We start from the raw sequence: 410,826 nt of genomic DNA, 5'->3' as shown, positions 1-410,826 counted from the left end.
GCAGAACCGCAAAGCAGGGGCCCAAAAGCAGGCCCTGCCGCGCGGAAACGCTACGGGTGTTGTCCCCCCACGCAAAACAAGTCCGCCCCATCGAGCAGTTGGCACCAGCGAGTCCGACTGTCCAGGTGCTGGGTTGGCAGGGCAAACGAGAGCGGGCTGAGTTGGCACCGCAGGGTCCGAGGGGCGCGGGGCTAAGCAGGTGGGCTGGGGCGGACCTGACGGCAGCCGAGTTGGCACCGGCGGGTCCGAGTGTCCAGGCGCTGAGCAGGTGGGCTGAGGCGGACCTGACGGCAGGCCAGTTGGCACCGCCGGGTCCGAGTGGCCAGGGGCTGGCACTGTGGGATGAGGCGGACCTGGCAGAAGCTGGTGGCACCAGCGACTCCGAGGGGCCGGTGGCTGGCCAGCCCGCCGATCAGGCCCCAAGCCCGGCACCGCTCACAGAAAGCCGTTGGTGCCAACCAAGGCGCCCTGGTTTGAACGTCCAGTGTGAAGTCCCGCCGGACTGGCACGGAGTGGGTGTCCGAGAGGTAAGCAGAAAAGCCGCGCAGACGAGTGTCCGCGCGGCCTTTCACCAAACAGTCGGGGTTAGAACAGGGCGCTGGCCAGGTCCCGCCGGGCCTTCACGACGCGGGTGTCGTCTGGGGCGAAGAGGTCGAAGAGGGAGACCAGGTGGGTTCGGGCCTTGTCGCGGTCTGGGCCGGAGCTGCGGCGGACGGCGTTGATCAGGCGGGTGAAGGCTTGTTCGACCTGCTGGCCAGCGACCTCCAGGTCGGCGGCGGACAGCTGGGCGTCGACGTCGTCCGGGGAGATGTCGGCGCGGACGATCACCGAGGGGTCGGTGGCCTGGGCGCGGGAGAGGAACTGGACCTGGGCCAGCGCCGCCTTGGCCTCGGCGTTGTGCGGTTCGGCGGCCAGGATCGACTGGTAGGCGACCTCGGCGGCGGCGAAGTCGCCCAGGTTCAGGGCCGTCTCGGCGGCGACGAAGCGCTCGTCCTCCGGCTCCGGGGCGGTGTCGTCGGCGGGCGGGGCGGCGGCCTCGGCCGCGCGGATGCCGGGGAGGCGGTCGCGCAGGGCGTCGAGGATCGAGTCGATCCACTGGCGGACGCGGTCGGGCGGGGGGACGTCGTTGAAGGCGTCGACGGGTTGGCGGCCCGCGATGGCGATGACCATGGGGACGGCCTGCACGCCGAACAGCTGGGCGACCCGGGGGCTGGCCTCGACGTCCACCTTGGCCAGGTGCCAGGAGCCGTTGTCCTCGGCGGCGAGCTGCTCCAGGGTGGCCAGCAGCTGGGTCGACTGGGCCGACCAGCCCGCGACCAGGGCCACCACGACCGGGACCTGGGTGGAGCGCTCGACGACCTCGGCCTCGAAGTTGGCCTCGGCGACGTCGACGACGAAGCTGGGGCCCGCCGGGGTGCTGGGAGGCCTGCCCGGGGCCGGTTGGGGCGTGCTCGCGGCGTCCGCGCGGGCCTTGAGGGCGGACAGGTCTACGGCCCGGGAGAGGGCGGCCGACAACGCGGCGGTCTGGCGTGGATCTGGCCTGGTCACCTTGACATCCTGGCATGAGCGCCGCGGCGGCGTCCGGCCTACCGGTCAACCCCGGCGAGCTCGGCCAGCCGACCCTCCGACGCCAGCGCCATCGGGTTGACCCGCATCGCGTCGTTCTGCCTGGTGATGCGCAAGGCCAGCGGGGCGAGCAGCTCGACGAAGCGGGCGGTGCCCCGCTCCCCCAGCTCCAGCCACGGCGCGGCGGCCGCGTCGTCGGTGAGGTCCTCGACCAGTTCGCGCAGCCCGGCGCCGGACTCGGTCAGCACCCCCGGCGCGGCCAGCAGGTCGCGCGCGAGCAGCCGCTCCTCGGCCGCGGCCCACTCGTCGCCTGGCACGTTGCGGGCCAGCCGCATGTACTCGGCGGTGAGCCCGCGGTCGGCGGCGAACGCGACGAGCGCCTCGACCGGGTCCAGGCCCGCGGTCACCAGCGCGGCCACGTGACCGTCGCCGCGGGACTCGCGCAGGACGGTGCACACCTGCCACAGCGCGAGGTGCGGCCGCTCGGGCAGCGGCAGGGCGGCGTTCGCGGCCCCCAGCGCGCGGCCGCCGGTCGGGACCCACCCGACGAGCGCTCGCGCCAGGTCCGCCGCCTCAGCCACCTCCGGACCGTCGACGTCGTCGCCCAGCATCCGGCGCAACGCGCCGTCGACTCCGCGCAGCCGGGCCGCCAAGTACTGCTCCGGCGTGGCCACGGCCCACGCGTCGGGCAACTGGCGCTCGACCCGCGACGGGTGGAAGTTGTAGAACAGGCTGGTCACCAGCCACGCGGGGGCGGCGCCGAGCGGGGCGGCGCGCATCCCGAAGTAGCCCATCCACCGGCCCTTGCAGCCCAGCGCGTCGGTCTCGGCGATCGACTCCGGGGTGAAGTAGGTGACGGCGTGATAGGGCTCGAAGCACTGCCACAGCGTGCGCGGGTCCACGGCCACTCCCCCTTGCAGTTAGGTAGTCCGACAGTCAGTAGGCAGTCCGATAGTAGGGCTTCCGACTATTCCCCGGCCAGGTACCGCTCGACCCGGTCGACCTTCGCGGTGAGCTGACCGGTGTGCCCGGGCCGGATGTCGGCCTTGAGCACCAGGCTCACCCGCGGGTAGTCGGCGAGCAGGACGTCGGTGGCGCGCTTGACCACGGCCAGCACCTCGTCCCACTCCCCCTCGACGATCGTGTACATCGCGGTGAGCTGGTGCGGCAGCCCCGACTCGCGGACCACGCGCACCGCGGCGGCGACGGCCGGGCCGACGGTCTCGGACTCCCCGCCGAGCGGGCTGACGCTGAACGCGATGAGCATGGGGCGCTCCCTCGTGGTCGGTCTCGTGGTCGGTCCCGGCACACTATCCGGGCGGTCGCGCGCAACCCACTGGTAGCTTCAACGACCATGAGGCCGCGCTCGTTGCCCTTCGACCCGATCGCCCGCGCGGCGCAGCTGTGGGGGGAGCGGATCGGCGACGCCACCACCATGGCCGCCGTGACCAGCGTCATGCGCGTCCAGCAGATCCTGCAGTCCGCGGTGGACGCCGCGCTCAAGCCGCACGGGCTCACCTTCGCCCGCTACGAGGCACTGGTGCTGCTGACCTTCTCCAAGCGCGGCAGCCTGCCGATGCGGGTGATGGGCGAGCGGCTGCAGCTGCACCCGACGAGCGTCACCAACATCGTCGACCGGCTGGAGGCCGACGGCCTGGTCAAGCGCACCCCGCACCCCACCGACCGGCGCACCACGCTCGCCGAGATCACCGACGCGGGCAGGCAGCGGCAGGAGGAGGCGACGGTCGCGGTGACCGCGGTCGACTTCGGCCTGCGCGGGCTCACCGAGCGGCAAACCACCCAGCTGACCGAACTCCTGGCCAAGGTCCGCCGCGCCACCGGCGACTTCCAGGACTAGGCCCTCCCAGAAACTGGGACACACCAAGCCGGGCCCGGAGACCTCGAAGCCACCCCACGCCACTGCTCGATGGGGCGGACTTCCTTTGCGCGGGGGGACGACACCCGTAGCCTCGTTCGGCGGCTGGCTGGGCCGTCCCTTTGGCCCCCAGCTTTTGAGCCCAGCACGGGTGTCGTAGGGGCCCCGCGCAAAGGAAGTTCGCCCCATCGAGCCCACCGCACCGCCGCACGAAATGACCGCACGAAACCACGAAGCCCCCGACCGCAGTCGAGGGCTTCGCGAGATCAGAGCAACCGGGCCACGCCGACCGGTCACAGATGACTAAGCGGCAGGCTGCAGGCTCAGCGCGAGCCGAATCCCCGCAGGCGCCGCGCGGTTGTCGAGCTTTCCGGTGCGCAGGGCCCACCGCTCGAACACGAGTGTCGCGAGTGGAGGGACGCTGGCGACCAGCGCCCAGAACGCCGTCCACCTGCTCCACCGCAGCTGCTTGGCGGTGACCGCGGTCACCACGAGGTAGGCGACGAAGACGGCGCCGTGGATCGGGCCGAACACCTTCACCCCGAAGTCACCGAGATCGGTGGCGTACTTGAAGAACATGCCGACGAGCAGACCGATCCAGGAGACGGCCTCGGCGAGCGCGACAACGCGGAAACGACCAGCTGGCGTGAACATGCCTCCAGTGTGGAGCGTGAGCCCGCTCACCCCCCGCGAGGGGGACACCGACAGTGGCTTCCCCCACAAGTCCGGTCCGCCTCCCCGGCATTTTTACAGTGCTCGCGTCGCGACGACCCGTTGCGGCACGTGGTCTTCCTCGGTCATCTTTCGTCACGGTCCCCTGAGGTCCCGTTGACTAGTCCTCCCAAGAGAAGACCTTGGATGCGATGAAGGCCACAACGAGGGTGAAGCCGAGGAGGACGCCGCAGGGCAGCAGGAGGGCCTCGGGTCCCTTGCCGCGCACCAGGAAGTCCATCATGCCGTCGTTCACGTGCCGCAGCGGGAAGACCTTCGACACGGTCTGCAGCCAGTCCGGTGCCTTGTCGATCGGGAAGAAGGTGCCGGAGAGGAAGGCCATCGGCAGCACCACGATGTTCGCCGCGCCGGTCGCCGCCTCCTCGGTCTTGCAGAACGCCCCGACCAGCATGCCGATGGCGAAGAACGCCAGGACACCGGACAGGAACACCGGGATAGACAGCCACCAGGTGCCCGAGAGCGTGAGTCCGAACACAGGCAGCAGCGCGACACCGACGAACAGCAGCGCCTGCAGCACCGCGACGCCGATGGTCACCACCACGCGCGAGGCCAGGATGGGCGTGGCGCCGATCGGGGCCAGCCGCAGCCTGCGCAGCACCTGCTTGCGCCGCCAGTTGACCAACGTGATCGCCGCGCCGAACACCGCGGTGACCGCCGTGCCCCAACTCAGGATGCCCGGCGTCAGGTACTGGATGGGTTGCAGCGAGGCGTCCTCGACCTGCTCGGCGCGGAAGTCGTACTTGGGCGGCGCACCGCTCGCAGCGACGTTGAGCTGCTGGGTGACGCCAGCGACCAGCCCCTGCACGGTGCCCGCCTGGGCCTGGTCGCTGGCGGCGAAGCGGAGCACGACCTCGTCGCCGCTGGCCTGGACCACACCGGGCAGGTCGCCGTCGCGGACCTTGGCCAGGCCCGCCTCGAGGTCGTCGAAGCGCTCCAGTTCGACCGCGCCGGTGCGCTCCAGCGCGACGAGCACCTGGCCGTCGCCGACCGCGCCGATCTTGATCTTCTCGTTGCCCGCGTCGCGGAACAGCAGGCCGAAGATGACCAGGAACATCAGCGGGAACAGGAAGGCGAAGAACAGCGTGGTCTTGTCGCGCAGGAAGCCCTTGACCATCGCGACCGACAAGCTCTTGAAGGCGCCCTTCACGCGCGGTACTCCCGTCCGGTGAGGTGGAGGAAGACGTCCTCCAGGGTGGCGGTGCGCACCTGCAACCCGTCGAGGGCGCCGCGCTCGGCGAGCGCGGTCAGCAGCGGCGCCGGGGTGCGGGTGGTGATGGTGAGCGACTGCTCGTCCTCGGCGGCCTCGTCGGCGCCGGGCAGCGCGCCCGCCTCGGCCGCGGTCAGCACGCCGCGCTCGAGGATGATCCGGGTGGGCGCGTCGAGGCCGCGCACCAGCGCGGCAGGCGTGTCCATGGCCAGCACCCGGCCGCGGTCCATGATCGCGACCCGGTCGCAGAGGATCTCCGCCTCGTCGAGGTAGTGCGTCGTGTAGACGATCGTCTTGCCGCGCTCCTGGATGGCCCGCAGCACGTCCCACAGGTTGCGCCGCGCCTGCGGGTCCAGCGCGGCGGTCGGCTCGTCGAGGAAGACGATGTCCGGGTCGTGCACCAGGGCGCAGGCGATGGACAGTCGCTGCCGCTGGCCGCCGGAGAGCTTGTCCTCGCGGGTGTTGGCCTTCTCGGTGAGCCCGACCAGCTCCAGCACCTCGGCCGCGCGGGCGGGCCCGACGCCGTAGAGGGCGGCGAAAGTCTCCAGCTGTTCGCGGGCGGTGAGCTTGTCGAAGAACGCCGAGGCCTGCAGCTGCACGCCGATGCGCGGCAGCAGCGCGACCTTGCGCGGGAACGGGTCGAGGCCGAGCAACCGGATCGAACCCCGGTCCGGTTCGCGCAGGCCCTCGATGATCTCCAGCGCGGTGGTCTTGCCCGCGCCGTTGGGGCCGAGGATGCCGAAGAACTCGCCGTGGCCGACGGTGAACGACACACCGTCCACAGCGCGCAGGTCGCCATAGGACTTGTGGATGTCGTCGACGACGATCGCCTCGGCGTCAGTGCTGGTCATGCCGCGAACCTAGCGCGTGAACGCGGCCAACACGACTACCTGTCGACGATCGAGTCGTTTGCGGCGATCGAGCCGTTCGTTGCGTTCGTTGCGTTTGCGGCGATCGTGGCGATCAGCTCGTCGGCCGCGCGGTAGGGGTCGAGCGCGCCGGAGCGCACGGCGTCGGCGAGCCGGTCCAGGACAACCCCGCTCATATCGCCGAAGCGGGACCGCAGCTCGCGCACCGCGATGGCCTCGACCTCGGCGCGCGCCCTGGCGAGGCGGCGGGCGGCGAACCCGCCGTGCTCGCCCGCCCATGCCCGGTGCTCGCCGATCGCGGTGATCAGGTCGGCGATGCCCTCGCCGCGCGCCGCGATGGTCTTGACCACCGGCTGGCGCCAGCTCGGCCCGCGGATCTCCCTGCGCCCCAACGAGATCGCGTGCTTGAGCTCGCGCACCGTGGTGTCCGCGCCATCGCGGTCGGCCTTGTTGACGGCGAACACGTCGGCGATCTCCAGGATCCCGGCCTTCGCCGCCTGGATGCCGTCGCCCATGCCGGGTGCCAGCAGCACGACGGCGCAGTCGGCGAGCCGGATCACGTCCACTTCGGACTGTCCAACCCCGACGGTCTCGATGAGCACGACGTCGAACCCGGCCGCGTCGAGCACGCGCAACGCCTGCGGGGTGGCCCAGGCGAGCCCGCCGAGGTGCCCGCGGGTGGCCATGGAGCGGATGAAGACGTCCGGGTCGCCCGCGTGCTCGCCCATCCGGACCCGGTCGCCGAGCAGGGCCCCGCCGGAGAACGGCGAGGAGGGGTCGACCGCGAGCACGCCGACCCGCTTGCCCTGGGCGCGGTAGGCGCTCACCAGGGCGGAGGTGGTGGTGGACTTGCCGACCCCCGGCGAGCCGGTGAGGCCGATGACCTGCGCGCGGCCGGTGTGCGGGGCGAGCGCCGCGGCGACCTCGCGCAGCCGGGGGCTGGCGTCCTCGACCAGCGAGATGAGCCGCGCGACCGCGCGCGGGTGGTGTTCCCGCGCGCGGTCGACGAGCTCGGCTACCGAGAGGTCCCGGACCAAGGACTAGGCCTTGGGCACCGTGATGATGAGGGCGTCACCCTGGCCACCGCCGCCGCACAGGCCCGCCGCGCCCACGCCGCCACCGCGGCGCTTGAGCTCGTAGGCCAGGTGCACGACGAGCCGCGCGCCGGAGGCCCCGATCGGGTGACCGAGGGCGATGGCGCCGCCGTTGACGTTCACGATCGCGGGGTCGACGCCGAGCTGCTTGGTCGAGACGACGCCGACGGCGGCGAACGCCTCGTTGATCTCGACCAGGTCCAGCTCGGCCGCGCTGATGCCCTGCTTGGCCAGCGCCGCCTTGATCGCGTTGGACGGCTGCTCGTGCAGGCTGGCGTCCGGCCCGGCGACGACGCCGTGCGCGCCGATCTCGGCGATCCAGCTCAGGCCGAGCTCCTCGGCCTTGGCCCGGCTCATCACCACGACCGCGGCGGCGCCGTCGGAGATCTGCGACGCCGAGCCCGCGGTGATGGTGCCGTCGGGGGCGAACGCGGGGCGCAGCTTGGCGAGGCCGTCGGCGGTGGTGTCGGCGCGCACCCCCTCGTCGGTGTCGAACACGACCGGGTCGCCCTTGCGCTGCGGGATGCTCACCGGCGCGATCTCGTCGGCGAAGCGGCCCGCCTCGATGGCGGCGGCGGCGCGCTGGTGCGAGGCGGCCGAGAAGGCGTCCTGCTCCTCGCGGGAGATGCCGTAGCGGGAGTTGTGCTTCTCCGTCGAGGCGCCCATGGCGACCTGGTCGAAGGCGCAGAACAGGCCGTCGTGCGCCATGTGGTCGAGCAGGGTGACGTCGCCGAACTTGAAGCCGGAGCGGGACTTGGGCAGCAGGTGCGGCGCCTGGGTCATCGACTCCTGGCCGCCCGCGACCACGATGTCGAACTCGCCCGCGCGGATCAGCTGGTCGGCGAGCGCGATCGCGTCGAGGCCGGAGAGGCAGACCTTGTTGATGGTCAGCGCCGGGACGTCCATCGGGATGCCCGCGGCGACGGCGGCCTGCCGCGCCGGGATCTGGCCCGCGCCCGCGGTGAGGACCTGGCCCATGATCGTGTACTGCACCTGGTCGGGTCGCACACCCGCGCGTTCGAGGGCCGCCTTGATCGCGACACCGCCGAGCTGCGCGCCGGTGAAGTCCTTGAGCGAGCCGAGCAGACGACCGATCGGGGTGCGGGCCCCGGCCACGATGACGGATCCGGACACAGCGGTCTCCTAAGCGATGCGAACGGGCGTTAACGTGGACCATACTCGCGGTCGGCCGGTTTGCCACGTGCCGGTGTGAGTAGCCGCACAGCCCGTTGTTACCCACCGGTAGGTCCGGCGTACGCTGCGTGGCATGCGCGATGTCCTCTCCACCCACGTCGTCGCGATCGACCACGTCGGGGTCGCGGTTGCGGACCTGGACGCGGCGATCGCCTTCTACCGCTCGCACTTCGGCCTCGAGTCGGTGCACGAGGAGGTCAACACCGAGCAGGGCGTGCGCGAGGCGATGCTGCGCGCCCCCGGTGACGACGGCTCCGGCACCGCGATCCAACTGCTGGCGCCGCTGGACGAGAAGTCCACGATCGCGAAGTTCATCGGGCGCAACGGCCCGGGGTTGCAGCAACTCGCCTATCGGGTGACGGACGTCGACGCCGCAGCCGCCGCGTTGCGCGCCGCGGGACTGCGCGTGCTCTATGACGAAGCCAAGCGCGGCACCTCCAACAGTCGCGTCAACTTCGTGCACCCCAAGGACGCGGGCGGTGTGCTCGTCGAACTGGTGGAACCCGCCCCTGAGGACGGGTCCCACCACGCCTAACGAACGCCGTTCATCAGCTTGCGCACCAGCGGGGTCAGCGCCGCCATGACGACTCCGAGCCCGATCGCCACGGCGCCGAGGATGCCGAAGTAGGCGGGCTCGGAGTCCTCTGTGTAGTACTCAGCCAACGCACCCGCGACAGAGCTACCAAGCGCCAGCGACAGGTAGAACAACGCGACCATCTGCGCCGTGTATGCCCGCGGGGCCAGCTTTGTCGACAACGACAAGCCAACCGGCGATAGGCAGAGCTCGCCGAGCACGAAGATGACCAGCACCAGGACGAGCAGCAGCGGCGGGATCACCTTGTCGCCCTTGGTGAACCCGAGCACGGCCATCACCAGGAACGCCACGCCCATCGCGCCGACACCGAGCGCGAACTTGACCGGAGTGGACGGTTGCCGGTCCTTCAACCGGACCCACAGCGCCGCGAACACCGGCGCGAGCAAGACCACGAACAACGGCTCCACCGAGTTGAACCACGACGGCGGGATCTCGAACCCGAACAGGTCGAGGTCGACCCGCTCCTCGGCGTAGATCGCCAGCACGGTGAACTGCTGCTGGAACAGCGACCAGAACCCGAAGCTCACCAGGAACATCGGGATGAAGGCCAGCACCCGCTGCCGCTCCACCCGCTCCACCTGGCGGCTGAGCAGCAACACCGCGAACAGCACCACAGCGGCCACCGCGATCACCCAGGTCACGATCGTGGCCAGGTTGTCCGCGTTCACCACCCCGGTCAGCACGAGCACAACGATCACGACCGCGACCGCCGCGAAGATCCCCAACGCCCGCACCTTGGCCGCACCCGCGATGGGGTTGGGGGCGGTCTTACCGGACTCCGGGAGGTTCTTGCGCCCCAACGTGTACTGAACAAGCCCAACCGCCATCCCCACCGCGGCGAGCCCAAAACCCCAGTGGAAGCCAATGCGGGTCTGCAGCAAGCCGGTCAGCAGCGGGCCTACAAGAGCGCCGAGGTTGATCCCCATGTAGAAGATGGAGAACCCAGCGTCCCTCCGGTCGTCCCCTTCGTCATAGAGGGCACCAACAAGAGTGGTAGCGGTCGCCTTAAGCCCACCAGACCCAATCGCCACACAGATAAGCCCAACGGCAACGCCAACTACGCCCGGTAGGACTGCCAGGGCCACGTGGCCGACGAGGATGAGGACACCGCTGTAGAAGAGTGTCCTTTCCGGCCCGAACAACCGGTCCGCCACCCAAGACCCAGCAATGGTGGCCAAGTAGACCGACCCGCCATACGCCCCAACAATCCCAGCAGCGGTGGCTTTGTCGATCGCCAGGCCGCCCTCTTCGACGGAGAAGTACAGGTAGTAGAGCAGGATCGCCTGCATCCCGTAGTAGGAGAAGCGCTCCCACATCTCGGTGCCGAACAGGTTCGCCAGTCCCCGTGGATGCCCGAAGAACCCGCTCCTGACCCCAGCATCGGTACTCACCGTCGGTATGTCCTTTACACCCCGGTGTGGCCACAGCGCCACACATCAGCCGCGAGGGAACTTCCACCACCCCGCCCGTATGACACGTACCGTTCCCCACAGGGAAACTTCCCACCACTGTGAGATGTACCTCGCAAATCCCCACCTATCCGTCCGATAGGTGAACGACCAGCCCGATCCCCGCCCCCTACCCGCCGCCTCGCCGCACCCCCGCGCGCGGGTCCGGGGCGCAGCCCCCACCCTCACCGGGGGGCGACCCCGGTGCCAGTCTACCGGGCCCCACCGACAGTCGATCTTGAAAAAGGCCGCCGGAGATCGACATGTGGATAACTTTTGTCGCTGGACCGGGTGAATACCGAGCCTGAGTGGTGGCGTTGACCAGCGGAAACAGCCACAGGCGGTCGGAGACTGCGGCGAACGAGCCAAGTCGGTCGCGGGTGATCAAGTCGGTGCCCTTTGACATTCGGAACGGCCCCGAGACGGACCTGGCTGGCAACGAGTAAGCGTCCCTTTTGTCGAGCCCAGCGCTGTCGACCCACCGAGAACCTGGTCGACCGCCTAAGAACCCACCCCAGACCGCTCCCCGCACGCGCGGATCGGGGGCGCAGCCCCCACCCTCACCGGGGGGCGGCCCCAGGGCCAGTCTACTAGGCCCTACTGACAGTGGATCTTGAAAGCGGGGTGGCGGAGATCCACATGTGGATAACTTCTGTCGCCCGGGCGGGTGAATCCAGATCGCCCTCCTGGCGCGATGTCCCAGGTCAGGAGCCTCGAAGGCTGAGCCTTGCGGCTGCCGGAGCAACGTCGTCCAGCGGGGGTCGTCGCTGGTGAACTTTCCCGCTTGGAGGCCCTTGGCGATCAGTGCGAGTGCCCGTTCGCCACGGAACCTGGATATCCACAGGCCGGTAAAGACCTCGCCCGCACCGCTCCCCACGCGCGCGGGTCGGGGGCGCAGCCCCCACCCTCACCGGGGGGCGGCCCCAGGGCCAGTCTACTAGGCCCCACCGACAGAGGATCTTGAAAGCAGGGCGGCGAAGATCCACATGTGGATAACTTCTGTCGCCCGGAAGGGTGAAAGTGACGGGCTTCCGGGGCGGGCGGCCGAGGCCTCATCAAGCGATTGGCGGCAGGTCGAAGGCGCGGAAGCGCCAGGTCAGAGGCAACAGACAGCGACGAGCGACCGGTGTCCCAGGCGCGAAACAGAGAACCGACTACCGACGCGCGGCGGGGCGCTTGGGCTGGGGGCCGGGGCGGGTGAGTTTTTGGGTGCGGTCGGCGGGGGAGGCGGCCGGGTCGGGGGACTCGGTGGGGCGGCCTTGGGTGGCGGCGGGGGCGCGCTCGGGCTCGACCTCCGCGGGCTCCCAGTGCTCCTTCGGCGGCCCCACGACGGCCTTCATCGCCTGGGTGGGGGACTCGTCGGCGGGGGAACCGTCGATTGTCTTGGGGGGTGTGGCCCGTTCCTCGGGCAGCGGGTCCAGCACCGGCGCGGCGTCGGCGAGTTGGACGTGGGCGTCGGCGATGAGGTCGCGGGCGGAGTGCAGCTGGTCGGCGATGCGCGACCGCAGTCCGCGCAGGGCGGCCACGCGCTGGGCCGCGTGGTTGATGCGGCGGTTCGCTTCCTCGGTGGCCTCGCGGACGCGGCGGTGGGCCTCGGTGGTGGCCTCCTGCAGGCGCGCGGTCGCCTCGGTCGCGGCGTCGTGGCGGCGGCGGTTGGCTTCCTCGGTGGCCTCGCGGACCCGGCGCTCGGCCTCGGACTTGCTGGTGGCCTCCTGCTCGGCCAGTGACCGCATCGCCTCGGTGCGGCGGGCGGACATGGCGATGTCGAAGTCCTCTTCGACCGTGGTGCGGCGCTGTTCGGACTCGGCCTCGATGCGCGCGGCCTCGGCCCTGGCGCGCTGCACGGTCTGCTCCGCGTCGGTGCGGGCCTTGTCGACGACGCCGCGGTGCTCGGCCTCCATCTCGGCGCGGCGGGCGTCGAGTTCGGCGATGAGCTTGTCGTAGCGCTGCCGCAGGGCGCCCGCGTCGGCCTCGGCCTTCGCGCGGACGTGGGCGGCGTCGGCGTCGGCGCGCGAGCGGGTCTCCTGCGCTTCCTCGGTGGCCAGGCGCAGCATCCGCTGCAGGCGCTCGCTCAGCCCCTCGAGGGTCGTCGGCGGCTGGGAGAGCCGGTCGATCTGGCCGCGCAGGTCGCTGATCTCACCGCGCGAGGACTCCAACTGCTTGGCGAGGTCGGTCGCCTGCGACACGGCGGCGTTGCGATCGCCGTGCAGCAACTGCAACTCCGCGTCGAGCCGCTCCAAGTGCTCTTCCACCTGCGCGCGGCTGTAGCCCCGCTTGGTGATGTCGAAACCGGCACCCAGCGGCACAAGATCGCGTTCCTCACCCAAGCCCATGTGCCCACGCTACCTGCATCGGATAGACCACCATCGAGTAGATCGGTGAGTGGTGCCCCCCGGCGCCCACGTGCCCAACGCGTGCGCGCCGGGGGGTGCTCAAACACCCCGGAAGCGGTTGATGGCGGTCAAATGCCGTTCCCGCTTGGCTTCGTCGCGCACGCCGAGCCCCTCCTCGGGGGCCAGGCACAGCACGCCGACCTTGCCCTGGTGCGAGTTGTGGTGGACGTCCAGCGCGGCCTGACCGGTCTCGGCGAGCGGGTAGACCTTGGACACCGTGGGGTGGATCAGACCCTTGTCGATCAACCGGTTCGCCTCCCAGGACTCGCGGTAGTTGGCGAAGTGCGAGCCGATGATCCGCTTGAGGTTCATCCACAGGTACCTGTTGTCGTACTGGTGCAGGAACCCGGAGGTGGACGCGCAGGTGACGATCGTGCCGCCGCGGCGGGCGACGTAGACCGAGGCGCCGAAGGTCTCCTTGCCGGGGTGCTCGAAGACGATGTCGGGGTCCTCGCCGCCGGTGAGCTCGCGGATGCGGGCGCCGAAGCGCTGCCACTCGCGCGGGTCCTGGGTGTGCTCGTCGCGCCAGAACCGGTAGCCCTCCGCGCTGCGGTCGATGATCAGCTCGGCGCCCATCTTGCGCGCGATGTCGGCTTTCTCCTTGCTGGAGACCACGCACACCGGGATCGCGCCGCCGTTGAGCGCGAACTGGGTCGCGTAGGAGCCGAGGCCGCCGGAGGCACCCCAGATCAGCACCACGTCGCCCTGCTTCATGGCGGCGCCGTTGCGGGAGACCAACTGCCGGTAGGCGGTGGAGTTCACCAGCCCGGGCGAGGCGGCCTCCTCCCAGGTGAGGTGCGCGGGCTTGGGCATGAGCTGGTTGGACTTCACCAGCGCGAGCTCGGCCAGGCCGCCGAAGTTGGTCTCGAACCCCCAGATGCGCTGCTCGGAGTCCATCATCGTGTCGTTGTGGCCGTCGGGGCCCTCCAACTCGACGCTGAGGCAGTGCGCGACCACCTCGTCGCCGGGCTTCCAGCTGTGCACGCCCGGCCCGGTCCGCAGCACGACGCCCGCCAGGTCGGAGCCGACCACGTGGTAGGGCAGGTCGTGCCGCTTGGCCAGCGGGGAGAGCTTGCCGTAGCGCTCGAGGAACTTGAAGGTCGACACCGGCTCGAAGATCGAGGTCCACACGGTGTTGTAGTTGATCGCGCTGGCCATGACCGCGACCAGCGCCTCCCCCGGGCCGAGCTCCGGGGTGGCGACCTCGTCGAGGTGCAGCGAGCGCCGGGGGTCCTTCTCCCGCGACGGCAGCCCCTCGAACATCCCGACCTCGTCGGCGTGCACGGTGATCCCGCGGTAGTGCTCGGGCACCGGCAACGAGCCGACGGCAGCCAGCTCCCCTGCCTGGATCGCGTCGAGGATCTTCTGCACGGCGGACCTCCTGCGGTTCGTCGGACCTGCGGTGCAGCGGCACGTTACTCATGAGTAGCGATTCAGAGGACGCCGATGTGACTGACCCCACTACCGCCTATCCACTGTGGACTGCCGCCCCCGCCGCCCTACTCCGACCGCCTAGCCAGCCCGTGGACACCCGGAAGCTCCGACGCTCTCGGCTCGATGCGGTGAACTTGTCTGCGGGGGACGGCAGCCGTAGCGCCGCCTCGCTGCAGGGCCACGCTTTCAGCCCCTGCTTTGCGGTCCCGCCACGGTTGTCGTAGGGCCCCCGCCCGCACCAAGCACAGCCGAAGCGACCCACCCAAACCCGAGCCAGCACATGCCCTCACCGGCAACCCCAACACAGCCCGGCAACCCCGCCGCCCCCACCCACCACCGCTTCGCACCCGCGCGCGGAACGGGGGCGCAGCCCCCACCCTCTCCGGGGGGCGGCCCCGGTGCCAGTCTACCGGGCCCTGCCGACAGTGGATCTTGGGAGAAGGCGGCGAAGATCTACATGTGGATAACTTCTGTCGCCCAGTCGGGGGAACTTGCGGCGAGGGGCAGGGGGCGGCGGGGGCGCGGGAAGAGACGCGAAGAGGTTGGTATCAAAGGGAAATCTGGGCGGGAGCGGAGTGGCGGACTACTCGCCGATGTCTTCGAACCAGAGGTCCGGGTGCTCGGCGATGAAAGTGGTCATCATCCGCACGCATTCGGGGTCGTCGAGGACCGTCACGCGCACGCCGTGGTCGGCTAGCCAGTCGTGGCCGCCGGTGAAGGTTCGGGATTCGCCGATGAGGACAGCGGGGATGTTGAACTGGCGGATGAGGCCGCTGCAGTACCAGCAGGGCGACAGGGTGGTGACCATCGTGGTGCCGCGGTAGGAGCGGCGGCGGCCCGCGGCGCGGAAGGCGGCGGTTTCGCCGTGGGTGGTGGGGTCGCCGTCCTGGACTCGGCGGTTGTGGCCGCTGCCCCAGAGGTCGCCGTCGGGGCCGAAGAGGGCGGCGCCCACGGGGACGCCGCCGGAGGCGAGGCCGGTGCGGGCTTCGCGGACGGCCACGGCGAGCATCTCGGCGGGGGTCATGCGGTCAAGTGTGACCCAGATCCCGCGACCCCTGGCCCGATCGGTCGTTGTCCTGGTTAAGTCTACTGACAAGTAGCTAACGGGAGGAGACCGGGATGAGCGCCTACCAGACCGTGGTCGTGGGGACCGACGGCTCCGACTCGTCCTTCCGCGCGGTCGAGCGGGCCGCGGCGATCGCGGCTGACGCCGGGGCCACGCTGGTCATCGCCTCGGCGTACCAGCCGAGGGCGGGCCGCGAGGTCGAGCGGGCCCAGGACGCGCTCGGCGCCGACGTCGGCTACCAGGTGGTCGGGTCGACGCCCGCCGAGGAGTCGGTGCGCACCGCGGCCGAGCGGGCCAGGCGGGTCGGGGCGACCAAGGTCGACACCGTGGTGGTGGCGGGCGACCCGGTGCCCGCACTGGCCGAGGTCGTCGCCGAGCGGGGCGCTGACCTGCTGGTGATCGGCAACCGCGGGCTCAACACGTTGGCCGGGCGGATCCTCGGGTCCGTCCCCGCCGAGGCCGCCCGCAAGTCGACGGTCGACGTGCTGATCGTGCACACGACGTAGCCGGGGACCGGGGTGGCGAGCGGGTCGAGGGCGGGCAGACCGACGACGGCAGACGTTCCGATCCCCGTGCTCGACGGACAAAGCATCGAAATCCGACGCCACCAGGCGGACGCGTGATCGCGGACGCCACCCGACCGGCGGCGAGGTGTGAGAGGGGGGAGACGGGGTGGAGCGGGGCATTGAGGAGGTGGTGCTCGGCGGGGCGCGGCAGTTCACGCGGGTGCAGGTTTGTGCGCTTTCTGGCGTCCCGGTTGAGCGGGCGATGGCGTTGTGGCGGGCGTTGGGGTTCGCCACCGTTGCTGATGGGGCGGTGGTGTTCACGGAGGGGGATGCCGAGGCGTTGCGGCTGGCTGATCGGTTGATGTCGGCGGGGATCGTCGATCCGGAGTTGGCTACTGCTACCGCTCGGGTGCTTGGGCAGCACCTCTCACGGCTGGCCGAGTGGGAGGTCGACGTGTTGCGGTCCGTGCTCGAGGCCAATCCTGAACAGGGAGATCCACGGCGGTTGGTCGAGGGGTTGCTGCCGGATCTGGCGCGGATCCAGTCGTTGGTGTGGCGGCGGCACTTGGCGGCGCACGCGGGGCGGGTGCTGGCCAGTAGCGACCTGGAATCGCGTGAGCAGGTCGTCGGGTTCGCCGACATGGTGGGGTTCACGGCGTGGACGCGGCGTAGTGATGAGCATGAGCTGGTGCGGTTGGTGGACCGGTTCGACGCGGTGACGGCTGAGGTGGTGGCGGACAACCACGGGCGGATCGTGAAGATGCTCGGCGATGAGGTGCTGTTCGTCGCCGATGAGCCCGAGCACGGCGCGCGGATCGCGGTCGAGCTGCTCGAGCGCGCCGAGGCCGACCCCGAACTGCCGCCGCTGCGGGCCGGGCTCGGTTACGGACGGGTGTTGAGCCGCTACGGGGACGTGTACGGGTCGGTGGTCAACATCGCCAGCAGGCTCACCTCGGCGGCGCGGCCGGGGGCGGTCCTGGTCGACAAGGGTCTGGCCAACGCCCTGGGTGATGGCGCAGACTTCACCACCCGCGCGCGCAGACCGATCTCCGTACGCGGCTACCCGAGGCTGCGGCACAGCGTGCTCCGCCGGGCCACCACCCCGGGTAGGACCGGCAGGGATGTACCGAACGGGGAGGCCGTGGCGATGAGCGAGGTACCCGCGGACCCAGGTCCGCGTAAGCGTTCCCGGCGGTAGCGGACCGCCCCGGTCCGAGCCCTTGTGGGCGGGGCTCGGACCGGGGAAACCCGCTAGGTAGAAGCCAACCAGGGCACGACAGCGGCGGCGAACGCCTCAGGTGCCTCTACCGGCGGCAAGTGACCAACGCCCGGTAGCACTGTCAGCGAGCCCCCCGTGAGATCAGCCAACTCCTCCCCCAGCGACACCGGCATAAGACCGTCAGCGCCACCGTGCACGACAAGCGTGTCGACCTTGGCCGCACGCAACGTGTCTCGGGAGTCGGGTCGAGCAGCCATCGCACGCTGGGTCCAAGCGACGCTCTTAGGCGACTGCTCCTCTAGCCACCCTCGGACCTGCCCGTGCACGGCAGAGCTACCGAGGACAGGCAGCATCGTGTCCGCGAGCCACGGCACGATCCCTTCCCGCTCAGCACGCTCAGCCATAGCAAGCCGGTTCGAGGCAGCCTCCTCGGTGTCGGCAGGAGCCTTCGTGTCGACCAACAACAGCCCGGCAACCCGCTCTGGCGCATGCCGCAGCAAAGCCATCGCGACGTAACCGCCCATAGAGCAGCCACCGACGACAGCGCGCTCGATGGCCAGCGAGTCCAGCAGCGCGATCGCGTCCGCGGCAACCACATCCAGTGACGAGACGGCCTCGCCCAGTGGCGCGCCGCCGAACCCCCGCTGATCCGGCGTGATCAACCGGACGTGGCCGGACAGCGCGTCGCGCACCCCGTCCCACATGCGCGAGTCGAGCGGGAAGGCGTGGAACAGCAGCAGCGGGCGCATGCCAGCCATTCTGCCGGGCTCAAGGGCTCAAGGGCTCAAGGGCTCAAGGGCTCAAGGGCTCAAGGGCAAGCTCAGGTCAGCTCGCGGGTCTCGATCCGGCGCACCGCGTCCGCGCCGGTCAGCTCGGTCCTGGCGTGCGGGTTGGCGTGGTAGTAGCGCAGCGCGTGCAGCACCACCAGCTGGTCGAGGTCGAGGGTGCGCATCGGCACCGCGGCCACCAGGTCGGGGCCGAAGCGGACCGCGACCTTGCGCATCCGCTCACCGGTGACGGCGTGGTCGCGCGCGGCGATGCCGAGGTAGTTCTGGCTCGGCGCGGTCTTGGCCCGGCCCATCCGCAGCGACAGCGGCCGCACCTCGGTGATCGTCGACCACGGCACCTGGACAACCGGCCGCACCCAGGTCAGCAGCACGTGCTCGGGGGTCAGCACGATCCCGTTGTCGCGCTGCTTTCGGGTCAGCGCGAACACCCCGGCGGCGAGCAGCAGCACCCCCAGCAGGCCGAGCACGACGCCCGCGACCACCGCCAGGGTCGCGCCGAAGGCGATCAGCAGGCCGCCGGGGACGGCGAGCAGCAGCCCGACCAGGACCAGCACCACCCCGGCGGCGAGGGTCGTCGGGCGGGTGGGCAGCAGCAGCCCGGTGGCCCCCTCGGTCAGCACGGAGGTGGCCGCTCCGCCGGGCGCCCCCGCCGGGTTGGGCGATCCGTCGGTGGTGCGCCAGGGCTGGGGGCACGGCAGGGCGTGGGCTCGATCCATGATGACCATGGAATCGCACCGGGTGTCGGTCCCGCCAGCTACCTTCGGCGCCATGCCTGTTATCCGCACCGAACGGCTGAGCCTGCGACCGGTCACCGCGGCGGACCTGGCCACCGTGCTGGCGGTCCAAGGGGACCCGGCGGCGGCCCGGTTCCGGCCGTCCGGACCGGCCGACGCGGCCGAATGCGCGCGCGACCTGCGGGCCTGGACGGCGCACTGGGACGAACACGGCTTCGGCTACTGGGTGGTCGAGCACGGCGGTGAGCCGGTCGGGCTCGGCGGGGTGCAGCACAGCGAGTTCGACGGCGCGCGGTACCTGAACCTGTACTACCGGTTCCGGCCACCGGTGTGGGGCAAGGGGTTCGCGCCGGAGATGGCGCGGGCCGCTGTGGACTTGGCCGCGGCGCGCGCCGCGCACCTGCCGGTGTGGATCGTGACCACAGTGGACAACGAACCGGCGCGGCGGGTGGCCGACAAGCTCGGGTTCCGCGAGTTCCGCCAAGCGGAGTACCACGGCGCGCTGTCGCGGTTCTACACCTCGGCGGTCTGATCTGGCCACTCCCCCGGCAACGGGGTGGGCACGTCCGGGGCGACGAGGTCGACCAGCGAGTCCAGCGCCCGCTCGGCGTGCCCGACGAACAGGTGCTTGCAACCGGGGAAGGTGATGATCTCGGCCTGCGGGACGCCCGCGAAGCGGACCGCGGCGGCGTCCGGCCGCAGGTAGTCGTCGAACTCCGGGACCACGCAGCGGACCGGCTTGCCCGAGCGCGCCCACGCGGCGAGGTGCTCGGGCCGGGTCCGCCGCATCGTCGGGGCGAGCAGGAACGCGCCGCGCACGTCGTCGCGCGATCCGTGCATGAGCACGACATCGGTGCCGAAAGACCACCCCGCGAGCCACACCCCGGGCAGGTCGGCGACGGCGGCCACCGCGGCGGCGAGGTCGTGCGCCTCGGCGACCCCCGCGTCGTGGGTACCGGTGCTGGCGCCGGACTCGCTGACCGTGCCGCGGGTGTTGAACCGCAGCGTCGCGATCCCGGCGAGCGCGGGCAGGCGCGCGGCGGCCTTGCGGATCACGTGCGTGTCCATCGACCCGCCGCCGGTCGGGTTCGGGTGCACGAGGACGACCGTCGCCCGCGGTTCGCCCTCGGGCAGCGCCAACTCCGCCGCGAGGCGTTCGCCGTCCGCGGTGGTCAGCGTGAGCGAGCGGCGGCGGGCGGGCAGGAGCGTGTTGGGGCCGATCCTGGTCACGTCAGAACCTCCGGGGGCGGCGCTTGCGGGAGTTCCAGCAGTGCGGGTGCCAGTGCCTGCGGTCCTCGACGGTGCCGTACTCCTGCGCGGGCCACGCCACCAGGTGCGGCGTGCCGGGCTGGATCTCGTGGTCGCAGCCGGGGCAGCGGTAGGTCTTGGTGGCCTGCGCGCCGGGGATGTGCCGGACCTGCCAGTCGCCGTCGGACCCGGACTCCACCCGCTGGCTGCCCAGCCCGCCGCCGAGGGGGCGCGGCTCGTCATCCCGGCGGATCTTGTTGCGACGCGGCACGGGTCACCAGGTTAGGCGAGGCGGGGTTAAGACCGGTTGTCGTCCCACCCCTTGCAGGCCAAGCCCCGGCCTCAGGCGGGGGGCCGCAGGCTCATCGGGCCGTAGACCTCGTCCGCGTCGTCGAGCAGGACGACCTGGTGCACGCCCGCGTCGAGCAGGGCGGGCCAGGCGTCGCCGAACCAGGACTCGGCGGCGTCCTGGTCGGGGAAGCCCAGTTCGGGCCCGGTGACCGGTCGGCCCGATTCGTCCTCGTAGCGCCAGCGGAAAGTCACGCGATCACGGTAGCCCAGGCTGTGGTCGGTCCGGTCCACTCTGGCAGGCTCTACCGGGCAGGCCCCTCAACCACGGAGGTAGCAGGTGAGCACCGAGTTCCCCCACATCCCGACCCCGGACGCGCAGGCGCACCGGGAGGCTGTGGCGCGCCACTTGACGCTCACCAAGCCCGCCGGGTCGCTCGGGCGCCTGGAGGAGTTGGGCGTGTGGGTCGCGGCCTGCCAGGGGCAGTGCCCGCCCAGGCCGTTCACCCGGCCGCGAGTCGTCGTGTTCGCCGGTGACCACGGCGTCGCGGCGAACGGGGTGTCGGCGTTCCCGGCGGAGGTGACCGGCCAGATGGTCGCGAACTTCCTGACCGGCGGCGCCGCGATCAACGTGATGGCGGCCGCCGCTGGCGCGACCGTGCGGGTGCTCGACCTGGGGGTCGACACCGACGCCGAGTTCCCCGAGCAGGTGACCGCGCACAAGGTCCGCCGGGCGTCCGGGTCGATCGACCGGACCGACGCGCTGACCGACAACGAGGTCTACGCCGCGATCGCCGCCGGGCGGGCCATCGCCGACGAGGAGGTCGACGGCGGCGCGGACCTGCTGGTCGCCGGGGACATGGGGATCGGCAACACCACGCCTGCGTCGATCATCATCGCCGCGCTGGCCGGGGCGGAGCCGGTGGCCGTGGTCGGTCGCGGCACCGGCATCGACGACCAGACCTGGATGCGCAAGGCGGTGGCGGTCCGCGACGGGCTGCGCCGGGCGCGGCGGGTCAGCGCGAACCCGGTGGCGCTGCTGCGCACGGTCGGTGGCGCGGACATCGCCGCCATGGCTGCGTTCCTCGCCCAGGCCGCCGTCCGCAAGACCCCGGTGATCCTCGACGGCCTGGTCAGCGGCGCCGCGGCGCTGGTGGCGGAGGAGTTGGCGCCGGGGGCCTCGGAGTGGTGGGTGGCGGGCCACAAGTCGGTCGAGCCCGCGCACACGCTCGTCTTGGAGCAGCTCAACCTGACGCCGATCCTGAACCTGGACCTGCGCCTCGGCGAGGGCACCGGAGCCGTGGCGGCCCTACCGCTGGTGACCATGGCCGCCAGGGTGCTCGCGGAGATGGCGACCTTTGGGGACGCGGGCGTCACCGAAGGCGAGATTCGCCTACCTGCCACTGTTGACGTCAACGGTCGCAACGGCGGCTGGCGCTAAGAGAGAGAAACGCGCCCCTCGCTAGATATGAGGGGCGCGTCCCAGTCAGGTCTACCGGTCAGGCGAGGGTGGTGAGCCAGCCCCGGGTGTCGGTGGTCTCGCCGCGCTGCAACCGGGTCAGGGTCTCGCGCAGTTGCGTGGTGACCGGGCCGGTCTCACCGCCGCTGATCGCGAAGTCGCCCTCGGCGTGCTTCACGTGGCCGACGGGGGTGATCACGGCGGCGGTGCCGCAGGCGAACACCTCGGTGAGCTCGCCGGACTCGGCCTTCTTCTCCCACTCCTCGGTGGAGATCCGCCGCTCCTCGATGCCGTAGCCCAGCTCGGCGGCCAGCGTCAGCAGCGAGTCGCGGGTGATGCCGGGCAGCAGCGCGCCGGACAGCTCCGGGGTGACGACCCTGGCGTCGGCGCCGGAACCCAGCACGAAGAACAGGTTCATGCCGCCCATCTCCTCGACCCAGCGGCGCTCCACGGCGTCGAGCCACACGACCTGGTCGCAGCCCTTCTCCGCCGCCTGCGCCTGGGCGACCAGGGACGCGGCGTAGTTGCCCGCGAACTTGGCCGCGCCGGTGCCGCCGGGCGAGGCGCGCACGTACTCGGTGGACAGCCACACCGTGACCGGCTTGACCCCGCCCGCGAAGTAGGCGCCCGCCGGGGAGGCGATGGCCACGTACAGGTACTCGCTGGAGGGGCGCACGCCGAGCGCGGCCTCCGTGGAGATCATGAACGGCCGCAGGTAGAGCGACTCCTCGGCCTGCTCGGGCACCCAGCGGGCGTCCGCGGCGACCAGCTCGCGCAGCGACTCGAGGAACAGGTCCTCGGGCAGCTCGGGCATCGCGATGCGGCGGGCGGAGGCGTTGAAGCGAGCGGCGTTGGCCTCGGGGCGGAAGGAGGCGATCGTGCCGTCGGGCTGCCTATAGGCCTTGAGCCCTTCGAAGATCGCCTGACCGTAGTGCAGCACCATCGCGGAGGGGTCCAAGGAGATCGGCCGGTACGGCTCGACCTTGGCGTCGTGCCACCCCAGGTCGCGGGTGTGCTTGATGGTCACCATGTGGTCGGTGAAGAACTGCCCGAAGCCCGGCCTGGCGAGTACCTCCGCAACCCGCTCCGGGGTCGCCGGGTCTGGGTTCGGGGTCCGCGTGAACGGCAGCGTAGGCGTCATACGAGGCACAGTATCCGCTGATGAGCAGGTGGAGAACCGGCTATCCCGACACTCGGACGTCCGACTACCCAGAGGTCACCCGGGCGTGTCTGAACGCACCCGGCGGACACGCAACGTACACAGTCCGGTGCCCACCCCGAGGACCACCACGGCGGCGAGCAACGAGCCGGTCGAGATGTTGACACCGACCACCACGCTCAGCGCCAGACCGCAGCAGCCGGTGGGCACCCAGGACGAGCGCTGCTCCCGGCACAGGGTGCGCGCGGCGGAGTTGAGGAAGGCCGCGGACCCGAGCAGGAGCGTGGCCGCGATGGCCACCGCGGTGGTGGGGTCGACCATCAGCGCCACCGCGGCGGCGGCGACGGCGGTGATCAGGTGCCGGTGAACCGTCGCGGCGGCGGGCAGTTCCCCGGCCTCGGCGAGGTCGGTGAGCCCGGCGCCCGCGCCCGCGAGCAGCGAGCGGACCGCGAGCAACCCGCCGACGGCGAGACCGACGGTCAGCGCCGGGTCGATCGCGGCACCGTCGGCGGCGGCCAGCGCGTCACGCAACGGAGTGGGTGACAGGGCGAGCCGGGGGCCGCCGAGTTGCCGCAGGGCGGTGACGAACACGAGCAGGGAGGCCACGGCGACCACCAGGACGGTGACGAGCCCGGTCCTGGCTCGCGGCCCGACAGCCCGCTCCACGCCGAGGAAGCCGAAGAAGAACACGCCCGCGGCGGCGAGGATCCCGGTCGCGTCGTTCGCACCGGGGGCGTCGGCGACCGCGTCGACGGCTTGGCGGACGGGCTCGATGGCCAACCCGGTTGTCACGAACACCGCGACAGTGACCATCGTCACACCGACGATCACCCACCGCGACGGCCCGCTGAAGCGCACCCGCCCCAGCGCGAGCCCCGCCACGCAGACCAGCACCCCGATCGCGGCCACTTTCGGCTGCGCGGGCCACAGGTAGGCGCCGACGGCACCGGCCACGGCAGCGGCGCCGACCACCCGGCCGCCGATGTCGAGCACGCCAGCGAAGCGGCCGGGCAGGACACCCAGTCGGGTTCTGACATGCGCGGAAACGCCGGTGAGGCAAGACTGGGCGGCAAGATCGGCTAGCGACACCGCGGTCAGCAGGGCCACAAGCCCGGCCAGCGCCAACCCGGCCACCGACCACCACCCGGCGGCAGCGGCGGCGGGCCCGCTGGTCAGCAGGGCGCCCGCACCCAGCGCCACCGCCGCGGCGGCGGGCACCCTAGCCCAGGTGGCGCCGCGGGCCTGTCCCATCGCTGTCACGGGCACAACCGTGCCAGACCGGTACCGGTTTCTCCATCCGACCTCTGGTTGAAAGCCGCGACCAACTCGTTAGCATGCGTCATTACCTGGCCATCAGGGCCCCCAGACCAGGTCCGCGCCGGTCCCACGAGGACTCCGGCGGCCGGGTCACCCGAGCGACATCCGAGGAGTACACCTGTGACCGCCCCCAAGTTGGCCCTGGCCACCACACCGGTATCCGAGGCCCCCGTCGACGCCATCGTGGTCGGCATCGTCCAGAACGGCTCCGGTGCCGCGCTGGCGGCGGGCGCCGACGCGGTGGACGCGGCGTTCGGGGGCACCCTGGCCGAGGTGCTCGGCGCGCTCGGCGCGACCGGCAAGCTGGACGAGGTCGTCAAGGTCCCGACGCTGGGCAAGCTCAAGGCGCGCTTGGTCGTCGCCGCGGGCCTGGGCAAGACCGGCGCCGACGGCGAGATCACCGCCGAGCAGGTGCGCCGGGCTTCCGGCGCAGCCGCCCGCGCGCTCACCTCGAGCAAGCACCTGGTGAACACGCTGTCCACTGTGGACCTGCAGGCGGCCGTCGAGGGCACCGTGCTCGGCGCCTACTCCTTCGCCACCTACAAGTCCGAGTCGGCGGGTAGCGAACTGGCCAAGGTGGACTTCGCCGCGCCGACCGAGGGCACCACCAAGGAGCACCGCGCGACGCTGAAGGCGGCCACCGCGATCGCCGAGGCCGTCACCGCGACCCGCGACCTGGTCAACACCCCGCCCAACGACCTGTACCCGGCCTCGTTCGCCGAGCGCGCGGCCGCGCTGGCCAAGGAGAACGGCCTCGAGGTCGAGGTGCTCGACGAGAAGGCGCTGCGCAAGGGCGCCTTCGGCGGCATCCTGGGCGTCGGCGGCGGCTCGACCCGCCAGCCGCGGCTGGTGCGGATCACCTACAAGGGCCCGAAGGCGCGCAAGAAGGTCGCCCTGATCGGCAAGGGCATCACCTTCGACACCGGCGGCATCTCGATCAAGCCCGCGCCCAACATGGAGGTCATGAGCTCCGACATGGGCGGCGCGGCGGCGGTCATCGCCACCGTCGTGCTGGCGGCGAAGCTCAAGTACCCGCTGCACATCACCGCGACCGTGCCGATGGCCGAGAACATGCCCTCCGGTGACGCCTACCGCCCCGGCGACGTGCTGACCATGTACGGCGGCAAGACCGTCGAGGTGCTCAACACCGACGCCGAGGGCCGCCTGATCCTGGCCGACGCCATCGTGCGCGCGGTCGAGGACGCCCCGGACTACCTGATCGAGACCTCCACGCTGACCGGGGCGCAGCCGATCTCGCTGGGCAACCGCACCGCGGGCGTGATGGGCTCCGACGAGTTCCGCGACCGGGTGGCCGAGATCGCCAGGGCGACCGGCGAGGGCGGCTGGGCGATGCCGCTGCCGGAGGAGCTGCGCGCGGACCTGGACTCGCGGCTGGCCGACCTGGCCAACGTCACCGGGCACCGCTGGGGCGGCATGCTGGCCGCGGCGATCTTCCTCGGCGAGTTCGTGCCCGAGGGCCTGCCGTGGGCGCACATCGACATCGCGGGCCCGTCGTACAACACGGGCGGCCCCTACGGCTACACGCACAAGGGCGGCACGGGCGTGCCGGTGCGCACCCTGGCCGCGGTGCTGGCCGACATCGCCGAGAACGGCTGATCGACCGGCGCGGAGGCGAACCCGCTCGGGTCGGTCACGACCGGCCCCAGCGGGGTGAGGACCACTCGGGGGTGGGGTGCGCGCACCCCACCCTCAGCCTTTGCCTTCGCGCTTCTGCCGCGCCATGTAGTCGCGCATCCGCTTCGGGTAACCGACCCGGGCGACCTCGTAGACGGGGATGCCGCGCTTCTTGCCGAACTCCATCGCCGCGTCGAAGTCGGCGATGCGCCGCCGGGTCCACTCGCCGTCGTGGGCGACGAGGACCACAGTCGTGTCCGTCACGTTCGTCCTCGGCTCGACATAGGCCTCCACTCCGTGCCTGCTACCAGCCCACTCGTCCAGGTGAGTGGTGTCCTGCTTGCTCGCCGAGCGCAGTACACCCGGCTTCTGCTTCCTGCGAAGCGAGTCGAACAGACCCACCTGTGCCACCTCCGGTATCCGGTCCGCTACCCCCATTGTCCCCGACCCCGATCGGGGTACCGGTGGGTAACCCGAACAGGGGGCCCGCACACCCCGGCCACCTCGCAGGCGCGCCTCGCGTAGTGACAAGATGTCTTGTGGTGGCTGGTGGGGTCCGCGACCGCGCCACGCACCGGCAAATCTGTCGCTGTCGCTCGTCGAGGAGATCCCGTGACTGACACCTCCGCTGACCTTGTGATCCTGGGTGGCGGGTCCGGTGGCTATGCCTGCGCGTTCCGCGCCGCAGAGCTCGGACTCTCGGTCATCCTGGTGGAGAAGGACAAGGTCGGAGGCACCTGCCTGCACCGGGGTTGCATCCCGACCAAGGCCCTGCTGCACGCCGCCGAGGTCGCTGACAACGCGCGCGAGGGCGATCAGTTCGGGGTGAAATCCTCCCTCGAGGGCATCGACATCCACGGCGTCAATTCCTACAAGGACGGTGTCGTCGCCGGTCTGTACAAGGGACTCCAGGGCCTCTTTAAAGCGAATAAGGTGACCGTCGTCGAGGGCACCGGGCGCTTCGTGGGCCCGAACTCCGTCGAGGTCGACGGCACCCGCTACACCGGCAAGAACGTGGTGCTCGCCACCGGCTCCTACGCGCGCTCGCTGCCCGGCCTGGAGATCGGCGGCCGGATCATCACCAGCGACCAGGCGCTGAACCTGGACTACGTGCCGCAGAAGGTCGTCGTGCTCGGCGGCGGCGTGATCGGCGTGGAGTTCGCCAGCGTGTGGCGCTCCTTCGGCGCCGAGGTGACCATCGTCGAGGCGCTGCCCCGGCTGGTGCCCGCCGAGGACGAGTGGGCCTCCAAGCAGCTGGAGCGCGCGTTCCGCAAGCGCGGGATTAAGTTCAAGACCGGGGTCCGCTTCACCGGCGCCACCCAGGACGGGTCCGGTGTCTCGGTCAGCCTGGAGTCCGGCGAGAGCCTGGAGGCCGACCTGCTGCTGGTCGCGGTCGGCCGCGGCCCCAACAGCGCGGGCCACGGCTTCGAGGAGGCCGGTCTCAACCTCGAGCGCGGCTTCGTGCTCACCGACGAGCGGCTGCGCACCAACCTGCCCGGCGTCTACGCCGTCGGCGACCTGGTGCCCGGCCTGCAGCTGGCGCACCGCGGCTTCCAGCAGGGCATCTTCATCGCCGAGGACATCGCGGGCCAGAACCCGAAGGTGATCGACGAGGCGGGCATCCCCCGGGTCACCTACTGCAAGCCCGAGGTCGCCTCCGTCGGCCTGACCGAGGCGCAGGCCAAGGAGAAGTACGGCTCGGCCGAGACCCTGGTGTACGCGCTGTCGGGCAACGGCAAGAGCCAGATCCTCAAGACCAGCGGCGGGGTGAAGCTGGTCAAGTCGCCCGAGGGCCCGGTGGTCGGGATCACCCTGGTCGGCGAGCGGGTCGGCGAGCTCATCGGCGAGGCGCAGCTGATCTACAGCTGGGAGGCCACCCCCGAGGACGTCGCCCCGCTGGTGCACGCCCACCCCACCCAGAACGAGTCCCTCGGCGAGGCGTTCCTCGCCCTCGCGGGCAAGCCCCTGCACGTGCACGGCTGAGGCGTGGACGGCTCAGCCCCAACCCACCCGTCAGCCGAGCAGCAAGCACGAGGAGTCTGAACAACCATGGCGTTCTCCGTTGAGATGCCCGCCCTCGGTGAGAGCGTCACCGAGGGCACCGTCACCCGCTGGCTCAAGCAGGAGGGCGACACCGTCGAACTCGACGAGCCGTTGGTCGAGGTGTCCACCGACAAGGTCGACACCGAGATCCCCTCGCCGGTCGCGGGTGTGCTGCAGAAGATCGTGGCCGCCGAGGACGAGACCGTGGCGGTCGGCGGGCAGCTGGCCGTCATCGGCGACGGCTCCGCGGACTCGGGGTCCGACGACTCGGGTTCCGCGGACTCGGGGGCCGCTGAGGAGCAGGCGCCCGAGCCGGAGCCCGAGCAGCAGGAAGCGGCGGCCCCCGGCCCGCAGCCCTCGGCCGACGCGCCGCGCGGCGGTAGCGGCAAGGGCACCGACGTGACCATGCCCGCGCTGGGCGAGAGCGTCACCGAGGGCACCGTCACCCGCTGGCTCAAGCAGGTCGGCGACTCCGTCGAGGTCGACGAGCCGCTGGTGGAGGTGTCCACCGACAAGGTCGACACCGAGATCCCGTCGCCGGTCGCGGGCACCCTGCTGGAGATCAGCGCCGGTGAGGACGCCACCGTCGAGGTCGGCGGCAAGCTCGCCGTGATCGGTGAGGCGGGCAGCGCGCCCGCACCGCAGGAGCAGGCCCCCGAGCCCCCGAAGGCGGAGGCCCCGAAGCAGGAGGCCCCCAAGGCGGAGGCGCCCAAGCAGGAGGCTCCGCAGGCTGAGGCTCCGAAGCAGGAGCAGGCCCCGGCCCCGCGCCAGGAGGCTCCTCGCCAGGAAGCGCCGAAGCAGGACTCGTCGACCAACGGCTCGCCTTACGTGACGCCGCTGGTGCGCAAGCTGGCCGCGGAGCACGGCATCGAGCTGTCCGGGCTGACCGGCACCGGTGTCGGTGGCCGCATCCGCAAGCAGGACGTGCTCGCCGCCGCGGAGGCCAAGAAGGCCCCCGCTCCCGCCCCCCAGCAGAGCGCCCCGGCGCCCGCTGCGGCCGCCAAGGCGCCGACCCCGGCACCCGGCGCGGACGCGTCGCTGCGCGGCACCACGCAGAAGCTGACCCGCCTGCGCCAGACCGTGTCGCGCCGGATGGTCGAGTCGCTGCAGACCGCCGCCCAGCTGACCCAGGTGATCGAGGTCGACGTGACCCGCATCGCCAAGCTGCGGGCCAAGTCCAAGTCGGCGTTCGAGCAGCGCGAGGGCGTCAAGCTGACGTTCCTGCCGTTCTTCGCCAAGGCCGCGGTCGAGGCGCTCAAGCAGCACCCGAAGCTCAACGCCTCGATCAACGACGAGACCAACGAGGTCACCTACCACGGCGCCGAGCACCTGGGCATCGCGGTGGACACCGAGCGCGGCCTGCTCACCCCGGCCATCCGCGACGCGGGTGACCTGAGCATCAGCGGGCTCTCGCACAAGATCGCCGACCTCGCCGGGCGCACCAGGGCGAACAAGGTCACCCCGGACGAGCTGTTCGGGGCGACGTTCAACCTGACCAACCTGGGCAGCCAGGGCGCGCTGTTCGACACCCCGATCATCCAGCTGCCGCAGGTGGCGATCCTGGGGGTCGGCCTGGTCGTGAAGCGGCCGGTCGTGGTGACCGACTCGGTCGGCGACGACACGATCGCGATCCGCTCGATGGTCTACCTGGCGCTGACCTACGACCACCGCCTGGTCGACGGCGCCGACGCGGGCCGGTTCCTCACCGCGGTGAAGAACCGCCTGGAAGAGGGCGCGTTCGAGGGCGACCTCGGGCTCTAGTAGCTGAACACCGCGACGGCCGTCTCCCCGGGGAGGCGGCCGTCGCGCCGTCCCGGCGATGATCACCCGAGCGTGCGGGCGAGCGGGATGGTTGGGACGATCAGGGCATGCGCGTACTCGTCGCCGGGTCCTCCGGCCTCATCGGATCCGCCCTCGTGGCCAGGTTGCGCGCCGAGGGCGACGAGGTGCTGCGGTTGGTGCGGCGCCCGGCGCAGGCCCCCGACGAGCGCACCTGGGACCCGCCAGCCGGGGTCATCGCCGAGGGCGCGCTGTCCGGGGTGGACGCCGTGGTGAACCTGTGCGGCGCCGGGATCGGCGACCGGCGGTGGAGCCACGCCCGCAAGCAGGTGCTGCTCGACTCGCGGGTCGAGCCGACCGAGGTGCTGGCCGCCGCGGTCGCCGAGCACTCGATCCCGGTGCTGGTCAACGGTTCCGCGGTCGGCTACTACGGCGACACCGCCGGTCCCGCCGACGAGGCGACCCCGGTCGGCTCGGGTTTCCTGGCCGAGCTGTGCCTGCGCTGGGAGGCCGCGACGGCGGCTGCGGCCGGGGCGCGGGTGGTGCTGGCGCGCTCGGCGCAGGTGCTGTCGCGGCGCGGCGGGCTGCTGGGTCGGTTGCGGCCGCTGTTCTTCCTCGGCCTCGGCGGTCGGCTCGGCGACGGCACCCAGTACATGCCGTGGATCCACCTGGACGACGAGGTGGCCGCGCTGGCCTTCGTGCTGCACAACGACATCTCCGGCCCGGTGAACCTGGTCGGGCCCGCGCCGGTCACCAACGCCGAGTTCACCCGCGCCTTCGCCAAGACCAAGTCCCGCGCCGCTTTCCTGCCGGTGCCCCGCGCCGCGCTGCGCCTGGCGACCGGGGAGTTCGCCGACGAGATCCTGCGCAGCCAACTGGTCGCGCCGAAGGTGTTGCGGGACAACGGGTTCCGGTTCCAGTACGACACCATCGAGCGGGCGCTGGCGGCCACGGAGGCGCGGTGAGGCGGCTCGCCACCCTCGGCGTGCTGCTGCTGGGTCTGTTCCTGGTGCTGGGCAAGCTGGTCTCCGGTGCGGCGCCCGGGGTGGACGTGGCGGTCGCCGACACCCTCGGCGGCGACTGGCAGGGCACGGCGGGCCGGGTCGCGTACGCGGGCAGCCTGGTGCTCGGCCCGGTACTGCCTGCGGTGGCGGCACTCGGGTTGGTCGTGGCGGCCCTGGTGAACCGGGGCAGACCCCGGCTGATGGGGCTGCTGCTGCGGTGCGTGCTGCTGCTGGCGGTGTGCCGGGCGGTGTCGCTGGTGAAGCCGGTGTTCGACCGGGCACGCCCGCGCGACTACCCGGACTTCAGCTTCCCCAGCGGGCACGTGGTGTCGGTGGCGTCGGTGGCGTTCACCGCGGTCGTGCTGTGCGCGTGGCTGGCGGCCCACCGGCTGCGGCTGGTGGTCGCCGTGTCCGCGGTGGCGGTCGTGGTCGCCGCGCTGTGCCGGGTGCTGCTCGACGTGCACTGGCTGACCGACGTGGTGGGCGCGACGGTGGGCGTGGTGGCCGTCGGGCTGCTGGCCGGGGTCGCGCTGCGGCTGCTGCCCGCGCGTACGCTCGGGGGGTGAGCACCTTCTCCTGCCGCGCCGACACCCACCCGGTGGCGGTGCGCGAAGTCGGCACGATCGACTACCACGAGGCCTGGGCCACGCAGCGCGACCTGGTGGACGCGCGCGCGGAGGGCACCGGCGAGGACACGCTGCTGCTGCTGGAACACCCGTCGGTGTTCACCGCGGGCAAGCGCACCACCCCGGAGGAACGCCCCACCGACGGCACCGCGGTCATCGACGTCGACCGCGGCGGCAAGATCACCTGGCACGGCCCCGGCCAACTGGTCGGCTACCCGATCATCAAGCTGTCCGACCCGGTCGACGTGGTCGACTACGTGCGCCGCCTGGAGGAGGGCCTCATCGCGGTGTGCGCCCGCCTCGGCCTGCCCACCGGCCGCGTCGAGGGCCGCAGCGGCGTCTGGCTGCCCGCAGGCGACGGCCGCCCGGAGCGCAAGATCGGCGCCATCGGCATCCGCGTCCAACGCAGCGTCACCCTGCACGGCTTCCAGATCAACTGCGACGCCGACCTGTCCGCCTTCGACACCATCGTCCCGTGCGGCATCCGCGACGCGGGCGTGACCTCGCTGTCGGAAGAACTGGGCCGGACGGTGACCGTCGCCGAGGTACTGGCCCTGGCGGCGGTCGCGATCCCCGAGGCCCTCGACGGCATCCTGCCGGTCAGCGAGCACTGGGTCCGCCGAACCGAACCCACCAGCCCCGGCGTCACCTTCGCGCTGGCCGCCCAGACCTGACCCCTTTCGCAGGCTGCCCCATTGGCCTGTCGGACCACAGCCCCGCGGTCGCCCGCGCCCTGTGCGATGGCTCCACGCCCCCGCGTGCCGCCTACTTCACTGGCGCGGGCATCGACCCGCCTTCCCCCGGGGTGCCCCACCTCCCCGGAACAGCACCGACCCACCCTCCAGGACACCTCACGTCCTCGGAGTGGCATCAGACCCTCTTTCCGTGGGGCTGGCCTACCTACCCGGAACAGCGTCACCCCACCTCCGGGGACCCCCACCTCCCCTAACGGCGCCGACCCCTCCCTTTCCACGGGACGCTTACCTCCCCGGAGCGGCTCACCCCTCCCCGGGACACCCACCTGCCCGGAACGGCGCCGACCATCCAGAGTTATCCACAACCCCCCGGCCTGTCCACAACTTTCCGGAACCTCTTTCTCCGCAGGTCAGAACCGGTAGACTGGCACCGGGGCCGCCCCCCGGAGAGGGTGGGGGCTGGGCCGCGCGCGAGGCCGTCGCCGTTGGGCGGCGGGGGTGGAGCGTCCAGCGGGAGGGCGGAGCGGTCGGTGGCGGGAAGGGCGGAGCTGCCGTCGGTTCCCATAGGGCCGCCGGGACTGTGGTCAGCGAGAGCTGAGTCGGGCCACTGCGATCAGCGAGCGGTCCGGGTAGCCGACGGCCACTTGGGTTCCCGCCCCCGCTACCCAGATCCCGCCGGTCGCGGCCAACTGCTCCACCAGGGCGCGCGGCGCGGCGGCCATGTCGGCGTGCCACACCGAGCCGTCCACTGCACCGCAGAGCCGCGCCCGTGACGAGCCCGCGCGCCGGGTCGGCGATGGTGAGCATGAGGGTGCCGAGGGCGTAGCCGACCCCGACCAGGATCAGCAGGAACCGCCTGCCCGCGCTCACGGGCTCGTCAGGTCGGCGACAGCGACGTGGGGGTAGCCCGGGAAGCCGACGGCGACGCGGCCGGTGGTGCCGCCGATCCACAGGGTTGAGCTGTCGAAGACGGCGCCGAGGAGGTCGACGGTGGCGGCGGGCATCGTGGCGGTGCGGATGGTGCCGTCCGGGAGCGTCAGGGTCGCGGTGGCGCTGGCGGTGCCGTCGCGGCGGGATCGCCAGGGGGACAGCTGGGCCTCGGCGCGGACCCAGTCGGCGGTGCGGACCAGACCGGGGAGGCGGAAGTCGGAAAGCCGGTGGCGCAGGGTCAGCGCCAAGACGGGGACGGCGATCACCACGACCGACAGCAGCGTCAGGGCGGCGGCGACCGGACCGAGCAGCACCGCCCCGAGCACTGCGGCCAAACCCGCGCCCCAGCCGAACTGCCCCGCCACCGAGAGGAGCGTTCCGCGCAGGGAGAGTGCCCAGCGCTCGGTGACCTCGACCGGGGCGACCGCGGTCGCCTCGACCGGCTTGCCACGCCTGGCGGGGAACAGTTCCCGCGACCCGGGCACGCGCAGCAGGAACGCCGGGCCCTCGACGGGCACCAGCCACACCGTGTCGGTGACCATCGCCAGGTGGGCCGGGTCGATCCGGGCGTCCAACACCACCGGCTCGCCGTCGACGACCACCTCGAGCGCGGCCGTCGCGCGGCGGCCGCGCAGCACGCGGGCGGGAGCCGGTCGCCACGGCAAGACCTGGAGCGCGTCGGTCTTCAGAGCCCACCGGCCGGGGCCCAGCGGCGACAACTGGAGGACGGCGATGGCGCAGTAGAACAGCGGGAACGCGAGAAACCGGAAGTTGAACTCCGCAGTGGCGTTGATCGCACCGGTGATGGCCGTGATGGCGGCCGCCGCGAACATGAACTTGGTGCCGTGCACGAGGTAGGTGCGCCGCAGGTGCTGCACCCACATCAGGATCGTCGTGGTCGGGTCGGCGGCCGCGGGCAGCAGCGACTCGGGCGGGGCGACGGGGCACTGCGCGGTCACGGGCACACTCTCATGATCGCTGAGCGCGATCGCGTCGTTATCCCGCGCTACCCTGTGACTTTGGCCGCAGCGACCAGCGGGTACCCGGGGAAGCCCAGCGCGATCGTCTGTCCTGTCTCGACAGTGCCTGCCACCCAGACCACGCCGGTGTCGGTGATCGCGCCGAGCAGGTCGACGGGGGCGTTGCGCGACACGACGGCCACCGCGCTGCCGTCGGCGCGGCGGAGCGTGATGTGCGCCTCGGCGGTCGCGTCCGCGCGCTGGGCTCGGGAGTGGACGGTGGCCTCGACCTGGACCCAGCCGCCCGCGCGGACCAGGGCGGGCAACCGCCGATCGGCCAACCGGTGCCGGATCGCGACCAGGAGCAGCCCGACGAGCAGCGCGGGAGTCAGTCCGATGAGGAACAGCAGCAGCTCGAACCCGCCGAACATGGTCGCCGTGTACAGGGCGTACAGCAGGAAAACCGGCAGGAAGACCAGGGCCATGGTGATCCGCTTGCTCCGCACCGCCGCGGCTCGGGCGGTGGGCTCGACCTTGTCGGGGGCGGGCACCGGTCGCTGCGCGGGCACGGTCGACAGCACCCGGGCGGGCCACGCCTCGTGCGACCCCTCCACCCGGATCGCGGCGACGCCCTCGGCATCCGGACCGACCAACCAAGCCCGACCGGTGCGCCGCAACACGGCCCGGTGAGCGGCGGTGAGCGAGAACACCCGCAGTGCGGTCGTGGCGCCCTCGACGCGCAGATCGGTGATACCCGTGGTCCCGCGCAGGACCTGGATGTCCACAGAGGTCCACGGCTGTTCCCTGAGCATGCCTACGTTGCGCAGAGAGATTTGGCGCACACGTAGCGCGTAAACGCCTTGGGCCAGGCTGACCGCTCCCAGTACCAAGAGGAGACCGGTGACAGCGGTGCTACCCAGCGCATGGTTGCCGTACCAAGCGACCACCGCAGCGAGCACGACGTTGACGAGGGGGAGGACTTTGCGCCAGTCCAGGGCGCGGCGCAGGGCGTGCAGGGTGGCGGTGGTGGGGTCGGACAGGGCGGAGCGGGTGAGGACAGGTTCTAGCGACACGGGACTACCCCCAGGTAGACGAGGGGGCATTCCCCCGAACGGCGGAGACTGTAGCTGGGGATGGTTGCGAAGGGGAGAGCACTCACTGCGGCACCAGCTGCGGTGAGGCGTTGGCTGCGGTAGGGCGTTGGCTGCGGCGCTAACTGTGGTTGGCGCCTGGTGTGGCGTTGGCTGCGGTGGGGCGTTGGCTGCGGAGCTAACTGTGGTGGGCGGTTGGTGTGGCTTTGCTGTGATGTGGCGCTTGGTGTGGGTTTCCTGTGGTGGGTGCTCGCTGCGGTGGGCACTTGGTGTGGCGTTTGCTGCGGCACGCTTGCTGCGGTTTCCGTTTGCTGTGGTTGGTTGTCCACAAGGGCTTTGACTGCCCACAGGTGCTGTTCGCTGCGCCTGTTCTGTCGGCCTCCGTCGGTAGGCTGTATATCGGGGGCTCTTGTGGCAGATGATCTTGCGGGGCTGGTTGTGGGGTCGGGTTGTCCACAACGGGTTCGGTTGTCCACAGGCTCTGTTCGCCGCTCCTGTTTTGTCGGTGCTGCGCGGTAGGCTGTGTATTTGGGGGCTTTCGATCAGGTTGATCTTGACGCATGCCCGGGCTGGGGATGCGTCGCAAGAGATTCGGGCCTCCGCCTTCGGCTCCGGTGGACGCCTCGTCTTCGGCATTCGGCGGGAAACGCGACAATGCGGAAAGCTCGATGGGGCGAACTTGTTTTGCGCGGGGCCCCTACAACACCCGTGGCAGAACCGCAAAGCAGGGGCCCAAAAGCAGGCCCTGCCGCGCGGAAACGCTACGGGTGTTGCCCCCCACGCAAAACAAGTCCGCCCCATCGAGCATTTGGCACCAGCGACTCCGACTGCGCGGGGCTGGGAAGGTGGGTCGGGGCGGACCTGACGGGGCGCAGGCTGGCACCGTTGGGTCCGAGTGTCCATGGGCTGAGCGGGTGGGTTGGGGCGGACCTGACGGGGCGCAGGTTGGCACCGCCGGGTCCGAGAAGCGCGGGGCAGACCTGATGGAGGGCGTGATGGCACCAGGGGCTTCCGAGTGCCCAGGGGCTGGACTAGGCCCCACCAGACGGAGGCTGGGTTGGTGCGGTGGTTCCGAGTGTTCAGCGGAGCGGGTCGGGAGTGGGGGGTACTCGCATTCCTTCTAGGACTCGGATGATCGTGCGGGAGACCTCGGTGCTGGCTTGTTTGGGGTTGTCCGCGCCCGCGATGATTGCGGCGCCGGTTTGTAGGGCGCCGAAGAGGATGCGGGCGGTTACTTCCAGGGGGAGGTCGTCGATTTCGCCTGCGGCGATGAGGGCTTCGATGGCGGATTTGACCAGGCCGAAGCTGAAGTGCTCCTCGGCCTCGCGCCAGCGTTCCCAGCCCATCACGACCGGGCCCTCGTGGATGGCGATGCGTTGGTACGAGGGCTCTAGGCAGACCTGCACGTAGGCCTGCAGGCCGCTGACCGCGCGGTCCCAGGGGGTGCCGGGGCCGGTGACGATCTCGCCGAGGCGGGCCAGGACGGCCTTTTCCACTGCGCTGAAGGCGGCTTCGAAGACCGCTTGTTTGCCGCTGAAGTGGTGGTACAGCGCGCCTTTGGTCACCCGGGCGCGCTTGGCGATGGCGTCGAGTGACGTAGCGGCGTAGCCCTGTTTGGTGAACAGCGCCACGGCGGAGTCGACCAGGGCCTGCCTGGTCGACTCGCTGTAGTCCTCCCGGCGGGGACGCAGTGTCGGCACGCTCACAACCCTAGATGCCCGCCGCGGGACATACCGGCGGTACGTACCCGTGGTACGTTGGGGTCATACCGACGGTATGCCGCAGACCCGTGGTATGCGCGCAAGGTCCGGGGGAGGTTGTGGATGAGCTGGTCGGACTACCACCGCAGGCGGGCCGCGCTCGACGGGGTGCTCGAGCACCTGAGGCACGACCCCGGCGGCGCGGTTCCGTTCACCGGGGAGGTCGCCGAGTTGTTCGACAGCCCGGGGCAGGTGCTGCTCGCGCTGCACTACCGGTGGACGCTCAAGTTGACCGGGCGGGTGGGGCTCGCGATGGCCGACGCCGAGCGTGATGCCGGGGTCGACCTGGTCGACGCGGTCACCCGGGCGTGGTTGGACACCGCCACCGAGCACGCGCTGCTGCGCGCGGTCCTCGACGCCCACGCCGCCGCGAGTCCTGAGGTGCTGCGGCCCGGCCTGGAGAGCGAGCAGCGGATGCTGGCGCTGGCCGCGGGCCTGGCCGAACCCGCCGACGCGCGGGCGGAGATCACCCGGGTCGGCGCCGCCTTCACCGCCCTGCTGAGCACCACCCCGCCGCGGCGGCCCCTGCGACACCTGGCGCGCCGGTTCGCCGCGAGCGCCTGAGCGGTTCCTCAGTGCCCCGTGCCTACCCTCGGGTAGTACACGCGAAGGAGGGGGACGCCATGAGCTGGTCGGCTGCCGACATCCCCGATCTGGCCGGGAAGACCGCGCTGGTCACCGGGGCGAACTCGGGGCTGGGCCTGCGCACGGCGCAGCTGCTCAGCGAGCACGGCGCGCACGTGCTGATGGCCTGCCGCTCGGTCGAGCGCGGGCGGGTGGCCCTGCGGTCGGTGACCGGCGCGGCCGAACTGCTGGAGCTGGACCTGGCCGACCTGGGATCGGTGCGGGCCGCGGCCGAGCAGGTGCGCGAGCGCACCGGTGACCGGCTGGACGTGCTGGTCAACAACGCCGGGGTGATGGTGCCGCCGCACGCGCTGACCGCCGACGGGTTCGAGTCGCAGATCGGCACCAACCACCTCGGGCACGCCGCGCTGACCTGGCTGGTCATGCCCGCGCTGCGGGCGACCCCGGGGGCCCGGGTGGTGACCGTGTCGAGCGTGGCGCACCGCAACGGCGGGTTCGACATCACGGACCTGAACTTCGAGCGCCGCCGCTACCGGGCCGGTGCCGCTTACGCCCAGTCCAAGCTGGCGAACCTGGTCTTCGCCGTCGAACTGCACCGCAGGGCCCAGGCGGCCGGACTCGACCTGGTCAGCGTCGCCGCGCACCCGGGGCTGGCGAACACCGAGCTCGCGGGCAACACGGCGCGCTCGCGGCTCACCGGCCCGCTTGGGCGCGGTGTGGCAGCCGTCGTGCGGGCTGGCACCCGGCTGGTCACCGCGCCGCTGGACCGGGCCGTGCTCCCGCAGGTCTACGCCGCGACCGCCGCCGACGTCGAGGGCGGCCGGTACTACGGGCCCACCGGGCCGGGCGAGATGTACGGGGCGGTGGGTCCGGCCCGACCGCGATCATTGGCCCTCGACCCTGCGGTTGGCCGGACATTGTGGGTGCGCACGGCTGAGTTGACCGGCGTTTCCCCGGATCCGGCCTAGAGGCGTAACCTGGCCGTGTGACAGTCGCGCCTGAGGGTCGGAAGATGCTGCGCCTGGAAGTGCGCAACAGCCAGACACCGATCGAGAAGAAGCCCTCGTGGATCAAGACCCGGGCCAAGATGGGCCCGGAGTACCGCGAGCTCAAGGGTCTGGTCAAGCGCGAGGGCCTGCACACGGTGTGCGAGGAAGCGGGCTGTCCCAACATCTACGAGTGCTGGGAAGACCGCGAGGCCACCTTCCTGATCGGCGGCGAGCAGTGCACCCGCCGCTGCGACTTCTGCCAGATCGACACCGGCAAGCCAGCCGACCTCGACCGCGACGAACCGCGCCGAGTGGCCGAGTCGGTCCAGGCGATGGGCCTGCGCTACTCCACGATCACCGGCGTGGCCCGCGACGACCTGGCCGACGGCGGCGCCTGGCTCTACGCCGAGACGGTCCGCCAGATCCACGCGCTCAACCCGGGCACCGGTGTGGAACTGCTCATCCCCGACTTCAACGCCGAGCCCGACCAGCTGGCCGAGGTGTTCGGCTCGCGCCCGCAGGTGCTCGCGCACAACCTGGAGACGGTGCCCCGCATCTTCAAGCGGATCCGCCCGGCGTTCCGCTACGACCGCTCACTCTCGGTCATCACCGCCGCCCGCGACTACGGCCTGGTGACCAAGTCGAACCTGATCCTCGGCATGGGCGAGACCCCCGACGAGGTCACCGAAGCACTGTCCGACCTGCACGAAGCGGGCTGCGACATCATCACCATCACCCAGTACCTGCGCCCCAGCGTCCGCCACCACCCGGTCGACCGCTGGGTCAAGCCCGAGGAGTTCCTCGCGCACAAGGAGACCGCCGAATCCCTCGGCTTCGCCGGTGTCATGGCCGGTCCCCTGGTGCGATCCTCCTACCGAGCAGGCCGCCTGTTCACCCAGGCCGTGGAGCACCGGGGCCAGCAGGTCCCGGAGAACCTGCGCCACCTCGCCGAAGCAGGCGAGTCGAGCCAGGAGATCAGCGCCCTCCTCAAGCGCTGACCACCCCCCTCCACACCGACCGTCCAAGCCGGCCACTGCCCCTTCGGACCACACCGGCGCCACCCCAGCTGCCGTCAAGACCAGGCCTGGGCACAAACCGGCCCCTGGACACTCGAACCCAGCGACGCCAGCCCGGCTTCCGCCGGTCCGCCCAACCCACCCGCTCAGCGCCTGGACACTCGGACCCGACGGTGCCATCTCGCCCCCCGTCAGGTCCGCCCCAACCCACCTGGCCAGCCCGTGGACACTCGGAACGGCCGGTGTCAGCCCAGCCCGCTCTCGTCGGCCCTGCCAACCCAGCACCTGGACAGTCGGACTCGCTGGTGCCAAGCCGGCTCGATGGGGCGGACTTGTTTTGCGTGGGGGGACGACACCCGTAGCGTCGTTCGCGGCAGGGCCAGTCTTTTCGGCCCCTGCTTTGCGGTCCTGCCACGGGTGTCGTAGGGGCCCCACGCAAAACAAGTTCGCCCCATCGAGCTCGTCGCATTGCCGCGGATCGGACGCCGAGCTTGCCGCTAGGCAACGAGGCCGTCCGCCCGGGCAGCCGAGCTCGCCGCCAGGCGACGAGGCCGACCCCCAGTCCACCCCAGGTATGACCCGCACCTCGACACCCAGACCGATCTCCGGGCCATCCCGGTTATGTCACGCTCCCCCCGGACGAAAGACTGAGTGCGGACGAGCACCCCCCGGTGGCAACCCAGCGCCGGTGCGGTGCGTCCCATGTCCCGAGCGCGGCCGGTGGGGGCCGCCGCGCGGGAGGATCGGCACCGGAGAGCCTGGTGCCCGCTGGTGGAGGGAACCCGACCCGTGGCCTTGCTGACCGACGTCCTGGAGTGGCTGCAGGCGCTGCCGCAGCCCGCCCTGGTTGCCGCGACCGGCGGCCTCGTGCTCGCCGAGTGCACCATCGGCCTCGGGTTCATCGCCCCCGGTGAGGGTGGCCTGCTGATCGCGGCCACCACGGTCAACAGCGTGCCGCGGTTCCTGATCCTGTGGGCCGTGGTGACGGTGTGCGCCGGGATCGGTGACTCCATCGGCTACTTCATCGGCCGCAAGTACGGGGTGAAGCTGCGCGACACCAAGTTGATCCAGAAGTACGGGGTGGACGGTTGGGACAAGGCCACCGACATCCTGCGCCGCCGCGGCGCGTGGGCGGTGTTCTTCGCCCGGTTCATGCCGGTGGTGCGGACGCTGACCCCGGCGGCCGCGGGCACCTCGAACCTGCCGTACCGCAAGTTCCTGCCCGCCGTGGTCGCGGGCGCGGCGTGCTGGTCGGCGGTCCACATCAGCATCGGCGCGGCCCTCGGTGAGGCGGCGCACCGGCTGGAGTCCTACCTCAGCGGCGGCGCGGCGATCCTGCTCGGCGCGGTCGTGCTCGTCGTGGTGGTCAAGGTCGTGCTCAGCAAGCGGAAGAAGGCCAAGAAGGCGGCCGAGGCGCTGACGCTGGTCGTGCCGACCAAGACCGTCGAGCGCCGCCCGGACGACGACCCGGAGCTCGAGCGGGTCTGATCCCCCACTCCAGGACACGCCCGCGGCGGCCGATCTCGTTCGAAGATCGGCCGCCGCGGGCGTAATCGCCGGTGGTGTTCGAGCGATTACCCGGGTGGGAAGGTTGCCTGCGGGCGGAGGGGGTCGGTGACCATCAACCCGGGGGGTGTGGTCGAGCCGGAGTTCACCGTGGTCGAGCCGCCGCGGTCGATCTTCCGGCGCAAACGCTTTCTCGGCGTGTTCCTGCCGTCCGCGCTGGTCGCGGTGGTCGGCGCGATCGCGCTGTTCGCGGGCGGGGTCATGGCGCTGCCGCTGCGCGAGGTGGTCGTGGTCAGCGGCAGGCTGGCGTCGAAGTCGGAGTTCTTCGCCGACGCCGAGGTGCGCCGGATCCTGATGGCGCACGGCATCCAGGTGTCGCTGGACCGGGCGGGCTCGCGCGACATCGCGGTCAACTCGATCGACGCCTACGACTTCGTGTTCCCCTCGGGGCAGCCCGCGGCCCTGCTGATCAAGCAGCGGCTGGCGCAGTCGGGGCACCGGCCCGCGAAGGTCTACAAGCCGTTCTTCTCCCCCATCGTGCTGGCCACCTACCGCGAGTACGCGGGCGTGCTGACCACGCCCCGGGAGGACCCCGCGGACCGCGGTGGCACCCCGACCGCGGTGGCCGCGCCCCAGCCGGTCGGCGACCCGCACCTGTACTTCGACATGCCGATGGAGCGGTTCATCGGGCTGGTCGAGGACGGCAAGACCTGGAACGACCTGGCCACCCCGCGGCTCAAGCTCAACAACAGCAACCGGGTGCTCGCGCAGACCTCGGACCTGTGCTCGTCGAACTCCTCGGCCACCTACCTGGGCCTGGTCGCGTTCGTGGCCAACAACAACGTGATCCCGCAGACCGAGGCCGACGCGCTCGCCCTGGCCAAGAAGATCAAGCCGCTGCTGACCGCGCAGGGGCTGCCCGGCGACGACATGTCCCGCAGCTACCTCGCCCCGGACGGGCAGGGCCTCGCGCCGATCGCGGTGATCTACGAGCACCAGTTCCTCGCCCACCAGCTGCGCACGCTGGAGCAGACCGGCAAGCTCGACGAGCGCAGGGTGCTGCTCTACCCCGCCGCGCAGCTGCAGACGGTGCCGGAGTTCCTGGCGCTGACGCCCAACGGCGAGCGGCTCGGCGAGCTCATCCAGAACGACCCCGCCCTGCGCAGGCGGGCGCTGGAGCTGGGGTTCCGGGTGTTCGAGGCGGACGACACGCTGACCACCGGCCAGTTCGCCGAGTTCCTCACCGCGCGCGGGCTGCCGGTGCCCAGTTCCGGGGTGGGCGACACCGAGACGTTCCTGCCGTCGCTGCCGCTGCTGGAGAAGATGATCACCGAAGTCGGCGAGTGCCGGTGAGGGCCGCGGCGCTGCTGGTCCTGCTGGCGGTGCTCGCGGGCTGCGTGGCGGGCCGGCAGGAGGAGATCCGGCTGACCGTGCTGGCCGACCGGGAGCTGGCGGACCTGGAGCCGCTGCTGGCGGACCTGCGCCGGGAGACCGGGGTCGAGTTGGCGCTGGAGTACGTCGACGACCCGGAGACCGAACTGGCTTCGGGGAAGTACCGGCACGACCTGGCCTGGCCGGTGACCGACCGGTTCCTGCACCTGCGGGAGAAGGCCGCGGGCCGGGGCAACGCGCTGCCGACCTCGACCACGGTGATGGCCTCGCCGCTGGTGGTCGGGGCGCGCCCGGCGGCGGCGGCGCGGTTGCGCGCGGTGGCGGGCGGGGGCGAGCCGTCGTGGGCCGATGTGGCCGACCGCGCGGCCGCGGGTGAACTGCGGTTCGGGATGACCGATCCGAGCGGGTCGGGCTCCGGGCTGGCGGCGCTGGTCGGGGTGGCGACCGCGGCGGCGGGCACCGGTGCGGCGCTGACCGCCGAGCAGGTCAGCTGCGTCGCGCTGGGCGGGTTCCTGGCCGGGCAGGTGTTGCGGCCGCGCACGAGCGCGGAGCTGCTCACCCAGTTCACCGCCCGCCAGTCCGAAGTGGACGCGGTGGTCGAGCACGAGTCGACCCTGTTGGCGCTCAACGCGAGCGGGCGGCTGCGCGAGCCACTGGAGATCATCTACCCGCGGGACGGGATGATGCTGTCGCGCTTCCCGCTGATCCTGCTCGACCCGGCGCGGCGCGAGGGCTACCAGCGGGCCACCGCGTGGTTGCAGGGTGAGCGGGCGCAGCGCTGGATCATGGACCACACGGCGCGGCGGGCTGCCGACCCCGGCGTGGAGCGGCCGCAGCGGTTGCGGGCGCCGATCGGCAACGCGCTGTACTTCCCGGACCGGCAAGAGGTTCTGGACGCGCTGCTGACCGCGTACCGGAGGTTGACCTCGGGCGGCGCGCACCAGGTGGTGTTCGTGCTGGACTTCTCCGCGTCGATGGCCGGTCCGCGGGTGGACCGGCTGCGCGCGGCGTTCGCGGCGTTGAGCGGGACCGGGACCGGGGGGTTCGCCCGGTTCCACGTCGGGGAGACGATCACCGTGCTGCGCTTCGCCGGGACGGTGTTGCAGCAGCACGAGGTCACGGTCGCTGGACAGTCCGATGTGGACTCCTTAGCCGGGGTGGTCGCCGCACCGGCCGACGGGACGGGGACGGCGATCTGGTCGGCACTGGAGCAGGGCTACCGGTCGGTGCGCGGCGACGCGTCGGTGGTGCTGATGACCGACGGGGAGAACAACGCGGGCATCAGCGCGGCGCAGTTCCTGGGGGCGGGGGCGCGGCCGGTGCCGACGTACGCGATCGCGTTGGGCGAGGCGGATCCGGTGGAGTTGGGCGAGGTCGCCCGGTCGACCGGCGGGCGGGTGGTCGAGGCCACCGAGGCGGCGCTGGAGGCGGCGGTGAGGGAGATCCGTGGCTGTCGATAGGGCTCTGTGGTGGTCGGTGTGGTGGCCGTGGGCGCTGGTGTGGGCGGCCACGGCGGTGGCGATCGTGGTGGCGGTGGGGGCGCTGGCGTGGGCGTGGCGGTCGCGGCGGCGCTTCGCCCCGGTGCGCGAGGTCCCGGGGCTGACGTTCTACCTGCACGAGAAGTCGGTGATGGACCTCTACCTCTCCGGCGGCTACGGCGACGCGATGCGCAGGGAGGTCGAGGAACGCGTTGGCACGAACCGCGACCACAAGATCGCCCTGAAGGTCCGCGACGTCGGTGTGGACGGTGGCCGCACCAGCGGGCGGGAGGTGGTCAGCCGCTACATCACCACAGCGGAGCCGATCGCGGTGATCGGCGTCCTGCTCGACGTGCTGGGCGCCGCCGACGGCGTGGTGCACGTCGACCTGCGCAAGCGCACGATCGTCCGCAACGCCGCGCTGACCCGCGTGAACGGCGACGCGGCAACCCTGCGGCTGCGCGCGATCGACGACTACGTCTCGGTGCGCGGGTCGTTCCGGGTGAGCGAGCAGTCCGGCTCCCGAACGGTGTTGCTGGCCCCTTTCGGCGACCCGGACGACCCCGAGGAGGGCCCGCAGGTCCGCATCGAGTGCCACCAGGACGGCTTGCGCGACGACGAGATCCCGGACGGCCCGTTCCAGGCGCGGTGCCTGGGCAAGGTCCAGTCGTGGAAGGCGGGGACCGGGGAACTGGTGATCCGCCCCATCGCCATCTTCCAGTGACGCCCTAGGGCCGCTTGTCGCCTTCCAAGTACATCCCGCTGGCGATGTCGAACACGTCGTCGAGGCTCAACGACCCGCAAACCCACACCGGCCAGTCGAAGTCGTTGCGCACCAGGTACCCCACCGGCTCGGCGGCGGGCAGCGGCTGGGCGAGCTCGGCCTGCCCGCCGTTCGGGTCACGCGTCCAGTCCATCGCCCTGTCCCCTGTCCAGTCGGCAACCGTCTCGCTTCATCGGCTCTGTCTCGTTGACGCTGTCGTGTCGGCGTACTCGGGTCTCAACCATTGGCGAGCACCTCGCCCTCCCCCTGGGCGCGGGTCGCCAGGTAGGAGTAGAAGGCCGTGCGGCGCAGGTAGATCACGGCGGTGACGAAGGCGTTGGCCCCCGACAACAGCACCGCGACCAGCCACGACCAGTCGTTGACCCAGAGCACCGAGACCGGCAGCCGGTGCCAGCTGATGACGTCGTCCAACCCCTTGTGCCCCAGGAACAACCCGGTGCTCACGATGGAGATCAGGACGGTGCAGCTGAGGCTGATCCGGGCGGCGAGGGTGCCTTCGAGCAGCCGCCGCCCGGCCGCGTCGAAGCCGAGCCAGGCGCCGACCACCGCCGGGAAGACCAGCAGGAACGCGGGCGCGTCGGTGTCCGCGTCGGGGGTCCGCGAGCTGACCACGCCGACGATCCAGACCAGCGCCAGGCAGGCCAGCGCCGACACCACGGCCCGGAACAGCGAACCCGGTGGTGTCTCGAAGAACTTCAACCGCACGCTCGGCCGCTCGAAGCGGCGCTGGCGGGGGCCGGTGACGACCTCGGCGGGCTCGGGGAAGAACCGGGTGTAGACGTGCGCGTGCGGCTGCCCCAGCCGCCTGCGGAACCGCACGTGCGGCGGCACGTACTCGTGCTTGGCCTGGCCGTGCAGGGTGGCGGCGCTGTCGACGAGGTTCTGGTCGCCCAGGTAGAGGTCGTCGGTCCCGGTGACCCGCAGGTGGTAGGACTGGCAGGTGCTGGCCATGACGATGCTGAAGGTGAGGTCGATGGGGCGGGCGCCGAGCAGCAGTGCCAACCGCTGCCTGCGCGAGGACAGGTTCAGCTCGGGGACGAGGGTCTGCTGGAACTTCACCAGCGCCCGGCCGTGGCAGTCGATCGGCAGCGGGACGACGATGGCGTAGTTGAAGGTGAGCATCCGCACGAAGTCGACCGCCAGCCGCAACGCGTTCTGCTGGGCGGGCGAGGCGTTGGCGGGCAAGCGGACCCGACTCTCCCAGTTGTCCACTTTGGCCATGTCCGGGGCGAACCCGTCGGCGGAGCGGCGGGCGACCATGAGGGTGAGCGCCGCGCGTTCCGCCTCGACCGCGGCCTCGGGCAACGCCTGCGGCGTGGTGACACCCGTGGCGCTCATGAGCAGTTGCCGCAACACGGTCGCCGCGAGTTGGAGGTATTGCCGGTAGGGCAGCACGTGCAGCGCCTCGCCATCGGCGCCGTAGACGCTGAAGTCGTCCTGGAACTTCGACTTGCGCGGGATGAGCACCGGGAAGTAGACCGACGTCAAGCGCTTGCGCCCGTTCGCCTCGCGCGGCAGCAGCTTGCGCGGCACCTCGACGTCGATCGATACCCGTTGCCGCACGGTGCGCTGGTCGAGCTCGTAGGTCTCGACCAACCGCTGGCGCAGCTGCCTGCTCTGCACGACGCCCTGGGCGAAGATCAGCGCCTGCGCCGCCGAGCACAGCTTCGTGTCGATCGCGGCCTCCTGCAGCGGAGCGATCGCCGAGGGCGGCACCTGGCGCAGGGTCAAGATGCCGTGCCCGGACTTGAACCGCAGCTGGTGGCGACGGCGGAAGTAGGCGAACAGCGCGCCGAGCGCCAGGCAGAACGAGACGGCCTGGACGCCGGTCCACACCCCCAGCCCGAGGTCACCGAGATCGCCGAGCAGCAGCGGCAGGTCGGGGACGGCGGGGAGGGCGAAGAACACGGCCAGCGCCAGGCTGGGCCAGCGCACCGGGCCCCACACCGAGGTGGTGCTGATCGAGGTCCCCGCGACGCCCACCCGCTCGACCTGCGCCGACTCGCGCCAGTCGAACGACGCGCCGGTGTGCTCGGAGAGCACGCGCTTGGCGCCGTCGACCCGCACGGCGCGCGGCGGCTCGCCGAGGAACTCCAGGCGGTGGGTCAACCGCAGCACCGGGAGTTGGACGTCGAAGCGGTCGGTCATCCGCCGGGACCGCCGCAACCGCACCGGTTTCGGCAGCGCCTCGACGAACGTGAACTCGACCGGTGGGCGGCGGCCGGGTCCCGGCGGGTGGAGACCGGGGCGCAGCACGAACTCCGTGCCGCCGCCGACCAGCCTGGTCTCGACGACGGTGGCGTCCTCCACTCTGGCCAGTCGAGCGCCATCGGCAGCGCGGTAGGTGAAGTGCGCGCTGGCGTCGACCGCGAACCCCCCAACCAGGTGCCTACGCCCTTCCAGCCTGCCGTCGACGTAGACCGTGGTCACCCGGTGCTCCCGGACCAGGAAGCCACCCGGCACGCTCGGACGGCGCAGCCGTTCGGGAGCCGCGGAGTAGTGCCCGCCCATCAACCGCAGGGCGAGTTCTTGGCTCGCCTGCTCCTCAAGATGCGAGCAGTCGGCCTCGTCGAGATCGGGGTGGCCGCCGGTGAAAGCGAGGCGCCGCGCCTGCAGGGTCGTCTCCTTGTCGGAATCCAGCCCCCAAGCCGCGCGCAGGGCGGCCGCGGCCAGCGGCTCGAGCGCGTCGAGGGCGGTCCGCAGCCGCAGGAGGGCGACGTCGGGGGTGTCCTCGGTCCAGCCCGCGGCAGCGCGGATGGCCGCGCCCGGCTCGGTCAACAGCACGTCAGCGGTCACCGGGGCGGTATCGCGCAGGCCGAGCAGCACCTGGTCGAGCGCGGTGCCCGCTGTCCTGCGGTGTGACCTGTCCACGGCGTGCGCACCTCCGAGACATCGGTGCCGAGTCGGCTCGCCTTGAGTCTCGTACGGCGTCCGGTACGCGTTACCCCGTTCGGCCGGGGACGTCCGATTCCCACGCCGAGGACCACCGCGCAATCGCGCGTGAATTCTGTTATGGGGATCTGAGATGACCCCAGACGTGTTGGCGCAGGTGCAGTCTTTTCTAGGAATTGACACCCTGCACCCGGGAGCGAGAATGCTTCGACGTCTTATCCCAGCCGCCGCGCTGGTCGCGGCCGTGGTTGGTCCCGCGCCGCCCATTCTGGCCGCTGAGCTGGGCGAACCGGTCGCGGCACCGGTGGCCGCGCCCTCGCCGGTCACCCGGACCGGGGCGAGCGAGTCGGCGAACACCGCGATCCGGTATGGCAATACTGGTAATTCCTGGCGCACGGAGGTCAAGGCGCCGGGCGCGACTTATGTGAAGGTGCATTTCGCGCCGCTGAAACTCGTGGCCGGTGACTACGTGACCGTCGCGTCCCCCGACGGCCGCGAGGTCTACACCTATTACGCCGACCGGAGCAAGGGGTCGCCGTTCACCGAGCACGGCGGGCCGGGCTTCGCGGCGATGTCGGTCGACGGCGACACCGCGGTGGTCACGCTGCACGCCACCGGTGCCCGCCACGGCGCGCAGCTGACCCGGCAGGGCTACGGCACCCGGGTGACCCGCTACGACCGCGGGTTCGCGACCGCTGAGTTCGCGGCGAACAACCCGCGGCCGTTCAGCGTGTGCGGCAACGACGCACGCAAGGACGTGGTCTGCTACCAGAACAGCCACCCCACCGAGTACGCGCGCTCGCACGCGGTGGCGCGGCAGCTGGTCAACGGCCTCGGCTCGTGCACGGCGTGGCGGGTCGGCAACACCAACCGGATGCTGACCAACGCGCACTGCGTCGCCGACGCCGCCGAACTGCGCTCCAGCGAGTTCCAGTTCGACTTCCAGTGCGCGACCTGCGGTGGCAACAACCCGCGGACCGGCACCAAGGTCAGCGGGCAGGACCTCATCCGCACCAGCTCGCTGCAGAACCTGGACTACACCCTGTTCAGCGTCAGCAACTTCGAGAGCATCCGCCAGTACGGCACGCTGTACCTGGACGTGCGCGAGCCGACCGCCAACGAGCGCATCTACATCGCGGGCCACGGCGACATCCTCCCCAAGCGCATGTCCCTCTTCGAAGAGTCCGACGGCGGCGCCACCTGCAAGATCGACGTGGTCTCCTCGGGGGTCAACACCGGTTACCGCTGCGATTCCTCGGGCGGGAACTCGGGCTCCCCGGTCCTCGCGGGCTCCTCCCACAAGGTGATCGCCCTGCACCACCTGGGCGGCTGCCCGAACTGGGGAACCCGCATCACCCTGGTGTACAACGAGATCCGCAACGACATCGACAACACCAGCGGTATTCCCGGCACCCCGGTCCTCGCGCTGACGCCCTCCTCGGGCACCGTCGCACCGGGCAGCACCGCCACCGCCACCCTGCAAACCCCCACGATCAGCGGCAACCCCACCCTCACCCTGAGCGCCACCGGCGCCCCCGTCGGCACCTCCGCCGTGTTCAGCCCGAGCGCCGTGACCGCGGGCCAACCGAGCACCCTGACCCTCAGCGTGGGCACCACAACCGCCCCCGGCACCTACACCATCACCGCCTCCGCCACCGGCGCGACAACGACCCCGGCCACCTACACCCTGACCGTCTCAGGTGGACAGACCCCGTGCCAGGGCATGAAGGTCACCAAAACCGGCACCCTGACCCCCGGCGCCTCCCAATACCAACCCGACGGCTCCTTCTTCCAAACCACCGCGTCCGGCGCCCACAAGGCCTGCCTGACCGGCCCCACCTCCGCCAACTACGACCTATACCTCCAAAAATGGAACGGCTCCACCTGGCCCACGGTCGCTCAAGCCACTACCGCAGCCGCCAGTGAAACCCTCACCTACAACGGCACCGCGGGCTACTACCGCTACCAAGTCAAATCCGTAACCGGCAGCGGCACCTACACCCTCGGCTACAACTACCCCTAACCCACCCCGGCGGACTTTCGTCATCCTACGAGGACACAGAACCATGGGTGAACGACGAACGGCTCACACGCAGTTCGTCGTTCACCCATGTCACTCTACGCTGTTACATGCTTGACACAGCAACAAGCCGACTCTCGATCGGTGGGCCGACCAACGTTTGCCGCGAAGGCTCCGCGTATTCCGCTAAACCAAATCGCTTATGACCCAGCTCTCCAAGTGCGGCAAGCGAAGACGGTCATTGGCTGCAGAGCAACGCCGCCCATCTCGATGCGGCGGCGAATCCGGCTCGGCGCGCACTAGAACCGCAGCTGGCCACCGCGACCTCCCGGCAAACCAAGATCCCTCAGATATGTTAGCCTCGCGTTGACCGCAGCCGAGAAGTGCCGCCAGTCCAATCTCTCGACCGGCTCCTTCGGCAATGGCTCAGCTTCCGAGGAAGTGATATAGCAAACTGCATCATAGATTTGTTCATCCATGAGCCGATCACAGAAGATCGCAAAGCGATCCTGATAGGAAGTCCCTTCCCAGATACTGTCTACCGGCAACGCACCCTTCTTCAGCGCGATATTCTTCTTGCGCGAACCAGGGCCGTCCTCCATGATGAAGAAGTACCCCAACCAGGGCTTCTCCCCCGGAAAGAGGTCGGCAAGCGCCGCCCGCCTGAGGTCCATGGCGCTTCCTAGCGCCTCCTCCACTCGATTGTTGTAGTTGTTCCCATAAGAAGGCCCGCCAAGCGCCTTGAGTTCAAAGGCTGCAACCAGGGTATCCCGATAAGTCACGACCAGATCCCACTGCTTCTGCGGGCGAAAGTAGCCGGGCAACTCCAGTCGCTGCCGCTTGGACACCCGGATCGCTTCGGGTGGAAATCCTGCGTCGACGAAGAACTTGGCCATTAGCAGCGCGATCGAGTCGAAGTGCTTCCCACCACGTACCGCAGCAGCCGTACCAGCCCCTACAGCGTCCTTGATCGCAGACAGTTCACGCTGCATCTTCTTCGCGTCCCAGTATGCGACGACAGCGCTCTCGAAGTCCTCGCGGGTTACTGTCAAAGTTCACTCCCCCTACTCCGGTATCTCAGCGATCCCATAAGCCCGCATCGCTGCGACTGTCGCAGCTCGTACGTCGCGTTCGACGAATGCGTCTGAGAGAGCCACCTTATCCTCATCGCTGATCGCATCAGCCGCCGGTATGCGGATCTTTCGCAGGTACTGAGCCTGAAATCGCAGTGTACCGCCACGCATCTTGACGGCATACGCGCTCACAAAAGCTTCAGCCACCTCCGACAGAAGCAGGCCACCGAGCACCTTCATATCCCAGACATTCGAGACAACGAAGTAGAGGTTGTGGTGAGGGTACAGCCCACCCTCGTCCAGCACGGGATGAATCGTCATCTTCATGTCGGGCAGAAGAAGTTTCGGCCTGCCGATCAGACTGTGGTCGACCTTGTCGATGGTCTTATACCACTTGGCGGGCTGTTTGGCCGCCACGTATCGGTTGCGGAGCACATCTGCGTGGCTCTCGTAGTACCGAGCCAGGCCCGGATAGTCGGCGAGGTTGACAAGCTCACCCGCACAACTCCACGGGTTCACCAGGCAGCTTCCACCCCATCTGAGCTCGCCACTCCTCGTGTCACGAACCATTGCCAGCGGAAGCAGCCGATCGCGCTCCACACCAGTCTGCCCGTTGCCGTCCACAACGAATACCTTGTCGGCCCCGGTAGCGATTCCAATCCCCACGCGCGTACCGGTCGCCTTGTCTTCCAGCAGCGGGAAACGACCCGCCAGTTCCTCAAGCATGGCCAGCCGAGCAGGCGATGCGGCGGGCCAGGAGTCGCCATCCTTGAACCAGTGCGGCAACCGAGCAGCGTGGTACGAAGCCGTACGGACCCGATTGCCCCGACCCGACACCCAGTGAAGAAGCTTCTTCGCTTCAGGCGCATCGAAGTCGCGAGTGGCATCGGCGGCGATCGCATTCGATTGCTGCCCGTTTCGAATGATCGTGATGGCCGGGTAAGCCGTCACCGCTTCGTCGAAGGCATCAACATCATGCATCGTCAGAACCATTTCCACGCTGTAAGACTCGGCTACCATCCTCCGTAGCTCGCGACCGTACTGATTTCGCATCCAACGATCGGCGCAGATGTAGCCGAGGCGTCCCCCGGGCTTCAGGTTGCGCAAGCCGACCTCGTAGAAGCCGACATAGATGTCCGCCCGACCGCCCATGGTCGGACAAGCTCGCCGATACGCACGAGACCGTACGGCGGGGACGTCCTCCAGGCGAATGTAGGGCGGGTTGCCCACTACGAAGTCAGCACTGTCACCCTCTGGCTGTCGCAGGAGGTAGTCAGACTGGAACACCCAGTTCCGCACGGCGGCATCGACTTCGGCATCGCCCCAGCCGCCAGCCAGCAACTGCTCCCTCGCTCGGTCACGAGTCAGCTTGACGTTGTGATCAAGCAGATCTGACGCACGGATAGCCTGGTGCGCCTCGGACAGCGGGACCCCGTAAGTGCGGCATGACTCGCTCAAGCGCTCGACGATGGCCTCTACGAACGCTCCGCCACCGCAGGCGGGCTCCACGATGACCATGTCCGAGAGGCGCTTCTCGGCGGTGTACCCGACCAAGTCGAGGATGACATCGACAACCCATCGACGAGTGAAGACTTCCCCGTGTTCAACCGCCTGCCGCATCTCCTCCGGCAGATCGAGACTGTCGAGGGCAAAGAGTTCCGAGGTCACCACGGGATGACCTTAGCTTGCCCACCATCGCCACCCGTGCCGCATCGCCGCACGACCAAACCAACCCCGGGCAAGGCTGATCCGCACAGGCACGGCGATACAGGGTGAACCTGTCACTGGGAGTCAACCAATCGATCAACCAAATCGCCATTGTCCAGGTTCGGCCGACAAAGCTGTCGCCAGACCACCCCAGCTTTGATTGGTGGGCGCAGCAGGATTCGAACCTGCGACCGCTCGGGTGTAAACCGAGTGCTCTCCCGCTGAGCTATGCGCCCGGGTCCGTGCCCCCAACCGCAAGGGGGCACGGGGTTGAACTTACAGCGCCGCTACGGCCTTCTTCCAGGCTTCCTGGTCGCGGGCCTCGCCGGGGCCGTTGATCTCGGCGAAGCGGACGGTGCCCTCCGTGTCGATCAGGAAGGTGCCGCGGTTCGCCAGGCCTGCCGCCTCGTTGAAGACGCCGTAGAGCTTGGCGACGTCGCCGTGGGGCCAGAAGTCGGAGAGGAGGGGGAACTGGTAGTTCTGCTGCGTCGCCCAGGCCTTGAGGCTGAACGGGGTGTCTACGGACACGCCGATGACCTGGACGTTGTTGTCGGTGTAGTCGGCGAGCTCGTCGCGGACCTGGCAGAGCTCGCCCTGGCAGGTGCCGCTGAAGGCGAACGGGTAGAACACCAGGAGCACGTTCTTGGCCCCCCGGTAGTCCGCCAGCGCCACCGGCTGCTTGTTGTAGTCGTTGAGCGTGAAGTCCGGGGCCTTCGAACCGACCTCGACCGCCATACCCGGCATCCTCCGTGGCTGGGGCGCGTCGCCGCGCCGAGACTGTGCCCGGTCAGCCTAGGCCACCCGGGTGGGTGAGCACCCGGGTGACCGCCAGCACAGGTTCAGCGCTTGGGCTTGGCTGACTTGGGCGCCACCAACCTGGTACCGGACCAGTCCTGGCCGACGCTCACGCTGGAGGTCTGGGCCAACCCCGCGGTGGGCACCGCCTCGGCGATGTCGCTCGGTTCGACGTGCCCCGGCCTACCGGTCTTGGGCGTCAGCACCCAGATCACGCCGTTGTCGGCGAGGGGTCCGATCGCGTCCATCAGGGTGTCGACCAGGTCCCCGTCCTCCTCGCGCCACCACAGCAGCACGATGTCGACGACCTCGTCGGCTTCCTCGTCCAGCAGGTCGGAGCCGATGCGCTCCTCGACGGCGGCACGCAGGTCGTCGTCGACGTCCTCGTCCCAGCCGAGCTCCTGGACTACGTTGCCGGCCTCGATCCCCAGCTTGTCGGCGACGTCGGCGTTCCCGGCGTCTCCCGCGGCCACCACGGTGTCACTCCTCCAGTTGTGCTCGCGCGGTGCTCCAACCCCCTCGTCCGAGGGTCGTCGACCGCGTTGTGCCTGTTCGGTTAGGCGATAGCGAACACTGACAGTGGCCACCTGCGCAACCGTCCGCTGTTCGACACGCCGCCCGAGGTTGCCACGCGGGCCGGTCGGGTACCCCCCGAACCGGACCGCGCGAGCGACCCCACTGCGTTGTACTGAACAGTAAGGACGACACCGCCGCCCGGCGAGCGGAACATGGCAGAGTGTCACTCAAGCGCGTGGTATCGCGCGCGCGAAAACTTGTCCTCTGATCAGGCTGGAGCTCCGAGTTGGCCACGCAGAAAAACCAGCCCGCCCACGAGCGCGTCCGCGTCATCCGCGACGGTCTCGCCGCGCACCTCCCGGACATCGATCCCGAGGAGACCGCGGAGTGGTTGGAGTCCTTCGACGCGGCGTTGGCCGGTGGCGGGCAGCAGCGCGCGCGCTACCTGATGCTGCGGCTGCTCGAGCGGGCCAGGGAGAGCCACGTCGGGGTCCCGGCCCTGACCAGCACCGACTACGTGAACACCATCCCCACCGAGAAGGAGCCCTGGTTCCCCGGTGACGAGGAGGTGGAGCGGCGGTACCGGGCGTGGATCCGCTGGAACGCCGCGATGACCGTGCACCGCGCGCAGCGCCCCGGCGTCGGCGTCGGCGGGCACATCTCGACCTACGCGTCCTCGGCCGCCCTCTACGAGGTGGGCTTCAACCACTTCTTCCGCGGCAAGAACCACCCCGGCGGCGGCGACCAGATCTACGTGCAGGGCCACGCCTCGCCCGGCATCTACGCCCGCGCGTTCCTCGAGGGCAGGCTCTCCACCTCGCAGCTCGACGGGTTCCGCCAGGAGCTCTCGCACGCCGGGCCCGGCGGTGGCCTGCCGTCGTACCCGCACCCGCGGCTGATGCCGGACTTCTGGGAGTTCCCGACCGTCTCCATGGGCCTGGGCCCGATGAACGCCATCTACCAGGCGCGGTTCAACCGCTACCTGCGCGACCGGGGCATCAAGGACACCTCCGACCAGCGAGTATGGGCGTTCCTCGGCGACGGCGAGATGGACGAGCCGGAGTCGCGCGGCCTGGTGCACGTGGCGGCCAACGAGCAGCTCGACAACCTCACCTTCGTGATCAACTGCAACCTGCAGCGGCTGGACGGGCCGGTCCGCGGCAACGGCAAGATCATCCAGGAGCTGGAGGCGTTCTTCCGCGGCGCGGGCTGGAACGTCATCAAGGTCATCTGGGGCCGGGAGTGGGACGCGCTGCTGCACGCCGACCGCGACGGCGCGCTGATCAACCTGATGAACACCACCCCCGACGGGGACTACCAGACCTACAAGGCCAACGACGGCGCCTTCGTCCGGGAGCACTTCTTCGGCCGCGACCCGCGCACCAAGGAGCTGGTCACCCCGATGTCCGACCAGGACATCTGGAACCTCAAGCGCGGCGGCCACGACTACCGCAAGGTGTACGCGGCCTACCAGGCGGCGACCGAGCACGTCGGCCAGCCCACGGTGATCCTGGCGAAGACGATCAAGGGCTACAACCTCGGTCCGCACTTCGAGGCGCGCAACGCCACGCACCAGATGAAGAAGATGACCCTGGACGACCTCAAGGCGTTCCGCGACACCCTGCGCATCCCGATCTCCGACGAGGACCTCGAGAAGAACCCGTACCTGCCGCCGTACTTCCACCCCGGCCAGGACGCCCCGGAGATCCAGTACCTGCAGGAGCGGCGCCGCCAGCTCGGCGGGTTCCTGCCGGAGCGGCGGACCAAGGCCAAGACGCTGGCGCTGCCCGGCGACAAGGTCTACGACGTGCTCAAGCGCGGGTCCGGCAAGCAGGAGGTCGCCACCACGATGGCGTTCGTCCGGCTGGTGCGCGACCTGGCCAAGGACCCGGAGATCGGGCCGCGGCTGGTGCCGATCATCCCGGACGAGGCGCGCACGTTCGGCATGGACTCGATGTTCCCGACGCAGAAGATCTACAACCCGCAGGGCCAGCTCTACACCTCGGTCGACGCGTCGCTGATGCTGTCGTACAAGGAGAGCGAGCAGGGCCAGATCCTGCACGAGGGCATCAACGAGGCAGGCTCAACCGCGTCGTTCACCGCCGCGGGCACCTCTTACGCCACCCACGGCGAACCGATGGTGCCGATCTACATCTTCTACTCGATGTTCGGCTTCCAGCGCACCGGCGACGGCCTGTGGGCGGCGGCGGACCAGATGGCGCGCGGGTTCGTGCTCGGCGCCACCGCGGGTCGCACGACGCTGACCGGTGAGGGCCTGCAGCACAACGACGGGCACTCGCTGCTGCTGGCGGCGACCAACCCGGCCGTGGTGGCCTACGACCCGGCGTGGTCGTTCGAGATCGCGCACATCGTGAAGGACGGTCTGCGCCGGATGTACGGCGAGCAGGCCGAGGACATCTTCTACTACCTGACGATCTACAACGAGCCGTACCAGCAGCCCGCGGAGCCCGCGAACCTCGACGTCGAGGGCCTGCTGCGCGGTCTGTACCGGTACGCCGAGGCGCCCTCGACCGAGGGGCCGCGGGCGCGGATCCTGGTCTCCGGCGTGGCGATGCCCGCCGCGCTCAAGGCGCAGCGGCTGCTGGCCGAGGAGTGGGGCGTCGGCGCCGAGGTGTGGTCGGCGACCTCGTGGGCGGAGCTGCGCCGCGACGCGGTCGAGGTGGAGCGGCACAACCTGCTGCACCCGCAGGCCGAGCCGCGGGTGCCGTACGTCACCTCGGTGCTCACCGAGGGCGTCGGCCCGGTCGTGGCGGTGTCGGACTGGATGAGCGCGGTCCCGGACCTGATCCGGCCGTGGGTCCCCACCGACATGTTCACCCTGGGCACCGACGGGTTCGGTTTCTCCGACACCCGCCCGGCCGCCCGGCGGCACTTCCTGGTGGACGCCGAGTCGATCACGGTCGGCGCGCTGGCCGCGCTCGCCCGCCGCGGTGAGGTCTCCCGGGACAAGGTCACCGAGGCCGCGAGCCGCTACCGCATCGACGACGTGTCCGCCGCCGGTCCGCAGACTTCGGACCCCGGCTCCGCCTGACGTGCGCTCGGCCGGGTCCCCGCGTGTGCGGGGACCCGGCCGAATGCGTCTAACGGGCCCTATAGGCGCCTCTCGCGGGTGTATTCGGTGAATGCCGCCCCAGATTGCCCGGGATGGCGCTACGGCCCGCTGAGCGCCTTACACGGTCGCGGGCACCTGATGCTTGGCGGAGCGGTACCAGGTGACCCAGCCGTGGATGACCAAACCCGCGAAAACGGTGTAGACGAGGGCGCTGAACCACAAGCCGCCTTGTAGCTGCAACGGCACACCTACGGCGTCGACCACCAGCCATACGAGCCAGAACTCGACCAGGCCCCAAGCCTGCAGGGCGAACGCAAGCACGGTCCCGATGAAGATCGCCGCATCCGGCCACGGCGCCCAAGAGGCATCCAGCGCGTCGAGGACCAACGCGAACCCGGCCGTGCCGACGACAAAAGCCGCCGCGGTCGCCAACAACTCACCCCGCGTGGCCCGCCGCACCGCCACCCCGAACACCGGATCCCGGCGGCGCGCCCACGCCCACCAGCCGTAGACGGCGATCAACCCGACCACGACCTGGCGCACCGCGAGACCACCCAGGTGCGCGGACACGTACACGGTGAACAACAACACCACCGACGCCAACTGCACCGGCCACGTCCACAACGTCCGCCGCTGCGCCAAGAACACCACGGCCAACGCGAAAACCTGGCCGAACAGCTCCGCCAACGCGATCCGCTGACCGAACACCGAGATCGAGGTCTCCAGCAGAACCCCCACCACGCCCCCTCACCCCACGCGACCGGACAGCTACCCGAACACCGGGCCCGGCCCGCTTGTTCCCAGGGTGACCGGCAGGCCGGTACCCGGCGGCGAAATGCCACGAAAGAGGGAACTCCCCCGCCTCGCCTGGCACCCGCCCCCGCCGCGCTCCATAGTGGAACTACCGGTGGGGACCGGGGAGATGGGCCGCCCGGCATCGAGCGCACCGACATGCCGGGCGGCCCGCCCGATTGGCTCTGCGTGTTCGCGGAACGCGCTCAGTTGATCGGGCGTTTGTTGTATCTGGGGGGCGACCCCCCAGACCCCCACGGTGCGGTGGTGGGGAAGGTGCGGAGCGGCGGGAGTGCGCGGAGCGCACGGAGCTGCGGAGCACCTGGACAACCTGGGCGGGGAAGGTGTGGAGCGCGGAGTCCGGGGGAGCTTGCGTAGCGGACGGAAGAGCAGAACACCCGGAGTGGGCGTGGCTCGCTTGGGCCTGGCGGCCCTCGCATCGAGTGGGTGGGAAGGTGCGGAGCGGCGGGAGTGCGCGGAGCGCACGGGGCCGTGGAGCACCTGGACAACCAGGGCGGGAACGTAACTTTCACTGATGAGCCTCTACAGCGTCGGACGGCGCTCGTGTGGGGCTCGCTTGGCCTGCGGCCGTTGCATCGGAAAGTGAAGCCTGGTTGGCCTTTGGCCGTCGCATGGGCAAGTGGGGCCGCTTGGCTTGGGGCATGGCGTCGAGGGTTGGGTGAGGGTTCGGGTGGGGGGTGGGTCACGGTTGGGTTACGGGGGCCAACTGTGGGGGTGGAGGCGGGGGTAGTGGGGGGTGTGGACGGGATGAGCGGGATGGGGCGGGCTCCGGAGGGGGCCGAGGGGTTTGCGGAGTGGGTTGGGCCGCATGTGGGGGTTGTGGCGCGGGTGGTGGGGCGACTGGGGGTCGGGCGGTTGGGGGCGGGGTGGGGGGTTGATCGGGACGACGTGGTGCAGGAGGTGTTGGCGCGGGCTTGGGTGAAGCGGCGGCAGTACGACCCGGCTCGGGGGTCGCCGCGGGTGTGGTTGTTGGCGATCGCGGCGGACCAGGTGCGGAAGGCGGTCCGGCGGCGGGGGCGGACCGCGGGCTGGGCGGCGGGGTGGACGGGTGACGACGCCGAGCAGGTGGTGGCGGTCGTGGGAATCGCGGGGGCGCCGGGGGCGGAAGCGGTGGCGGCGCGGGTCGATCTGGGGCGGGCGCTGGCCGGGCTGACCGAACGGCAGCGGCTGGCGGTGGATTGCTTCTACTACGCCGATCTCAGCATCGCGGAGACGGCGGCCGTCATGGGGTGCGGGGAGGGGACGGTCAAGTCGACGCTCTCCGACGCTCGGGCGAAACTTCGAGAGCGGTTGGAGATGTCCGATGGGTGATCCGGTTGACGAGCTGTTGCGGGCGGACGGCGAGCGGTGGCGGCTGGCGCAGCCGGAACCGCCGGAGCCCGACGTGCGGCGGTGGCGGGGTGGGCACAGGTCCGCGTACCTCGCCGTTGCGGCCGCGGCGGTGGTGGTGATCAGCGTCGGGGCGGTGGTGGCCTGGCCGAAGGCCGCGCCGACCACGCCCGCGCAGCGGGTGGAAAACCCTGCCACGGTGGCGATCCCGACGGTGACGTGGGTCGTGGGCAGGACGTTGGAGTTGCGTTTGATGCAAGACGGGCCGGCCCAGGCGACCGGGACGGTCAGCGAATCAGCGGGGCAACGCCTGCTGTGCCCGCCCGTGCCGACATTCGGGGAGGGGTGCCCGATCGGCCTCCCGTTCACGGGGGTGCAGGTTCCCGTCGGCTCCGAGGTCACCCTGAAGGGCACTTTAAGCGGCGGGGTGCTGCACGACGCCACGTTGGGCACGCCTGCCCCGAACAGCGACGGGCACACGGACATACCGATGGACTGCGCCCCGCCGCCGGGGGGCTGGCAGCCGGGCAACGCCGACAGCAACGCGCTGCACGACTACCTCTACGCCCGCCCCGACCGGTTCCACCCACCCAGGGTCGACTACCCCAACGGCCCGCTGGTGGTGCCGACCGGTGAACCCGGCACCCGGCCGCCGGAGGTCCTGGTGGTCGGGGTCGTCACCGGCGACCCCCGCGCCGAGCTGCGGGAGATGCGGGCCCGCTACACCGGGAACCTCTGTGTGATGTCCACACCGGACTGGAGCACCATCGCGGACTACAACCGGGCCGAGGAGGTGTCGCGCTCGAAGGCGCTGACCGACCTGATGGCGGACCCGGCCAACGGGATCTACCAGATCAGCTCAACGAACGAGATCGTCGTGGACGTCGTGCGGCTGACCGTCGACTTGCACAACAGGCTGATCGCGGCCATCGGGCGGCAGGCCCCGCTGCACGTCCGGTCCTGGCTGACCCCCGTCTACCCGTGATCAGGCGGGGCGCACCCAGGGGTCGAACTCCACCAGCGCCATCGGCAGGGAACTGAACCCGGACACCAACTCCGGGGTCAGCACCACCAGGTCGACGGTGAGCTTGTCGGCGGCGCTGGTGGCGTAGATGCCGAACGCCGGGTCGTTCAGGAACGGCTCGATCGCCTTCTCGGTGGCGTCGCGGACGTGTGCCTGGTCGGCGATGCTGAGCCCGGCACCGGCCGCGACGACGCACAAGTTGCCGGTGTAGCGCGACTCCAGCGCCTTGCGCACGTCGGCGAGCTCCCCGTGCACGACCTCGACCACCATGACCCGGGCCTGGCGCGCCACGTCCTCGGTCGGGACGTTCCCGGACGGGAAGCCGTTGGGCCAGGCGATCCAGGGCTGGCGGAAGTCCTCGGGGTGCTCGTCGACGACGTAGCGGTGCAGGTCCTTGGTGTCGGCGTCGTTGTTGGTCAGCCACCCGCCTCCCGGGGCCGGGCACGGGACGGCGGGGTCGGGCGGCGTGGACGCGGGCGGGGCGGGCTCCTGCCGGATCACCTCGAAGGTGCCCGCCCGCCAAGTCCCGCGCAGCGTCACCGGGTCGGGCAGGTCCTTGCCGTCGACGCCGGTGATCGGGACGTTGAACCGGCAGCGGTCCGTGTCCACCCCGCTCATCGGCGCGGGTGCGCAGAACCGGGAAGGCTTACCGGGCTCCGCGAGTACGAAGCCGGTGGCGACCACCTCATCGCCGTCGTGGACGACGGGCAAGTCCGCCGGTTTCGAGGAAGCCCCGGACCCGACACCCGCGGACGTCTCGCCGAGGGAGATCTCCGGTTGCGCCTCGGCCGCGCACGAGGTCAACGCCACGACCGCGGCGATCAAAGCGAGCGAGGCGATCCAGGTGAACACCCGACCCCTGTCCCCCACCGGGCACCTCCACGTAGCCGGTACCGATCAAGTCTGGCGGCGGTGTCCCCCGTGGGCAAGCCGGTGTGACGTGCGAGAGTTGGGGAATGGGAGTGGTGGGATGAGTTCGGCGTCGGAAGGGCTGTCCGCGGCGACGCTGGCGGCGGTGGAGCGGGCCTCCGGCAAGCTCGCGGCCGCGGCGGTGGCGACGATGGACGAGCAGTTCGCCTGGTTCGGCCGGATGCCCGCCGACCAGCGGGCCTCGGTGCTGCTGGTCGCGCAGAACGGCGTCGCCGGGTTCACCGCGTGGCTGCGCGACCCCCGCGAGGCGCTGCGGCTGACGACCGACACCTTCCGCGGCGCGCCGCGGGACCTGTCGCGGTGGATCAGCCTGCGCCAGACCGTGGAGATGGTCCGGGTGTCGCTGCAGATCTTCGAGGACCTGGTGCCCGACCTGGCCGCCGACGACGCCGAGCGGGCCGTGCTCTCGGAGGCGGTGCTGCGCTACGGCCGCGAGGTCGCCTTCGCCTCGGCCATGTCCTACGCCTCGGCCGCCGAGGCCCGCGGCGCCTGGGACGCGCGGCTGGAGGCCCTGGTCGTCGACGGGATCGTGCGCGGCGACGCCGAGGAGTCACTGCTGTCGCGAGCCGCCGCGCTGGGCTGGGACCCGGCGGCGGAGGCCACCGTGCTGGTCGGCAACCCACCCTCCGACGACCCGCCGACGGTGGTCTACGAGGTCCGCAGCCGAGCGGCGCGGGCCGGGCGACCGGTGCTGCTGAGCGTGCAGGGAGCCCGGCTGGTCATCGTCCTCGCCGGACCCGCCGAGGACGCCGTCGACCAGGAGGTCCTGGCCAAGATGTCCGCCGCCTTCGGCGACGGCGCGGTCGTCGCGGGCCCCACCGTGTCCAGCATCGCCGAAGCGCACCGCAGCTCCTCGGACGCGCTGTCCGGGCTGCGCGCGGTGGTCGCCTGGCCAGACGCACCCCGCCCGGTCCGCTCGGCCGACCTGCTGCCCGAGCGGGCCCTGGCTGGCGACCCGGAAGCCGAGTGGCAACTCATCGACCGCGTGGCGCGCCCGCTGGAAGAGGCGGGCGGCGCGCTCCAGGAGACGGTCGAGGCATACCTGGCCACCGGCGGCGTCCTGGAGACCTGCGCCCGACAACTCTTCGTCCACCCGAACACCGTCCGCTACCGCCTGCGCAAAGCAACCGAACTGACCGGCCGCAACGCAGGCGACCCGCGAGACGCCCTAGTCCTGCGCGTCGCCCTGGCCGTCGGCCGCCTCTCGCGCTCGCGCGGCCTCTGGTAGCCACCGCTCCCCCAGGAACCGGGCCCAGCCCACCTAGCCAATCGCTAAACACCCGGACGCCGAGGTGCCAACCCAGCCCCCGTCAGGTCCGCCCCAACCCACCCGCTCAACCCCGCGCTCCTCGGAGCCGCCGGTGCCAACTGCTCGATGGGGCGGACTTCCTTTGCGCGGGGGGACGACACCCGTAGCGTTTCCTCGCGGCAGGGCCAGTCTTTTCGGCCCCTGCTTTGCGGTCCTGCCACGGGTGTCGTAGGGGCCCCGCGCAAAGGAAGTCCGCCCCATCGAGCCCACCGCACCACCAGGACCGAGCCGCGAGGTTGCCGCCAGGCAACGAGCAGGCCCCCCTCGCTCGCGACGCCGCAGGCGAGCCGAGCACGTCCCCCCAGGTAGGGACCGCCGCACTAACAGAGGGCAACAGCACAGTGTCGGACACGACAACTGACAACGAATCGCCATCGCGAGTGGTAATAGGGTCGTCACTTTTGGAGGTTCTCCACAAAGTCGGTGCCCCGACTTGGTGAGTGACGGCATGCGCCCCGGCGGCCGTCTCGGTGTTGGCTGGTCAGGTGATCGCACTCCTCGCGCCCGGCCAGGGTTCCCAGTCCCCCGGCATGCTGACGCCCTGGCTCGAGCTGCCCGGCGCCGCCGAGCGGCTGGCCGCCTGGTCCGAGATCGCCGGGCTCGACCTGGCGCGGCTGGGCACCACCGCCGAGGCCGACGAGATCAAGGACACCGCGATCACCCAGCCGCTGATCGTGGCCGCCACGCTGCTGGCGCACGCGGAGCTGGCGAGCCGGGTCGAGATCCCGGCCGACGCGGTCATCGCGGGCCACTCCATCGGTGAGTTCGCCGCGGCGGCCATCGCCGGGGTGCTGACCGAGGAGGACGCCATCGCGCTCGCCGCCGTGCGCGGCCGGGAGATGGCCGCCGCCTGCGAGCTCGAGCCGACCGGGATGGCCGCCCTGGTGCGCGGCACCGAGGAGGGCATCCTGGCCCGCCTCGACGAGCTGGGCCTGGTCGCGGCCAACCGCAACGGCGCCGGTCAGATCGTGGCCGCGGGCAGCAAGGACGCCCTCGAGAAGCTGGCCGCCGAGCCGCCGGAGGGGGCCAAGGCGATCACGCTGAAGGTCGCGGGCGCCTTCCACACCCACTACATGGCCCCGGCGCAGGACGCGCTGCGGGCGCACGCGGCGACCCTGGCCACCCCGGCCGGGGCGACCCGCACCCTGCTGTCCAACGCCGACGGCGGCGTGGTCGCCGACGGCACCGAGGTGCTCGACCGGCTGGTGGCGCAGGTGACCAACCCGGTCCGGTGGGACCGGTGCATGGCGACGATGGCCGAGCGCGGCGTGACCGCGATCGTGGAGTTCCCGCCAGCCGGTGCACTGGTCGGGCTGGCCAAGCGCGAGTTGAAGGGGGTGCCGGTCGTGGCGCTCAAGACACCGGACGACCTGGCAGCGGTGCTGGAGCTCATCGCAGGGACCGCCGACGGGGGTGCCGCGTGACCCAGTTGCGCCTCGCCCAGACCGCCAAGGCCACCCGGATCCTGGGCTTCGGCTCGTTCCAGCCGGAGCGCATCGTCACCAACGACGAGCTCTCCCAGCACCTGGACACCAGCGACGAGTGGATCCGCGAGCGGGTCGGCATCGTCGAGCGGCGCTTCGCCGGTGCGGACCAGAAGCTGGTCGACATGGCCGTCGCGGCCGGGTCCAAGGCGCTGGCCGACTCCGGCCTGTCGCCCTCGGACGTGGACACGGTCATCCTGGCCAACTGCACCATGCCCTCGCCCATCCCCAACGGCGCGGCCCAGGTCGCCGACCGGATCGGGGTCAAGGCCGCTGGCGCGTTCGACCTCAACGCGGCCTGCGCGGGCTTCTGCTACGCGCTGGGCACCGCGTCGGACCTGGTGCGCTCCGGGTCGGCGAAGCGGGTGCTGGTGATCGGCGCGGAGAAGCTCACCGACTGGGTCGACCCGACCGACCGGGCCAACGCGATCATCTTCGCCGACGGCGCCGGGGCGGCGGTGGTCGGTCCCGCCGAGGAGGCGGGCATCGGCCCGGTGGTCTGGGGCAGCGCTGGCGACCTGGTCGACATGATCCACACCCGTGACGACCGGTGGATCTTCCAGGAGGGCCAGTCGGTGTTCCGCTGGGCCACCACCAAGATCGCGCCGATCGCGCTGCGCGCCCTGGAGGCCGCTGGCGTGACCCCGGAGCAGGTCGACGTGCTCATCCCGCACCAGGCGAACCTGCGCATCGTGGAGTCGATCGCCAAGAAGCTGCGCGCCAACGGCGCCAGGGAGGACATGGTCGTCGCCGACGACATCGTGTACTCCGGCAACACCTCCTCGGCCTCGATCCCGATGGCCGTGGACCACATGCGCGCGGCTGGGCGGATCAAGCCGGGCGACCTCGCCCTGCTGATCGGCTTCGGCGCGGGCCTGTCCTACGCCGGGCAGGTCGTCATCTGCCCCTGAGCGGGCACCAGATCTCCCCGCCGGGTGCGGTACCCGGTGGGTCGGACAGCAGCAGGAAGGACACCTGGCATGTCGGAGAAGCCCAGCGACGCCGAGATCCTCGAGGGACTCGCCGAGATCGTCGAAGAGGTCGCGGGTGTCGCGCCCGACGACGTGACCGCGGACAAGTCCTTCGTGGACGACCTGGACATCGACTCGCTGTCGATGGTCGAGATCGCCGTGCAGGCCGAGGACCGGTTCGGCGTCAAGATCCCGGACGACGAGCTGGCGAACCTCAAGACGGTCGGCGACGCGGTCAACTACGTCGCGAAGAACGTCTGAGACCAGCACCACCCCCGGCTCCACCCAACCCCCTCCCCGGTCGCCTGCCACAAGCCGGTGATCCACCATCCCGCTCGCGAAGGAAACCCATGAGCAACGTCGATGTCGTCGTCACCGGGCTGGGTGCGACCACGCCACTCGGCGGTGACGTCTCGTCCACCTGGGATGCCCTGCTCGCTGGCCGAAACGGCATCAGGACCAACACGGCGGACTGGGTCGCGCGCTACGACCTGCCCGCCCACCTGGCCGCGACGCTGGCCGTCGAGCCGACCGAGATCCTGCCGAGGGTGCAGGCGCGCAGGCTCGACCGGTGCGAGCAGATCGCGGTCATCGCCGCCAGGGAGGCCTGGGCGGACGCCGGGTTCGCCATCCCCACCGACGAGCACGAACCGGTCGACCCGGATCGGCTCGCGGTCAGCATCGGCACCGGCATCGGCGGCCCGGTGACCCTGCTCGACCAGGACGACATCCTGGAGACGCAGGGTCTGCGCAAGGTCTCGCCGCTGACGGTGCCGATGCTGATGCCCAACGGCCCGGCCGCGCACGTGGGCATCGAGATGCGCGCCCGCGCTGGCGTGCACACCGTCGCCTCGGCCTGCGCCTCGGGCGCGGAGGGCATCGCCAACGCCTGGCAGATGATCCAGAACGGCCGGGCGGACGTGGTCATCGCCGGTGGCGCGGAGGCCTGCATCCACCCGATCACCGTGGCCGGCTTCTGCCAATCGCGCACGCTGAGCACCCGCAACGACGAGCCGGAGCGGGCCTCGCGCCCCTTCGACGTCGACCGCGACGGGTTCGTGCTCGGTGAGGGCGCGGGCGTTGTGGTGCTCGAGCGCGCCGACCACGCCGCCGCCCGCGGCGCCCGGGTCTACGCCAAGGTCTCCGGCTACGGCATGACCTCCGACGCCCACCACATCACCGGCAACCACCCGGAGGGCATCGGCCAGATCGCGGCCATGGCCAACGCGGTGCGCCTGGCCGGGCTCACCCCGACCGACATCGGCCACGTCAACGCGCACGCCACCTCCACGGTGGTCGGCGACGTCGGCGAGGCGGCCGCGATCCGCAAGGCGCTCGGTGAGCACGTGGTGGTCACCGCGCCCAAGGCCTCCTTCGGCCACTTGGTCGGCGGCGCGGGCGCGGTGGAGAGCATCATCACGCTGCTGTCGATCTACTACGGCACCATCCCGGCGACCAGGAACCTCGAGCGGATCGACGCCAAGGTCGGTCTGGACGTGGTCACCGGCGAACCGCGCAAGGTCGAACTGGCCGCGGCGATCAACAACTCGTTCGGCTTCGGCGGCCACAACGTCGCCGTGCTGTTCACCGCAGCCTGAGACCCCATCCGCTGAGGAGCTTGAGATGACCGCCCTGGCCACCCGCCCGCACGGATCGGACGGCAAGCGCGAGCTGGACCCGCGCGAACCGCAGGTCCGCCTCGCCCAACTGCTCGACCCCGACTCGATCGCCCCGCTGCGCCCGGCCGACTCCAGCGGCGTGTACGCCGTGCGCGGCCGGATCGACGGCGTGCGCGTGATCGCCTACTGCACCGACGCCACCAAGATGGGTGGTGCGATGGGTTCGGAGGGCTGCGGGCACATCGTGGAGGCCATCGACACCGCGCTGCGCGAGCGCTGCCCGGTGATCGGGGTGTGGCACTGCGGTGGCGCGCGGCTGGCCGAGGGCGTGGAGTCGCTCGACGCGGTCGGCAACGTGTTCGCTGCGATGATCCGCGCCTCCGGCCGGGTGCCGCAGATCAGCGTCGTGGTCGGCCCGGCCGCCGGTGGCGCGGCCTACGGCCCGGCGCTGACCGACATCGTGATCATGTCCCCGGAGGGCCGGGTGTTCGTGACCGGCCCGGACGTGGTGCGCAGCGTCACCGGTGAGCAGATCGACCAGGAGGGCCTCGGCGGCGCGGAGGCGCACGGGCGCAAGTCCGGTGTGGTGCACGTGCTGGCCACCGACGAGCCGGACGCCTACGTGCGGGCCCGCCGGATCACCAGCCTGTTCGCCAAGCCCGGCCTGTTCGACCTGCACGCGGTGCGCGACGAGCAGCCGCTGCGCGACCTGCTGCCCGAGCAGCCCAACCGCGCCTACGACGTCAAGCCGCTGCTGCGCGGGATCCTCGACAGCGACGAGCACGGCGTGACCGAGTTCGAGGAGCTGCAGGCCCGCTGGGCGCCCAACATCGTGGTCGGCCTCGGTCGCCTCGGCGGCCGCACGGTCGGCGTGATCGCCAACAACCCGATCCGCAAGGGCGGCTGCCTGGACTCGCTCTCGGCGGAGAAGGCGGCCCGGTTCGTGCGGATGTGCGACAGCTTCGGGGTGCCGCTGCTGGTCGTGGTGGACGTGCCCGGCTACCTGCCCGGGGTCGGGCAGGAGTGGGACGGCGTGGTGCGCCGCGGCGCGAAGCTGCTGCACGCCTTCGCCGAGGCCGTGGTGCCGCGGGTGACCCTGGTGACCCGCAAGTCCTACGGCGGCGCCTACATCGCGATGAACTCGCGCTCGCTGGGCGCGACCGCGGTGTTCGCCTGGCCGGGGGCCGAGGTGGCCGTGATGGGCGCCAAGGCGGCCGTGGGCATCCTGCACCGCAAGAAGCTGGCCGCCGCGCCGGAGGAGGAGCGCGAGGCGCTGCACACCCGGTTGACCGCCGAGCACGAGCGCATCGCCGGTGGCGTGGAGCGGGCCATGGCGATCGGCGTGGTCGACGAGGTCATCGACCCCAAGCAGACCCGGCGCAAGCTGGCCGAGGCGCTGGCCGCCGCGCCCGCGGGCCGGGGTGCGCACGGCAACATCCCGCTGTAGTCCGAACAGCTCGAGCAGCCCCCGCCCCGGTTCGCCGGGCGGGGGCTGCCGCGTTCAGCAGCGGTCGTTCGGCAGCGGTCGTTCAGCAGCGGTCGTGCTGGGGGGAGGCACCGGTGGGGCCCGCGTCGATGCGCCACTCGCCCTCGACCTCGGTGAGCGGGAAGATCACGTTCCACCGGATGCACTCGGCTGGCAGCTCCAGCGGCGCGTCGGCCGGGTCCTGCTTGCTCACGAAGGTCAGCAGCACCCGGGCGTTGCTGATCGGACCGGTCTCGATGCGGTAGACGACGATGCTGCCGTCCTGGGTGGTGCGGTAGGCGGCCCGCCAGCTGTCCTCGGGCATGTCCTTGACCCGGGTCTCGGTGACCGTGGTCTTCCACCTGGCGTAGTTCTTGCCGTTGATGGCGTCGAAGTAGGTCTGCAGCAACTGCCGGACGGTCTCGTACAGCGGGTGGCCGGTGGCGTCCTGGGTGGCGCGCACGTCGCGGGGACCGGGCTGGGCGCTGGGCGGCAGCGTGGTGTTCGCGCTGGGCAGGATCGGCGCGGCCGAGGCGGACTTGTCGACCGCGGCGGTGGCGTAGAGCTCCCTGGCGACCATGGCCGCCGCGGCCGCGGCGACCACGGCGACGAGGATCACCGGGAGCAGCCACCGCTGGCGCTCCTGCTCGGGGGCCGGGTGCACGCCGACAGGGTCCCACAACCGCAGCCGGGGCGGCGCTCAGCCCGCCAGGGTGAGGCGCATCGCACGCGCGGCGATCTCGCGCAGCACCGGGTCGTCCGGGGTGGACGGCTGGTCGACCCAGACGACCTGGACGAGCTTGACGCTGTTGCCCTCGCTGCCCGCCGCCTTGAGCGCGCTCTGGAACGGCGGGGTGAGGCCGTCGGGCCAGGCGACGCCCTCGGCGGCCTGGTCGAGCACGGTCCCGGCGCCCGGGCGGTCCAGGACGGTCCGCAACTCGGCGGCGGAGGTGCTGCCGGTGAAGCGCAGGACGCCGACGAGCACCGCGGCGCGGCGGCCGGTGGTGGTGGCCTCGAACCGGCCGCGGATCAGGCGCGCGCAGCCGTTGCGCTCCAGCCACGCCTTCACCTCGCCGTCGGTGTGGGCGGCGCAGTCGGCGCTGGAGGCGGTGCCCCTGCCCGCGAAGGCCACGGCGTCCGCGGCGGCGGCGCCCGGGCCACCGGGTGCCCTGGCGGAGGTGTCGTCCGCGCTGACCGCCACGGCGATCCCGACGACCAGCAGCAGGGCCACGACGACCACCGCGGCGATCGGCCACAACCGGGGCCTGCGCTTGGCCGGTGGCGGCGGCGGGGTCGGGCGGCCGGGGATCAGCGGGAGGATGGTGGTCCGCTCGGCGCCCGCTTCCGGGGAGAGGCCGTCGGGAAATCCCTCGGCGAGCAAATCTTCGTCGGTGAGCGTGGTTGCGGGGTGTAGCACCGCGAGCACGCGGCGCAGTTCATCTATCGGACTCGGTCGGCTGTGCGCGGCCAATTCCCGGGCGACGGCGAGCAGCGTCATCGGTTCCGGGTGCAGAATCCGAACCCCGCGTTCCCTGTCCGCGGCGGGTTGGTCCACCCGGGAGACATAGGGGCCGACGGCGACGACGGTGCCCACCGGCACGGGGCGGGGTTGTTTGTCGCGGACGACGGCGGCGACCGCGGCGGTGGCGCCGAGGGCGTTGGCCGCCGGGTTCACCGGGCCGTCCGGGCGGGCGATCGGCCAGCCGTCGACCCGCCAGCGGTCCTCGAGCGGGGCCTCCAGCCGCATGGCGGGGTCGGGCAGGTCGACGCCGATGACCACCAGGACGCCGCGGGGCAGCAGGACCACCGCCTCGACGGCGGAGCCGAACCCGGGGACCCGCACGCCGAGCAGGGCGACCCCGCCCGCGACGGCGTCGCCGCGGCCCCAGGAGGTCAGCGCGGCCCGCACGTCCCGGCCCACCTCGGACGTCGTCTCTCCGACGCGGACCAAGCGCACGGGCGTCACCTCCGGCAGCGAGTCGGTGGGATTCCCACCATGGCATGACACGCTAGCGGGAGCATCACACGACCGGGTGGCGAGATGGCGCCATGTGCGTAGCAGGCCGCCGGACTCACCGGGCCGGGGTAGCCCGATCGCGGAAAAAGATCACAACTGAGGCAACGCGACCCCGGCGCGCGCGTCTTCTGGAGAAGATCAACCGGGGCTAGCGGGGCGGAAACCGCCCATCCCCGGTTCGTCGCGCGCCCGCATTCCGGGCGGAATAGCTGGGGCCCGCGGTGTTTTCGGGGTTCGTGTGGCCAAAGTGTCCGGTAGCAGGGCACAATGGCGCCGGGAATACCGCGTGTGGTCAGCAGACACCCGTTCCGGCGCAGGACGTAGGGGAAGACGATCCTCGTCGAGCAGCGGAGGTCAGCAGTGAGCACCCGTGGCAACACCCAAGGTGTGGTGTACGTCCACTCGTCGCCGGCTGCGGTATGTCCGCACGTCGAGTGGGCTATCTCGGGCACCCTCGGGGTGCGCGCCGAGCTGCGCTGGACCGCGCAGCCCGCCGCCCCCGGACTTCTGCGCGCGGAATGCGCGTGGACCGGGGACCCGGGCACCGGGTCGAAGTTGGCCGCCGCGCTGCGCGCGTGGCCGATGACCCGGTTCGAGGTCACCGAGGAGCCGAGCAGCGGCGTCGACGGGGAGCGGTACTGCTACGCGCCCACGCTCGGCCTGTGGCGGGCCCGCACCAGCGCCAGCGGCGACATCGTCGTGGACGAGAACCAGCTGCGCGCCATCGCCACCGCGGCCCGCGGCGGTGAGTCCTTCGCGTTCAAGGTCGACGAGCTGCTCGGCGCCTCGTGGGACGAGGCGCTCGAGCCCTACCGGCGCGCCGGTGACGGGGCCCCCGTCACCTGGCTGCACCGGGTCGGCTAGCCCAGCTCAGGTACCTGGCCTTCCGGCGTCCGCTCGTGCAGCACCTGCTCGTCGAGCGCCTGGTTGAGTTCCGGCGCGTAGGCGAACAGGCCCGGCAGGCCGCCGGTGTGCACGAACACGACGGTCTCGGTGGGCGCGATCTCCCCTGATCGGGTGGCGGCGCGCAGGTAGGCGGCCGCCTTGCCGGTGTACACCGGGTCCAGCGCGATGGCCTCGGTGCGGGCGAACAGCGTGATCGCCGCCCACACCTGCGGCGTCGGGATGCCGTAGCCGGGGCCGACCGCGCGGTCGTCGGTGTGCAGGGTGGCCAGCGCGGGTGCGGGGGCGCCGAGCAGGGCGGCGGTCTGGCCCGCGAGGTCGGCGATCATGGCGCGGGCCTGGGGCGCGGTGCGCGACACGCAGGCGGCGTCGAGGCGGATCCCGCGACCCTCCAGGGCCAGCGCGATCCCGGCCGCGGTGCCCGCGCTGCCGACCCCGACGACGACCCGGTCCGGTGTGCCGTCGAGCTGGGCGAGCAGCTCCTGGGTGGCGGCGACGTAGCCGAGCGCCCCGGTGGGGTTGGAGCCGCCGATCGGGATGGTGAGCACCGGGCGCTCGTGCGCGGCGGCCTCCTCGGCGAGGACGCGGCACGTCTCGGCAACCTCGTGTTCATCGGCGCACAAGTGCACGTTCGCCCCGAAGACGCGGTGCAGCGCCATGTTCCCGGACCGCTCATAGGCGTCGCCGTCGCGGGGCACATCGCGGGTGAGAACAAGATCGCACCGCAGCCCCAAGCGCGCGCAGGCGGCCGCGGTGAGCCTGCCGTGGTTGGTCTGCAAGGCACCGAATGTGATCACTTGGCGGACGCCGTCGGCGAGTGCGGCGCCGAGCAGGAACTCCAGTTTTCGCAGCTTGTTGCCACCCACCCCCAGTGGGCTGAGGTCATCGCGCTTCACCAGCAGCCGCCGCACGCCGAGCGCGGCGGCCAGCCTCGGGCACTCCTGCAGCGGGGTCGGCCAAAGGCCGAGCGGGACGCGGGGGAAGGCGGTCAGGTCGTGGGCCATGGGCGAACTGTAACGCCGACGGGGTCGGGCGCGAGAAGGCGCGGATTCACGGTCCGGAAATGCCTGACCGATCCTCATGTTGCCTGGTAGGCAATTACCGCCGAACGGGTGGCAGTTAACGTTCCCCCATTCCACTTACGGCCTTGACCTGGGCGAACCCGTTAGCAACGACAGGGCCGTTGGACCTGATCCGGACCAAGCGGGCAGGTCGCAATCTCGCTAGTGGACCGGATACCCTCGATGAGGTAGTAATAACGATGACGGCCGTCCCGGGGCACTGGGTGGTTCCCGGACCGGGCTACCGATACGCTTCCCCCGATCGGTTGAGCAATACCCTGGGCGTGGCCGGTCCGGCGCGGGATAAAGCAGCCGGAAACGAACTCTCATCATGCGGAGGAAACCGTGGCGCAGAAGACCGTTGTGGAACTCGTCGACGACCTCGACGGCGGCCGGGCAGACGAGACCGTCGCCTTCGCCATCGACGGCGTGGAGTTCCTGATCGACCTGTCGAGAGACAACGCCGCACGACTGCGAGATTCCCTCGCCCAGTACGTCGGGCACGCCCGCCGCACGGACGGCCGGAAAGCCAAGAACGGCGTCGTCCGCCGGTTCGGCGCGACCCGGCTGGACAACCAGGCAATTCGGGAATGGGCGCGCTCCCAGGGCGAGAACATCGCCGAGCGCGGCCGCATCCCGCAGGCGCTGGTGACCAAGTTCCAGGAAGCCCACGGCACCTCCTGACCGCGGCGCCGCCGCCTGCCCACACCGCGGGCAGGCAGGCCGCCCCGGCCGCGACGGACCTGGCGGGCGGGCCAGGACACCGGCGGCCGGGGTCACGACCCGGGCCCGCGCGGACGCCGCGGGCCCGCACCCGAGCCGCGCGCTCGAGAGCACGCAGTTGACGTAACGCAGCGCCCCGAGCAGCCCCCGGTGCGCGGCCCCCGGCGGACACCACCCGGACGGGCCGCCGGAGTGGGCGCCGCGGGCCTCGTGGATGAACCGGGCCCCGGGTCCCCGAGCGGGGAGCACCGCGAAAGAACGGGTATCGCATCCGATCGCAACCGGGCAGGCCCGACGGCGGCATTCACGACAAGTATTCGGGTTCCACGTTTCGAACTTCCCGTGAATCATCCGAAAGTAGGGAAGCGGTCGAATCGGACCCCGGCCGGTCTACACCATTCGCAACGCCGTGACCTGGGACGACACCGGGAAAACCGGCGGGTTGCACCCTGTGAGGGAATTCACGAATTGGCCAATCCGGCGCACTGTTGGCGGATAAGCGCGGGGCACCCTTAACAAAGGGTTCACCCGGCCCGGTTTCGATTCACCCGAAGGTGGCATATGGTCGCCGCGGCGGTGAATGGTGTTGACTTCCGGATCCCAGGGGGGCCACTTCGTGACCCAGGCACAGCTCGTCCCGACCACCCGCGCGGTCCCGGTGGCCGCTCGGCGCGGGCCGGTGGACGTCGAGGTGGTGATACCGGCGTACAACGAGGCGCGGCGGCTGCGCGGGTCGGTGGTGGCGACCGCGCGCTACCTGGCGACGCGCCCGTGGTCCTCGCGGATCGTGGTGGTGGACAACGGGAGCGCGGACGCGACGGCGCGGGTCGCCAGGCGGGCCGACGCCGCGCCGGTCCCGGTCGAGGTGATCGGCTGCGCGATCGCGGGCAAGGGCGCCGCGGTGCGCCGGGGCATGATGACCAGCGCCGCGCGCTACGTCGGGTTCGTCGACGCGGACCTGGCCACCCCGATCGAGGCGCTGGGCGAGGCGTTGGCGGCGCTGGAGGCGGGCGCGACCGCGGTGATCGGGTCGCGCTACGCCGGGGGCGCGGCGATCCGGCGCAAACAACCGGTCGCCAGGCGCCTGGGCGGCGCCGCCTTCCGGGCCCTGGCCAAGCGGATGGTCCCCGGCGTGGCGGACACCCAGTGCGGCTTCAAGTTCTTCGAGCGGACCGCGGTGCAGCGCGCTCTCGCCACCTGCGCCGTCACCGGCTTCGCCTTCGACGTCGAACTCCTGCGCGGCGTCCAGAGCCAGGGCGGCACCGTGGTCGAACTCCCCATCACCTGGACCGACGACGCCCGCTCCACCCTGCGCCCGCTGCGCGACGGCCTGCCCGCGTTCCGGGCCGCGCTGACCCTGCTGGGAGCCAAGGCGTGAGCGCGCGCCAGCCCGCCGCCACCGCGCTCGGCGCCCTGCGCGGGCGGGCGGTGTTGTTGCTCAACTGGCGCGACGTCCGGCACCCGCGGGCGGGTGGCGCCGAGTTGTACGCCCACCAGATCGCGAAGCGCTGGGTGGCGGCTGGGGTCAAGGTCACCTGGTTGACCGCTCGGCCGCCGGGGGCGCCGGGGCGGGAGGTGATCGACGGGGTCCAGGTCCTGCGGCGGGGCGGGGAGTTCTCGCTCTACCCGGCCGCGGCGGCGTCGATGGTGCGGTACGGGGGGCTGTTCGACGCAGTTGTGGACTGCCAGAACGGGATCCCGTTCTTCGCCCCGGCGTTCGTGCGGAGGTCGACGGCGGTCGTGCAGGTGGTGCACCACGTGCACCAGGACCAGTTCGGGGCGCACTTCGGCAAGCCGGTGGCGGCGGTCGGCAGGCTGCTGGAGGGGCCGGTGAGCAGGCGGGTCTACGGCGACCGCGCGATGGTCGCGGTGTCCCCGTCGACCCGGCGCGAGATGCGCGCGGCGCTGCGGGTGCGCGGACCGGTCTTCGTGGTCCCCAACGGCAACGAGCCGCCAGCGCACCGGGCCGGGCCGCGGGATCCGGAGCCGACCATCGCGCTGGTGAGCAGGCTCGTGGCGCACAAGCGGGTCGACCGGTTGCTGCGCGCGCTGCCCGAGGTCGTCGCCGCCGTGCCGGATCTGCGGGTGGAGATCATCGGTGACGGCAAGCAGCGGCGGGCGCTGGAGCTGCTCGCGGGCGAGCTGGGGCTGCGCGGCGCGGTCCGCTTCCGCGGCAGGCTCTCCGACCAGCGGCGTGACGAGTTGATGCAGCGGGCGTGGCTGACGACGTCCACCTCGCAGGGTGAGGGGTGGGGCTGCACGGTGTTGGAGGCAGCCAGGTTCGGCGTGCCGTGTCTGGCGTTGTCGGCCGCCGGGATCGACGACTCGGTGCGGCACGGGCACACCGGCTGGGTCGTGCCGGACGCCGACGCGCTGGCCCCGGCGCTGATCGGTGCGCTCGGCGAGCTGGCCGACGACGGGACCGCGGCCGCGATGTCGGACAACTGCCGGTCGTGGGCGTCGGCGTTCACCTGGGACCGCAGCGCGGAACTGCTGGCCGGGGTGGTGCTCGGCGAGGTCGAGCGGCGCGCCGCCGGGGTCAAGGACCGCCGGTCGGCCCGGTCGGACCTGGCCACCGCGGTGCGGTTCCGCGTCCCGTTGGACGTGCCGCCGCCGCGCGGGAGGCGCACCGACCAGGTTCGGGTTGTCGGCGACCTGGGGAGCGCGCTGCTGCACGGCTGCGACGAGTTGGACGCCGAGGCGGTGCTGTCCAGGTGGAACGTCGAGCCGGTGAGCATCGAGTTGGCGACCGAGGAGCACCTGCTGACCGGCGTCGCCCTGCCCACCGCCGCTCGCGCATGACGGCTGCGGGACTGGCGCGGGCCGGGACGCTGGTGGCCTGCGCGACCGTCGCGGTCAGCGCGATCAGCTACGGCTACGGGATCGCGCTCGCACATTGGTTGCCCAGCAATGACTACGCGGTGTTCGCGGCGGGCCAGACGCTGTTGCTCGTGGTGGGCACCGCGGCGTCGGCGGCTGTGCCGTGGGCGCTCGCGAAGGCAGTGAAGGCCCACCCAGCGGGGACGGCACAGCGCCAGGCGGCGATGGCGTACGCGCTGGGTGTCGGGGTGCTCGGGGCGCTGCCCGCTGCCGTGCTGGTCGCCGCGGTCACCGCGTTGTACGCACCGGCGAGCGCTGTCGTCGCGGTGGTGGCGGCGGTCGTGGGGATCATGGCCTCGGGCTGCGCTGTCGGCTGGCTACAAGGAGAACAGCGGTTCGGGCGGCTGGCGGCGTTGCGAGTAGGCGAGGTGGTGGCCCGGGTCGTGCTCGGTTCGGTGGCGGTGGCCGCGGGATTCGGGGCCGCAGGTGCGTTGGGCGCGTTCCTGGTCGGCTCGGTGGTGCTGTTCGTGGGCGGTTTCACGGTCTCCGGGGCCTGGGCCGACCTGTCCTGGCGACCAGGCGTTCTGCGGGACCGGGCGCGGTGGCGGGACACAGCGGGATTGAGCGCGGTCCAAGGGTTGCTCGGCGTGCTGACGGCGACCGACATCGTGCTCGCCCCGATCCTCACCGGCACCGGCCCCGATGCGGCGGCGTACCAACTGGCCGCGACCTTGGGCCGCGTACCCCTGTTCATAGCGGCGGCGCTGGCGGTGGTCGCCTTCCCACGGCTGACCGATTCCCCCGGCGCCGCAAGGCAAACCCTGTCCACCTATGCGTGGCTCGCGCTCCCGGTGACCGCGGTACTGATCATCACCCCCGCCGGTCTCATCTCGTGGATCGTGCCGACGCACTTGGCCTCGGCGGTCCACCTACTCCCCTACACCGCCCTGACCGGCCTGGGGCTCGGCCTGATCACCCTGGCCACCACGGTGCTCCAGGCGCGCGCGGCCTATCGCAAAGCCGTTGCCCGACTGGCCCTGTCGCTCGCAGTGGTGATCACTGGACTCAGCATCGGTTGGTACAGCTCAAATCTCGCACTCGGTGCCGGCCTGGGCGTCCTGGTCGCAGCGGGCATGGTGACGCCACCCGTTGCCCGCAAGATCCGGGCTACAAAGCCATCGCCGCCCGGGAACCGGCTGCGCATCCTGCACCTGGGTTTCGAGGACCCCGCGCTGCCGGGCTCCGGTGGTGGGGCTGTGCGCACGCACGAGATGAACCGCAGGCTCGCCCGCGACCACGACATCACGGTCCTCACGACGCGCTGGCCGGGCTGCGCGGACCGGGTCCAGGACGGGGTGCGCTACGAGCACGTCGGCATCGGCCGGGGGCGCACGCACCTGGGTCGGATCGCGGGCTACGCCCTCGCGCTGCCGTTCGTGTCCCGCCGCTACGCCGCGGACCTGGTGGTGGAGGACTTCTTCGCGCCCGTGTCCAGCATCGGCGCTCCGCTGTGGACCGGTCGGCCGACGATCGGCGTGGTGCAGTGGCTCAACGCCGGGGAGAAGTCGCGCCAGTACCGGCTGCCGTTCTTCCTGGTCGAGCGCGCGGGTGTGCGGGCGCACCGCAGGATGGTGACGGTGTCCGCGGGGATCGCCGAGCGGCTGAGCGCGATGAACGCGGCTGCGCGGGTCGAGGTGGTCGCCAACGGCGTCGACGCCGCCGCGTTCGACACCGAGGCCCCGCGCGGCGACGACGTGGTGTTCGTCGGCCGGTTGGAGATCGCCCAGAAGGGGCTGGACCTGCTGCTGACCGCGTTCGCCGAGCAAGCCCACCGGTTGCCGGGCGGGTTGGTGCTGGCGGGCACGGGTCCGGACGAGCGGCGGCTGCGGGACATGGCGGGGCGGCTGGGGATCTCGGACCGGGTCCGGTTCGCCGGGTGGGTCAGCGGCGCGGCCAAGTACCGGCTGTTCGCGGGGGCGCGGGTGGTCGCGGTGCCGTCGCGGTTCGAGACGTTCGGCATGGTCGCCCTGGAGGCGGCCGCGTGCGGGAGTCCGGTGGTGGCTTTCGACATCGAGTGCTTGCGTGAGGTCGTGCCGGAATCGGCGGGGGTCTTGGTGCCCGCGTTCGACACCACGGGCTACGGGCGCGCGCTCGCGGAGTTGGCCGCGGACCCGGACCGGGTGCGGCGGCTGGGTTCGGGCGGTCGGGAAATGGCGCGGGCGTACTCGTGGGATCGGCTGGCCCTGGCGCAGGAGCGGGCGTACCTGGCGGCGGTGCGCGACTGGCAGGAGGTGTGAAGCGTGATCACTGACCAACAGCGGCGGTCGCTGCTGGCGGACGGGTACCTGGGGGTGCCGGACCTGTTCACCCCCGGCGAGGTCGCCGAGGTCGCGCAGCGGCTGGACGGCTTGTTCGACCGGTTCGCCGATCTTCCCCGGGCGAGCGTGCTCGACCTGGGCGGCACCGGCGGCGAGTTCGGCGCCGAGGTCCCGGAGATCCTGTACCCGTCGTCCCTGTCACCGGGGTTGCGCCGCACAGCCGTGTTCCAGCGCGGGCGGGCGCTGGCCAGGCGGGTGCTCGGCGCCGGGACGTGGTTCCGGTTCGACCACAGCATCCGCAAACCGCCGGGCTGCGGCTACGAGACGGTGTGGCACCAGGACCGCGTGCACAAGCGGTCCGGCCTGCCCGAGCGCAGGCTCACCATCTGGATCCCCACCGGTTCCGTGGGCCAGGAGGACGGCTGCATGCGGTACGTGCCCCGCAGTCACCTGCGCGGAGTCCTCCCCCACGAACCGGTCCCCGACCGCCGAGGTGCCTTGCGCACGGTGGGCGTGGCGGACACCGATGCCGTCGACGTCCCGCTACCTCTTGGCGGAGCGGCGATGCACCTGTTCGAGACGGTCCACAGTGCTCACTCGAACAGCGGTGAGTCCACCCGGACGGCGTGGATCCTGCAGTTCACCCAGCCCCGAACGGTCCTCCCCACAGCGACCCTGCTGCACCGGGCGATCTACTTCGGACGAACGAGGGCATGGCGCGGAAAGGGCACCGGATGACAGTCGACCTCGATGGGGCGCGGCGGGTGCTCGTCGTGGGGAACTTCGGCAACGGGAACACCGGCGACGAGGCGTTGCTGGCGCGGGCGCTGACCGAGTTGGCGCCCGGCGCGCAGGTCAGCGTCCTGTCGCGCAACCCCAGGCTCGTCGAGTGGACGCACGGGGTCGCAGCGCGACCGATGACCGCGGTATCGTTCGCAGCCGGTTTGCGTTGGTGTGACGCGGTTCTGGTGGTGGGTGGTGGCATGTTCGGGTCCGGGTTGCCGCCGCTCGTGCGGCTGCTCCCCACAGTCGTCGAGGCGACCAACAAGGCTGGGCGGGCGACGTTCTACCTGGCCGTTGGGGTCTACCCGGGAACACCTCCCGCTGTGCTGCGCAAACTCCGCTCAGCCGCCGTGTTCGGCAGGCTCACCGTGCGGGACAACCTGTCCGCGCGGACCCTCGGGGTTCCCGTGCCGGTCGTGGGTGACCTCGCCCTGAAGCTGGCACCCGCATCGACGGAAGCGGCGAACCTGGCCCTCGCGGGCGCTGGGGTCGAGGCCAAGGCGCCGCTGCTCCTGTTGTCGCTCAAGGCCCTTCCCGACACCGGACGGATGGCGGTCCTGCGCGAAACCTGTCTGCTCGCCGCGAGCAGATGGCGGGAGCGGGGCGGCGAGGTGGCCGCGCTCGCGCTGTCCACCCACGCCGACTACGGCCTCGGGCTGGCGCACCGGGACGCCGCGCTCGCCGCGGCGCTGGACCTGCCGGTGATCGGGCCGCAGTTGCCGCCCGCGCTCGCGAAGGCCGTGGTGGGCCGCGCGGCGGGGGTGCTCGGGCTGCGGCTGCACGCGTTGGTGTTCGCGGCGGGGATGGGGGTGCCGTTCGCCGGATTCGACTGGGAGGAGAAGTCCAGGGCTTTCCTCGCCGAGTACGGCGGCACCGTTCTGGGCTCGGCCGCGGACTGGATCGACACGATCACCGAGGTGGCCGCCCCATGACCAAACGGCTCGTTCTCGCAGGCGCGGCGGTCGTGGGATTGGCGCTGACGCTGCGGCTGTGGGGGCTGACAACGGCGAATGAGTTGTTCATCGATGAGGTCACCTACTCGCGGTTGGCCCTATCTGTCAGCCGCGGTGAGTGGCCCAACCTCGCTGGGGAAGCCTTCTATCTCCACCCGCCACTGACGTTCTGGCTCAACGGCGGGATTACCGCTCTGTTCGACCTGTCACCGGACCCGACGACGCTGGTGTTCCAACTGCGGTGGGTGAACGCACTGCTCGGCGCCGCAGTCGTGGCTTTGGGTTACCTGCTTCTACTACGAACCACGAAACCCGTAGTGGCCGTGATCGGTGCCGTAGTCCTCGCTGCCGACCCGTTCGTTCTGCGCAACGACAGCCGGGTGATGCTAGAGACACCCGCGTTCGCTCTGATCCTCGCGGGCTGGCTGTGCCTGCTGGTCGGGCTAGAGCGACGAAAGTGGCTGATCTACCTCGGCGGCTTCTTACTCGGTCTCGCAGTCCTCGCCAAGGATGTCTCCGCCGTACCCGCCCTGCTCCCGGTCCTCTTGGCGACGCTATGGAAGAAGACCCTGCCGCGTAAGACAGCCCTGCAGGTCTTCGGCATGGCCCTGCTGCCCTACGCCGGATACGTCATCGCACTAGCCATCGCGGGGCGCCTACCGGACTGGTGGAACCACAAGATCGGTGGGCTGCGGCGCATGGCCGGCCTGGACCAGATCAGCGGCTTCAACTCCCCCACCGCGCCCAGCCTGCTGGAAACCCTTCTAGGCCAACTAGGCCGCTTCGGCACCTCTTACGTCCTACTTGGCCTAGCTGTGCCCGCAGGTGTGTTGGCTCTCCGATCGGTACGGGCAGATCGCAGGCTGGTCGGCCTAGTGGCTTCCGTGATGGGGATGCTCGGCTTGTTCTCCCTGGCCTTCGGGACGCTAGAGGAGCAGATGGGCTACTTCGTCGTCGTCCCGGGCGTCCTAGCGCTCGGCGTGGTCGCTGTCGAACTCCCGGTGCGCCTACGACCCGCGCTGGTCACAGCCACCGCCGCCCTGCTCGTCGCAGGTCTCGCGTTCGCCGCCCACGCCCGCGCGGTCACCGACAACGGCTACCAGCAAGCCCGCGAGTTCCTCGACACCAAGGTCCCGCCCGGCTCGAGAGTCGGCCTCACAACCCCGACCGCCCAGTTCGCGCTGCACTCCGGGGAGGGCGCCGACCTGCACGTGGGCACCTGGACCTCACTCGGCGCGCTACACCGCTTCCGCGCCGACTACGTCCTCACCCAGAGCCGCCCGCTGAGCCTGGGGTACGGCTACGCCTCTCCCGACCTGCTGCCCTGGTTGGCCCGGCACGCCGACCCGGTCTTCCGGACCACGGGCCCCAGCGGCGGTGACACGATCGTGTGGAAACTGGACCGGGCCGAGTTGGCGGGCGCGGTCCGGGCGGGTCACCTGATCCCGGAGGTCGTGGCGCCCTGAAGCTGGCTGAGGAAGTCCTCGATCCGCCGTTCCCGCCGGTGCCCCGGCCGGTAGTGGGCGCGGTCGAGCGGGACGACCTCGCCGTCCACGGTGATCGCCGGGTAGCGGTACACGGCGCGGCCGAACGGGGCGCGGGCGTCGCGGCGGCTGGTGCCGGTGATGTCGGCGAGGGCCACCGTGCGCAGGCCGCGGACCGTCCGGATGCCGATCTTGCCGTCGCGGATGAAGCAGTACGGGAACAGCGCCTGGTAGGCGGTGGCGGCACCGGTGACGCACGCGGCGACCACCAGCAGGACCTTGTCCACCCCGCTCGCCGGTGTCCACAGCAGCACCGCGAGCACGACGCCGAGCGCGCACGCCGACGCCGTCCACAGCAGACCGACCCGCTCCAGCGGGTGCCGGTACAGGGCCCGCGGTCTCACGGGCGCGCGGTGATCTGCTGCACCGCCCAGCCGTTCCCGTCCGGGTCGCTGAGGAACAGGAACCCGGAGTTGTTCAGGTCGTCCTCGGCGGTCGCTGGCCGGAAGCCGCCCTCGCGGGAGGCGTACTGGACCTCGCCGACCTCGACGCCGCGCGCGGTGAGCTCGGCGTGCGCGGCGCGCACGTCGTTGACCACCAGCTGCAGGCCCTGCAGCGAGCCCGGCGCCATCGCGGACATGCCGATCACGATCGAGCAGCCCGACCCGGGCGGGGTGAGCTGCGCGAACCGAACCGGCCCCGCGGTGGTGTCGTGGTCGACGTGGAAGCCGAGCCCGTCGACGTAGAAGGCCTTCGCCCGGTCGATGTCGCTGACCGGCACCGAGACGACTTCCAGGGTCCACCGCATGAGGTCCTCCAACCAGTCCGGTCGAACGGACAAAGCATGGCAGAAGCCCCTCAGAGCGCCTTCAGTTCCTCCGTGACCTCGGCGACCGAGGACTTCGCGTCGCCGAAGAGCATGGTGGTCTTCGGGTCGAAGTACAGCGCGTTGTCCACGCCCGCGAACCCGGGCGCCATGCCGCGCTTGAGGACGATCACCGAGCGGCTCTCGTCGACGTTGAGGATCGGCATGCCGTAGATCGGCGAGTCGGTGTCAGTGCGCGCCGCCGGGTTGGTCACGTCGTTGGCGCCGATCACCATGGCCACGTCGGTGCGGGCGAACTCGCGGTTGATGTCCTCCATCTCCTTGAGCCGCTCGTAGGGCACGTCCGCCTCGGCGAGCAGGACGTTCATGTGCCCTGGCATGCGACCGGCGACCGGGTGGATCGCGTAGTAGACCGACACCCCGCGCGACTCCAGCAGGTCGGCCATCTCGCGCACCGCGTGCTGGGCCTGCGCCACGGCCATGCCGTAGCCGGGGACGATGATCACCTGGTTGGCGAAGGCCATCTGGATCGCGGCGTCGGAGGCGCTGGTGCGGCGCACGGTCTGGTCGCCGCTGCCCTGGACGCTCCCGCCGCCACCGCCACCCCCGCCGAACCCACCGGCGACGATCGCCGGGATGGACCGGTTCATCGCCTTGGCCATCAGGTTGGTCAGGATCGTGCCGGACGCGCCGACGATCATGCCCGCGACGATCAGCGCGGTGTTGTCCAGCGCCAGGCCCATCGCGGCGGCGCTGAGCCCGGTGAGCGCGTTGAGCAGCGAGATCACCACCGGCATGTCGGCGCCACCGATGGGCAGCACCACCATCACGCCGAGCACCGCAGAGGCCAGCAGCAGACCGATGATCAGCAGCTGCGCGTCACCGCCGCCGATGATCACGCCCGCGCAGACCAGGGCGAGCAGCAGCAGGACCAGGTTCAGCGGCTGCTGGAGCTTGCCGATGCCGACCGGGCGGCCGGTGATCACCTCCTGCAGCTTGCCGTAGGCGATCAGCGAGCCCCAGAACGACACCGAGCCCACGATCGCGGAGAACAGGCTGGCGACGGCCACGTGCGCCGGGGAACCGTCGAACCCGTGGCTCTCGCGGAACTCCACCCACGCGATCAGCGCGACCGCGCCGCCGCCGACCCCGTTGAACAGGGCCACCATCTGCGGCATCGCGGTCATCTTGACCTGCTTGGCCGACGGGACGCCGACCGCGGTGCCGATGGCGATGCCCAGCAGGATCAGCCACCAGTTGCCCATGCCCGGGGTCAGCAGGGTCGCCACGACCGCGAGCCCCATGCCCGCGGCGGCGATCCAGTTGCCGCGCACCGCGGTCCGCGGGCCGGTGAGCCCCATCAGGCCGTAGATGAACAGGGCGAAGGCGACGATGTAGAGCAGCTGGATGAGGACTTCGCGGCTCATCGCGGCTCCTTGTTCTTGGCCTTGAACATGCCCAGCATCCGGTCGGTCACCAGGAAGCCGCCGATGACGTTGATCGTGCCGAAGGCGATGGCGATCACCAGGAGGATCTTGTCCAGCACGCCCTCGGCGCCGAGCCCGGCCACGATGAGGCCGCCGAGCAGGACGATGCCGTGGATGGCGTTGGTACCCGACATCAGCGGCGTGTGCAGCGTGTTGGGCACCTTGGAGATCACGGCGAAACCGACGAAGCCCGCGAGCACCAGGATCGCGAGGTTCTGCACCAGCATCTATGCCTCCTGCCCGGTGACGCAGGCACCCGCGACCACCTCATCGCTGAAGTCGAGCGCGATCGCGCCGTCCGCGGTGATGAACAGCTCCAGCAGCGCGGCCACGTTGCGGGCGTAGAGCTCGCTGGCGTGCTCGGGCATGGTGGCGGGCAGGTTCAACGGCGAGGCGATCGTCACCGCGTGCTCCACCACGACCAGGCCGGGACTGGTCAGCTCGCAGTTGCCGCCGGACTCACCAGCCAGGTCGACCACCACGCTGCCCGCGCGCATGCCCTTCACCGCCTCGGCGGTGACCAGGGTCGGCGCGGTGCGGCCGGGCACCTGCGCGGTGGTGATCACCGCGTCGAACCCGGTGATCGCGCGGGCCAACTGCCGTTGCTGCTCCTCGCGTTCGTCGTCGGTGAGCGCCCGGGCGTAGCCGCCGCTGCCGGTGGCCTCGATGCCCAGGTCCAGCCACTGCGCGCCGACCGAGCGGACCTGGTCGGCCACCTCGGGGCGCACGTCGTAGCCGGTGGTGTGCGCGCCGAGCCTGCGCGCGGTCGCCAGCGCCTGCAGCCCGGCGACACCGACCCCGAGCACCAGGACCTTCGCGGGTGGGACGGTGCCCGCCGCGGTGGTCAACATCGGGAAGAAGCGGGTCAGGTGCTCGGCGGCCAGCAGCGCGGCGCGGTACCCGGCGACGTTCGCCTGCGAGGACAACGCGTCCATCGACTGCGCGCGGGAGATGCGCGGGATCGACTCCATGGCGAACGCGGTCACCCCGGCCGCCCGCAGCGCGTCGGCCTTCCCCGGCTGGGTCAGCGGGGCGAGGAAACCGACGAACACCGCCCCGGCGCGGAGTTTGGCGACCTCGGCGTCGGTTGGCACCGCCACCTTCACCACGACGTCGGCCGACCACGGGTCGCCGAGCGTCGCCCCGGAGTGGACGTAGGCGTCGTCGGGGATGAGCGCCGCGGCGCCCGCTCCCGGTTCGACGACGACGGAGAGGTTCTTGGCCAGCAGCCGCTCGACCACCTTCGGCACGAGCGCGACCCGCCGCTCGCCCCCGGCGGTCTCCGCGGGCACGCCCACGACTGTGTTGGCGGTCACAGTACAGTTGTACCATTTACCGGCCCCAACCGCCGAAGATCACAGTTGCCACTCGCTTGACAGGGCGACTGGCCCGGTCCACCGCGCCACCGGTCGCAGGAATGTGTCAAATAGTACGCGAAAATTCCGGACCGGCGATTCCGCCGGGGAATATGTCCGGGGCGCCCCGACATCATGACCACCGCGCACCACGCACCGCCAAAAAGACGAGAAAAGGACCCTTTGCGGGTGCCCCGAGCGGCACACTTGTGGGATTACTCCATCAGACGGGCTTCGTGTGTGAAGCAGATCACAGCCGGTTGTCGATCTTCGCGCACACCGATAGCTTTCAAGGGGTAATGGGGGCTCACCGTCGCGAATGACCCGCACGACTGCGGGAACTGGGGAACGCGAGAGGCTGAACAACGGTCACGCCAGTCGGTGGTGGCCTGCGCGCGCGCAGCGCGTTCTGGGGTGAACACAACGTCTGCGCGCACCGGTCGCTCGCGTCGATCGCACCGCCACCGAGCGTGGCCGACCTTGTGAGGTTTGACGACCATGCACACCACACGATCAACCGGGTCCGTGAAGCAGGACCGCCCCGCCACGGAACTGGGCGAGTTCCTGCTGGCGACCCGACTGCGCCGGGGCATGACCCAGTCCCGGCTCGCCGTGCGCTCCGGGGTCAGCGAGCGCACCATCCGCGACCTGGAACTGGGCAAGGTCGAGCGGCCGCGCAAGCAGACGCTGCTGCTGCTCGCCAGGGCGCTGCACATGAGCCCGTCGGACCACCTGCGGCTGCAGTCCGGCGGCGCGGTACCCGCCACCGCCTCGCAACTGCCACCGGGCGCGGCGTCGCAACTGGTCGGCCGGGACCGCGTGGTCAGCGGGCTGGTCGAACTGCTCACCACCGGCGAGCAGCGCTGGGTGTCGCTGGTGGGCATCGCGGGCGTCGGCAAGAGCCGGGTCGCCGCGGAGGTGGCCAGGGCGCTGCACGACGCGGTGCCCGACCCGGTGTGGTGGGTCGACCCGGGCGCGAGCCCGGCCCCGCTGCCCGGCACGGTCGCCGACCTGGTGCTCGGCGGTGTCGGACCGCGGCTGGGCGAGCTGGCCGCGCTGGTCGGCGACACCCCCGCGTACCTGGTGGTCGACGACCGGGTGCCCGCCAGGGTCGCCGACGCGAGCCTGGCCGAGCTGCTCAGCCGATGCCCCCGGCTGCGGCTGCTCACCACCGCGCGCGTGCCCTCGGCCCGGCCGGAGGCGCACACCGTCTCGCTGCGGCCGCTGGCCGCGCGCGGTGACGGCCCGGACTCCCCGGCCACCCGGCTGCTGGTCACCCGGCTGCGCGCCCAGGGCCAGGACCGCTCCTTCCTGGTCAACGACCTGCGCGAGCTCTGCGAGGCGCTCGACGGCGTGCCAGCCGCCCTGGTCGCGGCGGCCACCTGGTTCCCGCTCTACCCGCTCCCGCGCCTGGTCGAGGCCGCCCGCCGCGACCCGTTCCAGCTCACCACCCCGGCCGGTCCCGCCACCCGCCGGGTGACCGGTGACCTGCGCGCGGCGGTCACCACGACCATCGACGGCCTGCGCGGCACCGACCTCGCCGTGCTGACCGCGCTCGCCGGGACGGGCCGCTCGACCAGGGACGTGGCCAAGGACCGGGGCATCCCGGAGCAGGCGGTGGCCGCGGTCCTGCACCGGTTGCTGCAGGCGGGCCTGATCCGCCCGACCGGGGTGCCCGGGGAGTTCCGCGCGCTCAACCTGGTCCGGTCCCTGCTCATCCCGCGCCGGGTCCCGCACCCCCGCCGCTGACCCGCTGGTGGTCGTCCGCCACCCCGGCCAGCCCGGGGTGGCGGACGACCCCAATTCGCCACCCGTAGACGAACCGAGCGGGCCAATCGCGGTGGCCGAAACACGATCACATGGCGCCTCGCACGTGCGCGGCGCGCTGGCGCTGCGGTTGGCCTAGGCGCCGTCCTCGACGCCAGCGGACCTGAAGAAGTGGATCGTCGACAACGCCATCACCGGCAAGATGACCAACATCCGCACGGGCACGCCCAACCGGACAGCCATCCCACCCCGCAAGGCACGGTTGTCCACAACCCGCGCGCTCACTCCGCGCTCCCTGTCGGTGCCACCTGGCAGACTGTGCATCAGGGGCTGCTCAGCACGCTTTGATCTTGAAACCGCCCGGGGCTCACGGCGTTTCCGGCCGCCACCGCTCGATCCCCAGCGCGATCAACCGGAGTTGCCGAGCCGCCACGTCGACCACCTCGGGCTCGTCGAACTCCTCCGCCTCGACCAAGGCCATCACGGTGGCGAGCATGGCGCTGACCATCAGGTCGGCCGCCATGCGGAGGTCGTCGGTCTCCCACTCGGCCATCACGGGCAGGCGGCCGAGATCGGTCGCCAGTTCGGCGGCCAACAACCGCAGCTCGGTGGCGATCGCGGCGCGCACGGCGGGGATGCCACCCGGGCGCTCGCGGACCAGGAAGCGGAAGTGCGCGGGGGCGGCGCGGACCTGCTCGGCCAGCACGGCGACGGAGTCGGTGATCATCGCCGCACCGGAGCGGCGGGCTCGGCGTAAGACGGCCCGCAACGTGCGCATGCACTGCTCGACCAGGGCCACACCGAGGTCGTCCATCGAGGCGAAGTGCCGGTAGAACGCGGTCGGCACGACCCCGGCGGCCCGGGTCACCTCGCGCAGGCTGAGACCGGTCATGGCGCGGTCGGCCAGCAGGTCCAGGGCGGCGTCGAGCAGCGCCTGCCGGGTCCGGCGCTTGCGGTCCTGCCTGCTCTCCGGCTCGGTCACGGCCAGCAGCGTACTTGACACGACGGCACCCCGGGCGGTGTCATTTCGGTGTACACGTGTTCACCGAAAGGGTCGACATGCTCGCGACACCGCACGGGATCGACCGCTACCTCGAGCTCATCCACCCGATGCTCGCCATCCGGGAGCAGCGGGGAATCGTCACGGGTGTGCACCGAACGACCCCGGACACGATCACCCTGCGGATCCGGCCGAGCCGGGCGTGGCGGGGTTTCACCGCGGGCCAGCACGTCCGGGTGTCGGTCACCGTCGACGGCGTGCGGCGGACCAGGTGCTACTCCCCCGCCAGTTCCCAGCACGCGCGCGGGTTCGAGTTGACCGTCAAGGCGTCCGGTCTGGTCTCCTCGTGGTTGCGCGAAAACGCGCGTCCCGGGCTGGTCCTCGACCTATCACCCGCCGAAGGCGACTTCACCCTGCCCGCCACGCGGCCGGACAAGCTGCTGCTGATCAGCGGCGGCAGCGGCATCACCCCGGTCATGTCGATGCTGCGCACCCTCACCGACGAGGGCCACACCGGCGAGGTCGTCTTCCTGCACTACGCCACCGACGAGGCGCACGTCCCCTGCCTCGACACACTGCGGGCGACCGGCCACCGCTTGGTGCTGGCCCACACCGCTGCCGGATCAGGACATTTCACCGAGGCGCACCTCCGCGCCGCGGCACCCTGGTTCGCCGAGGCGACGACCTACTTATGCGGGCCGCCCGGGCTCATGGCCGGCGTGACGGCGGTGTTCGACCAGCTCGGGATCGCCGATCGGCTGCGCACGGAGGACTTCCGGCCCAGCACGCCTGCCGACCCGGGCGCGGTCGGGCGGATCACCTTCTCCCGCAGCGGCAGAACCTGCGACAACACCGGTCGTTCCCTGCTGGAGCAGGCCGAGTCGGCCGGGCTGCGGCCCGAACACGGCTGCCGCATGGGCATCTGCCTGTCCTGCACCCGGCGCAAGACGGCGGGGACGGTCCGCGATCTGCGCAGCGGTGAGCTCAACGACGAGGACGACACCGAGGTGCAGCTCTGCGTCTCGGTCCCGGTCGGCACCGTGTCGATCGACCTGTGAGGGAGGAACCCTTGAGCGGCAAGCGATTGACACCGGAGGAGCTGGACCGGCTCGGCGCCGAGCTCGACGCGCTGCGCCAGCGCGTGGTCGACGACCTCGGCCAAGCGGACCGCGACTACCTGCTGACCGTGGTCCGCACCCAGCGCGCGCTGGAGGTCGCGGGCCGGGGCCTGCTGTTCCTCGGCTTCTTCCCGCCCGCGTGGCTGGCCGGGGTGGCAGCGCTGTCGGCGTCGAAGATCCTCGACAACATGGAGATCGGCCACAACGTCATGCACGGCCAGTACGACTGGATGCGCGACCCGGCGCTGAACTCGCGCACCTTCGAGTGGGACACGGTCGCGCCCGCGGCGAACTGGAAGCACTCGCACAACTACGTGCACCACACCTTCACCAACGTGCTGGGCAAGGACCGCGACATCGGTTACGGCATCCTGCGGATCGACCCGGAACAGCGCTGGCACCCGTACTACCTGGGCAACCCGGTCTACGCGTTCCTGCTGATGGTGTTCTTCCAGTGGGGCGTGATGCTGCACGACCTGGAGGTCGAGCGGCTGGTGTCCGGTGAGAAGCGCTGGGCGGAGACCGCGGGTGTTCGGCGGCTGATGTGGCGCAAGGGCCTGCGGCAGGCGGTGAAGGACTACGTGTTGTTCCCGGCGCTGTCGGGGCCGCTGTTCGTCAGCACGCTGGCGGGCAACGCGACGGCGAACCTGGCGCGCAACGTGTGGGCGTTCGCCATCATCTTCTGCGGCCACTTCCCCAGCGGCGTCGCGAGTTTCACCGAGGAGGAGACCGCGGGCGAGAGCCGGGGCCGGTGGTACCACCGGCAACTGCTCGGCTCGGCGAACATCACCGGCAGCGCGCTGTTCCACGTGCTGACCGGGAACCTGTCGCACCAGATCGAGCACCACCTGTTCCCCGACCTGCCCGCGCGCCGCTACCCGATGATCGCGCCGCAGGTCAGGGACATCTGCGCGCGCTACGGGCTGCCGTACAACACCGGCGGACTGGCGCGCCAACTCGGCTCGGTGGTCGGCAAGCTCGTCAGGTACGCGCTGCCGGACCGGTGGTGGGGCGGGACTTCCGGGCCCACCAGGGGTACCGTCGGGAGCGGCCGCGGGCCGCGCGCGGCGTGAGCGGGACGGGGGCGATCGTGGTCAGCGAGTTCGAGAGCGCCAAGGACACCATCCAGGAGGCGACCGAGTCGGCGGCGGCGCACGTCGGCCGGATCGCGCTGATCATCACCGGCGCGGTGCGCGACATCGCCCGCGAGGTCGGCGACTGGGCGACCGACGTGATCGAGATGGGCGAGGCGGCGCGGCGCGCGCGGGCCGACCGCGACGACGAGCCGGTGGTCGTCGACGAGCCGTAACCGATCGGGCCGCCGAGTCACTCTACTGTGGACTCGCCGAGCGCCGGGTGTTCTGCCAGGCTGCTAGCCGCTGGAAATCCCCTGCCGACTAGGAGCAGAAAACCGCATGCGCACAACAGTTCTCCGCGTGGGAGCCGTGCTCGGCTTCGTGGCGGTCGGCCTCGGCCTGGCCACCGCGACCGCGACGGCCGAGACCACCGACGACCGCGCCCCGGCCGACTCGATCATCCCGGACATCCACGTGATCCACATCGACCAGGTCAACGTCGCCAGCCCGCTGCTCGGGCCGGGCGGCGCCATCGTCTGAGCGAGCCGGGAACCGCCGGGCCGGAGTCCTCGACTCCGGCCCGGCGTTTTTTGTGATCACGACACCCACGAAAGGGTGTCGTCCGGTCGTGGGCGCGGCGATCATCGAGTTACCCGCACCGCGATCATTTTCTTCCCTCAAAGGTGTACCAATCACAGGGCAAGGGCCATCTGAGCGGAATATCGCGCCTCGAACGTGGCCACCCGACTGTGGACTCGCCAGCGGGTGATCGCTCTGGAACGCTCATGACTGTCCAATTCGGCCAGTCACTAGGAGCTCTTCCCCATGCGCAAAGCCGCACTCCGTCTCGGTTTCATGGCAACCGCCACGGCACTCGCCCTCGGGTTCGCGGCGCCGACGGCTTCCGCCGAGACGACGGACGTGCCCGCGATCGTCGTCCTCAACGTCCTCAACGACGGTGACATCGACATCACGCTGCTCGACGACGACCTGATCGACGACCTCTCCGACGCGGACTCGGTCGCCGAGCTGCAGGCGCTGGTCGCGCTGGCCCAGGAGTGGGCGACGGACCTGGACATCACGCCCACCCAGGCGCTGTGGCTGCTGTCGGAGGACCTGCTCGACGACGGCCTGCTCGACCTCGACATCGACCTCGACGGGATCGGCGACCTGCTCGACGACCTGCTCGACGGCGACCTGCTCGACCTCGACCTCGACCTGCTCGACGGTGACCTGCTCGACGGCCTCGACCTCGACGACGTCCTCGACAGCGACCTGCTCGACGACCTGCTCGGCCACGGCGACCTGCTCGACCTCGGCGATGGCGACCTGCTGAACATCGACCTGCTCGCCGACCTGAACATCGACCTCGGCGGCCGCCACACCCACAGCACCGGCACCGACTCGGACACCACCGCGACCGCGCCGGTCTCGACCGCGACCGACACCGCGACCGACGTCACCAGCACCGTGACCGACACGCTGAACACGGTGACCGACAACCTCACCAACTCCGACACCAACGAGTCGGAGACCACGAACACCGAGACCCGGTAACCACCCCGAGCCTCACCACAAGGGCCACCAACCACCCCCGGTTGGTGGCCCTTGTGCCGTCCCCACCCACCTCCAGCCCGACACCCTTTGGACATTCGGAACCCGCAGGTGCCACTCCCCCATCCGGGCTGCCGTCAGGTCCGCCCCAACCCACCTGATCAGCCGTGGACACCGGAAGGTCCGGTGTCAGCCCAGCCCGCTCTTGGCTGCCCTGCCAACCCAGCACATGGACACTCGGACCCTGCGGTGCCAACTCGCCCCCCGTCAGGTCCGCCCCAGCCCACCTACCCAGCACCTGGACAGTCGGACTCGCTGGTGCCAGGCCGGCTCGATGGGGTGGACCTGTTTTGTGTGGGGGGACGGCACCCGTAGCGTCGGTAGCGGACAGGGCCAGTCTTTTCGGCCCCTGCTGTGCGGTCCTGCCACGGGTGTCGTAGGGGCCCCGCACAAAACAGGTCCACCCCATCGAGCAGAGCTCGGAAATCGCGGATCGGGCCCGATGTTGCCGCCAGGCAACGAGGCGTCCGATCCGGTGGCCGAGGTCGCCGCCAGGCGACGAGGCCGTCCACCGGAGCCGAAGGCGGAGGCCCGAATCCCTTGCCCCGCATCCCCAACCCCGGCCTACGCCAAGATCAACCTGATCGAAAGCCCCCAAATACACAGCCTACCGAGCAACACCGACGCAACGGCAGCACCAAGCAGCAGCCTGTGGACAACCAGAACCGTTGTGGACAAACAACTACCCCCTGCGCGCACCCCAACAAGATCATCCGCCACAAGAGCCCCCGATATACAGCCTACGAGAGCACACCGACAAAAAGAGCCCAGCGACCACACCCTGTGGACAGCGGCAGACCTTGTGGACAACCACCCGCCGTAAACAACAGCTCAACACCCCGCCGCAGGCGAGCCGACCACACCTCAGATCAACGACGGCACAATCGCATCGATCAGATGGGGTCCCGGCCGCTCCAACGCCGCAGCAAACTGCTCCGCCAGCTCCTCCGCCGTAGTAGCCCGAGTCGCCGAAACCCCCATTCCCCGCGCTATCTGAACGAAGTCCAGGTCAGGCTGCGCAAGATCCAGCAACGCCTTCGCCTTAGGCCCGGCAGCCTCCGCACCCACGCGGGTGAGCTCCATACGAAGGATTGCGTAAGCGCGGTTGTTCAGGATCACCGTGGTGACGTTGAGGTTTTCGCGGGCCATTGTCCACAGGGCGGAGATCGTGTACATCGCGCTGCCGTCGGCTTGTAGGCAGATGACTGGGCGGTCGGGGCAGGCGACCGCGGCGCCGACCGCGACCGGTAGGCCTTGGCCGATCGCGCCGCCGGTGAGGGTTAGCACGTCGTGGCGGGGGGCGCCTGCGGTGGTCATCGGGATCATCAGGCCGGAGGTGTTGGCCTCGTCGGAGATGATGGCGCCTTCGGGCAGCAGTGCGCCGATCACCTCGGTCCAGTTCTGCGGGGTCAGCGGGCCGGACGGCAGTGCGGGCCGGGACTCGGCCTGCAGCAACGGTTCCACGCCCTTGGCGACCAGGTCGGCCAGTCGCTCCAGTGCGTCGACGACGTCGGAGCCGACCTCGGCGAGGGTGTGCGCGGCACAACCGTCGGGGGTCAGTTCGCTCGCCTTGCCGGGGTAGGCGAAGAACGACACGGGTGCCTTGGCGCCGGCGAGGACGAGGTGGCGGACGTCGGTGAGTTGCCACTGCACCTGCTCGGCCAGGTATCCGAGCCGGTCGACGGCGGGCAGTCCGGCGCCGCGCTCGATCCGCGCCGGGAACGTCTCGGCGAACAGCTTCACCCCGGTCGCCGCCGCGATCCGGCTGGCCGCGCGCAGTCCGCGTTCCCGGGTGGCGCCGCCGCCCAGGAGCACCACAGTGGACTCTCCGGAGCGGAGCACTTCGGCGATCTCGGCGAGTACCGAATCCTCCACAGTGGATCGTGGCTGAACCGGAATCGGCTGCGCCGCGACCCCGCCCTCGCCCCAAGAGACATCGGCGGGCAGCACCAGGTTGGCGATCCGTCCCCCGGCCGCGGCCGCGACGGCCTCTGCCGCGTCGGCACCCACGCTCGCGGCGGCGGTGCTGGTGCGGGTCCAGCCGCCGGTCCAGCCGGTGAGCGCGTCGATGTCGGACTCCAGCGGCGCGTCCACGGTCTTGTGGTGCGTCGCGTGGTCGCCGATCACGTTGACCACGGGGGTGTGCGCGCGGCGGGCGTTGTGCAGGTTGGCCAAGCCGTTGACCATGCCGGGCCCCAGGTGCAGCAGCGTCGCCGCCGGGCGGTCGGCCATCCGGGCGTACCCGTCGGCCGCGCCGGTGACCACGCCCTCGAACAGCGCCAGCACGCCGCGCACCTCGGGCACGGTGTCCAGGGCGGCGACGAAGTGCATCTCCGAGGTGCCGGGGTTGGCGAAGCACACCTCGACCCCGGAGTCGGCGAGGGTGCGGATGAGTGCCTGCGCGCCGTTCATGCCTGCGCTCCATCTTGATCTTGTTGGGCGAAGTCTTGTCGACCAGCGTCTTGTTGGGCGGCGTCGAGCAGGACACCGGGGTTGAGGACCCCGGCGGGGTCGAACGCCTGCTTGATCCGGCGCATCAGGGCGATCTTGGCCGGGTCCTCCAGGTCGAGGAAGTACCGCTGCTTGGTCCGGCCGAGGCCGTGCTCACCGGAGATCGCGCCACCGAGTGCCATGGCGGCGGCGAACAACGCCTTGAGCACCGTGGCGCGCTTGTCGGCATCCTTCTGGAACAGTGCTAGGTGGACGTTGCCGTCGCCCGCGTGCCCGCAGCCGACGATGAACGTCTCGTTCGCCTGGGCGATCCCGGTGACCTGGGCCATGAACCCGGGCAGCGCCGCGCGCGGCACCACGGTGTCGATCACGTCGTCGGCGCCCGCGGCCTTCGCGGTGTGGAAGGCCCGCTCGCGCGCCTCGATCAGCTTGCGCGCCGAGCCGCCGGGTAGCACGTAGACGTCGATGGCACCTAGGTCGGACAGCAGTTGCCCGGCGGTTTCCACGTCGGCGTCGAGTCGGTCCTGATCGCGGTTCTCCAGCATCACCACCAGGTATGCCTGCGCACTGTCGCGGACCTCGTCCGGTATGCCCAACTGCAGGTCGGCGGTGTAAGTGATAGCGCCCATGGTCAGGCCGTCTATGTACTCGAGGATCAGCGGCGCCAGCCCGGACGCGACGACCTTCGGTACGGCGGCGGTCACTTGGGCGAGGTCGCGGAACGGCGCTAGGACGGTCGCCGTGTGCTTAATGCGGGGCTGCAGCTTGAGGGTCGCCTCGGTGACCAAGGCGAGCGTGCCTTCGGAGCCGACGATGAGTTGGGTGAGGTCGTACCCGGTGCTGGCTTTGACGTACCTACCGCCCGTGCGCAGGATCTCGCCGGTCGGTAGCACTGCCTGCAGGCCGAGCACGTGGTGGCGGGTGACGCCGTACTTCACCGCGCGCATGCCGCCCGCGTTGGTGGCGACGTTGCCGCCGAGACTTGCGCTCAACTCCCCCGGGTAGACCGGGTAGACCAGCCCGGCTTCGGCAGTGCGGTCGTCGAGTTCGCGCAAGGTGACACCGGGCTGGACGACGGCGACGTGGTTGTCGGTGTCGACCTCCAGGATCGCGTTCATCCGCTCGAACGACACCACGATGCCGTCCGGGCTGGGGATCGCGGCGCCGGACAGGCCGCTGCCGGAACCGCGCGCGGTCACCGGCACGCCTTCGGCGGAGGCCAGCCGCAGCACGGCCGCGACCTCCTCGGCGGTGCGCGGCCGCACGACGTGCGCCGGGCGGACCAGGGTCGTGCTCAACGCCTCGTCGTGCCCGTACTCCTCGGCGGCCCCGGCCCCGGTCAGCACGTCCTCGACGATCCCCGCGAGTCTGGCCCCGATGTCCGCCATGGCACTCCCTCCGCCGCTGAGGGAGCCCACGATAGTGCGAATCGGGCTACAGCCGGGCAGGGGACACGAGGTCGGTGAACTCCGTCGGCTCGCCCAGAACGATCTTGGCGGCGACGACGGCCAGCGCCGGGGCCATCTGGATGCCGTACCCGCCCTGGCCCGCGAAGAAGGTGAAACCGGGGTGACCGGGCAGTTCGCCGACCACGGGTTCGCGGTCGGCGGCGAAGGTGCGCAGCCCGGCCCAGGCGGTGCGCACCGAGCGCAGCCCGAGGGTGGTGGCCTCGTTGACCCGGTCCAGGGCGAGCGCGATGTCGAGGTCGTCCGGCTTGGCGTCGCCGGGTTCGACGGGGGTCTCGTCGGCCGGGGAGACGAGGACACCGGGGCCCTCGGGCCGGAAGTAGAAGGTGTCCTCGACGTCGGCGACCAGCGGCCACCCCGGGTCGACCGGCGCGGTGCCGGTCGCGATCGCGATGGTGCGGCGCAGCGGGCGCAGGCCGAGGGTGGGCACGCCTGCCAGGGCCGCGACGCGGTCGGTCCAGGCCCCGGCGGCGTTGACGACGACGCCCGCGTGGACCTCCTCGGTGCCGAGGGTGACCACCCAGCCGGACCCGTCGCGGCGCAGCGCGGTGACCGGCGCGCCCCGGCGGATCTCGCCGCCCGCGGCCCGCAGCCGCTGGACGTAGTGCTGGTGCACGCCCATGACGTCGATGTCGGTCGTCCCGGAGTCCAGCGCGGCGCGCTCGACCCGGCGCAGGACCGGGCAGATCCGCAGCGCCTCGTCGGCGGTGACCTCGTCGGCCGCGCCGGTGGCGAGGATCCCGGACACGTCGCCGACCCACAGCATGGGGCGCGCGGTGAGCACCCCGTCGGGGAACAGCGGTCGGCTCGCGGCGGTCAGCGCGCGCACGACGGGGCCGCCGTAGCTGGGGGCGTAGAGCGCGGCCGAGCGGCCGGTCGAGTGCCTGGCCAGTTCCGGTTCGGCCTCGACCAGCAGCACCGACCGGTGCTCAGCGAGCTCCGCCGCGACCGAGATCCCCGCGATACCGCCCCCGACCACCACTACGTCCCAAGCCACGGCCGTCTCCCTCGTCATGGGCGCCAGGTTACGGCCGCCAGCCGGGGTCGCGGCCGCTGACCGCGAGCGCCTGGTCCAACAAGGGGGCGTCGGCGGGGACAGCGACCTCCGGGCCGAACACCTGGTACTCGCGGGCCTGCTCGGCGATGCCCGCGGCCCCGTCGCGCGCGTAGGCGGCGAGTTCGGGGTCGACGTCGAAGGGCTGCCCGGTCGCGGCGGCGAGGTCCCAACCGTGCAGGACCAACTCGCCCAGCAGCATGTCGTGGAAGTACTTGGCCGGTTGCGGGCCGCCGAGCATCGAGGTCTCGCCCTCCAGCGCGCCCGGCTGGTCCCACGCCAGGGCGGCCCGCTTCGCGCCGTCGACGAACCGGCCGGGCCACTGGTCGGCGCGGTCGGCCCCCTGGTCCTCGGACCCGTCGTCCGGCGCGGGCAGCCTGCGGGCGACGCGCTCGGCGACGATGCCGCTCCACAGGGTGAGGTGGTTGACCAGGTCCCGCACCGTCCACTCGGGACAGGGGGTCGGCCGGTCGAACTGCTCGGGGGTCACGGTTTCGGCGACGGCGACCACGCTCGCGGTGGCCCGCGCCATCAGGCTCTCGCTCATGCGCGGCACCCTGCCACGGTCCGGGTGCGAGCTCTTGAACAAACGCGACGCGGCAGGGTTACCGTGACGTGGTGGGTACGCGGGGCGTCTTGGACGAAGAGACCGGTCGGACCAAGTTCCGGCTGCGCACCCACGCGCCCTCGGCCGACCTGGCGCCGTTCGTGGAGTACCACTGGATCGTCTCCTGGGACCTGACCGAGCCGTTCACCCAGCAGGTCGTGCCGCACCCCAACGTGCACCTGGTGTTCGCCGACGAGGGCGCGCTGGTGCACGGGGTGATGCGCGGCCGCTTCACCCGGCGGCTGGTGGGCCGCGGGCAGGTGCTGGGGGTGCGGTTCCACCCGGGCGGGTTCCGGCCGTGGCTGGGCGGGCGGGTCGCCGACATCACCGACCGGACGCTGTCGGTGTCGGACTGGTGGGGCGACGCGGGCACCGAGAAGCCGGTGGTGGACGCGGCCGACGACGCGGCGATGGTCGCCGAGGCGGAGTCGGTGCTGCTGCCCCGGCTGCCCGAGCCGGACCCGGTGGTCGAGCGGGTGCGGGAGCTGGTCGGGCTCGTCCTCGGCGACTTGGCGCTGACCAGGGTGGACCAGTTGGCCGCGGTGTCCGGGCTGTCGGTGCGCGCCCTGCAGCGGCTGTTCAACGACTACGTGGGGGTCGGGCCGAAGTGGGTGATCCGGCGGCACCGCATGCACGAGGCCGCGGCGCGCGCGGACGCGGGCGGCCCGGTCGACTGGGCGGCGCTGGCCACCGAGCTCGGCTACAGCGACCAGGCGCACTTCACCCGGGAGTTCACGGCCGCGATCGGGATGTCGCCCGGTCGCTATAGGTTGCGGTCATGAGTGAGTACGAGTTCGACGACACTCCTGATCGGATCGACGTGGACGCGGTCTGGGCCTACCTGTCCACCGACGCGTACTGGGGTCGCAAGCGCACCCGCGCGGACTTCGAGGCCCAACTCGCCGCGGCGTGGCGGGTGGTCGGGGTCTACCACCGCGGCACCGGCGCCCAGGTCGGCTTCGCCCGCGCGCTGTCCGACGGGGTGGGCACGGCCTACCTCGCCGACGTGTTCGTGCTGGAGTCCGCCCGCGGCCAGGGCCTGGGCAAGGCGCTGGTGCGCGCCATGATCGAGGAGGGGCCGGGCGCGGGGTTCCGCTGGATGCTGCACACCCGCGACGCGCACACGCTCTACGAGTCCTTCGGTTTCACAGTGCCGAACTCGATGTACATGGAGCGCCCGGGCGGCTTCTAGTGTGACCCGGGCGACGGAAGGAGCCGGGGCGCTTAAGCGTTGAACCGGCTATGGACGTGGTGGTGATCGGGGCCGGGCAGGCGGGGCTGTCGGCCGCGTACTTCTTGCGGCGGTCGGGCTTGGAGTTCGTGGTGCTCGACGCGAACCCGGGGCCGGGTGGGGCGTGGCGGCACCGGTGGCCGAGCCTGCGGCTGGGGAAGGTGCACGGCATCCACGACCTGCCCGGCATGGCGCTGCCGCACGCCGACGCGAGCCGCCCGGCGTCGGAGGTGGTGGCGGAGTACTTCGGGGCCTACGAGCGCGAGTTCGACCTGCCGGTGGTGCGGCCGGTGGCGGTGCGCGCGGTCCGGGCGGACGGCACCGGCTTCGTCGTCGAGACCGACTCGGGTACCTGGACCACGCGCGCGTTGATCAACGCGACCGGGACCTGGGACAAGCCGTTCTGGCCGCACTACCCGGGCCGGTTCGACGGTCGGCAGCTGCACACGGCCGACTACCGCGGTCCGGAGGAGTTCGCGGGCCAGCGGGTCATCGTCGTCGGCGGGGGTGCTTCCGGCGTGCAGTCGCTGCTGGAGATCGCCGAGGTCGCGGCAGGCACGACCTGGGTCACCCGCCGACCACCGGTGTGGCGCGACGAGCCGTTCACCCCCGAGTACGGCCGCGAGGTGGTCGCCAAGGTCGCCGCCGCCGTCGAAGCGGGCCGTGTCCCCGAGAGCGTCGTCAGCGTCACCGGCCTGATGCTCACCGACGAGATCAAGTCCGCCCGCGCCAGGGGCCTGCTCGACCGCCACCCGATGTTCGACCACCTCACCCCCACCGGCGCCACCTGGCCCGACGGCCACGAGGTCGAAGCCGACACGATCCTCTGGGCCACCGGCTTCCGGCACGCCCTGGACCACCTGACCCCCCTCCACCTCCGCACCCCCGGCGGCGGCATCCAGATGACCGGCACCCAGGTCACCGCCGACCCCAGAATCCACCTGGTCGGCTACGGCCCCTCCGCCAGCACGATCGGCGCCAACCGAGCAGGCCGAGCCGCCGTCACCGCCCTACGCCGCCACCTAGCCCCCGTCGCCGCATAGCCGCTTCTCGCCCGGACTCCGTCCTCGACACTCCTCGCTTTGCGGCGCACACTCTTTCGCTGTGTCCACACGCGACCCGGTCTGCCTTCACATCCCCAACACCGTGCAGACAGAGGCATCCCCACCTCAATGCCTGGCCGAACGCTCTAAGACACCGCCCGCACCCTCGCTCAGCAGCACCCGCTCAACGCCTGTCCCCTGGCACTAAGCACCCCGGGCCGCGGACTGCCGTCACTCAGCAGCGCGCCCTAGACCCGCCAGCCCCCACTCCATCCCAAGACCACGCCACCCAAAAGCCCCACTGAACGTTCAACTCCCAGCGCCGCCCCAGCTCAAGCCCGCACTCCCCCCAGCCCCGCTGAACGCGCAGCGCGTCGCGGGCGGCCTCGGGCACCGTGTACGTCAGCACCGGCAGCACAAACGTCTCGGTGCTCATTCCCAGCACTCCCCCGCTAAGAGCCCACCGTGCCCCCACCCCCGACTCCCCCACCGCCCCGCCCTTCACGCACGCGCGACGGGGGCGCAGCCCCCACCCTGTCCCGGGGGGCGGCCCCGATGCCATTCTACCGCCTCTGACCTGCGCGGGAAGGGGTCGCGGCAACCGGTGGACAAGCAGGGGGGTTGTGGATAACTCGAGGCCCAGGTCGGGGAGACCCGGCAGGCGCGGTTCAGCCGAACGGGTCCAACTCTGGTCGCTTCGGCACCCGGCCGTCGCCCGAAGACTGGCCGGTCAACCGTCGCGCGATCCACGGCCCAGCGTGTGCCCGAGCCCAACGCAGGTCCGCAGCAGCTCGGTCGCGGCGGCGGATCGTGTCGGCGGGAAGAGGCGTGTCCCAGTCGAAGGCGGGCGGGACGCCCAGGGCGCGGAGGGTGGCTTCCGCGACCCGGCGGTGGCCCTCGGTGTTGAGGTGGATCCGGTCCGGCGCCCACAGGCCGGGTGAGTCGAACACGCGGGAGGAGAACAGGTCGACCACCACGGCGTCGTGCTCGACGGCCAGTTCGTCGACCAGGGCGAGCAGGCGGGTGATCCTGGGCAGCAGGCGGGTGGCGCCGCGCATGCGCCTGGTCGGGTCGATCACGCGGAACAGGACCACGGTCCGGGCGGTGCCCGCGAGGGTGCGGATCGCGTAGCGGACCCGGGCGGTCAGCGCGTCCATGTCGCAGGCGGGGCGCATGACGTCGTTCATGCCGCCCGCGAAGGTGACCAGGTCGGGGCGCATCGCGGCGGCGGTGTCGACCTGTTCGTCGACGATCTGGCGGATGAGTTTGCCGCGGATGGCGAGGTTGGCGTAGGCGAAGCCGGGGGTGTCGGCGGCGAGCCGCTCGGCGACGAGGTCGGCCCAGCCGCGGCAGGTGCCGTCGGGGCGGAAGTCGGACATGCCCTCGGTGAAGGAGTCGCCCACGGCGACCATGCTGGTGTAGGCGTTCATGGTGCGGCCATGCTAACCAGCAACTTTCGTTGCGGGCGCGACTACCCGAAAGGTGGCGATCGGGCTCGGCGGCGGACCGCGCTGGGTAGCGTGCTCGGTGTGCGGGAGCCACTGTGGCAGTCGAGGCGTGAGGCGTTCTTCTACCTGCTGCCCATCGCGGTGGTGGTGCTGCTGCAGGTGGGCGGCATGTTCTTCGACGACACCCGGGCCAGCGCGTTCGGCCTGCTCGACGGCGCGATCACCTTCGCCATGGCCGGGCTGCTCGTGGTGCGCAAGTGGTACCCGGAACTGCTGATGGCGGTGACCCTGGCGGTGTGCGCGGGCTACCTGCTGATGCAGCAGTTCGCCCAGGGCACCTGGCGCCCCGGCTTCAAGGACACCGACCCGTGGATGATGCTGTCGGCGCCGGTGTACGTCTACAGCGCGATGGTCTACGCCGGTGTCCTGCTCGGCCCGGTCCTGGTGCTCGCGCTGATCGGTCTGGTCTCGCGGCCGTGGGACACCTCGACCGAACTGGTGCTGGGCACGGTGCTGCTGGTGGTGCTACCCGCGCTGATCGGGTTGTACGTGCGCGCGCACCGCACCCTGGTGCAGGCGCTGACCGACCGGGCCGAGCGCGCGGAACGCGAGCAGCACCTACTGGCCGAGCAAGCGCGCGCCGACGAGCGGGTGCGGCTGGCCGAGGAGATGCACGACGTGGTCACGCACCGGGTCAGTCTGATGGTGCTGCACGCCGGGGCGCTGGCGGTGACCGGTCCCGACGAGCACACCCGGACCGCGGCGGAGGGGCTGCGGGTCGCCGGGTGCGAGGCGCTCAACGAACTGCGCGAGCTGGTCGGGGTGCTGCGCAACGAGAGCAACGACCACCAGCCCCGGGAAGAGCGCGACGAACCGGGCGCGGTGCCGGACCTGTCGACGCTGGTCGCGGAGTCGGAGTCGGTCGGGGTTCCGGTGGACCTGCGGCTCGACGGCAACCCGGCGCTGACCTCGGCGGCGGTGGGGCGCACCGCGTACCGGGTGGTGCAGGAGTCGCTGACCAACATCCGCAAGCACGCGCCGGGCGCGCCGACCAGGGTGCGGGTCCGCTACGGCGGCGACCGGGTCCGGTTGACCATCCGCAACGCCACCGCGACCCGGTCGGTCGACAGTGGACTGTCGGAGTCCGGGTCCGGTGCCGGTCTCGCGGGCCTGCGCCAGCGGGTCGAGCTCGTCGGCGGGACGCTCACCGCGGGGCCGGTGCCGGGCGGGGGTTTCGAGGTCGACGCCGTGCTGCCCGCGTACGTGCCCGCCCCGGAGAGCGGGTAGATGGTCATCCGGGTGGTCCTCGTGGACGACGAGCCGATGGTGTGCGCCCACCTGCGCACGATCCTGGGCACGGCGTCCGACATCGACGTCGTCGACACCGCGCAGGACGGGGCGGCGGCGGTGGAGGCGGTGGTGCGCCACCGGCCGCACGTGGTGCTGATGGACCTGCGGATGCCGGGCGTGGACGGGTTGACCGCGATCGAGCGGATCGCCCGGCTGCCGGGGCCGCCCGCGGTCGTGGCGCTGACGACCTTCGACGCCGACCAGTACGTGATCCGGGCGCTGCGCGCTGGCGCGGCCGGGTTCCTGGTGAAGACGACCCCACCGGAGGACCTGATCAGCCTGGTGCGGGTCGCGGCGGACGGGCACACCGTGCTCTCGCCCGCGGCGACCCGTCGGCTGGTGGCCGCGGGGGTCGGTGAGCAGGCGGCCAGGGAGCGGGCGGTGCGGCTGGTGCGGGAGCTGACCGAGCGGGAGGCCGAGGTGCTGGCCGGGCTGGGCGCGGGGCTGTCGAACGCGCAGATCGCCGACCGGTTGTCGTTGAGCGAGGCGACGGTCAAGAGCTACGTGTCGCGGATGCTGGTGAAGCTGGAGTGCGCCAACCGCACCCAGGCCGGGCTGCTCGCCTACGACGCCGGGCTGGTCACCAGGTAACCGGGTACGACGTTTGGACCTGTCTGCGGCGCGCACCGCTGGTCTAGTTTCCGCGACATGAAGCGACCCCTCATCCTCGGCGCGCTCGTCGTGCTCGCGGCGGGTGTCCTGGCCACACCGGCCACGGCGACCCCAACGACCGGCCACGGTCCCACCCTGACCTGGCGGTTGTCCCCCACTGGATCGGACGCGCGGCTGCGCGGGCTCTCGGCGGTCAGCGCGAAGGTCGCGTGGGCCAGCGGCAGCGGCGGCACCGTGCTGCGCACCACCGACGGCGGCCGCACCTGGTCGCGCACGTCCCCGCCGGGCACCGCGGCCCTGGAACTGCGCGACATCGAGGCGTTCGACGCGCGCACCGCTGTGGCGCTGAGCATCGGCCCCGGCGACCAGTCGCGGATCTTCCGCACGACCGATGGCGGCGCGAACTGGACCGAGACGTTCCGCAACGGCGAGGCCAACGCGTTCTATGACTGCCTTGCGTTCTTCGATCACCGGCGCGGTCTTGCGCTAAGCGACCCGGTCGACGGCAAGTTCCGGCTTCTGTCGACCGACGACGGCGGGCGCACCTGGTCGGTAGTGCCTAGCGACGGCGTCCCGCCCGCGTTGGACGGCGAGTTCGCCTTCGCCGCGAGCGGGCAGTGCGTGACCACGTCGGGCTCTCGGGACGCGTGGATCGCGACCGGCGGCGGTGCGAAGGCACGGGTCTTGCACTCGTCCGACCGGGGTCGAACCTGGACTGTTAGCGACACCGTGCTGGCGAGCAACGCTAGCGCCGGGGTCTTCGCGACTGCCTTCCGCGACCGTTCGCATGGCATCGCCGTTGGCGGCGACTACGCCAAGCCCGATGGTGCTGTCGACGCTCTTGGCACTACCCGCGACGGTGGCCGCACCTGGCGCAAGCCGTCTTCCGCGCCCAAGGGCTACCGCTCAGGCGTGACCTGGCACCCGTTCCTCCCGTCGGTCGCGATCGCTGTTGGGCCTACCGGCAGCGACATCACGCTCAACGAGGGCCGCGACTGGCGCGCCTTCGACAGCGGCAGTTTCGACACCGTGGACTGCGCGTCCGACGGCGCGTGCTGGGCGGCCGGCGAGAAGGGCCGGGTCGCGACCCTGCGCTTAGTGTTCTGACATGCCTTCGACCATCGTGAACATCGCTTTCGACGCTAACGACAACTACGCCCTGGCCCAGTGGTGGTCCCAGGTCGTGGGGCACCCGGTCGACCCCGAGTGCGTCGACGGCGAGGAGGAGGCCTGGATCTCCGTCCCGGGCGGCCCGACGCTGTTCTTCAACCGGGTCCCCGAGACGAAGGCGGTGAAGAACCGGGTCCACCTGTGCCTGCGCCCGGACGAGGCGCGCGAGCAGGAGGTGGACCGGCTGCTGGCGGCCGGGGCCAGTCTGGTCGACGACCGGCGCCAGCCCGACGGCACCGGGTGGGCGGTGCTGGCCGACCCGGAGGGCAACGAGTTCTGCGTGCTGCGCAGCGCGGCCGAACGCGCCTGACCCACCCCGATGCCCCCGATGGTCCAGACCATCGGGGGCATCGGCGCGTCCGGGCCCGGTTAACCGGGTAAACCGGGTTGATCGTTCGGAAAACGGACGCCAATCGGTTCACGATCGCTAACACCTATGTGGTCTGGACCACTATTCACCACCATTGGCCGAACCCGGTCAGCGGTCGTCCACAGCGACCGCTCGGCGGGTGAAGTTGTGGCCAGTACACAAGAGAAGACCACCAAGTATGTGGTCTGGACCACTTTACCCGGCCGCTGGCGCGGGTCAACCTGGGCGAATCCAGCGAATGTGGAACCCGGGGCATTACAAATCGACGGCGAGACCGGATGATGGTCGCCGTGACCGTTTCCTCGCCACAGCGCGGTTTGCTGGAGATCATCGCCTTGACCGTCCCCGACGCGGTCGCCGCCCAACAGGGCGGCGCCGACCGGATCGAGGTCGTCGCCCAGATGGACCGGGACGGGCTGACCCCCGACCCGGCGCTGGTCGCCGAGATGCGGGCGGCGGTCGACCTCCCGCTGCGGGTCATGGTGCGCGGCACCGACGGCTTCACCGCCGACGAGGCCGAGCTCGACCGGCTGCTGGACACGGTCGGCCAGCTGCGCCAGGCGGGCGCGCAGGAGTTCGTGCTCGGCTTCCTCACCCAGGACGGGCAGGTCGACCTGGCGGCCACCCGCGCCGTCGTCGAGGCCATCGGCGGCAGCCCGTGGACCTTCCACCGCGCCGTCGACCACGCCGCCGACGCCCAGCAGGCCTGGGCCGCCCTGCGCGGCCTCCCCGGCCTCGACACGGTGCTGACCGCGGGCTCGGCCAAGGGCCTCGAGCACGGCCTCCCCCGCCTCGCCGCCCGCGACGACTGGCAGGCCGCGGGGGTGCGCCTACTCGCGGGCGGTGGCCTCAAGCACGCCCACGTCCCCGGCCTGCGCTCCATCGGCGTCAACGCCATCCACGCGGGCGGCCTGGTCCGCGACAGCTGGGACAGCCCCGTCGAGGTCACCCGCGTCGAAGCCCTCCGCACCCTCCTCGACGCCTGACCCCCGCCGAACCCACCACCCGCCCAACTCACTCACCCCACCCACCCGGCTCAGCCCACTCACCCCACCCACCCAGCCCAGCCACTGCCCGACCCACTCGCCTGACCTCACCGCCCCCCACCCGCTCGACCCAGCTCACCTGCCCTCACCCGCCCGCTCGGCACCTCTTACCCAACCCAGCCCGCCCCACCCCACGCCCCAGCCTGCCCAGCCCGGCCTGCTCAACTCAGCGGCCCAACCCCGCGCCCCACGCCCCGGCCAGCTCGGCCCGGCCCCAGCGGTCCGCCCAGCCTGTCCACCCCAGCCGCCTGCCCTCAGCGACCCGCCCCCGCCCGGTTGTCCACAACCCCGCCGACCGTCCACACTCCCCCGACCCGCCTTGTTCCCCCAGCTCACCTCCCCATACTGTGGAATCCGGGGGCCCATTGGATGATCTTGGGCCGTGGCGTGGGAGGGGACCTGTGACAACGATCCGCACCGAGCGCACCGGGGTGCACGTGTTCACCGCGACCAACGACCGGGGTGCCTCGGTCGAGGTCGGCCGGGCCGGGCAGGACGGGGTGTTCAGCCCGGTCGAGCTGCTGCTCGCGGCCGCGGCGACCTGCGTCGGGATCACGGCCGAGGAGTTGGTCGCGCGGCGGACGGGGGCGGCGCCCAGGGTCAGCGCCACCGACGTCCGGCCAGCCGGGGCGCACGAGCTCGACGGCGTGCGGATCGGGGTCGACCTGGGTGAGCTGGACGAGGCGACCCGCGCGGAGCTGGTCACCGTGGTCAACCGCGCCGTCGACGCGCTCTGCACGGTGACCCGGACCCTCAAGCGGTCGACGGCTATCGAGATGGATGTGGCATGACCAGGAACTCGCACTGCTCGTTCTGCGGCACCCGCTACCCCGATGGTCTCGCCTGGCCCCGCCGGTGCGCCAGCTGTGAACAAACTTCATACCTCAACCCCGTCCCGGTAGCCGTCCTACTGCTGCCGGTGGACGACGGCCTCTTAGTCGTACGCCGCGACATCGAGCCGAAGGAGTTGGCGCTGCCGGGCGGTTTCGTCGACCACGGTGAGTCGTGGCAAGCAGCTGCAGCCCGAGAGGCGAAGGAAGAAGCCGGGGTCAGCGTCGACGCAGACAGGATCACCTTATTCGACGCGCTAAGCGCACCGGACGGGACCCTGCTCGTCTTCGGCTTAGCGCCAGCCACAACCAAGGCAGCCCTACCGCCGTCTGCACCGACCAACGAGACAACCGGCTGGGAGCTAATCCACTCCCCCGCCACCCTGGCGTTCCCCTTACACACCAAGGTGGTAAAGGCCTACTTCAGCCGAGTTTAGACCACAGTGGACTAAGTCCGCGAGGTCCCTCTTAGGTCGGACCCGCATGTCCTCCCGAAGCCGGACGACCCACAGTGAGCGCCTGGCTACCGTTGCCTATAGGTCGAGGGGGACGACCGCACTGGGGGAGATGGCCCCCGCCGGGCACCGCTCGGCGGGGGTTACCCTCGCCCGGTGGACATCCCGGTTCTCGTGGTCGCCGGCTTCCTCGGCGCGGGCAAGACCACCCTGCTCAACCACCTCCTGCACACGTCCGACCTGCGCGTCGGCGTGATCGTCAACGACTTCGGCAAGGTCAACATCGACGCGCTGACCGTCGCGGCGCAGGTCGACTCCCTGGTGTCGCTGGGCAACGGCTGCCTGTGCTGCGCGGTCGACCCGGAGGACCTGGACGAGATGCTGCAGCGGCTCGCGCGGCCGGACGGGCCGGTCGACGTCATCGTGATCGAGGCGAGCGGCCTCGCCGAACCGCCCGCGATGGTCAAGATGGTCCTGGCCAGCGCGAACCCGCACATCCGCTACGGCGGGCTCGTCGAGGTCGTTGACGCCGCCGAGTTCACCGAGACCCGGCAGACCCACCCGAGGCTGGACCTGCACCTGCGGCAAGCGGACCTGATCCTGCTCAACAAAGCCGACCGCGCGGAACCCGGCGTCCTCGACCTAGTGCGCGAACTGGCCGAAGGAACGCCGGTAGTGCCAACTGAGTACGGCAGGGTCGACCCGGCGCTCTTGTTCGACCCGGTCGACCGGCCTGACCCGGTGGAGCGGCAACTGTCGTTCGAAGACCTCGTCGAGCACGAGCAGCACCTGCACGCAGGTTACGCCAGCGTCGAGTTCGGGCACGAGACCCCGCTGCACCCGCGCCGCTTCGCCCGGTTCCTCACCGAGCGCCCCGCCGGGCTGTACCGGATGAAGGGCTTCGCCTGGTTCGAGGGCGCCGACGAACCGCTTGGCGTGCAGACGGTGGGCTCCTCGGTCTGGGTGACCCCGGCCCCCGATGCCGCGCGGCGCACCGAGTTGGTCATGATCGGCGCCGGGTTGGACGCCCGGGCCATCACCGCCCAGCTCGACGACGCGGTGGTCACCGCGGACGACACCGTCGACCCGCTGGACCTGCTCTCGATCACCCGCTACCAGAGCCGCTGACGCGACCGCGGCGGACACCCGGAGGTGCCCGCCGCGATCAGCCTTGTCGTATTGGAGCTGTCGTACTAAAACCGTCGACTAGCGCCGCTTGGTGATGGCGCGCGCGACACTGCCGGGGCTGACGGTGACGTCATCGGCGAACACGGTGCCGAGCCCGTACCAGCCGTGGACGTACACGGTCACGGCACCGCTGGCGCCCGTGGTGAACGGCAGCGACACCTCCTGCCAGTCGGCCGGGGAGGCCCAGGTGCTGCCGGTGGCACCACCGCGGACACCGATGAAGGCGTAGGTGCCCTTGACCCAGGCGCGCAGGGTGTAGGCGGTGTTGGGCTGCAGGGTCAGCGCCTGCGACGCCTCACCGGTGCTGGAGTTGGTCGCGGCGACCGAGAGCGCGTAGGTGCCGCCGTGGGCGCCGGAGCCGACGACCGAGGTGCCCGAGAGCGCGGTCCACGGCGCCAGCGAGCCGGTCTCGAAGTCACCGTTGACGATCGGGCCGGTCGGCGGGGTGCCGGTGTTGACCGTCACCGTGAAGCTGGTGCTGTGCTTGCCGGACGCGGCCGAGCCACCGATCCAGAACTCGTAGTTGCCGGGGGTGGCACCTGCGAGCGCGGTGACGGTGATCGTGGCGTTGTTGCCCGCGGTCACCGAGGTCGGGTTGAGGGTGACGCTGACACCGCTCTGCGGCTTGGTGGCGCTCAGCGTGATGGTCTGCGCGGTGCCGATCGCCGTGGTGTTCAACGTGGCAGTCGCGGTCTTGCCGCGGTCGACGGTGACCGTGGACGGGTTGACCGCGAGGCTGAAGTCGTTGGCGGGCTGGGTCCCGTTGACGGTGACCGCGACGGTGGCGCTGTGGCTGCCGGAAGCGGCGCTACCGGTAACCGTGAACTGGTAGGTGCCCGGGGTCGCGTTCGCGTTGGCAGTAAAGGTAACCGTGGCCGAGCCACCCGAGGTGACGCTGCCGGGGTTGACCGCGGCGGAGACGCCACCCTGCGCCGAACCGGCGGACAGCGTGACGGTCTGCGCGGCACCGGTGGTGACAGCGGTGCTGACGGTGGAGGTCGCGGTCTTACCCGGGTCCAGGCTGACTGCGGAAGGGTTCACCGACAGCGAGAAGTCGTCAGACGGGTTCTGGGTGCCACCGGTGAACGGCGCGAAGGTCTTGCTGAAGTAGTACAGGTCCTGCGCGATGCCGGAGCAGTCGTCACGAGCGGCGCCACCGGGGCAGTTGCCGTTGTCGCGCTGCAACGCCCAGAACGACAGGGTGTTGATGCCCTTCTGCAGCGCCCAGTTGTAGACGGTCACCGCGTTGGCCGTGGTGAAGGTCTCGGCGGGGCCGAAGTCGTCGACACCGATCATCTCGGTGACGCCGACCATGCCCCACAACTGCGCCTGGGTCTTGGCCGGGTACAGCTGGGCGAGGGTGTTGACCAGGCCCTGGGCCGCGGTCTTGGTGTCCTCGGCCATGTTGTGCGTGCCCGCGTTGTCGTAGTAGTCGAACGTCATGATGTTGACGACGTCGACCTCGGCGTTGTTCTGCACCGCGTTGCGCAGCAGTGCGACGCCGTTCTGCGCCAGCCCGGTCGTGGTGGTGGGCAGGGTGTAGGAGAACTGGATCTGCCTGCCGTTGGCCTTGGCCCAGTCCTTGGTGAGCTTGACGGCCTTGTTGCGCCGGTCGACACCCGCGGTGTTGTCCAGCGCGTCGATCTCGATGTCGAGGTCGATGCGGCTGATGTCGTAGGTGGTGATCAGCCGCTGGTACTCCGCAGCGATCTTGTTGACGTCGGTGCAGCTGTCGGCGAGCTCGGTGCCGGTGGTGTCGGCGGTGTAGCCGCCGAAGGACGGGATGACGTCACCGCCCGCGGCCTGGATCTGCTTGATCTGGGCGCCGAAGGTGGCCTGCCCGATCGGCATGCTGGTGTCGCCGTTCCACAGCGCGGTGCACGAGCCGGGGCTGGCGGTCTGCAGGAAGGCCATGGTCAGGTACTTGGCGCCGGAGGCCGCCGAGAGGGTGGCGGGGTTCTCGCCGGTCCACGCCTCGAAGTAGGGCGCGAAGACCCTGGGCGGCAACGGTTTCGCCGCGACGGCGGTCGGCGACGGCGCCGCCTGCGCCGAGTTGGTCGCCAGGGAGATCCCGACGACGGACGCCGCCGCGGCCGCGGTGGCGAGCAGGGCGGTGAGTGGTCTGGACAGCCGCATGGTTTGCGCTCCAGTGCAGGGTGGGGGACGCGGGAAGGGTGGACAACCCCAGCCGCGCTCGGTGCCCTCCAAAATTGGACTAGACCAAACTAGATGTCAAGAGCGGTGCGCCGGGTGGTCGAACCATTTCGGCACATCCCGCGCCAATACCCACCAAGCGGGCATTTCCCCTGTTCCGCCAATGGGAATTCACAGTCTCAAGTAGACACTTGACAGAACGGGCCGGTAGCCGTCAAATCGCCGCCATTGCCATTCCTGTGTGGACTGGGAGTGACCGGTGGTGCCCGTACCGGCGGGTAGCGCCCCGGTGGTGGTTCCCGCGTTGTCGCACCGGGGCTGATCTGCGAGGATCCGCGTGACCGGTAGTCCGAATGGAGGACAGCGATGAGTTCTCGGCTCAACCCCTACCTGAACTTCCCCGGCACGGCCCGCGCGGCGCTGGAGTTCTACCACGGCGTCTTCGGCGGCACCCTGCGCGTCAACACCTTCGGCGAGTTCGGCGCCCCCGACCCCGACCTGGCCGACAAGATCATGCACGGTCAGCTGGAGACCGACCAGGGCTACACGATCATGGCGGCGGACTTCCCGCCCGGAATGCCGAACACCCCGGGCAACAACATCACCCTCAGCCTCAGCGGCGAGGACGCCGACACCCTGCGCGGCTATTGGGACGAATTGACCGCCGAAGGCACCGTCGACACCCCGCTGGAGAAGCAGATGTGGGGCGACGAGTTCGGCGCCTTCAGCGACCGCTTCGGCATCAACTGGTTGATCAACATCACCCAGCCGCAAACCTGAGCCCGGCGCCGTGCCCCCATTCCCGGGGGCACGGACGACCGCGCCACGACGGGGGGTACCCCGCTCAAACCGGTGGCGGGGATGCGCTACAGTTACCCCTCGTTGGGCCCCGGTCCGACAGCGCGATCCTCCATAGCTCAATTGGCAGAGCATTCGACTGTTAATCGAAGGGTTGCTGGTTCGAGTCCAGCTGGAGGAGCCACCCGCACAACCCCAGGTCAACGACCTGGGGTTGTCTTCGTCTGGCGGCTTCCCGACCAAAGTTGATCAAGAGAATCCCTGGAGTGTCCGGTACACGGACACGGTGGGTAAGATCCAACGCGCTGGGGGCGGTAGCTCAGTTGGTCAGAGCAGGGGACTCATAATCCCTTGGCCGTGGGTTCGAGCCCCACCCGCCCCACCAGTCGGGCCCGGAACCGCGGGGTAACCCCATGGCGGCGCGGCACGGCGGACCCCCGTGGGGCAGGATGGACCGACGACGACATCCTCGGGAGGCGCGGTGGTGAGGTTCCTCGTGGGCGCTGCGGTTGGCTACGTCCTGGGCGCCAAGGCGGGACGGGGTCGGTACGAGCAGATCGTGCGCGCGTACCGGCGGATCGCCGACCACCCGGCCGTGCAGGGGGCGGCGGGAATCGCCCGGGCGAAGATCGAAGATCTCCGCCGCTAGGTCCACCTGGTCCGGTGACCCCCGGACGGGGGATCACCGGAACCCGCACCGCGTCAGCGAACCCGGGCGACGAAGAAGACCCGGCGGAACGGGAACCACGTGGTCCCGTCCGGCCTACGCGGATAGGCCTCGGCCAATCGCGGGGCGAGTTCGGCGCGGAAGGCCTGCCACTCGTCGTCGGTGAGTTCGGCGCGGATGGGGCGCAGCGCGGTGCCGCTGATCCACTCGAGGACGGCGTTCTCCCCGTCGAGGCGCTGCAGGTAGCTGGTCTCCCAGGCGTCGACGTCGCAGCCCGCGGCGCAGAGGAGTTCGGCGTAGCCGTCGGGGTTGAGGGTGGCGTCCTCCTCGCGCAGCCGCACCGGCTCCAAGCGCTGGTGCCACGCCGGTTCAGCCACCAGTTCGCGGATCAGCTCGTGCGACGGCGCGGCGAAGTTGCCGGGGACCTGCACGCCGAGCCAGGCGCCTGGCGGCAGCGCGCCCGCCCACTTGGACAGCAGCGCGGGGTGTTCCGGGACCCACTGCAGCGCGGCGTTGCTGATCACCACGTCGGTCTGCTCGTCCGGCGCCCAGTCGCGCAGGTCCGACTGGCTCGCCTCGACCCCGCGCGACTGGGCGACCGCGACCATCTCGGCCGAGGTGTCGATGGCGGTCAGCCGGGCGTTGGGCCAGCGCTGGGCCATGGTGACGGTCAGGTTGCCCGGCCCGCAGCCCAGGTCGACCACCGCGCGGGGGCTCTCCGCGCGCACCCTGGCCAGCAGGTCGAAGAAGGGGCGGGCCCGGTGGTCGCTGAAACTCAGGTACTTCGCGGGGTCCCACATCGACGCCTCCCAAATAAACCGTACGTACGTACTGTTTACCAGAGTAGCGCGTCGCTCAGCCGTCCGCGAGCCCTTCACCCATCCGCTGGGCGACCTCTTGGGCGATCTCGCGGACGAGGGCGACGTCGGTGCCCGGGTCGGGGCGGACCTGCAGCACGGTCCCGTCGCGGCCGGGGACCTTGCGCTGGACGAACCACGCTCCCCCGTCGGGCAGGTCGCGGCGGTGCCGGGTGCGGATCGAGCTGGTCACCCTGCTGTGCACGGCCTTCGGGAGCTTGCCGGGCTGCTCGACCACGAACCGCAGCGGTGCGCGGTCGGCGAGCAGCACCGCGTCCCCGGCGTGCTCGACCTCGTCGGCCTCGGTGATCACGAAGACACCCGCGGCCCAGGTCGCCTTGGACACCAGGTGCCAGCCGATCCGGCGCGGGCCGTCGTCGGTGGGCACCCACAGGCCCAGCGAGGTCGCCACGAGCACGCCACCGCCGCGTTCGGGCGCCCAGGCGGCCACGGCCTCCTCGCGCTCCAACGTGCCGGTGAAGCCCTTGGGGGCGCCGCCGAAGAGCCTGCCCAGCAGTCCGCTCACGACCTCACTCCATGCTGCCTTGCGCCTGCTTGCCCAAAGCCTTGTGCCACTCCTCCATTGCTACCAGATCCCCCCACAACTCCCGGACCTCCTCGGCGTGCTCCAGCGGTGAGAGCCGCTGCAACCGGGACTTGATGTCGGCGACCTGTCGGCCCACCTGCTCCTTCTGCAGCGCGGCGAGGATGGCCAGGGCGTAGCGCTCGGCGGCGGCGTTCTTCCTGGGCAGCGGCATCGGCTCGACGGCGAGTTCGCTGACCAGCCTGCGCACGGTCGGGGGGAGGTTCTTGCTGACCACCTCCAGTAACTCGGCGCCGGTGAGGCCACTGGCGGTGCCGCCCGCGTCGAGCACCGCGGTGTGCACGGTGGTGTACGCGGGGTGGGTGAACGCCGAGAGCGGCATCGAGTCGTACACCGGCCCGGCCAGCGCGGGCTCCTGCAGGGCCAGCTTGAGCACCTCGCGCTGGGCCTCGAGCTCGGGGTCGGTCGGGTTGGGCCGGGGCGGACCGTCGACCTCGACGGCGAGCGCGCCCTGGTTCGGGTTGGCGGCGCGGGCGCGCCGCGCCGGGGTGACCCCGGCGGTCTCGCGGACCCGGCGGACCACGGTCTGCGGGTCGTCCCAGCCGACCCACCCGGCGAGCTGGCGGGCGTACTCGTCGCGCAGGGAGTGGTCCTTGATCCGGGCGACCAGCGGCACCGTGCGGCGCAGCGCCTCGACCCGGCCCTCGGCGGTGTCCAGGTCGAACTCGGCCAGCTCGGCGTGGATGGCGAAGGTGAACAGCGGCCTGCGCCTGGCGACCAGGTCCTTGACCGCGACGTCGCCCTTGACCTGGCGCAGGTCGCAGGGGTCCATGCCGTCGGGGGCCACGGCGATGAAGGTCTGCGCGGTGAACTCCTGGTCGCCGTCGTCGAAGGCCTTGCGGGCGGCCTTCTGCCCGGCCTCGTCGCCGTCGAAGGTGAAGATCACCTCGCCGCGGAAGGAGGCGTCGTCCATCAGTAGCCTGCGCAGGACCTTGATGTGCTCGACGCCGAACGCGGTGCCGCAGGAGGCGACCGCGGTGGGCACCCCGGCCGCGTGCATGGCCATCACGTCGGTGTAGCCCTCGACGACGACGACCTGGTGGCGCTTGGCGATCTCGCGCTTGGCCATGTCGAGGCCGAAGAGGACCTGGGTCTTCTTGTAGATCGGGGTTTCCCGGGTGTTGAGGTACTTGGCCTGGATCTGGTCGTCGTCGAAGATGCGCCGCGCGCCGAAGCCGACCACCTCGCCACCGATGTCGCGGATCGGCCACAGCAGCCTGCGGTGGAACTGGTCGATCGGGCCCTGCCTGCCCTCCTTGACCAGGCCGCCCTTGATCAGCTCGGCGACCTCGAAGCCGCGGCCGAGCAGGTATTTGGTCAGCTTGTCCCAGCCCGCCGGGGCGAACCCGCAGCCGAAGGTGTTCGCCGCGGCCTCGTCGAACCCGCGCTCGGCGAGGAACTCGCGGGCCTTGAGCGCCTCGGGGGTGCGCAGCAGTTCGGCGTAGAACTCCTGCGCGGCCTTGTGCGCGTCGACCAGGCGCGAGCGGGTGCCCCGGTCGCGCTGGACGCTGGTGCCGCCGCCCTCGTAGGTCAGCTGCAGGCCGACCCGCTCGGCGAGGCGCTCGACGGCCTCGACGAAGGTCAGGTGGTCGATCTTCATCACGAAGGCGATGACGTCGCCGCCCTCGCCGCAGCCGAAGCAGTGGAAGGTGCCGTGCGTGGAGCGCACGTTGAACGAGGGCGTCTTCTCGTCGTGGAACGGGCACAGCCCCTTGAGCGCGCCGCCCCCGGCCCGGCGGAGCTGGACGTACTCGCCAACCACGTCGTCGATCCGGCTGCGCTCGCGAACCTGCGCTATGTCGCTCTCCCGGATGCGTCCCGCCACGGTCGTCGAGTCTATGCGCGCCCCCGCTGTGCGTCGCAGGTCACCCTGACGTGCGGTTCGACGTCACTACGATGACCGGGTGACCGTCAGCGACGACGCCTTGGCCCAGCGGTTCTCCGCGCACCGCGACCACCTCATGGGTGTGGCCTACCGCCTGACGGGCACCCGCGCCGACGCCGAGGACGCGCTGCAGGAGGCCTGGCTCCGACTGTCCACTGTGGAGGAATCGGAGATCCGCGACCTGCGCGCCTGGCTGACCACAGTGGTCGGCAGGCTCTGCCTGGACCGGCTGCGCTCGGCCACCGCCCGCCGCGAGCGCTACGTCGGCCCGTGGCTGCCGGAGCCGGTGGTGACCCCGCTCGGCGCGCCGAGCAGCGAGGACCCGCTCGAGGTCGCGGTGCGCGACGACGGCGTGCGCCTGGCGGCGTTGCTGGTGCTGGACAAGCTCAGCCCGGAACAACGCGTGGCCCTGGTGCTGCACGACGCGTTCGACCTGCCGTTCGCCGACATCGCGGCCACGCTCGGCTGCACCGAGGCCACCGCCCGCCAGCACGCCACCCGCGCCCGCAAGGCCGTCGCCAAGGCCGACCCGCCGGGGCGGGCGACCCTCGACGAGCAGCGCTCGCTCATCGAGCGCTTCGTCACCGCCCTGTCCGAGGGCGACCTCTCGCAGGTCGTCACGCTCCTGCACCCCACGGCCGTCCTGGTCGGCGACGGCGGCGGCAAGGCGCGCACGGCCCGCCAGCTCATCCTCGGCCCGGACAAGATCGGCCGCTTCTTCCTCGGCCTGATCCGCCAGTACGGGACGGCGGCCCTGTCCGGCACCACGGTCCTGGTCAACGGCGACCTCGGCGTGCTCCTCCCGCCGATCGCGGCGGGCGCGACGAACCGGGGCCGCGACCGCCGGGTCACCACCTTCGCCGTGCGCGACGGCCGCATCGCCGCCGTCTACGACATCGTCAACCCGGACAAGCTGACCGCGGTCCCCGACCTGCCCGCCGACTGACGCCCCTTCTCAGCCCTTCTCAGCCCTTCTCAGCCCAGCCCAGCCCAGCCCAGCCCAGCCCAGCCCAGCCCAGCCCAGCCCAGCCCAGCCCAGAAGATCACGGTCAGGGCCAGCCCTCGGTGGCAAGCCGAGCACAGCGGCCGGTCAGGGTTGCGGCACCCGGCAGGCGTCGCCCGAGGTGAAGCCCTGGTCGGTGATGCCGAGAGCGTGGTTCGCCCTGGCGCGCTGGTTCTCCAACGCGATCTGGTAGGTCAGTTCGACAACTCCTTTCTCGCCGAAGGTCGCGCGCAACCGCTCGACCTGCTCGTCGGTCACCGCCATCGGGGTGCTCGTCATCGCGTCCGCGTAAGCGATGGCGAGCCGCTCCTCGGCCGAGAACGCCGGTGACGTCACGTACTCGTCGATGCGCTTGAGCCGCTCGATGTCCAAGCCGCCCAACCGTTGCAGCATGGTGCCGAAGTCGACGCACCACGAGCAGCCCACCTGCTGGGCCACCCGGTACACCGCCACCTCGCGGACGCTGGCGGGCAGGTGGCGCGAAGCCCGCTCGACCGCCAGTTCGTGCCGGGCCGAGGCCAGCATCACCTTCCGGTGGTGCGCCAGGACGGTGAACGGCTCGGGCACCGCGCCGAAGCGCCGCTTGGCGAACCAGTACATGACGCGCAGCACCGGGCCCGCCTCACGGGTGCTGACACCGGGGATCCGGGACATGGCTGCCTCCTCCGCTCGCCGCCCCCGGTCGGGGGGCGTTCACGGGGAGGACGGGACAGCGCCGCGTGGTGTGACAGCGCCATCCGAGATCACAGCGCAGCCCTGGGCCAGTACCAGTAGCACTGGAACTCAGCACCACCAGGGATCACCGTGCCATCAGGGATCACAGCCCCGTCAGCGGTGACAGACCATCCGGAATGGCACTGTCACCCGAGACTGCGCCGCGCCCTAGGACGATGGTGCCGCCGGGATCCGCAGCGCCCGCACAGGGCGCGGTCAGGACGGGTCCGTAACGCGGGCCACGAAGTACACCACCCCCGTCTCGCGGTGTCGCACCAGCAAGAGGAACGGCCGGTCGACGGTGACGTCCACCCGTTCCGCGGGCAGGGCGGCGAGGGCCAAGGCGATCGCGGTGGCCGCCGCGCCCTCCAGCCCCTTCTCGTCGACCCGCAGGACCGACTCGTGTAAGACGGACTGGGCGTAGAGGGGGTCGGGGCTGATCCCGGACAGGTCCGCCTGGTCGGTGAACACGGTGGACACACCGAGGTCGAGCAGCGCCTGGGTGAGGTCGACCTGGGTGGACACGTCCAGCTTCGGCAACCGCACACCGACCTGGATCCAGTCCATCCCGTCGAGCAACCCGGCGAGCGACTGCCCGGTGAGCGCCGACTCGGCGGCGGCGAGATCACCGTCCGGCAACAGGACCACGGCCTGCACACCGCCGAGCGCGGGCAACCCGACGACCTGCCAGCCGTCGCGCGCGGCGTAGAGCAACTGCTTGTCCACGAACATCGTCGGCACGTCGACGACTCCCCCGGCGCCGGTGAAGCGACCGGGTTCCTCGTCGGCGACGAACTCCCCGTCCCACGAGGTCTTCAGGTAGAGCGCATTGACCAAAATGGACACTGTGTCGGCGCGGATGGCATCCGGGGGCAGCAGTTCCGGGATCAGGCCCCTGGTGGTCTCCGCGACATCGGAGTTGATCTGGTCACGGGCCTTGGCGGGTTCGGCTTGGAACGGGGCGTTGCGCACCGAGCCGCCGGTGTCGGCGAGCCGGTCGGCGAAGGCGGGCTCGATCCCGATCACCGCGTCGGCCCACAGCGTGTCGACGGAGGCGATGACCGGCTCCGGCTGCCCCTCCCACACCTGGTCCAGTGCGCTGGCCGAGCGCAGCGCGGCGCCCAGCTCGGCCAGGTCGCCGAGCAGCGCGGTCAGCTCGGCGCGGGTCTGACCGCCCGCGCCCTCGGCCAGCAGCGCCAGCGCGCTCGCCGCCGAGAACGGCGACCAGCACACTTGCTCGGTCTGGTCCGGGGCCAGGGCCCGGTGCAGGGCGAGGGTGAAATCCAGGTGCGACACTGCGTTCTCCCGACTCGGTGTTCGTGGCTTGGTCTGGTGTCGTTTCAGCCGTTCGCACCGAGTGTGCCGGCTCAGCGGCGGTCGGCTCAGAAGTTGTCCACAGGCCTTGACCCCGCTATTGCGGTGTGCCAGCCGCCTGCTTGGGCATCGGTCAGCGAGGCGACCTGGTCGATGACCACCCGCAGCCGCCGGGAGTCGTCCTCGGCGGCGTGCCAGGCGGGCTGGAAGGCGGGTTCCAGGGCCGCCGGGGCCCGATCGGTGAGCACCGAGACCAGCTCGGTGACCACGTCGCGCTGGCGGGCCTGGAGCGCCAACCGGCTCGGGTCGCGCATCACGTAGATCACCGCCATCGCCTTGAGCAGGGCGACCTCGGCGGCGACCAGCGGCGGCACGACAAGATCCGCTTTGTATCGGGTCAGCTGACCTTGGCCGTAGACGGCTCTGGTACCCGTCACCGCAGCGGCGGCGAACCTGCCGACCAGCTCGCTGGTCAATCGCTTCAGTGCTACTTGCGCGCCAAGGGAACCGTCGTACTCGTGCCCAACAAGGTCCGCCACGACCGGTAGCGCCAACAGCCCGACGGCAGCCTCTTCCAGTAAAGACAGTGGCTCTGAAGAAAAGTGCTTAGCGGCCAGTTCAGCAACCACAGCACGGTCGGTTGGATCTGCCAGTGCTACCAAGGAAATCCGGCCGGACCGGACGCCGTCTTCGACATCGTGCACGGAGTAAGCGACGTCATCTGCCCAGTCCATCACCTGAGCCTCTAGGCACTGCCGATCGCCGGGCGCCCCTACCCGTGCCCATAGGAAGACGGGCAAGTCGTCGTCGTAAGCACCGAACTTCACTTGCCCGGGACGACGCGGCCAGGGGTACTTCGTCGCCGCATCTATAGACGCGCGAGCGAGGTTCAACCCGTGCGGGGTGCCGTCGTCGCCGAGGACCTTGGGTTCGAGCCGCGTGAGGATGCGCAGGGTCTGCGCGTTGCCCTCGAACCCGCCGCACGGCTGCGCGACCGCGTCCAATGCCTGTTCACCGTTGTGCCCGAACGGGGGATGCCCGATGTCGTGCGCCAACCCGGCCGTGTCGACGATGTCCGGGTCACAACCGAGCTCGTCGGCGATCCCGCGCCCGATCTGGGCGACTTCCAACGAGTGAGTCAGCCGGGTGCGCGGAATGCCGTGGACCTCGGACCCCTCGTGTGGGCCGACGACCTGGGTCTTGCCCGCGAGCCTGCGCAGGGCGGCCGAGTGCAGCACCCGTGCGCGGTCGCGGCTGAACGGACTCCGAGTCGCGGGCAGGGAACCACCCCACACCGCGCCCTTGGCCGGTTCGGGGAAGAGGCGTTCACTGTCCTGTTCGGTGTAACCCACGGACCAAGACTACGTCCGTCAGCCCACTTCCTGGTCGATGGCGATGCCGTCGGCGGAGGCGTTGGTCGCGCGGTAGTAGAGCAACGCGGCCGTCTCGCGCAGGATGTAGCGGGCCTGGGTCTCGCGGGTCTGCACGATCGGACCGGAGTGCGTCGGGGAGGTCCAGGCGTCCAGGCCCGCGTCCTTGGCCATGGTCCTGGCGCGCAGGGAGTGCCAGGGGTCGCTGACGATCACGGCGGTCTCCCAGCCGCGGTCCTTGACCTCGATGGCGACCGCCTTGAGGGTGCCGAGGGTGTCGTTGCCCTCGCCAACGGTGATCACGCGGTCCTCGGGCACGCCCCGGTCGACCAGCCAGCGGCGACCGGCCTCGGCCTCGGTGAACCGGTCGCCCGCGCGGCGTCCGCCACCGGTGACGATGTACTCGGCCACGCCTTGCTCGTAGAGCGACTTCGCCTGGCGCAGCCGCGCCTCGAGGACCTTCGACGGTTTGCCCGCGTACTGGGCGGCACCGAGGACGACCACGACGTCGGCGCGGTCGCGGTCGTCGACGCGGGCGACCTGCCACACGCGAAAGGCCGTCCCGCCCACGACGAGGAACCCCATGAGCACGAAGCCGACCAGCAGCCTGCGCAGGAACCTGCGGACCGGGTGGGGGTGGGGAGGCACGTGCGGCATCCTTCCAGAACGGGTGTACGGCGCCCCGGCACGGGGCCGCCAGGCGCTGTGTCAGACGTTCACACCGGTCACGGGGTTGCCGCGGCCGAGTTATCCACAACGCGTCGAGTTGTCCCCAACTCGCGACGCCCCCTTTCGCCACCCGCCCACCCCGGGGTTACCTCGACAGCATGCGAACGAACCATGCGAGCCCGGAGATCATCCAACTCACCGAATCCGGCCCCGGTCGACTGCGCCGACTGCGCGCCGCCTTGCGGGTCGCCCACCCGGACGCCGTCGTCACCGGCCGAGAAGCGTTGTGGCTCAACGGCATCGCGGTCCCGCCAGTGGGCACGGTGCACATGGTGGTGCCGCTCAAACGCCCAGCCCGCGCCGACGGGACGGTGACCGTGGAGCGCACACCGCACATGCCAGACCCGCTGTGGCGACGGGGTTTCCCGACCGCTCCCCCGGCCAGGGCCACAGTCGACGCGTGCCGCCGGGCCCCGACGACCGAACAGGTCAAGCAGCTGGTCGGCGCCGCGATACACCGGGGTGGAGTTCCGATGGGCGAGCTGCACGCCGAGCTGGTGCACGCGCCGGCTCGGGGGACGACCCTGTTGCGGCGAACGCTGGCCGAGATCGACCGAGGAGTACGGGCGGTGTCAGCGCGAGCGGCGGCGGAGTTGGTGGACCGAGCGGGGTTACCGCCCCCGATGTGGACAGCGCGCCTGCGGACGGTGACCGACGTCCACCTGGCGGTGGTGGACGCGTGGTGGGACGAGATCGCGCTGGCCTGGGACTGCGACCTGCACCAGCCGTGGGCGCCGCGCGCGGGCACCCCGGCCCTGGCCCGCGCCGCCCGCCTGACGGCGGTGGGCATCGTGCCGCTGCACACAGACCCCCTCCGAGTCCGAGCCGACCAACAGACCGTCATCGACGAACTCCGCGGCGCCTACCGCCTGGCCGCCGCCCGCCCCCGCCCAGAGGTGGTGATGGCCTAGCCCACCAACTCGGCGAAGCGGGCGACGCGCCCAGCTGACCGCGGCAACCTGACCTGCCGTACAGCGGCCACAGATGTTCGATCGAGAGTCCGATCGAGGAGGGAGCACAGAACAGCAGCCAACGCCGTACACAGCACACCGCCCAGCAACCCGACACGCCCCGACCCGCCCGATGCCGCGCTGCACCACCGCAGCGGTGGCGCAACGCAGCGGTGGTGCGGCACGGCGGTGGTACGGCACGGCGGTGGTGCAACGGGGCGCAGCATGAGGCGCCGCTTCGGTGCACTCCGCTCGCCGCGACGAGAGACGGCAGCACAAAGTCGCGCGGGCCGGTGCGCCGGGCGCAACACAGCCTGCAGGACGGCGAAGCGCAGTCGGCTTCGCGCAACGATGCGATGCAGCGATGCAACGCGACACAGGCCAACGCAGGGGGCAGTGCACTCGCCGCGACGTGGGGCAGCAGCGCAGTGTCGCGCAGGCCAGTGCGCGTGGCACGACACGGTCTGTTGGGACAGCGCAACGCAGTCAGCGGCGCACCACGATGCGACGGCCGCACTGCTGGAACTCCTGGCGGCACGACGCGCAGTCGCCCGCTGTCCGTAGGGCGGGGGCGTCGCCCTACGGACAGCGGGCGCACAGGCATCACGCGGGTGCGGAACACAGCATGGAGTGCAACTGCCGCGCAGTGGCGAGGTACTAGGGCGCGGCACCAAGCGATGCCGCTGGGGTGTCGCTTGGTGTTGCTGTCCGCCGAGTTGTGTGGCTGGGAGTCGCGGCGGTGCTCGGTGCTAGTTCCACCGTGCGGCAGGAGGGCCGGGGGTTAGCAGCCGATGAGGTGGGAGGCGAGGTAGGACTCCAGGTTGGAGATGGAGATCCGGTTTTGCGACATGGTGTCGCGCTCGCGGACGGTGACTGCCTGGTCGTTGAGGGAGTCGAAGTCGACGGTGACGCAGAAGGGGGTGCCGATTTCGTCTTGCCTGCGGTAGCGGCGGCCGATGGCGCCCGCGTCGTCGAAGTCGACGTTCCAGTGTTTGCGGAGGGCGGTGGCCACGTCCCGGGCTTTGGGGGAGAGGTCGGCGTTGCGCGACAGCGGGAGGACGGCGACCTTGATCGGGGAGAGTCTGCGGTCCAGGCGGAGGACCACGCGCTTGTCGATGCCGCCCTTGGCGTTGGGGGCCTCGTCCTCGACGTAGGCGTCGAGGAGGAAGGCCATCATCGGCCTGCCGACGCCCGCCGCGGGTTCGATGACGAACGGGCGGTAGCGGGAGTTGGTGGCCTGGTCGAAGTAGGACAGGTCCACACCGGAGTGGTTGGAGTGCGTGGTCAGGTCGAAGTCGGTGCGGTTGGCGATGCCCTCCAGCTCGCCCCACTCCTGGCCGCCGAACTGGAAGCGGTACTCGATGTCGACCGTGCGCTTCGAGTAGTGCGACAGCTTCTCGGCCGGGTGCTCGTAGACGCGCAGGTTGTCCTTGCCGATGCCCAGGTCGGTGTACCAGCGCATCCGCTCGTCGATCCAGTACTGGTGCCACTCGTCGTCGGTGCCGGGCTCGACGAAGAACTCCAGTTCCATCTGCTCGAACTCGCGGGTGCGGAAGATGAAGTTGCCCGGGGTGATCTCGTTGCGGAACGACTTGCCGATCTGGCCGATGCCGAACGGCGGCTTGCGGCGGGACGTCGTTTGCACGTTGAGGAAGTTGACGAAGATGCCCTGGGCGGTTTCCGGGCGCAGGTAGTGCATGCCCTCGTCGGTCTCCACCGGGCCGAGGTGGGTCTTGAGCATCATGTTGAACTCGCGCGGGGCCGTGTACTGGCCGCGGGTGCCGCAGTTGGGGCACGGCACGTCGGAGACGTCGTTCTCGGCGACGGTCTTGCCGGTGCGGGCGGCGTACTCCTCGGCCAACTGGTCGGCGCGGAAGCGCTTGTGGCACGAGGTGCACTCGACGAGCGGGTCGTGGAAGGCGGTGACGTGGCCGGAGGCCGCCCAGACCTGGCGCGGCAGGATCACCGACGAGTCGAGGCCCACGACGTCGTCGCGGCCTTGGACGACGCTGCGCCACCAAGCGCGCTTGATGTTGTCCTTGAGTTCAACGCCGAGGGGCCCGTAGTCCCACGCCGACCGCGTACCGCCGTAGATCTCCCCGCTCGGGTAGACGAAGCCCCGGCGCTTGCAGAGGCTGACAACGGTTTCGATCCGGTCGGCTGGCACGACCCCTCCTGGCTGGAACTCAAAGGGCGAGGCATCCAGGGTAGTCCGCACGCCCGTCCGCGCCGTCCGGGGGACGGGGACGCGAGCTCAGCGCGCGGTGACCGGGTCGTCGACGCAGCGTGGCCGGGGCCTCAGCGGGCGGTGGCGGGGCCCGCGGCCTCACCGAGGCGCACGGTGTCGGCGTCGGCGGCCAGGAGGCTGGTGTGGTGGCGCAGTTCGCCGGGCTGGGCTTCGAGGACGATCTCGTAGGCGGCGGGTTCGGTGGTGTCGGCCTCGGCCAGTAGCGGGATCACGTGGGTGCGCACGTCGAAGGGCGACAACGCCCGGCGATAGGCGGAGACCGAGGCGAACTCGACCGTCAGGATCCAGAGGTCGGCGGTGTCGGTTGAGCGGGCGAGCAGGCCGCGTAGACAGCCGGGCTGGGCCAAGAGGAGTTCGAGGGCCTGCTTGGCCCTTGCGGTGAAGGGCTCTGCGTCGGCGGTCGTGAACTTGGCGATCAGCAGCACGGGCAGGACCTTCCCCGGGGAATCGGCGTGGCGGGAGAAATGGTTGAGCGAACCGGAGGATAGAGACACCGGGAGCGTGTGCCGGTGATCGGTGCGAGGATGCTGGCCCTGAGACCAGCTGATCGGGAGGCGTTGTGGGGCGGCCACGTTCTTTGAAGGCGCCATTGCTTGCCGGAAATGGCCCCTTGGCGAGGGTTCCACCGGCGGTGGTGTTCCTGCTGGTCGTCGGCCTGTTCGTCGGGGGTGTGCTGACCAAGGGGCTACTCGGCGCCGCGCTGCTCGGGCTGATCGCGGCCGGGGTCGTGGTGCTGCTGGCGGCCACCTGGCGGGTCTTGTCGCCCGCCCAGCGGCTCGGGCGGGTACTGGTGCTGGCGTTGGTGGTGGTTATCGCGGTATCGGTGCTGTGAGACGGCCGCTAACAGGGCTAAGAGCGCCTAAGATGAACACGGTAACCATCACCCCGTCGGGCCGCCTGCCTCCGGGAAGAGGAGAGGACCGATGTCGACCGTGACTTCGGAAACCGCGTCGCACGCGCTGCGGGCAACCGCCGAGCAGCACGACCACTCACCCGACCGGCCCGCGGTGGATCCGGCGCACCGCCGCCCCGCGGTCATCCTCGGCGCCGCCGGGGACCTACTACGCGCGCTGGCCGCGCCGGTGCGCATCGCCATCGTGCTGGAGCTGCGGGCCGCCGACCGCTGCGTGCACGAACTCGTCGACGCCCTCGGGGTGGCGCAGCCGCTGATCAGCCAGCACCTGCGGGTGCTCAAGTCGGCCGGTGTCGTCTACGGGGAGCGCCACGGCAGGGAAGTCGTCTACCGCCTTGTGGACGAGCACCTTTCGCATATCGTCGTTGACGCAGTTGCCCATGTGGAGGAAGGCGACCGGTGACGACGGATCGAACATCGGCGACCGTGCCAGGCAGGCGCTCGACCCGCCAACGCACGGCCGTCGCCCAACTACTCGACCAGCTGGACGACTTCCGCTCCGCCCAGGAGCTGCACGAGGAGCTGCGCAAGCGCGGCGAGGGCATCGGGTTGACCACGGTCTACCGGACGCTGCAGTCGCTGGCCGACGCGGGCGAGATCGACGTCCTGCGCACCGACTCCGGTGAGGCCATCTACCGGCGCTGCTCCAGCCACCACCACCATCACCTGGTCTGCCGCGCGTGCGGGCACACGGTCGAGGTCGAGGGTCCCGCCGTCGAGCGGTGGGCAGAGAAGGTGGCCGCGGAGAACGGGTTCTCCCAGGTCAGCCACACCGTGGAGATCTTCGGCACCTGCGCCACCTGCGTCCCCTAACCCTCGTACGGATTCTCGGGCTGCGGGATCTGCGTGGTCGAGGACACCGCCAGCGTCGGGATGTAGTCGTTCTCCTTCGTGGCCGACCCCGGTTCGAGCCTGCCCACGACCTCGAGCCACGTGTCGTTCGCCAGCCCCGCCGTGCCCTGGCCGACGAGCCGCACCTTCACCGGGAACGCGTCGGCCGCGCAGCAGGCGATCGACAACCGGGCCAGGTAGACGTCCTCGGCCTGGGCGACGACGAACCCGGAGAGCTGGACGTCGCGGTCGTTGAGCGAGTTCAGGTTGTCCCAGGCCGCGCGGGCGGCGAAGTCGCTCATCGAGACCGGGACCGGGCTGCCCGCGGGCAGCGGGGAGAACGCGACCATGCCGTCCGCGCCCGAGGCGCGGCTGGCGGCGGCCCGGTTGTCGCCGCGCATGACCGAGTCGGCACCGAGCGCGGGCGGGGCGATGAGGAAGATCGCCAGCACCGGCAGGAGCAGCAGCCAGGCGCTGCGGGCCGGGTGGTGGTGCTCACCGGCGCCGTGCCCGTCAGCACCGTGGTCATCAGCACCGTGCACGTCGGCGCTGTGCACGTCGGCGCTGTGCGCATCCGCACCGGGGGCAGCGGCGCTGTGCACGTCTTCGCTGTGCTCGTCGGCGACGTGGGCGTGCTCGGCGGGCGCGCGGCGGAACACGTCGCGGCCGATGGAGACCACCGCGAGCGCCACCATCACCGCGCCGCCGCCGATGAGCCAGATCTGGTGCGACGGCTTGACGTACTGCAGGTAGGCGCCGGTGAAGCTGATCTTGAGCAGTGCGCCGCCGACCAGCACGAGCAGGATGTTCTGGGTTTCCCGCCGCATCACGCGCCCCCGAGGAAGATCAGGCCGGACAGCACGGCGCACGCGGTGGCCACGACCAGCGTCGCCGGGCCGAACCGGATCGCGAACGCCCGGCCGAAGGTGCCCGCCTGCAGGGCGAACAGCTTGACGTCGATGGCCGGACCGACCACCAGGAAGACCAGCTTCGGCAGCAGCGGCATCCCCGAGATCGAGGCCGCGACGAACGCGTCCGCCTCGCTGCACAGGGCCAGCACCACGGCCAGCAGCGCCATCACGATCACGCCGACGACGATCTGCTCGCCCAGGGTGTCCACCCACGAGCGCGGGATGACCACGTTGAGCACCGCGGCGGTGAGCCCGCCCAGCACCAGGAACCCGCCCGCGTCGACCAGGTCGGCCCGGGAGGTCTCGAAGAACAGCCGCCACCGGGAGCGCCCGTCGGGCTCGGGCAGCCTGCGCAGCGCCCGCTCGATGATCCACTCGGCCTTGCCGAACCTGGCCCACAGCCAGCCCATGACGATCGCCGTGGCCAGCGAGCCGACCAGCCGCGCGGCGACCATGCCGGGGCTGTTCGGGAAGGCGACGTTGGTGGCCACGAGCACCACCGGGTTCACGGCGGGCGCGGCGAGCAAGAAGGCCAAGGCGACCGAGGTGGGCACACCTTGCTGCATCAACCGCCGCGCTACCGGGACAGCGGCGCACTCGCAGGTCGGTAGCGCTACTCCGGCCATCCCCGCGACCGGAACCGCGAGCGACTCGCGCTTGGGCAGCAGCCGGTTGAGCACGGAGGCGGGCACGAAGGCCGCGATGGCCCCGCTGATCAGCACCCCGAGGACCAGGAACGGCAGCGCCTGCACGCAGACCGCGACGAAGATCGTCGCCCCGGTCTGGATGGCGGGCACGTCCAGCCAGTCGACCAGCCGCCCCTGGGCGAGCAGGGCGACGACCAGCACCGCGCACAGGACCTCGAGCGAGGTCACCCGGCGCTTGGGCTCGGGTTTGACCTCGGGCCCGGCCTCCTCGGGCTCCGGCTGCGCCTCGACCTGGGTGCTCATCGCGCTCCTCCCCCGGCGAGCGGTGGGAGGTCCATCAAGCCACAGATCGCCGCGGCCGTGGGGCGCGGGCGCCCGGAATCAGCCAGCCGGGCGACAGCGACGCGCGGTGACCGCGGGTGCGCGCGTCCGGACTCCGGCGGTTGTCTCACCCGCGGAATGATGCCGGCTAAACGATCAGTTGCCAGCACCCGGGGTTGAACTGTGTTCAGCGGCTTTTCCCAGCAGTTCTCCGCGCAACTGGGAAGCGGTGGAGACGACCAGCATGAGCAGGGTGCCCAGCGCGGCCAGCGCGAGCCCGCCCGCCGGGAAGGCGTAACGCAGCGTCACGTCCATCCCGCGTTCGGTGTGCACGACACCGAGGGTGCCGAACAGGCCCTGCCCGGCGCGCTCGGCGGCGGACACCGCCAGGTTCGGGTCCTCTGGCAGGTCCCAGGCGACCACGCAGGTGAGGCTGAGCACGGTGAGACCCTCGGCGAGCTGCATGGCCTGCACCGCGCACGGCACGTCGCCGTGGCGGAAGGTCAGCGCGCCGTCGTCGTCGGCGTGCACGTCGTGGTAGCTCTCCAGTGCCGCGCGGGCCTGGCCGATCAGGTCGGCGGCCTCGGAGCTCATGCGGTTCCCTTCCCATCGGCGAGTTTGGCGGTGACCTCGGCGGAGTCGGCCGCGGCACCGAAGCGGCGGTCGCGCCTGGCGAAGGTCTCCACGGCCTCCCACAGGTGCAGCCGGTCGAAGTCGGGCCACAGGTGGTCCTGGAAGACCAGCTCCGCGTAGGCGGACTGCCAGAGCATGAAGTTGGATGTGCGCTGCTCGCCCGAGGGCCGGATGAACAGGTCCACGTCGGGCATCTCGGGCTGGTACAGGTACTTGGCGAGGGTCCGCTCGTCGACCTTGTCCGGGTTGATCTTGCCTGCGGCGGCGAGCCTGGCGATCTCGCGGGCGGCGTCGCCGATCTCCGCGCGGCCGCCGTAGTTGATGCACATCGCCAGGTTGAGCACCGTGTTGTCCTTGGTGCGCTCCTCGGCGACCTCGAGCTCCTTGATGACGCTCTGCCACAGCCGCGGCCTGCGCCCGGCCCAGCGCACCCGCACCCCCATGTCGTCGAGGGAGTCGGTGCGGTCGCGGATCACCTCGCGGGTGAAGCCCATCAGGAAGCGGACCTCCTCGGGGCTGCGCCGCCAGTTCTCGGTGGAGAAGGCGTAGAGCGAGAGCCACCGCACGCCGATCTCGATGCAGCCGCGGGCGACCTCGACGACCTGGGCCTCGCCGCGCTTGTGCCCCTCCACCCGGGTGAGGCCGCGCTGGTTGGCCCACCTGCCGTTGCCGTCCATCACGATCGCCACGTGCTTGGGCACGAACTCCAGCGGGATCTCCGGCGGCCGGGCACCCGAGGGGTGCGGCTCCGGCGGCACGACCGGCCGCCCGGCCTCGCGCCTGCTGCTCCGCCGCCGTCGCAGCATCGCTGTACACACCTCCACCGGGATCGGACCAAGCCGAACGGAAATGCTACCGGGGCACCCGGGCGGGGCCCCCGCCGACCGGGTGCGTCCACAAAGGATCAACATTCGTCCGCCGCTCACCTCCGCGTGCGCCGCGATACACCTCGTCCCCGACTTCCCAGGTGAGGACCGCACAGAGGAGCACCCGGCACGCGCGTTCGGCTTGTCTCGCCCGTCGAAGCGGCGGTAGGCCGGGACGGTGGCGGCGGGCGGGTCACTGAACGGGAGAAGGGGCTCAAAGAAGATGCGCATTCGCACCATCTGCTCGGTCGTGGTCGCCGCGTTGGCGGCGGTCACACTGGGATCCGTTCCCGCACAAGCTCAAGCACCGGGATCCGCGCTGGGTAGCTTGTCCACGAACCGGAGCACCGGGACAGACACCACAACCCCGATCTACACCACGCAGTACGGATGCCCCGCCGGGACCGATTCTTGGAGCCTGGACATCTTCGGCCCGGGCGGGTTCAGCACCGGCTTGCGCGCCACCGAACCGAACGACTTCGGCCTGTCGACAACGGGCCCGTTCCCGGCCCAGCAGAACCTGTCGTTCCGCGAGATCGCGGCGGCGCACAACACCACCGTCCAGCCGGGCGGCTACCGCACGGCGCTCTCCTGCCGCGACTCGTTCACCGGCGCGGTGCTCGGCGTGTTCGTCCTGAACTTCGCCTTCACCACACCCACCGACTACACCATTCTTCCCGTGGAGACCACGACGACCGCGTTGTCGGTCTCCCCCGCTGGGCACAGCGCCCACGGGACCCCGGTGACGTTGACCGCCTCGGTCTCCCCCGCGAACGCGATCGGCGTGGTCACCTTCCACAGCGGCGCCACGGTGTTGGGAGCCGCACCACTGGTCGGTGGTCGGGCGGAGCTGACCACCTCTTCGTTGCCAGTCGGGCCGCTGAGCATCGTGGCGGCGTTCGTCGGCGACCCCGCGCGCTACGTGAGCTCTGCGTCGCCTCCGGTCCCGCACGAGGTTTCCGGCGCGGGGGGTGCCTCGGCGAACATCACCACGACCGTCCTGCCCGGCGAGTTGTTGATCAGTGTGGACAACCGGGAGGTCGTCCTGCCGTCACCGGTGATGACCGCGGACGGTGCGCGGCTGGTCACGGCCGGGGTGCTCAACCCGGTGACCGTCACCGACACCCGCGCGGGCAACCCGGGCTGGAACGTCGCCGGGCAGGTGAGCGACTTCGTGTTCGGGGTGCACCGGATCAACGGCGCCAACCTCGGCTGGTCGCCCCGGCTGCTCGACAAGTCCGCGGCGCAGACCGTGTCGCCGGGGTCCGCTGTGCCTACCGCGGACGCCATCGCGCCAGGGGCGTCGCCGCTGCCTGGGCAGGGGCTCGCGGCGGCACGGACCTTGGCCGTCGCCGCGGCGTCGGGGGGCAACGGAACAGCTCGGCTCGTGGCCGATCTTTCGCTCGTGGTGCCGACTTTCACGGTGGCGGGGACCTACACCGCCACGCTGACCGTCACGGCGATCTAGGGCTGTGGGGGCGGCGCTCGACCAGGGGCAGGGAGCGCAGTTGGCGTTCCAGGTGCCACTGCAGCAGCGCCGCCACCAGGCCGCTCGCCTCGCGGCGGGCGGAGTCGGTGGACTCCTCCGCGGCGTCCCAGCGGCCGTTGGCCAGCGCGTCCATGAGGTCGAGGACCTCGAAAGGCGGGCTGGCCGAACCCGGCGGTTTGCACCCGGGGCAGACCGACCCCCCGGCGTGGACGTTGAACGCGCGGTGCGGGCCGGGTTCGCCGCAGCGGGCGCACTCGGCGATGGCCGGTGACCAGCCCGCGAAGGCCAGGGCGCGCAACAGGAACGCGTCGAGCACCAGGGAGGCGTCGCGCTGCCCGTCGGCCAGCGCCCGCAGCGCGCCAGCGACGAGCAGGTACAGCCGCAGCACCGGCTCGCCCTCCTCGGCGGACATCCGGTCGGCGGTCTCCAGCACCGCGCACGCGGCGGTGTAGCGCTGGTAGTCGCCGACGATGCCCGCGCCGAAGGCGTCGATGGTCTGCACCTGGGTGATCACGTCCAGCGTGCGGCCGGTGTAGAACTGCACGTCGACGTGGGCGAACGGCTCGACGCGGGCACCGAGGCGGGAGGTCGTGCGGCGCACGCCCTTGGCCACGGCGCGGACCTTGCCGTGCTTCTGGGTGATCAGCGTGATGATCCGGTCCGCCTCGCCGAGCTTCTGCACGCGCAGCACTACCCCGGTGTCGCGGTACAGGCTCACCAGCACATTCTCACACGTACAACCCGGTGCCCGGCACGTTGCGCACCACGAACCACAGGCACAGCACGACCAGGGCCGCGATCCGCGTCCAGCGCCAGTCCAGCCAGCTGCGCGCGCGGACGAGCTTGGCCACGGCCACCCACCCGAACAGCGCCACGAACAGCAGCGCCACCGCGTTGTAGTGCGCGGCGTCGGCGAGGCGGCCGTCGAGCAGGCTGAGCACCATGCGGGTGCCGCCGCAGCCGGGGCAGCACAGGCCGGTCAGCGCCTTGATCGGGCAGACCGGCCAGGCCACCTCAGAACCCGAGGCGGCGCAGCTGCTTGGGGTCGCGCTGCCAGTCCTTGGCGACCTTGACGTGCAGGTCCAGGTACACCCGGGTACCGAGCAGGACCTCGATCTGGCGGCGCGCGGTCGAGCCGACGTGCTTGAGCCGCTCGCCGCGGTGGCCGAGCACGATGCCCTTCTGGCTGGCCCGCTCCACGTACAGCAGCGCGTGCACGTCGATCATGTCGTCGCGGCCCTCGCGCGGGGTCATCTCCTCGATGGTGACCGCGATGGAGTGCGGCAGCTCGTCGCGCACGCCCTCCAGGGCCGCCTCGCGGATCAGCTCGGCGACCAGGGTGGTCTCCGGCTCGTCGGTCAGCTCGCCGCCCGGGTAGAGCTGCGGGCCCTCGGGCATCCGGTCGACCAGCAGGTCGGCCAGGGTGCTCACCTGGAAGCCGTCGACGGCCGAGACCGGGACCAGCTCGGCGAACTCCATGACCTCCTGCAGCGCCAGCAGCTGCTCGCCGACCTGGTCCGGCGAGACCAGGTCGGTCTTGGTGACGATCCCGATCACCGGCGTGCGCTTGGCGACCTTGGTCAGCTCGGCGGCGATGAACCGGTCGCCGGGCCCCACCTTCTGGTCGGCGGGCACGCAGAAGCCGACCACGTCAACCTCCGACCAGGTCTCCCGGACGATGTCGTTGAGCCGCTGGCCGAGCAGCGTCCGCGGCCGGTGCAGGCCGGGGGTGTCGACGATCACCAGCTGCGCGTCGTCGCGGTGCACGATGCCGCGGATGGCGTGCCGGGTGGTCTGCGGCTTGCTGGAGGTGATGGCGACCTTGGTGCCGACCAGCGCGTTGGTCAATGTCGACTTGCCCGCGTTGGGCCTGCCGACGAAACAGGCGAAACCGGAACGATGGCCCTGGGCGGTGCTTGTCACCAAGTCATTGTGCCCTTGCCGTCCCCAAGAGGCTGACGCGGTGCGGCCCGAGGGTGACGTGGCACCCGTGGGCCGACCGCGACGGACCTGGTGACGGGTCGATCCGCGACCTGGGTCCCGGCGCGACTCACCCCCGCACCAAGCCCAAGGACGTGCCGTAGGTGGTCAGCCGCGCGGGCAGGGTCGTCTTGATGGTGGGGCAGGCGGGCCGCCCCTCGTGCCACACCAGCGGGCACCCGCCACCGCAGATGGGGAAGATCGCGCAAGACGGGCAGTAGGCGCCGCTGGAGCCGCCCCGCAGGTCCTCGTACCAGCCGTCGTAGGCGCCGGACGGGCGGATGGCCGGGGTCTGGAGGTCGGTCACCCTGCCCAGCGCGGTGTGCTCGCGCCCCGGTACCAGCGGCTGCTCGGTGCACGAGTGCACCTTGCCCGCCGGGTCGATGACCTCGGCGGAACGGGTGACGGCGACGCACACGACGGGTTTGCGGGCCAACGGGAGCAGTGCCGTGGTGAGGCCGTGGTCGCGGTAGGCGGCGATCCAGCGCCGATCCACCTCGGCGGTGTCGTCGCCGTGGATGGCGAAGTCGCTGACGTCGTTGCCCCACGACCGGACCAGCGCCGTGTAGAACGCGACCCGGGGGTGCGCCAGCCCACCGTCGGCGACGGCCTTGGCGAACGCGGCGTGCTCCTCCTGGTTGGCCCGGCTGACGTTGGTGCGGATCGAGAAGCGCACCCCGGGCATCGACTCGTCGGCGCACGCGCTCGCGAGGGTGTGCACGATGCGGTCGAAGCTGCGCCTGCCGCCGCTGAGCGGACGCTGCCGGTCGTGGGTGTCGGCGACGCCGTCCAGGGTGATCTCGAACGAGCCGACCCGGCACTCCTGGTGCAGCCTGCGGATCTTGTCGACGGTGAGCAGGGACCCGTTGGTGGTCATCGACGCGTCGAACCGGACCCCGGCCTGGTCACAGGTCGCGGTCACCGCGGCGGAGATGTCGAGGATCTGCGCGTACCCCAACATCGGCTCGCCGCCGAACCAGGACACGCGCACCTGCTCGACGCCCGCAGCGGTGGTCGCGTGCCGGATCCGGGAGATCACCGCGGCCCGGTGCCCGGCGCTCTGCGCGCCCTTCACGTGCTTCTGCCCGCAGTAGCCGCACCCCATGTTGCAATAGGACGACGGCATGAGCACGAACGTCCGCTTCCGGGTGTCCCGGGACGCCCTGATGTTCTCCGCGACCACCTCGGCGAACTCGTCCGCGTCGTCGTCGACCAGGATGCCCGCCTCGGCCAACTGCGCGGCGGTAGCCGTGTCGAGGTCTTCCGGGCAGTCGACGACAGCGCGCAGCACCTCGTCGGCGAGCACGTACACCTGCCCGGTGGCCGACTGCAGCACCACTCGGACCGCGGTGCCCCCGGCGTCGAGCAGGACCGAGTCCGAGGGCACCAGGAACTGGCTGATCCGCATGGGACGCTCCCTTCGTACGGTGGCCGGGGACACGGCGGACCGCGTCCCCGGCCGGTTGGCCGATCAGGACCACTGTCAGCCGGAGCACCCGTTGTTGTTGATCGTGCACCCGTTGTTGTCGCCCAGCGGGGCGGACGCGTCGCCGTCCGGGGTCACGTTGAGCAGGACCTGCGAGGCCTGCGGCGAACCGGTGTCCGCCGTCGCGGTCGCGGCCCCACCGACGGCCAGTGCGCCCGCGGCGAGCACGACCGTCACCGCCTTGCGCACCGTCGACGCACCGCGCGGGTGCTGGGGATCGGTCATCTTGGTTCCTCTCTCCGGGCGCCGAGGACAGCGTGCTGACCACCGCTCCGGCACGCGGGCGACGGCGACCGACTAGGCGCTCTCACCAGTCATGAGCACCCAGGAAATATTGCACTCCAAGGATTTTCCGAACAGGGGCCAGCCAGGCACGTTGTCCACCAACGATTGTGGGCTGCGAGTGAGCGCGGAATGCCTGCCACTAGTGCACAAGACTGAGCGCATCGGCCTGACGAGTACGGGATTTCCCACAAGTGCGGACCCACCCCGGACGTCCGGCGGAGCGCGGGTGCCCTGGTCCACCCGCCGCCCGTCACCTGTCGTCGGCCGTCCACACCCCGTGGTGTGTCCCTGGCGTGGGCTACTTGCCGCGGGGTGGGCTGACGCGGTTGAGGGTGAGGGTGGCGGGGAGGTCGGTGGCGGGGCCGCCGTTGGTGAGCCAGGTGTCTATGTCGTCGAGGACGGCGTCGTCCAGGACGAAGCCGAGCCAGATGGGTTTGGTGCCTTTCGCCTGCACCACAACGACGTTCGAGGTCTCGCAGGTGTCCAGGCACTCGGAGACGCGGATCGCCCCGCCGTGGCGGGCGGCGATGTCGCGCAGGCGGGCCAGCTGGCGGCCGTGGTCGACGGTGGGGTGTTTGCGGACGGTTCCGCAGCAGCAATCCCGGCAGACCGTGACGAGGACGCTCACGTGAGGACGTCGACGACGGTGCCCGAGGCGTCGGCGCGCAGGACCGGGGCGTCGGCGGTGAGGTCGCGGACGGCGGCGAGCGAGGCGGCGTCGACCTCGCCCGCGTCGGTCACCACGGCGGCGGCTTCGAGGCCCTCGGCGCCGCTGGACACGGCGGCGGCCACGGCGGCCTGCAGGGCGGTGAGGCGCAGCGAGGGCAGCGCGACCGTCGCGGCGGCGTAGGTGCGGCCGTCGGTGTCGCGCACAGCGGCCCCCTCGGCGGCACCCGTGCGGGCCCGGCTGGACCGGGCGAGGGTGACGATCTTGGCGTCCTCCTGGTCGAGCTCAGCCACGCTCACCGCTCCTCTCCCACTGCTGCTCGTCGGCCGGGGTGGTGTCGACGGGGTCGTCCTCGGCCCCGTCGTCGCGGGGCCGCTCGACCGGGCGCACCACGACCGAGGTGATCCGCACCCGGCCGCGGTTGTCCTTGCCGCCCTCGGCCCGCAACCGTAGTCCGGTGATCTCCGCCTCGGCGCCGGGAAGTGGCACACGTCCCAACCGCTGGGCGAGCAGACCGCCGACGGTCTCCACGTCCTGGTCCTCCAGCCGCAGCCCGAACAGCGCGCCGAGGTCCTCGACCGGCAGCCGGGAGCTGACCCGCACCGCGCCGTCCTCGAGGTGCTCGACCGGGGGCCGGTCGTCGGTGTCGGACTCGTCGGTGATCTCGCCGACGATCTCCTCCAGGATGTCCTCGATGGTGAGCAGGCCCGCGGTGCCGCCGTACTCGTCGACGGCGATGGCGATGTGGTTCTTCGACACCTGCATCTCGCGCAGCAGGTCGTCGAGCCGCTTGGTGTCGGGCACGAACACCGCCGCGCCCATCACCGCGGCGACCGGGACCAGCCGGTCCCCCGCCTCCAGGGTCGCGCGCACCAGGTCCTTGAGGTTGACCACGCCCACCACGTCGTCGACGCTCTCGCCGATGACCGGGATGCGGGTGTAGCCGGTGCGCAGCGACAGCGCGAGCGCCTGGCGCGCGGTCTTGGTCTGCTCGATCCACACCATCTCGGTGCGCGGGACCATGACCTCGCGGGCGATCGTGCCGCGCAGCTCGAACACCGAGTGGATCATCTCGCGCTCGTCGGCGTCCACGACGCCGCGCTCCTGGGCCATGTCGACCAGCTCGCGCAGTTCCACTTCGGACGAGAACGGGCCCTCGCGGAAACCCTTGCCGGGGGTGATGGCGTTGCCGACGAGGATCAGGAACCGGGAGAGCGGGCCGAGGACCGACCCGAGCACGCGCACCGGTCCGGCGGCGATCAGCCCGACGCCGTAGGGGTGTTGGCGGCCGATGGTGCGCGGTCCGACGCCGACGAGCACATAGGACACGACGATCATGCCGACCGCGGCGACGAGCCCGGCGACCCAGGCGGGGCTGATCGAGCGGGCGCAGACGAAGGTGACCATCACCGTCGCGGCCAGTTCGCAGCCCAGCCGCAGCAGGAGCAGCAGGTTGATGTGCCGCGGCCGTTCGGCGACCACGGCGAGCAACTGCTTCGCCCCGGCCCGGCCCGAGCGCACCAAGCCCTCGACGCGCGCGGTGGACACCGCGGAGAGCGACGCGTCGGCCGCGGCGAAGCACCCCGCGGCGAGGATGAGCAGGACGGCGATGACCAGCAGACCGGCCGAGTCGGCGGACACCTCGGGTCAGTCCTCCGCTTCGGTGAGGCCGACGGCGCCGAGGAGCTTGTCGTCCTCGACCCGCTGCGCGGCGCGGCGCTTGGCGTCGGCGGCCGCGGTGCGGAAGTCGGCGAGGATCCGCTTCTGCAGCGCGAACATCTCGCGCTCCTCGGCCGGTTCGGCGTGGTCGTAGCCGAGCAGGTGCAGCACACCGTGCACGGTCAGCAGGTGCAGCTCGTCGATGAGGCTGTGGCCCGCGGTGCGCGCCTGGTCCTTGGCGAAGGCCGGGCACAGCACGATGTCGCCCAGCAGCGCCGGGCCGGACTCCGAGGCGTCCGGTCGGCGCGCGGAGTCCAGCTCGTCCATCGGGAAGGCCATCACGTCGGTGGGACCGGGCAGGTCCATCCACCGCTCGTGCAGGTCGGCCATGACGTCCAGCTCGACAAGCAGCACCGAGAGCTCGGCGAGCTTGCTGACGTTCATCCGGTCCAGGGCGAAGCGGGCCGCCGCGACGATGGACGCCTCGTCGACCGCCACCCCGGACTCGTTGGCGATCTCGATACTCACCGGGTCATTGTCCCCGCACGCCCTACCGGCCGCCGCGCCTGCCCCCGGCGCGGACCGGGCCGCGCTGGGCGGCGACCTCGTTGTCGGCCGCGTCCTGGGCGACCTGCCAGCGCTCGTAGGCGTCGACGATGTCGCCGACGAGCCGGTGGCGGACCACGTCGGCGCTGCTGAGCTGGGCGAAGTGCACGTCGTCCACGCCGTCGAGGATGTCCTTGACCACCTTGAGGCCCGAGCGCTGCCCACCGGGCAGGTCGATCTGGGTGGTGTCGCCGGTGACCACGATCTTGGAGCCGAAGCCGAGCCGGGTGAGGAACATCTTCATCTGCTCGGGCGTGGTGTTCTGCGCCTCGTCGAGGATGATGAACGCGTCGTTGAGGGTGCGGCCGCGCATGTAGGCCAGCGGGGCGACCTCGATGGTGCCCGCCTGCATCAGCCGCGGGATCGACTCGGGGTCGATCATGTCGTGCAGCGCGTCGTAGAGCGGGCGCAGGTACGGGTCGATCTTCTCGAACAGCGTGCCTGGCAGGAAGCCCAGCCGCTCGCCCGCCTCGACCGCGGGCCGGGTGAGGATGATCCGGCTGACCTGCTTGGCCTGCAGCGCCTGCACGGCCTTCGCCATCGCCAGGTACGTCTTGCCGGTGCCCGCCGGGCCGATGCCGAAGACGATCGTGTTGGCGTCGATGGCGTCGACGTAGTGCTTCTGGTTGAGGGTCTTGGGGCGGATGGTGCGCCCGCGCCTGGAGAGGATGTCGAGGCTGAGGACCTCGGCTGGCGATTCGGCGGAGTTGGCCGACAGCATCGCCACGGTGCGCCGGACGGTGTCCGGCCCGACCTGCTGGCCGCGGGCGGCCAGGGTGGTGAGTTCGGTGAAGACGCGCTCGGCGAAGGCGACGTCGGCCGGGTCGCCCGACAGCGTCACCTCGTTGCCGCGCACGTGCACGTCGGCGACGAGGAGTTCTTCGGCGAGGCGGAGGTTCTCGTCGCGGGAGCCGAGCAGGGCCAGCACGGCCCCCTCCGGTATCGCGAACCTCGACTGCGCGTCGTGGGCGGCGGTAGGACGGGGGTCTCCCCCAGGTGCGGTACCCGTCACGTGCTCTCTGTCCCGCCTTCTGCGCCCACGCGCTCTCCGTATCCGACCCCCTCGATGCTAGTCCCCACCCCACCCCACCGCACCGAAAAAAGCCCTACCGCCCAAACCCGGCGAGCTGTTCGCCGCCGAGGACGTGCAGGTGGGCGTGGAAGACGGTGCGGCAAGCGTCATCGCCGGTGTTGAACACAAAGCGGTACCCGGATTCCGCGATCCCCTCGATCTCGGCGACCGCAACCCCTGCGGAGAGAACAGCCGCCAACAACTCGGGTTTGCCCGACAACGCCGCAGCGTCCTCGTGGTGCTCGCGCGGCACCACCAACACGTGCACCCGCGCTTGCGGACTGATGTCCCGGAACGCGTACACATCGTCGTCCTCATACACAACCGACGACGGAATCTCCCCACCCAAAATCCCACAAAACAAACACCCACTCATACCCCCCAACCTACCCAAGCCTCACCGCACAGCGAACGTGACCGCACAGTGAAGGTCGAGTGACTGGGTCGAGAGCAACCGCACCGTGGGCTACAACCCCATCGGTCACACTCGACGCAACGGGCCGGTAGGCCCGAGCGATCCCACGCTGGGTCGAGAGTGATCGCACCGTGGGCGACAGCCCCATTGGTTACATACCTTGATGCGATGACCGAAGGTCGAGCGAACCCCGCTGGTTCCGGCGCCTGCCGCACCGTGGGGGTCCGGGGGCTCGGGCCCCCGGGTATGACATCCGCGCGGCGCAACCGGGAAGGGAGTTCACTCCCGAACAGGCTGAGGGAAGCCGCGCGGGCGGTGAAGCCTGGGGGTCGCTCCACCGCCCCGCGCGGCGCCGCCGGACCGAGGGGGGAGGTGTCCGGCGGTAGTCAGGTGAATGCGCTTCGGAATAACTGAAACGCTTTGCGGATAAAGGGTAAACCCTGGGCCTTGCTAGCGCCAGCGGGCGGTCAAGGCGCCGAGGGCCCCTAGAGCGACCGCGGCGGCGGTGGAAGTCCGCAGCACGGCGGGTCCGAGCCGGACTGGGAGCGCTCCTACCTGCTCAAGGGCGGTGAGCTCGGCGGGGGCGATGCCGCCCTCCGGCCCGACCACCAGCACAAGATCACCCGATTCGGGTAGCGCCAGGTCGGCCAATCGGGTGGCCAGGTTGGCCTCGAGCACGAGGGTCGTGGCGCTCGCCCCGGCCAGGTCGAGCAGCCCTGGCAGGCCGACCGGGTCGAGGACCTGCGGCACCCAGGGCCGTCGGGCCTGTTTGGCGGCCTCGCGCGCGGTGCTCCGCCAGCGGGACAACGCCTTCTCGCCGCGCGGACCGTCTTCCCACTTGGCGACGCTGCGGCTGGCGCGCCACGGGACGACCGCGTCGACGCCCGCCTCGGTGGCGAGTTCGACGGCGAGTTCGCCGCGGTCGCCCTTCACCAACGCCTGCGCCAGAACCACCCGCAACGAGGGCTGCGGTTCGGTCCAGCGCCGGTCTACCGTCAGGTCGAGGAAGTCCTTGCCCGCCACGGCAACCACGCACTCGGCGACGGTTCCGCGACCGTCGCCGACGAGCAGCCGCTCCCCCGCGCGCAGTCGCCGCACGGCCGCCGCGTGCCTGCCCTCGGGGCCGTCCAACGTGAACGACTCGCCCGGGGGCAGGGCGTCGACCAGGAACTGCGCCAGGGTCATCGGCGGGAGCGCAGGCGGGAGAACAGGCCGCCGGTGCGGCCGGTGGCGTTCGCCAGGGTGTGCTGTTCCTCCCCGCGCAGGGTGGCAAGTTCGCGCAGCAGTTCGGTTTGCCTGGCGTCGAGCCGGGTCGGGATCTCGACCTCGATGTGCACGTGCAGGTCGCCGCGCCCGTCGACCCGGCCGGTGGAGCGCAGCCGCGGCAGGCCGCGACCGGTCAGCACCAACTCGGCCTCGGGCTGGGTGCCCGGTTCGAGTTCCAGTTCGATGCGCCCGTCGATGGCTTCCAGCGGCACGACAGCACCCAGCACCGCGGTCGTCATCGGGACGCGCAAAGTGCAGTGCAGGTCCGCACCTTCACGCTCAAAGGTGCTGTGCTGCAACTCCTCAACCTCTATGTAGAGGTCACCGGCAGGGCCACCGCCGGGGCCTACCTCGCCTTGGCCGGAAAGCCTTACCCGCATACCGTCCGCGACACCGGGCGGGATCTTCGCGGTGATCGTGCGCCGCGCCCGGACCCGGCCCTCGCCCGCGCACTGGCGGCACGGGTCGGGGATGACCTCGCCGAGACCGCGGCACGTGGGGCAGGCGCGCGCGGTGACGACCTGGCCGAGGAACGAGCGCTGCACCGACTGGACCTCGCCGCGGCCACCGCAGGTGTCGCAGGTGATCGGGCTGCTGCCGTCGGCGCACCCGGAGCCGCGGCACAGGTCGCACAGGATCGCGGTCTCCACCGCGATCTCGCGGCTGATCCCGCTCGCGCACTCCTCCAGGGTCATCTGGATGCGCAGCAGCGCGTCCGAGCCAGGCTGCACCCGGCTGCGCGGGCCGCGCCCGCCACCGCCGCCGCCCGCCGCGCCGAAGAACGCGTCCATGATGTCGCCGAGGCCGAACCCGCCGAACGGGTCGCGACCACCGCCGCCCCCGCCGCCGCCGTTGCCGAGCGGGTCACCGCCCATGTCGACGATCTTGCGCTTCTGCGGGTCGGACAGGACCTCGTAGGCCGCGGTGACCTCGCGGAAGCGGGTTTGCGCCGCCTCGTCCGGGTTGACGTCGGGGTGCAGCTCACGCGCGAGCTTGCGGTAGGCGCGCTTGATCTCCTCGGAGGTCGCGTCCTGACGCACCCCGAGCGTGCCGTAGTAATCCCTCGCCACCTGTCCAGTCCTCCTGCCCCGGGCATGCCGGGGCCCGTTGATACCTGTGTCGACCCTCTACCGACCGAGGATCTCGCCGACGTAGTTCGCCACCGCGCGGACCGCGGCGATGTTCGTGGGGTAGTCCATCCTGGTCGGCCCGACGACGCCCATCCCGCCCAACAGGGTGGCACGGGTGCCGTAGCCGATGGACACCACCGAGGTGGAACGCATCTCCTCGGCCTCGTTCTCGCCGCCGATGCGCACCGTGATGGTGCCCGGGTCGGCGGTCGCCGCGAGCAGCTTCAGCACCACGACCTGCTCCTCGAGCGCCTCGAGGACCTGGCGCAGCGAGTTCGGGAAGTCGGCGACGTTGCGGGTCAGGTTCGCCGTGCCGCCGAGCACCAGCCGCTCCTCGGGGTGCTCGACGAGCGACTCGACCAGCACGGTGGCCAGCGTGGTGACCACCTCGCGCAGCTCGCCGGGCGCGCTCTCGGGCATCTCGGCGACGCTGGCCGCGGCGTCGGCGAGGCGCTTGCCAGCCAGGGTGGTGTTGAGCATGGTGCGCAGCCGCGCGGTGTCCTCGTCGGTGACCACGTCGCCGAGGTCGACCATCCGCTGGTCGACCCGGCCGGTGTCGGTGATCAGCACCAGCATCAGCCGGGCCGGGGTGATGTTCACCAGCTCGACGTGGCGCACGGTGGAGGTGGTCAGCGTCGGGTACTGGATCACCGCGACCTGCCGGGTCAGCTGGGCCAGCAGCCGCACGCTGCGGCGCATCACGTCGTCGAGGTCGATGGCGCCGCCGAGGAAGCTCTGGATGGCCCGGCGCTCGGCGGTCGAGAGCGGCTTGACCTCGCTGAGCCGGTCGACGAAGAGCCGGTAGCCCTTGTCGGTGGGGATGCGGCCCGCGCTGGTGTGCGGCTGGGTGATGTAGCCGTCCTCCTCCAGCGAGGCCATGTCGTTGCGCACGGTGGCGCTGGAGACGCCGAGGTTGTGCCGCTCGACGATCGCCTTGGACGCCACCGGTTCGTGGTCGCGCACGTAGTCGGCGACGATCGCGCGCAGCACCTCGAAGCGCCGCTCGTCGGAACTGACCACGGGCCACCTCCCTCGTCCGTGTGCGCGGGCCCCGGACCAAGTTTACGGAGCGCGCCCCGGCGGCGGCGGTTAGCGGGTCCTGCCCGCCTGCCGCAGGTTGCGCAACGCCGCCGACGCGGCGATCCGGATGATCGGGTCCTCGTGGTCGGCGGCGGCGGCGATGATCTCCGTGGACCGCGGTCCGCCGATCAGGCTGGCCAGGTACAGCGCCTTGCAGGCGAGCACCGTGTCCGCCCGGGTGGCGAGTTCGGCCAGGTGGGGTAAGGCGTCGTCGCCGAGCTCGGCGGCGTACTCGTAGTCGACCTCGGCCCCGGAGAGCCGCTGCCGGACGTGCTGGATGGTGACCGCCATCGCTGGGACCCCTTCACCTGGACACAGTTCTGCTGCCGACAAGGAGGTCACCCGCCCGTACCAGATACGCCACACGACGAATCCGGGTCCAAGGTCCCGAACCAGACGGCACCACGACGCGACGCCGACCGTTGATCGACGACCGAGGACACTGTGGGCATGGCGAACTGGGGGCCGCGGTGCGCTGCGGTGGTGAGCGCGGCGGCGCTGCTGGTGGGATGTACGACCGCCGAACGGCAGGAGGCCGGGCCGACGACCGAACCGACGGCGACCCAGCCGTGGCGTGCGCCGGAGTCCGTGTGCGCCACCTACTCGGAACGCGTGGACGTCTTGTTCGACGACGACGAGTCCATGCTCAAGGGCAAGGACGTGATCCAGGCGAACCCGGCCACGGTCCGGATCGGTACCGAAACCCGGCAGCAGGCCCTGGAGAGGTTCCGGTACATGTTCGAGAACCAGCCCGACATAAGTCGGCTCGCCCGTGTGGAGGCGATGCCCGCTTCGCTCTACGTCGTGGTGCGGCCGGGGACCGATCGCCAAGAGTTGGCCCAGCGGTTGCGGGCCGACCTCATCGGGGTCGAGGACGTCCAGGCGGATCCGTGCACACCGCGTTATCCGATCCCGACCTCGTGAGCCGACCTAGGTCAGGCGGCGCACCACGGCGTCGGCGAGGAGGCGGCCGCGGGCGGTGAGGACGCAGCGGCCGGAGGTGAGGGCTGTTGGGTCTAGGAGGCCGTCATTGGCGGCGGACTTGGCCTCGGCCAAGGCGGTAGGGGTAAGAGCGTCGATCGGGAGTCCTTCGGCCAAGCGGAGTTCCAGCAAGACCCGTTCCAAGCGCTGGTCGTCCTCGGTGAGCCGTTCGCGGCCTGCGGCCGGGGAGGCGCCGTTGGCCAGCAGTTCGGTGTAGCGGGCCGGGTGCTTGACGTTCCACCAGCGGATGCCGCCGACGTGGCTGTGGGCGCCGGGGCCCGCGCCCCACCAGTCGCCGCCGAGCCAGTAGCCGAGGTTGTGCCTGCAGCGGGCGGCCTCGTCGGAGGCCCAGTTCGACACCTCGTACCAGTGCAGGCCCGCGGCGACCAGGGCCGCGTCCACCTGCTCGTACCGGTCGGCGAGCACATCGTCGTCCGGCATCGGCAACTCGCCGCGGCGGACTCGCCGGGCCAGGGCAGTGCCATCCTCGACGATCAGGGAGTACGCCGAGACGTGGTCGACGCCTGCCTCCAGGACGGCGTCCAGGGATGCCGCCAGGTCGCTCGGCCGTTCGCCCGGGGTCCCGTAGATCAGGTCCAGGTTCACGTGCCCGATGCCCGCCGCCTTGGCCTCCCGGGCGGCGGCGACCGCCCGGCCCGGGGTGTGGGTGCGGTCGAGGACGGCGAGCACGTGCCGGGCCGCGGACTGCATGCCCAGCGACACCCGGGTGTACCCGGCGTCGGCGATCCCGGCGAAGAACCCCGGCGAGGTCGACTCCGGGTTCGACTCCGTGGTGACCTCGGCGCCCTCGGTCAACCCGAACACCCCGCGCACCGCGTCCAACACCTGGGACAACCCGTCGGCGCCCAGCAGTGACGGTGTGCCACCGCCGACGAACACGGTGTCAGCGGCGGGCGCCGTTCCCAGAACCCGGGCGGCGAGGTCGAGTTCCTGCCGCAAACCCGCGAGCCAGGATTGCGGCGAGGCAGAGGAGCCCAGCTCACCGGCGGTGTAGGTGTTGAAATCGCAGTAACCGCACCGGGTCGCGCAGAACGGGACGTGCACGTACACCCCGAACGGCCGGTCGCCGAGCCCGCGCAGCGCGCCGGGGGGCAGGGAACCGTCGGTGGGCGCGGGGTCACCCTCAGGAGCAGCTGCGGCCATGGTTGCCATCTTCCCAGGTCCACCCGGGCGGCCCAGGTCAGCCGGTCCGAGGTCCGTGACCTGCGTCCCAGCATGCGGATGGCGGTGGACCACACCGTGGACGCGTGGCACGCTGACCCCCATGTCCGCGACTGAGGTCTTCCTGGTGGCCCGCCGCCACGTGGACTTCCAGCGCGTGTCCAGCGCGATGTGCCGTCAGCCCAGCTGACCCGCCGCGCCTACCTCGCATTCAGCAGGCGTCGGGTGCGCCGCTGAGTGATCCCCCGCACCGCCGCCTGGGGTCGTCGTGGCGCGCACGAGCGCCCCGATCCCGGAGGAACCACCGGTGTCCCCCACCACACCCCCCACCCCGGTTTCCCCCACCAAGCCCCCGGCTGCCCGCAAGCCGCGGGGCGAGGGTCAGTGGGCGCTCGGCTACCGCGAGCCGCTGAATCCCAACGAGCGGTCGAAGAAGGACGACAACCCGCTCAACGTCCGCGCCCGGATCGAGAACATCTACGCCCACGGCGGGTTCGACAGCATCGACCCCGGTGACCTGCGCGGCCGCTTCCGCTGGTACGGCCTCTACACCCAGCGCAAGCCCGGGATCGACGGCGGCCGGACCGCGACCCTGGAGCCCGAGGAGCTCGACGACTCGTACTTCATGCTGCGGGTGCGCACCGACGGCGGCGCGGTCACCACCGAGCAGCTCGCGGTGCTCGGCGAGGTGTCGCAGACCTACGCGCGCGACACCGCCGACATCACCGACCGGCAGAACATCCAGTACCACTGGATCCGGGTCGAGGACATGCCCACCATCTGGCAGAAGCTGGAGGGCGCTGGGATGACCACGATGGAGGCATGTGGCGACAGTCCCCGGGTGATCCTCGGGTCGCCGGTCGCGGGCATCTCGCGCGACGAGGTCATCGACGGCACACCGGCGATCGAGGAGATCAAGCGCCGGTTCATCGGCGACCCGGCGTACTCGAACCTGCCGCGCAAGTTCAAGTCCGCGGTGTCCGGTCTGCCCGACATCGCCCACGAGATCCACGACATCGCCTTCGTCGGCGTGGTGCACCCCGAGCACGGCCCCGGCTTCGACGTGTGGGTCGGTGGTGGCCTGTCCACCAACCCGATGATCGGCCAGCGGCTGGGCGCCTGGGTGCCGCTGGAGGAGGTCGCCGACGTCTACGGCGCGGTGATCGGGGTCTTCCGCGACTACGGCTACCGCCGCCTGCGGCACCGGGCCCGGATCAAGTTCCTGGTCAAGGACTGGGGCGCGGCCAAGTTCCGCGCGGTGGTCGAGGACGAGTACCTGCACCGCAAGCTGATCGACGGCCCCGCGCCGGAGGTCCCCGCGGTGCCGATCGACCACATCGGCGTGCACCAGCAGAAGGACGGCCTGTTCTACGTGGGCGCGGCCCCGATCGCGGGCCGGGTGTCGGGGTCGGTGCTGGTCGAGGTCGCCAAGGCGGCCGAGCGGGCCGGGTCGAACCGGGTGCGGTTCACCCCGCTGCAGAAGCTGGTCGTGCTCGACGTGCCCGAGGCCGAGGTGGCCGCGCTGCAGGCGGACCTGGCCAAGCTGGGGCTGCAGAGCACCCCGTCGCCGTGGCGGCGCGGCGTCATGGCGTGCACCGGCATCGAGTTCTGCAAGCTGGCCATCGTCGAGACGAAGGGTCGCGCGCACGAGCTGGTGGCGGCGCTGGAGACCCGGCTGGCCGACATCACCGACGGGGTCACCGCGCCGATCGCGGTGCACATCAACGGCTGCCCGAACTCCTGCGCCCGGATCCAGACCGCCGACATCGGGCTCAAGGGCCAGATCGTCACCGACGACGCGGGCAACCAGGTGGAGGGCTTCCAGGTGCACCTGGGCGGCGGCCTCGGCCTGGACGCCGGGTTCGGCCGCAAGCTGCGCGGGCACAAGGTGACCGGCGCGGAGCTGCCCGACTACGTGGAGCGGGTGGTGCGCAACTACGTCGCCAAGCGGGAAGCCGACGAGCGCTTCGCCCAGTGGGTCGTGCGCGCCGACGAGGACGACCTGCGATGAGCGAGCGGGCGACGCCCTTCTACTGCCCGTACTGCGGCGACGAGGACCTGCGGCCGCAGGAGGAACCGCACGCGGCGTGGCTGTGCGCCGGGTGCAGGCGGGTCTTCACGGTCAAGTTCGTCGGACTGAATCTCTCGGGGGAGGCAGCGAAGTGACCACCACACACCAGGACCTGGCCGAGCGGGCGGAACTGGAGCTGGCCGGGGCGAGCGCGGCCGAGGCGCTGGCCTGGACGGCGGCGACCTTCGGCGACGACTTCATCGTCGCGTCGAACATGCAGGACGCGGTGCTGATCGACCTGGCCTACCAGGCCAAGCGCGACATCGACGTGCTGTTCCTGGAGACCGGCTACCACTTCGCGGAGACCATCGGCACCCGCGACGCGGTCGCTGTGGTCTACCCGGAGGTGCGCATCGTCAACGCCGAGGCCGAGCAGTCCGTCGCCGACCAGGAGGCCGAGTTCGGGTTGCTGAACCAGACGAACCCGACGCAGTGCTGCTTCCTGCGCAAAGTGGTGCCATTGCGGCAAACCCTGTCGCGCTACTCGGCGTGGGTCACCGGGGTGCGCCGGGTCGACGCGCCGACCCGGGCCACGACCCCGATCGTGCAGTGGGACGACCGCAACGGATTGGTGAAGGTCAACCCGATCGCGCCGTGGAGCGACGAGGAGTTCACCCGCTACATCGCCGACCACGGCGTGCTGGAGAACCCGTTGGTGCAGGCCGGTTACCCGTCCATCGGGTGCGCGCCGTGCACGGCCAAGCCGCTGCCGGGGCAGGACGCCCGCAGCGGGCGCTGGGCGGGTACGGGCAAGACCGAGTGCGGATTGCACGGCTGAGGGCGACGGGAACATGACGACACAGCAGACAGACCGGGCCCAACCGCCGCTGGACGCGTTGGCGCGCCTGGAATCCGAGGCCATCCACATCTTCCGGGAGGTGGCGGGTGAGTTCGACCGACCGGTGATCCTGTTCTCCGGCGGCAAGGACTCCACAGTACTACTTCACTTGGCGGTCAAGGCGTTCTGGCCCGCACCCGTCCCATTCCCGCTACTGCACGTGGACACCGGGCACAACCTGGACGAGGTCATCGACTTTCGCGACCGGACGGTCGCCCGGTACGGCTTACGCCTCGTCGTGGCCAGCGTGCAGGACTACATCGATGACGGTCGGCTGCAGGAGCGCCCGGACGGAACGCGAAATCCTTTGCAGACAGTCCCCTTGTTGGACGGCATCACCGCCAACAAGTTCGACGCCGTTTTCGGGGGTGGGCGCCGCGACGAGGAGCGCGCCCGGGCGAAAGAAAGAATTTTCAGCCTACGCAATTCCTTCGGCCAGTGGGAGCCGCGGCGTCAGCGTCCCGAACTGTGGAACTTGTATAACGGCAGGCACCGCGCGGGCGAACACGTTCGTGTGTTCCCGCTGTCCAACTGGACCGAACTCGACGTCTGGCGCTACATCAAGCGCGAGGCGATCGAGCTGCCGTCCATCTACTTCGCGCACACCCGAGCGGTGTTCCAGCGCGACGGTATGTGGTTGACGGCCGGTCCGTGGTTCGGCCCGCGTGCCGACGAGCCCGTCGAGGAGCTGACCGTCCGCTACCGGACCGTCGGCGACGGGTCGTGCACCGGTGCCGTGCGTTCCGAGGCGGCCGACCTCGACGAGGTGATCGCCGAGGTCTCGGCGAGCAGGCTCACCGAGCGCGGGGCCACCCGCGCCGATGACCGGCTCTCCGAGGCCGCCATGGAGGACCGCAAGCGGGAGGGCTACTTCTAATGGGACACACCACCCAGGACCTGCTTCGCCTGGCCACCGCGGGCAGCGTCGACGACGGGAAGTCCACCCTCGTCGGGCGCCTGCTCTACGACACCAAGTCCGTGCTGGCCGACACCCTCGACGCGGTGCACAGGGCCAGCGTGGACAAGGGACTGTCCACTCCGGACTTGTCGCTGCTGGTCGACGGGCTGCGCTCCGAGCGCGAGCAGGGCATCACCATCGACGTGGCCTACCGCTACTTCGCCACGCCCAAGCGCTCGTTCGTGCTCGCCGACACCCCCGGGCACGTGCAGTACACCCGCAACACCGTCACCGGCGCCTCCACCGCGCAGCTGGCCGTGCTGCTGGTCGACGCGCGCAAGGGGGTGCTGGAGCAGACCCGCAGGCACGCCGCGGTGCTGGCGCTGCTGGGCGTGCCCCGGCTGGTGCTCGCGGTCAACAAGGTCGACCTGGTCGACTACGACGAGGCCACCTTCGAGGTGATCGCCAAGGAGTTCACCGACCACGCGGGCGCGCTGGGCTACCCGATCGGCTCGGTGCTGTCCATCCCGGTCTCGGCGCTGGTCGGCGACAACGTGGTGGACCGCTCCGCGCACACCCCCTGGTACACCGGTCCGACGCTGCTCGAGCACCTGGAGACGGTCCCGGTCGAGCCGGACCCGCACGACGCGCCGCTGCGCTTCCCGGTGCAGTACGTCATCCGCACCAACACCGCCGAGCACACCGACTACCGCGGTTACGCGGGCCAGGTCGCCGCGGGCACCGTCCGCCCGGGTGACGAGGTGGTCGTGCTCCCCTCGGGGCTGCGCACCACGGTCGCCCGGGTCGACACGGCCGACGGCGAGCTCGCCGAGGCCGAGGCGGGCCGTTCGGTGACCCTGGTGCTCGCCGACAACATCGACATCTCCCGCGGTGACCTGATCGCCGCGGCCGCCGCGGCGCCGGTCGCGGTGGAGGAGTTCGAGGCGACCCTGGCGTGGCTGTCGGACAAGCCGCTGCGCGCGGGCGCCCGGGTGCTGGTCAAGCACGGCGCCCGGACGGTGCAGGCGATCGTCGGCGAGCTCAACGCCCGCTTCGACGAGCAGAAGCTCACCTCCGTCCCCGACCCGGAGTCGTTGGCGCTCAACGAGATCGGCCGGGTGCTGGTGCGCACGGCCGAGCCGCTGCCGGTCGACGACTACGCGATCAACCGGCGCACCGGCGCCTTCCTCGTGATCGACGCTGCCGACGGATCCACGTTGGCCGCGGGACTGGTCGGCGCGGGTCTGCCCGCGCTGTCCGGCCCCGGTACCCCCACAACCTCGGGCGACCTCGTCTCCCCTGGCCCGTAACACCCGTTCCCCCCCTGGAAAGGCCCCACCGAAGTGAAGCGATCCCGCGTCTTAGCCGCAGCCGCTGTAGCCCTGTCCCTCGCCAGCGTCCTGGCGGGCTGCTCCCGAGCGGCGGAGTCGGGCGATGCCGGCTCCGCTGCCCCCAGCAGCGGCACCCAGAGCGCGGGCAAGGGCCCCGCGGCCGAACTTCGGTTGGGGTACTTCCCCAACGTGACCCACGCCCCGGCGCTGATCGGCCTGGAGCAGGGCCTGTTCACCAAGGAGCTGGGCAGCACCAAGCTGGTGCCGACCAAGTTCAACGCCGGTGGCGACGCCGTCAACGCGCTCTACGGCGGCTCGCTCGACGCGACCTTCATCGGCTCGGGCCCCTCGCTCAACGCCTACGGCAAGTCCGACGGCAAGGCCGTGCGGCTGGTGGCGGGCACCGCATCGCGCGGCGCGCAGCTGGTGGTCAAGCCGGAGATCAACTCCGAGCAGGACCTGGTCGGCAAGACGGTGGTGACCCCGCAGCTGGGCAACACCCAGGACATCGCGCTGAAGAAGTGGCTCGCCGACAAGCAGCTGACCGACAAGGTCAAGGTGCAGAACACCGAGAACGCGCTGGCGCTGGAGGAGTTCAAGAAGGGCAGCGTGCAGGCGGCCTGGCTGCCCGAGCCGTGGTCGTCGCGGCTGGTGCTCGAGGCGGGCGCCAAGGTCCTGCTCGACGAGAAGGACCTGTGGCCCGGCGGCGAGTTCCCGACCACCGTGCTGATCGTGTCCACCACCTTCCTCGCCGACCACCCGGACACCGTCAAGGCGCTGCTCAAGGGCCTGGTGGCCAGCGTCGACGTCACCAAGAAGGACGTGGCGGGCGCCAAGACCGCGGTCAACGCGCAGCTCAAGGCGCTGACCGGCAAGGACCTCAGCGCGCCGACCATCGACCGCGCGTTCACCAACCTCAACTTCACCCTCGACCCGTACGCCGCGCTGCTGCCGCAGCTGAGCAAGGACGCGGTCACCGCCAAGGTCGCCCAGAAGGAAACCGACGTGAAGGGCTTCCTGGACCTGAAGCTGCTCAACGAGGTGCTGGCCGCCGCGGGTCAGCCCCCGGTTGACGCGGCGAACCTGGACAAGAAGTAGGACGCGGGCGCGAGGAGAGGGGCGCGAGATGGCAGTCGCACTGGAGAAGCCGGTCGAGACCGACGTCGCCGTCCGGTTGGCCGACCTGCACAAGGTCTTCGGCACCGGCCGACAAGCGGTGGTCGCGTTGGACGGCATCGACCTGGCGGTGCGACCAGGGGAGTTCGTGTGCCTGGTCGGCGCCTCCGGGTGCGGCAAGACCACGCTGCTCAACCTGATCGCCGGGCTGGAGCAGCCGACGTCGGGCAAGATCACGCTCACCACCTCGCGCCCCGCGGTGATGTTCCAGGAGCACGCGCTGATGCCCTGGCTCACCGTGCAACGCAACATCGAACTGCCGCTGCGCCTGGCCGGGGTGGGGCGCGCCGAGCGCGCCGCCAAGGTCGAGGAGCTGCTGAGCCTGGTGCGGCTGGAGGGCACGGGGCGCAAGCGCCCGCACGAGCTCTCCGGCGGCATGCGCCAGCGGGTCGCGCTGGCCCGCTCGCTGGCCTCGGCGATCCAGGGCTCCGCGGACGGCAAGCACGCGCTGATGCTGATGGACGAGCCGTTCTCCGCGCTCGACGCGATCACCCGCGACCTGCTGCAGGCCGAGCTGCTGCGGGTGTGGCGGGCGACCGGGACCGCGGTCGTGTTCGTCACCCACGACGTCCGCGAGGCGGTCCGGCTGGGCCAGCGCGTGGTGCTGCTGTCCTCGCGGCCCGGTCGGGTCGTGGACCAGTGGGACGTCGACGGGCTCACCGGGTCCGACGAGCTGGCGGCGGTCGACACGATCGCCGCCAAGCTGCGGGAGGTGATCAGCTCCCATGCCGCGGCTTGACGAGACCACGCAGAACGAGAAGGTGACGGCGGAGGCCTCCGCCGCGGAGGTCGACGGCGCGATCGGCGGCCTCGACGCGCTCGACGCGCCCACCTCGGGCCCGCAGCGGTCGCGGGCCCGCCGGATCAGCGCGGCGCTGCTGCCGCCGATCGGGGCCGCGGTGCTGTTCGTCGTGGTGTGGCAGGCGGTGTGGGCGACCGCGTGGCTGCCCGAGCACCAGCTGCCGTCGCCGTCGACGGTGTTCGACGTGTTCTGGGGCCTGGTCGAGACCGGCCAGGTCTGGGAGTTCCTGTGGACCTCGGTGCACCGGGCGGTGATCGGGTTCGTCATCGCGCTGGGCATCGCGACCCCGCTCGGGCTGCTGCTGGCCAGGGTCAAGCTGGTCCGCGCGGCGATCGGCCCGCTGGTGTCGGGTCTGCAGAGCCTGCCGTCGGTGGCCTGGGTGCCCGCCGCGGTGATCTGGTTCGGCCTCACCGACACCACGATCTACATGGTGGTGCTGCTGGGCGCGGTGCCCTCGATCGCCAACGGCCTGGTGGCGGGGATCGACCAGATCCCGCCGATCCTGCCCCGGGTGGGCAAGGTGATGGGGGCGGGCACGCTCGCCAACGCGCGGCACATCCTGCTGCCCGCCGCGCTGCCCGGTTACCTGGCGGGCATGAAGCAGGGCTGGGCGTTCTCCTGGCGGTCGCTGATGGCCGCCGAGCTGATCGCCTCGTCGCCGGAGCTCGGTGACGGGCTCGGCCAGTTCCTGCACAACGGCATGTCGCTGTTCGACATGCCGATGGTGATCACCGGCATCCTGCTGATCCTGATCGTCGGGGTCGGCATCGAACTGGTGGTCTTCGCACCGCTGGAGAAGGTCACGCTCAACGCCCGCGGGCTCCGGAAGAGCTAGGTACCAGTGCACTCGATCCCCCTTGTCGGTGTCGCCCACGGCAGCCGCGACCCCAGGTCCGCGGTCGCCGTGGGCGAGCTGATCGACTCCGTTCGCGCCCTGCGTCCCGAGCTGGACGTCCGCGGCGCGTTCTTGGACCTGTCGACGCCGCCGGTGCTCGAAGTGCTCTCCGGCCTCTATGCCGAAGGGCATCGCTCGGTTGTCGTAGTGCCGTTGCTGCTCGGGCGGGCGTTCCACGCGCGGGTAGACCTGCCTGGGCTGCTTGAAGAAGCTCGTGGGCGGATGCCTCACCTGTCGACGACGGTGAGCGACGTGTTGGGCCCGGATCCCAGGCTGGAAACGGCTCTGCTGGGTCGGTTGGCGGAAGTCGGGGCGCTGCCGGGGGATCCCGAGCTGGGAGTCGTTCTAGCGGCTACCGGGTCCTCCCACGCACCGGCCAACGCGCGGGTCGTGGAGATCGCGGAGCGGTGGGCGCACACCCAGGGGTGGTCCGGGGTGCGGGCGGCGTTCGCGTCCGCGGCGACGCCTGACGTCGCCGCCGCCGCGGCCGCGTTGCGGGCCAGGGGTGCCCGGCGGATCGCGGTCGCGTCGTACTTCTTGGCGCCGGGGCTGCTGCCGGACCGGGTCCGGGCGATGGCCGGGGACGCCGCGGTCGCCGAGCCGCTCGGGGCGTCGGTGGCCGCTGTCGTGCTGGAGCGCTACGACGAGGTCACCACCACCGCCCAGCGCACGGCGTAGCGCTGCCTTACGGGCGCGGGTTTTCCACCCGTGCGGCCGGTCCGGTCGCGCTGGGGGTCCCGGGCTTGGACCGTGTGGGTGGGCCCATGAGCGGATGTGTCGAGCTGGGGGTCGCCCGCATGGACGGGCGAGCCACCACCGCGTCGCGGTGAACAAGCACCCTTGAACCGAATACGTGCGTGGGCATTTGCCGATTCGGCCGAACAGCGCAACGATGAGTGGGCCGCGCGGCCGAATCCTTCCCAACACGCCAAGTTGAGGTGCTCAGATGAAGCGCGCCCTGTCCGTCGTCGCCCTCGTCGCACTCCCGCTGGTGGCGCTCGCCCCACCCGCGTCCGCCGTCCCGGTGACCGTGAACTACGCCTGCCAGGCCACCGCCCTCGGCTCGACCTACCCCGCCACCCTCACCCAGCCGCTGGACGTGAGCACGCCCGCGAGCGTCGCCTCGGGCGGCTCGCTCAGCGTGGTGTACGACCCCCAGACGGCCACGCTCCCGTCCACGGTGGGGTCGTTCACGCTGGTGGCGGTGCAGAACCTGACGTTCAAGGTCCCGGTGCCCGCGAACTCGACCTACGTGTCCAGCTCGCTGTCGGGTGGTTCCGGGGTCGGCACGCCCACCCTGACCGTGTCCGGCGGGGTCGCCACGCTCGCCACGACCGGGTCGATCCCCGGCGGCGGCACGTTCGAACTGCCGACGATCACGCTCAACCTCACCGCGGGCGCGCCGGGCACGATCCAGACCACCTTGTACGGCACGAGCTTCGCCAACCCCGGGCTCACCGCGACCGGTGTGGTGCGGGTTCCGCTGCTGGGCAACGTGAACGTGCCCGCGTCCTGCTACCCGAGCCCGAACCCGGCGATCACCACGACCACCGTCGTCTAGCCGGGTGACCGCTTGACCGTGTGACCGAGACCGCAGGACGCCTGCCCGGCGTCCTGCGGTTCACATACCCCCCAGGGGTATAGTCGCCTGCATGGAACACGCATCGGCGCACCCCTGGCGGCAGGCGATCAGCGCGACACTGCACTGCTTGACCGGCTGCGCGATCGGCGAGGTGCTGGGGATGGTGATCGGCACCGCGCTCGGCTGGTCGACCCTGCCCACGGTCGTGCTGGCGATCGCGCTGGCCTTCGGCTTCGGCTACGCCCTGACCATCGGCCCGGTCCTGCGCGCGGGCGTCCCGGCCGCCCGCGCGCTGCGGATCGCGCTCGCCGCCGACACCGTGTCGATCGCGGTGATGGAGGTCCTGGACAACACCGTGATGCTCGTCGTACCCGGCGCGATGGACGCGGGCTTGACCAGCGCGCTGTTCTGGTTGGCACTGGCGTTCTCGCTGGTGGTGGCCTTCGCGCTGACCGTGCCGGTGAACAAGTGGCTCATCGGCAGGGGCAAGGGTCACGCCGTCGTGCACTCCTACCACCACCACTGACGCCGTTAGGGTGGGCGCCATGGCAGACGAGCTGGTGCACTACGCGGTCGAGGCGGGCGTCGCGACGATCACCCTGGACTCCCCCGGCAACCGCAACGCGCTGTCGGCGCAACTGCGGCGGGAGCTGCGCGAGCACTTGAGCACCGCGACCGGCGACGACGCCGTCCGGGTCATCGTGCTCGACCACACCGGGCCGGTGTTCTGCGCGGGCATGGACCTCAAGGAGGCAGGCGGCGCGTCGTCGGCCGCCCAGGGGGTCCAGGAGTTCCCGGCGATCCTGCAGCAGATCTGGGACAGCCCCAAGCCCGTGGTGGCCAAGCTGGCGGGCCCGGCCCGCGCCGGTGGCGTCGGCATCGTCGCCGCGGCCGACATCGCCGTCGCCGCCGACACCGCGACGTTCGCGCTGACCGAGGTCCGCATCGGCGTGGTCCCGGCGATCATCTCGGTCACCATGCTGCCCCGGCTGCTGCCCAGGGCCGCGCACGAACTGTTCCTCACCGGCGAGCAGTTCGACGCGGCCCGAGCGGTCCAGATCGGCCTGCTCAACTCCGCGGTCCCCGGCGCCGACCTCGACGCCGAGGTCACCCGCTACACCTCGATGCTCGCCCTCGGCGGCCCCATCGCATTGGCGGCCACCAAGGCGGTGCTGCGCCGCGAGCGCCCCGCCGACATGGCGACCGACTTCGCGCGGATGCTGGAGCTGTCGGCGGGGTTCTTCGCGAGTGAGGAAGGCCAGGAGGGCATCACGGCGTTCGCGCAGAAGCGCAAGCCGCGCTGGGTGCCCTGAGCTTTAAGTGGCTTGTCGAGGCGTATCCCGCGGTGCAGGTTGGCAGTGCGGTTGGCTCGGCGGGGCGAGGTATCCGTGTGTCCGCGCTGGGCTGGGAGTGCGTGTGGCTCGGCGGGGCGGGTATCCCGTGTGGCCGCGGGTGGCGGGGAGTGCGGTGGGCTCGATGGGGCGAACTTGTTTTGCGCGGGGCCCCTACGACACCCGTGGCAGGTCCGCAAAGCAGGGGCCGAAAAGACTGGCCCTGCCGCGAGGAAACGCTACGGGTGCCGTCCCCCCACGCAAAACAAGTCCGCCCCATCGAGCAGAGGGGGGTGGTGGGGCCGCGTCGGACCCACCAGAGCAAAGCCGAAAGCATGGCCTGTCCGCGTACAGCGCTACGGGTGTTGCTGCCCCGCGTGAGACGAGTCCGCTCTATGAGCCGGTCGGGCATCGTCGGGGATGTGGGTCGACCAGCGCCTCGGTGAGGGTCAGCTGATCTCGACGGCCAGGGAGCGGCCGGGGGTGGCGAAGCCTTCGACCGCGTCGTCGAGGACCTCGCGGATGCCGGCGTAGCCGGTCGGGTCGGCGCCCGCGAGCACCTCGGAGTCGGTCCACACCAGCTTGATGTCGCCCTCGGGCAGCCACGACAGGTCGGTGAGGCAGTCGTAGAGCGCGTCGAGGTTGTGGCCGAACCAGTCCGGGAAGGACAGTGCGCTGGCCAGGGTGGTGAACATGGCGCGCTTGCTGCGGATCGCGGTGCCGTCGATGACGTACTCGCCCTGGCCGCTCATCGGGTGGGGTCCACGGTCACGAAGGTGGCGTAGTGGTCGGCGGTGTAGAACAGCTCGCTGCCCGCTCCGGTGATCAAGCGGCGCGCGCCGCGGTCCTGGCTGCCTGGGGTGGGCACGGTGTACTCCCGGTAGTGGTCGGGGGCTCGGTCGGGCAGGCGCCGCTCGCGGTTGGCGAAGGTCTTGCCGTCGTTGGCCGGGTAGGGGAACGGTCCGCCGCGTTCGATCAACCGCCAGGTGGCGGTCGCCTCCGGCGGCAGGCTGGACAGGGGAACGGGCGCGGACGCGTCGGTGCCTGCGTCCCTGATCAGCCACCCTGCCAGTACCAGCAGGACCAGACCGACCAGCGCCACTGTGATGCGTCTGCGCGAACCCACCCGGAGAGCCTACGAATCGACTTCCTGGCGTGAACCCAGGGGCGTCTCGTCGCGGGAAGAACCGAAGCGGGCCGAGGCGTAGTCGACCACGCGGTCGATGAACCAGGCCAGCACCACGCACAGCGGCAGCAAGATCGCCATCACCAGGGCGAACTGCAGCGGGAACGACAGCTGGATCAGCCACAGCTCCACGTCGTTCCACCAGTCGGACAGCCCTCGCAGCACGGGTCGAGCCTAGACCTAGGCGCTCTCCTGCGAGTCTGGTGCGTGGGATCGGTGATCCGCGTGGTTCCTGGGCGCGCGGGCGGGAAGCCGCTCGTACTGGGTGTACTTGGGTTTTCCGCCCGTGCGGTCAGGGGCCGCGCGGGCGCGGATAGCGCGTGCCGGACTCGCAGGAGAGCGCCTTCCCACTTTTCGGGGGCGATCGACGGCTCTGGTGGTTATGTTCGACTCCATGTTCGCCGTTTACGCCAGTGCGCCCAGCCCGGATGACCCGCTCGCCGCGCTCGTCATCGGGGAGCGCCCGGACCCCGAGGTGCCGGAGGGGTTCGTCGCGGTCACCGTGCGGGCGGCCAGCCTCAACATGCACGACCTGTGGACGTTGCGCGGGGTCGGGATCAAGGCGGAGCGGTTCCCGATGATCCTGGGTTGCGACGCCGCGGGGGTGCTGGCCGACGGGACCGAGGTGGCCCTGCACTCGGTGATCGGCGACCCCGCGTGGTCCGGCGACGAGACGCTCGACCCGAAGCGGACGCTGCTGACCGAGGAGCACCAGGGGACCTTCGCCGACACGGTGGTGGTGCCCGCCCGCAACGTGCTGCCCAAGCCCACCGGGCTCTCGTTCAGCGAGGCCTCGTGCATGGGGACGGCGTGGCTGACCGCCTACCGGATGCTGTTCGTGAAGTCGGACCTGCGGCCGGGCCAGACCATGCTGGTCCAGGGCGCCTCCGGCGGGGTGTCGACGGCGCTGATCGAGCTGGGCCGGGCCGCGGGCATGCGGGTGTGGGTGACCGGCCGCACCGAGGCGAAGCGGGCCCTGGCCGCGGAACTGGGCGCGCACGGGACCTTCGAGTCCGGCGCGCGCCTGCCCGAGCGGGTCGACGCCGTCTTCGAGACCGTCGGCAAGGCGACCTGGCAGCACTCGATGCGCGCGCTCAAACCGGGCGGGGTCATCGTGGTCTCCGGCTCCACCAGCGGCCCCGACCCCAGCGCCGACCTGCAGCGGCTGTTCTTCCTGCAACTGCGGGTGGTCGGGTCGACGATGGGGACGCGGGAGGAGCTGGCCGACCTGCTGCGGTTCTGCGACCTGACCGGGATCAAGCCGCGCATCGGGACCGAGCTGCCGATGGCGCGGGCCCGTGAGGGCTTCGAGCAGATGCTGGCTGGCGAGACCGCCGGGAAGATCGTCTTCACCCGCTGAGCGAGGTGACCCCCGCGTGGAACCGGTCGATGAGCGGCCACGTGGTGTCGCGGGCGGCGCGGCCGGTGAGCACGCCCAGGTGCCCGCCGGGGGCGGTGCTGAACCTGGCCCGCCCGGGGAGCAGGTCGACCAGGGCGCGGGCGGCGCGGGGCGGGGCGATCGCGTCGTCGCGGCCCGCGATGACCAGGGTGGGCTGGGTGATGTCGGCGAGGTCGATCCGGGTGCCGTCGAGGGTGGGTGAGCCGGTGGCGAGGGCGTTGGCGAGGAAGAACTCGCGGTAGATCTGGGCCACGGCGCGGCCGGGGTAGCCGACCATGCCCGCGGTGAACCGCTCGACGGCCTCGACCTGGGCGAGGTAGTCGCGGTCGGCGAGGTTGGCGGCGACCGCGAACGGCTTGGTGAGGTGCTTGTCCAGCGCGCTGATCTGGAACGCGCGGCGCACCAGCGGGGCCGGGATGCCGCCTAGGGCGCGGGAGAGCGCTGGGATCGCGATCCGGCCGGTCAAGGCGTCCAGCGGTCGCAAGGGGCGCAGGAGCGGGATCGCGGAGAAGTCGAACGGACTCGCGACCACGGTCAGCGACGCGATTGGGTGCGCGCCCGCGCGAGCGGCGGTGAGCGCGGCCAGGATCCCACCCAGACACCAGCCGACGACGTGCACCGGCTTGCCGCCGGAGTGCTCGTGGGCCGTGCGGACCGCTGTGGGCAGCACCTCGTCGATCCAGTGCTCCAGCCCCAACTCCCGATCAGCGAAGGCGATCTCGCCGTACTCGACGCCGTAGGTGGGCCTACCCGCAGTGACCAAGTGCTCGACCAGGCTACACCCTCGACGCAGGTCGAAGCAGGAGTCGGGCACAGCGAGCGGCGGCACGAGCAGCACCGGTTCACCTCGCCGGGATACGCCAACCGGCCGGTGATACGCGTAGACCGAACGAGCCCGGCCCTCGTTGAGGAGCGTGCGCGGAACGGGCCGATGATCGGCGAGGGTCCCGAACAGCGCCCGCCGGGCCACGTTGCCCGCGGCGGCGCGCACTGCGTCCAACGTGATCACCGGCGACCTCCCATTTACCTACTTGTGAGTAAAGTAAGCCTGATCCGCGACCCGCGCACCCCGTGTCTGTGGGCAACCGCACACGGCTACCCGAGCACGCCGAGCCTGCGCGCCAAGTCGCTCGCCGCCGTGCGCGCCTCGACCGCGAGCTCGCCCAACAACTCGGCGACCGGCACCTCGCGCGCGAAGCGGTAGGCCTGCCCGGCCCACAGGGACATCCCGTCGACGTCGCCCGCCTTGCCCGCCGCCGCCCGCATCGGGCGGGTGAGGTTGTGCAGGTCCGGGTAGGCGCCAGGAGCGTCCGGGTGCTCGGTGATGAACCGGTTGACCAACCCGCGCGCGGGCCGTCCGGTGAACGCGCGGGTCACCGTCGTCTCCCGCCCACCCGCGGCCAACGCGGCCCGTTGCGGGGCGGCGGTACCCGCCTCGGGGCAGCGCATGAAGACCGTGCCGAGCTGAGCGGCCACAGCGCCTGCCGCGAGCACAGCGGCGACATCCGCACCGCTGGTGAGCCCGCCAGCGGCGATCAGGGGCAGGTCCACCTCGGCGGAGATCAGCCGCAGCGCGGGCAGCAGGTCATAGAGCGGACCGCCACCGGGATAGGCGGGGTCGTCGATGAACACGCCCCGGTGCCCACCTGCGGCAGCGCCTTGGACGCAGAGCACGTCCGCGCCGCGCTCGGCCGCCGCCACAGCCTCCTCTGGCGTGGTCACGGTGACCACGACGAGCGCGCCCACCGCCTTCAGCCGCGCGACGTCCTCGACCCGGGGCAGGTTGAAGGTGAACGACACCACCGGCACCCGCGCCTCGACGACCGCGTCGACCTTCGCCGCGTAGTGGTCGTCGTCCCAGTCCGCGGCGCCCGCCTCGACGCCGTAGCGCGCCGAGGCCTCCGCGCGCACGGCGTCGCGGTACGCCGAGGTGTCCTGAGTGGACTTCGCGCTCGGCGCGAAGATGTTCACACCGAACGGTTTCCCGGTCAGCTCCCTGGTCCGCGCGATCTGCTCGCGCAGCGCGTCGGCGGTGACGTACCCGGATGGGAGGAAGGCGAACGCGCCCGCGTCCACGGCTGAAGCGACCAGGGCGGGCGAACTCACCCCGCCCGCCATGGGGGCGACGACGATCGGCACGGCGAGCTCGGTGATCACACCGCCGACCGTACCGCCGGCTCAGCCGCCGCAGCCACCACCACCCCCGCAGCTGCTCCCGCCACCACAGCTGCTGCCGCTGCTGCAACTGCTCCCGCTGCTGCAGCTGGAACCACTGCTGCAACTGCTGGAGGTGTTCGTCGAGCCGTAGCCGGTGTAGGCCTGCTGCTGGGCGAGGATCCCGGACACGTCCTCGTCCGGGTAGGCCATCAGCCCGTACAACGCGACCGGGGCGAGGACCCCGACGCCGAGCACCCCGGCGGTGGCACCCGCCGAGCGAGGCAGCCGCGCCCGGAACCGGTTGAGCTCAGCGCGGCCGTGCCGGGTGGGCGATTGCCTGGTCCCACCGACGATGCCCCGGGCGATGGCCCACAGCACCAGGGTCGCCGGGAGCGACAGCACGAGGTACAGGACCGGCCTGTCCAGGCTGATCCCGTTGACCAGCCGCGCGATCGCGACGACGAAGAGCACGCCGAGCAGCAGGTGCACGCGCCTGCCCCACCGCTTGCCCGGGCTCAGGTAGCCGCGCGCGACCAAGCCCTGCCCCAATCGCCGCACGAGGTCGCTGTCGCGCAGGCCGAGGCCGCTGCGCGAGAGCTTGCGCGAGGAACCGATGCCGCGCAGCACCTCGTGCTGCACCGGGTCAGCGGGCCCGGTCCCGGTCGGCGCGACCGACCCGTCCCGGCTCAGCCGCACCGAACCCCGGCCGATCAGGCCCGCCAACGCGGTCTGCTCCACCCGGGCCGGTCCACCGGCGAGCATGGCCAGCTCGTACGGGTCGAGCTGGCTGGTGTCCCCGGCGGCGGCGTTGCCCGCCCGCGCGGCCGCCACCACCCGCACCAGCACGGCCAGCACCAGGACCGCCGCGACCGCCGTCCAGTACGCGGTCAGGAACTGCTGGCCGGTGAGGCCCCACGGTTCGTCCATCTGTCCTCCTCCCTCAAGCGACGCGCTCAGTGTGCAACACGAACGGGTGATCGACGTGCGATTCGGCGACCACCGGTTACATTCCGGGCATGTTCACCGTGGACGACGCCATCCGGATCGCCCGAGCGGCGCACGGCGCCCAACTCGACAAGTCCGGGCGCCCCTACATCGAGCACCCGCTGCGGGTCATGGCCAGCGTGACGAGCGAGCACGAGCGGATGACCGCCGCCCTGCACGACGTCGTGGAGGACACCGCCGTCACCCTCGCCGACCTGGCCGCGGCTGGCTGCCCACCCGAGGTCGTGGCCGCGGTCGACGCCATCAGCAAGCGCCCCGAGGAGACCCAGGTCGAGTACCTGACCCGGGTGGTCGCCAACCCCATCGCCCGCGCCGTCAAGCACGCCGACATCGCCGACAACTCCGCCCCCGCGCGCCTGGCCCAACTCGACCAGGCCACCCGCGACCGGCTCCGGCTGAAGTACGCCACCGCCCTGGACTTCCTCGCGGCACACTGAGTTCATTCCTCCCACCACACTGGGCTGATTCCTCCCACCACACTGGGCTGATTCCTCCCACCACCCACCCCCTCATCCCCACCCGGCACCGTCCCCGACCTGGCGGGACACCTTCCGGGACCGCCCCCGACCTGGCAGGTCACCTTCCGGGACCGTCCCCGACCTGGCAGGTCACCTTTCGGCACCGTTCCCGGCTGGGCAGACCGCTCTCCGGCACCGTCCTCCGCTTGGCTGGTCCCCCTGCTGCCTGGTCACGTCGGTTGTCCACTCCCGACTGGTCGATTCCACCCACCCCGTCCCAGGCTGGTCGGGCTGGTCGGCTTTCCGACTGGAGGACGCGACGGCGGGGCGCGGGTTGTCCGTCAGGCGCCGCCGCGCGCGTCCAGCTCGGCGATCGACTTCTTGGTCGCCACCACCCGGAACGACTGGTCGGCGATCTCGGTGATCTCGGCCCAGTCGACCGCGCGGTCGAGGTACACGCCCAGCCAGCCGCGGTGCCCGACGTAGGGCGGGCGGAAGAACCGGTCCGGATCCTCCGCGACCATCTCCTCCTGCACCCCGGGCGGCGCCGCGCACCAGAACCCGAGCCGCTCGCCGTGGTGCTCACCGACGAACGAGACGAACATCCCCTTGTCCCCGCGGGCGAACCACGACGGGGACCCGTGGCTGACCTTCTCGGTCACCCCCGGCAGGGCCAGGCAGATCTTCCGCAGCCGCGGCAGCGGATCAGAGCGGGTCATCGGGTCTCCCTTTCCTCGCACACCCGTCGAGGACCAGAATCGCGCATGGGACCGACATGTGTCGGAAGTTGTCCACAGGCGAGGGAGACCAGGGTGCGCGGACAGGCGAGCGGGACGTTCACAGTGGACGCGTGGGAGCCGGAAAGCCCCTACGACCAGCGCGATGGCGTCGACCTCGGGCACACGGTGATCCGCAAGACGTTCTCCGGCGGCCTGGTCGCCACCAGCGAGGTGCACATGACCAGTGCCGTCGTCGCGGCCGCCGGGTCGGCCGCCTACGTGGCGATCGAGCGGGTCGAGGGCACCCTGGACGGCCGCCGGGGCAGCTTCGTGCTGCAGCACTCGGCCACCGCGGACAGCTCCGGGCAGTCCCTCGTGGTCACCGTCATCCCCGGCACCGGCACCGGTGAGCTCTCCGGGCTCACCGGCACCCTGGAGATCACCAAGAACGGCGACGAGCACACCTACGGCGTGGAGTACGCCCTGCCGTAGCGGCTACTTCTTGCCCTTCTTGTCCGACGGCTCGTCGGTGGACAGCGCGGCGACGAAGGCCTCCTGCGGCACCTCCACGCGACCGACCATCTTCATCCGCTTCTTGCCCTCCTTCTGCTTCTCGAGCAGCTTGCGCTTGCGGCTGATGTCACCGCCGTAGCACTTGGAGAGCACGTCCTTGCGCATGGCGCGGATGGTCTCGCGGGCGATCACCCTGGCGCCGATGGCCGCCTGGATGGGGACCTCGAACTGCTGGCGCGGGATCAGCTCGCGCAGCTTGGTGGTCATCCGGGTGCCGTACCCGTAGGCCGAGTCGCGGTGCACGATCGCGCTGAACGCGTCGACCGGCTCGCCCTGCAGCAGGATGTCGACCTTGACCAGCTCGGCGGCCTGCTCGCCGGACTCCTCGTAGTCCAGCGAGGCGTAGCCGCGGGTGCGCGACTTCAGCGAGTCGAAGAAGTCGAAGATGATCTCGCCGAGGGGGATGGTGTAGCGCAGCTCCACCCGGTCCTCCGACAGGTAGTCCATGCCGCCGAGCTGCCCGCGCTTGCCCTGGCACAGCTCCATGATCGTGCCGACGAAGTCGCTCGGGGCGATCACCGTGCACTTGGCGATCGGCTCGAACACCTCGCCGATCTTGCCGACCGGCCAGTCCGACGGGTTGGTGACGACGAGTTCCTTGCCGTCGTCGAGCACCACGCGGTAGACCACGTTGGGGGCGGTGGAGATCAGGTCGAGGCCGAACTCGCGCTCGAGCCGGTCGCGGGTGATCTCCAGGTGCAGCAGGCCGAGGAACCCGCAGCGGAAGCCGAAGCCCAGCGCCGCGGAGGTCTCCGGCTCGTAGGTGAGCGCGGCGTCGTTGAGCTGCAGCTTGTCCAGCGCCTCGCGCAGGTCCGGGTAGTCGGAGCCGTCGACCGGGTAGAGGCCTGAGTAGACCATCGGCCGCGGCTCGCGGAAGCCCGCCAGCGCCTCGGTGGCGCCCTTGCGCTCGGAGGTGACGGTGTCACCGACCTTGGACTGGCGGACGTCCTTCACGCCGGTGATCAGGTAGCCCACCTCGCCGACGCCGAGACCGGCGCTCGGCTTGGGCTCCGGGGAGATGATGCCGACCTCGAGCAGCTCGTGGGTGGCGCCGGTGGACATCATCTTGATCCGCTCGCGCGGGGTGATCTTGCCGTCCACCACGCGGATGTAGGTCACCACGCCGCGGTAGGTGTCGTAGACCGAGTCGAAGATCATCGCGCGGGCGGGCGCGTCGGCCTGCCCGACCGGCGCGGGCACCACGCGCACGACCTCGTCGAGCAGCTCGCCCACCCCGTGGCCGGTCTTGGCCGACACGCGCAGCACGTCACCGGGCTCGCAGCCGATGATGTGCGCGATCTCGGCGGCGTACTTGTCCGGGTCGGCCGCGGGCAGGTCGATCTTGTTGAGCACCGGGATGATCTGCAGGTCGCGGTCGAGGGCCATGTAGAGGTTGGCCAGCGTCTGCGCCTCGATCCCCTGCGCGGCGTCGACCAGCAGCACCGCGCCCTCGCAGGCGTCGAGCGCGCGCGAGACCTCGTAGGTGAAGTCGACGTGGCCGGGGGTGTCGATCATGTGCAACACGTGGTCGGCCCCGTCCACGGTCCACGGCAGGCGCACGTTCTGGGCCTTGATGGTGATGCCGCGCTCGCGCTCGATGTCCATCCGGTCGAGGTACTGAGCGCGCATGGCCCGTGCTTCGACGACGCCGGTGATCTGCAGCATCCGGTCGGCCAGGGTGGACTTGCCGTGGTCGATGTGCGCGATGATGCAGAAGTTGCGGATCTGCTCCGGCGCCGTGAAGGTCGTGTCAGCGAACGTTGCCACTCGAGGTCCTCGCATGGTCAGGGGTAGGTCCATCGTCCCATGCCCGAGCGGCGACCGGGCTGTTCGGGTGCTCCGCCCGTGGTCGGCTACATGCCCGCTCGGTTATGTTGGGCGGGTGGCGACCACCTTCACCGTGCTGGCCGAACCGACCCGGCGGCGGATCCTGGACCTGCTGCTCGTGCAGCCCAGGTCAGTGGGGGAACTGGTCGCCGAACTGGGGCTGACCCAGCCGGGGACCTCCAAGCACTTGAAGGTCCTGCGCGAGGCCGGGCTGGTCCGGGTGCGCCGGGACGCGCAGCGCCGCTGGTACGAGCTGCGCCCGGAGCCGCTCGCCGAGGTCGACACCTGGCTGGCGCCGTACCGGCGGCTGTGGGCGGCGGGTCCCGAGCGGCACCTGGACACCGCGGGCTGACCGCTTCAGGGCTGGCGGGAGTCCAACCGCATCGGGTGGTCGGGGGGCACCTCGACCAGCACGATCCGCACGCCGTCCGGGTCGGCCAGCCACGCCTCCCGCAGGCCCCACGGCTCCAGCCGCGGCGACCGCAGGAACGCCACTCCCCGGCCGGTCAGCTCCTCGGCCGCGGCCGCCATGTCGCGGACCTGCAGCCACAGCGCCAGGTCGGGGTTCGCCTGGGTCACGCCCTGGCCGGAGAGCTCGAGGTACCCGCCGCCGAGGAAGAACACGGTGCCACCGGGGAACTCGCGGAACACCGCCAGCCCCAGGGTGTCCCGGTAGAAGGCGAGCGAGCGGTCCCGGTCGCGCGGGTGGATGATCACGCGGCTGCTGAGGAACTCCACGGCTCAAGTCCTACCGGCAGCACCGCCGCGGCGCAGCGCGTCCCATTCCAGCTCACCCGTCCGCCGCCCGGGCATTACGCTCCGCGTGTGCAGATCGATGACGACCCCCGACCGGCCCGCGGCGCCGTCTGGGAGGTCCCGACCAGCGACCGGCCCGACGCCATCACCTACGCCCCGAACCTCGACGGCGACGCCGACCCCGGGGAGATCGTCTGGGCGTGGGTGCCTTACGAGGACGACCCGGAGCGCGGCAAGGACCGCCCGCTGCTGGTCGTCGGGCGGCACGCCGAGCGGCTGCGCGCGTTGATGCTGACCAGCAAGGAACCCCGCCGCCAGGAGCACCACGACTGGCTGGAGCTGGGCACCGGCCGCTGGGACCGCGACGGCCGGGTGTCCTACCTGCGCCTGGACCGGATGTTCGAGCTCGGCGAGCACGACATCCGCCGGGAGGGCTCGGTGCTCGAACCCGAGCGCTTCGAACTGGCCGCGGCCGCCCTGCGGGAGCGCTACGGCTGGCGCTGACGCCCCTCAGACCAGTCGGAGGACCGGCCGCCCCTGGTCGATCCCCAAGACTTCGCGGACCCGGGGCACGTCCCAGGCGAGTTCCCTGGCCAGGTCGGTGATCGTCAACCCGGTGCCGCAGGCCAGGTCAAACGCTTGCGCGAGCATGGCGGGCCGCTCGCCCGGGTAGCCGGTGAGGGGTTCCGGGGCGAAGCCGGGCTGTTCGCGGAGTTCGTTGAGCCGTTGGTAGGCCCGCCCGGCGGACGAGTCGGACAAGAGCCCCAGTTCCCGGCAGCGATGGACGAGCGAGTGCACGGAAACGCCCCACACGTCGCGCAGTTCGGACAGTCTGCGTAGGTCGAGCCGCTTCGGCAGTTGCGGTCCTATAGAGGCGCGCGGGGTCAGGAACTCGGCGGCGAAGCTGTCAGCCGCACGTTCCTGTGTGGAGTCGCCGGGGGTGGCTTCTCCGTGCAGGACAAGGTGACCCAACTCGTGCGCGGCACTGAACCGGTGGCGGTACACGTCGTCTGTCCTGTTTGACGTTAGGACGATCACGGGACGTGGGAGGACGGACGTGGAGAAGGCATCCACTGTCCGCAGGTCGTCGTCGCGTTGAGGTGTGTGGACAACGATGCCATGAGCTTCCAGGCGCCTGATGAGATGAGTGACCGGCCCGGCGCCTAGCCCCCATGCGGCTCTTAGCGCGGCCGCAGCTCGAGATGGGTCACCAGTTCCAGGGTGGACCTCACCACCGAAGAAGCCAGGCAGATCTACCGGCGGCAGTTGGACTCGCCGTTCCAAGGCAATTGTGAGCTCCCAGACCTGCTCGGTGACCGCGATTGCCTTGGCACGTTGGTAAGCGCGCGTACTTCGAAGGCTGCGGAAGTGCGCCGCCGAAGGATCCAGCCTCGCTTGCGCGCGCCCGGCGACGAAGTAGGCCATCGGCACTTGGAGCACTTCGGCGAGCTTCGGCAACAAGTCCGCCCGGGGGCGGTTCGCACCCATCTCGTACTGGCTGACCGCGGCGGGGGTGACCCCGAGCTGGTCAGCCAGCCACCGCTTGGTCTTACCCGCCAGGTTGCGAGCTTGGGTCAGCCGCGCCGGATCGAACGCCTCCCGCACCGCCAAGGGCGCCAAGGGGCGCTGTCGGGTCTTCTCACTCATTGCCATCCGCCACTGACTTACGTTATCGGGTCAGCCAAGACACCGATGCTTAACTTCCGGACACGATCCACCCACTCGCGTCGCCACAGTAGCCCTGCTCGCCGGAAAAGTGATATCACTTTGCTAGATCAGAGCTAGCCCTGGAGGGGTCATGAACACCACGCCCGAGGACTTCGACCGACCGTTGTTGCCCGTTCCGCAGGTGCGGGAGAAGCCCGCTTTCGGGGCGGCCGGGATCCCGATCGCCGTCGGGGCGGTCGTGATCGCGCTCGGCGGGCTGGCCCTGGCGGCCACCGGCATCGCCGGGCTGGCTGGCGAACTCGACCTCGGCGACGGCCTCGCGCTGGCCGCGCTGGTGTTCGGGGTGCTGGTCGCCATCGCCGGGGTGATCACCACCGGCGGGCTGACCATGGTCGCGCCCGGCGAGGCCCGGGTCGTGCAGTTCCTCGGCCGCTACACCGGGACCGTGCGGCTGGACGGGCTGCGGTGGGTGAACCCGTTCACCACGCGGCGCAAGGTCTCCACCCGGATCCGCAACCACGAGACCGCCGTCATGAAGGTCAACGACGCCGACGGCAGCCCGATCGAGATCGCCGCCGTGGTGGTGTGGCAGGTGCGCGACACCGCGCGGGCGGTGTTCGAGGTGGACGACTTCATCGCCTTCGTGGCCATCCAGACCGAGACCGCGGTGCGCCACATCGCCACCACCTACCCCTACGACGCGCACGGCACCGACGGCGAGCTCTCGCTGCGCGACAACGCCGAGCAGATCACCCAGCAGCTGTCCGCGGAGATCGCGGCGCGGGTCGAGGCGGCCGGGGTCGGGGTCATCGAGTCGCGGATCACCCACCTGGCTTACGCGCCGGAGATCGCGGGCGCCATGCTGCGCAGGCAGCAGGCGGGCGCCGTGGTGGCCGCCCGGCAGCGGATCGTGGAGGGGGCGGTGGGCATGGTGGAGCTCGCGCTCGACCGGCTCGCCGCGCGCGAGGTGGTCGACCTGGACGAGGAGCGCAAGGCGGCGATGGTGAGCAACCTGCTGGTGGTGCTGTGCAGTGATCACGAGGCGCACCCGGTCGTGAACGCCGGCTCCCTCTACCACTGATGACCGAACGCAAGAAGGTCCTGCTGCGGCTGGACCCGGCCGTGCACGACGCGGTGGCCAGGTGGGCCAACGACGAGCTGCGCAGCACCAACGCGCAGATCGAGTTCATGCTCCGCCGCGCCCTCGCCGAGGCCGGTCGGCTGCCCGACGCCGCGGGCGGCCCGGCCAAGCGCGGCAGGCCCCGCAAGGAGGAGCGGGCCGACTGACTGCTAGCCTGGTTCGTCGCGTCGTACGGCACTCCGCCCTGGAGGAGACCTGCTCAGGCAGGGCCACTGGTTGATCTCAGCGGCGCGCGATCCGGACTAGACCTCGAGGAGTACCCCCATGGCGAACATCAAGTCCCAGCTCAAGCGGATCAAGACGAACGAGAAGGCGCGCCTGCGCAACAAGTCCGTCAAGTCCTCGGTCAAGACCGCGATCCGCAAGTTCCGCGAGGCCGCCGACGCCGGTGACCAGGCCAAGGCGCAGGAGCTGCTCGCCGTCGCCAGCCGCAAGTTGGACAAGGCGGCTGGCAAGGGTGTCATCCACCCGAACCAGGCCGCCAACAAGAAGTCGGCGCTGGCGCAGCGGGCCAACAAGCTCGGCTGAGCCCAGTCTCACACGCGGCGCCGCTCCCTCCGGGGGCGGCGCCGCTGTCGTATGCGCGAGACTGCCCGACATGGCCTTGGACCCGAAACCAACTTCCGCCGCACGGACCTCGCTGTCGCACATCATGACCGCCGTGGACACCAACCTCCTCGGCACCGTCCACGGTGGAGTGATCATGAAGCTGGTCGACGACGTCGCTGGCGCGGTCGCCCAGCGCCACTCCGGCGGCCCCGCCGTCACCGCGGCCATGGACGGCATGACCTTCCTGCACCCCGTCCGCGTCGGTGACCTGGTCCACGCGCACGCCCAGGTCAACTGGGCGGGCAAGTCCTCGATGGAGGTCGGCGTCCGCGTCCTCGCCGAGCCCTGGGACCGCGCGGGCGTCCCCCCGACCAAGGTCGCCACCGCCTACCTGGTCTTCGTCGCCGTCGGCGAGAACGGCCACCCCCGCCCGGTACCCCCCGTCGCCCCGGAGACCGAAGAGGACGAACGCCGCCTGCGCGAAGCCGAGATCCGCCGCCAACACCGCCTAGCCCGCCGCGACGAGATCCTCGCCAGCCGCGCCCCCAAACCCTGACCCGCCCCCACAACCCACTCCACTCACTCCACCCACCCCGCCCACCCGCACCCTCCCTCCATCCACAACACCCCCCACCGTCCACAGCCGCACGTTCCCCCCTCCCGCCACCCCGCCCCCACCCCGTAATTTGGGCCATCGGGGGGTGCTCAGCACGGGGCACGCCCTATTCGGGCTGCCCACCGAAGACGAGCACGGGAACGGCGGCGGGTCAGTCCCGGCGCTGGGCCTCGGCGAGCCGCAGGACGGCGCGCTCGAGGGCGTAGTCGGCGTCGGCGGCGACACCCTTGACGTCGGCGTTGACCTGGGCGACGACGCTCATGGCGGCGGCGAGACCAGCGGGTTTCCAACCGCGCGACTGGGCGAGGGCCTTCTTGACCTTCCACGCGGGCATGCCAAGCTCACCGGCCAGCTTGAACGGATCAGCGCGACCCGCGCCCGCCACCCTGGCCACCGTGCGCACCGCGTCGGCGAGCGCGTCGGCCACCAGCACGTGCGGCACACCCAGCTGCATCGCCCAGCGCAGGGCCTCCATGGCGCCCGCGACGTCCCCGGTGACGGCCTTCTCCGCGACGGCGAACCCGGTCACGTCGGCCCGCCCCCGGTGGTAGCGCCGCACCGCCTCCTCGGTGACCTCACCGGCCGCGTCCGCCACCAACTGCGCCGCGGCGGCGGCCAACTCGCGCAGGTCGGACCCGACGGAGTCGACCAGCGCGGCGACCGCGGCCGGGTCGGTCCTGCCCCCGGCGCGGCGGATCTCGTTGCGCACGAAGGCCTCCCGCTCGGCGGCCTTGGTGATCTTCGGGCACTCGGTGACCACGGCGCCCGCCTTCTTCATGGCAGCGACGATGTCCTTGCCCGCCTTGCGACCGGCGCCGTTGTGCACCACGGTCAGCACGATCCCGTCGGCTGGCGACGTGGCGTAGTTGATCACCAGCGCCGCGATGTCCTGGGTCGCCTCGTGCGCGGCGTCGAGCACGATCACCCTGCCCTCGGCGAACAGCGACGGGCTGACCATCTCGGCCAGCTCGGGGGCTGTGAGATCAACCACCCGGGTCCTGGTCAGGTCGGCGGCCGGATCGGCGAGCCGGGCGGTGTCGAGCACGCCGCGGATCGCTCGCTCGATGAGCAATTCCTCTTCTCCCAGCACCAGTTGCAACGGCGGTGGGACGACCGAGGGCGAGTTCACGCCCGCGATCCTGCCACGGCGGCACGACGCCGGTCGCGGTGGTGCGGACGGGTCACGGGCTGGCAGACGGGCCCGCCGGTGCCGTACCGTTGCCTCACGCACCGGCTGAGCCCGGGCGACAACTGAATACCGCTCATCCAGAGGGGCAGAGGGAAACGGCCCGATGAAGCCCCGGCAACCGGCGTACGCGTCACTTCCTCATCGCGAGGAGGCGGACGACCACGGTGCCAATTCCGACCCGCCACGCGGGATAGATGAGGAGACACCTCGCGATGACCTCTGTCGACGTCCAGACCAGCACCATCGACCTCGGCCCCGCCCGGGCGCTGTCCTGTCGTGAGTGCGGCCACCGGATCCCCCTCGCCGCCGAGTTCGCCTGCGCCGAGTGCTTCGGCCCCCTCGAGGTCGCCTACGACTTCGGCACCGTGACCCGCGCCCAGATCGAGGCGGGTCCCAAGTCGATCTGGCGCTACAAGGACCTGCTGCCCGTCCCCGCCGACGTCGAGCGGTACCCGAACACCGACCCCGGCCTGACCCGCCTGGTCAAGGCCGACCGGCTCGCCGCGGCCCTGGGCGTGAAGTCGCTGTGGGTCAAGGACGACACCGGCAACCCCACGCACTCCTTCAAGGACCGCGTGGTCGCCGTCGCCCTCGCCGCCGCCCGCACGCTCGGTTTCAGCGTCCTGGCCTGCCCGTCGACCGGCAACCTCGCCAACGCCGTCGCCGCGGCCGCCGCCCGCGCGGGCTGGGACTCGGTCGTGCTGGTCCCGGCCTCGCTCGAGCGCGCCAAGATCCTCACCACCGCCGTCTACGACGGTGCCCTGATCGCCATCGACGGCAACTACGACGACGTCAACCGGCTGGCCACCGAGCTCGCGGGCGAGCACGAGGACTGGGCGTTCGTGAACGTCAACGTCCGCCCGTACTACGCCGAGGGCTCCAAGACCCTGGGCTACGAGGTCGCCGAGCAGCTGGGCTGGCGCCTGCCGCAGCAGGTCGTGGTGCCGGTGGCCTCCGGCTCGCAGCTGACCAAGGTGGACAAGGCGTTCCGCGAGCTCGGCGAGCTCGGCCTGGTCGAGCCGACCCCGTACCGGGTGTTCGGCGCGCAGGCCACCGGCTGCTCCCCGGTGTCGGCGGCGTTCAAGGCGGGCCAGGACGTGATCCGCCCGGTCAAGCCGGACACCATCGCCCGTTCGCTGGCCATCGGCGCCCCCGCCGACGGCCCGTACGTGCTCGACTCGGTCCGCCGCACCGGCGGCGCGGTCGAGGACGTCACCGACGCCGAGGTGGTCGAGGGCATCCGCCTGCTGGCCCGCACCGAGGGCATCTTCGCCGAGACCGCGGGCGGGGTCACCGTCGCGACCGCGAAGAAGCTCATCGAGACCGGCCAGCTCGACCCCGAGGCCGACACCGTCCTGCTCATCACCGGCGACGGCCTCAAGACCCTCGACGCCGTCCAGGACCACATCGGCCCCCGCGCCACCGTTCCGCCGACGGCCGCGGCCGTGCACGAGGTCCTCAACCGGGGCTGATCGAGGCTCGATCTGTGGGGTGGGTTCGTCCCACCCCACAGATCACCGCCCCGGGGGCGACCGCGGCCGCCCCCGCACGACGACCCCGGAACCGACGACCGCGCTGTCGCCGGAGAGGTCCGTGCGCACCACCTGAGCACCGCGACGGGTGAGGACGTCGAGCGTGCGCTGGCTGGGATGCCCGTAGCGGTTGCCCGCCCCGACGCTGACCAGCGCGACCCGCGCCCCGACCGCCGCCAAGAACTCCGGTGCGGTGTAGCGAGACCCGTGGTGCGGCACCTTGACCACCTCGGCAGCCAAGTCGACCCCGGCGGTCAACAGGTCGGCCTGCGCGGCCAACTCCACGTCCCCGGTGAGCAGCACCCGGCCTGCCCGCGTGGTCGCCCGCAGGACCACCGAACGGTTGTTGATCGCCGTGCCGTCCGACCCGGCGCGCACCTCCTTCCCCTGTGTCTCTTTCCCTCGTGGGGCAAGCACTTCCACCGACAGTCCGGGCCAGGTCAGCCGCTGCCCCTCGGCAACGCTGACCAACGGCACGGACGCCGCCTCGGTCTGCCGCCGCACCTGCCGCCAGGCCCACTCCGGCGCCCGCCCCGGCCCGACGGCGACCGCGCCGACCGACCGGTCCGCCAACACCGACGCCAGCCCACCGACGTGGTCGGCGTGCAGGTGGCTGAGGATGACCAACGGCACCCGCCGCACGTCCAGCCGGTCCAGGCACTCCCGAACCGGCGCCGGTTCCGGCCCCGTGTCGACCAGCACCGCCCGCCCACTGTCCGCAGTGGACAGAACGACGGCATCCCCCTGCCCGACATCGCACGCGACGACCGCCCACCCGGCGGGCGGCCACCCCGGTGCGAGGACGCGTACCGGCAGCAGGACGAGCACGACCCCGATCACGCCCAGCGCCATCGCAACCCGGGCCAGCCGGTAGCGCAGTCCGACCGCCAGGCAGCCGAGCAGCAGCACCAGCGCGACCCCACCCCACCAGCCCGAGGGCCAGTCGAGCACCGCGCCAGGCACCCGCGCCGCCCAGTTCCCGACCAGGACGAGCCAGTCCACCGGCGGCCCCGCGAACCGCGCCAGCCACTCGGCCAGCCAAGGCAGGACGGGCATGGCGAGCGCGGCCCCGAGCCCGAGCACCGTCGCGGGCGCCACCACCGGCGCGGCCACCAGGTTCGCCGCGACTGCGACCAGGCTGACCTGCCCGCTCATCCCGGCGACCACGGGCGCGGTGGCCAGGTGCGCGGCCGCGGGCACGGCCACCGCCTCGGCGATCAACCTGGGGACCCGCTGCCGCACGAGCCGCTCGACCCACCCCGGCACCACGAGCACCAGGGCGGCCGTCGCCAGCACGGACAGCACGAACCCGAAGCTGACCGCCATCTCCGGGTCCGCCGCCACCAACACGATCACCGCCGCAGCGAGCGCGGGCAACGCCGACCGCTCCCTGCCGAGCGCCAGCGCCAGCAGCCCGACCGCGCCCATGACGCCGGCCCGCAGAACGCTCGGCTCCGGCCCCGCGAGCACGACGTACCCGACCAACGCGAACAGGGCCACGACCGCCGAGCCCCGTGGACCGACCCGCGCCAACCGCACCAGGAACAGCACGGAGACGCAGACGATGGCCAGGTTCGCCCCGCTGACCGCCAACAGGTGGGCCATCCCCGCGGCCCGGAAGTCATCCTCGACCGACTGGACCATCCCGCCGGTGTCGCCGACCACCAAAGCCGGGAGCAACCCCGCCGCCTCGGCATCGAGCACGGAGGAAGCCACCCGCAACCCGTCCCGCAGCGATTGGGCGACCACCTGCCACCCCGGCGCCGCACCCACATCCAGCGGCGGCCCCCGCACCCGCAGCACCGCGACGGTCAGGCTCCCCGGTTCCGCGGTCCCGAGCGTGCCGCGCGCGAGCACCCGCTGCCCCGGCAACAACTCCGCCCACCGGTCCACCGGCGCGAACACCAGCACCCGGCTGCCCTCGGCGCTCACCGGAACGACCACCGACCGCACCCCGGACGGCATGGCCCCGAACCCGCTCCCCTTCACCCCCTGGGTCGTTCCGCCACCTCCACCCGCATCTCAACCACCGCCGCCCGCGCGGCCTCACCCCGCAACGGATCAACCGCGGCCTCCCGAACCCGCCAAGCGACCGGACAAACCGCCAACACCCCACACACCACCAACGGCCACCCAGCCCCGAGCACCGCCCCCACCCGGGGCCCGTGCCGGAGATGGACGAACCCGCCAACCACCCCCACCCCACCGATCACGACTGCCAAGGCCCAATGCCCCAACAGCCCGACCAACCCGGCCAGCCACACCACCAGCGCACCGGGCACCAACCGCCAGTCCAACCGCGCAGCTACCACCGCTGCCTCCCACGCCGCATCCACTGCCCCACCAAGCACGCTTGAGCGCGGACACGCAAACCCCGACGGTCAACCATGGCCGAGACCACGCCATCGAGCCGTCTGCCAACCCACTCCACTCTCCCCACGTTCGACCACAATGGACACACCTCGATTGCGCGGGCGCGGATCAAGAACTGCGCGACCGCGCTGCTCGAAGTCCACCCTGTCCGCGCTCGCGCCGAGCAATGAGCAGTTAGCCCGCAAGGCAGTCGGCCACGTCTTCCGCTGCGCCGCCGAGTGGGGCGCCTTCATCGCCGACGCCCTCGCGGACCTGTTGCTCTCGTCGACACCACAGCGGCGTCGCCCAAGGAACCCAGAACCCGCCCGTCACTAAGGTCCGGGGCCCGTGCCGAGGGCGGCGCCGATCACGCAGATCGCGATGCCCAGGCCGGTGGCCAAAGACCAGTGGGTGAGCAGGCCGAGGAACACCAGCACGCCCAGGACGGCGGCGCTCGCGGGTAGCTCGGGCGGGATCACCGGACCACCACCAGGTCGCGGAGGGCTTCCAGGCGGGCTGGGCCGATGCCCTCGACGTCGCCGAGTTGGTCGACCTTGGTGAAGCGGCCGTGTTTGGTGCGCCAGTCGAGGATGCGTTGGGCAGTCACGGTGCCGACGCCGGGCAGGGTGTCCAGGCGGGCGAGGTTGGCCGAGTTCAGGTTGACCTTGCCGCCGGGTTCGGGCGGGTCGGCGGTCGGGGGCGCGGGTTGGCCCACGTGGATCTGTTCGCCGTCGACGAGTTTGCGGGCCAGGTTGAGGGTGGTCAGGTCGGTTCCGGGGAGAGCTCCCCCGCTGGCGCGGATGGCGTCGTCGATGCGGGAGCCGTCGGGCAGGGTGCGCAGCCCGGGTTCTCGGACCTTGCCCACGACGTCGACGACGATCGTCGGTGCTGGCGGTTCGTCGACGGCCGCCGCGGCCAGGGTGGGGGGCGGTTCCGGTGTCGGGGGTGAGCCGGAGAGGGTCAGGATGCCGACGGTGACAGCTCCGATGACCACGAGTGCGATAGCCACCGAGACCGAGAACCGCTTGCGGGGCCGTGGAACCTCAGGTGTGGCGCCGTCCCAGGGGCGACCGGCTATCGAGGCGAGCCGGGCGAGCACCGAGTCGATCTGCTTGACGCGCTGTGTGTCTGCCATGGAACCGACGTTAGGAACCCGGCAAGGCCGGGGAAAGGAGTTCCCGTCTTCTGTGGACCGCGTGGGGGGTTGTGGATAACTCGGCGGCTCAGCGGGGGCCGACGACCACACCGAGGACGCCGGGGCCGGTGTGCGCGCCGATCACCGCACCGAGCTCCGACACCACGCAGGTCGCCGCGGGCAGGCGGGCGGTGAGCCGGGACGCCAACTCGGCGGCGCGGTCCGGATCGGCCAGGTGGTGCACCGCGATCTCGACCGCCGACTCCCCCGCCGCGTCCACCGCGAGGTCGACCAATCGCCCCAGCGCGCGGCTGGTCGTGCGCACCTTCTCCAGCGGCACGATCTGCCCGTCGGCCACGTGCAGGATCGGCTTGACCGCCAGCGCGGTCCCCAGCAGGGCGGCCGCCGCACCGATCCGACCGCCGCGGCGCAAGTACTCCAGGGTCTCCACGACGAAGAAGCACTTGGTGGCCGCCGCCGCCGCGACCGCGGCCGCCTCGACCTCCGCACCCGGTGCCCCCGTCGCCGCCAGGGCAGCGGCCCGCAGCACGGCGAACCCCAGTCCCATGGCGGTCGTGCGGGAGTCGACGACGCGCACCGCGGTGCCGAACTCCTCGGACGCCAGCCGCGCGGACTCCCACGTCCCCGACAACTCACGGGACAGGTGCACCGACAACACCCCGTCCGCTCCCGCGTCGAGCAGCTCGCGGTAGGTCGCGGCGAACTCGGCCGGATTGGGCCTAGAGGTCGTCACCATCCGCCTATCGCGTAGAGCTGCGGACAACTGGGCGGGACCGATGTCGAGGCCGTCCTGCCCTTCCTGACCGTCCACACGCACCAGTAGTGGTACTACGCGCACCGCGTGCCGCTCTGCCGCGCCCTCAGGTAGGTAGGCGGTGGAATCGGTCAGCACGACGAAGGGCACGTGACAGGAGACTAGTTGTCCGGGGGCTTGCCCAACAGCGGCGCAAGGTGCTCGGCGAGGGCCGTAGCCACCATCCGGTGCCCGTCCCATCCCCAGTGCATGCCGTCGGGATTGCCGTGACCACCCAAGACGTGGTCACCGATGACCGCGGCGACGTCGAATAGAACGATCTCGCTGCGGTTGGCCCATTCACGCACAAGAGCGACCGCGCGGGATCGGCCAGAGTGCACGTAACCGTAAGCAGGTGACCGGTGCACTGACGGCAACATGACGACGACGGGTAGGTCCGGCCGCAGCGCCCGCACAGCGACCACGATGTCGTTGAGGTATCGCACGGTCAGTTCAGCAGGTAGCGCCACCGGCCACCCCCGCGTCACGCGGGATGCCCACGGCTGGGCAGCCAGGTAGGCCTTCCGAGCGCGGCGACGCAACCAGTCTGGACGGAGGTAGCGGATGCCCTGACGAAGGTAGGTAGGCAGTGGAGACGGAAGCGTGTCCATCCCACCGATGGCCAGTACCAGCACGTCGGTCTTAGGCATGTACGTCCACACGCGAGGGTCCCCTACCAGCGACCAGTAGGCGTCACGCGCGGTCCAACCGAAGCCCGCGAAGAGCTCGGTTCGAGCACCCACCTCGGCGGCGGCCAGGTTCGGCCATAGCCGGGCGTCGTCGGCCGGGTGCGGACCATCGGGGCCGTGGAAGCTCAGCGAGTCGCCGAACACCAGCACGGTCGCCCGGGTCGGCCTATCCGGTGATGCCAACGTTGTAGGCGACCAAGCGCCAAGCGAGACCACTGGTCTCCCTGCGGGCCAGCACCGTCCAATGGCAGTTGGCGATACCGCCCAGCTGCCACCAGTTCGCCACCGGTAGCTCCAACAGGCTGCCGGTCAGCGCGGTGATGAGTCCCCCGTGTGCGCAAAGCACAACGGTGTCCTCAGTCCCCTCGTCCAGCCCGGTGACGACCTCGGTCGCGCGGGCGGCCACCTCGATCCGGGACTCGCCGCCGGGCGGGGTCCAGGTCGCGTCGGTCTGCCACTCGGCGCGACCGCCCGGCCACTCCGCGTCGATCTCGGCGCCGGTCTTGCCCTGCCACAGCCCCAGGTTGGTCTCGCGCAAACGCTTGTCAAAGCGCAGCGGGACGCCGACCGCCTGGCTGAACACCGTCGCGGTGTCGGTGGCCCGGTGCAGGTCGGAGGCCACGATGAGGTCCGGCGAGAACCTGGCCAGCGCGGGCACCGCGAAGCGGGCCTGGTTGCGGCCGACCTCGGTCAGGTGCGAGTCGATGTGGCCCTGCATCCGGCCCGAGGCGTTGTAGTCGGTCTCGCCGTGGCGCCAGAGGACGAGCCTGCGCAGGGTCACTCGACGTCCTCAGCCGCGGCCCCCACCTCGCCGGTGTGCTGGGCCAGGTCGAACTCGATGCGCGGGCAGTCCTTCCACAGCCGCTCCAGGCCGTAGAACGAGCGCTCGTCGGCGTGCTGGATGTGCACCACGACGTCGACGAAGTCGAGCAGGACCCAGCGGCCCTCGCGGGCGCCCTCGCGGCGGACCGGCTTGGAGCCCGCCTCGCGCATCTTCTCCTCGACACCGTCCACGATCGCGCCGACCTGCCGCTCGTTGGCGGCGGAGGCGATCACGAAGCAGTCGGTGATCACGAGCTGGTCGGAGACGTCCAGCACGATCACGTCGGCGGCCTTCTTGTCGGCCGCCGCACCGGCCGCGACCAGTGCCAGTTCGCGTGCCTCGTGCGTCGCTGCCACGTCACTCCTCGATCAGGTTCCCAGGGGCCAACCAGTCGAGGGTACCGGGTGCGGGCTGGCGATCAGTCCTCGGCGGCGTATAGACCGCGCTTGGAGATGTACTGCACCACCCCGTCGGGGACGAGGTACCAGACGGGCATGCCCGAAGCGACGCGCGCGCGGCAGTCGGTGGAGGAGATCGCGAGGGCGGGGACCTCGACCAGGCTCACCGTGCCCGACGGCAGGTGGGCGTCGGCCAGGCTGTACCCCGGCCGGGTAACACCCACGAAGTGGGCGAGGGTGAACAGCTCCTCGGCGCGGTGCCAGGACAGGATCTGCTCGAGGGCGTCGGCGCCGGTGATGAAGAAGAGGTCGGCGTCGGGGTAGCGCGCGTTGAGGTCACGGAGCGTGTCGACGGTGTAGGTGACGCCCGTGCGGTCGACGTCCACCCGGCTGACCGAGAACCTGGGGTTGGACGCCGTCGCCACGACGGTCATCAGGTAGCGGTCCTCCGCGGCGCTGACCTGCTTGCCGTCCTTCTGCCACGGCACCCCGGTGGGCACGAACACCACCTCGTCGAGGTCGAACCGCGCCTGCACCTCACTCGCTGCCACGAGGTGACCGTGGTGCACGGGGTCGAAGGTGCCGCCCATGATGCCAATCCGGCGAGCCATGCCCGCGAGCCTACGGCCGACCCCGCCCGGCGTCCTGACATGCGCCGACAGCGGGTGGCCGGGTATGAGCAACATCATGCGCGGCCCCGTCGGCGGCCGACTTCCGAACACCACCGTTCGGGCCATGACGCGGGGCCTATGACCGGATCGGTATGACCGTGAGTGGCCACCCGACCGGGAGACTGCCGGACATGGCTTGGATACCGATCCACGATCAGCCGTACGACCCGGTGCCCTACCGGCCCGCCAGGGTCACGGCAGCGGAGTCTTTGCAGGCTGCCGCCGAGTTGCGCGCCAAGATGGATGAGCGCAGGACCGTGCGCGCGTTCTCCACGGAACCGGTGCCCGAGCAGGTCGTGATCGACGCCATAGCGGTGGCCGCGACGGCACCTTCCGGCGCCCACCAACAGCCGTGGACGTTCGTGCTGGTGACAGACCCCGAGGTGCGCGCCCAGATCCGGGAGGCGGCTGAGCGGGAAGAGCAGGTCTCTTACGCGGGCAGACTCGGCGAGGAGTGGCTCTCAGCGTTACGTCCTCTGGGGACTGACCAGAACAAGCCCCACCTGACCGACGCCCCTTACCTGATCGTGGTGTTCGAGCAGCGGTACTACCTCGACGACGAGGGCGACCAGCACAAGCACTACTACGTGGACGAGTCGGTGGGCATCGCCGTCGGCATGCTGCTGACCGCCCTGCACCTGTCGGGCCTCGCGGCGCTGACCCACACGCCGAGCCCGATGAAGTTCCTCTCCGAGGTGCTCGACCGGCCCAAGAACGAGAAGGCGTTCGCGGTGATCCCGGTCGGCTACCCCGCTCCGGACGCCACCGTCCCGAGCTTGATCCGCAAGGACCTCGACCAGGTCATGGTGCGGATCTGACGACTTCGGCGGAAAGCTGCCGCTTCGCCCGCCGGAGGTCCCGGTCACGATGACCGGGCGGCCCGTCTCGCGCGGATGGTGCGCGTCCGCGCGGGATGGGCCGACCTGCGCCAACAGTTGTCCACAGGAGTTGTCCACAGGCTGCGGGGGCCCGCTCGACGGCGGCCCCCGCGGCGCGGTATCCATGTGATGTGGACGACAACGCACTACGACACTCGGCGGAAGAACGACTACGAGCCCTGGCCGGACCCGGGGCGACCCTGCGCGAAGACCAGTGGACCGCCATCGAGGCCCTGGTCGCGCGCCGCCGCCGTGCGTTAGTGGTGCAGCGGACGGGGTGGGGCAAGTCCGCGGTGTACTTCGTGGCCACGGCGCTGCTGCGGGAACTCGGCGAGGGCCCAACGGTGATCGTGTCGCCGCTGCTCGCCCTGATGCGCAACCAGGTCGACGCGGCCGCGCGGGCGGGCGTGCGGGCGGCGACGATCAACTCGTCGAACCCCGAGGACTGGGAGCAGGTGCAGGAGGCCGTCGCCGATGGCGACGTCGATGTCCTGCTGGTGAGCCCGGAACGGCTGAACAACCCCGATTTCCGCGACACGGTGCTCCCCCGTCTGACCGCGTCCGCGGGGATGCTGGTCGTCGACGAGGCGCACTGCATCTCGGACTGGGGCCACGACTTCCGGCCGGACTACCGTCGCCTGAGGACGCTCCTCGGTGAACTCCCGGATGGGGTTCCCGTTCTCGCGACGACGGCAACCGCGAACAACCGGGTAGTGCAAGACGTGGCCCACCAGTTGGGTCTTGGTGCCGACGACGCTCTTGTCCTACGTGGACCTCTAGACCGGGAGAGCCTCCGGCTGGGGGTGGTACGACTACCGACCCCGCAGGCGCGGTGGGCTTGGTTGGCGGAGAACCTGGGCAAGCTCGAAGGGTCCGGGATCATCTACACGCTGACGGTTGCGGCAGCCGAAGAGTTGGCGTCGTTCTTGCGTGAACGCGGGTATGAGGTCTCCTCTTACACGGGTCGGACCGATATCACCGACCGACTCCGCGCCGAGGACGACCTGCTGGGCAACCGGGTCAAGGCATTGGTGGCGACGTCAGCACTCGGGATGGGGTTCGATAAGCCGGACTTGGGCTTCGTAGTGCACGTGGGAGCGCCGCAATCGCCTATCGCGTATTACCAGCAGATCGGGCGTGCCGGTCGTGGTGTGCTGCGAGCGGATGTGGTGTTGATGCCGGGCACCGAGGACAAGGACATCTGGGCGTACTTCGCGTCGCTGGCGTTCCCGCCGGAGCACTACGTGCGCCAGGTGATCGATGCCCTCGCCGACGCGGGGCGGCCGCTGTCGACCATGGCGCTGGAGCCGCGGGTCGACCTGTCCCGCGGCCGCTTGGAGATGGTGCTCAAGGTCCTCGACGTGGACGGCGCGGTCCGCCGGGTCCGCGGCGGCTGGGAGCACACCGGCGAGTCGTGGGAGTACGACGCCGAGCGGTACGGGCGGATCGCGGCCGCCCGCACGGCCGAGCAGAACGCCATCCTGGAGTACCTGGAGACGCCGGGCTGCCGCATGGAGTTCCTGCTGCGCCAACTCGACGACCCGCACGCCGCCCCGTGCGGCCGGTGCGACAACTGCACCGGCGAGCGGTGGGAGGTCGCGGTGTCGGCGGCGGAGATGGCCATCGCACAGGAGAAATTACGTCGGCCCGGGGTCGAGATCACGCCGAAGAAGGCCTGGCCAACAGCAATGGCGTCGCTCGGGGTCGCGCTCTCGGGGAAGATACCCGGGAGCAGGCTGGCCGAACCGGGGCGAGCGCTGGGCCGGATGACCGACATCGGGTGGGGCAACCGGTTGCGGGACCTGTTCTCGTCCACAGAGGACGGTGAGGTGCCGCCGGACCTGGTCGACGCCTGCGTGAAGGTGTTGGCGGCGTGGGGCTGGGCGGAGCGACCGGTGGGCGTGGTGACCGTTGGCTCGACCCGGCGCCCTCGGTTGGTGGCCAGCCTGGGGGCGCAGATCGCCTCGATCGGGCGGTTGCCGATCTTGGGTGAGGTCGCGGTGGGGGCTTCGGCTCCGCAGGCGAACAGTGCGCAGAGGTTGGCGTGGTTGTGGAAGTCGATGTCGGTGGGTGAGGAGTTGGCTGCTCGGGTTGGTGGGATTGAGGGGGCGTTGTTGTTGGTGGATGACCGGATTGATAGCGGGTGGACGATGACGGTGGGAGCGGCGATGTTGCGGGATGTTGGGGCGGGGGCGGTGTTGCCGTTCGCGTTGGCGACGACTAGTTAGGACGCGGGGCGCTGGCGGCGACCCGGGGTCGTCGGCCTCGTTGCCTGGCGGCAACCTCGGCGACCCGGGATCGGACGCCTCGTCGCCTGGCGGCGACATCGGGCCCGATCCGCGGCAATGCGGAAAGCTCGATGGGGCGAACTTGTTTTGCGTGGGGCCCCTACAACACCCGACGCAGAACCGCAAAGCAGGGGCCCAAAAGCAGGCCCTGCCGCGTGGCAACGCTACGGGTGTTGTCCCCCCACGCAAAACAAGTCCGCCCCATCGAGCCGGCCTGGCACCAGCGACTCCGAGGGGCGCGGGGTGATCAGGTGGGCTGGGGCGGACCTGACGGGGCGCAGGCTGGCACCGCCGGGTCAGAGTGTCCAGGTGCTGGGTAGGTGGGTTGGGGCAGACCTGACGGAAGCCGGGCTGACACCTCGACTCTCGAGTGGCCAGTGGCTGGGTTGGCAGAGCTGACTCGGTGGGCGCCGGGGTGGCACCGCTGGGTCCGAGTGTCCCAGGGGCGGCTAGGCGAGGTGGAGCGGAACTGACGGCAACTGGGCTGGCGCTGCTGGGTTCGTTGGTCCAGGGGGCGGGCGAGTTGGCGGGTGGTTGTCCACAACGTGCTCTGGTGTCCACAGGCCGTGATCGCTGACCCGGTTCTGTCGGGCACCCTCGATAGGCTGTATATCGGGGGCTCTTGCGACAGATGATCTTGCGTAAGCCGGGGTTGGCGTTGCGGGGTAAGGGATGTTGGGGCTCTGCTAGGCGGCTACAGCACCAGGGCTCTTGAGTGGCCAGTGGCGGAGTTGCCAATGCCTCGAAGTGGAGGGGCGGCGCTAGTGGGGGTGGGGAAGCGGCACCAGGTCGTCGGCGTGGATTACTTCACGGCGGCGGTCGGTGGGGAGGTCGTGGGTTGAGTGGCCGATGAGGGCGGGCAGTTCGGCGGCGTCGAAGTTGGTGATGCCTCGGGCTATTACGCGGCCGGTGAGGGTGGCCAGTTCGACTACGTCGCCTGCTTGGAAGTCGCCTTTGGTGGTGGTGATTCCTGCGGCCAGCAGGGAGCGGCGGCGGTCGACGACGGCGGTGACGGCGCCGTCGTCGAGGGTTAGGGTGCCGGTGGCGTCCGCGGCGTAGGCGAGCCAGAAGCGGCGGGAGGTCAGGCGGCGGCCGGTGGGGGCGAAGGCCGTGCCCACGTCGGCGGGGCCGAGGGCTTGGGGGGCGTCCGCGGCGGCGGCCAGCAGGACCGGGACGCCCGCGGCGGCGGCCAGGCGGGCGGCGGCGAGCTTGGAGGCCATCCCGCCGGTTCCGAGGCCGGAGGCGCCGACCGCGCCAGCCCGCACACCCTCCACATCGGACTCGCCGGTCACCTCGGTGATGCGGCGGGCCGCGCCCAGCCGGGGGTCGCCGTCGTAGAGGGCGTCCACATCGGACAGCAGGACCAGGGCGTCGGCACCGATGAGGTGGGCGACCAGGGCCGCCAAGCGGTCGTTGTCGCCGAAGCGGATCTCCTCGGTGGCGACCGTGTCGTTCTCGTTCACGACAGGCACAGCGCCGAGGGTGAGCAGGCGGGTGAGGGTGCGCTGGGCGTTGCGGTAGTGCGAGCGGCGGACGATGTCGTCCGCGGTCAGCAACACCTGGCCGACGCGCAGGCTGTAGCGGCCGAAAGAGGCCACGTACGCGTGCCCCAGCGCGATCTGCCCGACGCTGGCCGCGGCCTGCTGGGTGGCGAGGTCACGGGGGCGCCTGGCCAGGCCGAGCGGGGCCAGACCGGCGGCGATGGCACCCGAGGACACCAGCACCACCTGGCTCCCGGCCGCCCGGCGCGCGGCGACCGCGTCCACCAGTGAATCCAACCGCGCCGGGTCGAGGCCGCCCTCGGCCGTGGTCAGTGAGGACGACCCCACCTTGACCACGACCAGCCGGGCCCCGGCGACCGCGGCGCGGGTGCTCACTCGTCGTCCTCGTCGAGCATCTCCTCGAACGGGGTGCGGCGGGCGACCTTGGCCGCCTTGCGCTCGGTCGCGCCGATCCGGGCGTTGTTCTCCAACCGCGGGTCGCTGCCCCGGTTGTGCATCATGACCGCCACACCGGCCGGGGTGGACGGCTCCCAGTCGAACGTGACGCCGCCGATGGTGACCGGGCAGCCGGGGACGGCACCGGCCTTCGCCAGCGCCTCCTCGACGCCCAGGCGAGCCAGGCGGTCGGCGAGGTAGCCGACCGCCTCGGTGTTGTTGAAGTCGGTCTGGCGGACCCAGCGGTCCGGGCGCTCGCCGCGCACCACGAAGCCGGTGTCGTCGTGCGGGTCGTGCTCGACGGTGAAGCCCGAGTCGTCGACCGCGGTGGGCCGCAGCACGATCCGGGTGGCCTCGGGCGTCGGCTTGCTCGCCCGGTCCTCCTCGATGACCTTGGCCAGCGCGAAGCTGAACTCCCGCAGGCCTGCCCGGGTGACCGTGGACATCTCGAACACCGGCAGCCCGCGCGCCTCGATCTCCGGGCGCACCAGCTCGGCGAGCTCGCGCGCCTCGGGGACGTCGAGCTTGTTGAGCACCACCATCCGGGGCCGGTCGGCGAGGGTGCCGCCCAGCGCCGGGGTGTAGCGGGCCAGCTCCTGCTCCAGCGCGTCGATGTCGGACAGCGGGTCGCGGCCCGCCTCGTACGTGGCGCAGTCGATCACGTGCACCAGCACCGAGCAGCGCTCGATGTGGCGCAGGAAGTCCAGGCCCAGCCCCTTGCCCTGGCTCGCGCCGGGGATCAGGCCGGGCACGTCGGCGATCGTGTAGACCGAGTCGCCCGCCGTGACCACGCCCAGGTTCGGCACCAGGGTGGTGAACGGGTAGTCGGCGATCTTCGGCTTGGCCGAGGACAGCACCGAGATCAGCGACGACTTGCCAGCCGAGGGGAACCCCAGCAGCCCGGCGTCGGCCACCGACCGCAGCTCGAGGACCAGGTCCCTGGTCTCCCCCGGCTCGCCGAGCAGCGCGAACCCGGGCGCCCGCCTGGCCTTGGAGGCCAGCGCCGCGTTGCCCAGGCCACCGCGGCCACCGCGGGCGGCGATGAACCGGGTGCCGTGGCCGACCAGGTCGACCACGATCTCGCCGTTGGCGTCGAGCACGACGGTGCCGTCGGGCACGGTCAGCTCGAGGTCCTCACCGGTCGCCCCGTCCCGGTTGGCGCCGTGCCCCTGCTTGCCGCTGTCGGCGACGGCGTGCGGGCGGAAGTGGAAGTCCAGCAGCGTGTGCACGTTGTTGTCGACGACGAGCACGACGTCGCCACCGTTGCCGCCGTCGCCACCGTCGGGGCCGCCCAGCGGCTTGTACTTCTCGCGGTGCACCGAGGCGCACCCGTTGCCGCCGCTGCCTGCGGCCACGTGGATGACGACCCGGTCGACGAAACGGGACACCTGGGGATTCCTCTCACAAACGAGAAACGAGGGGCGGGCCGGAGTCGTCCAGCCCGCCCCTCGTTCGAAGGGTCTAGCGTCGTCCGCGGGCCTCAGACCTCGACCGGGACGATGTTGACGGTCTTGCGGCCGCGCTTGCTGCCGAACTGGACCGCACCGGGGGCGAGCGCGAAGAGGGTGTCGTCCTTGCCGCGACCGACGTTCACACCGGGGTGGAACTTGGTGCCGCGCTGGCGGATCAGGATCTCGCCGGACTTGACGACCTGGCCGCCGTAGCGCTTCACGCCGAGGTACTGGGCGTTGGAGTCGCGCCCGTTGCGGGAGCTGGACGCGCCTTTCTTGTGTGCCATGGCTGCTCAGGTCCTCTACTTGGTGATGCCGGTGACCTCGACGCGGGTCAACTTCTGGCGGTGACCCTGTCGCTTGTGGTACCCGGTCTTGTTCTTGAACTTGTGGATGCGGATCTTGGGGCCCTTGGTCTGCTCGACGACCTTGCCGGTCACCGAGACCTTGGCCAGGGTGTCCGCGTCGGAGGTGACGTCGGTGCCGTCGACAACGAGCACCGCGGCGAGGTTGAGCTCGGTGCCCGGCGCGCCCTCGAGCTTCTCGACCTCGACGACGTCGCCAACAGCCACCTTGTACTGCTTGCCGCCGGTCTTGACGATCGCGTACATCGGGACGGAAGTCTCCTGCTACTAGACGGTGGGGGTCGTGCGCGCCCTTATCCGCGACTTCAAACACAGGATCGGGCTTCGCAAGACACAGCCCACCGAACGGCGGGCCATGTGACAGGTTACGTGCCTGCTGGAAGAGGGGTCAAACCGGGGTGGTCTTGGCCCGGTTCGACCCCTCTACCTCAGCTCTCTTGGGCCACGTCCACCGGCGGCCCCGCCGGGCGTGAAGCGGCCCGACGTGCGACGCGACGGCGTGGCGGGACAACGGACGCGACCGGCTCCGGAGAGGCGGCGGGCTCGCTGGCTGGGGCGGTGCGCGGCTGCGAGGCTGAACGCACCTGTGCCGCCGAAGCGGACACCCTCTGGTCGGCGACCTCCGCGGGCTCGCTCGGGGCCTGCACCGGCTCCCACGGCTCCGGCGAGGTCACCGGGGCCGCCGCGCCCTGGGCGCGGCTGGACGAGCGCCGCCTGCGCCGCGAGCTAGGAGCTGCCTCCTCCACGGCAGGCTCGACGGCGACCGTCGGCTCTACCGCTTCGGGAACCTCCACAGCGTGCGGACGCGAGCCGTTCTCCGAGTGCTCGACCGGCTGCTCGTCGTGCTTGGTGGTCGCCTTCGCGATGTCGCGCACAGCGACCTTGGCGGCCTCTTCGCGGTTCTGCTCACCGCCGCCACCCCGGTTGCGGTTACGCCTACCGCCGCTCTGCTGCTGCCCCTTGTCCGCGGACTGGGCGGGCTGCGACTGCTGCTGCGGCGCGGCGCCGTTGGCGGGCGTCTTGACCGTCGGCTCGGTGGTGACCACCACGCCGCGGCCCTTGCAGTGCTCGCACGTGGTGCTGAACGCCTCGAGCAGACCGGTGCCGACCCGCTTGCGGGTCATCTGCACCAGGCCGAGCGAGGTGACCTCGGCGACCTGGTGGCGGGTGCGGTCGCGGCCAAGGCACTCGGTGAGCCTGCGCAGCACCAGGTCCCGGTTGGACTCCAGCACCATGTCGATGAAGTCGATCACGATGATGCCGCCGATGTCGCGCAGCCGCAGCTGGCGGACGATCTCCTCGGCCGACTCCAGGTTGTTGCGGGTGACCGTCTCCTCGAGGTTGCCGCCGGACCCGGTGAACTTGCCGGTGTTGACGTCGATGACGGTCATCGCCTCGGTGCGGTCGATCACCAGGTACCCGCCGGAGGGCAGCCACACCTTGCGGTCGAGCGCCTTGAGCAGCTGCTCGTCGACGCGGTGGGCGGCGAACACGTCGTGCACGCCGACGTGCTTGCGGACCCGGTCCAGCAGCTCGGGCGCGACGTGGCGGACGTAGGAGTCGATCGTCTCCCACGCGGTGTCGCCCTGCACCACCAGCGAGGTGAAGTCCTCGGTGAACAGGTCGCGCACGACCTTGACCAGCAGGTCGGGCTCCTCGTAGAGCAGCGACGGCGCGCCGGAGCGCTTGACGCCGTTGGTGCCCTCGGACTTGTCCCGGATGACCTGCCACTGCGCCTGCAGGCGGCGCACGTCGCGGCCGAGCTCCTCCTCGCTGATGCCCTCCGAGGCGGTGCGGATGATCACACCCGCGTCCTCGGGGACGATGCGCTTGAGCACGTCCTTGAGCCTGCGCCGCTCGTTCTCCGGCAGCTTGCGGGAGATGCCGGTCGCGCCGCCGCCCGGCACGTACACCAGGAAGCGGCCGGGCAGGCTGATCTGCGTGGTCAGCCGGGCGCCCTTGTGCCCAACCGGGTCCTTGGTGACCTGGACCAGCACGCTGTCGCCAGTGGACAGCGCCTGCTCGATCTTGCGGGCCTTGCCCTCCAGCCCAGCGGCGTCCCAGTCGACCTCACCGGCGTAGAGCACCGCGTTGCGGCCCCGGCCGATGTCGACGAACGCGGCCTCCATGCTGGGCAGCACGTTCTGGACGCGACCGAGGTAGACGTTGCCGACCAGCGAGCCGGAACCCGCCGAGGTGACGAAGTGCTCGACGAGCACGCCGTCCTCGAGGACGCCGATCTGGATGCGGTCGCCCTGCTCGCGCACGACCATCGCGCGGTCGACGGCTTCGCGGCGGGCCAGGAACTCGGCCTCGGACAGGATCGGGGCGCGCCTGCGGCCCGCCTCCCGCCCGTCGCGGCGGCGCTGGCGCTTGGCCTCCAGCCGGGTCGAGCCGCGCACGCTGCGCACCTCGTCGCGGGCGGCCTCGCCCCTGTCCTCGCGGGACTCACGGGGCTCGCGCGGCTCACGGGCCTCACGCACGTGCACAACGGTGTTAGGCGGGTCGTCGCCCGCATCGGCGTCAGCGTCATCCCCGCCCTTGCGGCGACGGCGGCGCCGACGGCGGCGGGTGGCCCCGTCGCCGGAGTCCGAGGACTCCTCAGTGGCCTGCTCCTCGTCCGCTTCCTCAGCGGCGGGAGCGGCCTCGTCGTCGTCCTGCTCGGCGTTGTCGTCCGCGGCGCCCTTACCGCGGCCACGGCCGCGGCGACCACGACGGCGACGACGACCGGAGCCGCCGTCCTCGTCGTCGTCGGACTGATCGGGCTGGTCCGACTGGTCAACCTGGTCCGACTGATCGCGGTGGTCCGGCTCGGCGGCCTCGATCGGCTCGGGCTCCGCCACCGGCGGCTCGACCCGGGTCACCGGGGCGGGCCTGGCCGCGGGCGGCTCCGGCTGCAGGAACAGCGGTGACGCCGAGGCGAACACCGGCGCGGGCGGAACCCGCCTCGGGGTGGGCTCGACCGGTTCGTCAGCGGCCTCGGTGACCTCGATGACCTCAGCGACCTCGGGGGCCGCACCGGCCGCCGCGTCGTCCTCGGACACCAGCAACGCACGGACCACGCGCTCGGCGGTGTCCTTGGCCACGCTGGACTGCGCGCCGCGAACGGACTCACCGAGCTGCTCCAGCGCGGCGATCACATCCTTGCTGCTCACCTCGAGCAGCTTGGCCAGCGCGTGCACGCGGACCTTGGCGGGCACCTGTGCCAGAACCTGGTCAACGGGTGTGGTGGTAGCCCCGCCGGCACTTCCGGCAGGGGTCGACATATCCGACATGTAGCTCCTCCGCCCCCGGGCGCGTCGTACGGACGCGAGCCGCTCAGGGGCCTAGTTGTCCTTTTTCCACCGCGCTAGGCGGCGGGAATCCTCGCCTGACACCGCCACGGCTGTGGTCGTCACCGACCACGGCCCGCTGGCGGCAGGTCGTTCGACCACGGCAGAGGCGCTCCGATCCCCGATGGACTACCCGATCCCCGCTTGCCGGTCTTGGGCCAGCGGGTCGGACAGACCGCCATCGTCGTCAAGCCGTCCCTGGGCCAACCGAGTCGCCTTCGCGGGTACCGGTGGTTCCAGGGCGGCGACGACACGCAGCGCGCTCAGTACGTCGTCGGGCCGCACGGCCGGTGTTGTCTGCCGCACGACCACACGCAGTATCCCACACGAACGCTCCGGGTAGGACATGTCAGTGCCCACAGCGCTCGGCGCGTCGCGCTCCCCGGCGACCCCCTCGGTCACCTCGGCGCGGATAACCGCAGGTCGGGCGTCGATGAGCCGCCGCCCGTCCTTGGTCAGCCGCTCGACCTCGACGTGCTCTGTGGCCAGCAGCCGCTCGACGGCGCCGCGCAGGGCCTCCGGCGCCACCCCGGGCAGCTCGATGTGCCAGTCGCTGGCCTCCATCCGCTCGGCGAGCCCGCCCGGGCCCGCCTCCACGGCTTCCAGCACGTCCAGCCCCGGCGCGAGCGCGGAGTCGAGCACCTGGGCCAGCCGCAGCGGGTCGACCCGCTCGACCAGTTGGACCTCGACGTACTCGGCCTCGCTGGCGACCCCGGTCGGCGCCGCGCCGATCCAGGAGATCTTCGGGTGCGGGCTGAAGCCCTGCGAGTAGGCCATCGGCACGCCCGCCCGGCGCAGCGCCCGCTCGAAGGCCCTGGCGACGTCGCGGTGGGAGGTGAAGCGGAGCCTGCCCCGCTTGGCGTAGCGCAGCCGGATCTTCTGCACCGGTGACGCCGACGGGTTGGGCTGGTCCTGGCGGCTCAGGATTACTCCTTCTGGTGGTCTGCTCTTGCTCCGGTGGTGAGCCCACCGCCGTAGGTGGCACCGTACCGGGAGCGCCAATTCGGCCGGCGAGCTTGTTTCCCACCCGGCGGCCGGCTAGCGTCCGCACGGAGTGGACAGCCCGCGCCGAGGGAATGCACTGGAGGTCGCCCGTGCCTCTGCTCCGCCTGACGAGGGCGGCGGCGGTCAGCGTCGCGATAGTCGCGGCGGCGTTCGCCGTCCCCAGCCTCGCCGACGGGGAACCCCTCGAGGACGGGTCACTGCCCTGCCACCCGGCGGGGGCGCAGTCGCGCTACCTGGTCCTGTTCGCCGAGGGCACCACGGCCGAGGCCGCCTCAACCGAGATGACGTTGGCTTGCGGGTCGACGGTTGCCTACTACGGCGAAATCGCGGTCGGGGTAGCCACATCGGGTGATCCGCGCTTCGCCGACCGGCTCGGCCGGGCCAGGGCGTTCAGCACCGAGGCCGTCGAGGCCGGGCACGCTGGCAAGATCGCGCCGAGGGTGACCACCGGCGGCGGCGACACCACCGAAGACCGCTCCGGCGAGCAGTGGGACATGGGCATGATCCGCGCCGACGCCGCGCACGCGGTGTCCACCGGCAGCAGGGACGTGCTGGTCGGGGTGCTCGACTCGGGCATCGACGCGACCCACCCGGACCTGGAGCGCGCGGTGGACCCGACCCGCTCGGCTGGCTGCCTGAGCGGCAAGGCCGACCCGAGCCCGGCCGCGTGGGCGCCCACGACCTCACCGCACGGCACGCACGTGGCGGGGATCATCGCCGCGGCCGCCGACGGCAAGGGGATCACCGGCGTCGCCCCCGGGGTGCGGTTGGCCTCGGTGAAGGTGGTCGACGACGACGGGACGGTGCGGCCGGAGTCGGTGGTGTGCGGGCTGATGTGGGCCGCGGCCAACGGCATGGCGGTCGCCAACAACAGCTACTTCGTCGACCCGTGGCCGCTGACCTGCGACCGGGGCGAGGAGCACGTGGTCTACGAGGCGGTCCGGCGCGCGGCCGACCACGCCACCAGCCGCGGGGTGCTGAACGTGGCCGCGGCGACGAACGAGAGCCGTGACCTGGCCTCCCCCAGTGGGCAGACGGCCGGGCCGGACGGGCAGTGGCGCACGCTCGACGGGAACTGCCGGGTGCTGCCCGCGGGGTTGCGCGGAGTGATCGCGGTGTCCGCGGTGGGCCCGGATGGGGTGAAGGCGGGCTACAGCGCCTATGGACTCGGTGTGATCGATGTGACCGCGCCGGGCGGGGAGCAGTCCACCGGCAAGTGCGTGCTGTCGACGGTGCCCGGCGGTTACGCGCAGGTCTGCGGGACGTCGATGGCGGCACCGCACGTGACCGGGGTGGTGGCGCTGTTGGCGTCAACACACCCGGGCGCCTCGGTGCAGCAGCTGACGAGACTGCTGACCAACGGCGCGACGAGCATTGCCTGCCCAGCCGATTACGACCTCGACGGCGCGGGCGTGCAGGACGCGTATTGCTCGGGGTACGCGCCGTTCAACAGCTTCTACGGGCACGGACTGGTCGACGCGCTGGCCGCGGTCACTCCGTAGCGTTGACCTTGAGCAGCAGGGATTCCGCCGGACTGAACCCCGCGCGCCTATAGAACGGGACCGCGCGTTCGGACGGGGTTAGGACCACGCGCGGGCAGCCGAGGTCCTCGGCGTACTTGAGCAACGCGGACATGAGCGCCGCCCCTACGCCCGCGTCGCGGTGCTCGGGCAGAACGAAGAAGTTGCTGAGGTAGCCCCATGCGCCAGCAGGTTGTCCTGCCTTCGGCATACGAGTGACCAAGACTAGGCAACAGAACCCAATCGGGTGGCCGGTCTCCGCAATCCAGAACCGCCGGTGGGACTTCTCCGCGTGCCACCACTCGGTGAACCGGTCCGTGTACCCCGGATCGGTGATCGGCTCGCCCGCATCCTCTGCGTCCTCCTCGGCCGCGCGCAAGCGCAGCGCGGCCACCGACGCGATGTCCGCGTCGGTGGCCAGCCGGACGATCACGGCGCGGACAGCGCCGGGTTCCGGACCGGGGAGCCGACGCCGACCGGGCTGATCGGCAGCAGCTTGCGGCCGGTGGGACCGATCTCGATGTCGGTGCCCATGGCCGGGCACACGCCGCAGTCGAAGCACGGGGTCCACCGGCAGTCGTCCTGCTCGCGCTCGTCGAGGGCGTCCTGCCAGTCGTCCCAGAGCCAGTTCTTCTCCAGGCCGGAGTCCAGGTGGTCCCAGGGCAGGACCTCGGCCTCCAACCGCTCGCGGGTGGTGAACCAGTCGAGGGAGACGCCCAGGGGCTCCAGCTCGGCTGTGGCGGCGGAAGTCCAACGCTCGTAGGAGAAGTGCTCGTTCCAACCGTCGAATCGACCACCTTGGCGCCAGACGGCCTCGATGACCCTGCCGACACGTCGGTCGCCGCGGGAGAGCAAGCCTTCGATGAGGCTGGGCTTGCCGTCGTGGTAGCGCATGCCGATGTTGCGGCCGATGCTGCGGTCGCGGTCGGAGTTCATCGCCTCGCGCAGCTTGCGCAGCCGGGAGTCGATGGTGTCGGGGTCGCACTGCGCGGCCCACTGGAACGGGGTGTGCGGCTTGGGGACGAAGCCGCCGATGGACACCGTGCAGCGGATGTCCTTGCGGCCGCTGGCGGCCCTACCGGCGCGGATGACGTTCTTGGCCATCTCGGCGATCTGCAGGACGTCTTCGTCGGTCTCGGTGGGCAGGCCGCACATGAAGTACAGCTTCACCTGCCGCCAACCCTGGGCATAGGCAGCGCTAACAGTCTTGATGAGGTCCTCTTCGGACACCATCTTGTTGATGACCTTACGGATCCGCTCGCTGCCACCCTCGGGGGCGAAGGTTAGGCCAGAGCGGCGACCGTTGCGGGAGAGCTCGTTGGCGAGGTCGATGTTGAACGCGTCGACGCGGGTGCTGGGCAGCGATAGGCCGGTGTTGGTGCCCTCGTAGCGGTCGGCGAGCTGCTTGGTGATCTCGCCGATCTCGGAGTGGTCGGCGCTGGAGAGGCTCAGCAGGCCGACCTCCTCGAAGCCGCTGGCCGCGAGCCCGGTCTGGATCATCGCGCCGATGCCCTCGATGGAGCGCTCGCGGACCGGGCGGGTGATCATGCCCGCCTGGCAGAACCGGCAGCCCCGGGTGCAGCCGCGGAAGATCTCCACGCTCATCCGCTCGTGCACGCTCTCGGCGAGCGGCACCAGCGGCTGCTTCGGGTACGGCCAGGCGTCGAGGTCCATGGTGGTGCGCTTGGCGACCGTCTCGGGGACCCGGGGGCGGTTGGGGGCGATGGCGTCGAGGTGGCCGTCGGCGCGGTAGGTGACGTCGTAGAACCGCGGGATGTAGATGCCGCCGGTCTCGGCCATCCTGGTCAGCAGCTCGTCGCGGCCGCCGGGGCGGCCCTCGGCCTTCCAGGCGCGGATGATGTCGGAGATCTCGATGACGGCCTCTTCGCCGTCGCCGAGCACCGCGGCGTCGATGTAGTCCGCGATGGGCTCGGGGTTGAACGCGGCGTGGCCACCGGCGAGCACGACCGGGTGGTCTTCGGTGCGCTCGGCGGCCAGCAGCGGGATGCCCGCGAGGTCGAGGGCGGTGAGCATGTTCGTGTAGCCGAGCTCGGTGGAGAAGCTGACCCCGAGCATGTCGAAGGCGCCGAGCGGGCGGTGGCCGTCGACGGTGAACTGCGGGACGCCGTGCTCCCGCATGAGCTTCTCCAGGTCCGGCCAGACCGCGTAGGTGCGCTCGGCCAGCACGTCGGCGATCTCGTTGAGCACCTCGTACAGGATCATGACGCCCTGGTTGGGCAGCCCGACCTCGTAGGCGTCGGGGTACATCAGCGCCCACCGCACGGTGGTGCTGTCCCACTCCTTGACGGTGGCGTTGAGCTCCCCGCCGACGTACTGGACCGGCTTGGACACCCTGGGCAGCAACAGCTCAAGTTGGGGGAACACTGACTCGACGCTCACAGCGAACCAGGGTAACCCTCTTGGCGCAGCCGCCTTCGCTCAGGCGAGCAGCAGCTTGCCCAAACGCCGGGACGCGACCACGACGCCGACGGCCGCCATCACCACGAAGTAGGCGAGGTGCCCGAGCAGGGAGACGTCGACGAACCCGGTGCACAGAGCCCGCATGACCTCGATCGCGTGGTAGAGCGGGAAGCACTTGACCGCGAACTGGACACCCTCGGGGTACACCGTGATCGGGTAGAAGGTCGTGGAGAACAGGAACATCGGCATCACCACGAGCTGCACCAGGTCGAAATCGTGCCAGGACCGCATGAAGGTGGTGCCCGCCATGCCCAGGGCGCCGAAGGCGAACGCGATGAGCACGGCGGCGGGTAACGCCAGCAGCGCCCACGGCGAGGTCAGCAGGCCCATGCCGAGCATCACGGTGAGGAAACCGGAGCCGTAGAGCGCGCCGCGGATGAGCGCCCAGGTGATCTCGCCGATGGCGACGTCCAGCGGGCCGAGCGGGGTGGTGAGCACGGCGTCGTAGAGCTTGGCGTACTTGAGCTTGAAGAACAGGTTGAACGTCGAGTCGTAGACGGCGCCGTTCATGGCGGAGGCGGCCAGCAGGGCGGGCGCGACGTAGGCGACGTAGCTGATCGTCTCGCCGCCGGGCCCGACGACGTCGCCGATGAGCTTGCCGAAGCCGAACCCGAGCCCGAACAGGAAGAACAGCGGCTCGAAGAACCCGGACACCACCTGCAGCCAGGCGCGGCGGTTGACCAGGAACGAGCGCTCGACCAGGGCGTGCGCACGGCCCGCGTACATGCCCGCTGGCAGGACGCGCAGCAGCACGCCCGCGCGCTCGTGGGCGGTGGGGGCGGTCGTGGTCACCTAGACCTCCAGCCTGCGGGCGAAGGTGCGCACGGCGAGGCGGGCACCGATGACGACGAGCGCGACCAGGTAGGCGAGGTGGCCGAGCACGGCCAGGGCCTCACCGGTGCCGAACGCGGCCGCCCTGGACAGCTCCGTGCCGTGCCACAGCGGTGTCACCCAGACGATCGGCCGCACCCAGGCGGGTAACTGGTCGACCGGGAAGAAGGTCCCCCCGAACACCGTCATCGGGACCACCAGGAACCGGAAGATGGCGCTGAACTGCTGGCCCTCGGTCTCCAGGGTGGCCGAGTAGGCGACCACCGGCGCGGCGAAGGCCATCGCGGCGAGCACGGCGGCGAACAGCGACCCGACGACGCCGACACCGGACACCGCGCCGAGCAGGGCGGCGATCACCAGGAAGGCGACCGCGGACACGACCAGCCGCAGCGCGATCCAGAGCAGTTGGCCCAGCGCGATCTGGGCGGCGGTGATCGGGGTGGAGCCGACGCCGATGAACGTCCGCTTCCACTTGAACGCCGACAGGACCGGGTAGGTGGCCTCGAACGCGGCGGTCTGCAGCGCGGAGGCCACCACCAGCGCGGGCGCCAGGTACTGCACGTACGGCAGCCCACCGGTCGCCGCGGTCGGCTGGATCTGCGAGCCGAACCCGAGGCCGAGGGCGAGCAGGAACAGCACGGGCTCGACGACGCTGGAGACGGCCGAGGAGCGCCAGTTGCGGCGGTACCAGGCCCACAGGCCCTCGACGACCAGCCAGATGGCGGCCGGGGCAGCGGGGACGCGCGCTCGGGTGCTGGTCATCAGTCCACCAGGGTCCGGCCGGTGAGGTGCAGGAAGACGTCTTCGAGGGTGCCGCGGCGGACCAGGCTGGACAGCGGCGCGATGCCGCGCTGGTGGGCGGCGGCCAGGGAGGCCTCGCCGTCGGTCGTGTAGAGCAGCAGCCGGTCAGGCAGGACCTCGACCCGGTCGGCGAGCCCCTCGGTGGCGGCCGCGTCCGGCTTGTCGGTGGTGAACCGCAGCTCGAGGACCTCGCGGCTGCAGTACTTGGCGATCAGCTCGGCGGGGCTGCCCTCGGCGACGATCTTGCCGCCGTCCATCACGACCAGCCGGTCGCACAGCTGCTCGGCCTCGTCCATGTAGTGCGTGGTGATGATGAGGGTGACGCCCTCCTGGCGGAGCCGGAAGAGGCGGTCCCAGAGCAGGTGGCGGGCCTGCGGGTCGAGGCCGGTGGTGGGTTCGTCGAGCAGCAGCAGCTCGGGGTCGTTGATCAGCGACCGGGCGATGGTGAGCCTGCGCTTCATGCCGCCGGAGAGCGGCTCCACCTCGTCGTCGGCGCGGTCGGCGAGCTGGGCGAAGTCGAGCAGCTCGACGGCCTTGGCCCGCACGTGCGCTTTGGACAGTCCGAAGTAGCGGCCGTAGACGTGCAGGTTCTGCCGGACGGTCAGCTCGTTGTCCAGGTTGTCCTGTTGCGGCACGACACCGAGGCGGGCCCGGATGGCAGGGCCTTGGGTGTTCGGGTCCAGGCCGAGGACGGTCAGGTCACCACCGGTGCGCGGCGACACGCAGGACACCATGCGCATCGTCGAGGACTTGCCCGCGCCGTTGGGCCCGAGGAAGCCGAACGCCTCCCCAGGCCGCACGTCGAGGTCAATACCGCGCACGGCCTCGAAGTCGCCGAACGTCTTCGTCAGGTCGCGCGCCCGGACCAGTGCCCCATCTGCCACGCGGGCACCCTAGCTGGCGGTACCGACAATGCCGACGGAGTTTCGCGCCGCCCGGCGGTTTCGGCCGGGCGGCGCGGGGTCCTCAGAGGTTCGGGAACCAGATCTTGATCTCGCGCTCGGCGGAGTCGGTCGAGTCGGAGCCGTGCACCAGGTTGAACTGGACCTCCAGGCCGAAGTCACCGCGGATGGTGCCCGGGGTGGCCTTGTCGACCGGGTCGGTCCCGCCCGCGAGCTGCCGGAACGCGGAGATGGCCCGCGGGCCCTCGACCACGAGCGCGACGAGCGGGCCGCCGGTGATGAAGTCGAGCAGGTCGCCGAAGAAGCCCTTCTCGGCGTGCTCGGCGTAGTGCTGCTCGGCGACCTCGCGCTCGACGGTGCGCAGCTCGAGCGCGGCCAGGGAGAGCCCCTTGCGCTCGATGCGGGAGATGACCTCCCCGACCAGGCCCCGGCTGACACCGTCGGGCTTGACCAGGACCAGGGTGCGCTCACTCACGGCTCTCGGTACTCCATTTCACGGGTATGACGTCGTGTAGACCACACGAGCGTGTGAGCAGGGTAACCCGGTGCGGTGGCACCGTTTGTCCGACTCCCTCTTAGCTGACCACCGTTGGCCTCATGTTCAAGTCCCTGGCTCTTGCGCTGCTGGCGGTGCTTGCCGTGGCTGTACCGGCCACCGCTTCCCCTACCGGTCTGTCCTACTCCTACCGGTACCCGTTGGCGCTTGAGACCGATATCAGCATGGAGGCTCTTACAGCGGCCGTCTCTTCTGACCTACGTCAGTATTTTCCGTTCGACTCCAACTGTGCTGTGCTGCCACCGATCGGTGGTCTGTGCTACCTCTACACGCCGCCTGGCCTACCGCTTCCCGGTACGACCAACCCGGTCCAGGTAATCGACCGAACTGCTAACTCGTGGACTTTCCTCTCCCTGCCCGGCCACACCGAAGGCGCTGGCCGCAGCATCGTCTTCTCATTCGAGTCCGAGCCGACCCCTGAACTCCGAGTCCGCGCAGGCGGCCCGTTCACTTTTCCTGCTGCCGCCACGATCTACTCGGGTGCCGCCAACGCCATCTGGCTCCTCTTCGCCACCAACATCTCCGCCGCATGGTGACAGACGGGCTGGCGATAGGTAGTTCTACCTAGTTCTTACGAAGCACGACACGAGCCGCCTACCGGGCGCTAACGTCGCGGATGACTTAAGCCAAACGGGGGCAGCGTGGACCACGAACGGTCGGGCTATTCGACATCGTCAGAAGCACTTCAGTACTACGTCGACCGCATAGTCGACCCCGCAGTACGCAACCTCGACGAAGTGGCCAGCAAGCTATTCGCCTCGAGTGGATTGTCGTACCGACAGTTGATCGGGCGGCCTCAACTCGCTGGCGGAGCGGAGTTCACCGGCTCCTGCACCAGGATGCTCGACGAGTTCTTCTCGGTGCACGGCGCCCTCGTCGAGCGCCAGCAGGCCTTGCTCCAGACCGTGCGAAAGTTCCGCGAGAACCTCCTCACCTCTGACGCGATGTACCACCGGACGGAGAACGCCGCCACGCAGTCGCTGACTTCGCTCTCGCGCCGACTTGAAGGGGACCCGCCGATCAATGGCACCACCTGATAGGCAGCCGGACCGCAGCCACCCCGCCGCCTCGGGCGCTGACCCGGAGTTCGGACATGCGGCCGAGATCGCGGCCTGGGTCGAATGGCTCCTCCATCCCGAGCAGCACCAGTACGACCGCATGGTCATACTCCCCGACGGCACCCGGGTCGAACAGCCGGGAAACCTGACGGTCGAAAGACGACAGTTGGACCCCAACGGACCGCTCGTGCCGGACCCCAAGGAACCAACTGAGTACTACCCGTTCGAGTCGGTGATCGCAGGCTGCTACCCCGAACAGTTCTTCGATCCCGCTCTTGCGCTGTCCGGGCAACTATTTGACGAAGATAGCGACATCAGCAAGGTCTACGCGGCTCTGATCGATGCGTCGTGGCGGTCGGATGATTGGAACGGCAAGCTCAACGGCGGGTTTGAGGACCTCAGGCAGGAGTGGTCCGGCTCCGCCGCGGCTCACGCGGGCGAGTTCCTCGGCGCGATAGAAGACTTTGCCACCGACTTCACGCAGGTCACTCGGGAGCTCGCCGCGCTGGCGATCGCCTACGCGGGCGTCGTCAAGGCGGCTCGGACCAACCTCAACGAGGCGATGGGCACGCTGGTCGACGCCTTCCACGCCAAGTTCTACGCTCATGAAAGCCTGTGGGACACCGTGGTGGTCAAGGCTCTGAGCGCGATCGCGGCAGCGGCGCTGACCTATGTGAGCGGTGGGGCTGCCGCGGCGGCGTGGGGTGCTGGGCTGGCGACGGCGATCGACAAGGCGCTCGACAGCGATGACGGTGATGGCACGGGGATCGGCGGCAAGGCGTGGCGGGAGATCGTCGACAACTACTTCGTCGCGCAGATGAAGATCCTGCGGCACGCGGGCGCGGAGATCGACAAGCTGCGCACCGACGCGTCCCGGTTGGGCGACCGGCTGGCAAGCATGCCGAAGCTGCCTGGATGACCCGGATCGCGCTGGGCTTGGTGCTCGTGTTGCTCGCCGGCTGCGGTGGGGCGACCAGTCCACCTCGGCCGACGCCGACGTCAGCGACGTATCCCGAGGTCCAGGCGCCGAAGGATCGGGATGTTTCGGCGTTGGAGCAGGTTGACGCGTGCGCTCTGGTCGGGAAACCACCCGGGGTGGATCGGGAGCGGTGTGCGGCTGACGGGCACGTGAGTGTGGTCGTGGGTGAGCGGTTTGGGCGGGAGAAGCGGTATCGGGCGAAAGTGGTGGAGTTCGGTGGAGTACGGGGGTTTGAGCTTGTCGACGCGGTGATTGGGCGGTGTCAGGTCGCGGTGCCGGTGAGTTTTGACCTGGCGGTGGTGGTCAGCGGGGAGACCTGCGCGAGCGAGATGGCCGCCGGGGTCGCTGCGAAGCTGGGCGCTCTTGCCATACCGACCAACGAGCCTGATGTGCCTCTGGTCGGCGCGTGCGTCGACTACCCGTACGGACTTCAGTGCCAACCGGCTGATGATGCTGCCGTACCGACAGACCGTGAAGCCGCATTCGTTCGCGCTGCCGGTGACGCGAGGGTCGCGTGCGCGATGGCTAAGGACGCCGTGCAGCAGTTCGGCAAAATGAGTCCGGTCATCGCAAGTCGTGCGTCTGAGGCGCGACACTGCTTCTTCGTGGACCAGACGCACACGGTGGTTGTTGAGGTCTCGCAAAGGATCGACGGCGACCTCAACGGTGTGGTCAAGTTGGGGGACGACCGCAGCACGACCGTCGCAGGTAAGCCTGCCTTGGTGTCAACCACTTCGGGCGACGGTTACAGCGACCGTCGGGCGTGCGTGCAAGTAACAGGGGTTCTGTGCGTAACCGCCCACTTCTTGCCTGAGCGGGGCTCCACCGCCAACGAGGTGGCGCGCTCGGTAGACCCAACGCCGGTGCTGGCGGCAATCATTGGCTGAGGCTGCACAGTAAGAGTGCAGCCTCAGCCAATGCCCTACCGGCTGGGACGCAGGGTCTTGGACCAGAGCGAGGTGCCCTTGCCGTCGCGCAGGTAGACGGTGAGGTCGCCGGAGCGGCCGTCTACTTGGACCTCACCGAAGTGCTGGAACCCTTCTAGCGGCGAGGTGTTGGCGACCGGTGGGGCGTGCACGAAGACAGCCTCTGGGCCGAAGGTGGGGTCGAGGACGTTCGGGCCGAACGCGCCCGCGTGCAGGGGGCCGGACACGAACTCCCAGAACGGGGTGAAGTCGGCCACGGCGGCGCGGTCGGGCGAGTAGTGGTGGGCGGCGGTGTAGTGCACGTCCGCGGTCAGCCAGACAACGTTGCGAACGTGGCGGCGGGCGAGCGTGCGCAGGACCCAGGCGAGCTCGAACTCACGGCCTGCGGGCGCGCCCGGGAGGCCGTTTGCAACCCCCTCGATGTCCTTGCCGTCCGGGACGATGAGGCCGATCGGGAGGTCTGCGGCGACGATCTTCCAAGTGGCACGGCTGCGGGCGAGGCCGTCGACCAGCCAGCGGGCCTGGCGGGCGCCGAGGATCTGGCCCTGGCCGTTCTTGTCGGCGGTGTTGGCGTCCTTATAGGTGCGCATGTCGAGCACGAAAACCTCGACGTGCTTGCCGTAAGAGAAGCTCCGGTAGAGACGACCGTCTTCAGCCCGGCGCCGATCGACGGGCTGCCATTCGTGGAATGCTTGCGCCGCGCGGGCCGCGAGGACGTCTACGCGCTTTTCTGTGTACTGCGGAAGGTCGAGGATTTCACCGGGGTACCAATTGTTTGTAACTTCATGGTCGTCCCATTGAACAATACTGGGAACCCGTGCGGCGAATGCCTTGACGTTCTCGTCGAGCAGGTTGTAGGCGAACTGTCCGCGGTACTCAGCGACCGTCTCGGCAACCTTCAGCTTCTCTGGCGTCACAACGTTGCGCCACACCCGACCGTCAGGCAGGGTCACTGACTCTTTAAGCGGCCCGTCGGCGTAAACGGTGTCGCCGCTGTGGATGAAGAAGTCCGGGCGGCGGGCGAGCATCGCGGCATAAGCGGTCATACCGCCGATCTCGGGGTTGATCCCCCAGCCCTGCCCGGCAACGTCCCCGGACCAGGTGAAACGGACGTCGGCGCGCCCGATGGGAGCCGTGCGGAAGGAGCCGACCAGCGGCGCGCTGCTGTTGCGGCCGTCGAGGTCTTCGGCGTGGACGCGGTAGTGGATCTCCTCGCCCGCGGGCAGGCCGGTGAGCCGGAGCTTGCCGGTGCCGTCCGTGGTGGGGGTGAGGACGGGGCCGCGCAGGCAGCGGGCGTGGCGGAAGGACGGGTCCCGGGAGACCTCGACCAGCATCCGCGACGGCCGGTCCGCCCGGGTCCAGAGCAGGGCGCCGTCGCTGGTCACGTCGCCGGTCTGCACGCCGTGGGTGAGCACGGGCCGAGCCTTGGGCGTCGCGTAGGCAACACCCGGCAACACAATCCCCGCAGCGACGCCGAGACCTCCGGCGCGCAACAGGGTCCTGCGGTTCAGTTCGGTCATGAGCCGGTTTGTAATCCGCGGTCGGGGCGGACGGACCAACCCGAGTTGACCAGCGGATGACACTTGCGGGCCGCGGTTCAGGCCACCTCGCCCCCGAGGAACTCCCCCTGCAAGGCCGAAGCGTCGAAGTTGACCTCGGTGACCCGCGCGGCCAAGGCGAGAGCGGTGACGAAAGGGTCCTCGCCGGGCAGCGGCAGGTGGTCGAGCAGCTCGTCGGGGGCATCACCGGTTCGGCGGTCGGGGTGGTCGAGGGGGAAGGTCGTTCGGATGGATCCGTTGGCGGCGTGGGTGAAGGAGCCGGTGCCGTTGATCGTGCGCGCGACCGAGGACGCGGTGGTACCCGCCGAGAGCGCGGCGAGCACAGCGGGTTCTTCCCCGTGGAACTGGTTGTACTCGACCACGAGCGTGCCCCCGTCAACGGCGACCGCCAATGCGAGGGCCAAGCCGCCACCGGATGCCATCAACTCGGCCGCCGCGTCCTGGAACGTCATCGGCCGCGCGGCAGTGACATCGACCCCGAACCGCAGGAGTGCCTCCCGTTCAGCAAGGTCTTTCACCAGGGTGAGGCAGCCCGACTCGGTCAGCCACTGGTAGTCCACACCGAACCAATCGTAGGTTTGTTCCGACATTCGATCCCCTCGCACGCCAATGGCCGTCTCGACCAGTACGCGCACCAGGGTACGCCCACCGCACGCCGGTTTCCACTGACGAGCAGTATGGCCTGCGGCATTTATCGCGGACCGTGGCTGAATTTAGCACGGCCGACCGGAAGGTGAATTCCTGCCGGTTGCCAGCGAGCTTCAGGTGGGGCTAGCGTGCTTCGGCGAAGACCAGAAGACCCATCCGAGATGAATGGGATACGAAGAAAGCACGGGGGACCGGGGGAATTTCTTTGCAAACCACTCAAGCACGTACACGCAGAAGAAGTCTGCTTGCATTACTTGCCGTCCTGATGGCGGGCTCGTCGGCAGTGGGGATCCCAACAACGGCTGCCGCGGAGCCGGTGATACCCGCCGCCGAGCCGGGCTACTTCGGCCACGCGTTCCAACCGAACGGCGAATCGTTGGCGGGTTTCACGCTGCCGCCAAAGCCGCCCGCGAAACTGGACGCTCCGCTGGATCCGTCGGAGGCGCGAAAGCGGTCACGAGATCGCGCACTAACGAACAAGCAGTTCTCGTACCGGGACACTTCGGCCGTTCCGCTCGACCAGTCCGGCGCGTTGATCCCGTCGAGCCAGACCGAGGCCATCTCCACCACCGCGGCCGCCCCACCTCAGGTTGGCCGGGAGTGCCTGCAACAGCCAGGGGCTTACGGTGAAACGGGGCGCGTCCACAACCGGTTCGTCTGGTGCCAGCGCTACGTCATCGGCAACATCTACGAACGCCTGGTCAACGGGCAACCCGTGGAAGTTGGTCGGAGCTCTTTCACTTTCGAGGCGGTGGGTATCGGAAGTTCAAACTCCCGCGATATCAGGGTCTACTTCCGCAACGTTCCAGGGTCCGTGCGGTACACGGGTTGGTCGATCATCGAGCGGTTCACCGTGGCGCCGTACCTGAACTGGGCTGTACTGCCGGACTGCACGCAGACCGACCAGTACTGCTCCGCCAGCGATGGCGCAACCGTGCACAGCTTCCAAACGTGGGACTCGAACAACCCGTGGGTGGACTGGACGATCTCGTCGAACGCCAAGGGCGCTGATCCGGCCGACCCCGACAAGGTGCTCTACCACGACTGGCACTGGCGCGGCGAGGGCTCAGGCGGGGATTTCATTTACACCCCAGTCCTTTCACGGGATTACGGGCTGCGTTGCGACTCGGCGAACTACTTCTCGTTGTTCGGCTTCCCGTACCCCGCGGCCTGCATCTTCAACGACGTCATCCCGCACCTGCAGTACGACATCAGCGACGGCCGGGTCACGACGGTCGCCCGACACATCCAGGATGCCCAGGACCGGCCGGACACCACATACCCGACCGAGGACTACGCCAAGCTCATCCCCGGGAAGTTCACCGGCGATCGCGATTCCCCGGGGCTGCACCGAGTGCCGGGGGACGGCTCGATCAAGGCGGACAACACGCGGTTCAAGGACGCCGCCTGCCTGCGGACTCCCCCGTACGAGAACACGGGCCTGCCCGCGCCGCCGGTGGCCGGGGTGGAGGACTGCGACGAATACCCTTTCGCCACAACGGAAGAAGGCGCCGCGAACTACTTCTACGACTTCTCGGTGCGCGCCGTACCCCGCGGGCAGAACCGCTCAGCAGGCGGCCTGCTGAACTGGTACTACTTCCGCGACCGAGTCCTCTACTTCCAGAACGACGAGTTCTACACCGAGATCCGCCCGTGAGCGGCAGGTCACGGCAGTAGGAGTGGTTGAGCTGCCCCATCCGGAGTTGTCCGCGGATGGGGCAGCTCGTCGTATGTGCCCACGCCTTTGGCGAGAACCTGTGCGCCTCGTGCGATCGCCTGGCAGGGATGGGCCTTGCGGCCTGCGCTGGGTTTCGCGGCCCACGCCGGGCTTCACGGTTTGCGCTGGATTTCGGGGCTTGCGCCGGGCTTCCGCGGCTTGCGCTGGATTTCACGGCTGGTGCTGGATTTCGCGGCTTGCGCCGAGCTTCTCGGCTGGTGCTCGGTTTCGCGGCTGGAGCCGAGTCCGCAGCACGCCTTGAGCTTCACTCTCCTGGGCGACAGAAGTTATCCACATGTGGATCTTCGGGGGCCCGCTTTCAAGATCCTTTGTCGGTGGGGCCTAGTAGACTGGCCCTGGGGCCGCCCCCTGGTGAGGGTGGGGGCTGCGCCCCCGACCCGCGCGTGTGGGGAGCGGAGGTGGGGTGGGGGTGGGCTACCGGGGGTGGCGGGGTAGCGGCAGTTCTGGGGGATCGGGCCTTGCGGTTGGTGGGGGTCGCTAGCGTCCGGGGGGTGGGGTGGCGGCGGGTTGAGTTGGGGCCGTGGACGGTAGTGGAGCGGGCTGGGGTGGTGTTCGCGGCGGTCGCGGCATTGGTGTTCGTGGTGGCGAAGGCTTTTGTGGATGGGCTGAGTTGGGCGCCGGGGATCTTGCTTCTTGGTGTGGCTGTGGTGGGGATCAAGCGGCTGCGGGAAGGGTTGTTCACGAGGCCGGGGGAAGTGCGGGTTCGGCTGCCCGGGTGCTCGACCACGCTGCGGTGGGTGGAGGTGCGGGAGGTCGCGAGCAAGCCCGCCGTTGACTACCTGTATGAAGCTGGGACGGAGATCTGCTTCGTGCTCACGACAGGTCGCGTGGTGCGGTCACGGATCTTCTGCCCTCGGCTTGGCAGGGAAGTGGAGTATCGCCGGAGGTACCCCAGGCGGCCGGTGTTGTTGACCGTTGCCATGTATGGGCAGGTGTTGGCGCACCTTCGCGCGGAGGAGCGCAAAGGCTAGTCCGGCGGGGGTTGTTGGCTGGCGAGTCTGCCTTCGGCCATGCGCTTGAGGACGTCGTTGCGGGCCCAGAGCATCCAGGTCCAGCCTAGGGCGAACACCACGGCGACTATGCCTAGGGCGGAGTCGATGAAGAAGCCTAGGAGGAGGACTACCTGGAGACCCGCGGCCAGGTAGATGCCCCAGGGGCGGCCTACGAAGGCGCACGCCAGGATCAGGGTCAGGCCCATGGCGCCGACTGCCCAGCCTTGCCAGGTGGCGAGGCCGCCGTCGGACTTCGCTACTACTAGGAGCGCCAGCAGCAGGACTAGGGCTTCCAGGATCAGCACCGCGGACATGACGCCGCGGAAGCCCTTCATGGGGTCGGGGGCGGTCATGCGGGGTCCTTGCCGAAGAGGGCACGGGCCTCGCCCGCGGTGACGACCGAGCCGGTGACGATGACGCCGGTGCCGGAGAGGGGTTCGTCGGGGTCGTCGGTCTCTTCGGCGAGTTCGATGGCGGCGTTGATGGCGCTCGTCAGGTGCGAGTACATGGTGACGCGTTCGTCGCCGAAGATGTCGGTGGCGATGTTGGCGAGGTGGTCCGGGTCCATCGCGCGGGTCGAAGAGTTGGTGGTGACGACTACCTCGGTGAGCACGGGCTCGAGAGCCGAGAGGATGCCAGCGGCGTCCTTGTCGGCCATGACGCTGACTACGCCGACGAGCTTGCGGAAGCCGAACTCGGCGTCGAGGGCCTTGGCTAGAGCTGTCGCGCCGTGGGGGTTGTGGGCGGCGTCTACGAAGACGCTGGGGGACATGCGGACGCGCTCTAGGCGGCCGGGGCTGACGACGGAGGCGAAGCCCTCGCGGATGGCGTCTACGTCTAGTTGGCGCTGGGCGCCCGCGCCGAAGAAGGCTTCGACAGCGGCTAGAGCCAGGGCGGCGTTGTTGGCTTGGTGCTCGCCGTGGAGGGGCAGGAAGATTTCGTCGTAGACGCCGCCGAGGCCTTGAAGGCGTAGGACCTGCCCGCCGACGGCAACGTCATGAGCGAGGACGCCGAACTCTAGGCCCTGTCGGGCGACGGTGGCGTCAACTGTGGTCGCGCGCTCTACCAGGACGCGGGCGACCTCGGGGGTCTGCTCGGCGAGGAGCGCGATCGAGTCGGGCTTGATGATCCCGGCCTTCTCCCCCGCGATGCCCAGGATGTCCGAGCCGAGGTAGTCGACGTGGTCGATGCCTATAGGCGTGATGACGGCGACCTTGCCGTCCGCGACGTTGGTGGCGTCCCAGGCGCCGCCGAGGCCGGTCTCGACGACGGCGACGTCGACGGGGGCGTCGGCGAAGGCGGCGTAGGCCATGGCGGTGAGCACCTCGAACTTGCTCAGCCGGATGTCAGAGCCCGCGTCGACCATCTCGATGTACGGCTCGATGTCGCGGAACACCTCGACGTAGCGCTCGGGGTCTATAGGCGCGTTGTCGAGGCTGATGCGCTCGGTGACCAACTGCAGGTGCGGGCTGGTGAACCGGCCGGTGCGCACCCCCAGCCGGGTGAGGAGCGCGTCAATCATCCGGGTGACCGAGGTCTTGCCGTTGGTCCCCGCGATGTGCACCACCGGGTACGCCCGCTGCGGAGACCCGAGCAGGTCGACCAGCGCGGCGATGCGCGACAGCGACGGCTCGATCTTGGTCTCCGGCCAGCGGGTGTCCAGCTCCGACTCGACCTGACGCAGTTCTTCCAGACTCACGCCTAGAGCGTACGGAGGGCCCGCGCGAACGAGGCGACGGGGAAGGCCAGGGTGGGGCCATCGGGGTTCTTGGAGTCCCGCACAGCGGTCACGGCCGGGGTGCGCGCGACCTCCACACAGTTGGAGTTCGAGCCGCTCCTGCTGGACTTGCGCCACACCATCGAAGCCCGGTCCACCGCGTTCATCAAGATCCTCACTCTCGGTCGTGCTCCCGTGCGATGGTCGCAACGAGTTCCGCCGACTTGGCGGGGCTCAGAGCCAACTCGCTCAGGGTATCGGCTTCGGCGCGGAAGAACTCGACCTGATCGGGTTCTTCCAGGAAGAGGCCGGAAATCTTGTGTTCCAAGTGCACCACAGGCTTATTCCGCACGAAATCCAGCAAGGTGAACGCGCCGTCTAGACCAGAGTGTCCGCGTAGCGACATGGGCAACACCTGGAGGGTTGTTGTCGCTTCTTCGACTGTCTCCAAAACCCGTCGGAGTTGGCGGGCCATGATCTTTGGGCTGCCTAGCACACGCCGCAACACCATCTCGTCAACGATCAACTGGAGCCTAGGCGCCTCGTCCTTGGTGAGGATCGCCTGGCGCGCCAACCTGGCGGCCACCCGAGAGTCGATGTCCTGATCAGACACGTTGCATACCCTCATCAGTGCCCGGACATAGTCACCAATCTGGACCAAGCCAGGGATCAGCAGCGGTTCGAAGTTCACGATCCCGGTGGCCTCGCGCTCGATGCGCATGAGGGTTTTGGACTCCTCCGACAGAGCCGGTTGGTTCTCCCAGTACCCTATGTCATCGGAACGTTCGGCCAACTTTGACCAGACGGTCTCGATCCCTTCCGATCACTCGGTAGATCACGAGTAGGGACGCGACGTCGGCGGGCCTGATTCCCTGTTTGCCGGTCTCCATCCGCGAGATCTTGGACGCCTGCCACCCCAGCAGGTCGGCTACCTCTTTGAGACTCATCTTCCGGCCCTCGCGCAGCACCCGCAGTTCGCCGCCGAGACCCCTGCCGATGACAGTGGGTTGCTTGGTAGTAGCCATGTCCATCCCTCCCGATCTTGGGCCAACGGCGACAGTCTCTCGCATCTGAAGAGCAAAATCATTCACTCGATGGCGTCATTGTGATCCGACCCGTCGTGATGCGATGCTCCCCAGACAGCATCGCAACGTTGCTATCTTGGAGGTACAAGTTGCAGACGATCATTCCCGAGGACCAGCTCGAGCAGCAGATCGCCCAGGTCACGGCCGAGTGCGCACCACGCCGGTTCGCTGTCTACCAGGTGCAACGGGACGCGGACGGGCAGGCGCTGGACTTCGCCGTGCTCGGCTGGGGCATGGAGATCGCCGACGGGTTCGGCGAGGACTACGTGGAGCTGTTCGGCATGCCCGACCACAAGGGCGCGCGGATGCGCGGGCAGTTCCAGTCCGCCGAGTCGGCGACGCGGGTGTTGGCGGGCAGCAGGCCGGTCGAGGTCCGGTGGGTCGACGAGAACCTCGACCAGCCCGCGTAGTCCCGAGTAGCGGTCAGCCCGCGGGCAGGGCAGCGAGCCTGGCCTGCACGCGGGCGATCTCGGCCTGGGCGGCGTCGCGCCGGGTCTGGATCTTGGCGACGACGTCGGCCGGGGCCTTGTCGGTGAACTTCGGGTTGCCCAGCTTGGCCTCGCACTGGGCGAGTTCCTTCTCGGCGACCGTCAGGTCCTTCGTGAGCCGCTTGCGTTCCGCCGCAACGTCAATGGCGCCGGACAGGTCCAACTCCACGGTGATGCTGCCGCCAGATAGAGGCACTTCCAGCGAGGCACTCGCGGTGAAGTCCTCACCGGGGGCGTCCAAGCGCGCGAGAGACGTGACAGCGCCAACGAGCGCTGATAGCCCTGCCTCGTCCACGCCGGAAAGGCGGGTCGCCACACGCTGGCTGGGTTTCACACCCTGGTCCGCGCGGAAGCGGCGGATCTCGGTGATGAGCTTCTGCACGCCTTCGACCCGGCGGGTCGCTTCGACGTCGGCAGGGCTACCGGAGGCCGTCGGCCATTCGGTGACGACGATGGACTCCTTGCCCGTCAACGCCTTCCACAGCACCTCGGTGATGAACGGCGTGATCGGGTGCAGCAGTCGCAGCACCACGTCCAGCACGTGACCCAGGACAGCGCGGGTGGCCTCGGCGCGCTCGCCGCCCTCCGCGATCTGCACCTTCGTCAATTCGAGGTACCAGTCGCAGTAGAGGTCCCAGGTGAAGTGGTAGAGCGCGTCGCAGATCTTCGCGAACTCGAACTTCTCGAAGAGGGCATCCACTTCGGACACCAGCGCGTCGGCCTTGTCGAGGATCCAGAGGTCGGCGTCGGTGAGCTTGTCGCGGTCGGGCACCGGGATGGCTGTGGTGGCGCCGTTCATCAGGGCGAACCGGCTGGCGTTCCACAGCTTCGTGCCGAAGTTGCGCGAGCCAGCGGCCCACTCCTCCGCGAGTGCCATGTCGCTACCGGGGTTCGCCCCGCGCGCGAGGGTGAAGCGGGTGGCGTCGGCACCGAATCGGTCGAGCCAGTCCAGGGGGTCCAGGACGTTGCCGCGCGACTTCGACATCTTCTTGCCCTGCGCGTCACGGATAAGACCGTGCAGATAGACGTGATCGAAGGGCTGCTGGCCGTCCATCGCGTAGAGGCCGAACATCATCATCCGGGCGACCCAGAAGAAGAGGATGTCGTAGCCGGTCGACAGGACGCTCGTCGGATAGAACTTGGCCAGGTCGTCGGTGTTGGCAGGCCAGCCGAGCGTGGAGACGGGCCAGAGGCCGGAGGAGAACCACGTGTCGAGGACGTCGGGGTCCTGGGTCCAGCCGTCGCCGGTGGGGGGCTCCTCGTCGGGGCCCACGCACACGACCTCGTCGTTGGGGCCGTACCAAACCGGGATGCGGTGGCCCCACCACAGCTGCCGCGAAATGGTCCAGTCGTGCATGTTGTCGACCCAGTCGAAGTAGCGCTTGGCCAGCTCCGGCGGGTGCACCTGGGTGCGGCCGTCGCGGACAGCGTCACCGGCCGCGCGCGCGAGGGGCTCGACATTGACCCACCACTGCAGCGACAGGCGGGGCTCAACCACGGTGTCGCAGCGCGAGCAGTGGCCCACCGAGTGCAGGTACGGGCGCTTCTCGGCGACGATGCGGCCCTCTTCGCGAAGCGCGGCGACCACGGCGGGGCGTGCCTCGAAGCGGTCCAAGCCCTCAAAGGGGCCCTTGACCGTGATGACGCCGGTCGCGTCCATGACCGTCAGCGACGGCAGGTCGTGGCGGCGGCCGATCTCGAAGTCGTTGGGGTCGTGCGCGGGGGTGACCTTGACGGCGCCGGTTCCGAACTCGGGGTCGACGTGCTCGTCGGCGACGATCGGGATACGCCTACCGGTCAGCGGTAGCGGAACCTCGGTGCCGATGAGGTGGCGGTACCGCTCGTCCTCGGGGTGCACGGCGACAGCAGTGTCACCCAGCATCGTCTCCGCGCGCGTAGTGGCGACAACGATGGCGTTGTCACCGTCGCCGTAGCGGATCGAGACGAGCTCGCCCTCGTCCTCGGAGTGCTCGACCTCGATGTCCGACAGCGCGGTGCGGCAGCGCGGGCACCAGTTGATGATGCGCTCGGCGCGATAGATCAGGCCGTCGTCGTAGAGGCGCTTGAACACGGTCTGCACGGCGCGGGAGAGGCCGTCGTCCATGGTGAAGCGCTCGCGGGACCAGTCGACGCCATCACCGAGGCGGCGCATCTGGTCGAGGATCTTGCCGCCGTACTCGGCCTTCCAGTCCCAGACCCGCTCGACGAACTTCTCGCGCCCCAGGTCGTGGCGGGACAGCCCCTCGCCAGCCAGCTGCCGCTCGACGACGTTCTGGGTGGCGATGCCCGCGTGGTCCATGCCGGGCAGCCACAGCACCTCGTAGCCCTGCATGCGGCGGCGCCGGGTGAGGGCGTCCATGACCGTGTGGTTGAGCGCGTGGCCCATGTGGAGGCTGCCGGTGACGTTCGGCGGCGGCAACACGATCGTGAACGGCGGCTTCTCGCTCGCTGCGTCCGCGGTGAAGTACCCGGCCGATACCCAGCCTTCGTACAGCTCCGCCTCTACCGCTGCCGGCTCCCAGGCCGGGGGAAGGTCAGTGCTGGGCGAGGTGGGGTTGTCAGTCACGGTGCGAGTCTACGAAGGCCAGGGAAAACAAGTCGAACCGGGCGCTGGGGCGCGACTACCCTCCGCACATGGCGCATACCGCACGTCGATGCGTTCTGGGGCGAGGCATTGAGACCTACGGTAGACGTCATTCCTGCGGCTGCTTGCGGCTGGCGAGGCGTACCGAGCCGAGGCACCGACACTGTGGGACGGGTCATGGTGAAGCTGGCGGTGTCGCGGGATGTCGAATTTGGGAATCTGTGGCGCAAGCAGGGGTGGAGCGCCGGACTGTGAAGAACCTTCGGTTCGGCGGCACCTTTGAGGTGCAGACAACGCCCGGAACTGCTCCCGGCAATCTTGCCCAGGTTGAACCGGATCGCGCATTGGCCGCGCTGGTTGCCTGATTTGTCGGTGCACGCCACTGCCTGGTGCAGGCGTTGTTGCGCGTCTCGCAGCTTGCCCAGGGGCATGTGGCTGCGTCCCAGGTCGGCCAGCGAGGACGCCTCCGCTTCTCCATCGCCCGCCGAGGTCACCGCTGTCCGCAGCGCCCGCTGGTATTCCTCGTGGTAGCCGGACTGTTCGAGGTAGGCGCCCGTCGCGTGGGGGAGCCACCAGGCGAGGTCGTGGTGGCCCGCGGCCGCGGTGGCGTTCATCAGGGTGCTGTGCTCTGTGGCCAACCAGGTCCGCCCCGCGTCCGCATCGGCGAAGTCTGCGGCCGCAGGCCCACGAGATCATCCGGACCTGGCTGTTCAGTTCGGTGCTGCGCGCACATACGGAGACGGGTGTGCTGCCTTGGCGGCGGGTGGCGATCTCGGGCTGGGTGGTGACACCTGACAGGCAGAAGCTGAGCAAGAGGTCCGGTAGGTCCGACCCGCCCGATGAGCTGATCGACCGCTATGGCGCCGACGCGGTGCGGTACTGGGCAGCGTCAGCGCGTCCCGGTGTCGACACCGTGTTCGACGAGACCAAGATGCGGGTGGGGCGGAGGCTCGCGACCAAGCTGCTCAACGCCAGTTGGTTCGTGTTGGGTCTTGGTCCCGGGGACAAGCCCACCGAGCCGCTGGACCTCGCACTGCTCGCCGAACTGGACGCGGTGGTGGCTGACGCGACAGCCGCGTTGGACGCTTGCGACTACGCCGAGGCGCTAGAGCGGATTGAGCGGTTCTTCTGGTTCTGGTGTGACGACTACATCGAGCTGGTCAAAGACCGGGCCTACGAGGGCGATAGCTCTGCCGGGGCAACCCTGCGTATCGCGCTATCGACGGTGCAGCGCCTCTTGGCGCCGTTCCTGCCGTTCGCGGCAGAGGAGGCCTGGTCGTGGTGGCAGGACGGGTCGATCCACGTGGCCCCCTGGCCCACGGTCACCAGCAGTGACGGCGACCGATCGCTGTTGGCACCGGTGACGATCGTGCTCGCCGCCATTCGGCGGGCCAAGTCGGAGGCGCGGAGATCAATGCGGTGGCCGGTGGCGGAACTGGTCGTGACCTGCACCGAGGTCCAGGAGGCGGCCCTGGTGGCCACTGAGCGCGACCTCCGGTCGGCCGGGACCGTCCAGGTGCTCAGATACACCCGATCGATGGATGGCGAGCTCGCCATCAAGGCCACTCTGGCCCCCGCATAGCGCTGTGAGCTGGGCCACTTGCCCGGGCGTAGGTTCGCCCCCGGACGGCGGCAGACCTACGCCCGGTGTCACTCGCGCGAGGGCGCGAACCCGGTCTGCGCCGATCGGGTGACCTATCGCCACCGCAAGCCCGGCACAGTGACCGTTGGTCTGGCTTCGGGCGCCGTTCACCGCAGCGCGAGCAGTCCGAGCGGGCAGCTTGTTAACACGGACTGTTGCCATATCGATGAGCTGTGCACCAGGCAGTCGACACCTCAACCAGCCCGGCTCGCCGAGCTGGATCGCCCTTGGGGGGCCGGTGGACCAACGTGAGTACGGCGATCACGCGGCGTTACAGGACGCCGCGTGGCGCAGACGCCTGCGCGCGTCCGCGCAGGCCGACGTGAAAGCGATGCTGCGCGGATCCCGGCGCCGCAAGCTGGAGCGTTGGCTGGTCACGTCCATGGTGCTGGTCGCGGTCATCGCGGTGGTGATGCTGCTGATCGGCGTCGGCGTGTTCGACCGGGGCAAAGGCGCGCCCAACGGCGGCGGCCCCGGCGAGGGCCCCAACGCCCAGCACGTGGTCGACCTGAACCGCCCGTTCGCGCAGACCCCCGCGGAGCACTGGGCCGACGGCGCCGCCGGTATCGAGGCGCCGCCCGCGATGCAGGTCGGCGAGTTCAGCGCGGCCGAGGTCGCCAACGTCACCGCGAAGGTCAAGGACCTGCTGGTCGCGAGCAGACTCGACCCGACGATGCTGCGCGACCACAACCCGGACCGCTACCTCGGACTCCTCGCGCCCGACGTGGCCAGGCAGCTCCGCCCGCTGTTCGGCAACGGCAATGAGCGGCAGGTCCAGGCACTGGTCAGCATGCTCGACAACGGGGCGCAGCTGCTGCCCGCGACGCCCAAGGTCAAGGGTGCGATGCGGGTCGAGGCGGGCAAGGTCGGTGAACTGGTCGTGCACACGAACTACGTGTTCGCGTACGCCTTCACCGCGGACAAGGTAGATCTACCGCTGGACCCCATGAGCGTGGTCGTCGTGGTGCGCGCGGACATCGAGTACGTCATGCGCAAGGGGCCGCGCTGGGCTCCGGGCAGCCTGGGGCTCTGGTACGAGAAGGTCGACGGGTTCTTCTACTCGATCTCTTGCGACTCGTACCGGAAGGGCTTCATCTCCTCCGACTACCGGGACCGGGCGCCGGGCCGCAACCAGGCCAAGCACGACCGGGTCACCTATTTCGACCCCGAGGCCGACATCCCGCTGGAGAGCGGCTGCCCCAACTAGTGGCGTGCCCGCCTGGCCAGGGCCTGTGGACAACTTTTTGCACGGCGGGCCACCGCGGCGGACGATGAGTCCATGGTCAGCACTCCGCCCGAACGGGACGTCGTCGAATCCGAGCTGGACGTAACGCCCCGCAAGCAGTGGGCCGCCGGGATACCGGGGGTCGCGGTGTCGCTGCGCCGCGGCGTCGAGCAGATGGGCGCGGTGCGCACGGCCCGCACGCTGCGGCTGCTCAACCAGCGCGAGGGGTTCGACTGCCCCGGCTGCGCGTGGCCGGAGCCGCGCGGCGGGCGGCACGTGGCCGAGTTCTGCGAGAACGGCGCGAAGGCGGTCGCGGAGGAGGCGACGCGACGGCGGGTCGGGCCGGAGTTCTTCGCGACGCACTCGATCGCCGCGCTGGCGGAGAAGACCGACTACTGGCTTGGGCAGCAGGGGCGGATCACGCAGCCGGTGGTGCTGCGACCGGGGGCGACGCACTACGAGCCGATCGAGTGGTCGGAGGCGTACTCGCTGATCGCCGCACAGCTGCGGGCACTGTCCACACCGGATGAGGCGGTGTTCTACACCTCGGGTCGGACCAGCAACGAGGCCGCGTTCCTCTACCAACTGCTGGTGCGGTCGTTCGGGACCAACAACCTGCCGGACTGCTCGAACATGTGCCACGAGTCGTCTGGCGCGGCGCTGGCCGAGACGACCGGGGTCGGCAAGGGGTCGGTCAGTCTGGCGGACATCGCGCTGGCCGACCTGGTCGTGGTGGTTGGGCAGAACCCGGGGACCAACCACCCGCGGATGCTTAGCGCGTTGGAGCAGGCTAAAGAGGCCGGGGCGCAGATCATCGCGGTCAACCCGCTGCCGGAGGCCGGGCTGCTGCGGTTCAAGAATCCGCAGAAGGTTCGTGGGGTGCTGGGCAAGGGGACGGCGCTAGCGGACGTGTTCTGCCAGATCAGGCTGGGTGGCGACCAGGCACTGTTCCAGGCGATCGGGCACCTCTTGCTGCGGTGGGAGGCCGAGCGACCGGGGACGGTGGTGGACCGGGAGTTCGTCGACAGCCGCACCGAGGGGTTTGACGCTTACGCCGCCCACGTCGCGGAGGTCGACTGGGATGCCGTGGACACCGCGACCGGGCTGGACCGGCAGGAGGTAGAGCGGGTCGCGCGGATGTTCGCCGACTCTTCGCGGATCATCGTGTGCTGGGCGATGGGGCTGACCCAGCACAAGCACTCGGTGCCGACGATCCGCGAGATCGCCAACGTCGTGCTGCTGCGCGGGATGATCGGGAAGCCGGGGGCGGGGCTGTGCCCGGTACGCGGGCACTCGAACGTGCAAGGCGACCGGACCATGGGCATCTGGGAGAAGATGCCGGAGAAGTTCCTGGCGGCGCTCGATACCGAGTTCGGGATCACCTCGCCGCGCTCACACGGCCTGGACACCGTTGGGTCTATCCGGGCTATGCGCGACGGCAAGGCGAAGGTGTTCATGGCAGTGGGCGGCAACTTCGCCTCCGCCAGCCCGGACACGGCGGTGACTGAAGCGGCGTTGCGCGCGTGCGACTTGACGGTGCACGTGTCGACGAAGCTGAACCGATCGCACGTCGTTCACGGCCGCACGGCGTTAATCCTGCCGACGCGGGGGCGGACTGAGCGCGACGAACAGGCGGCCGGGGAGCAGTTCGTCACGGTCGAGGACTCGATGTCGGTCGTGCACCGGTCGCGCGGACGGCTGGAGCCCGCGTCGGAGCACCTGGTGTCGGAGGTGGGGATCGTGTGCGGGGTGGCCCAGGCGTTGTTCGGGCCGTCGCACCCGGTGCCGTGGGCGGAACTGTCGGGCGACTACGACCTGATCCGGGACCGGATCTCGCGGGTGGTGCCGGGGTGCGCCGACTACAACGCGCGGGTGCGGGAGCCGGACGGGTTCGTGCTACCGCACGCGCCGCGCGACTCACGCGAGTTCACCGGGACCAGGGACGACCGGGCGGTGTTCACGGCCAACCCGCTGACCGTGCTGCGGGTGCCGCCGGGTCGGTTGCTGCTGCAGACGCTGCGCAGCCACGACCAGTACAACACCACGATCTACGGGCTGGATGATCGTTATCGCGGGATCAAGGACGCGCGGCGGGTGGTGTTGGTGAATCCGGCGGACATCGCGGAGCTCGGGTTGGCTGATGGGCAGATGGTGACGCTGGTCAGTGAGTGGCCGGAGGATCCGACGGGGGTGGTGGAGCGGCATGCGCACCGGTTCCGGGTGGTTGCTTACGACACGGCGGTGGGGTGTGCGGCGGCGTACTTTCCGGAGGCGAACTCGTTGATTCCGTTGGATTCGACGGCGGATACGTCGAACACGCCTACGTCGAAGTCGGTGGTGGTGCGGTTGGATCCGGAGTAGGTGGGGGACTCACGTTGGGTGCCTGTGGATTCGGCTACGGGAGTCGGCTCGCATACGACTTCGCGGCGTGCGGGTCGGCCTCGTCGCCTGGCGGCGAGCTCGGCGACCCGGGCGGACGGCCTCGTTGCCTGGCGGCAAGCTCGGCCACCGGGATCGGACGGCCTCGTCGCCTAGCGGCAACCTCGGCGTCCGATCCGCGATTTTCGAGCTTTGCTCAATGCGGTGGACCTGTTTTGCGCGGGGCCCCTACGACACCCGACGCAGAACCGCAAAGCAGGGGCCCAAAAGACTGGCCCTGCCGCGCGGAAACGCTACGGGTGCCGTCCCCCCACACAAAACAGGTCCACCCCATCGAGCATTTGGCACCAGCGAGTCCGACTGTCCAGGCGCTGGGATGGCAGGGCAGCCGAGAGCGGGCTGAGTTGGCACGGCCGGGTCCGAGTGTCCAGGTGCTGAGTAGGTGGGTTGGGGCGGACCTGACGGGGAGCGGGCTGACACCGTCGGGTCCGTCCGAGTGCCCATTGGTCGGCTAGGTGGGCTGGGGTGGACCTGACGGGGAGGCGGGCTGAGATGGCACCGACGGTTCCAAGTGTCCAGGGGCTGGGTTTGTGGGTTGGGGCGGATCTGACGGCAGCTGAGTTGGCACCGCTGGGTTCGAGTGACCAAGGCTGGGCAGGTGGGCTGGGCCGGACCTGACGGGGGCTGGGGTGGCACTGGGGATTCCGAGGGGCCAGGGGCTGACTGCGGAAGGTGCGTGGCGGGGCGAGGTCGTGGGGGTGGGTGATCTGGTCGGAGGGGGAACTGAGGCCGCGCCGGGGGTTGTGGCTGGGGGGTGGAGTAGTGGGGTGCGGTTGTTGGCCATCTGCGGTGGGGGTGCGGGGGTGCGAGGGTGACGGGGTGAGCGAGCCGCGGCGGGAGTTGGAGCGGGTTGGGGATGGGGGTGGGCCGGGGGCGGCTTGTGCGCGGGTGGCGTTGGGGGATGGTGATGTGGCTGAGCGGTTGCGGGCGGCCATTTTGGCGCTGGCCCGGGGGCGGGGGGGCGGACAGCAGCATCTGTCCGTCTGATGCTGCGCGGGCGGTGGCGGAGGACTGGCGGCCGCTGATGGCGCGGGCTGGGGAGGTGGCTCGTGAACTCGCTCGGGCAGGCGAGGTGCAAGTTACCCAGCGGGGGGCTGTGCTTGATCCGGACGGGGAGTGGCGAGGACCGATCCGGATCCGGGTGAGTGATGGCTGAGCACGGTGGCGAGCACTACGTGGTGATCAAGGGCAGGCGGTGGCGGGCCGCTGACCCGGAGATTCCCGAGGAGGTGGCCGGTCGGTTGCGGGCCCTGTTGATGAAGGCCCGCCGGGATGTCGGGGCGGCTTTGCGCGAGCAGGACGCCGAGGCGGAGCGGGAGGCTCGGGGGCGGGTGCAGGTCGCCAAGGTCGCCTTGGGTGAGCGGGGTACGCCCTGGTGGGAGCAGAGCGGCGCCGAGCGGCGGCAACGGTGGGAGCGGGGGCTGGACGCGTTGAGCTGACCGCCGGACAAGGGGGTGATACTGATGTGACGCGCGTCTCGTTCCGGTATCGGCGGGGGCGTCAGTGGCGTTGCGGAGGATGACCGATCGACCTCAGGGCAGGGAGTGCTGATGTCCGCGCCGGAGACTTTGACCATGTACTCGACCACGTGGTGCGGGTATTGCCGCAGGCTCAAGACGCAGTTGGACGCGGCGGGGATCGAGTATGTCGAGGTGGACATCGAGGAGACGCCGGGGGCGGCGGATTTTGTGATGTCGGTCAACGGGGGTAATCAGACTGTGCCGACGTTGCACTTTCCTAGTGGGGCGGCGTTGACGAACCCGTCGTTGGAGCAGGTCAAGGCGGCGCTGGTCGGGTAGGTCAGTCCAGCCGGTGGCCGCGGAAGAGCAGCCACAGGAGCCAGGCTTGGACCAGAGCCCCGGCGACCAGGACGGCGGTGGTCAGGACGCCGTCCCAGGGTGGGGCGAGGTCGGGGGTCAGCACGACCAGCAGCGACGCGGGCAGGGTCACGGCTATCGCCAGGACCCCGGCGAAGGACGCGTCCGGGCCGGTGTGCACGGCCAGGAGAACGGCGACAGCGATGAAGGCGAGGGTGATCACGCCGACGTAGCCGAGGACGACCTTGCGCGCTCGGCGTTGGTTGCTCCACCTCGTGGTCGTCACCCCGCCAGCCTGCCGTCCGCGGCGGCTGGTCGCAGGAGGGACATGGCGGCGTTGTGGCCGCCGATACCGCTGACGCCGCCGCCGCGTTGGGTCGAGCTGGCGCAGCGCAGCACGTTGGGGATGTCGGTCTCGACACCCCAGGCGGTGCCGTACGGCCAGGTCAGCGGACCGTGGAAGATGTTGCCCCTGGGCATGGCGAGTTCGGCCTCCAGGTCGCGGGGGTCGCGGGCCTCCAGGCACGGCGCGCCGTCGACGGTGGCCAGGCAGGACTCGATGGGGTCCAGCAGGTAGCGGTTCAAGCCCTCGAGGTACCGGCTGACCAGGACGTCCTGGGTACCCGGGGTGTCGAACAGGGTGTCGGGGGCGTGCAGGCCGAACAGGGTCAGGGTGTGCGCGGTCGGCGAGTCCACAATGGACCGGTCGGTCAGCGTGTGGCAGTACATCTCGCCCGGTGGCCGGGTCGGCGGACGCCCCTCGGCGCTCTCGCGGTAGGCGGTCTCCAGGTCGGTGTAGGTCTCGTCGAGGTGGAAGGTACCCGCGAAGGCGTCCTCGGGGCGGACGCCGGAGCGGAGGCGGGGTAGGCGGTCGAGCAAGAGGTTCATCTTGAGTTGGGCGCCAGGAGCGGATGGACGCGCGGGGCGGCCTAGTAGGCGGTCGAGCACAGCAGGAGCGACACCGGAGAAGACGTGATGGGCGGCGACAGTAACCTCGGTGTCGCTGTGGTGGTAGGTCACCTCGGCGGTAGTGCCATCAGCCGCAATCCCGACAACTTCGGCGTTAGTACGTAGGTCGGCGCCCGCTTCCCGGGCGACCCGGGCGAGTTCTCCCGTCACCGCGCCCATGCCGCCGACGGGGACACGCCAGTCGCCGGTGCCGTTACCGATGACGTGGTAGAGGAAGCAGCGGTTTGCGGCTAGATCAGGATCGGCGAGCGATGTGTGGGTACCGATCAGGCCGTCGGTAGCGACAACACCTCGTACCGCGTCGTCGGTGAAGACCTCTTCCAACGTCTGGGCTAGTGGTTGCTCGAAGACCCAACGCCAAGCGTCCTGACCTGCGGCGCTGGTGACCAGATCGCGCAACGCGGCTCGATCAGGCAATGGCTCGAGCATCGTTGGCGCGACAGCCTGCGCCACAAGAGCCATCGCGGCATAGAAGTCTTGCCAGCGGACGTATTCACTGTCAGATCCGGTAAGAGCCCGGAAGGAGGCTGCGGTGCCTGACCCACCCACCAGCAGCCCGGTGTGCACGCCGTCGCGCTCAAGAGGCGTATAGGACGACACCGACCGGGAGCGCAGCGTGAGTCGTAGGCCCAGGTCGCTGACGATCTGGTCTGGCAGCAGGCTGACTAGGTAGGAGTACCGCGACAAGCGCACCCCGGGGAACGGGCTAGCGCTCACCGCGGCACCACCTACATGCCCAAGACGTTCAAGCACCAGAACCGACCGGCCCGAGCGGGCGAGGTAAGCGGCAGCGACAAGCGCGTTGTGGCCACCGCCGACCACGACAACGTCATATGCGTCCACCAAGCCGACCGTAGTGCGATAGGCGCTGTCCTGTAAGTGCAGCGCCCTATGTGCGCAGGTAAGAGGCTCCGTTGAGGTCGAGGATCGTCCCCGACGCCCACAGTGCTTCCGGGGATGCCAGGTACACCACGGCCGCCGCGATCTCCTCCGGCGTGGCTACCCGGTCGAACGGGCTTTGCGCGCGGATGGCATCCCCTGCCGACCCCTCCAGTCGCCCGGACACGCGTTCGGTGTTGACGAACCCGGGCGCGACCGAGGTGACCGAGATGCCGTGCGGGGCGAGCGCGATCGCCAGGGACTGACCCAGCGCGTGCAGACCCGCCTTGCTCGCGCCGTACGCCGGGTGCTCCGGTTCGCCGCGGAAGGCGCCCCGGGACCCGACGTTGACGATCCGGCCGCCGCCGCCCTGTTCGATCATGCGGACCGCGACCTGGTGGGTCAGGTTGGCCGCGCCGATCAGGTTGACCGCGAGGACGTCGCGCCAGGCCCGGGTCCAGTCGGCGTAGGACGTGGTGACCGGCGGGTGCGCCGGGGTCAGCAGCGCGGCGTTGTTGACGAGCACGTCCACGCCGCCCAAGCCCTCGACCGTGGCCGCCACGAGTGGCGGAACGGCGGCGGGGTCGGTCAGGTCGGCGCCGACCACCAGATGACCGTCGCCGGGCAACTCGGCGACGAGCCGTTCGGCCCGATTCACTCGACTGGAGTAGTGCACCGCGATCCGGTCACCCTGCGCCGCGAAGGACCGGGCGACTGCGGCGCCTATACCACCGGACGCGCCGGTAACCAGGACCCGGCGCGGTGGTCGAGTCACCTCGGCGGCCGATTCGTTCCCAGTATTCATGTTCCCACCTTCCCAGTAGCGGTCGAAATGGGAGGTATGACCTCATTGGTATGTACCAATATGGGGGATTCCCCTCCTACCGTCGGGACCTACCCTGCACACCTCGCCCTCAATTGGAGAGCGTGATGAATCGCAAGTTCACCGCTGCCGCACTGGCAGCACTCACGGCGGGTGGTCTCACGACCGCCATCGCCTTAACCCCCTCGGCGACGGCGGGCCAGTCGGCCCCGGCCGTCGCCGTGGCCGATGTGGCCTCGGCCGATGTCCTCAGCGCCATGTCCCGTGACCTGAAGATCACCACCGAGCAGGCCAAGCAGCGCCTCAACCGCGAGTACAAGGCCACCAAGACCGAGCAGGCCCTGCGCGGCACGCTCGGCGGCACCTTCGGCGGCGCGTGGCTGGACGCGGGCGCCAACACGCTGACCGTCGCGGTCACCGACGCCTCGAAGGCGGACCAGGTGCGCGGTCTCGGCGCGGTCCCCAAGGTCGTCAGCCGCAGCCAGGCCCAGCTCGACGCGGCCAAGGCCCGGCTGGACGACAACTCCCGCAAGGCGCCCAAGACCGTCCCGGGCTGGTACGTCGACGTCAACACCAACGCAGTGGTGGTGCTGACCAAGGCGGGCGGCCAGGACGCCGCGACCGCGTGGGCCAAGGCCAGCGGCCTGGACACCGCCGCCGTGCGCTTCGAGACGACGGCCGAGGAGCCACGGCCGCTGATCGACGTCATCGGTGGCAACGCGTACAGCTTCGGCGGCAGCCGCTGCTCGATCGGCTTCTCCGTCGAGGGCGGGTTCGTCACCGCCGGTCACTGCGGCACCGCGGGCACCCAGACCACCAACCCCAGCGGGTCGGTCGCCGGGTCCAGCTTCCCGGGCAACGACTACGGCTGGGTCCGCGTCGCCGCGGGCAACACCCCCCGGCCGCTGGTCAACCGCTACTCCGGCAACACGACCGTCGGCGTCGCGGGCAGCACCGAGGCCGCTGTCGGCGCGTCGGTCTGCCGCTCCGGTTCCACCACCGGCTGGCGCTGCGGCACCATCCAGCAGAAGAACTCCTCGGTCACCTACCCGCAGGGCACCGTGACCGGCCTGACCCGGACCAGCGCGTGCGCCGAGCCGGGCGACTCGGGCGGTTCGTGGCTGGCGGGCAACCAGGCGCAGGGCGTCACCTCCGGTGGCTCCGGCAACTGCAGCCAGGGCGGCACCTTCTACTTCCAGCCGGTCAACGAGATCCTGCAGGTCTACAGCCTGCGCCTGCTGACCCAGGGTGGTCCCGACCCGACGACCAGCAACCCCACTACCACCACCACCGGTAACCCCGGTGGCGGTACCTGGGCCGCGTACACCAACTACGCCGTTGGCGCTGTCGTGACCTACGGCGGTTCCAGCTACCGGGCCATCCAGGGACACACCTCCCTGCCTGGCTGGGAGCCGCCGAACGTGCCGTCCCTGTGGGCTCGGCAGTAAGAGCTCAGCAGTAAGAGCTAGGTAGTAAGAGCTCAGCGGTAAGAGTTCTGCGGTAACCCCCAGAGCGGGCCGCTCCCCGACGAACGCAGGCGCCGGGGGGCGGCCTTTCTGCTGTGCGCGGACCTAGGCTGGGGGCCATGGGACGGGTGACGGTGCGCAGGCCGGTGGTGCGGGTAGGACCGGAAGGTCGGCGGGTCAGGCCGGACGCGCTGGTGGCCGAGGAGCCGCTGGAGATCCGGGTCGGCGGGCGGGCACTGGCGGTCACCATGCGGACCCCGGGGCACGACGTGGAGTTGGCGCACGGGTTCCTGTTGACCGAAGGGGTCATCGGGGATCGCGCGGACATCGCGATCGCGCGGTACTGCGACGGTGTGGACGATCAGGGGCGCAACACGTACAACGTGCTCGACATCGCGTTGGCGGAGGGGGTGCCGCCGCCGGATCCCGGTGTGGAGCGGAACTTCTACACGACGTCGTCTTGTGGGGTTTGCGGTAAGGCTGCTTTGGACGCGGTTCGGTTGAAGACTCGGTACTCCCCCGCCGCGGATGAGATACGGATTTCGGTTGGGATGCTGTCAGGGCTACCGGATGTGTTGCGGGAGAAGCAGAAGCTGTTCGGTAGTACAGGAGGGCTGCACGGGGCTGGGCTGTTCACTTCGGACGGTACGGCGCTGGTAGTGCGGGAGGACGTCGGTAGGCACAACGCTGTCGACAAGGTGCTGGGGTGGGCACTGCAAGAGGGTTTGGTGCCGTTGCGCGAGACCGTGCTGCTGGTGTCGGGGCGGGCGTCCTTTGAGTTGGTTCAGAAGGCCGCGATGGCGGGCGTGCCTGTGCTCGCAGCGGTGTCGGCGCCATCGTCGTTGGCCGTGGAGTTGGCTGACGAGCAGGGGATGACGCTGATCGGCTTCCTGCGCGGCGAGACCATGAACCTCTACACGGGCGACGGGCGGGTCGTGTGAGACCGCTCGACGGCCTGGTCGTGCTGAGCTTGGAACAAGCGGTAGCCGTGCCTTACGCAACAAGGCTGCTGGCGGATCTTGGGGCAAGAGTCATCAAGGTAGAGCGACCCGGGTCCGGCGACTTCGCCCGGCACTACGACCGCGCCTGTGGGGACGTGTCGAGCTACTTCGCTTGGACGAACGTGGGCAAGGAGTCGCTCACGGTTGATCTCAAGCATCCCGACGGGGCCGCAGTGGTCACCGCCATTGCCGCGCGGGCGGACGTCGTGATGTGCAACCTCTCCCCCGGTGCGGCGCGCAGGCTTGGGCTGGACGCCGACACCCTGCGTTCGGCGTTTCCGCGGCTGATCGTGGCGGAACTGTCCTCCTACGGCGATGGCGGCCCTTATCGCGACCGGAAGGCCTTCGACGCGTTGATCCAGTCTGAGACCGGGCTGGTTGCGGCTACTGGGGACGGGTCCTCTATGGCTCGCGCCGGGATCTCAGTGGCTGATATCGCCGCCGGGACCCAACTTCATGCGGCGGTTCTAGCGGCGCTGCTGGGGCGCTCTAAGACCGGTGAAGGTGCCACGCTGCGGTTGACGTTGATGGAGGCGCTAGCGGAGTGGATGCACCAGCCCGCCCTCTATGCGCACGGGACCGGCAAGGACCCTGAGCGGGTGGGGGCGCATCACCCGACGATCGCGCCGTACGGGCCGTTCACCTGCCGGGATGGCGGGGCGGTGCACTTGGCGGTGCAGAACGACGGGCAGTGGGGGCGGCTGTGCGCGGTGGTCTCGCTGGCACCGGACGCGCGGTTCGAGACCGTGGCCGGGCGGGTGGAGCACCGGGCGGAGCTGCACGCCCAGTTGCAGACCTACTTCGATCAGGTGGACTCTGACGAGCTACTCGCGGATCTGGATCGAGCGGACGTCCCCGCCGCCCGGACCCGACCGGTCGGGGAGCTGACCCGACACCCGCAACTGGTCGCCCGGGGGCGGTGGACCGAGGTGCCCGTCCCCGGTGGGGTGACACCGCTGCTCCGACCCCCGGTAGACGGCCTGACCTGGGAAGCCGCACCGGTACCCGCCCTCGGCGAGCACACCGACGCGGTGCTGGCGTGGCTCGGGTACCCGGTGGACAAGATCGCCGACCTGCGGTCGCGGGGGGTGACTTCGGCGACACCACTGGTCTGAACGGGCGGGCGGGGGAACACGAATGCGACCCTGTGTGTCTGAACCGAGAAACGTCCGGCGCGTCTCACACGATTGAGGTGAGGGACGAACCCAGGGGGGCTCTGGGTCCGTCGGGTGCTCGGGGAGGAACCATGGCGGGACTGGGCAAGGCGCGGGTGAGCAGGCGGTCCCTGCTCGTCGCCGGTGCCGCTGGTGCCACGACCGCCGGGATCGCGCTCGGCGCGGCCAGCGGGACGCTGCCGGTGCTCAACGCGCTCGCCGAGACCCTCGGCGGGGTGGACCCGGTCATCCGCACCGAGCGGGTGCGCTCGGCGGCCCGTGGCGCCGAGATCGACCTGGTCACGATCCTGCCCGAGGAGCGGCCGGACCGGAACCTGCCCGTCTGCCTGTTCCTGCACGGCCTGCGCGGCAACGCCCGGCGCGCCGCCCCCACCGGTCTCGCCCGCACGCTGGCCAAGCGGGTCGCCGACGGCTCGCTGCCGCCGTTCGCCTTCGTCGCGGTCGACGGCGGCGACAACTACTGGCACGAGAACCACGTCGGCGACAACTCGATGGGGATGCTGCTGGAGGAGATCCCCCGGTGGCTGGCGCAGCGGGGGCTCGCACCGCAGCCGTTCGCGTGCGCAGGGGTGTCGATGGGCGGGTTCGGGGCGCTGCTCTACGCCCGGCGCCGCAACGAGCTGGGTCGCCCGCTGAACGCGGTGTCCGCCATCTCACCGGGCCTGCTGATGTCGTGGCGCGAGATGAGCACGCGGCGGGCGTTCAAGAACAACCTCGAGTGGGCGTCGCTGGACCCGCTGCGCAACGTCGAGAAGCTGGGGCAGACGCCGGTCGGGATCTGGTGCGGGACCGAGGACCACTTCATCGAGGGCACCCGCAAGTTCATCCGGCTGGCGCGGCCGGAGGTGGCGTACACGGGACCCGGTGGGCACGGGGACTCGTTCTACCGGGGTGTGGTGCCGTCGGTGCTGGACTTCCTGGGCAAGCACGCGCCGAGGGCCGCCGACCAGGGGTAGGTCGCGGGTGTGCGCGGCTCGTTGAGGATGACGGTGACGGTGACGTCTCTTAGCTCGGCCACGCTGCGGTGGAAGACGCGGTTCGCGCTAAGAGCGGTGTTGACGTAGGGCACCGATCTCGTAGCCGTCAGCCGGGACGACGTGTCCCTGCATTTCGGCAGCCAACTCGACGACCTCGTTGAGTTGGTCTTCAGCGAGGAGAGCCTCAACCACCTCATCGCGACGGCGACGGCCGCGATGGCGGACCTCCGGGCGGTCGCGGGGGTTGGCGGTCAGGGCTGAGGGTGGTGGGTGTCGGACCGAGGGCTGTGGATAACTCGCGGTGGGCGGGGCGCGCGGTGGGGTGTGGGGGTGCGGGACTTGGCGGCGGGGTTCGGGTGGAGCCGCAGGTCGGACGGGGGTTGCAAGATCAAACTGGCCGAGCTGCCCCCGATGTACAGCCTATCGGAGAGAGGCAGGACGGCGGGGCGGGTGGGCGGGGGGCTGTGGATAAGTGGGGGGAGCTGGAGGAGTGGGGGCACGCCAGAAGGCCGCCGGACCCGGAGGGGGTGCGGCGGCCTTGTGGGGGGAAGAGAACTAGGCGGACTTCTCGCGGCGTTCGCGGCGGGAGGGCTGGCGGGCGACGATGGTGGGGTTCACGTTCTCGCGGACCGTCTGCTCGGTGATGACGACCTTGGCCACGTCGGTGCGGCTGGGGATGTCGTACATCACCGACTGGAGGACCTCCTCCATGATGGCGCGCAGGCCGCGGGCACCGGTGCCGCGCAGGATGGCCTGGTCGGCCACGGCCTCGAGGGCGGTGTCGGTGAACTCCAGCTCGACGCCGTCCATCTCGAAGAGCTTCTGGTACTGCTTGACCAGGGCGTTGCGCGGCTCGGTGAGGATCTGGACCAGGGAGACCTTGTCCAGGTTGGTCACGCTGGCCAGCACCGGCAGGCGGCCGATGAACTCGGGGATCAGGCCGAACTTGATCAGGTCCTCGGGCATCGTGTCGGAGAACACCTCGGCGGCGTCCAGGTCGGCCTTGGAGCGGATCTCGGCGCCGAAGCCCAGGCCGCGCTTGCCGACCCGGTCCTGGATGATCTTCTCCAGGCCCGCGAACGCGCCGGCCACGATGAACAGCACGTTCGTCGTGTCGATCTGGATGAACTCCTGGTGCGGGTGCTTGCGGCCGCCCTGCGGCGGGACGCTGGCGGTGGTGCCCTCGAGGATCTTGAGCAGCGCCTGCTGCACGCCCTCACCGGAGACGTCGCGGGTGATCGACGGGTTCTCGCTCTTGCGGGCGATCTTGTCGACCTCGTCGATGTAGATGATGCCGGTCTCGGCGCGCTTGACGTCGTAGTCGGCGGCCTGGATGAGCTTGAGCAGGATGTTCTCGACGTCCTCGCCGACGTAGCCCGCCTCGGTGAGCGCGGTGGCGTCGGCGATGGCGAACGGGACGTTGAGCAGCTTGGCGAGGGTCTGCGCGAGGTAGGTCTTGCCGCAGCCGGTGGGGCCCAACATCAGGATGTTGGACTTGGCCAGCTCGACGGTCTCCTCGCGGGACTCGCGGCCCTCCGGCCGGGCGCGGTCACCGGCCTGGATGCGCTTGTAGTGGTTGTAGACCGCCACGGCCAGGGAGCGCTTGGCGTCGTCCTGGCCGATGACGTACTGGTCGAGGAAGTCGTGGATCTCGGCCGGTTTGGGCAGTTCGTCGAGCTTGACGTCGCCCGCCTCGGCGAGTTCCTCCTCGATGATCTCGTTGCAGAGGTCGATGCACTCATCACAGATGTACACGCCTGGGCCGGCGATGAGCTTCTTCACCTGCTTCTGGCTCTTCCCGCAGAAAGAGCACTTGAGCAGGTCTCCGCCGTCACCGATACGTGCCATGACCGCTGACCTCTGTCCCCTCCGGCGCACCCGGGGCGGTGCGCCTGGCTGTGTGTCCGGCCCGGCCGGGCCCGGGTCACACGGGTCAGAGACCACGCGTGACCGGGCCGGTCGCGACCGTTGCCCTCGACGGTACCCGCCAACCCCGCCGAAGCGGGAGAAGCAGGCGCCGACGCGAGCCGATTGCTGCACTGCGGGTGTCGACCCGGTGTCGGGGCCGGGGCCCCGAACCTAGTCGAACACGGTAGGCCGTCCACGGCTCGCGTGTCGGGTCTTTTCGACCGACCACCGCCTCAGCCGAGGGATTTCGCCCACTCAGCTCTGGGTGGAGAGCTTCCGGTAGGGCAAGACCTCATCGATGATGCCGTATTCCTTGGCCTGGTCGGCGGTGAGGATCTTGTCCCGCTCGATGTCGCGGCGCACCTGGTCGACGTCCTTGCCGGTGTGCCTGGCCAGGGTGATCTCCAGGGCGGCGCGCACCCGCTGGATCTCCGCGGCTTGGATCTCCAGGTCCGAGACCTGGCCGTAGACGCCCTCGGTGGAGGGCTGGTGGATGAGCACCCGGACGTTGGGCAGCGCGAACCGCTTGCCCTTGGTGCCCGCCGCCAGTAGGACCGCGGCCGCGGAGGCGGCCTGGCCGAGGCAGAAGGTCTGGATGTCGGGCCGGACGTACTGCATCGTGTCGTAGATGGCCATCAACGAGGTGAACGAGCCACCCGGGGAGTTGATGTACATCGTGATGTCGCGGTCGGGGTCGGTCGACTCCAGGTAGATCAGCTGCGCCATGACGTCGTTGGCGGAGGCGTCGTCGACCTGGACGCCGAGGAAGATGACCCGCTCCTCGAACAGCTTGTTGTACGGGTTGGACTCCTTGGGCCCGTAGCTCGTGCGCTCCACGAAGGACGGCAGCACGTAGCGGGACTGCGGGAGGTGCGGAACGTGGATCTCACTCACGAGGTGCTCCTGTTTTCTCTGCGTCCGCGGCCGGGATCAGTTCGCCGAGCCCACGCGCGCCGCGCGGCTCACCACGTGGTCGATGAAGCCGTACTCCTTGGCCTCCTCCGCGGTGAACCAGCGGTCGCGGTCGGCGTCGGCGGTGACCTTCTCCACCGTCTGCCCGGTCTGCTGCGCGGTGATCAGCGCCATCTCGTACTTCCACTTCGCGTACACCTGCGCGCGGATGGCGATGTCGGAAGCGGTACCACCGACCCCGGCGGAGGGCTGGTGCATCATGATCCGGGCGTGCGGGAGCGCGTAGCGCTTGCCCGGGGTGCCGGAGGCGAGCAGGAACTGGCCCATCGATGCCGCCAGACCCATCCCCCAGGTGGCCACGTCCGGCTCGATCAGCTGCATGGTGTCGTAGATCGCCATGCCCGCGGTGACGGAGCCACCGGGAGAGTTGATGTAGAAGGTGATGTCGCGCTCGGGGTCCTCCGCGGCGAGCAGCAGCAGCTGCGCGGTGATGCGGTTGGCGATCTCGTCGTCGACCTCGGAGCCGAGGAAGACGATGCGCTCACGGAGCAGCCGCTCGTACACCGAGTCGTTCAGGGTTAGCCCCGCGGTGGACCGCATATGGGGCGAGAGGTGCTGCGTCACGTCTGCCTGCCTTCTCCAAGTCTGCCTGCGTACTACTGATCTCTACTAGACCGACAGTAACGAAGGCGGGCGGCGCCGACTTCCCGACACCGCCCACTTTCGCTAAGAGCGTCACGCCTCCTGCACCCGTCCGGGTGGCTACCGCGCCGCGGTTTCCTCGGCCGGGGTCTCCTCCGCCGCCTGCTCCCCGTCCGGGGCGCCGAACAGCTCGGAGAGGTCCACCTTGGCACCCGAGGCGTCCACGACCTCGGCCTGGCGCACGACCGAGGCGAGGGCCTTGCCGCGGCGCACGTCGGCGAAGATCGCGCCGAGCTGGCCGGACTGCTGGGCCCGCTGCACGTACTCGTCCGGGCTGATGCCGAAGCGCTGGGCCTGGTAGATGATCCGCTCGGTCAGCTCGGCGTCGCTGACCTGGACCGCCTCGGCCTCGGCGATGGCGTCGAGGATGAGCTGGGTCTTGACCGACTTCTCCGACTCGGCGAGCACCTCGGCGTTGAAGTCCTCACGGGTCTTGTCCTGGGTCGCGAGGTACTCGTCGAGCTTGGCCTCGTCGTGGTCGAACGGGTGCACCGCGTCGTGCTGGCGCGAGGACACCTCGGCCTCCACGACCTTGTCCGGCAGCGGGACCTCGACGGTCTCCAGCAGCGCGTCGAGCACCTTGTCGCGGGCCTGCACGCCCTGCTGCATGCGCTTGACCCTGGTGAGCCGCTCGCGCAGGTCGGTGCGCAGCTCGTCGATGGTGTCGAACTCGCTGGCCAGCTGGGCGAAGTCGTCGTCGGCCTCGGGCAGCTCGCGGACCTTGACCGACTGCACGGTGACCGACACGTCGGCGTCGCGACCGGCGAACTCACCGGCGACGAGCGCGGTGGTGAAGTTCTTGGTGTCGCCGACCTCGGCACCGAGCAGGGCCTCGTCGATGCCGTCGATCAGCTCGCCGGAGCCGACCTGGTAGGACAGGCCGCTGGTCTTGGCGTCCTCGACCTCTTGGCCGTCCACAGTGGCCGACAGGTCGATGGACACGAAGTCGCCGTCCTCGACCGGGCGGGTGGCGCCGGTGAGGGTGCCGAAGCGGGCGCGCAGCTCGTCGAGCTGCTCGTCGACCTCGGTGTCGGCGAGCTCGAGGTCCTCGACGGTGACCGAGAACTCGCCGAAGGCGGGGATGGTGATGTCGGGGCGGACGTCGACCTCGGCGGTGAACGCGAGGTGGTCGCCGTCCTCCAGCTTGGTCACCTCGATGTCGGGCTGGCCGAGGGCCTTGACCTCACCGGCGGTGACGGCCTCCATGTACTTCGCCGGGATCGCCTCGTTGACGACCTCGTCGAGCACCGGCGCGCGGCCGATGCGGGACTCGATGACGCGGGCAGGGGCCTTGCCCGGGCGGAAGCCCGGGATGCGGACCTGGCTGGCGAGCTTGCGGTACGCGCGGTCGAAGTTCGGCTTGAGCTCGTCGAACGGCACCTCGACGTTGATCCGTACCCGCGTCGGGCTCAGCTGCTCGACGGTGCTTTTCAACGTGTTCTCCTCGTGCGACTGACTACGGCAACAGCGGTAGTGCCTAGCGGTGGTGGCGGGGCGGCCCAGCTGGGGCGTTCCCGAGTCCAGCCCGGTCGGACGCGGACGGCCTGGATCAGCCCCCGAGTCTAGGCGAGCTTGCCCAGGTCGGACCCCGGCGGGGTCGCCTGCCCCGCGCCGAGCTCGCCGAGGGTGCGCAACGCGTGCCCGGTGGAGCCGGTCACCTCGACCAACGCGATCACGTGGTCGATCCCGGACCGGTGGCTGGAGTCGCGGAGCCGATGAGCGCAGAAAGCCGGGTCGCCGATGGGGTGAAGGTCGCACAGGTACCGGGCGTACGCCACTGGATCTCTACTCGGGCCGGGGCCGCCGTCGACCCGGACGTGGGCGGCGAGCCCCTGTTGGAGCCACCCCGGCGCGGCGGCCATGACCTCCGCGACGGCCTGTTCGCGCGTGTCAGCGATGTGCACCACGACCGTAGAGACGTGGTCGGCGTCGGCAGGTCCACCGGAGGCTCGGTAGTGGTCGACGAAGGCGCGCTTTTCGTCGTCTGTCATGTGCATCCCGAGGAGCATCGGGACACCTCGGGCGGCGGCAAGCTCAACTGTCGCTAGTGAGGTGCAGGCGAGGTGAAGAGTTGGTGGAGCCGTTGGGGTTGGCACGATCGGAACTGACCGAAATGGATGGTTGGCGTTTCCCTCCACAGTTGACTCGCGCAGCGCTCGAAGGAGCAGATCGAGCGCGGCAGGCATGCCGGTTTGGTAGCGCTCTATAGACGACCCGAACACCTCTAGATCCACCCATGGACCGCCCCGGCCCACGCCCAACCGAAAGCGGTTGCCGCTGACGATGCTCAGGAGCCGGGCGCGCTCGGCTAGGGCTACCGGGTGGGCTGTCGTGAGAACGCTGATGGCCGTACCGACGTCGATTCGGGTGGTGCGGCCGAGTAGGTGTGCGGCGAGGGTGATGGCGTCCGGACAAGTGCCGTAAGGCATGAAGTGGTGCTCGGCCACCCAGGCGTCGGCGAGCCCGACCCGGTCGGCGGCGACGGCGATGTCAACCGTCCGGCGGAGGGCATCGGTGTCCGTCTGTCCGGGGAACCTGGCGGCGAGGAGGAAGACTCCGAGTTTCACGCTTCCGGCTGGTACCGGGTCAGTGGCCCGCGGGCAAGCGGCGGCAGGGTGATCGGTACTGGGCCGTTCCGGTGGCGGGTCTTGTCCGGTGTTCAACGAACGCGGTACGCAGTACTCGCGGCCCGCTCCCCCGGCTCGGCCGCCCTGTGACCTGGAGGTGCGGATGTCTCTCGATGTGCCCGCTGACTTGTTGGCGCGCGCCGAAGCCGGACCGGTGGACGACGCGGACTTCATCGCTGTGGTGCGCGACTCGCTGCCTTACGCCTGGGAGGTGATCTCGTCGGTCGCGACCTCGGTCGACGGCAGCGGGTTCGCCGACAACGAGGTGCCGCCGCCCAGTGAGGCCGAACGCGGGCAGCTGCTGCGCGCGCTGGCCTCGGACTCGATCCGCGGTGGGCTGGAGCGCCACTTCGGCGTGAAGCTCGCTTTCCAGAACTGCCACCGGGTGGCCGCGTTCACGCCTTCCGCGGTGGACAGCGACCGCTACCGCGCGTTCATCTCGCCGCGCGGCCAGCTGCTCAACCAGTCCCCGGAGCTGCGGGACTGCTAGCCAGACCCGGCAGGGGGCAGATGGATCGCACTTCCCCGCGGGAAGCGACCTCCCGCCCCCATCTCCCCCTGCCACCCCACACGCGACGACCGAAGGCCAAGCGACCATGCTGGGTCCAGGCTGCCGCACCGTGGGCGACAACCCCATTGGTTACACGCTCGACACAACGGGCCGATAGGCCCGAGCGAGCCACGCCGGTTCCGGCGCCTGCCGCACCGTAGGGGTCTGGGGGGTCGCCCCCCAGAACGACAAACGGGCGACCCGGTCCACGTTCTCCGTGGACACGGGCCGCCCATCGTCCGTCGGGCTGACAGGATTTGAACCTGCGACCCTCCGCTCCCAAAGCGGATGCGCTACCAAGCTGCGCCACAGCCCGGGGTCTTGTCACCCAGCCTAGCGGCACCCGCTAGGCTGTTTTTCGCGCGGTACCGGATGCCGCGTACGCGGGCGTAGCTCAATGGTAGAGCCCTAGTCTTCCAAACTAGCTACGCGGGTTCGATTCCCGTCGCCCGCTCTCCCAGTGGTCAGGCCTTAGCAGGCCTGACCACTTTTCGTTAGCTGGGAACGTTCCCAGCCCAGGTTTCGCCAGCAAAGGGCGACCGTCGCCGTTGAATCGCCGGGTGGTGTGATGTGAGCCACAGCCAGCCGGGTGATTTTCGCCGGTGCGCGCGAAGAACGGGTCAAGGGCCGTGGTGCGGGCGAGGGCATGTTCGGTAGGCAGGAGCCATGTCGCAATCCGGCTATTTCGACCTAGACGTGTCCCTGTCCGTTCGCCGCACCGTGGTCGGGGCGGGGGTGTGCGTGCTCGACGACGCGGGGTTGGTGCTGATGGTGCGGGCGGGGGGCGGTTTCCGGTTGCCCGGCAAGGCGCAACCGCCCGGCGAGTCGCTCCCGGACGCCGCCGTGCGGGCGGTGGAGGAGCTGACCGGGGTGTGGGTGGAGATCACCGGCCTGGTCGGGGTGTTCAACGACGCCAGTGAGCCGTGGAGCACGGAGCTGGCGGTGTGCTTCCGGGGTCGCCCGGTCGGCGGGCGGCTGTCGACGGCGCGGGCGGCGTGGCTGGAGCCGGAGCGGCTGGCGGAATTGCCGGTGCCGGAGGCCACCCGGACCGTGGTCGAGCACGGCCTGGACGGCTCGCCCTACTTCACCTGAGCGGGTCGGCGGGCGTACTCGACCTCGAGGACCGGTCTGCCGTCGCCGTAGTCGCGTTCGCGGATCAGACCGGTCTCGGTGAAGCCCGCCCTGGTGTAGAAGCGGCGGGCCCTGGTGGCACCGGACAGCGTCCACAGGCGGATCCTGCGGTAGGCGATGGCACCGGCCAGCACGTCGTCCACGAGGGCCTGCGCGACGCCGGTGCCCCAGGCGATCGGGTGCGCGTAGAGCGCGCGCAGCTCCGCGTCGTGGCGGTTGTCGGGGTGCCCGCGGTACCAGGCGAAGGCCACCACCCGGTCGCCGCGTTGCGCCACCAGCACGACGTCGTCCGGGCGCTGGGCGCCGAGCCGGTCGCGCCAGGCGCCACGGCGGCGTTCAACGAACGCGGCGAGCCAGCGGCTCTCGAAGAGGTCGCGGTGGGACACCCGCCAGGCCTCGGCGTGCACATCGCCGATGGCGGCGGCGTCATCAGAGCCCGCTTCGCGTACCAAGACCGGAGCGCTTACCCGCATGACCCACCCTTGCGGGCAGTCGATTTCCCCATCGGCCCACCATATCGACGCTTGCCCGGTGCGCAACGCCAACCGCAAAGGCCTGGCGGTGAGCGGTGATCTGCCGTAGACAACCGGCACGTGAACACCTACACCGTGCGCTCGCTGACACCCGATGAACTGACCACCGTCCCGCGATTGGTGGCGTCCGCCTTCTTGGCCGACTACGCGGAAGAGGAGATCGCCGCCAAGGACGGTGCTCTCAACGCGGACTCGACGAGCCTGGGCGCGTTCGTGGGCGACCGCCAGGTGGGCGCGGTACGCGTGCAAGAGCGCGGCGTGCGGGTGCCTGGTGGTGACCTGGTGATGTTCTCGGGTCTGACCTCGGTGGCAGTGGCGCCTGACTACCGCAGGCGCGGTGTGCTTACCGCCTTGATGCGCCCGGTCCTCGCACGTGACAGCCTCGCGGTCTCCGCTCTGTGGGCGTCGGAGTCAGCTATCTACGGCCGCTTCGGCTATGGCGTGGCGACGGAGTCGACTCAGCACACGTTGCCCACTAAGTCAGCGTTCCGACCCGGCGTCACGGCCGACCCTTCGGCGGTTCGCGAACTGCCTAGAGACAAAGCTATGCCGGTAATCAAGACCCTCTATGAGAGGTACGCAGAGAAGCAGGTAGGTGCTCTTACCAGGATCGAAGGGAACTGGGCGTACCACTACTACGACACTGAAGCGACGCGGCACGGACAGACGCCGTACCGGTTCGCTGTGCACCCAGACGGCTATGCCGCGTACCGGGGGAAACCGGAATGGACCGACAACGGGCCCCGCGGAACCGTGCACGTACACGAGCTCGTGGCCAACACCCCGGAGGCGTACACCAGCCTCTGGCGGTACCTGCTCGACATCGACCTGGCAGCCACCATCGAGTACGAGGGCAGCGGGGACGACCCGCTGGTCCAGTTGCTGCCTGACACGCGCACCGCGTTGCGGAAGCGGTTCCACGGGCTGCACATCCGCCTCACCGATGTCGCGGCAGCGCTACCGCTGCGGGGGTACCAGGCACCGGTGGACGTCGTCGTCGAGGTAGTCGACAGCTTCTGCCCGTGGAACGCCGGACGTTGGCACCTGGTTGCCGCAGATGGCCGGATGACAGTCGCCAAGACAGACTCAGCAGCGGATCTAACCCTGGACGTGCGAGACCTCGGCGCGGCCTACATGGGTGGCACCCGGCTTAGCACGCTGGCCGCTGCCGGCCTGATCGCCGAGCACACAACGGGAGCCGTGGCGGGTCTATCGCACGCCATGCAGGCTGAGCGGGAGCCCGCCTGCCGCGAGGTGTTCTAAGCGACCTTCGGGAACCAGGGCACGAGCGTCCCGCGTTGTCACGGGTAAGCGGACGAAGGAGGCGCTATGGGCGGCGGGATCGTGGTGGCCATCATCATCCTCGCGGTAGTGGTCCTCGGTGTGGCGGTGGCGCGCAACCAGGCCAACAACCGCGCCCGGCAGCTCGACGACGCCAAGGCGGAGGCGCGGCGCTGGGTGGAGCGGCTGGGCGGCCAGGTGATCAACCTGACCGGCACCGACGAACCGTCGCGGCAGGCGATCGCCGACGCCGCGGAGCGCTACACCGCCGCCGGGTCGCAGATGGAGCAGGCGACCACCGTCGACCAGGCCCGCCTGGTCACCAAGACGGCGATGGAGGGCCTCTACTACATCCGCGCCGCCCGGCTGGCGATGGGCCTGGACCCCGGCCCCGAGCTGCCGGTGGACCCCGAGCAGCAGCGCGCGGGCCGGGTCGAGCAGGACCGGCGGGTCAGCGTCGAGGGTCACTCGTACGAGGCCTCGCCGATGCCCGGCCGCGGCACGCCGCACTACTACCCGGGTGGTCGCGTCGCGGGTCGCCCGGTGCCGCAGGGCTGGTACAGCGAGCCGTGGTGGAAGCCCGCGCTGGTGGCAGGAGCCTGGGGTATCGGCACGGTGCTGCTGTTCGACGCGATGTTCTCCGGCATGGCGGGCATCCCGGACGCCTCGGCGTGGGAAGCCGGGTACGACGCCGGTCAAGCCGACGCCATCGCCGACTCCGGTGGTGACGCGGGCGGCGACGCCGGTGGTGACGCGGGCGGCGACGCCGGTGGTGACTACGGGAGTGACTACGGCGGCGGTGGTGATTTCGGTGGTGGCAGCGACTTCGGTGGTGGCGACTTCGGCGGCGGGGACTTCTTCTAACCCGGCTGGCAGGTGGGGCACCAGTGGTTGTTGCGGGCGGCCAAGACCTCGGTGAGCACCGGGGTCCCGCAGATCAGGCAGGGCATCCCGGCGCGGCGGTAGACGTAGACCTCGCCGCCGTGCCGGTCCTGGCGCGGCGCCCGACCGGTGGCCTCCGGCAGGTGCTCGTCGCGGACCGTGTCGATCCGTCCCCTGTGGACACCCAGGCGCATGAGGGCGACCAGGTCCGGCCACATCGCGTCCCAGGTCGACCGGTCCAGGTCCCGGCCCGCGACCGACGGGTGGACACCGTGGCGGAACAGCAACTCGGCCCGGTACACGTTGCCGACACCGGCCACGACGGACTGGTCCATCAGCAGGACGGCGACCGGGGCGCGGGAGCGGGAGATCCGCGCCCACACGCGCTCCTGGTCGGCGTCGGCGCGCAGCGGGTCGGGGCCGAGGCGGGCGCGCAGCGCGTCGACCTGGCCGTCGGTCAGCAGCTCGCAGCGGGTCGGGCCGCGCAGGTCGGTCCACCGGTCGGCGCCGACGAGGCGCATCCGGACCTGGCCGACGGGCTCGGCGACCGGGGTGTCGCCGTCGGTGAAGGTCCCGTAGAGGCCGAGGTGGACGTGCACCACCCGATCGGGGCCGTAGACGTGGAACAGGTGCTTGCCGTGCGCCTCGGCCGATTCGAGCACCGCACCGTCCACAACGGACGCGTCGGCGGCGAAGCGGCCCTGCGGACTGCTCACCCGAACCGGGGACCCGGCGTACCACCGGTGGTGCAGACCGGCCAACCGGTGCAGGGTGTGACCCTCAGGCACGCGGAAGTTCACCCCATCCAGCGACAGCGCAACGGACTCAGGCGGGCAGCGCGGGCGGCTCGCCGGTGCGCTCGAACTCGCTGAGCAGGTTGATGCGGCGCTGGTGGCGCTCGTCGCCGGAGAACTCGGTGGCCAGGAAGGCTTCCACGATGGCGGTGGCCTCCTCGGTGCTGTGCATCCGCGACCCGACGCCGACGACCTGCGCGTTGTTGTGCTGGCGGCTCAGCTGCGCGGTCTCGACGCTCCAGGCGAGCGCGGCGCGGCAGCCCGCGACCTTGTTGGCGGCGATCTGCTCGCCGTTGCCGGACCCGCCCAGCACGACGCCCAGGCTGCCCTCGTCGGCGACCACGCGGCGCGCGGTCTCGACGCAGAACGGCGGGTAGTCGTCGAGGGCGTCGTAGGCGTGCGGGCCCACGTCGACGACCTCGTGCCCCGCCGCGGTCAAGTGCTCGACGAGGTGGGTCTTCAGCTCGAAGCCCGCGTGGTCGGATCCCAGGTATACGCGCACGGGCTGAGTGTGCCACCCGGGTTCGGCCGCGGCGCAGCCGGGAGCGCGGGGACGTGGGCGGGGTTACAGGCAAAACACTGTAGATCCGGTAGAAAGCCGGGATGCGATGGATCGAACTGGGTGACCGGGTGTTCGCCAGCCGCAACACCGAGCTGGACCAGACCATGGGGCTCGTCGTCGGGCGGGACCGCTGCTTGGTGGTCGACACCGGTACCGACGAGCGGCACGGCGCGGCGTGGGCGGCCGCGATCCGCGAGGTGACCCCGGTGCCGTGGACCGTGGTGATCACGCACGCGCACTGGGACCACTTCCTCGGCACGGCGGCGTTCCCCGGCGCCGAGGTGTGGGCGCACCCGGCCTGCGCGAGCGAGATGGCCGTAGGCGCGCGTGCGCAGGCGGTGAAGTGGGCGGAGCACTACCGCGAGTCCGGCCGCGACCACCTCGCCGACCGACTGCTGGCCGCCCGGGTTGTGGCGCCGACGCACGAGGTGACCAAGCGCGTCGAGTTGGACTTAGGCGAGCGGGTGGTGACGCTGCTGCACCCCGGACGCGGCCATACCGACAACGACGTCGTAGTGCACGTGCCGGATGAAGGCGTGCTGTTCGCGGGGGACACCGTCGAACAGGGTGCCCCGCCGTCGATCGGCAAAGACGGCTACCCCTTGGAGTGGCCCGCCGCGCTGGACGTGCTGCTGGACTTGGCACCCCGGGTTGTCGTACCGGGGCACGGTGAGCCAGTGGACGCCGGGTTCGTGCGTGCGCAGCGGGCCGAACTCTCGGCCATCGCGGGATTGTTCGACGGGGTGCGCAGCGGGACGCTCACTGTGGAGGAAGCCTTGGCGCAGAGCCCTTATCCGGAAGAGGCGACCCGTCCCGCGCTAGAGCGGGGACGGGTCGGGTAGCTCTACCGCTGGATGGACTTGACCTCAAGGAACTCTTCAAGCCCGAATCGACCCAACTCGCGGCCGTTGCCGGACTGCCGGTAGCCGCCGAAGGGCGCGACCGGGTTGAAGGCACCGCCGTTGACGTCGACCTGACCGGTGCGCAAGCGCTTGGCGACCGCGACCGCCCGGTCCTGGTCGGCGCCGAACACGGCGCCCGCCAGGCCATAGATGGTGGAGTTGGCGATCGCCACGGCTTCGTCCTCGTCGGCGTAAGGCAGGATCGAGAGGACTGGGCCGAAGATCTCCTCTTGCGCGATCCGCATGTCGGCGCGGACACCGGCGAAGATCGTGGGTGGGACGTAGGCGCCGCGTTCGGGGAGTCCGTCGGTAGAGCCGCCGTAGGCGAGGGTGGCGCCTTCCTCGACGCCTAGGCGGATGTAGCCGAGTACCCGGTCGCGCTGGGCGGCCGAAGCCATGGGGCCGATCCTGGTCGCCTCGTCCAACGGGTCACCGACGGTGTACTTCGCGGCCGCGGCGACGGCAAGCTCAACTGCCTCGTCGTGCCGGTCGGCGGGAACCAGCATGCGGGTCCACGCGGTGCAGGTCTGGCCGCCGTTGATGAAGGTGTTGGCCAGGCCGATCTTGATGGCCCTACCGAGGTCGGCATCGTCGAGAACCACGTTGGCGGACTTGCCGCCCAGTTCGAGCGCGACCCGCTTGACCGTCTGCGCGGCGACGGCGGAGACGCGCTTGCCCGCGGCGGTGGAACCGGTGAAGGACACCATGTCCACGCGCGGGTGGGCCGCGATGGCCTCCCCCACGACCGGACCGGTGCCGTGCACCAGGTTCACCACACCATCGGGTACGCCTGCCTCGGCGAGGATCTCGAGGAACAGGTTGGCGTTGAGCGGGGCCACCTCGCTCGGCTTGAGCACGACGGTGTTGCCCGCCGCCAGCGCGGGCGCGACCTTCGCGGCGATCTGGTGCAGGGGGTAGTTCCAGGGCGTGATCGCGCCGACGACGCCGACCGGTTCGCGCACGACGAGCGAGTTGCCGATCTCCTCGGTGAAGGCGTAGCCGCCCTCGACCAGGTCGGCGATGCCCGCGGTGGTCGCGGCGGGCAGGCTCGCCTGGACCTTGGTCGCGAACCCGATCGGTGAGCCCATCTCAGCTGTGATCAACGCGGCGATCTCGGCGCGGCGGGCGGTCACGCCCTCGGCGACCTTGCGCACGACGGCGGCGCGGTCGCGGGGATCGCGGGCGGCCCACCCGGCGAACGCCTCGGCGGCGGCGGCGACGGCGGTGTCCACATCGGCCGGGGTGCCCGCGGGGACGGCGGCGATGACCTCTTCGGTCGCCGGGTTGACCACGTCGATGCGCTCGCCTGCCGACTCGACCAGCGCGCCGCCGATGACGTGGCCCGCGCGGATGGTGACGGGAGCAGCCATGAGTCCTCCACCTTGTGACACCTGATGCCGATTTCGTCGTCAGAGTGTCACATCGAGGGCCCGTTGCGCACGCGCGGGGTTCGGACAGCAAGATCAAACTGACCGAAAGCCCCCAAAACACACAGCTTACCGGCGAACCCCGACGAAACGGGGCGGCGAGGAGCGGGCTGTGGACAACTGGGTGGGGCCGGAGTGGGCGCGCTGGGGGCGCGCTGAGCAGCCCCCGAAACCAGCCTAGTGGGGGAATTGAGGGGGCTGGGGTGGTGAGAGGGCCCTGTGGACAACCGGTTGCGTTGTGGGCAACCGGTTGCCGCGAGGGGGTCGAGCGGGGTCAGTCGAAGTTCAGGTCACCGGTGCGGGTGCGCTTGAGCTCGAAGAACTTCGGGTAGCGGGCGAGGGCCACGGCACCGTCGAACACCGCGAGGGCGTCGTCGCCGCGGGGGATCTCGGTGAGCACGGGGCCGAAGAACGCGACGCCGTCGATGTGGATCGTGGGGGTGCCGACCTCCTGGCCGACCGGGTCCATGCCCTCGTGGTGCGACTTGCGCAGCGCGTCGTCGTACTCGGTGCTCGTGGCGGCGTCGGCCAACTCGGCGGGCAGGCCCACGTCGGCGAGCGCGCCCTTGATCGCCTCGGTGTAGTCCTTCTCACCCTTGTTGTGGATCCGGGTGCCCAGCGCGGTGTAGAGGTCGCGCAGGACCTCCTCGCCGTGCTGCTGGGCCGCGGCGATGGCGACGCGCACCGGACCCCAGCCGCGGTCGAGCAGTTCGCGGTACTGCTCGGGCAGGTCCGGCTTGTCCGCGTTGAGCACCGACAGGCTCATCACCCGGAAGCGCAGGTCCAGGTCACGGTGCTGCTCGACCTCGAGGATCCACCGCGAGGTGATCCAGGCGAACGGGCAGATCGGGTCGAAGTAGAAGTCGACCTTGGTGGTCTTGTTCCCAGTGTTGTCGGCCGTTGGCGCTTGCTGCGGTGCAGTCATGAAACGTCTCCAGAGTTGGATCTTTGCCGCGTGTGGTGGGCGTGAGCGGCCGCCCCCGCTGGTGCAACGCGCCGCCGCTGGGAATGCTTCCCCATGGTTGGGGGCACCACAGGCCGCCGGGGCGTGATTGGATGCGATTGTCATCTACGACCCGCCGCCGCGCGGGTCAGCGGTGAGCCAGCCCGAATCCGCCCGTCCCCGCTGTTCCCCGCCCCAGTCCGACCGACGAGTTCGCCGAGGTGTTCGCCGTGGCCGCGCCCAACCTGACCCGAGACCAAGCCCAACGGCGCGCCGCGCTGCTGGAGGTGGAGTCCTACTCCATCGAGCTGGACCTCACCGACGGCGTCGGCCAGCCGGGCGAGACGACCTTCGCCTCCCGCGCCACCGTCCGGTTCACCAGCCGCGAGGCCGGTGCCAGCACGTTCATCGACATCGTCGCCGACTCGGTGCTCTCCGCCGAGCTCAACGGGGTCGCCATCGACGTCTCCGGCTACGCGCCGGAGAACGGCATCGAGCTGGCCGACCTCGCCGAGCACAACGAGCTGACGGTCGTCGCCACCTGCCTCTACACCAACACCGGTGAGGGCCTGCACCGCTTCGTCGACCCGGTCGACAAGGGCGTGTACCTGTACTCGCAGTTCGAGACCGCCGACGCCAAGCGGATGTTCGCCTGCTTCGACCAGCCCGACCTCAAGGCGACCTACTCGATCGCGGTCACCGCGCCCCGGTCGTGGAAGGTCGTCTCCAACGCCGCCGCCGAGTCGATCAGCGATGTCGCCGACGTCGAGGGCACCGCACGGCACGTGTTCGAGACCACCAAACCGATGTCCACCTACCTGGTGGCGCTGGTCGCCGGTCCTTACGCCGAGTGGCGCGACGAGTTCACCGACGAGCACGGCACCATCCCGCTGGGCATCTACTGCCGGGCCTCGCTCGCGGAGTTCATGGACGCCGAGCGGCTGTTCACCGAGTCCAAGCAGGGCTTCGCGTTCTTCCACGACAACTTCGGCGTGGCCTACCCGTTCGGCAAGTACGACCAGTGCTTCGTGCCGGAGTTCAACGCGGGCGCGATGGAGAACGCGGGCTGCGTGACCTTCCTGGAGGACTACGTCTTCCGCAGCCGGGTCACCCGCTACGCCTACGAGCGCCGGTGCGAGACCGTGCTGCACGAGATGGCGCACATGTGGTTCGGCGACCTGGTCACCATGCGCTGGTGGGACGACCTGTGGCTCAACGAGTCGTTCGCGACCTGGGCCAGCGTCCTGGCGCAGGCCAGCGCGACGGAGTACGAGCACGCCTGGACCAGCTTCGCCAACATCGAGAAGTCCTGGGCCTACCGCCAGGACCAGCTGCCCTCGACGCACCCGGTCGCCGCCGACATCCCGGACGTGCAGGCGGTCGAGGTCAACTTCGACGGCATCACCTACGCCAAGGGCGCCGCGGTCCTCAAGCAGCTGGTCGCCTACGTCGGGTTGGACAACTTCCTGTCCGGCCTGCGGGTGTACTTCGGCAAGCACGCCTGGGGCAACGCCACGCTGGCCGACCTGCTCGCCGCGCTGGAGGAGGCCTCGGGCCGCGACCTGTCCTGGTGGAGCGCCCAGTGGCTGGAGACCACCGGCCTCACCTCGCTGCGCGCCCGGTTCGAGGTCGACGCCGAGGGCAAGTTCACCGAGTTCGCCGTTCTGCAGGGCGGGGCCAAGCCGGGCAAGGGCGAGCTGCGCACGCACCGGATCGCGATCGGGGTCTACGACGACGCGACCGACACCGTCGGCAAGCTCGTGCGCACCCACCGGGTGGAGATCGACGTCGACGGCGAGCTGACCGAGGTGCCCGAGCTGATCGGCATCGACAGCGGCAAGCTGGTGCTGGTCAACGACGACGACCTGACCTACTGCACGATGCGCCTGGACCCGGGTTCGCTGACCACGCTGATCGACCGCATCGGCGACATCACCGAGCCGCTGCCGCGCACCCTGTGCTGGTCGGCCGCCTGGGAGATGACCCGCGAGGCCGAGCTCAAGGCGCGCGACTTCCTCACCCTGGTCTGCCACGGCCTCGACGCCGAGACCGAGGTCGGCGTGGTGCAGCGGCTGCTGCTGCAGGCGCAGACCGCCATCACCTCCTACGCCGACCCGGACTTCGCGCCGACCGGCTGGCAGCGGTTCACCGACCGGGTGCTGGAGCTGGCCCTGGCCGCGCAGCCGGGGTCGGACCACCAGCTGGCACTGGTGAACGCCCTGACCGGGTCCGTGCTCGACGAGGCCAAGCTGGGCGTGCTGCGCGGCTGGCTGGACGGCTCGGCGGAGCTGGAGGGCCTGCAGGTCGACACCGACCTGCGGTGGCGCCTGCTGCACGCCCTCGTGGCGCACGGGGCGGCTGGCGACGACGAGATCGACGCGGAGCTCAAGCGCGACTCCACCGCGGCCGGTCAGCGGCAGGCGGAGCGGTCCCGGTCGCTGCGGCCCACCGAGGCGGGCAAGGCCGAGGCATGGCGGCGCGCGATCCACGACGACGACCTGCCTAACGCCATCAACGAGGCAATCATCGGGGGCTTCTCGCACCCGGCACAGCGACCGCTGCTGCAGTCTTACGCGCCCCAGTACTTCACCGACGTGGCCGGGGTCTGGGCGCGGCGCTCTAGCGAGCGTGCGCAGTCGGTGGCCCTGGGCCTGTTCCCGGCCTGGGCGGTGCGCCCCGAGACGGTGACCGCGGCCGACCAGTGGCTGGCAGGCGACCACCCGCCCGCGCTGCGCCGCTTGGTGTCCGAGGGCCGGGCTGGCATCGTGCGCGCCTTGGCCGCCCGCGAGTTCGACGGTTCTTAAGACGACCCGCTAGAGGCCGCGGCGACGCGGCCTCTACGCGAAGAGGCCCCGGACCACATGTGGTCCGGGGCCTCTCGCTGTTCGTACTTAGTGCTTGGGGGCGTTGCCCGCCTGGTCTGCCAGCATGCGCAGGGCGCTGACCAGGCCACCGACGAGGTCACCCTCCTTGAAGGAGGCGACCATGCTCATGACGGCCAGGTTGCAGCCGCGGTCGGTCAGCCTGCGGGAGGACTCGGTGCCGGTGATGATCTCCACCCGGCGCTGGCCGGGGGACACCGCGATCAGGACCGACTCGGCCGAGTGCGTGCCGATGGCGGCGTGCAGCTCCTCGGCGCGGACGCGGGTGTCGGCGCCCAGGTCACCCAGGTACACGCTGAAGCCGATGCCGGTCGCGCGCGAGGACAGCGTCAGCGCCTCGTCCAGCCGGGTCAGCGCGACCGTGGAGAACGGCAGCCCGGGCGGGGCGACCGTGCGCTGCTGGGCGACGGAGATCCGGCCGCTGTTGGTGCGGACCGCGCCGTAGCCGTGCTCGGGGTCCTCGACAAGTACGTCCGGCTCGTGCCGGACGAGGTCACCAGCCACCACGGGCTCCTCCCTTGGCCGTGTGCACCGGTGTGCCCGCCTCGGCGTGCCCGGCGTGAGCGGAACCCAGACCGGCGGGGTTGGCCGTCCACCACACCGGCTCGTGCTCCCACTCCTGGCCGGGGCGGTACCGGGGTGCCTTGGCGAACCTCTCGCGCAGGGTCATGAGGGCGATCACGCCGTAGATGGCCAGCGGGATCGCCGCGAAGACGAGAAGGGTCTCGACGAGCGTCACAGCGGATACGGTAGCCGACAGGGCGCTGACCGGCCGCGACGGCCTCGCCGATCGATCACGGGTGCGAGCACCGCTCTGAGCGGATGAACCGCTGGTCGCGCCACGTGCGCGTTGGTGCTCTCTTGGTAAGGCTGCTGGGCCGAGAGACGGCCACGACGGTAGCTCTTTGGGCCTATCAACAAGGGGCGAACGGCCTCAAACGCGCACGCCAGGGCGCTTGGGGGTTGCCGACGTCTTGTCGGTTACCGATCCGAGTCATAGCTTTCACCTGTACGGCCCTTGCGAAACGACCCCTCCGCTTCTCTCGATGCGCAACCGCCCTCAGGAGGCCACCCCATGTACACCATCGCTTCCCACGACGCGGCAATGATCATCACCCAGATGGCCGACTACACGCAACCGGGTGGCGGCGCACCCACCGGCGCCCGGGCGGCGCGGGGAACCCGGGTGACCCGCGGGACCCGGGTGACCGCCCTCCAGGGTGACACGGAGGTGACCTTGCACACCAGGGGGATTTCGACCGGGCGCGGCACCCGGGTCACCAGGGGCACCCGCGTGACCGGCGCCGACAGGGGCACCAGGGTCACCCGTGGAACCCGGGTCACCTCGGCGGACCGCGGCACGCGGGTTACCCGCGGGACGCGCGTCACCTCGGTTCTCGAGTGCGGCACGCGGGTCACCCGCGGAACCCGGGTGACAGCACTGCTCGAGAACGGCACCCGCGTCACCCGCGGAACGCGAGTCACGCGAGGTACCCGGGTCACGGCCGAGCTCGAATGCGGCACCAGGGTCACTCGCGGAACCCGGGTCACCAGGGGTACGCGCGTCACCCGGGGCACCCGCGTCACCTCCGTGCTCGAGTGCGGGACCCGCGTCACGCGTGGGACGCGCGTTACCCGGGGCACCCGCGTCACCTCCTTGCTTGAGCGCGGCACGCGAGTCACGCGTGGGACGCGCGTGACCTCTCTTATGGAGTGCGGTACGCGAGTCACCCGAGGCACCAGAGTTACCCGGGGCACGCGCGTGACGTCCGAGGTCGAGCGCGGCACCCGCGTCACCATGGGCACCCGCGTCACGCGTGGCACCCGCGTCACAGCGGCCGAGCGCGGTACGCGAGTCACCAGGGGCACCAGGGTCACCGCTGCCGAGCGGGGCACCCGAGTCACCAGGGGTACCCGGGTCACGCTGCAGGAGCGCGGCACCCGCGTCACGCGTGGCACCCGAGTCACGGCCGCCGAGCGGGGCACGCGCGTCACCATGGGCACGCGGGTCACTCGCGGTACCCGGGTGACCAGGGGAACCCGGGTCACCTCGGGCACGCGCGTCACCGCCGCCTAAGCACGAACACGTACCTCTAGCCTCTAGCTCTTCCCTCTAGTTCTAAGCGGCAGGCTCACCCAGATACGGCAGCCACAGCGGGTCAGCGTCGACCACGCCTGCGAGCAGCCGCCAGTGCGGGCCGCGCGGCGCGGTGGGGACCACCCGCAGCCGCCAGCCCAGCTCAGAGAGCATCTTGTCCGCCTTGCGGTGGTTGCACCTAGCGCAACACGCGACGCAGTTCTGCCACGTGTGCTGCCCGCCTCGACTCCGCGGGACGACGTGATCTATCGTCTCCGCCCGACCACCGCAGTAAGCGCAGCGGTAGCGGTCGCGGTGCATCAACCCGGCCCGGGTCAGCGGGACGCGGCCCCGGTAGGGGACGCGCACGTAACTGCTGAGCCGGATCACCGAGGGGATCACCACGCTCGAGGTCGCCGAGTGCACGACCATGCCCGCCGGGTCACCGTGCACGACCTCGGCCTTGCCGCACACGACGAGGACGACGGCGCGGCGCAGCGACAGCGCGGTCAGCGGTTCGAACGTGGTGTTGAGCAGCAGCACCCGGCGCCTGCCCCACGAGGGGACGACCGGGAGCTGGACGGGGATCGGGATCGGGGCGGCCCGGGCGCGCGAAGCGACCACATCCGGCGCCGAGGCGTCCGGATCCGGGCAAAGCGTCGGCCCCGGCGCGTGCCCCGAGGGCGCGCCGGAGCGGGTCGGTTGTCGGTCTGGCACTCGACCACCTCCACCGGTGCTGGGCTAAGTCGACCACAAACCGACCCCCGAACGCACGTGTGTTCTGTGACGTGTCCCGGATCACCCAGCTAAATCCCGGTGAACGCCGCTTGTGGACACCCGGCTCGACCGGTCCCCGGCGGCCGGCTATCGTCGGCGCCGATGATTGCCTCCCACTTCCCCCAGCCGCCGCGGACCCAACTGCCGTTCACCATGGAGCCGCCCAAGTGCATCACCGAGGACGGCTCGTGGTGCGCCGAGGTGTGGCGGTTGACCGGCAACGAGTGGCTGGCCGCCTCGGCCGGGTGGCTGGTGGCCAAGCCGCTGAAGATCCTGCTGATCTTCGTGGTGGCGTTCGTGATCCGGGTGCTGGTGCGCAGGCTGATCGACCGGCTGACCTCCGGTGAGGGCAAGACCCCGGCGCTGCTGCGGCCGCTGAAGGAGCGCGCGCCGCAGGCCCTCGGCGCGCTGGTGTCAGAGCGGCGCCAGCAGCGGGCGAAGACGATCGGCTCGGTGCTGAAGTCCCTGGTGACGTTCATCGTCTACGGGCTCGCGTTCATCATGGCGCTCGGCGAGCTCGGGGTGAACCTGGGCCCGGTGATCGCCTCGGCCGGGATCGTCGGCGTCGCGCTCGGCTTCGGCGCGCAGAACCTGGTCAAGGACTTCCTGTCCGGGATCTTCATGATGCTGGAGGACCAGTACGGGGTCGGCGACGTCGTCGACGTCGGCGAGGCGAGCGGCACCATCGAGGCGGTGGGGCTGCGGGTGACCACGCTGCGCGATGTCAACGGGACCGTCTGGTACGTGCGCAACGGGGAGATCCTGCGGGTCGGCAACTCCAGCCAGGGCTTCGCGGTCGCGGTGGTCGACCTGCCGGTCGGCTACGGCGCTGACGTGGACGCGGTGATCGCGCTGCTGGACCGGATCTCCAAGGAGGTCGCGGGCGAGGAACCGTTCTCCTCCGACGTGATCGAGCCGCCCGAGGTGCTGGGCGTGGAGAAGGTGACCCCGGAGAGCGTCACGGTCCGGATGACGGTGAAGGTGCGCCCCGGCAGGCAGTGGGCGGTGCAGCGGGCGCTGCGCGCGCGGGCCATGGGCGCGGTGGAGGAAGCCGGGATCCAGCCGCCGATGGGCAGGCTGTTCCCCCCGACGGCCCCGGCCTAGCGGCCGGTGCGCGAGGATGGGTGTCGTGGGCACACCGATTGAACCCGACTCCCCCACCGAGAGCTTCTACGACGCGGTCGGCGGGGAGGACACCTTCCGCCGGGTCGTTGGGCGCTTCTACGCCGAGGTGGCCCAAGACCCGCTGCTGCGGCCGATGTACCCGGAAGAAGACCTCGGTCCGGCCGAGGAGCGGCTGCGGCTGTTCCTGGTGCAGTACTGGGGCGGTCCGCACACCTACTCCGACCGGCGGGGGCACCCGCGGCTGCGGATGCGGCACCAGCCGTTCACCATCGGCCCGGCCGAGCGCGACGCCTGGCTGCGCTGCATGCGGGTCGCGGTGGACACCGCCGGGCTCGCCGAGGCGCACCGGGACCGGCTGTGGCAGTACCTGGAGATGGCGGCGAACAGCTTGCTCAACAGCTGGGTCTGACAAAGTTCAAGATCACAGGCGCTGGGCGAGCCAGCGGTACCGCGGGCAGGATGGACAATCGTGCGACGATCCGCCGAGCCGGACCCCTCTGGTGACCAGCACCCCGGGCCGAGTGCCCAGTGGTGGCAGCGGGCGGTGTTCTACCAGGTCTACGTGCGCTCCTTCGCCGACTCCAACGGCGACGGGGTCGGTGACCTGGAGGGCATCCGATCCCGCTTGGGCTACCTGGAGCTGCTGGGGGTCGAGGCGCTGTGGCTGACCCCGTTCTTCCGCTCGCCGATGGCCGACCACGGTTACGACGTGGCCGACCCGCGCGAGGTGGACCCCCTCTTCGGTGATCTCGCCGGGTTCGACCGGTTGGTGGCCGACGCGCACGCGCACGGCATCAAGGTCACCATCGACGTGGTGCCCAACCACAGCAGCGATCAGCACCGGTGGTTCCAAGAGGCGCTGGCCGCGGGGCCCGGGTCGCGGGAGCGGGCGCGCTACTTCTTCCGCGACGGCCGCGGTGACGGGTCGCTGCCGCCGAACAACTGGGTGAGTGTCTTCGGCGGGCCTGCCTGGACGCGGGTGTCGGACGGGCAGTGGTACCTCCACCTGTTCACGGCAGAGCAACCGGACCTGAACTGGGACAACTCCGAGGTGCGCGCGGACCTGGTGACCACACTGCGGTTCTGGCTCGACCGCGGCGTGGACGGATTCCGCATCGACGTGGCGCACGGCATGGCCAAGCCCGCCGGGCTGCCGGACATGCCGGAGTACCTGCGGACGCTGACCGGGGCGCAAGCGCACGGCGACGACGACCCCCGCTTCGACAACGACGAGGTCCACGAGGTGCACCGGCTGATCCGCAAGGTGGCCGACGAGTACCCGGGGTCGATGGCGGTCGGGGAGATCTGGGTTCAGACCGACACCCAGTTCGCCCGGTACGTCCGCCCGGACGAATTGCACCTGGGGTTCAACTTCGCCTTGGTGGACGCGGACTTCGACGCCGACGCAGTGCGCCGGGCGATCGACATGTCCCTAGAGGCCGTTTCGCGCTCTCCTGCCCCGCCGACGTGGACGCTGTCCAATCACGACGTCGTGCGGCACGTGACCCGCTATGGCGGCGGCGACATAGGAGCTCGCAGGGCGCGGGCAATGGCGCTGGTGCAGTTAGCCCTGCCTGGCGTCATTTACCTCTATAACGGCGAAGAACTTGGTCTGCCGAATGTGGACCTGCCGGACTGGGCTTTGCAGGATCCGTTGTGGGAGCGCTCTGGGCATACGGACCGCGGTAGAGATGGCGCTCGCGTACCGCTGCCGTGGGAGGGGACGGAGCCGCCGTTCGCTTTCTCCGAAGGTACGTCTACCTGGTTGCCGATCCCGCCGGAGTGGGCGGCGCTGACTGTGGAATCTCAGCTAGAGGACCCTGCCTCAATGCTGTCGCTCTATCGACAGGCACTAGAGCTTCGTAAGACGCACAGTGGTTTCGGCGGTACGGAGTTGGAGTGGTACGGCGCTCCCCCGGGCTGTTTCGCTTACCGGCGCAAGGGCGGCGGGTTGATCTGCGCGCTCAACACCTCCGGTGCGCCGGTACCGCTACCGCCCGGTGAGGTCTTGCTGGCGTCGGGCCCGATCGACGGCACGGATCTGCCGCCGGAGACCGCTGTCTGGCTGATCTAGGCGCTGTCCCGCAACGACAGCGCCTAGCGGCCTAAACCAACAGATCTAGACCAACGGATCTAGACCAAAAGCGGCAAGAGGGCATGTCTACGGCGCACCACGGCGCCGTAGCGGGCGTCCAGGCGCATCCATGCGTCCGTTGCCGTCACGCGGATCTGCTCGTCCTCGCCGTCGGTGAGGAAACCCATGCCGGACAAGGCGAACAGGCACCGCAAGGGCACCTTCACCTCTAGGCCGTCACCGGAGACGGTCAGCACGGTCTGGTCCAACAGCGACGCGGGTGGGGTCCCCTGCGGGCCGACATTCTCCCGCGCCAGCGCGATCCCCTTGTCCGCCAGTTCCGACACCGTCGACGCGGGCAGCAGGTCCACCACCTGCCAGTGCCGGGTCGGCGGCAGGGCGGAGCGCCACATCATGTCCCGCGACGGGCCGGGGTCGAGCCGGTCGCCGCGCACCACGGCGAGGGCTGCGAGCAGCTCGTTGCCCGACACGGTCATGTCCGACGGGTCGAGGGTGCCGCGCGCGGTGCGGGTGGCCAGGACGTCGAACGGCGTGGCCACCCAGGCGTCGATGAAGTCACCCTCGTGCTGGGCGTCGTCCGCGCGGGCCCGCAGCCGCACCACGGCCTGCTGGTCCAGCCGGACGGCCCGTGCCACGAACGCGCCCAGGTCGTCGCGCTCGGACGGGTCGGTGAAACGCAGGTCAGCCACCATTGCCCCCGCTGTGCCAGGCGGCGAGGAAATCCCGCTCGATGTCGGTGATGCGGCGAGGTTTGCCGCTGGTCAGGTCGTAGGGCGCCAAGGTCGTCGACGCCGTTACCGCTACCGGGTCCGTCTCGGCCGGGCCGCTGCGGACGGAGTAGTCGAGCACGAAGTACGCGGCTCGGATCTCACGGACGGACATCTCTATGCGTAAGACACCGCCGTTGGCATAGAGCGGGGCGCGGTAGTCCACCACGAGCTTGGCGACCACGACACCCCGGCCAAGGTCATCCGCCCCGCGTAGCGCTGCCTCGTGGAACAGCAGGTCTACCCGGGCCTCCTCCAACAACGTCACCGTGTTGGCGTGGTTGACGTGCCCGAACGGGTCCATGTCCGACCAGCGCGGCCGCACCTCGGCGACGAAGACACCCAACGACTGTCCCTCCCAGCAACCGGTCCACCGTTACCGGGAAACCCTATCGGCCCCTGGCCGCGAGCCGATCCGGCCCGCGACCAGGGGGACGGGTTCAGCGCACCATGCTGCGGACCTGGCGCGCGGCCACCGACAGGGTGGCCAGGTCGAGCCTGCCGGAGGCGTGGATCTCCTCCAGCGCGGCGCGCGAGCGCGCGAGCCGGGAGGCGTTGGTCCGCTCCCAGGTCGCGATCTTGTTCTCCGGCGCCTCACCCGGATCGCTCTGGCGCAGCACGTCCAGGGTGATCGCGCGCAACGACCCGTACAGGTCGTCGCGCAGGGCGAGGCGGGCCAGCGCGTGCCAGCGGTTGCCGCGCTCCAGCGCGCTGACCGAGGTCAGCATCTGGTCGATGCTGAGGTGGTCGGACAGCGCGTAGTACAGCTGCGCGGTCTCCAGCGGGCTGCGCTCGGACTCCACCCCGGCGTCGCGCTCGGCCAACTCGGACACCTCGGTGATGTCGAGCAGGCCGTACTCGTCGAGCAGGCCGGAGACCCGCTTGGCGAGCTCGTCTGGCACCCCCGCCTCGATCATCCTGGCCGCGTCGGCGTCGGCCTCCTCGCGGGCCCGACCGCGCAGCAGGTCGTGCACCTGCGGGGCGAGCACCCCGACCACCCGCTGGAAGCGGGTGATCTCGGCGCCGACGGCCAGCGGCTGCGGCCGGTTCGACAGCAGCCACCGGGAGACCCGGTCGAGCAGCCTGCGCGACTCCAGCACCATGGCGTCGGTGACGTCGGTGGGCACCGCGTTGTCGAGCGCGTCGATCTGCGCCCACAGCGACTTCAGGTCGTAGACCCTGGTCGCCACGGCGAAGGCGCGGACCGCGTCGGTCGCGCTGGCGCTCATCTCCTCGGCGAGGCGGAACGCGAACGAGATGCCCGCGCCGTCCACGACCTCGTTGACCAGCAGCGTCGTGGTGATCTGCCGGTGCAGCGGGTGCGCGCCGATGGCCTGGCCGAAGCGCTCGCGCAGCCTGCTCGGGAAGTACTCGCCCAGCCTGCGGGCGAACACGTCCTGGTCGGGCAGGTCGCTGGCGAGCACGTCCTCCTTGAGCGCCAACTTCACGTGCGCCATCAGCGTGGCCAACTCCGGGGAGGCGAGCCCGTCGCCCGCCTTCTCCAGCGCCCTGAACTGCTCGCGCGAGGGCAGCGCCTCCAGCCGCCGGTCGAAGCCGTCCTGGTCCTTCTCCAGGTGGTCGACCAACCGGGCGTGCACCGACAACATCGGCCCGGCGTGCGCGCGGCTGACGCCGAGCACCGAGTTCTGCCGGTAGTTGTCGGTCAGCACCAGCTCGCCGACCTCCTCGGTCATCTCCGCGAGCAGCGCGTCGCGACCGGCCGGGTCCAGCCCGCCCTCGCGGACGAGGTGGTCGAGCAGGATCTTGATGTTGACCTCGTGGTCGGAGCAGTCCACGCCAGCGCTGTTGTCCAGCGCGTCGGTGTTGATCTTGCCGCCGGTGCGGGCGAACTCGACCCGGCCGCGCTGGGTCAGGCCCAGGTTGCCGCCCTCGCCGACCACCTTGACGCGCAACGCGGCACCGTCGACGCGAAGGGCGTCGTTGGCCTTGTCGCCCACATCGGCGTGGCTCTCGGTGGTGGCCTTGACGTAAGTGCCGATGCCGCCGTTCCACAGCAGATCGACCTCAGCGAGCAGGATCGCCCGCATCAGCTCTTGCGGGGAGAGCTTGCCGGTCCCCTCAGGCAGGCTCAACGCACGAGCCACCTGCGCGGTGATCGGGATGGCCTTAAGTGTGCGCGGATAGACGCCGCCGCCCTCGCTGATGAGCGACCTTTCGTAGTCGTCCCAAGAGGAGCGCGGTAGCTCAAACAGCCGCTTGCGCTCGTTGAAGCCAACGGCCGCGTTGGGGTTGGGGTCGAGGAAGATGTGCCGGTGGTCGAAGGCAGCGACCAGTCGGATGTGCTCGGACAGCAGCATCCCGTTGCCGAACACGTCTCCGGACATGTCACCGACGCCCACGACGGTGAACGCCTCGGTCTGGGTGTCGACGCCCAGCTCGCGGAAGTGCCGCTTCACGGCCTCCCACGCGCCCTTGGCGGTGATGCCCATCGCCTTGTGGTCGTAGCCGACCGAACCGCCGCTGGCGAACGCGTCGCCCAGCCAGAAGCCGCGGCTCTTGGCGACCTCGTTGGCGATGTCGGAGAACGTGGCCGTGCCCTTGTCCGCCGCCACCACCAGGTAGGTGTCGTCGGCGTCGTAGCGGACCACGTCGCGGGCGGGCACGACCTGCCCGGCGTCGAGGTTGTCGGTCAGGTCGAGCAGGCCGGAGATGAACATGCGGTAGCAGGCGATGCCCTCGGTCAGGTACGCCTCGCGGTCCAGGCTCGGGTCGCCGGTCGCCGCGGGCGGGCGCTTGACGACGAAGCCGCCCTTGGCGCCGACCGGGACGATCACCGCGTTCTTGACCGCCTGCGCCTTGACCAGGCCGAGCACCTCGGTGCGGAAGTCCTCCCGGCGGTCGGACCAGCGCAGCCCACCGCGGGCGACGGCACCGAAGCGCAGGTGTACGCCCTCGACCCGCGGCGAGTACACGAAGATCTCGAACCGCGGCCGCGGCTCGGGCAGGTCCGGCACCGCGCGCGGCTCCAACTTCACCGCGAGGTACTGCCTGGCGGCACCGTCGGCGTCGCGCACGTAGTAGTTGGTGCGCAGGGTCGCCTTGATGGCGGTCAGCAGGCTGCGGAGGATGCGGTCCTCGTCCAGGCTGGTGACGCCATCGATGAGCTCCGAGATCTCGGCGATCCTGGTGCTCGACTGCGCGGCGCGGGACTCCTCCGACAGCGTCGGGTCGAAGGTGACCTCGAAGAGCCGCACGAGCGCGGTAGCGATGCCCGTGTGCGCGAGCACGGCGTCCTCGATGTACTCCTGGGAGTACGGCGTGCCTGCCTGGCGTAGGTAGCGCGAGTACGCGCGTAGGACGACTGCCTGCCGCCAAGAGAGGCCACCGCGCAGCACGAGCGCGTTGAACCTGTCGGGCTCGGCGTCGTTGCGCCAGATCGCGGCGAAGGCCTCCTGGAAATCGACCTTGAGCCGGTCCAGTTGATCGGCGTCCCGGCCCTCGAGGACGGCGGGCTCGATCCGCAGACCGAAGTCGTAGATCCACCAGCGCAGGCCGTCCTCGCGGCGCAGCTCGTACGGGCGCTCGTCGACGACCTCGACGCCCATGTTCTGCAGCACCGGCAGCACCTGCGACAGGGTGATCCCCTCGCCGGTCAGGTACAGCTTGAACCGCCGCTCCCCCGCCACAGCACCCTGCGGCACGTAGAACGACATCTTGAGGTCGGCCTCGCCGGACAGGTTGCGCAGCCGGTGCAGGTCGGCCAGCGCCTCCGCGGCGGTGAAGTCCTCCTTGTAGGCCTCCGGGAACACGCTGGCGTAGCGCTGCCCCTGCTCAGTGGCCGATTCCGGACCCAACGCCGAACCCGAGTCGGCCTGCTCGCGCTGCTCGGCGAACACGGCCTCGACCAGGCGGTCGTCCCAGCCGCGCACGGCCTCGGTCAGCCGCTCCTGGATGCGCTGCGCGTCCGGGTCGACCACGCGGGACGGCTCGGTGTGGATGATGAAGTACACCTGGGCCAGCGGCGATTCCCCCAGCCGCGTGCTGAACTCCAGGTTGGTGCCGCCGAGCTCGTCGAGCAGCACCTCTTGCATGGCGATGCGCGAAGTCGTGGTGTAGCGGTCGCGGGGAAGGAAGATGAGGCAGGAGAAGAACCGGTTATAGGGGTCGCGGCGCAGGAACAGCCGCAGCCGTCGCCGGTCGGCTAGAGCGAGCACCCCGGTCGCAGTGGCGTAGAGGGCGTCTTCAGTGGTGGAGAACAGCTCTGCCCGCGGCCAGTTCTGGATGACTTCCAGCATCCGCTGCCCGGAGTAAGACTCCAGCGGGAAGCCGGCCTGGTGGATCACCTCACGCACGCGGCGAGCCACCACGGGGATGTCGAGGACGTCTTCGTGCAAGGCGTTGCCGGTGAACACACCGAGGAACCGGTGCTCACCGTTGACCTTGCCGTCTTCGCCGAAGGTCTTGACGCCCACGTAGTACGGGTAGGTGGAGCGGTGCACGGTCGAGGGCGCACTGGCCTCGGTGAGCACGAGGAGGCGGGGAGCGAGCGCGTGCGCCACCGAGTCAGGACCGGCGGTGAGGCTACGTGCGGCAAGGCTGTCCTGCCGCAGGACGCCGAGACCGGAAGCGAGCACGGCACGCAGGGCGTGGTCGCCTTCATCGCTGACCAGCTCATTGCGCCGGTAGCCCAAGAAGGTGAAGTGCCCGTCGGCCAGCCAGCGCAGCAGGGCAGCGCCGTCGTGGACCTCTTCGCCGTCCACCGGGGGCGGGGACGCCTCCAACTCGTCGGCGAGGGCCCGTGCGGTGCCGGTCATCTTGTCGGTGTCCTCAACGACCTCGCGCACGTCGTTGAGGACACTGAGCAGGCCGTTCTCGATCTCCCGCGCCCGATCGGCGTCGGTGATCAGGTCGACCTCGATGTACATCCACGACTCGGCGAAGGCGTCGGTCGGCGGGGCAGCCGCGTCGCAGGTGGGCAGCACGTCCTTGAGGGTGCCCGCGAGGTCGCGGCGCACCACCACGATCGGGTGCACCACCCGTTGGACCTGCACCCCCCGGCGCACGAGTTCGGCGCTGACCGACTCGACGAGGTAGGGCATGTCGTCGGTGACGATCTGCACGACGGAGCCCCCCGCGCTCCAGCCGTCGGTGGCCGTGGCGGGGTTGAGCATCCGCACCGCGGGCCTGCCCTTGACCCGCTGCTCGGCCAACTGCCGGTGCGAGCGCACCGCGCCGACGAGGTCCACCGGGTCGTCGTCGATGACCTCCTCGGGCGGGATGTAGCGGAAGTACAGGTGGATCAGGTCCGCGATGTCGGGCGCTTGCTGGGCGGCCCGCTCGATGAGGTCGTCTCTTGTCTGTTCCGGGCTGGTGTTGACCGGCCGCCCCGCCGACGTCGAGCCGTCGACGCTGACGGCTCCATCGGTGCGGGGCGGTGTTCCAGTCGAGGTCATGGTGTTCCTTGGCTCCACGCTTGGCGGCACGCCGCTGTGCCGCATGCATCCCCCACATTAGTGCCGCCCGGCCCGGCTTCCGCACGTCGGGATCACCGGCCACCCCGGGGTGACGTGGTGTTTTCCGAGGTGGGAACGCCCTGTTCCGACCACCGTGGCACGCCGTCCACCTGGCGGTGACCCGGTGTCGCGGATCAGCCACCCGCCATTTGGCGCAATTCCGCCGAAGGTCCACTCCCTGGGACGCGAATCCCAATTCGTTACCCGCGACACCGGCTGCCCGCTCGGGACCGGGACCGGCGCCGGGTCTGCCGATCAGCCGCTCTCGAAGTCCGCGGGGGCCCACTCGGAGGAGCGGTGCCTGCCGCGGACGTTGGGTTGGGTGGCGCGATCGGCGCGCCGCGAGCGGGTGCGGTCGCCGGGTTCGGCGGCCCTGGCGTCGGCCGCCCAGCCCGTGCCGTCGGCGGGTTGGCCCGGCCAGGCGGGCTGCTCGGGCCAGTGCGACTCGGTCGACAGCCGCGACCAGCGGGGCAGCTCGCCGGTCGGGTGGGTCTTGGCGGGTTCCTCGCGCGGTTTGCGGAGTTCGCCGGAGTGCTGGACCTGGGTGCCGATGGACTGCTGCGGTTCGGGGAGGGCAGCGGGCCGGTCGTCGGCGTCGGCGCGGGGGAACTCGGTGGCGCGCACCAGGTCCTGCAGGAGCCGCGGGTCGGCGACCGGGTCCGGCTCGCCCGCGCCGGGCGCCTTGGGCCAGTCGTCCGACCACGGGCTCGGCGGGTCCTCGCCCGCGGGGCGGTCCGGCTGGGTGGCCTTGAAGGCGACGAGCGCCTCGGCGAGGAGGTCGGCCAACCCGCTGGGGTTGGTGCGCTCCCGCCGCCCGCTCGGCGTCCGCCTGCGCCGGGTAGGTAGTTCGGGCAGTTCAGCCTGCTCGGGCCGGTCGGGCCGGTCCGCGTCGACGAGGTCACCGGCCTCGTCCACCTCGTCGGGCAACTCGGGCGGGATCGAGACGGTGCGCGGCAACCCGCGCAGCCGGGCGGCGAAGTCGATGGCCCGCCGGTCGTCCGCGGAGGCCGCGGGGTCGACGGTCACCTGGCCCGCGGCGCGCACCCCGCTGTCCTGCCCGACCAACCGCGGCGCGGCCTGCCTGCCCGCCGGGGGCTCAACCTCCGGCAGCTCGGGGGTGAGCGGGCTGGGGCTGGGCGGGGTCGGGACAGGCCGGGCCGGGCCGGGCGGAGTCGGGGTGGGCGGGGTCGGGATGGGCGGGGCGGGCTCGGGGTGGGCCGGGGGGATCGGGTCGGGCTCGGCGGGCTCCGGGATGGGCGGGGTGTCCGGCGGCAGCGGCACCGGGTCCGGCTCGGGCGGCGCGGGGATCGTCGAGCGCGCCCACCGCGGGTCGTCGGCGTCGGGTTCCAGGGACGCGGGCAGCATCGGTGGCGCGGGCAGGTCGGTGCCGACCAGCGCGTTGGGGTCGAAGTACGAGTCGTCGCCCTCGGGCGCCCGGCGCCGTCCGCCGCCCTCCGCGGTGACCCCGAACCGGCTCAGCACCGACCGGACCCCCGCGTCGTCCACAGTGGACTCGTCGACGGCCGCGTCGTCAACCTTGGCGCGGCGCGCGGCGCGCCGACCGAGGTGCTGCGGGTGCGCCTCGTCGGCGACCGCCTGCTCGCTGACCCGCTCCGCCCGCGCGACCGCAGGCGAGTCCCCCGGCGAGTCCTCAGTGGACCGACTGAGGGCGTCGGCCGCGGTGCGGTGGCTGGTCGGCGCCGGGATGGTGGGCGCGTCATCGGTCAACGGGTCGTCGGTCACCGGGTCGGCGAGCGGGCTCTCGGCGGGCGCATGTTCCTCGGGCACGTCATCGCTGAGCGCGCTGTCGGTGAGCGCTTGGTCGATCAAGGCTCGATCTATCAGGGCTCGATCGATCACCGACCGGTCCGCGGACGCGTGGTCGACCCGCGCGTGGCCACCCCGGAGGCGATCGGTCAGCGACTGGTCGCCTCCGCCGACCGCGTGCTCGTCTGCCGGGCTCGCGGCATCGTCAACCGCCTGACCAGCGAGAACGGGTTCATCCGTCCCGTGATCGGCCTGCGCGTGGCCAACGGGTTCGCGCTCGACCGCCGCCGCGATGTCGGGGATCGTCGGTGTGTCGTCCGCGAGTGGATCGGCGACCGGGACCCGACTTGCGCGGCGCGACACCGAGCCGGAATCGCGCCGCTGCTCGGTGAGCGGGATGGTCTTGGCGGTGGTCGGCGACCGGCGGAGCCGGTCGGTGCGGCGCAGCACGGCAGGGGCCGGGCTCGCGGGCTCCGCCACCGTCACCGCCGCGCGGGCGGCCAGCAGCAGCGCCTCGATGCCCTCGTGCGGCCCGTCCACGGTGCCCGGCAGCGCGGCGACACCGGTGCTGATCGTCAGTTCCTGACCCTGGTCGTCGATGAGCCACTGCGCGTCGGCGGCGGCCTCCCGGATCGCGGAGGCCAGCGCGTCCGCCTCGGCGAGGGTGGTCGACGGCAGCAGGACGGCGAACTCGCCGCGGTCGGACCGCAGCAACTCCGCGTCGGCGGGCGCGAGGTCGCGGACGTGGATGGCGAGCGCGTTGAGGGTGACCTCGCCACCGACCGGCAACGGCGGTTCCTCGGGCTCGACCGGCTCGGCGGTGCCCTTCGGCCACACCCGCACCAAGGTCACGGCGAACATCTCCGGTGCCTTGCCGCCGCGGGTCCCCTTGGCCTGGGTTCCCTTCGACTGGGGGCCCTTGGCTTGAGTGCTCCGCGACTGGGTGTTCCTCGACTGGGCGCGATTCGACTGGGCGCCCTTGACCGGGACACCCTTGGTGGGCGTTCCCTTGCCCTGGACCGCGCCCGCCTGGCTCGCCCCGTGCTTGCCCGCCCCGTCGCGGACGACCCCGGTCGACTCAGTCGACCCGGTCGCCACCTGCGCCGCGGCCGTGGGTCGAACCGTGGCGCGCAGCAACGACACCGCGCTCTCCGGGTCGCGGACCGCACCGACTTCGGTGAGCAGCAGCCCGCGCGCGGTCGCCGTGGACCGCAGGTACCGGTACTCGGCCGCGCGTGCCGACCGCAGCGCGTGCAGCGCGTCGCTGGGGTGCCCGGCCTCCTCTTCGGCGTGCGCGAGGAAGGTCCACGCGTCCGCCTGCAACGAGTCGAGGCCGTGCCGTTCGGCGAGCCGGACGACGTCGACCAGCATCGAGCGGCCGTAGTCGGCCTGCCCCGACGGCAGGTGGACCCGAGTGGCCATGGCGAGCCGGAGCCTGCCGAGCGCTAACGCCGAGGTCGCGCGGACGGGCTCACCGAGCACCGTCGCGGCCACCACGGTCGCCTCGTCGATGTCGCCGTCGTCGAGCAGCGCGCAGACCATCTCCAGCACGAGCCTGGCCCTGGCGAGCCCGCCTTCGGCACCCACCGCGCTGAGCCGGTTGAGCAGGGCGAGGCCGTCGCGCGCGGAGTCGGTCGCGGCCTCGGTGTCGCCGTGGCGGCGGTGGTACGAGGCGGCGCGCACGCACAGCAGCGCGCGCTCCACCTTGCGCCCGTCCTGGCCGAGCGCCTCGTCCGAGGCCAACAACCGGTCGGCCTCGGCGAGGGCGTCCTCCAGGTCGTCGCGGCGACCGATGTGCGCGGCGCACGCGACGAACTGGCCCAACGCCAGCGCCCGGGTGGCCGGGGCCGCGGTCGTGGACCGCAGCACCGGCCGCAGCAGTTCGCAGCCCGCCAACGGCTCGCCGAGCACCCGCGCGCACGCGGCCAGCGCCACGCGCACCGCGGCCGCCCGCTCCACCAGGCCACCGCTGGTGACAGCGGGCAGCGCGGTGAGCGCGGGCTCGACCGCCTCGGCGTGCCTGCCCAGGCGCACCAGGCTGGTGCCCAGCAGCACCTGGGCCCGGGTCGTCGTGGCGACGTCGGCGACGCCGGAGCGCAGCGAGCGGGCGGCGAACTGGACCGCCAGTTCCGGCGCGCTCCACCGCAACCGGTCGGCGGAGTCGACCAGTGCCGCGCACTCGGCCGCGCTCGCCGCGGGTAACTCGTTCCAGGCCGCCACGTCGCCGCTCCCCGTCTAGTCCCGGGTGAGCTTGCGATAGGTCACCCGATGCGGGCGGGCGGCGTCGGCGCCGAGCCGCTCGACCTTGTTGCGCTCGTACCCCTCGAAGTTGCCCTCGAACCAGAACCACTTGGACGGGTTCTCCGGGGTGCCCTCCCACGCGAGGATGTGCGTGCAGGTGCGGTCGAGGAACCACCGGTCGTGGGAGATGACCACCGCGCAGCCCGGGAACTGCTCCAGGGCGTTCTCCAGCGACCCGAGGGTTTCGACGTCCAGGTCGTTGGTCGGTTCGTCGAGCAGGATCAGGTTGCCGCCCTGCTTGAGCGTCAGCGCCAGGTTCAGCCGGTTGCGCTCACCGCCGGAGAGCACGCCCGCGGGCTTCTGCTGGTCCGGGCCCTTGAAGCCGAACGCGCTGACGTAAGCGCGCGAGGGCATCTCGACCTGGCCGACCTGGATGTAGTCGAGACCGCCGGAGACGGTCTGGAACACAGTCTTGGCCGGGTCGATGTTCTCCCGGCCCTGGTCGACGTAGGACAGCGAGACCGTCTCACCGATCTTGACCACGCCGTCGTCCGGCTTCTCCAGGCCGACGATGGTCTTGAACAGGGTGGTCTTGCCGACGCCGTTGGGGCCGATCACGCCGATGATGCCGTTGCGCGGCAGGTCGAAGGTGAGGCCGTCGATGAGGACGCGGTCGCCGAAGCCCTTGCGCAGCTTGTCGACCTCCACGACCACGTTGCCCAGGCGCGGGCCCGGCGGGATCTGGATCTCCTCGAAGTCGAGCTTGCGGGTCTTCTCCGCCTCGGCGGCCATCTCCTCGTAGCGGTCGAGGCGGGCGCGCGACTTGGTCTGGCGGGCCTTGGCGTTGGAGCGGACCCAGGCAAGCTCGTCGCGCAGCCGCTTCTGCAGCTTCTGGTCCTTCTTGCCCTGGACCGCCAACCGCTCGGCCTTCTTCTCCAGGTAGGTGGAGTAGTTGCCCTCGTACGGGTAGGTGCGGCCGCGGTCGATCTCCAGGATCCACTCGGCGAGGTTGTCCAGGAAGTACCGGTCGTGGGTGACGGCGAGGACGGCACCGGCGTACTGGGCGAGGTGCTGTTCGAGCCACAGCACGCTCTCGGCGTCGAGGTGGTTGGTGGGCTCGTCGAGCAGCAGCAGGTCGGGCTTGGACAGCAGCAGCTTGCACAGCGCCACCCGGCGGCGCTCACCACCGGAGAGCACGGTGACGTCGGCGTCCGGCGGCGGGCAGCGCAGCGCGTCCATGGCCTGCTCGAGCTGGGAGTCCAGGTCCCACGCGTCGGCGTGGTCGAGCTCCTCCTGGAGCTTGCCCATCTCCTCCATCAGCTCGTCGGAGTAGTCGGTGGCCATCAGCTCGGCGATCTCGTTGAACCGGTCGAGCTTGCCCTTGATCTCACCGAAGGCCTCCTGGACGTTGCCCAGGACGGTCTTCTCCTCGTTGAGCGGCGGCTCTTGCTGCAGGATGCCGACGGAGTAGCCGGGCGAGATGAAGGCTTCGCCGTTGTTGGGCTGGTCGAGGCCTGCCATGATCTTGAGCACGCTTGACTTGCCCGCGCCGTTGGGACCGACCACCCCGATCTTCGCCCCGGGCAGGAACTGGAGGGTCACGTCATCAAGGATGACCTTGTCCCCGTGCGCCTTGCGCACCTTCTTCATGGTGTAGATGAACTCGGCCATGTTCGCGATCGTAGAGGCGTCGGCCGGCACGCCTGAGCGCGACCGGGGGGACGGGTGGCGGTCAGTGGTTGCGGAGAGCGTGGACGAGCTCGCTCTTGGACATGCTCGAGCGGCCCTCGACGCCCAACTCGGCGGCGCGCTTGCGCAGGTGGTCGACGGTCCAGTCGTCGTAAGAGCCCGCCCTGCCGCCCTTGGCACCGACCTCGTCGCGGCCCCGCGCGGCAGCCGCGTTGGCGATGCGCGCGGCCTTCTCCTTGGAGTCGCCCTGCTCGCGCAGCTCCCGGTAGGGCTCCTCGTCCTTGATGCTGGGGTTGGGCATCGCGGGTCTCCGTTCTCGTCAGGTCGCAGACGTGCCCTGATCGCGTGCACGGCAAACCCCCTCACGCGGCCAGCTGGACGGGGTAGACCTGCTCGGCGGCCCCGGAGACCGCAGTGATGCCCGTGGTGGCCGTGGAAGCGGTGGTGTCGATCGGGTCGACGTCCTCGATGGTGATGTCCTGGAACATCAGGTCGGCCCCGATGGCCCGGGCGTCGACCCGGGCGTCGAGCTTCTGCTTCTCCTGGCCCTCGTATTGGCGCAGGTAGAGCTTGCCCTGCACGAGCACGCGGTTGCCCTCGCGCAGGGTCTTGCGCACCGCGGCGCCGAGGGCGTTCCAGCAGTGCACGGTGAAGTACATCGGGTTGACGTCGACCCAGGTGCGTTGGTCGGGGTCGTACCGGCGTTCTTTGGTGTGCAACCGGAACCGGACGAGGTCCTTGTTCTCCTCGTAGCGGCGGTGCGTGGGGTCGCCGACGACCCGGCCGACCAACGTGATCATGGTCTCGTACATGTGCTGCTCCTGTCGTGTGGTGCGGACAGGACCAGCTTGGCCGGTGGCGGGGTGCGGGTCGAGGGGGTGCGCGCGGCTGTGGAGCGGTGTGGGGGTTGTGGATAACTCAGGGCTGCTGCTTGCCCTCGGCGAGTTGGCGCAGCATCGCGTTGTAGGCGTCGAGGTCGTCGGCGGTGCCCTCGTCGACCCTGCGGTCGGAGCGGCGGGCCTCGCGGTCGTCGGCCCGGGACCACTGCACGAGCAGCGCGATCAACACCACCAGCAGCGGGATCTCCCCCGACGCCCACGCGATGCCACCGCCGAGGCGCTGGTCGGCGAGGAGATCGGTGTTCCAGGGCAGCCCGAGGCCCTGGTAGAAGCGCTCGCCGATGACCGTTTGCGTGCTCATCAGGATCACCCCGAAGAACGCGTGGAACGGCATGGAGGCGAAGACCAGGCCCAACCGGCCGAGGTGGGGCAACCGCCGCGGAGCGGGGTCGATGCCGATGACGGGCCAGTAGAAGATGTAGCCGACGAGCAGGAAGTGCGCGTTCATGACCAGGTGCGCCCAGTGCTCCTCCAGCGCCGAGTCGAACAGCCCAGTCAGGTAGAGCCCGTAGAAGGACCCGACGAACAGCACGAGGGCCACAACCGGGTGGGTCAGCAAGCGCGACACAGGCGAGTGCACGAACGCCAACAGCCACTCGCGTGCTCCAGGAGGGGCGTCCTTGCCCGCAGGCGGTAGAGCCCTCATCGCCAGCGTCACCGGAGCGCCCAAGACGAGCAGCACGGGCGCCAGCATGGACAGCATCATGTGCGCTTCCATGTGGATGCTGAACATCGCGGGCGAATACCGACCGAACCCGGACGAAGTCGCGAAGAGGATGACAAAGCACCCCGCGAGCCACGATACGAGCCTGCCCACCGGCCAAGAGATGCCCTTTGCCCGCAGCTTCAGAAATCCGCGCAGGTAGACCAAGGCGAGCGCGATCGCGATGGTGCCGAAAACGAGGTCGAACCGCCATGCGAAGAGCAGCTTGCCCAACGTGGGCGCCTCATCGATGGGGTAGCCCAAGGCAAGCTCAACGCGTCCCGGTTCCGCTGCCCCGGTCTCCGGCGGTGGCGTCCTCGCCAACGCTGCCGCGATGCCGATAGTGAGCAACATGATGAGCACTTCGATCGCGGCGAGCCGAGCAAGAGCGCGACCGCTGCCGGTCTCCACTACCTCGCGGACTCCCCGTTCCCGCTGCAGGTAGCCGAAGACACCGAGGATGAGAAGCGCGGCCGTCTTCGCCAAGACGAGCCCGCCGTACCAACTGGTGAAGAGATCTCCCAGCGGGAGCCGAACCCAAGCGTTCACAACTCCGGAGATCGCCATGACGATCCAACACACCAGAGCAACCTGGGAAAATCGCTTCGCGGCAAGCCCGAGATGCTCCGCACGACGACGGCCGTGCGCGAGCAGGGCAACAAGTCCGCCAACCCACAGAGCCGCAGCGACTAGGTGGAACAAGAGGCTGTTGGTCGCCATGTCGTGCTGACCACCGCTAGAGGAGTGCCCAGTGACCGCGACCGGCACGATGCCCACCACCGCGACCACGAAGAGGGCAACCGTCCAACCCCACGTCAGCACAAACCGCGTGGCAACAAGGACAACGAGCGCGATCGCAGCGGTCAGCAACCACGCTTGAGCCTGGGACAGCGTGCTCACCAACTGGAGCAGAACGTCCCCGCGCAAGACCGTGGTGATGTCTCGCCCCACAGCATCAGCAGCGGTGAACGGCGCGGACGCGAGCGCACCTATGAACCAGACAACGGCACCCCAGGACGCCATCCGCACGGCGGCATAACCACCGACGTCGAGCACACCGGACTTCTGGGGCGGTACCAAGAAGGCGGCGAAGAGCAGGCTACCGACCGTGATGACACAACCGATCTCAGTCAGCACCCGCACCACCGTCAACGCGTGCTCGGTGAACGCGTCCGGTGTGGGGAGCCCCTGGATCAGGTACCGGTCGCTACCCGAGGCAGCCACTAGAGCCGCACCGATGAGAGCGGCGAGCAAGCCGCCGACCACGAGCAGCGGAGCCAGACCCGATCGGGGCCGCCGGGTCTCGGTAGGGCTGTCAACAGGCACGGGTCGAGGGTAGTAGCCCGCTGTTGAGGCCCGTGAGAAGCAATGATTCACAACCCGCCGTGCTTGGGTAATCACACACAGGCGGCGAGGCATTACCGTAGGAGCGGTGAGGCGGACTCTTGTCGCGGTGGTCGGCATCGGCCTGCTGGCGGCCTGCGGCGCCCCGGTGGCGGGCCGCCCGGTGCCCGCGGCGGGCTTCGGCCCCGCCACCACCCCCGCAACCTCTCCGTCACCCCTCTCCCTCGACGGTGTGAACCTGTGCGGACTACTTACCGCCGAAGACCTCACCCCGGCGGGCGGCCTGAAAGGCGAGCCCCACAAGCGCACCGCGACCTTCCCCGAAGCCTGCGGCTACCCCCTCGGCAACGGCGCCACCAGTGACATCGCCCTGGTAGCCCTGCACAAGCCACTCAGCCAGGTACGCCAAGACCAGCCCGCGGGCCACGCGGAGACCACCCTCGGCTACCCCACCTGGCTGCACTGCGCGGTCACCGACGGTTACCGCACCTGCACCGCCACGGTCGAGGTCCGCCCCGACAGATCCCTCCTGGTCGCGGTCGACAAGCGGGACATCTCCGAGGCCGCGCTCGTGCGCATCCTGCAACCACTCGCCGAACGCGCGGTGACCAGACTCCCGCGCGCGTAGCGCAACCACCCCTCCCCCAAACGGACGTACGATAGCGGCGTTCGTCACCCGATCAGTTCCAAGCGGAAACGGTAAGGCCGCCTGTGACGATCAGTCCCGTGAGCGGACTACTGTGCAGCCTCGGCCGCACGGCCCAAGCCCCCGTAGCTCAGCGGATAGAGCAGGAGCCTTCTAAGCTCTTGGCCGCAGGTTCGAGTCCTGCCGGGGGCACTCGCTTGCGGTGATCCGTGTCCGCGGAAAGCGCGGACCGGGGCGCTCGTCATCCTCTCTGGGGTGCAACCCCAGACCCGCCCGGCGGGCTTCGCCCCCGGACCCCCGACCGGGGCGCGAGTATGCGGCGAACTTGCGATCACGGAGAGCACGGGCTGCGGGCCGCTCGTCATTTTCGCTGGGGTGCAACCCAGACCCGCCTGGCGGGCTTAGCCCCGGACCCCACGTGGGGGGCGCGTGTGGGGCGCTACGCACCGAACTGGGGCGCTTACGGAACGATCTATGTCCTGGCCGGGTGGCGGGGTGAATCTTGTGTGCGGCAACACATGTTGGTGATTCGCGTGATGTGCCAAGGGGTTGTGGCCGATTGACCCGTGGTGTGGTGGCCCATCGTTGCGGAGTTCTATCGCGAATGACCTGGTGCGGATGGGGCGGTGGCGGGGAAAGCTGGGGGGATGGGTAAAGGGAAGCGCTATCCGCGTGAGGTGTATGAGAACGAGCTCTTGCGGCTGCAGGGTGAGCTCGTCCGGATGCAGGAGTGGGTTCGCGTGTCCGGTGCGCGGGTGGTCGTCCTCTTCGAGGGGCGCGACGCGGCGGGGAAGGGTGGGGCGATCAAGCGGGTGACGGAGTACTTGAACCCGCGTAGTTGTCGGGTGGTGGCGCTACCGACGCCCACCGAGCGCGAGCGGACGCAGTGGTACTTCCAGCGCTACGTCGACCACCTGCCCGCGGCCGGGGAGATCGTGCTGCTCGACCGCAGTTGGTACAACCGCGCCGGGGTGGAGCGGGTGATGGGGTTCTGCACACCGCAGGAGTACCAGCGGTTCTTGCTCCAGTGCCCGATCTTCGAGAACCTGCTGGTCGACGACGGGATCCTGCTGCGCAAGTACTGGTTCTCGGTGAGCGCGCCCGAGCAGTCGCGGCGGTTCCGCGAGCGGCTGGACAACCCGCTCAAGCGGTGGAAGCTCAGCCCGATGGACCTGGAGTCGATCACCCGCTGGGACGACTACTCGCGGGCCCGCGACGACATGCTGGCGCACACCGACACCGCGACCGCGCCGTGGCTGATCGTCGAGGCGGAGGACAAGCGGCGGGCCAGGCTGAATATGATCGCGCACCTGCTCGCGAGTGTGCCGTGGGAACCCGTGGAGCCGCGCACGCTGGAACTGCCGGACCGACCCAAGGGCGGCGGGTACACCCGTCCGCCGCGGGAACTGGAGCACGCGGTGCCCGACCACGCGGGCGCGCTGCTCGAAGGGCTCTAGGTGTGAGCGAAGAGTTGCTGCGGTTGCGCTGCCGGGGGCACGGCGAGATCCGGGCAACCCACGGTAAGACGCTCGAGTTCACCGCCGATAGCGCTATCAGCGGGCGGGCGACGTGCGTGGTGGGAGTGGCGGGCGAGGTCGTTGGGCAGGCACCGGGCGCTGTCGCCGGGCCGGTCGAGATCACCATCAGCGCGGGTGGGGCTACCACGACCGTGCGGGCACTCGCGAACTCGCGGTGGCGGCCGGGGGCTAGCGCGGTGGTGCGTCGCAGTGGCCAACGGCTACCGAACACGCTGGCGACCGACGCTGACCTGTCCTCGGCAGACCTGCCGCGCGAGTTGGTGGCGGCGTTGGCTGACCCGAACACCGTGGTGGACGTCGTAGTGCGTCGGGCGGAGACACCGGGGACGCAGCTTGTCCGGTACCGCGCGGTTGGTCCTGAGGACCGGCTCGCGGCGGAGTGCGCGGCGGCGGATGTGATCGTGGCCGAGGATGCCGGGGCTCGGGCGTTGATCGCCGAGTTGGGGTTCGCGGCTGCCAGGGATGCCACCAACCCGGGGCGGGCGCTCGCAGTGTCCACAGTGGAGGGGACGAGCGCGGTCGTGCGGCGGTTGTTGGCGGAGCGGCCGCGGGTGGAGGTGCTGGGGCTGCCGCCGGAGCTGGCTGTCGCGGGGGCGGCGCCCACGCCCGCACCGGTTCTCGTGGCGACCGGGTTGTCGCGGAAGGACGTGACGAAGCTGGCCGCGACCAGCCGTGCGGCGCGGGTCGTGTTCCGGTGCCCGGCGGCTGAGGTCCCGCGTTGGGTGGCCGGGGCCGAGCACGTGAGCGTGATGGCGCTGGACGAGCGGCCGGTGTGGGCGGCGGTGGACGAGTTCGCGCAGCTGAGCGGATCGGCGGACGTGTGGTGCGCGCTCGACCCGACCGCCAGCACCGACCTCGGCGTTGACGTCGACGTGGCTGAACTGGTGACGGCCCTGCTCGGGTACGACGTTGCCGCGTCGACCGTGGCGCGCGCACTGGCCGCGCAGCCGGGGTGGTCGCGCAAGCAGGCTTATGACTTCGTGCTCGAGCGGACTAAGCCGGGTTGATGTGGCCGCGGAGGGCTAGGACTTCCAGCTGGTCTCGGGAGGAATTGAGGCGGCGAGTCCAAGAGGTCGCCAGGGCGGCGATCTCGTCGGCGTCGAGGTAGGCGGCGGTGTCTAGGTGCCAGCCCGCAGCCTCTAGCGCGGGGCCGAGATCCTTCTCAGCCGACTCCGGGGTGGGTTCTGGGTGGTCACCGACCTCGGGGACCGCAGGACGCCAGGCGTGCAGGTTCAGGGTGATGAGGAACTTGGCGTTAGGCGCGCAGACCGCTGCTAGACCCTTAAGCATCGATGGGTCTGAGCCGAGTACGCCGCGCAAGAGGCTGCCCCAGGGCATGAGGACATGGAGCTCGGTGATGTCGCTTAGGCCTGCCGGGAGTTGTTCGGCCGCTGCCCATAGGTAGAGCAGGTTGGGGAGGCCGCCCTTCTTAGGGGAAGCGGCTGCTTTGGTGGCTGCCTTGCGCATGTTGTCTTTGGCCGCGTCCAAGCCGATCACGAGCAACTCGGGGTGGGTCTTGGCCACGTGCAGCGGGTGCTTGCCGTCACCGGTGCCGACATCCAGGAGGGCGCCCTCGTAGGCGGCCCGCAGGGTGGCGAACGCCCCCTCGTCGACCTCCACGACCTGCTTCCCGGTGACACGGCGCATGGCGGCGAGCCTAGGACAGCGCTGAGCCCCGGGGCCTTGTGGGCCGCCGGGGCTCAGCGCTCAACACATCCCACCCGAGTGCGGGCGGAGGATCACCCGTGCTGGTGGTCCAGCTCGGGGACGCCGGGCAAGGTGGCCAAGCTGTCCAGCGGGGACAGCAGGTCCACCGGGAGGTCGGGCAGCAACGGCAGGCTGTCGACGACCGAGGGGACGTCGGTGCCCGCGTCCAGTGGCGGGTCGCTGACGACGGCGGGCAGCGGCGGCAGCTCGTCGACCACGGGCGGCAGCAGGTCCGACAGGCCGGGGACGATGCCTTCCACCGGCGCCGTGGCGTCATCGGTCAGGTTGGGCACGGTTCCGGTGAGGTCGGGCTGGATGTCCGGGATCGGCAAACCACCCGGGATCGGCAAACCACCCGGAATCGGCAAGCCACCCGGGATCGGCAGCCCACCAGGGATGGGCAGGGTGCCGGGGACGGGCAGCCCACCGGGAATCGGCAGCCCGCCCGGGATCGGCAGGGTGCCCGGGATCGGCAGGGTGCCCGGGATCGGCAATCCGCCCGGAATCGGGAGGCCACCGGGGATGGGCAGGGTGCCCGGGGTGGGCAGCCCACCGGGGACCGGCAAGGTGCCCGGCAGCGTGACGGCGCCGGGGATGAAGCCGCCCGGGTTGGGCAGGGCCCCGGTGAGGGCGCTGAGCAAGGAGTTGACCAGGTCGAGCAGGCCTGCGAGCAGAGCCGGGTTGATCGGACCCGGGATCGGCAGGATGCGCGCGACCTCGGCGGCCTTGGTGTCGGCCGCGTCGGCGGCGGTGGTGGCGCCGCAGCCGCGGATGTGGTTGAGGGCGGCGCGCAGGTCGGCCACCGCGGGGACCCGCTGCTCGTCGGTCCCGGCCGCGGCCAGGTCGGTGTAGGCCGCGGTGAGTTCCTGGACGTGCGCGGCGGTCGGGGAGCGGTCGGAGTGGTCGGCGGGCGCCGCGGTGGCCAGGCCCGCTCCGGTCGCGGTCAGCGCACTCGCGGTCGCGACGGCGGTCACGATCCGCGCGAGGTGGCGATTCATCGGAAGTCCTCTCCGGCGGGAGCTTTCCTTGTCCCCCAACGGCTACCAGGTGCGCCCCGGCTGGACCGGATGATCAGCCGGTGGACGTCGCACCGCGGCCCCCGCTGTGCGACCAACGCCCCCGCTCGCGCACCCCCACCGGGTGAGACCACCCCGGGGAACCCGGGACCGCGCGGCGAAATGCAAGATCATTTCACCTGTCCGAGCGAATCTCGGCCTGACAGCGCGAATACCGGTAACGCGGGCGCGGTTATCTCGGTTCGATCACCACGCGGTTCGGTCACCACGGTGAGCGGACCGCCGGTTCCAGTGCGGCGTTGAGGTTGGCGTAGACGGCGACCAGGTCGCGCACGCCGGTGACGTGCAGGGTGTGCAGGGCGGGCCCGATCGGGGCGGCGACCCGCAGGAGCTTGCCGCGGTGCAGGCAGTGGTAGTGCGCGCGCACGACGATCGGGGCCGCGCCGACGCTGAAGTAGGTGACCTGGCACAGGTCGAGCACGACGAAGCGCTTGACGGTGTTCTCGGCGCAGGCGTCCTCGACCAGTTCGCGCCACGGGCGCTCGGTCGTCATGTCGATCCGCCCGGCGGCGCTGACGACCACCGCGGACCGGGTGCCCCGGATGGTGACCGCCACAGGGTCGCGCGGGTTCAAGGGACCTCCCTCGCGGCGCGGGCGGACGGAAACGATCACCGACGCGGAGCACCGCTCGAGTTCGCCGGGACTATATCCCGATTGTTGCCGGCGAACCGCGCACGACGCGAGCCCGTGCGCAAGACCACATGAAAAATGCGTCTGATTCAGTGAATTGTGCGTTGTTTCCGTTGTCGCTTTCCCGCTATAGCAACCCGGGGTGGGTTCAGCGGTGGTCGCGATCACGTTCGGCGCGCGCCGCCCGGACGGCCCGCACGTGCCGCACCGGTTCCCCGGCAGCCCGCTCCCCCGCCGCCGCGCCCCGACCGGCGGCGGACTGCTCGACGGCTTTCGCCCAGACCAGGTCCCTCAGTTCCACCGACATACCCGGTCGATCGGCCGAATGGAGCACTTCGTTACCGAACGCGATCATCTATCACCCGATGGTATGAGTAATTGGGTGATCAGTGGAGTGAGTTGCCCGGTAATCCTCGAAGCAGACGGTGGTATCCGCCACGAATGGTGGACGACTAGGACGCCAGTCCGGGCGGGAAACCGCCGGTGGCGATCGGGCCCCACGACTCGATCGTCACCCGGATGAGGCACTTGCCCTGCCGCGCCATCGCCGCGCGGTAGTCCGCCCAGTCCGGGTGCTCGCCGGAGATCGACCGGTAGTACTCGACGAGCGGCTCCAGGGCCCCGGGCAGGTCCAAGACCTCGGCCTGACCATCCACCTGCACGTAAGGGCCGTTCCACTCCTCGGAGAGGACACAGGCCGACGTGATGGGGTCGCGGCGCAGGTTAAGAGCCTTGGCGCGGCTGGGGTACGTGGAGACGACCAAGCGGCCGTCCTGGTCGACGCCGTAGGTGACCGGAGACATCTGGGGCGCCCCCGAGGCCCGGCGCGTCACTAGGACGCACCGGTTCCGGGCACGCAAGAACTCCAGCAGACCAGGGCGGTCGGGTACCTCAGCCGTCGCCGTGCGCGGCATCTACTTCGCCGCCAGCTTCGCCAACCGCTCGCTGGTGGGCCAACGGACCTCGGTAGCCCAACCGAGCTTCTCGAACACCCAGATCACCCTGGCGGAGATGTCGACCTGACCGCGCTGCACGCCGTGGCGGGCCGAGGTCGGGTCGGCGTGGTGCAGGTTGTGCCAGGCCTCCCCCATCGACAGCACGGCGAGCGGCCAGAAGTTGGTGGCCTTGTCGCGCGAGCGGAACGGGCGCTCGCCGATCATGTGGCAGACCGAGTTGACCGACCAGGTGACGTGGTGCAGCAGCGACACGCGCACCAGCCCGGCCCAGAAGAACGCGGTCACCGCGCCCCACAGGGACCAGGTGAGCAGGCCGCCGAGCAGCGCGGGCGCCAGCAGCGTCACCGCGGTCCACAGGCCGAACTGGCGGTGCACCCTGCGCATGTCGTCGTCGGCGAGCATGTCCGGGGCGAAGCGCTCGGCGTTGGTCAGCTGGCGGTCGAACACCCAGCCCATGTGCGCGTGCCAGAAGCCCTTGGCCAGCGCGGCGGGCGAGGTGCCGAACAGCCACGGCGAGTGCGGGTCGCCCTCGCGGTCGGAGAACGCGTGGTGGCGGCGGTGGTCGGCGACCCAGTGCAGGATCGGCCCCTGCAGCGCCATGCTGCCCACGATCGCCAGCCCGACCCGCACCGAGCGCCTGGCCTTGAAGGCGCCGTGGGTGAAGTAGCGGTGGAAGCCGACGGTGACCCCGAGGCAGGTGAACGTGTAGAAGAACGCGGCGAGCGCGACGTCGACCCAGCCCAGCCCCCAGCCCCAGGCCAGCGGCACGGCGGCGACCAGCGCGGCGAACGGGACCAGGATGAACAGGTAGGTACCGACCTGCGGCCAGTGCGCCCGGGGCGCGCCGAACATCGGTTTCGGCCCCGCGCTGCCCTCGACGGTCGCGGTCATCTTCTCGTGCCTCCAGCCTGGACGCCGGTACCCACTCGGGCACCGCTCGGCGGTAAGCAAACCAGGCGCCAGCAGGGACACCAAGGCTTGCTTGTGGGATGCCTTGTCCGGTATGTCGGCTCGTCCGGGCAGTGAGGGGTACGTCACAGCAGGTGGGGCGGGCGGGCGCCGGGGCGCGGGCGGGTGGGCCCGCCACAGGGTTTCACCCCGGCGTCGCCGGTCGGACGGGCAGAGGTCAGACCAATGCCGTGATCGCCGCGGAAATGGCGGGCAGGTAGGTGGCGACCTCGGTGTAGATGCCCGGGAACTGCGGGCGCGCGCAGCCGATTCCCCAACTGACGATGCCTACCTGGCGGAACGCGCCGTAGGCGTCGCTCGCCACCATCGGGCCGCCCGAATCCCCCTGGCACGTGTCGACACCGCCGACGCCGACCACCCCCGCGCACAGCATTGACGGTGCCGAGAACGGATAGCCGTACCGGGTGTAGAGGCTGCCGCAGGTGGCGTCATCGACGAACGGGACGTCAGCGTGCAGCAAGTACCTCTGCTGTTCCCCGCCCTCTTGCGCCGCCCCCCAGCCCATCACGCGGAACGGACCTGAAGTCATCACGGCCGGTTGTAGCCGCACGACCGGTATGGGGAGCTTGTGCGCCAACTTCACCAGTGCCCAGTCAGAGCCGTGCCCCGCGGTCGAGTACTCCGGGGCCCGGTAGACATAGACAGAGTCGACGACTATCGCGTTTGGACTCTCCAGGTCGACCACGCCGAATACGGCCTCTATGCGCGTATCCGGCCCGGTCTCACCGACGCAGTGAGCGGCGGTGAGGATCACGTCGGGCGTGATGAGCGACCCGCCGCAGCCCATCGACAGTCGCGCGAGCCACGGGTACGCACCCTGCGGGGCGGGTACACCGCCGACGACCTTGGTGGGCGAGTCGGCGTGTGCGGGCGCGGCGAGAGCGGCGACGAGGGCGAAGCCGAGGACCGCGGCTCGCAGGAGCTTGCGCATGGGTCTTCCCAACTCGAGGGGTCACGGAACGCGACACAGCGGTAGCGCTGTGTCGATCGTGCCGCGTGGGTCGCGAGGTGCGGGAGTTGCCACCGGTGTGGGGGACACCGTGCCCCCGAACGGGCGCTGTGCCGCCGAACTAGCGCTGTGCCGTTGACAAGTGCTATGCCGTCGACAAGTGCTATGCCGTCGGCAAGTGCTATGCCGTCGGCAAGTGCTGTGCCGTCGACAAAGGGATATGCCGTCGACAGAGCTCTAGCGGGGAAGGTCGAACCAGGCGATGGCGCGTTCCTCGAGGCTGCCGAGGTGGACCCGACCGCGGTGCTCGCGCACGCCGGTGACCATGTGGAAGTCGGGGACCGCGCCGCGGAAGTCGCGCACCACCGCGCCGGTCGCGAAGTCCAGCGCCCGCGCCCACACCGTCCGCTTCTCCTTGGGCTGCAACCGCTCCGGGACCCGCCACAGCAGCTTGCGCAACACCGGCGGGGTGCGCAGCAGCAGGTCGACGAGCGCGTCGCGCGGGCTGGCCATGGCGATCCAGAGCAGACCGTCGGACCCGGTGGAGATGTTGTCCGGGAAGGCGGGCAGGTTCTCGGCCAGCACGTCCGCGTGCCCCTGCCGCTCGCCGGTGAGCCACACCCGGCGCAGCCGGTACTCCCAGACGTCGGCGACCACCACGCAGGACCCGTCCGGCGCGAGCGCCACCCCGTTGGCGAACTGCAGCCCGCTCAGCAGCGTGTGCACCGACCCGTCCGGGTCGCGGCGCAGCAGCCGCCCGGTGCCGGAGTGCTCCAGCAGGTCCGCCTTCCAGAACTCCAGGTCGAACCGGTCGGTGGAGTTGGTGAAGTAGACGGTGCCGTCGTCGGCGACCGCGGCGTTGTTGCACACCCGCAGGTTCGGCCCGGCCGGGATCAGCACCTCCACCTCCCCGTTCGCCGCGTCGACCAGCAGCAGCCCGCGATCGGCGTCGCAGACCAGCAGGCGCCCGTCGGGGTAGAACTCCAGGCCGAGCGGGCGACCGCCGGTGTCGGCGACGACCTCCGCCGCGCCGTCGGCGATCCGCAGGATGCGACCGTCCTCGACGCCGGTGAGCACCCGGCCCTCGGCGTCGACCAGCACGTCCTCGGTGCCCTTGCCGCCGACCGGGAGCACGGTCAGCGGCGGCAGCGCCGAGCCGCGCGGCGGCTTGCCCGCCCGGGGGGCGCGCCAGACGACGGGGTCGATCTTCGGCCGGGCCATGGGTGCTCCTTCACCGAGGGGCGGCGATCACCTCGCGGCAGCGCCGGTCGAGGTGGCCGATGACTGTCCAGAAGTCCCGGTATGCCGGGTTGTGGGTGTGCCCGTGGTGGTAGCGGTAGTAGATCTGCTGCATGATCACCGCCAGTCGGAACAGTCCGAAGACTTCGTAGAAGGCCCAGTCGGTCGGGCGGGAACCGGTCCGCTCGACGTAGTGGGCGACCACCTCGGCGCGGGTGAGCATGCCAGGCAGGTGGGTCGGCTGTCTGCGGGCGCGCCGGAAAATCGCGTCGTCGTCGACCTGGACCCAGTAGGCGAGCGCGGCGCCGAGGTCCATCAGCGGGTCGCCGAGGGTCGCCATCTCCCAGTCGAGCACCCCGACGACGGCGGGCCCGCGCAGCACGGCGTTGTCGAAGCGCCAGTCGTTGTGGACGACCACGGTGGCCACGTCGTCGGGTTGGACCGCGGCGAGCCAGTCGGTGACGGCGGCGAAGTCCGGCACGTTGTCGGTGCGGGCGGCGGCGAAGCGCCGGGTCCAGCCGCGCACCTGCCTGGCCACGTAACCCGCGCCTTTGCCGAGGTCGGCGAGTCCGGCCGCGCCCGGGTCGACGCGGTGCAGGTCGATGAGCCGGTCGACCAGGGCGGTGGACAACTCGCGCGCTTGTGCTGGGGTCAAGGACATATCGGGCGGTAGGTCGCCGCGCAGGATCGTGCCGTGGACGCGTTCCATGAGGTAGAAGTCGCTGCCGAGAACACTGTGGTCCTCGCAGAGGCCTAACACCTCCGGCACGTACGGGTAGACCGGTTTAAGTGCGCGTTGCACCCGGAACTCGCGGCGCATGTCGTGCGCGGACGCGGCCTTGCGGCCAACCGGCGGGCGCCGCAGCACCAGCTCGCGGTCGGGGTAGCTCAAGAGGTAGGTCAGGTTCGACGCGCCGCCGGGGAATTGACCGACTTCCGGCTCGACGTCCGGTATGTCCATTGTGGAGCGGATCCAGGCGTGCACGGCGGCGACGTCGAACGCGTCCTCGGCGCGCACCGGCCCGGTCACGACAGCCTCGCCACGACCCGCAGCGGCAGGTTGCGCATGGCGAACCCGAGCACCGTCCACGGCCAGCCCGGCACGCACGCGGTCGCGACCTCGCGCTCGATCGCGCGGACCATGGCCCGCACCCCGGTCGCGGTGTCCACCAGCAGCGGGGTCTTGCGGACCCGCTCGTTCATCTCCGAGCGGATGTAGCCGGGGAACAGCGTGGTCACCTTGATCGGCGTGCGCAGCGTGTCCGCCCGGATCCCCTCGGCCAGCGCGGCGACCCCGGCCTTGCTGGCGGCGTAGGTGGACAGGTTGCGCGGCATCCCCCGCATCGCGCTCATCGACGACACGACCACCAGGTGCCCGGCGTCCTGCTCGCGGAACGCGGTCAGCGCGGCCTCGCACTGGGCCAGCGCGGCGACGAAGTTCGTCTCCGCCGTCTGCCGGTTCGCGTGGAAGTAGCCGGTCCCCAGCGGCTGCCCCTTGCCCAACCCGGCGTTGACCACCACCCGGTCGAGCGTGCCCACCTCGGCCCGCGCCTCGGCGAAGACCCGGAACACCGCGTCGTGGTCGGTGACGTCGAGCGCCTTGACCAGCACGGTGCAGCCGGGGTTGGCGGTGCGCAACTCCTGCCGCAGCTCGGCCAGCCGGTCGGTGCGCCTGGCCGCGAGCACCAGGGTGCGCCCCTTCGCCGCGAACTGCCGCGCCATCTCGGCGCCGAGGCCGGAACTGGCACCGGTGATGAGGATGTTCTTGCGGGTCAACGGCTTTCCCTTCGGTACTTCGCCAGCTCGAGGCGGGCGACGACACCCCGGTGGACCTCGTCGGGACCGTCGGCCAGGCGCAGCGACCTGGCGGCGGCGTAGGCGGCGGCGAGCGGGAAGTCGTCGCTGAGCCCCGCGGCGCCGTGCAGCTGGATGGCGAGATCGATGACCGACAGGGCCATCGACGGAACGGCGACCTTGATCTGCGACACCTCGGCGCGGGCGCCGTCGAGGCCGCGCGTGTCGAGCTTCCACGCGGCGTTGAGCACGAGCAGCCGGGCCTGATCGATGGCGATGCGGGCGTCGGCGATGCGTTCGCGGTTGCCGCCGAGGTCGGCCAGCGGCTTGCCGAAAGCGACCCGACCGGTGGCGCGCACGCAGGCGAGTTCCAGGGCCTTCTCGGCGAGCCCGACCAGCCGCATGCAGTGGTGGACCCGGCCGGGGCCGAGCCTGCCCTGGGCGATCTCGAAGCCGCGGCCGACGCCCGCGATGACCGAGTCCAGCGGCAGCCGCACGTCGGTGAAGGACACCTGGCCGTGGCCGTACGGCTCGTCGTGGCGGCCGAACACGGGCAGCATCCGCTCGACGGTGACCCCCGGGGTGTCCAGCGGGACCAGGACCATCGTGTGCTGGGCGTGCCGGGGCGCGGTGGGGTCGGTCAGCCCCATGAAGATCGCGACGGCGCAGTGCGGGTGGCCGACGCCGGTGGAGAACCACTTGGTGCCGTTGAGGACGACCTCATCGCCGTCGGGGATCGCGGTGGCGGCCATGGTGGTGGCGTCGGAGGAGGCGACGTCCGGTTCGGTCATGCAGAACGCGGAGCGGATGGTCCCGTCGAGCAGCGGGCGCAGCCACCGGTCCTGCTGGGCGGGGCTGCCGTAGAGGTGCAGCACCTCCATGTTCCCGGTGTCGGGGGCGTTGCAGTTGAACACCTCCGGCGCCAGCAGCGAGCGGCCCATCGCCTCGGCCAGCGGCGCGTACTCCACAGTGGACAAACCGGACTCGGCGGGCAGGAACAGGTTCCACAGGCCCTGCGCGCGGGCCCTCGCCTTGAGCTGCTCGACGCGCGGGAGCACGACCCACGGGTTGTCGAGGCGGGCGAGTTCGCGGTGGTGCTCGGCCTCGACCGGCTCGATCTCGGCGCGGACGAAGCGGGTCACCCGCTCCAGCAGGTCCGCCGACCTGGCCGAGTGCGCGAAGTCCACGCCGAGCCTCCTCACCGGAGCTGGAGTTACCCGTGGGTCAACTTAGCCGGAAAGGGTGCTCGCCCGCACCCCCTGCGAGGTGCGGGCGATCGGCGGAAACGTCAGGAACCCACGTGGAGCAGCTTGTTCGGGGTTCCGGAGCTCGGGTTGGTGATCTTGCCGGAGGAGGCGCCCGCGACCAGGGCGGCGGCGACGTCGGCGGGGCTGGCCGACGGGTTGCCCGCCAGGTACAGGGCCGCGGCGCCGGTCACGTGCGGGGTGGCCATCGAGGTGCCGCTGATCCGGTTGGTGGCGGTGGTGCCGCCGATCCAGGACGAGGTGATGTTCACGCCCGGCGCGTAGATGTCGACGATCGAGCCGTAGCTGGAGAACTGCGCCTGCTTGTCGGTGTCGTCGGACGCGGCGACGGTGATCGCCTCCTGGACCCGGGCGGGCGAGTAGCCGCTGGCGTTGTCGCCGGAGTTGCCCGCGGCGACGGCGAAGGTGACACCGGCGGAGATGGCGCCCTTCACGGCCTGGTCGAGCGCGCTGTCACCGGGGCCGCCGAGGCTCATGTTCGCCACCGAGGCACCGCTGTGGTTCTCCGCGACCCACTCGATGCCCGCGACGACGCCGTCGGTGCTGCCGCTGCCGTTGTCGTCGAGCACCCGGACCGGGACGATCTTCACGCCCTTGGCGACCCCGTACTCCTTGCCGCCGATGGTGCCCGCCACGTGCGTGCCGTGGCCGTTGCCGTCCTCGGGGTCGTCGTCGTTGTCGACCGCGTCGAACCCGCCGGACGCGCGGCCGCCGAAGGTGCTGTGCGCGGTGTTGACCCCGGTGTCGATGACGTACGCGGTGACCTCGACCGCCTCGCCCGGGTAGGTGTAGCTGTTGTCGAGCGGCAGGTCGGCCTGGTCGATGCGGTCCAGGCCCCACGACGGCGGGTCTTCCTGGGTGCCGGTCGCGTGGAAGCGCTGGTTGGCCTGGACGTAGGCGACGGCGGGGTCCGCGGCGAGTTCGGCGGCCCGCTCGGCGGACATGGTCGCTGAGAAGCCGGTGATCGCCGTGTCGAACTGGCGGTTGACCGTGGCGCCGTAGCGGTCGGCCAGCGCGGCGGACTGCGCGCCGACAGCGGCCCTGGTGTCTTTCAGGACAACGATGTAGCTATCCGCGATCGCGTCCGGGGATCCGGCGTGGCGGACCTGCCCCTCGGCCGCTTGAGCGGTGGGAGTAATGGCGACCGCCGCGATCGCGGCAGCTCCGACAAGCGCGAAACCGACAGCGAGTCGGCCCCGACGACCTTCGCGCTTCGAAGTCATGGAAGACCTTTCGTTAGCCCCAATGGATCACTTGCTTGAGTGATATGCAACGCCTGGTCCGGAAATGCCTCAACAGTTGCCACTTGCCACATGTGAGCCGGACGGCGTAGCGCCACTAGGTCGAACGCGCCATGATCATATTCGATGAATACCCATTGGTAGCACTGACGAGTAGGGTCATCTGCCCAGCTCAAGACCACTTTCGACGCGGTCGCACAAGATTGCGCCAAGGTGACATCGAATGTGAACGAAAAACTTCAAATCCATGCTGATTCGACGGTCGAACTAGCCATTCCCGCCGCGCTTACCCAACGGCGGTGGGTTGCGCGGCTTGATTCGACCGTGATATCAGCCGAGCTGGTTGCGCAGCAGTTTGCCGGTGGCGTTGCGCGGCAACTCGTCGAGGAAGACGACTTCCCTGGGCACTTTGAACCGGGCCAGGTTGCCGCGCACGTGCTCGCGCAACCGCTCCTCGGTGACCGCCGCGCCGGGCTCCAGGACCACGAACGCCTTGAGCCGCTGGCCGAACTCGGCGTCGGGTACCCCGAGCACCGCGGCCTCAACCACGCCGGGGAAGGCGACGAGCAGGTTCTCGATCTCGCCGGGGAACACGTTCTCGCCACCGGAGACGATCATGTCGTCGTCGCGGCCGTCGATGAACAGCCGCCCGGCGGCGTCGAAGTGCCCGACGTCCCCGGTGGACAGCAGCCCGCCGATGACCTCCTTGTGCCGCCCGTCGGTGTACCCGCCGAAGGCGAGCCCGCTGCCCGCGAACACCCGCCCGGTCACGCCCGGCTCGACCACCGGCGCGCCGTCGGCGTCGTAGAGCACGACCCGGCACCCGACCGGGGGCTTGCCGACCGTGCCGGGTGCCGCGCGCCAGTCCTCGGGGGTGGCGACCGAGGCGACCGACACCTCGGTCGAGCCGTACAGGTTGTGGATCACCTCGCCGAACACCCGGGTGGCCCGGTCGCCCAACTCGGGCGACAGCGCGGACCCGGCGGTGAACACGATCCGCAGGCTGCTGGTGTCGTAGCGGCCGAGCACGTCCGCGCCCAGGTCGAGGACGCGCTGCAGCATGGTCGGCACCAGCACGAGCGCGGTGGCCCGGTTGTCGGCGATCGCGGCGAGGGTGGCCTCGGGGTCGAACCTGCGGCGCACGACGACCCGCGAGCCGAGCGCGAAAGAGATGATGAACTGCGAGAAGCCGGTCGCGTGGAACAGCGGTGCGGCCAGGACGGTCGCCTCACCGGTGCGCAGCGGGATGCGGTCGAGGAACTGCGCGGCGGCCAGCGGCGAGCGGACCTGGCGGGGCGCGCCCTTCGGGGTGCCGGTGGTGCCGCTGGTGAGCAGCACCATCCCGCCCGGTTGGCGCGGCATCGGCACGGCGCGGTCGTCGGTCGCGGCGATCAAGTCCTCCAGGGTGACCGCCCCCTCGGGCGCGTCGTCGACCCAGGCCAGGAAGCTGGGCAGCGACCGGGGCAGCGCCTCGACCAGCGGGGTGAACTCCTGGTCGTAGACGAAGACGGTGACACCCTCCCGCTCGGCCACGTCGACCAGTTGCGGGCGGGCGAAGCCGGTGTTCATCAGCAGTAACCGGGCGCCGAGCTTGGACGCGGCCAGCATCGTCTCCACGGCGCCGCGGTGGTCGCGGGCCAGCAGCGCCACCACCGAGTCCGGGGTGACCCCGCGCGCGGCGAACGCCCTGGCCAGCGCGTTGGACCTGCGGTCGAGCTCGGCGAAGGTCAGCGGCCCGCGCTCGTCGACCAGCCCGATCGCGGTCCGGTCGCGGGTGGCGGCGATCCGGGCGGCCCCGGCGATCGGCCCCAACCGGCGCATCGCGATCATCGAGCCGAGCACGTGGTCGGGCCTGCCCAGCGGCACCAGCCCGGCGCGGCGCATGACATCGACGCTGCGGACCGCGGTGGGGACCTTCGCGGCCAGCTCGCGAACGCGGGTCAGGTACTCGCTCACCGACGCCTCCCAACAGGTGTTACCCAGGGGTAACACCGTGCCGCAGAACCTACTGGCGCGTCAACCACCAGCGATTGTCAGGGTCATGACCCAGAATGCCGAAGTGCGCGTCGTGGTGGTACCAGGAGCCGAGGGGGCGGGACGGGCGGTCTTGCCCGACCAGTCCCCCATCGACGTCCCCGACCTCGCCGCGTGGATGGGGGACCTGGAACGGCGGCACGCGCCCCGGTGGGTGCTGCCCTCGCTGGACGAGGCGTACCCGGCACTGCTGCGCGCGGGCGTGCGGCTGGGCCGGTGCCACGACTTGGCGCTGGTCGAGGGCATCCTGCTCGCCTTCGAGCAGCAGCCGGGCAAGCCGCGCAACCTGGCGGCCGCCTGGGCCAGGCCGCGCCGCCTCGCCGAGCCCGCGGACCCACCACCGCTGGTCCGCGACGGGCCGCCCGCGCTGTTCGAGACCGACCGCGGCACCACCCCGGTCGGCGTGGACCCGGTGCTCGCGGCGACCGAGGTGCTGACCGACCAGGAGCGCAGGCTCGCCGCGACCGCCCACCCGGACCGGCTGCGGTTGCTGGCCGCCGCCGAGTCGGCGGGCGGGCTGGCCGCGGCCGAGATGAGCCACCACGGACTCCCCTGGCGCGCCGAGGTCCACACCGGACTGCTCACCGAGATGCTGGGTCCGCGCACGGCGCCGGGGGTGCGGCCCGCCAAGCTCGCGGTGCTGGCGGAGCGGATCAGCGCGGCGTTCGCGGGCAGGCCGATCAACCCGGACCACCCGCCGAGCATCGTGAAGGCGTTCGCGCGCGAGGGCATTGAGGTGTCGTCGGCGCGGGCGTGGGTGCTGCGCGAGATCGAGCACCCGGCTGTGGCGCCGCTGCTGGAGTACAAGGAGTTGGCGCGGCTGTGGGTCGCGCACGGGTGGTCCTGGCTGGACTCGTGGGTGACCGCGGGCCGGTTCCGGCCGGAGTACGTGGTCGGCGGGGTCGTGTCGGGGCGGTGGGCGACCCGCGGCGGGGCGGCGCTGCAGTTGCCGAAGGCGTTGCGGACCGCGGTCCGGGCCGATCCCGGCTGGTCGCTGGTGGCGGCCGACGCGTCCCAACTGGAGCCGCGGGTGCTCGGCGCCCTCTCCGGCGACCAGCGCTTCGCCGAGGTCTCGGCGACCGACGACCTCTACACGAGCCTGGCCGCGGACGCGTTCGACGGGGACCGGGGCCGGGCGAAGATCGCGATGCTCTCGGCGATGTACGGCGGCACCAGCGGCGAGGCCGGGCCGCTGCTCGCCGTGCTGCGCAAGCGGTTCCCGGTGGCCGTCGAGTACGTGGAGCAGGCCGCGCGGGCGGGCGAGGAGGGGCGGGTCGTGCGGTCGCGGCTGGGGCGCACCAGCCCGCCGCCGAGCGCCGCCTGGCGGGAGCGGACCGGGGCCTCGGAGACCGAGACCGAGCAGCGGGCGGGACGGCAGGCGGCCCGGGAGTGGGGTCGGTTCACCCGGAACTTCGTAGTGCAGGCGAGCGCGGCGGACTGGGCGCTGACGATGCTGGCGACCCTGCGGCGGCGGCTGTTCCAGGTGGCGCCGCTGGCCCAGATCGTGTTCTTCCAGCACGACGAGGTGCTGGTGCACTGCCCCGCGGAGGTGGCCGAGATCGCCGTCGCCGAGATCGGGGCGGCGGCGGAGGAAGCCAGTGCCCTGGTGTTCCCGGAGACGGCGGTGCTGTTCCCGCTCGTGGCGCAAGTGGCCCAGAGCTACGCCGACGCCAAATGACCGAGCGGCCGACCCCCACCGGGAGTCGGCCGCTCGTCTGTCGCAAGAGCATTACGGGCGCGAGGCCCGCAGGGTGTAGCTGCCGGAGCCGCTGTACGCGTGCACCTGCCACCGGTAGTAACCCGCGGTGCCGGTGTACGAAACGGACTCCACATTGGACGGTGTGGTGCCGCTGGCCACGTTCGCCCAGCTGCTCCCGTTCCACTTCTGCAGGTTCAGGTCGAAGTCCGTCCCGGACGGCCCGGTGAGGCAGCCGCGGTGCGCACCGGTGACGCTGGTCTGGTAGTAGCTGTTGTTCGGCTGGATGGCCTGCCCGCCGCTGGCGAGGCTGCCGGTGTAGGTGGTGCCGGTGCAGGTGCCCGGCGGGGTGGTGGGCGGCGTGGTCGTCGGCGGCGTCCCACCGCCGGTGACCAGGCTCAACCCGTAGACCTGCAGGATCTCGTTGACCGGCTGGAAGTAGGTCGTCCCGCCGGAGGAGCAGTTGCCGGATCCGCCGGAGGTCACGCCCTGGGCCTGGCTGCCGGAGATGGCGGAGCCGCCGGAGTCGCCCGGCTCGGCGCAGACGTTGGTGCGGATCAGGCCGGTGATGGTGCCCTCGGGGTAGGTGACCGAGGAGTTGCGGGCCTGGATCGTGCCGCAGTGCCAGCCGGTGGTGGAGCCGGAGCGGCAGATCGAGGAGCCGACCGGCGCCTCGGTGCTGCCCGCGACGGCGACGCGACCGCCGGAGTAATTGTTGACGGCGCCGATCATCGTGTTGCCGGAGTTGACCCGGACGAACGCGTAGTCGTTGCCGGGGAAGCTCGACCCGGCGAAGCTGCCGCTGGGCGTCGTCGTGGTGGCGCCGGTGCGGCCGCAGTGGCCCGCGGTGATGAAGCCACCGTTGACCGAGAAGCCGACCGAGCAGCGGGTGCCGCTGCCGATGTAGTACGCGTTGCCGCCGACCACGTCGATCAGCTTGCGCGGGGACTCGTCCGAGGCCTCGACGGCGACCGCGTCAGCGGGGACACCGCTGGCCGCGACGAACGCGCGGGCCGCGGCCAGCGCCGAGCCGCGCGACTTGACCACGATCTTGTTGCTCGTGACGTCGACGTACCAGGCGGGGACGGTCTTCGGGCTGCGCGCCAGGTTGGCGTCCAGTTTGGCCTTGAGGTCGTCGAGCTGCGCCTCCGTGCGGGACACGACGACCGCGTCGGCACCGGCGGACCTGGCGGCCGCGGCGGCCCCGGTGTCGGTTACCGCGACGACGAGCTTGCCCCGGCCCGCGTCGTACCAGGAGCCGCCGTGCCGGTTGGCCAACTGCTTGCGCAGCGCCCGGTCGGCCTTGGCGGCCCGGTCCTCGTTGGTGATGCGGGTGCCCGCCTGCTCGGCGGACAGGCCGAGGTCGCGCTGCATCGCCGCGCGCATTCCGTCGGCGGCCGCGGGCGGGGCGGGTGCCGCCTCGGCCGATAAGGACACCGCGACGACGACACCGGCCGTCGCCACGGTGGCTGAGAGCAGGGCTGTGATGCGTCTTGCCATGCCGTTCTCCTCGTGCAGGGGAAGGTTTACGGGATGGCTGCGTACCGGCGCGGCGAAGCGGGCCGGGTGGCTGGTCCGGCCGAGCGCACTTCGGTCGCGGGGAGTCCGGCTGACGGAGATCAACCGGACGAAACGGTCAGCAGGTGCCTGGCACAGTAATCCGGATCACAGACCTTCGGTCCATATGACTTGGCCATAGCACCCGCGCTATGCACTGCTCAGGCGCTCAGACCGCCTCCGGGCGCTCGACGCCGAACCCGGGATGATCGCGCAGGAACTCGGTGTAGCGGGTGCTGCGGGCGATGACGTCGGCGTAGGCCGTGCTGGCCATCTTCACCAACTGGTCGGAGAACGCCGCGGCAGAGCCGTCGGGGTGCCAGCCGATCAGGTTGCGCCAGCGCAGCGGGTTGCCCGCGATCGGCACCGGCACCACGCCGGGCATCTTGCGGAACATCGGCTGGCACAGCACCACGGCGTCGCCGGACTCGACCAGGTCGATGCAGCTGTTCACGTCGGTCTCGTAGAGGGTGCGCGGGGTGAACCCGGCCCGCGCGCAGGCTGCGGCGAAACAGTCGGCGAAACAGCCGTCACCGGGGGTCGCGCCCCACTGGGACCCGGCCAGCTCGGACAGCTCCACCTCGGGCAGGTTCGCCAGCGGGTGCTTGTCCGACAGCAGCACGAACACCGGGTCGGTGGCCAGCGTCCGCCAGATCAGCCCGGGTTGCGACGGGGGCGGCGCGTCGCCGCAGACGCCGACGAGGGTGTAGTCCACCCGCCCGTCGGCCACCATCGACGCCAGCTCCTCCGACGACCAGGACACGTGCGTGGTGACGTGCAGGTCGGGGTAGGCGGCGTTGAGCTGGTGCACCAGCCCGCCGAGCACCGGTCCGGTCGCCGAGCCCAGCCGCAACCGCGCCGGGGTGTCCCCGGGCAGCGCGGCGTTGTTGGCGAACCGGGCCGCCTCCTCGCGCAGCCCGGACACCGCGGGCAGCAGCAGGCGTGCCCGCGACAGCACCAACTCGCCGAGCGCGGTCGGTCTCGCACCCTTGCGGTCGCGTTCGAAGAGAGGTCCACCGAGCGCGCGCTCGATCCGGTGGAGCTGTGCGGTCAGCGCGGGTTGGGCGAGCCCAAGGGTGGACGCGGCCTTGGTGATGCTGCCCGCCTCGGCGACCGCAACGATGATTTTGAAGTGGCGCAGCTCCAGCTCCATGGGACAAAGCTAGGCCGAAGGATCACCAACGCCAAGCCCTAGGACCACGGTGCACGAGTTCTGCCTGTTGTTGCGCGAACACTACCGGTTAGCGACAACTCTGTTCACCGAGTGTGCAACTCTGGTTCAGGGGTGCGAGCGTGCGGCCACGTGCGTAGACGTCAATCTGCAAGTTGCACGTTAGCCGCCCCGGTCGGGCGTTGCCAGCGGGCGCGGGCACTCCGCGGGCCGTGGGAGCGCTCCACCCGGGGCCCCGGTTGACCTCTGTGGACAGTCCAGCACGGACTGGGCGGTCTAGTCCACTGGTCCGGCTGTGCGCTGCCTCGCACGCTGGAGCACCCCGACCACCATCAGCGCGACGAACATGCCGGTGACCACGCAGATCGCGATCCGGGCCGTCCCGGCCGCCACCTGCGCCCCGCTCGGCGCGACCCCCGCCGCCAGCGTCTTGGCGAACCCGACCACCGACTGGTGCTCCATCCAGGCCATCACGGTCACCGCGCGCACCGCCGCCAACCCCACCCCGGCCCCCACGACAGCGGCGATGACCAGCCAAGGCCGCCGCGGCGGGCCGTAGAGCGCCCCGGGATCGCGCGGCTCCCGGCGGCGCAATGTCAGCACGCTCCACCACACCAGCACGACCCCACCGACCACACTGCTGAAGAGCTGCAAGAAGTGGTAGCGCGGCATGCCGACCCACAGCCACTCGCGGAACAGCTTCGGGTACTGCACCACCACCCAGCCCTCGTGGTGGGTGAAGGCGTCCCACACCAGGTGCGTCACCCCGCCGAGCAGCACCGACACCACGATCCACCCGACCGCCGCGACCCCCAGCCGCGGCGGTCGGGGGTGTACCCGCTCCCGAACCCACCGCGGCGCCAACCCCACCAGAGCCGGGGCGACGAGGCTGTGGAACACGGCGAGCACCGCGAGGGCGACGGGCAGGTCGATCAGCACCAACCCGAGCCAGGTGTGCGTGCGCCGGTCCACCCCGGGCTCGAGCGCGACGAAGTACAGCAGGTCCGGCGACATCGACCCCACCACCAGCGCCGACCCCACCAACGGCGCCCGCCGAACAAACGGCAACACCGCGGCGGCGTGGGACAACGTGTAGGGCATGGCGCCACAATGCCGGCGCCCTGTGTCGGCCACGCGGCCTTGTGGTGCACATCCTGTGGAGAACCCCGCCCCCACCCGCTCCCCCCACGCACGCGGGTCGGGGGCGCTCCCCCCACCCTCACCGGGGGGCGGCCCCAGGGCCAGTCTACCGGGGTGGGGTGACAGTGGATCTTGGGAACGGGGCGTTGGAGATCCACATGTGGATAACTTTTGTCGCTGGGACGGGTGAAGGTTGAGGCGGGGAGGTGGCGTTGACCTGGGGATGTTGGTGCGGGGTGGCTGGCAGGGCGGGGTGTGGGCGGAAGTCGTTTCGCTGGTGATCAAGTCGGTGCTGAGCACATCGTCGCGGTGGGATCGCGACCAACGCGGAAGGCGATGCCGCCTCGGGTGCGACGCCCGTCCGCGTCACCGCTGCGCCTGGAAGCGGCCCTGCCGCGGGGCCGAATCCGCATTGCCAGCTCGAATGCAGACACCCCTCGCCCAGCCTCGCGATCACCCCACCCCCAGCCGAGACCCCCCAAGTCGAGGTGTCCAGCAAACCGGGCAACAGCGCGGCGACAAGCTGGCTCGCCGGGCTACCCGCCGCTCGAATGCGGACACCCATCGCCCCAGCCCCGCGATCACCCCAACCCCAGCTGAGACCGCTCACCCGAGCCAAGGCGTCCAGCAAACCGGGCAACCGCGTGATGACGAGCTGGTTCGCCGGGTTGCCCGCCGCTCGAATGCGGACGCCACTCGGCAGCCTCGCGATCACCCCACCTCGACGCTCCCCCAGGCCAAGGCGTCCAGCAGACCAGGCAACCGCGTGGTGACGAGCCGATTCGCCGGGTTGCACACCTGCGGCGGCGCACGTCGTCACCGGCAAACGCGGTGGACCCCGATCCGTCCCGCCTCTAGCCACTACCAGCGACGGCTCAACCCTGCCCCCGCGCGCGGGTCCGGGGCGCAGCCCCCACCCTCTCCGGGGGGCGGCCCCAGGGCCAGTCTACTAGGCCCCACCGACAGTGGATCTTGAAAGCGGGGCCCCGAAGATCCACATGTGGATAACTTCTGTCGCTGGAACGGGTGAAAGGAAGGCCCGCGGGCGGGGGTAGTGGTCGGCGGGGAGCCAGCGGGGCGGAGAGGGCAGCCAGGCGCCCGAAGAGACAAGGGCGTCGCCGCGGTGGCGGGGGGTGACACAGTGCCGCAGGGCCTGGGCGCAGCGGGCGGTGTCCCAGCGGGCGGCCAAGGCCGGTGAAAGCTGTTGCGGCCCAACAGGTCCGGGCTGGGGTCGGAGAAACACAAGCGGGCCACCCCCCGTCCGGGGTGGCCCGCGTCCGGGTGCGGCCGACCGCGCCCGTGTTCGTGGGTGTCAAAGGCCAAGCAAGGGGGTTAGATGCCTGCGAGCTTCCAGATCGAGTAGGCGATGGCGTCGCTGTGCCGGTCCAGGGCGGTGGCGTTGATGTTGGTGGTGCGGTCGCACGAGCGGTGGTAGCAGGGGTCGAACGCGGCGTTCGCGGTCCCGCCCCACTTCTGGGCCTGGGCGGCGGTCTTGCGGCCCTCGGCACCGCTGAACAGGCCGCCGACGGGGATGCCGGAGCGGGCGAAGGCGGCGTGGTCGGAGCGGCCGCCGACCGAGGTGGTCTCGGTGGGGACGCCGATGTTGCGGAAGTGCTCCTCGAGCGCCGACTGCAGCGCCGACGAGCCGGTGGGCTGGCCGCTGGAGGAGTACACGAAGTAGGCCGGGTTCGGCGAGCCGGTCATGTCGAAGTTCAGGTAGCCCTTGATCTTCGCCCGGTCGGTCGTCGACAGCGAGTTGACGTAAGCGGTCGAGCCGACCAGGCCGAGCTCCTCGGCGCCCCACCAGCCGAACCGCAGGTGCTTGGTGGGCCTGGCCTGCGCCCGCGACACCGCCAGGGCGACCTCGAGCAGACCGGCCGAACCGCTGCCGTTGTCGTTGATGCCCGGGCCCGCGCTCACGCTGTCGAGGTGCGCGCCCGCCATCAGGACGTTGTTGGCGTCGCCACCGGGCCAGTCCGCGATCAGGTTGTACCCGGTCGCCCCGCTGGTGGTGAACGTGCGCACCGACGTCGTCCAGCCCGCCGCGTCGAGCTTGGCCTTCACCCAGTCCACCGACGCCTTGTAGCCGGGCCTGCCGTGCGCCCGGTTGCCGCCGTTGTTGTTGGCGATGGTCTGGAACTGGTTGAGGTGGGCCTGCACGTTCGCGACCGAGATGTCCGGCGCCGCGAGCGACTGACCCGCGCTGGCCGTCGGGATCGTCAGCACGGCGGCGACGAGGGCCAGCCCGGCCGCGATGGGCAGAACGGCTTTCCTTGGCATGGTTGGTGCCTCCTGCAGGGGGATCGGGGACAACCACTCCGATACTGATCCACTGCCCGGTTCGTCCGGAAGCCCACACCATTCCCTTTATTGCCAGATGCGCATATGCGCAGGTCAACACCCCTGCACGCAAGCGCCCACCAGTGCGCCAATCACCATTGGCACACTGTTAACACCACAACCCCCTCCACACCGGACCCTCAAAGAAGACGCGACCATCCACACCGGACCGCTACCGCATCGCGCGAACCACCGGCTCCGCCGCCCACCGCCCACCGCACCGTGGGGGCCTGGGGGGGTCGCCCCCCAGATACAAAAACAGCCGACCCGGTCCACGCATTCCGTGGACATAGGTCGGCTGAGGCTGTGCGCCGCCAGGGACTCGAACCCCGAACCCGCTGGTTAAGAGCCAGCTGCTCTGCCAGTTGAGCTAGCGGCGCTCTCAGGATCTCTCCTGCTGACGGGTGAAAAGTTAGCACAGGGTGTCGCACCGGCAGAAATCAGGGGGTGTCTAGTGCGGATGCACCGGTCTCACTCGATCGTGTCGGTCCGGTCGGGCACACTGTTCACACAGGTCGGGGCTTGGTGTGAAGCGGGAACGGCGGAACGGGTATGGCCAGGGGATGGGCGTGGGTCGGGGCGGTGGCGGCGGTGGCCGCGGTTGCGGGTTGTACCGCGGCGGAGTCCGCTCAGTCGGGTGGTACGAGCGTGGCGGGGTCGACACCCACAGCGACCAGCACCTCGTCGTCCAAACCCTCGGCACCGCTGGCGTTGGCGCTGACCCCCGCCGACAAGGCTGCCGACGTCGCGCCGGGTGAGCCCGTGACGGTCGCGGCGACGGGCGGCAAGCTCACCGCAGTGGCGGTGACGGGACAGGACAGCCGCGTGGTCGCGGGCACGCTCGCCGCCGACGGCGGGTCGTGGCAGAGCACGGAACCGCTGGGGTACAGCAAGACCTACACGACCACCGCCACAGCGCAGGACGGGCAGGGCAAACCCGCTTCGTCCACTTCGACCTTCACGACCGCGAAGCCGAAGCGGCAGGCGACGCTGTCGATGAACCCGTTGGACGGCCAGAAGGTCGGCGTTGGGCAGACCTTCGCGTTCTACTTCGACACCGCGATCACCGACAAGGCGGCAGCGGAGAAGGCCATTCAGGTCACCGCGACGCCCGCGACCGAGGGTGCCTACTACTGGTTCAACGACAAGGAAGTGCACTGGCGGCCGAAGGAGTACTGGAAGGCTGGCACGACCGTTAGCGTCAACGCCGCGATCTACGGGAAGAACCTCGGCAACGGTGTCTTCGGTCGTGAAGACCGCAAGGCGACCGTGACCATCGGCGACTCGGTGGTCGCCGTCGCCGACGGTGCCACTCACCAGATGACGGTGACAGTGAACGGTGCCGTCGCCCGCACGATCCCGGTCTCGCTCGGTAAGAAGGCCCACGAGACGCCGGTAGGCACGTACACGGTCATGAGTGAGCACACGAACTACGTGATGGACTCCTCGACCTACGGCGTTCCCGCCGACTCAGCGGCCGGCTACCGCACGAAGGTGGCAGTGGCGTCGCGGATGTCCAATAGCGGCATCTTCTACCACTCAGCGCCGTGGTCGGTGCGCGATCAAGGCGTGCGCAACGTCAGCCACGGCTGCATCAACATGTCGACCGAGAACGCCGCTTGGTTGCAGAGCATCTCCAACAAGGGCGACGTGATCGTCGTGCAGAACTCCGGCGGCCCGGTTCTAGAGGCGTGGGACGGCTTGAGCGTGTGGCAAGTGCCGTGGGAGACCTGGAAGGCAGGCGGCAAGAAGTAGTCAGGGCGAGGTGACCCGGATCTCTTCGCGGCCCACGGTCACCTGGTCGCCCGGGTGGACCTGCCTGCCGCGCCGGAACTCCTGCTCGCCGTTGACGGAAACGTCACCGGCGTCCAAGAGGTCCTTGGCGTGGGTCCCGTCCTCGGCGATGCCCGCGAGCTTGAGCAACTGTCCCAGCCGGATCATGTCGTCGCGGATCTGCACGTCACGCATGGGATGACCCTAGAGCGCACAGGTGCCCCCACCCGGGACAGGGTGGGGGCACCTGGTTCAGCTAGTGCTTATCGCTGCCTAGAGCGCACCGGTGTAGCCGGTGATCCAGGTCTTGTGCGCGACGACGTCGGTGTAGATCGACGGCGCCTGGGCGCACTGCGAGCCACCACCGGAGCGGCTGGTGGCGCCGGTCAGCTGCCACGCACCGCTGACGGAGATGATCTGCGGGCCACCGGAGTCGCCGTAGCAGGCGCCCGCGCGGCCGCCGGGGTTGTTGGTGCAGATCTCGATCGAGCCGGAGATGCCGGAGCACCGGGTGTCGGCCACGACCGAGGTGTCGAGCTGCTGGAGCGTGACGGGGGCACCGCAGCCGCCGGGGGCCGGGCAGGTCTGGCCCCAGCCGATGATGCGGCTGGCCTGGTTGGTGGCGCCCGAGCTGGCGGCGATCTTCACCGGCGCCTGGGTGACGCTGGTGCTGAGCTGGATCAGCGCGATGTCGTAGCTGGTCCGGTAGCTCGGGTGGATGATGATCCGCGACGCCCGGGCGACGGTGCCGCCGCTGGTCCGGTTCGTCGTGCCGATGCGGGCCTGCACGCTGGCCGCCGACTTGCCCTGCACGCAGTGCGCGGCGGTGACGATCCAGTTGGCCTTGATCAGCGAGCCGCCACAGAAGTGGCTGCCGGAGGTGCTCTGCAGCGACGCCATGAAGCTGTAGGTCTGGGTGGCGTTGCCGCCGCCGACGATCGCCGGGGTCATGACCGGGTCGCCTTCAGGGGCCGCGGTGGCCGCCGCGGGCGCGGCGATCGCGGTCGCGGCCGCGGCCAGCAGGCCGAGCAGCAGGGAACGAACCTTCATTCGGCACTCTCCTTCCGCACCGGGGCCCTCGTCCCGGTGACGCAAGAAAAGTAGGTAGCGCTACGTGCCGGTCGCCAGGGGCCAAGCAGCGTCCCCAGTTACCAATTGTGGTGTACCACTCACCGGGACCCGTGCCCGAAACATCTTCATCTGTCTGGTTGAAACCCGGCACCTACCGCCCAACCAGCACTTTTCCACCCGCCAGTGGTTTGGTTGCCCACCTCACCACCCCCCACCCCACCCTTCCGCTCTCCGAACAAATTTCCCCACCCTCCGAACACCCCCACTCCCCCAAACGGCCCACCCCTCCCCCCGCCTTTACTTTCCCCCCGAAATTTTCCCACCCACGACAGCGACGACCGAAGGTCGAACGAACCACGCCGGGTCGAGGGTGATCGCACCGTGGGCGACAACCCCATTCGACGCACAGGCCGATAGGCCCGAGCGAGCCACGCCGGGTCGAGAGTGATCGCACCGTGGGGGTCTGGGGGGTCGCCCCCCAGATATGACGGAAGGCGACCCAGGTCCGCGCACTCCGCGGACACAGATCGCCTTCGCCGAGGGTGAGTGACGGGACTTGAACCCGCGACTTCCTGGACCACAACCAGGTGCTCTACCAACTGAGCTACACCCACCACGTGCACTTCGACCCGGGGGCCTTGGTGCCGGAACAGCATAGCGTGCCGGGTTGGGCGGGTTGAAACCGGTTACGGGTTGGGGGTGGAGACCGCTTCGGCGACCGCCCTGGCCTCTTCGGTGGTGGGGCCGGGCTGCGCCACGAACGCCGTTCCCCGGTAGTAGCGCAGCTCCCGGATCGACTCGCGGATGTCGGCCAGTGCCCGGTGCGCGAGGCCCTTGTCGGGCTGGGCGTAGTAGACCCGCGGGTACCAGCGGCGGGTGAGTTCCTTGATGGAGGACACGTCGACCATGCGGTAGTGCAGGTGGGCGTCGAGGGCGGGCATGTCGCGGGCGATGAAGCCGCGGTCGGTGGCGATGGAGTTGCCGCACAGGGGGGCCACCCTGGCCTCGGGGACCCAGCCGCGGATGTAGTCGAGGACCTGGCGCTCGGCCTCGGCGACGGTGAGGGTGGAGGCGCGGACCTCCTCGGTGAGGCCGGAGCGGGCGTGCATGTCGCGCACCACGTCGGGCATCCCCGCCAGGCTGGCCTCGTCGGCGTGGATGACCAGGTCGATCCCCTCGCCCAGGATGGTGAGCTCGGAGTCGGTCACCAGGGCGGCGATCTCGATCAGGGCGTCGCGGCCCAGGTCGAGTCCGGTCATCTCGCAGTCGATCCACACCAGCCGGTCGGTCACCTGCGGGAGCTTAGCCCGCGGCGCGCCGCCCGCCCGCGCGCCCGCCGCCGGTGCCCGCGGGCGGGGCGGGTTGGGCCGGTTGGAGTACGCCCTGTGGCGGGTTGACCGGCGATGGATCACGCTTGGTCGCATGGGCAAGGACGTCGAGTCCACCGAGTTCACCAGGGCCGACCGGGCTCGGTTCCGGCAGAAGGTGCGCCGCTGCCTGGACGTGTTCGCGCAGATGCTCGCCGAGTCCCGGTTCGAGTCGGGGCGGCCGATGGCGGGGCTGGAGATCGAGCTGAACCTGGTCGACGGGCGCGGTGACCCGGCGATGCGCAACGACCAGGTGCTGGCGGCGATCGCGGACCCGGCGTTCCAGACCGAGCTGGGCCGGTTCAACATCGAGATCAACCTGCCGCCGCAGCGGTTGGGGCCGGGTGGGCTGGGCGCGTTCGAGCGGCTGGTGCGCGCGGACCTGAACGAGGCGGAGAGCAAGGCGTCGCGGCTGGACGCGCACATCGTGATGGTCGGGATCCTGCCCACGTTGCGCGTCGAGCAGGTGGGGACCGGGGTGCTGTCGGCGAACCCGCGCTACCGGCTGCTCAACGAGCAGGTGCTGGCGGCCCGCGGCGAGGACCTGGAGATCAACATCGGCGGGGTGGAGCGGTTGGCGGCCACCGCCGACTCGATCGCCCCGGAGAGCGCGTGCACCAGCGTGCAGTACCACCTGCAGGTCGCGCCGGAGGACTTCGCCCGGTTCTGGAACGCCAGCCAGGTGGTGGCCGGGGTGCAGGTGGCGCTGGGGGCCAACGCGCCGTACCTGTTCGGCAAGCACCTGTGGGCCGAGACCAGGGTCGCGCTGTTCGAGCAGGCGACCGACACCCGCCCGGACGAGCTCAAGGCGCAGGGCGTGCGGCCGCGGGTGTGGTTCGGCGACCGGTGGATCACCTCGATCTTCGACCTTTTCGAGGAGAACGCCCAGTACTACTCGGCGCTGCTGCCGCTGACCGACGACGAGGACCCGGCCGAGGTGCTGGCCAGGGGCGACATCCCGGAGCTGCACGAGCTGCGGCTGCACAACGGGACCATCTACCGGTGGAACCGGCCGATCTACGACGTGGTCAACGGGCGGCCGCACCTGCGGGTGGAGAACCGGGTGCTGCCCGCGGGGCCGTCGGTGGTCGACACGATGGCCAACGGGGCGCTGTACTTCGGGCTGGTGCGCGCGCTGGCCGACCAGGACCGGCCGTTGTGGACCCAGATGAGCTTCGCGGCGGCCGAGGACAACTTCCACACCGCGGCCCGCAACGGCATCGACTCCCGGGTCTACTGGCCGGGGGTCGGCGAGGTCCCGGTGACCGAGCTGGTGCTGCGCAGGTTGTTGCCGCTGGCCTACGAGGGCCTCGACGCGTGGGGCGTGGACCCGGGCGACCGGGACCGGCTGCTCGGGGTGATCGAGCAGCGCTGCATCACCGGCCGCAACGGCGCGACGTGGCAGGTGGCGGCGGTGCGGTCGCTGGAGGCCGCGACCTCGGTGGACCGCTGGGGTGCCCTGCGCGAGATGGTGGGGCTATACCGGGAGCACATGCACAGCAACGAACCCGTGCACACCTGGCCCATCCCCTGATCAGGCTCCCTAGCCCCTGATCAGGAACTGCCCGATCAACCCCGGGATCGCCGCCTCCGCGAGGTCGAGTCCCTGCTCGTCGCCGATGTCGAGCACCGAATAACCGCCCGAGCCCGCCGCGGTGACGGCAGTGAGGGTGAAGACCCGCGCCCGGCGTTGGAAGAGGGTGCGGGTGAGCTTCCAGCCGATGATGCCGTCGCGGCGCAAGGCAACAGTGCGGCGGTCTAGAGAGCCAGAGCGAGCTACTAGGTAGTCGTTGGTGAGGCTGTGTCCTAGAGCTCGGTAGCGGTCTAGGGCTACCAAGGCGGAGACGGGTACTAGGACCGCTGCGACGATCCAGAGCCAGGTAGGCCAATCAGCCGTTTCGGCCAATGCCAAGAGAACAGCGGCGATTACCACTGTTGGCACTACCGCTCTGATGATCCGCCGAGTCTTGGCCCGCGCTGGATGCTGCGTGAGTGGGCTGGCGGTAGGCGTATCGGCGACCGCGAGTACATCGGCGGTGACACGGTCGGCTTCGGGTCGCGGGGCCGGGGGCAAGAGGAGGCTGCTGCCACCCACTTTGTTCAGGCCCGTTGTCACGGCGGTAACCCTGCCGCCGCCACCTGCACGTAGCAGCAGCGGTTCGTGGAGCACCGCGCCCCGGAGACGCTTCTCTTCGATGGAGACCGAGCGAGTGGTCAGCAGCCCTCGGCGGACGCGAACTGTGCCGTCTGATTGGCGGGTGAGGCGGTAGTTGTGGTTCTGCAGCAGGTAACCGGCAAGGGATGCCAGCACCGACAGGACTATCGCGAACCCGGCTACGACAGGTACGACCGTCGCAGGCTCCGCGCTGCTGAGCCAATGGAGGGCCCTGCGGAAGAAGCCGACCTCGGAGAACCGCAGATCGAGTTCGTTGACCAGGTTCATCAGGAAGCCGATGACGATGCCGATCGAGATGAACCCGGACAGCGTCAACGGCGCGTACCGGTACCACCGCGTGTCGAGCGAGGCGATGGTCACGCCCTCCTCGTCCGCGTCCTCGACATGCTCTGTCTTGCGCAGTAGGGCCTGCCGCAGACGCTCAGCCTCAACAGCGGTGACAGCGTCAAGAGTGACGGTTCCCTCGCCGGGGGTGCGTTCCTGTTGACCGGTGCCGACGCGGACGGCGGACAGGCGGAAGAGGCGGTGTCCGAGCTTCGCGGTCAGGTCGACGGTGCGGATGCGGTCGCGCGGGATGGACCTGCGCTGCCGGAACACCACGCCCTTGTGCAGTTCGACCTGGCTGTCGGTGATCCGGTACTTGGTGGTCAACCAGGACAGCAGGCCGTAGCCGATGACCAGCCCGACGACACCGAAGCTGGTGATCACCCGCCAGGTGTCGAAGTCGCCGAAGAACACCAGCGCGGCCAGCGGTGGGAGCAACCCGATCAGCTCGTTGAGCGGCCGCACCACGATCATCCTCGGGTCCAGCCTGCCCCACTCCGGTGCGCTCACGTGGCGTCGCCCGGGGTCGCCTGGGTGGTGGCGGCCAACTCGTCGACCACCCGCGCCGCCACCTCGGCGTCGAGGCCCTCCACCCTCAGCGGGCCCTGGGCGGAGGCGGTGGTGACGGTGATCGTGGACAGGTTCAGCAGCTGCTGCAGCGGGCCGCGCGCGGTGTCGACGGTCTGGATCCGCGAGATCGGGGCCAGCCGCCACTCCTGGCTGATCCACCCGCTCCTGGTGAACACGGCGTCCCCGGTCGTCTCCCAGCGGTGCACCCGGTAGCGCCACCTGGGCATCACCAGCGCGTGCACGACCCCGACCACCGCCGCGACCACCATGGTGGCGCGCAGCCAGGTCGGCGCCCCGTCGACGACGAGCAGCACGACGCCCTGGGCGCCGACGACGACCACCCAGAAGATCACCGCCCGCAGTGTCCACAGCAGAACGGCCCGCTTGCTGACCAGGTTCGCGGGCGCCCGCAACCGCCACTCCGACTCGCTCACCCCCTCAGTCTGCCCGCGCCCGGAATGCCTGGACGTCCGACTCCGGTATCACCCGGGGGTCATCCGGACCGCGCACCCGAATGCCCCCGGCGAGGCGGGTCGAAGGAAGTTCGGCGATCGCGGCAATCCGACCGCACCGCGGCGGCGAACCCGGGTGGGCGCGGTCGGCGACGACCGGGGTGGCGGCGCGCGGGGGCGTGTTAGCGAGCAACCGGTCGCCGCGACGTCCGGGTAAATCTTGAGATCACGTCACTTTTGTCGTCACGGGTCGTTACCGTCCCCGTCACCACCGTGCCGGGTTGGTGCGACCCGATGGGTCGGGGGTGGAGAGGTAGGTGCGGGTGAACAGCCACAGGGAGTGGGCGGTCAGCTGTCGCGACATCGCCGGTCGCAAGCGGGACGTGACGGTCTTCGTGCGCGGCGGCCGGGTGGTGCTGGTGGCGCCGCCCGGCGAGACCGCGATCTTCTCGCCGCTGGACATCGGGCGGTTGCGCGCGGCGCTGCGCGACGCGGTGGTGGACGCCACCGTCGACGCCGAGGAGTAGGTTTCCTACTCCAGAGTAGGTAATGTCGGACCCCACGCCGCAAGGGCGCAGGGGTCTAGGAGGCACAGCGTGGCAACCTACTTCGTCACCGGGGCTACCGGGTTCCTCGGCCGCAGGCTGGTCGAGCGGCTCGTCGCACGGGCAGGCACGAGCGCGGTGCACGTACTTGTCCGGCAGCGTTCGATGGACCGCTATGCCGCTGCCGCGAGCCGGTGGTCCCGCCCGGACCTGGTCATACCGGTCATCGGCGACCTCTCCGAGCCCGGTCTCGGCCTGGATCCGGCGGACCTGTCCGGCGCTGTCGACCACGTCGTGCACTTAGGCGCGGTGTACGACTTCACCGCCTCCGCCGAGGACAACGACCGCACCAACGTGGCGGGTACCCGGCACGCGCTGGAGTTCGCGGCGGCGGTAGGCGCCGGCGTGTTCCACCACGTGTCGTCGATCGCGGTGGCGGGCGATCACCGGGGCCGCTTCACCGAACGCGACTTCGACCTGGGACAGCGCCACCACTCGCCGTACCACGCCACGAAGTTCGCGGCCGAGCGTCTGGTCCGCGAACAGGGCAGGGTGCCGTTCCGCGTCTATCGCCCCGCGGCGGTGGTCGGCGACTCGCGCACAGGCGAGATGGACAAGGTCGACGGCCCTTACTACTTCCTCCCTGCCTTGACACGCCTCGCGCGGCTGCCCCAAGTGTTGCCGTTGGTGCTACCGGACTTGGGTGGCACCAACGTCGTCCCGGTCGACTATGTCGTGGACGCCATGGCGCACCTCATGCACATCGACGCGCCTTCGGGTTCGACCTATCACCTCACGCACAACGGTCGGCAGAGCGTCACTGATGTGTTCAACGCACTCGCTAGAGCCGTTGGCGCACCTCGGGTTCGGGTGACCCTGCCGGTCAGATTACCCAGGATTCGCGCGGTTAGGCCTGTCCCTGCCGCCGTCTTGAACGAGCTTGGTGTGCCAGGAGAGGTCCTTCCGCACTTGGACCTGCCGACGGTGTTCGACTCGACCGCGACCGTCGAGGCCCTCGGAGGAATCGCTCTCCCGGACTTCGCCACCTACGCCGAAGTTCTCGTGCGGTACTGGGCGGAGCACCTCGATCCGGAGCGTGCCTGGCACAACGCGGATTCCCTGCGCGGTAGGCGAATCGTCGTCACCGGCGCCTCTAGCGGCATCGGCAGGGAAACCGCGTTGATGCTTGGCAATCGCGGGGCGACCGTACTCCTCGTCGCCCGCAGGCAGGTCGAACTGGAAGAGGTCCGCGAAGAGATCGAACGGACCGGGGGCACAGCGTCCATCCATCCGTGCGACCTAACGGACTCGGATGCGGTCGACGCGCTAGTCAAGGAACTCGGCGTCGTCGACATGCTCGTCAACAACGCAGGCAGGTCTATCCGACGCGCTGTCCATCTATCTGTTGACCGGCTTCATGACTACGAACGCACCATGGCCTTGAACTACTTCGCGCCACTGCGCCTCACTCTCGGCCTCCTCCCCGGAATGCGCGCACGAGGCTTCGGTCGGATCGTCAACGTCACCACCATGGGACTGCAGACAGACACTCCACGCTTCTCCGCCTACCTGGCGTCAAAGGGCGCTCTAGAAGCGTTCGGTCGCGCAGCGGGCCGCGAGCTGCTCACCGACGGCGTGACAATCTGCGCCGTCCGCATGCCCTTGGTCCGCACACCGATGATCGGCGCAACCGACGCCTATAAGGGCGTCCCAGCCACATCGCCCAAGACAGCCGCGAAACTGATCGTGCGTGCGCTGACGAGCGAGGCGGAGGTCGTCCAACGGCCCGAGGGATTCGCGATGGAACTACTTCGGGTGTTCGCACCCGGCCTGGCTCGCCAGATCCTCAACATCGCCTACCGGCTCACCGGCGAGTCCGCCCCCGAGGCCAGGACCCGCCCCGAGCGCCCCCTGCCCGTCCTCGCCACCGCCCTCGTCCGCCCGCTCTGGCGCGGACTGCGGCGCTGACGGCCGCATCAGCGCGAAGGTGGCGATCCCGCCGACCGACAGCACGGCGATCACGATCGCCATCGGCAGCGCCGTGTGCCCGCCGCCCAGGCCGACCAGCGGCGAGGCGATGCCGCCGATGACGAACTGCAGCACCCCGATCAGCGCCGAGGCCGCCCCCGCGTCGCGCCCGTGCTCGGCCAGCGCGAGCGCCGTCGAGTTCGGACTGATCATGCCCACGCTCGACACCGACACGAACAGCGCCGCCAGCAGCCACCACAGCCCCAGGTCCGCGGCCACCGCGACCAGCACCCCCAACCCACCGACCGCGCCGACGACCAACCCGGCCACCAGCAGCGCGCGGGGCTGGGTCCAGCGCAGCAGCAGCGAGTTCAGCTGGGCGACGAGCATGATGCCCAGCGCGTTCGCCGCGAAAACCAGGCTGTACTGGCGCGGGCCGAGCCCGTGGATGTCCTGCAGCACGAACGACGACCCGGCGATGTAGGCGAACATCGACGCGAGCACGCAGCCCGCCGACACCGCGTAGGCCACGAACGTGCGGTCCGAGCCGATCCGGACGAAGGTCCGCAGCGTGCGGCCCAGCCGCGCCGGGCCCCGGTGGTCCCTGGGCAGCGTCTCGGGCAGCCACACCAGGGTCGCCACGAGCAGCGCCGCGCCGAAGCAGGCGAGCACCACGAAGATCCCCGACCACGACGTCCAGCGCAGCACCTGGGCGCCGATGACCGGCGCCAGCAGCGGGCCGAGGCCGTTGACCAGCATCAGCGCCGAGAAGAAGCGGGCCATCGCCGCCCCGGAGAACACGTCGCGCACCGCGGCCCTGGCGATCACCACCCCCGCGGCGGCCGCGACACCCTGCGCGAACCGCAGCCCCACCAGGGTGTACACCGACGGGGCGACCGCGCACACCAGCGAGCTGACCACGTACAGGCCGAGGCCGACCAGCAGCGGCCCCCGCCTGCCCAGCGAGTCCGACAGCGGCCCGGCCACCACCTGGCCGACGGCGAGGCCGATCATGAAGGTGGTGAGCGTCAGTTGCACCTGCGCCGGACCGGTGCCCAGACTGGTGGCCAGCTCGGGGAACGCGGGCAGGTACATGTCGATCGACAGCGGGCCGAAGGCCGACAGGCCGCCCAGGACGAGCGCGAGGCGGACCCGGGAGATCCTGGGCGGGGCGGACATCAGCCGAGTCTAGGAACCCGGCCGCGGGATCGGTGAGCAAAAGGTAGGCCGATAGGACGAACACCACGTGGCGGTGCGTAGTCACGCGTGCGGGTGAGCGGATGCGGCCACTCGGGTGTGGTTGGCGGTAAACGGGTGAATTAGTCACCTGGGCGGAGGACACTGGTGTCGCCATTCGTGACCGGTCCGCGCGCGTCGCCGCTGATCCGACCGGAGGCTTGACAGACTGCAGGCCCCAGGAGCGGGAGGGTGCCATGGCCGAGTCGATCGACGCGGTGCTGGTCGACGCCGCGCGGTTCACCGCCGCCGGACGCCCCGAGGCGGCCGTGGAGCTGCTGCGACCGCTGCTGGTGACCCACCCGGACCACTCCGAGGCCTGGTGCCGGTTGGCCGCCGCGCTGCTGGACGCGGGCGACTACCAGCTCTGCCTGGACGCCGCCAAGCGCGCCATCACCCTCGGCGAGCGCTCCTGGGCGCACCGGCTCGCCAGCCTGTCGCTGGCCGAGATGGGCCGCCACGACGAGGCCGTGGTGTCCGCGCGCGAGGCCGCCCGCCGCGACCCCGGCGACTGGCGCTCGCTGGTCACCCTCTCGGAGGTGCTCGGCCCGTCGGAGCCGGAGGAGTCGCTGGAGATCGCGTTGCGCGCGGTCGAGGCGGCCCCGGAGGTGCCCAGGGTGCACGAGGTGCTGGGCGGCGCGGCCGCCCGCGCGCACGACACCGAACTCGCCCGCCGCGCCTACACCGACGCGCTGCTGCTCGACCCCGGCAACGCCGAGGTCATCGCCAAGCTGGACGAACTGCCCCAGGCACCGACCCGGCGCAGCGTCTCGGCCACCGGCGGGTTCGCCCGCAGACTCGCCAACGGCACGGGGGACTACGTGGAACCAGCTGTCGAGCCCGTCGTGATCGACGTGCGGCCCGAGGCGCAGGAGCGGGCGCCGTGGACGGTCGAGTCCGAGTGGCAGGACCGGATGTCGGCGGTGTGGCCGGTGCAGGCCAAGCCGGACGAGGTGGAGATCGAGCCGATCATCCAGGTCGTCGCCGAGCCGCAGCCGGAGACCTTCTCGGTGCGCCCCGGCCGGGGCGACACGCCGGGCAGGCCGCTCAACGGCACCCGGCGACCGCGCAAGCGCACCCGGGAGATCCCGCTCGCCGACGAGCCGGGCACCCCGGGACCGGTCGTCACCGAACCCGCGCACCCGACGCCCCCCGAGCCCGCCCGCCCGGACTTCACCAAGCCCGCGCGGACCGGCGCGGGCGAGCCGATCGCGTTCACCCGCTCCCGCCGGGTGTCGCTGTGGCTGATTCTCCGCCGCTCAGCAGGCTGGCTGACCGTGGGGGGATTTGTCCTATTGGTCGCCGGAATGCCGCTGCCCAGCCCGCTGCTGGTGTGGTTCGCCCTCGCGTTATTGCTGTTCGTCACCGGAGCCACCGCTTTTGGTTACCGCGCCATTCCGGCGGCCGAACGGCCCACCCCGCGCGAACTCGCCGACCGGGTCCCGCTCATCGCCACCGGCGCGGTGCTGCTGCTGTCCGGCCTGGTCATGCTGGGTGTCTGGACGCTCACGCTGGCGTTCGGCGTGCTCGGCACGCACCTGCTGGTCCCCGCGCTGCTGCTCGGTCTCGCCGCCTCGGCGGTCTCGTGGTTCGGGCTCTGGCGAATACGCGTCGCCTCCCGATAAGGTGCGCGGGTCAGTTTTCGATGGGGGAACCGCGCGCGGGGGTCGCCGCGGATTTCACCGGCGTCACTAGGGGAATTATCGTGCGTGGTTTAGCCGCTCTGCTCATGGTCTACGGGTTCGGTTCGGCGTTGCTCAGCTTCACCGACATCCAGTTCCGCATCGTCTCCTGGGCCGACTCGTACCAGCCGGGCGCGGGCCTGGGCATCGGTGCGCTCGGCCTGCTCGTGCTGCTGCTGGCCACCCTGTTCAGCAGGGACAAGTCCGACGAGCAGCAGGCCCCGGTCCTCCCGCCGCCGCCCGGCCAGTCCTACGCGCCGCCGCAGCAGCAGGGCTTCCAGCCTCAGCCCGGCTACCCGGCGCAGCAGCCCGTCCAGGGTGGCTACCCGGCGCAGCCCGGCTACCCCGCGCAGCAACAGCAGCCCGGTTACCCTGCCCAGCCCGGTTACGCCCCGCAGCCCGGTTTCCCGCCCGCGCAGCCCGGGTTCGCCCCGCCCGCCCAGGCTGGCTTCCCCCCACCCGCGCAGTCCGGTTTCGCCCCGCCCGCGCAGGGTGGCCAGCCGCAGCAGGGGTTCGGACCGCGCTAGCGCCGGGCCGAGCGCGGTGCCACCCTCACCGCGCTCGGACGACCCCGGACGGTGAGGGTGGCGATGGCAGAGCACGCGCAGTACCAGAACGAGATCTACCTCCAGGGCCTGGCCGACCACGTGCCGCCGTTCACCACCGACGCCACCCGGCTGGAGTCGGTCGCCGAGTCCAGGATGGAGCCCGGCCCGTTCGGCTACGTGGCGGGCGGCGCCGGGTCCGGTGACACCGCGCGCGCCAACCGCGAGGCGTTCGCCCGCTGGCGGATTGTGCCCCGGGTGCTCACCGACGCCACCACCCGCGACCTGTCCACCACGGTCCTGGGCACCGCCCTGCCTGCCCCGGTGCTGCTGGCCCCGATCGGCGTCCAGTCGATCGTCCACCCCGACGGCGAGGTGGCGACCGCCCGCGCGGCGGCCGCGCTCGACGTGCCGATCGTGCTCTCGACCGCGTCGTCGTACCCGCTGGAGGACGTCGCCGCCGCCGGGGGGCCGCGCTGGTTCCAGCTCTACTGGCCCAACGACCCCGAGGTCTGCGCCAGCCTCCTGCGCCGCGCCGAGGCCGCCGGGTACACCGCGCTCGTGGTCACCCTCGACACCTGGACCCTGGCCTGGCGCCCGCGCGACCTCGACCAGGCGTACCTGCCGTTCCTGCGCGCCTCCGGCGTCGCCAACGCCTTCACCGACCCCGCGTTCCGCGCCGGGCTCGAGAAGTCCCCGGAGGACGACCAGCCCATGGCGATCCTGCGCTGGGTGTCCCTCTTCACCGGTACCGACAAGCGGTGGGACCAACTCGCGTTCCTCCGCGAGCACTGGGACGGCCCCATCGCGCTCAAGGGCATCCAGCACGTCGACGACGCCCGTCGAGCCGCCGACGAGGGGATGGACGCGGTCATCGTCTCCAACCACGGGGGCAGGCAGGTCGATGGCGCGTTGGCTGCCCTGGACGCCCTGCCCGAAATCGCCCAAGCCGTCGGCGATCGCCTAGAGGTCCTCTTCGACTCAGGTATCCGTACCGGCGCTGACGTCCTCAAAGCGCTGGCTCTCGGAGCCAAGGCCGTTCTCCTCGGCCGCCCTTACGTCTACGGCCTCGCACTGGCTGGCGAGGCAGGCGTCCGCCACGCGGTACGCAGCCTTCTAGCCGACCTTGACCTCACCTTGGGCCTCTCCGGCTACCGCACCCCGGCAGAACTAACTCCCGACGCGCTGCGCCGTGTCTGACAGCGCCGTGTCTGACAGCGCTGAGGTTGACAGCGCCCGAACCTGACCGCTGGGTGGACTAGGCCGAGATCTCGGATGTGAGATCGGCCACTCGCACCTGGTTGCGGCCGCCGTGCTTGGCCTCGTAGACGGCCGCGTCGGCGCGCCGGAGCAGGGTGTCGAGGTCGAGGCCGGACGCCGCGGTCACGCCGATCGAGGTGGTGCGGTCGCTGATGACGACCGGCTGACCGCGCTTGTCGGTCGCGGCCACCTGCATGGCCGCCACGCCCTTGCGGATGCGCTCGGCGACCTGGGCGGCGCCTTCGAGGTCGGTGTCGGGCAGCAGGAGCACGAACTCCTCACCGCCGAAGCGGCCCACGACATCGCCTTGGCGGGTGGTTTCGCGCAGGACCCGCCCGACCGCGCGCAGGACCGCGTCGCCTGCCGGGTGGCCCCAGGTGTCGTTGACGTGCTTGAAGTGGTCCAGGTCGAGCACCGCGACGGCCAGGGTGGTGCGCAGCCGCCGGGAGCGGGCGAGTTCGCGACCCGCCTGCTCGTGCCAGCCGCGGCTGTTGAGCAACTGGGTCTTGTGGTCGGTGCGGGCGTCGCCGCGCAGGTTCTCGATCTGCAGGGCACCCCAGTCCAGGGCGCACAGCAGCGGGACCACGAACAGCGGCGCCAGCCACGCGTGCGCGACGGCGAGCGCGGCGAGGGCACCCAGGCAGACCGTCAGCGCCGCCATGGCGTTGTCGCGGCGGGTGCCGACGACGACCGTCCAGGTCGGTTGCGGTGTGGACAGCGCGATGACCCCGCCGATGGCGATGGCGTTGATCACGAAGTAGGTGAGCCCGGCCAGGGCGAGCACGAGGGCGTCGCGGGCGCTGAACGCGCTGGTCACGTCCACACCGGCCAGTCGGACGACGGCGAAGGAACCCAGCGCGGCGACCAGGATGCCCGCGGTGCCGAAGGTGTAGCGGTAGAGCGGGCGGCGGGCGACCGGGTAGAGCTGGACGCGCAGCAGCAGCATCGACAGCACGGCCATCCAGGCGGGCAGCAGCACCATCGCGGGCAGGATCCAGACGACGCTGGTGTCCATGTGCGGACCGGTGCCGCTGTCGCGGCGGGTCTCCTCGGTGCGGCGGGTCAGCCAGAGGTGCACGGCGCCCGCGCCGACGAGAACGGCGAACCAGCGCCAGTGCGCCGTCGTCGGTGGTACGTCGGTGAGGCAGGCGAGCACGACCGCGGCGACGGCGAGGAGTTCGAAGATGATCACATAGCGGAGGGCGGGGGTCGGCAGCGACCACAGCCCCCACGACCTGAACCACCGCCGAGACGAAGGGTGTTCAGTGCGCAGCGAGTCGGTCACACTTAGCCGTGAACGGATCCGGAGCTTGCCCGGTCCCCGCGTCCACGCGCGGCGGGAGCGGGCCCGCCCGGTCGCGCGGGGCCGACCCCCGTGCGGAGCCGACTCGGGCTCGCCAACACCGGCGGCGCCACGGTTGCGATTCGCCGCCGCGGCGTCACCTTCCGGCCTGTCGAACGTTTCGTCCAGCGTGGATCCCCTTGGAGGTGTGTCCGATGCGGTCGCGTGACTGGTGACTCCCCCGTCCCCCGAGACCCCCGCCCCCGTGGCAGGTGACCGGTCCGAGGGGACAGCCACACCGTCCAACCTATCGGCAGCCCCGCCTGCCGAGTCCACTTCGAGCAGAGGAGCAGCGGCAGATGCGTTCCCGCGACTGGTGACCCAGGCACTCGATGCGTCCACAGCATCCCCCATCGAACCGACAAAAACCCCCGAAGGAGCCTCCTGTGCGTTCTCGCGACTGGTGACCGCCGTTCCGTTGACCTCAGTCCCGCAAGCCCCCACCGAAGGAGCCCCGGATGTCCCGCGACTGGTGAACCCAACCGCACGTCCGTCCACATCGACCGAAGTCCGATCGACACGAGCAGGAGTCCCCGATGTCTCGCGACTGGTGAACCCCACCCCAGCAACGCCGACCACACCGACCGACGCGCGATCGACACGAGAAGGAGCCCGGGATGCGCTCTCGCGACTGGTGAGCCCTACCGCACCGACACCCCCCACATCGACCGAAGCGCGATCCACAAAAGGAGTCTGCGATGCGTTCTCGCGACTGGTGACCCCAACAGCACCGTGGCCGTCCACAACGACCGATCCGCGATCCGCGGCAGAAGAAGGAGCCTGGGATGCGTTCCCGCGACTGGTGACCCCGAGTTCGTCCCCCGTGTGCCCGACAAGACCGCGCCCGGCAAGACCGTGCCCCGCAAGACCAACACCGGCAGGAGTGCCCGATGCGTAGCCGTGACTGGTAGACCCGCTCGTGCTGTCAGCGCTCGTGCTGTCAGGTTGTCCCGTGTCCCCATCGGAATGGTCCGCCGCGGGAAGAGGCGGCACGCCGGGGAGCGGCGCGCCGTGCGCGTCGCCGCGATCGGTGAGCCCCAACGCCCGCCCTCCCTTCCTCCGAACCCGTGCCGCACCCGCGTCCACGCCGTGCGAACGTCCACTGAGACGTCCGCGTGCCCGAGGGGTTGTCCGTCCACCCGGGCCACTCGCCCCGGCGCGGTCGACGACCGCTCGTCCGTAACATCGCCCACCGGTCACGCGGTGTGTCACGGGGCCGTGCCGAGCCCGCGCGACCGTCCCGCGTGTCACTGTCCCCACGGTACGTCCTGCGCCGACAGTAGCGACCCCGCTACGCCAAGCAGCGCCCGAATGGAGCACGACACTACTCGGACGTGTCGACTACCCGGCTGCGGCATTCGGCACAGCCGCGCGGCAGCCGATCGAGGGAAGTGACCACCCGCTCGTGCGGGTCGATGGTCACGCGCTGCGCACGGGCACGAGCCACTTGCGCAGTCGCGGCGGCAGCCGCTTCTCCAGCCCGTAGGGCTCCAGGTGACCGCCGAGGACCTCGGCGAACGCGGTGGCGACGCCCTCCACGTCCCACGCGTCGCGGTGCAGGATCGGCGCTTTGAAGGTCGGTTGACCGACGATGTGCAACTCAGGGCCGGTGCACCGCACGATCTGTCCGGTGATGCCCGCCGAGCGCTCGTCGAGCAGGAAGTGCACCAGCGGGGCGATGAGCTCCGGGGTGCGTTCGGGCGGTGTGTGCCGCGATGCCCGTTGCGAGGTCCACACCATCCTGGTGTACGCCTTCGGGCAGACCGCGTTCACCCGGATGCCGCAGTCCTCCAGGTCCAGCGCCCAGGAGCAGGTGAGCGAGGACACAGCGCCCTTGCTGGCCGCGTAGCTGGCGATGGTCCGCTGGCCGAGCGCGGCGCCGGAGGAGATGTTGACGATCGACCCGCCGCCAGCGGCGCGCATCCTGCGGATCGCGGCCAGTCCGGTGTAGATCACCCCGAGCACGTTCACCTCGACCACCGCGCGGGCCCGCGCCGGGTCGTCCTCCCACGGCAGCGCCTCGTAGGTCAGGCCCGCGTTGTTGACCAGGCCGTCGACCGCCCCGAACTCCGCCGCGCACAGCTCGACGATGGCCTCGGCCTGCTCGGCGTCGGCGACGCTGTGCCCGCTGGCCACCGCCGCCCCGCCGTCGCGCCGGATCCGCGCGGCGACCCCCTTGGCCGCCGCGCCGTCCACGTCGTTGACCACCACCGCCGCGCCCGCCCGCGCCAGGTGCGCCGCGAACGCCGCACCCAAACCCCGACCGGCCCCGGTCACCACGACAGCCTTGCCGTCCATGCCGTTCTCCCCGCACACCCCTGGAGCCGGCCCCGATCCCGCGGCGACACCGCCGCGGTGGCGGTCGAGCTGCCGCCACCGGCTCAACGCCAGTGTTGGGTCCCCGGGGGCCTCCCCGCGCGCCCGCGCGGCGAGTGGCGACGGGGCTGCGCCGAGCGCGGTGGTCCATTCAGCCCGACGGGTAGCGGCGCACCGATCGCACCCGTTGCGCCGGACGGGCGCATCAGCGGGTTTTCCGGGCACGGGATGCTTCACCTGCGCCGATCCGGCGCCGATACTGCCGGTACTCTGTGCGACGCCGCGATGACCGAGCGGCAGCTGCACCGGGTTCACCGCCCCCAGACCCCGGGGTGCGGAGGATGGAGTACAGCCAGCGGGCCACGAACCCGCCGGACGGGAGCACACGTGGGCCGAGCAGCGCCGGGCATGGGGACGGTTCTGGCGAACCGGGAGTTCCGCGCGCTCTGGATCTCCGAGGCGGTGTCCGTCGCCGGTGACCAGCTCACCCGCGTGGCGCTGGCCATCCTGGTCTACGAGCGCACCGGGTCCGCCTTCTACGCCGCGGGCATCTACGCCTTGACCTTCCTGCCCGCCCTCGCCGGTGGACTGGGCCTCTCGCAGCTCGCGGACCGGTACCGCCGCCGCACGCTGATGGTGGTGTGCTCGGCCATCCAGGCGGTGGTGGTCGCGACGATGGCGATCCCCGGCGTGCCGCTGTGGGTGCTGTTCGTCCTGGTCATCATCGTGCCGATGGTGCAGTCGCCCGCGCTCGCGGCGCAGAACGCGACGACCCGCGAGGTCTTCGCCGACGACGACGCCCAGTACCTGCGCAGCCAGGACCTGCGGGGCATCTCCACCAACACGATGATGCTGCTCGGCCTCGGCGGCGGTGGGCTGCTGATCGGCGCCATCGGCATCACGTGGACGCTGCTCATCGACGCGGGGACGTTCACCGTCGCCGCGATCCTCGTGCACCGCGACGTGCGCAACCGCCCACCCGCCGGGTCCAAGGACGACGGCTGGTTCGACGGCGCCAAATGGGTGTTCGGCGACCGCAGGCTCCGGGTGCTGTTGTCGCTGTCGTGGCTTGTTGGGCTCGCCGTGATCCCCGAGGGTCTCGCGGCCCCCTTGGCGCAAGAGGCGGGGGCGGCGCCGGAGTCGGTGGGCTGGTTATTAGCCGCCGATCCACTCGGCTTCATCTTGGGGACGTTCCTGATCTCGCGTTTCGTGCCCGACCGGCACCGGATCAAGCTGATCGGCGCGCTGGCGACGGCGTCGGTGGGTGTGCTGGTCCTGTTCGCCTTGAAACCGAACCTGATCGCCGCGCTGGTGCTGCTGGCGCTGGCGGGCGCGGTCGGCGCGTACCAGATCACCGTCATGGCGGTGTTCAACTCGATCGTCCCCAACGAGATCCGCGGCGGCGCGTTCGGCGCGGCCAGGACCGGGTTGCGGGTGTCGCAGGGGTTGGGCGTCGCCGCGGGTGGCCTGGTGGCGGAGCTGATCGGCTCGGCGATGAACACGGTCGCGCTCGCGGGCCTGCTGGGGGTCGTGTTGGCCATCCCGCTGGCGGTGGCCTGGTCGCGGCTGCACGAGGCTCCCGCGCCCGCCAAGCCCAGCACGCCGGACAACGACACCCCCGGGCGCCAGGAAGCCGCCTAGTCGGCCAGTCAGCCAGTCAGCTAGTCGGCGCTGAAGGCGGCGAGCAGGGCCCGGACGTGGGCGCCTTCGGGGACGCCGAGGCGTTCGAACACCGGTAGGGCTGCCTGCCAGTCGGTGACGGCGCCGGGGCGGTCGCCGTGCAGCTGGCGGACGAGGGCCCGGACGTGCCTGGCCCGGGCCTCGGCGAGCTTCTGGCCGGTGCGGTCGGCGATCGCCAGGCCCCGCTCGATGTGGTGGGCGGCCTGCTCGGCGTCGCCGCTGTCGAGGTGGGCGTGGGCGAGTTCGGTGAGGGCGCGGGCCTCGAGCAGGCGCATGCCGGTGTCGCGCATGAGGGCGAGCGCGCCGGTGCCGTGCTCGATGGCCGAGCGCGGGTCCCCGGTGCGGCGGAACAGCGCGCACAGGCCGGTGAGGACCGAGGCCTCGCCGAAGCCGAAGCGGATCTCCCTGGCCAGGCCGAGGGCCCGGGTGTAGTGGGTGGCCGCCGAGGACCACTCCCCCGTGCGCTGCTGGATGGTGGCCAGGATGTCCAGGCCGCTGACCTCGTGCCTGCGCTCGCCCAGCTGCCTACCCGCGTCCATGGCCTTGCGGACCTGGGCGGCGGAGGTGGCATAGTCGCCCGCGTCGCACCCGGTCTCGGCGAGGCAGATGAGCATGCTGACCTCACCGTGCCGGTAGCCGTACCGGCGGCAGATGGCCATTCCCTCGCGGTAGCGCTGAGCGGCTCGCGGTAGGTCGCCCATGGCCCACAGGGCCAAGCCCAGGCCCTGGCAAGCGGCGGCCTGTACGTGGCGGTTGCCGATCCGGGTGCTTAGTTCCAGGGCCTCCGTGTGCCGTTCGATGGCCTCCTGAGGACGCCCTAGCGATAGCGCTGTGCCGCCGAGGTAGTTCAAGGCGCCCGCCTCGCCGAAGCGGTTGCCGATGACCCTGTTCAGCTCAAGGGCCTGCTCGTAGAACGCCGATGCCTGGGCGGGCTTCCCCAGCTGGGAGTGCGCCCGGCCGAGGTTGTGCAGGGCGGCGGCCTCGACGATCCGGTTGCCGGTGGACTGGCTCAGCTCCAGTGCCCAGCGGTGGCTCTCGATCGCGGCGACGTAGTCGCTGAGGTTCGTGTGGATCAGGCCGAGCAGGTCGTGGACGGAGGCCTCGGCGTCGAGGTTCTTCGCGCCTCTTGCGGCTGCCAGCGCGGCTTGTCCTACCGCGAGACCGTCAGCGCCATGGCCGCGGTTCCAGAAGTACGGTCGCAAGGCTTCCGCGAACCGCCAGGCATACCGGTGCAGACCCAGCCCTGACGCAGCCGTCGCAGCGGCCACGAGGTTCGCGCGCTCAGCGTCGAGCCAGGCGATGGCCTTCTCCTCCGACCCGTGCTCGGGCATCGCGCCCACCCGCCACAGGACAGCGCTGTGGGCCTCGATCTCGCGCAGGTAGTGGTCGAACAGCGCGACCACCGCCGAGGCGCGGTCGGCATCGGAGTCCTCCGAGTCGGCCCGTCCGGAGGCGTACTCGCGAAGGAGGTCGTGGAAGGTGTACCGGCCACGGGCGTGCTCGCGGATGAGGTTGCCGTGGTCGAGAACGCGCAGCAGCCGGGTGGCGTCGTTGAGTGCCAGGCCGCTCAGTTCGGCTGCGGCCTCGGCGTCAACATCGGCACCTGGCACTACCCCGAGCAGGCGGAACAACCGGCGCGCTGCGGGGACCAGCTTCTCGTAAGACAGGTCGAAGGCGGCGCGGACCGCACCCGACTCATCGCCTGCGACGGTCAGCCCGGTCATCCGGCCGCGTTCGCTTAGCTCGCGGGTGTAGTCGGCGATGCTGATCAGCGGGCGGATGGCCAGGTTCGCGCCCGCGATGCGCAACGCCAATGGCAGGTGACCGCAGATTGCGGCCATCTCGGCGGCAGCGTCCGGCTCGCGGCGCATCCGCCCGACGCCGACGAGCCTGCCGAGCAGGTCGACCGCCTCGGCTGCGTCGAGCACGTCCAGGGGCACTTGGTGGGCGCCGTCTTGTGCCGTCAGCCCGGTGAGCCTGTCGCGGCTGGTCACCAGCACAAGGCACGCGGAGGAGCCGGGTAGCAGCGGCCGAACCTGTTCGGCAGTGGCGGCGTTGTCCAGCAGCACCAGCACGCGCTTGCCGGTAAGAAGCGTCCGATAGAGCCCGGCAGCCTCATCTGGGTCGATCGGCACCCGCTCCGGGGCCACTCCAAGGGCGTGCAAGAACCGGACCAGGACCTCTTGTGTGGTCAGTGGAGTACCGGACGCATAGCCGTGCAGGTTGACGCTGAGCTGCCCGTCCGGGAACCGGTCGCGCGCCCGGTGGGCCCACCGCAGGGCCAAGGCCGTCTTCCCCACACCCGCGGTGCCCGAGAGCGCGACGATCGCCACGCCCGGGGTGCCCTCGACGTGGTCGAGCAGGTCGTCGAGCTCGGCGAGCGGCTGGGAACGGCCGACGAACCCGGGGGTCTCGGCGGGCAGCTGCGCCGGGGGCCGCTGGGCGACCGGTTCCGGGAGGGTCGGCGGCGGTGGCCGGTCGCGCAGCACCCGCAGGTGCGCGTCCTGGATCTCCAGGCCCGGCTCCACGCCGAGCTCGTCGTCGAGGCGGGTGCGGATGTCGGCGAACACCCGCAGCGCCTCCGCCTGCTCGCCGGTCCCGGCCAGGCCCAGCATGAGCCGGGCGTGCAGGCCCTCGTGCAGCGGCTCCTCGTGCGCCAGCGACCGGATGCCCGCGACGACCCTGGCGTGCCTGCCCAGGGCGAGCGCGACGTCGGCGTGGGTCAGCGCGACCTCCCGGCGGCGGGCGGCCAGCGCCACGGCGGCCGGGTGCTTGCGCAGCCGGGCTGGCAGGTCGGCCAGGACCGGGCCGCGCCACCCGGCCAGGGCCTCGTCCAGCAGGTCGGCAGCCTCGTCCGGGTCGCTGTTGCGGACCAGCCGGGCCCGGCGGACGAGGTCCTCGAAGCGCAGCGTGTCGAGCTGGTCGGGGCGCACCGCGATGCGGTAGCCCGCCGGGGTAGCGGCGATCACGCCGCTGTTGCGCTTGCCCGCGGCGACCAGGGCGCGACGCAGGCGGGAGGCGTAGGTGTGGATCAGGCCGAGGCAGCTCTCCGGCGGGTCGTCGCCCCACAGGACGTCCACGATCTCCTCGCGGCTGACCGGTCGGTTGGGGTGCAACGCGAGCAGGGCGAGCAGGGAGCGCTGCTTGAGCGCGCCAACGGTGATCTCCCGCTCCCCCTGGGCAACGGTGAACGGGCCGAGGACGCCGAGTGCGAGTTGGGCGGGTCGCGCCGGGCGGGACTGCCGCGCCTGGCTGGCAACACCGTCGGTCAGGACTTCCGGGGTGACGCCCAAGGCGTCGGCGAGCCTGCGCAGCGAATCCGCGCGCGGCATGCCCACCTCGCCGCGTTCGATGTAGCGAAGGGCCCGCACACTCACCCCAGAGCGCTCAGCGAGCTGCTGCTGGGTGAGCCCCACCCGGGTCCGGTGCGAGCGGAGCAGCTCACCGAACGCGCCGGGCGGGTCGACCATTCTGCCCCCTTCGCCTACCGCCTCTGTCTACTGTGCTGTAGCGAGCTGTTGAGCAAGCTGTCGCGGAGCCGCTGTACCAATCAGCCGCGACGAGCCCGGTCGCCCTAGGCGCTGGCAGCGCCCGGCAGGTCTGCCGCCGGAGTTGCCGCCAAGCGGGCAAAGACTTGCCGGTTGCCGATCGTAGTGCATCAGCTACCGCTATAGGCGCTGGTGGATGGGCCTGTTGCCGGTCCAGTCGGCAACAGTGCGCGGTACAGGCAAGATGCCAGGGCAGGCCGTAGCGTGTGGAGTCGGGGGACCGGGGGTCCGCGGGGGGACCAACGTGGCGCGGCGTCCTGGGGGTGCGCCGTGCCACGACCCGGTTCATCGGCCCTAGCGCATTTCCGCCTTCCCGGTCTGTGGTCCGGCGGTAGCCTCCCCCGAGTGGGAGACCAGCGCTCGTGACGGCGACCGTCGAGGCACCGCCGGAGGTGGACCCGCCGACGCAACGGCTGCGCGGCCGGGTCGGCTGGCTCATCCTGGTCGTACTGGTAGCCGCCGGGTACGGCGTGATCGCCTCCCGGTCACCGAGTGAGCCGACAACCCCGCCGACCGGCGACATCGCCAAGGCCGCGGCAGCCATAGACGCCCTGCTCGACCCGGCGTCCGGTCGGGACCCGATCGCGTTGCTGCCTTCCGACTTCACTCAAGTGACCGGGGTCGTTCCTGGACGGTTGGTGGCCCCGGACGGGACCCGCCGCGCGGTGCACGTCGACGGCGGCTGCTCGGCACCGTGGGGTGAGGACAACTCGCGCTGGGACTTCTCGGCGGGCTGCAAGGCACACGACCTCGGCTACGACTTGCTGCGCTACGCCTCGGCCAAGGGCACTCCACTGGGCCAAGAGCCGCGGCGGGCCCTCGACGACCGGCTCGCGCACGACATGCACGCCCAGTGCGAGATCAACCCGCGCGGCTCGGCGGGCACCTGCCAACTGGTGGCGTCGCTGTACGCGGCCGGGCTGGTCGCCAACTCGTGGCACCAGCGCTGGGGTCCGCCGCGCGCGGAGCCGATCGGCACCTGGGTGGTGGCGCTGCTGGTGGTCGTGCTGCTGCTGGCGGTGCGGGTCCCGGCGTTCGCCCGGCGCAGGACCGGGGTGCCGCGCGGCGCGGTGCCTATAGGTGAGCGGGCGCGGGATCGGGCCGGGTACCTGGGGATGCTGCGGGTGGTGAGCCTGGCCGGGGTGGTGCTGGCGGAATCGGTGCTGGCGTTCGCGCCGCTGCTGGGGCTGCGGCCGGGCGTGCTGTGGCCGGTGACCTGGGTGCTGCAACTAGTGCCGCTGTTCTTCTTCGCCGGTGGCGACTCGAACTTGCTCGCGTGGCGGGCCGCGCTGGCCGACGGGTCCGGCTACGGCGGCTACCTCGCGGCCCGGGTGTGCTGGCTGATCCGGCCGGTGCTGGCGTTCGTCACCGCCTGGTTGATCGTGCCGCTGTCGCTCGACCTGCTCAACGCCTCCGACGCCGCGGTGGACGCGTTCACCCGGCTGATCGCCCAGCCGCTGTGGCTGCTCGGGCTGTACCTGTTGGTGGTCGGGGCAACCCCGGCATTGCACTGGCTGCACCGAAAGGCGCCGATCGGCACGCCTGTCGCGCAGGCTCTCGTGGTCGCCGGGTTGAGTCTCTTCGGAACGGGCACGTTCGCGGCGTATGCGGGTGGGATCGTGCTCGCGGCGCTATTCGGACAACTCGCGTTGCATTACGCCGACGGGTCCTTCGACCACCTGCCGCGTCGAGTACTGCCCGCAGTCGCTGTGGGCGCGCTGCTGTGCCTAGTGGCGTGGACGACCATCGGCGGGCACACGAAAGGGCTGATCGCCGAACCCGCGGGCACTGCGAGCTTCGTGCCGTCCGCGCTGGGTGTCCTGCTGATCGGCTTGGTCCAGGTGTGCGTGGTCGTCGCGCCCGGGCGGGAGCGGGTCCGGGTGATCGCGCACGGGGCGGTGGCCCGGGCGGTGCACCGGGTGCGCGACGCGCCGATGACGATCTACCTGGTGTACCTGTGCGCGATGCTGCTGCTCGCCGGGATCATCGGCGCGGCGTCCACGTCCGGGTGGCCCGGCGCGACGTTCGACTGGGTCACCCGACCCCGCACGCTGATGGCGCTCGTGCTGCTCGCGGTCCCCGCGGTGCTGGCGTTCCTGCTGTTCGAGCGGCGCGGCCGGGGCGGCCCCGGCGTCATACGACCGGGTGATCGCCCGGTCAGCCGCTGGGACCCGGTCGCGGCGGCCATCGGCACCGGGTACGGGGCGCTGGGGATCGTCGGGTTCGCGGTCAGCGGGCTCACCGGCACCCACCACGGGCCGGTGCTGCTCGGGCTCCCGGTCGACCCGATGGCCAGCGTGATCCACCTGCTGCTGGGCTGGTACCTGCTGCACGCGGTGCGGGTCGGGACCGCGGGCACGCTGTGGCCGTGGCTGGTGACCGCGGTCGCCTGCCTGCCGCCGCTCGGTTCGGCCGTCGGCCCCGCCATCGGGCTGTACGGGGCGACCATGGCGGTCGCCGTCTTCGTGGCGGGCACCCGGCTCGTCGCCTGGTCGACCCGCAGGTCACGAGCGCGGGCGTGACCCGATAGGGGTGCGCTGGGCGCGGTGGGACGCGTGCCGTTCCGACCGGCCCGCGCGGGTGTGCCACGCTACGGGACAACCCGGGGCACCTCGCGCGCGTCTTAAGCCGTAGCGGCGGTCGAGCGCGCCCGGAGGCCACCGGCAGCAGCCGACAGGGAGGAGCGGGGCGTGGAGTACCGGCCACCGAGGCCAGGAGATCGCGCGGGATCGGGTGGCCGACCCGTGCCACCCCGCTCCCCGGCTCCGGGTGGGCGCGTGCCGCCCCCCGGCCGCCAACGCTCCGACGGTGACCGCGTTCCCCCACCCGCCCGCGAGCAACCCAGGGGTGAGCGCGAGTCCCCCAGGTCGAGGCCCGAGCGGCCGCGCCAGGACGCGCCGCGCGACCGGCTCAGGGGTGAGCCCCCCGCGCGTCGCCCGCGCCCGGAGGCGGGTGCGCGCTCGGCGAGCCCGGTGGGGACCCGCGAACCGGGGCAACGACCGGAGCGGTCGGCCCCCGGCGCGGGTTCGCAACCGCGTCGGCGGGTGTCCGGCGTCGCCGCGACCGAGCGGATCCGCCCCAAGACCACCGGCGGCGCGGCCACCAGCACCCGCGCCCGCGGCCCCCGGACCGGCATGGTCGCCGGGCGGACCGCGGTCGCACTGCTGTCGGCGGTCGTGCTGCTCGCGACCGGCTACTACTGGCGGGTGACCGACTCCTTCTCCGACGACCTGACCAAGGCCAACGTCGTGGAGGACACCGGGGAGAAGCCCGCCGACGGCGCGGTCGACATCCTGATGGTCGGCATGGACAGCCGCACCGACGCGCAGGGCAACCCGCTGTCGAAGGAGCAGCTGGCGATGCTCAACGGCGGCAAGTCGGACGGCGAGATCAACACCGACACGCTGATCATGATCAGGATCCCGAACGACGGCGGCAAGGCGGTCGGCGTCTCCATCCCGCGCGACTCCTACGTCGACATCCCCGGCTTCGGCAAGCACAAGGTCAACTCCGCCTACGGCAGGGGCAAGCTCGCCGCGCGCGCCCAGCTGCAGAAGGAGGGCGTGTCCGACCCTAAGGAGCTCGAGCGCCGCTCCAACGAGGCGGGCGCCAAGAGCCTGATCGCCACCCTGACCAAGCTCACCGGCGCCACGGTCGACCACTACGCCGAGGTCAACCTGCTCGGCTTCTACGACATCACCAACGCCATCGGCGGCGTCGAGGTGTGCCTGAACAAGGCGACCAAGGACTCGCTGTCGGGGGCGAACTTCCCGGCCGGGGTGCAGACGCTGCAGGGGGTGCAGGCGCTGCAGTTCGTGCGGCAGCGGCACGGGCTGCCCAACGGCGACATCGACCGGATCACCCGCCAGCAGGTGTTCATGGGCGCGATGGCCAAGAAGATGATCTCCGGTGACGTGCTCGCGCCCGGCTCGCAGGTGCTCGACCAGCTCAAGGGCGCGATCGCCAAGTCGGTGGTGCTGGACAAGAACTGGGACATCATGCGGTTCGCCCAGCAGATGATCACCGTCACCGGCGGCAACGTCGCCTTCGAGACCATCCCGCACGGCACGATCGACCTGGACACGCCCAACGACGGCAAAGCGGTGCAGGTCGACCCAACGGCGGTGAAGCAGTTCGTCGCCGGCCTGCTCACCGGCGGCAACAGCGCACCGCCGAGCACCGGCGGGGGCGGCGGCGAGCAGACCACGCCCGCCGCCGCGGACAAGCCCACGGTGACCGTCCTCAACGGGTCCGGCCGCACCGGCCTGGCCGCCGAGGTCGCCGACACCCTGCAGGGCCGCGGCTTCAAGACCGGCGAGACCGGCAACGCCGCCGCCCGCGCCAAGACCGTGGTCCGCTACGCCAAGGGCGAGGACGACAGCGGCAGCGCGGTCGTCGACGCGCTGGGCAAGGGCACCGCGGAGCCGGACACCAACCTCGGCAAGGGCAAGGTGACGGTGATCCTCGGCAAGGACTTCACGACCACCGGCACCAGCACCGGGGAGCGGCTCGCGGGCGCGCCGTTGCTCGACCTGGGTGCCCGGACCGCGGTCCAGACCGGCCCTCCGTGTGTGAACTGAGGAATTCGCCCTCACTCGATCGGAGCAACTTCGGCAAACCCGCGTCAGGGTGCGCCGCTTGATCGCTTCCTGTGGTGGAGGCGCCGGTCCGATCGCGCGCCGGTCTGAGGAGGGGCGGACGTTGCGCATCGATGCGGCTACCTACCAGCGGGTGCTCGGCGACGAGATCCGCAGGCTGCGCAAGCAGCGCGGCTGGACCCGCAAGGACCTCAACGGCAGGCTGCAGAGCGAGATCTCGCTGCAGACCCTGGCCACCTACGAGCTGGGCACCCGGCAGTGCTCGGTCGTGCGGTTCGTGGAGATCTGCGTGGCGCTGGAGGCGCTGCCGCACGACCTCATGGCTCGCGTCCACGACCGGGTCTTCGCCGACACCCCCCTGGGCCGCGTCCGCGTCGACCTGCACGCCGCGGCCGCCGACGACCGCCCGCAGCTGATGCCCCTGCGCCGCTGGGCCGCCGAACTGCTGGCCGACCACGACGAGGTCCACCTGGACGTGTCGGCGCTGGACCGGCTCGCGGAGCTGTGCGGGATGGACACGATCGAACTCATCGCGCACATCCGCGGCCTCTCGGAGTGATCGTTTACGTACACTGGACGGGTGACCCGAGCAGCCCTCACCGGCGACGACGACGACCTGCGCGACCTGGCCACCTGGCTGCGCGACGAGGACGACCTGCGCGGCCGGGTGACCGTGTCCAACGCCCCCATCCACGAAGGCGACATGGGAGCGGCGATCGACGCCCTCACCCTCGTACTGGGCGGTGGCGGCGCGGGCGTCCTGATCCGATCGGTGTTCACGTATTTGACGACCCGGCGCAAGGCCGTGGTGTTCGAGCTTGAGCTCAAGGACGGGGACAAGGAGCTCAAGGTCAAGCTGACGAACGAGTCCAAGGTGGACGACGTGCTCGCGCAGGCGGACAAGTTCTTCGACAAGTAGTGCGCTGTTGGCGGTTGCGCGGGTATCCGCAATGCGGGTGTCCATAACGCCGGTATCCGCAATGAGTTATCCACAACGGGGTTTGCTGTCCACAGGGTGCTGGTTGGTGCTCCTGTTTTGTCGGGGTGCGTCGGTAAGCTGTGTATTTGGGGGCTTTCGATCAGGTTGATCTTGGCGTAGACCTAGGCTGGGGATGCGGGGCAAGGGATTGGGTCGGCCTCGTCGCCTGGCGGCGAGCTCGGCGACCCGGGCGGACGGCCTCGGCGTCCGATCCGCGATTTTCGAGCTTTGCTCGATGCGGTGGACCTGTTTTGTGCGGGGCCCCTACGACACCCGTGGCAGGACCGCAAAGCAGGGGCCGAAAAGACTGGCCCTGCCGCGCGGAAACGCTACGGGTGCCGTCCCCCCACACAAAACAGGTCCACCCCATCGAGCACCTGGCACCAGCGAGTCCGACTGTCCAGGCGCTGGGCTGGCAGGACAGCCGAGAACGGGCTGAGATGGCACCGCCAAGTCCGAGTGTCCACGCGCTGAGCAGGTGGGCTGAGGCGGACCTGACGGCAGCTGGGATGGCACCGCCAAGTCCGAGTGTCCAGTGGCTGGCACTGTGGGTTGGGGCGAACCTGGCGAGGGCTGGGTTGGCACCGCAGGGTCCAAGTGCCCAGGGGCTGAGTTAGTGGGCTGGGGCGGTGGAGTGGGGTGGCGCCGCCTCGCGGGTGAGGGGGCCTACAAGCCTCCGCTTTCCCTGCTCCCACTCCCCCGATGCCACGGCCGAAGGCAAAGCAAGGGGCACTCAACGCCAGTCAAGAAGGGGCCCGCACCGTGGGCGACAGCCCATCGGTCACAAGCTCGACGCGAGGGCAGCCAGGCCCGAGCGAGCCACGCCGGGTCGGGAGCGATCGCACCGTGGACGACAACCCCATTGGTTACACACTCGACGCAACGGGCCGATAGGCCCGAGCGATCCCACGCTGGTTCCGGCGCCTGCCGCACCGTGGGGGTCTGGGGGGTCGCCCCCCAGGTGGTGTCGCGAAGCGCCCACGTCCACGCTTTCCGTGGACATGGGTCGCCTAGCGCGTAGGGCCGGAGAGACTCGAACTCTCACTGGCACGGACCTAAACCGTGTGCCTCTGCCAATTGGGCTACGGCCCCGGGTAGCGTTGACAGCCTAACGGCGTGGCCCGTGCGCGGGACGGGTGGTCGGTGATCTAACGTTGTGACGCCGATGGCTGGGGTTGCGAGGAGGATGCAGTGGCGCGGGATCCCGACACCATCCAGCGTGAGATCGAGCAGGCGCGGGACGCCTTGGCGGCCACGTTGGACCAGCTCAGCGTGAAGGCCAGTCCGAAGCGGCTGGTGGACAACGCGAAGTCCAGCGCGCGCTCGACCCTGGATGACCCGAAGGTGCGGTACGCCTTGATCGGGGTGGGCGTGCTGGTCGGCCTGCTCGTGGTGCGGCGGCTGTTCCGCTAGGCCATCGCGGCGGGTGGCGGGGCGGGCGCGGGGGCCTTGTCGGCGCGGAGTTGGGTGGGGATGGACCTGGTGGGGTCTTCCAGCCCGAGGCGCGCGGTGAGGTAGGCGGCGGTGAAGCTGACCGCGTCCCCGTCGAGTGTGTGCACCACCGTGCGCTTCTTGTCGCCGTCGAGGAGTTCCTCGACCAGTTCGTCGGCGCGTTCGCGGGCGGTGACCAGGTCGGCCGCGGTGGCGCTCTTGCTCTGCCCCTTGGCCTTGACCTCTACCGTCCAGTCCGAGCCCTGCGCGGTGTAGTTGGCCACGATCGGTTCGTACATGGTTCGCCCCTCCGCTTCCGGTGCGACGCGGGGAGGCGAGGCATGCGTCCCCACACCCCAGAGCTTGCTCTCAGCAGCGGGATCCCGCTCGCCGGCGGTGGCGGGTGAGCCACCCGTGTGGGCGATTACCCGGCGGTCGAGGGTGCCACGAGTGCGGCCAGGCCGGTCCACAGCACCCGCATCAGGTGGTCGGCGGCCTGTTCGGCGGTGATGTCGTCGCGGCTGACGTACCAGAGGGACAGTCGTTCGCAGGCGCCGACGACGATCTGGGCGGCGGCTTCGAGGTCGGTGCGGGGCGCGTCGGGCAGGAAGGTCGACAGCAGCGCGATGTCGATGTCCACTTGCTCCTGGCGGATCGCCTCGACCTCGGCGGCGGCCGCGGCGCCCGCGACGGCGGCCTCGTTGCGCAGGACGAGCGACCAGGCGCGGCGGTGGGCGTCGGTGAAGCGGAAGAACGCGACGAGGCCGCGGCGCAGGGCGTCGCGGGGGCCGGTGGCGCCGATGACGGCCTCGGTGGTGGCGGTGGCGAGCTGGCCGCGGGCGTGCCGGACGCAGGCGACGAGCAGGCCCTCCTTGGAGCCGAAGTACTCGTAGATCATCGGCTTGGAGACCCCGCAGCGCTCCGCGACCTCGTCCATGCCGGTGGCCTGGTAGCCCCGCTCGGCGAAGATCTCCTCCGCGACGGCCATCATCTGCCGCTCGCGCTCGGCGCGGGGCATGCGGCGCTTGCGCTCGGTCTCCGCCGGGGTGCTCACCCGGCAACTCTACCGCAAGTAACCTACTTCGAGTAAGGTTGACCGCGAGTTACACCTGTTCGAGTCGTGGAGGGTCGCCATGGGCAAGCTCGTCAACACCGGCGTCGTGGTCATCGGCACCGGTTTCTCCGGGATGGGGATGGCGATCCAGCTGCGCAAGGAGGGCCGCGACGACTTCGTGGTGCTGGAGAAGGCGACCGACTTCGGCGGCACGTGGCGCGACAACACCTACCCCGGCTGCGCATGCGACATCCAGTCGCACATGTACTCGTTCTCCTTCGAGCAGAAGCCGGACTGGACGCGCTCTTACGCCCCCCAGCCAGAGATCCACCAATACCTGCGCGACGTGGCCGCGAAGTGGGACCTAGCCCGCAATACGCACTTCGGCGTGGAGGTCACCGGCGCGCGCTGGGACGCCGAGGCGAGCCGCTGGCACGTCTCGACCAGCACCGGCGACACCTACGTGACCCGGTTCCTGGTCGCGGGCGTCGGCGCACTGCACCTGCCGTCCATCCCCGACCTGCCCGGCATCGAGGACTTCACCGGCAAGGCGTTCCACTCCGCCCAGTGGGACCACGACTACGACCTCACCGGCAAGCGCGTCGCGGTCATCGGCACCGGCGCGAGCGCGGTCCAGTTCGTGCCGAAGATCGCCCCCGAGGTCGCCGAGCTGACCCTGTTCCAGCGGACCGCGCCCTGGGTGATGCCCAAGCCCGACCACACCATGCCCGCTTGGTCGCGCGGCCTGTTCGCCAAGGTCCCCGGCGCCCAGCGCGCGTACCGGCACCTGCTGTACTGGATCAACGAGGTCCGCGCGGTCGGCTTCAACGGCCACCAGGGCATCCTGCGCCTCGCCTCGAAGCTCGCCGCCCACAACATCCGCCGCTCGGTGAAGGACCCCGCGCTGGCACGCGAGCTCACCCCGGACTACGTCATGGGCTGCAAGCGGGTGCTGATCTCCAACGACTACTACCCGACCTTCAACCGGGCCAACGTGCACCTCGACACCGCCGGGGTCGCCGAGGTGCGGGCGAACAGCGTCGTCGGCAAGGACGGCCGCGAGCACCCGGTCGACGCGATCATCTACGGCACCGGCTTCCACGTCACCGACGCCTTCGACTACCTGCGGATCACCGGCCGCGACGGCCTCGACCTGGCGCAGCTGTGGCGGGAGCGGGGCATCAACACCCACCTCGGGATCACCGTGGCAGGCTTCCCGAACCTGTTCTTCCTGCTCGGCCCGAACACCGGCCTCGGCCACAACTCGGTGGTGTTCATGATCGAGTCCCAGATCCGCTACGTCGCCGAGGCGCTGCGGCTGGCCGACCGGCAGGGCGCCGAGGCGCTGGACGTGCGGCGCTCGGCGCAGGACGCGTTCAACACCGAGGTGCAGCGCAAGCTCGCCGACGGCGTCTGGACCCGGGGCGGCTGCACGAGCTGGTACCTGGACTCGCAAGGCGTCAACCGCACCATCTGGCCGGGGTTCACCTGGCGCTACTGGCTGCGCACCCGGCACGTGGACGCGAGCGACTTCGAGCTGCTCACCCGCAGCCGGACGACCGTCGCGGCCGGGAAATAGCCGTGATCGCGGCAGCGGGTGTCCGCTAGCGTCGGGGGCATGGCCAAGGACCCCAACAGCGCGACGATCGCCACGAACCGGCGGGCCCGGCACCACTACGCGGTGCTGGACACGATCGAGGCGGGCGTGGTGCTGGTGGGCACGGAGGTCAAGGCGCTGCGCGACGGGCGGGCGTCGCTGGTCGACTCGTTCGCCACCGTGGACGAGGGCGAGATCTGGCTGCGCGGCCTGCACATCGGCGAGTACGCGCTGGGCACCTGGACCAACCACGCGCCGCTGCGGGTGCGCAAGCTGCTGCTGCACCGGCGCGAGATCGACAAGCTCGCGCTGAAGGTGACCGACCCCGGCCTGTCGCTGGTGCCGCTGTCGATGTACTTCGCCGACGGCCGGGTGAAGGTCGAGCTGGCCCTGGTGCGCGGCAAGAAGACCTGGGACAAGCGCCAGGACCTGGCCACCCGCGACGCCAACCGGGAGATCGAGCGGGCCTTCGCCAGGCACGTCAAGGGCCGTCGGCAGGCCGGTCGGCGCGCGTGACACCATCGTCGACGTGCGCGCGCCCAGGGTGTTCAGCGCGCTCCTGGGACTGGTCGACAAGTTCGAGGAGCGCGGGGTCCACGTGCCGGGCGCCGATGACGGCAAGATCTCGCCGTGGCGGGACTTCGGCTGGCTGATCGCGGCCTGGCTGGTGGCGATCGGGTTCTTCGTGCTGTTCTTCGCCCTCGCCGCCTGACCCCGGCCGCCCGGGCCACCGCGCGGGCGGGCGACACGGCCCGCAGTGGCCCCCATCACGCTCGGTGCAGCGGTGATCACGGCTCGGCCACAGTGCGGAACCAGGTACGACTCAACGGCCTATCCGACTCGGCGGTGTGGCCGCCCGGGGTGTCAAGGTGGACGGGTACACCCCCGAGTCCCCCGGCTAGGAAGAGGCACGCCCCGTGAAGACCGTCGCTCTCGTGGCCGCGGGTTGCGCGCTCCTGGTGGCGGCCAGTGGGTGCGGCAGCGCCACCGCGCACTCGGCGACGGCCGTGGCCGCCCCGCTGAGCAGCGCCGCCCCCGGCGAGCTCGCCAGGGTGAGCCCGACCCGCACCGGCGCGCAGATCCCGCTCGGCAACGGGCTGACGATCACCGTGTCCGCGCCCAAGGCGTTCGTGCCGACCGGGGCGGCGTTCCCGGCGGTGCCCAGGGCGGTCGGCTTCGAGATGACCGTGCACAACGACGGCGGCAGCCCGTACTCGCCGACCTTGCTCTCGCTCTCGGCGGTGGCGGGTGGCGCGGCCAGCAGGCAGGTGATCGACTCGGCCCAGGGCTACGCGGGCGCGGTCGGTACCGAGGACGTGGCGCCGGGTCGTAGCACTCGGTTCTCGGTGGCGTTCGCGCTGCCGACGGAGAAGGTCGCCGTGGTGGTCACCGCGCAGCCGGACCCGGCGGGCGGGGCCGTGGTGACCGTGTTCGACGGGCAGGCATAGGGGTCCGGCTGGCACCCGCTAGCTTCGTCGCATGACCGAACAGCAGCGCCTTTCCCCCGGTGACGCGGCACCGGAGTTCACCCTGTCCGACAGCGAGGGCACCGAGGTGTCCCTGTCGGACTACCGCGGCAAGTCCGTGGTCGTGTACTTCTACCCGGCCGCGTCGACGCCGGGCTGCACCAAGCAGGCGTGCGACTTCCGGGACAACCTCGCCGAGCTCAACGACGCCGGGTTCGCCGTGCTGGGCGTTTCGCCGGACAAGCAGGCCAAGCTGGCGAAGTTCGTCGCCGAGGAGGGCCTGACCTTCCCGCTGCTGTCGGACCCGGACAAGGCGGTGCTCACCGCGTACGGGGCGTACGGCGAGAAGCAGCTCTACGGCAAGACGGTGACCGGCGTGATCCGCTCCACCTTCATCGTCGACCCGGAGGGCAAGATCGCGCACGCGCTGTACAACGTGCGGGCCACCGGGCACGTCGCCAAGCTGCGCAAAGACCTGAAGGTCTGACACCCGGGGCAACCGGATCGGGGGCCGCCCCGTACACCCCGCTGACCGGGGAAGTTGCCGCCCGATCGGGTCAACTTCCCCGGTGGGCACCGGCGTACCACGGGCGTGCGCCACCGAATGCTGGTTCTCCTCGTCCTCGTCTCGATCACCGGGTGCGGGACGGCCACCACAGCCCCCTCCCCCGGTTTGCAGCTCATCGACGTCGCGCCGTCGGCGACCGCCCCGGCGCCGCTCGCCGCGCCGGGACCGACGGTAGCCACGCCGCAGCCGAAGGTCGCCGCCCAAGACCCGGCGCTGCCGACCGGGTTACCCGCAGAGCTGACAGCGGCCGTGCGGTCGGTGCAGAAGTCGGCGAAGGTCGGGGTGCTGGTGATCGACCGCGACACCAAGACCGAGGTCGCCGCCGTGCAGCCGGACCGCCAGTTCCGGTCGGCGTCGCTGGTCAAGCTCCTGATCGCGATCGACGTCTTGGCCCAGGGCGCCGACGCCGCGACCCGCAAGCGGATCACCGCCATGCTCAGCCGCTCCGACGACGGCATCGCGTCGGCGCTGTGGGTCGAGCAGGGCGGCGCGGTCCTGGTGACCCGCACGGCCCGTCGGCTCGGGCTGCGGGCGACCGAACCGCCGGGCATCGTCGGCCGCTGGGGTGACGTCCTGCTGACGGCGCGCGACGTCGCCCTGGTCTACGAGCACGTCCTGACGCTGCCCACCGCCGACCAAACCCTGGTCGTCGACGCCCTCGCCGCCGCGTCGCACAAGGCGGCGGACGGGTTCGACCAGTACTTCGGCATCCCGGACGGCCTGTCGGCGCGGTGGGCGGTGAAACAGGGCTGGTCCAACAGCACCAACGACATCGTCGTGCACAGCTCCGGCCTGGTGGGCGCGCACTGGCGCTACATCGTGGTCCTGCTGACCGAACACCCGCTGCGCACCCGCTGGGCGACCGCCGCCGCCTCGGTCACCGCCGCGGCGGGGGTCCTGGACCCGTACCTGAGCTGATGTCCACCCCGGTCCCGCCCGCCCGCTAGATTCTGCGGCCATGGTGGTCGAGGTCCTCCGCAGCGCCCAGGTACCAGCGTCGATCGATCGGGTCTGGGACATCGTCTCCGACGCCGAGCGGGCGCCGGACTGGTTCAGCTTCGCCGAGCGGACCGAGGTGCTCGCGGGCGAGGGCCTCGGGCAGCGGCGCAGGCAGTTCGGCCGCTGGGGGCGCTTCCGGTCGGAGATCGACCAGCGGGTGGTGGCCTTCGAGCCGCCGCGGGTGATCGCCTGGGAGCACACCAAGGAACGGATCGACGGGAAGGACTCGCCGACCTACGCGAAAGCGACCCGGTTCCAGATCGAACTGGCGGCCGACGGCGAGCACACGACGGTGCGCCTGCGGACCGTGCAGGAGCCGGACAACCTGGTCCGCGGCGTGCTGATGCGGCTGGTCGGGACCAAGGAGATCAAGCGGCGGATGGACGAGTCGCTCGCCCGGCTCGCCCGCGCCGTCGTCTCGGAGTGAACCCGGGGTGACCGGGGTGAGCCGGGCCGCATCGGGGTGACCTCGGGGTTTCACCGGATCCGGTGAGCCCGCCGAGCACGTACCCTCAGTGGTGTGAGCACCGTGCCCGTCCAGCCGAGCAAGCCCACCGCCCGGGTGTTGCCGCCGAACCTGACCCAGGCGGCGATCGTCGTGGGCGGGTTCACCGCCCTGCTGTACCTGATCGAGTTCCTGGACGCGGTGCTGCCCGCCGACCTCGACCAGTTCGGCATCGTGGCGCGCGAGGCGTCCGGCCTCGACGGGATCCTGTGGTCGCCGTTCCTGCACTCCGGCTGGGGGCACCTGTTCGCCAACACGCTGCCGCTGGTGGTGCTGGCGTTCCTGGCGATGGCCAACGGGCTCGCCCAGTGGATCGCGGTCACCGCCACCATCTGGGTGGTCAGCGGGCTGGGCGTGTGGCTGACCGCCGACAGCGCGACGGTCACCGTCGGCGCGTCCGGCCTGTGCTTCGGCTGGCTGCTGTTCCTGCTCGCGCGCGGCCTGTTCACCCGCAGCTTCCTGCACATCGGACTGGCGGTCCTGCTGCTCGCCTACTGGGGCACGATGCTGTTCGGCGTGCTGCCGGGCAACCCCGGGATCTCCTGGCAGGGCCACCTGTTCGGCGCGCTCGGCGGGGTCCTGGCCGCCTGGCTGGTGTCGATGGGCAACCGCACCGTGGCCAAGCAGGCGTGAGCACCGACGCGCCGATCGGCATCTTCGACTCCGGTGTCGGCGGGCTCACCGTCGCCCGCTCGATCATCGACCAGCTCCCGCACGAGCGGTTGCGCTACATCGGTGACACCGCGAACAACCCGTACGGCCCGCGCCCCATCGCCGACGTCCGCGAGATCACCCTCAAGCTCACCGACGAGCTGGTGGCCAGTGGCGTCAAGATGTTGGTGCTCGCCTGCAACACCGCCTCCGCCGCTTGCCTGCGCGACGCCAGGGAGCGCTACGACATCCCGGTCGTGGAGGTGGTCGTCCCGGCCGTGCGCCGCGCGGCCGCGGTGACGAAAACCGGGCGGGTCGGCGTGATCGGCACCACCGGCACCATCCGGTCCCGCGCCTACGACGACGCTTTCGCCGCCGCGCCCGGGATCGCGGTCACCGGCGCAGCCTGCCCGCGCTTCGTGGACTTCGTCGAACGCGGGATCACCTCGGGGCGCCAGGTGCTCGGTCTCGCGCAGACCTACCTGGAACCGTTGCAACAGGCCGCTGTGGACACCGTCGTCCTCGGCTGCACGCACTACCCGCTGCTCACCGGCGTGCTGCAGGTCGTGCTGGGACCGGACGTGACGCTCGTGTCCAGCGCGGAGGAGTGCGCCAAGGACGTCTTCCGGGTGCTCACCGAGACCGCTCTGCTCACCCAGGACGAGGGCGACCCGGTGCACGAGTTCGGCGCCACCGGCCCCGCCGAGCCGTTCGACCGGCTGGCCCGCCGCTTCCTCGGTCTGGGCGGTGCGGGCTTTGCTCCATTGGCTCGATGGTGATCGTCGGCTGATCCCCGCTGTGACAGGCTGTTCGACGTGCTGCTGACCGTACTCGGGTGCTCCGGAAGCGTTCCCGGACCCAACGCCGCCTCGTCCGGGTACCTGCTCGAGGCCGACGGGTTCCTCCTCGGTGTCGAACTCGGCAGCGGCACCCTCGCCGCGCTGCAGGCGGTGCGCGACCCGTTCGCCCTGGACGCGTTGCTGTTCTCGCACCTGCACGCCGACCACTGCGCGGACTTCCCGTCGTTGACCGTCTACCGGCGTTACCACCCGAGACCCACGCGCGACCCCAGGGCGAACCGGTTACCCGTGCACGCCCCGCGCGCGGCGCCGCAGCGGTTCGCGGGTGCGTACGCGACCGACGCCGAGGAGTTGGCTGTCACGGATCTGTCCGATGTGTTCGACTTCCGCCCGCTGGCGGTCGGGACGTTCCACATCGGACCGTTCGAGGTCACCGCGACGACAGCGGCGCACCCGTGCGACGCCTACAGCTTCCGGATCGACCACGGCGGCCGGTCCCTGGTGTACACCGGCGACACCGGGATGAGCGCGGCGGTGGTGGCGCTGGCCGAGGGGGCGGACGTGGTGCTCGCCGAGGCGTCCTGGGCGCACGGCGGCGGTCCCATCCCGGACCTGCACCTGTCCGGGCGGGAGGCGGGGGAACTGGCCGCGGCGGCGGGCGCGGGCCGGTTGCTGGTGACCCACATCCCGCCGTGGACCGACCGCGCGACCGTGCTCGCCGAGGCAGCGGCGGCCTTCCCCGGCGAGGTCGTCGCCGTCGAGCAGGGCGCGGCTTACGCCCTCTAGCCCGCCGATCGGGCGCTGCCGGGCACGCGCTACAAGTGATCCGCCGCACCACACCCGCCGGACAGCGCCTAGGCTGACCGGGTGGTGAGAAGCGACGGCAGGAACGACAACCAACTCCGGGACATCACGATCACCCGCGGCTACCAGGATTGGCCCGCAGGCTCGGTGTTGGTGTCCTTCGGCCGGACCAGGGTGCTCTGCGCGGCGAGCGTGTCCGAGGGCGTGCCCAGGTGGCGCAAGGGTTCCGGGCTCGGCTGGGTCACCGCCGAGTACGCGATGCTGCCCTCGGCGACCAACACCCGGGGCGAGCGCGAGTCGGTGAAGGGCCGCGTCGGCGGCCGCACGCACGAGATCAGCAGGCTCATCGGCCGGTCGCTGCGCGCCTGCATCGACCTGTCCGCGCTCGGCGAGAACACCATCCACCTCGACTGCGACGTGATCCAGGCCGACGGCGGCACCAGGACCGCGGCGATCACCGGCGCCTACGTCGCGCTGGCCGACGCGATCACCTACCTGGGCGCCGCGCGCAAGCTCGCCGACCCCAACCCGCTGTCCTGCGCGGTGTCCGCGGTCAGCGTCGGCGTCGTCGGTGGCCGGGTCCGGCTCGACCTGCCCTACGAGGAGGACGCCCGCGCGGAGGTCGACATGAACGTCGTCGCCACCGACGCCGGGACGCTCATCGAGGTCCAGGGCACCGGCGAGGGCGCGACGTTCGCCCGCTCCACCCTCGACGCGATGCTGGACCTGGCCCTCGCGGGCTGCGCCGAGCTCAACCGGGTGCAGGCCGAGGCCCTCGCCCTGCCGTACCCGGGGACCCTGCCCGAACCGAAAGGGTCCCGATGACGACCCGCGTCCTGCTGGCCAGCCGCAACGCGAAGAAGCTGGCGGAGCTGCGGCGCATCCTCGCCGCCGAACGCGTCGCGGGAGTCGAGGTCGTCGGTCTGGCTGACGTGCCCGAGTTCCCCGAGGCCCCCGAGACCGGCGCCACCTTCGAGGAGAACGCCCTCGCCAAGGCCCGCGACGCCGCCGCGGCCACCGGCCTGCCGTCGATCGCCGACGACTCCGGCATCGCGGTCGACGCCCTCAACGGCATGCCCGGCGTCCTGTCCGCCCGCTGGTCCGGCCACGGCGACAAGGCCAACGTCGACCTCGTCCTCAACCAGCTGCACGACGTCCCCGACGCCCGTCGCGGCGGCGGCTTCGTCTGCGCGGTCGCCCTGGTCCTGCCGGACGGGTCGGAAACCGTGCTGCGCGCGGACTGGCGAGGCGTGATCACCCGCGAACCGACCGGCACCAACGGCTTCGGCTACGACCCGATCTTCCGCCCGGAAGGCCACGACCGGACCTCGGCCGAACTGACCCCGGACGAGAAAGACGCGATCTCCCACCGGGGCCAAGCCCTGCGGCTGCTGTTGCCACACCTGGCCGCCCTCGCGGGCTAACCGAGAGGGCGTTAAGCCCAGAGGTGGCCGTCCAGGCGGTCGGAGGCTTCGTCGATGGTGCCACTGTAGGCGCCGGTGGACAGGTACTTCCAACCGGCGTCGGCGACGATGAAGACGACGTCGGCCTCTTCGTCTGCCCCGGCTGCCTTCTCGGCCGCGGCTAGAGCGGCGTGGAGGATGGCGCCGGTGGAGATGCCCGCGAAGATGCCCTCGGTCTCAAGCAACTGGCGCGTGCGCCGTAAGGCGTCGTAGGAGCCGACGGAGTAGCGCCCGGTCAGGACCGACGGGTCGTAGAGCTCGGGGACGAAGCCCTCGTCGAGGTTGCGCAGACCGTAGACCAGCTCCCCGTACCGCGGCTCGGCGGCGATGATCTGGATCTCCGGCTTGTGCTCTCGCAGGTACCGCCCGACGCCGACGAGGGTGCCGGTGGTGCCCAGGCCCGCGACGAAGTGCGTGATCGAAGGCAGGTCGCGCAGGATCTCCGGGCCGGTGCCGGTGTAGTGCGCGGCGGCGTTGTCCGGGTTGCCGTACTGGTAGAGCATGACCCAGTCCGGGTGCTGCTCGGCCAGTTCCTTCGCCCGGCGGACGGCCTCGTTGGAGCCGCCCGCCGCTGGCGAGAAGACGATCCGGGCGCCGTAGGCCTGCAGGAGCAGCTTGCGCTCCTCCGAGGTGTTCTCCGGCATGACGCAGACCAGGCCGTAGCCCTTGAGCTTGGCGGCCATGGCCAGCGAGATGCCGGTGTTGCCGGAGGTCGGCTCGAGGATGGTCGCCCCGGGGGCCAACCTGCCGTCGCGCTCGGCGGCGGAGATCATGGCCAGCGCGGGCCGGTCCTTGATCGAGCCGGTCGGGTTGCGGTCCTCCAGCTTCGCCCACAGCCGCACCGACGGCGAGGGGGAGAGCCGGGGCAGCCCGACGAGCGGTGTGTCGCCGAGCGCGTCGAGCAGCGAGTCGTAGCGGGCCACGGGTCCCCCTCCAGCAACCGGGAAGAACTAGCGCGCGCCGCCCGCGACGGCGGGCAGGATGGTCACGTTGTCGCCGTCGGCGACCTTGGCCTCCAGGCCGCCTGCGAAGCGCACGTCCTCGTCGTTGACGTAGACGTTGACGAACCGGTGCAGGGTGCCGTCCTTGACCAGGCGGGCCTTGAGGCCGCCGTGGTTGGCCTCAAGGTCGTCGATGACCTCGGCCAGGGTGGCGCCCGCGGCCGGGACGGTCTTCTCGCCGCCGGTGTGGGTGCGCAGGATGGTCGGGATCGAGACGGTGACGGCCATGGGTCAACCTCCGGGTGATGCCACTGGTCTTGGGGGAAGGACGCGCGCCCGCGCCACCGGTATTCCGGGGCGTGGGGGAGCTCACTGCTCTGGGACGTCGTCCGGTCCGGTGTGGGCGAACCGGTAGGACTCGACGACCTCGACGGGTTCCTCGGTGATGACGCCGTCGACGATGCGGAACGAGCGCAGTTCGTGGCTGTGCGGGTCGCGCGTGGAGACCAGCACGTAGTGCGCGAACGGCTCGGCGGCGATCTTGGCGTCGGTGCGCGACGGGTAGGCCTCGGTGGCCGTGTGCGAGTGGTAGATGACCACCGGCACCTCGTCGTTGGCGTCCATCTCGCGGTAGAGGCGCAGCAGGTCCGCGGAGTCGAACTCGTAGAACGTCGGCGAGCGGGCCGCGTTGAGCATCGGGATGAAGCGCTCCGGCCGGTCGGACCCGTCGGGGCCCGCGATGACGCCGCACGCCTCGTCCGGGTGGTCGCGACGGGCGTGCGCCACCATCGCGTCCACTAGGTCTCGGCGGATCGTCAGCACGGCACCATCCTACGGGCTGGATGGGCCCCTCCCAGTGTGTGGGAGGACGCAGCTGCCGCCGCCGGGGCGCTCGGCGCTCAACCCCATGTGTCGCGGTAGGCGCGCAGGTCGCCGACGGTGCTGGCGGCGCGGACGGCCCTCGCGACCGCGGTCGCGAACACCTCGGCGGCCGAAGTGTTCAGCGCGTCGCGCTCGGCGGGTCCGGCGACCGGCCGCGCACCGGTGGCGGCCGCGAAAACGGTGTCGCCGTCGAAGAGGGTGTGGGAGGGCCGCACGGCGCGGGCCAGGCCGTGCTGGGCGGACATCGCCAACCGGGAGCACTGGGCCTTGTCCAGCGCGGCGTCGGTGGCGACCACGCCGATGGTCGTGTTGAGGTCCGGCGGCCGGTCGGTGCCCGCACCGGGGCTCGGGACGGCAGATTCAGGGACGGCACCATCGACCCAGAAGCGACCGGTGGCCGGGTCGACGGCCTCGCCGCGGGCGTTGCAGACCGCGATCGCGCCGAGTGTGAACTCCCCCACACACGCGCTGGCGGTCCCGACACCACCCTTGAGCGACCCGGCCCTGGCACCCGCGCCCGCCCCGACACTGCCCTCTTCGACCGGACCACCGGTGGCCGCCGCGCAGGCCGCGTAGCCGAACTCGGCGGTCGGCCAGTTGCCCCAGTCGCCGCGGGGCAGGTCGAAGATCACCGCAGCTGGCACGATCGGCACCACCTCGTGCGGCCGCTGACCGACCGGGTAGCCGACGCCCCGCTCCCCCAGCCACCGCATGACCCCGTCGGCCGCGGCCAGCCCGTAGGCGCTGCCGCCGGAGAGGCACACGGCGTCGACCCGCTCGACCAGGTTCTGCGGCGCCAGCAGGTCGGTCTCCCTGGTGCCGGGCGCGCCGCCGCGGCAGTCGACGCCGCCGACGGTGCCCGCGGGGAGCAGCACGACGGTGGTGCCCGTGGCCCAGCCGCCGCCGATCCGGTGGTGGTGCCCGACGCGGACGCCGGGCACGTCGGTGATCACCGGGGGTCGGTCACGGCGTCGACAGCGCCTGCACCAGCGACTCCTGCACCCAGGTCAGCCAGTGGTAGACCGACAGGTGCGGGCTGCGCGGGTCGTCGTCGGGCAGCTCGTCGGGCATGTCCTCGGTGACCTCGATCGCGGTGCCCAGGGCCAGCCGCACGTCGTTGAGCGCGGAGAGCCAGGCGTCGGCCTGCTCCAGCGAGAGCCGGATGCCGCCGCCGTACATCGGGCAGGTCTCCAGGACCACCGCGGCGACGCCGGTCTTGAGGTCGAGCAGCGTCGGTTCGTGCAGCGAGCGCAGCACCGCGGCCGAGTCGAGGTCGGCCTTGCTCGGGTTGTCGTCGTCGAGCCGGTGGAAGTCCGGCAGCAGCCGCGACAGGATCGGGTCGTCCGGGGAGGTCGACGGTCCGGTGCGGATGCCGGTCAGCTCGGCCAGCTCGTCCTGCGGGGTCTCCTCGATGCGCGCCCGCAGCATGTCGTCGATCTGCGACACCAGGCCGCGCAGCACGGCGGCCTCCTGCCGGTCGATGTCGGCGTGCACGAGATCGCCCTTGCGCTTCCACGGTTTCACGAGGTGTGTTCCATCGTCGCCCAGAGGCCCGCCGCGTGCAGCTTCGCCACGTCGGCCTCGACCTTGTCCTTGCTTCCCGATGACACGATCGCCTTGCCCTCGTGGTGCACGTCGAGCATCAGCTTGGTGGCCTGGTCCCGGCTGTAGCCGAAGAGCTTCTGGAAGACGTAGGTCACGTACGACATCAGGTTGACCGGATCGTTCCACACGACGGTCTGCCACGGCCGGTCCTCGGCTACCACCTCCGAGCCCGACGGCGTCGCCTGCGTCTGCTCCATGTCGACGGCTGCGGTCATGGGACAATGGTGGCATGACCGGTTTCCTCCACACCGGCGGATCTTCATTCGATCGGAGTATCCGATCACCGATCGTGGTGCCGGGCCGGTTTCCGACCCCCCGTCCAGCGGGCTGGCGAACCGGGGACGGGGTCCCGGCAAACACGACATAGGCTCTGGCCATGGGTGTGAGCGTGGGTGCTAGCGGACTGGGTCCGGTCAGCACCGGACTGTTGACCGACCACTACGAGCTGACGATGCTGGCGGCGGCCCTCGCCGACGGCACCGCGGCCCGCGGGTGCGTGTTCGAGGTGTTCACCCGCCGGTTGCCCGACGGGCGCCGCTACGGGGTGGTGGGCGGCACCGCGCGTGTCGTCGAGGCCATCACCGCGTTCCGGTTCGGCGCGGCCGAGCTGGCGCACCTGCGGGACAACTCGGTCGTGGACGACACCACCCTCGCGTGGCTCGCCGAGTACCGCTTCGGCGGGGACGTGGACGGCTACCCCGAGGGCGAGCTGTTCTTCCCCGGCTCCCCCCTGCTGACCGTGACCGGTACCTTCGCCGACGCCGTCATCCTGGAGACGGTCGTCCTGTCGATCCTCAACCACGACAGCGCCATCGTGTCGGCGGCGGCGCGGATGGCAGGCGCGGCGAACGGTCGACCCATCATCGAGATGGGCTCTAGGCGCACCCACGAGGTCGCCGCTATCGCCTCCGCCAGGGCCTCTTACATTGCCGGGTTCTCCACGACATCCAACTTGGCCTCCGGTAGCGCCTACGGCATCCCGACGTCCGGGACCTGCGCGCACGCGTTCACGCTGCTGCACGATGACGAGCGCGCCGCGTTCGCCGCGCAGGTGTCCGCGCTGGGGGTGGACACGACGCTGCTCGTGGACACCTACGACATCACCCAGGGCATCGCGACCGCTGTTGAGGTCGCCGGGACCGGGCTGGGTGCGATCCGCATCGACTCCGGTGACGTGGGCGTGCTCGCTAGGCAGGCGCGCGAGCAGCTCGACGCTCTTGGCGCTACCGAGACCAGGATCGTCGTGTCCGGCGATCTGGACGAGTACGCGATCGCGTCGCTGCGGGCCGAGCCGGTGGACGCCTACGGGGTGGGCACCTCGGTGGTGACCGGCTCCGGCGCGCCGACCGCGGGGATGGTCTACAAGCTGGTCGAGGTCGAGGGGCGGCCGGTGGCCAAGCGCAGCTCGCACAAGGAGTCGCGCGGCGGCCGGAAGCTGGCGCTGCGCAGGCACAAGCCGACCGGGACCGCGCTGGAAGAGGTCATCTACCCGGCGGGCGGGCCCGCGCCCGAGCTCGGCGAGCACGACCGGCTGCTGCAGATCCCCCTGATGCGCGGTGGACAACAGGTGGCCGACCTGCCCACGCTGGAGGACAGCCGGAACCGGGTGCGCAAGGGACTGGTCAGCCTCCCCTGGGAGGGCCTGAAGCTGTCCGCGGGCGAACCCGCCATCCCCACCGTGTACCTGGAGCAGTGATGACCGACTTGGGCAAGTCCGCGTTAATCGTGGTCGACGTGCAGAACGACTTCTGCGAGGGCGGCTCGCTCGCCGTCACCGGTGGCTCGGCCGTCGCCGCCGCGATCTCCGCGCACGTCGCCTCCTCCAATTACGACCACGTCGTGGCGACCCGCGACTTCCACATCGATCCGGGCGCCCACTTCAGCGAGACCCCGGACTACGTCGACAGCTGGCCGGTGCACTGCGTGGTCGACACCTCGGGTGCCTCGTTCCACCCCGCCCTGGACGTCGCGCCGATCGAGGCGGTGTTCTCCAAGGGGGCGTACGCGGCGGCGTACTCGGGCTTCGAGGGTGTCGGGCCCCGCGAGGTGTCCTTAGCCGAGTGGTTGCGCGAGCGCGGGGTCACCCGGGTGGACGTCGTGGGGATCGCGACGGATCACTGCGTGCGGGCGACGGCCATCGACGCCGCGGCCGCGGGGTTCGCGACCACGGTCCTGCTCGACCTGACCGCCGGGGTCGCAGCGGCCACCGTCGAGACCGCGCTGGCGGGCTTGCGGGCCGCCGACGTCACGCTCGTCGGGACGCCGGCGGTCGGCTGACCGGCGAGGAGCCTGCTCAACGCCGCGCAGACCCGGCCCGCGGCGTGCCCGTCGCCGAAGGGGTTCGCGGTGTTGGGCACGCGCTGGCCGGTGACGAGGATCCGCTCGGCCTCACCGAGCAGCTTGCCGCGGTCGGCGCCGACCAGGCGGGCGCAGCCCGCGCGGACGGCCTCCATGCGCTCGGTGACGTCACGGGTGACCAGGACCGGGACACCGAAGCTGGGGGCCTCCTCTTGGATGCCGCCCGAGTCGGTGATGACCAGCGCGGCGCGGCGCAGGGCGCGGATGAGGTCCGGGTAGTCGAGCGGGTCGGTCACGACGATGCCGGGGTGGCCGCCGAGCACTGTGGCGACTTGCGCGCGCACCTCGGGGTTGGGGTGGGCGGGCAAGAGGACTCGGACGTCGCTGTGCCGGTCGGCGAGGGTGCGCACCGCGCCGAGGATGCCCGCCAGGGGTCTGCCCCAGGATTCCCTGCGGTGGACGGTGACCAACACCAGCCTGCCGGTGGTGCGGTCGAGGTCGCGTTCCAGTCGAGCAAGAGGAGCGCTCGCGGCCGGTAGGTCTACCGAGGCGATGTGTTGGACAGCGTCAACGACGGTGTTGCCAGTCACCTCGATCGCGGCCGCGGGGATGGCTTCCGCGCGTAGAGCAGCCGCGGCGTCCTCTGTGGGCGCTAGATGCAGCGCGGCGATCCTGGCGACCATCTGCCGGTTGGCCTCTTCGGGGAAGGGGGCCGCGAGGTCACCGGTGCGCAGGCCTGCTTCCAGGTGCACGACGGGGATCCCGCGCCAGAACGCGGCTAGAGCGCCCGCGAGGGTCGTAGTGGTGTCGCCTTGGACCAAGAGGACACCCGGCTTGCGGCGGGCGAGGATGGCGTCGATCCGGGGCAGCAGACCGCCGAGCAGTTCGGCCTGCCCGCCCGCGGGGCGGTCGACGACCATCACCTCGTCCGGGCCGAGGCCGAACGGGGTGAGGGCCTGTTCGACCATGCCGGGGTGTTGTCCACTGTGGACCACGTACGGCGCGAGGTCGGGGTCGGCGGCCGCGGCGAGCGCGACCGGTGCCGCCTTGACCGCCTCCGGTCTGGTGCCGACCAGGATCAGGACTTCGTTGCGCATGCTGGGTTCCTCGGGTGGGAGAAGTGGATCCCGGGACCGGTGGGGAGGGTGGGCGCACCCGGGATCCACTTCGGATCAGTCCGCCACGCGTCTGGCGCGGCGGCGGTTGACGTGCAGCAGCAGGAATCCGGTGATCAGCAGGGCGACGCCCAGCGCGATCCACCAGCCGACGTCGGCGCCCGTCATGGCCAGACCCGCGCTGCCGCCCACGGCACCCCCGGTGGGTGCTCGGTACATGGTGGCCTCCCCGCTCAGGCCGTGTCGACGCGACGGCGCCGGATTGCCGTAACCCCAACAGGTACGGCTACCAGTGCGAGGAGACCGACACCGGCCCACAGACCCGCTCCGGACGCCATCGGCATGGGCGGAGCCGCCACGCCGCACACGGCGGCGCCGAGGTAGAGATCACCGCCGGTGCCCGCCACTTCGAGGCGCATGTGGACCCCCGCGACTTTCAGGGTGCCGTCGGGGTCGGTGATCTGCTCGTTGAGGGTCAGGGTGGCGATCCCGGGGAGGCCGACAACGGTGTTGGGGGCCGGGTTGAGCGGGAGGGTGGCGCCGGTGATCGCCACGTCGGTCAGCGCGGTGGTGCCGGTGACCCCGACTTGGGTGGCGTCGCAGGAGACCTTGATCGCGCCGATGGTGCCCAAGCCGGACAGCACGAGCACGACATCGGCGAGACTGGCCTCGGCGTGCACCACACCGGTGTCGTCGTCGCGGGAGGCGGCGCTGGAGGCCACCCCCGCGGTGGCCACACCGGGCGCGTCGACCGAGGCCAACTGCGCGGTGGCGGGCCCGCCGGTGCTGCTGAGCGCGAGCGGACCGACGTCGGTCACCGCGCCGAGCAGGGAGAGCCTGCCGACGGCGACGAACGCCGTCCCGTCACCGGGGGCGGCCAGCGCCGGGGTTGCGCCCGCCAACAGGGCGGTCGTGACGACCACGCCCGTCGCGCAGGCACGGCGAAGCCAACGCTTGTACATCCATTTCCTCCAAGGGATTCGAGAGTCGCCGCCCACGAGATCCGCACGGGGAAGTGCGGCGGGGACCGGGGCTTGCGGTGGGCGTATCGCCGGCACCCCCGGCAAAGAGCACACATCTGACCCGAAGCAACCCGATCGTGTGGATCACGACCCGGTTTCGGATTTCCGCTGACGCTGAGTAGATCAGCTACCGGATCACTATCACTCAGATCGCGGATGTAGCCCTGGTGGTGGGGTTGCCGATGGAATTCCCGAAGCGTCGGGTAAACGGCGCGCTGGGCATGTGAAGGGAGCAGCGGTGGCTCAGGCCCACTCGCTGCCGGTGGCCCGATCCTCGACCAAGCTCATCGCGGTGCCCCTGGTGGCGCTCGCGGTGGCCCTGGTGATCGGCAACCGGCTGTACCGGACCGCGGAGATGGCGCTGGCGAGCGGGATCCTGCGGATGATCACCTCGTCCGGGGTCTACCTGGTCCCCGAGCGGCAGACCGTCTACTTCGGACTCGGATCCGGCACCGCGTTCGGGTTGCGGATGAGTCCGGAGTGCACCTCGGCGTTCCTGGTGCTGCCGCTGCTGCTGGTCTCGGCGGTGATGATCGCGTTGCGCGGGCGCATCGCCGGTCGGGTGCTCGCGGCGCTCGCCGTGGCGAGCGCGGTGGTGATCGCGGTCAACCAGCTGCGCGTGCTGACCCTGGTCGGGCTGATCGACTGGCTCGGCACCGACCAGGGCTACTACTGGGGCCACACGTTCCTGGGCTCGATGGTCAGCGTCGTCGGCGGCGCGGCCGCGCTGGTCCTGTTCGTGTGGCAGGCCACGCGGTGAACCTCCCGCTGCTGCTCGGCTTCACCCAGGCCCTCGCCCTGACGATGAGCGTCGCGTTCATGACCTACGTGTGCCTGATCGTGGTCCCCTACCTGCGGCACCGCCGCGCCGCCCCCGGCGATCCGCACCGCCTGGAGTGGCACTTCTTCGTCCCCTGCCGCGACGAGCAGGCCGTCATCGGCGCGACCGTGCGCTACCTGCGCGGCACCTTCCCGCACGCCCACGTCTGGGTGATCGACGACGACTCCACCGACGGCACCGTCGCCGAGGTGCACGCGCTGCAGGGCCCCCGCCACGGCGGCGACCGCCTGCTGCACCTGGTCTGCCGCAAGCTCCCCAACGCCCGGACCGGGAAGGGCGCCGCGCTGAACTCCGCCTACCGGGCCCTCAAGAGCTGGATGGGCAAACACGCCGACACCGACCGAGCCATCATCATCGTCGTCGACGCCGACGGCCGCCCCGCCCCCAACTGCCTCTCCACCTGCGCCGCCGACCACCTCTTCGGCGACCCCCAAGTAGGCGCCGTCCAGGTCGACGTCCGGATGAGCAACCGCGGCACGCCCCCACCCGGCGGGTCGTACTGGGGCCGCAAGTTCGGCCTGGCCATGGTCCGCATGCAAGACCTCGAGTTCCGCAGCGCCATCGCCGCGATCCAGATGTCCCGGGGCAAGACCGGCACCATCGCAATGGGCGGCAACGGCCAATTCACCCGCTTGTCCGCCCTGGACTCGATCACCCACGCCCTCGGCCCCTGGCGCGGAGCCCTCCTCGAGGACTTCGAACTCGGCGTCCACCTGCTGACAGCGGGCTGGAAAACCGGGTTCACCATGGACACGCACGTAGACCAGGAAGCCCTGTACAGCCTGCGCCGCTTCCTAGCCCAACGCACCCGCTGGGGCCAAGGAACCATGCAATGCGGCCGCTACGTGCGGCGAATCTTCGACTCCACCCACTTGTCGACTTTGGGGGCGGCGGAGATGTTGTACTACCTGGCACAGCCATGGATGCAGCTGCTGGGCACGCTGATCTACCCGATCCCGTTCTTGCTACTGGGAGCACGGGCAGTGACAGACTTCGACGCGGTGTGGTCGTGGTTCACAGGCGGAGCCTGGTTGCTGTTCTTGACCTACGGCGCGTTCGGACTGCTGCCGTTCGTAATCTGGGGCCCGATCTATAGGCGCCGGTGCGAGCCGGGCAAGGGAATGTTGCGATCACTGGCATACGGCCTCGCTTACGCGGTGTACATCTACACGTTCTACATCACGTCGTGGCGAGCGGTGACGCGGTTGGTCCGAGGGCAAAACGGGTGGAGCAAGACGCGCCGGAACGAGGAAGGTGGGGGTGGAGTGGTGTCGTTGGATCACTAGTGCGTACCTATAGGCGGGATGGTTTCCTGCTGCGCGGTTTCCTGCGGGTTTACTGCATGCGCGGTTGACTGTCCGCGGGATCGGCCGTTCGCGGTTGACTGTCCGCGGTTGTCCACAATGAGGCTGGCTGTCCACAGGCGACTGTTCGCGGCTGCCGTTGTGTCGGTGTTGCTCGGTAGGCTATATATCGGGGCTTCTCGATTAGTTGATCTTACCCTGAGGGTTGCCGTTGCCGTGCGATGCTTGGTTGTCCACAACGGTTTCGGTTGTCCACAGGGTGCCGTTCGCTGCTCCCGTTCTGTCGGCCCGTGTCGATAGGCTGTGCATTGGGGGCTCTTGTGGCGGATGATCTTGTGGGCTTGTTGTTGTTTGTCCACAACGGTTCTGGTTGTCCACAGGGTGCTGTTCGGCGCTCCCGGTTGTCGGTGCTGCGCGGTAGGCTGTGTATTTGGGGGCTTTCGATCAGGTTGATCTTGGCGTAGGCCGTGGTTGGGAGTGCGGGGCAAGGGATTCGGGCCTCCGCCTTCGGCTCCGGGAAACGCCTCGTCGCCTGGCGGCAACATCGGCGGGAAACGCGACAATGCGTGCAGCTCGATGGGGCGAACTTATTTTGCGCGGGGCCCTTACAACACCCGACGCAGAACCGCAAAGCAGGGGCCCAAAAGCAGGCCCTGCCGCTGACGACGCTACGGGTGTCGTCCCCCCACGCAAAACAAGTCCGCCCCATCGAGCCGGCCTGGCACCAGCGACTCCGACTGTCCAGGTGCTGGGAAGGTGGGTTGGGGCGGACCTGACGGCAGCTGGGATGGCACCGATGGGTCCGAGGGGCGCGGGGCTGAGCAGGTGGGCAGTCTGACGGGGCCGGATTGGCGTCTCGGCTTCCGGGGGTTCAGGGGCCGCGCAGGGAGCCGAGGGGTTGGCCGTGGCTGAGCGGGCAGGGGGAAGCCGCCTGATGGGTTTGAGTTTCGGGGGAGGTGTGGGGAGGCGTGCTGTAATGAGCAGCGCTGGTCCGGGGAATCTCACCTTCCCCGGACCAGCGCCTACCTCACACCTGTTCCAAGCTGAACCGCTCCCGTTGCGGGTCGATCGCCAGGATTCGGACCGTCACGGTGGTGCCCACGGGCAGGGTCTGCTCGTAGGCCAGACCGGTGACGCCCGCGTATTCGACCCAGGAGCCGAAGGGCACGGTGCCGGTGACCACGCCATCGATGACGTCGCCGACCTTGTGCTTGGACTCGAAGTTCGACCAACTCATTGTTTCTCACCTCCTCCCGCCACAAGCGATTCCGTCGAGAACCTGTGGCGGAGGGGGCGGGCCGCGGGCCCGCGGGGTGATCAAGCCAGGGCCGGGCGCCCGTTCTGTGTGCGGCGCGTGGCCGACCCGGCAGTCATGGCGAAGACACTAGCAAAGCGGGTGCCCGTTAGTCATGGGCTGGGTTGCACGTCACCGACCCCAGGGTGATCGAGCCGCTGCCGGGGGCCGGGGGGCCTGCCGGGTCGGCGTCCGGGTAGAGCCAGATCTTGGCGGCGTGGACGGTGACCGAGCGGTCCGGGGCTTCGGCCTCCAGGACGTCGTTGAGCACGACCTTGGCGATCGGCGGGTCCTCCGGGAAGAAGCCCGGTACCAGGATGGTGTGGTTCGGGGGGATCTCCTCCGGTATCTCCAGGCCGGTGACGCCGCCGAGGGTCACCGAGCTGGTCACGCCGCCCTCGTCGTTGGTAGAGCAGGAGACGGAGAAGGTGGCGATCTTCAGCGCCGGGACGCCCGCGACGTTCTCCCGGTTGAGCTGGAACTGGCGGCCGTTGACCGTCGCCGACGCCGAGCCGGTGGCCGGGTCGTAGGAACACGTGCTGCTGCCCAGGCCGTAGCTGACCAGGCCCTTGTCCGAGCTCTGGCCGGTCGTCGTGCCGATGCCCGGACCACCCGCGGCGCACGGGGCGAGCGGGCCGATGTCGATCGCCTCGGTGCCGACGAGTGCCATCGCCGCACCGACCGTGCCGCTGCTGTCGGCGGGAACGCTGGCCTCGGCTGGTGCCGTGAACGCGAGCAGGCCGGTCGCCGCCGCCAACACGCCAGTGCGCAGTGCCCTGACCGGTGACATGTCGAACTCCCTCCGCGAAGTGAACGATCCTCTCGTTCCGAGTGGATCGCGTGCGCGGGCCCGATGCCACGCGGGCGGCCAGAGTCACCCGGGAGAACCGGACCGCCACCCGGACAGGGGACACCGGCGGCCGGGTGGGACTGGGAACGGGACTGACGGGCCCCACGGGTACCGTCTCCGCCATGCCCGACTCCCTGCCCTCGCTGCGCGAGCTGCTCGCCACCGCGGTCGAGTCGGTCGGTGGGGCGGAGCGCAGTGGCCAGGTCGAGATGGCCGAGGCGGTGCACGCGAGCATCCGCACCGGAGACCACCTCGCCGTGCAGGCGGGTACCGGTACCGGCAAGTCCTTGGCCTACCTGGTCCCCGCGATCCGACACGCGGTCGCCAACGGTAAGTCTGTCGTGATCTCCACGGCCACCATCGCGCTGCAACGTCAGCTGGTCGACCGCGACCTGCCCCGGCTCGCTAAGGCACTGACCAAGCCGCTTAAGCGGACCCCGACCTTCGCGATCCTCAAGGGCAGGCGGAACTACCTGTGCCTGCACCGCCTGGACGGGCCCGCCGAGGAGCCGGACGACCAGGTGCTGTTCGACCCGTTCGCGGTGTCGCGGCTCGGGCGCGAGGTCGGCAGGCTGCGCGAGTGGGCGAGCGAGACCGAGTTCGGTGACCGCGACGAGCTGGTGCCCGGCGTGTCGGACCAGTCGTGGCGGCAGGTGTCGGTGTCGGCGCGCGAGTGCCTCGGCGTGTCGCGCTGCCCGGTCGGCACCGACTGCTTCGCCGAGCGGGCGCGGGCCGAGGCGGGCAAGGCCGATGTGGTGGTCACCAACCACGCGCTGCTGGCCATCGACGCGCTCGGCACCGCGCAGGTGCTGCCCGAGCACGACGTGGTGATCATCGACGAGGCGCACGACCTGGTGGACCGGGTCACCTCGGTCGCGACCGGCGAGCTGTCGGCGACGGCGGTGTCGATCGCCGCGCGGCGGTCCGGGAAGTTGGTGACCGACGAGGTCGCCGACCGGCTGATCGAGGCAGGCGAGGGCCTGGCGATGCTCCTGTCGGAGGCCCCCGCGGGCCGGGTCGACGACCTGCCGGAGCCGGTGGCGGTCACCTTGCAGGCGATCCGCGACGCCGCGCACGGTTGTGTCATCGCGATCGGACCGGATCGCAAAGACGACCCCGAGGCGGCCACCTCGCGCAAGCTGGCGCTATCAGCGCTTGAGGAGGTCCACGACACCGCAGTGCGCATCTTGGAGGCGTTTGGCGCCGAGGATGCCAAACTGCGCGATGTCGTGTGGGTGAGCGGAGACATCAACGCCGCTGGACCCCGGCCGGTTTCGCTGCGGGTAGCGCCGTTGGGCGTGGCGGGGCTCTTGCGGGAGAAGCTCTTTGGTGAGAACACCACCGTGTTGACCTCGGCGACGCTAACTCTCGGCGGCACGTTCGACGCCTTGGCGAAGCAGTGGGGTCTGCCGGGCAAGCAGCGGGTGGGCGTCAAGGCAGAGGGAACCGCGAGCGATAAGGAACCCTCCGACGACATCCGCTGGAGCGGTATGGACGTCGGTTCCCCGTTCGACCACCCACGGTCCGGCATCCTCTATACCGCCCGTCATCTACCCCCTCCCGGACGCGATGGGCTACCGCCCGCGTACCTAGAGGAGTTGCGCGAGCTGGTTACCGCTGCCGGTGGCCGCACGCTAGGGCTGTTCTCGTCCATGCGCGCCGCTAAGCAGGCCACGGCCGAACTGCGCGACAAGGTCGACGTGGACATCTTGTGCCAAGGTGACGACTCGACCGCGCTCCTGGTCAAGAAGTTCGCTGAAAACCCGCCCACCTGCCTTTTCGGCACGTTGTCGCTGTGGCAGGGGGTGGACGTGCCGGGGCCGTCGCTGACGCTGGTCGTGATGGACCGGATCCCGTTCCCCCGCCCGGACGACCCGCTGGCCTCGGCGCGGCAACGCGCGGTGGAGTCCAGGGGCGGCAACGGGTTCCTCACGGTCGCCGCCACGCACGCGGCGCTGCTGCTCGCCCAGGGCGCGGGCCGGTTGCTGCGGTCGATGGACGACAAGGGGGTGGTCGCGGTGCTCGACCCGCGGCTGGCCACCGCCCGCTACGGTGGGTTCCTGCGCGCGTCGCTGCCCCCGTTCTGGCCGACGACCGATCCCGAGGTCGTGCGGGCCGCGCTGCGCCGACTGGCGGCGGCGAGCTGAGTGCAGTCCAGATGCGGGGCGCCGGTCGAGATGCCGAGCGCTCGTCGAGATCCAGTGCAGTTCCAGATTCCCAGCGGAGGACGCGTGTCAGTCATTCCCGGCGACGGCTCTGCCATGCCCGACGGCGGCATCACGGTGGACGACAACGGCGTGCGCAGAACGCTGGCCGACGGCACCGAGGAGGCGGTGAGCTGGACCGACCTGGCCGAGGTCGCCATCCGCACCACCCCGGAGGGGCCGTGGAAGGAAGACGTGTTCTTCCTGCTCATGCGCACCGGCGGCGGTGGCTGCGCGGTGCCTGCCGGGCACCCGTCGGCCGATGACCTCATGGCGCGCCTGCAGTCGCTGCCGAACTTCGACAACGACGCGTTCATCGAGGCCATGACCACCACCGAGGACGGCCTGTTCGTCATCTGGCAGCGCGACTGAGCGTGACCGGGCGCCCGGGGTGGGTTACGGCCACTGGGCGATGACGGTGACGGTGCCCGGGGCGACCTCGGTGAACCCGGCGTCGCGAACCGCTGTGGTGCCGTGCTCGCGCCACGCTGTGTCCGGGTCCGACCCGGGATGCAGTTCACGCCAGCGGGCCGTGGTCGGGGTGCGGACGGCGCAGCGGAAGTCGTTGGTGGACCAGGACTTGAGGTCGTCGGAGCGGTCCGATGCGTGCAGCAGGGCGGCGAGCAGCATCGTCGCGTGACCGACCTGGGCGGCAGCCTTGCCGACGGTCATCGCGACGTCCGGGTTGAGCCAGAGGACCGGGGTGGCCGCTGGGACCGGCCCCGGGGTGTCCTCGGGTAGTTCGCTGCCGGAGATCTGCAGGCGGGACAACACTTTCGGCGACTCGACGACCAGACCGGGGACGAGCGCGCGGGCCTCGGCACCGTCGACGGAGACGGTGATGCCGGGCAGGTCTTGCACGGCCTCCCAGTGCGCGCCCCTGGCGCGGCGGGCGACCTTGCGGATCCGGCCGCGGACCCAGGTGTCGACGTCCTCGTGCCACGGGCCGTCCGGGGTGGCCGCCCGGTCGTCGAGGCAGACGGCGATGGCGGCGGCCGCGGCGGCTTCGAGCAGCGGGGTGCGGGCGGGCTGGGGGTCGCGCTCGACGCGCAGGACGACCGGCATGGCGCGGACCAGGGCCGGGTCCTCGTCGCCGGTGTCGTTGGTGGCCTCGGCGGGCAGGCGCAACCAGGTGGCGTACCGGGCGGCGAGGGGGTCGAGGATGTTCAACGGAGTTCCCCAGTGATCGTGGAAGCCTGTGCCACCAGCCTACTCGGGCACACCGACAGGAACCGGGGTCGCGAGGCGGGGCCTGTGGACAACCGGTTTCGGCGAGGCGGTGCGCACCGCGCCCGCGCAGGCGGCGACCACGAGCCCGATCGCGGCGATGTCGGTCAACGCGAGGGTCTGGTCTAGCAGGAAGAACCCCGCGGCGGCGGCAAGAGCCGGTGCCAGGCTGGTGAGGACGGCGAACGTGGACGGGGTGAGCTTGCGTAGCGCTAGGAGTTCCAGTGTGTAAGGCAGAACTGACGCGAGCACGGCGACGGCGACACCGAGGGCTAGGACGACCGGGTTGAACAACCTGGCTCCCGCATCGGCCAGTCCTATAGGCAGGCTGAAGGCGGCGGAGACGGCGAGGGCAAGCGCGAGCCCGTCGGCCTTGGGGAATCGGCTGCCGGAGCGTGCGGCGAGCAGGATGTAGCAGGCCCAGAGCACGCCTGCGACAAGCACGAAGCCGACTCCGATCGGGTCTAGCCGGTCGAACCCACCCCGGCCGAGGAGAGCGACGCCGCCCGCGGCCAGTGCGGCCCACATCCAGCTACTCGCTCGCTTCGCCGCGACCACTGACAGCGTAAGAGGGCCGAGCACCTCAAGGGCGACTGCGGCGCCGAGCGGGATGCGCGCGATCGCCTGGTAGAAGCACATGTTCATGCAGGCGAGTACGGCACCGAACGCCAGGACGACGAGCCAGTCCGCTCGGCTGTAGCCGCGCACTTTTGGCCTGCACACCAGGCACAACAACACGGCGCCCAGCCCGAGCCTCAGCGCGACCATGCCCGCTGCCCCCGCCTGCGGGAACAAGCGCGCGGCCAAGGCCGCACCGATCATCTGGGCCACCAACGCCCCCAACACCATGCCCACACCCACGGCGTCCCCGCCTCGCTCACTGGTCACGACAACGACGCTAAGGCCGCTCGATCGGCGGGTGAAATGCCAGTTCAGCAGGGGTTATGCTCTACAGACATGACCGTGGAGTTGCGGCACCTGCGGGCCTTCCTCGTGATCGCCGAGGAAGGCAACATCACGCGCGCCGCGGCCCGGCTGCACACCGGTCAGCCCGCGTTGTCGCGCACGTTGCAGGCGCTAGAGGCGCATTTGGGCGTGCGACTGGTCGACCGGTCTACGCACCACTTGCGACTAACTGACGCCGGGCGGGACTTCCGAGCTCGAGCAGCTACCGCTGTTGCAGCAGTTGATGCGGCTCTAGACCCGGCCAGGGCAGGCACTTGGCCGCTTCGCTTGGGGCACTCTTGGTCTGCCTTGGGTCAACACACGGCGACGGTGATGCGGCTGTGGCAACGAGCCCACCCCAAGATGCCCCTAGAACTGTTGCGTATGGACGATAGGTCCGCCGGGCTCGCTTCCGGCCGTGTCGACGCTGCCCTCGTCCGCAATCCCGTACGCAGCAACGGCGTCCGCAGTGTCCACCTCTATGACGAACCCCGCGTAGCCGCCGTCTCCGCCGACAGCCCCCTGGCCGAACACCCCACCCTCACCCTCGCCGACCTGGCAGGCCACCCGGTGATCGTCAACCCCACCACCGGCACCACCACCATCGCCCTCTGGGACACCACCCACCGCCCCACGACAGTCCTAGAGGTAGACAACACCGACGACTGGCTAGCAGCCATAGCCGCCGCCCAAGGAATAGGCGTCAGCTCAGCCGCCACAGCCACAATCCACCCCTTCCCCGGCGTCGTCTATAGGCCGCTGACGGATGCTCCTGCACTACCGCTGCACCTGGCCTGGAACGACCCGCCGAGCCATCCAGCAGTCACCGAACTGGCGGCTTTCATCCGCGAGACCGCATCTCGACAGCAGGATCCACCGCCGAGCCCAAGTTCCTCACAGGACTGAACTCAACCTCGGTTAGACGCGTTCTGGGTCTAGGCCGTCGGCTAGGTCGGCGGCTTCGATTTCTGAGCGGGTTACGCCTAGGACGAAGAGGACGGCGTCTAGGTAGGGGTGTGACAGGGCGGTGTCGGCTACTTCGCGGAGGGCGGGTTTGGCGTTGAAGGCGATGCCCAGGCCCGCGGTGGCCAGCATGTCGATGTCGTTGGCGCCGTCGCCGACGGCTACGCATTGGGCTAGGGGGATGTGGAAGGCGTCGGCGAAGTGGCGGAGGGCTAGTGACTTGCCTTCGCGGTCGATGACCTCGCCGACGACGCGGCCGGTCAGGACGCCGTCGACCACTTCCAGTTCGTTGGCGGCCTGGAAGTCCAGTTCCAGGTCGGCGCCGAGGATGTCGATGATCGCGGTGAAGCCGCCGGAGACGACGCCGCAGCGGTAGCCGAGGCGCTTTAGGGTGCGGATGGTGGTGCGGGCACCGGGGGTCAGTTGGACCTCGGCGGCGACCTCGGCGAGGACGGTGGCGGGCAGGCCCGCGAGGGTGGCCACGCGGCGGTGCAGGCTCTCGGTGAAGTCGATCTCGCCGCGCATGGCGGCCTCGGTGATCTCGCGGACCTCGGCCTCGCACCCGGCCTTGGCGGCCAGCATCTCGATGACCTCGCCCTGGATCAGGGTGGAGTCGACGTCGAAGACGATGAGGCGCTTGGCGCGGCGGGCGAGCAGGTCGCGCTCCACGGCGATGTCCAGGCCGACCTTGACCGAGAGCCTGGCCAGGACCGAGCGCAGCGCGGCGTCGGCGGCGTCGGTGTCCTCGGGGACCGAGACGCGCAGTTCCAGGCCGGTGACCGGGTAGTCGGCGACCCGGCGGATGGTGTCGATGTTGACCTCGATGGCGGCCAGCTTCCTGGTCACCTCGCCCAGCGCGCGGGCGCTGACCGGGCGGCCGAGGACCACCAGCACGTGCGTCGAGCCGGAGCCGGGCTGCGGGTCGACGCCGATCTCCACGCCGACCCGCATGGCCACGGTGGCCATGGCTTGCTCGACGGACTCCTGCAGGCCCTCGGGGTCGTGGTCGGTGCTGACGAGGGCGCCGAGCACCAACTGGCCGCGGATGACGACCTGCTCGACGTCCAGGATGTCGACGCCGTGCCTGGTCAGCGCGGCGAACAGCACCGAGGAGACCCCGGGCTTGTCCGGTCCGGTGACCGTGATCAGGACAGGGGTCTGGCGGGGACCAGCTGAGGTGGACACGATCCGGTGACTCCCATGACGACTGGCCGGGCGCCGCCACGGCGTCCGGCTGATGGGTGACTGCGCGTGGTGCGGGCTGCGGCTCGTCCCCCGGCCGGGTCACGGCGGGTGCGGTGCCTGCGGTCCCCGGCGGGGGTGGTGCGCCCTCGGCAGGCGTCGTCGGCTGCCGTCAGCGCGGGGACCGGGTGAACTGGCCCTGGTCGGCGCACGTGGCAGGCGCCTTCGACTGCCGCCGACCGGACCGGGAAGTCCACAGTGGATCTTCCGGAAACGCGAAGACGGGTGGAGCGAAGGCAGCTCGCGCGCCTGGGCTCCACCCGTCTCAGTCCTTCCACCGGCTCCGCTCGGTCAGCGCCCAGCGGCCCGGTTGGCTCAATTGGGCAACGTGGGGTCGCCCTTCGAGATCTCGTCGGGGTTCATCTTCTCCGCTACCACCTCGGAAGGGGCCGGTTTGTGGCCGTGGCCACCCATCAGCCCGACGTACTTGTCCGCCTCGGCCACCTCCCGCATGTGCGGGTAGTGCAGGTCGAACGCGGGCCGCTCGGAGCGGATCCGGGGCAACTCGGTGAAGTTGTGCCGCGGCGGCGGGGAGCTGGTGGCCCACTCCAGGGAGTTGCCGTAGCCCCACGGGTCGTCGGCGGTGACGATCTCGCCGTAGCGGTAGCTCTTGAACACGTTGTAGATGAACGGCAGCGTCGAGGCGCCGAGGATGTACGCGCCGATCGTGGAGATCATGTTCAGCGTGGTGAAGCCGTCGGTCGGCAGGTAGTCGGCGTAGCGGCGCGGCATGCCCTCGTTGCCCAGCCAGTGCTGCACCAGGAAGGTGCCGTGGAAGCCGATGAACGTGGTCCAGAAGTGCAGCTTGCCCAGCGGCTCGTCGAGGAACCGGCCGGTGATCTTCGGGAACCAGAAGTAGATGCCCGCGAAGGTGGCGAACACGATCGTGCCGTAGAGCACGTAGTGGAAGTGCGCGACGACGAAGTACGTGTCCGACACGTGGAAGTCGATCGCCGGGGCGGCGAGCAGCACGCCGGTGAGACCGCCGAAGAGGAACGTGACCAGGAAGCCGACGCTGAACAGCATCGGGGTCTCGAAGGTCAGCTGCCCCTTCCACATCGTGCCGATCCAGTTGAAGAACTTCACGCCGGTCGGCACCGCGATGAGGAAGGTCATGAAGGAGAAGAACGGCAGCAGCACAGCGCCGGTGGCGTACATGTGGTGCGCCCACACGGTGACCGACAGGGCCGCGATGCCCAAGGTGGCGTAAACCAGGCCGCGGTAGCCGAAGAGGGGCTTGCGGCTGAAGACCGGGAAGATCTCCGAGACGATGCCGAAGAAGGGCAACGCGACGATGTAGACCTCGGGATGGCCGAAGAACCAGAACAGGTGCTGCCAGAGGATGACGCCACCGTTGGCCGGGTCGAACACGTGCGCGCCGATCTGCCGATCCGCGAGCAGGCCGAACAGGGCCGCGGTGAGGATCGGGAACGCCAGCAGGACCAGCACGCTGGTGATCAGGATGTTCCAGGTGAAGATCGGCATCCGGAACATGGTCATGCCGGGGGCGCGCAGGCAGACGATGGTGGTCAGCATGTTGACCGCGCCGAGGATGGTGCCGAGACCACCGACCGCGAGACCGGTGATCCACAGGTCGGCGCCGACGCCGGGCGAGTGGATCTTGTCCGACAGCGGGGTGTAGGCGAACCAGCCGAAGTCCGCGGCGCCGCCCGGGGTGAGGAACCCGAACATGACGATGATGCCGCCGAAGAGGTACAGCCAGTACGAGAACGCGTTCAACCGGGGGAACGCCACGTCCGGCGAGCCGATCTGCAGCGGCAGCACGAAGTTGGCGAACCCGAACAGGATCGGCGTCGCGTACAGCAGCAGCATGATCGTGCCGTGCATGGTGAACAGCTGGTTGTACTGCTCCTGCGACAGGAACTGCTGGCCGGGAACGGCGAGCTCGGACCGGATCAGCATGGCCATCGCGCCGCCCACCATGAAGAAGGCGAACGAGGTGACCAGGTACATGATGCCGATTTGCTTGTGGTCCGTGGTGCGGAACAGCCGCAGCAGGTACGAACCCTTGGCCGTCTCGCGCGCCGGGTAGGGCCGCGTGGCGATCGGCTGCGGGGCTACTGCCGTCACTCCTGCCTCCTGCTGCTGGTGGTGGGCGTCCTCGGGCGGACCGGCAGAACGGCCCGTTGGGGGGATCGTAGCCCCGGCGGTGGGCCCGGGCTCGGGTGGGGACGGTGTGCTGTGGACAACTGTCGATCAGCAGTTGCCCAGCTCACACCGGCAGCACGGCGTACTGGCGCAAGGTCAGGTCGGTGAAGGTGACCGGGCCGCGGGGGCCGGGGACGCGGTCGATGTTGATCCCGGTCTCCGGCACGCCGAGCAGCTTGAAACCGTCCAGCAGGCGGGTCGGGGCGTTCCAGAAGACACCCGTTCCGGTGTACGCGGCGATGAACTCGTCGGCGCGGGCCCGGTCCGCGGTGACGATGCCCGCGGCGAGCCCGGAGGTCTCGGTGTTGGCGACGCGCGCGGCGTGCTGGAGGTCGTCGACCTGGGCGATGGTGACCGTGGCCTCGCGGTCGGCGTCCAGCGCCCACTCGTACCCGATCGCGTGGTCGTGCGGCGGCAGCGAGGCGGTGACCCCGGCCGCGGCCAGGGCGGCCTGGATGCCGGGCAGCGCGGAGTCGTAGACGTCGCGGTGGACCAGCAGCAGGTTGAGCCGGTTGCAGACGCCGAGCCGGTCGAGGCTGCGGGTGATGAGGTCCTCGGCGACGGTCGGGTCTGCCTTGGTGTCGTAATAGAGGACTCCCCCGCCGTCGGCGTGCGCAAGCGTGCGCACACCGGAAGCAGCGGCGCGGCGGCCGAGTTCACGGGTGCTCTCGCCGCTGCCGCGCAGGATCACGAGGGGAACGAGGTGCGGTAGGTCTACCAGCGCACCGGCAGCTTCACGGTCCGGGCTGGGGACGAGCTGGATGGCATCGGGGTCGAGACCCGCGTCGGACAAGGCAGGGGCAACGACGTGCTCGATGAGGGTGGTCGCGGAGCGCAAGGCAGCGGAACCGGTGCGCAGGACGCCCCCGTTGCGGGACTTCACCAACTGGGAGGCAACGTCAACGGTGACGTTGGGGCGGGCCTCGTAGTTGGCACCGATAACGCCAACAGGGCGGCGCAGCTCGACGAGCTTGAGGCCGCCTTCGAGGGTCCCGACCTGGCGGGAGCGCTGCGGGTGCGACACCGACGCGAGCAGGCGCAACTGCTCGGCCATCTCGGTGAGCCGCTGGTCGGTGATGCGCAGCCGGTCGAGGAGACCGCCGCTCATACCGGATGCCTCGGCGGCCGCGACGTCCTCGGCGTTGGCGGCCAGCACCCTGGCACGGGCGGAGGACAGCCGCGCGGCCATCTCCGCGATGGCGTTGTCGATCGTCTCGTCATCCGCGCCTGCCAACGCCGGCGCCGCGGCGAACGCCCTGGTCGCGCACGCGGAGACGAGCTCGCCGATGGTGGGCTGGTCGGTCACGGTCGATCCTTTCGCCTGGGGTGGAGCTAGGCGTGCAGTCTGCCGCATGGCCCCAGGCGACCTGCGCTAACCGCCGGGTCGCACGGTCGAGGAGTAGAACGCCGCGACGAACCGCAGCCGCTTCTCGTCGAGGTCCGGCCGCGGGTACACGGCGTTGACGAAGGTCTCCCCGTCGAACATGTGCAGCCCGGTGAACACCGCGACCTGCCGGATCTCGTCCGGCTGGGCGGCGATCGCCGGGATGCGCAGCGCGGTCAGGTAGATGTCCTTGGAGTAGGACTCGATGGTCGGCGCGAGCCGGGCCCGCAACTCGTCATCGGTGCGCGCGGCGAGCAGCAACTCGAACCACACCATGTTGAGCGGCGACCGGGACGCCTCACGGATGGCGCGCAGGACCTCGAGGAAGTCGCTGCCTTCGGTGAAGAAGGGGTGCACGCGGGCCAGGAAGTTCTCGATCTGGCGGCGCCCGACCGCCTCGGCCACGGTGACGATGAGGTCGAGGCGGGTCTCGAAGTGGCGGAACAGACCGCCGTGGGAGACACCGGCCCGACCGCAGATCTCCTGGACGGAGGCCTTCGCGTAGCCGACCTCGGAGATGGCGGCGATGGTCGCGTCGACGAGTTTGCCGACGGTGGCTTCACGGCGTTCGCGTTGGGTGCGTCGCTGGGGCCGCCCTTGTGCCTCGGTCATGGTGTCGACCTTTCGGTGGGGGTCTCAGGGAGCACAACGGGGGAAGGGGTGGGGAGGATTCGATGGGCGCCTCGGCGTGGGCTTGAGTGGTCGGAGCAGAGGGACCGGTAGTGGCTCTAGAGCAGGAGCCAGCCCGCGGCCAGGAGCACGGAACCGGAGTTGACCATGGCGAAGGTGCCCACCCAGAAGAAGCCGGGTGCTCCGGTGAGGCGGGCGAGCACATCGGCGTCCGAGTCCCGGGCCTGGCCTCGGCGGCGTTTGGTTTGGAGTTCGAAAACGGGGCGCAGGCCACCCAGGAGCAGGAACCAGGCGATCAGGTAGGCGAAGGCGCCTTGGATTTCGTCGGTGGCCAGCCAGGAGACGGCGAACAGGACCGCGCCGGTGGCCACTATCGAGAAGATGCCGTAGACGTTGCGGATCATGATGAGGACGGCGAACAGCAGGACCGCGCAGATCACCAGTACGGCGGTGACGCGGTCGGTGCCCAGCAGGGCGGCGAAGGCCAGGCCGAGCAGGGACGGCGCGACGTAGCCAGCCAGGGCGGTGCAGACCATCCCGGGGCCCTCTGGTTTGCCTCGGGAGACCGTGACGCCGGAGGTGTCGGAGTGCAGCCGGATCCCGGCCAGGCGGCGGCCCGCCAGTACGGCGATCAGGGCGTGGCCCGCCTCGTGCACGATGGTGATCACGTTGCGGGCGGGCCGCCAGAAGGCGTTGACCAGGACGAGCACCAGGGCGATACCGGCGGTGACCAGCACCATCGTGTTCGGTGGTTCCCACTGGTCGCCGAAGATCTGCTGCCAGAGGTCGTTGGTCGCGGCTGGGTGCACCCCCCGATCTTCCCTCAACCGAGGGGCGTGACCGGCGGGTACCAGTCAAGTGTCCGTTCGACGGCGCGGGTGAGCAGGCCCGCCGGGAGCAGGCGGACCAGGGTGTTGCGCCACGGAGCTCCGCTGTGGACGAGCTTGCCGGTGCTGAGGGAGCGGCGGGCGATGGACTGCGAACGGGGCCTGCGCAGGGCGTCGTAGCGGGGTAAATCATCCGCTAGGGCTGCCAGCGTCACCGCGTCCTCTAGCGCCTGGCAGCCACCTTGGCCCATGTTGGGGGTCATGGCGTGAGCAGCGTCGCCGACAAGAGCGACTGGGCCTCGTATGTAGGTAGACAATTCAGGCAGGTAGTAGAGGTCGTGCCTTAGTACGCCTTCGGCACGGTTGACGAGGTCCGGGATTGGGTCATGCCAGTCACCGAAGCGCTCGCGGAGTTCGGCTAGGTCGCCGTTAGGGAAGACGGTGTTCGGCGGGACTACCGCAGCGGCATAGGCATAGACCCGGTCGTTGCTCATCGGGAAGATGCCGAAGACTTGGCGGTCTCCCCAGGTCTCGCTGGCAGAGACGCCTCGCGCCGGTAGGACCATGCGCCATGCGGTGTGCCCGGTAGGGCGGGGCGGTTCGGCGTCCGGCCAGAAGGTGGCACGGACAGTGCTGCGGAGGCCGTCAGCGCCTATGAGCAGGTCGAACCGCTCGCCGTTGACGACCGGCTTGCCGTCGACGATCGCCAGGTCGTGAACCGGGGTACCGGGTCGCAGGACGCCAGGTGGGACCGCGCTGAGCAGGACGTCCAGCAGGTCCGCGCGGTGGACCATCGCCAGGTCCGCAGCCGAACTCCGCGCCAACCAGCGACCGTTCTTGTCCCGCAGCCCACCACTGCCCGGACTGGACCCCCTGGCACGAACCTGCGAACCGACACCGATCGCGTCCAGGGCCCGCAGCGCGTTGCGCCACAGCGAGATCCCGGCCCCGACCTCGGCGAACCCCGCCGCCTGTTCGAACACCACCGGGCGCCACCCCCGCTCGGCCAGGCCGATCGCCGTCGCCAGGCCCGCGATCCCGCCGCCCACCACCGCCGCTGTCCGCATGTCCCCTCCACAAGTCCTCTACATCTGTAGAGCACTCTACACTTGTAGAGTGCGACGGAACGAGATCACCGATGCGGCGATCGCCACACTCGCCCGCGAGGGCCTCAGAGGGCTGACCCACCGCGCTGTGGACCGGGAGGCATGCCTGCCGGAGGGCTCTTGCTCCTACTACTTCCGCACGCGTCACGCCCTGTTGGCAGCAACGGTCGAGCGGTTGGCCGACCTGGACGCAGATGAGCTCGCCCCGGTCACTCCGGTCCCAGAGCGGATCTCCCCCGAGCACCTGGCCGCGCTTATGGCGGGCATGGCGGAGCGGTCAGTGACGGTCAACCGGGACCGGATGGTGGCCAGGTACGAACTGTCTCTAGAGGCGACGAGGCGCCCGGAGCTGCGAGAGGCTCTAGTAGCCGTCGGCGAGCGCTACAGGGTCTTGGCGGCGGACCTGCTCGCCGCCGCAGGCGCCTCAGACCCGCAACGACAAGGCCGCGCCCTAGTCGCCTTCCTCGACGGCATGATCTTCGACCGCATCGCCGGGGCGGGCGCGACGCCGTTGGACGCCGATGCCTTCCGGGAGTCGTTCGCCGAGGCACTGCGGGGCGTTCTCGAGCGGTGACCGGCGCTCCTCGTCGGTAGCCTCCCCGCCATGGCGAACCTGAGCTGGATCCCGCGGGCGCTGGGGATCGCGACCGCCCTGTACGGGGCCGCGGTGGCGGTGCGGCCCGCCCTGATGGCGCGACCGACCGGGCTGGTGACCTCGACCGGTGAACCCGCGCGCGGGGTGGCGGTGCTGACCAGGAGCATCGGGGTGCGGGACCTGGCGACCGGGCTGGCCATGGCGGTCGCGCCCGCCGGGACCCCGCTGCGCACGGCGATCGCGGTGCGGGTGACCGCCGACGTGGCGGACGCGGTGGGGTTCGGGACCGGGCTGCCCGACGCCGAGGCGCGGCGCAACTCGGCGGTCGTGGCCGGGGCGTGGGCCGGGCTGTGCGCGCTCTCGGCGCTGGCCGCGGGGAAACCGGGCCGGGGTAGGTGATCGCGGCGTTTGGTTGCTCCCCGTTGTCGGTCTGTTGTGGTTGACTGGCTGTGGTCGCCCGCATCGCGCCGGTGACACACCGGGGCCCCACCGGGGTGTCCGCGGTTGTCACAGCGGCGGGGTGGGCGCGGCCGGGATGTCCGCACCAGCGGTCACCCTCCAGCAGGACGGCTAGGAGATAAGCATGGCCCAGGGCACCGTCAAGTGGTTCAACTCGGAGAAGGGGTACGGATTCATCGCCCCCGACGACGGCGGCGCCGACGTGTTCGTGCACTACTCGGAGATTCAGACGGCCGGTTTCCGGACGCTGGAGGAGAACCAGAAGGTGCGCTACGAGGTCGGTCAGGGCTCCAAGGGCCCGCAAGCCACCGGCGTGACCGCGGTCTGAGCGATCACGACCGAACGGGCCCCGCTCCGGATCACCGGAGCGGGGCCCTCGCGCGTCAGGCGACGCAGGGGTTGCCGGTGCTGTTGAGCGCCGTGCCCTTCACGCCGACCTTGGCCTCGCCGAGCACGACCGTGCCGAGCGCGGTGTCCAGGGCGAACGCCTGGCGGGTGTACTCGCCGTTGACCGTCGTGGTCGCGTTGATCCGCAGCTGACCGACGACCAGCGGGATCACCAGGGTGCCGCTGCCGACGGCGACGGTGAGCCCGTTGACCCGCAGCGACGCCACGTTCGACGAGGCGCTGAAGACCGGGCTGAGCACGCCGCCCGCGCCCGCGGTGCAGGTGAAGCCCGCGGTGGCGGTCACCGCCCCGACCTGGATGTTCGCCACGCCGAGCAGGCTGATCGTGGTGCTGCTGACGTTGGCCGTCGAGCGCGCCCCGTCACCCGCGGCGGGTGCGGACTGCTGGTTGTCCGGGATGAGGTCGGTCGTCGCGTCGACGTCGCCGGTGATCACGGTCAGGATGCCGTTGGGCAGGCTGGCGTTGATCAGCGTCTTCGTCTCCTCCGCGCACGGGTCGTTGGCCGAGTTGGCCAGCGCGGCCGTCACGCCGACGGCGTTGAGGATGACCAGCTTGGCCGCGGTCGCCTGGCAGGAGTAGCTGCCGTTGCGGTTGGCGTCGGCGATGGTGGCCGTCCCGGTGGCCTTGACGATCCCGGCGCCGGTCGCCGCGGACAGCACGACTTGGAAGGTCTCGGTCGGTTCGTCGAGCAGATCGGGCAGGACCGGCACCGCGATCGTCTTCGTGGTCTCCCCCGGCGCGAAGGTGAGCGTGCCGCTGACCGGGGTGAAGTCGGCGGTCGTGGCGGTGCCCGCGGCGGTCGCGTAGTTGACCGTGACCGGCGCGGTCGAGGCCGCGTTCAGGGTCACCGTGAAGACCGCCGACCCGACGTTGAGCAGCGTCGGCTCCTGAACCGTGACGTCGTTGATCGACAGGCCGAGCACCCGGATGGTGCTGGTCTGGGTGTAGCCGAGCGAGACGCCGTCGACCAGGTAGTCGACCACGCAGGTGTAGTTGCCCGGGCCCGCGCTGGGGCTGACCGTGATGGTCTCGGTGAAGCTGGCGACCTGGCCGCCCGCGACCGTGGCGCTGCCGATCGGGGTGGTGCTGACCGACAGCTCCGGGGCGCAGGAGGTGACGGTCGGGCTGACGGTCACCTTGATGCCGCGCAGGCCGTCGAGCAGCGCCTGCGGCACGCCCGCCGAGGAGACGTTGTTGATGAGGGCGCCGCCGGTGGCGTTGACCAGCGCGGTGGCCTGCTTCTTGCTGTCGAGGCCGGAGGAGTTCACCGCGATCACCCGGACCCGGGCGGCCTGCAGCGCGGCGATGGCGTCGTCGAGGGTGTAGCCGCCGCTGGGGTCGTGCGACGGCGCGTCGCCGAACATGGCGATCACCCGGGTGCTGCTGGCCCGGAAGCTGATGGCGCCGTTGGCCAGCCGGTACAGCGCGTTGATCTGGTCCTCGGGGAAGTCTAGGCCGCCACCGGCGACCCACTGGGTCGTCCCGGCCTGCACGGCCGCCACGTCCGCGGTGAGCTGCTGGTTGACCTTGAACGGGACGGCGTCCTTCATGTCCTTGAACTCCGCGACGCCGAAGCGGGCGGTCGGCTGCTCGGCGAGCACGGTGCCGGTGATGCTGCCGATGTTGGAGCGCACGTTGGCGATGGCCGCGCCCATGCTGCCGGTGGTGTCGGCGAGGAACACCACGTCGGGGTTGAAGGGGATCGTCGGGGTGGTCACGGCCTTGGTGATGGTCGTCGACCCGCCCGGGGTGAGCACGACGTCCACTGTGGAGGGCACGACACCCGGTGGCGCCGCCGTCGCCGGGACGGCGAGTCCGGCTGTGGCGGCGGTGATGGCGAGCACGAGCGCGAGCGGTTTCCCGACCGGGTTTCGCAGTAGGCGCACAGGTCCTCCTATCGGATGGCGGTTTCCCCCATCCGATCGTGGGCGCGGCGCAGGCAGCCCGCCAATGGGTAGACGGTCAGACCACCATTCCGGGTATCACCCCACAGGCCATCGGGTGACTCAACGGCCGCACTGGCCCACACCCAGTACATACCTGGTCGATTGTGGACCGCCCCGTCGAGCGAGCGGGCTGCACCACTGTGGACAGTGCGACGCGCAGTCACGTCAGGGGCTCAGCAACCCACGACGAGCACCACCAGGGTGCGCGGCCCGTGCACACCTTCCACCCGGTGGAGTTCGATGTCGCTGGTCGCCGACGGCCCGCTGACCCAGGTGGCGGGCGGCGGCACGGCGGGGAGCTGGGGCACGGTGCCGACGACCCGCTCGGCCCGCACGACGCAGATGTGCCGGTCGGGGACGAGGGTGAGCGCCCGCCGACCCTGGTCGCGGCCCAGGACCAGCGTCCCGGTCTCGGCCACGGCCGCGGCGCACTCGGTGATCACCGCGTCGCTGTCGTCGAGCTGCGCCGTGCTCAGCGGCGGATCGTCGCGGCGGAGCTCGACGTGGTCCCGCCCACCCGCCCCGTCGCCGTCCACACCGGACAGGTACGCGTCGGGGAAGCCGACCGGGACCACGAGGGAGCGGATCCCCAGCTCCCGCACCACCCGTCCCACCTCGTCCGCAACACCGCAGGCCGCGGTGACGCGGCGGACGTCGGCCCGGTAGTCCGCGACCCGCTCGGCGAACAGGGCCACCACGTCGGTGCCCTCCGGTGGCTGCCGGTGGTAGTCGCGCGGCACCTCGACCCGCTCACGACGCGGACCGAGCGCGGCGCGGATCCTCGCCAGCACCTCTTCACGGGCGTCCACTGGGACCCTCCCTGTTCGCCCACCACTCCCGGAACGTCTCCCCCGATGGCACCGGCAGATCCCGCGCCTCCGTCCACTTGCGCCACGGACCCGGGAGCCTGGCCAACCGGACGCCTATCGCGGCGAGTCGGCGGCCTAGAGCGAATCTGCGCGGACCGGCCATGGTCCACGCGGCCACCCCCATCGCGGCCCGCTCCCCCGCCCCGTGCGCGACCTTGGTCCGCAGGTGCACCAGCGCCCGCGGGATGTCGATCTTCACAGGGCAGGCGTCGAAGCAGGCCCCGCACAGCGTCGAGGCGTACGGGAGGCTGTCGGCGACCGGGTCGGGGCCGCGCAGCTGCGGGGTCAGGATGGCACCGATGGGGCCCGGGTACACCGACCCGTAGGCGTGGCCGCCGGTGCGCTCGTAGACGGGGCAGACGTTGAGGCAGGCGGAGCAGCGGATGCAGCGCAGCGCGTCGCGGCCGATCTCGTCGGCGAGGGCGGTGGTGCGGCCGTTGTCGAGCAGCACCAGGTGGAACTCGCGGGGACCGTCGCCGGGGGTGGTGCCGCGCCAGAGCGAGGTGTAGGGGTTCATGCGCTCGCCGGTGGCCGAGCGCGGGAGCAGTTGCAGCAGCACCTCCAGGTCCGCCTCGGTCGGGACGACCTTCTCGATGCCGACCACGCTGATCAGGACCTCCGGCAGGGTCAGGCACATCCGCCCGTTGCCCTCGGACTCCACGACCACCAGCGACCCGGTCTCGGCCACCGCGAAGTTCGCGCCGGACACCGCGACCCGGGCGGTGAGGAACTTGCGCCGCAGGTGCGCGCGGGCGGCCGAGGCGAGCTCGACCGGGTCGTCGGTCAGCTCGGGGTCCGCGCCGGGCATCTCGCGGCGGAACAGGTCGCGGATCTGGGCGCGGTTGCGGTGGATGGCGGGCACCAGGATGTGCGACGGCCTGTCGTGTCCCAATTGGACGATCAGCTCGGCGAGGTCGGTCTCCACCGCGGTGATCCCGGCGGCGGCGAGCGCCTCGTTGAGCTCGATCTCCTGCGTCGCCATGGACTTGACCTTGACGACCTCATCGGCCCCGGCCGCGTCCACCAGCCCGATCACGATCCGGTTCGCCTCGGCGGCGTCGCGCGCCCAGTGCACGGTGCCTCCCGCCGCGATCACGCGCTCCTCCAGCCGCAGCAGGTGCGTGTCGAGGTCGCGCAACGCCCGGTCCTTGATCGCCCGACCCGCCTCGCGCAACTGCTCCCAGTCCGCCCGCTCGGCCACGACCGCGGCCCGCTTCGCCCGGATGGTGGCGGTCGCGGCGCGCAGGTTCGCCCGCAACTGGGTGTCGGCCAACGCTTCGCGGGCGGCCTCGGGGAACGGCGGCATCCCCAGCCAGGTGCTCACGGGTCGCTCGCCAGGATCTCGGCGACGTGCATGACCCGGGTACCCGACCGCCAGCGCGAGAGCAGGCCGCCCACGTGCATCAGGCAGGAGTTGTCCACCGCGGCCAGGACCTCGGCGCCGGTCGAGAGCACGTGCCGCGCCTTGTCCGTGCCCATGGCCACCGAGGTGTCGGCGTTCTTCACCGCGAACGTCCCGCCGAACCCGCAGCAGTGCGCGGCGTCGGGGAGGTCGAGCAGGCGCAGGCCACGGACGGCGCGCAGCAGGGTCGTCGGCCGGTCGCCCAGATCGAGCAGGCGCAGGCCGTGGCAGGTGGGGTGGTAGGTGACCCGGTGCGGGAATGCGGCGCCGACGTCGGTCACGCCGAGGACGTCGACCAGGAACTCGGTGAACTCGAACACCGGCGGTGACTGCCCCGCCAGCTCCCGGTAGTTCTCCCGGACCATCGCCACGCAGGACGCCGACGGGGACACCACGTGGTCCAGACCCGCGAAGTCGGCGACGAACTTGCGCGCCAGCGGGACGCACTCGCGGCGGTACCCGGTGTTGAAGTGCGCCTGGCCGCAGCAGGTCTGCCCGGCCGGGAACACCACCTCGTGCCCGAGCCGCTCCAGCACCCGCACCACGGCCTTGCCCGCCGCGGGGAACAGCGCGTCGTTGAGGCAGGTGAGGAACAGCCCGACCCGCATGCGCCCTCCTCCGGCCCTCATCGCACCCGCCTGTACCGCACAGCCTCTCTCGCACAGTCTCTCTCGCACTGCCTGCACCGCACAGCCTGCACGGCACAGACGTCACAGCACAGTCTTCACGGCAGTGCGGGGGACGCTGGACACCCGAGTTGTCCACAACCCCCGGGTTCGCCCACAGCGCGCGCCCCAGCCACCCGCGCCCACCACCGGTCCGCCAGAATGGCGTACGGGCAGTGACCGGCAACACGTGGGAGCGAGAGACGCGATGACCGCACCAATCCACCAGCGCATCGCCGAGGAACTCGGGGTGCGCGAGCGGCAGGTGACCTCCGCCGTCGAGTTGCTCGACGGGGGCGCGACGGTGCCGTTCATCGCCCGGTACCGCAAGGAGGTCACCGGGGCGCTCGACGACACCCAGCTGCGCACCCTGGAGGAGCGGCTGCGGTACCTGCGCGAGCTGGAGGAGCGGCGGACCGCGATCCTCGATTCCATCCGCGAGCAGGGCAAGCTCGACGACGCGCTCACCGCGCAGATCATGGCGGCCGACTCGAAGGCGCGGCTGGAGGACATCTACCTGCCGTACAAGCCCAAGCGGCGCACCAAGGCGCAGATCGCCCGCGAGGCCGGGCTGGAGCCGCTGGCCGAGCAGCTCCTCGGCGACCCGACGCAGGACCCGCGCGAGGTGGCCGCCGGGTTCGTCGACGCGGACAAGGGCGTCGCCGACGTGGCCGCGGCGTTGGAGGGGGCGCGGTCGATCCTGGTCGAGCGCTTCGCCGAGGACGCCGACCTGATCGGTGAGCTGCGCGAGCGGATGTGGAAGCGCGGCGTGCTGGCCTCGAAGGTCCGCGAGGGCAAGGAGGAGGAGGGCGCGAAGTTCGCCGACTACTTCGAGTTCTCCGAGCCGTTCGAGCGGCTGCCCTCGCACCGGATCCTGGCGATGCTGCGCGGTGAGAAGGAGGAGGTGCTCGACCTCGGCCTGGAGCCGGACCCCGACGCCGACTCCTCGCCGCTGGTGCGCAGCGACTACGAGATCGCCATCGCCGCCAAGTTCCAGGTGTCCGACCAGGGCCGTCCCGGCGACAAGTGGCTCTCCGACGCGGTGCGCTGGGCGTGGCGCACCCGGATCCTGGTGCACCTGGGCATTGATCTGCGGTCGCGGCTGCGGCAGAACGCCGAGGACGAGGCGGTGCGGGTGTTCGCGATGAACCTGCGCGACCTGCTGCTCGCCGCGCCTGCCGGTACCCGGGCGACCATGGGCCTGGACCCGGGCTTCCGCACCGGCGTGAAGGTCGCCGTGGTCGACGCGACCGGCAAGGTCGTCGCGACGGATGTGATCTACCCGCACGTGCCGCAGCAGCGCTGGGACGAGTCGCTGGCGAAGCTGGCGCGGCTGGCGGCCGAGCACAAGGTCGAGCTGATCGCGATCGGCAACGGCACCGCCTCGCGGGAGACCGACAAGCTGGCGGGCGAGCTGATCAAGAAGCACGCGGAGTTGCGGCTGACCAAGGTCGTGGTGTCCGAGGCGGGCGCGTCGGTGTACTCGGCGTCGGCGTACGCCTCGCAGGAACTGCCCGGCATGGACGTGTCGCTGCGCGGCGCGGTGTCGATCGCGCGCAGGCTGCAGGACCCGCTCGCCGAACTGGTGAAGATCGACCCCAAGTCAATCGGCGTCGGGCAGTACCAGCACGACCTGTCCGAGGTGAAGCTGTCGCGCTCGCTCGACGCGGTGGTCGAGGACTGCGTGAACGGCGTCGGCGTGGACGTCAACACCGCCTCGGCGCCGCTGCTGACCCGGGTGTCGGGCATCGGCGCGACGCTGGCGGAGAACATCGTGGCGCACCGGGACGCGAACGGGCCGTTCCGCAGCCGCAAGGGCCTCAAGGACGTGGCCCGCCTCGGCGCGAAGGCGTTCGAGCAGTGCGCGGGCTTCTTGCGCATCCCGTCGGGCGACGACCCGCTGGACTCCTCCAGCGTGCACCCCGAGGCGTACCCGGTCGTCCGCCGCATCCTGGCCAGCACCGGCGGCGACCTGCCCGCGCTGATCGGCAACACCCCGAAGCTGCGCGCCCTGCGCCCGCAGGACTTCATCGACGACACCTTCGGCCTGCCCACCGTCACCGACATCATCGCCGAACTGGACAAGCCCGGCCGCGACCCGCGCCCCGAGTTCAAAACCGCCACCTTCGCCGACGGCGTCGAAAAACTCGGCGACCTACGCCCCGGCATGACCCTCGAAGGCGTCGTCACCAACGTCGCCGCCTTCGGCGCCTTCGTCGACATCGGCGTCCACCAAGACGGCCTGGTGCACGTCTCGGCCCTGTCGAAGAACTTCGTGAAAGACCCCCGCGAGGTGGTCAAGTCCGGCGACGTGGTGCGGGTCAAGGTCCTGGAGGTCGACATCCCCCGCAAGCGGATCTCCCTGACCCTCCGCCTGGACGACGAGCTTCCTACGCCTGGAGATTCTGGGCAGCAGCGACGAGACAAGCCGCGCGCCAATCGAGCACAGGGAAACCGGGCGCAGGGAGGCCAGGGGAAGCTTGCTCCTGCAGCTAGCGGGTCATTGGCGGATGCCTTGCGGCGGGCTGGGTATAAGGGGTGATTGCTGCTCTTGGTTTGTTGGGCTAAGCCTGGATAGTTGATCCTGTGCGCGGCGAGGCTGGGGTGGGTGGCCTTGGTTGTGCACAGGCATCGGCTGCCGCTCCCGATTTGTCGGTGCTGCTTGGCGGGCTGGGCATTGGGGGCTCTTGCGACAGATGATCTTGCGTGGATGGTTGCGGTTGTTTATCCACAAGGGGTCTGGTTGTCCACAGGCTGCGGTTGACGCCCGCGTTTTGTCGGCCCTGCTCGGTAAGCTGTATATCGGGGGTCTTTCGGCGGATGATCTTGCGAATGCGTTGTGGTGGCGGGTTGTCCACAACGGGTTCAGTTGTCCACAGGGCGTTGGTTGCTGGCCCCGGTTTGTCGGTGCTGCGCGGTAGGCTGTGTATTTGGGGGCTTTCGGTCAGGTTGATCTTGGCGTGGGCCGTGGTTGGGTGTGCGTGGCAAGGGATTCGGGCCTCCGCCTTCGGCTCCGGGAAACGCCTCGTCGCCTGGCGGCAACATCGGCGGGAAACGCGACAATGCGACAAGCTCGATGGGGCGAACTTATTTTGCGCGGGGCCCCTACAACACCCGACGCAGAACCGCAAAGCAGGGGCCCAAAAGCAGGCCCTGCCGCGCGGAAACGCTACGGGTGTTGTCCCCCCACGCAAAACAAGTCCGCCCCATCGAGCCAGCCTGGCACCAGCGACTCCGACTGTCCAGGCGCTGGGAAGGCGGGCTGGGGCGGACCTGACGGAAGGCCAGTTGGCACCGCAGGGTCCGAGTGTCCAGGGGCTGGGCTGGCAGGGCCGACGAGGGCGGGCTGGCCTCGCACCACATCTTCCGAGTGTCCAGGGGCCGGCACTGTGGGGTGGAGCGGACCCGGACGGGGGCTGGGGTGGCATCGCTGGGGCCGGGTGGCCAGGGGCTGGGCTGGGCTGACTCGGGCGGGCGGGGATGACACCGCAGGTTGCGAGTGGATAGGGGCTGGTCAGGTGGGTTCGGGCTGGACCTGACGAGGGTTGGGATGGCGCCAGCGGTTGCCGAGGGTCCGATGGCTGGCTAGCGGCTAGGGCTGATTCGCGTCGGACTTGGCTCAGCATCAGGGGTTTGGGCTGTGCAGGGGGCAGGGCGGGACGACAGTCGCCGGGGTGGGTGGGGTTAGCGGTCGATGGAGATGGGGTGGGTTTCGGGGCCGCCGACGAGGGGGTCGGTGGCTATTGAGGGTGGGGGTGGTTTGGTCGGGGTGGTGGGGGCGGACGTTGTGATTGCGGGGAGTTCGGTCGTGGTGGCGGGGACGGCGGATTCTGGGGGGATGGCGTCGTGGGGGACGAGGGATAAGACGGCGGTTAGGCCGAGGGTTAGGGCCATGGTCAACGCGGTCTTGAGGAGTAAGTGGCGCCGCGGGTCGACGGGGGCCCAGGCGGGGTCGTCCACGGGGGGTTGGGGGTCGGTGAGGAGGACGGCGAAGACCGCGAGGGGGGCGGTGAGGCGGCTGGTCAGTTCGCGGCAGTCGGGGCAGCGGTGGAGGTGGCGGTCGACTGCGGCGGGGGATGTGGCCGCCAGGCGGGGGCAAGAAGCGCGGGCGATCAGCTGGGTGCGGACAGCGGAGATCAGGGCTTCGCGTGCGCGGCGGGCAAGGCGGGCAGCCTGCAGGGGGCTGACGGCGAGGGCGTGGGAGAGGTCGCGGGTGGTGAGGCCGTCGCGCAGGGTCAGTTCGAGGATGGCGAGGGTGCGCGGGTCCAGGGTCGCGGCGGCGTCCCAGACGAGTTGGGTGGCCTCGACGGCGCTGCTGTGGTCGGCCCGGTGGTCGTCGGCGAAGAGGTCGGGGAGCTCGACCATGGGGACGTCGGGGCGGATGTGATTCAGCGCACCCCGGTACGCGGTGCGGTACAACCACGCCCGCGTTCGCCTGGGGCGGCGCGAAAGCGCGCCGTCGACCGCCCGCCTGGCGAGCGCCTCGGCCAGGTCGCGGTCGCCGACGAACCGGTCCAGGAAGTGCGCGAGCTGGGCAAACGCCGTCGGGTCGGCCGGGGTCGCGCGCACGGCGACGTCGGCGTCGCTGGGGTCGGTCGGTCGCACGGCTGGCCTCCGCGGAAGGTTATTCGCGTTGGGTTCGGGCTCAGACCGTAGTCCCTAGCGCAACCCCTCCGGCCATACGGCGGATACCGGACCCACCCGAAGGGGCTACCCAGCGCGAAAACGCGACTCCACGTGATCAGTCAACGACCCTGCGCGATCAGTCCACAGAGGACGCGAGGAGCAGTGCGGCCACCTCGGGGTGCCCGTTGTGCTGAGCGAGTTCGACCGGCGAGAGCCCCCGGTGAATCGGGTGACCCTCGATCCCCGGATCCGCCTCGACCCCGTGCTCGAGCAGCAGCGCCACCCGGTCCCGCTGCCCGGTGGAAGCCGCCCACAGCAACACGTCGTGCAGCATCCGCCGCGTCGGGGGCGCCATCGTCCACGGCGGCTCCCCCTGCCCGAGCCCGAACTCGAACAGCAGCCGCAGGTGCGCGTCATCCGACCGGAACTGGCAGTTGTACAGCGTCTGGCTGTCGTTCGGGCTGGCCCCCGCCGCCAGCAGCACCCGGGCCAGGGCGAGCCCCGACGGGTGCGGCGGCTGATCCCCTTCGCCCCGGCCGAAACAGCCGGTCAGCGCGGTGAACGGCGACGCGAGGCCCTCCCAGAGGTACCCCGTGTCCGGGTCGGCCCCCGCGTCGAGCAACTGCTGGGCGACCCCGACCGGGTCCCCCACCCCGAGGCGGCCGTAAGTCAGGTACAGCAACGGTTCCCAGTCGAACGGACCGGTCTGCGCGAGCGCCGCGCCCCGGTCGCGGGCCAGCCACTCGCGCACCCGCTCGGGGTCGCCCAGCACCACCGGCACCGCGAACGACGCGTCGACGATCGACGGGTGGTCGACCAGGATCCGCGACGCGTGGGCGATCCGCTCCGGCCCGTCGGCGCCGTAGGTCAGGCAGGCGTGGGCGAGGAACTCGGCGGCGGGGTCGGCGAAGGCGGTGACCCGGTGCGGGGAGCGCGCTGCGGGGTCGGCTGGGGTCGGCACGGGGTCAGCCTCCGGAGGTGGTGACTTTGAGGTGGGTGTTCATGCCGTTGGCGTCCAGCACGCGCGACACCGCCGGGGAGACGTCGACCAACCGCAGCCAGCCGCCGGTGCGCTCGAGCCTGCGCTGGGCGGCCAGCAGGGCGTTGAGCCCCGCGCAGCCGAAGAACTGCGCGTCCGACAGGTCGACGATGAGCCCCGGCTTGCTGCTGCGCTGCTCGGCGACCGCGCCGAGCAGGAACCGCTCCAGGATGCCCGCCGCGACGAGGTCGACCTCCCCGCCGATCGCGACCAGGACGACCCCGGGGGCCGGGGCCGGGTCCAACCGAAGATCCACCACACCCCCACCGCGAAACCGTGCCGGACTCCCACGCTACCCGCGTCGGGCGACCCGCGACGACCCACGAACGGGTTGATCAGCCGAACCGGCCGTTGACGTAGTCGGCGGTGCGCTGGTCGTTGGGCGCGGTGAAGATCTGCTGCGTCGGCCCCGCCTCGACGATCACCCCGGGGGTGCCCTGCTCGGCGAGGAAGAACGCGCACTGCTGCGAGACCCGGGCCGCCTGCTGCATGTTGTGCGTCACGATGATGATCGTCACCTCGTGGCCGAGCTCGGCGATGGTCTGCTCGATGCGCCGGGTCGAGGTCGGGTCCAGCGCCGAGCACGGCTCGTCCATCAGCAACACCTTGGGCCGCACCGCGAGCGAGCGGGCGATGCACAGCCGCTGCTGCTGACCGCCGGAGAGCGCGCCGCCGGGCTGGCGGAGCCGGTCGCGGACCTCGACCCACAGACCGGCCTTGGTCAGGCACTGCTCGACGAGGTCGTCGCGCTCGGAGCGGCCCGCCTTGAGCCCGGTGAGCTTCAGGCCCGCGATCACGTTGTCGTAGATGGACATCGCCGGGAACGGGTTGGGCTTCTGGAAGACCATCCCGATCTGCTTGCGGGCGTCGGTGAGCTTGCGGGTCGGGTCGTAGATGTCGACCCCGGAGAGCAGGACCTCGCCCGCGAGCGAGGCGCCGGGGATCAGCTCGTGCATCCGGTTGAGGGTGCGCAGGAAGGTCGACTTGCCGCAGCCGGACGGGCCGATCAGCGCGGTCACCGAGCCGCCCGGCATCAGCAGCGACACCCGGTCGAGGACCTTGCGGTCACCGAACCAGGCGGAGACCGCGCGCGCGTCGATGCTGGCCTGCTCGGCGCCCGGCACGGGGTGGGGGCTGGTCATCACGCTGGTCATCGGGGGTCCTTCCGGTCACATCAGGTTGGGCAGCAGGGCGGCGGAGTGGTCGGCGAGGGTGAGCGCGACGGCGCCGACGACCGGCACCCCGATCACCCAGGCCTGCCAGCGGCCGACCCGTTGGCGCACGTACACCGCGCCGACCCCGGCGGCGGCCAGGATCAGCGTCCACAGCGCGATCGGCACCAGCGCGGAGCGGTCGCCCGCCATGGCGCGCTCGTTGTCGGGCACCGCGAACGCGGGCAGCTGCCTGGTCTTGGCCTGCACCTCCGAGACCAGCCGGGCGTCGACCCGGATGACGTCGGTGGGCAGGAAGTAGGACCCGTCGGCGGTGGCCAGCGTCAGCCGCCCCTCGCCTGCGGGGGCGACCCGCTCCTTGTCGTTGACCCTGCGCACGCCCTGCACCATGTAGCGGTGCTCGCCCTGGCCGGTGGTCACCACGATCTCGTCGCCCTGGCGCAGCTTGTCGATCTGGGCGAACGGCCCGCCGTAAGCGGCCTTGCGGCCGTAGATCGTGCTCGTGCCGGACTGCCCGGGCAGCGGCGTGTTGCGCACGTGCCCCGGCCCGGACTTCAGGGTGCGCGACGAGGTGCCCTCGAGCACGACCTCCTGCAGCCGCAGCCGCGGGATCTCGATGATCGCGACCGGGGTGCCGCTGTCGAGCAGCCTGCCGTCCTCGGTCAGCCCGGACACCGGCGCGGTCGCCTTGGCCAGGTCGGCGCGCAGGGCGTTGTAAGCGGAGTTCTGGTCGCGCTCGTGCTTGAGCGCGCCGAGGAAGACGAGTTGGGCGACGAAGCACAACAGCACCGCGCCGAGGATGGCGACCATCTGCCCGGCCAGCAGCAGCGCGGGCCGTTCCGGCCGGTACCGCGGCTCCGGGACGCCCGGTGGGGCCGGGGCCGGTTGGGGTTTGTCGAGCACGGTCACCCTGGTGTCCTCTCTGGGGAACCGGTGTGCGCCGCGGGCGGGACCCGCGGCGCACACCGGTCAGTCGGTCATCAGCTCTGGGTCGGCCACTCGGTCGGCGTGCCCGCGGCGCGGCGGCGGCGGGTCGCGACGAGCGCGAGGCCACCGAAGCCGATCAGCGCGGTACCGGCGAGCAGTGCGAGCCCCACGGAGGCACCGGTGCTGGCGAGGCCACCGCCGGAGCCGGTCCCGGAACTGCCCTGCGGCGCGGGCGCGACGGTGGTGGTCGTCGGGTCGACGGTGCCGCCCGCGGTGGTGGTCGTGCCGCCACCGGGCTGGGTCGTGGTGGACGCCGGGGTGGTGGTCGTCGTGCCGGTCCCCTGCGCGACCTTCCAGCGCACCGCGCCCGCGGTGTCGTTGAAGAACTCCAGCTTGAGGTCGAAGTAGCCCAGGTCGAGCTGGCCGAAGGCGTCGACGCAGCGCAGTTCGACGGTGTAGGTGCCCGGCTTGATCGTGACGCTGTTGTCCTTGGCGATGTCGGCGAAGCCCCAGGTCTGCGTGCCGGTGAAGGGGTCGCTGAGGGACACGTCGCTCTCGGTCGCGACCGCGCCCGCGAAGCCCTTGAGCCAGTCACCCGGGCCCTTGACGTTGATCAGGTATTCCTTGGTCAACTTCGGGCAGGGGCCGTCGGTGAAGTAGGTCGGCGGGGTCTCGTTGGCGCCACCGCTGGTCTTGCTGGGGGTCAGCGCGCCGAGCCGGGGCGGGCCGGACGGGGTCGTGGTGGTGGCCCCACCCGAGGTCGTGGTGGTCGTCGTCGGCTGGACCGACGTGGTGGTGGTCGTCGGCTGGACCGTGGTGGTCGTCGTGGTCGGCTTGATCGTCGTCGTGGTCGTGGTCGTCGTCGGGGCCACCGTGGTGGTGGTCGTCGTCGGCTGGACCGTCGTCGTGGTGGTCGTCGGCTGGACCGTCGTGGTCGTGGTGGTGGGCTCGACCGTCGTCGTCGTCGTGGTCGGGGCGACAGTGGTGGTCGTCGTCGTGGGCTCGACCGTGGTCGTCGTGGTGGTGGGCTCGACCGTCGTGGTGGTCGTCGTCGGCTCGACCGTCGTGGTCGTGGTCGTCGGCGACACCGTGGTGGTGGTCGTGGTGGTGGTCGGCGCGGTCGTGGTCGTCGTGGTGGTCGACGACGTGGTGGTGGGGTCCGCCGGGTTGCGCACCTGCCAGTGCGTCGGGTCCACGAAGTAGAACTTCTTGGTGAACGTGCCGGTGTCGACGCCACCGAAGCCGTCGCGGCAGAACACGACCGCGGTGAACTCGCCCGCCTGGATCGTGGTGCTGTTCTCCACCGCGATGTCCTTGAAGGTCAGGCCCTGGGTGACGCTGATCGGGTCCGTGGTGGAGAAGCCCACGTCCGAGATCGGGGCGCCGACCAGGCCCTTGGCGAACCCGCCCGGGCCGTAGACCCACAGCGTGTAGCCGTCGGAGTCCGCGGTGCACGGCCCCTCGGTGGTCCAGGTCGGCGCGTCGGTGTCCAGGCCGGACTGCTTGCTGACGGTCAGCGTCCCTAAGGTGGCCGTCGGCGGTTCCGCCTGGCTGGTGGTGGCGGCGAGCAGGATGCCCGCCGTGACCGTGGTGAGGACCGCCGCGCCTGCCGCGATCAGTTGGCGCTTACGCATGACTTCACTGCCTCCAGTTCGTGAGCTGCGGCCGGGTTCGGCGTCACTCGGTTTCGGACTCGGTGGTGGTCTCACTGCCCCGCCTGCGGATCCGGGCGCCGATGGCCGCGGCCACGACCAGCACCGCCACGCCACCACCCAGGTAGAGGAAGGTCTTGGAGCTCGAGCCGGAGTGGTCGGGCTCGGCGGCGTCGACCGGCGCGGTGCCCGGCTGCGCGACGTCGGCGGGCTGCTGCTGCCCGGGTTGCTGCTGCGGCGCGGGCGCGGTGTCCTGCTGCCCGCCGTCGAGCCCCAACTCGGGCGGGACGATCGGGTCGGTGTTGCGCGCCGGGCCCTTGGCCGGGCCGACCGCCGCGTAGCGACCGGCGGCCGGGATGTCGATCGAGGCGGTGAAGTCGCCGAAGTTCTGCTGGGAGAACGCGTCGACGCAGCTGAGCGTGATCTCGTAGCGGCCCTGCAGCGTGGTGTTGTTGTCCTTGGCGTAGTCGCGGAAGGTGTTGGCGACCGGGACCATGAACCCCTTGTCGTGCGACATCAGCACGTCCGAGGTCGGCACCACGACGACGTTGTCCAGGCCGTGGCCCTTCATGGTCGCGATGTAGCCGGTGGCGCCCTGCGGGCAGCCCTTCTCGGTGTTGAGCCGCACCGGGACCTCGTCGACGCTCTCGCCGGGGGTGACCAGCAGGCCGCCGATCCGGTCCGCCGACGCGGTCGCGGGTAAGGACAGCCCGAGCAGGACCGCGACGACCGCGGCGAGCAGGTAGCGACTAGACCGCATGTTCCACCTCCGGCAACGGATCCGGCGCGACCGCGGGCCGGGCGCGGCGCTTTCGCCTGCGCCACAACAGGAACAGCACCAGCGCGACGACCAGGAGCACGATGATCAGCAACAGCCACGGGACCGCGATGGCGGTGACGCTCGCGTCGACGGCTGGCGCCTGCGGCTGCGGGCCGGGTGGGGCGACCGGGTCGATGTGCACGAGCGCGTCGAGCCAGCCCGCGGGCAGCACGCCGGGGACGGTGGTGCGCACGCGGAAGGTGTTGCCCGGCAGCAGTTCGGGCAGGTCGGCCAGGTTCGGCGCGGAGGTCCCGGAGCCCCAGGGGGTCTCGACGGTGACCGTCTGCTTGCCGCCGAGGCGGACGTTGCCGGAGTTGCGCACGGTGTACTCGACGACGGTGTCGCCCGAGCCGAACAGCGAGTGCTCGTAGTCGGCGGTCAGGTCCTCGATGCTCAGCTTCGGCACGAGGTCACCGGAGATGCGCAGGTACACCCGGGCACCCACGCGCTGCTCGACGGCGACGCGCTGCCCCTCGGCGTTGGTGGCCTCGGTGACCAGGGCGGCCACGATGCCGCCGACGTGGTCGCCGGGGGTCGCGTTCGGCGGGATGCTCAGCCGGAACGGCACGATCTTGGTGGTGCGGCCGGGGACCTCGACCTGGCCGGAGTCCACGGTGACCCAGGCGCCGACGTCGACCGACTTGGCGTTGGAGGCCAGCAGGTCGAACCCGCCGTCGGGGGTGTTGAAGGCGTCGTTCGGGTAGAGCTTGAGCGACAGCGGGTCGTTGGACACGTTCGACACCGCGACGTAGTCGACCACGACCGCGCCGGGTGTCGCGCTGTAGCTGAAGTTCGGGCGGTTGTCCGGCGCCTGGGCGGTGGCCGGGCGCACGCCGAAGGTGGCGGGAGCGGCCGCAGCGGCCTGCGCGGGCGCCAGGCCGGTCAGCCCGGTGGCCAGCAGCGCGAGCAGACCGGAAAGCGCGGCGTGGCGCCAGATCCGCTTCATGGTCAAGTCCTTAGTAGAAGGTCGAGGTGTGGGGCGGGCCGGGTACCTGGCCCGGCCCGCCCCACTGGCTTGATCGACTCGATCAGCCGGTCTCGGGCTTACCTCAGATGGCGGTGAGGGTCAGCAGCGCCGAGTAGGTGCCCGCCACGGTGGAGGTGGGGACGTTGAGGGCCAGGTCGGCCGACAGGTTCGCGGTGCCGTTGCCGCCGAGGGCGGCGGCGGTGGCGAGGACGCGGGCGGCGGCCAGGCCGAGGCCGTTGGGGGCCGAGGCACCCGGGGCGATGGCGTTGGCCGGGTTGACCTGCGCACCGACGGTGATGACCTGGGGGGCGGACTTGTCGACGAGCTTCGGGGTCCAGCCCAGGTTCGCGCCGTTGATGGCGTTGGCGCCGTTGATGAAGTCGGACACCTGACCCGAGACGTTCCAGCCCGGGTTACCCGCGCGGGTGTCGGTGACCTTGATCGGGTTGAGCGAGCCAGCGGTGGTCAGCAGCGAACCGTCGGCGGCCATGACCGGGGAGGGCAGGACCACGTTCTGGTTGGCGACGCTGATCAGCAGCTCACCGGCGAGCACGGTGGTGGTGATGTTCTGCGACGCGGTCACACCGGCGAACGGGGTGACCTCGAGGGCGACGCCGACCGAGACCGAGGGCTCGTAGGCGGCGGCGTTGCTCGGGACGAAGCGCGCGGTGAAGTTGTGCGCGCCCACCGCGAGGGTGGAGGTGGTCAGCGTGGCCGAACCGGCGGACACGGCGACCGGGTTGCCCAGGGCGTTGGCACCGTCGAAGAACTGCACCGCACCAGCGGCCGCACCCGGGTTCACGGTGGCGGAGAGGGTGACGGGCGAGTACGCGGCGGCGGTACCGCTCGGGGTGACCGCGAGGGCGGTCGTGGTCGGGGCGGCGGCAGGCGCGTTGACCTGGTACGACACGGCCGACGAGGTGGAGGTGACGTAGCCGGCGCCCGAGAAGGAGGCGGTCAGCGAACGCGCGCCGGTGGGCAGCGCGGTGGTGGAGAGGGTCGCGACACCGTTGACCACGGTCACCGGGGCACCGAGGTTGTTGGCGCCGTCCTTGAACTGGACGGAGCCCACGGCGGTGGCCGGGGTGACGTTGGCGGTCAGGGTCACGTTGGTGCCCGAGACGACCGGGGCGGCCGGGGTGACCGAGAGCGCGGTGGTGCTGGGGTTCTGCACGGCCGGGTCGCTGTCGCGCCACGCGGTGGCGGAGGTGAACCAGATGTCGCGGGTGAACGCGCCCTTGTTCTCGGCGGCGAACTGGTCGACGCAGTAGGCCGCGACGGTGTACTTGCCCGGGACGATCGTGGTGGCGTTGTCCACCGCGATGTCCTTGAAGGACAGGCCCTGCACGATCGGGAAGCCGCCGCTCTGCGAGAAGCCGACGTCGGTGACGGGGGTCGCGGTGAAGCCCGCGTCCCACGCACCCGGCCCGTAGACGAACAGGCTGTAGCCGTCGGAGTCCGGGGTGCAGCCCGCGGAGGTGGTGAAGGTGGGGGCGTCGGTGTCAAGACCGGAGGTCTTGTTGATGCTCAGCGAACCCAGGTTCCCGGGGGGCGCCGCGGCGGCGGCGATGCCCGCCGCGCCGAGGGTGGCAGCGGTGGCGGCCGCGAAGGCGATGGCCCCGCCGACCAGCCTGCGGGTGAAGACGTTTGTGCGCACTGGTGTGCAAACCTTCCGTGATCAGGTGTGGCGAAGAAGAAGGGGAGGACTGCCGGACTACTGGACCGGGACGCCGCAGTTGGGCGCGATGCCGAAGCCGTAGCGGGTGATGACGTCGCCGCGCTGGCAGACGGCCGAGTTGGCGCCGACGAACACGGTGCTGAACGGGGCGACCTCGAGCTTGTCGGCCGGGATCACGTTGTAGACGTCGCGCTTGAACACCGAGGAGGTGTTCAGGTTGGTCGGCTGGATGTTGTCGACGGTGCCGAGAACAGCCTTGCCCTGTGCCGCGGGGGCGTTGCCGTAGACCTGCGAGTTGTAGACCGCGATCGAGTAGGGCAGCAGGTGGCGGGTGTCGGTCAGGTAGGTGCCGACGTGCTCCTGGATCGGCTCGTTGGCCGCGTCCTTGTCGTTGACGCAGGCGTACTGGCCGGTCGGGCCGAACAGGTTCGCCGAGTCGACGGTGCCCGCGGGCATGATCGACCGGACGAAGAACGAGCGGGTGCCGGAGCCGAACTGCGGGGCCAGCGGCTTGAACGCGGTGTTGGCGCAGGTGTAGATCGCGGTCAACTGGGCCTTGGTGAGCTTCTTCGGCACCGCGCTGTCGCTGCGGACCGCGTAGGTCAGCGCGTCGATCGCGAACGGGATGAACTTGAGGTCCGTGTTCGCCGCCGCCGAGTTCGACGAGGAGCGGGCGAACTGGAGGCAACCGTTGTTGGCGGCCACGCTGGCCTTCAGCGCGGTGACGCCACCAGCGGAGTTCTCCGGCCGGTTGATGGTGCAGGCGGGGTTGGCGTCCTTGGTGGTGATCTGGGCGGAACCACGCGCGTCGTACGAGCCCAGCACCTTGGTGCCGTTGATGGTGATGGCCTCGGAGAGGCCGTTCAACACCGTCTGGGTGGTGTCGGAGCCGGTACCGGCCAGCTCGCGGTAGGTCGGCGCACCGGTCGGGTCCGCCTGGGCCGTGCCCGCGAACACGCCCGCCAGGGCGAGCGCGGCGGAGGCCACAACGATCAAACGCTGCTTCTTGCTCACTACCTGTATCCTTTTCTTCGCAGTGGTGCGCGGACTGGTTGTCCGAGCACGCCCCCGGTGGGCTGGTCCACGCCGTGACCACCGGGCCACGCATCTGTCCGTCCGGTCTGTGGCGGGGAGTGGCGACTCCCCCTCACAGGCCGGTCGGGCGCATCACCCCCTCGTCCGACCCGTCGCGCGGGCTTGCCAGCGGCTCGGACCCGCCGCCGGAACTACCGCTCATCGGGTGTATCGCGGCCAAGTTGTCGGCCCCGGCACCGGTACATGACCGGACGGCGAACAGCGCGTTCGCAACAGACTGTCCTGTCTGGACAGTGACGGGTGGACTACGCACCGCGCGGACAACGGGATCCTGGGCGGCGTCGGCACGGCGGGGTGCGCCGGTGACGCCGCGGGTACGACCGGTCGCACCCGCGCGCGGCGGGTGCTCAGCGGACCGGCGGAAGACGCCACCCGCGCCCGCGGTGACGACCCCGTCGCCGACCGTGAGCGCCGGTGAGGCAGGCCCGCCAACGGTTTCCCATGCTGTGGGAGCCCAGTGGTGGCCCGCGTTCTGGCCAGCGCTGTGGCAGCCAGCACCGTGGTGACCAGTGCTGTGGCAGCCCGCGGTGTGGTGAACGACCGTGCTGTGGCGACCGGGAGCGCTGTGGTGAACGACGGCGCTGTGGTGAACGGCAGTGCTGTGGTGAACGGCAGTGAGCACCCGTGCCCGGGCAGCGCTCAGCAGGCGGGGCGCGGCGACGGTGCCGCGCGCTGGGGCAAGGGTCATCGAATCCTCGCCCGCGCCCCGAGCCGGGTCAGCACGGGGCCCGCGGCGGTGGCCAGGCCACCGGCGACGAGCAGTCCGGCCATCAGGTACCGCAGCACCCAGGCGACCGGGGTCGCCTGCGTCGTCTTGCTCTGCGCGACCGGGGTGCTGCGCGCCGCCGGGGTCTCGGGGGCAGCGGGCGCGGGCGCCGGGGCGGGCTGCGGCGCGGGGGCCGGGTCGGGATCGGCGGCCGGGGTCTCGTCCTCGGCGCCGGTCTCCTGCTCCTCGGCCGGTTCCGGCGCGACGGGCGGCTTGATGCCCGCGTCGCGCTCGATCACCTTCGCGCTCGCCTCGGCCTGCTCGCGCATCGGCTGCGGCAGCGGGATGTACCCGGCCGGGAGCTTGCCGACGCCCTCACCGGGGACCTGGCCCGCGGAGGTGACGTAGCGCAGCAGGCCTGCGTAGTCCTTGCCCGAGTCGCGGGTCAGCATGGACGGCGCGGTCGCCGCGTAGCTCACCGCGGGCAGCGGGTAGGCGTTGGCCGCGACCGCCTTGGGGTTGGTGGCCTTCACCCCGGGGGTGTCGGTCGCGGTCATCTCGGCGACACCGGCGAGGACCGCCTCGTCGGTCGGGGCGACGAACTGCCCGGCCGCGTTGCGCAGCTTCGCCACGGACAGGCCGTAGCGCTTGGCGGTCGCGGTGTCGACGACCGCGAGCATGGCGCGCTTGCCGACCACCGAGCGGCCGACCCGGGAGAAGGCGGGCTTGGTCTGGTCGAGCGGGTCGCGCTGGCCGTTGGGTTCGCGGCCGAGGCTGTCGCCGCGGTTGACCGCGCGGCCCGCCTCGTGCAGGTCGGCCGCCAGCGGGCGCCTGGTGCCAGCGCACATGTCGGCGATCATGTTCAGGATCTTCTGCGGGACGCAGGTCAGGTCGGCCTTGGGGAAGTTCTGCGCGGGCATGGGCAACCCGACGAAGTTCTTGTTGACCTTCATCCCGTACTGGTCGGGGCTGCCGCCGAGCCAGGCCTTCGCCTCGGCGTCGGAGTTGATCCACTCCCACAGCGACTCGGTGGCGTCCATGTCCACAGAGGACGCAAGCGCGTCCACGGTGAGCATGCTCAGCGAGGCGTGGTCGCGGAACTCCGGGTTGAGCTGGAGGAACTCCTCGTCCTGGCTCAACCGGGTCGGGTTGTCCTTGAGGTAGTCCTGCAGCCCGGGGACCGCGCCCGAGTAGGACTGGGTGAGCAGCTTGGCCACCAACCGCGGGGTGAGCTTGAGCTCCTCGATCGGCTGGCCGTCCTTGACCTTGACGCTGTCCGGCGCGTCGATCCTCGGCTGGCGCTCCATGATGAACGCCACGGTGTAGGCCGAGACCGACACCGGCGCGTACACCAGCGCCCGGTCGTCGATCATCGATCCCTTGGCCGCCGGCTTGGCCAGGAAGACCATGCCCGGGTCCTCGCCGCCGAGCAGGTCGCGGGCCTGCCGGTCGGGCACCTGGACGAAGCCGAACACCGGGCCGTTGTTGGCGCACAGCGCCGGTTGCCAGCGCAGCACCGCGTCGACGACGAACTCGTTGCCGCTGAGCGCGCGCTCGGCCTTGCCCAGCGGGCACGAGTCGCCGACCGGCTCGAAGTCGAGCCGGATCGGCGGCAACCGCTTGTCCCAGTTGGACTGGCTCAGCGGGGACGAGTCGAGGTAGCCGTGGATGTGCCCGCCCTGGTCGGTCGGCACGGTGACGCTCTTGCCGTTGACCTCCTTGGTGCCGCGCGGCACCACGACCAGCCAGCAGTGCCGCGCCTTGCCCGCGTCGGCGCCGCTGGTGCGGACCCGGCCGCAGTCGAGACCGGGCGCCTCGAGGGTGGTCTGGATCTCGAAGTCGAGCTCGCCCTTGCCGTCCTCGCGGGTGACGCCGACCTGCACCTCGTTGGTGGTGCTGGCGTCGAAGTACAGGCCGTAGCCCGGTTCGCTCGACGTGGTCGGCGGACCGGAGGCGGGCACCGGGACGAACGGCAGGTAGGTGGCCGCACCGGGCTTCGCGGTCTGCTGCGGCGTGGTCTCGAGCGGGTCGATGAGCCTGCCGTCGGGCTGCGGGTCTTGCCCGTTGGGCAGCTTGGGCGGCTTCACCGGCAGCGAGCGCGACCACAGCGCGTCGGAGTTGTAGGAGCCCTGCAGCGGTGTGCCGTACTGGCACTGCTCGCGCTGCGGCCCGGCCTCGTCGTCGCCCCAGCACTGCATGATCTGCAGGTAGTTGTAACCGCGACCGGTGTCGGTCGGGGCGGCGCCCGCCCAGCTCAGGTGGACGGTCTGGTTGATCAGCCCCCGGGTCTGGGAGATGGTGAACTCCGTGGTGGCGAACTCGCCCGCGCCGCGCACGGTCACCGCGGAGCCCGCTGGCGCCTGGGCGGCGGCCGGGCTCGGCACCAGCAGCACCCCGCCGGTGGCCAGCATCAGCACCACGAGCAGCAGGCGCGGTAGCCGGTCGTTGATGGCCATGTTCACCCCTTGCCCCGCATCAGCCGGGCCACCAGCGGCGGACCCGCGACGAGCACGACCATGAGCACCGCGGCGACGACGACCAGCAGCGTGCCGTCGTCCTGGGGCAGGTCGACCGAGACCGGGACGGCGGACAGGCCGCCCTCGGTGCTCTCCTCCGCGGCGGTGTCCCCCGTCGCGGCGCCCTCGCCCTCGGTGGCGGCTCCCGGATCGGTCCCGGGGGTCTCCGCGGCGCCGGGCGCGGTCTCACCGGGCTTGGCCGCCGCGGTGGTCTTGACGGCGCCCTTCTTGGTGACGGCCTTGCCGCTGGCGTCGCACTGGACCGTCGAGCCCTTCTTGTCGCACTCCTGCGGGTGCGGCGCGGTCTGGGCGAGGGTGTTGGTGCCGTTGGTGGAGAAGGTCGGGTTGTTGCACTTGGAGATGTCGGTGGGCTTCTTGGTCGAGCCGGGGATCCGCTCCACCTGCTTGAGCCCGGCCTGCACCAGGTTGATCGGCAGCGGGGAGAACCCGAGCCGCTCGGCCTGCTGCTGGCCCTCGCACAGGAAGTAGTACGAGAAGTCCGAGAGCGTCTTGCCCTTGAGCTCGTTGAAGGTGCCCTTGATCGCCGTCGGCAGGATCATGTAGCTGTAGCTGGACATCGGGTAGGTGCGGTCGTCGGTCGAGTTGTAGACGCCCTGCAGCTTCTGGGTCAGGTCGTTCGGGTCGATCTCGGCCTTGAGCAGCCCGACGGCGACGGCCTGGGCGGTCGGGGCGATGTAGAAGCCGCTCTTGTTGAGCAGCTTGGCGACCGGGAACCCGGCGTTCTTGGCGTAGGAGTACTCGACGTAGGTGATGGCGCCGTCGCTCTGCGCCTGCCGCACGTAGTTCGCCACGCCGATCGAGCCGACCTGGCCGACGATCCCCTGGTAGGACGGGAAGTTCGAGGTGAACCCGCACGGGGTCTGCACGCGGCCCGCCTTGTGGCAGAAGTCGTCCCAGTCCGCGCCGTGCTGGTCGGCGAGGTAGCTGGTGAACTGCGCGGTCGAGCCGGAGCCGTCGCTGCGCACCACCGGCACGATCTGGCGGGCGGGCAGGGTCAGCGCCGGGTTGTCCGCCGCGATCGCCGCGTCGTTCCACATGGTGATCTTGCGGGTGAAGATCTTGGTGACGGTGTCGCCGGAGAGCCGCAGGTTGGTCACCCGCTTGCCCGCGATGTTGAGGTTGTACATCAGCGACGTGCCACCGGCGACGATCGGCATGTAGGCGAACTTGCCGTCCGGCGGCGGGATGTCGCGGACCCCGGCGTCGGTGAGGCCGTAGGGGATCTCCGACACCGCGAAGTCGACCTGACCGGCCTTGAACTGGTTGCGGCCGTCGGTGGAGCCCGTACCGGAGAAGTTGATCCGGATGCCGAACTGCTGGACGTTCTTGCGCCACTGGTCGAGCGCGTTGAAGCTCCAGGTCGACCCCGATCCGCTGATCGGCACGTAGCCCTGGGCGGAGGCGGTCGGGGCGAACCCGACCGCGGCGGTGGCGAGCACGACGAGGGTGGCCAGCAGGCCAACCCCGCGCGCGCGTCCCTGGGGGGTCATAGCTGGACTCCTTGCTGCGGATCGGTCAGGGGTGGGCCTGCCAGGGGCTGGGCGGGCGGGGGTGAGGCAGAGTGGCCCGTCGCGGCGATGAAGCGCTCGCGGTCGCGAGCGGATGCCTTGGCCCTGCGGCGTTGTTGGCCCGCCGACAGGGCGCCCGCCTCCCGCCCGCCGAGCACCCGAGCGAGGACGAACAGGATCAGCACCAGAAGGATCAGCACCGAAGCGGCGCCGAACGCGCGGGTCTGCATGGTCTCCTCCGAGGAGGCCACCATCTGGTAGGTGGCCAGCGGCAGCGAGACCTGCGCGTCGACGAACGGGTTGGCGTTGAGGTACGGGGTGAAGCCCGCGGCGATGAGCACCGGCGAGGTCTCGCCGACGCCGCGCGCGGTGGCCAGCAGGACGCTGGTGGTCAGGCCGGAGCGCGCGGTCGGCAGCACCACGTGCCACACGGTGCGCAGCTGCCCGGCGCCCAGCGCCAGCGACGCCTCGCGCAGCGAGCTGGGTACCAACCGCAGCACCACGTCCGCGGCCCGGATCATGATCGGCAGCATCATGATGCTGATCGCGGCGCCAGCGGCGAACCCGGAGCGCTGGAAGCCCAGCAGCAGGATCAGCGAGGCGTAGATGAACAGGCCCGCGACGATCGAGGGCAGCGCGGTCATCGCCTCGACGACGGTGCGCACCAGGCGGGTGAACGCGCCCCTGGTCTCGTTGAGGAACACCGCGGTGGCCAGGCCGAGCGGGACGGTGATGACCAGCGCGATGCTGATCTGCTCGAGCGTGCCGACGATGGCGTGCAGGATCCCGCCGAACTCCAGCGGGTCCAGGGTGCCCGCGTCGGCCATGTCCTCGGTGAAGAAGTTGAGGTGCGCCAGCGCGGGCCAGCCCTCGACCACCGGGTAGGAGATGATCACGATGAGCGCGCCGACGGCCAGCACCGCGACGCTGTGCACCAGCGCGGAGACCAGCTTGTCGCGCACGGTCAGCGCGTTCTCCTCCAGCGACACCAGCAGCGCGTAGATGGCGAGGAACAGCGGGTAGGCGATCGCGATGAAACCGACCACGCCGGAGAACGGGGCGATCTGGTCGAAGAGCACCCCGGTGAGCGCGGCCGCGGCGACGAGCGCGCCGAGCAGCGCGACGATGTCGGCGCGGCGGATCGAGCGGGTGTCGCGGCGCACCTCGGGCGCGGGCGCGGCGCGGTGCCGACCGGGGACCGGCAGCGGCAACCGGTGCGGCTGCGGTTGGGCCAGCCGCTCGGTCGGCTGCGGGATCTGCTGGGTGGTCTCGGCGAGCTCCGGCACCGGCCGGGCCACGGTTGGTTCCACTGTGGACATCAGGCGTCACTCCCCTGGCCGGATCGACTGCGGGCGATCACCGCGGAGGCGGCGAAGTTGACCACGAGGGTGAGCGTGAAGAGGGCCAGGCCCGCGGCCATCAGCGCGCCGAGGCCGAACGGGCTCGCCGAGCCCCACTGCTGGGCGATGAGCGCGGACACCGAGTTGGCGCCGGAGCCCAGGATGTGCGGCTGGATGACGAACACCGGCGAGATGATCATGGCCACGGCGATCGTCTCGCCGAGCGCGCGGCCGAGGCCGAGCATGGTGCCGCCGATCATGCCGGAGCGGCCGAAGGGCAGCACGACGCTGCGGATCATGCCCCAGCGGGTCGAGCCGAGCGCGTAGGCGCCCTCCCGCTCGCCCTGCGGCGCCTGGGTGAACGACTCGCGCATCACCGAGCAGATGAACGGCATGATCATGAACCCGACCACCAGGCCAGCCCAGAAGGTCGAGGTCATGTAGACGCCGTTGGGCGAGAGCGGGTTGTCCGGGTCGGCCTCGGGCACCGAGAGGAACGGGATCCAGCCGAACTGGATGGACAGCCAGCGCGGGATGTCGGTGCCCTGCCACTGCAGCAGGGTCGAGCCGAACAGGCCGTAGACCACGCTGGGCACCGCGGCCATCAGGTCGATCATGCTGGTGAGCGCGCGCTTGATCCGCCGCGGCGCGTACTCGGAGATGTAGAGCGCCATGCCCAGCGCCAGCGGGAAGGCCACCACCAGGGCGACCGAGGCGATCAGCAGCGTGCCGACGAGCACCGCGGCGATGCCGAAGTTCTTCGAGTCGGGCTGCCAGGTCTCGGTGGTGAAGAAGCCGAACCCGGCGACCGAGAAGGCGCTGAGGCCGCGGATGAGCAGGAAGACGCCGACGGTCACCATCAGCGCGAGCACGGTGAGCCCCGCGCCGCGCAGCACCGCGCGGAACACCCGGTCCATGCCGCCGGAGGGCGACACCCGCCTGCGCGGCGCGTCCGGCGGCCCGGCGACCACCGGGTCGGGCGCGCTCATCAACTGGGTCATCTGGGGTTGCTCCGGATCCACGGTTGCGTTACGCGCGCAAGCCAAGCCGGGCCAGTTGGCCGAGGTCGGATGCCGATGTGAACAACGAACGAACGGGTTTGCATTTCGCCGTCGGCATGGGCCGAATGGCAGCGCCTGGAATAGGCGGATGCGAGCATCAGAAATGCACCACTCGCGGGAGGTCCGCGACCGTGGAGTTGGCGACGAGGCCGAGGAAACTGCGGCAGGCGTACTGCGCCTGCACCCGGCGGTGGTACTTGCGGCTGGACACCGCGAGATCGGTCCCGGCCAGCCGAACCCGCCAAGACCACAGCTGGGAGGGGGTCTCCCTGGCGGTGGTGGCCGACATCTCGGTGAGCCGGGTGCGCAGTTCCAGCAGTGCCCGGGAACAGGCGTCGGCGTCGACGAAGCGATCCGCGGCCTGACCGAGGCTGCGGTTGTTGGCGGAGAGGAACCGCCACGTCACCGCGTCATCGGCGGATCTGTAGATCTGGAAGCGGGCGATCGCCATCGGGTTTCTCCCATCGAACTGGTACACCCCGACGTGTAGTGCGAATCGTCTGGTTTCCGGATGTACGGGAGAAAAATCCAGCACGACGCCCCGGTTGCGATCACCCTCACGCCGGACGACGGGCAACGAATTGTCACAACTCGGGAACCACGCGTAACGCTTTAAGCGCTATAGATCACGACACTTGGCGGAAAATCACCACCACAGGTGGCGGTAAAGGCTGTAAACCGGAACGCTGTGTGCCGATCCGGTCACGGTCGCGGACCGCGGGCAACGTTTTCGGTTGGACCTGGGTCCGCATTTGCCTCGAAGTACCCGCGCAGGTCCTCGGCCAACCCCGGCACCGCCGTGGCCGTACCCCCGGCACGCAGCGAATCCGTTGCGGCACAGGCGGTGGCCACCGCCTGGCGGGCGGCCACCGGGGAGGTCGCGGTCGGCCCGCCCACGCGGGCGAAGCGGACGAATTCGGCGACAATCGCCGGGTCGGCACCGCCGTGGCCCGCTTCCGCCGCGGCGGATTGGCCGATCCGCACGACCCGGTCGCCCTCGGCGGCGTAACCGCGGTGGCGGCGGTTCCAGACCCGCACCAGCGCCCCCGGACCGTCGCCGAAGTTCTCCAGCCTGCCCTCTGTACCGATCACGGTGTAGTTCCGCCAGTAGTCCGGCGTGTAATGGCACTGCTGATATGTGGCGAACGCGCCGTTGTCGAGCGCCATGGTGACCATGGACAGGTCCTCGACGTCCACCACCGGGTTGAGCCCGGTGTGCGCCGACGGCGGCCAGGTGTCGTGGTCGAAGGCCACCTTGTAGTCGGGTTCCGTTCGCCTGTCGGCAATGTCGCCGTAGAGCGTCAGCGCGCCCATGGCGGTGACGGTGCGGGAGTAGCCGCCCGCGAGCCAGTGGATGACGTCGATGTCGTGGGCGCCCTTCTGCAGCAGCAGCCCGGTGCCCTTGGCGCGCTCGGCGTGCCAGTCCTTGAAGTAGTAGTCGCCGCCGTGGCCGACGAAGTGCCTGCACCAGATGGCGGTGACCGTCCCGATGGCCCCTGAGGCGATCAGATCGCGCATGGTGGTGACCACCGGCATGTGCCGCATGTTGTGGCCGACGTAGAGCCTGCTGCCGGTGCGCACGGCCGTCTCCAGGACCCGGTCGCAGCCCTCGACGGTGATCGCCAGCGGCTTCTCCACGTACGCCGCCCGCCCGGACTCCAGCACCGCGACGGCGTGCTCGACGTGCAGGTGGTCGGGCGACAGCACGAACACGGCGTCCAGCTCGTGGCGCAGCAGCTCGTCGGCGGTGGCGTAGGTGGCCGCCTGGTACCTGCGGGCGGCCTCGGCGCGCCGCTCGGGCCGGGGGTCGCACACGGCGACCACCCGACTGCCCTCCCCCGGCCGGTGCGCGTGGTCGATCAGCGTCGACCGCATCCCGAACCCGATGACCCCGATGCGTGATTCCACGCACCCCAGTCTGCTACCGCCGCCGCTCGACGACTGCGCTGTGTTCAACCACTGCCGTGTGCTCGACCGCTGCTTTGTGATCAACCACTGCTTTGTGTTCCGACCACTGCCTTGTGCTCGACGGCTGACGCCTGCTCGATCACCGCGGCCTGCTCGACGGCCGCCCCCTGCTCGGCCTTGCCGCCGGAGCGCAGCATCCGGACCAGTTCGACAGTGGACTGTCCACACAGGGCGGCGAGCGACTCGAGGGCGCCGATGTCCAGGTCGCGGGTGCTCGCCGCGTGCCTGGCGACCTCGGTGGCCGCCCACCGCCGGGCCGGGGCGAGCTCGGACCGGGGGTCGATGGCCAACTCGGTCAGGTCGACCTTCAGCGAGGCCGGGTACTCCTCGTGGCTGACCTGGTCGTGCACCCGCTCCAGCAGGTCGTGCGGCGAGGCCTCGAGGGCGGTGCACAACTGCACGAACCGGACCACGGTGCAGGACCGGGTGCCGGTCTCGTAAGAGGCGAGCGCTTGCGCGGACAGCTCGTTGGGCAGCCGTTGCACCAGCTGGGCGCGCGTCCACCTGCGTCGCATGCGCAGCTGCTGCAGCTCGCGGCCCAGCGCGCGCTGGTAGGCGACACCGTCCATGCCCTTCCCCCGTCCCGTGTGGAGGCCCTGTCGGTGACAGCGCGCTGACCTGGGGTTTCCCCGATTGCTGTCACGTTACGCACATTTGCTTTCGGCGCACCCCGCGCGAGCGGACTGTTCCACCATCGAGTGAGCCCACACCGGGTGAACTACACCCTGCGTACCCGCTGTTCCGCTATTCGACTACCGCCCGGTAGGGCTGGACCGCCTCCCGGGTACCAGCGGATACTGCCCCGAGCACCAGGCTCACGGACCCGCGTCGAGGCCCGCCGCCCCCCTCCTTCGGCGGGGCGGGTCCGAGCGAGTGCGAACCCGGGGCCGGTGGTGCCGCACCGGCCCCGGGTCACCTCAGCACCAGCGCGACCGCCGCCACCACCCCCGGCGCCACCGCCAGCACCCCCACCCAGGCGGGCAACCCCCCGGCCCCCCGGTAGCGGCGCGCTCCACACAGGACCATGCCGACCGCGCACAACAAGATCACCGCCCCCGCGACGAGCCCGCTCGCCCCCTCGGCCCCGTGCAGCAGCAGCGCCCCCACCGCCGCACACGCCAACGCGGTCCGCGACCAAGCCAACCGCGTCCGCTCAGCCTGCAACCCCCGGTCCGTCACCGACCGACCACGACCAGCACGAGCACCGCCACGGCCACCACAGTGACCCCGACCGCCACGAGCGGCACCTGCGGCCCCACAGGCAACGGCCGCCCCAACCGCATCGCCCGCTGCGTGATCCGCCACCGGTGGTGACTAAGAGCCGCCAAGACGGTGCCAAGCACCACCAACCCGATACCAATGGCCGACCTCAACACCGGCAAACCCATGTCGGGCAGGTACTGCCAAACAGCCACCCCACCAGCAACCAACGCAAGGGCGGTCCGCACCCAGGCAAGGAAGGTCCGCTCATTGGCAAGCGTGAACCGGTAGTCAGGCTCATCGCCAGGCACATCAGGCATCGGAACACCGCCTTTCGTGCGCATGGTAGGTGAGGCGAACTCATGACGTGCGCGCAGGTCACCCAGCCCCCGACGACGAGCACCTAAGCTGTCCACAATGGCCGCCAGTTGTCCACAGGACACCGGTCGGCACTGCCGTTGTGTCGACTTCTCTCGGTAAGCTGTTTATTTGGGGGTTTTCAATTCTGTTGATCATGGCAGGCGGCTTCGCGGTGGCTAGTTGTCCTCAACGACTTCGATTGTCCACAGGCTCCTTTTGCCGCTCCCGTTTTGTCGGACCCCCTCGGTAGGCTATATATCGGGGGCTCTTGCGGCAGATGATCTTGTGCGTGCATGCGTTGCGGTGACGGTTTATCCACAACGGTTCTGGTTGTCCACAGGCTGCTGCTCGCTGCTCCCGGTTTGTCGGTGCCGCGCGGTAAGCTGTGTATTTGGGGGCTTTCGATCAGGTTGATCTTGACGCATGCCCGGGGTTGGAGATGCGGGGCAAGGGATTCGGGCCTCCGCCTTCGGCTCCGGGAAACGCCTCGTCGCCTGGCGGCAACATCGGCGGGAAACGCGACAATGCGACGAGCTCGATGGGGCGAACTTGTTTTGCGCGGGGCCCCTACAACACCCGACGCAGAACCGCAAAGCAGGGGCCCAAAAGCAGGCCCTGCCGCGCGGAAACGCTACGGGTGTTGTCCCCCCACGCAAAACAAGTCCGCCCCATCGAGCATTTGGCACCAGCGAGTCCGACTGTCCACGCGCTGATCAGGTGGGCTGAGGCGGACCTGACGGAAGGCCAGTTGGCACCGCCGGGTCCGAGGGTCCAGCGGCTGGGACCAGCGGGCAAAACGCCAAGCCCAGCAGCGATCTGGTTGTCAGAGGGCGGTGATGGTCACCTGGTCGTGCAGCTCTGTCAAGACGTCAGGGTCGACGCTGCCTGCTACGGGGGCGGCTACGGCGGCGCCTGCCCAGGTGACTGCGAGGCGGAGGCGGTCTGGCCACGGGAGGTCGCGGCGGAGGCCGTCTGCGAGGGCGGCTACGGCGGCGTCGCCTGCGCCGGTCGGGTTACCTACGACTGGCTGAGGCAGAGTTGCCCGCCACTCACCATCGGCTGTTACGGCTAAGAGGCCATCGGGACCCAGCGAGACAACTACTGCCCCAGCGCCAAGAGAATGCAACTGCCGAGCGCCGGTAAGAGGATCGCCCTCGCCAACAGCCGCAGCCAACTCCTCGGCATTCGGCTTCACGATAGCGACGCCAGCTTCTGCAGCGGCGCGAAGAGGAGCTCCGCCGACGTCGACCACAGTTGGGACGCCATGTGCGGCAGCCAAAGAGACGAAGTCAGCGTAAGAGGAGTCAGGTGCATCAAGCGGCAAGCTCCCCGAACAGACAAGAACCTCAGTGCGGGGCAAGTAAGACCCAACAAGGTCCTGCAAGCGCGACCAGTCAAGAGCCGACAATGGCCCGCCAGGTTCGTTGAACATAGTGGCCTCATCCGCGACAACAGCAATCGTCATGCGTGTTGCGGCGGCGACCGGGAGGAGGTCGTGCGGGAGGCCTGCGTCGAGGAGGTCGGCGCGTAGTGAGTCACCGAGGATGCCGCCGACGGGGCCGAGGGCTCGGGTGGGGATGCCTTGGTCGTGCAATACGCGGCTGACGTTGAAGCCCTTGCCGCCCGCGCGTTCGAACACCGCACCGATGCGGTGGGTGTGGCCGGGGCGCAGCCGGTCGACGCGGTAGCTGACGTCGAGGGCGGGGTTGGCGGTGACGGTGAGGATCATGCCGGGGTCCCGATCTTCCACGCCGGGATCGCGCGCAGCACGCCCAGCAACCTGGCCACCTCGGCGGCGACCGCGGCGCGGGCCGGTCCGAGGTACTTCCTGGTGTCCACAAGGGACTCATCGGCCAGCCCGGCGCGCACCGCAGCGGTGAACACCGCGTTGAGGTGGGTGGCGATGTTGACCTTGGTGATGCCCGCGCGCACGGCGGCGGTCAGCGCGTCGTCGGCGACCCCGGAGGAACCGTGCAGCACCAGCGGTACGGCGGTGGCGGCGCGGATGGCGGCGATCAGGTCGAGGTCCAACCGCGCGTCCCGGGTCAGCATGGCGTGCGAGGTCCCGACCGCGACGGCCAGCGCGTCCACCCCGGTGGCGGCGACGAAATCGGCCGCCTCGCCGGGATCCGTGCGCGCGCCCGGGGCGTGGACGCCGTCCTTCCCGCCGATCTCCCCCAGCTCGGCCTCGACCAGCACGCCCGCGTCGTGGCAGCGGCGGACGACAGCGGCGGTCTGGGCCACGTTCGAGTCGTACGGCAGCGCGGACGCGTCGAACATGATCGAGCCGACGCCGAGGCGGATGCCCTCGTCGACCAACTCGGGGGTCTGGATGTGGTCGAGGTGGACCGCGACCGGCACGTCGGCGCGGCGCGCCACCGCGAGCGTCGCGGCGGTGATCGGTTCGAGGTCGCCGTGGTAGCGCACGCAGTTCTCGCTGATCTGCAGCACGACCGCGGCACCAGCGGCTGCGGCACCAGCGACGATGGCCTGGGCGTGCTCGATCTGGATCACGTTGAACGCGCCGACGCCGTGGCCCGCGGACGCGGAGAGGAGTGCGGCGGTGGGGACCAGTGGCATGTCAGGCGCCGAGAATGACGGATCGGGTGAGGTTGCGCGGCCGGTCCGGGTCGAGACCACGTCGTAGTGCCGCCGCGACGGCAACCCGTTGGGCGAGCACTAAGTGCGCCATGGGGTCAAGGTTGCCGCTGTCGATATAACGCGCGCCGGTGCTCTCTACATCGCTCTGCAGTCCGTCGGGCGCTTGGCCTAAGACCCACGTGACGCGACCAGGTTGGGCGATGCTGATTGGACCGTGTCGATACTCCATAGCTGGGTAAGACTCGGTCCATAGGCCTGCCGCTTCGCGCAGCTTAAGAGCGGCCTCATGCGCTAGTCCGACCGTCCAACCTTGGCCTAAGAAGGTGAACTGCTCAGCTGCGTCCAAGTCGCCGAGGTCTTGGTCGAGAACGGTGCGCGCGTCGGCAATGGCTTTAGTGAGGTCCTCGCCAAGGGAGGACCTTAGGTAGGCCAACGCCGTAGTCGCGAACTGCGTCTGGACCACGGACCGCTCATCGGCGAAGTCGAGCAGCACGGTCTCGGTAGCGCGCGCAGTCGCCGGTGACCCTGCCACGCCCGTGATGACCGTCGTCGGCACCGCTACGCGCGCTAAGAGGTCGACAACCTCGGTCGTCGTCCCGGACCGGGTAATCGCAACAACGCGGTCGTAGCCGCGATCAACGAGAGCCTCTGAGGCCGCGAAAGCGTCGGTCCACTGCCCTGTGGCCTGCCGCAGCGCCGCGTAGGCCATCGCGACGAACCAGGACGTCCCGCAGCCGACGACCGCGATCCGCTCGCCCGGGGCAAAGGGCTCGCCAACCGCCCGCTCCCAGCACGCAGGCTGGCCCGCGATCTCCTCGGCGACGAACGACATGCCCACCTCCTGCTCACACCTGCGCGCTAACAGCTCTCATCATGCAGCTGTGCGCAAGAGTAGCAGCCGTTCGCGGAAGTGGTCTCTACCAATTTAGCGGGCGGACGCCTCCCGCGCGAGCCGCTCGACGCCCGCGAGGTCCGTCGGGTTGGCCGTGAGCCAGCTGCCGCCGACGCAACCGACGTTGGGGAGAGCCAGGTAGGCGGGGGCGGTGGTGGCGCTGATGCCACCGGTCGGACAGAAGCGCAGGCCGGGCAGCGGGCCCGCGATCGACTTGAGGAACCCGATGCCGCCGGACGCCTCCGCGGGGAAGAACTTCAGCTCCGCGTAACCCAATTCGGCCAGGCGCATGGCCTCGGACACGGTCGCGGCCCCGGGGAGGACCGGCAGGCCGGTGTCAGCGGCGGCGCCCAAGACCCGCTCCGTGGTGCCGGGGGTGACCAGGAACCGCGCGCCCGCCTCCGCCGCGGCTACCGCGTGTTCCGGCGCGGTCACCGTTCCCGCACCGACAACGGCGTCCGGGACCTCCGCCGCGATCCGCCGGATCGACTCCAGCGCCGCCGGGGTCCGCAAGGTCACCTCGATGATCCGCACCCCGCCGCGCACCAGCGCCAGCGCCAGCGGCACCGCGTCCGCCGCGTCTTCGAGCACCACCACCGGCACCACCGGCGACAGGTCAAGCAGGCTCATTCTCCACTCCAGTCCGCTCAGGCCCACCAAAGTTATCCACAATCCCCGCGACCATCCACAGTCGACCGGAGCCCCCGTTGACAAGCCCGGATCCGTCGTACCTTGGCAGTGCGCGGGCATTGTCCGAACGAGAAATCAGTGGTCCGCCCCACGGCGCGCGGTGGGGCGCAGCCGCGGGCAGGACCAGGGAGGAGGCAACCAGGGGAATACAGCTACGAAGCGGGGACCAGGTCGGGGACGGCCGGGCCGAAAACGCTTGCGCCGTGGTCGGCGGGGCCCACCGACCGACGGAGTGCGGCGAAGAGGTCACGGCCGGTGCCGGTCCACTCCGAGTCCAGCGCAGGCGCGTCAACCGGGAGGCGCGCGGCCAGGACATCGGGGTCGACCAGCACGTCGACCCGCCCCGCCTCGGCGTCCAGGCGGACCAGATCACCGTCCTGGATGAGCGCGATGGGGCCGCCCGCGGCGGCCTCGGGGGTGCAGTGGATGGCGGCCGGGATCTTGCCGGAGGCGCCGGACATCCGGCCGTCGGTGACCAGGGCGACGCTGTACCCCCGGCTCATCACCGCGCTCAGCGACGGGGTGAGCCCGTGCAGTTCCGGCATGCCGTTCGCCCGCGGCCCCTGCTGGCGCAGCACGATCACCACGTCGCGGTCGAGTTCGCCCGCGCGGAACGCCTCGGCGACGGCCTCCTGGGTGGTGAACACCCGGGCGGGCGCCTCGACGACGCGGTGTTCGGCGGCGACGGCGGACACCTTGATCACCGCGCGACCCAGGTTGCCCGCGAGCATCCGCAGCCCACCATCGGCGGCGAACGGGTCGGCGAACGGCCTGAGCACGTCCAGGTCACCGGACTGGCTCAGGCCGTCTCGCCAGCGCAGGACGCCGTTGTCCAACACCGGCTCCTGCCGGTACCGGTCCAACCCCGGTCCGGCCACAGTGGACACATCACCGTGCAGCAGGCCCGCGGCCAGCAGCTCGGCGATGAGGAACTGCACGCCCCCGGCGGCGACGAAGTGGTTGATGTCGGCGGAGCCGTTGGGGTAGACCCTGGCCATCAGCGGCACGACGGCCGACAGGTCGGAGAAGTCGTCCCAGGTCAGCTGGATGCCCGCGGCGGCGGCGATGGCGACCAGGTGCAGCGTGTGGTTGGTCGACCCGCCGGTGGCCAGCAGCGCGATCACGCCGTTGACCACCGACTTCTCGTCGACGACCTGGGCGATCGGGGTGTACTGGTCGCCCTGGGCGGTGATCTCCACGACGCGGCGGGCGGCCGCCTCGGTGACCGCGCGGCGCAGCGGGGTGCCCGGGGGGATGAAGCTCGCGCCGGGCAGGTGCAGGCCCATGACCTCGACCACGAGCTGGTTGGAGTTCGCGGTGCCGTAGAACGTGCAGGTGCCCGGCGAGTGGTAGGAGGCCGACTCGGCGGCGAGCAGGTCGTCGCGGGTGGCCTTGCCCTCGGCGAACGCCTGGCGCACCCGGGCCTTCTCGGCGTTGGGCAGACCGGAGGCCATCGGACCGGCGGGCACCAGGATCGCGGGCAGGTGGCCGAAGGCGAGCGCGCCGATCAGCAGGCCGGGGACGATCTTGTCGCACACGCCGAGCAGCAGCGCGCCGTCGAACATGTCGTGCGCCAGGGCGACGCCGGTCGCCATGGCGATGACCTCGCGGCTGAACAGCGACAGCTCCATGCCCGCGCGGCCCTGGGTGATGCCGTCGCACATGGCGGGCACGCCGCCCGCGAACTGGGCGACGCCGCCCGCCTGGCGGGTGGCGTCCTTGATCCACGCCGGGAACTCGAGGAACGGCTGGTGCGCGGAGAGCATGTCGTTGTAGGCGGACACGATCGCCACGCCGGGGACGCTGACCCCCTTGACGGCCAGGCGGTCCGGGCCCGCGCAGGCGGCGAAGCCGTGCGCGAGGTTGCTGCAACCGAGTCCGGCGCGCATCGGCCGGGACGGCACGGCGGCCGCCATGCGGTCCAGGTAGGCGGACCGGCTGGTGGCGCTGCGGGCGGCGATCCTGGCGGTCACCTCGGCCACGACCGGGTTCAACGGCACGCTCATCGTCACTCTCTCCGGCATCGTCGGTGATCTTCCCCCGGGCGAACGACGACACTGGCGTGCACCGTGGGACCGACGCTACAGACCGGTCGGAGCGGGTGTCAAAATCGATTCAGCACCGTCCACCCGCCCGTCATGACCCGGCCAGGCCAGCGCCATCGCGACGCTCACCGCTGCCGCACAGCCGACCGTGAGAGGGTGTCGCAGTCGAGGGAAGGGGTTGCCGGAGTTGGTGTCCAACGAACGGGTCGGCCGGTCGCTGCTGCGCGAGGAGGTCAGCGAGCGCATCAAGCGCTACATCCTCGACAACCGCCTGCGCCCCGGTGCCCCGCTGCCCACGGAGAACGAGCTGTGCGCGGCGCTGGGTGCCTCCCGCTCGAGCGTCCGCGAGGCGATCAAGACCCTGGACGCGCTCGACATCGTCGAGGTGCGCCACGGGCACGGCACCTACGTCGGCGAGCTCAGCCTGTCCGCGCTGGTGGAGGGGCTGACCTTCCGCGGCCTGCTCAGCCCGGACGACGAGTTCGCGGTGCTCTCGGAGCTGGTCGAGGTCCGCGAGCTGTTCGAGCGCGGCAACGCCGAGCGGATCCTCGGCGCGCTGGACACCGAGCAGTTGGCCGGTCTGGACGAGCTCGTGGACCGGATGGACCGCGGCGAGGACACCGCGGGCGCCGACCGCGCGTTCCACTCGATGCTGGTGCACCCGCTGGGCAACGAACTGGTCTGCCAGCTCACCGACGCGTTCTGGGACGTCTACACCACCGTCGCGCCGCACCTCGGCCTGCCGATCGACGAGCACGACACCGTCGCGCTGCACCGGGGGATCATCGACGCGGCCCGCGCGGAGGACCTGGCGGGCTTCACCAAGGCGGTGGCGGCCCACTACGCGCCACTGCGGCACCGGATCAGCGCCGCGCGGGGCTAGATCGACACTTAGTCCCAGTCCCAGCCGATGCGGTAGATGCCGGGCGGCGGATCGGTCGCGGCGTACTGGGCGGTGAAGGTCGTGCCCAGCCGGACGTCGATCTCCGCGCAACCGGTCTCGCTCACCGAGGACTGGAAGCGGCGGTAGACGCGCACCGGTAAGGCCTCCGCGTGGAATTGGACCTGCACCCCGTACACCCGGGTGGAGGCGCCGACGCGCTGCGAGTGGTAGACCTCGGGTGAGCCGGGCTTGATCGTGTACCGCAGGGTGATCAGCTCACCGGCGCGCAGCCCGTTGTCGAGCAGCAATTCGAACGTGGAGAACCCGGTTTCGTGGTCACCGCGCCGCCGCCCCTGCCTGCAGCCCATCGTCTCGGTGATCTCCGGCTGCCCCAGGTCGCTGCGGTACGCAACGGTGTAGCGATCCACGCCTTCTTGCTCTGCCCGAAGGACCACGAGATGTTCGATGCGGCGTAAGACCCGGTCCGGGCCAACATCGCAGGTCACCTGCAGTGCCACCTTCGACAACCGGTCGACGGCAGACAACGTTGTGCCCAAGCTGTCCAAAGTGCGCAATAAGCCGTCGGGACGTGCCCAAGCCTGGTCTGCGCGCATGTCGTTCGGCGCCCGGGTCAGCCATCGCCCCCGTGGTCGCGGTGGGCCTAACAACACCGACAACGCGCCGTTGGGCAGTCCGAGGATCTCCTCGAGAACGGCTAAGGCGCGCAATGATTCCGTGCGCTCGGGCTGTGTGCGGCCGCTCTGCCAGTTGCTCAGCGCCGTCTTGCTCACCGGCACGTCGCGTTCGCGCAGCCGGTATTGCACCCGGTCGAGGCTGAGCCCGCTCGCGCGCAACGCCAACCGCAACGCGAGGCTGAAGGGCCCCGTCGTCAGGGCTTCGCGCAGCCGGGCCTGCTCGGACATGTCAGTCGAAGAGGGACGGTTGACCGCCGGGCGCGGCGCCCTCGATCCCCAGGATCCGCAGCTTGGTCACCGCGCCCTCGCCCGCCGAGAAGCCGCCGACCTTGCCATTCGCGCCGAGGACCCGGTGGCACGGCACGACGATCGGGTACGGGTTGCGGCCGAGGGCCCCGCCGACGGCCTGCGCGGAACCGGGCAGGCCGAGGCGAGTGGCGACCTCGCCGTAGGTGAGGGTCTCGCCGGGCGGGATGGCGCGGGCGATCTCGTAGACGCGGCCGTCGAACTCGGGGATGCCCTCGGGGTCGACGGCGATGTCGGTGAGGTCGTCGCGCTCGCCCGCCAACAGCGCGGTCATCCGGGTGATCGCGGTGGTGACGGTGGCGGGCGGTTCGGCGGCGGTGCCGTAGCGGCGCAGGCGGGCGACGGTCGCGGTCTCAGTGCGCTCGGGGAGCTGGACCGCGGTGATCCCGTTGTCGCCCCACGCGACGCCGCAGCGGCCGATCGCCGTGTCGAACAGTGCGTACCCGCCCAAACCGAACGCCTCCAGACATGCCGAGGTCCCCGCGACCAGCCAGTGTGCCGGAAGCGGGGACCTCGGGACAGCTCAGGTGTGCAGCAGTTGGTTGAAGAACGACCGGTACCGGCGCAGCGCCTGCCGCAGGTCCTCGGTCTGGGCCTCCTCGCCGTGCTGCCACTGCTCCTCGAGGCCGCGCTTGTGCTCGGTGAAGGTCGCCGCGAGCGCCTGCATCACCTCGGCCACCAGGTGGTCGGCGCCCCGCACGGCGTCGCGCGGGTCGTCGACGAAGGTGGTCTGGATGGCCTGCCACTGGCCGCGGAAGCGCTCGACCTCGGTGTCGGTGAACAGCTGCGCGCCCGGTTCCTCGGCGTCGGTCGCGACCGGGACACCGGACTCGCGCACGGCCTGCTGCTCCGGGATCGCCTGGGTCGGCGCGTTCTCGGTGTACTCGGGGTCATGGTCCGCTTCGACGGCGCCATCGCGGTCGCCGTCGAGGTCGCGGTCCAGGTCTTGGTCGGTCCGCTCCCGGTCGTGCAGGTCGCTGTCGGCGTGCTCGCTGCCGGTCAGCGTGGTGGGCGGGTCGGTCCGGTCGACGCCGCTGTCGTGGTAACCGGATTCGGTGTAAGCGGTGTCGCGGTAGGGCGAGTCGCCGGACGCGGTGTCGTGTCTGGCGTCGGTGCCGCGGACGTCCTCACCGTCGCGGTAGACCTCGTCGCGCGCGGGTGCGTCGGCGTCGTCCGAGGGTGTTCTGGCCGCACCGGTGGTCGCGGGGTCGGGGTCGGGGGTGACCAGCAGGTCCTCGGTCTGGAGCCTGCGGTCGTTGTCTGGCTTGGTCACGGCTGGGCCTTCCGTGGGGACTGGTGGTTGGCTCACTGGTTCACTGCGCGGCGGGGCGGGTGGCGGTGTCGGTGGCCGTGTCGCGCCGGGGCGCGTGGTGCGCCCTGCCGTCGACCTGACCGTCCACGTCGGACTTGTCGAGCCCGTCGTTGATCAGCTCGTCGAACAGCGAGCGGTAGCGCACGATCGCCTCGCGCAGCTCCTCGGTCGAGGCCTCGCCGTCACCGGTGTGCTTGGTGCGCACCGAACGGGCCAGCCGGTAGTGCTCCACAGTGGACGAGTGGCGGACCGAGAGGTCGGCGACGCGCTGGTCGTGGTCGCCGTCGACCGGGTAGCCGCGCTCGGCCATGACCGCGCTCACCAGCTGGTCGGCGTCCTCGAGGGCGGCACCCGGCTGGTCGACGAACTTGGCCTGCACCAAGGACCACCGCGCCGTGTAGCTCTCCCGCTTGGCCGCCGACAGCGGCCGGATGTCGAGTTCGGCGTGGCGGCGCTCGCGCTCGAGCAGCTCGCGCTCGGCATCGCGCTTGGAGCTGGCGTGCACCGCCCGCTCGTACTCACCGCCGAACCGATCCCGCAGGTGTCTGCTGCGCGCTTGGGCCCGCAACGCCACCGCGATCAAGGCCACTACGACGACGACCGCGACGACGATGCCGATAATCGCGCCTGTTGACATCGGGTTCTCCTTCCCGGACATCGCGTGATGCCGGGTAGTTACCCTGCTCGTCGGGGCGTGAAACGGTTTCGGCGCGCGTTGGGCCATTGGGCCCAACACGTCCACTGTGGAGCGTCAGCAGCCGCACCCCCCGGTGACCACGGTGACCAGCGGGTCGATCGGCACCGAGCGGCCCTCGACCGGGAACCCCTCGCGGGCCCAGTACTCGAAGCCGCCGAGCATCTCGCGCACCGGGTAACCGAGCTTGGCGAACTCCAGCGCCGCCTTGGTAGCACCGTTGCACCCCGGCCCCCAGCAGTAGGTGACCACCTCGGCGCCCGCGGGCACGACCTCGGCGGCGCGGGCGGCGATGTCGCGGGTGGGCAGGTGGACAGCACCGAGCACGTGCCCCTGCGCCCACGCCTCGGCGGAGCGGGTGTCGACCAGGAGCAGCGCGCCCACCGCCATGTCGGCGTGCACGTCGCTGGCGTCGGTCTCGAAGGCGAGCCGGGTGGAGAAGTGGGTGATGGCGTCCATGGCTGTGATCCTGCGTCCCCCCGGGTCATCGAGGAAGTGGCGCCAACGCCGCCATGCGCTAACATCTCGCCATCCACACCGTGAGCGTCCTGGCCTACGACGGCATGTCACCGTTCGAACTCGGCATCGTGACCGAGGTCTTCGGCCTGCACCGCCCCGAACTCGACATCGACTGGTACCGGCTGCTGATCTGCGCCGACGGCCCGGTCCGGGTGGTTGGCGGCGCGATGATGCACGCCGAGAACGACTTGGCCGCGCTGGCCGCGGCCGACACCGTGATCATCCCCGGCGTCGCCGACGTGCGCGCCCCGGTCCCGGCGCCGGTCGTCGCGGCGTTGCGATCCGCGCACACCCGCGGCGCACGCCTGGTCTCGATCTGCAGCGGTGCGTTCGCCCTCGCCGCCGCGGGCTTGCTGGAGGGCAGGCGCGCAGCGACCCACTGGCGCTACGCACCGTTGCTGGCCGAACGCCACCCCGGCGTCGAGGTGGACGCCGACGTCCTCTACGTCGACGACGGCGACATCCTCACCAGCGCCGGGAGCGCGGCGGGCATCGACCTGTGCGTGCACCTGGTCCGCACCGACCACGGCGCCACCGTCGCCAACGCCGTAGCCCGCCGCCTGGTGGTCGCCCCGCACCGCGAAGGCGGGCAAGCGCAGTTCATCGAGGCCCCCGTCCAGGCCGTCTCGGCGGACGCGGTGGCCGACAGCATGACCTGGGCCCTGGCGAACCTGGCCGAACCCATCACCGTCGAGTCACTCGCCCGCCGCTCCCACCTGTCCCCCCGCACCTACCTGCGGCGCTTCAAGCAGACCACCGGCACCAGCCCGATCCGCTGGCTGATCACCCAACGCGTGCAAGCCAGCCTGGCGCTGCTGGAGACCGGCACCCACCCCATCCCCGCCATCGCCGCCGCCGTCGGCTTCGAATCGCCGGTGACCTACCGCCACCACTTCACCCGCGCCATGCGCACCTCCCCCTCCGCCTACCGCCGCGCCTTCCAGGAACGCCGCTAGCATCGGGGACCACCTACCCCGGGGAGGACCACCACATGGACCAACCACTCGAAGCCCGCTTCATGGTCAACCTGCCCACAGAACAAGAAGTAGGCCATTACGCCTCCTTCGCCGTCGTCTGGCACGACAAAGAATCCTTCGTCCTCGACTTCGCCACCGTGGTGGGCCCCAACCACCCCACCCAAGACGACAACGGCGACACCTTCATCGCCACCCCCGCCCGCATCGTCTCCCGCGTACGAATCCCCCCGTCGCAGGTATTCGAGATCATGAAGGCGCTGGAGCAGCAACTCTCCAAGTGGGAACAGGAAACCGGCCGCAAGCCCGGCCAACAGGGCCCTGCAACACCTCCAGGCAACTAGAAATCCCCCAGTCACCCCGCCCCACCATTGCCCAACCAGTTAGCCCTCGCACCAGCGGCGCTAGATCCCCCCTCTACACCGACCGCGTAGCCAGCCCCGGACACCCGGAAGCCGAGACGCCAGCTCTCGGCTTCCGTTAGGTCCGCCCAACCCACCCGGCCAACCACCGGCCACTCGAACCCAGCGGTGCCAACCCAACCCCCGCCAGGTCCACCCCGACCCACTAACTCAGCGCCTGGACACTCGGACCCGCCGGTGCCAACCCGCACCCCGTCAGGTCCGCCCCAGCCCACCTGCTCAGCGCCTGGACAGTCGGAGTCGCTGGTGCCAACTGCTCGATGGGGTGGACCTGTTTTGTGTGGGGGGACGGCACCCGTAGCGTTTCCGCGCGGCAGGGCCAGTCTTTTCGGCCCCTGCTTTGCGGTTCTGCCACGGGTGTCGTAGGGGCCCCGCACAAAACAGGTCCACCCCATCGAGCAAAGCTCGAAAATCGCGGATCAGACGCCGAGGTCGCCGCCAGGCGACGAGGCCGTCCGATCCCGGGTCGCGATGCCGCAGGCGAGCCGACCCGAAGCCACCGAACCCCTTACCCCGCATCCCCAGCCCGGGCCTACGCCAAGATCAACCTGATCGAAAGCCCCCAAATACACAGCCTACCGAGACACGCCGACAAACCGGAAGCGGCGAACGCAACCTGTGGACAGCCAGAACCGTTGTGGATAAACCATCACCGCAAACGCGCGCACAAGATCATCCGCCACAAGAGCCCCAAATACACAGCCTACCGACGCGACCCGACAGAACGAGAGCAGCAATCAGCGGCTGTGGATAACAGAAGGGGTTGTGGACAACCGAGGCGGTGCGCAAGCAACAAGCGCGAGCGGTCGTTAGCCCCGTTCCACGACCACGAGCCCTGCGTCCGCGAACTGATACCCGACCCCCCGTACGGTCCGGATCAGTTCCTCCCCCACGCCGATCTTCCCCCGCAACCGCCGCACGTGGACGTCGACGGTTCGCTCGCTCACGTACGTCGTGCGCCAGACCTGTGTCATCAGGGCGCGGCGGCGGTGGACGCGGGTTGGGTGGGTGGCCAGGTACAGCAGCAGGTCGAACTCGAGCCGGGTGAGGACGACCTCGCGGCCCTGCCACAGCACCCGCCTGGCGTCCGCTTGAACGACCAGCGGTGCGGTGCGGCGGGGCAGCGAGACCACCGGGGCGACCGGTCCGTCGACTGTTACCGCGAGCTCGTCGCGGCCCAGGGTTTTGAGCGCGTTGACCAAGCCCGCGGTCAGTTCCGGGATGCGGTCGGCCTCGGCGGTCACGTGCACGGTGAGGGTGACACGAGCCGGGTCAGTACCCGTGGTGACCGGTGAGGGACGCACGGCAATTAGTCGACCAGCCGGGGGTTCGCTGGTCAACGGCGTCCGGAGGGTGGGACTACTCGGCGTGACTGGCCGAGTGCTCTGCGGCCAGGTATGGGTGCAGGACCTCGACGCCCTTGGGGAGGAACCACTCGTCGATGTCGAGGCCGGGGGTGCCGAGGAGGTCGATCTCGTCCTCGCCGGACTCCTCGTCCAGGTCGTAGAGGCGCTCGTGGTCCAGGTCGGCGAAGGCGTGCTCGTCGAAGGCGGCGTAGATCTGCTTGAGCGGCAGCTCGTCGAGCAGGCCAGCCAGGTCGAGCTGGACGCCCGCCTCGGCCTTGAGCACGTGCAGGGCCAGCGCCTCGGCGGTGCACAGCGGCGGGGTCCAGCCGGGCTGGGCGAGGCGGTAGCCCAGGATCGAGGTGATGACCAGGAACTGCTTGGCGAACAGCGCGCCGTAGTGCTCGGCGTAGCGCAGCGGGAGCTGGTTGAGCACGCTGAGCGCCTCGACGTCGCTGGCGGCGCCCTCGGCGTCCTCCAGCTCCTGCACGTCGGCGAACAGCTCGTCGGTGAGGATCTCCATGGCCTGGACCAGGGCACCGGCGACCAGGCGGGCGGCCTCGGCCGACACCGGGGAGTCGGGGTCGGCCGGGTTGTGGCCGAACGCCTCGGGGCCGAAGGCGCGCAGGGTGTCGGCCGAGACGAGCAGCTCGTCGCGCAGGGCGGCGACCTCCTCCTCGGTCAGCTCGGCGTCGTCGTCCTCGTCCTCGAGCTCGGGCTGGTCCTGGCCGAGCGCGGCGGCGAGGTCGTCGTCGGAGGCGATGACCTCGCAGCGGCCGACCGTCCAGCCCTCCAGCAGCTCGCTGGTGGCCAGCAGCTCGGTGAGCACGTGCCGGGCCGCCTCCTCGGCGAAGGAGAGCGCAGGCGCGTCGAGCACCCAGGTGATGACCGCCCCGGTCGGGTGCACGACGACCCGGTGGTCCAGCGGCTCGACCTCGACGCCGTCGGGTCCCTCGATGCCCGCGAGCAGGTCCAACTGCTCATCGAGCAGGGCGGCGACACCGTGCCGCTGCAGCGGGTCGAGGTCGGTGTCCGACGGCGGGTTCACGTCGGCGGTGAGCTGGTATTCCACGTCGGGAAGTCTAGGAGCGGCCGATCGGCTCAGCGCGGGCGGCCCGCCGTGAGCGCGACGCTCGGCAGCGGCCGCAGCCGCGGTCCGTCCGGCCCGTCCCCCGCCTGCTCGATGACCACCTCCGCGTCCCGCCCGCGAACACGCAGCGTGGCGACGGCGTTGCCGAAGTACGGGCCCGCGACCTTTTCCCAGTCCACCGGCAGTGGCTCGATCTCCGGCGACCGGTACATCCACCGGCGCAGGACTCCCGCTAGAGGCTGCCACCAGCCCAACCGGAACAACGGCCGCATATAGCGCTCGACGGCGTTGTGCAGCGGCGAGCAGGTGAGCTGATAGACCCGTGCGTTGACCGGGCGGTCGAAGGTGGCCTCGGCAGCGTAAACATGGTGAACGTCGCCGGAGAGGACGCACACCGTGGCAGCCTCGCCTTCCGCGATGCGCCGGATCAGCCGGGTGAGCCTGTCGGAGGATTTGCGGAACGACGGCCAGTGCTCCAGGTCCGCGGCCTGGCGCAGCTTCTCCGCGAGCCGACCGCGCCAGTCGGTCCGTCTGCAAGCGACCTCGTTCATGGACTGCACGTGCGCGATGACGTGCGGCATGAGCCAGGGCAGCGACGAGCCGATGAGCAGGTGGTCGTAGTCGCCGTCGGCGTTCTCCTCGATCCACTCGAACTCGCCGTCACCGACCATCGAGCGGTGACCGTCCTTGAGGATGCGACCGGACCGGGTGTCGATGACCAGCAGCCGCACGTTGCCGAAGTCGCGCCGGTAGCTCCACCGGGTGCCCTTGCGCCCGTTGTACTCCCGGGTGGCGACATCGGCGAAGTCGCTGAGGATCGGCGTCGCGTCGCCACCCGCAGCGGTGACCTTGCGGAACGTCTCGTCCTCGGCGAGCTCGCCCGGCGACAGGTTGCCGATGTGCTGATAGATCCAGTACGTCACGACCGCGGCGCGCTCACGGGCCGCCCACCAATCGGTGCGCTCGATCTCATCGCGCCAGGTCTGCGAGGTGTTCCAGTCATCGCGCACGTCGTGGTCGTCGAAGACCATCGAGACCGGGACGGTGGCGAACAACCAGCGGACCAGCCGGGTCGACCAGGACTCGTGGTAGAGCCGGACGTACTCGGTGAAGTCGGCGACCTCGGTACCCGGCGGCTTGCTCGCGTCCCGCCGCCCCTTGATCCACTGCTGGGTGGCCTTGCTGGTCTCGTCCGCGTACACCTGGTCACCGAGCAGCACCAGCGAGTCCGGCCAGCGCAGCTCCTCCTCGGTGATCATCCGCTGCGCGTAGGCGGCCAGCGCGTCGGTGCCCCAGAGCTTGTGCTCCTTGGGGTCGTCGCTCTCGGGCTTGCGGCAGGAGCCGAACAGCAGCAGGAAGTCGGAGTCGCCGCCCTCGGGCAGCGTCCGGATCCGGCTCGACGGCAGGTCGTCGCCTGGCTCGGGCCAGCGGACGGCGCCGTCGAGGCGCACGTCGTACTCGAGGGCCGATCCCGGCTCCAGGTCGGTGAGCACCACCAGCGCGTAGTGGTGCCCGGCCACCTCGAAGGTGTGCGTCGCGCGGCCCGCGACGGTGACGTCGCAGGCCGCGTCGGTCTCCACCCACAGCGTCGCCGAGGTCGAATCGACGTGCCGCAGCACCGGACCGAGCAGCAGATCAGGCATGGGTCCTCCTCGTCTCCGCCCGGCCCTACGTACCCCGATCCGGTGAATCCTCACACGGATTCGACGCCCTTGATCTCACCACCGCGGAACGCCTCGACGAAGAGCCGGTGGTCGAGGCGGGTCTGCTCGGCGTAGCGGTGCGCGAACTCGACCACCGAGTCGACGAACGGGGCCTCCCGGTCGCCGATGGCACCCGCGATGGCCTCCTCCACCTGGAAGTCGACCAGGGTCTGCTCCGAGTCGGAGTCCGACACGCAGTGCGCCTTAGCGCTTGCCCTACCGAGATACTCGACGACCGGAAGGATGTCGCCCGGTTCGGTCAGGTCGGACCAGTCGAGGTCGGTGACATACGGGGACAACTCGGCCACTACGAAGCCGGTGCCGTCGAGCTCCGTGTAGCCCAACCACGGGTCGGCGTGCGCCTGCAGTGCTCGCTGCGAGACCGCGGTCCGGTGGCCGTGGTGGTGGAAGTAGGAGCGGATCTTCTCGTCGTCGACCACCCGACTGGGCGCGGCGACATTGGCCTGCTTCATAGACAGCACCACGTCGTTCTCGAGTGCCTGCGAACGGCCTTCGACGAGGACGTTGTAAGCCGGTAGCCCTGCCGAGCCGATTCCGAAGCCGCTGCGCCCCACCACGTCTTTCACCTTGTAGCTGAGGCTGCTCGCGGCGCGCTTACCGCTAGGGATGGTGTCGAGGTACTGCTCGAAGGCAGCCTCAACCTTCGCGCGCTCGTCCTCTTCGAGCTTGCGCACGCCGGGGCCGACGCGGAAGACCCGGTCGAAGTCGCGGACGCTGGTGGTCTCGTTGAGCAGGCCGACCCGGGTCGCGAGCCTGGCCTGCAGCAGCACCTGGTTGATGGCGCCCTCGGTGTTGTCCAGGCGCAGGCTGAACAGCTCGTCGCCGGACTTGGCGGCGAACTCGCGGACCTGGTGCACGTAGGCCTCGGTGTAGCTGCGCACCAGGCGGGTGATCGCCTCGTCCGGGAAGGCCTTGCGCCAGCCCAGCAGCGCCATGCTCGCGGCGAAGCGGCGCACGTCCCAGGTGAAAGCGCCCAGGTAGGCCTCGTCGAAGTCGTTGACGTCGAAGACCAGGGTGCCCTCGGCGTCCATGTAGGTGCCGAAGTTCTCCGCGTGCAGGTCGCCCTGGATCCAGACCCGGGCGGTGCGCGGGTCGGACCATTCGTCCGGTTCGTCCAGCATGTCGGCGTAGAACAGGCAGGCACTGCCCCGGTAGAAGGCGAACGGCTCGGCGGCCATCTTGCGGAACTTGCTGCGGAAGGCGGTGGGGTCGGCGGCCATCAGGTCGGCGAAGGCCGCGTGCAGGACGGACACGATGCGCTGGCGACGGTCGTCGCTCATGGGTGCTCCTCGGAGGGTGAACTGCCGCGGGTGAGCACCGACGCGCCCAACCGGGCGGCTGCTCCACAGTGGAGGGAGCTCCGACCGGCCCGGCGAGCACGGGTGGTCACCCCGGCAGAGATTCCCATCACCCCGTCGGCCGATCAAGTCCCACGACGGGTGGGCGTGATCTCGCCTGCGTGCGCTCAACCGGGCCAGCATGCCGCTATTCGGTCATTCAGGAGCAACGAATGAGGGCTTTCGCCGGGCGCCCTTGTGGCGTTAGCGACCGGGTCACTACCTTGTGGACTCGCGGGTAACCCGGAAATCACGATGGCAGGTAATCCGATCGAGTAGATCGGTCACGCTCACCGCGCATCGCCGACCGTCCTTCCGGCACAGTTGCACCGGCACGGACCCGTTGCGGTCATTTCGCGAATGTTGTTGCGGAAAGGGCACCTGAAGCTGCGATGAACATCTACCTCTCCGGGCTGATCTGGGTCTTCGGCGCGGCCATCGTCACCGCGGGGGTGGCGTACCTGATCCGCCGCATCGGCGAGACGCAGGGCACGGTGGACAACAACGAGGCCGCGGGCCAGGTGTTCACGATCGTGGGGGGCCTGCACGCCGTCCTGCTCGCCTTCGTGCTGATCTCGCTGTTCGACGCCACCAGCGCGGCCGAGGACACCTCCTACCGGGAGGCGGAGAACCTGATCGCGGCGCGTTGGGCCACCGACTCGCTCGGCGAGCAGACCGCGGCCGAGGTGCGGACGCTGAGCGCGGACTACGTGACCACGGTTGCCGAGCAGGAGTGGCCGGACATGGCGGCGGGCAACGACGACGTCTCCGGTGACGGGTGGTCGATGCTGGAGCGGATGCGCGCGGCGGTGGCCAAGGCCCCCGCGAACGACGACTGGCAGAACAACCAGAAGATCGATGCGGCAAACAAGCTCTGGGACGTCTACCAGGCACGACAGGAAAGACTGAACGCGGCGGGCAACGGAATCAGCGACGTGCTGTGGTTCGCGCTGATCGTCGGCAGCGTCATGTCGGTGGCCTTGCCGTTGTTGTTCGGCGGGCCTCGGCCGGTGACCCACATCTTCATCGTGTCGATTCTGGCGGGGACGTTGTCGCTGCTGTTGTTCGCCACTCACCAGTTGCAGAACCCCTATAGCGGCGGGGCGAAGGTTGAACCGTCGGCGTTCGAGAGCGCTCAGGCGCGACTGCAATGAGACATCGTCTGGCGACTGCCAGCGCTGTCGGGGTTGTCTTGGCCGGTAGCGCTGTCCTCGGCATGGCGGAAGGTGAGGCGGCACCCGCCACGACGTGCACGTTCTTCCGGGTGCACAGCCCGGACCTGGGGATGTCGGTGTTGAGCCGGGTGAACCTCGCCGACTTCACCATGCAGCGGATCGCGACCTTGCGCTACCGGGTCAACGCCATCGCGTACTCCGAGGACACGAACTCGTTGTGGGGGTTGTCCACCCGGTCCACCGAGGGCGTCTTCGGAGACGGCGCGCACGTGGTGTCTATAGGCACCGACGGCGATGTCATCGACCACGGGCCTGTGCGGCGGGTCAACGAACTGCACTTCCCCATCGACCGCTTCACCGGCGCCACAGCGGGCACGATCGTCGGCACCACCTTGGTCATCCGCGACGAGGCGGCGATCTACCGCATCGACCTCAACCCGGCGAACCAGACCTACCTGGGGGTGGTCGACGCGGTGATGACGTACCCGGGCGGCCAGGTCAGCAACGTGGACGACTTCGACGTGCGGGCCGGGATCGCCTACGGGGTGGCACCGGACTACCACCGCAGCCACGTCGTCCGCATCAACATCACCACCGGTCAGGTCACCCGGGTCGACACGCCCACCCTGCCGGGGGCGGCGTCCTACGGAGTCGCGGTGCTGGCCCCCGACGGCGCGCTCTACGCCGCGGCGAACTCGTTGGGGAACCGGTCCCCGCTGTTCCGGATCGACCTGACAACCGGTGCGTCGCAGGAGATCACGGCTTGGCCCGCGGTGCTGTCAGCCGACGCCACCGCATGCCTGCCGGGTGTTGAGCCCGCCACCACGCCGCAGACCACGCCGCCCGCGCCGCAACCGCAGCCACAACCCCCGGCTCCCGGTCCTGCTCCGCAACGACCCGCACCGGCGCCGATCGTGACACCGGCGACCTCGCCGGTGATCAGCCCGACGCCGATCCCGATCGTCCCACCGCCACCCACCACGGCAGCCCCAACACCTGCCCCGGCGCCTGCGCCAGCCGAATCGGTTCGACGGCCCTATAGGCCGCAACCAACCACCGAGGCGCCGCGAGTGAGCGCACGGGCGCGCAGCAGCACGGAGGAGAAGCGGCGCTGGGGGTTGACGACCATCGTGCTGCTCGTGGGTGCCGGTGCGGCCGCCGCAGCGGGCCGTAGGCGCCGGAGGTAGGGCTAGCCCTACCCCGAACACGCGGGCCAGCGCCATGGGTCCTGGCCGCTTGCCGCCATAACGTCGTTCCCAGGTCCGAATGGCGTGGGGAGCGGGACGTGAGCAGCAGTGGGTGGGCGGTGGACAACCAGGCGGCGCGACAGGGCGCGGTGGCTGTGCGCCTGTCTGGGGTGCGGAAGGTCTACGGGAAGGGCAGTGGGGCGGTCGCCGCGCTCGCTGGGGTGAGCGCGGAGTTCCAGCGGGGGACTTTCACGGCGGTGATGGGGCCATCTGGCTCAGGTAAGAGCACCTTCCTGCATTGCGCTGCCGGGCTCGATAGGCCTACCGACGGTTCTGTGGAGCTGGACGGTGTTGAGCTCACCAAGCTCGGTGAGCGGCAGTTGACCCGGCTCCGGCGGGACAAGATCGGGTTCATCTTCCAGGCGTTCAACCTGTTGCCCGCGTTGACGGTCGCTCAGAACATCGCGCTGCCGTTGCGGCTGGCGGGACGGAGGCCGGAGAAGGCCGCCATGGCGGAGGTGGTGCGCCGGGTCGGTTTGGAGAACCGGTTGGGCCACCGGCCCGCGCAGTTGTCCGGTGGGCAGCAGCAGCGTGTGGCAATCGCGCGGGCGCTCGTCACCCGCCCTGCCGTGATCTTCGCTGATGAACCTACCGGCGCTCTGGACACGCGGACGGCGCGCGAGGTCTTGGGCCTGTTGCGGCAGGCAGTGTCTACGAGTGGGCAGACGATCGTGATGGTCACGCACGACCCGGTGGCGGCCTCCTTCGCCGACCGTGTGGTGTTCCTAGCCGACGGCGGGCTCGTCGGTGAGCTCTACCAGCCGACGGCAGACGCGGTGGCTGAGCGGATGACCCACCTGGGCGCTTGGGCGGTGGCGTAATGCTCGCGCTTGCCCTACGCACCTTGCGTTTCCGTAAGGGCGGCTTCCTGGGGACGTTCATCGCCCTCTTCTTCGGTGCGGCGCTGATCCTCGCCTGTGCCGGCCTGATGGAGACGGGCATTCGCACGGCGATCCCACCGGAGCGGTTGGCGCACGCGGACCTGCAGGTCGTCGCTCCGCACAAGTTCGAGCTGTCCAGGGACGACCCGGACGAGGATGGCGGTAAGCACCACACGGACACCGCGCTGCTGCCCGAGCGCGTGCGGTTGGCGCCAACTGTCGTCGACCAGGTCAAGACAGTGCGCGGAGTGCAGTCGGCGGTAGCGGACTTCTCGTTCCCGGTCGCGATCGATGGCGTTCCCGCTACCGGGCACGGTTCTGCTTCTGTGGGTAAGACGACTCAGCGTGGACAGGTATGGCTACCTGCCCAGGCTGGTGAGAAGGTCACGGTCTCCTATCGGGGGAAGTCGCGAGAGTTCGTGGTCGCGGGGACCTCAAACGTGCCGCTGTTCGCCGAGCAGGACGTGGCCGAGCTCGCCGGTAGGTCCACCGTGGACACCGTGTCAGTCGTGGCATCGCCGGGGACAGACATAGAGGCTCTTGCGACCGCTCTAGGCAGGTACGGCCAGGTACTCACGGGGGATGACCGTGGGCTGGTGGAACACCCGGACGCGGAGGCCAAGGGCGACGGGCTCATCGCGCTTGCCGGGGTGATCGGTGGCCTAGCGACGATGACGGCGCTGTTCGTGGTCGCGTCGACGCTGGGTCTGTCGGTGCGCCAGCGGTCGCGTGAGCTGGCTCTGCTGCGGGCGGTGGGCACCACGCCGGGTCAGCTGCGGTGGATGGTGCTCGCCGAGGCGCTGCTGGTCGGGGTCGTGGCGACGGCGCTGGGCTGCCTGCCGGGGCGCTGGATCGGCGAGTGGCTGTTCGGGGTGCTGGTGGACAAGGGCGTGGTGGCCGAGGGGGTCGTGTTCCACCAGGGCTGGATCCCGTTGGTGATCGCGGTCGGGGCGGGGCTGTTGACCACCGTGGGCGCGGCGCTGATCGCGGCCCGGCGGGCGGCGCGGACCCGGCCGACGGAGGCGCTGACGGACTCGGCGCTGGACACCCGGTGGCTGAGCGTGCCGCGCGCGATCCTGGCGTTGCTGGCCACCGGCGGCGGTATCGCGCTGGCGATCGTGACGGTCGCGGTCATGGAGGGTCCGGTCGCCGCGAGCACGGCAGGCCCATCGGTGATGCTGTGGGCTATCGCGCTCGCGTTGATCTCGCCTGGGATCACCCGGGTCTTGGTGGCGGTGCTGCGTTGGCCGCTGCGCGCGGTCACCGGTGTCGCGGGCGAACTAGGGCTACTCAACGCCCGAGCCCGCACAGTCCGTCTAGCCGCCGCCGTAACCCCGATCATGCTGGCGACCGGTATCGCTACCGCGAACATCTACCTCCAGACGACTCAAGACGAGGTAGCGCGAGAGGCCTACGCAGCCACCCTTCGCGCTGACACCATCGTCACCTCGACCACCGGCGGCCTCCCCCTAGACCTGGCTGACCGCCTGCGAACCACGCCGGGCATCACAGCCGCCACCAACCTGAGCAGTACCCACGTTTTCGTCATAGCCCCCTTCAACGACGGCCAAGACGACGACGGCTTCCCCACTCACGCCGTCTCCGGCGACATCGCCGCCACCACAGCGGTCACCGTCACCGCTGGCTCTATAGACAACCTGACCGGCACCTCCATCGCCGTCCCAGAGTCCATGGGCTACCGCGTCGGCAACCACATCACCCTCCGCCTAGGGGACGGCGCAGACGTTGACGTGACCGTTACCGCCACCTTCGTAGGCGTGACCGGCTTCGAAACCGTCCTGATGCCAGCCGCCCTCGTCCTCCCCCACACCAGCGAGGACCTCCCCCAGCAGATCCTCGTCCGCGGCGACCCAGCAGCGGTAGCGGCGGCGGTCGCCACCGTGCCCGGCGCCATGGTCGGCGACCGCGCCACCGTGACGGCGGCGTTCAACGAGGGCCAGGAAGTGGGGCTGTGGGTGAACTACACCCTGGTCGGGATGATCATGGCTTACACGGTGATCTCGGTGGTGAACACCCTGGTCATGGCGACCGCCGCCCGCCGACGGGAGTTCGGCCTGCAGCGGTTGACCGGCTCGAGCCGGGGCCAGGTCCTGCGCATGATGGCCACGGAGGGCGTCATGGTCGCCCTGGTCGGCCTGATCCTGGGCACCCTGGTCTCCGCGGGCACCCTGGTTCCCTTCAGCCTGGTCGTCTCCGACTCGATCTTCCCCATGGGCCCGGCCTGGATCTACCTGACCATCCTGGGCGTCATGACCGCTCTTACCCTCGCCTCCACTCTTATCCCCACCTGGCGAGCCACGAAGACCCGCCCGGTGGACGCGGCAGCACTACCGGACTAGCTGTGTGGTTACGGCTGGGGACGTGGCGTTCAACTTGAGCAGCACGGGTGTCGCGTTAGGTGCGATGGGCAATCGGTAGATGGCAGGTGGGCCGTTGCGGCCGGAGGGGCGCGCGTACGCGACGGTGATGTTGTCGAGCCACGCTGCTTGGTCGTCGACCTCTTCGGGCTCGCCTAGTGGGGTCTCGGTGCCGGTTGCGAGGTTCAAGGTGTGGAGGCGCCAATGGTCGCCGAGGCGCTTCTTATAGGCGAGGTGGGTGCCGTCTGGGGAGAGGGAAGGGCATTCGACGTTCTGCCGGAGGGGGGTCAGGGTTCGGGTAGCGAGGTCGCCTTTGATCAGCCAGGTGGTGTTGTTGGTGGCGAGGGTCGCGTAGAAGCCCTTGTCGTCGGGGGTGAAGGTGATACCCCAGAAGTTGCGATCGCGGGAGTCGATGCCTTGCACCGTGAAGTCCTCCATGGAGCCGTACAGGGTGCCGGTCTGGCGGTCGTAGATGCCTGCTGTGGTGGAGAAGTAACCCGCAGGCATGTAGGAGTCGCCTTCGCGGAAGACCGTCCAGGCGACTAAGCGGCCGGAAGGCGAGACGCGGGCTCGGCTGGGGGTTCCGTCTAGTGGCAGGGTTCTTTCGAGGTTGTTGCCGGAGTAGATGGCAGCTTCGAAGCTGGGCGGCACGGCGACTGAGCGAAGGCAGACGGTGGTCGAGGCGGCGGAGTAGACGCGTAGGCACGACAGGTCGCTGGACGTACCGGGCTCGGGTTGGCCTATAGGCACGCGGCCGACGTGGCCGTTCTCGACGTATAGCAGCGAGTCCGGAGCAGTGAGGTCGATCTCACCGCCCGGGTCGGCGGCGACCACGACATACGTCGCGGTCGCCGCCACCAGGGCCATCAGGGCACCGACACCCACGAGCTTCCTCACCGCCACCTCCACGCGACCGCGATCGCCCCGGCGAGCGCGAGACCGAAGTACACAAAGGACATACCGAGCCCACCGAACCCCGCCAGCACGCCGAACAGCACCGCCGCGCAGGTCCGGGCAAGCGCTTGCGCGGTCTGCACGACCGCCAGCCCGCTCGCCGTCTGACCGGCGGGCAACAATGGACCAACGCAGGCCATGAGCACGCCATCGGTGGCCGCGTAGAACAGGCCGTGCAGACCGAGCGCGGCGATCAGCACGAGCCAGTTGCCGCCGATGAGCAGCAGTGCGTAGACCGCGAGCAGCACCAGGTGCCCGCCGAGGAACACCCGCCACCGACCGACCCGGTCCGCGAACCGCCCAACCGGGAGAGCGCAGGCCAGGAAGGTCACCGCGATTCCCACCGGCAGCAGTGGCAACCATTTCGGGTCGACGCCGGTGCGCTGCTGGGCCGCCAGGAGCAGGAAAGCGTCGCTGACCGTGGCGAACCCGAGCACGGTCGCCACCACGGTCACCCGCCGGTACTCCGGCCGCAGGAGCACCCGGAAGTCGACCTTCGCGCGCTCGACCCGCTCCCCCGGGTCCCGCACCCAAACGGCCAACACGATCACCCCGGCCACGGCGAACGCAAAGCTGACCACGAACACCGATCCTGGCGCGGCCGCGGCGATCAGGGCGAACGCGACCACCGGACCGAGCAACGCGCCGATCGTGTCCAGCGTCCGGTGCACACCGAACGCCCGGCCGAGCAACGCGGGCGGGCTCGCGAGGGTGATCATGGCATCGCGCGGCCCGGTGCGGATTCCCTTGCCCGCCCGGTCCAGTGCGACCAGCCCGCCGATCAGTGGCAACGTTGCGCCAGCGGCCGGGAAGCCGAGCTTGGTCACCGCGGACAAGCCGTACCCGACCAGCGCGACCGCCTTGGGACGGCCGGTCCGATCGGCGAAGTGGCCGCCCGCGAGTCGCAACAGTGCGGTGGCGCCGGTGTAGAGGCCGTCGACGACGCCGAGTTGCAGGTACCCGGCGCCGAGGCCGTAGACCAGGTACATCGGCAGGAAGGCGGTGACCATCTCGGCGGAGATGTCGGTGAGCAGGCTGACCACGCCGAGGGCGAGCACGGTCGAGGGCAGACCCGCCACCGACCGCGCCCCCTCGCGCGGGAGTTCGCGCGTGTACACCAGCTAGCCCCGGCTGATCCGGACGTCGTCGACCTGGGCCTCCACCAGGCTCGCCGACCCGCCGTCCGCCGCCTCGACGACGATGCGGACCGTCTGCCCGGCGAACGCCGACAGGTCGACCGACGCGGTGCGCCACGACCCGTTGACGTGCGCGCCGGTCCCCTTCTGCTCCAGCACCACGGTGTCCTGGACCTTCACCCGGAAGTAGTCCTCTGTGGACGCGTTGGCGCCGAGTCCGGCGCTCCACCGCAACGACAGCCGCAGCGCCCCGCTCGGCAACGTGATCGCCGGGGACCGCACCGAGGTCAGCCCGCCGTCGACGTCGTAACTGCCCGCGCCCGACCCGGCGAGACGCCCGGTGACCAGGTTGTTCGTGCCGCTGGTCGTGGTGCCGAGCTGCTTGTCGCCGTTCTCCGCCGTGGCCTCGGGATCGCCGCGTTCCCAGGCCCCGGTTGACGCGTTGTCGGTGCCGGACGCGTTGCCCACCCACCCCGTGTCGCGCTCGAAGTCGTCGAAGTAGACGTCACTGCTGGGCGCCCCGACCGTCAGCGCGAAGGTCGCCGTTTTCGTTTGCCCCGCAACGGTTCCGCTGACCGTGATCGTGCTGGTCCCCGGCGTCGCACTGGCTGCGGCGTTGAGCGTGACGGTCGCGGCACCGGGCGCGGTGACCGGGTTCGGCGCGATGCTCGCGGTCACCCCGGCCGGGAGTCCGGACAGGCTCAGGGTTGCCGACCCGCTGCCGCTGACCGTCACCTTGGTGGTCGTCGATCCGCCCGGCGCCACGGTCGCGGGGTCGGCGGTCAGGGAGAAACCGCTGGTGCCCTTGGGTTTGCACGCCCCGGAGAAGTCGTCGGTGAACGTCCGGCCTGCGACGGGGATGAACTGGCCGCGGTAGCCGGTGGCGTTCAGGGTCAGCTTGAGGATGCCGTAGGTGTTGTCGTTGCTGGCCTCGATGTTCGGCATCGTGCGGGAGAAGGTGTAGAAGGCGCGGCCGCCGGTGCCGACCAGGACCTCGCGGATGCCGTTGGTGGCGTCCGCGGTGCCGTCGGGGCGCTGCGGGGCGTAGCGCTGGTAGTTGTGGTCGTGGCCGTTGAGGATCAGGTCGGCCTTGTTGTCGTAGAGCGCCTGCCAGATCGGCCGCGCGGCGGTGGTGGGGCTGTGCGAGCCGCGGGTGAACAGCGGGTGGTGGAAGTACGCCGCGGTGCACGGCTTGGCGGTGGCCTTGAGGTCGTTGCGCAGCCACACCTCCTGCGCGGACCCGGCGGACATGGAGATGTTGCTGTTGAGCGCCACGAAATGCCAGTCGCCGACGTCCCAGCTGTAGTACCCCTTGCCGCGCTCCCCCGCGATCCCGTTGTTGTTGCCGGTCCCGTTGAAGTAGTCCCAATACCCGGCCGCGCCACTGGTTTGGTACTCGTGGTTGCCGGGAGTCGGTTTGATCAATGACCGGAACTGGCCCCACGCGGGTTCGTAGTAGGTCCGGTAGTCGCTGAGCGAGCCGTTCTCGTAAGCGTTGTCACCGGTGGTGAACACCGCGGCCGGGTTGGCGGCTTTCACCAGGTCAGCGGTCTGCTTGCAGTTGGAACCGCAGATGTCCCCGGCCCCCACCACCACGACCTCGGCGGCGGGCTGCTGGGCGGAGACGGTGCTCGAGAGCCAACCGGAGACACCGCCGACCAAACACAGGACCGCTCCCGCGGCCAACCATCGTCGTTTCGCGTCCATTGGGCAAAACCTTCCTCACGCAGGGGTTTCGATGAGGAAGGTATTCAGCTGAATGCGACAAGCAATGCCCCGCGACAACCGCCGCGCTATTCCCGGAACACGGCTTGCCGAAACCGCCAGCTCAACCGGGTGGGACCGAGCCGTTCCGGGCCGGGTACCCGGATCGTTCCGGGTTTAGGACCGGTGCACCGCGATGGCGGCGATCACCAGACCGTCGCCGGTGATCCAGCGGCCGGTGAAGCCGGTGACCTCGACGCCGTCGACCACGGGCCCGGGGACGAGCAGGTCGGCGGTGTAGGTGCCATCCTCGGCGAGCCGGAT

General features: G+C 70.6%; 390 protein-coding genes, 9 tRNA genes, 3 pseudogenes and 1 riboswitch (1 of these 403 cut by a window edge). Of the genes and pseudogenes, 168 read left to right on the top strand and 234 right to left on the bottom strand.

Annotation, left to right across the window (positions count from 1 at the left end):
* Positions 1–585: 585 nt before the first annotated feature.
* From LV75_RS11925 to LV75_RS11915, 3 genes are all read right to left on the bottom strand, one after another.
* Positions 586–1,548, bottom strand: coding sequence for a tetratricopeptide repeat protein (locus tag LV75_RS11925; protein ID WP_253886882.1), 963 nt, complete (start codon positions 1,546–1,548; stop codon positions 586–588).
* Positions 1,549–1,586: 38 nt separating this feature from the next.
* Complete coding sequence (locus tag LV75_RS11920; RefSeq protein ID WP_253886881.1) at positions 1,587–2,468, bottom strand: SCO6745 family protein; 882 nt, start codon at positions 2,466–2,468, stop codon at positions 1,587–1,589.
* A 65-nt stretch (positions 2,469–2,533) separates the two neighbouring features.
* On the bottom strand, positions 2,534–2,833 hold the full coding sequence (locus LV75_RS11915) for an MTH1187 family thiamine-binding protein (RefSeq protein WP_253886880.1): 300 nt from the start codon (positions 2,831–2,833) through the stop codon (positions 2,534–2,536).
* An 87-nt stretch (positions 2,834–2,920) separates the two neighbouring features.
* Here LV75_RS11915 and LV75_RS11910 point away from each other — a divergent pair, with 87 nt between their 5' ends.
* A complete protein-coding gene (locus tag LV75_RS11910) occupies positions 2,921–3,424 on the top strand; it encodes a MarR family winged helix-turn-helix transcriptional regulator (RefSeq protein ID WP_253886879.1) in 504 nt (167 codons plus the stop codon).
* A gap of 321 nt (positions 3,425–3,745) precedes the next feature.
* Here LV75_RS11910 and LV75_RS11905 read toward each other — a convergent pair whose 3' ends face one another.
* The 5 genes from LV75_RS11905 to LV75_RS11885 form a co-directional block, all read right to left on the bottom strand.
* Positions 3,746–4,096 carry a DUF3817 domain-containing protein gene (locus LV75_RS11905; protein ID WP_253886878.1) on the bottom strand — a complete coding sequence of 117 codons (351 nt, stop codon included), beginning with the start codon at positions 4,094–4,096 and terminating at the stop codon, positions 3,746–3,748.
* A 178-nt stretch (positions 4,097–4,274) separates the two neighbouring features.
* Positions 4,275–5,321, bottom strand: a complete 1,047-nt coding sequence (locus LV75_RS11900) for an ABC transporter permease (RefSeq protein WP_253886877.1) — start codon at positions 5,319–5,321, stop codon at positions 4,275–4,277.
* A complete protein-coding gene (locus LV75_RS11895; RefSeq protein ID WP_253886876.1) occupies positions 5,318–6,232 on the bottom strand; it encodes an ABC transporter ATP-binding protein in 915 nt (304 codons plus the stop codon). Before LV75_RS11895 ends, LV75_RS11900 begins: the two co-directional genes overlap by 4 nt.
* A gap of 35 nt (positions 6,233–6,267) precedes the next feature.
* A complete protein-coding gene (gene meaB / locus LV75_RS11890; RefSeq protein ID WP_253886875.1) occupies positions 6,268–7,287 on the bottom strand; it encodes a methylmalonyl Co-A mutase-associated GTPase MeaB in 1,020 nt (339 codons plus the stop codon).
* Positions 7,288–7,290: 3 nt separating this feature from the next.
* Positions 7,291–8,478: an acetyl-CoA C-acetyltransferase gene (locus tag LV75_RS11885; protein WP_253886874.1), complete on the bottom strand. Its 1,188-nt coding sequence runs from the start codon at positions 8,476–8,478 to the stop codon at positions 7,291–7,293.
* 133 nt (positions 8,479–8,611) lie between these two features.
* Here LV75_RS11885 and mce point away from each other — a divergent pair, with 133 nt between their 5' ends.
* Positions 8,612–9,073, top strand: a complete 462-nt coding sequence (mce, locus tag LV75_RS11880; RefSeq protein ID WP_253886873.1) for a methylmalonyl-CoA epimerase — start codon at positions 8,612–8,614, stop codon at positions 9,071–9,073.
* Here the strand turns inward: mce and LV75_RS11875 are convergent.
* The 4 genes from LV75_RS11875 to LV75_RS11860 form a co-directional block, all read right to left on the bottom strand.
* Positions 9,070–10,533, bottom strand: coding sequence for a peptide MFS transporter (locus LV75_RS11875; protein ID WP_372504167.1), 1,464 nt, complete (start codon positions 10,531–10,533; stop codon positions 9,070–9,072). The two genes, mce and LV75_RS11875, sit on opposite strands and share 4 nt — an antisense overlap.
* A gap of 1,202 nt (positions 10,534–11,735) precedes the next feature.
* On the bottom strand, positions 11,736–12,914 hold the full coding sequence (locus LV75_RS11870) for a chromosome segregation protein (protein WP_253886871.1): 1,179 nt from the start codon (positions 12,912–12,914) through the stop codon (positions 11,736–11,738).
* A gap of 99 nt (positions 12,915–13,013) precedes the next feature.
* The gene (gene ccrA, locus LV75_RS11865; RefSeq protein ID WP_253886870.1) at positions 13,014–14,345 is read right to left on the bottom strand and encodes a crotonyl-CoA carboxylase/reductase; all 1,332 of its coding nucleotides are present in this window, start codon (positions 14,343–14,345) and stop codon (positions 13,014–13,016) included.
* A 646-nt stretch (positions 14,346–14,991) separates the two neighbouring features.
* Positions 14,992–15,432 (bottom strand): nucleoside deaminase, encoded by a 441-nt coding sequence (locus LV75_RS11860; RefSeq protein ID WP_253886869.1) that lies wholly within the window; start codon positions 15,430–15,432, stop codon positions 14,992–14,994.
* A 95-nt stretch (positions 15,433–15,527) separates the two neighbouring features.
* On the opposite strand from LV75_RS11860, the gene LV75_RS11855 reads away from it, so the two are divergent.
* Both LV75_RS11855 and LV75_RS11850 read left to right on the top strand, forming a co-directional pair.
* On the top strand, positions 15,528–15,980 hold the full coding sequence (locus LV75_RS11855; protein WP_253886868.1) for a universal stress protein: 453 nt from the start codon (positions 15,528–15,530) through the stop codon (positions 15,978–15,980).
* Between the two features lie 166 nt (positions 15,981–16,146).
* Positions 16,147–17,178, top strand: coding sequence for an adenylate/guanylate cyclase domain-containing protein (locus LV75_RS11850; protein ID WP_253886867.1), 1,032 nt, complete (start codon positions 16,147–16,149; stop codon positions 17,176–17,178).
* Positions 17,179–17,231: 53 nt separating this feature from the next.
* Here the strand turns inward: LV75_RS11850 and LV75_RS11845 are convergent, their stop codons facing one another.
* Both LV75_RS11845 and LV75_RS11840 read right to left on the bottom strand, forming a co-directional pair.
* Positions 17,232–17,948 (bottom strand): alpha/beta fold hydrolase, encoded by a 717-nt coding sequence (locus tag LV75_RS11845; protein ID WP_308210924.1) that lies wholly within the window; start codon positions 17,946–17,948, stop codon positions 17,232–17,234.
* Between the two features lie 71 nt (positions 17,949–18,019).
* Positions 18,020–18,703, bottom strand: coding sequence for a hypothetical protein (locus LV75_RS11840; protein ID WP_253886865.1), 684 nt, complete (start codon positions 18,701–18,703; stop codon positions 18,020–18,022).
* A 52-nt stretch (positions 18,704–18,755) separates the two neighbouring features.
* Between LV75_RS11840 and LV75_RS11835 the strand changes: the two genes are divergently transcribed.
* Positions 18,756–19,253: a GNAT family N-acetyltransferase gene (locus LV75_RS11835; protein WP_253886864.1), complete on the top strand. Its 498-nt coding sequence runs from the start codon at positions 18,756–18,758 to the stop codon at positions 19,251–19,253.
* Here LV75_RS11835 and LV75_RS11830 read toward each other — a convergent pair.
* The 3 genes from LV75_RS11830 to LV75_RS11820 all read right to left on the bottom strand — a co-directional run bounded on the left by LV75_RS11830 (position 19,235) and on the right by LV75_RS11820 (position 20,512).
* A complete protein-coding gene (locus LV75_RS11830; protein WP_253886863.1) occupies positions 19,235–19,951 on the bottom strand; it encodes an alpha/beta hydrolase in 717 nt (238 codons plus the stop codon). The genes LV75_RS11835 and LV75_RS11830 overlap by 19 nt on opposite strands.
* A 1-nt stretch (position 19,952) precedes the next feature.
* The gene (locus LV75_RS11825) at positions 19,953–20,240 is read right to left on the bottom strand and encodes an Rv1322 family protein (RefSeq protein WP_372504161.1); all 288 of its coding nucleotides are present in this window, start codon (positions 20,238–20,240) and stop codon (positions 19,953–19,955) included.
* Between the two features lie 71 nt (positions 20,241–20,311).
* Positions 20,312–20,512 carry a hypothetical protein gene (locus LV75_RS11820; protein ID WP_253886862.1) on the bottom strand — a complete coding sequence of 67 codons (201 nt, stop codon included), beginning with the start codon at positions 20,510–20,512 and terminating at the stop codon, positions 20,312–20,314.
* Between the two features lie 85 nt (positions 20,513–20,597).
* Between LV75_RS11820 and cobT the strand changes: the two genes are divergently transcribed.
* Positions 20,598–21,698 carry a nicotinate-nucleotide--dimethylbenzimidazole phosphoribosyltransferase gene (cobT, locus tag LV75_RS11815; RefSeq protein WP_308210923.1) on the top strand — a complete coding sequence of 367 codons (1,101 nt, stop codon included), beginning with the start codon at positions 20,598–20,600 and terminating at the stop codon, positions 21,696–21,698.
* Positions 21,699–21,756: 58 nt separating this feature from the next.
* Here cobT and LV75_RS11810 read toward each other — a convergent pair whose 3' ends face one another.
* Positions 21,757–22,857, bottom strand: a complete 1,101-nt coding sequence (locus LV75_RS11810; RefSeq protein ID WP_253886861.1) for a branched-chain amino acid aminotransferase — start codon at positions 22,855–22,857, stop codon at positions 21,757–21,759.
* Between the two features lie 75 nt (positions 22,858–22,932).
* A complete protein-coding gene (locus LV75_RS11805) occupies positions 22,933–24,135 on the bottom strand; it encodes a hypothetical protein (RefSeq protein ID WP_253886860.1) in 1,203 nt (400 codons plus the stop codon).
* Between the two features lie 177 nt (positions 24,136–24,312).
* On the opposite strand from LV75_RS11805, the gene LV75_RS11800 reads away from it, so the two are divergent.
* Complete coding sequence (locus LV75_RS11800; protein ID WP_253886859.1) at positions 24,313–25,809, top strand: leucyl aminopeptidase; 1,497 nt, start codon at positions 24,313–24,315, stop codon at positions 25,807–25,809.
* Between the two features lie 93 nt (positions 25,810–25,902).
* Here the strand turns inward: LV75_RS11800 and LV75_RS11795 are convergent, their stop codons facing one another.
* Complete coding sequence (locus LV75_RS11795; protein ID WP_253886858.1) at positions 25,903–26,238, bottom strand: oxidoreductase; 336 nt, start codon at positions 26,236–26,238, stop codon at positions 25,903–25,905.
* 201 nt (positions 26,239–26,439) lie between these two features.
* Here LV75_RS11795 and lpdA point away from each other — a divergent pair, with 201 nt between their 5' ends.
* The 5 genes from lpdA (at position 26,440) to lipB (ending at position 31,953) form a co-directional block, all read left to right on the top strand.
* Positions 26,440–27,810, top strand: coding sequence for a dihydrolipoyl dehydrogenase (gene lpdA, locus LV75_RS11790; protein ID WP_253886857.1), 1,371 nt, complete (start codon positions 26,440–26,442; stop codon positions 27,808–27,810).
* A gap of 66 nt (positions 27,811–27,876) precedes the next feature.
* Positions 27,877–29,631 (top strand): 2-oxoglutarate dehydrogenase, E2 component, dihydrolipoamide succinyltransferase, encoded by a 1,755-nt coding sequence (gene sucB, locus LV75_RS11785; protein ID WP_253886856.1) that lies wholly within the window; start codon positions 27,877–27,879, stop codon positions 29,629–29,631.
* 107 nt (positions 29,632–29,738) lie between these two features.
* Complete coding sequence (locus LV75_RS11780; protein WP_253886855.1) at positions 29,739–30,614, top strand: TIGR01777 family oxidoreductase; 876 nt, start codon at positions 29,739–29,741, stop codon at positions 30,612–30,614.
* Positions 30,611–31,219, top strand: coding sequence for a phosphatase PAP2 family protein (locus tag LV75_RS11775; RefSeq protein WP_253886854.1), 609 nt, complete (start codon positions 30,611–30,613; stop codon positions 31,217–31,219). The genes LV75_RS11780 and LV75_RS11775 overlap by 4 nt, the downstream gene beginning before the upstream one ends.
* Positions 31,216–31,953, top strand: a complete 738-nt coding sequence (gene lipB, locus LV75_RS11770; protein ID WP_253886853.1) for a lipoyl(octanoyl) transferase LipB — start codon at positions 31,216–31,218, stop codon at positions 31,951–31,953. The genes LV75_RS11775 and lipB overlap by 4 nt, the downstream gene beginning before the upstream one ends.
* Before the next feature lie 605 nt (positions 31,954–32,558).
* On the opposite strand, the gene LV75_RS11765 is transcribed toward lipB, so the two are convergent.
* From LV75_RS11765 to LV75_RS11750, 4 genes are all read right to left on the bottom strand, one after another.
* Complete coding sequence (locus LV75_RS11765) at positions 32,559–32,723, bottom strand: hypothetical protein (RefSeq protein WP_253886852.1); 165 nt, start codon at positions 32,721–32,723, stop codon at positions 32,559–32,561.
* Positions 32,724–32,840: 117 nt separating this feature from the next.
* Positions 32,841–33,863, bottom strand: coding sequence for a hypothetical protein (locus tag LV75_RS11760; protein WP_253886851.1), 1,023 nt, complete (start codon positions 33,861–33,863; stop codon positions 32,841–32,843).
* Positions 33,864–33,910: 47 nt separating this feature from the next.
* Complete coding sequence (locus LV75_RS11755) at positions 33,911–34,936, bottom strand: hypothetical protein (protein WP_253886850.1); 1,026 nt, start codon at positions 34,934–34,936, stop codon at positions 33,911–33,913.
* Between the two features lie 1,097 nt (positions 34,937–36,033).
* Complete coding sequence (locus LV75_RS11750; RefSeq protein ID WP_253886905.1) at positions 36,034–36,645, bottom strand: TetR/AcrR family transcriptional regulator; 612 nt, start codon at positions 36,643–36,645, stop codon at positions 36,034–36,036.
* A 132-nt stretch (positions 36,646–36,777) separates the two neighbouring features.
* Between LV75_RS11750 and LV75_RS11745 the strand changes: the two genes are divergently transcribed.
* The 7 genes from LV75_RS11745 to LV75_RS11715 all read left to right on the top strand — a co-directional run bounded on the left by LV75_RS11745 (position 36,778) and on the right by LV75_RS11715 (position 44,404).
* Positions 36,778–37,278, top strand: coding sequence for a hypothetical protein (locus tag LV75_RS11745; protein ID WP_253886849.1), 501 nt, complete (start codon positions 36,778–36,780; stop codon positions 37,276–37,278).
* Between the two features lie 59 nt (positions 37,279–37,337).
* Entirely contained in the window at positions 37,338–38,267 is a 930-nt protein-coding gene (locus LV75_RS11740; RefSeq protein ID WP_253886848.1) for an oxidoreductase, read from the top strand.
* Positions 38,268–38,284: 17 nt separating this feature from the next.
* Positions 38,285–39,286 carry a lipoyl synthase gene (gene lipA, locus LV75_RS11735; protein ID WP_253886847.1) on the top strand — a complete coding sequence of 334 codons (1,002 nt, stop codon included), beginning with the start codon at positions 38,285–38,287 and terminating at the stop codon, positions 39,284–39,286.
* Between the two features lie 807 nt (positions 39,287–40,093).
* Positions 40,094–40,792 carry a DedA family protein gene (locus LV75_RS11730; protein WP_253886846.1) on the top strand — a complete coding sequence of 233 codons (699 nt, stop codon included), beginning with the start codon at positions 40,094–40,096 and terminating at the stop codon, positions 40,790–40,792.
* Between the two features lie 126 nt (positions 40,793–40,918).
* Positions 40,919–42,163, top strand: a complete 1,245-nt coding sequence (locus tag LV75_RS11725) for a hypothetical protein (protein WP_253886845.1) — start codon at positions 40,919–40,921, stop codon at positions 42,161–42,163.
* Complete coding sequence (locus LV75_RS11720) at positions 42,160–43,662, top strand: vWA domain-containing protein (RefSeq protein WP_253886844.1); 1,503 nt, start codon at positions 42,160–42,162, stop codon at positions 43,660–43,662. Before LV75_RS11725 ends, LV75_RS11720 begins: the two co-directional genes overlap by 4 nt.
* Positions 43,649–44,404 carry a hypothetical protein gene (locus tag LV75_RS11715; RefSeq protein ID WP_253886843.1) on the top strand — a complete coding sequence of 252 codons (756 nt, stop codon included), beginning with the start codon at positions 43,649–43,651 and terminating at the stop codon, positions 44,402–44,404. Before LV75_RS11720 ends, LV75_RS11715 begins: the two co-directional genes overlap by 14 nt.
* A gap of 4 nt (positions 44,405–44,408) precedes the next feature.
* On the opposite strand, the gene LV75_RS11710 is transcribed toward LV75_RS11715, so the two are convergent.
* Together LV75_RS11710 and LV75_RS11705 are read right to left on the bottom strand one after the other, a co-directional pair.
* Positions 44,409–44,597: a hypothetical protein gene (locus LV75_RS11710; protein ID WP_253886842.1), complete on the bottom strand. Its 189-nt coding sequence runs from the start codon at positions 44,595–44,597 to the stop codon at positions 44,409–44,411.
* 83 nt (positions 44,598–44,680) lie between these two features.
* A complete protein-coding gene (locus LV75_RS11705) occupies positions 44,681–47,335 on the bottom strand; it encodes a hypothetical protein (RefSeq protein ID WP_253886841.1) in 2,655 nt (884 codons plus the stop codon).
* Between the two features lie 223 nt (positions 47,336–47,558).
* Between LV75_RS11705 and LV75_RS11700 the strand changes: the two genes are divergently transcribed.
* Entirely contained in the window at positions 47,559–49,379 is a 1,821-nt protein-coding gene (locus LV75_RS11700; RefSeq protein WP_253886840.1) for a S1 family peptidase, read from the top strand.
* A 296-nt stretch (positions 49,380–49,675) separates the two neighbouring features.
* Here LV75_RS11700 and LV75_RS11695 read toward each other — a convergent pair whose 3' ends face one another.
* From LV75_RS11695 to LV75_RS11675, 5 genes are all read right to left on the bottom strand, one after another.
* Complete coding sequence (locus LV75_RS11695) at positions 49,676–50,428, bottom strand: PaeR7I family type II restriction endonuclease (RefSeq protein ID WP_253886839.1); 753 nt, start codon at positions 50,426–50,428, stop codon at positions 49,676–49,678.
* A gap of 12 nt (positions 50,429–50,440) precedes the next feature.
* Positions 50,441–52,120, bottom strand: coding sequence for an Eco57I restriction-modification methylase domain-containing protein (locus LV75_RS11690; RefSeq protein WP_253886838.1), 1,680 nt, complete (start codon positions 52,118–52,120; stop codon positions 50,441–50,443).
* A gap of 197 nt (positions 52,121–52,317) precedes the next feature.
* A tRNA-Val gene (locus LV75_RS11685) sits at positions 52,318–52,392 on the bottom strand.
* A gap of 40 nt (positions 52,393–52,432) precedes the next feature.
* Positions 52,433–52,891 (bottom strand): peroxiredoxin, encoded by a 459-nt coding sequence (locus LV75_RS11680; RefSeq protein WP_253886837.1) that lies wholly within the window; start codon positions 52,889–52,891, stop codon positions 52,433–52,435.
* Between the two features lie 104 nt (positions 52,892–52,995).
* Positions 52,996–53,427, bottom strand: a complete 432-nt coding sequence (locus LV75_RS11675; protein WP_253886836.1) for a DUF3052 domain-containing protein — start codon at positions 53,425–53,427, stop codon at positions 52,996–52,998.
* A 326-nt stretch (positions 53,428–53,753) separates the two neighbouring features.
* Between LV75_RS11675 and aceE the strand changes: the two genes are divergently transcribed.
* Positions 53,754–56,519: a pyruvate dehydrogenase (acetyl-transferring), homodimeric type gene (gene aceE, locus LV75_RS11670; protein ID WP_253886835.1), complete on the top strand. Its 2,766-nt coding sequence runs from the start codon at positions 53,754–53,756 to the stop codon at positions 56,517–56,519.
* 138 nt (positions 56,520–56,657) lie between these two features.
* Here aceE and LV75_RS11665 read toward each other — a convergent pair whose 3' ends face one another.
* Positions 56,658–57,278 carry a nicotinamide mononucleotide transporter family protein gene (locus tag LV75_RS11665; RefSeq protein ID WP_253886834.1) on the bottom strand — a complete coding sequence of 207 codons (621 nt, stop codon included), beginning with the start codon at positions 57,276–57,278 and terminating at the stop codon, positions 56,658–56,660.
* A gap of 822 nt (positions 57,279–58,100) precedes the next feature.
* Between LV75_RS11665 and LV75_RS11660 the strand changes: the two genes are divergently transcribed.
* Together LV75_RS11660 and LV75_RS11655 are read left to right on the top strand one after the other, a co-directional pair.
* The gene (locus tag LV75_RS11660; RefSeq protein WP_308210921.1) at positions 58,101–58,664 is read left to right on the top strand and encodes an RNA polymerase sigma factor; all 564 of its coding nucleotides are present in this window, start codon (positions 58,101–58,103) and stop codon (positions 58,662–58,664) included.
* On the top strand, positions 58,657–59,667 hold the full coding sequence (locus LV75_RS11655; protein WP_253886832.1) for a hypothetical protein: 1,011 nt from the start codon (positions 58,657–58,659) through the stop codon (positions 59,665–59,667). The genes LV75_RS11660 and LV75_RS11655 overlap by 8 nt, the downstream gene beginning before the upstream one ends.
* Here the strand turns inward: LV75_RS11655 and LV75_RS11650 are convergent, their stop codons facing one another.
* Entirely contained in the window at positions 59,668–60,576 is a 909-nt protein-coding gene (locus tag LV75_RS11650) for a hypothetical protein (RefSeq protein ID WP_253886831.1), read from the bottom strand.
* A gap of 100 nt (positions 60,577–60,676) precedes the next feature.
* Between LV75_RS11650 and LV75_RS11645 the strand changes: the two genes are divergently transcribed.
* The 6 genes from LV75_RS11645 (at position 60,677) to LV75_RS11620 (ending at position 67,466) form a co-directional block, all read left to right on the top strand.
* Entirely contained in the window at positions 60,677–61,864 is a 1,188-nt protein-coding gene (locus LV75_RS11645) for a PucR family transcriptional regulator (RefSeq protein WP_253886830.1), read from the top strand.
* 566 nt (positions 61,865–62,430) lie between these two features.
* On the top strand, positions 62,431–63,369 hold the full coding sequence (locus tag LV75_RS11640; protein WP_253886829.1) for an ACP S-malonyltransferase: 939 nt from the start codon (positions 62,431–62,433) through the stop codon (positions 63,367–63,369).
* Positions 63,366–64,340: a beta-ketoacyl-ACP synthase III gene (locus tag LV75_RS11635; RefSeq protein ID WP_253886828.1), complete on the top strand. Its 975-nt coding sequence runs from the start codon at positions 63,366–63,368 to the stop codon at positions 64,338–64,340. The genes LV75_RS11640 and LV75_RS11635 overlap by 4 nt, the downstream gene beginning before the upstream one ends.
* Before the next feature lie 69 nt (positions 64,341–64,409).
* Positions 64,410–64,661, top strand: a complete 252-nt coding sequence (locus LV75_RS11630; RefSeq protein ID WP_253886827.1) for an acyl carrier protein — start codon at positions 64,410–64,412, stop codon at positions 64,659–64,661.
* Positions 64,662–64,750: 89 nt separating this feature from the next.
* On the top strand, positions 64,751–65,998 hold the full coding sequence (locus tag LV75_RS11625; protein WP_253886826.1) for a beta-ketoacyl-[acyl-carrier-protein] synthase family protein: 1,248 nt from the start codon (positions 64,751–64,753) through the stop codon (positions 65,996–65,998).
* A gap of 25 nt (positions 65,999–66,023) precedes the next feature.
* Entirely contained in the window at positions 66,024–67,466 is a 1,443-nt protein-coding gene (locus tag LV75_RS11620; RefSeq protein WP_253886825.1) for an acyl-CoA carboxylase subunit beta, read from the top strand.
* 82 nt (positions 67,467–67,548) lie between these two features.
* On the opposite strand, the gene LV75_RS11615 is transcribed toward LV75_RS11620, so the two are convergent.
* Both LV75_RS11615 and LV75_RS11610 read right to left on the bottom strand, forming a co-directional pair.
* The gene (locus LV75_RS11615) at positions 67,549–68,148 is read right to left on the bottom strand and encodes a hypothetical protein (protein ID WP_253886824.1); all 600 of its coding nucleotides are present in this window, start codon (positions 68,146–68,148) and stop codon (positions 67,549–67,551) included.
* 36 nt (positions 68,149–68,184) lie between these two features.
* The gene (locus LV75_RS11610) at positions 68,185–69,441 is read right to left on the bottom strand and encodes a hypothetical protein (protein WP_253886823.1); all 1,257 of its coding nucleotides are present in this window, start codon (positions 69,439–69,441) and stop codon (positions 68,185–68,187) included.
* A gap of 420 nt (positions 69,442–69,861) precedes the next feature.
* On the opposite strand from LV75_RS11610, the gene LV75_RS11605 reads away from it, so the two are divergent.
* Positions 69,862–70,365, top strand: a complete 504-nt coding sequence (locus LV75_RS11605; protein ID WP_253886822.1) for a DUF3145 domain-containing protein — start codon at positions 69,862–69,864, stop codon at positions 70,363–70,365.
* On the opposite strand, the gene LV75_RS11600 is transcribed toward LV75_RS11605, so the two are convergent.
* Positions 70,362–71,408: a D-cysteine desulfhydrase family protein gene (locus tag LV75_RS11600; protein ID WP_253886821.1), complete on the bottom strand. Its 1,047-nt coding sequence runs from the start codon at positions 71,406–71,408 to the stop codon at positions 70,362–70,364. The two genes, LV75_RS11605 and LV75_RS11600, sit on opposite strands and share 4 nt — an antisense overlap.
* Before the next feature lie 402 nt (positions 71,409–71,810).
* Between LV75_RS11600 and LV75_RS11595 the strand changes: the two genes are divergently transcribed.
* The 7 genes from LV75_RS11595 (at position 71,811) to LV75_RS11565 (ending at position 80,528) form a co-directional block, all read left to right on the top strand.
* On the top strand, positions 71,811–72,149 hold the full coding sequence (locus tag LV75_RS11595) for a histone-like nucleoid-structuring protein Lsr2 (protein WP_253886820.1): 339 nt from the start codon (positions 71,811–71,813) through the stop codon (positions 72,147–72,149).
* Between the two features lie 655 nt (positions 72,150–72,804).
* Positions 72,805–73,566: a glycosyltransferase gene (locus LV75_RS11590; protein ID WP_253886819.1), complete on the top strand. Its 762-nt coding sequence runs from the start codon at positions 72,805–72,807 to the stop codon at positions 73,564–73,566.
* A complete protein-coding gene (locus LV75_RS11585) occupies positions 73,563–74,990 on the top strand; it encodes a glycosyltransferase family 4 protein (protein WP_253886818.1) in 1,428 nt (475 codons plus the stop codon). Before LV75_RS11590 ends, LV75_RS11585 begins: the two co-directional genes overlap by 4 nt.
* Positions 74,987–77,305 carry a glycosyltransferase gene (locus LV75_RS11580; protein WP_253886817.1) on the top strand — a complete coding sequence of 773 codons (2,319 nt, stop codon included), beginning with the start codon at positions 74,987–74,989 and terminating at the stop codon, positions 77,303–77,305. The genes LV75_RS11585 and LV75_RS11580 overlap by 4 nt, the downstream gene beginning before the upstream one ends.
* Positions 77,306–77,308: 3 nt before the next feature.
* Positions 77,309–78,064 (top strand): phytanoyl-CoA dioxygenase family protein, encoded by a 756-nt coding sequence (locus LV75_RS11575; RefSeq protein ID WP_253886816.1) that lies wholly within the window; start codon positions 77,309–77,311, stop codon positions 78,062–78,064.
* Positions 78,061–79,041: a polysaccharide pyruvyl transferase family protein gene (locus LV75_RS11570; protein WP_253886815.1), complete on the top strand. Its 981-nt coding sequence runs from the start codon at positions 78,061–78,063 to the stop codon at positions 79,039–79,041. The genes LV75_RS11575 and LV75_RS11570 overlap by 4 nt, the downstream gene beginning before the upstream one ends.
* A complete protein-coding gene (locus LV75_RS11565) occupies positions 79,038–80,528 on the top strand; it encodes an ArnT family glycosyltransferase (protein WP_253886814.1) in 1,491 nt (496 codons plus the stop codon). Before LV75_RS11570 ends, LV75_RS11565 begins: the two co-directional genes overlap by 4 nt.
* Here the strand turns inward: LV75_RS11565 and LV75_RS11560 are convergent.
* The 5 genes from LV75_RS11560 to LV75_RS11540 are packed head-to-tail and all read right to left on the bottom strand — an operon-like array spanning position 80,498 to position 84,175.
* The gene (locus LV75_RS11560) at positions 80,498–80,950 is read right to left on the bottom strand and encodes a hypothetical protein (protein WP_253886813.1); all 453 of its coding nucleotides are present in this window, start codon (positions 80,948–80,950) and stop codon (positions 80,498–80,500) included. The two genes, LV75_RS11565 and LV75_RS11560, sit on opposite strands and share 31 nt — an antisense overlap.
* Positions 80,947–81,354, bottom strand: coding sequence for a VOC family protein (locus LV75_RS11555; protein ID WP_253886812.1), 408 nt, complete (start codon positions 81,352–81,354; stop codon positions 80,947–80,949). The genes LV75_RS11560 and LV75_RS11555 overlap by 4 nt, the downstream gene beginning before the upstream one ends.
* A gap of 50 nt (positions 81,355–81,404) precedes the next feature.
* Positions 81,405–82,799 (bottom strand): NAD(P)(+) transhydrogenase (Re/Si-specific) subunit beta, encoded by a 1,395-nt coding sequence (locus LV75_RS11550; protein WP_253886811.1) that lies wholly within the window; start codon positions 82,797–82,799, stop codon positions 81,405–81,407.
* On the bottom strand, positions 82,796–83,086 hold the full coding sequence (locus tag LV75_RS11545) for an NAD(P) transhydrogenase subunit alpha part 2 (protein ID WP_253886810.1): 291 nt from the start codon (positions 83,084–83,086) through the stop codon (positions 82,796–82,798). The genes LV75_RS11550 and LV75_RS11545 overlap by 4 nt, the downstream gene beginning before the upstream one ends.
* Positions 83,087–84,175, bottom strand: coding sequence for an NAD(P) transhydrogenase subunit alpha (locus tag LV75_RS11540; protein WP_253886809.1), 1,089 nt, complete (start codon positions 84,173–84,175; stop codon positions 83,087–83,089).
* A gap of 564 nt (positions 84,176–84,739) precedes the next feature.
* On the opposite strand from LV75_RS11540, the gene LV75_RS11535 reads away from it, so the two are divergent.
* Positions 84,740–85,963 (top strand): helix-turn-helix domain-containing protein, encoded by a 1,224-nt coding sequence (locus tag LV75_RS11535; protein WP_253886808.1) that lies wholly within the window; start codon positions 84,740–84,742, stop codon positions 85,961–85,963.
* 153 nt (positions 85,964–86,116) lie between these two features.
* Here LV75_RS11535 and LV75_RS11530 read toward each other — a convergent pair whose 3' ends face one another.
* Both LV75_RS11530 and LV75_RS11525 read right to left on the bottom strand, forming a co-directional pair.
* Positions 86,117–86,266 carry a hypothetical protein gene (locus tag LV75_RS11530; protein WP_253886807.1) on the bottom strand — a complete coding sequence of 50 codons (150 nt, stop codon included), beginning with the start codon at positions 86,264–86,266 and terminating at the stop codon, positions 86,117–86,119.
* An 82-nt stretch (positions 86,267–86,348) separates the two neighbouring features.
* Positions 86,349–86,984, bottom strand: coding sequence for a TetR family transcriptional regulator (locus LV75_RS11525; protein WP_253886806.1), 636 nt, complete (start codon positions 86,982–86,984; stop codon positions 86,349–86,351).
* A 35-nt stretch (positions 86,985–87,019) separates the two neighbouring features.
* On the opposite strand from LV75_RS11525, the gene LV75_RS11520 reads away from it, so the two are divergent.
* From LV75_RS11520 to LV75_RS11500, 5 genes are all read left to right on the top strand, one after another.
* Entirely contained in the window at positions 87,020–88,039 is a 1,020-nt protein-coding gene (locus LV75_RS11520; RefSeq protein ID WP_253886805.1) for a ferredoxin reductase, read from the top strand.
* An 11-nt stretch (positions 88,040–88,050) separates the two neighbouring features.
* On the top strand, positions 88,051–89,172 hold the full coding sequence (locus tag LV75_RS11515) for a fatty acid desaturase family protein (protein ID WP_253886804.1): 1,122 nt from the start codon (positions 88,051–88,053) through the stop codon (positions 89,170–89,172).
* 17 nt (positions 89,173–89,189) lie between these two features.
* Positions 89,190–89,408, top strand: coding sequence for a hypothetical protein (locus tag LV75_RS11510; RefSeq protein ID WP_253886904.1), 219 nt, complete (start codon positions 89,190–89,192; stop codon positions 89,406–89,408).
* 106 nt (positions 89,409–89,514) lie between these two features.
* Positions 89,515–89,715, top strand: coding sequence for a hypothetical protein (locus LV75_RS11505; RefSeq protein ID WP_253886803.1), 201 nt, complete (start codon positions 89,515–89,517; stop codon positions 89,713–89,715).
* 285 nt (positions 89,716–90,000) lie between these two features.
* Complete coding sequence (locus LV75_RS11500; protein WP_253886802.1) at positions 90,001–90,732, top strand: hypothetical protein; 732 nt, start codon at positions 90,001–90,003, stop codon at positions 90,730–90,732.
* 921 nt (positions 90,733–91,653) lie between these two features.
* Here the strand turns inward: LV75_RS11500 and LV75_RS11495 are convergent.
* The 4 genes from LV75_RS11495 to LV75_RS11480 are packed head-to-tail and all read right to left on the bottom strand — an operon-like array spanning position 91,654 to position 96,307.
* Positions 91,654–93,201 carry an acetolactate synthase large subunit gene (locus LV75_RS11495; protein WP_253886801.1) on the bottom strand — a complete coding sequence of 516 codons (1,548 nt, stop codon included), beginning with the start codon at positions 93,199–93,201 and terminating at the stop codon, positions 91,654–91,656.
* Positions 93,198–94,628, bottom strand: a complete 1,431-nt coding sequence (locus LV75_RS11490; RefSeq protein ID WP_253886800.1) for an FAD-binding oxidoreductase — start codon at positions 94,626–94,628, stop codon at positions 93,198–93,200. The genes LV75_RS11495 and LV75_RS11490 overlap by 4 nt, the downstream gene beginning before the upstream one ends.
* 46 nt (positions 94,629–94,674) lie before the next feature.
* On the bottom strand, positions 94,675–95,721 hold the full coding sequence (locus LV75_RS11485) for an NAD(P)/FAD-dependent oxidoreductase (RefSeq protein ID WP_253886799.1): 1,047 nt from the start codon (positions 95,719–95,721) through the stop codon (positions 94,675–94,677).
* A gap of 10 nt (positions 95,722–95,731) precedes the next feature.
* Positions 95,732–96,307, bottom strand: coding sequence for a TIGR03086 family metal-binding protein (locus tag LV75_RS11480; protein WP_253886798.1), 576 nt, complete (start codon positions 96,305–96,307; stop codon positions 95,732–95,734).
* Between the two features lie 71 nt (positions 96,308–96,378).
* Here LV75_RS11480 and LV75_RS11475 point away from each other — a divergent pair, with 71 nt between their 5' ends.
* From LV75_RS11475 to LV75_RS11465, 3 genes are read left to right on the top strand one after another with little or no spacing between them, the layout of a single operon-like run.
* On the top strand, positions 96,379–97,149 hold the full coding sequence (locus tag LV75_RS11475) for a DUF6597 domain-containing transcriptional factor (protein ID WP_253886797.1): 771 nt from the start codon (positions 96,379–96,381) through the stop codon (positions 97,147–97,149).
* Positions 97,146–97,559 (top strand): GNAT family N-acetyltransferase, encoded by a 414-nt coding sequence (locus LV75_RS11470; RefSeq protein WP_253886796.1) that lies wholly within the window; start codon positions 97,146–97,148, stop codon positions 97,557–97,559. Before LV75_RS11475 ends, LV75_RS11470 begins: the two co-directional genes overlap by 4 nt.
* Positions 97,560–97,609: 50 nt before the next feature.
* Positions 97,610–98,641, top strand: a complete 1,032-nt coding sequence (locus LV75_RS11465) for an FAD-dependent oxidoreductase (protein WP_253886795.1) — start codon at positions 97,610–97,612, stop codon at positions 98,639–98,641.
* A 668-nt stretch (positions 98,642–99,309) separates the two neighbouring features.
* Here LV75_RS11465 and LV75_RS11460 read toward each other — a convergent pair.
* On the bottom strand, positions 99,310–100,071 hold the full coding sequence (locus LV75_RS11460) for an SGNH/GDSL hydrolase family protein (RefSeq protein WP_253886794.1): 762 nt from the start codon (positions 100,069–100,071) through the stop codon (positions 99,310–99,312).
* 99 nt (positions 100,072–100,170) lie between these two features.
* On the opposite strand from LV75_RS11460, the gene LV75_RS11455 reads away from it, so the two are divergent.
* From LV75_RS11455 to LV75_RS35460, 8 genes are all read left to right on the top strand, one after another.
* Positions 100,171–101,376: a sensor histidine kinase gene (locus LV75_RS11455; protein WP_253886793.1), complete on the top strand. Its 1,206-nt coding sequence runs from the start codon at positions 100,171–100,173 to the stop codon at positions 101,374–101,376.
* On the top strand, positions 101,377–102,030 hold the full coding sequence (locus LV75_RS11450) for a response regulator (RefSeq protein ID WP_253886792.1): 654 nt from the start codon (positions 101,377–101,379) through the stop codon (positions 102,028–102,030).
* A gap of 57 nt (positions 102,031–102,087) precedes the next feature.
* Positions 102,088–103,158, top strand: coding sequence for a WD40/YVTN/BNR-like repeat-containing protein (locus LV75_RS11445; protein WP_253886791.1), 1,071 nt, complete (start codon positions 102,088–102,090; stop codon positions 103,156–103,158).
* 1 nt (position 103,159) lies between these two features.
* Entirely contained in the window at positions 103,160–103,531 is a 372-nt protein-coding gene (locus LV75_RS11440; protein ID WP_253886790.1) for a VOC family protein, read from the top strand.
* Positions 103,532–103,881: 350 nt separating this feature from the next.
* The gene (locus tag LV75_RS11435) at positions 103,882–104,577 is read left to right on the top strand and encodes a copper homeostasis protein CutC (RefSeq protein WP_253886789.1); all 696 of its coding nucleotides are present in this window, start codon (positions 103,882–103,884) and stop codon (positions 104,575–104,577) included.
* Positions 104,578–105,038: 461 nt separating this feature from the next.
* Positions 105,039–105,428 (top strand): OsmC family protein, encoded by a 390-nt coding sequence (locus tag LV75_RS11430; protein WP_253886788.1) that lies wholly within the window; start codon positions 105,039–105,041, stop codon positions 105,426–105,428.
* Positions 105,425–105,904: an NUDIX domain-containing protein gene (locus LV75_RS11425; RefSeq protein WP_253886787.1), complete on the top strand. Its 480-nt coding sequence runs from the start codon at positions 105,425–105,427 to the stop codon at positions 105,902–105,904. The genes LV75_RS11430 and LV75_RS11425 overlap by 4 nt, the downstream gene beginning before the upstream one ends.
* Before the next feature lie 174 nt (positions 105,905–106,078).
* Entirely contained in the window at positions 106,079–107,050 is a 972-nt protein-coding gene (locus tag LV75_RS35460; RefSeq protein ID WP_253886786.1) for a CobW family GTP-binding protein, read from the top strand.
* Positions 107,051–107,128: 78 nt separating this feature from the next.
* On the opposite strand, the gene LV75_RS11415 is transcribed toward LV75_RS35460, so the two are convergent.
* On the bottom strand, positions 107,129–109,246 hold the full coding sequence (locus tag LV75_RS11415; protein WP_253886785.1) for a glycosyl hydrolase family 18 protein: 2,118 nt from the start codon (positions 109,244–109,246) through the stop codon (positions 107,129–107,131).
* A 384-nt stretch (positions 109,247–109,630) separates the two neighbouring features.
* Here LV75_RS11415 and LV75_RS11410 point away from each other — a divergent pair, with 384 nt between their 5' ends.
* From LV75_RS11410 to LV75_RS11395, 4 genes are all read left to right on the top strand, one after another.
* The gene (locus tag LV75_RS11410; RefSeq protein ID WP_253886784.1) at positions 109,631–110,044 is read left to right on the top strand and encodes a VOC family protein; all 414 of its coding nucleotides are present in this window, start codon (positions 109,631–109,633) and stop codon (positions 110,042–110,044) included.
* Between the two features lie 126 nt (positions 110,045–110,170).
* A tRNA-Asn gene (locus LV75_RS11405) sits at positions 110,171–110,246 on the top strand.
* A 124-nt stretch (positions 110,247–110,370) separates the two neighbouring features.
* Positions 110,371–110,447, top strand: a tRNA-Ile gene (locus tag LV75_RS11400).
* Positions 110,448–110,546: 99 nt separating this feature from the next.
* On the top strand, positions 110,547–110,711 hold the full coding sequence (locus LV75_RS11395) for a hypothetical protein (RefSeq protein ID WP_253886910.1): 165 nt from the start codon (positions 110,547–110,549) through the stop codon (positions 110,709–110,711).
* Positions 110,712–110,764: 53 nt separating this feature from the next.
* Here the strand turns inward: LV75_RS11395 and LV75_RS11390 are convergent, their stop codons facing one another.
* From LV75_RS11390 to dnaG, 3 genes are read right to left on the bottom strand one after another with little or no spacing between them, the layout of a single operon-like run.
* Positions 110,765–111,529 carry a trans-aconitate 2-methyltransferase gene (locus LV75_RS11390; RefSeq protein WP_253886783.1) on the bottom strand — a complete coding sequence of 255 codons (765 nt, stop codon included), beginning with the start codon at positions 111,527–111,529 and terminating at the stop codon, positions 110,765–110,767.
* 55 nt (positions 111,530–111,584) lie between these two features.
* Entirely contained in the window at positions 111,585–112,112 is a 528-nt protein-coding gene (locus tag LV75_RS11385) for a hypothetical protein (protein ID WP_253886782.1), read from the bottom strand.
* Between the two features lie 4 nt (positions 112,113–112,116).
* Complete coding sequence (gene dnaG / locus LV75_RS11380) at positions 112,117–114,015, bottom strand: DNA primase (RefSeq protein ID WP_253886781.1); 1,899 nt, start codon at positions 114,013–114,015, stop codon at positions 112,117–112,119.
* Positions 114,016–114,094: 79 nt separating this feature from the next.
* On the opposite strand from dnaG, the gene LV75_RS11375 reads away from it, so the two are divergent.
* Entirely contained in the window at positions 114,095–115,021 is a 927-nt protein-coding gene (locus tag LV75_RS11375; protein ID WP_253886780.1) for a sigma-70 family RNA polymerase sigma factor, read from the top strand.
* A 144-nt stretch (positions 115,022–115,165) separates the two neighbouring features.
* Here LV75_RS11375 and LV75_RS11370 read toward each other — a convergent pair whose 3' ends face one another.
* The 4 genes from LV75_RS11370 to LV75_RS11355 form a co-directional block, all read right to left on the bottom strand.
* Positions 115,166–115,732: a carboxymuconolactone decarboxylase family protein gene (locus LV75_RS11370; RefSeq protein WP_253886779.1), complete on the bottom strand. Its 567-nt coding sequence runs from the start codon at positions 115,730–115,732 to the stop codon at positions 115,166–115,168.
* A 276-nt stretch (positions 115,733–116,008) separates the two neighbouring features.
* Positions 116,009–117,088: a serpin family protein gene (locus LV75_RS11365; protein WP_253886778.1), complete on the bottom strand. Its 1,080-nt coding sequence runs from the start codon at positions 117,086–117,088 to the stop codon at positions 116,009–116,011.
* An 86-nt stretch (positions 117,089–117,174) separates the two neighbouring features.
* On the bottom strand, positions 117,175–118,458 hold the full coding sequence (locus LV75_RS11360; protein WP_308210919.1) for a deoxyguanosinetriphosphate triphosphohydrolase: 1,284 nt from the start codon (positions 118,456–118,458) through the stop codon (positions 117,175–117,177).
* An 18-nt stretch (positions 118,459–118,476) separates the two neighbouring features.
* Positions 118,477–119,133: a YdcF family protein gene (locus LV75_RS11355; RefSeq protein ID WP_372504160.1), complete on the bottom strand. Its 657-nt coding sequence runs from the start codon at positions 119,131–119,133 to the stop codon at positions 118,477–118,479.
* Between the two features lie 170 nt (positions 119,134–119,303).
* Here LV75_RS11355 and LV75_RS11350 point away from each other — a divergent pair, with 170 nt between their 5' ends.
* Positions 119,304–120,116 (top strand): hypothetical protein, encoded by an 813-nt coding sequence (locus tag LV75_RS11350; RefSeq protein ID WP_253886777.1) that lies wholly within the window; start codon positions 119,304–119,306, stop codon positions 120,114–120,116.
* 820 nt (positions 120,117–120,936) lie between these two features.
* On the opposite strand, the gene LV75_RS11345 is transcribed toward LV75_RS11350, so the two are convergent.
* Both LV75_RS11345 and LV75_RS11340 read right to left on the bottom strand, forming a co-directional pair.
* The gene (locus LV75_RS11345) at positions 120,937–122,322 is read right to left on the bottom strand and encodes a glycine--tRNA ligase (protein WP_253886776.1); all 1,386 of its coding nucleotides are present in this window, start codon (positions 122,320–122,322) and stop codon (positions 120,937–120,939) included.
* 131 nt (positions 122,323–122,453) lie between these two features.
* Positions 122,454–122,897 carry an antibiotic biosynthesis monooxygenase gene (locus tag LV75_RS11340; RefSeq protein ID WP_253886775.1) on the bottom strand — a complete coding sequence of 148 codons (444 nt, stop codon included), beginning with the start codon at positions 122,895–122,897 and terminating at the stop codon, positions 122,454–122,456.
* A gap of 116 nt (positions 122,898–123,013) precedes the next feature.
* Here LV75_RS11340 and LV75_RS11335 point away from each other — a divergent pair, with 116 nt between their 5' ends.
* The 3 genes from LV75_RS11335 to LV75_RS11325 all read left to right on the top strand — a co-directional run bounded on the left by LV75_RS11335 (position 123,014) and on the right by LV75_RS11325 (position 124,129).
* Entirely contained in the window at positions 123,014–123,235 is a 222-nt protein-coding gene (locus LV75_RS11335; RefSeq protein WP_253886774.1) for a hypothetical protein, read from the top strand.
* Positions 123,236–123,326: 91 nt separating this feature from the next.
* Positions 123,327–123,719, top strand: a complete 393-nt coding sequence (locus LV75_RS11330; protein WP_253886773.1) for an ArsR/SmtB family transcription factor — start codon at positions 123,327–123,329, stop codon at positions 123,717–123,719.
* Positions 123,716–124,129, top strand: a complete 414-nt coding sequence (locus tag LV75_RS11325; RefSeq protein ID WP_253886772.1) for a Fur family transcriptional regulator — start codon at positions 123,716–123,718, stop codon at positions 124,127–124,129. The genes LV75_RS11330 and LV75_RS11325 overlap by 4 nt, the downstream gene beginning before the upstream one ends.
* Here LV75_RS11325 and LV75_RS11320 read toward each other — a convergent pair.
* The 4 genes from LV75_RS11320 to LV75_RS11305 all read right to left on the bottom strand — a co-directional run bounded on the left by LV75_RS11320 (position 124,126) and on the right by LV75_RS11305 (position 127,465).
* The gene (locus LV75_RS11320) at positions 124,126–124,974 is read right to left on the bottom strand and encodes a TIGR03943 family putative permease subunit (RefSeq protein ID WP_253886771.1); all 849 of its coding nucleotides are present in this window, start codon (positions 124,972–124,974) and stop codon (positions 124,126–124,128) included. The genes LV75_RS11325 and LV75_RS11320 overlap by 4 nt on opposite strands.
* Positions 124,974–126,008 carry a permease gene (locus LV75_RS11315; RefSeq protein WP_253886770.1) on the bottom strand — a complete coding sequence of 345 codons (1,035 nt, stop codon included), beginning with the start codon at positions 126,006–126,008 and terminating at the stop codon, positions 124,974–124,976. The genes LV75_RS11320 and LV75_RS11315 overlap by 1 nt, the downstream gene beginning before the upstream one ends.
* 174 nt (positions 126,009–126,182) lie before the next feature.
* On the bottom strand, positions 126,183–126,620 hold the full coding sequence (locus LV75_RS11310) for a hypothetical protein (RefSeq protein ID WP_253886769.1): 438 nt from the start codon (positions 126,618–126,620) through the stop codon (positions 126,183–126,185).
* On the bottom strand, positions 126,617–127,465 hold the full coding sequence (locus LV75_RS11305; protein WP_253886768.1) for an isoprenyl transferase: 849 nt from the start codon (positions 127,463–127,465) through the stop codon (positions 126,617–126,619). Before LV75_RS11305 ends, LV75_RS11310 begins: the two co-directional genes overlap by 4 nt.
* Positions 127,466–127,748: 283 nt before the next feature.
* On the opposite strand from LV75_RS11305, the gene LV75_RS11300 reads away from it, so the two are divergent.
* Positions 127,749–128,993, top strand: coding sequence for an Ig-like domain-containing protein (locus LV75_RS11300; RefSeq protein ID WP_253886767.1), 1,245 nt, complete (start codon positions 127,749–127,751; stop codon positions 128,991–128,993).
* On the opposite strand, the gene recO is transcribed toward LV75_RS11300, so the two are convergent.
* From recO to LV75_RS11225, 15 genes are all read right to left on the bottom strand, one after another.
* Positions 128,980–129,732, bottom strand: coding sequence for a DNA repair protein RecO (gene recO / locus LV75_RS11295; RefSeq protein WP_253886766.1), 753 nt, complete (start codon positions 129,730–129,732; stop codon positions 128,980–128,982). The two genes, LV75_RS11300 and recO, sit on opposite strands and share 14 nt — an antisense overlap.
* Positions 129,733–129,742: 10 nt before the next feature.
* Complete coding sequence (locus LV75_RS11290) at positions 129,743–130,027, bottom strand: DUF2752 domain-containing protein (RefSeq protein WP_253886765.1); 285 nt, start codon at positions 130,025–130,027, stop codon at positions 129,743–129,745.
* A gap of 1 nt (position 130,028) precedes the next feature.
* The gene (era, locus tag LV75_RS11285) at positions 130,029–130,937 is read right to left on the bottom strand and encodes a GTPase Era (protein ID WP_253886764.1); all 909 of its coding nucleotides are present in this window, start codon (positions 130,935–130,937) and stop codon (positions 130,029–130,031) included.
* A gap of 127 nt (positions 130,938–131,064) precedes the next feature.
* Complete coding sequence (locus tag LV75_RS11280; protein WP_253886763.1) at positions 131,065–132,402, bottom strand: radical SAM/SPASM domain-containing protein; 1,338 nt, start codon at positions 132,400–132,402, stop codon at positions 131,065–131,067.
* Between the two features lie 75 nt (positions 132,403–132,477).
* Positions 132,478–132,705 carry a hypothetical protein gene (locus tag LV75_RS11275; RefSeq protein ID WP_253886762.1) on the bottom strand — a complete coding sequence of 76 codons (228 nt, stop codon included), beginning with the start codon at positions 132,703–132,705 and terminating at the stop codon, positions 132,478–132,480.
* A gap of 358 nt (positions 132,706–133,063) precedes the next feature.
* Positions 133,064–133,393 carry a (2Fe-2S) ferredoxin domain-containing protein gene (locus tag LV75_RS11270; RefSeq protein ID WP_253886761.1) on the bottom strand — a complete coding sequence of 110 codons (330 nt, stop codon included), beginning with the start codon at positions 133,391–133,393 and terminating at the stop codon, positions 133,064–133,066.
* The gene (locus tag LV75_RS11265) at positions 133,390–133,725 is read right to left on the bottom strand and encodes a cytidine deaminase-like protein (RefSeq protein WP_253886760.1); all 336 of its coding nucleotides are present in this window, start codon (positions 133,723–133,725) and stop codon (positions 133,390–133,392) included. The genes LV75_RS11270 and LV75_RS11265 overlap by 4 nt, the downstream gene beginning before the upstream one ends.
* Complete coding sequence (locus LV75_RS11260; protein ID WP_253886759.1) at positions 133,718–135,073, bottom strand: hemolysin family protein; 1,356 nt, start codon at positions 135,071–135,073, stop codon at positions 133,718–133,720. The genes LV75_RS11265 and LV75_RS11260 overlap by 8 nt, the downstream gene beginning before the upstream one ends.
* 6 nt (positions 135,074–135,079) lie before the next feature.
* Entirely contained in the window at positions 135,080–135,619 is a 540-nt protein-coding gene (gene ybeY, locus LV75_RS11255) for an rRNA maturation RNase YbeY (protein ID WP_253886758.1), read from the bottom strand.
* A 22-nt stretch (positions 135,620–135,641) separates the two neighbouring features.
* Positions 135,642–136,709, bottom strand: coding sequence for a PhoH family protein (locus tag LV75_RS11250; protein ID WP_253886757.1), 1,068 nt, complete (start codon positions 136,707–136,709; stop codon positions 135,642–135,644).
* Positions 136,710–136,803: 94 nt separating this feature from the next.
* Complete coding sequence (locus LV75_RS11245; protein WP_253886756.1) at positions 136,804–137,145, bottom strand: histidine triad nucleotide-binding protein; 342 nt, start codon at positions 137,143–137,145, stop codon at positions 136,804–136,806.
* Between the two features lie 489 nt (positions 137,146–137,634).
* Positions 137,635–138,369: a 16S rRNA (uracil(1498)-N(3))-methyltransferase gene (locus tag LV75_RS11240; RefSeq protein ID WP_253886755.1), complete on the bottom strand. Its 735-nt coding sequence runs from the start codon at positions 138,367–138,369 to the stop codon at positions 137,635–137,637.
* Entirely contained in the window at positions 138,366–139,520 is a 1,155-nt protein-coding gene (gene dnaJ / locus LV75_RS11235; RefSeq protein WP_253886754.1) for a molecular chaperone DnaJ, read from the bottom strand. Before dnaJ ends, LV75_RS11240 begins: the two co-directional genes overlap by 4 nt.
* Before the next feature lie 57 nt (positions 139,521–139,577).
* The gene (gene hrcA / locus LV75_RS11230; protein ID WP_253886753.1) at positions 139,578–140,600 is read right to left on the bottom strand and encodes a heat-inducible transcriptional repressor HrcA; all 1,023 of its coding nucleotides are present in this window, start codon (positions 140,598–140,600) and stop codon (positions 139,578–139,580) included.
* 69 nt (positions 140,601–140,669) lie between these two features.
* Positions 140,670–140,951, bottom strand: coding sequence for a hypothetical protein (locus LV75_RS11225; RefSeq protein ID WP_253886752.1), 282 nt, complete (start codon positions 140,949–140,951; stop codon positions 140,670–140,672).
* Positions 140,952–141,110: 159 nt separating this feature from the next.
* Here LV75_RS11225 and LV75_RS11220 point away from each other — a divergent pair, with 159 nt between their 5' ends.
* On the top strand, positions 141,111–141,584 hold the full coding sequence (locus LV75_RS11220) for a permease-like cell division protein FtsX (RefSeq protein ID WP_253886751.1): 474 nt from the start codon (positions 141,111–141,113) through the stop codon (positions 141,582–141,584).
* Positions 141,585–141,590: 6 nt separating this feature from the next.
* On the opposite strand, the gene hemW is transcribed toward LV75_RS11220, so the two are convergent.
* A complete protein-coding gene (gene hemW / locus LV75_RS11215; RefSeq protein WP_253886750.1) occupies positions 141,591–142,805 on the bottom strand; it encodes a radical SAM family heme chaperone HemW in 1,215 nt (404 codons plus the stop codon).
* Between hemW and LV75_RS35865 the strand changes: the two genes are divergently transcribed.
* The 13 genes from LV75_RS35865 to LV75_RS11155 all read left to right on the top strand — a co-directional run bounded on the left by LV75_RS35865 (position 142,804) and on the right by LV75_RS11155 (position 153,729).
* Positions 142,804–143,013 (top strand): putative leader peptide, encoded by a 210-nt coding sequence (locus LV75_RS35865; RefSeq protein WP_372504159.1) that lies wholly within the window; start codon positions 142,804–142,806, stop codon positions 143,011–143,013. The genes hemW and LV75_RS35865 overlap by 2 nt on opposite strands.
* Before the next feature lie 117 nt (positions 143,014–143,130).
* Positions 143,131–144,834: a nitrite/sulfite reductase gene (locus LV75_RS11210; RefSeq protein WP_253886749.1), complete on the top strand. Its 1,704-nt coding sequence runs from the start codon at positions 143,131–143,133 to the stop codon at positions 144,832–144,834.
* Positions 144,831–144,989, top strand: coding sequence for a hypothetical protein (locus LV75_RS11205; protein ID WP_026423058.1), 159 nt, complete (start codon positions 144,831–144,833; stop codon positions 144,987–144,989). The genes LV75_RS11210 and LV75_RS11205 overlap by 4 nt, the downstream gene beginning before the upstream one ends.
* Entirely contained in the window at positions 144,986–145,672 is a 687-nt protein-coding gene (locus tag LV75_RS11200; RefSeq protein WP_253886748.1) for a phosphoadenylyl-sulfate reductase, read from the top strand. The genes LV75_RS11205 and LV75_RS11200 overlap by 4 nt, the downstream gene beginning before the upstream one ends.
* A gap of 13 nt (positions 145,673–145,685) precedes the next feature.
* Positions 145,686–146,609, top strand: a complete 924-nt coding sequence (cysD, locus tag LV75_RS11195; protein WP_253886747.1) for a sulfate adenylyltransferase subunit CysD — start codon at positions 145,686–145,688, stop codon at positions 146,607–146,609.
* Complete coding sequence (locus LV75_RS11190) at positions 146,609–147,940, top strand: sulfate adenylyltransferase subunit 1 (RefSeq protein WP_253886746.1); 1,332 nt, start codon at positions 146,609–146,611, stop codon at positions 147,938–147,940. Before cysD ends, LV75_RS11190 begins: the two co-directional genes overlap by 1 nt.
* A 33-nt stretch (positions 147,941–147,973) precedes the next feature.
* On the top strand, positions 147,974–149,059 hold the full coding sequence (locus tag LV75_RS11185; protein WP_253886745.1) for an ABC transporter substrate-binding protein: 1,086 nt from the start codon (positions 147,974–147,976) through the stop codon (positions 149,057–149,059).
* Positions 149,060–149,087: 28 nt separating this feature from the next.
* The gene (locus LV75_RS11180) at positions 149,088–149,876 is read left to right on the top strand and encodes an ABC transporter ATP-binding protein (RefSeq protein ID WP_253886744.1); all 789 of its coding nucleotides are present in this window, start codon (positions 149,088–149,090) and stop codon (positions 149,874–149,876) included.
* Positions 149,863–150,774 carry an ABC transporter permease gene (locus LV75_RS11175; protein WP_253886743.1) on the top strand — a complete coding sequence of 304 codons (912 nt, stop codon included), beginning with the start codon at positions 149,863–149,865 and terminating at the stop codon, positions 150,772–150,774. The genes LV75_RS11180 and LV75_RS11175 overlap by 14 nt, the downstream gene beginning before the upstream one ends.
* Positions 150,775–150,789: 15 nt before the next feature.
* A complete protein-coding gene (locus LV75_RS11170; RefSeq protein WP_372504166.1) occupies positions 150,790–151,512 on the top strand; it encodes a sirohydrochlorin chelatase in 723 nt (240 codons plus the stop codon).
* A gap of 268 nt (positions 151,513–151,780) precedes the next feature.
* Positions 151,781–152,395, top strand: a complete 615-nt coding sequence (locus tag LV75_RS11165; protein ID WP_253886741.1) for a cyclase — start codon at positions 151,781–151,783, stop codon at positions 152,393–152,395.
* 91 nt (positions 152,396–152,486) lie between these two features.
* Positions 152,487–152,942, top strand: a complete 456-nt coding sequence (locus tag LV75_RS11160; RefSeq protein ID WP_253886740.1) for a DUF4396 domain-containing protein — start codon at positions 152,487–152,489, stop codon at positions 152,940–152,942.
* Between the two features lie 19 nt (positions 152,943–152,961).
* Positions 152,962–153,729: an enoyl-CoA hydratase family protein gene (locus LV75_RS11155; RefSeq protein ID WP_253886739.1), complete on the top strand. Its 768-nt coding sequence runs from the start codon at positions 152,962–152,964 to the stop codon at positions 153,727–153,729.
* 467 nt (positions 153,730–154,196) lie between these two features.
* Here LV75_RS11155 and LV75_RS11150 read toward each other — a convergent pair whose 3' ends face one another.
* Genes LV75_RS11150 through LV75_RS11140 form a run of 3 tightly spaced genes read right to left on the bottom strand, consistent with a single transcriptional unit; the run spans position 154,197 to position 155,098 of the window.
* A complete protein-coding gene (locus LV75_RS11150; RefSeq protein ID WP_301318975.1) occupies positions 154,197–154,499 on the bottom strand; it encodes a barstar family protein in 303 nt (100 codons plus the stop codon).
* Entirely contained in the window at positions 154,496–154,873 is a 378-nt protein-coding gene (locus tag LV75_RS11145; protein WP_253886738.1) for a guanyl-specific ribonuclease, read from the bottom strand. Before LV75_RS11145 ends, LV75_RS11150 begins: the two co-directional genes overlap by 4 nt.
* Positions 154,874–154,882: 9 nt before the next feature.
* Entirely contained in the window at positions 154,883–155,098 is a 216-nt protein-coding gene (locus LV75_RS11140) for a hypothetical protein (protein ID WP_204450936.1), read from the bottom strand.
* A gap of 229 nt (positions 155,099–155,327) precedes the next feature.
* Here LV75_RS11140 and LV75_RS11135 point away from each other — a divergent pair, with 229 nt between their 5' ends.
* On the top strand, positions 155,328–156,293 hold the full coding sequence (locus LV75_RS11135) for a zinc-binding dehydrogenase (protein ID WP_253886737.1): 966 nt from the start codon (positions 155,328–155,330) through the stop codon (positions 156,291–156,293).
* Here the strand turns inward: LV75_RS11135 and LV75_RS11130 are convergent.
* The 3 genes from LV75_RS11130 to LV75_RS11120 all read right to left on the bottom strand — a co-directional run bounded on the left by LV75_RS11130 (position 156,283) and on the right by LV75_RS11120 (position 159,416).
* Positions 156,283–157,338 (bottom strand): alpha/beta fold hydrolase, encoded by a 1,056-nt coding sequence (locus tag LV75_RS11130; protein WP_372504165.1) that lies wholly within the window; start codon positions 157,336–157,338, stop codon positions 156,283–156,285. The two genes, LV75_RS11135 and LV75_RS11130, sit on opposite strands and share 11 nt — an antisense overlap.
* A gap of 89 nt (positions 157,339–157,427) precedes the next feature.
* A complete protein-coding gene (locus tag LV75_RS11125; protein WP_253886735.1) occupies positions 157,428–158,489 on the bottom strand; it encodes a nitronate monooxygenase in 1,062 nt (353 codons plus the stop codon).
* Between the two features lie 21 nt (positions 158,490–158,510).
* The gene (locus LV75_RS11120; protein ID WP_253886734.1) at positions 158,511–159,416 is read right to left on the bottom strand and encodes a TIGR04222 domain-containing membrane protein; all 906 of its coding nucleotides are present in this window, start codon (positions 159,414–159,416) and stop codon (positions 158,511–158,513) included.
* Between the two features lie 89 nt (positions 159,417–159,505).
* On the opposite strand from LV75_RS11120, the gene LV75_RS11115 reads away from it, so the two are divergent.
* Positions 159,506–159,931 carry a phosphohydrolase gene (locus tag LV75_RS11115; protein ID WP_253886733.1) on the top strand — a complete coding sequence of 142 codons (426 nt, stop codon included), beginning with the start codon at positions 159,506–159,508 and terminating at the stop codon, positions 159,929–159,931.
* Between the two features lie 362 nt (positions 159,932–160,293).
* Here the strand turns inward: LV75_RS11115 and LV75_RS11110 are convergent, their stop codons facing one another.
* On the bottom strand, positions 160,294–160,671 hold the full coding sequence (locus LV75_RS11110) for an MmcQ/YjbR family DNA-binding protein (RefSeq protein ID WP_253886732.1): 378 nt from the start codon (positions 160,669–160,671) through the stop codon (positions 160,294–160,296).
* A 93-nt stretch (positions 160,672–160,764) separates the two neighbouring features.
* Here LV75_RS11110 and LV75_RS11105 point away from each other — a divergent pair, with 93 nt between their 5' ends.
* On the top strand, positions 160,765–161,163 hold the full coding sequence (locus tag LV75_RS11105; RefSeq protein ID WP_253886731.1) for a DUF3224 domain-containing protein: 399 nt from the start codon (positions 160,765–160,767) through the stop codon (positions 161,161–161,163).
* Between the two features lie 3 nt (positions 161,164–161,166).
* On the opposite strand, the gene lepA is transcribed toward LV75_RS11105, so the two are convergent.
* Positions 161,167–163,011, bottom strand: coding sequence for a translation elongation factor 4 (lepA, locus tag LV75_RS11100; RefSeq protein WP_308210917.1), 1,845 nt, complete (start codon positions 163,009–163,011; stop codon positions 161,167–161,169).
* Positions 163,012–163,126: 115 nt separating this feature from the next.
* Between lepA and LV75_RS11095 the strand changes: the two genes are divergently transcribed.
* Entirely contained in the window at positions 163,127–163,423 is a 297-nt protein-coding gene (locus LV75_RS11095) for an ArsR/SmtB family transcription factor (protein WP_253886729.1), read from the top strand.
* Between the two features lie 5 nt (positions 163,424–163,428).
* On the opposite strand, the gene LV75_RS11090 is transcribed toward LV75_RS11095, so the two are convergent.
* Positions 163,429–163,809: a VOC family protein gene (locus LV75_RS11090; RefSeq protein ID WP_253886728.1), complete on the bottom strand. Its 381-nt coding sequence runs from the start codon at positions 163,807–163,809 to the stop codon at positions 163,429–163,431.
* An 87-nt stretch (positions 163,810–163,896) separates the two neighbouring features.
* Between LV75_RS11090 and LV75_RS11085 the strand changes: the two genes are divergently transcribed.
* On the top strand, positions 163,897–164,331 hold the full coding sequence (locus tag LV75_RS11085) for a type II toxin-antitoxin system PemK/MazF family toxin (protein WP_253886727.1): 435 nt from the start codon (positions 163,897–163,899) through the stop codon (positions 164,329–164,331).
* 6 nt (positions 164,332–164,337) lie between these two features.
* Here the strand turns inward: LV75_RS11085 and LV75_RS11080 are convergent, their stop codons facing one another.
* Entirely contained in the window at positions 164,338–165,474 is a 1,137-nt protein-coding gene (locus LV75_RS11080; RefSeq protein WP_253886726.1) for a helix-turn-helix domain-containing protein, read from the bottom strand.
* Positions 165,475–165,625: 151 nt separating this feature from the next.
* Between LV75_RS11080 and LV75_RS11075 the strand changes: the two genes are divergently transcribed.
* The 4 genes from LV75_RS11075 (at position 165,626) to LV75_RS34850 (ending at position 167,741) form a co-directional block, all read left to right on the top strand.
* Positions 165,626–166,576, top strand: coding sequence for an SPFH domain-containing protein (locus tag LV75_RS11075; RefSeq protein WP_253886725.1), 951 nt, complete (start codon positions 165,626–165,628; stop codon positions 166,574–166,576).
* Positions 166,576–166,782 (top strand): type II toxin-antitoxin system antitoxin, encoded by a 207-nt coding sequence (locus LV75_RS11070; protein ID WP_253886724.1) that lies wholly within the window; start codon positions 166,576–166,578, stop codon positions 166,780–166,782. Before LV75_RS11075 ends, LV75_RS11070 begins: the two co-directional genes overlap by 1 nt.
* A 118-nt stretch (positions 166,783–166,900) precedes the next feature.
* Positions 166,901–167,164 carry a 30S ribosomal protein S20 gene (rpsT, locus tag LV75_RS11065; protein ID WP_253886723.1) on the top strand — a complete coding sequence of 88 codons (264 nt, stop codon included), beginning with the start codon at positions 166,901–166,903 and terminating at the stop codon, positions 167,162–167,164.
* 70 nt (positions 167,165–167,234) lie between these two features.
* Positions 167,235–167,741: an acyl-CoA thioesterase gene (locus LV75_RS34850; RefSeq protein ID WP_301318973.1), complete on the top strand. Its 507-nt coding sequence runs from the start codon at positions 167,235–167,237 to the stop codon at positions 167,739–167,741.
* Between the two features lie 211 nt (positions 167,742–167,952).
* On the opposite strand, the gene holA is transcribed toward LV75_RS34850, so the two are convergent.
* Entirely contained in the window at positions 167,953–168,930 is a 978-nt protein-coding gene (gene holA / locus LV75_RS11055) for a DNA polymerase III subunit delta (RefSeq protein ID WP_253886722.1), read from the bottom strand.
* 130 nt (positions 168,931–169,060) lie between these two features.
* Positions 169,061–169,191, top strand: a riboswitch (SAM riboswitch).
* A gap of 11 nt (positions 169,192–169,202) precedes the next feature.
* Between holA and thrC the strand changes: the two genes are divergently transcribed.
* Entirely contained in the window at positions 169,203–170,462 is a 1,260-nt protein-coding gene (thrC, locus tag LV75_RS11050) for a threonine synthase (protein WP_253886721.1), read from the top strand.
* 42 nt (positions 170,463–170,504) lie between these two features.
* On the opposite strand, the pseudogene LV75_RS11045 reads toward thrC, so the two are convergent.
* The 8 genes and pseudogenes from LV75_RS11045 to nadD form a co-directional block, all read right to left on the bottom strand.
* Positions 170,505–172,858: pseudogene (locus LV75_RS11045) on the bottom strand (DNA internalization-related competence protein ComEC/Rec2).
* Between the two features lie 348 nt (positions 172,859–173,206).
* Positions 173,207–173,353, bottom strand: a complete 147-nt coding sequence (locus LV75_RS11040) for a hypothetical protein (RefSeq protein WP_253886720.1) — start codon at positions 173,351–173,353, stop codon at positions 173,207–173,209.
* A complete protein-coding gene (locus LV75_RS11035; RefSeq protein ID WP_253886719.1) occupies positions 173,350–174,009 on the bottom strand; it encodes a ComEA family DNA-binding protein in 660 nt (219 codons plus the stop codon). Before LV75_RS11035 ends, LV75_RS11040 begins: the two co-directional genes overlap by 4 nt.
* A gap of 88 nt (positions 174,010–174,097) precedes the next feature.
* Entirely contained in the window at positions 174,098–174,934 is an 837-nt protein-coding gene (locus tag LV75_RS11030; protein WP_253886718.1) for a DegV family protein, read from the bottom strand.
* An 11-nt stretch (positions 174,935–174,945) separates the two neighbouring features.
* Complete coding sequence (gene octT / locus LV75_RS11025; protein WP_253886717.1) at positions 174,946–175,695, bottom strand: diglucosylglycerate octanoyltransferase; 750 nt, start codon at positions 175,693–175,695, stop codon at positions 174,946–174,948.
* On the bottom strand, positions 175,679–176,293 hold the full coding sequence (locus tag LV75_RS11020) for a histidine phosphatase family protein (protein ID WP_253886716.1): 615 nt from the start codon (positions 176,291–176,293) through the stop codon (positions 175,679–175,681). The genes octT and LV75_RS11020 overlap by 17 nt, the downstream gene beginning before the upstream one ends.
* Positions 176,290–176,691 (bottom strand): ribosome silencing factor, encoded by a 402-nt coding sequence (gene rsfS / locus LV75_RS11015; protein ID WP_253886715.1) that lies wholly within the window; start codon positions 176,689–176,691, stop codon positions 176,290–176,292. The genes LV75_RS11020 and rsfS overlap by 4 nt, the downstream gene beginning before the upstream one ends.
* Positions 176,692–176,753: 62 nt before the next feature.
* Entirely contained in the window at positions 176,754–177,344 is a 591-nt protein-coding gene (nadD, locus tag LV75_RS11010) for a nicotinate-nucleotide adenylyltransferase (protein WP_253886714.1), read from the bottom strand.
* Positions 177,345–177,535: 191 nt separating this feature from the next.
* On the opposite strand from nadD, the gene LV75_RS11005 reads away from it, so the two are divergent.
* Both LV75_RS11005 and LV75_RS11000 read left to right on the top strand, forming a co-directional pair.
* Complete coding sequence (locus LV75_RS11005) at positions 177,536–178,222, top strand: nitroreductase family protein (protein ID WP_253886713.1); 687 nt, start codon at positions 177,536–177,538, stop codon at positions 178,220–178,222.
* A gap of 191 nt (positions 178,223–178,413) precedes the next feature.
* Complete coding sequence (locus LV75_RS11000) at positions 178,414–180,510, top strand: RecQ family ATP-dependent DNA helicase (RefSeq protein WP_253886712.1); 2,097 nt, start codon at positions 178,414–178,416, stop codon at positions 180,508–180,510.
* 821 nt (positions 180,511–181,331) lie between these two features.
* Here LV75_RS11000 and proB read toward each other — a convergent pair.
* From proB to LV75_RS10970, 6 genes are all read right to left on the bottom strand, one after another.
* Positions 181,332–182,447, bottom strand: coding sequence for a glutamate 5-kinase (gene proB / locus LV75_RS10995; protein WP_253886711.1), 1,116 nt, complete (start codon positions 182,445–182,447; stop codon positions 181,332–181,334).
* The gene (obgE, locus tag LV75_RS10990) at positions 182,444–183,895 is read right to left on the bottom strand and encodes a GTPase ObgE (protein ID WP_253886710.1); all 1,452 of its coding nucleotides are present in this window, start codon (positions 183,893–183,895) and stop codon (positions 182,444–182,446) included. The genes proB and obgE overlap by 4 nt, the downstream gene beginning before the upstream one ends.
* A 92-nt stretch (positions 183,896–183,987) precedes the next feature.
* Positions 183,988–184,245 carry a 50S ribosomal protein L27 gene (gene rpmA / locus LV75_RS10985; RefSeq protein WP_253886709.1) on the bottom strand — a complete coding sequence of 86 codons (258 nt, stop codon included), beginning with the start codon at positions 184,243–184,245 and terminating at the stop codon, positions 183,988–183,990.
* 15 nt (positions 184,246–184,260) lie between these two features.
* Entirely contained in the window at positions 184,261–184,569 is a 309-nt protein-coding gene (gene rplU, locus LV75_RS10980) for a 50S ribosomal protein L21 (protein WP_253886708.1), read from the bottom strand.
* 182 nt (positions 184,570–184,751) lie between these two features.
* Positions 184,752–187,598, bottom strand: a complete 2,847-nt coding sequence (locus LV75_RS10975) for a translation initiation factor IF-2 N-terminal domain-containing protein (protein ID WP_253886707.1) — start codon at positions 187,596–187,598, stop codon at positions 184,752–184,754.
* A gap of 186 nt (positions 187,599–187,784) precedes the next feature.
* Positions 187,785–188,540 carry a TIGR03936 family radical SAM-associated protein gene (locus tag LV75_RS10970; RefSeq protein WP_253886706.1) on the bottom strand — a complete coding sequence of 252 codons (756 nt, stop codon included), beginning with the start codon at positions 188,538–188,540 and terminating at the stop codon, positions 187,785–187,787.
* Positions 188,541–188,731: 191 nt separating this feature from the next.
* On the opposite strand from LV75_RS10970, the gene LV75_RS10965 reads away from it, so the two are divergent.
* Positions 188,732–190,162, top strand: coding sequence for a S8 family peptidase (locus LV75_RS10965; RefSeq protein ID WP_372504158.1), 1,431 nt, complete (start codon positions 188,732–188,734; stop codon positions 190,160–190,162).
* Here LV75_RS10965 and LV75_RS10960 read toward each other — a convergent pair.
* The 6 genes from LV75_RS10960 to ndk all read right to left on the bottom strand — a co-directional run bounded on the left by LV75_RS10960 (position 190,152) and on the right by ndk (position 195,670).
* Entirely contained in the window at positions 190,152–190,613 is a 462-nt protein-coding gene (locus tag LV75_RS10960; RefSeq protein ID WP_253886704.1) for a GNAT family N-acetyltransferase, read from the bottom strand. The genes LV75_RS10965 and LV75_RS10960 overlap by 11 nt on opposite strands.
* Positions 190,610–192,580: a TIGR03960 family B12-binding radical SAM protein gene (locus tag LV75_RS10955; RefSeq protein WP_253886703.1), complete on the bottom strand. Its 1,971-nt coding sequence runs from the start codon at positions 192,578–192,580 to the stop codon at positions 190,610–190,612. The genes LV75_RS10960 and LV75_RS10955 overlap by 4 nt, the downstream gene beginning before the upstream one ends.
* 39 nt (positions 192,581–192,619) lie before the next feature.
* The gene (locus tag LV75_RS10950; protein WP_253886702.1) at positions 192,620–193,453 is read right to left on the bottom strand and encodes an ABC transporter permease; all 834 of its coding nucleotides are present in this window, start codon (positions 193,451–193,453) and stop codon (positions 192,620–192,622) included.
* Positions 193,454–194,254 (bottom strand): ABC transporter permease, encoded by an 801-nt coding sequence (locus tag LV75_RS10945; protein ID WP_253886701.1) that lies wholly within the window; start codon positions 194,252–194,254, stop codon positions 193,454–193,456.
* Positions 194,254–195,177, bottom strand: a complete 924-nt coding sequence (locus tag LV75_RS10940; RefSeq protein ID WP_253886700.1) for an ABC transporter ATP-binding protein — start codon at positions 195,175–195,177, stop codon at positions 194,254–194,256. Before LV75_RS10940 ends, LV75_RS10945 begins: the two co-directional genes overlap by 1 nt.
* Before the next feature lie 82 nt (positions 195,178–195,259).
* Entirely contained in the window at positions 195,260–195,670 is a 411-nt protein-coding gene (gene ndk, locus LV75_RS10935) for a nucleoside-diphosphate kinase (RefSeq protein WP_253886699.1), read from the bottom strand.
* 122 nt (positions 195,671–195,792) lie between these two features.
* Between ndk and LV75_RS10930 the strand changes: the two genes are divergently transcribed.
* The 4 genes from LV75_RS10930 (at position 195,793) to LV75_RS10915 (ending at position 198,675) form a co-directional block, all read left to right on the top strand.
* The gene (locus LV75_RS10930) at positions 195,793–196,287 is read left to right on the top strand and encodes a hypothetical protein (RefSeq protein ID WP_253886698.1); all 495 of its coding nucleotides are present in this window, start codon (positions 195,793–195,795) and stop codon (positions 196,285–196,287) included.
* 105 nt (positions 196,288–196,392) lie between these two features.
* A complete protein-coding gene (locus LV75_RS10925) occupies positions 196,393–196,788 on the top strand; it encodes a hypothetical protein (RefSeq protein ID WP_253886697.1) in 396 nt (131 codons plus the stop codon).
* A complete protein-coding gene (locus LV75_RS10920; RefSeq protein WP_253886696.1) occupies positions 196,775–197,728 on the top strand; it encodes a hypothetical protein in 954 nt (317 codons plus the stop codon). Before LV75_RS10925 ends, LV75_RS10920 begins: the two co-directional genes overlap by 14 nt.
* Positions 197,725–198,675 (top strand): hypothetical protein, encoded by a 951-nt coding sequence (locus tag LV75_RS10915; RefSeq protein ID WP_253886695.1) that lies wholly within the window; start codon positions 197,725–197,727, stop codon positions 198,673–198,675. The genes LV75_RS10920 and LV75_RS10915 overlap by 4 nt, the downstream gene beginning before the upstream one ends.
* Positions 198,676–198,710: 35 nt before the next feature.
* Here LV75_RS10915 and LV75_RS10910 read toward each other — a convergent pair whose 3' ends face one another.
* Together LV75_RS10910 and LV75_RS10905 are read right to left on the bottom strand one after the other, a co-directional pair.
* Positions 198,711–200,234, bottom strand: coding sequence for an alkaline phosphatase D family protein (locus LV75_RS10910; protein WP_253886694.1), 1,524 nt, complete (start codon positions 200,232–200,234; stop codon positions 198,711–198,713).
* A 77-nt stretch (positions 200,235–200,311) separates the two neighbouring features.
* Complete coding sequence (locus LV75_RS10905; RefSeq protein WP_301318972.1) at positions 200,312–200,863, bottom strand: DUF6461 domain-containing protein; 552 nt, start codon at positions 200,861–200,863, stop codon at positions 200,312–200,314.
* A gap of 872 nt (positions 200,864–201,735) precedes the next feature.
* Between LV75_RS10905 and LV75_RS35455 the strand changes: the two genes are divergently transcribed.
* Positions 201,736–202,578: a NucA/NucB deoxyribonuclease domain-containing protein gene (locus LV75_RS35455; protein ID WP_253886692.1), complete on the top strand. Its 843-nt coding sequence runs from the start codon at positions 201,736–201,738 to the stop codon at positions 202,576–202,578.
* Positions 202,579–203,204: 626 nt separating this feature from the next.
* Entirely contained in the window at positions 203,205–203,630 is a 426-nt protein-coding gene (locus LV75_RS10895) for a hypothetical protein (protein ID WP_253886691.1), read from the top strand.
* Here the strand turns inward: LV75_RS10895 and LV75_RS10890 are convergent.
* Genes LV75_RS10890 through LV75_RS10870 form a run of 5 tightly spaced genes read right to left on the bottom strand, consistent with a single transcriptional unit; the run spans position 203,627 to position 206,393 of the window.
* Positions 203,627–204,004, bottom strand: coding sequence for a DUF4233 domain-containing protein (locus LV75_RS10890; RefSeq protein ID WP_253886690.1), 378 nt, complete (start codon positions 204,002–204,004; stop codon positions 203,627–203,629). The genes LV75_RS10895 and LV75_RS10890 overlap by 4 nt on opposite strands.
* Positions 204,001–205,350: a bifunctional tetrahydrofolate synthase/dihydrofolate synthase gene (gene folC / locus LV75_RS10885; protein WP_253886689.1), complete on the bottom strand. Its 1,350-nt coding sequence runs from the start codon at positions 205,348–205,350 to the stop codon at positions 204,001–204,003. The genes LV75_RS10890 and folC overlap by 4 nt, the downstream gene beginning before the upstream one ends.
* Before the next feature lie 2 nt (positions 205,351–205,352).
* On the bottom strand, positions 205,353–205,535 hold the full coding sequence (locus tag LV75_RS10880; protein WP_253886688.1) for a DUF397 domain-containing protein: 183 nt from the start codon (positions 205,533–205,535) through the stop codon (positions 205,353–205,355).
* Between the two features lie 8 nt (positions 205,536–205,543).
* The gene (locus tag LV75_RS10875) at positions 205,544–206,089 is read right to left on the bottom strand and encodes a DUF5753 domain-containing protein (RefSeq protein WP_253886687.1); all 546 of its coding nucleotides are present in this window, start codon (positions 206,087–206,089) and stop codon (positions 205,544–205,546) included.
* A gap of 52 nt (positions 206,090–206,141) precedes the next feature.
* Positions 206,142–206,393, bottom strand: a complete 252-nt coding sequence (locus tag LV75_RS10870) for a helix-turn-helix domain-containing protein (RefSeq protein WP_253886686.1) — start codon at positions 206,391–206,393, stop codon at positions 206,142–206,144.
* Between the two features lie 149 nt (positions 206,394–206,542).
* Between LV75_RS10870 and LV75_RS10865 the strand changes: the two genes are divergently transcribed.
* Positions 206,543–206,863, top strand: coding sequence for a hypothetical protein (locus LV75_RS10865; protein ID WP_253886685.1), 321 nt, complete (start codon positions 206,543–206,545; stop codon positions 206,861–206,863).
* A 13-nt stretch (positions 206,864–206,876) separates the two neighbouring features.
* Here LV75_RS10865 and LV75_RS10860 read toward each other — a convergent pair whose 3' ends face one another.
* Positions 206,877–209,507 (bottom strand): valine--tRNA ligase, encoded by a 2,631-nt coding sequence (locus tag LV75_RS10860; RefSeq protein WP_253886684.1) that lies wholly within the window; start codon positions 209,505–209,507, stop codon positions 206,877–206,879.
* Between the two features lie 361 nt (positions 209,508–209,868).
* Here LV75_RS10860 and LV75_RS10855 point away from each other — a divergent pair, with 361 nt between their 5' ends.
* The 6 genes from LV75_RS10855 (at position 209,869) to LV75_RS10835 (ending at position 216,630) form a co-directional block, all read left to right on the top strand.
* Positions 209,869–211,107, top strand: a complete 1,239-nt coding sequence (locus LV75_RS10855; RefSeq protein ID WP_308210930.1) for a class I tRNA ligase family protein — start codon at positions 209,869–209,871, stop codon at positions 211,105–211,107.
* 298 nt (positions 211,108–211,405) lie between these two features.
* Entirely contained in the window at positions 211,406–212,374 is a 969-nt protein-coding gene (locus tag LV75_RS10850; protein WP_253886682.1) for a hypothetical protein, read from the top strand.
* Positions 212,375–212,446: 72 nt separating this feature from the next.
* Positions 212,447–214,753 (top strand): FdhF/YdeP family oxidoreductase, encoded by a 2,307-nt coding sequence (locus tag LV75_RS10845; protein ID WP_253886681.1) that lies wholly within the window; start codon positions 212,447–212,449, stop codon positions 214,751–214,753.
* 934 nt (positions 214,754–215,687) lie between these two features.
* Positions 215,688–215,987, top strand: coding sequence for a DUF3253 domain-containing protein (locus LV75_RS35860; RefSeq protein ID WP_372504157.1), 300 nt, complete (start codon positions 215,688–215,690; stop codon positions 215,985–215,987).
* Positions 215,980–216,270, top strand: a complete 291-nt coding sequence (locus LV75_RS10840; protein ID WP_253886680.1) for a hypothetical protein — start codon at positions 215,980–215,982, stop codon at positions 216,268–216,270. The genes LV75_RS35860 and LV75_RS10840 overlap by 8 nt, the downstream gene beginning before the upstream one ends.
* A gap of 111 nt (positions 216,271–216,381) precedes the next feature.
* A complete protein-coding gene (locus LV75_RS10835) occupies positions 216,382–216,630 on the top strand; it encodes a mycoredoxin (protein WP_253886679.1) in 249 nt (82 codons plus the stop codon).
* Position 216,631: 1 nt separating this feature from the next.
* Here LV75_RS10835 and LV75_RS10830 read toward each other — a convergent pair whose 3' ends face one another.
* From LV75_RS10830 to LV75_RS10820, 3 genes are read right to left on the bottom strand one after another with little or no spacing between them, the layout of a single operon-like run.
* Entirely contained in the window at positions 216,632–216,934 is a 303-nt protein-coding gene (locus LV75_RS10830; protein ID WP_253886678.1) for an SCO4225 family membrane protein, read from the bottom strand.
* Positions 216,931–218,460, bottom strand: coding sequence for a phytoene desaturase family protein (locus LV75_RS10825; protein WP_253886677.1), 1,530 nt, complete (start codon positions 218,458–218,460; stop codon positions 216,931–216,933). Before LV75_RS10825 ends, LV75_RS10830 begins: the two co-directional genes overlap by 4 nt.
* 46 nt (positions 218,461–218,506) lie before the next feature.
* A complete protein-coding gene (locus LV75_RS10820) occupies positions 218,507–219,301 on the bottom strand; it encodes an SDR family NAD(P)-dependent oxidoreductase (protein WP_253886676.1) in 795 nt (264 codons plus the stop codon).
* 125 nt (positions 219,302–219,426) lie between these two features.
* On the opposite strand from LV75_RS10820, the gene LV75_RS10815 reads away from it, so the two are divergent.
* The 5 genes from LV75_RS10815 (at position 219,427) to LV75_RS10795 (ending at position 224,199) form a co-directional block, all read left to right on the top strand.
* Positions 219,427–220,767 (top strand): alpha-lytic protease prodomain-containing protein, encoded by a 1,341-nt coding sequence (locus tag LV75_RS10815; RefSeq protein ID WP_253886675.1) that lies wholly within the window; start codon positions 219,427–219,429, stop codon positions 220,765–220,767.
* 137 nt (positions 220,768–220,904) lie between these two features.
* Entirely contained in the window at positions 220,905–221,726 is an 822-nt protein-coding gene (gene fdhD / locus LV75_RS10810; RefSeq protein ID WP_253886674.1) for a formate dehydrogenase accessory sulfurtransferase FdhD, read from the top strand.
* Entirely contained in the window at positions 221,723–222,901 is a 1,179-nt protein-coding gene (locus LV75_RS10805) for a CaiB/BaiF CoA transferase family protein (protein WP_253886673.1), read from the top strand. The genes fdhD and LV75_RS10805 overlap by 4 nt, the downstream gene beginning before the upstream one ends.
* A 131-nt stretch (positions 222,902–223,032) precedes the next feature.
* On the top strand, positions 223,033–223,917 hold the full coding sequence (locus LV75_RS10800) for an alpha/beta hydrolase (RefSeq protein ID WP_253886672.1): 885 nt from the start codon (positions 223,033–223,035) through the stop codon (positions 223,915–223,917).
* A 141-nt stretch (positions 223,918–224,058) separates the two neighbouring features.
* Entirely contained in the window at positions 224,059–224,199 is a 141-nt protein-coding gene (locus LV75_RS10795; protein ID WP_253886671.1) for a hypothetical protein, read from the top strand.
* Between the two features lie 294 nt (positions 224,200–224,493).
* On the opposite strand, the gene clpX is transcribed toward LV75_RS10795, so the two are convergent.
* The 5 genes from clpX to LV75_RS10770 all read right to left on the bottom strand — a co-directional run bounded on the left by clpX (position 224,494) and on the right by LV75_RS10770 (position 230,027).
* Entirely contained in the window at positions 224,494–225,786 is a 1,293-nt protein-coding gene (gene clpX, locus LV75_RS10790; RefSeq protein ID WP_253886670.1) for an ATP-dependent Clp protease ATP-binding subunit ClpX, read from the bottom strand.
* Positions 225,787–226,101: 315 nt separating this feature from the next.
* Positions 226,102–226,740 carry an ATP-dependent Clp protease proteolytic subunit gene (locus LV75_RS10785; protein ID WP_253886669.1) on the bottom strand — a complete coding sequence of 213 codons (639 nt, stop codon included), beginning with the start codon at positions 226,738–226,740 and terminating at the stop codon, positions 226,102–226,104.
* Positions 226,741–226,776: 36 nt separating this feature from the next.
* Positions 226,777–227,358 carry an ATP-dependent Clp protease proteolytic subunit gene (locus LV75_RS10780; RefSeq protein WP_253886900.1) on the bottom strand — a complete coding sequence of 194 codons (582 nt, stop codon included), beginning with the start codon at positions 227,356–227,358 and terminating at the stop codon, positions 226,777–226,779.
* Between the two features lie 162 nt (positions 227,359–227,520).
* Positions 227,521–228,894, bottom strand: a complete 1,374-nt coding sequence (gene tig / locus LV75_RS10775; protein WP_253886668.1) for a trigger factor — start codon at positions 228,892–228,894, stop codon at positions 227,521–227,523.
* A 128-nt stretch (positions 228,895–229,022) separates the two neighbouring features.
* A complete protein-coding gene (locus LV75_RS10770) occupies positions 229,023–230,027 on the bottom strand; it encodes an LLM class flavin-dependent oxidoreductase (RefSeq protein ID WP_253886667.1) in 1,005 nt (334 codons plus the stop codon).
* A 163-nt stretch (positions 230,028–230,190) separates the two neighbouring features.
* Here LV75_RS10770 and LV75_RS10765 point away from each other — a divergent pair, with 163 nt between their 5' ends.
* Positions 230,191–230,577 (top strand): SCO5389 family protein, encoded by a 387-nt coding sequence (locus LV75_RS10765; RefSeq protein ID WP_253886666.1) that lies wholly within the window; start codon positions 230,191–230,193, stop codon positions 230,575–230,577.
* A 302-nt stretch (positions 230,578–230,879) separates the two neighbouring features.
* Here the strand turns inward: LV75_RS10765 and LV75_RS10760 are convergent.
* Positions 230,880–230,953 (bottom strand) — tRNA-Pro (locus LV75_RS10760).
* Between the two features lie 67 nt (positions 230,954–231,020).
* Here LV75_RS10760 and LV75_RS10755 point away from each other — a divergent pair.
* Positions 231,021–231,091: transfer RNA gene (locus LV75_RS10755), tRNA-Gly, on the top strand.
* Positions 231,092–231,303: 212 nt separating this feature from the next.
* Entirely contained in the window at positions 231,304–231,729 is a 426-nt protein-coding gene (locus LV75_RS10750) for an NUDIX hydrolase (RefSeq protein WP_253886665.1), read from the top strand.
* On the opposite strand, the gene LV75_RS10745 is transcribed toward LV75_RS10750, so the two are convergent.
* A complete protein-coding gene (locus tag LV75_RS10745) occupies positions 231,717–232,241 on the bottom strand; it encodes a GNAT family N-acetyltransferase (RefSeq protein ID WP_253886664.1) in 525 nt (174 codons plus the stop codon). The two genes, LV75_RS10750 and LV75_RS10745, sit on opposite strands and share 13 nt — an antisense overlap.
* A 120-nt stretch (positions 232,242–232,361) precedes the next feature.
* On the opposite strand from LV75_RS10745, the gene LV75_RS10740 reads away from it, so the two are divergent.
* Positions 232,362–233,564, top strand: a complete 1,203-nt coding sequence (locus LV75_RS10740) for a GNAT family N-acetyltransferase (protein WP_253886663.1) — start codon at positions 232,362–232,364, stop codon at positions 233,562–233,564.
* Positions 233,565–233,630: 66 nt separating this feature from the next.
* The gene (locus tag LV75_RS10735; RefSeq protein WP_253886662.1) at positions 233,631–234,446 is read left to right on the top strand and encodes a hypothetical protein; all 816 of its coding nucleotides are present in this window, start codon (positions 233,631–233,633) and stop codon (positions 234,444–234,446) included.
* Here LV75_RS10735 and LV75_RS10730 read toward each other — a convergent pair.
* Together LV75_RS10730 and LV75_RS10725 are read right to left on the bottom strand one after the other, a co-directional pair.
* Positions 234,443–235,252 carry an Fpg/Nei family DNA glycosylase gene (locus tag LV75_RS10730; RefSeq protein WP_253886661.1) on the bottom strand — a complete coding sequence of 270 codons (810 nt, stop codon included), beginning with the start codon at positions 235,250–235,252 and terminating at the stop codon, positions 234,443–234,445. The two genes, LV75_RS10735 and LV75_RS10730, sit on opposite strands and share 4 nt — an antisense overlap.
* Positions 235,253–235,289: 37 nt before the next feature.
* Positions 235,290–235,760 (bottom strand): ribose-5-phosphate isomerase, encoded by a 471-nt coding sequence (locus LV75_RS10725; RefSeq protein WP_253886660.1) that lies wholly within the window; start codon positions 235,758–235,760, stop codon positions 235,290–235,292.
* A gap of 101 nt (positions 235,761–235,861) precedes the next feature.
* Between LV75_RS10725 and LV75_RS10720 the strand changes: the two genes are divergently transcribed.
* Positions 235,862–236,662, top strand: coding sequence for an MBL fold metallo-hydrolase (locus LV75_RS10720; protein ID WP_253886659.1), 801 nt, complete (start codon positions 235,862–235,864; stop codon positions 236,660–236,662).
* 2 nt (positions 236,663–236,664) lie between these two features.
* On the opposite strand, the gene LV75_RS10715 is transcribed toward LV75_RS10720, so the two are convergent.
* Together LV75_RS10715 and LV75_RS10710 are read right to left on the bottom strand one after the other, a co-directional pair.
* Positions 236,665–238,092, bottom strand: a complete 1,428-nt coding sequence (locus LV75_RS10715; RefSeq protein WP_253886658.1) for an aldehyde dehydrogenase family protein — start codon at positions 238,090–238,092, stop codon at positions 236,665–236,667.
* A gap of 331 nt (positions 238,093–238,423) precedes the next feature.
* Entirely contained in the window at positions 238,424–239,074 is a 651-nt protein-coding gene (locus LV75_RS10710) for a mycothiol-dependent nitroreductase Rv2466c family protein (protein ID WP_253886657.1), read from the bottom strand.
* 248 nt (positions 239,075–239,322) lie between these two features.
* On the opposite strand from LV75_RS10710, the gene pepN reads away from it, so the two are divergent.
* Positions 239,323–241,896, top strand: a complete 2,574-nt coding sequence (pepN, locus tag LV75_RS10705; RefSeq protein ID WP_253886656.1) for an aminopeptidase N — start codon at positions 239,323–239,325, stop codon at positions 241,894–241,896.
* Positions 241,897–241,983: 87 nt separating this feature from the next.
* Here pepN and LV75_RS10700 read toward each other — a convergent pair whose 3' ends face one another.
* Positions 241,984–242,481: a DUF5130 family protein gene (locus tag LV75_RS10700; RefSeq protein WP_372504156.1), complete on the bottom strand. Its 498-nt coding sequence runs from the start codon at positions 242,479–242,481 to the stop codon at positions 241,984–241,986.
* Positions 242,468–242,713 (bottom strand): aa3-type cytochrome oxidase subunit CtaJ, encoded by a 246-nt coding sequence (ctaJ, locus tag LV75_RS10695; RefSeq protein ID WP_253886654.1) that lies wholly within the window; start codon positions 242,711–242,713, stop codon positions 242,468–242,470. Before ctaJ ends, LV75_RS10700 begins: the two co-directional genes overlap by 14 nt.
* Positions 242,714–243,682: 969 nt before the next feature.
* Here ctaJ and LV75_RS10690 point away from each other — a divergent pair.
* The gene (locus LV75_RS10690; protein ID WP_372504164.1) at positions 243,683–244,051 is read left to right on the top strand and encodes a hypothetical protein; all 369 of its coding nucleotides are present in this window, start codon (positions 243,683–243,685) and stop codon (positions 244,049–244,051) included.
* A 42-nt stretch (positions 244,052–244,093) separates the two neighbouring features.
* On the opposite strand, the gene LV75_RS10685 is transcribed toward LV75_RS10690, so the two are convergent.
* Positions 244,094–244,768, bottom strand: coding sequence for an HNH endonuclease (locus tag LV75_RS10685; RefSeq protein WP_253886653.1), 675 nt, complete (start codon positions 244,766–244,768; stop codon positions 244,094–244,096).
* A gap of 162 nt (positions 244,769–244,930) precedes the next feature.
* Between LV75_RS10685 and LV75_RS10680 the strand changes: the two genes are divergently transcribed.
* Genes LV75_RS10680 through LV75_RS10670 form a run of 3 tightly spaced genes read left to right on the top strand, consistent with a single transcriptional unit; the run spans position 244,931 to position 248,027 of the window.
* Positions 244,931–245,932 (top strand): mechanosensitive ion channel family protein, encoded by a 1,002-nt coding sequence (locus LV75_RS10680; RefSeq protein WP_253886652.1) that lies wholly within the window; start codon positions 244,931–244,933, stop codon positions 245,930–245,932.
* A gap of 16 nt (positions 245,933–245,948) precedes the next feature.
* Entirely contained in the window at positions 245,949–246,362 is a 414-nt protein-coding gene (locus tag LV75_RS10675) for a globin (protein ID WP_253886651.1), read from the top strand.
* Between the two features lie 60 nt (positions 246,363–246,422).
* The gene (locus tag LV75_RS10670) at positions 246,423–248,027 is read left to right on the top strand and encodes a glycoside hydrolase family 13 protein (RefSeq protein WP_253886650.1); all 1,605 of its coding nucleotides are present in this window, start codon (positions 246,423–246,425) and stop codon (positions 248,025–248,027) included.
* 59 nt (positions 248,028–248,086) lie between these two features.
* Here LV75_RS10670 and LV75_RS10665 read toward each other — a convergent pair whose 3' ends face one another.
* The 8 genes from LV75_RS10665 to LV75_RS10630 all read right to left on the bottom strand — a co-directional run bounded on the left by LV75_RS10665 (position 248,087) and on the right by LV75_RS10630 (position 262,914).
* Positions 248,087–248,737: a DUF8185 domain-containing protein gene (locus LV75_RS10665; protein ID WP_253886649.1), complete on the bottom strand. Its 651-nt coding sequence runs from the start codon at positions 248,735–248,737 to the stop codon at positions 248,087–248,089.
* The gene (locus tag LV75_RS10660) at positions 248,730–249,161 is read right to left on the bottom strand and encodes an acyl-CoA thioesterase (RefSeq protein ID WP_253886648.1); all 432 of its coding nucleotides are present in this window, start codon (positions 249,159–249,161) and stop codon (positions 248,730–248,732) included. The genes LV75_RS10665 and LV75_RS10660 overlap by 8 nt, the downstream gene beginning before the upstream one ends.
* 94 nt (positions 249,162–249,255) lie before the next feature.
* Positions 249,256–254,229, bottom strand: coding sequence for an NAD-glutamate dehydrogenase (locus tag LV75_RS10655; protein ID WP_253886647.1), 4,974 nt, complete (start codon positions 254,227–254,229; stop codon positions 249,256–249,258).
* A 315-nt stretch (positions 254,230–254,544) separates the two neighbouring features.
* The gene (locus LV75_RS35450; RefSeq protein ID WP_253886646.1) at positions 254,545–258,276 is read right to left on the bottom strand and encodes a diguanylate cyclase domain-containing protein; all 3,732 of its coding nucleotides are present in this window, start codon (positions 258,274–258,276) and stop codon (positions 254,545–254,547) included.
* Positions 258,277–258,291: 15 nt separating this feature from the next.
* Positions 258,292–259,968: an energy-dependent translational throttle protein EttA gene (gene ettA / locus LV75_RS10645; protein ID WP_253886645.1), complete on the bottom strand. Its 1,677-nt coding sequence runs from the start codon at positions 259,966–259,968 to the stop codon at positions 258,292–258,294.
* A 61-nt stretch (positions 259,969–260,029) separates the two neighbouring features.
* Positions 260,030–260,287 (bottom strand): DUF7218 family protein, encoded by a 258-nt coding sequence (locus LV75_RS10640; protein ID WP_253886644.1) that lies wholly within the window; start codon positions 260,285–260,287, stop codon positions 260,030–260,032.
* A 61-nt stretch (positions 260,288–260,348) separates the two neighbouring features.
* Positions 260,349–260,798, bottom strand: a complete 450-nt coding sequence (locus tag LV75_RS10635; protein WP_253886643.1) for a single-stranded DNA-binding protein — start codon at positions 260,796–260,798, stop codon at positions 260,349–260,351.
* Between the two features lie 106 nt (positions 260,799–260,904).
* Positions 260,905–262,914, bottom strand: a complete 2,010-nt coding sequence (locus tag LV75_RS10630) for a bifunctional copper resistance protein CopD/cytochrome c oxidase assembly protein (RefSeq protein ID WP_253886642.1) — start codon at positions 262,912–262,914, stop codon at positions 260,905–260,907.
* A 106-nt stretch (positions 262,915–263,020) separates the two neighbouring features.
* On the opposite strand from LV75_RS10630, the gene LV75_RS10625 reads away from it, so the two are divergent.
* From LV75_RS10625 to LV75_RS10610, 4 genes are all read left to right on the top strand, one after another.
* Positions 263,021–263,560, top strand: a complete 540-nt coding sequence (locus LV75_RS10625) for a DUF3558 family protein (RefSeq protein WP_253886641.1) — start codon at positions 263,021–263,023, stop codon at positions 263,558–263,560.
* Positions 263,561–263,697: 137 nt separating this feature from the next.
* Positions 263,698–263,770: transfer RNA gene (locus LV75_RS10620), tRNA-Arg, on the top strand.
* Positions 263,771–264,225: 455 nt separating this feature from the next.
* Positions 264,226–265,035 (top strand): polyphosphate kinase 2, encoded by an 810-nt coding sequence (gene ppk2, locus LV75_RS10615; protein ID WP_253886640.1) that lies wholly within the window; start codon positions 264,226–264,228, stop codon positions 265,033–265,035.
* A 2-nt stretch (positions 265,036–265,037) separates the two neighbouring features.
* The gene (locus tag LV75_RS10610) at positions 265,038–266,123 is read left to right on the top strand and encodes a DUF371 domain-containing protein (protein WP_253886639.1); all 1,086 of its coding nucleotides are present in this window, start codon (positions 265,038–265,040) and stop codon (positions 266,121–266,123) included.
* Here LV75_RS10610 and kamB read toward each other — a convergent pair.
* From kamB to LV75_RS10545, 13 genes are all read right to left on the bottom strand, one after another.
* Positions 266,110–266,763 carry a 16S rRNA (adenine(1408)-N(1))-methyltransferase KamB gene (gene kamB / locus LV75_RS10605; protein WP_253886638.1) on the bottom strand — a complete coding sequence of 218 codons (654 nt, stop codon included), beginning with the start codon at positions 266,761–266,763 and terminating at the stop codon, positions 266,110–266,112. The two genes, LV75_RS10610 and kamB, sit on opposite strands and share 14 nt — an antisense overlap.
* Before the next feature lie 92 nt (positions 266,764–266,855).
* On the bottom strand, positions 266,856–267,821 hold the full coding sequence (locus LV75_RS10600; protein WP_253886909.1) for a hypothetical protein: 966 nt from the start codon (positions 267,819–267,821) through the stop codon (positions 266,856–266,858).
* 280 nt (positions 267,822–268,101) lie between these two features.
* On the bottom strand, positions 268,102–268,473 hold the full coding sequence (locus LV75_RS10595) for an STAS domain-containing protein (protein ID WP_253886637.1): 372 nt from the start codon (positions 268,471–268,473) through the stop codon (positions 268,102–268,104).
* 205 nt (positions 268,474–268,678) lie between these two features.
* The gene (locus tag LV75_RS10590) at positions 268,679–268,831 is read right to left on the bottom strand and encodes a hypothetical protein (protein ID WP_253886636.1); all 153 of its coding nucleotides are present in this window, start codon (positions 268,829–268,831) and stop codon (positions 268,679–268,681) included.
* A 151-nt stretch (positions 268,832–268,982) separates the two neighbouring features.
* Positions 268,983–269,444: a PPOX class F420-dependent oxidoreductase gene (locus tag LV75_RS10585; protein ID WP_253886635.1), complete on the bottom strand. Its 462-nt coding sequence runs from the start codon at positions 269,442–269,444 to the stop codon at positions 268,983–268,985.
* Positions 269,445–270,377, bottom strand: a complete 933-nt coding sequence (locus LV75_RS10580; RefSeq protein ID WP_253886634.1) for an acyl-CoA desaturase — start codon at positions 270,375–270,377, stop codon at positions 269,445–269,447.
* A 235-nt stretch (positions 270,378–270,612) separates the two neighbouring features.
* A complete protein-coding gene (locus LV75_RS10575; RefSeq protein ID WP_253886633.1) occupies positions 270,613–271,386 on the bottom strand; it encodes a S1 family peptidase in 774 nt (257 codons plus the stop codon).
* Positions 271,387–271,641: 255 nt separating this feature from the next.
* Positions 271,642–272,625, bottom strand: coding sequence for an SMP-30/gluconolactonase/LRE family protein (locus tag LV75_RS10570; RefSeq protein ID WP_253886632.1), 984 nt, complete (start codon positions 272,623–272,625; stop codon positions 271,642–271,644).
* Positions 272,626–272,635: 10 nt separating this feature from the next.
* The gene (locus LV75_RS10565; RefSeq protein WP_253886631.1) at positions 272,636–273,673 is read right to left on the bottom strand and encodes a phosphotransferase family protein; all 1,038 of its coding nucleotides are present in this window, start codon (positions 273,671–273,673) and stop codon (positions 272,636–272,638) included.
* On the bottom strand, positions 273,670–274,419 hold the full coding sequence (locus LV75_RS10560; protein ID WP_301318967.1) for an SDR family oxidoreductase: 750 nt from the start codon (positions 274,417–274,419) through the stop codon (positions 273,670–273,672). Before LV75_RS10560 ends, LV75_RS10565 begins: the two co-directional genes overlap by 4 nt.
* Positions 274,416–275,624 carry an acyl-CoA dehydrogenase family protein gene (locus tag LV75_RS10555; protein ID WP_253886630.1) on the bottom strand — a complete coding sequence of 403 codons (1,209 nt, stop codon included), beginning with the start codon at positions 275,622–275,624 and terminating at the stop codon, positions 274,416–274,418. Before LV75_RS10555 ends, LV75_RS10560 begins: the two co-directional genes overlap by 4 nt.
* A gap of 101 nt (positions 275,625–275,725) precedes the next feature.
* Positions 275,726–276,925, bottom strand: a complete 1,200-nt coding sequence (locus LV75_RS10550) for a S8 family peptidase (protein ID WP_253886629.1) — start codon at positions 276,923–276,925, stop codon at positions 275,726–275,728.
* Positions 276,926–277,273: 348 nt separating this feature from the next.
* The gene (locus tag LV75_RS10545) at positions 277,274–278,827 is read right to left on the bottom strand and encodes an acyl-CoA synthetase (protein WP_253886897.1); all 1,554 of its coding nucleotides are present in this window, start codon (positions 278,825–278,827) and stop codon (positions 277,274–277,276) included.
* A 175-nt stretch (positions 278,828–279,002) separates the two neighbouring features.
* Between LV75_RS10545 and LV75_RS10540 the strand changes: the two genes are divergently transcribed.
* Positions 279,003–280,655, top strand: coding sequence for a bifunctional 3'-5' exonuclease/DNA polymerase (locus LV75_RS10540; RefSeq protein WP_372504163.1), 1,653 nt, complete (start codon positions 279,003–279,005; stop codon positions 280,653–280,655).
* A 51-nt stretch (positions 280,656–280,706) separates the two neighbouring features.
* On the opposite strand, the gene LV75_RS10535 is transcribed toward LV75_RS10540, so the two are convergent.
* The 5 genes from LV75_RS10535 to LV75_RS10515 form a co-directional block, all read right to left on the bottom strand.
* A complete protein-coding gene (locus LV75_RS10535; protein WP_253886627.1) occupies positions 280,707–282,173 on the bottom strand; it encodes a S1 family peptidase in 1,467 nt (488 codons plus the stop codon).
* Positions 282,174–282,399: 226 nt separating this feature from the next.
* The gene (locus tag LV75_RS10530; RefSeq protein WP_253886626.1) at positions 282,400–283,383 is read right to left on the bottom strand and encodes a LysR family transcriptional regulator; all 984 of its coding nucleotides are present in this window, start codon (positions 283,381–283,383) and stop codon (positions 282,400–282,402) included.
* 294 nt (positions 283,384–283,677) lie between these two features.
* On the bottom strand, positions 283,678–284,502 hold the full coding sequence (locus LV75_RS10525; RefSeq protein WP_253886625.1) for a DUF4184 family protein: 825 nt from the start codon (positions 284,500–284,502) through the stop codon (positions 283,678–283,680).
* A 1,371-nt stretch (positions 284,503–285,873) separates the two neighbouring features.
* Positions 285,874–286,821, bottom strand: coding sequence for a M28 family metallopeptidase (locus LV75_RS10520; protein ID WP_253886624.1), 948 nt, complete (start codon positions 286,819–286,821; stop codon positions 285,874–285,876).
* Between the two features lie 367 nt (positions 286,822–287,188).
* Positions 287,189–287,261: transfer RNA gene (locus LV75_RS10515), tRNA-Lys, on the bottom strand.
* A gap of 268 nt (positions 287,262–287,529) precedes the next feature.
* Here LV75_RS10515 and LV75_RS10510 point away from each other — a divergent pair.
* Positions 287,530–288,636, top strand: coding sequence for a L,D-transpeptidase (locus tag LV75_RS10510; RefSeq protein ID WP_253886623.1), 1,107 nt, complete (start codon positions 287,530–287,532; stop codon positions 288,634–288,636).
* Here LV75_RS10510 and LV75_RS10505 read toward each other — a convergent pair whose 3' ends face one another.
* The 4 genes from LV75_RS10505 to orn form a co-directional block, all read right to left on the bottom strand.
* Positions 288,637–288,849, bottom strand: coding sequence for an RNA-binding S4 domain-containing protein (locus LV75_RS10505; RefSeq protein ID WP_253886622.1), 213 nt, complete (start codon positions 288,847–288,849; stop codon positions 288,637–288,639).
* Positions 288,850–288,927: 78 nt separating this feature from the next.
* The gene (locus tag LV75_RS10500; protein WP_253886621.1) at positions 288,928–289,704 is read right to left on the bottom strand and encodes a S1 family peptidase; all 777 of its coding nucleotides are present in this window, start codon (positions 289,702–289,704) and stop codon (positions 288,928–288,930) included.
* Positions 289,705–290,266: 562 nt separating this feature from the next.
* A tRNA-His gene (locus LV75_RS10495) sits at positions 290,267–290,339 on the bottom strand.
* Positions 290,340–290,411: 72 nt separating this feature from the next.
* Positions 290,412–291,017, bottom strand: coding sequence for an oligoribonuclease (gene orn / locus LV75_RS10490; protein ID WP_253886620.1), 606 nt, complete (start codon positions 291,015–291,017; stop codon positions 290,412–290,414).
* Between the two features lie 130 nt (positions 291,018–291,147).
* Between orn and LV75_RS10485 the strand changes: the two genes are divergently transcribed.
* On the top strand, positions 291,148–292,626 hold the full coding sequence (locus tag LV75_RS10485; RefSeq protein ID WP_253886619.1) for a glutamate-cysteine ligase family protein: 1,479 nt from the start codon (positions 291,148–291,150) through the stop codon (positions 292,624–292,626).
* Between the two features lie 9 nt (positions 292,627–292,635).
* On the opposite strand, the gene LV75_RS10480 is transcribed toward LV75_RS10485, so the two are convergent.
* Positions 292,636–294,102 carry a PH domain-containing protein gene (locus LV75_RS10480; protein ID WP_253886618.1) on the bottom strand — a complete coding sequence of 489 codons (1,467 nt, stop codon included), beginning with the start codon at positions 294,100–294,102 and terminating at the stop codon, positions 292,636–292,638.
* Positions 294,099–294,596, bottom strand: a complete 498-nt coding sequence (locus LV75_RS10475) for a PH domain-containing protein (protein ID WP_253886617.1) — start codon at positions 294,594–294,596, stop codon at positions 294,099–294,101. The genes LV75_RS10480 and LV75_RS10475 overlap by 4 nt, the downstream gene beginning before the upstream one ends.
* A 341-nt stretch (positions 294,597–294,937) precedes the next feature.
* Here LV75_RS10475 and LV75_RS10470 point away from each other — a divergent pair, with 341 nt between their 5' ends.
* Both LV75_RS10470 and LV75_RS10465 read left to right on the top strand, forming a co-directional pair.
* Positions 294,938–295,141, top strand: coding sequence for a hypothetical protein (locus LV75_RS10470; RefSeq protein ID WP_253886616.1), 204 nt, complete (start codon positions 294,938–294,940; stop codon positions 295,139–295,141).
* Between the two features lie 69 nt (positions 295,142–295,210).
* Positions 295,211–297,127 (top strand): SDR family oxidoreductase, encoded by a 1,917-nt coding sequence (locus LV75_RS10465; RefSeq protein ID WP_253886615.1) that lies wholly within the window; start codon positions 295,211–295,213, stop codon positions 297,125–297,127.
* A 21-nt stretch (positions 297,128–297,148) separates the two neighbouring features.
* On the opposite strand, the pseudogene LV75_RS10460 reads toward LV75_RS10465, so the two are convergent.
* Positions 297,149–298,306, bottom strand: a pseudogene (locus LV75_RS10460) (multidrug effflux MFS transporter); the annotation flags it as partial.
* A 254-nt stretch (positions 298,307–298,560) separates the two neighbouring features.
* Here LV75_RS10460 and LV75_RS10455 point away from each other — a divergent pair.
* From LV75_RS10455 to LV75_RS10445, 3 genes are all read left to right on the top strand, one after another.
* On the top strand, positions 298,561–299,988 hold the full coding sequence (locus tag LV75_RS10455) for a tetratricopeptide repeat protein (protein WP_253886614.1): 1,428 nt from the start codon (positions 298,561–298,563) through the stop codon (positions 299,986–299,988).
* Positions 299,989–300,068: 80 nt separating this feature from the next.
* Positions 300,069–300,572 (top strand): hypothetical protein, encoded by a 504-nt coding sequence (locus LV75_RS10450; protein WP_253886908.1) that lies wholly within the window; start codon positions 300,069–300,071, stop codon positions 300,570–300,572.
* 63 nt (positions 300,573–300,635) lie between these two features.
* Entirely contained in the window at positions 300,636–301,790 is a 1,155-nt protein-coding gene (locus LV75_RS10445) for a lactate 2-monooxygenase (protein ID WP_253886613.1), read from the top strand.
* 58 nt (positions 301,791–301,848) lie between these two features.
* On the opposite strand, the gene LV75_RS35445 is transcribed toward LV75_RS10445, so the two are convergent.
* Positions 301,849–303,042 (bottom strand): GGDEF domain-containing protein, encoded by a 1,194-nt coding sequence (locus tag LV75_RS35445; RefSeq protein ID WP_253886612.1) that lies wholly within the window; start codon positions 303,040–303,042, stop codon positions 301,849–301,851.
* 1,569 nt (positions 303,043–304,611) lie between these two features.
* The gene (locus tag LV75_RS10435) at positions 304,612–305,490 is read right to left on the bottom strand and encodes an SDR family NAD(P)-dependent oxidoreductase (protein WP_253886611.1); all 879 of its coding nucleotides are present in this window, start codon (positions 305,488–305,490) and stop codon (positions 304,612–304,614) included.
* 426 nt (positions 305,491–305,916) lie between these two features.
* Between LV75_RS10435 and LV75_RS10430 the strand changes: the two genes are divergently transcribed.
* On the top strand, positions 305,917–307,149 hold the full coding sequence (locus LV75_RS10430) for an MFS transporter (protein ID WP_253886896.1): 1,233 nt from the start codon (positions 305,917–305,919) through the stop codon (positions 307,147–307,149).
* Positions 307,150–307,169: 20 nt separating this feature from the next.
* Here the strand turns inward: LV75_RS10430 and LV75_RS10425 are convergent, their stop codons facing one another.
* Positions 307,170–310,658, bottom strand: coding sequence for a BTAD domain-containing putative transcriptional regulator (locus LV75_RS10425; protein WP_253886610.1), 3,489 nt, complete (start codon positions 310,656–310,658; stop codon positions 307,170–307,172).
* Between the two features lie 440 nt (positions 310,659–311,098).
* On the opposite strand from LV75_RS10425, the gene LV75_RS10420 reads away from it, so the two are divergent.
* From LV75_RS10420 to LV75_RS10405, 4 genes are all read left to right on the top strand, one after another.
* The gene (locus LV75_RS10420; RefSeq protein ID WP_253886609.1) at positions 311,099–313,258 is read left to right on the top strand and encodes a phospholipase A2; all 2,160 of its coding nucleotides are present in this window, start codon (positions 311,099–311,101) and stop codon (positions 313,256–313,258) included.
* A gap of 522 nt (positions 313,259–313,780) precedes the next feature.
* On the top strand, positions 313,781–315,316 hold the full coding sequence (locus LV75_RS10415) for an LCP family protein (RefSeq protein ID WP_253886608.1): 1,536 nt from the start codon (positions 313,781–313,783) through the stop codon (positions 315,314–315,316).
* Between the two features lie 121 nt (positions 315,317–315,437).
* Positions 315,438–315,893, top strand: a complete 456-nt coding sequence (locus tag LV75_RS10410; RefSeq protein ID WP_253886607.1) for a helix-turn-helix domain-containing protein — start codon at positions 315,438–315,440, stop codon at positions 315,891–315,893.
* Positions 315,894–315,914: 21 nt separating this feature from the next.
* A complete protein-coding gene (locus tag LV75_RS10405; RefSeq protein ID WP_253886606.1) occupies positions 315,915–316,253 on the top strand; it encodes an effector-associated constant component EACC1 in 339 nt (112 codons plus the stop codon).
* Between the two features lie 1,078 nt (positions 316,254–317,331).
* On the opposite strand, the gene LV75_RS10400 is transcribed toward LV75_RS10405, so the two are convergent.
* Positions 317,332–317,405: transfer RNA gene (locus LV75_RS10400), tRNA-Leu, on the bottom strand.
* Positions 317,406–317,504: 99 nt separating this feature from the next.
* Between LV75_RS10400 and LV75_RS10395 the strand changes: the two genes are divergently transcribed.
* Complete coding sequence (locus LV75_RS10395) at positions 317,505–317,726, top strand: DUF3618 domain-containing protein (protein WP_253886605.1); 222 nt, start codon at positions 317,505–317,507, stop codon at positions 317,724–317,726.
* On the opposite strand, the gene LV75_RS10390 is transcribed toward LV75_RS10395, so the two are convergent.
* On the bottom strand, positions 317,723–318,043 hold the full coding sequence (locus tag LV75_RS10390) for a hypothetical protein (RefSeq protein WP_253886604.1): 321 nt from the start codon (positions 318,041–318,043) through the stop codon (positions 317,723–317,725). The genes LV75_RS10395 and LV75_RS10390 overlap by 4 nt on opposite strands.
* A gap of 125 nt (positions 318,044–318,168) precedes the next feature.
* On the bottom strand, positions 318,169–318,762 hold the full coding sequence (locus tag LV75_RS10385) for a TetR/AcrR family transcriptional regulator (RefSeq protein ID WP_253886895.1): 594 nt from the start codon (positions 318,760–318,762) through the stop codon (positions 318,169–318,171).
* Between the two features lie 115 nt (positions 318,763–318,877).
* Here LV75_RS10385 and LV75_RS10380 point away from each other — a divergent pair, with 115 nt between their 5' ends.
* The 12 genes from LV75_RS10380 to rdgB all read left to right on the top strand — a co-directional run bounded on the left by LV75_RS10380 (position 318,878) and on the right by rdgB (position 327,612).
* A complete protein-coding gene (locus tag LV75_RS10380) occupies positions 318,878–320,377 on the top strand; it encodes a flavin-containing monooxygenase (RefSeq protein ID WP_253886603.1) in 1,500 nt (499 codons plus the stop codon).
* A gap of 39 nt (positions 320,378–320,416) precedes the next feature.
* Positions 320,417–320,911 (top strand): SsrA-binding protein SmpB, encoded by a 495-nt coding sequence (gene smpB, locus LV75_RS10375; RefSeq protein ID WP_253886602.1) that lies wholly within the window; start codon positions 320,417–320,419, stop codon positions 320,909–320,911.
* A 13-nt stretch (positions 320,912–320,924) separates the two neighbouring features.
* Positions 320,925–321,107, top strand: a complete 183-nt coding sequence (locus LV75_RS10370; protein ID WP_253886601.1) for a hypothetical protein — start codon at positions 320,925–320,927, stop codon at positions 321,105–321,107.
* A gap of 205 nt (positions 321,108–321,312) precedes the next feature.
* Positions 321,313–321,843: a hypothetical protein gene (locus LV75_RS10365; protein ID WP_253886600.1), complete on the top strand. Its 531-nt coding sequence runs from the start codon at positions 321,313–321,315 to the stop codon at positions 321,841–321,843.
* 31 nt (positions 321,844–321,874) lie between these two features.
* A complete protein-coding gene (gene bcp, locus LV75_RS10360) occupies positions 321,875–322,348 on the top strand; it encodes a thioredoxin-dependent thiol peroxidase (protein WP_253886599.1) in 474 nt (157 codons plus the stop codon).
* A gap of 117 nt (positions 322,349–322,465) precedes the next feature.
* A complete protein-coding gene (locus tag LV75_RS10355; RefSeq protein ID WP_253886598.1) occupies positions 322,466–323,347 on the top strand; it encodes a serine hydrolase in 882 nt (293 codons plus the stop codon).
* 40 nt (positions 323,348–323,387) lie between these two features.
* A complete protein-coding gene (locus LV75_RS10350) occupies positions 323,388–323,855 on the top strand; it encodes an SRPBCC family protein (RefSeq protein ID WP_253886597.1) in 468 nt (155 codons plus the stop codon).
* A gap of 93 nt (positions 323,856–323,948) precedes the next feature.
* Positions 323,949–324,566: a rhomboid family intramembrane serine protease gene (locus tag LV75_RS10345; protein ID WP_372504155.1), complete on the top strand. Its 618-nt coding sequence runs from the start codon at positions 323,949–323,951 to the stop codon at positions 324,564–324,566.
* Positions 324,563–325,363: a glutamate racemase gene (gene murI, locus LV75_RS10340; protein WP_253886596.1), complete on the top strand. Its 801-nt coding sequence runs from the start codon at positions 324,563–324,565 to the stop codon at positions 325,361–325,363. The genes LV75_RS10345 and murI overlap by 4 nt, the downstream gene beginning before the upstream one ends.
* Positions 325,364–325,399: 36 nt before the next feature.
* Positions 325,400–326,170 carry an MBL fold metallo-hydrolase gene (locus tag LV75_RS10335; protein ID WP_253886595.1) on the top strand — a complete coding sequence of 257 codons (771 nt, stop codon included), beginning with the start codon at positions 325,400–325,402 and terminating at the stop codon, positions 326,168–326,170.
* Between the two features lie 81 nt (positions 326,171–326,251).
* Positions 326,252–327,013 (top strand): ribonuclease PH, encoded by a 762-nt coding sequence (rph, locus tag LV75_RS10330; RefSeq protein ID WP_253886594.1) that lies wholly within the window; start codon positions 326,252–326,254, stop codon positions 327,011–327,013.
* A complete protein-coding gene (gene rdgB, locus LV75_RS10325; protein WP_253886593.1) occupies positions 327,010–327,612 on the top strand; it encodes an RdgB/HAM1 family non-canonical purine NTP pyrophosphatase in 603 nt (200 codons plus the stop codon). The genes rph and rdgB overlap by 4 nt, the downstream gene beginning before the upstream one ends.
* An 11-nt stretch (positions 327,613–327,623) precedes the next feature.
* Here the strand turns inward: rdgB and LV75_RS10320 are convergent, their stop codons facing one another.
* The 6 genes from LV75_RS10320 to clpS all read right to left on the bottom strand — a co-directional run bounded on the left by LV75_RS10320 (position 327,624) and on the right by clpS (position 331,294).
* Positions 327,624–328,574, bottom strand: a complete 951-nt coding sequence (locus tag LV75_RS10320; protein ID WP_253886592.1) for a PLP-dependent cysteine synthase family protein — start codon at positions 328,572–328,574, stop codon at positions 327,624–327,626.
* 27 nt (positions 328,575–328,601) lie between these two features.
* Entirely contained in the window at positions 328,602–328,880 is a 279-nt protein-coding gene (locus tag LV75_RS10315; RefSeq protein WP_253886591.1) for a MoaD/ThiS family protein, read from the bottom strand.
* A gap of 81 nt (positions 328,881–328,961) precedes the next feature.
* A complete protein-coding gene (locus tag LV75_RS10310) occupies positions 328,962–329,414 on the bottom strand; it encodes a M67 family metallopeptidase (protein ID WP_308210913.1) in 453 nt (150 codons plus the stop codon).
* Positions 329,415–329,491: 77 nt separating this feature from the next.
* Positions 329,492–330,427 (bottom strand): P1 family peptidase, encoded by a 936-nt coding sequence (locus LV75_RS10305; RefSeq protein ID WP_253886590.1) that lies wholly within the window; start codon positions 330,425–330,427, stop codon positions 329,492–329,494.
* Positions 330,428–330,437: 10 nt separating this feature from the next.
* On the bottom strand, positions 330,438–330,998 hold the full coding sequence (locus tag LV75_RS10300) for a DUF2017 domain-containing protein (RefSeq protein ID WP_253886589.1): 561 nt from the start codon (positions 330,996–330,998) through the stop codon (positions 330,438–330,440).
* A complete protein-coding gene (gene clpS / locus LV75_RS10295) occupies positions 330,995–331,294 on the bottom strand; it encodes an ATP-dependent Clp protease adapter ClpS (protein ID WP_204450787.1) in 300 nt (99 codons plus the stop codon). The genes LV75_RS10300 and clpS overlap by 4 nt, the downstream gene beginning before the upstream one ends.
* 161 nt (positions 331,295–331,455) lie before the next feature.
* On the opposite strand from clpS, the gene LV75_RS10290 reads away from it, so the two are divergent.
* The gene (locus tag LV75_RS10290) at positions 331,456–332,775 is read left to right on the top strand and encodes a nicotinate phosphoribosyltransferase (RefSeq protein ID WP_253886588.1); all 1,320 of its coding nucleotides are present in this window, start codon (positions 331,456–331,458) and stop codon (positions 332,773–332,775) included.
* Positions 332,775–333,356 (top strand): isochorismatase family protein, encoded by a 582-nt coding sequence (locus LV75_RS10285; protein ID WP_253886587.1) that lies wholly within the window; start codon positions 332,775–332,777, stop codon positions 333,354–333,356. The genes LV75_RS10290 and LV75_RS10285 overlap by 1 nt, the downstream gene beginning before the upstream one ends.
* Here LV75_RS10285 and wecB read toward each other — a convergent pair.
* The 3 genes and pseudogenes from wecB to LV75_RS10270 form a co-directional block, all read right to left on the bottom strand.
* Positions 333,332–334,474, bottom strand: a pseudogene (wecB, locus tag LV75_RS10280) (non-hydrolyzing UDP-N-acetylglucosamine 2-epimerase); the annotation flags it as partial. The gene LV75_RS10285 and the pseudogene wecB overlap by 25 nt on opposite strands.
* 75 nt (positions 334,475–334,549) lie before the next feature.
* Positions 334,550–334,711, bottom strand: a complete 162-nt coding sequence (locus LV75_RS10275) for an LAXTG motif-containing small protein (protein ID WP_204450784.1) — start codon at positions 334,709–334,711, stop codon at positions 334,550–334,552.
* 14 nt (positions 334,712–334,725) lie between these two features.
* Positions 334,726–335,454, bottom strand: coding sequence for a choice-of-anchor protein CoaP (locus LV75_RS10270; protein WP_253886586.1), 729 nt, complete (start codon positions 335,452–335,454; stop codon positions 334,726–334,728).
* A 298-nt stretch (positions 335,455–335,752) separates the two neighbouring features.
* Between LV75_RS10270 and xrtP the strand changes: the two genes are divergently transcribed.
* Both xrtP and LV75_RS10260 read left to right on the top strand, forming a co-directional pair.
* Entirely contained in the window at positions 335,753–336,274 is a 522-nt protein-coding gene (xrtP, locus tag LV75_RS10265) for an exosortase P (RefSeq protein WP_253886585.1), read from the top strand.
* Complete coding sequence (locus LV75_RS10260) at positions 336,271–337,641, top strand: XrtP-associated glycosyltransferase (RefSeq protein ID WP_486303609.1); 1,371 nt, start codon at positions 336,271–336,273, stop codon at positions 337,639–337,641. The genes xrtP and LV75_RS10260 overlap by 4 nt, the downstream gene beginning before the upstream one ends.
* A gap of 1,045 nt (positions 337,642–338,686) precedes the next feature.
* Here LV75_RS10260 and LV75_RS10255 read toward each other — a convergent pair.
* On the bottom strand, positions 338,687–338,896 hold the full coding sequence (locus LV75_RS10255; protein WP_253886584.1) for a hypothetical protein: 210 nt from the start codon (positions 338,894–338,896) through the stop codon (positions 338,687–338,689).
* A gap of 166 nt (positions 338,897–339,062) precedes the next feature.
* Positions 339,063–339,743, bottom strand: coding sequence for a choice-of-anchor P family protein (locus LV75_RS10250; protein WP_253886583.1), 681 nt, complete (start codon positions 339,741–339,743; stop codon positions 339,063–339,065).
* A 182-nt stretch (positions 339,744–339,925) separates the two neighbouring features.
* Between LV75_RS10250 and LV75_RS10245 the strand changes: the two genes are divergently transcribed.
* Both LV75_RS10245 and LV75_RS10240 read left to right on the top strand, forming a co-directional pair.
* Positions 339,926–341,950, top strand: a complete 2,025-nt coding sequence (locus LV75_RS10245) for an ATP-dependent DNA helicase (protein ID WP_253886582.1) — start codon at positions 339,926–339,928, stop codon at positions 341,948–341,950.
* 93 nt (positions 341,951–342,043) lie between these two features.
* The gene (locus LV75_RS10240) at positions 342,044–342,379 is read left to right on the top strand and encodes a hypothetical protein (RefSeq protein WP_372504162.1); all 336 of its coding nucleotides are present in this window, start codon (positions 342,044–342,046) and stop codon (positions 342,377–342,379) included.
* Positions 342,380–342,403: 24 nt separating this feature from the next.
* On the opposite strand, the gene LV75_RS10235 is transcribed toward LV75_RS10240, so the two are convergent.
* Together LV75_RS10235 and LV75_RS10230 are read right to left on the bottom strand one after the other, a co-directional pair.
* Positions 342,404–343,177 carry a peptidyl-tRNA hydrolase gene (locus LV75_RS10235; protein ID WP_253886581.1) on the bottom strand — a complete coding sequence of 258 codons (774 nt, stop codon included), beginning with the start codon at positions 343,175–343,177 and terminating at the stop codon, positions 342,404–342,406.
* 39 nt (positions 343,178–343,216) lie between these two features.
* On the bottom strand, positions 343,217–344,122 hold the full coding sequence (locus LV75_RS10230) for an EamA family transporter (protein WP_253886580.1): 906 nt from the start codon (positions 344,120–344,122) through the stop codon (positions 343,217–343,219).
* A 69-nt stretch (positions 344,123–344,191) separates the two neighbouring features.
* Between LV75_RS10230 and LV75_RS10225 the strand changes: the two genes are divergently transcribed.
* Positions 344,192–345,085, top strand: a complete 894-nt coding sequence (locus tag LV75_RS10225) for a LysR family transcriptional regulator (protein ID WP_253886579.1) — start codon at positions 344,192–344,194, stop codon at positions 345,083–345,085.
* Between the two features lie 12 nt (positions 345,086–345,097).
* Here the strand turns inward: LV75_RS10225 and serB are convergent, their stop codons facing one another.
* From serB to LV75_RS10195, 6 genes are all read right to left on the bottom strand, one after another.
* Positions 345,098–346,327, bottom strand: coding sequence for a phosphoserine phosphatase SerB (gene serB / locus LV75_RS10220; protein ID WP_253886578.1), 1,230 nt, complete (start codon positions 346,325–346,327; stop codon positions 345,098–345,100).
* A 372-nt stretch (positions 346,328–346,699) separates the two neighbouring features.
* A complete protein-coding gene (gene ctaD, locus LV75_RS10215; protein WP_253886577.1) occupies positions 346,700–348,475 on the bottom strand; it encodes an aa3-type cytochrome oxidase subunit I in 1,776 nt (591 codons plus the stop codon).
* A gap of 142 nt (positions 348,476–348,617) precedes the next feature.
* Positions 348,618–349,859, bottom strand: coding sequence for an aldehyde dehydrogenase family protein (locus LV75_RS10210; protein WP_253886576.1), 1,242 nt, complete (start codon positions 349,857–349,859; stop codon positions 348,618–348,620).
* Between the two features lie 66 nt (positions 349,860–349,925).
* Positions 349,926–350,549, bottom strand: a complete 624-nt coding sequence (locus LV75_RS10205) for a TetR/AcrR family transcriptional regulator (RefSeq protein WP_253886575.1) — start codon at positions 350,547–350,549, stop codon at positions 349,926–349,928.
* A gap of 116 nt (positions 350,550–350,665) precedes the next feature.
* Complete coding sequence (locus LV75_RS10200) at positions 350,666–351,307, bottom strand: M50 family metallopeptidase (RefSeq protein ID WP_253886890.1); 642 nt, start codon at positions 351,305–351,307, stop codon at positions 350,666–350,668.
* Positions 351,308–351,390: 83 nt separating this feature from the next.
* The gene (locus LV75_RS10195) at positions 351,391–352,461 is read right to left on the bottom strand and encodes an FAD-dependent monooxygenase (protein WP_253886574.1); all 1,071 of its coding nucleotides are present in this window, start codon (positions 352,459–352,461) and stop codon (positions 351,391–351,393) included.
* A 49-nt stretch (positions 352,462–352,510) separates the two neighbouring features.
* On the opposite strand from LV75_RS10195, the gene LV75_RS10190 reads away from it, so the two are divergent.
* The 3 genes from LV75_RS10190 to LV75_RS10180 all read left to right on the top strand — a co-directional run bounded on the left by LV75_RS10190 (position 352,511) and on the right by LV75_RS10180 (position 353,882).
* Positions 352,511–353,074 (top strand): TetR/AcrR family transcriptional regulator, encoded by a 564-nt coding sequence (locus tag LV75_RS10190; RefSeq protein WP_253886573.1) that lies wholly within the window; start codon positions 352,511–352,513, stop codon positions 353,072–353,074.
* Positions 353,075–353,104: 30 nt separating this feature from the next.
* Positions 353,105–353,494 carry a hypothetical protein gene (locus LV75_RS10185; protein ID WP_253886572.1) on the top strand — a complete coding sequence of 130 codons (390 nt, stop codon included), beginning with the start codon at positions 353,105–353,107 and terminating at the stop codon, positions 353,492–353,494.
* Positions 353,495–353,678: 184 nt separating this feature from the next.
* Positions 353,679–353,882 (top strand): cold-shock protein, encoded by a 204-nt coding sequence (locus LV75_RS10180; protein ID WP_092783594.1) that lies wholly within the window; start codon positions 353,679–353,681, stop codon positions 353,880–353,882.
* Positions 353,883–353,937: 55 nt separating this feature from the next.
* Here LV75_RS10180 and LV75_RS10175 read toward each other — a convergent pair whose 3' ends face one another.
* The 4 genes from LV75_RS10175 to LV75_RS10160 form a co-directional block, all read right to left on the bottom strand.
* A complete protein-coding gene (locus LV75_RS10175) occupies positions 353,938–355,848 on the bottom strand; it encodes a Calx-beta domain-containing protein (RefSeq protein ID WP_253886571.1) in 1,911 nt (636 codons plus the stop codon).
* Between the two features lie 233 nt (positions 355,849–356,081).
* A complete protein-coding gene (locus LV75_RS10170) occupies positions 356,082–356,717 on the bottom strand; it encodes a LutC/YkgG family protein (RefSeq protein ID WP_253886570.1) in 636 nt (211 codons plus the stop codon).
* Positions 356,704–358,083 (bottom strand): lactate utilization protein B, encoded by a 1,380-nt coding sequence (locus tag LV75_RS10165; protein WP_253886889.1) that lies wholly within the window; start codon positions 358,081–358,083, stop codon positions 356,704–356,706. Before LV75_RS10165 ends, LV75_RS10170 begins: the two co-directional genes overlap by 14 nt.
* A 14-nt stretch (positions 358,084–358,097) precedes the next feature.
* Positions 358,098–358,787, bottom strand: a complete 690-nt coding sequence (locus LV75_RS10160; RefSeq protein WP_253886569.1) for a (Fe-S)-binding protein — start codon at positions 358,785–358,787, stop codon at positions 358,098–358,100.
* A gap of 265 nt (positions 358,788–359,052) precedes the next feature.
* Here LV75_RS10160 and LV75_RS10155 point away from each other — a divergent pair, with 265 nt between their 5' ends.
* Positions 359,053–361,386 carry a Tex family protein gene (locus LV75_RS10155; protein WP_253886568.1) on the top strand — a complete coding sequence of 778 codons (2,334 nt, stop codon included), beginning with the start codon at positions 359,053–359,055 and terminating at the stop codon, positions 361,384–361,386.
* 1,142 nt (positions 361,387–362,528) lie between these two features.
* Here the strand turns inward: LV75_RS10155 and LV75_RS10150 are convergent.
* The 25 genes from LV75_RS10150 to edd form a co-directional block, all read right to left on the bottom strand.
* On the bottom strand, positions 362,529–363,449 hold the full coding sequence (locus LV75_RS10150; protein WP_253886567.1) for a sigma-70 family RNA polymerase sigma factor: 921 nt from the start codon (positions 363,447–363,449) through the stop codon (positions 362,529–362,531).
* Positions 363,450–363,606: 157 nt separating this feature from the next.
* On the bottom strand, positions 363,607–364,431 hold the full coding sequence (locus tag LV75_RS10145; RefSeq protein WP_253886566.1) for an ankyrin repeat domain-containing protein: 825 nt from the start codon (positions 364,429–364,431) through the stop codon (positions 363,607–363,609).
* Positions 364,432–364,435: 4 nt separating this feature from the next.
* Positions 364,436–364,765 (bottom strand): STAS domain-containing protein, encoded by a 330-nt coding sequence (locus LV75_RS10140; protein WP_253886565.1) that lies wholly within the window; start codon positions 364,763–364,765, stop codon positions 364,436–364,438.
* A 79-nt stretch (positions 364,766–364,844) separates the two neighbouring features.
* Entirely contained in the window at positions 364,845–365,663 is an 819-nt protein-coding gene (locus LV75_RS10135; RefSeq protein ID WP_253886564.1) for a phosphate ABC transporter ATP-binding protein, read from the bottom strand.
* 15 nt (positions 365,664–365,678) lie between these two features.
* The gene (locus LV75_RS10130; protein ID WP_253886563.1) at positions 365,679–366,590 is read right to left on the bottom strand and encodes a sortase; all 912 of its coding nucleotides are present in this window, start codon (positions 366,588–366,590) and stop codon (positions 365,679–365,681) included.
* 71 nt (positions 366,591–366,661) lie between these two features.
* Positions 366,662–368,242 carry a hypothetical protein gene (locus LV75_RS10125; protein ID WP_253886562.1) on the bottom strand — a complete coding sequence of 527 codons (1,581 nt, stop codon included), beginning with the start codon at positions 368,240–368,242 and terminating at the stop codon, positions 366,662–366,664.
* Positions 368,243–368,285: 43 nt separating this feature from the next.
* The gene (locus LV75_RS10120) at positions 368,286–369,020 is read right to left on the bottom strand and encodes a hypothetical protein (RefSeq protein ID WP_253886561.1); all 735 of its coding nucleotides are present in this window, start codon (positions 369,018–369,020) and stop codon (positions 368,286–368,288) included.
* Positions 369,010–370,026, bottom strand: a complete 1,017-nt coding sequence (locus LV75_RS10115; RefSeq protein ID WP_253886560.1) for a WxL protein peptidoglycan domain-containing protein — start codon at positions 370,024–370,026, stop codon at positions 369,010–369,012. Before LV75_RS10115 ends, LV75_RS10120 begins: the two co-directional genes overlap by 11 nt.
* Positions 370,027–370,129: 103 nt before the next feature.
* A complete protein-coding gene (locus LV75_RS10110) occupies positions 370,130–371,704 on the bottom strand; it encodes an Ig-like domain repeat protein (protein WP_253886559.1) in 1,575 nt (524 codons plus the stop codon).
* A 57-nt stretch (positions 371,705–371,761) separates the two neighbouring features.
* Positions 371,762–372,739: a substrate-binding domain-containing protein gene (locus LV75_RS10105; protein ID WP_253886558.1), complete on the bottom strand. Its 978-nt coding sequence runs from the start codon at positions 372,737–372,739 to the stop codon at positions 371,762–371,764.
* Positions 372,740–372,872: 133 nt separating this feature from the next.
* Positions 372,873–373,508 (bottom strand): hypothetical protein, encoded by a 636-nt coding sequence (locus LV75_RS10100; protein ID WP_253886557.1) that lies wholly within the window; start codon positions 373,506–373,508, stop codon positions 372,873–372,875.
* The gene (locus LV75_RS10095) at positions 373,505–375,982 is read right to left on the bottom strand and encodes a hypothetical protein (protein WP_253886556.1); all 2,478 of its coding nucleotides are present in this window, start codon (positions 375,980–375,982) and stop codon (positions 373,505–373,507) included. Before LV75_RS10095 ends, LV75_RS10100 begins: the two co-directional genes overlap by 4 nt.
* A 2-nt stretch (positions 375,983–375,984) precedes the next feature.
* Entirely contained in the window at positions 375,985–377,553 is a 1,569-nt protein-coding gene (pstS, locus tag LV75_RS10090) for a phosphate ABC transporter substrate-binding protein PstS (protein ID WP_253886555.1), read from the bottom strand.
* Entirely contained in the window at positions 377,550–378,890 is a 1,341-nt protein-coding gene (gene pstA / locus LV75_RS10085) for a phosphate ABC transporter permease PstA (protein ID WP_253886554.1), read from the bottom strand. The genes pstS and pstA overlap by 4 nt, the downstream gene beginning before the upstream one ends.
* Positions 378,890–379,912 (bottom strand): phosphate ABC transporter permease subunit PstC, encoded by a 1,023-nt coding sequence (pstC, locus tag LV75_RS10080; RefSeq protein ID WP_253886553.1) that lies wholly within the window; start codon positions 379,910–379,912, stop codon positions 378,890–378,892. The genes pstA and pstC overlap by 1 nt, the downstream gene beginning before the upstream one ends.
* 157 nt (positions 379,913–380,069) lie before the next feature.
* Positions 380,070–380,423, bottom strand: coding sequence for a hypothetical protein (locus tag LV75_RS10075; protein ID WP_204450751.1), 354 nt, complete (start codon positions 380,421–380,423; stop codon positions 380,070–380,072).
* 251 nt (positions 380,424–380,674) lie between these two features.
* The gene (locus LV75_RS10070; RefSeq protein WP_253886552.1) at positions 380,675–381,880 is read right to left on the bottom strand and encodes a Gfo/Idh/MocA family protein; all 1,206 of its coding nucleotides are present in this window, start codon (positions 381,878–381,880) and stop codon (positions 380,675–380,677) included.
* Positions 381,881–381,960: 80 nt separating this feature from the next.
* Positions 381,961–382,509, bottom strand: a complete 549-nt coding sequence (locus LV75_RS10065; protein ID WP_253886551.1) for a helix-turn-helix domain-containing protein — start codon at positions 382,507–382,509, stop codon at positions 381,961–381,963.
* A gap of 343 nt (positions 382,510–382,852) precedes the next feature.
* Positions 382,853–383,119, bottom strand: coding sequence for a DUF202 domain-containing protein (locus LV75_RS10060; protein WP_253886550.1), 267 nt, complete (start codon positions 383,117–383,119; stop codon positions 382,853–382,855).
* A complete protein-coding gene (locus LV75_RS10055; protein ID WP_253886549.1) occupies positions 383,116–383,460 on the bottom strand; it encodes a YidH family protein in 345 nt (114 codons plus the stop codon). Before LV75_RS10055 ends, LV75_RS10060 begins: the two co-directional genes overlap by 4 nt.
* A gap of 863 nt (positions 383,461–384,323) precedes the next feature.
* A complete protein-coding gene (locus tag LV75_RS10050) occupies positions 384,324–385,250 on the bottom strand; it encodes a 1-phosphofructokinase family hexose kinase (protein WP_253886548.1) in 927 nt (308 codons plus the stop codon).
* On the bottom strand, positions 385,226–386,080 hold the full coding sequence (locus tag LV75_RS10045) for a class II fructose-bisphosphate aldolase (protein ID WP_253886547.1): 855 nt from the start codon (positions 386,078–386,080) through the stop codon (positions 385,226–385,228). The genes LV75_RS10050 and LV75_RS10045 overlap by 25 nt, the downstream gene beginning before the upstream one ends.
* A 1-nt stretch (position 386,081) precedes the next feature.
* Positions 386,082–386,933, bottom strand: a complete 852-nt coding sequence (locus LV75_RS10040) for an SIS domain-containing protein (protein WP_253886546.1) — start codon at positions 386,931–386,933, stop codon at positions 386,082–386,084.
* Positions 386,934–387,026: 93 nt separating this feature from the next.
* Positions 387,027–387,623: a bifunctional 4-hydroxy-2-oxoglutarate aldolase/2-dehydro-3-deoxy-phosphogluconate aldolase gene (eda, locus tag LV75_RS10035; RefSeq protein ID WP_253886545.1), complete on the bottom strand. Its 597-nt coding sequence runs from the start codon at positions 387,621–387,623 to the stop codon at positions 387,027–387,029.
* A gap of 212 nt (positions 387,624–387,835) precedes the next feature.
* Positions 387,836–389,689 (bottom strand): phosphogluconate dehydratase, encoded by a 1,854-nt coding sequence (gene edd, locus LV75_RS10030; RefSeq protein ID WP_253886544.1) that lies wholly within the window; start codon positions 389,687–389,689, stop codon positions 387,836–387,838.
* Between the two features lie 217 nt (positions 389,690–389,906).
* On the opposite strand from edd, the gene LV75_RS10025 reads away from it, so the two are divergent.
* Complete coding sequence (locus LV75_RS10025; RefSeq protein WP_253886543.1) at positions 389,907–390,611, top strand: FadR/GntR family transcriptional regulator; 705 nt, start codon at positions 389,907–389,909, stop codon at positions 390,609–390,611.
* 8 nt (positions 390,612–390,619) lie between these two features.
* Here LV75_RS10025 and LV75_RS10020 read toward each other — a convergent pair whose 3' ends face one another.
* The 5 genes from LV75_RS10020 to LV75_RS10000 all read right to left on the bottom strand — a co-directional run bounded on the left by LV75_RS10020 (position 390,620) and on the right by LV75_RS10000 (position 394,077).
* Positions 390,620–391,534 (bottom strand): hypothetical protein, encoded by a 915-nt coding sequence (locus tag LV75_RS10020; protein WP_253886542.1) that lies wholly within the window; start codon positions 391,532–391,534, stop codon positions 390,620–390,622.
* A gap of 1 nt (position 391,535) precedes the next feature.
* Positions 391,536–392,063, bottom strand: coding sequence for a methylated-DNA--[protein]-cysteine S-methyltransferase (locus LV75_RS10015; RefSeq protein WP_253886541.1), 528 nt, complete (start codon positions 392,061–392,063; stop codon positions 391,536–391,538).
* 72 nt (positions 392,064–392,135) lie between these two features.
* Positions 392,136–392,885, bottom strand: coding sequence for a hypothetical protein (locus tag LV75_RS10010; RefSeq protein ID WP_253886540.1), 750 nt, complete (start codon positions 392,883–392,885; stop codon positions 392,136–392,138).
* 40 nt (positions 392,886–392,925) lie between these two features.
* Positions 392,926–393,561: a hypothetical protein gene (locus LV75_RS10005; RefSeq protein WP_253886539.1), complete on the bottom strand. Its 636-nt coding sequence runs from the start codon at positions 393,559–393,561 to the stop codon at positions 392,926–392,928.
* Between the two features lie 114 nt (positions 393,562–393,675).
* A complete protein-coding gene (locus tag LV75_RS10000) occupies positions 393,676–394,077 on the bottom strand; it encodes a rhodanese-like domain-containing protein (RefSeq protein WP_253886538.1) in 402 nt (133 codons plus the stop codon).
* A gap of 71 nt (positions 394,078–394,148) precedes the next feature.
* Between LV75_RS10000 and LV75_RS09995 the strand changes: the two genes are divergently transcribed.
* Complete coding sequence (locus LV75_RS09995; protein ID WP_425547640.1) at positions 394,149–395,093, top strand: helix-turn-helix domain-containing protein; 945 nt, start codon at positions 394,149–394,151, stop codon at positions 395,091–395,093.
* 35 nt (positions 395,094–395,128) lie between these two features.
* Positions 395,129–395,455 carry a DUF3467 domain-containing protein gene (locus LV75_RS09990; protein WP_253886536.1) on the top strand — a complete coding sequence of 109 codons (327 nt, stop codon included), beginning with the start codon at positions 395,129–395,131 and terminating at the stop codon, positions 395,453–395,455.
* 887 nt (positions 395,456–396,342) lie between these two features.
* On the opposite strand, the gene LV75_RS09985 is transcribed toward LV75_RS09990, so the two are convergent.
* The 4 genes from LV75_RS09985 to LV75_RS09970 are packed head-to-tail and all read right to left on the bottom strand — an operon-like array spanning position 396,343 to position 400,970.
* Complete coding sequence (locus LV75_RS09985) at positions 396,343–396,837, bottom strand: winged helix-turn-helix domain-containing protein (RefSeq protein WP_253886535.1); 495 nt, start codon at positions 396,835–396,837, stop codon at positions 396,343–396,345.
* A gap of 55 nt (positions 396,838–396,892) precedes the next feature.
* A complete protein-coding gene (locus LV75_RS09980) occupies positions 396,893–397,948 on the bottom strand; it encodes a hypothetical protein (protein WP_253886534.1) in 1,056 nt (351 codons plus the stop codon).
* Between the two features lie 29 nt (positions 397,949–397,977).
* The gene (locus LV75_RS09975) at positions 397,978–399,609 is read right to left on the bottom strand and encodes an alkaline phosphatase D family protein (protein ID WP_253886533.1); all 1,632 of its coding nucleotides are present in this window, start codon (positions 399,607–399,609) and stop codon (positions 397,978–397,980) included.
* Between the two features lie 50 nt (positions 399,610–399,659).
* Entirely contained in the window at positions 399,660–400,970 is a 1,311-nt protein-coding gene (locus LV75_RS09970) for a DUF2252 domain-containing protein (RefSeq protein WP_253886532.1), read from the bottom strand.
* A gap of 449 nt (positions 400,971–401,419) precedes the next feature.
* Here LV75_RS09970 and LV75_RS09965 point away from each other — a divergent pair, with 449 nt between their 5' ends.
* From LV75_RS09965 to LV75_RS09950, 4 genes are all read left to right on the top strand, one after another.
* On the top strand, positions 401,420–402,181 hold the full coding sequence (locus LV75_RS09965; RefSeq protein ID WP_253886531.1) for a bestrophin-like domain: 762 nt from the start codon (positions 401,420–401,422) through the stop codon (positions 402,179–402,181).
* Positions 402,178–403,389, top strand: a complete 1,212-nt coding sequence (locus tag LV75_RS09960; protein WP_253886530.1) for a DUF6923 family protein — start codon at positions 402,178–402,180, stop codon at positions 403,387–403,389. The genes LV75_RS09965 and LV75_RS09960 overlap by 4 nt, the downstream gene beginning before the upstream one ends.
* A gap of 98 nt (positions 403,390–403,487) precedes the next feature.
* A complete protein-coding gene (locus tag LV75_RS09955) occupies positions 403,488–404,270 on the top strand; it encodes an ABC transporter ATP-binding protein (protein ID WP_253886529.1) in 783 nt (260 codons plus the stop codon).
* A gap of 23 nt (positions 404,271–404,293) precedes the next feature.
* Positions 404,294–406,690 (top strand): FtsX-like permease family protein, encoded by a 2,397-nt coding sequence (locus LV75_RS09950; protein ID WP_308210911.1) that lies wholly within the window; start codon positions 404,294–404,296, stop codon positions 406,688–406,690.
* Here the strand turns inward: LV75_RS09950 and LV75_RS09945 are convergent.
* The 4 genes from LV75_RS09945 to LV75_RS09930 all read right to left on the bottom strand — a co-directional run.
* The gene (locus tag LV75_RS09945) at positions 406,679–407,605 is read right to left on the bottom strand and encodes a TolB family protein (RefSeq protein WP_253886527.1); all 927 of its coding nucleotides are present in this window, start codon (positions 407,603–407,605) and stop codon (positions 406,679–406,681) included. The two genes, LV75_RS09950 and LV75_RS09945, sit on opposite strands and share 12 nt — an antisense overlap.
* Positions 407,602–408,780: an MFS transporter gene (locus LV75_RS09940; RefSeq protein ID WP_253886526.1), complete on the bottom strand. Its 1,179-nt coding sequence runs from the start codon at positions 408,778–408,780 to the stop codon at positions 407,602–407,604. Before LV75_RS09940 ends, LV75_RS09945 begins: the two co-directional genes overlap by 4 nt.
* Positions 408,781–408,783: 3 nt before the next feature.
* The gene (locus LV75_RS09935; protein WP_253886525.1) at positions 408,784–410,505 is read right to left on the bottom strand and encodes a metallophosphoesterase; all 1,722 of its coding nucleotides are present in this window, start codon (positions 410,503–410,505) and stop codon (positions 408,784–408,786) included.
* A gap of 174 nt (positions 410,506–410,679) precedes the next feature.
* Positions 410,680–410,826, bottom strand: the 3' end of a protein-coding gene (locus LV75_RS09930; protein WP_253886524.1) for a 4'-phosphopantetheinyl transferase family protein. Its footprint extends 510 nt past the window's final position; the window shows 147 of its 657 coding nt (coding positions 511–657); the start codon falls outside the window, past its right edge; it ends in the stop codon at positions 410,680–410,682.

The organism is Actinokineospora diospyrosa, assembly GCF_024171925.1.
GTDB classification, from domain to species: domain Bacteria; phylum Actinomycetota; class Actinomycetes; order Mycobacteriales; family Pseudonocardiaceae; genus Actinokineospora; species Actinokineospora diospyrosa.
Note: the sequence above shows the minus strand (reverse complement) of the source record. Positions and strands in the feature narration are given on the sequence as shown.

What these genes read in the sequence shown, in the direction of transcription:
- LV75_RS11630 (WP_253886827.1), top strand. Translation starts at nt 64,410, where the DNA reads ATGTCGGAGAAGCCCAGCGACGCCGAGATCCTCGAGGGACTCGCCGAG.
- LV75_RS10965 (WP_372504158.1), top strand. Translation starts at nt 188,732, where the DNA reads ATGCACTGGAGGTCGCCCGTGCCTCTGCTCCGCCTGACGAGGGCGGCG.
- LV75_RS11745 (WP_253886849.1), top strand. Translation starts at nt 36,778, where the DNA reads ATGAGCTGGTCGGACTACCACCGCAGGCGGGCCGCGCTCGACGGGGTG.
- LV75_RS10005 (WP_253886539.1), bottom strand. Translation starts at nt 393,561, where the DNA reads ATGTCAACAGGCGCGATTATCGGCATCGTCGTCGCGGTCGTCGTCGTA.
- LV75_RS10245 (WP_253886582.1), top strand. Translation starts at nt 339,926, where the DNA reads ATGCCCGACTCCCTGCCCTCGCTGCGCGAGCTGCTCGCCACCGCGGTC.
- LV75_RS11870 (WP_253886871.1), bottom strand. Translation starts at nt 12,914, where the DNA reads ATGGGCTTGGGTGAGGAACGCGATCTTGTGCCGCTGGGTGCCGGTTTC.
- LV75_RS10500 (WP_253886621.1), bottom strand. Translation starts at nt 289,704, where the DNA reads ATGAAGGTTCGTTCCCTGCTGCTCGGCCTGCTGGCCGCGGCCGCGACC.
- LV75_RS10205 (WP_253886575.1), bottom strand. Translation starts at nt 350,549, where the DNA reads ATGACCGAGGCACAAGGGCGGCCCCAGCGACGCACCCAACGCGAACGC.
- LV75_RS11080 (WP_253886726.1), bottom strand. Translation starts at nt 165,474, where the DNA reads ATGAGTGAGAAGACCCGACAGCGCCCCTTGGCGCCCTTGGCGGTGCGG.
- LV75_RS10530 (WP_253886626.1), bottom strand. Translation starts at nt 283,383, where the DNA reads ATGGAGCTGGAGCTGCGCCACTTCAAAATCATCGTTGCGGTCGCCGAG.
- LV75_RS10880 (WP_253886688.1), bottom strand. Translation starts at nt 205,535, where the DNA reads ATGAACGCGGTGGACCGGGCTTCGATGGTGTGGCGCAAGTCCAGCAGG.
- LV75_RS11450 (WP_253886792.1), top strand. Translation starts at nt 101,377, where the DNA reads ATGGTCATCCGGGTGGTCCTCGTGGACGACGAGCCGATGGTGTGCGCC.
- LV75_RS10100 (WP_253886557.1), bottom strand. Translation starts at nt 373,508, where the DNA reads ATGACCCTTGCCCCAGCGCGCGGCACCGTCGCCGCGCCCCGCCTGCTG.
- LV75_RS10765 (WP_253886666.1), top strand. Translation starts at nt 230,191, where the DNA reads ATGTCTCTCGATGTGCCCGCTGACTTGTTGGCGCGCGCCGAAGCCGGA.
- LV75_RS10195 (WP_253886574.1), bottom strand. Translation starts at nt 352,461, where the DNA reads ATGCGGACAGCGGCGGTGGTGGGCGGCGGGATCGCGGGCCTGGCGACG.
- LV75_RS10160 (WP_253886569.1), bottom strand. Translation starts at nt 358,787, where the DNA reads ATGCGGGTCGGGCTGTTCCTCACCTGCCTCAACGACGCGCTGTTCCCC.
- LV75_RS11275 (WP_253886762.1), bottom strand. Translation starts at nt 132,705, where the DNA reads ATGACCGATCCCCAGCACCCGCGCGGTGCGTCGACGGTGCGCAAGGCG.
- LV75_RS11330 (WP_253886773.1), top strand. Translation starts at nt 123,327, where the DNA reads ATGTCGACCGTGACTTCGGAAACCGCGTCGCACGCGCTGCGGGCAACC.
- thrC (WP_253886721.1), top strand. Translation starts at nt 169,203, where the DNA reads ATGACCTCTGTCGACGTCCAGACCAGCACCATCGACCTCGGCCCCGCC.
- LV75_RS10680 (WP_253886652.1), top strand. Translation starts at nt 244,931, where the DNA reads ATGATTGCCTCCCACTTCCCCCAGCCGCCGCGGACCCAACTGCCGTTC.
- LV75_RS09975 (WP_253886533.1), bottom strand. Translation starts at nt 399,609, where the DNA reads ATGCCTGATCTGCTGCTCGGTCCGGTGCTGCGGCACGTCGATTCGACC.
- fdhD (WP_253886674.1), top strand. Translation starts at nt 220,905, where the DNA reads ATGGGACGGGTGACGGTGCGCAGGCCGGTGGTGCGGGTAGGACCGGAA.
- edd (WP_253886544.1), bottom strand. Translation starts at nt 389,689, where the DNA reads ATGAGCGTGCCGTTGAACCCGGTCGTGGCCGAGGTGACCGCCAGGATC.
- LV75_RS11555 (WP_253886812.1), bottom strand. Translation starts at nt 81,354, where the DNA reads ATGCGGTGGACCCTGGAAGTCGTCTCGGTGCCGGTCAGCGACATCGAC.
- LV75_RS10780 (WP_253886900.1), bottom strand. Translation starts at nt 227,358, where the DNA reads ATGCGGTCCACCGCGGGGCTAACCCTGAACGACTCGGTGTACGAGCGG.
- eda (WP_253886545.1), bottom strand. Translation starts at nt 387,623, where the DNA reads ATGAGCCTGCTTGACCTGTCGCCGGTGGTGCCGGTGGTGGTGCTCGAA.
- LV75_RS10675 (WP_253886651.1), top strand. Translation starts at nt 245,949, where the DNA reads ATGGGTGTCGTGGGCACACCGATTGAACCCGACTCCCCCACCGAGAGC.
- LV75_RS10430 (WP_253886896.1), top strand. Translation starts at nt 305,917, where the DNA reads ATGGGGACGGTTCTGGCGAACCGGGAGTTCCGCGCGCTCTGGATCTCC.
- LV75_RS11115 (WP_253886733.1), top strand. Translation starts at nt 159,506, where the DNA reads ATGTTCACCGTGGACGACGCCATCCGGATCGCCCGAGCGGCGCACGGC.
- LV75_RS11470 (WP_253886796.1), top strand. Translation starts at nt 97,146, where the DNA reads ATGAGTGAGTACGAGTTCGACGACACTCCTGATCGGATCGACGTGGAC.
- LV75_RS10095 (WP_253886556.1), bottom strand. Translation starts at nt 375,982, where the DNA reads ATGGCCATCAACGACCGGCTACCGCGCCTGCTGCTCGTGGTGCTGATG.
- smpB (WP_253886602.1), top strand. Translation starts at nt 320,417, where the DNA reads ATGGCCAAGGACCCCAACAGCGCGACGATCGCCACGAACCGGCGGGCC.
- LV75_RS11190 (WP_253886746.1), top strand. Translation starts at nt 146,609, where the DNA reads ATGGGACACACCACCCAGGACCTGCTTCGCCTGGCCACCGCGGGCAGC.
- LV75_RS10720 (WP_253886659.1), top strand. Translation starts at nt 235,862, where the DNA reads ATGCGATGGATCGAACTGGGTGACCGGGTGTTCGCCAGCCGCAACACC.
- LV75_RS10975 (WP_253886707.1), bottom strand. Translation starts at nt 187,598, where the DNA reads ATGTCGGATATGTCGACCCCTGCCGGAAGTGCCGGCGGGGCTACCACC.
- LV75_RS11220 (WP_253886751.1), top strand. Translation starts at nt 141,111, where the DNA reads ATGGCGAACTGGGGGCCGCGGTGCGCTGCGGTGGTGAGCGCGGCGGCG.
- LV75_RS11625 (WP_253886826.1), top strand. Translation starts at nt 64,751, where the DNA reads ATGAGCAACGTCGATGTCGTCGTCACCGGGCTGGGTGCGACCACGCCA.
- LV75_RS10225 (WP_253886579.1), top strand. Translation starts at nt 344,192, where the DNA reads ATGACCGTGGAGTTGCGGCACCTGCGGGCCTTCCTCGTGATCGCCGAG.
- LV75_RS11175 (WP_253886743.1), top strand. Translation starts at nt 149,863, where the DNA reads ATGCCGCGGCTTGACGAGACCACGCAGAACGAGAAGGTGACGGCGGAG.
- LV75_RS10580 (WP_253886634.1), bottom strand. Translation starts at nt 270,377, where the DNA reads ATGACCGCGACCGTCGAGGGCAGCGCGGGGCCGAAACCGATGTTCGGC.
- LV75_RS10600 (WP_253886909.1), bottom strand. Translation starts at nt 267,821, where the DNA reads ATGAATCGCCACCTCGCGCGGATCGTGACCGCCGTCGCGACCGCGAGT.
- LV75_RS11835 (WP_253886864.1), top strand. Translation starts at nt 18,756, where the DNA reads ATGCCTGTTATCCGCACCGAACGGCTGAGCCTGCGACCGGTCACCGCG.
- LV75_RS11240 (WP_253886755.1), bottom strand. Translation starts at nt 138,369, where the DNA reads ATGACCCTGGCGCAGTTCCTGGTCGACGCCCTGCCCCCGGGCGAGTCG.
- LV75_RS10585 (WP_253886635.1), bottom strand. Translation starts at nt 269,444, where the DNA reads ATGCCGCGCACGGCGACGGCTGAGGTACCCGACCGCCCTGGTCTGCTG.
- LV75_RS10040 (WP_253886546.1), bottom strand. Translation starts at nt 386,933, where the DNA reads ATGTCGTTCGTCGCCGAGGAGATCGCGGGCCAGCCTGCGTGCTGGGAG.
- LV75_RS11780 (WP_253886855.1), top strand. Translation starts at nt 29,739, where the DNA reads ATGCGCGTACTCGTCGCCGGGTCCTCCGGCCTCATCGGATCCGCCCTC.
- LV75_RS10910 (WP_253886694.1), bottom strand. Translation starts at nt 200,234, where the DNA reads ATGACCGAACTGAACCGCAGGACCCTGTTGCGCGCCGGAGGTCTCGGC.
- LV75_RS11355 (WP_372504160.1), bottom strand. Translation starts at nt 119,133, where the DNA reads ATGCCGCACGTGCCTCCCCACCCCCACCCGGTCCGCAGGTTCCTGCGC.
- LV75_RS10920 (WP_253886696.1), top strand. Translation starts at nt 196,775, where the DNA reads ATGGCACCACCTGATAGGCAGCCGGACCGCAGCCACCCCGCCGCCTCG.
- LV75_RS11645 (WP_253886830.1), top strand. Translation starts at nt 60,677, where the DNA reads ATGAGTTCGGCGTCGGAAGGGCTGTCCGCGGCGACGCTGGCGGCGGTG.
- LV75_RS10485 (WP_253886619.1), top strand. Translation starts at nt 291,148, where the DNA reads ATGGGCAAGGACGTCGAGTCCACCGAGTTCACCAGGGCCGACCGGGCT.
- LV75_RS11110 (WP_253886732.1), bottom strand. Translation starts at nt 160,671, where the DNA reads ATGACCCGCTCTGATCCGCTGCCGCGGCTGCGGAAGATCTGCCTGGCC.
- LV75_RS10735 (WP_253886662.1), top strand. Translation starts at nt 233,631, where the DNA reads ATGGGCGGCGGGATCGTGGTGGCCATCATCATCCTCGCGGTAGTGGTC.
- LV75_RS11895 (WP_253886876.1), bottom strand. Translation starts at nt 6,232, where the DNA reads ATGACCAGCACTGACGCCGAGGCGATCGTCGTCGACGACATCCACAAG.
- LV75_RS10820 (WP_253886676.1), bottom strand. Translation starts at nt 219,301, where the DNA reads ATGAATACTGGGAACGAATCGGCCGCCGAGGTGACTCGACCACCGCGC.
- LV75_RS10750 (WP_253886665.1), top strand. Translation starts at nt 231,304, where the DNA reads ATGTCGCAATCCGGCTATTTCGACCTAGACGTGTCCCTGTCCGTTCGC.
- LV75_RS11465 (WP_253886795.1), top strand. Translation starts at nt 97,610, where the DNA reads ATGGACGTGGTGGTGATCGGGGCCGGGCAGGCGGGGCTGTCGGCCGCG.
- LV75_RS11305 (WP_253886768.1), bottom strand. Translation starts at nt 127,465, where the DNA reads ATGCTGCGACGGCGGCGGAGCAGCAGGCGCGAGGCCGGGCGGCCGGTC.
- LV75_RS10655 (WP_253886647.1), bottom strand. Translation starts at nt 254,229, where the DNA reads ATGACCTCGACTGGAACACCGCCCCGCACCGATGGAGCCGTCAGCGTC.
- ppk2 (WP_253886640.1), top strand. Translation starts at nt 264,226, where the DNA reads ATGGGTAAAGGGAAGCGCTATCCGCGTGAGGTGTATGAGAACGAGCTC.
- LV75_RS09935 (WP_253886525.1), bottom strand. Translation starts at nt 410,505, where the DNA reads ATGGACGCGAAACGACGATGGTTGGCCGCGGGAGCGGTCCTGTGTTTG.
- LV75_RS11205 (WP_026423058.1), top strand. Translation starts at nt 144,831, where the DNA reads ATGAGCGAGCGGGCGACGCCCTTCTACTGCCCGTACTGCGGCGACGAG.
- LV75_RS10290 (WP_253886588.1), top strand. Translation starts at nt 331,456, where the DNA reads ATGGGTGTGAGCGTGGGTGCTAGCGGACTGGGTCCGGTCAGCACCGGA.
- LV75_RS10930 (WP_253886698.1), top strand. Translation starts at nt 195,793, where the DNA reads ATGTTCAAGTCCCTGGCTCTTGCGCTGCTGGCGGTGCTTGCCGTGGCT.
- LV75_RS11660 (WP_308210921.1), top strand. Translation starts at nt 58,101, where the DNA reads ATGAGCGGGATGGGGCGGGCTCCGGAGGGGGCCGAGGGGTTTGCGGAG.
- LV75_RS11120 (WP_253886734.1), bottom strand. Translation starts at nt 159,416, where the DNA reads ATGGACGAACCGTGGGGCCTCACCGGCCAGCAGTTCCTGACCGCGTAC.
- LV75_RS10550 (WP_253886629.1), bottom strand. Translation starts at nt 276,925, where the DNA reads ATGACTTCGAAGCGCGAAGGTCGTCGGGGCCGACTCGCTGTCGGTTTC.
- LV75_RS11415 (WP_253886785.1), bottom strand. Translation starts at nt 109,246, where the DNA reads ATGCGGCTGTCCAGACCACTCACCGCCCTGCTCGCCACCGCGGCCGCG.
- LV75_RS11845 (WP_308210924.1), bottom strand. Translation starts at nt 17,948, where the DNA reads ATGCGCCCGCTGCTGCTGTTCCACGCCTTCCCGCTCGACTCGCGCATG.
- LV75_RS11505 (WP_253886803.1), top strand. Translation starts at nt 89,515, where the DNA reads ATGCGCACAACAGTTCTCCGCGTGGGAGCCGTGCTCGGCTTCGTGGCG.
- pstA (WP_253886554.1), bottom strand. Translation starts at nt 378,890, where the DNA reads ATGTCCACAGTGGAACCAACCGTGGCCCGGCCGGTGCCGGAGCTCGCC.
- LV75_RS10890 (WP_253886690.1), bottom strand. Translation starts at nt 204,004, where the DNA reads ATGACCGCCCCCGACCCCATGAAGGGCTTCCGCGGCGTCATGTCCGCG.
- rpsT (WP_253886723.1), top strand. Translation starts at nt 166,901, where the DNA reads ATGGCGAACATCAAGTCCCAGCTCAAGCGGATCAAGACGAACGAGAAG.
- LV75_RS11035 (WP_253886719.1), bottom strand. Translation starts at nt 174,009, where the DNA reads ATGGCAGACACACAGCGCGTCAAGCAGATCGACTCGGTGCTCGCCCGG.
- LV75_RS11300 (WP_253886767.1), top strand. Translation starts at nt 127,749, where the DNA reads ATGCGCATTCGCACCATCTGCTCGGTCGTGGTCGCCGCGTTGGCGGCG.
- kamB (WP_253886638.1), bottom strand. Translation starts at nt 266,763, where the DNA reads ATGCGCCGTGTCACCGGGAAGCAGGTCGTGGAGGTCGACGAGGGGGCG.
- LV75_RS11180 (WP_253886744.1), top strand. Translation starts at nt 149,088, where the DNA reads ATGGCAGTCGCACTGGAGAAGCCGGTCGAGACCGACGTCGCCGTCCGG.
- LV75_RS10020 (WP_253886542.1), bottom strand. Translation starts at nt 391,534, where the DNA reads ATGTCCGAGCAGGCCCGGCTGCGCGAAGCCCTGACGACGGGGCCCTTC.
- LV75_RS10535 (WP_253886627.1), bottom strand. Translation starts at nt 282,173, where the DNA reads ATGGCAAGACGCATCACAGCCCTGCTCTCAGCCACCGTGGCGACGGCC.
- LV75_RS11740 (WP_253886848.1), top strand. Translation starts at nt 37,338, where the DNA reads ATGAGCTGGTCGGCTGCCGACATCCCCGATCTGGCCGGGAAGACCGCG.
- LV75_RS11840 (WP_253886865.1), bottom strand. Translation starts at nt 18,703, where the DNA reads ATGGATCGAGCCCACGCCCTGCCGTGCCCCCAGCCCTGGCGCACCACC.
- LV75_RS10250 (WP_253886583.1), bottom strand. Translation starts at nt 339,743, where the DNA reads ATGTCACCGGTCAGGGCACTGCGCACTGGCGTGTTGGCGGCGGCGACC.
- LV75_RS10690 (WP_372504164.1), top strand. Translation starts at nt 243,683, where the DNA reads ATGGAGTGCGGTACGCGAGTCACCCGAGGCACCAGAGTTACCCGGGGC.
- LV75_RS09960 (WP_253886530.1), top strand. Translation starts at nt 402,178, where the DNA reads ATGAGACATCGTCTGGCGACTGCCAGCGCTGTCGGGGTTGTCTTGGCC.
- LV75_RS10520 (WP_253886624.1), bottom strand. Translation starts at nt 286,821, where the DNA reads ATGCCAAGGAAAGCCGTTCTGCCCATCGCGGCCGGGCTGGCCCTCGTC.
- LV75_RS10640 (WP_253886644.1), bottom strand. Translation starts at nt 260,287, where the DNA reads ATGCCCAACCCCAGCATCAAGGACGAGGAGCCCTACCGGGAGCTGCGC.
- LV75_RS10275 (WP_204450784.1), bottom strand. Translation starts at nt 334,711, where the DNA reads ATGTACCGAGCACCCACCGGGGGTGCCGTGGGCGGCAGCGCGGGTCTG.
- LV75_RS11315 (WP_253886770.1), bottom strand. Translation starts at nt 126,008, where the DNA reads ATGAGCACCCAGGTCGAGGCGCAGCCGGAGCCCGAGGAGGCCGGGCCC.
- LV75_RS35860 (WP_372504157.1), top strand. Translation starts at nt 215,688, where the DNA reads ATGGGGGTGGGCCGGGGGCGGCTTGTGCGCGGGTGGCGTTGGGGGATG.
- LV75_RS11445 (WP_253886791.1), top strand. Translation starts at nt 102,088, where the DNA reads ATGAAGCGACCCCTCATCCTCGGCGCGCTCGTCGTGCTCGCGGCGGGT.
- LV75_RS10915 (WP_253886695.1), top strand. Translation starts at nt 197,725, where the DNA reads ATGACCCGGATCGCGCTGGGCTTGGTGCTCGTGTTGCTCGCCGGCTGC.
- LV75_RS11280 (WP_253886763.1), bottom strand. Translation starts at nt 132,402, where the DNA reads ATGCGGATCAGCCAGTTCCTGGTGCCCTCGGACTCGGTCCTGCTCGAC.
- LV75_RS10255 (WP_253886584.1), bottom strand. Translation starts at nt 338,896, where the DNA reads ATGAGTTGGTCGAACTTCGAGTCCAAGCACAAGGTCGGCGACGTCATC.
- LV75_RS09970 (WP_253886532.1), bottom strand. Translation starts at nt 400,970, where the DNA reads ATGAGCGACGACCGTCGCCAGCGCATCGTGTCCGTCCTGCACGCGGCC.
- LV75_RS11570 (WP_253886815.1), top strand. Translation starts at nt 78,061, where the DNA reads ATGACAGTCGACCTCGATGGGGCGCGGCGGGTGCTCGTCGTGGGGAAC.
- LV75_RS10635 (WP_253886643.1), bottom strand. Translation starts at nt 260,798, where the DNA reads ATGTACGAGACCATGATCACGTTGGTCGGCCGGGTCGTCGGCGACCCC.
- mce (WP_253886873.1), top strand. Translation starts at nt 8,612, where the DNA reads ATGCGCGATGTCCTCTCCACCCACGTCGTCGCGATCGACCACGTCGGG.
- rplU (WP_253886708.1), bottom strand. Translation starts at nt 184,569, where the DNA reads ATGTACGCGATCGTCAAGACCGGCGGCAAGCAGTACAAGGTGGCTGTT.
- LV75_RS11905 (WP_253886878.1), bottom strand. Translation starts at nt 4,096, where the DNA reads ATGTTCACGCCAGCTGGTCGTTTCCGCGTTGTCGCGCTCGCCGAGGCC.
- LV75_RS10120 (WP_253886561.1), bottom strand. Translation starts at nt 369,020, where the DNA reads ATGCGGTCTAGTCGCTACCTGCTCGCCGCGGTCGTCGCGGTCCTGCTC.
- LV75_RS11620 (WP_253886825.1), top strand. Translation starts at nt 66,024, where the DNA reads ATGACCGCCCTGGCCACCCGCCCGCACGGATCGGACGGCAAGCGCGAG.
- LV75_RS10200 (WP_253886890.1), bottom strand. Translation starts at nt 351,307, where the DNA reads ATGGTGCTGGTCACCGCCGGTATCGCCCTGGTGCTCGTCCTGGTCAAC.
- LV75_RS10165 (WP_253886889.1), bottom strand. Translation starts at nt 358,083, where the DNA reads ATGCCGCCGTTCCCCGAGGCCGCCCGCGAAGCGTTGGCCGACACCCAG.
- LV75_RS10155 (WP_253886568.1), top strand. Translation starts at nt 359,053, where the DNA reads ATGACCGCACCAATCCACCAGCGCATCGCCGAGGAACTCGGGGTGCGC.
- LV75_RS10715 (WP_253886658.1), bottom strand. Translation starts at nt 238,092, where the DNA reads ATGGCTGCTCCCGTCACCATCCGCGCGGGCCACGTCATCGGCGGCGCG.
- LV75_RS10875 (WP_253886687.1), bottom strand. Translation starts at nt 206,089, where the DNA reads ATGCGCATCGAGCGCGAGGCCACCGGGATCGTGAACTTCGAACCGCTG.
- LV75_RS11370 (WP_253886779.1), bottom strand. Translation starts at nt 115,732, where the DNA reads ATGTCCCGGATCCCCGGTGTCAGCACCCGTGAGGCGGGCCCGGTGCTG.
- LV75_RS10045 (WP_253886547.1), bottom strand. Translation starts at nt 386,080, where the DNA reads ATGCCACTGGTCCCCACCGCCGCACTCCTCTCCGCGTCCGCGGGCCAC.
- LV75_RS11225 (WP_253886752.1), bottom strand. Translation starts at nt 140,951, where the DNA reads ATGGCGGTCACCATCCAGCACGTCCGGCAGCGGCTCTCCGGGGCCGAG.
- LV75_RS10455 (WP_253886614.1), top strand. Translation starts at nt 298,561, where the DNA reads ATGGCCGAGTCGATCGACGCGGTGCTGGTCGACGCCGCGCGGTTCACC.
- LV75_RS10315 (WP_253886591.1), bottom strand. Translation starts at nt 328,880, where the DNA reads ATGGCCGTCACCGTCTCGATCCCGACCATCCTGCGCACCCACACCGGC.
- LV75_RS10385 (WP_253886895.1), bottom strand. Translation starts at nt 318,762, where the DNA reads ATGCCCCGCGCCGAGCGCGAGCGGCAGATGATGGCCGTCGCGGAGGAG.
- pstC (WP_253886553.1), bottom strand. Translation starts at nt 379,912, where the DNA reads ATGACCCAGTTGATGAGCGCGCCCGACCCGGTGGTCGCCGGGCCGCCG.
- sucB (WP_253886856.1), top strand. Translation starts at nt 27,877, where the DNA reads ATGGCGTTCTCCGTTGAGATGCCCGCCCTCGGTGAGAGCGTCACCGAG.
- LV75_RS11915 (WP_253886880.1), bottom strand. Translation starts at nt 2,833, where the DNA reads ATGCTCATCGCGTTCAGCGTCAGCCCGCTCGGCGGGGAGTCCGAGACC.
- LV75_RS11135 (WP_253886737.1), top strand. Translation starts at nt 155,328, where the DNA reads ATGTTCGCCGTTTACGCCAGTGCGCCCAGCCCGGATGACCCGCTCGCC.
- LV75_RS11070 (WP_253886724.1), top strand. Translation starts at nt 166,576, where the DNA reads ATGACCGAACGCAAGAAGGTCCTGCTGCGGCTGGACCCGGCCGTGCAC.
- clpX (WP_253886670.1), bottom strand. Translation starts at nt 225,786, where the DNA reads ATGGCACGTATCGGTGACGGCGGAGACCTGCTCAAGTGCTCTTTCTGC.
- LV75_RS11320 (WP_253886771.1), bottom strand. Translation starts at nt 124,974, where the DNA reads ATGCGGCGGGAAACCCAGAACATCCTGCTCGTGCTGGTCGGCGGCGCA.
- LV75_RS11600 (WP_253886821.1), bottom strand. Translation starts at nt 71,408, where the DNA reads ATGGCCCACGACCTGACCGCCTTCCCCCGCGTCCCGCTCGGCCTTTGG.
- LV75_RS11700 (WP_253886840.1), top strand. Translation starts at nt 47,559, where the DNA reads ATGCTTCGACGTCTTATCCCAGCCGCCGCGCTGGTCGCGGCCGTGGTT.
- LV75_RS10435 (WP_253886611.1), bottom strand. Translation starts at nt 305,490, where the DNA reads ATGGACGGCAAGGCTGTCGTGGTGACCGGGGCCGGTCGGGGTTTGGGT.
- bcp (WP_253886599.1), top strand. Translation starts at nt 321,875, where the DNA reads ATGACCGAACAGCAGCGCCTTTCCCCCGGTGACGCGGCACCGGAGTTC.
- LV75_RS09965 (WP_253886531.1), top strand. Translation starts at nt 401,420, where the DNA reads ATGAACATCTACCTCTCCGGGCTGATCTGGGTCTTCGGCGCGGCCATC.
- LV75_RS11910 (WP_253886879.1), top strand. Translation starts at nt 2,921, where the DNA reads ATGAGGCCGCGCTCGTTGCCCTTCGACCCGATCGCCCGCGCGGCGCAG.
- LV75_RS10125 (WP_253886562.1), bottom strand. Translation starts at nt 368,242, where the DNA reads ATGCGTAAGCGCCAACTGATCGCGGCAGGCGCGGCGGTCCTCACCACG.
- LV75_RS10350 (WP_253886597.1), top strand. Translation starts at nt 323,388, where the DNA reads ATGGTGGTCGAGGTCCTCCGCAGCGCCCAGGTACCAGCGTCGATCGAT.
- cysD (WP_253886747.1), top strand. Translation starts at nt 145,686, where the DNA reads ATGACGACACAGCAGACAGACCGGGCCCAACCGCCGCTGGACGCGTTG.
- LV75_RS10870 (WP_253886686.1), bottom strand. Translation starts at nt 206,393, where the DNA reads ATGGCTACTACCAAGCAACCCACTGTCATCGGCAGGGGTCTCGGCGGC.
- LV75_RS11655 (WP_253886832.1), top strand. Translation starts at nt 58,657, where the DNA reads ATGGGTGATCCGGTTGACGAGCTGTTGCGGGCGGACGGCGAGCGGTGG.
- LV75_RS10845 (WP_253886681.1), top strand. Translation starts at nt 212,447, where the DNA reads ATGGTCAGCACTCCGCCCGAACGGGACGTCGTCGAATCCGAGCTGGAC.
- LV75_RS10710 (WP_253886657.1), bottom strand. Translation starts at nt 239,074, where the DNA reads ATGACTGCACCGCAGCAAGCGCCAACGGCCGACAACACTGGGAACAAG.
- LV75_RS10525 (WP_253886625.1), bottom strand. Translation starts at nt 284,502, where the DNA reads ATGCCCTACACGTTGTCCCACGCCGCCGCGGTGTTGCCGTTTGTTCGG.
- LV75_RS11490 (WP_253886800.1), bottom strand. Translation starts at nt 94,628, where the DNA reads ATGGCGGACATCGGGGCCAGACTCGCGGGGATCGTCGAGGACGTGCTG.
- LV75_RS10065 (WP_253886551.1), bottom strand. Translation starts at nt 382,509, where the DNA reads ATGGACGGTGTCGCCTACCAGCGCGCGCTGGGCCGCGAGCTGCAGCAG.
- LV75_RS11150 (WP_301318975.1), bottom strand. Translation starts at nt 154,499, where the DNA reads ATGAGCGGCCAGGGCGAGTACGTCATCGACGGCACCGCGATCCGCAGC.
- pstS (WP_253886555.1), bottom strand. Translation starts at nt 377,553, where the DNA reads ATGACCCCCCAGGGACGCGCGCGCGGGGTTGGCCTGCTGGCCACCCTC.
- LV75_RS11860 (WP_253886869.1), bottom strand. Translation starts at nt 15,432, where the DNA reads ATGACCCCCGCCGAGATGCTCGCCGTGGCCGTCCGCGAAGCCCGCACC.
- LV75_RS09990 (WP_253886536.1), top strand. Translation starts at nt 395,129, where the DNA reads ATGGACCAACCACTCGAAGCCCGCTTCATGGTCAACCTGCCCACAGAA.
- LV75_RS10815 (WP_253886675.1), top strand. Translation starts at nt 219,427, where the DNA reads ATGAATCGCAAGTTCACCGCTGCCGCACTGGCAGCACTCACGGCGGGT.
- LV75_RS10445 (WP_253886613.1), top strand. Translation starts at nt 300,636, where the DNA reads ATGGCAGAGCACGCGCAGTACCAGAACGAGATCTACCTCCAGGGCCTG.
- LV75_RS11005 (WP_253886713.1), top strand. Translation starts at nt 177,536, where the DNA reads ATGGCTTGGATACCGATCCACGATCAGCCGTACGACCCGGTGCCCTAC.
- LV75_RS10000 (WP_253886538.1), bottom strand. Translation starts at nt 394,077, where the DNA reads ATGGACGCCATCACCCACTTCTCCACCCGGCTCGCCTTCGAGACCGAC.
- LV75_RS11440 (WP_253886790.1), top strand. Translation starts at nt 103,160, where the DNA reads ATGCCTTCGACCATCGTGAACATCGCTTTCGACGCTAACGACAACTAC.
- LV75_RS11480 (WP_253886798.1), bottom strand. Translation starts at nt 96,307, where the DNA reads ATGAGCGAGAGCCTGATGGCGCGGGCCACCGCGAGCGTGGTCGCCGTC.
- LV75_RS10115 (WP_253886560.1), bottom strand. Translation starts at nt 370,026, where the DNA reads ATGAAGCGGATCTGGCGCCACGCCGCGCTTTCCGGTCTGCTCGCGCTG.
- LV75_RS10270 (WP_253886586.1), bottom strand. Translation starts at nt 335,454, where the DNA reads ATGTACAAGCGTTGGCTTCGCCGTGCCTGCGCGACGGGCGTGGTCGTC.
- LV75_RS10390 (WP_253886604.1), bottom strand. Translation starts at nt 318,043, where the DNA reads ATGTACGAACCGATCGTGGCCAACTACACCGCGCAGGGCTCGGACTGG.
- LV75_RS11855 (WP_253886868.1), top strand. Translation starts at nt 15,528, where the DNA reads ATGAGCGCCTACCAGACCGTGGTCGTGGGGACCGACGGCTCCGACTCG.
- hemW (WP_253886750.1), bottom strand. Translation starts at nt 142,805, where the DNA reads ATGGCCGCAGCTGCTCCTGAGGGTGACCCCGCGCCCACCGACGGTTCC.
- LV75_RS10355 (WP_253886598.1), top strand. Translation starts at nt 322,466, where the DNA reads ATGCTGGTTCTCCTCGTCCTCGTCTCGATCACCGGGTGCGGGACGGCC.
- LV75_RS11550 (WP_253886811.1), bottom strand. Translation starts at nt 82,799, where the DNA reads ATGAGCCGCGAAGTCCTCATCCAGCTGCTCTACATCGTCGCCTTCGCC.
- rpmA (WP_253886709.1), bottom strand. Translation starts at nt 184,245, where the DNA reads ATGGCACACAAGAAAGGCGCGTCCAGCTCCCGCAACGGGCGCGACTCC.
- LV75_RS11155 (WP_253886739.1), top strand. Translation starts at nt 152,962, where the DNA reads ATGGCAGACGAGCTGGTGCACTACGCGGTCGAGGCGGGCGTCGCGACG.
- LV75_RS10945 (WP_253886701.1), bottom strand. Translation starts at nt 194,254, where the DNA reads ATGACCAGCACCCGAGCGCGCGTCCCCGCTGCCCCGGCCGCCATCTGG.
- LV75_RS11160 (WP_253886740.1), top strand. Translation starts at nt 152,487, where the DNA reads ATGGAACACGCATCGGCGCACCCCTGGCGGCAGGCGATCAGCGCGACA.
- LV75_RS11410 (WP_253886784.1), top strand. Translation starts at nt 109,631, where the DNA reads ATGAGTTCTCGGCTCAACCCCTACCTGAACTTCCCCGGCACGGCCCGC.
- ettA (WP_253886645.1), bottom strand. Translation starts at nt 259,968, where the DNA reads ATGGCCGAGTTCATCTACACCATGAAGAAGGTGCGCAAGGCGCACGGG.
- LV75_RS10840 (WP_253886680.1), top strand. Translation starts at nt 215,980, where the DNA reads ATGGCTGAGCACGGTGGCGAGCACTACGTGGTGATCAAGGGCAGGCGG.
- LV75_RS11580 (WP_253886817.1), top strand. Translation starts at nt 74,987, where the DNA reads ATGACGGCTGCGGGACTGGCGCGGGCCGGGACGCTGGTGGCCTGCGCG.
- LV75_RS10135 (WP_253886564.1), bottom strand. Translation starts at nt 365,663, where the DNA reads ATGACCAGCGTGATGACCAGCCCCCACCCCGTGCCGGGCGCCGAGCAG.
- LV75_RS10180 (WP_092783594.1), top strand. Translation starts at nt 353,679, where the DNA reads ATGGCCCAGGGCACCGTCAAGTGGTTCAACTCGGAGAAGGGGTACGGA.
- LV75_RS11165 (WP_253886741.1), top strand. Translation starts at nt 151,781, where the DNA reads ATGAAGCGCGCCCTGTCCGTCGTCGCCCTCGTCGCACTCCCGCTGGTG.
- LV75_RS10185 (WP_253886572.1), top strand. Translation starts at nt 353,105, where the DNA reads ATGGCGAACCTGAGCTGGATCCCGCGGGCGCTGGGGATCGCGACCGCC.
- LV75_RS11485 (WP_253886799.1), bottom strand. Translation starts at nt 95,721, where the DNA reads ATGACGAGGGAGACGGCCGTGGCTTGGGACGTAGTGGTGGTCGGGGGC.
- LV75_RS35865 (WP_372504159.1), top strand. Translation starts at nt 142,804, where the DNA reads ATGGTTGCCATCTTCCCAGGTCCACCCGGGCGGCCCAGGTCAGCCGGT.
- LV75_RS10575 (WP_253886633.1), bottom strand. Translation starts at nt 271,386, where the DNA reads ATGCGCAAGCTCCTGCGAGCCGCGGTCCTCGGCTTCGCCCTCGTCGCC.
- LV75_RS11390 (WP_253886783.1), bottom strand. Translation starts at nt 111,529, where the DNA reads ATGTGGGACCCCGCGAAGTACCTGAGTTTCAGCGACCACCGGGCCCGC.
- LV75_RS11075 (WP_253886725.1), top strand. Translation starts at nt 165,626, where the DNA reads ATGAACACCACGCCCGAGGACTTCGACCGACCGTTGTTGCCCGTTCCG.
- LV75_RS11245 (WP_253886756.1), bottom strand. Translation starts at nt 137,145, where the DNA reads ATGAGTGGGTGTTTGTTTTGTGGGATTTTGGGTGGGGAGATTCCGTCG.
- LV75_RS11495 (WP_253886801.1), bottom strand. Translation starts at nt 93,201, where the DNA reads ATGAACGGCGCGCAGGCACTCATCCGCACCCTCGCCGACTCCGGGGTC.
- LV75_RS11565 (WP_253886814.1), top strand. Translation starts at nt 79,038, where the DNA reads ATGACCAAACGGCTCGTTCTCGCAGGCGCGGCGGTCGTGGGATTGGCG.
- LV75_RS11810 (WP_253886861.1), bottom strand. Translation starts at nt 22,857, where the DNA reads ATGACGCCTACGCTGCCGTTCACGCGGACCCCGAACCCAGACCCGGCG.
- LV75_RS10380 (WP_253886603.1), top strand. Translation starts at nt 318,878, where the DNA reads ATGGGCAAGCTCGTCAACACCGGCGTCGTGGTCATCGGCACCGGTTTC.
- LV75_RS10285 (WP_253886587.1), top strand. Translation starts at nt 332,775, where the DNA reads ATGACCGACTTGGGCAAGTCCGCGTTAATCGTGGTCGACGTGCAGAAC.
- LV75_RS11710 (WP_253886842.1), bottom strand. Translation starts at nt 44,597, where the DNA reads ATGGACTGGACGCGTGACCCGAACGGCGGGCAGGCCGAGCTCGCCCAG.
- LV75_RS10075 (WP_204450751.1), bottom strand. Translation starts at nt 380,423, where the DNA reads ATGGCGATCGCCCGCTTCCAGATCTACAGATCCGCCGATGACGCGGTG.
- LV75_RS10505 (WP_253886622.1), bottom strand. Translation starts at nt 288,849, where the DNA reads ATGCGTGACGTGCAGATCCGCGACGACATGATCCGGCTGGGACAGTTG.
- LV75_RS10055 (WP_253886549.1), bottom strand. Translation starts at nt 383,460, where the DNA reads ATGCCTGATGTGCCTGGCGATGAGCCTGACTACCGGTTCACGCTTGCC.
- LV75_RS11680 (WP_253886837.1), bottom strand. Translation starts at nt 52,891, where the DNA reads ATGGCGGTCGAGGTCGGTTCGAAGGCCCCGGACTTCACGCTCAACGAC.
- LV75_RS11500 (WP_253886802.1), top strand. Translation starts at nt 90,001, where the DNA reads ATGCGCAAAGCCGCACTCCGTCTCGGTTTCATGGCAACCGCCACGGCA.
- rdgB (WP_253886593.1), top strand. Translation starts at nt 327,010, where the DNA reads ATGACGACCCGCGTCCTGCTGGCCAGCCGCAACGCGAAGAAGCTGGCG.
- LV75_RS10425 (WP_253886610.1), bottom strand. Translation starts at nt 310,658, where the DNA reads ATGGTCGACCCGCCCGGCGCGTTCGGTGAGCTGCTCCGCTCGCACCGG.
- LV75_RS34850 (WP_301318973.1), top strand. Translation starts at nt 167,235, where the DNA reads ATGGCCTTGGACCCGAAACCAACTTCCGCCGCACGGACCTCGCTGTCG.
- LV75_RS10835 (WP_253886679.1), top strand. Translation starts at nt 216,382, where the DNA reads ATGTCCGCGCCGGAGACTTTGACCATGTACTCGACCACGTGGTGCGGG.
- LV75_RS10905 (WP_301318972.1), bottom strand. Translation starts at nt 200,863, where the DNA reads ATGTCGGAACAAACCTACGATTGGTTCGGTGTGGACTACCAGTGGCTG.
- LV75_RS10745 (WP_253886664.1), bottom strand. Translation starts at nt 232,241, where the DNA reads ATGCGGGTAAGCGCTCCGGTCTTGGTACGCGAAGCGGGCTCTGATGAC.
- LV75_RS11310 (WP_253886769.1), bottom strand. Translation starts at nt 126,620, where the DNA reads ATGAGCTCCGAGGCCGCCGACCTGATCGGCCAGGCCCGCGCGGCACTG.
- LV75_RS11545 (WP_253886810.1), bottom strand. Translation starts at nt 83,086, where the DNA reads ATGCTGGTGCAGAACCTCGCGATCCTGGTGCTCGCGGGCTTCGTCGGT.
- LV75_RS10570 (WP_253886632.1), bottom strand. Translation starts at nt 272,625, where the DNA reads ATGGCCCGGCCGAAGATCGACCCCGTCGTCTGGCGCGCCCCCCGGGCG.
- LV75_RS11460 (WP_253886794.1), bottom strand. Translation starts at nt 100,071, where the DNA reads ATGAACGCCTACACCAGCATGGTCGCCGTGGGCGACTCCTTCACCGAG.
- LV75_RS11350 (WP_253886777.1), top strand. Translation starts at nt 119,304, where the DNA reads ATGCGAACGAACCATGCGAGCCCGGAGATCATCCAACTCACCGAATCC.
- LV75_RS10545 (WP_253886897.1), bottom strand. Translation starts at nt 278,827, where the DNA reads ATGCGCCGCGCCGGGCTGGTGCCGCTGGGCAGGCCCGACCACGTGCTC.
- clpS (WP_204450787.1), bottom strand. Translation starts at nt 331,294, where the DNA reads ATGACCGCAGCCGTCGACATGGAGCAGACGCAGGCGACGCCGTCGGGC.
- LV75_RS10800 (WP_253886672.1), top strand. Translation starts at nt 223,033, where the DNA reads ATGGCGGGACTGGGCAAGGCGCGGGTGAGCAGGCGGTCCCTGCTCGTC.
- LV75_RS11425 (WP_253886787.1), top strand. Translation starts at nt 105,425, where the DNA reads ATGACCAGGAACTCGCACTGCTCGTTCTGCGGCACCCGCTACCCCGAT.
- nadD (WP_253886714.1), bottom strand. Translation starts at nt 177,344, where the DNA reads ATGGCTCGCCGGATTGGCATCATGGGCGGCACCTTCGACCCCGTGCAC.